Source organism: Nonomuraea sp. GTA35, assembly GCF_041950525.1.
GTDB lineage: Bacteria > Actinomycetota > Actinomycetes > Streptosporangiales > Streptosporangiaceae > Nonomuraea.
Window position 1 is genome coordinate 620401 of the sequence record NZ_JBGNUV010000003.1, and the last position, 443190, is coordinate 1063590.

At 70.6% G+C, this 443190-nt stretch carries 466 protein-coding genes, 4 tRNA genes, 2 rRNA genes and 1 pseudogene (1 of these 473 only partly in view); 191 read left to right on the top strand and 282 right to left on the bottom strand.

What is annotated here, in order from left to right; genetic code table 11:
• A protein-coding gene (locus tag ACBJ32_RS16055; protein ID WP_375127374.1) for a helix-turn-helix transcriptional regulator crosses the window boundary here: on the top strand, nt 1-769 show its 3' portion. 188 nt of this gene lie to the left of the window's left edge; only the last 769 of its 957 coding nucleotides appear in the window; its start codon lies beyond the left edge, outside the window; the stop codon is at nt 767-769.
• Between the two features lie 35 nt (nt 770-804).
• Complete coding sequence (locus tag ACBJ32_RS16060; RefSeq protein WP_375127375.1) at nt 805-1920, top strand: C45 family autoproteolytic acyltransferase/hydolase; 1116 nt, start codon at nt 805-807, stop codon at nt 1918-1920.
• Here the strand turns inward: ACBJ32_RS16060 and ACBJ32_RS16065 are convergent.
• Genes ACBJ32_RS16065 through ACBJ32_RS16075 form a run of 3 tightly spaced genes read right to left on the bottom strand, consistent with a single transcriptional unit; the run spans nt 1887 to nt 5574 of the window.
• Nucleotides 1887-3389, bottom strand: a complete 1503-nt coding sequence (locus ACBJ32_RS16065; RefSeq protein WP_375127376.1) for an AMP-binding protein — start codon at nt 3387-3389, stop codon at nt 1887-1889. The genes ACBJ32_RS16060 and ACBJ32_RS16065 overlap by 34 nt on opposite strands.
• The gene (locus ACBJ32_RS16070; RefSeq protein ID WP_375127377.1) at nt 3389-4411 is read right to left on the bottom strand and encodes an acyl-CoA dehydrogenase family protein; all 1023 of its coding nucleotides are present in this window, start codon (nt 4409-4411) and stop codon (nt 3389-3391) included. Before ACBJ32_RS16070 ends, ACBJ32_RS16065 begins: the two co-directional genes overlap by 1 nt.
• Nucleotides 4408-5574, bottom strand: coding sequence for an acyl-CoA dehydrogenase family protein (locus ACBJ32_RS16075; RefSeq protein ID WP_375127378.1), 1167 nt, complete (start codon nt 5572-5574; stop codon nt 4408-4410). The genes ACBJ32_RS16070 and ACBJ32_RS16075 overlap by 4 nt, the downstream gene beginning before the upstream one ends.
• Nucleotides 5575-5865: 291 nt before the next feature.
• Here ACBJ32_RS16075 and ACBJ32_RS16080 point away from each other — a divergent pair, with 291 nt between their 5' ends.
• Both ACBJ32_RS16080 and ACBJ32_RS16085 read left to right on the top strand, forming a co-directional pair.
• On the top strand, nt 5866-6465 hold the full coding sequence (locus ACBJ32_RS16080; protein ID WP_375127379.1) for a TetR/AcrR family transcriptional regulator: 600 nt from the start codon (nt 5866-5868) through the stop codon (nt 6463-6465).
• 75 nt (nt 6466-6540) lie between these two features.
• Nucleotides 6541-7530, top strand: a complete 990-nt coding sequence (locus tag ACBJ32_RS16085) for a diiron oxygenase (RefSeq protein ID WP_375127380.1) — start codon at nt 6541-6543, stop codon at nt 7528-7530.
• Here the strand turns inward: ACBJ32_RS16085 and ACBJ32_RS16090 are convergent.
• Nucleotides 7487-8257 carry a class I SAM-dependent methyltransferase gene (locus tag ACBJ32_RS16090; protein ID WP_375127381.1) on the bottom strand — a complete coding sequence of 257 codons (771 nt, stop codon included), beginning with the start codon at nt 8255-8257 and terminating at the stop codon, nt 7487-7489. The two genes, ACBJ32_RS16085 and ACBJ32_RS16090, sit on opposite strands and share 44 nt — an antisense overlap.
• Before the next feature lie 51 nt (nt 8258-8308).
• Between ACBJ32_RS16090 and ACBJ32_RS16095 the strand changes: the two genes are divergently transcribed.
• Together ACBJ32_RS16095 and ACBJ32_RS16100 are read left to right on the top strand one after the other, a co-directional pair.
• The gene (locus ACBJ32_RS16095) at nt 8309-8935 is read left to right on the top strand and encodes a copper resistance protein CopC (protein ID WP_375127382.1); all 627 of its coding nucleotides are present in this window, start codon (nt 8309-8311) and stop codon (nt 8933-8935) included.
• Complete coding sequence (locus tag ACBJ32_RS16100) at nt 8932-9966, top strand: CopD family protein (protein WP_357868210.1); 1035 nt, start codon at nt 8932-8934, stop codon at nt 9964-9966. The genes ACBJ32_RS16095 and ACBJ32_RS16100 overlap by 4 nt, the downstream gene beginning before the upstream one ends.
• Before the next feature lie 70 nt (nt 9967-10036).
• Here ACBJ32_RS16100 and ACBJ32_RS16105 read toward each other — a convergent pair whose 3' ends face one another.
• The 4 genes from ACBJ32_RS16105 to ACBJ32_RS16120 are packed head-to-tail and all read right to left on the bottom strand — an operon-like array spanning nt 10037 to nt 12995.
• On the bottom strand, nt 10037-11224 hold the full coding sequence (locus tag ACBJ32_RS16105; protein ID WP_375127383.1) for a hypothetical protein: 1188 nt from the start codon (nt 11222-11224) through the stop codon (nt 10037-10039).
• A gap of 50 nt (nt 11225-11274) precedes the next feature.
• The gene (locus ACBJ32_RS16110; protein ID WP_375127384.1) at nt 11275-11454 is read right to left on the bottom strand and encodes a hypothetical protein; all 180 of its coding nucleotides are present in this window, start codon (nt 11452-11454) and stop codon (nt 11275-11277) included.
• Nucleotides 11390-11659 (bottom strand): hypothetical protein, encoded by a 270-nt coding sequence (locus tag ACBJ32_RS16115; RefSeq protein WP_375127385.1) that lies wholly within the window; start codon nt 11657-11659, stop codon nt 11390-11392. The genes ACBJ32_RS16110 and ACBJ32_RS16115 overlap by 65 nt, the downstream gene beginning before the upstream one ends.
• A 10-nt stretch (nt 11660-11669) precedes the next feature.
• A complete protein-coding gene (locus ACBJ32_RS16120) occupies nt 11670-12995 on the bottom strand; it encodes a cytochrome P450 (protein WP_375127386.1) in 1326 nt (441 codons plus the stop codon).
• Nucleotides 12996-13117: 122 nt separating this feature from the next.
• Here ACBJ32_RS16120 and ACBJ32_RS16125 point away from each other — a divergent pair, with 122 nt between their 5' ends.
• From ACBJ32_RS16125 to ACBJ32_RS16140, 4 genes are all read left to right on the top strand, one after another.
• Complete coding sequence (locus ACBJ32_RS16125; protein WP_357868201.1) at nt 13118-13525, top strand: PaaI family thioesterase; 408 nt, start codon at nt 13118-13120, stop codon at nt 13523-13525.
• A gap of 109 nt (nt 13526-13634) precedes the next feature.
• Nucleotides 13635-14072 (top strand): nuclear transport factor 2 family protein, encoded by a 438-nt coding sequence (locus tag ACBJ32_RS16130; RefSeq protein ID WP_375127387.1) that lies wholly within the window; start codon nt 13635-13637, stop codon nt 14070-14072.
• A gap of 117 nt (nt 14073-14189) precedes the next feature.
• Nucleotides 14190-17147 (top strand): CocE/NonD family hydrolase, encoded by a 2958-nt coding sequence (locus ACBJ32_RS16135; RefSeq protein ID WP_375127388.1) that lies wholly within the window; start codon nt 14190-14192, stop codon nt 17145-17147.
• Nucleotides 17144-17992 carry an ABC transporter permease gene (locus ACBJ32_RS16140; protein ID WP_375127389.1) on the top strand — a complete coding sequence of 283 codons (849 nt, stop codon included), beginning with the start codon at nt 17144-17146 and terminating at the stop codon, nt 17990-17992. Before ACBJ32_RS16135 ends, ACBJ32_RS16140 begins: the two co-directional genes overlap by 4 nt.
• Before the next feature lie 40 nt (nt 17993-18032).
• Here ACBJ32_RS16140 and glpK read toward each other — a convergent pair whose 3' ends face one another.
• The 3 genes from glpK to ACBJ32_RS16155 all read right to left on the bottom strand — a co-directional run bounded on the left by glpK (nt 18033) and on the right by ACBJ32_RS16155 (nt 20985).
• A complete protein-coding gene (gene glpK, locus ACBJ32_RS16145; RefSeq protein WP_357868189.1) occupies nt 18033-19547 on the bottom strand; it encodes a glycerol kinase GlpK in 1515 nt (504 codons plus the stop codon).
• A 26-nt stretch (nt 19548-19573) separates the two neighbouring features.
• Nucleotides 19574-20380: an MIP/aquaporin family protein gene (locus ACBJ32_RS16150; protein WP_375127390.1), complete on the bottom strand. Its 807-nt coding sequence runs from the start codon at nt 20378-20380 to the stop codon at nt 19574-19576.
• A gap of 158 nt (nt 20381-20538) precedes the next feature.
• Nucleotides 20539-20985 carry a GNAT family N-acetyltransferase gene (locus tag ACBJ32_RS16155; RefSeq protein WP_375127391.1) on the bottom strand — a complete coding sequence of 149 codons (447 nt, stop codon included), beginning with the start codon at nt 20983-20985 and terminating at the stop codon, nt 20539-20541.
• Nucleotides 20986-21222: 237 nt separating this feature from the next.
• Here ACBJ32_RS16155 and ACBJ32_RS16160 point away from each other — a divergent pair, with 237 nt between their 5' ends.
• Complete coding sequence (locus ACBJ32_RS16160) at nt 21223-23343, top strand: ATPase (RefSeq protein ID WP_375127392.1); 2121 nt, start codon at nt 21223-21225, stop codon at nt 23341-23343.
• A gap of 13 nt (nt 23344-23356) precedes the next feature.
• Here ACBJ32_RS16160 and ACBJ32_RS16165 read toward each other — a convergent pair whose 3' ends face one another.
• Together ACBJ32_RS16165 and ACBJ32_RS16170 are read right to left on the bottom strand one after the other, a co-directional pair.
• A complete protein-coding gene (locus ACBJ32_RS16165; RefSeq protein ID WP_375127393.1) occupies nt 23357-24223 on the bottom strand; it encodes a hypothetical protein in 867 nt (288 codons plus the stop codon).
• Nucleotides 24224-24432: 209 nt separating this feature from the next.
• Entirely contained in the window at nt 24433-24834 is a 402-nt protein-coding gene (locus ACBJ32_RS16170; protein ID WP_375127394.1) for an ankyrin repeat domain-containing protein, read from the bottom strand.
• Between the two features lie 86 nt (nt 24835-24920).
• Between ACBJ32_RS16170 and ACBJ32_RS16175 the strand changes: the two genes are divergently transcribed.
• Together ACBJ32_RS16175 and ACBJ32_RS16180 are read left to right on the top strand one after the other, a co-directional pair.
• Nucleotides 24921-25823: a proteasome assembly chaperone family protein gene (locus tag ACBJ32_RS16175; protein ID WP_375127395.1), complete on the top strand. Its 903-nt coding sequence runs from the start codon at nt 24921-24923 to the stop codon at nt 25821-25823.
• Nucleotides 25824-25849: 26 nt separating this feature from the next.
• Entirely contained in the window at nt 25850-26890 is a 1041-nt protein-coding gene (locus tag ACBJ32_RS16180; RefSeq protein WP_357868176.1) for a Gfo/Idh/MocA family oxidoreductase, read from the top strand.
• Nucleotides 26891-26942: 52 nt separating this feature from the next.
• On the opposite strand, the gene ACBJ32_RS16185 is transcribed toward ACBJ32_RS16180, so the two are convergent.
• Nucleotides 26943-27725 (bottom strand): tyrosine-protein phosphatase, encoded by a 783-nt coding sequence (locus ACBJ32_RS16185; protein ID WP_357868173.1) that lies wholly within the window; start codon nt 27723-27725, stop codon nt 26943-26945.
• Nucleotides 27726-27915: 190 nt separating this feature from the next.
• Here ACBJ32_RS16185 and ACBJ32_RS16190 point away from each other — a divergent pair, with 190 nt between their 5' ends.
• Nucleotides 27916-28671, top strand: a complete 756-nt coding sequence (locus ACBJ32_RS16190; protein ID WP_375127396.1) for a hypothetical protein — start codon at nt 27916-27918, stop codon at nt 28669-28671.
• A gap of 49 nt (nt 28672-28720) precedes the next feature.
• Here ACBJ32_RS16190 and ACBJ32_RS16195 read toward each other — a convergent pair whose 3' ends face one another.
• Together ACBJ32_RS16195 and ACBJ32_RS16200 are read right to left on the bottom strand one after the other, a co-directional pair.
• A complete protein-coding gene (locus ACBJ32_RS16195) occupies nt 28721-31210 on the bottom strand; it encodes a tetratricopeptide repeat protein (protein ID WP_375127397.1) in 2490 nt (829 codons plus the stop codon).
• A gap of 112 nt (nt 31211-31322) precedes the next feature.
• Nucleotides 31323-33449, bottom strand: coding sequence for a M6 family metalloprotease domain-containing protein (locus ACBJ32_RS16200; RefSeq protein ID WP_375127398.1), 2127 nt, complete (start codon nt 33447-33449; stop codon nt 31323-31325).
• A gap of 106 nt (nt 33450-33555) precedes the next feature.
• On the opposite strand from ACBJ32_RS16200, the gene ACBJ32_RS16205 reads away from it, so the two are divergent.
• Nucleotides 33556-34725, top strand: a complete 1170-nt coding sequence (locus ACBJ32_RS16205) for a PucR family transcriptional regulator (RefSeq protein ID WP_375127399.1) — start codon at nt 33556-33558, stop codon at nt 34723-34725.
• A 63-nt stretch (nt 34726-34788) separates the two neighbouring features.
• Nucleotides 34789-35790 carry a hypothetical protein gene (locus tag ACBJ32_RS16210; RefSeq protein WP_375127400.1) on the top strand — a complete coding sequence of 334 codons (1002 nt, stop codon included), beginning with the start codon at nt 34789-34791 and terminating at the stop codon, nt 35788-35790.
• Nucleotides 35791-35917: 127 nt separating this feature from the next.
• Here the strand turns inward: ACBJ32_RS16210 and ACBJ32_RS16215 are convergent, their stop codons facing one another.
• Nucleotides 35918-36337 carry a MarR family transcriptional regulator gene (locus tag ACBJ32_RS16215; RefSeq protein ID WP_357868158.1) on the bottom strand — a complete coding sequence of 140 codons (420 nt, stop codon included), beginning with the start codon at nt 36335-36337 and terminating at the stop codon, nt 35918-35920.
• A gap of 68 nt (nt 36338-36405) precedes the next feature.
• Between ACBJ32_RS16215 and ACBJ32_RS16220 the strand changes: the two genes are divergently transcribed.
• The 7 genes from ACBJ32_RS16220 (at nt 36406) to ACBJ32_RS16250 (ending at nt 43026) form a co-directional block, all read left to right on the top strand.
• Nucleotides 36406-38142: an ABC transporter ATP-binding protein gene (locus ACBJ32_RS16220; protein WP_375127401.1), complete on the top strand. Its 1737-nt coding sequence runs from the start codon at nt 36406-36408 to the stop codon at nt 38140-38142.
• Nucleotides 38143-38246: 104 nt separating this feature from the next.
• Nucleotides 38247-39500: an MFS transporter gene (locus ACBJ32_RS16225; protein ID WP_375127402.1), complete on the top strand. Its 1254-nt coding sequence runs from the start codon at nt 38247-38249 to the stop codon at nt 39498-39500.
• A gap of 110 nt (nt 39501-39610) precedes the next feature.
• Nucleotides 39611-40045, top strand: a complete 435-nt coding sequence (locus ACBJ32_RS16230; protein ID WP_375127403.1) for an Hsp20/alpha crystallin family protein — start codon at nt 39611-39613, stop codon at nt 40043-40045.
• Between the two features lie 59 nt (nt 40046-40104).
• Complete coding sequence (locus ACBJ32_RS16235; RefSeq protein WP_357868148.1) at nt 40105-40416, top strand: MerR family transcriptional regulator; 312 nt, start codon at nt 40105-40107, stop codon at nt 40414-40416.
• A 112-nt stretch (nt 40417-40528) separates the two neighbouring features.
• A complete protein-coding gene (locus ACBJ32_RS16240; protein ID WP_375127404.1) occupies nt 40529-42082 on the top strand; it encodes a gamma-glutamyltransferase family protein in 1554 nt (517 codons plus the stop codon).
• Nucleotides 42083-42105: 23 nt separating this feature from the next.
• Nucleotides 42106-42669, top strand: a complete 564-nt coding sequence (locus ACBJ32_RS16245) for a hemerythrin domain-containing protein (protein ID WP_375127405.1) — start codon at nt 42106-42108, stop codon at nt 42667-42669.
• 33 nt (nt 42670-42702) lie between these two features.
• Nucleotides 42703-43026: a DUF5709 domain-containing protein gene (locus tag ACBJ32_RS16250; RefSeq protein WP_375127406.1), complete on the top strand. Its 324-nt coding sequence runs from the start codon at nt 42703-42705 to the stop codon at nt 43024-43026.
• Here the strand turns inward: ACBJ32_RS16250 and ACBJ32_RS16255 are convergent.
• On the bottom strand, nt 43019-43672 hold the full coding sequence (locus ACBJ32_RS16255; protein WP_375127407.1) for an HAD family hydrolase: 654 nt from the start codon (nt 43670-43672) through the stop codon (nt 43019-43021). The two genes, ACBJ32_RS16250 and ACBJ32_RS16255, sit on opposite strands and share 8 nt — an antisense overlap.
• Before the next feature lie 80 nt (nt 43673-43752).
• Between ACBJ32_RS16255 and ACBJ32_RS16260 the strand changes: the two genes are divergently transcribed.
• A complete protein-coding gene (locus ACBJ32_RS16260; RefSeq protein WP_375127408.1) occupies nt 43753-45756 on the top strand; it encodes a catalase in 2004 nt (667 codons plus the stop codon).
• Between the two features lie 52 nt (nt 45757-45808).
• Here ACBJ32_RS16260 and hrpA read toward each other — a convergent pair whose 3' ends face one another.
• Both hrpA and ACBJ32_RS16270 read right to left on the bottom strand, forming a co-directional pair.
• Nucleotides 45809-49678, bottom strand: coding sequence for an ATP-dependent RNA helicase HrpA (gene hrpA / locus ACBJ32_RS16265; protein ID WP_375127409.1), 3870 nt, complete (start codon nt 49676-49678; stop codon nt 45809-45811).
• A 120-nt stretch (nt 49679-49798) separates the two neighbouring features.
• Entirely contained in the window at nt 49799-50155 is a 357-nt protein-coding gene (locus tag ACBJ32_RS16270; protein WP_375127410.1) for a VOC family protein, read from the bottom strand.
• A 59-nt stretch (nt 50156-50214) separates the two neighbouring features.
• Here ACBJ32_RS16270 and ACBJ32_RS16275 point away from each other — a divergent pair, with 59 nt between their 5' ends.
• Entirely contained in the window at nt 50215-50652 is a 438-nt protein-coding gene (locus tag ACBJ32_RS16275; protein ID WP_375127411.1) for a MarR family winged helix-turn-helix transcriptional regulator, read from the top strand.
• Between the two features lie 46 nt (nt 50653-50698).
• Here ACBJ32_RS16275 and ppgK read toward each other — a convergent pair whose 3' ends face one another.
• Nucleotides 50699-51433, bottom strand: coding sequence for a polyphosphate--glucose phosphotransferase (gene ppgK / locus ACBJ32_RS16280; RefSeq protein ID WP_375127412.1), 735 nt, complete (start codon nt 51431-51433; stop codon nt 50699-50701).
• A gap of 218 nt (nt 51434-51651) precedes the next feature.
• Here ppgK and ACBJ32_RS16285 point away from each other — a divergent pair, with 218 nt between their 5' ends.
• Both ACBJ32_RS16285 and ACBJ32_RS16290 read left to right on the top strand, forming a co-directional pair.
• Nucleotides 51652-52695, top strand: a complete 1044-nt coding sequence (locus tag ACBJ32_RS16285; RefSeq protein WP_375127413.1) for a TIGR03118 family protein — start codon at nt 51652-51654, stop codon at nt 52693-52695.
• Nucleotides 52696-52813: 118 nt separating this feature from the next.
• Complete coding sequence (locus ACBJ32_RS16290) at nt 52814-53458, top strand: TenA family protein (protein WP_375127414.1); 645 nt, start codon at nt 52814-52816, stop codon at nt 53456-53458.
• Here the strand turns inward: ACBJ32_RS16290 and ACBJ32_RS16295 are convergent.
• Entirely contained in the window at nt 53455-54033 is a 579-nt protein-coding gene (locus tag ACBJ32_RS16295) for an HAD family hydrolase (RefSeq protein WP_375127415.1), read from the bottom strand. The two genes, ACBJ32_RS16290 and ACBJ32_RS16295, sit on opposite strands and share 4 nt — an antisense overlap.
• A 110-nt stretch (nt 54034-54143) precedes the next feature.
• On the opposite strand from ACBJ32_RS16295, the gene ACBJ32_RS16300 reads away from it, so the two are divergent.
• From ACBJ32_RS16300 to ACBJ32_RS16310, 3 genes are read left to right on the top strand one after another with little or no spacing between them, the layout of a single operon-like run.
• Complete coding sequence (locus ACBJ32_RS16300; RefSeq protein ID WP_357868113.1) at nt 54144-54962, top strand: DUF4253 domain-containing protein; 819 nt, start codon at nt 54144-54146, stop codon at nt 54960-54962.
• 31 nt (nt 54963-54993) lie between these two features.
• A complete protein-coding gene (locus tag ACBJ32_RS16305) occupies nt 54994-56511 on the top strand; it encodes a hypothetical protein (protein ID WP_375127416.1) in 1518 nt (505 codons plus the stop codon).
• Nucleotides 56508-56927: a hypothetical protein gene (locus ACBJ32_RS16310; protein WP_375127417.1), complete on the top strand. Its 420-nt coding sequence runs from the start codon at nt 56508-56510 to the stop codon at nt 56925-56927. Before ACBJ32_RS16305 ends, ACBJ32_RS16310 begins: the two co-directional genes overlap by 4 nt.
• A gap of 87 nt (nt 56928-57014) precedes the next feature.
• On the opposite strand, the gene ACBJ32_RS16315 is transcribed toward ACBJ32_RS16310, so the two are convergent.
• Complete coding sequence (locus tag ACBJ32_RS16315; RefSeq protein ID WP_375127765.1) at nt 57015-57818, bottom strand: SAM-dependent methyltransferase; 804 nt, start codon at nt 57816-57818, stop codon at nt 57015-57017.
• Nucleotides 57819-58020: 202 nt separating this feature from the next.
• Nucleotides 58021-59277 (bottom strand): Scr1 family TA system antitoxin-like transcriptional regulator, encoded by a 1257-nt coding sequence (locus ACBJ32_RS16320; RefSeq protein ID WP_375127418.1) that lies wholly within the window; start codon nt 59275-59277, stop codon nt 58021-58023.
• Nucleotides 59278-59501: 224 nt separating this feature from the next.
• Between ACBJ32_RS16320 and ACBJ32_RS16325 the strand changes: the two genes are divergently transcribed.
• The 6 genes from ACBJ32_RS16325 (at nt 59502) to ACBJ32_RS16350 (ending at nt 65150) form a co-directional block, all read left to right on the top strand.
• Nucleotides 59502-60212, top strand: coding sequence for a hypothetical protein (locus ACBJ32_RS16325; protein ID WP_357868101.1), 711 nt, complete (start codon nt 59502-59504; stop codon nt 60210-60212).
• Nucleotides 60213-60397: 185 nt separating this feature from the next.
• Nucleotides 60398-61015, top strand: coding sequence for a hypothetical protein (locus tag ACBJ32_RS16330; RefSeq protein WP_375127419.1), 618 nt, complete (start codon nt 60398-60400; stop codon nt 61013-61015).
• A gap of 14 nt (nt 61016-61029) precedes the next feature.
• A complete protein-coding gene (locus ACBJ32_RS16335; RefSeq protein ID WP_357868096.1) occupies nt 61030-61242 on the top strand; it encodes a hypothetical protein in 213 nt (70 codons plus the stop codon).
• 60 nt (nt 61243-61302) lie between these two features.
• Nucleotides 61303-62049 carry a hypothetical protein gene (locus ACBJ32_RS16340; protein ID WP_357868093.1) on the top strand — a complete coding sequence of 249 codons (747 nt, stop codon included), beginning with the start codon at nt 61303-61305 and terminating at the stop codon, nt 62047-62049.
• Nucleotides 62046-63233 carry an FAD-dependent oxidoreductase gene (locus ACBJ32_RS16345; RefSeq protein WP_375127420.1) on the top strand — a complete coding sequence of 396 codons (1188 nt, stop codon included), beginning with the start codon at nt 62046-62048 and terminating at the stop codon, nt 63231-63233. Before ACBJ32_RS16340 ends, ACBJ32_RS16345 begins: the two co-directional genes overlap by 4 nt.
• 45 nt (nt 63234-63278) lie before the next feature.
• On the top strand, nt 63279-65150 hold the full coding sequence (locus tag ACBJ32_RS16350; RefSeq protein ID WP_375127421.1) for an RNA polymerase sigma factor: 1872 nt from the start codon (nt 63279-63281) through the stop codon (nt 65148-65150).
• Between the two features lie 86 nt (nt 65151-65236).
• On the opposite strand, the gene ACBJ32_RS16355 is transcribed toward ACBJ32_RS16350, so the two are convergent.
• A complete protein-coding gene (locus tag ACBJ32_RS16355; RefSeq protein WP_375127422.1) occupies nt 65237-67162 on the bottom strand; it encodes a Xaa-Pro dipeptidyl-peptidase in 1926 nt (641 codons plus the stop codon).
• Nucleotides 67163-67237: 75 nt separating this feature from the next.
• On the opposite strand from ACBJ32_RS16355, the gene ACBJ32_RS16360 reads away from it, so the two are divergent.
• Nucleotides 67238-68344: an ADP-ribosylglycohydrolase family protein gene (locus tag ACBJ32_RS16360; RefSeq protein ID WP_375127423.1), complete on the top strand. Its 1107-nt coding sequence runs from the start codon at nt 67238-67240 to the stop codon at nt 68342-68344.
• 50 nt (nt 68345-68394) lie between these two features.
• Nucleotides 68395-69054 carry a FadR/GntR family transcriptional regulator gene (locus ACBJ32_RS16365; protein ID WP_375127424.1) on the top strand — a complete coding sequence of 220 codons (660 nt, stop codon included), beginning with the start codon at nt 68395-68397 and terminating at the stop codon, nt 69052-69054.
• Nucleotides 69055-69222: 168 nt separating this feature from the next.
• Here ACBJ32_RS16365 and ACBJ32_RS16370 read toward each other — a convergent pair whose 3' ends face one another.
• Nucleotides 69223-69975, bottom strand: a complete 753-nt coding sequence (locus ACBJ32_RS16370) for a hypothetical protein (RefSeq protein ID WP_375127425.1) — start codon at nt 69973-69975, stop codon at nt 69223-69225.
• A gap of 151 nt (nt 69976-70126) precedes the next feature.
• Here ACBJ32_RS16370 and ACBJ32_RS16375 point away from each other — a divergent pair, with 151 nt between their 5' ends.
• Nucleotides 70127-70372 (top strand): hypothetical protein, encoded by a 246-nt coding sequence (locus tag ACBJ32_RS16375; RefSeq protein WP_357868074.1) that lies wholly within the window; start codon nt 70127-70129, stop codon nt 70370-70372.
• A gap of 211 nt (nt 70373-70583) precedes the next feature.
• On the opposite strand, the gene ACBJ32_RS16380 is transcribed toward ACBJ32_RS16375, so the two are convergent.
• The 6 genes from ACBJ32_RS16380 to ACBJ32_RS16405 form a co-directional block, all read right to left on the bottom strand.
• Nucleotides 70584-71141, bottom strand: a complete 558-nt coding sequence (locus ACBJ32_RS16380; protein ID WP_375127426.1) for a YybH family protein — start codon at nt 71139-71141, stop codon at nt 70584-70586.
• Between the two features lie 535 nt (nt 71142-71676).
• Nucleotides 71677-72024: a nitrite reductase small subunit NirD gene (gene nirD / locus ACBJ32_RS16385; protein WP_375127427.1), complete on the bottom strand. Its 348-nt coding sequence runs from the start codon at nt 72022-72024 to the stop codon at nt 71677-71679.
• On the bottom strand, nt 72021-74450 hold the full coding sequence (gene nirB / locus ACBJ32_RS16390; protein WP_375127428.1) for a nitrite reductase large subunit NirB: 2430 nt from the start codon (nt 74448-74450) through the stop codon (nt 72021-72023). Before nirB ends, nirD begins: the two co-directional genes overlap by 4 nt.
• Nucleotides 74447-75841 carry an FAD-dependent oxidoreductase gene (locus tag ACBJ32_RS16395; RefSeq protein WP_375127429.1) on the bottom strand — a complete coding sequence of 465 codons (1395 nt, stop codon included), beginning with the start codon at nt 75839-75841 and terminating at the stop codon, nt 74447-74449. Before ACBJ32_RS16395 ends, nirB begins: the two co-directional genes overlap by 4 nt.
• Nucleotides 75838-77856 (bottom strand): molybdopterin oxidoreductase family protein, encoded by a 2019-nt coding sequence (locus ACBJ32_RS16400; RefSeq protein WP_375127430.1) that lies wholly within the window; start codon nt 77854-77856, stop codon nt 75838-75840. Before ACBJ32_RS16400 ends, ACBJ32_RS16395 begins: the two co-directional genes overlap by 4 nt.
• Nucleotides 77857-77866: 10 nt before the next feature.
• Nucleotides 77867-79180 (bottom strand): MFS transporter, encoded by a 1314-nt coding sequence (locus ACBJ32_RS16405; RefSeq protein WP_375127431.1) that lies wholly within the window; start codon nt 79178-79180, stop codon nt 77867-77869.
• Nucleotides 79181-79381: 201 nt separating this feature from the next.
• Between ACBJ32_RS16405 and ACBJ32_RS16410 the strand changes: the two genes are divergently transcribed.
• Entirely contained in the window at nt 79382-79669 is a 288-nt protein-coding gene (locus ACBJ32_RS16410; protein ID WP_375127432.1) for a hypothetical protein, read from the top strand.
• 63 nt (nt 79670-79732) lie between these two features.
• Here ACBJ32_RS16410 and ACBJ32_RS16415 read toward each other — a convergent pair whose 3' ends face one another.
• On the bottom strand, nt 79733-80209 hold the full coding sequence (locus ACBJ32_RS16415; RefSeq protein ID WP_357868052.1) for a GNAT family N-acetyltransferase: 477 nt from the start codon (nt 80207-80209) through the stop codon (nt 79733-79735).
• Nucleotides 80210-80306: 97 nt separating this feature from the next.
• On the opposite strand from ACBJ32_RS16415, the gene ACBJ32_RS16420 reads away from it, so the two are divergent.
• From ACBJ32_RS16420 to ACBJ32_RS16445, 6 genes are all read left to right on the top strand, one after another.
• Complete coding sequence (locus tag ACBJ32_RS16420; RefSeq protein WP_375127433.1) at nt 80307-82217, top strand: hypothetical protein; 1911 nt, start codon at nt 80307-80309, stop codon at nt 82215-82217.
• A 77-nt stretch (nt 82218-82294) separates the two neighbouring features.
• A complete protein-coding gene (locus ACBJ32_RS16425) occupies nt 82295-83677 on the top strand; it encodes a PLP-dependent aminotransferase family protein (protein WP_375127434.1) in 1383 nt (460 codons plus the stop codon).
• A 77-nt stretch (nt 83678-83754) separates the two neighbouring features.
• The gene (locus ACBJ32_RS16430) at nt 83755-85047 is read left to right on the top strand and encodes a vanadium-dependent haloperoxidase (RefSeq protein ID WP_375127435.1); all 1293 of its coding nucleotides are present in this window, start codon (nt 83755-83757) and stop codon (nt 85045-85047) included.
• A 77-nt stretch (nt 85048-85124) separates the two neighbouring features.
• Nucleotides 85125-86102 carry an aldo/keto reductase gene (locus tag ACBJ32_RS16435; protein ID WP_375127436.1) on the top strand — a complete coding sequence of 326 codons (978 nt, stop codon included), beginning with the start codon at nt 85125-85127 and terminating at the stop codon, nt 86100-86102.
• A gap of 335 nt (nt 86103-86437) precedes the next feature.
• Complete coding sequence (locus ACBJ32_RS16440) at nt 86438-89509, top strand: hypothetical protein (RefSeq protein ID WP_375127437.1); 3072 nt, start codon at nt 86438-86440, stop codon at nt 89507-89509.
• A gap of 128 nt (nt 89510-89637) precedes the next feature.
• Nucleotides 89638-89949 carry a hypothetical protein gene (locus tag ACBJ32_RS16445; RefSeq protein WP_375127438.1) on the top strand — a complete coding sequence of 104 codons (312 nt, stop codon included), beginning with the start codon at nt 89638-89640 and terminating at the stop codon, nt 89947-89949.
• Here the strand turns inward: ACBJ32_RS16445 and ACBJ32_RS16450 are convergent.
• The 5 genes from ACBJ32_RS16450 to ACBJ32_RS16470 all read right to left on the bottom strand — a co-directional run bounded on the left by ACBJ32_RS16450 (nt 89930) and on the right by ACBJ32_RS16470 (nt 94777).
• Nucleotides 89930-90766 (bottom strand): hypothetical protein, encoded by an 837-nt coding sequence (locus ACBJ32_RS16450; RefSeq protein WP_375127439.1) that lies wholly within the window; start codon nt 90764-90766, stop codon nt 89930-89932. The two genes, ACBJ32_RS16445 and ACBJ32_RS16450, sit on opposite strands and share 20 nt — an antisense overlap.
• A 1-nt stretch (nt 90767) precedes the next feature.
• Nucleotides 90768-92789 (bottom strand): hypothetical protein, encoded by a 2022-nt coding sequence (locus ACBJ32_RS16455; protein WP_375127440.1) that lies wholly within the window; start codon nt 92787-92789, stop codon nt 90768-90770.
• Nucleotides 92786-93541, bottom strand: coding sequence for a hypothetical protein (locus tag ACBJ32_RS16460; RefSeq protein WP_357868031.1), 756 nt, complete (start codon nt 93539-93541; stop codon nt 92786-92788). Before ACBJ32_RS16460 ends, ACBJ32_RS16455 begins: the two co-directional genes overlap by 4 nt.
• Before the next feature lie 69 nt (nt 93542-93610).
• Entirely contained in the window at nt 93611-94315 is a 705-nt protein-coding gene (locus ACBJ32_RS16465; protein WP_357868029.1) for a Crp/Fnr family transcriptional regulator, read from the bottom strand.
• Between the two features lie 87 nt (nt 94316-94402).
• On the bottom strand, nt 94403-94777 hold the full coding sequence (locus ACBJ32_RS16470; protein WP_357868026.1) for a DUF5997 family protein: 375 nt from the start codon (nt 94775-94777) through the stop codon (nt 94403-94405).
• Nucleotides 94778-94831: 54 nt separating this feature from the next.
• On the opposite strand from ACBJ32_RS16470, the gene ACBJ32_RS16475 reads away from it, so the two are divergent.
• From ACBJ32_RS16475 to ACBJ32_RS16495, 5 genes are all read left to right on the top strand, one after another.
• On the top strand, nt 94832-95566 hold the full coding sequence (locus ACBJ32_RS16475; RefSeq protein WP_375127441.1) for a LysR family substrate-binding domain-containing protein: 735 nt from the start codon (nt 94832-94834) through the stop codon (nt 95564-95566).
• Between the two features lie 93 nt (nt 95567-95659).
• Nucleotides 95660-96070 carry a PASTA domain-containing protein gene (locus ACBJ32_RS16480; RefSeq protein WP_375127442.1) on the top strand — a complete coding sequence of 137 codons (411 nt, stop codon included), beginning with the start codon at nt 95660-95662 and terminating at the stop codon, nt 96068-96070.
• 163 nt (nt 96071-96233) lie between these two features.
• Nucleotides 96234-96509, top strand: coding sequence for a hypothetical protein (locus ACBJ32_RS16485; protein ID WP_375127443.1), 276 nt, complete (start codon nt 96234-96236; stop codon nt 96507-96509).
• A gap of 233 nt (nt 96510-96742) precedes the next feature.
• Entirely contained in the window at nt 96743-98011 is a 1269-nt protein-coding gene (locus tag ACBJ32_RS16490; protein WP_375127444.1) for an ATP-binding protein, read from the top strand.
• Between the two features lie 378 nt (nt 98012-98389).
• A complete protein-coding gene (locus ACBJ32_RS16495) occupies nt 98390-98629 on the top strand; it encodes a hypothetical protein (RefSeq protein ID WP_375127445.1) in 240 nt (79 codons plus the stop codon).
• Here the strand turns inward: ACBJ32_RS16495 and ACBJ32_RS16500 are convergent.
• Complete coding sequence (locus ACBJ32_RS16500; protein ID WP_375127446.1) at nt 98626-98877, bottom strand: winged helix-turn-helix domain-containing protein; 252 nt, start codon at nt 98875-98877, stop codon at nt 98626-98628. The genes ACBJ32_RS16495 and ACBJ32_RS16500 overlap by 4 nt on opposite strands.
• 410 nt (nt 98878-99287) lie before the next feature.
• Between ACBJ32_RS16500 and ACBJ32_RS16505 the strand changes: the two genes are divergently transcribed.
• A complete protein-coding gene (locus tag ACBJ32_RS16505) occupies nt 99288-99632 on the top strand; it encodes a hypothetical protein (protein ID WP_375127447.1) in 345 nt (114 codons plus the stop codon).
• Nucleotides 99629-99811, top strand: coding sequence for a hypothetical protein (locus ACBJ32_RS16510; RefSeq protein ID WP_375127448.1), 183 nt, complete (start codon nt 99629-99631; stop codon nt 99809-99811). The genes ACBJ32_RS16505 and ACBJ32_RS16510 overlap by 4 nt, the downstream gene beginning before the upstream one ends.
• Nucleotides 99812-100384: 573 nt before the next feature.
• Here ACBJ32_RS16510 and ACBJ32_RS16515 read toward each other — a convergent pair.
• Nucleotides 100385-100633, bottom strand: coding sequence for a GntR family transcriptional regulator (locus ACBJ32_RS16515; RefSeq protein WP_375127449.1), 249 nt, complete (start codon nt 100631-100633; stop codon nt 100385-100387).
• Between the two features lie 357 nt (nt 100634-100990).
• Between ACBJ32_RS16515 and ACBJ32_RS16520 the strand changes: the two genes are divergently transcribed.
• A complete protein-coding gene (locus ACBJ32_RS16520) occupies nt 100991-101614 on the top strand; it encodes a hypothetical protein (protein WP_375127450.1) in 624 nt (207 codons plus the stop codon).
• Nucleotides 101615-101616: 2 nt separating this feature from the next.
• On the opposite strand, the gene ACBJ32_RS16525 is transcribed toward ACBJ32_RS16520, so the two are convergent.
• From ACBJ32_RS16525 to ACBJ32_RS16550, 6 genes are all read right to left on the bottom strand, one after another.
• Nucleotides 101617-101859 carry a type II toxin-antitoxin system RelE/ParE family toxin gene (locus ACBJ32_RS16525; RefSeq protein WP_375127451.1) on the bottom strand — a complete coding sequence of 81 codons (243 nt, stop codon included), beginning with the start codon at nt 101857-101859 and terminating at the stop codon, nt 101617-101619.
• Between the two features lie 8 nt (nt 101860-101867).
• Complete coding sequence (locus ACBJ32_RS16530) at nt 101868-102236, bottom strand: DUF6247 family protein (protein WP_375127452.1); 369 nt, start codon at nt 102234-102236, stop codon at nt 101868-101870.
• Between the two features lie 28 nt (nt 102237-102264).
• Nucleotides 102265-102507: a hypothetical protein gene (locus ACBJ32_RS16535; RefSeq protein WP_375127453.1), complete on the bottom strand. Its 243-nt coding sequence runs from the start codon at nt 102505-102507 to the stop codon at nt 102265-102267.
• 9 nt (nt 102508-102516) lie between these two features.
• A complete protein-coding gene (locus ACBJ32_RS16540) occupies nt 102517-102822 on the bottom strand; it encodes a hypothetical protein (protein WP_375127454.1) in 306 nt (101 codons plus the stop codon).
• Between the two features lie 2 nt (nt 102823-102824).
• Nucleotides 102825-103133 carry a hypothetical protein gene (locus ACBJ32_RS16545; RefSeq protein WP_375127455.1) on the bottom strand — a complete coding sequence of 103 codons (309 nt, stop codon included), beginning with the start codon at nt 103131-103133 and terminating at the stop codon, nt 102825-102827.
• 120 nt (nt 103134-103253) lie between these two features.
• Nucleotides 103254-104036 carry a GntR family transcriptional regulator gene (locus ACBJ32_RS16550; protein ID WP_375127456.1) on the bottom strand — a complete coding sequence of 261 codons (783 nt, stop codon included), beginning with the start codon at nt 104034-104036 and terminating at the stop codon, nt 103254-103256.
• Between the two features lie 172 nt (nt 104037-104208).
• Between ACBJ32_RS16550 and ACBJ32_RS16555 the strand changes: the two genes are divergently transcribed.
• The 24 genes from ACBJ32_RS16555 to ACBJ32_RS16670 all read left to right on the top strand — a co-directional run bounded on the left by ACBJ32_RS16555 (nt 104209) and on the right by ACBJ32_RS16670 (nt 114688).
• Complete coding sequence (locus ACBJ32_RS16555; RefSeq protein ID WP_375127457.1) at nt 104209-104427, top strand: helix-turn-helix domain-containing protein; 219 nt, start codon at nt 104209-104211, stop codon at nt 104425-104427.
• A 109-nt stretch (nt 104428-104536) separates the two neighbouring features.
• On the top strand, nt 104537-104797 hold the full coding sequence (locus tag ACBJ32_RS16560) for a hypothetical protein (protein ID WP_375127458.1): 261 nt from the start codon (nt 104537-104539) through the stop codon (nt 104795-104797).
• Nucleotides 104794-104946 (top strand): hypothetical protein, encoded by a 153-nt coding sequence (locus ACBJ32_RS16565; protein WP_375127459.1) that lies wholly within the window; start codon nt 104794-104796, stop codon nt 104944-104946. Before ACBJ32_RS16560 ends, ACBJ32_RS16565 begins: the two co-directional genes overlap by 4 nt.
• A gap of 11 nt (nt 104947-104957) precedes the next feature.
• Complete coding sequence (locus ACBJ32_RS16570) at nt 104958-105164, top strand: hypothetical protein (protein ID WP_375127460.1); 207 nt, start codon at nt 104958-104960, stop codon at nt 105162-105164.
• A gap of 212 nt (nt 105165-105376) precedes the next feature.
• Nucleotides 105377-105520 (top strand): hypothetical protein, encoded by a 144-nt coding sequence (locus ACBJ32_RS16575; protein ID WP_375127461.1) that lies wholly within the window; start codon nt 105377-105379, stop codon nt 105518-105520.
• Between the two features lie 235 nt (nt 105521-105755).
• The gene (locus ACBJ32_RS16580; RefSeq protein ID WP_375127462.1) at nt 105756-106013 is read left to right on the top strand and encodes a hypothetical protein; all 258 of its coding nucleotides are present in this window, start codon (nt 105756-105758) and stop codon (nt 106011-106013) included.
• On the top strand, nt 106010-107026 hold the full coding sequence (locus ACBJ32_RS16585) for a hypothetical protein (protein ID WP_375127463.1): 1017 nt from the start codon (nt 106010-106012) through the stop codon (nt 107024-107026). The genes ACBJ32_RS16580 and ACBJ32_RS16585 overlap by 4 nt, the downstream gene beginning before the upstream one ends.
• Nucleotides 107023-107250, top strand: coding sequence for a hypothetical protein (locus ACBJ32_RS16590; RefSeq protein WP_375127464.1), 228 nt, complete (start codon nt 107023-107025; stop codon nt 107248-107250). Before ACBJ32_RS16585 ends, ACBJ32_RS16590 begins: the two co-directional genes overlap by 4 nt.
• Nucleotides 107247-107459 carry a hypothetical protein gene (locus ACBJ32_RS16595; protein WP_375127465.1) on the top strand — a complete coding sequence of 71 codons (213 nt, stop codon included), beginning with the start codon at nt 107247-107249 and terminating at the stop codon, nt 107457-107459. The genes ACBJ32_RS16590 and ACBJ32_RS16595 overlap by 4 nt, the downstream gene beginning before the upstream one ends.
• Nucleotides 107456-107770: a hypothetical protein gene (locus tag ACBJ32_RS16600; RefSeq protein ID WP_375127466.1), complete on the top strand. Its 315-nt coding sequence runs from the start codon at nt 107456-107458 to the stop codon at nt 107768-107770. The genes ACBJ32_RS16595 and ACBJ32_RS16600 overlap by 4 nt, the downstream gene beginning before the upstream one ends.
• On the top strand, nt 107767-110001 hold the full coding sequence (locus tag ACBJ32_RS16605) for an FtsK/SpoIIIE domain-containing protein (RefSeq protein WP_375127467.1): 2235 nt from the start codon (nt 107767-107769) through the stop codon (nt 109999-110001). Before ACBJ32_RS16600 ends, ACBJ32_RS16605 begins: the two co-directional genes overlap by 4 nt.
• A 317-nt stretch (nt 110002-110318) precedes the next feature.
• Nucleotides 110319-110456, top strand: coding sequence for a hypothetical protein (locus tag ACBJ32_RS16610; protein ID WP_375127468.1), 138 nt, complete (start codon nt 110319-110321; stop codon nt 110454-110456).
• Between the two features lie 73 nt (nt 110457-110529).
• Nucleotides 110530-110769 carry a hypothetical protein gene (locus ACBJ32_RS16615; protein ID WP_375127469.1) on the top strand — a complete coding sequence of 80 codons (240 nt, stop codon included), beginning with the start codon at nt 110530-110532 and terminating at the stop codon, nt 110767-110769.
• Nucleotides 110769-110939, top strand: a complete 171-nt coding sequence (locus ACBJ32_RS16620) for a hypothetical protein (RefSeq protein ID WP_375127470.1) — start codon at nt 110769-110771, stop codon at nt 110937-110939. The genes ACBJ32_RS16615 and ACBJ32_RS16620 overlap by 1 nt, the downstream gene beginning before the upstream one ends.
• The gene (locus ACBJ32_RS16625; RefSeq protein WP_375127471.1) at nt 110936-111103 is read left to right on the top strand and encodes a hypothetical protein; all 168 of its coding nucleotides are present in this window, start codon (nt 110936-110938) and stop codon (nt 111101-111103) included. Before ACBJ32_RS16620 ends, ACBJ32_RS16625 begins: the two co-directional genes overlap by 4 nt.
• Nucleotides 111104-111114: 11 nt before the next feature.
• On the top strand, nt 111115-111306 hold the full coding sequence (locus ACBJ32_RS16630; RefSeq protein ID WP_375127472.1) for a hypothetical protein: 192 nt from the start codon (nt 111115-111117) through the stop codon (nt 111304-111306).
• 101 nt (nt 111307-111407) lie between these two features.
• Nucleotides 111408-111749: a hypothetical protein gene (locus tag ACBJ32_RS16635; protein WP_375127473.1), complete on the top strand. Its 342-nt coding sequence runs from the start codon at nt 111408-111410 to the stop codon at nt 111747-111749.
• Nucleotides 111750-111783: 34 nt separating this feature from the next.
• Nucleotides 111784-111945: a hypothetical protein gene (locus ACBJ32_RS16640; protein ID WP_375127474.1), complete on the top strand. Its 162-nt coding sequence runs from the start codon at nt 111784-111786 to the stop codon at nt 111943-111945.
• A gap of 15 nt (nt 111946-111960) precedes the next feature.
• A complete protein-coding gene (locus ACBJ32_RS16645) occupies nt 111961-112152 on the top strand; it encodes a hypothetical protein (protein ID WP_375127475.1) in 192 nt (63 codons plus the stop codon).
• A 150-nt stretch (nt 112153-112302) separates the two neighbouring features.
• The gene (locus ACBJ32_RS16650; RefSeq protein WP_375127476.1) at nt 112303-112467 is read left to right on the top strand and encodes a hypothetical protein; all 165 of its coding nucleotides are present in this window, start codon (nt 112303-112305) and stop codon (nt 112465-112467) included.
• Between the two features lie 61 nt (nt 112468-112528).
• Nucleotides 112529-112705 (top strand): hypothetical protein, encoded by a 177-nt coding sequence (locus tag ACBJ32_RS16655; protein ID WP_375127477.1) that lies wholly within the window; start codon nt 112529-112531, stop codon nt 112703-112705.
• 357 nt (nt 112706-113062) lie between these two features.
• Nucleotides 113063-113557: a hypothetical protein gene (locus ACBJ32_RS16660; RefSeq protein ID WP_375127478.1), complete on the top strand. Its 495-nt coding sequence runs from the start codon at nt 113063-113065 to the stop codon at nt 113555-113557.
• Between the two features lie 219 nt (nt 113558-113776).
• Entirely contained in the window at nt 113777-113941 is a 165-nt protein-coding gene (locus ACBJ32_RS16665; RefSeq protein ID WP_375127479.1) for a hypothetical protein, read from the top strand.
• Between the two features lie 273 nt (nt 113942-114214).
• Entirely contained in the window at nt 114215-114688 is a 474-nt protein-coding gene (locus ACBJ32_RS16670; protein WP_375127480.1) for a lamin tail domain-containing protein, read from the top strand.
• Nucleotides 114689-114797: 109 nt separating this feature from the next.
• On the opposite strand, the gene ACBJ32_RS16675 is transcribed toward ACBJ32_RS16670, so the two are convergent.
• The 6 genes from ACBJ32_RS16675 to ACBJ32_RS16700 form a co-directional block, all read right to left on the bottom strand.
• Nucleotides 114798-114926, bottom strand: coding sequence for a hypothetical protein (locus tag ACBJ32_RS16675; protein ID WP_375127481.1), 129 nt, complete (start codon nt 114924-114926; stop codon nt 114798-114800).
• Entirely contained in the window at nt 114926-115285 is a 360-nt protein-coding gene (locus tag ACBJ32_RS16680) for a hypothetical protein (RefSeq protein ID WP_375127482.1), read from the bottom strand. Before ACBJ32_RS16680 ends, ACBJ32_RS16675 begins: the two co-directional genes overlap by 1 nt.
• 684 nt (nt 115286-115969) lie before the next feature.
• Nucleotides 115970-116158: a hypothetical protein gene (locus ACBJ32_RS16685; protein ID WP_375127483.1), complete on the bottom strand. Its 189-nt coding sequence runs from the start codon at nt 116156-116158 to the stop codon at nt 115970-115972.
• A 9-nt stretch (nt 116159-116167) separates the two neighbouring features.
• Nucleotides 116168-116704, bottom strand: a complete 537-nt coding sequence (locus ACBJ32_RS16690; protein WP_375127484.1) for a hypothetical protein — start codon at nt 116702-116704, stop codon at nt 116168-116170.
• A gap of 251 nt (nt 116705-116955) precedes the next feature.
• Nucleotides 116956-117765, bottom strand: coding sequence for an N-acetylmuramoyl-L-alanine amidase (locus ACBJ32_RS16695; protein ID WP_375127485.1), 810 nt, complete (start codon nt 117763-117765; stop codon nt 116956-116958).
• A 673-nt stretch (nt 117766-118438) separates the two neighbouring features.
• Nucleotides 118439-118780, bottom strand: a complete 342-nt coding sequence (locus ACBJ32_RS16700; protein ID WP_357867919.1) for a hypothetical protein — start codon at nt 118778-118780, stop codon at nt 118439-118441.
• A 178-nt stretch (nt 118781-118958) separates the two neighbouring features.
• Here ACBJ32_RS16700 and ACBJ32_RS16705 point away from each other — a divergent pair, with 178 nt between their 5' ends.
• Entirely contained in the window at nt 118959-119126 is a 168-nt protein-coding gene (locus ACBJ32_RS16705) for a hypothetical protein (RefSeq protein ID WP_375127486.1), read from the top strand.
• 4 nt (nt 119127-119130) lie between these two features.
• Here the strand turns inward: ACBJ32_RS16705 and ACBJ32_RS16710 are convergent, their stop codons facing one another.
• Genes ACBJ32_RS16710 through ACBJ32_RS16740 form a run of 7 tightly spaced genes read right to left on the bottom strand, consistent with a single transcriptional unit; the run spans nt 119131 to nt 128838 of the window.
• Nucleotides 119131-119346, bottom strand: a complete 216-nt coding sequence (locus ACBJ32_RS16710) for a hypothetical protein (RefSeq protein ID WP_375127487.1) — start codon at nt 119344-119346, stop codon at nt 119131-119133.
• Entirely contained in the window at nt 119339-122488 is a 3150-nt protein-coding gene (locus ACBJ32_RS16715) for a hypothetical protein (protein ID WP_375127488.1), read from the bottom strand. The genes ACBJ32_RS16710 and ACBJ32_RS16715 overlap by 8 nt, the downstream gene beginning before the upstream one ends.
• Nucleotides 122374-123552: a hypothetical protein gene (locus ACBJ32_RS16720; protein WP_375127489.1), complete on the bottom strand. Its 1179-nt coding sequence runs from the start codon at nt 123550-123552 to the stop codon at nt 122374-122376. The genes ACBJ32_RS16715 and ACBJ32_RS16720 overlap by 115 nt, the downstream gene beginning before the upstream one ends.
• Nucleotides 123537-127835 carry a hypothetical protein gene (locus tag ACBJ32_RS16725; protein ID WP_375127490.1) on the bottom strand — a complete coding sequence of 1433 codons (4299 nt, stop codon included), beginning with the start codon at nt 127833-127835 and terminating at the stop codon, nt 123537-123539. The genes ACBJ32_RS16720 and ACBJ32_RS16725 overlap by 16 nt, the downstream gene beginning before the upstream one ends.
• 24 nt (nt 127836-127859) lie before the next feature.
• On the bottom strand, nt 127860-128294 hold the full coding sequence (locus tag ACBJ32_RS16730) for a hypothetical protein (RefSeq protein ID WP_375127491.1): 435 nt from the start codon (nt 128292-128294) through the stop codon (nt 127860-127862).
• On the bottom strand, nt 128237-128590 hold the full coding sequence (locus ACBJ32_RS16735; RefSeq protein WP_375127492.1) for a hypothetical protein: 354 nt from the start codon (nt 128588-128590) through the stop codon (nt 128237-128239). The genes ACBJ32_RS16730 and ACBJ32_RS16735 overlap by 58 nt, the downstream gene beginning before the upstream one ends.
• Nucleotides 128587-128838, bottom strand: coding sequence for a hypothetical protein (locus ACBJ32_RS16740; protein ID WP_375127493.1), 252 nt, complete (start codon nt 128836-128838; stop codon nt 128587-128589). The genes ACBJ32_RS16735 and ACBJ32_RS16740 overlap by 4 nt, the downstream gene beginning before the upstream one ends.
• Before the next feature lie 605 nt (nt 128839-129443).
• Here ACBJ32_RS16740 and ACBJ32_RS16745 point away from each other — a divergent pair.
• A complete protein-coding gene (locus ACBJ32_RS16745; protein ID WP_375127766.1) occupies nt 129444-129704 on the top strand; it encodes an HNH endonuclease in 261 nt (86 codons plus the stop codon).
• On the opposite strand, the gene ACBJ32_RS16750 is transcribed toward ACBJ32_RS16745, so the two are convergent.
• From ACBJ32_RS16750 to ACBJ32_RS16805, 12 genes are all read right to left on the bottom strand, one after another.
• Nucleotides 129685-130239: a hypothetical protein gene (locus tag ACBJ32_RS16750; protein ID WP_375127494.1), complete on the bottom strand. Its 555-nt coding sequence runs from the start codon at nt 130237-130239 to the stop codon at nt 129685-129687. The two genes, ACBJ32_RS16745 and ACBJ32_RS16750, sit on opposite strands and share 20 nt — an antisense overlap.
• 58 nt (nt 130240-130297) lie before the next feature.
• Nucleotides 130298-130669: a hypothetical protein gene (locus tag ACBJ32_RS16755; protein WP_375127495.1), complete on the bottom strand. Its 372-nt coding sequence runs from the start codon at nt 130667-130669 to the stop codon at nt 130298-130300.
• A 2-nt stretch (nt 130670-130671) separates the two neighbouring features.
• Nucleotides 130672-130905 carry a hypothetical protein gene (locus tag ACBJ32_RS16760; RefSeq protein ID WP_375127496.1) on the bottom strand — a complete coding sequence of 78 codons (234 nt, stop codon included), beginning with the start codon at nt 130903-130905 and terminating at the stop codon, nt 130672-130674.
• A 41-nt stretch (nt 130906-130946) separates the two neighbouring features.
• A complete protein-coding gene (locus ACBJ32_RS16765) occupies nt 130947-131285 on the bottom strand; it encodes a hypothetical protein (protein WP_375127497.1) in 339 nt (112 codons plus the stop codon).
• A complete protein-coding gene (locus ACBJ32_RS16770) occupies nt 131282-131911 on the bottom strand; it encodes a hypothetical protein (protein WP_375127498.1) in 630 nt (209 codons plus the stop codon). The genes ACBJ32_RS16765 and ACBJ32_RS16770 overlap by 4 nt, the downstream gene beginning before the upstream one ends.
• Nucleotides 131912-131921: 10 nt before the next feature.
• A complete protein-coding gene (locus tag ACBJ32_RS16775) occupies nt 131922-132920 on the bottom strand; it encodes a glycosyltransferase family 4 protein (protein ID WP_375127499.1) in 999 nt (332 codons plus the stop codon).
• 58 nt (nt 132921-132978) lie between these two features.
• Complete coding sequence (locus tag ACBJ32_RS16780; protein WP_375127500.1) at nt 132979-133923, bottom strand: phage major capsid protein; 945 nt, start codon at nt 133921-133923, stop codon at nt 132979-132981.
• A 72-nt stretch (nt 133924-133995) separates the two neighbouring features.
• Complete coding sequence (locus tag ACBJ32_RS16785) at nt 133996-134625, bottom strand: hypothetical protein (protein ID WP_375127501.1); 630 nt, start codon at nt 134623-134625, stop codon at nt 133996-133998.
• Between the two features lie 98 nt (nt 134626-134723).
• Complete coding sequence (locus tag ACBJ32_RS16790; RefSeq protein ID WP_375127502.1) at nt 134724-135467, bottom strand: hypothetical protein; 744 nt, start codon at nt 135465-135467, stop codon at nt 134724-134726.
• The gene (locus ACBJ32_RS16795; RefSeq protein WP_375127503.1) at nt 135448-136857 is read right to left on the bottom strand and encodes a phage portal protein; all 1410 of its coding nucleotides are present in this window, start codon (nt 136855-136857) and stop codon (nt 135448-135450) included. The genes ACBJ32_RS16790 and ACBJ32_RS16795 overlap by 20 nt, the downstream gene beginning before the upstream one ends.
• 8 nt (nt 136858-136865) lie before the next feature.
• The gene (locus tag ACBJ32_RS16800) at nt 136866-138515 is read right to left on the bottom strand and encodes a terminase (protein ID WP_375127504.1); all 1650 of its coding nucleotides are present in this window, start codon (nt 138513-138515) and stop codon (nt 136866-136868) included.
• Nucleotides 138487-138891, bottom strand: a complete 405-nt coding sequence (locus ACBJ32_RS16805; protein ID WP_375127505.1) for a hypothetical protein — start codon at nt 138889-138891, stop codon at nt 138487-138489. The genes ACBJ32_RS16800 and ACBJ32_RS16805 overlap by 29 nt, the downstream gene beginning before the upstream one ends.
• A gap of 1317 nt (nt 138892-140208) precedes the next feature.
• Between ACBJ32_RS16805 and ACBJ32_RS16810 the strand changes: the two genes are divergently transcribed.
• Nucleotides 140209-140514, top strand: a complete 306-nt coding sequence (locus ACBJ32_RS16810; protein WP_375127506.1) for a hypothetical protein — start codon at nt 140209-140211, stop codon at nt 140512-140514.
• Nucleotides 140515-140788: 274 nt separating this feature from the next.
• Here ACBJ32_RS16810 and ACBJ32_RS16815 read toward each other — a convergent pair whose 3' ends face one another.
• The 38 genes from ACBJ32_RS16815 to ACBJ32_RS17000 all read right to left on the bottom strand — a co-directional run bounded on the left by ACBJ32_RS16815 (nt 140789) and on the right by ACBJ32_RS17000 (nt 160787).
• Entirely contained in the window at nt 140789-140971 is a 183-nt protein-coding gene (locus tag ACBJ32_RS16815; protein ID WP_375127507.1) for a hypothetical protein, read from the bottom strand.
• Nucleotides 140968-141186, bottom strand: coding sequence for a hypothetical protein (locus tag ACBJ32_RS16820; RefSeq protein WP_375127508.1), 219 nt, complete (start codon nt 141184-141186; stop codon nt 140968-140970). Before ACBJ32_RS16820 ends, ACBJ32_RS16815 begins: the two co-directional genes overlap by 4 nt.
• Nucleotides 141186-141677 (bottom strand): DUF6221 family protein, encoded by a 492-nt coding sequence (locus ACBJ32_RS16825; protein WP_375127509.1) that lies wholly within the window; start codon nt 141675-141677, stop codon nt 141186-141188. The genes ACBJ32_RS16820 and ACBJ32_RS16825 overlap by 1 nt, the downstream gene beginning before the upstream one ends.
• Nucleotides 141677-142438 (bottom strand): hypothetical protein, encoded by a 762-nt coding sequence (locus ACBJ32_RS16830; protein WP_375127510.1) that lies wholly within the window; start codon nt 142436-142438, stop codon nt 141677-141679. The genes ACBJ32_RS16825 and ACBJ32_RS16830 overlap by 1 nt, the downstream gene beginning before the upstream one ends.
• Before the next feature lie 255 nt (nt 142439-142693).
• Nucleotides 142694-143065: a hypothetical protein gene (locus ACBJ32_RS16835; protein ID WP_375127511.1), complete on the bottom strand. Its 372-nt coding sequence runs from the start codon at nt 143063-143065 to the stop codon at nt 142694-142696.
• Entirely contained in the window at nt 143065-143793 is a 729-nt protein-coding gene (locus ACBJ32_RS16840; RefSeq protein ID WP_375127512.1) for a hypothetical protein, read from the bottom strand. Before ACBJ32_RS16840 ends, ACBJ32_RS16835 begins: the two co-directional genes overlap by 1 nt.
• An 11-nt stretch (nt 143794-143804) precedes the next feature.
• A complete protein-coding gene (locus ACBJ32_RS16845; RefSeq protein ID WP_375127513.1) occupies nt 143805-145049 on the bottom strand; it encodes a nucleotide sugar dehydrogenase in 1245 nt (414 codons plus the stop codon).
• Nucleotides 145046-145705, bottom strand: a complete 660-nt coding sequence (locus tag ACBJ32_RS16850; protein WP_375127514.1) for a glycosyltransferase family 2 protein — start codon at nt 145703-145705, stop codon at nt 145046-145048. Before ACBJ32_RS16850 ends, ACBJ32_RS16845 begins: the two co-directional genes overlap by 4 nt.
• Nucleotides 145695-145988: a hypothetical protein gene (locus tag ACBJ32_RS16855; protein WP_375127515.1), complete on the bottom strand. Its 294-nt coding sequence runs from the start codon at nt 145986-145988 to the stop codon at nt 145695-145697. The genes ACBJ32_RS16850 and ACBJ32_RS16855 overlap by 11 nt, the downstream gene beginning before the upstream one ends.
• 10 nt (nt 145989-145998) lie before the next feature.
• Nucleotides 145999-147147: a hypothetical protein gene (locus tag ACBJ32_RS16860; protein WP_375127516.1), complete on the bottom strand. Its 1149-nt coding sequence runs from the start codon at nt 147145-147147 to the stop codon at nt 145999-146001.
• Between the two features lie 10 nt (nt 147148-147157).
• Entirely contained in the window at nt 147158-148489 is a 1332-nt protein-coding gene (locus ACBJ32_RS16865; RefSeq protein WP_375127517.1) for a LamG-like jellyroll fold domain-containing protein, read from the bottom strand.
• Between the two features lie 10 nt (nt 148490-148499).
• Complete coding sequence (locus ACBJ32_RS16870) at nt 148500-148988, bottom strand: hypothetical protein (RefSeq protein WP_375127518.1); 489 nt, start codon at nt 148986-148988, stop codon at nt 148500-148502.
• Between the two features lie 20 nt (nt 148989-149008).
• Nucleotides 149009-149287, bottom strand: coding sequence for a hypothetical protein (locus ACBJ32_RS16875; RefSeq protein ID WP_375127519.1), 279 nt, complete (start codon nt 149285-149287; stop codon nt 149009-149011).
• 13 nt (nt 149288-149300) lie between these two features.
• Nucleotides 149301-150620, bottom strand: coding sequence for a hypothetical protein (locus tag ACBJ32_RS16880; protein ID WP_375127520.1), 1320 nt, complete (start codon nt 150618-150620; stop codon nt 149301-149303).
• Between the two features lie 25 nt (nt 150621-150645).
• The gene (locus tag ACBJ32_RS16885; RefSeq protein WP_375127521.1) at nt 150646-150987 is read right to left on the bottom strand and encodes a hypothetical protein; all 342 of its coding nucleotides are present in this window, start codon (nt 150985-150987) and stop codon (nt 150646-150648) included.
• 36 nt (nt 150988-151023) lie between these two features.
• The gene (locus ACBJ32_RS16890) at nt 151024-151434 is read right to left on the bottom strand and encodes a hypothetical protein (protein WP_375127522.1); all 411 of its coding nucleotides are present in this window, start codon (nt 151432-151434) and stop codon (nt 151024-151026) included.
• Between the two features lie 276 nt (nt 151435-151710).
• Nucleotides 151711-152205, bottom strand: coding sequence for a GIY-YIG nuclease family protein (locus ACBJ32_RS16895; RefSeq protein WP_375127523.1), 495 nt, complete (start codon nt 152203-152205; stop codon nt 151711-151713).
• A 565-nt stretch (nt 152206-152770) separates the two neighbouring features.
• Nucleotides 152771-153472: a hypothetical protein gene (locus ACBJ32_RS16900; RefSeq protein ID WP_375127524.1), complete on the bottom strand. Its 702-nt coding sequence runs from the start codon at nt 153470-153472 to the stop codon at nt 152771-152773.
• 145 nt (nt 153473-153617) lie between these two features.
• Nucleotides 153618-153977 carry a hypothetical protein gene (locus ACBJ32_RS16905; protein ID WP_375127525.1) on the bottom strand — a complete coding sequence of 120 codons (360 nt, stop codon included), beginning with the start codon at nt 153975-153977 and terminating at the stop codon, nt 153618-153620.
• A complete protein-coding gene (locus ACBJ32_RS16910; protein WP_375127526.1) occupies nt 153974-154360 on the bottom strand; it encodes a DUF6011 domain-containing protein in 387 nt (128 codons plus the stop codon). The genes ACBJ32_RS16905 and ACBJ32_RS16910 overlap by 4 nt, the downstream gene beginning before the upstream one ends.
• Nucleotides 154357-154575 carry a hypothetical protein gene (locus ACBJ32_RS16915; protein WP_375127527.1) on the bottom strand — a complete coding sequence of 73 codons (219 nt, stop codon included), beginning with the start codon at nt 154573-154575 and terminating at the stop codon, nt 154357-154359. Before ACBJ32_RS16915 ends, ACBJ32_RS16910 begins: the two co-directional genes overlap by 4 nt.
• Complete coding sequence (locus ACBJ32_RS16920; protein ID WP_375127528.1) at nt 154572-154985, bottom strand: hypothetical protein; 414 nt, start codon at nt 154983-154985, stop codon at nt 154572-154574. Before ACBJ32_RS16920 ends, ACBJ32_RS16915 begins: the two co-directional genes overlap by 4 nt.
• Nucleotides 154978-155376, bottom strand: a complete 399-nt coding sequence (locus tag ACBJ32_RS16925; protein WP_375127529.1) for a hypothetical protein — start codon at nt 155374-155376, stop codon at nt 154978-154980. The genes ACBJ32_RS16920 and ACBJ32_RS16925 overlap by 8 nt, the downstream gene beginning before the upstream one ends.
• Nucleotides 155377-155598: 222 nt before the next feature.
• On the bottom strand, nt 155599-155874 hold the full coding sequence (locus ACBJ32_RS16930; RefSeq protein ID WP_375127530.1) for a hypothetical protein: 276 nt from the start codon (nt 155872-155874) through the stop codon (nt 155599-155601).
• Nucleotides 155867-156082, bottom strand: coding sequence for a hypothetical protein (locus tag ACBJ32_RS16935; RefSeq protein ID WP_375127531.1), 216 nt, complete (start codon nt 156080-156082; stop codon nt 155867-155869). The genes ACBJ32_RS16930 and ACBJ32_RS16935 overlap by 8 nt, the downstream gene beginning before the upstream one ends.
• Before the next feature lie 34 nt (nt 156083-156116).
• The gene (locus ACBJ32_RS16940) at nt 156117-156623 is read right to left on the bottom strand and encodes a hypothetical protein (protein ID WP_375127532.1); all 507 of its coding nucleotides are present in this window, start codon (nt 156621-156623) and stop codon (nt 156117-156119) included.
• On the bottom strand, nt 156616-157095 hold the full coding sequence (locus ACBJ32_RS16945) for a DUF4326 domain-containing protein (RefSeq protein WP_375127533.1): 480 nt from the start codon (nt 157093-157095) through the stop codon (nt 156616-156618). Before ACBJ32_RS16945 ends, ACBJ32_RS16940 begins: the two co-directional genes overlap by 8 nt.
• Complete coding sequence (locus ACBJ32_RS16950; RefSeq protein WP_375127534.1) at nt 157031-157387, bottom strand: HIT family protein; 357 nt, start codon at nt 157385-157387, stop codon at nt 157031-157033. The genes ACBJ32_RS16945 and ACBJ32_RS16950 overlap by 65 nt, the downstream gene beginning before the upstream one ends.
• On the bottom strand, nt 157384-157641 hold the full coding sequence (locus ACBJ32_RS16955) for a hypothetical protein (RefSeq protein WP_375127535.1): 258 nt from the start codon (nt 157639-157641) through the stop codon (nt 157384-157386). Before ACBJ32_RS16955 ends, ACBJ32_RS16950 begins: the two co-directional genes overlap by 4 nt.
• Before the next feature lie 5 nt (nt 157642-157646).
• The gene (locus ACBJ32_RS16960) at nt 157647-158003 is read right to left on the bottom strand and encodes a hypothetical protein (RefSeq protein WP_375127536.1); all 357 of its coding nucleotides are present in this window, start codon (nt 158001-158003) and stop codon (nt 157647-157649) included.
• Between the two features lie 117 nt (nt 158004-158120).
• Nucleotides 158121-158429: a hypothetical protein gene (locus tag ACBJ32_RS16965; RefSeq protein WP_375127537.1), complete on the bottom strand. Its 309-nt coding sequence runs from the start codon at nt 158427-158429 to the stop codon at nt 158121-158123.
• 98 nt (nt 158430-158527) lie between these two features.
• Nucleotides 158528-158848: a hypothetical protein gene (locus tag ACBJ32_RS16970; protein ID WP_375127538.1), complete on the bottom strand. Its 321-nt coding sequence runs from the start codon at nt 158846-158848 to the stop codon at nt 158528-158530.
• 34 nt (nt 158849-158882) lie between these two features.
• Nucleotides 158883-159035 carry a hypothetical protein gene (locus ACBJ32_RS16975; RefSeq protein WP_375127539.1) on the bottom strand — a complete coding sequence of 51 codons (153 nt, stop codon included), beginning with the start codon at nt 159033-159035 and terminating at the stop codon, nt 158883-158885.
• A gap of 52 nt (nt 159036-159087) precedes the next feature.
• On the bottom strand, nt 159088-159330 hold the full coding sequence (locus ACBJ32_RS16980; RefSeq protein WP_375127540.1) for a hypothetical protein: 243 nt from the start codon (nt 159328-159330) through the stop codon (nt 159088-159090).
• Nucleotides 159331-159397: 67 nt separating this feature from the next.
• Nucleotides 159398-159598: a hypothetical protein gene (locus tag ACBJ32_RS16985; RefSeq protein WP_375127541.1), complete on the bottom strand. Its 201-nt coding sequence runs from the start codon at nt 159596-159598 to the stop codon at nt 159398-159400.
• 76 nt (nt 159599-159674) lie between these two features.
• Nucleotides 159675-159884, bottom strand: a complete 210-nt coding sequence (locus ACBJ32_RS16990; protein ID WP_375127542.1) for a hypothetical protein — start codon at nt 159882-159884, stop codon at nt 159675-159677.
• A 51-nt stretch (nt 159885-159935) separates the two neighbouring features.
• Nucleotides 159936-160424 (bottom strand): hypothetical protein, encoded by a 489-nt coding sequence (locus tag ACBJ32_RS16995; protein ID WP_375127543.1) that lies wholly within the window; start codon nt 160422-160424, stop codon nt 159936-159938.
• Between the two features lie 84 nt (nt 160425-160508).
• A complete protein-coding gene (locus ACBJ32_RS17000) occupies nt 160509-160787 on the bottom strand; it encodes a hypothetical protein (protein WP_375127544.1) in 279 nt (92 codons plus the stop codon).
• A 156-nt stretch (nt 160788-160943) separates the two neighbouring features.
• On the opposite strand from ACBJ32_RS17000, the gene ACBJ32_RS17005 reads away from it, so the two are divergent.
• Nucleotides 160944-161228, top strand: coding sequence for a hypothetical protein (locus tag ACBJ32_RS17005; RefSeq protein WP_375127545.1), 285 nt, complete (start codon nt 160944-160946; stop codon nt 161226-161228).
• A gap of 4 nt (nt 161229-161232) precedes the next feature.
• Here ACBJ32_RS17005 and ACBJ32_RS17010 read toward each other — a convergent pair whose 3' ends face one another.
• From ACBJ32_RS17010 to ACBJ32_RS17070, 13 genes are all read right to left on the bottom strand, one after another.
• Nucleotides 161233-161433 (bottom strand): hypothetical protein, encoded by a 201-nt coding sequence (locus ACBJ32_RS17010; RefSeq protein ID WP_375127546.1) that lies wholly within the window; start codon nt 161431-161433, stop codon nt 161233-161235.
• Complete coding sequence (locus ACBJ32_RS17015; protein WP_375127547.1) at nt 161430-161798, bottom strand: hypothetical protein; 369 nt, start codon at nt 161796-161798, stop codon at nt 161430-161432. The genes ACBJ32_RS17010 and ACBJ32_RS17015 overlap by 4 nt, the downstream gene beginning before the upstream one ends.
• The gene (locus ACBJ32_RS17020) at nt 161795-162304 is read right to left on the bottom strand and encodes an ASCH domain-containing protein (RefSeq protein ID WP_375127548.1); all 510 of its coding nucleotides are present in this window, start codon (nt 162302-162304) and stop codon (nt 161795-161797) included. The genes ACBJ32_RS17015 and ACBJ32_RS17020 overlap by 4 nt, the downstream gene beginning before the upstream one ends.
• Complete coding sequence (locus ACBJ32_RS17025) at nt 162301-162645, bottom strand: hypothetical protein (RefSeq protein ID WP_375127549.1); 345 nt, start codon at nt 162643-162645, stop codon at nt 162301-162303. Before ACBJ32_RS17025 ends, ACBJ32_RS17020 begins: the two co-directional genes overlap by 4 nt.
• A 113-nt stretch (nt 162646-162758) precedes the next feature.
• Entirely contained in the window at nt 162759-163604 is an 846-nt protein-coding gene (locus ACBJ32_RS17030) for an HNH endonuclease signature motif containing protein (RefSeq protein WP_375127550.1), read from the bottom strand.
• The gene (locus ACBJ32_RS17035) at nt 163510-163713 is read right to left on the bottom strand and encodes a DUF397 domain-containing protein (protein WP_375127551.1); all 204 of its coding nucleotides are present in this window, start codon (nt 163711-163713) and stop codon (nt 163510-163512) included. Before ACBJ32_RS17035 ends, ACBJ32_RS17030 begins: the two co-directional genes overlap by 95 nt.
• On the bottom strand, nt 163706-164077 hold the full coding sequence (locus tag ACBJ32_RS17040; protein ID WP_375127552.1) for a hypothetical protein: 372 nt from the start codon (nt 164075-164077) through the stop codon (nt 163706-163708). The genes ACBJ32_RS17035 and ACBJ32_RS17040 overlap by 8 nt, the downstream gene beginning before the upstream one ends.
• Entirely contained in the window at nt 164074-164466 is a 393-nt protein-coding gene (locus ACBJ32_RS17045) for a hypothetical protein (RefSeq protein ID WP_375127553.1), read from the bottom strand. Before ACBJ32_RS17045 ends, ACBJ32_RS17040 begins: the two co-directional genes overlap by 4 nt.
• Complete coding sequence (locus tag ACBJ32_RS17050; protein ID WP_375127554.1) at nt 164459-164773, bottom strand: hypothetical protein; 315 nt, start codon at nt 164771-164773, stop codon at nt 164459-164461. The genes ACBJ32_RS17045 and ACBJ32_RS17050 overlap by 8 nt, the downstream gene beginning before the upstream one ends.
• A gap of 196 nt (nt 164774-164969) precedes the next feature.
• Nucleotides 164970-165278 carry a hypothetical protein gene (locus tag ACBJ32_RS17055; RefSeq protein ID WP_375127555.1) on the bottom strand — a complete coding sequence of 103 codons (309 nt, stop codon included), beginning with the start codon at nt 165276-165278 and terminating at the stop codon, nt 164970-164972.
• Nucleotides 165275-166159 (bottom strand): hypothetical protein, encoded by an 885-nt coding sequence (locus ACBJ32_RS17060; protein ID WP_375127556.1) that lies wholly within the window; start codon nt 166157-166159, stop codon nt 165275-165277. Before ACBJ32_RS17060 ends, ACBJ32_RS17055 begins: the two co-directional genes overlap by 4 nt.
• Before the next feature lie 66 nt (nt 166160-166225).
• Nucleotides 166226-167812, bottom strand: coding sequence for a DUF5131 family protein (locus ACBJ32_RS17065; RefSeq protein WP_375127557.1), 1587 nt, complete (start codon nt 167810-167812; stop codon nt 166226-166228).
• Nucleotides 167813-168043: 231 nt separating this feature from the next.
• Nucleotides 168044-168850 carry a hypothetical protein gene (locus ACBJ32_RS17070; RefSeq protein WP_375127558.1) on the bottom strand — a complete coding sequence of 269 codons (807 nt, stop codon included), beginning with the start codon at nt 168848-168850 and terminating at the stop codon, nt 168044-168046.
• Between the two features lie 165 nt (nt 168851-169015).
• Between ACBJ32_RS17070 and ACBJ32_RS17075 the strand changes: the two genes are divergently transcribed.
• On the top strand, nt 169016-169231 hold the full coding sequence (locus tag ACBJ32_RS17075) for a hypothetical protein (protein WP_375127559.1): 216 nt from the start codon (nt 169016-169018) through the stop codon (nt 169229-169231).
• A 196-nt stretch (nt 169232-169427) separates the two neighbouring features.
• Here the strand turns inward: ACBJ32_RS17075 and ACBJ32_RS17080 are convergent, their stop codons facing one another.
• The 28 genes from ACBJ32_RS17080 to ACBJ32_RS17215 all read right to left on the bottom strand — a co-directional run bounded on the left by ACBJ32_RS17080 (nt 169428) and on the right by ACBJ32_RS17215 (nt 180705).
• Complete coding sequence (locus ACBJ32_RS17080; RefSeq protein WP_375127560.1) at nt 169428-169676, bottom strand: WhiB family transcriptional regulator; 249 nt, start codon at nt 169674-169676, stop codon at nt 169428-169430.
• Nucleotides 169673-169933, bottom strand: coding sequence for a hypothetical protein (locus ACBJ32_RS17085; protein ID WP_375127561.1), 261 nt, complete (start codon nt 169931-169933; stop codon nt 169673-169675). Before ACBJ32_RS17085 ends, ACBJ32_RS17080 begins: the two co-directional genes overlap by 4 nt.
• A complete protein-coding gene (locus ACBJ32_RS17090; protein ID WP_375127562.1) occupies nt 169933-170355 on the bottom strand; it encodes a WhiB family transcriptional regulator in 423 nt (140 codons plus the stop codon). The genes ACBJ32_RS17085 and ACBJ32_RS17090 overlap by 1 nt, the downstream gene beginning before the upstream one ends.
• Nucleotides 170356-170399: 44 nt before the next feature.
• Entirely contained in the window at nt 170400-170714 is a 315-nt protein-coding gene (locus ACBJ32_RS17095; protein ID WP_375127563.1) for a hypothetical protein, read from the bottom strand.
• Nucleotides 170707-171597 carry a hypothetical protein gene (locus tag ACBJ32_RS17100; protein WP_375127564.1) on the bottom strand — a complete coding sequence of 297 codons (891 nt, stop codon included), beginning with the start codon at nt 171595-171597 and terminating at the stop codon, nt 170707-170709. Before ACBJ32_RS17100 ends, ACBJ32_RS17095 begins: the two co-directional genes overlap by 8 nt.
• A gap of 1 nt (nt 171598) precedes the next feature.
• The gene (locus ACBJ32_RS17105; RefSeq protein WP_375127565.1) at nt 171599-171823 is read right to left on the bottom strand and encodes a hypothetical protein; all 225 of its coding nucleotides are present in this window, start codon (nt 171821-171823) and stop codon (nt 171599-171601) included.
• Entirely contained in the window at nt 171823-171987 is a 165-nt protein-coding gene (locus tag ACBJ32_RS17110) for a hypothetical protein (RefSeq protein WP_375127566.1), read from the bottom strand. The genes ACBJ32_RS17105 and ACBJ32_RS17110 overlap by 1 nt, the downstream gene beginning before the upstream one ends.
• A 148-nt stretch (nt 171988-172135) precedes the next feature.
• A complete protein-coding gene (locus ACBJ32_RS17115) occupies nt 172136-172282 on the bottom strand; it encodes a hypothetical protein (protein WP_375127567.1) in 147 nt (48 codons plus the stop codon).
• Nucleotides 172279-172512, bottom strand: coding sequence for a hypothetical protein (locus ACBJ32_RS17120; RefSeq protein WP_375127568.1), 234 nt, complete (start codon nt 172510-172512; stop codon nt 172279-172281). Before ACBJ32_RS17120 ends, ACBJ32_RS17115 begins: the two co-directional genes overlap by 4 nt.
• On the bottom strand, nt 172509-172901 hold the full coding sequence (locus tag ACBJ32_RS17125; protein ID WP_375127569.1) for a hypothetical protein: 393 nt from the start codon (nt 172899-172901) through the stop codon (nt 172509-172511). The genes ACBJ32_RS17120 and ACBJ32_RS17125 overlap by 4 nt, the downstream gene beginning before the upstream one ends.
• On the bottom strand, nt 172898-173254 hold the full coding sequence (locus tag ACBJ32_RS17130; RefSeq protein ID WP_375127570.1) for a hypothetical protein: 357 nt from the start codon (nt 173252-173254) through the stop codon (nt 172898-172900). The genes ACBJ32_RS17125 and ACBJ32_RS17130 overlap by 4 nt, the downstream gene beginning before the upstream one ends.
• Entirely contained in the window at nt 173251-173883 is a 633-nt protein-coding gene (locus tag ACBJ32_RS17135; RefSeq protein WP_375127571.1) for a hypothetical protein, read from the bottom strand. Before ACBJ32_RS17135 ends, ACBJ32_RS17130 begins: the two co-directional genes overlap by 4 nt.
• Before the next feature lie 86 nt (nt 173884-173969).
• Nucleotides 173970-174419, bottom strand: coding sequence for a hypothetical protein (locus ACBJ32_RS17140; protein ID WP_375127572.1), 450 nt, complete (start codon nt 174417-174419; stop codon nt 173970-173972).
• Nucleotides 174416-174826, bottom strand: a complete 411-nt coding sequence (locus ACBJ32_RS17145; protein WP_375127573.1) for a hypothetical protein — start codon at nt 174824-174826, stop codon at nt 174416-174418. Before ACBJ32_RS17145 ends, ACBJ32_RS17140 begins: the two co-directional genes overlap by 4 nt.
• Nucleotides 174823-175209, bottom strand: coding sequence for a hypothetical protein (locus ACBJ32_RS17150; protein WP_375127574.1), 387 nt, complete (start codon nt 175207-175209; stop codon nt 174823-174825). Before ACBJ32_RS17150 ends, ACBJ32_RS17145 begins: the two co-directional genes overlap by 4 nt.
• Nucleotides 175206-175583, bottom strand: coding sequence for a hypothetical protein (locus ACBJ32_RS17155; protein WP_375127575.1), 378 nt, complete (start codon nt 175581-175583; stop codon nt 175206-175208). Before ACBJ32_RS17155 ends, ACBJ32_RS17150 begins: the two co-directional genes overlap by 4 nt.
• Before the next feature lie 91 nt (nt 175584-175674).
• Complete coding sequence (locus ACBJ32_RS17160; RefSeq protein ID WP_375127576.1) at nt 175675-176130, bottom strand: hypothetical protein; 456 nt, start codon at nt 176128-176130, stop codon at nt 175675-175677.
• A 9-nt stretch (nt 176131-176139) separates the two neighbouring features.
• Nucleotides 176140-176271, bottom strand: coding sequence for a hypothetical protein (locus ACBJ32_RS17165; RefSeq protein WP_375127577.1), 132 nt, complete (start codon nt 176269-176271; stop codon nt 176140-176142).
• Entirely contained in the window at nt 176268-176630 is a 363-nt protein-coding gene (locus tag ACBJ32_RS17170) for a hypothetical protein (RefSeq protein ID WP_375127578.1), read from the bottom strand. Before ACBJ32_RS17170 ends, ACBJ32_RS17165 begins: the two co-directional genes overlap by 4 nt.
• On the bottom strand, nt 176630-177157 hold the full coding sequence (locus ACBJ32_RS17175) for a hypothetical protein (RefSeq protein ID WP_375127579.1): 528 nt from the start codon (nt 177155-177157) through the stop codon (nt 176630-176632). The genes ACBJ32_RS17170 and ACBJ32_RS17175 overlap by 1 nt, the downstream gene beginning before the upstream one ends.
• Nucleotides 177154-177744, bottom strand: coding sequence for a hypothetical protein (locus tag ACBJ32_RS17180; protein ID WP_375127580.1), 591 nt, complete (start codon nt 177742-177744; stop codon nt 177154-177156). The genes ACBJ32_RS17175 and ACBJ32_RS17180 overlap by 4 nt, the downstream gene beginning before the upstream one ends.
• Nucleotides 177741-178535, bottom strand: coding sequence for a Rad52/Rad22 family DNA repair protein (locus ACBJ32_RS17185; protein WP_375127581.1), 795 nt, complete (start codon nt 178533-178535; stop codon nt 177741-177743). Before ACBJ32_RS17185 ends, ACBJ32_RS17180 begins: the two co-directional genes overlap by 4 nt.
• The gene (locus tag ACBJ32_RS17190; RefSeq protein WP_375127582.1) at nt 178535-178861 is read right to left on the bottom strand and encodes a hypothetical protein; all 327 of its coding nucleotides are present in this window, start codon (nt 178859-178861) and stop codon (nt 178535-178537) included. Before ACBJ32_RS17190 ends, ACBJ32_RS17185 begins: the two co-directional genes overlap by 1 nt.
• On the bottom strand, nt 178858-179160 hold the full coding sequence (locus tag ACBJ32_RS17195; protein WP_375127583.1) for a hypothetical protein: 303 nt from the start codon (nt 179158-179160) through the stop codon (nt 178858-178860). Before ACBJ32_RS17195 ends, ACBJ32_RS17190 begins: the two co-directional genes overlap by 4 nt.
• Nucleotides 179157-179552: a hypothetical protein gene (locus tag ACBJ32_RS17200; RefSeq protein WP_375127584.1), complete on the bottom strand. Its 396-nt coding sequence runs from the start codon at nt 179550-179552 to the stop codon at nt 179157-179159. The genes ACBJ32_RS17195 and ACBJ32_RS17200 overlap by 4 nt, the downstream gene beginning before the upstream one ends.
• Nucleotides 179549-179809: a hypothetical protein gene (locus tag ACBJ32_RS17205; protein ID WP_375127585.1), complete on the bottom strand. Its 261-nt coding sequence runs from the start codon at nt 179807-179809 to the stop codon at nt 179549-179551. Before ACBJ32_RS17205 ends, ACBJ32_RS17200 begins: the two co-directional genes overlap by 4 nt.
• Before the next feature lie 297 nt (nt 179810-180106).
• Entirely contained in the window at nt 180107-180442 is a 336-nt protein-coding gene (locus tag ACBJ32_RS17210) for a hypothetical protein (protein ID WP_375127586.1), read from the bottom strand.
• Nucleotides 180442-180705 (bottom strand): helix-turn-helix domain-containing protein, encoded by a 264-nt coding sequence (locus tag ACBJ32_RS17215; RefSeq protein WP_375127587.1) that lies wholly within the window; start codon nt 180703-180705, stop codon nt 180442-180444. The genes ACBJ32_RS17210 and ACBJ32_RS17215 overlap by 1 nt, the downstream gene beginning before the upstream one ends.
• Nucleotides 180706-180919: 214 nt before the next feature.
• Between ACBJ32_RS17215 and ACBJ32_RS17220 the strand changes: the two genes are divergently transcribed.
• The 3 genes from ACBJ32_RS17220 to ACBJ32_RS17230 all read left to right on the top strand — a co-directional run bounded on the left by ACBJ32_RS17220 (nt 180920) and on the right by ACBJ32_RS17230 (nt 184242).
• Nucleotides 180920-181429, top strand: a complete 510-nt coding sequence (locus ACBJ32_RS17220; protein WP_375127588.1) for a hypothetical protein — start codon at nt 180920-180922, stop codon at nt 181427-181429.
• 249 nt (nt 181430-181678) lie between these two features.
• The gene (locus ACBJ32_RS17225) at nt 181679-181933 is read left to right on the top strand and encodes a hypothetical protein (RefSeq protein ID WP_375127589.1); all 255 of its coding nucleotides are present in this window, start codon (nt 181679-181681) and stop codon (nt 181931-181933) included.
• An 848-nt stretch (nt 181934-182781) separates the two neighbouring features.
• Nucleotides 182782-184242 carry a tyrosine-type recombinase/integrase gene (locus ACBJ32_RS17230; RefSeq protein WP_375127590.1) on the top strand — a complete coding sequence of 487 codons (1461 nt, stop codon included), beginning with the start codon at nt 182782-182784 and terminating at the stop codon, nt 184240-184242.
• Nucleotides 184243-184258: 16 nt separating this feature from the next.
• On the opposite strand, the gene ACBJ32_RS17235 is transcribed toward ACBJ32_RS17230, so the two are convergent.
• From ACBJ32_RS17235 to ACBJ32_RS17265, 7 genes are all read right to left on the bottom strand, one after another.
• Nucleotides 184259-184330 (bottom strand) — tRNA-Val (locus ACBJ32_RS17235).
• Nucleotides 184331-184347: 17 nt separating this feature from the next.
• The gene (locus tag ACBJ32_RS17240) at nt 184348-185289 is read right to left on the bottom strand and encodes an ROK family protein (protein ID WP_357869624.1); all 942 of its coding nucleotides are present in this window, start codon (nt 185287-185289) and stop codon (nt 184348-184350) included.
• Nucleotides 185290-185438: 149 nt separating this feature from the next.
• Nucleotides 185439-185759 (bottom strand): hypothetical protein, encoded by a 321-nt coding sequence (locus ACBJ32_RS17245; RefSeq protein WP_357867689.1) that lies wholly within the window; start codon nt 185757-185759, stop codon nt 185439-185441.
• Between the two features lie 32 nt (nt 185760-185791).
• Entirely contained in the window at nt 185792-186253 is a 462-nt protein-coding gene (locus ACBJ32_RS17250; protein ID WP_375127767.1) for a peroxiredoxin, read from the bottom strand.
• Between the two features lie 31 nt (nt 186254-186284).
• Nucleotides 186285-186713 (bottom strand): DUF3052 domain-containing protein, encoded by a 429-nt coding sequence (locus ACBJ32_RS17255; protein WP_185102419.1) that lies wholly within the window; start codon nt 186711-186713, stop codon nt 186285-186287.
• Nucleotides 186714-186830: 117 nt separating this feature from the next.
• The gene (locus ACBJ32_RS17260) at nt 186831-187238 is read right to left on the bottom strand and encodes a secondary thiamine-phosphate synthase enzyme YjbQ (protein WP_357867686.1); all 408 of its coding nucleotides are present in this window, start codon (nt 187236-187238) and stop codon (nt 186831-186833) included.
• A gap of 9 nt (nt 187239-187247) precedes the next feature.
• Nucleotides 187248-187430: a DUF1918 domain-containing protein gene (locus ACBJ32_RS17265; protein WP_357867683.1), complete on the bottom strand. Its 183-nt coding sequence runs from the start codon at nt 187428-187430 to the stop codon at nt 187248-187250.
• Nucleotides 187431-187692: 262 nt separating this feature from the next.
• On the opposite strand from ACBJ32_RS17265, the gene ACBJ32_RS17270 reads away from it, so the two are divergent.
• The 4 genes from ACBJ32_RS17270 to ACBJ32_RS17285 all read left to right on the top strand — a co-directional run bounded on the left by ACBJ32_RS17270 (nt 187693) and on the right by ACBJ32_RS17285 (nt 193623).
• On the top strand, nt 187693-188124 hold the full coding sequence (locus tag ACBJ32_RS17270; RefSeq protein ID WP_375127591.1) for a hypothetical protein: 432 nt from the start codon (nt 187693-187695) through the stop codon (nt 188122-188124).
• A gap of 302 nt (nt 188125-188426) precedes the next feature.
• Nucleotides 188427-191174, top strand: a complete 2748-nt coding sequence (gene aceE / locus ACBJ32_RS17275; protein WP_357867680.1) for a pyruvate dehydrogenase (acetyl-transferring), homodimeric type — start codon at nt 188427-188429, stop codon at nt 191172-191174.
• A 186-nt stretch (nt 191175-191360) separates the two neighbouring features.
• Nucleotides 191361-192875, top strand: coding sequence for an alpha/beta hydrolase (locus tag ACBJ32_RS17280; RefSeq protein WP_375127592.1), 1515 nt, complete (start codon nt 191361-191363; stop codon nt 192873-192875).
• A gap of 10 nt (nt 192876-192885) precedes the next feature.
• Entirely contained in the window at nt 192886-193623 is a 738-nt protein-coding gene (locus tag ACBJ32_RS17285; RefSeq protein ID WP_375127593.1) for a maleylpyruvate isomerase family mycothiol-dependent enzyme, read from the top strand.
• A gap of 247 nt (nt 193624-193870) precedes the next feature.
• Here the strand turns inward: ACBJ32_RS17285 and ACBJ32_RS17290 are convergent, their stop codons facing one another.
• Both ACBJ32_RS17290 and ACBJ32_RS17295 read right to left on the bottom strand, forming a co-directional pair.
• A complete protein-coding gene (locus tag ACBJ32_RS17290; protein ID WP_357867671.1) occupies nt 193871-194599 on the bottom strand; it encodes a YafY family protein in 729 nt (242 codons plus the stop codon).
• A 199-nt stretch (nt 194600-194798) separates the two neighbouring features.
• Nucleotides 194799-195833, bottom strand: a complete 1035-nt coding sequence (locus tag ACBJ32_RS17295) for a PHP domain-containing protein (protein ID WP_375127594.1) — start codon at nt 195831-195833, stop codon at nt 194799-194801.
• A gap of 102 nt (nt 195834-195935) precedes the next feature.
• Between ACBJ32_RS17295 and ACBJ32_RS17300 the strand changes: the two genes are divergently transcribed.
• The 9 genes and pseudogenes from ACBJ32_RS17300 to ACBJ32_RS17340 all read left to right on the top strand — a co-directional run bounded on the left by ACBJ32_RS17300 (nt 195936) and on the right by ACBJ32_RS17340 (nt 203777).
• The gene (locus tag ACBJ32_RS17300) at nt 195936-196400 is read left to right on the top strand and encodes a hypothetical protein (protein ID WP_375127595.1); all 465 of its coding nucleotides are present in this window, start codon (nt 195936-195938) and stop codon (nt 196398-196400) included.
• Between the two features lie 2 nt (nt 196401-196402).
• A complete protein-coding gene (locus ACBJ32_RS17305) occupies nt 196403-197548 on the top strand; it encodes a glutathionylspermidine synthase family protein (protein ID WP_375127596.1) in 1146 nt (381 codons plus the stop codon).
• 51 nt (nt 197549-197599) lie between these two features.
• A complete protein-coding gene (locus tag ACBJ32_RS17310) occupies nt 197600-198031 on the top strand; it encodes a DUF350 domain-containing protein (protein WP_357867662.1) in 432 nt (143 codons plus the stop codon).
• 103 nt (nt 198032-198134) lie between these two features.
• Complete coding sequence (locus tag ACBJ32_RS17315) at nt 198135-199259, top strand: helix-turn-helix domain-containing protein (protein ID WP_357869618.1); 1125 nt, start codon at nt 198135-198137, stop codon at nt 199257-199259.
• Between the two features lie 103 nt (nt 199260-199362).
• Nucleotides 199363-200259 carry an ACP S-malonyltransferase gene (locus ACBJ32_RS17320; protein ID WP_375127597.1) on the top strand — a complete coding sequence of 299 codons (897 nt, stop codon included), beginning with the start codon at nt 199363-199365 and terminating at the stop codon, nt 200257-200259.
• Entirely contained in the window at nt 200256-201212 is a 957-nt protein-coding gene (locus ACBJ32_RS17325; RefSeq protein ID WP_357867658.1) for a beta-ketoacyl-ACP synthase III, read from the top strand. Before ACBJ32_RS17320 ends, ACBJ32_RS17325 begins: the two co-directional genes overlap by 4 nt.
• A gap of 123 nt (nt 201213-201335) precedes the next feature.
• The gene (locus tag ACBJ32_RS17330; protein ID WP_225268039.1) at nt 201336-201575 is read left to right on the top strand and encodes an acyl carrier protein; all 240 of its coding nucleotides are present in this window, start codon (nt 201336-201338) and stop codon (nt 201573-201575) included.
• Nucleotides 201576-201624: 49 nt separating this feature from the next.
• Nucleotides 201625-202857 (top strand): beta-ketoacyl-ACP synthase II, encoded by a 1233-nt coding sequence (gene fabF / locus ACBJ32_RS17335; RefSeq protein ID WP_375127598.1) that lies wholly within the window; start codon nt 201625-201627, stop codon nt 202855-202857.
• Nucleotides 202858-203777: pseudogene (locus ACBJ32_RS17340) on the top strand (carboxyl transferase domain-containing protein). It begins immediately after the preceding gene.
• Nucleotides 203778-203838: 61 nt separating this feature from the next.
• On the opposite strand, the gene ACBJ32_RS17345 reads toward ACBJ32_RS17340, so the two are convergent.
• On the bottom strand, nt 203839-204333 hold the full coding sequence (locus ACBJ32_RS17345) for a DUF3145 domain-containing protein (RefSeq protein WP_253740559.1): 495 nt from the start codon (nt 204331-204333) through the stop codon (nt 203839-203841).
• Between the two features lie 175 nt (nt 204334-204508).
• On the opposite strand from ACBJ32_RS17345, the gene ACBJ32_RS17350 reads away from it, so the two are divergent.
• The 4 genes from ACBJ32_RS17350 (at nt 204509) to ACBJ32_RS17365 (ending at nt 209174) form a co-directional block, all read left to right on the top strand.
• On the top strand, nt 204509-205522 hold the full coding sequence (locus ACBJ32_RS17350) for a S8 family serine peptidase (protein WP_375127599.1): 1014 nt from the start codon (nt 204509-204511) through the stop codon (nt 205520-205522).
• Between the two features lie 71 nt (nt 205523-205593).
• Nucleotides 205594-206121 carry an RNA polymerase sigma factor gene (locus ACBJ32_RS17355; protein WP_375127600.1) on the top strand — a complete coding sequence of 176 codons (528 nt, stop codon included), beginning with the start codon at nt 205594-205596 and terminating at the stop codon, nt 206119-206121.
• Entirely contained in the window at nt 206118-206561 is a 444-nt protein-coding gene (locus ACBJ32_RS17360; protein ID WP_185102401.1) for a hypothetical protein, read from the top strand. The genes ACBJ32_RS17355 and ACBJ32_RS17360 overlap by 4 nt, the downstream gene beginning before the upstream one ends.
• A 96-nt stretch (nt 206562-206657) precedes the next feature.
• Nucleotides 206658-209174, top strand: a complete 2517-nt coding sequence (locus ACBJ32_RS17365) for a CHAT domain-containing protein (protein WP_375127601.1) — start codon at nt 206658-206660, stop codon at nt 209172-209174.
• A 186-nt stretch (nt 209175-209360) separates the two neighbouring features.
• Here the strand turns inward: ACBJ32_RS17365 and ACBJ32_RS17370 are convergent, their stop codons facing one another.
• The 4 genes from ACBJ32_RS17370 to ACBJ32_RS17385 form a co-directional block, all read right to left on the bottom strand.
• On the bottom strand, nt 209361-210179 hold the full coding sequence (locus ACBJ32_RS17370) for a sulfurtransferase (RefSeq protein WP_375127602.1): 819 nt from the start codon (nt 210177-210179) through the stop codon (nt 209361-209363).
• Entirely contained in the window at nt 210176-211288 is a 1113-nt protein-coding gene (locus ACBJ32_RS17375) for an alkaline phosphatase family protein (protein ID WP_375127603.1), read from the bottom strand. Before ACBJ32_RS17375 ends, ACBJ32_RS17370 begins: the two co-directional genes overlap by 4 nt.
• Nucleotides 211289-211528: 240 nt before the next feature.
• Nucleotides 211529-212119, bottom strand: a complete 591-nt coding sequence (locus ACBJ32_RS17380; protein ID WP_052422317.1) for a DUF5998 family protein — start codon at nt 212117-212119, stop codon at nt 211529-211531.
• Between the two features lie 239 nt (nt 212120-212358).
• Nucleotides 212359-215049 carry a GNAT family N-acetyltransferase gene (locus ACBJ32_RS17385; protein WP_375127604.1) on the bottom strand — a complete coding sequence of 897 codons (2691 nt, stop codon included), beginning with the start codon at nt 215047-215049 and terminating at the stop codon, nt 212359-212361.
• Between the two features lie 155 nt (nt 215050-215204).
• On the opposite strand from ACBJ32_RS17385, the gene ACBJ32_RS17390 reads away from it, so the two are divergent.
• Nucleotides 215205-216098: a sugar kinase gene (locus tag ACBJ32_RS17390; protein ID WP_357867635.1), complete on the top strand. Its 894-nt coding sequence runs from the start codon at nt 215205-215207 to the stop codon at nt 216096-216098.
• Between the two features lie 57 nt (nt 216099-216155).
• Entirely contained in the window at nt 216156-218924 is a 2769-nt protein-coding gene (locus ACBJ32_RS17395; RefSeq protein ID WP_375127605.1) for an ABC transporter substrate-binding protein, read from the top strand.
• Here ACBJ32_RS17395 and ACBJ32_RS17400 read toward each other — a convergent pair.
• Nucleotides 218914-221028 carry a RecQ family ATP-dependent DNA helicase gene (locus ACBJ32_RS17400; RefSeq protein WP_375127606.1) on the bottom strand — a complete coding sequence of 705 codons (2115 nt, stop codon included), beginning with the start codon at nt 221026-221028 and terminating at the stop codon, nt 218914-218916. The genes ACBJ32_RS17395 and ACBJ32_RS17400 overlap by 11 nt on opposite strands.
• Before the next feature lie 359 nt (nt 221029-221387).
• Nucleotides 221388-222209 (bottom strand): TauD/TfdA dioxygenase family protein, encoded by an 822-nt coding sequence (locus ACBJ32_RS17405; RefSeq protein WP_375127607.1) that lies wholly within the window; start codon nt 222207-222209, stop codon nt 221388-221390.
• A gap of 403 nt (nt 222210-222612) precedes the next feature.
• Between ACBJ32_RS17405 and ACBJ32_RS17410 the strand changes: the two genes are divergently transcribed.
• Nucleotides 222613-225129, top strand: a complete 2517-nt coding sequence (locus ACBJ32_RS17410) for a DNA topoisomerase (ATP-hydrolyzing) subunit A (protein ID WP_375127608.1) — start codon at nt 222613-222615, stop codon at nt 225127-225129.
• An 83-nt stretch (nt 225130-225212) separates the two neighbouring features.
• Here ACBJ32_RS17410 and ACBJ32_RS17415 read toward each other — a convergent pair whose 3' ends face one another.
• Nucleotides 225213-225587, bottom strand: coding sequence for a VOC family protein (locus ACBJ32_RS17415; protein WP_375127609.1), 375 nt, complete (start codon nt 225585-225587; stop codon nt 225213-225215).
• Nucleotides 225588-225621: 34 nt separating this feature from the next.
• Between ACBJ32_RS17415 and ACBJ32_RS17420 the strand changes: the two genes are divergently transcribed.
• From ACBJ32_RS17420 to ACBJ32_RS17435, 4 genes are all read left to right on the top strand, one after another.
• The gene (locus tag ACBJ32_RS17420) at nt 225622-226185 is read left to right on the top strand and encodes a thioredoxin family protein (protein WP_357867617.1); all 564 of its coding nucleotides are present in this window, start codon (nt 225622-225624) and stop codon (nt 226183-226185) included.
• A gap of 83 nt (nt 226186-226268) precedes the next feature.
• Entirely contained in the window at nt 226269-227279 is a 1011-nt protein-coding gene (locus ACBJ32_RS17425) for a sugar ABC transporter substrate-binding protein (protein ID WP_375127610.1), read from the top strand.
• Nucleotides 227276-228205: an ABC transporter permease gene (locus tag ACBJ32_RS17430; RefSeq protein ID WP_375127611.1), complete on the top strand. Its 930-nt coding sequence runs from the start codon at nt 227276-227278 to the stop codon at nt 228203-228205. Before ACBJ32_RS17425 ends, ACBJ32_RS17430 begins: the two co-directional genes overlap by 4 nt.
• Before the next feature lie 75 nt (nt 228206-228280).
• Nucleotides 228281-229084, top strand: a complete 804-nt coding sequence (locus ACBJ32_RS17435; protein WP_357867608.1) for an SAM-dependent methyltransferase — start codon at nt 228281-228283, stop codon at nt 229082-229084.
• Nucleotides 229085-229222: 138 nt separating this feature from the next.
• On the opposite strand, the gene ACBJ32_RS17440 is transcribed toward ACBJ32_RS17435, so the two are convergent.
• Nucleotides 229223-229540, bottom strand: coding sequence for a hypothetical protein (locus ACBJ32_RS17440; protein WP_375127612.1), 318 nt, complete (start codon nt 229538-229540; stop codon nt 229223-229225).
• Between the two features lie 138 nt (nt 229541-229678).
• Here ACBJ32_RS17440 and ACBJ32_RS17445 point away from each other — a divergent pair, with 138 nt between their 5' ends.
• A complete protein-coding gene (locus ACBJ32_RS17445; RefSeq protein ID WP_357867602.1) occupies nt 229679-230173 on the top strand; it encodes a carbonic anhydrase in 495 nt (164 codons plus the stop codon).
• A gap of 541 nt (nt 230174-230714) precedes the next feature.
• Here ACBJ32_RS17445 and ACBJ32_RS17450 read toward each other — a convergent pair.
• Nucleotides 230715-232781, bottom strand: coding sequence for a DNA topoisomerase IV subunit B (locus ACBJ32_RS17450; protein WP_357867599.1), 2067 nt, complete (start codon nt 232779-232781; stop codon nt 230715-230717).
• A 247-nt stretch (nt 232782-233028) separates the two neighbouring features.
• Between ACBJ32_RS17450 and ACBJ32_RS17455 the strand changes: the two genes are divergently transcribed.
• Nucleotides 233029-233259 (top strand): hypothetical protein, encoded by a 231-nt coding sequence (locus ACBJ32_RS17455; protein ID WP_192786721.1) that lies wholly within the window; start codon nt 233029-233031, stop codon nt 233257-233259.
• A gap of 272 nt (nt 233260-233531) precedes the next feature.
• Here the strand turns inward: ACBJ32_RS17455 and ACBJ32_RS17460 are convergent, their stop codons facing one another.
• Nucleotides 233532-234233: a GNAT family N-acetyltransferase gene (locus tag ACBJ32_RS17460; protein WP_375127613.1), complete on the bottom strand. Its 702-nt coding sequence runs from the start codon at nt 234231-234233 to the stop codon at nt 233532-233534.
• A gap of 78 nt (nt 234234-234311) precedes the next feature.
• Between ACBJ32_RS17460 and ACBJ32_RS17465 the strand changes: the two genes are divergently transcribed.
• Entirely contained in the window at nt 234312-235058 is a 747-nt protein-coding gene (locus tag ACBJ32_RS17465; protein ID WP_375127614.1) for a YaaA family protein, read from the top strand.
• Nucleotides 235059-235357: 299 nt separating this feature from the next.
• On the opposite strand, the gene ACBJ32_RS17470 is transcribed toward ACBJ32_RS17465, so the two are convergent.
• The 3 genes from ACBJ32_RS17470 to ACBJ32_RS17480 form a co-directional block, all read right to left on the bottom strand.
• Nucleotides 235358-237013 (bottom strand): RNA polymerase sigma factor, encoded by a 1656-nt coding sequence (locus ACBJ32_RS17470; RefSeq protein ID WP_357867590.1) that lies wholly within the window; start codon nt 237011-237013, stop codon nt 235358-235360.
• A 242-nt stretch (nt 237014-237255) separates the two neighbouring features.
• Nucleotides 237256-239349, bottom strand: coding sequence for a SpoIIE family protein phosphatase (locus ACBJ32_RS17475; protein ID WP_357867587.1), 2094 nt, complete (start codon nt 239347-239349; stop codon nt 237256-237258).
• 266 nt (nt 239350-239615) lie between these two features.
• Nucleotides 239616-240185, bottom strand: a complete 570-nt coding sequence (locus tag ACBJ32_RS17480) for an HhH-GPD-type base excision DNA repair protein (RefSeq protein ID WP_375127615.1) — start codon at nt 240183-240185, stop codon at nt 239616-239618.
• Nucleotides 240186-240339: 154 nt separating this feature from the next.
• Between ACBJ32_RS17480 and ACBJ32_RS17485 the strand changes: the two genes are divergently transcribed.
• From ACBJ32_RS17485 to ACBJ32_RS17510, 6 genes are all read left to right on the top strand, one after another.
• On the top strand, nt 240340-240564 hold the full coding sequence (locus ACBJ32_RS17485) for a hypothetical protein (RefSeq protein WP_080046301.1): 225 nt from the start codon (nt 240340-240342) through the stop codon (nt 240562-240564).
• A 171-nt stretch (nt 240565-240735) separates the two neighbouring features.
• Nucleotides 240736-242226, top strand: coding sequence for a hypothetical protein (locus ACBJ32_RS17490; RefSeq protein WP_375127768.1), 1491 nt, complete (start codon nt 240736-240738; stop codon nt 242224-242226).
• Nucleotides 242227-242228: 2 nt separating this feature from the next.
• Nucleotides 242229-243002, top strand: coding sequence for a thioesterase family protein (locus ACBJ32_RS17495; RefSeq protein ID WP_375127616.1), 774 nt, complete (start codon nt 242229-242231; stop codon nt 243000-243002).
• A gap of 16 nt (nt 243003-243018) precedes the next feature.
• Nucleotides 243019-243774 (top strand): LamB/YcsF family protein, encoded by a 756-nt coding sequence (locus ACBJ32_RS17500; RefSeq protein ID WP_375127617.1) that lies wholly within the window; start codon nt 243019-243021, stop codon nt 243772-243774.
• Entirely contained in the window at nt 243771-244388 is a 618-nt protein-coding gene (locus ACBJ32_RS17505; RefSeq protein WP_375127618.1) for an allophanate hydrolase subunit 1, read from the top strand. Before ACBJ32_RS17500 ends, ACBJ32_RS17505 begins: the two co-directional genes overlap by 4 nt.
• Nucleotides 244385-245218 (top strand): biotin-dependent carboxyltransferase family protein, encoded by an 834-nt coding sequence (locus ACBJ32_RS17510; protein ID WP_375127619.1) that lies wholly within the window; start codon nt 244385-244387, stop codon nt 245216-245218. The genes ACBJ32_RS17505 and ACBJ32_RS17510 overlap by 4 nt, the downstream gene beginning before the upstream one ends.
• Here the strand turns inward: ACBJ32_RS17510 and ACBJ32_RS17515 are convergent.
• Nucleotides 245196-246029 carry a PhzF family phenazine biosynthesis protein gene (locus ACBJ32_RS17515; RefSeq protein ID WP_375127620.1) on the bottom strand — a complete coding sequence of 278 codons (834 nt, stop codon included), beginning with the start codon at nt 246027-246029 and terminating at the stop codon, nt 245196-245198. The two genes, ACBJ32_RS17510 and ACBJ32_RS17515, sit on opposite strands and share 23 nt — an antisense overlap.
• 60 nt (nt 246030-246089) lie before the next feature.
• On the opposite strand from ACBJ32_RS17515, the gene sthA reads away from it, so the two are divergent.
• Entirely contained in the window at nt 246090-247493 is a 1404-nt protein-coding gene (sthA, locus tag ACBJ32_RS17520; RefSeq protein ID WP_375127621.1) for a Si-specific NAD(P)(+) transhydrogenase, read from the top strand.
• A 15-nt stretch (nt 247494-247508) separates the two neighbouring features.
• Here the strand turns inward: sthA and ACBJ32_RS17525 are convergent, their stop codons facing one another.
• The 4 genes from ACBJ32_RS17525 to ACBJ32_RS17540 all read right to left on the bottom strand — a co-directional run bounded on the left by ACBJ32_RS17525 (nt 247509) and on the right by ACBJ32_RS17540 (nt 252953).
• Entirely contained in the window at nt 247509-249353 is a 1845-nt protein-coding gene (locus ACBJ32_RS17525; protein ID WP_375127622.1) for a ricin-type beta-trefoil lectin domain protein, read from the bottom strand.
• A 130-nt stretch (nt 249354-249483) separates the two neighbouring features.
• Entirely contained in the window at nt 249484-250503 is a 1020-nt protein-coding gene (locus ACBJ32_RS17530) for a LacI family DNA-binding transcriptional regulator (protein WP_357867560.1), read from the bottom strand.
• 207 nt (nt 250504-250710) lie between these two features.
• On the bottom strand, nt 250711-251388 hold the full coding sequence (locus ACBJ32_RS17535; RefSeq protein ID WP_375127623.1) for a DoxX family protein: 678 nt from the start codon (nt 251386-251388) through the stop codon (nt 250711-250713).
• Nucleotides 251389-251423: 35 nt separating this feature from the next.
• Complete coding sequence (locus ACBJ32_RS17540; protein ID WP_375127624.1) at nt 251424-252953, bottom strand: MFS transporter; 1530 nt, start codon at nt 252951-252953, stop codon at nt 251424-251426.
• Nucleotides 252954-253205: 252 nt separating this feature from the next.
• Between ACBJ32_RS17540 and ACBJ32_RS17545 the strand changes: the two genes are divergently transcribed.
• From ACBJ32_RS17545 to ACBJ32_RS17580, 8 genes are all read left to right on the top strand, one after another.
• Complete coding sequence (locus tag ACBJ32_RS17545) at nt 253206-255020, top strand: hypothetical protein (protein ID WP_375127625.1); 1815 nt, start codon at nt 253206-253208, stop codon at nt 255018-255020.
• Between the two features lie 142 nt (nt 255021-255162).
• The gene (locus tag ACBJ32_RS17550) at nt 255163-256059 is read left to right on the top strand and encodes a haloalkane dehalogenase (RefSeq protein WP_375127626.1); all 897 of its coding nucleotides are present in this window, start codon (nt 255163-255165) and stop codon (nt 256057-256059) included.
• Nucleotides 256060-256123: 64 nt separating this feature from the next.
• Nucleotides 256124-258475, top strand: coding sequence for an AAA family ATPase (locus tag ACBJ32_RS17555; protein ID WP_375127627.1), 2352 nt, complete (start codon nt 256124-256126; stop codon nt 258473-258475).
• Between the two features lie 106 nt (nt 258476-258581).
• On the top strand, nt 258582-259562 hold the full coding sequence (locus ACBJ32_RS17560; RefSeq protein ID WP_375127628.1) for an ABC transporter permease: 981 nt from the start codon (nt 258582-258584) through the stop codon (nt 259560-259562).
• A complete protein-coding gene (locus ACBJ32_RS17565; RefSeq protein WP_375127629.1) occupies nt 259562-260467 on the top strand; it encodes an ABC transporter permease in 906 nt (301 codons plus the stop codon). The genes ACBJ32_RS17560 and ACBJ32_RS17565 overlap by 1 nt, the downstream gene beginning before the upstream one ends.
• Nucleotides 260467-262491: a dipeptide ABC transporter ATP-binding protein gene (locus ACBJ32_RS17570; RefSeq protein ID WP_375127630.1), complete on the top strand. Its 2025-nt coding sequence runs from the start codon at nt 260467-260469 to the stop codon at nt 262489-262491. Before ACBJ32_RS17565 ends, ACBJ32_RS17570 begins: the two co-directional genes overlap by 1 nt.
• Nucleotides 262492-262522: 31 nt before the next feature.
• Nucleotides 262523-264217, top strand: a complete 1695-nt coding sequence (locus ACBJ32_RS17575; protein WP_375127631.1) for an ABC transporter family substrate-binding protein — start codon at nt 262523-262525, stop codon at nt 264215-264217.
• A 32-nt stretch (nt 264218-264249) separates the two neighbouring features.
• Nucleotides 264250-265350 (top strand): winged helix DNA-binding domain-containing protein, encoded by a 1101-nt coding sequence (locus ACBJ32_RS17580; RefSeq protein WP_375127632.1) that lies wholly within the window; start codon nt 264250-264252, stop codon nt 265348-265350.
• A 23-nt stretch (nt 265351-265373) separates the two neighbouring features.
• Here the strand turns inward: ACBJ32_RS17580 and ACBJ32_RS17585 are convergent, their stop codons facing one another.
• Together ACBJ32_RS17585 and ACBJ32_RS17590 are read right to left on the bottom strand one after the other, a co-directional pair.
• The gene (locus ACBJ32_RS17585) at nt 265374-265625 is read right to left on the bottom strand and encodes a hypothetical protein (RefSeq protein ID WP_357867527.1); all 252 of its coding nucleotides are present in this window, start codon (nt 265623-265625) and stop codon (nt 265374-265376) included.
• A 76-nt stretch (nt 265626-265701) separates the two neighbouring features.
• Complete coding sequence (locus tag ACBJ32_RS17590) at nt 265702-266799, bottom strand: MFS transporter (protein WP_375127633.1); 1098 nt, start codon at nt 266797-266799, stop codon at nt 265702-265704.
• Between the two features lie 48 nt (nt 266800-266847).
• Here ACBJ32_RS17590 and ACBJ32_RS17595 point away from each other — a divergent pair, with 48 nt between their 5' ends.
• The 3 genes from ACBJ32_RS17595 (at nt 266848) to ACBJ32_RS17605 (ending at nt 268384) form a co-directional block, all read left to right on the top strand.
• A complete protein-coding gene (locus ACBJ32_RS17595; RefSeq protein WP_357867521.1) occupies nt 266848-267327 on the top strand; it encodes a hypothetical protein in 480 nt (159 codons plus the stop codon).
• Nucleotides 267328-267439: 112 nt separating this feature from the next.
• Complete coding sequence (locus tag ACBJ32_RS17600) at nt 267440-267883, top strand: carboxymuconolactone decarboxylase family protein (protein ID WP_357867518.1); 444 nt, start codon at nt 267440-267442, stop codon at nt 267881-267883.
• A gap of 333 nt (nt 267884-268216) precedes the next feature.
• Complete coding sequence (locus ACBJ32_RS17605; RefSeq protein WP_357867515.1) at nt 268217-268384, top strand: hypothetical protein; 168 nt, start codon at nt 268217-268219, stop codon at nt 268382-268384.
• Nucleotides 268385-268405: 21 nt separating this feature from the next.
• Here the strand turns inward: ACBJ32_RS17605 and ACBJ32_RS17610 are convergent, their stop codons facing one another.
• Both ACBJ32_RS17610 and ACBJ32_RS17615 read right to left on the bottom strand, forming a co-directional pair.
• Nucleotides 268406-269026, bottom strand: a complete 621-nt coding sequence (locus tag ACBJ32_RS17610; RefSeq protein ID WP_357867513.1) for a pyridoxamine 5'-phosphate oxidase family protein — start codon at nt 269024-269026, stop codon at nt 268406-268408.
• A 33-nt stretch (nt 269027-269059) separates the two neighbouring features.
• The gene (locus tag ACBJ32_RS17615; RefSeq protein ID WP_375127634.1) at nt 269060-269581 is read right to left on the bottom strand and encodes a winged helix-turn-helix transcriptional regulator; all 522 of its coding nucleotides are present in this window, start codon (nt 269579-269581) and stop codon (nt 269060-269062) included.
• 46 nt (nt 269582-269627) lie between these two features.
• On the opposite strand from ACBJ32_RS17615, the gene ACBJ32_RS17620 reads away from it, so the two are divergent.
• Nucleotides 269628-270968, top strand: coding sequence for an MFS transporter (locus ACBJ32_RS17620; protein WP_375127635.1), 1341 nt, complete (start codon nt 269628-269630; stop codon nt 270966-270968).
• Nucleotides 270969-271042: 74 nt separating this feature from the next.
• On the opposite strand, the gene ACBJ32_RS17625 is transcribed toward ACBJ32_RS17620, so the two are convergent.
• Nucleotides 271043-272128, bottom strand: a complete 1086-nt coding sequence (locus tag ACBJ32_RS17625; protein ID WP_375127636.1) for a PrsW family intramembrane metalloprotease — start codon at nt 272126-272128, stop codon at nt 271043-271045.
• Nucleotides 272129-272187: 59 nt separating this feature from the next.
• Nucleotides 272188-273399 (bottom strand): amidohydrolase, encoded by a 1212-nt coding sequence (locus ACBJ32_RS17630; RefSeq protein WP_375127637.1) that lies wholly within the window; start codon nt 273397-273399, stop codon nt 272188-272190.
• 37 nt (nt 273400-273436) lie between these two features.
• Between ACBJ32_RS17630 and ACBJ32_RS17635 the strand changes: the two genes are divergently transcribed.
• The 4 genes from ACBJ32_RS17635 to ACBJ32_RS17650 all read left to right on the top strand — a co-directional run bounded on the left by ACBJ32_RS17635 (nt 273437) and on the right by ACBJ32_RS17650 (nt 278184).
• Nucleotides 273437-273835, top strand: a complete 399-nt coding sequence (locus tag ACBJ32_RS17635; RefSeq protein ID WP_375127638.1) for an ester cyclase — start codon at nt 273437-273439, stop codon at nt 273833-273835.
• Nucleotides 273836-273862: 27 nt separating this feature from the next.
• A complete protein-coding gene (locus tag ACBJ32_RS17640; protein ID WP_375127639.1) occupies nt 273863-274336 on the top strand; it encodes a TIGR03618 family F420-dependent PPOX class oxidoreductase in 474 nt (157 codons plus the stop codon).
• A 298-nt stretch (nt 274337-274634) separates the two neighbouring features.
• Entirely contained in the window at nt 274635-277196 is a 2562-nt protein-coding gene (locus ACBJ32_RS17645; protein WP_375127640.1) for a glycosyl hydrolase family 18 protein, read from the top strand.
• A 160-nt stretch (nt 277197-277356) separates the two neighbouring features.
• A complete protein-coding gene (locus ACBJ32_RS17650) occupies nt 277357-278184 on the top strand; it encodes a glycerophosphodiester phosphodiesterase (protein WP_375127641.1) in 828 nt (275 codons plus the stop codon).
• 188 nt (nt 278185-278372) lie between these two features.
• Here the strand turns inward: ACBJ32_RS17650 and ACBJ32_RS17655 are convergent, their stop codons facing one another.
• Both ACBJ32_RS17655 and ACBJ32_RS17660 read right to left on the bottom strand, forming a co-directional pair.
• Nucleotides 278373-278888 (bottom strand): hypothetical protein, encoded by a 516-nt coding sequence (locus ACBJ32_RS17655; RefSeq protein ID WP_375127642.1) that lies wholly within the window; start codon nt 278886-278888, stop codon nt 278373-278375.
• Nucleotides 278889-278937: 49 nt separating this feature from the next.
• A complete protein-coding gene (locus ACBJ32_RS17660; RefSeq protein ID WP_375127643.1) occupies nt 278938-279717 on the bottom strand; it encodes a helix-turn-helix domain-containing protein in 780 nt (259 codons plus the stop codon).
• 88 nt (nt 279718-279805) lie between these two features.
• On the opposite strand from ACBJ32_RS17660, the gene ACBJ32_RS17665 reads away from it, so the two are divergent.
• Nucleotides 279806-280162, top strand: a complete 357-nt coding sequence (locus ACBJ32_RS17665; RefSeq protein ID WP_357867481.1) for a nuclear transport factor 2 family protein — start codon at nt 279806-279808, stop codon at nt 280160-280162.
• Between the two features lie 122 nt (nt 280163-280284).
• On the opposite strand, the gene ACBJ32_RS17670 is transcribed toward ACBJ32_RS17665, so the two are convergent.
• From ACBJ32_RS17670 to ACBJ32_RS17680, 3 genes are all read right to left on the bottom strand, one after another.
• The gene (locus ACBJ32_RS17670) at nt 280285-283101 is read right to left on the bottom strand and encodes a vitamin B12-dependent ribonucleotide reductase (RefSeq protein ID WP_357867478.1); all 2817 of its coding nucleotides are present in this window, start codon (nt 283099-283101) and stop codon (nt 280285-280287) included.
• The gene (nrdR, locus tag ACBJ32_RS17675) at nt 283098-283553 is read right to left on the bottom strand and encodes a transcriptional regulator NrdR (RefSeq protein ID WP_043614619.1); all 456 of its coding nucleotides are present in this window, start codon (nt 283551-283553) and stop codon (nt 283098-283100) included. The genes ACBJ32_RS17670 and nrdR overlap by 4 nt, the downstream gene beginning before the upstream one ends.
• 1027 nt (nt 283554-284580) lie before the next feature.
• Entirely contained in the window at nt 284581-284865 is a 285-nt protein-coding gene (locus ACBJ32_RS17680; RefSeq protein ID WP_375127644.1) for a LysM peptidoglycan-binding domain-containing protein, read from the bottom strand.
• A 1095-nt stretch (nt 284866-285960) separates the two neighbouring features.
• Between ACBJ32_RS17680 and lexA the strand changes: the two genes are divergently transcribed.
• From lexA to ACBJ32_RS17695, 3 genes are all read left to right on the top strand, one after another.
• Nucleotides 285961-286668: a transcriptional repressor LexA gene (gene lexA / locus ACBJ32_RS17685; RefSeq protein WP_357867471.1), complete on the top strand. Its 708-nt coding sequence runs from the start codon at nt 285961-285963 to the stop codon at nt 286666-286668.
• Between the two features lie 719 nt (nt 286669-287387).
• Nucleotides 287388-288362: a GlxA family transcriptional regulator gene (locus tag ACBJ32_RS17690; protein WP_375127645.1), complete on the top strand. Its 975-nt coding sequence runs from the start codon at nt 287388-287390 to the stop codon at nt 288360-288362.
• Nucleotides 288363-288750: 388 nt separating this feature from the next.
• Nucleotides 288751-289353 carry a cysteine hydrolase family protein gene (locus ACBJ32_RS17695; protein ID WP_375127646.1) on the top strand — a complete coding sequence of 201 codons (603 nt, stop codon included), beginning with the start codon at nt 288751-288753 and terminating at the stop codon, nt 289351-289353.
• A 4-nt stretch (nt 289354-289357) separates the two neighbouring features.
• Here the strand turns inward: ACBJ32_RS17695 and ACBJ32_RS17700 are convergent, their stop codons facing one another.
• The 3 genes from ACBJ32_RS17700 to ACBJ32_RS17710 form a co-directional block, all read right to left on the bottom strand.
• Complete coding sequence (locus tag ACBJ32_RS17700) at nt 289358-290809, bottom strand: family 43 glycosylhydrolase (RefSeq protein ID WP_375127647.1); 1452 nt, start codon at nt 290807-290809, stop codon at nt 289358-289360.
• Between the two features lie 8 nt (nt 290810-290817).
• Entirely contained in the window at nt 290818-292146 is a 1329-nt protein-coding gene (locus tag ACBJ32_RS17705; RefSeq protein WP_375127648.1) for a glycoside hydrolase family 43 protein, read from the bottom strand.
• A gap of 96 nt (nt 292147-292242) precedes the next feature.
• Entirely contained in the window at nt 292243-293085 is an 843-nt protein-coding gene (locus tag ACBJ32_RS17710) for an aminoglycoside adenylyltransferase domain-containing protein (protein ID WP_375127649.1), read from the bottom strand.
• Nucleotides 293086-293225: 140 nt separating this feature from the next.
• On the opposite strand from ACBJ32_RS17710, the gene ACBJ32_RS17715 reads away from it, so the two are divergent.
• Nucleotides 293226-294254, top strand: coding sequence for a MalY/PatB family protein (locus ACBJ32_RS17715; RefSeq protein ID WP_375127650.1), 1029 nt, complete (start codon nt 293226-293228; stop codon nt 294252-294254).
• On the opposite strand, the gene ACBJ32_RS17720 is transcribed toward ACBJ32_RS17715, so the two are convergent.
• On the bottom strand, nt 294235-297393 hold the full coding sequence (locus ACBJ32_RS17720) for a PDZ domain-containing protein (RefSeq protein ID WP_375127651.1): 3159 nt from the start codon (nt 297391-297393) through the stop codon (nt 294235-294237). The genes ACBJ32_RS17715 and ACBJ32_RS17720 overlap by 20 nt on opposite strands.
• Nucleotides 297394-297508: 115 nt before the next feature.
• On the opposite strand from ACBJ32_RS17720, the gene ACBJ32_RS17725 reads away from it, so the two are divergent.
• Both ACBJ32_RS17725 and ACBJ32_RS17730 read left to right on the top strand, forming a co-directional pair.
• Complete coding sequence (locus ACBJ32_RS17725) at nt 297509-297937, top strand: hypothetical protein (RefSeq protein ID WP_375127652.1); 429 nt, start codon at nt 297509-297511, stop codon at nt 297935-297937.
• A 49-nt stretch (nt 297938-297986) separates the two neighbouring features.
• Nucleotides 297987-298955, top strand: a complete 969-nt coding sequence (locus ACBJ32_RS17730; protein WP_375127653.1) for a TIGR03557 family F420-dependent LLM class oxidoreductase — start codon at nt 297987-297989, stop codon at nt 298953-298955.
• Here the strand turns inward: ACBJ32_RS17730 and leuS are convergent, their stop codons facing one another.
• A complete protein-coding gene (gene leuS / locus ACBJ32_RS17735; RefSeq protein WP_375127654.1) occupies nt 298956-301436 on the bottom strand; it encodes a leucine--tRNA ligase in 2481 nt (826 codons plus the stop codon).
• A 438-nt stretch (nt 301437-301874) separates the two neighbouring features.
• On the opposite strand from leuS, the gene ACBJ32_RS17740 reads away from it, so the two are divergent.
• The gene (locus ACBJ32_RS17740) at nt 301875-303770 is read left to right on the top strand and encodes a hypothetical protein (protein WP_375127655.1); all 1896 of its coding nucleotides are present in this window, start codon (nt 301875-301877) and stop codon (nt 303768-303770) included.
• Nucleotides 303771-303779: 9 nt separating this feature from the next.
• On the opposite strand, the gene ACBJ32_RS17745 is transcribed toward ACBJ32_RS17740, so the two are convergent.
• Nucleotides 303780-305021, bottom strand: a complete 1242-nt coding sequence (locus tag ACBJ32_RS17745) for a cytochrome P450 (RefSeq protein WP_375127656.1) — start codon at nt 305019-305021, stop codon at nt 303780-303782.
• 228 nt (nt 305022-305249) lie between these two features.
• On the opposite strand from ACBJ32_RS17745, the gene ACBJ32_RS17750 reads away from it, so the two are divergent.
• Nucleotides 305250-306353 carry a TRM11 family SAM-dependent methyltransferase gene (locus ACBJ32_RS17750; protein ID WP_375127657.1) on the top strand — a complete coding sequence of 368 codons (1104 nt, stop codon included), beginning with the start codon at nt 305250-305252 and terminating at the stop codon, nt 306351-306353.
• Nucleotides 306354-306404: 51 nt separating this feature from the next.
• Here the strand turns inward: ACBJ32_RS17750 and ACBJ32_RS17755 are convergent, their stop codons facing one another.
• From ACBJ32_RS17755 to ACBJ32_RS17765, 3 genes are read right to left on the bottom strand one after another with little or no spacing between them, the layout of a single operon-like run.
• Nucleotides 306405-307244 carry an alpha/beta fold hydrolase gene (locus tag ACBJ32_RS17755; protein WP_375127658.1) on the bottom strand — a complete coding sequence of 280 codons (840 nt, stop codon included), beginning with the start codon at nt 307242-307244 and terminating at the stop codon, nt 306405-306407.
• A 43-nt stretch (nt 307245-307287) separates the two neighbouring features.
• Nucleotides 307288-308541 carry a cytochrome P450 gene (locus tag ACBJ32_RS17760; protein WP_375127659.1) on the bottom strand — a complete coding sequence of 418 codons (1254 nt, stop codon included), beginning with the start codon at nt 308539-308541 and terminating at the stop codon, nt 307288-307290.
• 31 nt (nt 308542-308572) lie between these two features.
• Complete coding sequence (locus tag ACBJ32_RS17765; protein ID WP_375127660.1) at nt 308573-310120, bottom strand: GMC family oxidoreductase; 1548 nt, start codon at nt 310118-310120, stop codon at nt 308573-308575.
• A 151-nt stretch (nt 310121-310271) separates the two neighbouring features.
• Between ACBJ32_RS17765 and ACBJ32_RS17770 the strand changes: the two genes are divergently transcribed.
• The 4 genes from ACBJ32_RS17770 (at nt 310272) to ACBJ32_RS17785 (ending at nt 314747) form a co-directional block, all read left to right on the top strand.
• Complete coding sequence (locus ACBJ32_RS17770; protein WP_375127661.1) at nt 310272-311807, top strand: long-chain fatty acid--CoA ligase; 1536 nt, start codon at nt 310272-310274, stop codon at nt 311805-311807.
• 224 nt (nt 311808-312031) lie between these two features.
• Entirely contained in the window at nt 312032-312976 is a 945-nt protein-coding gene (locus ACBJ32_RS17775; protein WP_375127662.1) for a phosphotransferase enzyme family protein, read from the top strand.
• Between the two features lie 150 nt (nt 312977-313126).
• Nucleotides 313127-314413, top strand: coding sequence for a PHB depolymerase family esterase (locus ACBJ32_RS17780; protein WP_375127663.1), 1287 nt, complete (start codon nt 313127-313129; stop codon nt 314411-314413).
• Nucleotides 314414-314582: 169 nt separating this feature from the next.
• A complete protein-coding gene (locus ACBJ32_RS17785; RefSeq protein WP_357867411.1) occupies nt 314583-314747 on the top strand; it encodes a hypothetical protein in 165 nt (54 codons plus the stop codon).
• Nucleotides 314748-314841: 94 nt separating this feature from the next.
• Here ACBJ32_RS17785 and ACBJ32_RS17790 read toward each other — a convergent pair whose 3' ends face one another.
• From ACBJ32_RS17790 to ACBJ32_RS17805, 4 genes are all read right to left on the bottom strand, one after another.
• Nucleotides 314842-316101, bottom strand: coding sequence for a class I SAM-dependent methyltransferase (locus ACBJ32_RS17790; RefSeq protein ID WP_357867408.1), 1260 nt, complete (start codon nt 316099-316101; stop codon nt 314842-314844).
• An 8-nt stretch (nt 316102-316109) separates the two neighbouring features.
• The gene (locus ACBJ32_RS17795; RefSeq protein ID WP_357869612.1) at nt 316110-317459 is read right to left on the bottom strand and encodes an FAD-binding oxidoreductase; all 1350 of its coding nucleotides are present in this window, start codon (nt 317457-317459) and stop codon (nt 316110-316112) included.
• 130 nt (nt 317460-317589) lie between these two features.
• Nucleotides 317590-318573 (bottom strand): NAD(P)-dependent oxidoreductase, encoded by a 984-nt coding sequence (locus ACBJ32_RS17800; RefSeq protein WP_375127664.1) that lies wholly within the window; start codon nt 318571-318573, stop codon nt 317590-317592.
• A complete protein-coding gene (locus ACBJ32_RS17805) occupies nt 318570-320108 on the bottom strand; it encodes a protein kinase (RefSeq protein WP_375127665.1) in 1539 nt (512 codons plus the stop codon). Before ACBJ32_RS17805 ends, ACBJ32_RS17800 begins: the two co-directional genes overlap by 4 nt.
• Nucleotides 320109-320247: 139 nt before the next feature.
• On the opposite strand from ACBJ32_RS17805, the gene ACBJ32_RS17810 reads away from it, so the two are divergent.
• Both ACBJ32_RS17810 and ACBJ32_RS17815 read left to right on the top strand, forming a co-directional pair.
• Nucleotides 320248-321369 (top strand): CaiB/BaiF CoA transferase family protein, encoded by a 1122-nt coding sequence (locus tag ACBJ32_RS17810; RefSeq protein WP_375127666.1) that lies wholly within the window; start codon nt 320248-320250, stop codon nt 321367-321369.
• On the top strand, nt 321366-322517 hold the full coding sequence (locus ACBJ32_RS17815; protein WP_375127667.1) for a cytochrome P450: 1152 nt from the start codon (nt 321366-321368) through the stop codon (nt 322515-322517). The genes ACBJ32_RS17810 and ACBJ32_RS17815 overlap by 4 nt, the downstream gene beginning before the upstream one ends.
• Here ACBJ32_RS17815 and ACBJ32_RS17820 read toward each other — a convergent pair.
• Nucleotides 322474-323697 carry an FAD-dependent monooxygenase gene (locus ACBJ32_RS17820; RefSeq protein WP_375127668.1) on the bottom strand — a complete coding sequence of 408 codons (1224 nt, stop codon included), beginning with the start codon at nt 323695-323697 and terminating at the stop codon, nt 322474-322476. The two genes, ACBJ32_RS17815 and ACBJ32_RS17820, sit on opposite strands and share 44 nt — an antisense overlap.
• Nucleotides 323698-323776: 79 nt before the next feature.
• Between ACBJ32_RS17820 and ACBJ32_RS17825 the strand changes: the two genes are divergently transcribed.
• Nucleotides 323777-324313: a TetR/AcrR family transcriptional regulator gene (locus ACBJ32_RS17825; RefSeq protein WP_375127669.1), complete on the top strand. Its 537-nt coding sequence runs from the start codon at nt 323777-323779 to the stop codon at nt 324311-324313.
• Here the strand turns inward: ACBJ32_RS17825 and ACBJ32_RS17830 are convergent.
• Nucleotides 324298-324750 (bottom strand): effector binding domain-containing protein, encoded by a 453-nt coding sequence (locus ACBJ32_RS17830; protein WP_357867388.1) that lies wholly within the window; start codon nt 324748-324750, stop codon nt 324298-324300. The two genes, ACBJ32_RS17825 and ACBJ32_RS17830, sit on opposite strands and share 16 nt — an antisense overlap.
• A 96-nt stretch (nt 324751-324846) precedes the next feature.
• Between ACBJ32_RS17830 and ACBJ32_RS17835 the strand changes: the two genes are divergently transcribed.
• Entirely contained in the window at nt 324847-326286 is a 1440-nt protein-coding gene (locus ACBJ32_RS17835) for a GuaB1 family IMP dehydrogenase-related protein (RefSeq protein ID WP_375127670.1), read from the top strand.
• A 176-nt stretch (nt 326287-326462) separates the two neighbouring features.
• On the opposite strand, the gene ACBJ32_RS17840 is transcribed toward ACBJ32_RS17835, so the two are convergent.
• The gene (locus ACBJ32_RS17840) at nt 326463-327218 is read right to left on the bottom strand and encodes an SDR family oxidoreductase (protein WP_357867383.1); all 756 of its coding nucleotides are present in this window, start codon (nt 327216-327218) and stop codon (nt 326463-326465) included.
• Between the two features lie 79 nt (nt 327219-327297).
• On the opposite strand from ACBJ32_RS17840, the gene ACBJ32_RS17845 reads away from it, so the two are divergent.
• From ACBJ32_RS17845 to ACBJ32_RS17855, 3 genes are all read left to right on the top strand, one after another.
• Nucleotides 327298-327672 (top strand): FKBP-type peptidyl-prolyl cis-trans isomerase, encoded by a 375-nt coding sequence (locus tag ACBJ32_RS17845; protein WP_185102311.1) that lies wholly within the window; start codon nt 327298-327300, stop codon nt 327670-327672.
• A 326-nt stretch (nt 327673-327998) separates the two neighbouring features.
• On the top strand, nt 327999-329522 hold the full coding sequence (locus ACBJ32_RS17850) for an ATP-dependent DNA ligase (RefSeq protein WP_375127671.1): 1524 nt from the start codon (nt 327999-328001) through the stop codon (nt 329520-329522).
• Nucleotides 329523-329770: 248 nt separating this feature from the next.
• Nucleotides 329771-330781: a septal ring lytic transglycosylase RlpA family protein gene (locus ACBJ32_RS17855; RefSeq protein ID WP_375127672.1), complete on the top strand. Its 1011-nt coding sequence runs from the start codon at nt 329771-329773 to the stop codon at nt 330779-330781.
• Nucleotides 330782-331404: 623 nt separating this feature from the next.
• On the opposite strand, the gene ACBJ32_RS17860 is transcribed toward ACBJ32_RS17855, so the two are convergent.
• Complete coding sequence (locus ACBJ32_RS17860; protein WP_357867374.1) at nt 331405-332001, bottom strand: DUF1707 and DUF4870 domain-containing protein; 597 nt, start codon at nt 331999-332001, stop codon at nt 331405-331407.
• Between the two features lie 133 nt (nt 332002-332134).
• Between ACBJ32_RS17860 and ACBJ32_RS17865 the strand changes: the two genes are divergently transcribed.
• Nucleotides 332135-332479 (top strand): hypothetical protein, encoded by a 345-nt coding sequence (locus ACBJ32_RS17865; RefSeq protein WP_043630044.1) that lies wholly within the window; start codon nt 332135-332137, stop codon nt 332477-332479.
• A 188-nt stretch (nt 332480-332667) separates the two neighbouring features.
• Here ACBJ32_RS17865 and ACBJ32_RS17870 read toward each other — a convergent pair whose 3' ends face one another.
• Entirely contained in the window at nt 332668-334005 is a 1338-nt protein-coding gene (locus ACBJ32_RS17870; RefSeq protein WP_375127673.1) for a DUF4192 family protein, read from the bottom strand.
• A 681-nt stretch (nt 334006-334686) separates the two neighbouring features.
• The gene (locus ACBJ32_RS17875; RefSeq protein WP_375127674.1) at nt 334687-335454 is read right to left on the bottom strand and encodes an SDR family oxidoreductase; all 768 of its coding nucleotides are present in this window, start codon (nt 335452-335454) and stop codon (nt 334687-334689) included.
• A 259-nt stretch (nt 335455-335713) separates the two neighbouring features.
• Between ACBJ32_RS17875 and ACBJ32_RS17880 the strand changes: the two genes are divergently transcribed.
• Complete coding sequence (locus ACBJ32_RS17880) at nt 335714-336721, top strand: RNA polymerase sigma-70 factor (RefSeq protein WP_375127675.1); 1008 nt, start codon at nt 335714-335716, stop codon at nt 336719-336721.
• Here ACBJ32_RS17880 and ACBJ32_RS17885 read toward each other — a convergent pair.
• The 5 genes from ACBJ32_RS17885 to ACBJ32_RS17905 form a co-directional block, all read right to left on the bottom strand.
• Nucleotides 336718-337452, bottom strand: a complete 735-nt coding sequence (locus ACBJ32_RS17885) for an EI24 domain-containing protein (RefSeq protein ID WP_357867362.1) — start codon at nt 337450-337452, stop codon at nt 336718-336720. The two genes, ACBJ32_RS17880 and ACBJ32_RS17885, sit on opposite strands and share 4 nt — an antisense overlap.
• 10 nt (nt 337453-337462) lie before the next feature.
• Entirely contained in the window at nt 337463-338044 is a 582-nt protein-coding gene (locus ACBJ32_RS17890) for a Maf family protein (RefSeq protein WP_375127676.1), read from the bottom strand.
• Nucleotides 338045-338060: 16 nt separating this feature from the next.
• Nucleotides 338061-338672: a DUF937 domain-containing protein gene (locus ACBJ32_RS17895; protein WP_375127677.1), complete on the bottom strand. Its 612-nt coding sequence runs from the start codon at nt 338670-338672 to the stop codon at nt 338061-338063.
• A 69-nt stretch (nt 338673-338741) separates the two neighbouring features.
• Nucleotides 338742-340694: an ATP-dependent zinc metalloprotease FtsH gene (gene ftsH / locus ACBJ32_RS17900; RefSeq protein WP_375127678.1), complete on the bottom strand. Its 1953-nt coding sequence runs from the start codon at nt 340692-340694 to the stop codon at nt 338742-338744.
• A gap of 37 nt (nt 340695-340731) precedes the next feature.
• Entirely contained in the window at nt 340732-341541 is an 810-nt protein-coding gene (locus tag ACBJ32_RS17905) for a hypothetical protein (RefSeq protein ID WP_375127679.1), read from the bottom strand.
• Between the two features lie 167 nt (nt 341542-341708).
• On the opposite strand from ACBJ32_RS17905, the gene ACBJ32_RS17910 reads away from it, so the two are divergent.
• Nucleotides 341709-342680 carry a DUF3616 domain-containing protein gene (locus ACBJ32_RS17910; RefSeq protein ID WP_375127680.1) on the top strand — a complete coding sequence of 324 codons (972 nt, stop codon included), beginning with the start codon at nt 341709-341711 and terminating at the stop codon, nt 342678-342680.
• A 14-nt stretch (nt 342681-342694) separates the two neighbouring features.
• Here the strand turns inward: ACBJ32_RS17910 and ACBJ32_RS17915 are convergent, their stop codons facing one another.
• On the bottom strand, nt 342695-343354 hold the full coding sequence (locus ACBJ32_RS17915; RefSeq protein ID WP_375127681.1) for a peptidyl-tRNA hydrolase: 660 nt from the start codon (nt 343352-343354) through the stop codon (nt 342695-342697).
• Nucleotides 343351-344616 carry an MFS transporter gene (locus ACBJ32_RS17920; protein WP_375127682.1) on the bottom strand — a complete coding sequence of 422 codons (1266 nt, stop codon included), beginning with the start codon at nt 344614-344616 and terminating at the stop codon, nt 343351-343353. The genes ACBJ32_RS17915 and ACBJ32_RS17920 overlap by 4 nt, the downstream gene beginning before the upstream one ends.
• Nucleotides 344617-344687: 71 nt before the next feature.
• Between ACBJ32_RS17920 and ACBJ32_RS17925 the strand changes: the two genes are divergently transcribed.
• The gene (locus ACBJ32_RS17925) at nt 344688-345644 is read left to right on the top strand and encodes a GlxA family transcriptional regulator (protein ID WP_375127683.1); all 957 of its coding nucleotides are present in this window, start codon (nt 344688-344690) and stop codon (nt 345642-345644) included.
• A 94-nt stretch (nt 345645-345738) separates the two neighbouring features.
• Here ACBJ32_RS17925 and ACBJ32_RS17930 read toward each other — a convergent pair whose 3' ends face one another.
• Complete coding sequence (locus ACBJ32_RS17930) at nt 345739-347190, bottom strand: FAD-dependent monooxygenase (protein WP_375127684.1); 1452 nt, start codon at nt 347188-347190, stop codon at nt 345739-345741.
• Between the two features lie 10 nt (nt 347191-347200).
• Nucleotides 347201-347812, bottom strand: coding sequence for a TetR/AcrR family transcriptional regulator (locus tag ACBJ32_RS17935; protein ID WP_375127685.1), 612 nt, complete (start codon nt 347810-347812; stop codon nt 347201-347203).
• Between the two features lie 125 nt (nt 347813-347937).
• Here ACBJ32_RS17935 and ACBJ32_RS17940 point away from each other — a divergent pair, with 125 nt between their 5' ends.
• Complete coding sequence (locus ACBJ32_RS17940; protein WP_357867330.1) at nt 347938-348438, top strand: SigE family RNA polymerase sigma factor; 501 nt, start codon at nt 347938-347940, stop codon at nt 348436-348438.
• A complete protein-coding gene (locus tag ACBJ32_RS17945; RefSeq protein ID WP_375127686.1) occupies nt 348431-349648 on the top strand; it encodes a hypothetical protein in 1218 nt (405 codons plus the stop codon). Before ACBJ32_RS17940 ends, ACBJ32_RS17945 begins: the two co-directional genes overlap by 8 nt.
• A gap of 5 nt (nt 349649-349653) precedes the next feature.
• Here ACBJ32_RS17945 and ACBJ32_RS17950 read toward each other — a convergent pair whose 3' ends face one another.
• The 4 genes from ACBJ32_RS17950 to ACBJ32_RS17965 form a co-directional block, all read right to left on the bottom strand.
• A complete protein-coding gene (locus tag ACBJ32_RS17950; RefSeq protein WP_375127687.1) occupies nt 349654-350544 on the bottom strand; it encodes a GNAT family N-acetyltransferase in 891 nt (296 codons plus the stop codon).
• A 23-nt stretch (nt 350545-350567) separates the two neighbouring features.
• The gene (locus tag ACBJ32_RS17955) at nt 350568-350831 is read right to left on the bottom strand and encodes a hypothetical protein (protein WP_357867321.1); all 264 of its coding nucleotides are present in this window, start codon (nt 350829-350831) and stop codon (nt 350568-350570) included.
• A gap of 95 nt (nt 350832-350926) precedes the next feature.
• A tRNA-Ala gene (locus ACBJ32_RS17960) sits at nt 350927-350999 on the bottom strand.
• Between the two features lie 70 nt (nt 351000-351069).
• A complete protein-coding gene (locus tag ACBJ32_RS17965) occupies nt 351070-352545 on the bottom strand; it encodes a von Willebrand factor type A domain-containing protein (protein WP_375127688.1) in 1476 nt (491 codons plus the stop codon).
• A gap of 250 nt (nt 352546-352795) precedes the next feature.
• Here ACBJ32_RS17965 and ACBJ32_RS17970 point away from each other — a divergent pair, with 250 nt between their 5' ends.
• Complete coding sequence (locus ACBJ32_RS17970) at nt 352796-354484, top strand: asparagine synthase-related protein (RefSeq protein WP_375127689.1); 1689 nt, start codon at nt 352796-352798, stop codon at nt 354482-354484.
• Here ACBJ32_RS17970 and ACBJ32_RS17975 read toward each other — a convergent pair.
• Genes ACBJ32_RS17975 through ACBJ32_RS17985 form a run of 3 tightly spaced genes read right to left on the bottom strand, consistent with a single transcriptional unit; the run spans nt 354453 to nt 356526 of the window.
• Nucleotides 354453-355001, bottom strand: a complete 549-nt coding sequence (locus ACBJ32_RS17975; RefSeq protein ID WP_375127690.1) for a TIGR03086 family metal-binding protein — start codon at nt 354999-355001, stop codon at nt 354453-354455. The two genes, ACBJ32_RS17970 and ACBJ32_RS17975, sit on opposite strands and share 32 nt — an antisense overlap.
• 5 nt (nt 355002-355006) lie before the next feature.
• Entirely contained in the window at nt 355007-355510 is a 504-nt protein-coding gene (locus ACBJ32_RS17980; RefSeq protein ID WP_375127691.1) for an isoprenylcysteine carboxyl methyltransferase family protein, read from the bottom strand.
• Entirely contained in the window at nt 355507-356526 is a 1020-nt protein-coding gene (locus tag ACBJ32_RS17985) for a 3-oxoacyl-[acyl-carrier-protein] synthase III C-terminal domain-containing protein (RefSeq protein ID WP_357867306.1), read from the bottom strand. The genes ACBJ32_RS17980 and ACBJ32_RS17985 overlap by 4 nt, the downstream gene beginning before the upstream one ends.
• Nucleotides 356527-356568: 42 nt before the next feature.
• On the opposite strand from ACBJ32_RS17985, the gene ACBJ32_RS17990 reads away from it, so the two are divergent.
• Nucleotides 356569-357540, top strand: a complete 972-nt coding sequence (locus ACBJ32_RS17990) for a helix-turn-helix domain-containing protein (protein WP_375127692.1) — start codon at nt 356569-356571, stop codon at nt 357538-357540.
• 13 nt (nt 357541-357553) lie between these two features.
• Here the strand turns inward: ACBJ32_RS17990 and ACBJ32_RS17995 are convergent, their stop codons facing one another.
• On the bottom strand, nt 357554-358639 hold the full coding sequence (locus tag ACBJ32_RS17995; RefSeq protein WP_375127693.1) for a methyltransferase: 1086 nt from the start codon (nt 358637-358639) through the stop codon (nt 357554-357556).
• 59 nt (nt 358640-358698) lie between these two features.
• Nucleotides 358699-359337, bottom strand: coding sequence for a TetR/AcrR family transcriptional regulator (locus tag ACBJ32_RS18000; protein WP_357867300.1), 639 nt, complete (start codon nt 359335-359337; stop codon nt 358699-358701).
• Between the two features lie 22 nt (nt 359338-359359).
• On the opposite strand from ACBJ32_RS18000, the gene ACBJ32_RS18005 reads away from it, so the two are divergent.
• Complete coding sequence (locus ACBJ32_RS18005) at nt 359360-360682, top strand: MFS transporter (RefSeq protein ID WP_375127694.1); 1323 nt, start codon at nt 359360-359362, stop codon at nt 360680-360682.
• A gap of 113 nt (nt 360683-360795) precedes the next feature.
• On the opposite strand, the gene ACBJ32_RS18010 is transcribed toward ACBJ32_RS18005, so the two are convergent.
• From ACBJ32_RS18010 to ACBJ32_RS18020, 3 genes are all read right to left on the bottom strand, one after another.
• Entirely contained in the window at nt 360796-361188 is a 393-nt protein-coding gene (locus ACBJ32_RS18010) for a DUF3224 domain-containing protein (protein ID WP_375127695.1), read from the bottom strand.
• Nucleotides 361189-361225: 37 nt separating this feature from the next.
• A complete protein-coding gene (locus ACBJ32_RS18015; RefSeq protein WP_375127696.1) occupies nt 361226-362008 on the bottom strand; it encodes an LLM class flavin-dependent oxidoreductase in 783 nt (260 codons plus the stop codon).
• Between the two features lie 91 nt (nt 362009-362099).
• On the bottom strand, nt 362100-363308 hold the full coding sequence (locus ACBJ32_RS18020) for an FAD-binding protein (protein ID WP_375127697.1): 1209 nt from the start codon (nt 363306-363308) through the stop codon (nt 362100-362102).
• An 80-nt stretch (nt 363309-363388) separates the two neighbouring features.
• On the opposite strand from ACBJ32_RS18020, the gene ACBJ32_RS18025 reads away from it, so the two are divergent.
• Nucleotides 363389-363742 (top strand): PLD nuclease N-terminal domain-containing protein, encoded by a 354-nt coding sequence (locus tag ACBJ32_RS18025; protein ID WP_375127698.1) that lies wholly within the window; start codon nt 363389-363391, stop codon nt 363740-363742.
• Here the strand turns inward: ACBJ32_RS18025 and araA are convergent.
• The 12 genes from araA to ACBJ32_RS18085 form a co-directional block, all read right to left on the bottom strand.
• Entirely contained in the window at nt 363739-365193 is a 1455-nt protein-coding gene (gene araA / locus ACBJ32_RS18030; RefSeq protein WP_375127699.1) for an L-arabinose isomerase, read from the bottom strand. The genes ACBJ32_RS18025 and araA overlap by 4 nt on opposite strands.
• Nucleotides 365190-365837, bottom strand: a complete 648-nt coding sequence (locus ACBJ32_RS18035; protein ID WP_357867279.1) for an L-ribulose-5-phosphate 4-epimerase — start codon at nt 365835-365837, stop codon at nt 365190-365192. The genes araA and ACBJ32_RS18035 overlap by 4 nt, the downstream gene beginning before the upstream one ends.
• A 5-nt stretch (nt 365838-365842) precedes the next feature.
• Entirely contained in the window at nt 365843-367462 is a 1620-nt protein-coding gene (araB, locus tag ACBJ32_RS18040; RefSeq protein WP_375127769.1) for a ribulokinase, read from the bottom strand.
• Between the two features lie 68 nt (nt 367463-367530).
• Nucleotides 367531-368544 (bottom strand): LacI family DNA-binding transcriptional regulator, encoded by a 1014-nt coding sequence (locus tag ACBJ32_RS18045; RefSeq protein WP_375127700.1) that lies wholly within the window; start codon nt 368542-368544, stop codon nt 367531-367533.
• 32 nt (nt 368545-368576) lie between these two features.
• Complete coding sequence (gene mmsB / locus ACBJ32_RS18050) at nt 368577-369839, bottom strand: multiple monosaccharide ABC transporter permease (protein ID WP_357867277.1); 1263 nt, start codon at nt 369837-369839, stop codon at nt 368577-368579.
• Between the two features lie 76 nt (nt 369840-369915).
• The gene (mmsA, locus tag ACBJ32_RS18055) at nt 369916-371445 is read right to left on the bottom strand and encodes a multiple monosaccharide ABC transporter ATP-binding protein (protein WP_375127701.1); all 1530 of its coding nucleotides are present in this window, start codon (nt 371443-371445) and stop codon (nt 369916-369918) included.
• Nucleotides 371446-371497: 52 nt separating this feature from the next.
• Nucleotides 371498-372607 (bottom strand): multiple monosaccharide ABC transporter substrate-binding protein, encoded by a 1110-nt coding sequence (gene chvE, locus ACBJ32_RS18060; protein WP_357867271.1) that lies wholly within the window; start codon nt 372605-372607, stop codon nt 371498-371500.
• A 196-nt stretch (nt 372608-372803) separates the two neighbouring features.
• Nucleotides 372804-373787 carry a galactofuranose ABC transporter, permease protein YjfF gene (yjfF, locus tag ACBJ32_RS18065; protein WP_357867269.1) on the bottom strand — a complete coding sequence of 328 codons (984 nt, stop codon included), beginning with the start codon at nt 373785-373787 and terminating at the stop codon, nt 372804-372806.
• A complete protein-coding gene (locus tag ACBJ32_RS18070; RefSeq protein WP_357867266.1) occupies nt 373784-374797 on the bottom strand; it encodes an ABC transporter permease in 1014 nt (337 codons plus the stop codon). The genes yjfF and ACBJ32_RS18070 overlap by 4 nt, the downstream gene beginning before the upstream one ends.
• Nucleotides 374797-376305, bottom strand: a complete 1509-nt coding sequence (locus ACBJ32_RS18075) for a sugar ABC transporter ATP-binding protein (RefSeq protein WP_375127702.1) — start codon at nt 376303-376305, stop codon at nt 374797-374799. Before ACBJ32_RS18075 ends, ACBJ32_RS18070 begins: the two co-directional genes overlap by 1 nt.
• 90 nt (nt 376306-376395) lie before the next feature.
• Entirely contained in the window at nt 376396-377385 is a 990-nt protein-coding gene (locus ACBJ32_RS18080; protein ID WP_375127703.1) for an ABC transporter substrate-binding protein, read from the bottom strand.
• A 75-nt stretch (nt 377386-377460) separates the two neighbouring features.
• On the bottom strand, nt 377461-378441 hold the full coding sequence (locus tag ACBJ32_RS18085; protein WP_375127770.1) for a LacI family DNA-binding transcriptional regulator: 981 nt from the start codon (nt 378439-378441) through the stop codon (nt 377461-377463).
• A 230-nt stretch (nt 378442-378671) separates the two neighbouring features.
• On the opposite strand from ACBJ32_RS18085, the gene ACBJ32_RS18090 reads away from it, so the two are divergent.
• A complete protein-coding gene (locus tag ACBJ32_RS18090) occupies nt 378672-382055 on the top strand; it encodes an alpha-L-arabinofuranosidase C-terminal domain-containing protein (RefSeq protein WP_375127704.1) in 3384 nt (1127 codons plus the stop codon).
• A gap of 31 nt (nt 382056-382086) precedes the next feature.
• Here ACBJ32_RS18090 and ACBJ32_RS18095 read toward each other — a convergent pair whose 3' ends face one another.
• Entirely contained in the window at nt 382087-382836 is a 750-nt protein-coding gene (locus tag ACBJ32_RS18095; RefSeq protein WP_375127705.1) for a metallophosphoesterase, read from the bottom strand.
• An 80-nt stretch (nt 382837-382916) separates the two neighbouring features.
• On the opposite strand from ACBJ32_RS18095, the gene ACBJ32_RS18100 reads away from it, so the two are divergent.
• The 3 genes from ACBJ32_RS18100 to ACBJ32_RS18110 all read left to right on the top strand — a co-directional run bounded on the left by ACBJ32_RS18100 (nt 382917) and on the right by ACBJ32_RS18110 (nt 386151).
• Entirely contained in the window at nt 382917-384350 is a 1434-nt protein-coding gene (locus ACBJ32_RS18100; RefSeq protein WP_375127706.1) for a PLP-dependent aminotransferase family protein, read from the top strand.
• 23 nt (nt 384351-384373) lie between these two features.
• Nucleotides 384374-384580, top strand: coding sequence for a DUF4236 domain-containing protein (locus ACBJ32_RS18105; protein WP_357867248.1), 207 nt, complete (start codon nt 384374-384376; stop codon nt 384578-384580).
• 113 nt (nt 384581-384693) lie between these two features.
• Entirely contained in the window at nt 384694-386151 is a 1458-nt protein-coding gene (locus ACBJ32_RS18110) for a pyridoxal-dependent decarboxylase (protein WP_375127707.1), read from the top strand.
• Here ACBJ32_RS18110 and ACBJ32_RS18115 read toward each other — a convergent pair.
• A complete protein-coding gene (locus tag ACBJ32_RS18115) occupies nt 386148-387092 on the bottom strand; it encodes a helix-turn-helix transcriptional regulator (protein WP_375127708.1) in 945 nt (314 codons plus the stop codon). The genes ACBJ32_RS18110 and ACBJ32_RS18115 overlap by 4 nt on opposite strands.
• A 95-nt stretch (nt 387093-387187) precedes the next feature.
• Here ACBJ32_RS18115 and ACBJ32_RS18120 point away from each other — a divergent pair, with 95 nt between their 5' ends.
• On the top strand, nt 387188-387709 hold the full coding sequence (locus ACBJ32_RS18120) for a nucleoside-triphosphatase (protein WP_375127709.1): 522 nt from the start codon (nt 387188-387190) through the stop codon (nt 387707-387709).
• Here ACBJ32_RS18120 and ACBJ32_RS18125 read toward each other — a convergent pair.
• Together ACBJ32_RS18125 and ACBJ32_RS18130 are read right to left on the bottom strand one after the other, a co-directional pair.
• Nucleotides 387706-388140 (bottom strand): GNAT family N-acetyltransferase, encoded by a 435-nt coding sequence (locus ACBJ32_RS18125; protein WP_375127710.1) that lies wholly within the window; start codon nt 388138-388140, stop codon nt 387706-387708. The genes ACBJ32_RS18120 and ACBJ32_RS18125 overlap by 4 nt on opposite strands.
• A 75-nt stretch (nt 388141-388215) precedes the next feature.
• Nucleotides 388216-388288, bottom strand: a tRNA-Ala gene (locus tag ACBJ32_RS18130).
• A 75-nt stretch (nt 388289-388363) separates the two neighbouring features.
• On the opposite strand from ACBJ32_RS18130, the gene sigJ reads away from it, so the two are divergent.
• Nucleotides 388364-389254, top strand: a complete 891-nt coding sequence (gene sigJ, locus ACBJ32_RS18135; RefSeq protein WP_375127711.1) for an RNA polymerase sigma factor SigJ — start codon at nt 388364-388366, stop codon at nt 389252-389254.
• A gap of 2 nt (nt 389255-389256) precedes the next feature.
• Here sigJ and ACBJ32_RS18140 read toward each other — a convergent pair whose 3' ends face one another.
• The 6 genes from ACBJ32_RS18140 to ACBJ32_RS18165 form a co-directional block, all read right to left on the bottom strand.
• A complete protein-coding gene (locus ACBJ32_RS18140; RefSeq protein ID WP_357867231.1) occupies nt 389257-390081 on the bottom strand; it encodes a metal-dependent hydrolase in 825 nt (274 codons plus the stop codon).
• On the bottom strand, nt 390078-391289 hold the full coding sequence (locus tag ACBJ32_RS18145; protein ID WP_357867228.1) for an MFS transporter: 1212 nt from the start codon (nt 391287-391289) through the stop codon (nt 390078-390080). Before ACBJ32_RS18145 ends, ACBJ32_RS18140 begins: the two co-directional genes overlap by 4 nt.
• Nucleotides 391290-391427: 138 nt before the next feature.
• Nucleotides 391428-392108 carry an SRPBCC family protein gene (locus ACBJ32_RS18150; protein WP_375127712.1) on the bottom strand — a complete coding sequence of 227 codons (681 nt, stop codon included), beginning with the start codon at nt 392106-392108 and terminating at the stop codon, nt 391428-391430.
• A gap of 31 nt (nt 392109-392139) precedes the next feature.
• Nucleotides 392140-392517 carry a hypothetical protein gene (locus tag ACBJ32_RS18155; RefSeq protein ID WP_357867222.1) on the bottom strand — a complete coding sequence of 126 codons (378 nt, stop codon included), beginning with the start codon at nt 392515-392517 and terminating at the stop codon, nt 392140-392142.
• Entirely contained in the window at nt 392514-392876 is a 363-nt protein-coding gene (locus tag ACBJ32_RS18160) for a hypothetical protein (RefSeq protein WP_357867219.1), read from the bottom strand. Before ACBJ32_RS18160 ends, ACBJ32_RS18155 begins: the two co-directional genes overlap by 4 nt.
• An 11-nt stretch (nt 392877-392887) precedes the next feature.
• On the bottom strand, nt 392888-393589 hold the full coding sequence (locus ACBJ32_RS18165) for a TetR/AcrR family transcriptional regulator C-terminal domain-containing protein (protein ID WP_375127713.1): 702 nt from the start codon (nt 393587-393589) through the stop codon (nt 392888-392890).
• Between the two features lie 44 nt (nt 393590-393633).
• Between ACBJ32_RS18165 and ACBJ32_RS18170 the strand changes: the two genes are divergently transcribed.
• Both ACBJ32_RS18170 and ACBJ32_RS18175 read left to right on the top strand, forming a co-directional pair.
• Entirely contained in the window at nt 393634-394992 is a 1359-nt protein-coding gene (locus ACBJ32_RS18170) for a DHA2 family efflux MFS transporter permease subunit (RefSeq protein ID WP_375127771.1), read from the top strand.
• The gene (locus ACBJ32_RS18175; RefSeq protein ID WP_357867214.1) at nt 394962-395456 is read left to right on the top strand and encodes a DUF523 domain-containing protein; all 495 of its coding nucleotides are present in this window, start codon (nt 394962-394964) and stop codon (nt 395454-395456) included. Before ACBJ32_RS18170 ends, ACBJ32_RS18175 begins: the two co-directional genes overlap by 31 nt.
• Here the strand turns inward: ACBJ32_RS18175 and ACBJ32_RS18180 are convergent.
• From ACBJ32_RS18180 to ACBJ32_RS18190, 3 genes are read right to left on the bottom strand one after another with little or no spacing between them, the layout of a single operon-like run.
• Entirely contained in the window at nt 395432-395812 is a 381-nt protein-coding gene (locus ACBJ32_RS18180; RefSeq protein WP_375127714.1) for a hypothetical protein, read from the bottom strand. The two genes, ACBJ32_RS18175 and ACBJ32_RS18180, sit on opposite strands and share 25 nt — an antisense overlap.
• Before the next feature lie 40 nt (nt 395813-395852).
• Nucleotides 395853-396455, bottom strand: coding sequence for a TetR/AcrR family transcriptional regulator (locus tag ACBJ32_RS18185; protein ID WP_375127715.1), 603 nt, complete (start codon nt 396453-396455; stop codon nt 395853-395855).
• Entirely contained in the window at nt 396455-397021 is a 567-nt protein-coding gene (locus ACBJ32_RS18190; protein ID WP_375127716.1) for a hypothetical protein, read from the bottom strand. Before ACBJ32_RS18190 ends, ACBJ32_RS18185 begins: the two co-directional genes overlap by 1 nt.
• A gap of 27 nt (nt 397022-397048) precedes the next feature.
• On the opposite strand from ACBJ32_RS18190, the gene ACBJ32_RS18195 reads away from it, so the two are divergent.
• The 7 genes from ACBJ32_RS18195 to ACBJ32_RS18225 all read left to right on the top strand — a co-directional run bounded on the left by ACBJ32_RS18195 (nt 397049) and on the right by ACBJ32_RS18225 (nt 404948).
• Nucleotides 397049-397726 (top strand): response regulator transcription factor, encoded by a 678-nt coding sequence (locus tag ACBJ32_RS18195; protein WP_375127717.1) that lies wholly within the window; start codon nt 397049-397051, stop codon nt 397724-397726.
• Between the two features lie 10 nt (nt 397727-397736).
• Nucleotides 397737-399047, top strand: coding sequence for a sensor histidine kinase (locus ACBJ32_RS18200; protein ID WP_375127718.1), 1311 nt, complete (start codon nt 397737-397739; stop codon nt 399045-399047).
• Nucleotides 399048-399088: 41 nt separating this feature from the next.
• Nucleotides 399089-400132 carry a lytic polysaccharide monooxygenase gene (locus tag ACBJ32_RS18205; RefSeq protein ID WP_375127719.1) on the top strand — a complete coding sequence of 348 codons (1044 nt, stop codon included), beginning with the start codon at nt 399089-399091 and terminating at the stop codon, nt 400130-400132.
• A gap of 158 nt (nt 400133-400290) precedes the next feature.
• Nucleotides 400291-401661 (top strand): Dyp-type peroxidase, encoded by a 1371-nt coding sequence (locus ACBJ32_RS18210; RefSeq protein ID WP_375127720.1) that lies wholly within the window; start codon nt 400291-400293, stop codon nt 401659-401661.
• 174 nt (nt 401662-401835) lie between these two features.
• Nucleotides 401836-402516 (top strand): GAP family protein, encoded by a 681-nt coding sequence (locus ACBJ32_RS18215; RefSeq protein ID WP_375127721.1) that lies wholly within the window; start codon nt 401836-401838, stop codon nt 402514-402516.
• 65 nt (nt 402517-402581) lie between these two features.
• Entirely contained in the window at nt 402582-404378 is a 1797-nt protein-coding gene (gene nhaA, locus ACBJ32_RS18220) for a Na+/H+ antiporter NhaA (protein ID WP_375127722.1), read from the top strand.
• Between the two features lie 39 nt (nt 404379-404417).
• Nucleotides 404418-404948 (top strand): hypothetical protein, encoded by a 531-nt coding sequence (locus ACBJ32_RS18225; protein ID WP_375127723.1) that lies wholly within the window; start codon nt 404418-404420, stop codon nt 404946-404948.
• Here the strand turns inward: ACBJ32_RS18225 and ACBJ32_RS18230 are convergent.
• A complete protein-coding gene (locus ACBJ32_RS18230; protein WP_375127724.1) occupies nt 404939-405715 on the bottom strand; it encodes an SDR family oxidoreductase in 777 nt (258 codons plus the stop codon). The genes ACBJ32_RS18225 and ACBJ32_RS18230 overlap by 10 nt on opposite strands.
• A 62-nt stretch (nt 405716-405777) precedes the next feature.
• On the opposite strand from ACBJ32_RS18230, the gene ACBJ32_RS18235 reads away from it, so the two are divergent.
• Nucleotides 405778-406101, top strand: coding sequence for a hypothetical protein (locus ACBJ32_RS18235; RefSeq protein WP_375127725.1), 324 nt, complete (start codon nt 405778-405780; stop codon nt 406099-406101).
• Here the strand turns inward: ACBJ32_RS18235 and ACBJ32_RS18240 are convergent.
• Complete coding sequence (locus ACBJ32_RS18240) at nt 406088-406540, bottom strand: hypothetical protein (protein WP_375127726.1); 453 nt, start codon at nt 406538-406540, stop codon at nt 406088-406090. The genes ACBJ32_RS18235 and ACBJ32_RS18240 overlap by 14 nt on opposite strands.
• Before the next feature lie 44 nt (nt 406541-406584).
• Here ACBJ32_RS18240 and ACBJ32_RS18245 point away from each other — a divergent pair, with 44 nt between their 5' ends.
• The 5 genes from ACBJ32_RS18245 to ACBJ32_RS18265 all read left to right on the top strand — a co-directional run bounded on the left by ACBJ32_RS18245 (nt 406585) and on the right by ACBJ32_RS18265 (nt 411299).
• Entirely contained in the window at nt 406585-407595 is a 1011-nt protein-coding gene (locus ACBJ32_RS18245) for a helix-turn-helix transcriptional regulator (protein WP_375127727.1), read from the top strand.
• Nucleotides 407596-407625: 30 nt separating this feature from the next.
• On the top strand, nt 407626-408492 hold the full coding sequence (locus tag ACBJ32_RS18250) for a hypothetical protein (protein WP_375127728.1): 867 nt from the start codon (nt 407626-407628) through the stop codon (nt 408490-408492).
• A 481-nt stretch (nt 408493-408973) separates the two neighbouring features.
• Nucleotides 408974-410083 (top strand): glycosyltransferase, encoded by a 1110-nt coding sequence (locus ACBJ32_RS18255; protein WP_375127729.1) that lies wholly within the window; start codon nt 408974-408976, stop codon nt 410081-410083.
• Between the two features lie 120 nt (nt 410084-410203).
• Nucleotides 410204-410542 (top strand): hypothetical protein, encoded by a 339-nt coding sequence (locus tag ACBJ32_RS18260; RefSeq protein WP_375127730.1) that lies wholly within the window; start codon nt 410204-410206, stop codon nt 410540-410542.
• 211 nt (nt 410543-410753) lie between these two features.
• Complete coding sequence (locus ACBJ32_RS18265) at nt 410754-411299, top strand: GNAT family N-acetyltransferase (protein WP_375127731.1); 546 nt, start codon at nt 410754-410756, stop codon at nt 411297-411299.
• Nucleotides 411300-411675: 376 nt separating this feature from the next.
• Here the strand turns inward: ACBJ32_RS18265 and ACBJ32_RS18270 are convergent.
• A tRNA-Ala gene (locus tag ACBJ32_RS18270) sits at nt 411676-411748 on the bottom strand.
• A 66-nt stretch (nt 411749-411814) separates the two neighbouring features.
• Nucleotides 411815-412735 (bottom strand): TetR/AcrR family transcriptional regulator C-terminal domain-containing protein, encoded by a 921-nt coding sequence (locus ACBJ32_RS18275; protein ID WP_375127732.1) that lies wholly within the window; start codon nt 412733-412735, stop codon nt 411815-411817.
• 169 nt (nt 412736-412904) lie between these two features.
• Between ACBJ32_RS18275 and ACBJ32_RS18280 the strand changes: the two genes are divergently transcribed.
• Complete coding sequence (locus ACBJ32_RS18280) at nt 412905-414074, top strand: FAD-dependent monooxygenase (RefSeq protein ID WP_375127733.1); 1170 nt, start codon at nt 412905-412907, stop codon at nt 414072-414074.
• A gap of 197 nt (nt 414075-414271) precedes the next feature.
• On the opposite strand, the gene ACBJ32_RS18285 is transcribed toward ACBJ32_RS18280, so the two are convergent.
• From ACBJ32_RS18285 to nadD, 3 genes are all read right to left on the bottom strand, one after another.
• Nucleotides 414272-414901: a histidine phosphatase family protein gene (locus tag ACBJ32_RS18285; RefSeq protein WP_357867156.1), complete on the bottom strand. Its 630-nt coding sequence runs from the start codon at nt 414899-414901 to the stop codon at nt 414272-414274.
• A 34-nt stretch (nt 414902-414935) separates the two neighbouring features.
• Complete coding sequence (rsfS, locus tag ACBJ32_RS18290; RefSeq protein WP_357867153.1) at nt 414936-415331, bottom strand: ribosome silencing factor; 396 nt, start codon at nt 415329-415331, stop codon at nt 414936-414938.
• 94 nt (nt 415332-415425) lie between these two features.
• Complete coding sequence (gene nadD / locus ACBJ32_RS18295) at nt 415426-416043, bottom strand: nicotinate-nucleotide adenylyltransferase (RefSeq protein WP_375127734.1); 618 nt, start codon at nt 416041-416043, stop codon at nt 415426-415428.
• Between the two features lie 96 nt (nt 416044-416139).
• Between nadD and ACBJ32_RS18300 the strand changes: the two genes are divergently transcribed.
• Nucleotides 416140-417162, top strand: a complete 1023-nt coding sequence (locus ACBJ32_RS18300; protein ID WP_357867148.1) for a M48 family metallopeptidase — start codon at nt 416140-416142, stop codon at nt 417160-417162.
• Between the two features lie 127 nt (nt 417163-417289).
• Here ACBJ32_RS18300 and ACBJ32_RS18305 read toward each other — a convergent pair whose 3' ends face one another.
• The 4 genes from ACBJ32_RS18305 to proB all read right to left on the bottom strand — a co-directional run bounded on the left by ACBJ32_RS18305 (nt 417290) and on the right by proB (nt 421792).
• Nucleotides 417290-419065 carry a serine/threonine-protein kinase gene (locus tag ACBJ32_RS18305; RefSeq protein ID WP_375127735.1) on the bottom strand — a complete coding sequence of 592 codons (1776 nt, stop codon included), beginning with the start codon at nt 419063-419065 and terminating at the stop codon, nt 417290-417292.
• An 82-nt stretch (nt 419066-419147) separates the two neighbouring features.
• Nucleotides 419148-419324, bottom strand: a complete 177-nt coding sequence (locus ACBJ32_RS18310; RefSeq protein WP_375127736.1) for a hypothetical protein — start codon at nt 419322-419324, stop codon at nt 419148-419150.
• Between the two features lie 50 nt (nt 419325-419374).
• The gene (locus ACBJ32_RS18315) at nt 419375-420649 is read right to left on the bottom strand and encodes a glutamate-5-semialdehyde dehydrogenase (RefSeq protein ID WP_375127737.1); all 1275 of its coding nucleotides are present in this window, start codon (nt 420647-420649) and stop codon (nt 419375-419377) included.
• 24 nt (nt 420650-420673) lie between these two features.
• The gene (gene proB, locus ACBJ32_RS18320) at nt 420674-421792 is read right to left on the bottom strand and encodes a glutamate 5-kinase (RefSeq protein ID WP_375127738.1); all 1119 of its coding nucleotides are present in this window, start codon (nt 421790-421792) and stop codon (nt 420674-420676) included.
• A gap of 97 nt (nt 421793-421889) precedes the next feature.
• On the opposite strand from proB, the gene ACBJ32_RS18325 reads away from it, so the two are divergent.
• Nucleotides 421890-422654, top strand: a complete 765-nt coding sequence (locus tag ACBJ32_RS18325) for an SDR family oxidoreductase (RefSeq protein WP_375127739.1) — start codon at nt 421890-421892, stop codon at nt 422652-422654.
• 115 nt (nt 422655-422769) lie between these two features.
• Here the strand turns inward: ACBJ32_RS18325 and obgE are convergent, their stop codons facing one another.
• From obgE to ACBJ32_RS18400, 15 genes are all read right to left on the bottom strand, one after another.
• The gene (obgE, locus tag ACBJ32_RS18330) at nt 422770-424122 is read right to left on the bottom strand and encodes a GTPase ObgE (protein ID WP_357867133.1); all 1353 of its coding nucleotides are present in this window, start codon (nt 424120-424122) and stop codon (nt 422770-422772) included.
• Between the two features lie 150 nt (nt 424123-424272).
• Nucleotides 424273-424530, bottom strand: a complete 258-nt coding sequence (gene rpmA / locus ACBJ32_RS18335) for a 50S ribosomal protein L27 (protein ID WP_012893687.1) — start codon at nt 424528-424530, stop codon at nt 424273-424275.
• Nucleotides 424531-424545: 15 nt separating this feature from the next.
• Nucleotides 424546-424848, bottom strand: coding sequence for a 50S ribosomal protein L21 (gene rplU / locus ACBJ32_RS18340; protein ID WP_357867130.1), 303 nt, complete (start codon nt 424846-424848; stop codon nt 424546-424548).
• A gap of 217 nt (nt 424849-425065) precedes the next feature.
• Nucleotides 425066-427795 (bottom strand): ribonuclease E/G, encoded by a 2730-nt coding sequence (locus tag ACBJ32_RS18345; protein ID WP_375127772.1) that lies wholly within the window; start codon nt 427793-427795, stop codon nt 425066-425068.
• Nucleotides 427796-428689: 894 nt separating this feature from the next.
• On the bottom strand, nt 428690-429442 hold the full coding sequence (locus tag ACBJ32_RS18350; RefSeq protein ID WP_357867127.1) for a TIGR03936 family radical SAM-associated protein: 753 nt from the start codon (nt 429440-429442) through the stop codon (nt 428690-428692).
• Between the two features lie 153 nt (nt 429443-429595).
• The gene (locus ACBJ32_RS18355) at nt 429596-431506 is read right to left on the bottom strand and encodes a TIGR03960 family B12-binding radical SAM protein (protein WP_357867123.1); all 1911 of its coding nucleotides are present in this window, start codon (nt 431504-431506) and stop codon (nt 429596-429598) included.
• Between the two features lie 205 nt (nt 431507-431711).
• Nucleotides 431712-432875: a rod shape-determining protein RodA gene (rodA, locus tag ACBJ32_RS18360; RefSeq protein ID WP_357867117.1), complete on the bottom strand. Its 1164-nt coding sequence runs from the start codon at nt 432873-432875 to the stop codon at nt 431712-431714.
• Between the two features lie 25 nt (nt 432876-432900).
• Complete coding sequence (gene mrdA, locus ACBJ32_RS18365) at nt 432901-434949, bottom strand: penicillin-binding protein 2 (RefSeq protein WP_375127740.1); 2049 nt, start codon at nt 434947-434949, stop codon at nt 432901-432903.
• Entirely contained in the window at nt 434946-435401 is a 456-nt protein-coding gene (gene mreD, locus ACBJ32_RS18370; RefSeq protein WP_357867112.1) for a rod shape-determining protein MreD, read from the bottom strand. The genes mrdA and mreD overlap by 4 nt, the downstream gene beginning before the upstream one ends.
• Before the next feature lie 226 nt (nt 435402-435627).
• A complete protein-coding gene (mreC, locus tag ACBJ32_RS18375) occupies nt 435628-436506 on the bottom strand; it encodes a rod shape-determining protein MreC (protein ID WP_375127741.1) in 879 nt (292 codons plus the stop codon).
• Nucleotides 436506-437537 (bottom strand): rod shape-determining protein, encoded by a 1032-nt coding sequence (locus ACBJ32_RS18380; protein WP_357867107.1) that lies wholly within the window; start codon nt 437535-437537, stop codon nt 436506-436508. The genes mreC and ACBJ32_RS18380 overlap by 1 nt, the downstream gene beginning before the upstream one ends.
• Before the next feature lie 393 nt (nt 437538-437930).
• The gene (ndk, locus tag ACBJ32_RS18385; protein ID WP_020546379.1) at nt 437931-438341 is read right to left on the bottom strand and encodes a nucleoside-diphosphate kinase; all 411 of its coding nucleotides are present in this window, start codon (nt 438339-438341) and stop codon (nt 437931-437933) included.
• 155 nt (nt 438342-438496) lie between these two features.
• The gene (locus tag ACBJ32_RS18390; RefSeq protein ID WP_375127742.1) at nt 438497-440128 is read right to left on the bottom strand and encodes a hypothetical protein; all 1632 of its coding nucleotides are present in this window, start codon (nt 440126-440128) and stop codon (nt 438497-438499) included.
• An 11-nt stretch (nt 440129-440139) separates the two neighbouring features.
• A complete protein-coding gene (locus ACBJ32_RS18395) occupies nt 440140-440484 on the bottom strand; it encodes a DUF4233 domain-containing protein (RefSeq protein WP_375127743.1) in 345 nt (114 codons plus the stop codon).
• The gene (locus ACBJ32_RS18400; protein ID WP_357867098.1) at nt 440481-441770 is read right to left on the bottom strand and encodes a folylpolyglutamate synthase/dihydrofolate synthase family protein; all 1290 of its coding nucleotides are present in this window, start codon (nt 441768-441770) and stop codon (nt 440481-440483) included. The genes ACBJ32_RS18395 and ACBJ32_RS18400 overlap by 4 nt, the downstream gene beginning before the upstream one ends.
• A 187-nt stretch (nt 441771-441957) precedes the next feature.
• Between ACBJ32_RS18400 and ACBJ32_RS18405 the strand changes: the two genes are divergently transcribed.
• Nucleotides 441958-442776 carry a carbohydrate-binding protein gene (locus tag ACBJ32_RS18405; RefSeq protein WP_375127744.1) on the top strand — a complete coding sequence of 273 codons (819 nt, stop codon included), beginning with the start codon at nt 441958-441960 and terminating at the stop codon, nt 442774-442776.
• Between the two features lie 116 nt (nt 442777-442892).
• Here ACBJ32_RS18405 and rrf read toward each other — a convergent pair.
• Both rrf and ACBJ32_RS18415 read right to left on the bottom strand, forming a co-directional pair.
• A 5S ribosomal RNA gene (gene rrf / locus ACBJ32_RS18410) occupies nt 442893-443009 on the bottom strand.
• 61 nt (nt 443010-443070) lie between these two features.
• Nucleotides 443071-443190 (bottom strand): 23S ribosomal RNA (locus ACBJ32_RS18415); the annotation flags it as partial.

Sequence of the window (443190 nt, forward strand, 5' to 3'; positions counted from 1 at the left end):
GGGCGCGGGGGCGGCGCTGCCGCCGCTGCTGCTGGACGACGAGGAGGCCGTGGCGGTGGCGGTCGGGCTGGGCCGGGCGGCCGGGGGCGGCGTGGAGGGCATCGAGGAGACCTCGGTCCGCGCCTTGGCCAAGCTGGAGCAGGTGCTCCCGTCCCGGCTGCGGCGGCGGGTGAGCGCGCTCAACGCCTACACGGTGCAGATCCCGGGCAACACGCCGTCCGTGCCGCCGGAGGTGCTGACCACGATCGCGAACGCGGCCCGCGACCACGAGGGCCTGCGCTTCGACTACACCGGCCACGAGGGCGAGGCGAGCGTGCGGAACGTCGAGCCGCACCGCCTGGTGCACCGGCGTGGCCGGTGGTACCTCGTGGGCTACGACGTGGACCGCGACGCCTGGCGCACGTTCAGGGTCGACAGGGTGCGCCTGCGCACCCCGTCGGGCCCCCGCTTCACCCCGCGCGAGCTGCCGGGCGACGGCGACGTGGCGGCGTACGTGGAGAAGGGGCTCAACACCGCGATGTGGCGCTACCGCGCGACGGTGCTGCTGCACGCCCCCGCCGAGCGCATGCGGGAGCTGCCCCTGGGCCTGGAGGTCGAGCCGGTGGACGAGGGCACGTGCCTGCTCAAGCTGGGCGGCGACGACGTCAACGGGATAGCGGTGTGGATCGGGTTCATCGGGGTGGACTTCGAGGTGCTGGATCCGCCGGAGCTGGCCGAGCACGTGCTGCGGCTGTCAGAGCGTTACCGGCGGGCGGTCAGCGACCGGTAAGGCAGCGGTCAGCGGGCTCGGCGAGGCTGCCGTACATGCAGAACATGACCCAGGTAGCGGGCAGCAAGGACGACTTCCAGCTCGTCACGCACCTGACGCTCACCGGCAGCCAGTACGAGATCGGCAAGGCGCTCACCGAGGAGGCCCGCCGGCTCGGCTGGTCCCCCGCGCCGATCGACCCGGTCGTGGGCCGGGCGCGCAGGACGTGGTTCGAGCGCCACTGGCCGCAGCACCACGCCCGCATGGACGGCGCGGCGGCGGTGCTCGGCCTCGACCCGGAGCAGGACGAGCTGGTCCTGGACGACCAGGGGTACGTGCCGGAGGGCTACGGCTGCTCGGCCCTGTGGATCCCGCCGTCGGCCGCGACGGACGGCCACGGCAGGGTGGGCCGCAACTACGACTTCTTCCCCACGACCACCAGCGAGCTCATGGGTGGCGAGCCCCGGCCGGGCGAGCTTCCCATGGCCTCCCGCCCCTACGTGATCACCACGATCCCGGACGAGGGACTCTCCTCCACGGTGATCACGATGTCGGCGCTCGACGGCTGCATGGACGGCATCAACTCGGCGGGCCTGGCGATCATGCTGCTGGTGGCCGACTTCGAGACCGCCGAGCCGCCGGAGGCCTTCGCACCGCAGGTCGGGGTCAACAGCGTGCAGCTGCCCCGCTTCCTGCTCGACACCTGCGAGAACGTGGACCAGGCCAAGCAGGCGCTGCTGGGCGCCAAGCAGTACGACCACGGCATGCCCCTGCACTACCTGATCGCCGACGCGCACGGGCAGGCGTTCGTGTGGGAGCACGGCAGGGACGGCAGCGAGCACATCGTGGAGTTCGGCGACGGCCCGCTCTGCGTCACCAACCACCTGCTGCACCGCCACCCCGACCCGATGAGCCTGCCGGAGGACACCGGGTCGAGCTTCGCCTCCTACAGCCGGCTGCGCACGCTGTACGAGCGCAGCAAGGGCGTCACCATGTCGGCCGGCGACCTGCGCGAGAGCCTGCGCGCCGTCGCGCAGCCCGAGGAGGCCGCCGTGCCGTTCCGCACGCTCTGGAGCACGGTCTTCGACACCGCCGACCGTACCCTGTCCACCCGCTTCTACCTGGGCGAAGGCGGGCGTTACAGCGAGGAGCTGGTGTTCCCGGCGAGGTAGTCGGCGCGTACCTTCGAGCGCGACAGCTTGCCGGTGGGGGTACGCGGGAGCACCTCGCGGTACTCGATCACCTTCGGGTGCTTGAACCTGGCGATGCGCGGCCCGCAGTGCTCCATCAGCTCGGCCGTCAGCTCGGGGCCCGGCTCGATCCCCTCGGCCGGCTGCACGAGGGCGACCACGTTGTGGCCCCACTCCTCGTCGGGCACCCCGATGACGGCCACGTCGGCCACCGCGGGGTGCTCCAGCAGGGCGGCCTCGATCTCGGCGGGGTAGATGTTCACCCCGCCGGAGACGATGAGGTCGGTGCGCCGGTCGCACAGGAACAGGTAGCCGTCCTCGTCGAGGTAGCCGATGTCGCCGGGCGCGTACCACTCCCCTCGCTTGCTGGCGGCCGTCTTGGCCGGGTCCTTGCGGTACTCGAACGAGCCCATGCCGGACTTGACGTAGATCATGCCGGGCTCGCCCGGCGGCAGCTCCGCGCCGCTGTCGTCGAAGATCTTGGCCTCGAACGTGGGGGCGGGGCGGCCCACGGTGCCGGGCCTGGCCAGCCAGTCGTGCGGCTTGACGGAGAAGGCGATCGTGGACTCGGTGGAGCCGTAGTACTCGTACAGCACCGGCCCCCACCAGTCCATGATCTGCTGCTTGACGGAGACCGGGCAGGCGGCGGCGGTGTGGATGACCTGGCGCAGGCTCGACACGTCGTACTTGGCCCGCACGTCCGCGGGCAGCTGCAACATCCGGTGGAACATGGTCGGCACCATCATCGCGTTGGACACCCGGTGCCGCTCGATGAGCTCCAGGATGTGCACCGGGTCGAACCGGGGCGTGATCACCACGGTGTGCCCGAGGTGCAGCGCGAACTGGGCGTGCGCGCAGGGCGCGGAGTGGTACATCGGCGAGGTCACCAGGTGGACCTCGGCGCCCGGCCTCAGGTCCACCACCTCGCCGAAGAACCAGGTGTACAGGGGCACGATCGCCTCGGGCTCGGCGCCCGGCAGGCCGCGCTGCACGCCCTTGGGGAAGCCGGTGGTGCCGGAGGTGTACCACATGACGGCGCCGGCGGTCCGGCCGGCGGGCGCGTCCGCGGGCTGCCCCTCGGCCAGCCCGGCCGTCCCGGTCTCCGCGCCGGGCACGGCCTGGCCGGGGCCGGTGACGACGACCTTGGCGTCGCAGTCGCCCAGGATGTACGCGATCTCGGCGTCGGTCAGGTGCCAGTTGATGGGCACGTAGTAGAGGCCGATCTGCCCGGTCGCCATGACCATGACCAGCGCGTCCACGCCGTTGGGCAGCACGCCCGCCACCACGTCGCCGGTGGCGAGCCCGCGGGCGCGCAGGCCGTGCGAGACCTGGTTGACCCGGGCGAGCAGGTCACCGTAGGTGACGCGGGTGTCGTCGGTGTCGATCACCGCGAGGCGGCCGGGGTCGGCGGCGGCGATGGCGTAGAAGCCCGGTAGCTCGCTGACGTCCATTACAGCTCCAGCAGTTGTCCGAGACGGGCGCGGTGGATCCGTGGCGGGCCCAGCAGCACCTCGTCCGCCTTGGCCCGCTTGTAGAACAGGTGGGCGTCGTGCTCCCAGGTGTAGCCGATGCCGCCGTGCAGGAGCAGGTGGTCGCGGGCCACCTCGAAGCAGGCGCGGCCGACGTAGGCCTGGGCGAGCGCGGCGGCCTCGGGCAGCTCGGCAGGCGACTCGTCGGCGGCCCAGGCGGCGTACCTGACGATGGACTCGGCCTGTTCGAGCTTGCCGTGCATGTCGGCGAGCTTGTGCTTGACCCCCTGGTAGGAGCCGATGTAGCGGCCGAAGGCCACGCGGATCTTGGCGTAGGCGACGATGGCGTCGAGCGCCGCCCGCATCACGCCGAGCTGCTCGGCGGCCAGGGCCACGCACAGCCGGTCGAAGACGCCGGTCTCCGGCGCCGGGCCGAGCACGCGCGCGGGCGCGCCGTCGAGCACGATCCTCGCCTGGCCGCGGGTGAGGTCGAGCGTCTCCAGCGCGGTCCTGGTCACGCCGGGCCCCGCCAGCTCGACGGCCACCATGAGCAGGGCGTCGCCGTCGCGGGCCGGCGCGACGAGCACGTCGGCTTCGCCGCCCGAGAGCACCTGCGCCGGCGCGCCGCTCGCCGTGCCGCCGTCGCAGGAGAGCTCGGTGCGGTCGAACGTGGCCGCGATCCGGCCTTCGGCGATGCCGGTCTGCAGCTCCTTGTCGGGCACCTGGCTCAGCACGAGCGCCGCGAACGCGGTGGCCAGGAACGGTCCCGGCAGCAGCGCGGCGCCCGTCTCCTCCAGCGCGACGGCCAGCTCGGACATGCCGGCGCCGGCGCCGCCGTACTCCTCGGGGACGATCAGCCCGGACAGGCCCAGCTCGCCGTTGAGGCGCGCGTACACCTGCGGGTCGTAGCCCTCGCGGACCTTGGGCAGCGGCGAGGCGGTGCGCAGGAAGTCGCGTACGGCCGCGCGCAGCTCCTGCTGTTCCTGGCTGAGTACGAGCTTCACGCCTGCGTCCCCACCTTCAGGTCCTTGAACGGCACATTCTTGTCCACCCGCGGCTCCGGCGGGAGGCCCAGCACGCGGTCGCCGACGATGTTGCGCATGATCTCGTTGGTGCCGCCGCCCAGCGCCATGCCGGGAGCCATCGAGATCGCGCGGGCGAGCGGGTGGTCGGCCAGCGCGGCCTCGGGGCCGACCAGCCGCGTGGCGAGGTCGGCCTGGTAGAGGGTCAGCTCGGCCAGCAGCAGCTTGGCCGCGCTGCCCCGCGCGCCGGGGAAGATGCCGGCCCTGGTCTCCTGGGCCAGCCGCTGGTTGAACAGCGCCAGCGCGCGGCTGCGGATGTGCAGCTCGACGAGCTCGTCGCGGACCAGCGGGTCGCTGGTGTCGAGGGTCCGGCGCAGCGCCTCCAGCGAGGCCGGGTGGTCCTTCTGCCCGCCCATGCCGACGCCCGCCGAGATCGACAGCCGCTCGTGCAGCAGCGTCGTGACGGCCACGCTCCAGCCGTCGTTGACCTCGCCGACGCGGTGCTCGTCGGGGATGGGGACGTTGTCGAAGAAGATCTCGTTGAAGTTGGCCCTGCCGGACATGTCCTTCAACGGCCTGACGGTCACGCCCGGGTGGTGCATGTCGATCACGAACATGGTCAGGCCCTTGTGCTTGGGCACGTCCACGTCGGTACGGGCGAGCAGCAGCCCCCAGTCGGCGTGGTGGGCGACGGAGGTCCACACCTTCTGGCCGTTGACGATCCAGTGGTCACCGTCGCGTACGGCCCTGGTCTGCAGGCTGGCCACGTCGCTGCCGGCGCCGGGCTCGGAGAAGAGCTGGCACCAGATCTCCTCGCCGCGCAGCAGCGGCCGGACGAACCGCTCGCGCTGGGCGTCGGTGCCCCGGTCGACGATCGTGGGTCCGGTCATGCCCAGGCCGATCAAAAAGATGTAGGTGGGCAGGGTGTAGTCGCGGGCCTCCTCGGCGAACACCCGCTCCTCCGCCTGGGTCAGCCCCTGGCCGCCCCACTGTTTCGGCCAGGTGATGCCGGAATAGCCGGCGTCGTAGAGCTTGGCCATGAACTCCTTGGCCCGGGTGATCCCGTCGGCCTCCGGGTAGTCGTCGGTCGGAGCGTTCTCCCGCAGCCAGTCGCCGGCCGCACGCCGATACTCAGCAAGGTTCACATCGACTCCTCGGCATCAGTGCTCACTTACTCTAGTCAGCGCATCCGAGGACGTACAGAGCATTGCTCTGGACGCGCCGCGTCCGTTTCATCACGCAGAGGCCGGTAAGGGATCACTGAGGCAGATTTGGGGGACCCCAATAGAAGCGCGTTCGAGTAAACGCGGTTACCATGATCAACGTGACTGTCGGTGAACGGGGAATCCGTACCGTACCCGGGTTCCTCATACCAGAACAGATCACGCCCGGTTTGTCCTATAAATACTAGTGATCAGAAGTTAGAGTTACTCGCTGTGACAACAGGTTTCAGCCGATTACGGCGCGAGGATTTGCTGAAAACGGCCTGCGAGGTGATCGCGGAGCAGGGATTCGGGCACACCAGGACCCTGGACATCGCCAGGGCCGCGGGAGTCAGCCAGGCCCTGCTCTTCTACCACTTCGAGACCAAGGAGCGGCTGTTCGCGATGGCGTTCGGTTACGCCGCCCGTCAGCATCTCAACGCGCTGACCGACGTCGAGCAGTCGGCGGGCACGCCGATCGACCGCCTGCGCTCCCTGCTGCGCCTCTGCTCCCCCGCGATCCCCACCGAGGGCTGGCGGCTGTGGATCGACGCCTGGTCCGAGGCGATGCGCAGCGCGGAGCTGGAGGAGACCTCGCGGCGGATCGACGCCAGGGGCCGCACGCTGATGCGCGGCATCATCGAGGCCGGCGTGGCCTGCGGCGAGTTCGACTGCCCCGATCCCGACGCGACGACGTGGCGGCTGTTCGCGCTCATCGACGGGCTGGCGGTCCAGACGCACGCGCATCCCAAGGTGTTGTCACGGCGCCGGGTCAACGTGCTGATCCGCTCGGCGGCGGCGAACGAGCTGGGGGTGCCCGCGGAGAAGCTGTGAATGCCGCGCTCCTCGCCCTTCCCAGCCTTATTGGATTCTCCGTACAATTACTGGGCGAGGAGAGGAGTGCATGCGATGACATCCGCACCGAGCTCTACCGCCGCCAGGGAACGCGACGAACGGGTCGCGAGCCGCAGCGCGTACCGCGCGGTCATCGACCGCCTCTCGAAGGCGTCGGTGGACAAGCACTGGGAGCCGTACCGCGACATCCCGTGGGACGACCCCGAGTTCCACGTGGACCAGACCGATCCGCGCTGGGAGCTGCCCGGGGTGGACCGCCTCGGCGGGCACCCCTGGTACCTCAGCCGCTCCCCCGAGGTACGCGCGCGGATCGGCCTGTGGCGGGTGGCCACCGCCATGAAGATCGGGTTGCAGTTCGAGAACCTGCTCAAGCGCGGGCTGCTCAACTACGCCTACCGGCTGCCGAACGGTTCCCCGGAGTTCCGGTACGTCTACCACGAGACCACCGAAGAGGCGCATCACGGGATGATGTTCCAGGAGTTCGTGAACCGTACCGGGCTGCCCATCCGCGGCATGCCGGGGCCGCTCTCGGCGGTCGCCCAGGTGGCGCCCTGGATCCCGCTCATCTCGACCGAGCTGTTCTTCATCTTCGTGCTGGGCGGCGAGGACCCGATCGACCACGTGCAGCGCAGGCTGCTCAAGGACGGCCGGGTGCACCACCCGCTGGAAGAGACGATCATGCGCATCCACATCGCGGAGGAGGCCAGGCACATCTCCTTCGCCCGGCACTACCTGCGCAACCGGGTGCCGCGGATGCCCGCCTGCCGCAGGCTCCTGCTGGGGATCGCCTCACCGATCATCCTCGGCATCATGGCCCGGATCATGCTGGCGCCGCCCGGGCCGATGATCCGGCGCTTCAGGATCCCCGCGAGCGTGGTGGCCGAGGTCTACCTGCGCAACCCCGCCGCCCGGCAGGAGATCCGCGACTCGGTGGGCAAGACGCGCGAGCTGTGCGCCGAGATCGGGCTGATCAACCCGCTCACCCGGCGCATCTGGCAGGTCATGGGGATCTGGGAGGCCGCCGCGCCGTCAGCACCTCGGTGACCGTCTCCAGCTCCCAGCGTCCCGACGGGTTCGCCGCCAGCAACTGCCGCCTGGCCTCCTCCTTGAAGGCCGCCAGCCGAGCGCCGAGGCGGGCGGGGGCCGAGTAGGAGTACGACAGCTGCAGGCCGATCACGGCGTCGAGGTCGTACACCTGGCGCTCCACGTAGTGGGCGCGGTCGAGCACGCTGAACGGCGAGGTGGCCAGCACGTCGTCGTGGTGCTCGCCGGTGGCCTGGAAGGAGCTGGACGCGCTGAAGGTGTTGACGCCGAACTCGTCGCGTACCCGGCGGGTGACCGGCTCCCAGGGCTCTTCGCGCGGCTCGCGGGTCGGCCCGACGAGGACCACGACGCCGTGCCCGGGCAGCAGCGCGTCCAGCTCCGCCAGCACCGCACGGCGGTCCATCCAGTGGAACGACCTGCCCATGACGACGTGGTCGAACGCGGGCAGCTCGCGCAACCTCGTCGAGTCGGCCTCGATCCAGCGGATGTTCCGCTCCCGCGGGGCCAGGCGCCTGCCCTCGGCGAGCATCTCCTCGTCGGGATCGACCGCGAGCACCTCACGGACCCGCCCGCTCAGCGGGATGGCGATGGTGCCGGGGCCGCAGCCCAGATCCAGGACGACGCTGTCGCCGCCGAACGTCATGGCCAGGTGCTCGATCGCCGGAACCCCCGGTCTCGTGCGGTACTTCGCGTAATAAGGTGCCGCGCCGCCGAACAGGTCTTCCATGGATGGGACCATATACGGGTCCGCAACGTGTTTTATGGAAGGTTCTGATCTGTGAGGCGGCTACTCACGGTCCTGCTGCTCGCGTTCGCCGCCGTGGGAGTGACGTACTCCCCGGCCCAGGCGCACAACGTGCTGATCGGCAGCGACCCGGAGGACGGGGCCACGCTGACGGCCTCGCCCTCGCAGGTGACGCTGGTGTTCGACCAGGCGGTGCGTCAGGGGTACGCGCAGCTGGGCGTGACGGGCGCGGACGGGTCGGCGTGGGCCGACGGGAGTGCCGTGGTCGCGGCCGAGCGCGTTTCGGTGAAGGTCAAGCCGCTGCCGGCCGGAGGGTCGTACGTGGTGGGTTACCGGATCCTGTCGGCCGACGGGCATCCGGTCACCGGGAAGATCAGCTTCAAGCTGGCCGCTGCCGCCACCCCGGGCGCGGCAGGGGCGGCGGCGGCCGGGGCCGCGACGGGCGGCTCCAGCGCCGACGCCGCCGAGGCGGCGGCCAACGGCGGGGCCGGGATGGCCGTGGTGTGGATCGTGGGGGCGCTGCTGGTGCTCGCGGCCGGGACGGCGGTCGCCCTGCGCCGCGCCGCCCCGGCCGGGCGCGCCGCTCCGGCTCCGGCGCCGGACGCGTCCAATGCCGATGCCGCGGGCGCGGTGAGTCGTGGTGAGGGGAGCGGCGCGTGACCGCCGTCGCTCCTGTGCTGCCCCCGCAGCAGCGCGTCGGCGGGCGGCTGGTGGCCGGCGCGTTCGGCGTGTGCGCGGTCGTCGCGGCCGTGGCGGCCAGCTCGTTCACCGCTCAGGAGTCCGTGCCCGGCATCCCCATGCCCGGCCCCGTCGTGTCGGTCGGGCTGCCGGTCGTGCGGGTGCTGCTCGACGTGGCCGCCGTGGCCGTGGTCGGGCTCAGCCTGCTGCCCAAGCTGCTCGGCTTCAGCATGCCGGAGCGTACGGAGCCGGTGATGCTCAGGGTGCGCCCGCTGGCCGTGATGGCCGCCTGGGCCTGGGCGATCTGCGCGCTGCTCACGATCGTCTTCCAGACCGCCGAGCTGAACCCCGGCGCCGTGCCGACGTTCGGGTTGATCGCCGGATATGTCGGGAGTGTCGGCACGGGTCAGGGGCTGCTGTTCAGCGCGGCGTGCGCGCTGGCGGCGGCCGGGATCGGGCTGATGGCGGTGCGGTTCGGCGAGAAGGTCCCGGCGGAGCTGCGGATCATCGTGGCGCTGTTCGGGCTGCTGCCCATCCCCGTCACCGGGCACGCGGTGAACTCCGTCTGGCACGACCCCATCATGATCTCGATGGAGATCCACGTCATGGGGGCGGCGGCCTGGACGGGCGGGCTGGTGGCCACGGCCGTGTTCGTGGCGCCGCACCGCGGCCTGCTGGCCGTGGTGCTGCCCAAGTTCTCCAGGATGGCCACCGTGTGCCTGCTGCTGGTGGCGCTGTCCGGGCTCGTCACCGGGCTGGGCACGATGGCGCTCACGCCCGGCGTGACACTGCCGGACGCCATCGTGACCAGCCACTACGGGGTGCTGGTCGTGGTCAAGACGGCGCTGGTGGCGCTGCTGGTGCCGCTGGCGGCGCACATCCGCTTCCGGCTGCTGCCGGTCATCCGCCGCGGCGGGGCCACCGCCCTGGTGGGATGGGCGGCGGCCGAGGTCGGGGTGATGGGGCTGGCGTACGGGGTGGCGGTGGCCATCACCCGCGCCTCCATCGCCTGAGACTCCTGCGTACGGACGGCTGAACCGCTCGCGGGCGGGGCGGCGGAACGGCTGCCGCCCCGCGGGCCCGCTACGGCGTCGCCGGCGCGACCACCGGGCGCGGCGTGGCCCCGATCGGCTGGGGCCTGCGCTTGCCCGCGACCCACTCGATGGCCAGCCAGGTGACGAGCAGGCCCAGCCCCGCCCACACCGCCGACGGCGTGGCCGGCGGGGGCGCTCCCAGCAGGCCCTCCTGGCCCTTGATCGCGCCGTACACCGGGCCCATGACCGCGCTCTGCACCACCAGCGCGCCGTACGTGACCGCCGTCACCCCGGCCGCCCCGAGCACCGCGCGCACGACCGGCATCCGCACCAGGAACGCCAGGTCCACCAGCAGCCCGGCGGCGACCATGAAGAACGGCACCGCCGACGGCGGGAACCCGGTGAAGGTCAGCAGCGGCCAGATCAGCGTCCTGAACAGCACGTAACTGCCCGCGACGAGCGTGGCCGCGCCGAACCTGCCGACCATCAGCCTGGCCACGACCAGCACCGACAGCACCCCCACCACGGCGTAGACCGGGTACAGGTAGTCGGGCACGGGCAGGGTGAACCCGGCCATCATCGTGCGATCGATCGGCCGCCCCATCTGGTCGGCGGCGAACTCCAGCAGGATCGGCTCGGCGTAGGTCGCGTTGTTGTCCCACGCGCCGAGCGACAGGATGCCGTACTCCTGGTGCTGCTCGGGGAAGTGCATGTTCTCCAGGAAGAACGCGAGGAAGGCGCCGAGCACGACCACGCGCTCGCGCCCCTGCCGCGCCCCCATGGACCAGCCGCGGATCACGCCCGCGATCATGAAGAACGTTCCAACGTAGAGCAGGATGTGCGACGGGCTCCACGAGGTGATGTCGAGGCCGTTGACGCGGTGGTTGATCAGGTCGAGCGGCACCGCGACGAGGAAGATCCCCGTGCCCCACTGGATGAGCCTGAGCGCGAGCTTGTCGACGCCGTAACCGGTGTAGCCGTGGATCACGGTGAGGGCGACGGCGATGACCGTGCCGACGGAGTTGAGCAGGTGCGGCGGGGCGAGGTCGTCACGCAGCCACTTGAAGTGCCACGAGACGTCCCAGGCCGAGCCGAGCACCTTGAGCGTGAACGCCGCCAGCCAGCCGAAATAGAGCACCCTGAACAGGTCTTGCGGAGTTTCGCGGCCCGCCTCGCCGCGAGTCCAGTAGGGCAGGGCCCAGGCGGCGGCCCTCTTGAACGATGCTGGAGACTTCACGGCAGAGAATCTTACGGTCATCTGCCTCGTACGGTCCGATCGCGGGGGTTCTACCTCGACGAGGCCCGCAGGGAGTACATGAGCGGAATCCTGGGGGCGCCGGCGGGCCGGCGGTAGGCGCCGTCCGCCTCCACCAGGTCGGCGAAGCGGCGGAAGAGCGTGTGGTCATGCTCGTGCAGGAAGTCGACGCGCAGGCCGGCCGCCGCGACCGCGGTGACGACGTCGCCCATGCCGTGGTCGAACCGCGTCGAGGCCCAGGTGACACTGCAGATGCGCCAGGCTGCGGCCGGCCGCGTCGCCCGCCTCCGCGAGCTCGAACGGCCGCAGCGCGCTGCCGCCCGCCTTGAAGCCGGCCACGTCGTAGTAGTCGCCGGCGAGGTGGATCGGGACGCGCGCGTTCCAGTTGGCCTGGTTGATCTGCAGGTATTCCTCCATGCCGGTGATCCTAGGCAGGAGGCGCGGCCCCCTTCCAGGCATTTCGGCCGCGGCGGCGCAGGCGGACCGGCAGGTGCTTGAGCCCGTTCTGGAAGTTGGAGGTGAGCCGGCGCGGGCTGCCGGCGAGCTCGACGTCCCAGGTCTGCAGTTCCCGGAAGACGGTGCGGAACTGGGCGCGGGCCAGGTGGGCGCCCAGGCAGAAGTGCGGGCCGAAACCGAAGGTGACGTGGTCGTTCGGGGTGCGGCCCAGGTCGAAGCGGTCGGGGTCGGGGAAGACGGACGGGTCGCGGTTGGCGGAGGCGTGGTAGACCACGACCTTGTCACCTGCGCGGATGGTCTGGCCGGCGAGGGTGAGGTCGCGCGTCGCCGTACGCCTGAAGTGCATGACCGGGGGCCAGAAGCGCAGCATCTCCTCGATGGCGGAGTCCAGGAGGGAGGGGTCGGCGCGCAGGCGGGCCAGCTCGGCGGGGTGCTGGAGCAGGGTGAGCAGGCCGCCGGGAATGCCGTTGCGCAGGGTCTCGTTGCCGGCGACGGCGAAGAGGAAGAACATGTTCTCGAACTCCGCCTCCGTCAGGCCTGCCTTGCGCATGGCGGCCATGACGGACTCGCCGTCCACGGGCGTCCGCGCCAGGGCGTGGGCGTAGGCGAACATGTCGGCCAGCGCGGCCCTCGAACGCGGGTTGACGCCGGGCCCGAGCTCGGGCCTGGCCGCGAGCGCCAGGCGTCCCATGGGAGTGAGGGACTCGGCGTCCGCCGTGGACAGGCCCGCGTAGTCGTCGTCCTGGTAGCCGATCACGCGTGACGCCCAGTCGTACAGCAGCCGCCTGTCCTGCGCGGGGACGCCCATGACGTGGGCCAGCGTCCACACGGGCAGGTCGGCGGCCACCTCCACGAAGTCGCACTCCCCCGCCTCGAACAGCGCAGCCGCCCGCTCGGCGATCGTGCGCTCCAGCGCCCGTACGGCGCGCGGGGTGAACGCCGCCGCCACGATCCTGCGCAGCCTGGAGTGGTCCGGCGGGTCCATGTTCAGCATCTGGTCCTGGACGAAGCGCAGGTCGGCGGGGGTGTCGGGGTCGCGGATCTGGGTGGCGCCGAGGTGGGAGGAGAAGTCCTCCGGGGTGCGGAGCACGTGCTTGACGTCGGCGTGCCTGAACACCGCCCAGAAGCCGGGGCCTTCACGCCATGGGCCGATGGGGGGCTCGGGGATCCAGCGGACGGGAGATTCCGCTCTGAGGCGGGCGAACAGGTCGTACGGGACGGCCGTGTCGTAGGTGGACGGGGTGAAGATCTCGACCGCGGACCGGCCCGCTGGGTGACCGTCGTTCATCGCCGGCATGCCGTCTCCCCTCTCCCGTCCTTCGGACCCGTTCTCCACAGCCGGATGCGGGCCGCGGCGACTTGTCCACAGGCTCCTGGCCGGGCCTCTCACCCGCCCCGTCCAGCGTGCATGATGAGCCCGTGACTCCAGAAGACGCTGAGGCGATTCTCCAGGAATACTTCGCCCCCTGGATCAGGCAGCTCGGCTTGCGGGTGGAGGAGGTGGGCGACCGCCATGCGATCGTGCGGCTGCCCTGGTCCGACGAGCTGGCCAGGGAGGGCGGCGGGCTGTGCGGGCAGGCCATGATGGCGGCGGCCGACACGGCCACGGTGCTGGCCATCTCGTCGGCGCGAGGCGGGTTCGTGCCGATGACCACGGTGCAGCAGTCCACGACGTTCCAGCGGCCGGTGGTGGGCAAGGATGTCCTGCTCGACGTGCGCATCACGAAGCTGGGGCGCACGCTGGCCTTCTCCGAGGTCACCCTCACGGCCGAGGGCAGCGCGGAGACGGCCGCCCACGCCACCACGGTCTACGCGATCCTGGGCTGACCGCGTCCGGATAGCCGTCCGCCTTATCTCACAGGTAATCGCCAAGCCGCACCCATCCGAGGAGACTGACGAGTGCACGCACCGCCATAACGGACATGGAGGATGGATCATGACGACTTCGGACACTGTGCAGGAGCTGCTTCGCCGGATCGGTGAGGGTGACGCCGAACGGGCCGCCGAGTTGTTCGCCGAGGAGTGCGACTGGCTGTACAACTGGCCCGCCGAGGGGCATCCGTCGGTGCCGTGGATCCGTCCTCGTTCGAGCCGCGGTGACGCGGCGGATCTGTTCCGCGCGCTGCGGACCTACCACGTGCCCGAGCTCAACAGCACCACCGTCACGCGGATCCTGGTCGACGGGGACGACGCGGTCGTGCTCGGCGAGTTCACGCAGACCGTCGCGGCCACGGGCCGGCCCTACACGTCCGCGTTCGCCCTGCGTCTCACGGTCACCGACGGCCTGATCACCCGCTACCACATCTACGAGGACAGCCTCACCGTGGCCCGGGCGCACTCGGAGACCACCGCCCCGGATCGCCAGGCCTCGTGACGGGTGTCCTCCGCAGGCTCCGTGATCCACCGGTCCACCTCGGCGAGCACCTTTCGGCAGGTCCCGGCGTGAGTGCCGTCTCAGCGATCTCTCAGGTGCGGAAAGTAGGCTCGCCGCATGAAGCGTGTGGCCGCCCTGGTTGCGGCACTCGCCCTCATCGGGGTGACGACGTGGCTCGTGTGGCCGTCGGCTCCGGAGGTGCGGGCCCAGGACCAGCGAATAACCGTCGTCGACGGACCAGCCGACGACCAACGGGTCGAGCTCGATACGACGTTCTTCCCACCCCCTGATGGGGGGAAGGCGCCTGCCGTGATGCTCGCCCACGGTTTCGGCGGCAGCAAGCAGAGCATGCGTGACCAGGCGGTCCGCCTCGCCCAGCAGGGCTATGCCGTGCTCACCTGGTCGGCTCGCGGCTTCGGCCGCTCGACCGGGCAGATCGCGCTCAACTCGCCCGACTACGAGGTCAAGGACGTCAAGCAGCTCATCGACTGGCTCGCCAAGCGGCCGGAGGTCCGGCTCGACGCCTCGGGCGACCCGCGCGTGGGCATCGCGGGCGGCTCGTACGGCGGGGCCATCGCCTTGATGGCGGCGGCCCACGACCAGCGGGTCGACGCGATCGTCCCGCAGATCACCTGGTCCGACCTGGCGGACGCCCTCTTCCCCAACGCCGCCACGAGCACGGCCGCAGGCACGGGCGCCGGGGCGGGCGCCGGGGCGGGCACGGGTGCCGGGGTGGGTGGCGCCGCCACGAGCGGGGTCTTCAAGCGCATGTGGGCCGGGATCTTCTTCGGTCAGGGCGTTTCGCTGGACGCCACGTCGCTGCTGGGGCGCAGGGAGGCGGCGGCGGGGCCGGTGACGGAGGAGCAGGCGCGGTGCGGCAGGTTCCTGCCCGCGATCTGCGACATCTACCAGCAGGTCGCCGAGGACGGCCGGGCCACGCCGGAGGCCGTCGCGTTGCTGCGCAGGTCCAGCCCGATCACCGTGGCCGGGCAGATCAAGGCTCCGACCCTGCTCATCCAGGGCCAGCGCGACTCGCTGTTCCCCCTCAGCCACGCCGACGCCAACGCCAAGGCCATCGCCGCGGCAGGCACGCCGGTGAGCCTGGCCTGGTTCGACGGCGGGCACGACGGCGGCAACGGCGAGGCCGACTGGCTCTTCGACCAGTCGGCGGCCTGGTTCGCGCGCCATCTCAAGGGCGAGGGCTCCGGGCAGGCCGCGCCGCCGGTGAGCGCGTTCACGGTGACGCGTGACGGCGGGCGCGACCCCGGCACCCGCCAGCGCATCCGGCTCCACCCCGAGGCCGCCTCCTACCCCGGCCTCGCGGGCACCGGCACCACCACCGTCGCGCTGAACGGCCCCGAGCAGAACATCGTCAACCCGCCCGGCGGCGCCCCGGCCTCGATCTCGACCGTGCCGGGCATCGGCGGGCTGCTGGGCGGCCAGAACACCGGTGGTGTCTCGATCGACATGCCGGGCCAGAGCGCCGCGTTCGAGTCCGGCCCGCTCACCGCCCCGCTGCAGCTCACCGGCAGCCCCACCGTCAAGATCAAGGTGACGGGCAAGGGCGAGGCGACGCTGTTCGCGAAGCTGTACGACGTGGCGGACGACACCCAGTTGCCCACGTTGCCCGCGGGGCTGGTGGCACCCGTGCGGGTGACGATCCCGGAGGGCGCGGGCAGCGCGGAGGCCACGGTCAGCCTGCCCGCGGTGGACCACCGCTTCGCCGTGGGGCACCGGCTCCGGCTGGTCGTGACCACGACCGACATGGGCTTCGCCACGCCCGCGCAGCCCGCCGCGTTCAAGGTCTCGCTCGTCTCCCCCGCCGTCAGCGTCCCCACGGTGGGCACGCTGGCCGCCGCTCCGACCGGGGTGGCGTGGTGGGTGTGGGCGATGCCGCTGTCCGCCGTGGTGATCGCCGCGATCCTCCTGGCCACGGGCCGCACCACGTCCCGCTCCGGCCGCCGGCCGGCAGGCCGGGGTCAGAGCCTGCCGCAGGCCACGACGGACGCTCCACTCCTCACGCCCGCCGCCAACGGCACGACGCACGTCGTGACCGCCGACGGCACGGCACACGCCGCCTCCGCCGACGGCACGGCGCACATGGTGACCGCCGATGGCACGGCGCACGCCGGCTCCGCCGACGGCGCCGCTGACGATGCCTCCACGGTGGCCGCAGCGAACGGCGCACCTGGCGCCGCCGCCGCCAACGGGACGGGCGATGGCGGCGCCGGCGAGGGCAACGAGACGGGCAACGGCAGCAGCACCGTTGACCGCGAGAGTGGCGTCGCCGGCTCCAACGGCGACGGCGCGTCCTCGAACGGCCGCGGCGGGGCCGAGGTGCCGCTGGAGATCAGTGGCCTGACGAAGGCGTACCGGAACGGCGAGCTGGCCGTCAACGACCTGTCGTTCCGGGTCGAGCGGGGCCAGGTGCTGGGCCTGCTCGGCCCCAACGGCGCGGGCAAGACGACGACGATGCGCATGATGATGGGCCTCATCCGGCCGGACTCCGGCGAGATCCGCATCTTCGGGGAGCCGGTGACCCCGGGCGCGCCCGTGCTGTCCAGGCTGGGGTCGTTCGTCGAGGGGCCGGGCTTCCTGCCGCACCTGTCGGGGCGCGACAACATCGAGCTGTACTGGGCCGCCACCGGCCGCCCCAGGGCCGACGCGCACTTCGAGGAGGCGCTGGCGATCGCGAACCTGGGCAAGGCGCTCGACCGGGCCACGCGCACGTACTCGCAGGGCATGCGGCAGCGGCTGGCCATCGCGCAGGCCATGCTCGGCCTCCCGGACCTGCTCGTGCTGGACGAGCCCACGAACGGGCTCGACCCGCCCCAGATCCGGGAGATGCGGGAGGTGCTCAAGCGGTACGCGCGCGACGGCCGTACCGTGATCGTGTCCAGCCACATGCTGGCCGAGGTGGAGCAGACCTGCAGCCATGTGGTGGTCATGCAGCGCGGGCGGCTGGTCTCGGCCGGCCCCGTGTCGCGGCTGCTGAGCTCGGCCGCCACCGTCGCCAACGGGCACGGGCCGCGCCTGGAAGACGTGTTCCTCGACCTCATCGGAGACAAGCCATGACCGCCGCGACCGGCTACGCGCCGAACCGCACGCTGCCGTTGCGGGTGGAGATCGTCAGGCAGTTCAAGCGGCGGCGCACGCTGGGCATGTTCGCGCTGCTGCTGGCCCTGCCGTGGATCCTCGTCATCGCGTTCCAGATCGGGCCGCAGTCGAGCTCGCAGGGGCAGTCGGCGCTGCGCATGTCGGACCTGGCGACGCAGAGCGGGCTCAACTTCGCCGCGTTCGTCCTGTCGGTGTCGGCGAGTTTCCTGCTCGTGGTGGCGGTCGCGCTGTTCTGCGGCGACACCGTGGCGAGCGAGGCCAACTGGTCGTCGCTGCGGTACCTGCTGGCGGCGCCGATCCCGCGCGACCGGCTGCTGCGGCAGAAGCTGATCGTGGCGCTCGGCTACTCGGCGGCGGCGGTGATCTGCCTGCCGCTGATGGGGCTGCTCGCCGGCACGCTGGCGTTCGGCTGGGACGACATCACGGTGCCCGGCACGGGCGAGACCATCCCGGCGCTCGACGTGCTGCCGCGCTTCGGGATCGTGATCGGGTACGCGCTGGTCAGCCAGCTCGTGGTGGCGGCCCTGGCCTTCCTCGTCTCCACCATGACCGACTCCCCGCTCGGCGCCGTGGGCGGGGCGGTCGGGCTGTGGATCGTCTCCACCATCCTGCAGGCGGTCGAGGCGCTGGGGGTGGTGCGCGAGTTCCTGCCGACGTTCTGGAACACCGCCTGGACCGATGCCCTGATGCCCGAGCTGGACTGGAGCGGGATGGTGAAGGGCGCCTCCGTGTCGGTCACGTACGCGGCGATCCTGATCGCGGTGGCGTTCCGGCGCTTCCGCCGCAAGGACGTGGTCAGCTAGCGAGCCACCACCTCATGAGATGGCCGGCCATCTCATGAGGTCAGCCGGTGGTCCAGTCGAAGGCCTTGGTGACGGCCTTCTTCCAGCCCGCGTACGCCTTCTCGCGCCGCTCCTCGTTCCAGGTCGGGTTCCAGCGGCGTGACTCCGCCCAGTGCGCGCGCAGCTCGGCGGTGTCCTTCCAGTAGCCGACGGCCAGGCCGGCGGCGTACGCGGCGCCGAGCGCCGTGGTCTCGGCGACGACGGGGCGGCTGACCGGCACGCCGAGGATGTCGGACTGGAGCTGCATGCACAGGTCGTTGGCGGTGACGCCGCCGTCCACCTTGAGCACGTCGAGCACGACCCCCGAGTCCCGCTGCATGGCCTCGACGACGTCGCGGCTCTGGTAGCAGATGGACTCCAGCGTGGCGCGGGCGAGGTGGGCGTCGGTGTTGTAGCGGGACAGGCCGACGATGGCGCCGCGGGCGTCGGCGCGCCAGTACGGGGCGAACAGGCCGGAGAAGGCGGGCACGAAGTACATGCCTCCGGAGTCGGCCACCTGGCGGGCCAGCGTCTCGCTCTGGCCCGCGGAGGTGATGACGTGGAGCTGGTCGCGCAGCCACTGCACGGCCGAGCCGGTGACCGCGATGGAGCCCTCCAGCGCGAACACGGCGGGCTGGTCGCCGAACTTGTAGGCCACGGTGGTGAGCAGGCCGCTCTGGGAGCGTACGCGTTCGGTGCCGGTGTTGAGCAGCAGGAAGTTGCCGGTGCCGTAGGTGTTCTTGGCCTCGCCGGGAGAGAAGCAGACCTGCCCGACGGTGGCGGCCTGCTGGTCGCCGAGGATGGCGGTGATCGGCACCTCGCCGCCGAAGGAGCCGTACCGGAAGGTGGCGCCGTAGCCGGCGGGGTCGGCGGAGGGGCGGATCTCGGGGAGCATGGCGCGGGGGATGCCGAAGTAGGACAGCAGCTCGTCGTCCCAGTCGAGGGTGTCGAGGTCCATCAGCATGGTGCGGCTGGCGTTGGTGACGTCGGTGACGTGCACGCCGCCGTTGACGCCGCCGGTGAGGTTCCACACGGTCCAGGTGTCGGTGTTGCCGAAGACGGCCTCGCCGCGGTCGACGGCCTCGCGGACGCCGGACACGTTCTCGAGGATCCACTGGATCTTGCCGCCGGAGAAGTAGGCGTCGGGCCGCAGGCCGGTCCTGTCGCGGATGACCTGGCCGCGCTCGTCCTGTTCGAGGGCGGCGGCGATGCGGTCGGTGCGGGTGTCCTGCCACACGATGGCGTTGTAGTACGGGCGTCCGGTGCGCGGGTTCCACACGACGGTGGTCTCGCGCTGGTTGGTGACGCCGAGGGCGGCCAGGTCGCTGTCGTGCAGGCCGGCGCGTTGCAGCGTGGTCTGGATGACGGCGGCGGTCCTGGTCCAGATCTCGATCGGGTTGTGCTCGACCCAGCCGGCCCTGGGCAGGATCTGCTCGTGTTCGAGCTGGAACTTGGCGACCTCGGCGCCGTCGTGATCGAAGATCATGAAGCGGGTGCTGGTGGTGCCCTGGTCGACGGCGCCGACGAAGTCCGGCATGGTGCTCTGCTCTCTCCTCGAGGTCCTCAGTCGGACGGCTTCACGGTGTCGCGGTCCTCGCCCTGCGGGAGGAAGCGGGAGATGCACACCTGGTACAGCCCGGCCCCGAGGACGCCGCCGACCAGCGGGCCGACGATCGGGACCCAGAAGTACAGGTCCCCGTACTGGTCCCGCCACGCACCTCCGTAGCCGGTGAGGAAGCTGGCCAGGCGCGGCCCGAAGTCGCGCGCCGGGTTGATGGCGTAGCCGGCGTCGGTGCCGAAGGACATGCCGATGCCGACGACGAGCAGGCCGATGACGAACGGCCCCAGGTTCGCGCTCGGCGCCATGTTGGCCGTGTCGGACAGGGCGAAGATGACGAAGAGCAGGATCGCGGTGCCGATGACCTGGTCGCGCAGGGCGCCCCACAGGTCCACCGGCAGGGTGCCGTTGCCGGGCAGGGTGGAGAAGACGATCTGCGTCTTGAGCGTGTGGCCGGGGTCGGCCATGGCCAGCACCTCGGAGTAGTTCCAGCGCACGATGAGGGCGGCGAGGAACGCTCCGGCGGTCTGCGCGACGGCGTACGGGAGGACCTTGGGCCAGGGGAAGCCCCTGAAGACGGCGAACCCCACCGTGACGGCGGGGTTGAGGTGCGCGCCCGTGGTGCGGCCGGCGACGTAGACGCCGAGCATCACGCCGATCCCCCACGCCCAGGCGATGCTGTCGTGGTCGCCGAGCTGGGCGGCGACGACCTGCGCGACGACGCCGGCGCCGAACAGGATGAGCACCATCGTCCCCGCGAACTCGGCGACGAGCTCCCCCGTCAGCCCTCTCCCGGCGGGACGTCCGGCCACCGGTCACCTCCTTGAAGCGGCCCTGTGTGCATTCCCTGATCCGGAGAGCGAACACGCTTCGTGCTCAAAACATTGCGAAGAGTGATGAAAGCGCATGGGTTCGACCGAGGCGCTCGACGCCGGGAACCGGCAGGCCGAGGGGCGGTGAGGCCCGCGGCCTAGAGGGGACGGCTGAAGGTGACCAGGCTCGTGCCGGGCCCGTGGTAGCCGGGGACCGGCTCGCTCGCCGCGAACCCCATGCGGCGGTGGAAGGCGATGGAGGTGCCGTTGACCGGCGCGGTGATGGCCTTGACGACGCGGCGGCCGTCGCCGCGGGCCAGCTCGAAGAAGCGCTCGTACATGGTGCGGGCCAGCCCGCCCTTGCGGGCGCCGGGTGCGACGCCGACGAAGTGGATGTACGCCTCGTCCGGCAGCGAGGGCGACAGGAACCCGATCAGGAAGCCCGCCAGCTCGCCCCCGGGCCCCTCGGCGACCAGGCTCGTACGGTGGAAGTGGTCGAGGAAGAGCCTGGGCAGGGCGGCCGCGACCGGGCGGCCCCACCAGTCGTCGAGCACGGCGGCGATGGCGTCGTAGTCGGCGGGGGTGGCGGGGCGCAGGGCGTACACGGAAGGGATGCTAGTCCCAGTGGGGCGGCCGGTTCTCCAGGTAGAAGGAGTCGCTGTCGGTCTCGCGCCAGTCACCCCAGCCGAGATCGGTGTCGTCGGCGGTCTGCTCAGGTAGAAAATCCTCCACGACAGACATGCTACCCAGGCGTACAAACCGGCACCGGGCGTGTCCGCGGGTCCAAGGACAGGCCGCGAACACGGCGGTACGATGCGAAGGCAGGTGTCGCCTACCCCCCCGTGAGGCTGCTCATGGCCACCCCTACAGGCTGGCGGCGTGAAGGCAATCTGCCGGCGGAGCTCACGACCTTCGTCGGCCGCACTCGTCTGCTCGCCAACCTCAAACGGCACCTCGGCGAGTCGCGGCTGGTGACCGTCACCGGCATCGGCGGGGTGGGCAAGTCGCGCACCGTGCTGCGGCTGGCGCACCAGGTGCGCTCCCACTACCCCGACGGCGTCTGGTTCGCCGACCTCGCCCGGCTGCAGGACGCGGGCATGGTCAAGCACACCATCGCCTCCGCGCTCGGCATCGCCGACCAGTCGTCGCGGGCGGAGTCGGAATCGCTGTCGGAGTGGGTGGGCGAGCGCGACATGCTGCTCATCATCGACACCTGCGAGCACCTCGTGCAGGGCTGCGCCGAGCTGGTGCACGAGCTGCTGGAGGCGGCGCCCAACCTGAAGGTGCTGGCCACCAGCCGCCAGTCGCTGCACCTGCCGTACGAGCACGTGGTACCGGTGCCGCCGCTGCAGGTGCCCGGCGACGACCCGGCCGAGAGCCTGTTCACCAACGAGTCCGTACAGCTCTTCGCGGCCAGGGCCGGGGCCAGCGTGCCCGACTTCGTGCTCGACGAGGACAACATCGCCCCGGTGGCGGAGCTGTGCCGCAGGCTCGACGGCATCCCCCTCGCCATCGAGCTGGCCGCGGTGCGGCTGCGGGCGCTGTCGGTGGAGCAGATCCTGGGGCTGCTGGCCGACCGGTTCAGCCTGCTGGCCGGCGCGAGCCGTACGGCGCTGCCCCGCCACCAGACGCTGCGGGCGGCCATCGGCTGGAGCCACGAGCTGTGCGAGCCGGCCGAGCGGCTGCTGTGGGCGCGGCTGTCGGTGTTCGCGGGCGACTTCGAGCTCGACGCGGCCCGGTTCGTCTGCTCCGACGGGCGGCTGCCGTCGGAGGACATCACCGACCTGGTCACCGGGCTGGTGGAGAAGTCGATCCTGCTGATCAGGAGCAACCACGCGGGCGTGCGGTACAAGCTGATCGACACCCTGGCAGAGTACGGCGAGGAGTGGCTCGACAAGCTCGGCCAGAAGGAGCAGATGCGCCAGCGGCACCTGGAGTACTACCTGAGCCTGGCCCAGCGCAGCGAGGACGCCTGGTCGGGTCCGCGGCAGATCTACTGGTTCGTCCGCATGCGGCAGGAGCACGACAACGTCCGCGTGGCGCTGGAGCACGCGCTCAAGTCGCCCGGCAAGTCGGCGCTCGCGCTGACCCTGCTGTCGTCGCTGTGGTTCATGTGGGTGTGCTGCGGGTTCGCCCGCGAGGGCCGCCTGTATCTGGAGCGGGCGCTGGAGGCCAACCCCACGGTCAGCAAGGAGCGCTGCAAGGCGCTGTGGGTGCTGTCGTACGTCAAGAGCGCGCAGGGCGACAGCGCGGGAGCGCTGGCGGCGGCCGAGACGTGCAGCACCGAGGCCGTCCGGGTGGGCGACTCGCGGGCGGTGATCCTGGCCTCCAAGATGCAGGGCACGGCGGCGCTGCTCCAGGGCGACCTGCAGAAGGCCAGCGCGCTGCTCGGCGTGGCGATCGAGTTCAACACCGAGAACAGGGAGCTCAACCCCGGCCTGCTGCCCGCCATCGTCGAGCTGTCGATCGTGCTGACCACGCAGGGCGAGCTGTACGAGGCGGAGTCGCTGCTGCAGGACTGCCTGCAGGTGTGCAAGGAGCGCGGCGAGCTGTGGGTCAGCTCCCACGCGCAGTGGGCGCTGGCGAGCACCCGCATCGCGACCGGCAGGATCCAGGACGCGCTGCAGAACGCCAGGGAGGCGCTGCGGATCAAGCGGCACTTCCACGACACGCTCGGCACCCTGATGGCGCTGGAGACGGCGGCGCGCATCTTCGTGCTGTCCGACAGGCTCACGCTGGCCGCCCAGCTGCTCGGCGCGCTCCAGCAGAACTGGAAGAGCGCCGGGCTGCCGCAGCTCGGCGCGCCCTGGATGACCGACGAGCACAACACGTGCATGCGTGACTGCCGGCAGCGGCTGGGCGAGCTGGCCTACAAGAACGCCTTCGAAGAGGGCGCCCGGCTCGATCTCGATGAGGCGTCCGCGCTCGCGCTGGACGACCCGGACGCCTCCGACGAGAGGTAGGGTTCGCCGACCGTCAGACGGCCTGCGGCCACTGGGTGCCGTCAGGCCAGGCGTGCACGTAACGCGCGCTGCCGAGGGAGAACTCTATGTGGCCTCGCACCCAGTGTTCGAGGCCGCGTACGTACTTGCGGACCGGGAGCGGGGCCCAGCGCTCCAGCGCCGTGCGGCGGTCGAGGAACGCGGCGATGGCTTCGTTGTGCATCTGGGAGACCTCGCTCAGCGCGTCCTGCAGGTTGAGGGACTTGTGCGTGGCCAGCACCGTGACCAGGTTGTGCCGGGCCTTGTCGGTGCCGCGCTCCTTCGCGTACGACAGGAGGTCGTTGTCCCAGCCGATGAGGTCGCACGCCAGGTCGGACAGCGCGCGCACGTCGGGGTGGTGCCACTCCTCCGCTTCCAGGCGGTAGCCGCCGCCCGCGTCGATGAGGGCGAAGCAGGTGTAGGTGGCTCCGGTGATGCGGCGCATCAGGACGTAGTCGTCGGGTGTGGGGATGAGGTCGACCTCGCGATTGGCTGCCTCCCAGATCTGGGCGAACAGGTATTCCTTGACCGTGATGCGCCACCGGTCCACCTGCGCGGGGGTGGCGTACTCCGAGATGCGGCGCAGCAGCTCGTTGAGTGCGAGGCCGAACGGGTCGTCGGTGTCGGGTTCCCGCCGTCCGTCGAGGATCTCGAGGAGCGGGGGCAGGGCGCGGGCCAGTGCGGAGGCCCGGTGCCCCATCAGCTCGCCCTCGCAGAACGCGTCGTCGAAGGCGAAGAGCCAGTTGTACCAGTCGTTGATCAGCCGGAGGCTGTCGCGCGGCACCGTGGGGTTGGTCCGTGCCGCGAGCATGCCGATCTTCGAGCGCCGGAAGTGCTCGATGGTCTCGGCGCCGTTGAGCATCTTTGAGGCGGCCAGCCATGCGTGACTCTCCGCGTCGACCTCCGAGGCATGAACGTTGATCTCATTCGGGAACGGACATGGCAGCGGAGGGATGTGGAGCGGTCGCCTACTGAAGGAGTGCGCAGAAGTAGCCACGCCCCCCAGCATGACTATGGAGTGTTCGAAAGGCCACACTCGGCAACTTCAAGCTCTTTATTGCTTATTTCATACTATGAATCGCTTTGCGCGAACCATTGGATAAACTGGTCATTTGCGAACATTTGCGCGGTCTCCATCGCGGAGGGCCGCCCCGCGAACGGGTCGGCCCCGGCGTCCAGCAACGCTCTGACCACGGCAGACTCCTTCTTGAAGACCGCGCCGGCGAGCGGCGTCTGCCCCCGGTCGTTGGCACGGTTCGGATCGGCGCCGCTTGTTACAAGCATGCGTACAGTCTCAGCGTGACCGTAATAAGCCGCCAGCATCAGCAAAGTGTCACCTTTGTCGTTGGTCAGGTCGACCGGCACCCCGGCCTCCACGTACGCGCGCAGCGCCTCGGTGTCGCCCGCCCTGGCCAGGCCGAACAGCTTGGTGGCGAACTCCTCGAGCTCAGGATCCCCGTCCATGAGGCCCATTGTGCCTCGATAGGGTGCCGTGCACGGAATCGATCCGATGCGCCGTAGGTTCTGGTGAAGAGTACCTAGGGAAAGGCTGTTCAACCGTGTTCGACCCGAAGGATCTCTACGAGCTCGCAGACGACGCGCCCGAGCTTGCCGATCCGGTGTTGCTGTACCACTTCGACGGCTTCGTCGACGCGGGCTCGGCCGGACGGCTCGCGGTGGGCCACCTGCTGGCCGAGCTGGAGCACCGGGTCGTGGCGACGTTCGACGTGGACCGGCTGCTCGACTACCGGTCACGGCGACCCATCATGACGTTCGACACCGACCGGTGGGTGGAGTGTGAGAGCCCGGAGCTGGCCGTCCATGTCGCCGAGGACGCGACGGGAACGCAGTTCCTGGTGATGAGCGGTCCCGAGCCCGACCGGGAGTGGGAGCTGTTCACCAAGGCCGTGGCGGCCCTGGTGGAGCGGCTGAAGGTGAGCAAGCTGGTGACACTGCACGGCATCCCGATGGCCGTGCCGCACACCCGGCCGCTCGGCATCACGATGCACGCCAGCAGGCCCGAGTTGATCAATAATGCGCAAAGCAGTGTGTTCGGGCGTGTCCAGGTGCCAGGCAGCGTCGCGGCGCTGCTGGAGCTGCGGCTCGGGGCGCAGGGCCACGACGCGCTGGGGTACGCGGTGCACGTGCCGCACTACCTCTCGCAGGCCGAGTACCCGACCGCCGCGGTGAGCGGGCTGGAGGCGGTGACGCGGGGGACGGGGCTGGTGTTCCCGATGGACGCGCTGCGCGAGGCCGCTCGCCGTACGACGACGGAGATCGAGGAGCAGATCCGCGCCTCCAGCGAGCTGTCCACCGCGATCACCGGGCTGGAGCAGCAGTACGACGCGTTCGCGGCGGGCGCCGAGCGCGAGAACCTGATGGCCGAGACCACGCCCATGCCCACCGGGGACGAGCTCGCCGCCCAGTTCGAGCGCTTCCTCGCCGAGCGTGACGACGAATAGGAGCGCACCCCGGATACGCTGGCTCGATGACTGAGATCCGCGTCGGCCTCGTCGGTTACGGCACCGCCGGGGCGTACTTCCACGCCCCGCTGATCCACGCCACCCCCGGCCTGACCCTGGCGGCCGTCGTCACCAGGAATCCCGATCGCCAGGCCGAGGTGGCCGGCAGGTACGGCGCGGCGGGGGTGAGCGACGTGCGGGAGCTGTGGCACCGCTGCGATCTCGTCGTGGTCGCCTCGCCCAACCGGACGCACGTGGCCACGGCGGCCGCCGCCCTCGCCCAGGGCCTGCCCGTCGTCGTGGACAAGCCGCTGGCCAGGACTGCCGAGGAGGGCCGCGAGCTGGTGCGGCTGGCCAAGGAGCGCGGGGTCATGCTCACCGTGTTCCAGAACCGGCGCTGGGACGGCGACTTCCGCACCGTGCGGCGGCTGGCCGGCGAGGGGCGGCTGGGCGAGGTGCTGCGGTTCGAGTCGCGGTTCGAGCGCTGGCGGCCGGTGCCGAAGGGCGGCTGGCGGGAGGCCGGCGGCCCCGAGGAGGTCGGCGGGCTGCTGTACGACCTGGGCAGCCACCTCGTCGACCAGGCCGTGCAGCTCCTCGGGCCGGTACGCGAGGTCTACTGCGAGAGCGACGTCAGGCGCGAAGGGGTCTCGGCCGACGACGACACGTTCGTCGCCCTCACCCATGCCGGCGGCGCCCGGTCCCACCTGTGGGCCAGCTCGATGGCCGCGCGCCTCGGCCCCCGCTTCCGCGTGCTGGGCTCGGCCGCCGGCTTCGTGAAGTACGGGATGGACGTGCAGGAGGAGCGGCTGCGGGCGGGGATGACGCCCGATTCGCCGGGCTTCGGCGACGACGAGGAGGACCGCTGGGGCCTGCTCGGCACCGAGGGCGAGCGGCAGATCGTCCGGACCGAGCCGGGGGCGTACCTCGACTTCTACCGGGGTGTCGCGGCGGCGCTGCGCGAGGGCGCGGCGCCGCCGGTGGACCCGGACAGCGCGGTGGACGTGCTGGCGATCATCGAGGCGGCCCGCCTCTCGGCGACCCAGCGGATCGTCGTCCACCTGAGCTGACGAACGGTGCCGGCGCAGCGCCGGTGGGCGGTGCTGCCGGTGGGCGGTGCTGTCAGTCGCGCAGGCGGGCGCGCATCACGGCGGTGTCCTCGTCGGTCCAGCCGTTCCGGGCCAGCCAGCCCAGCGGCCCGCCGAAGCGGTCGTCGAGGACGCCGAGGAACTGCTCGATGTAGCGGGCCCTGGGCAGGTGGTCGTCGGCCGGGCGCGAGTCGAGGTCGCCCCGGTAGGTCTCGCTGGCCCGCAGCCGCTTGAGGATCAGCTCCAGCCGCTCCCCCGTGGCCACGTAGTCCTCGACGATCGCCTCCCGGGTCACCCCGGCGATCTCCAGCGCCAGCGCCGACAGCACCCCGGTACGGTCCTTGCCCGCCGCGCAGTGCACCAGCGAGGCCCCGTCGCGCAGCGCCATCGCCCGCAGGGCCGCCACCACCGCGTCCGGCCGGTCGCGCAGGTAGCCGAAGTAGAAGCCGGTCACCCGCAGCTCCTCGTCCACCACCCGCTCCGCCCACGGCAGCACCCGCTCACCGTCGATCGTGTCGGCTTCCACGTCGGTGTGCCGGCCGCCCTCGGCGAACAGCGTCAGATGGTGGTGCCGCACCTCGGGCACCAGGGTCAGCGGCCCCGGCCCCTCCAGCGCCACCTCGGCGTTCGAGCGCAGGTCCACCACGTGCCGCAGCCTCAGCTCGCCCACCAGCAGCTCCACGTCCGCCGGGGTGAGGCCCTGAAGGTTGTCGGCGCGGAAGATCTGCCCGCGACGGGTGCGGCCACCGTCACGAGTTGGCAGTCCGCCCAGGTCACGCGCGTTGACCGCGCCTTCCAGATCGATCCACCTCGTCATCTCACTCATTATTACGACCCTATATGTCCGCCAAACATGAGCGAATTCGAGGTTCATAACGCAGCATGAACGTATGGATCCACGAGCTCTGCCTCCACGGCTGGTGATCGATCCATCGCTGCACCCGGAGATCTCGGTCGAGCTGCGGTCGAGTCCGCACATTCTCCGCTTGGCTCGATCGGGCGCGCGAATGGACACCACACGCAACCCCGCCATGCTCTTCGTCCTGCCGGCCTTCCTGATGTTCATCCTGATCGTGGCCGGTTCGGAAGCGCTGTTCGTCGCGGGCATGGGAGTCGGCCTGATCGTCCTGATCCGCTGGATGGCGATGGACAGCACATATCGATCCACCAAGCGAAGACTCCGGCTGGCGCGCGAGCACGCCAACCAGTACATCCTGCCCGAGGATCTCGACTATCCCTGCCAGCAGCTCCTGCGCCGGGCGCAGAACGCCGTCGAGGCGATCATGGCCTCGGCGGTGCACAAGGCGGGCCTCATCGACAGCATCGAGAACCAGGTGTCGCTGCCGGAGGAGATCTGGCAGATCGCCACCCGGCTGCGGAAGCTGTCGTCGATGCACGCCGAGCACGGGAAGATCATCCCGCGTGAGCTGCCGCCGGGCATGGAGGACGCGTTCAGGCCGTACACCAGCGCCCTCGACGCCGCCTGGACGTCGCTGTCCCAGCGCGTACGCCACCTGGAGAAGTACGCCAAGCAGGTGCTCAAGGCGGACAAGGTCTACCACGCCCACACCCGGCTGGAGAAGCTGGCGGCCAAGACGCCGGAGTACCAGCAGCTCATCGCCGAGACCGTGCGGGACGAGCTGGCCCACGAGCGCATCAGGGAGCTGTCGGACCAGGCCGCGCACGTCCGCAAGCTGTTCGAGGAGAGCATCCTGCAGGCCAGGCAGGCGGCGGGCGAGCTGCTGCGTTCACCGCTCACGTAGAGGGTCACCGCTCACGTGGAGGGTCACCACTCACGTGGAGAGTCACCGCTCACGTGGAGGGGGCCGCGCGCCGCAGGAGCTCCAGCGTCCTGCGCATGCCGGCCTCGTTCCCGAGGCTGCGGTAGATCTCCCTGGCCTGCTCCAGCGGCTCCACCGCGGCCCCGCGCCCGCCCGCGTCCAGGTGCGCCTCGCCGAGGTAGCGCAGACTCCTGGCCATCCACCACCGGTCCTCCAGCTCGTCGAACTCCCGCACCGCCCGCCGCAGCTCCTGCTCGGACTCCTCGATGCGCCCGAGCCTGGCCAGCGCCCGCCCGGCCGACACCGCGGTCCTGGCCACCCCCCACGAATCGCCCAGCGCGGCCAGGATGTCCTCGGCGCGCCGGACGTGGTCCAGCTCGCGCAGCCCGTTGTCCGGGTCGCCCACCTCGCCGGCGGCGCGCAGGCAGCGGGCCTCCTCCCACAGCTCCCCGCGCTGCTTGAACATCTCGCCGGCCCGGTCGAGGCTGAAGCCGGCCCTGGTGAACAGGTTGGCGGCCAGCCGGCGGTCGCCGTGGCGGTACTCGCCGCGGGCCTGGGCCGCCAGCACCTCGCCGTAGACGCACAGGGTCTGCGCCTCGGAGTAGCGGTTGCCCTCCCGCTTGAAGATCGCCAGGGCGTCCTCCAGCAGCTCCCTGGCCTCCTCCGGGCGCCGCTCCGCCATCCGCATCTCGGCCAGGTTGCGCTGGGTGCGGGCCATCCACCACACGTCGTCCTCGCCCTTGAACGCGGTGATGGCCCCGATCAGGAAGTCCTGCGCCCGGTCCAGGTTGCCGTCGCTGAACAGCGTCATGCCGATCGTGCGCATGGCCCTGGCCGCCCACCAGGTCTCGCCCAGCTCGTTGAAGATCGCCAGTGCCCGCTCGGACTCCTCCAGCCCCCGCTCGCGCAGCCCCAGCCCGCCGTGCACGGCCGCGGCGTCCAGCAGCGCGATGGCCAGCGAGCGGCGGTCACCGGCCTTCTCCGCCGCCTGGCAGCCCAGCTCGGCCACGGCCACCCAGTCGGCCCAGTACGCGCGCAGCGAGTGGCACAGCGAGCAGAACGCCCTGGCGAGCCCCCACGTCAGCTCCCAGAGCCGGAGCTGCTGAGCCAGGTGGATCATGGCGATGAGCGAGAGCCGCTCGGCGTTGAGCCAGTCGCCTGCCCCGAGCTGCCCGTCGGCGCTGGCGCGCCGGCCGCCCCTGCTCCAGTCCTGCGGCCAGCGGTTCTGGGCGGCCTCCTCGGCGCGGCGGCGGTAGCCGTACAGCACGCGTTCGAGGGCGGCGCCGCGCCGCTCGTCCTCGTCGCGATCGGCCAGCTCGGCGGCGAACACCCGGACCAGGTCGTGCAGGCGGTAGCGCATCGTGCCGGTCTGGTCGGTGCCCGAGCACTCGGCGAGCTGGGCGTCCATGAGCGCCTCGAGCTGGTCGGCGCCTTCCAGCACGGAGATGTCGAGCAGCTCGCCGGCCACCCAGCCGGGCACGTCGGGCGAGGTCAGCGCGCTGAGCAGGCGCAGCAGGCGGCGCTGCATGCCGGTGCAGTCGTCGTAGCTGAGCTGTACGGAGGCGCGCACGCTCTTGTCCACCGTGGGCGCCACTTCCAGCATGTCGAGGATGCGCCGCGTGTCCACCAGCCGGTTGGCCATCTCGCGCATCGTCCACTGCTCGCGGGTGGCCAGCCGGCCGCCGCAGATGTTGATCGCCAGCGGCAGGTAGTCGCACAGCCGCACGACCTCCTTGGTGGCCTCCAGGTCGTCCACGACCCTGGCCCCGCCGGCCAGCCTGGCCAGCAGCTCCACCCCGTGCGCCTCGCTGAACTCGCCGAGCCGCCTGTCGTGCGTGCCGTTCAGGAACAGCGGGGCGCGCGAGGTGACCAGCACCGCGCAGCCGGGCTCGGCCGGGATGAGCGGTTTGACCTGCTCGGCGTCGTGCGCGTTGTCCAGGCCGATGAGGATCCTGCGGCCCTTGGTCCAGGTCAGCCAGAGCTTGCGCAGCTCCTCCAGCCCGCCGGGGTCGGTGGTCAGCCGCACGTCCAGCGCCCGCAGGAACCCGATCAGCACCTCCTCGGGCCGTACCGGGGCGTCCACGCCGCCGCGCAGGTCGGCGTAGAGCCGGCCGTCGGGGAACCACCCGGCGACCTCCTGCCCGAACCTGGTCATGAGCGCCGACTTGCCGACGCCGCCGCGCCCGTACACGGAGACGACCAGCGGCGGCGAGAGGCCGGCGGACCTGCGCCGGGCGGCGAACACCTCGCGCAGCTCGGACAGCGTCTCGGCGCGTCCGGTGAAGTGCTCGGGCACGGGCGGCCACTGGTCGGGGGCCATCGAGCCGGGCTCTGATCGGGTCCGGCCCTTGGCGCCGCCGCGCGACTCGGTGGTGGCCCAGGTGGTCAGGCCGACGAGCAGGGCCGCGGCCAGGGTGACGCCGATCTTGGCGGCGGGCGGGATCTCCCACTCCAGGGACGCGGCCAGCACGCTCGCGGCGCCGGCCGCCAGCCCGGCGGAGACGGGAGCCGCCCAGGGCACCCTTTTGCGTCGCTGCTTTTCCGGAAGGTTGTCCCCTGTCAACGAACACCCCCTTTGGGGGTGATTCAAACCGATGGGGTACGGCTTGCGCCAGCCGTACCCCATCGTTCACTCAGATTCCGATCACATGACAGGTGGCCGTCATGGTCTTGCTCGGGTCGCTCTCCGAGGTGGCGGTGAGCTTGACCCTGGCCAGCCGGTCGCCGCCCGCCTCGCGCACGGCGTTGACGCTCACGAGCGACTGCTTGCCGAACGCGACGGACGCCAGGGCGTTGGGGAGCTGGGCGGTCCAGCCCTTGCCCTGGACCTCGGCCTTGAGGCGGTAGAGGTCGGACTTCAGGTAGCCGCTGACGTCCTCCGGGTGCTGCCCCTGCGCCGGGGCCGCCTTGCCGGTGTTGAACAGCGGGAACTTGCAGGTGGAGATGTTCTTGGCGGTGGGGACGCCGGCCGCCGGCAGCAGCTTGAGCCCTCGCCGCTGCGGGCCCGCGCCGTCGAGCGAGCGGATCGCGACGGTGTAGGAGAGCTCACCCTCGCGGTTGCGGTGCACGTCGGTGATGTAGAAGTGCAGGCGGTTGGCCTCGTCGACGTACTCGTACTCGCTGCCGGAGTCGGTGCCGGCGTGGAAGAGCGCGTCGGAGAGCTGCCGGTAGTCGCCGATCGTGATCGGCACCTTGGTCCCGTCGGGCAGCACGTAGTCGGTCATGCCGATGTCCTGCGGGTTGGCGTCGATCACCCACTCGAACGCGGGGAGCTTCCAGCCGGGCCCGCGGTCCTCGTTCTTGGTCTTGGCCAGCAGCACGCCCGCGTCGGGGGTGAAGGAGTCGCTGCCCATGCGGTCCACGACCTCGACGGTGTAGTTCTCCCAGCCGCCGCCGTCGCACAGCGGATCGGTGGTGACGTCGCAGGCGGGGCTCTTGTCACCGGTGTCGAAGGAGATGTTGACGCCCGACAGCCCGCTCTCGCCCGGCTGCACGGACCGGGCCGTGACCCGGGCCGTGACCAGGCCCGACTCGTCCAGGGCCTCGCGCGAGAGCCGCAGCACGTTCTGCTCGTCCACCATGCCCAGCTTGATCTTGTTGCGCAGCATGTGGTGGGCGCCCATGGACGCGCCGCCGGTGGGCGGGATCAGCCAGCGGGAGTGCGGGCCGCCGGGGCCGTTGAAGCTGCCGCGGCTGAGCATCTCCCAGATGCCGGTGTAGGCCCTGTTCACCGGGGTGGCGTAGGGATTGTTGTAGTTGTCGGCGATGCCCATGATGTGGCTCAGCTCGTGGGCGTAGACCGCCATGCCGGAGCTCTCGGCCTGCACCGAGTCGACGCCGAAGCGGGCGTTGGGCCAGAACGTGGAGCCGGCCTGCCAGGAGGTCCACTCGACGTAGCGGGTCGGGGACCAGTTGGGCAGAGCGGGATCGGGCGGGCCCCACTCGTCGGTCACGTCCTCCTTGGTGGGGAACTTCATCATGCCGAACTCCTGCCAGGTGGACGATTCGTCCTGGCCGGCGCTCAGGTAGAAGACGAAGTCGAACTGGGCGGCCACCTCGGGGCCGACGGCGGCGAGCCAGGCGGCGTTGCCGTCGGTACGCAGGTTCCTGGTGCAGGTGTCGCCCGCGGGGCAGGCGCCGCGCTGGTACTCCATGGCGTACTCGTGGTCCTTGCCGGGCATCGTGTAGGGACCGAACCCGGTCAGCTCCACGCCGATCCGGCCGCCGGAGTCCTCCATCCAGTACTCGTGGATGGTGTGGCCCTTGTTCAGCTCGTTCGGGGTGTTGAGGAAGTCCTGGTAGAACTTCGCCACCTGGTCACGCGGGACGTCGTGGGCCTCGGCGCTCGGGTTGCCGAAGACCGTCGAGCCCTTGGGCTGGGTCACCACGAACGGCTGGTTGGCGTAGTCGAGCAGCACGAGCGCGCCCTTGAAGGTGCGCTGCGACCCCTTGACCGAGGGGTCGTTCCAGTTGGTGCCGGGCGGCTTCTTGTAGTCCGCCCACGTCATGTTGTCGGGGTTTTCCCAGTTCTGCGGATCGATGGGCTTGATGCCGCCCGGTGACGGGCGGGTGCGCAGGGCCGGGGCGTCGTCGAGGGGGGTGTCCGACTGCCAGGGCTGCGTTCGCGGCCAGTGGTCCAGCCGCCACGGGTGCTCAGGATCTTCGGGGGGTGCTGCGGAAGCAGGGGTCGCCATCAGGCTCACCGGGATCAGCACGAGGGCCGCCAGCAAACCCTTCAGCAGCTTCTTCGGGGCGTTCACGGATTGACGGTATAGACGTTATTGACGGAGATCACCGAGCAGTTGTAGGGAAGACTCGTAGTCGCGTTTCCGTCAATTGACGAAAAGTCCACGTAGAGGTGGGATTGTGGCGGATCTCCAGCGGGCCGTTGACGAGCTCGCCGCCCGGCTCGGCCGCCCTCTCCTGCTGGAGGACCGCGTCCAGCGCGTCGTGGCGTACAGCGAGCAGAGCGGCGCCATGGACGACGTGCGGCGCGAGTCGATCCTGCGCCGGCACACCGTGCCCGAGGTGCGGCAGTGGTTGCGGGCCGCGGGCATCCACGAGGCCACCGGGCCCCTGCGCACGCCCGGCGCCCCGCACCTGGGGCTGCTGCCGCGCGTCTGCGTGCCCATCAGGCACGCGGACGACCTGCTCGGGTTCCTGTGGCTCATCGACGCCGAGCCGCCCATGACGGACGCCGGCGTGGCGGAGGCGGCGGCCGCCGCACCGGGGCTGGCCCTGGCGCTGTTCCACGAGAGCCTGGCCAGCGGGCTCGCCTCGCACCGGGAGCTGGAGGCGGTCAACGGGCTGCTGCTCGGCGACGGGGAGGCCGCCAAGGACGCCGCCGAGCAGCTCATCGAGGCCGGCGCGTTCCCCCAGGCACAGCCGGTGAGCGTGCAGGTGGCCAGGCCGCGCACGGCCGAGCCGGACGACGCGCTCAGGCTGGCGCTGGAGCAGGGGCTGCTGGCGCTGCGGCGGCGGCTGAGCGGGCACCATCCGCTGCACCTGGTGCGCTACGACCACGCCGTGCTGCTCACCGCCGGACCGCCGGTCCCGGCCGACGACCTGCACGCGGCCATGCCGGTGCCGGTGGTGGTGGGGATCGGCCGGCCGAGGCCGGCGCTGGCGCAGGCGGCGGGGTCGTACCGGGAGGCCCGGCACGCGGCCGAGGTGGTCGCGCGGGTGCCGGGGCTGGGGCGGACGGCGGAGTGGGCGCGGCTGGGGGTGTACCGGATGCTCACCCAGCTGCCCGACCAGGAGCTGCATCCCGGGCTCGAAGGGCTGCTCGCCGACGCGCAGTACCTGCCGCTGCTGGAGACGCTGGAGACGTACCTGGACCTGGCGGGCAGCGCGGTGGCGACCTCGCGGGCGCTGCGGCTGCACCGCACGTCGCTGTACTACCGGCTGCAGCGGGTGGAGGAGCTGGCGCGGACCGACCTCAAGGACGGCGGCGAGCGGCTGGCCCTGCACCTCAGCCTCAAGCTCGCGCGACTGTCGGGGCGCTACTTACCTAGGGATTCACATAGTTCGTCCTGATTGCGGTGATGTCACGGATTCACGTTTAATGCCCTGAGGGCTAGTTCTTGACGGGGAGTGGGGATGCCGTCCGCGAAGCGTGCCAGGCCGATGCTGGGCAGGCGCGCGCCCGCGCCCGTCGTGATCAACTCCGCGCCGCTCGTCCTGCCCATGTGCGCCGATCCGGTGCGCGACGGCGCGGTGGCGACGCGCGGCGAGCGGGTGCTCGCCGTGGGCCCGCGGGCGGAGCTGCTGTCGTCCTACCCGGCCGCCGAGGAGGTGCGCTGGCGGGGCATGATCGTGGCGGGCCTGGTGGACGCGTGCTCGGCCGTCCCGTCCGCCGCGCCCGGGGTGACCGCGCGCGCCCGCGTGGTGTCCGACCTGGCCGATCCCGCAGGCTTCCCCGGCATCTCGTACGTCGCGGTGACCAGCGAGAGCGAGCAGGAGTGGGAGGACAGCGAGCGGGACGCCGTCATCACCGCCATCCGAGAGATCGACCGGCCCTGCGCGGTCGGGATCGCGGTGCACACCCCCGACCCCCTGGTGCTGGAGGACGTCTCCGTGCTGGCCAGGACGTTCGGGCTGCGCCTGCTGGTCGACCTGGACCGGCACTCCCCCACGGCGCTGGACGAGGCCGGGGTGCTGGGGCCGCTGTGCCACGTGGTGTGCGCCAGGCCGCTCGACCCGGGCGAGCGCAAGCTGCTGCGGCTGCGCAGGACCGTGGTGGCCCTGTGCCCGGCCGCCGAGGACGCGCTGGCTCTGCTGGAGGAGGGCAACGTCGTCGCCTTCTGCGACACCGGCCCGTCAGGGCCGCTCGGGCTGGCGGCGGCGGTGCGGCGGCACGTGCGCGGGCTCGGCCTGCGGCCGCGCGGGCTGGACCGCAGGCTGGTGGAGGCCGCCACGCTGGGCGGGGCCAGAGCGCTGGGCCTGGACCGGGGCAAGGGCCGGATCGGCGCGCTGGCCCCCGGCGCCCGCGCCGACTTCGCGGTCTACGACGCGCGCGGGCGGTATCCGTACTCCGCGCTGCTGGCCGAGCCGCCGTGCCTGGGCACGGTCGTCGGCGGCACGCTCGCCCGGCCCGCCTGAGTTCCGGGCACGACCGCCGGAGACACGCCCGGCCCGCCTGAGTTCCGGGCACGACCGCCGGAGACACGCCCGGCCCGCCTGAGTTTCCCGGACGACCGTGGGCGGCGCGCTCGCCGCACCGGCCTGATCACCCGAACTGGGAGTCCACCAGCATCAGCAACTCGCCGAGTTGCTCGCGCTGCTCCTGCGACAGCACCACGAACAGCTCCTCCCCCGCCTGCCTGCGCGCGTCGCGGGCCCGCTCCGACATCTGCCGGCCTTCGGAGGTGAGCACGAGCAGCGTCGAGCGGCGGTTGGCCGGATCGACCTCCCTGCGCACCAGCCCGGCCTCCTCCAGCGCGTCCACGACCGGCGTGAGCGAGCGGGGCACGATCCGCAGCTCGTCGGCGAGCCTGACCATGCGCATGGGCCGCTCGGCGGACGCGAGCGCGCGCAGTGCCCGCGCCTGGCCGGGGTTGAGCCCGAGCGGCACCAGCCGATGCAGGTAGCCGTGCCGCAGCCGCCTGCCGACCAGGAACAAGAGCTCGGCGAGCTCCTTCTCTGCCATGCGGATCAGTTTAGCGGAACAATTATGAGTTAACCTCTGTTTGAGTGGACATCAGAAAGGAGGCCCGCGTGACGGAGGAACCGCGTGCGCCGCTCGGGCGCATCGTCAAGCTGTTCGGCGCCTACCGCGGCCGCCTGGGCGTGGTGGCCTCGCTCATCGTGCTGTCCTCCCTGGTCTCGCTGGCCTCGCCCTTCCTGCTGCGCGAGGTGCTGGACGTGGCGATCCCCACCGGCGACGCCACCCTGCTCGCGCTGCTGGCGCTGGGGATGATCCTCGTGGCGGTCACGACGAGCGTGTTCGACGTGCTGCAGACGCTGGTGTCGACCACCGTGGGCCAGCGGGTGATGCACGACCTGCGCATCGCCGTCTACAGCCACCTCCAGCGTATGTCGCTGGCCTTCTTCACCAGGACACGGACCGGCGAGGTGCAGTCGCGCATCGCCAACGACATCGGCGGCATGCAGGCGGTCGTCACCTCGACCGCCGCCTCCCTCGTCTCCAACCTGACCACCGTGATCGCCACGATCGTCGCCATGGTCGTGCTCGACTGGCGGCTGACCCTGATCTCGCTCGTGCTGCTGCCCGTGTTCGTGTGGATCAGCCGCAAGGTCGGCGCCGAGCGCAAGCGCATCACCTCCGAGCGGCAGCGCAAGCTGGCCGGCATCGCCTCCATGGTGCAGGAGTCGCTGTCGATCAGCGGCATCCTGCTGGGCCGCACGATGGGCCGCGCCACCGAGCTGACCGAGCGTTTCGGCAAGGCCTCCCACGAGCTGGCCGAGCTCGGCGTGCAGACCAGCATGGCCGGGCGGTGGCGGCAGTCGTCCATCCAGATCGTGATGGCGGCCATGCCCGCGGCGATCTACTGGGCCGTCGGCCACACCGGGTCGATCTCGGTGGGCACGCTCGTGGCCTTCACCACGCTGCAGACGAGCCTGTTCAGGCCGGCGGTCTCGCTGCTGCGGCTCGGGGTCGAGGTGCAGACCTCGCTGGCGCTGTTCGGGCGCATCTTCGAGTATCTGGACCTGGCCGTGGACATCCGTCCCGGCACGCGGCGGCTGGAGGCCGTACGCGGGGAGGTCCGCTTCGAGCACGTCGACTTCTCCTACGGCGAGGACGCCCCCACGCTGACCGACGTGGACATCACGGTCCCCGCCGGCACGAGCCTGGCGATCGTCGGCGAGACGGGCTCGGGCAAGACCACGCTGAGCTACCTGCTCCCCCGCCTGTACGACGTCACCGGCGGCCGCGTCACGATCGACGGGGTGGACGTGCGGGAGCTGACCTTCGAGACGCTGAGCGACGCCGTCGGCGTGGTGTCGCAGGAGACGTACCTGTTCCACGCCTCGATCGCCGACAACCTGCGCTTCGCCCGCCCCTCGGCGACCGGCGAGGAGCTGGAGGCGGCGGCGCGGGCGGCGCGCATCCACGACCACATCGCCTCGCTGCCCGACGGCTACGACACGCTGGTGGGCGAGCGCGGCTACCGCTTCTCCGGAGGGGAGAAGCAGCGCCTGGCCATCGCCCGCACGCTGCTGCGCGACCCGCCGGTGCTGATCCTCGACGAGGCCACCAGCTCGCTGGACACGCAGACGGAGCTGGCCGTCCAGCAGGCGCTCGACGCGCTGGCGCGGGGCCGTACGACGATCACCATCGCCCACCGCCTGTCCACGATCCGCGACGCGGACCAGATCGTGGTGCTGGACCGCGGGCGCGTCGTGGAACGCGGCACCCACGACGAGCTGATGGCCAGGGGCGGCCACTACGCGGCACTGGTGAGCCGCGATCAGCCCGTAGAACTCGTCTGATTCTGGTTTAAACGTGTCTTGCCTCACATTCCGGCCAGACCGGAATCCGCCCGCCAGAACGGTGCGTTTGTTCCCGCGGTGCATCTTCAAGGCAAGGACCCGTTTTGTCTCCCACATCCTCCACGTTCAGAGCCCTGCGTCATCACAATTACCGGCTCTGGGCGGGAGCTGACATCGTCTCCGTCACCGGCACCTGGATGCAGGTGCTGGGCGTCAACTGGCTCGTCCTCACGCTGACCGGCTCGGCGACCAGCGTCGGGCTGAGCCTCGTCATGCAGGCGCTGCCGACGCTGCTGTTCGGCATGTGGGGCGGCGCGCTGGCCGACCGGCTGCCCAGCAGGCCGGTCGTCGTCGCCGCGCAGCTCGCGCAGGCCGGTCTCGCCGTCGTGCTGGCGGTGATCGCGTTCGCGGACGTGCGCTCCGTGCTGCCCATCTACGCCGTGGCGCTGGCCGGCGGCCTGGTCTCCGCGCTCGGCGGGCCCGCGCTCGGCCGGTTCGGCGCCGAGGTGGTGCCGCCCGCCGACCTGCCGAACGCGATGGCGCTCGGCTCGATCCTGAACTCCGCCGGGCGCATCCTGGGCATGAGCCTGGCGGGCGTGCTGCTGCCGGTCACCGGCATGGGCGGCCTCTTCGTCATCAACGCCGCCAGCTTCTTCGTGGTGATCGCGGCCATGGCGGCCATGCGGCGCGCGGAGTTCCACGTGCTGGCCTCCGCCGAGCGGCAGCCGGGCGCCGTGGCCGAGGGCCTGCGGTACGTGCTGCGCACGCCCTGGCTGCTGGTGGTCCTGGCGCTCTGGTTCGTCTCGGGCAGCGTCGGGCGCAACTACCAGGTCACCATGGCGGCCATGAGCGCCGGCCCCCTGGAGTCGGGCGCCGGCGGGTACGGCCTGCTGTCCACGGTCTTCGCCGTCGGGACCGTGCTGGGCGGCTTCCTGGCCGCCACCAGGCCGCACCTGACCCTCAGGCTGCTGCTGATCACGGCGTTCGTGGCCGGCGTGGCGCAGGCGCTGAGCGGGCTGATGCCGTCGCTGTGGACGTTCGCGGCCATGATGCTGCCGATCGCGGCCGGCGCGGTGGCGCTCGACACCACCGTCAGCGCCCGGGCGCAGCTCGACAGCCCCGAGGAGATGCGCGGCCGGGTCATCGCGGCCCTGTCCATCGTCAGCGCGGGTGCGGGCGCGGTCGGCGGGCCGCTGCTCGGCTGGCTCAGCGACACGCTCGGCCCGCGGGTGGCGCTGGAGATCGGCGGCGTGTCCTGCGTGGCGGCGGCCCTGCTCACGGCCGTCGCGCTGGCCAGGCTGTCCGGGCGTACGATCCGGCAGGCCGTCAGGGTACGGCCGAGCCTCGAGAACGCCTGACCCTGCGGGGAATTCTTCCTTACTCCTCTTGGTTTGACTTCAGCGAGCAGGTAACCTACAGCTGAAGTTAGAGGTTAGCTGCAACCGAGCATCCAGCGAGGAGGATGGACATGTTGTTGACCTCGATCGACCCGTTCTTCCAGGAGTTCGAGCGGCAGTTCAACCGCCTGACCCGCCAGAGCTTCGACAGCACCGGCAACGCCGTGATGCCGATGGACGGGCTGCGCCGCGCGGACGACGTGCTCCTGCGGTTCGACCTGCCCGGCATCGACCCCGACTCCATCGAGGTGACGGTGGACCGCGGCGTCCTCAGCGTCAGCGCCCGGCGCGAGGAGGAGATCGCCGAGGACGAGCGGCTGTTCGTCCGCGAGCGCACCATGGGCACGTTCACCCGGCGGGTCCACCTGTCGGAGCACCTCGACAGCGACAAGATCGACGCTGGGTACGCCAACGGCGTGCTCACCGTCCGCATCCCGGTCCTGGAGCGGGCCAAGCCGCGCAAGGTGGCGATCCAGCGCGGGGAGACCAAGGCCATCAAGGCCTGATGCGCGCGGTCCGGGGGCGGGCGTTCCGCCCGCCCCCGCGCCACGAGGAGAATGGAAGAATGCCGGACCTGCCGTTCGACGACGAACACGCGCCTCTCTACTCGCTCGGGCAGGTGGCGGAGATGCTCCAGGTCCAGCAGGCGTTCCTGCGGCGGCTCGACCAGCACGACGTCATCAGGCCGAGCCGGTCGAGCGGCGGCCAGCGGCGTTACTCCCGCCGCGACATCATCATCGTGCAGCACGTGACCCGCATGACCCAGGAAGGCATGACGCTCATCGCCATCCGCCGCATCCTGGAGCTGGAGCGCGAGGTCGCCGTGCTCCGCCAGCAGCTCAAGGAGGCCCGCGCCCGGCTGCGCGATCAGGAGTGAGCGCGCGGCCGTGACGGGCGCCGGCCCTCGCGGCGAACGCGGCCCCCCGCCTGCCCTGGCGGCGTCCCCCGTGACAGGCGCCTGCCTCGCGGCGGGCGCGTACCCTCGTCACGTGCACAACACCAGATACGCACCCTCCGGCATGGTGTGCAGCGTCGACCACCTGGCCTCGGCGGCCGGGCTGACGATGCTGGAGCGTGGCGGATCGGCCGCGGACGCGGCCATCGCCACCAACGCCGTGCTCGCCGTCGTCGCCCCGCACATGTGCGGTCTCGGCGGCGACCTGTTCGCCCTGGTCCACGAGCCGGCTCGGGGAGGCGGGGCGAGCGCGCTCAACGCCTCCGGACGGGCGGGATCCGGCGCGGATCCCGCCCGCCTGCGTGCCGAGGGTCACACGCGCATGCCGCACCTGCACGACATCAGGTCCGTACCGGTGCCCGGCTGCGTGGACGGCTGGGCGGCGCTGCACGCCCGGCACGGCCGCCTGCCGCTGGCAGAGCTGCTCGCGCCGGCGATCAGGCTGGCCGATCACGGGTTCCCCGCCTCGCCGCTGATGCTGGCGGGCGCCGTGGCCGCGGCCCGCCGGCCCGGCGGCGCCGACTTCGCCGCCGTACGCGCCGCGGGCGACCGCGTCACCAGGCCGGGTGTCGCGCGGGCGCTGCGCGCGATGGCCGAGCGCGGCAGGGACGGCTTCTACCTGGGCGAGTTCGGGCAGGGCCTGGTCGAGCTGGGCGCCGGCGAGTACACCGAGGCCGACCTGGCCGCGCCGGGCGCCGACTGGGTCGAGCCGCTGAAGGTACGCGTGTTCGGCCACGACGTCTGGTCGATGCCGCCCAACTCCCAGGGGTACCTGCTGCTGCGCGCGCTGGCCATCGCCGAGGGGCTCGACCTGCCCGTCTCGCCCCGCCATACCGCCTGGGCGCACCTGCTGGCCGAGTCCGCCAGGGTCGCCGGGCACGACCGGCTCGACGTGCTGCACGAGGCCGCCAAGGACCTGCTCGAACCGGCCGAGACCGCCAGGCGGCGGGCGCTCGTCGATCCGGGCTCCCGGCTGCGGCTGCGCGCCCCGGCCGAGCCGGGCGACACGACGTACCTGTGCGCGGTCGACGCCGACGGCATGGGCGTCTCGCTGATCCAGTCGAACGCGGCCGGGTTCGGCAGCATGCTCTTCGAGCCCCGTACCGGGATCAACCTCCACAACCGCGGCATCGGCTTCTCCCTCAAGCCCGGCCACCCCGCCGAGTACGGGCCCGGCAGGCGCCCGCCCCACACGCTCGCGCCCGCGCTGATCACCCGCCGCGACGGCACGCTCAGATCCGTGGCAGGCACGATGGGCGGCGACGCGCAGCCCCAGATCCTGCTGCAGGTCATCACCCGCCTGCTGCTGCACGGCGAGGAGCCCGGGCAGGCGATCTCGGCGCCGCGCTGGCGGCTGGGCACCGGCGGCACCGGGTTCGACACCTGGGACTCCCCCGACGACGCCGTGCTCGACCTGGAGGAGGGCGCGAGCTGGGCCGACGGCCTGGCGGCGGTCGGGCACCGGGTGGCGGCGCTACCGTACGGGAGCTCGTTCGGCCACGCCCACCTCATCGACGTGCGGCCCGACGGGATGCTGGCCGGCGCCGCCGACCCCCGCTCGCTCGTCGGCTCCGCGATTGGACGCTGACCGTCCGGGTAGCGAGCCACACCATGGCTACGGACGTCATCACTCTCATCACGCAGGACCACAGGGTCGTAGAAGGCATCTTCGACAAGCTCAAGAAGCGGCAGGGCGACCAGAAGGCCCTGGTCGCCGAGCTGCACGCGCTCCTGATCGCGCACGCGCGCGCCGAGGAGGACCGCGTCTACCCGGGCATCGACGCCCACCACGGCGTCGAGGAGCACAAGGAGGCGGAGGTCCTCCTCGACTCGCTCGTCCGCGCGCAGCCCGGCACGGCGGAGTTCGCCAAGGCGCTCGATGATCTCATCGAGTCCGTCAACCACCACGTCGAGGAGGAGGAGACCAAGCTCCTGCCCTCGCTGAAGAAGGCGGCGGACGCCAAGGAGCTGGAGCGGCTCGGCAAGGCGTTCCAGGAGCGCAGGGCCGAGGAGCTGAAGGCGCTGGGCGGCCCGGGATCCGGCTCGGGGTCCGGCTCGGGCGGCGAGGCCACCAAGGCCGAGCTGTACGAGCAGGCGCAGCAGGCGGACATCCCCGGCCGCTCCCAGATGGGCAAAGAAGAGTTGGCACGGGCGCTACGGGACGCCAAGTCCTAGGATTCCGGCCCGCTCCTTGGGTAGGGGGCGCATATGACCGAAACACCTCCGAACCGGCACGGCATGGCAGACGAGCAGGAGATCGAGGTCACCGAGTGGACCGATGATCTCGGCCTCCACCACGAGGTCCTCGAGGACGACCCGCAACGCAGGGACACCCTGGACGAACGGCTGCGGCGGGAGGCTCCGGAGCGCCTGCACGAGCCCCGCCCCAAGCACCGGCTGACCCAGCCGGACGAGGGGCTGGAGCCCGACCGGGAGGACGAGGAGATCGGCGTGGACTACCTCGACGACAACGACGACATGTCGGCCGAGGAGCGGGCCGTCCGCATCGATCCCGACGAGAACCTCACGTGAGCCGTTCCAGGACGGGCACAAGCGCATGCAGGTCGTCGACGATCACGTCGGCGGCCTGCGCTTCCTGGCGCTCGGCATGCAGGTAGCCCCACGGGCCGCGGCGCAGCAGCGCCGTCCGCATGCCGGCGGCGGCGGCCGGCAGCACGTCGTTGTCGAGCCGGTCCCCCACGTAGAGGATCTCGGCCGGCTCGCGGCCCGCGACGGCGGCCACCTTGGCGAAGAAGCCCGCCTCCGGCTTGGACACGCCCCATCCCTCGGAGGTGTGCACGGAGTCGGCGGGCAGGTCCATGGCGACCAGCGCGTCGTAGGCCCGTCGCGGCTGGTTGCCCGCGATGATCACCTGGCGTCCGGCCGCGCGGATGGCGGACAGGGCCGCGCGCACGTCGGGGTAGAGGTCGTCGGCGTCGAAGTGGTTGCGCAGGCCGCCGGGGTCGTCCCGCTCCCAGGCGGCCTCCTCGGTCTCGAGGTCGAAGCCCGGCCGGATGAGCCGGAAGGCGTCACCGTGCGGGCGGTCCAGCGCGGCCATCCCGCCCAGCGCGCCCATCAGCACGAAGTGGCTCACGCCCAGCCGCTCGGCCCAGCGCGACCAGATGCGCGTCTCGTCGATCAGCGTCTCCCCGACGTCGAACACCACGGCTTTGATCATCGATCCCCCCACCCTGTTTCACCTCATACGTCTGGGCACTAGCACACACCGGACGAAATATCTGTAAGGGGGATCTTTTCATGCAACCGGAGCGTGACGCGAAGGACCGCCAGCTCGACGAGCACCGCGTACCTCTCGACGACCTCAACATGACCACCGACCAGGGCAGCCGGGTCGACGACACGGACAACTCCCTCAAGGCGGGCACCCGCGGGCCGACCCTCATGGAGGACTTCCACTTCCGCGAGAAGATCACCCGCTTCGACCACGAGCGCATCCCCGAGCGGGTGGTCCACGCCAGGGGCTCGGGCGCGTACGGGGTCTTCGAGCTGTACGAGCCGCTCGGCGAGTACACCTCGGCCGCGTTCCTGAACGACACCTCGGTCAAGACGCCCACCTTCGTCCGCTTCTCGACCGTGGCGGGCTTCCGCGGCTCGGCCGACACCGTACGCGACGTGCGCGGCTTCGCCACGAAGTTCTACACCACCCAGGGCAACTTCGACCTGGTCGCCAACAACTTCCCCGTCTTCTTCATCCAGGACGGCATCAAGTTCCCCGACTTCGTGCACGCCGTCAAGCCGGAGCCGCACAACGAGATCCCGCAGGCGCAGTCGGCGCACGACACGTTCTGGGACTTCATCCAGCTCCAGCCCGAGTCGCTGCACATGGTCATGTGGCTGATGTCCGACCGGGCGATCCCGCGCAGCTACCGGATGATGCAGGGGTTCGGGGTGCACACGTTCCGGCTGGTGAACGCCCAGGGGCAGGGCACGTTCGTCAAGTGGCACTGGCGGCCGAAGCTGGGGACGTACTCGCTGGTGTGGGACGAGGTGCTGCGCCTCCAGGGCAACGACCCCGACTTCAACCGCCGCGACCTGTGGGAGGCGATCGAGCGGGGCGCCTTTCCCGAGTACGAGCTGTGCGTTCAGCTCGTGCCCGAGTCGCGCGAGCACGACTTCGACTTCGACCTGCTCGACCCCACGAAGATCATCCCCGAGGAGCAGGTGCCGCTGCGGCCCATCGGCAAGATGACGCTCAACCGCAACCCGCAGAACTTCCACGCCGAGACCGAGCAGGTGGCCTTCCACACGGCCAACCTCGTGCCCGGCATCGACTTCACCAACGACCCCCTCCTCCAGGCCAGGAACTTCTCCTACCTCGACACCCAGCTCCTGCGCCTCGGCGGCCCCAACTTCGCGCAGATCCCCATCAACCGGCCGATCTCCCCCGTACGCAACGACCAGCGCGACGGCTTCCACCAGCACCTGATCCACGAGTCGCGCACCAGCTACGCCCCCAACTCCATCAGCGGCGGCTGCCCGGCGGCCATGGACGGCTACCGGCACTACCAGGAGAAGGTGGAAGGCTCCAAGATCCGCATGCGCAGCCCCAGCTTCGAGGACCACTACAGCCAGGCCACGCTGTTCTGGAACAGCATGGCCGACTGGGAGAAGCGGCACATCGTGGCCGCGTTCCTGTTCGAGCTGGGACACGTGGAGCGCAAGCACATCAAGCAGGCCATGGTCGTCCACTGCGGCAAGATCCACCCGGATCTGGGCGCGGCGGTCGCGCAGGGCCTCGGCCTGCCCGCGCCGGGCGGCGGCCAGGTGCACGCCAACACCTCACCCGCGCTCAGCATGACGAACCAGCCCCGCAGCGTGGCCACCCGCAAGATCGCCATCCTGATGGCCGACGGGACGGACGCCGCCGCCGTCACCGCCTTCCGCCAGGCCCTCGAAGGCCAGGGGGCGATCTGCGAGATCGTGGCGCCGCACGAGGGCGAGATCGGCGGCCTGCCCGTGGACCGGCAGCTCAGCGCGGCCAACTCGGTCATCTACGACGCCGTGGTGGCGGCGGACGGGGCCGCGCTGGCCGCCTCGGCGCGGGCCGTCTTCTTCGTGCTGGAGGCGTTCCGGCACGGCAAGGCGGTGGGGGCCGTGGGGTCGGGGCGGCAGCTCGTGGAGGCCGCGCGGCTGCCCGACGACGTGGGGGTGATCGTGGGGGACGACATCGCCTCCGCCTTCGCCGAGGCGGTGGCCGGGCACCGGTTCTACGACCGGGACGTGTCCGGCGTGCCCGCCTGACAACGGCTCGTCCCCGGCCGGCCGCCTCCGCTCCGGGCGGAGGCGGCCGCTTTCACGGTGCGAGCTTCTCCATCGCCTTGGCGATCCGCTTCTCCGACACAGGCGTGGGGGTCCCCAGCGTCTGAGCGAAGAAGCTCACCCTCAGCTCCTCGATCATCCACCGGATCTCCACCACGTCCGGATCCCGGCGCCGCGCCGGATGCAGCCGCTCCAGCACGTCGTGGTAGTCGTCCTCGACCTTGTGCACCCGATCCATCCACTCCTGGTCCCGCCAGGGCTCCTCGGGCAGCTTGGCGAGGCGGCGGTCGATGGCCCGGATGTAGCGCAGGATGTCGGACAGCCGGCGATGGCCTGTGGCCGTCACGAAGCCCGCGTACACCAGCTTGCCGAGCTGATCCCGCACGTCCTCCGTCGCCGCGCTCGCCCGCAGCGCGTCCAGGCGCACGTTCGACTCGTGCCAGACGCTGAGGATCTGCTCCACCTTCGCCAGCACGTCCCGCGCCGTGTCGTACAGGTGGGCGCGCACGTGCTGGTAGAGGCGGTCGAAGCCGACCGGGTCCCAGGCGGGGCCGCCGGCGTCGAGCATGAGCTTGTCCACGGCGGCGTTGACCACGTCGTCGAACAGGGCCACCGCCCCGCCGTGAGGGCTGCGTGACAGGGCCAGCTTGGCCTGGTTGGACAGCCCGCCGAGCAGCGACTTGGCGGGGTTGGTGACGTTGAGCAGGAGCAGGCGGCGGACGCCGGGCCAGTGGGAGCGGCGCTGCTCGGCCTGCGTCTCGAAGATCTTGATGGAGACCGAGTCGCCCGCGTCCACCAGGGCCGGGTAGCCCTTCATGCGGCCCTGCTCGAAGACCTTGGGCAGGGTGCCGAAGCTCCAGGTGTGCAGGCCGGTCTGCTCCAGGTCGTCGCCCGCCTGCGAGAGCGTCTGACGCAGGCGGGGCGCCAGGCGGCGCTTGAGCGCGTCGAGGTCCTTGTCCTCGGCCACCGTGCGCCTGCGCTCGTCGATCACCCGGTAGGTGATGCGCAGGTGGTCGGGCACCTGGTCGAGCTGCCAGGCCTCGCGCGGCACGCGGATGCCCGTCAGGCGCAGCAGCTCGCGTTCGACGGCCTCCAGCAGCGGCTCGCCGCCCTGCTTGACGCCGGCGAGCACCTGCTTGGCGTAGTTGGGAGCGGGCACGAAGTTGCGGCGCAGGTTCTTCGGCAGGGAGCGGATCAGCGCGGTGATCAGCTCCTCGCGCAGGCCGGGGATCTGCCAGTCGAAGCCGTCGGAGTTGACCTGGTTGAGCACCTGGAGCGGCACGTGCACGGTGACACCGTCGGCGTCGGCCCCCGGCTCGAACTGGTAGGTCAGCTTCATCCGCTGGCCGAGCTGTTTCCAGGTGTCGGGGTAGTCGCGGGCGCTGATGTCGGCGCCCTCGTTGACCAGCATCTCCGGCGAGAACGTGAGCAGGTCCGGCTGCTCCTGCCTGGCCTTCTTCCACCAGGAGTCGAAGTGGCGGGCCGAGACCACCTCGGCCGGCACCCGCTGGTCGTAGAAGTCGAACAGGGCCTCGTCGTCCACCATGATGTCGCGGCGGCGGGCGCGGTTCTCCAGCTCCTCGACCTCGCCGAGCAGCCGGCGGTTGTCCTTGAGGAACTGGTGGTGGGTGTCCCAGTCGCCCTCGACCAGCGCGTGCCTGATGAACAGCTCTCGCGACAGGTCGGGGTCGATGCGGCCGTAGTTGACCTTGCGGCCGGTCACCAGCGGCACGCCGTACAGGGTGACCTTCTCCAGGGCGATCACGGCGCCCTGGTTCTTCTCCCAGTGCGGCTCGGAGTAGGTGCGTTTGACGAGGTGCTGCGCGAGCGGCTCCACCCAGTCGGGCTCGATCTTGGCGTTGACCCGGGCCCACAGGCGGGAGGTCTCGACGAGCTCGGCCGACATGACCCACTGCGGCTGCTTCTTGGCCAGCGCCGAGCCGGGGAAGATGGCGAAGCGGGCGTTGCGGGCGCCGAGGTACTCCTGGATGGGCCTGCGGCCGTCGGCGCCGCGTTTCTCCATCACGTCCTTGACGCCGATGTGCGACAGCAGGCCGACGAGCAGCGACGCGTGCACGTGGTACGGGTCGGCAGGGCTGCTGTTGGGCTGGGCGCCGAGCGACTGGCGGATCTGGCTGTAGATGTCCTGCCACTCGCGTACGCGCAGGTAGTTGAGGAACTCGGCCTTGCACGACCGCCGGAACGCGCTGGACGACAGCTCCTGCTGCTTCTCGCGCAGGTAGTTCCACAGGTTGAGGTAGGCCATGAAGTCGGACTCGGGGTCGGCGAAGCGGCGGTGCTTCTCGTCGGCCTGCTGCTGCTTGTCGGCGGGGCGCTCGCGCGGGTCCTGGATGGACAGGGCGGCGGCGATCACCATGACCTCGCGCAGGCAGCCGTTCTTCTCGGCCTCCAGGACCATGCGGCCCAGGCGCGGGTCCACGGGCAGCTGCGCGAGCTTGCGGCCGACGCCGGTGAGCTTGTTCTGGGCGTCGAACGCGCCGAGCTCGTGCAGCAGGTTGACGCCGTCCTTGACCTGGCGGCGGTCCGGCGGCTCGACGAACGGGAACGCCTCGATGTCGCCCAGCCCGATCGAGGTCATCTGGAGGATGACGGAGGCCAGGTTCGTGCGCAGGATCTCGGGGTCGGTGAACTCCGGCCGGCTGAGGAAGTCCTCCTCCTCGTACAGCCGGATGCAGATGCCGTCGGAGGTACGCCCGGAGCGGCCCTTGCGCTGGTTGGCGCTGGCCTGCGAGATGGGCTCGATCGGCAGGCGCTGCACCTTGGTGCGGTGGCTGTAGCGGGAGATGCGGGCGAAGCCGGGGTCGACGACGTACTTGATGCCGGGGACGGTGAGCGAGGTCTCGGCGACGTTGGTGGCCAGCACGATGCGGCGGCCGGTGTGGCGCTGGAAGACGCGGTGCTGCTCGGCGGCGCTGAGCCGGGCGTAGAGCGGGAGGATCTCGGTGTTGCGGAACTCCGCCTTGGCCAGGGCGTCGGCGGCGTCGCGGATCTCCCGCTCGCCCGACAGGAACACCAGGATGTCGCCGGGCCCCTCGCCGATCAGCTCCCGGCAGGCGTCCACGATGCCCTGCGTCTGGTCGTCGTCCTCCTCCAGCGGCCGGTAGCGCACCTCGACCGGGTACGTGCGGCCGGACACCTCGATGATCGGCGCGTCGTCGAAGTGGCGGGAAAAGCGCTCGGGGTCGATCGTGGCGCTGGTGATGATCACCTTGAGGTCGGGGCGCTTGGGGAGGAGCTGCTTGAGGTAGCCGAGGATGAAGTCGATGTTGAGGCTGCGCTCGTGGGCCTCGTCGATGATCAGCGTGTCGTACTGGTCGAGCAGGCGGTCGTTCTGCAGCTCGGCCAGCAGGATGCCGTCGGTCATGAGCTTGACCAGGGTGCGGTCGCTCGCCTGGTCGGTGAAGCGCACCTTGTAGCCGACCACCTCGCCGAGGCCGGTGCCGAGTTCCTCGGCGATGCGCTCGGCGACCGTGCGGGCGGCGATGCGGCGGGGCTGGGTGTGGCCGATCAGCCCGCGGACGCCCCGCCCCAGCTCCAGGCAGATCTTGGGGATCTGGGTGGTCTTGCCGGAGCCCGTCTCGCCCGCGATGATCACGACCTGGTGGTCGCGGACGGCCTCCAGGATGTCGTCCTTGCGCTGCGACACAGGCAGGTTTTCCGGATACTTCACTACCGGTACGGCCGCGCGGCGCCGTACCAGTCGCTGCTCCGCCCGCTCCAGGTCGGCCAGGATCTCCGCGACGATCTTGTCGCGCGTGTCGCGGGAGCGCACGCGGCGCATGCCGTCGAGCCTGCGCTGCAACCGCCGCTGGTCACGCGGCATCAGGTCGGGCAGGCGGGACTGGAGCTCGGCGAGTGGAGAGGACAACGAAGGCGTTCCCATACTGCTTTCAGGATATTTGAGCCGGGCATCCCCGGAGCCAACCGCCCATGGTGCCTGACGCGCCCGCCTCGCGCATCCCAATATCGCCGTGTCCCCCGGTGATCGTGAAACGCGATCGCCCTAGCGGTCGTGGATCGTGATCACGTAGCCCTCGGGGTCGGCGAAGCTGAACGTCCGCCCGAAGGGGCCGTCCACCGGCGGGGTCACGATCGGCACGCCCGCCGCCTGGAGCTCGTCGTGCAGCCGCTGGGCGTCGCCGGCCTTGAGCCAGAGCGCCACGCCGGCCCCCGGCCGCTCGGGCAGGTCCATGCCCGGGAGCGGCTCGCGTACGGCGAAGGCGATGGGCTCGGTGGCGAACACGATCGCGTGCGGCGGGCCAGGGGCGCGCTTGAGGCCGAGCCGCGTCTCGTAGAACTCGGCGGCCCTTTCGAGATCGCGGACCTGCAGCGCGACGAAGTCGATCCCGGTGACGGTCATGATGCCCTCCTTCGGATGTCAGGGTTTTGACACGGGGGAGCGTATGTCAAACTATTGACATGACGCAAGACGATGCCACCCGCACCGTCGGCTATCAGCTCAAGCGGGTCCAGGCCGCCCTGCGGGCCGCCATGGACGGCGCGTTGCGCGCGCACGGGCTCACCACGCCGCAGTACGTGTGCCTGGAGCTGCTCGGGCGGCAGCCCAGGCTGTCGAACGCGGAGCTGGCCCGCGGGGCGTTCGTGACCCGCCAGTCGATGAACGTGGTGCTGCGCAACCTGGAGGACGCGGGGCTGGTGTCACGGCCCTCGACGGCGCCGTCGGGGCGGGCGCTGCCCACGCGGCTGACGGCGGCGGGGGAACGGGTCCTGGAGGCGGCCAGGGCCGACGTGCTGGCGATCGAGCGCCGGATGACGGCCGGCCTGGACCGGGCTCAGACGGAGACGCTGCTGAGGCAGCTCGACGACATGGCCGACGCCCTCTCCGGCCAGGGCTGACCGCCGCGGGGCACGTTCCACCCGGCCCGCGGCGGCCGCCAGGGTGTCAGCGGACGGTCTCGACGCGGCCCGCGGCCGCCAGGGCGACGCCGATGATGCCCGCCTGGTTCTGGAGGGCGGCAGGCACCACGGGCGTGTCGAGGTGCACGTGCGGCAGGAACTTCTGCGCCTTCTTGCTGGCGCCCCCGCCGATCACGATCAGCGACGGCGAGAACAACATCTCGACGTGGCGCAGGTACTCCTCCACCCGCTCCGCCCACTTCTCCCAGCTCAGGTCGTGCTTCTCACGGGCCCGGTCCGAGGCGTGGTGCTCGGCCTCCCTGCCGTTCAGCTCCAGGTGCCCCAGCTCGGTGTTGGGCACCAGCACCCCGTCCACGAACAGGGCGCTGCCGATCCCGGTGCCGAACGTCAGCACCAGGACGGTCCCCCGCCGCCCCCGCCCCTCGCCGAGGCTCACCTCGGCCAGACCGGCGGCGTCGGCGTCGTTGAGCACCGTGGCCCCGCCGAACAGCCGCGCCGCGTCGACGCCGACCCAGGAGCGGTCCACGTTGGCGGCCGTCCTGATCACGCCGTCCACGACGACTCCGGGGAAGGTGACCCCGACCGGACCGGTCCAACCGAAATGCCCGGTGATGGTGCGCACCACCTCGGCCACCGCGTCCGGCGACGACGGCTCGGGGGTGGGGATGCGCAGCCGCTCTTCCAGCAGCTCACCGGCCTCTGTGTCGACCGGCGCGCCCTTGATGCCCGAGCCGCCGATGTCGATGCCCAGCACGTTCATGATCCTCTATCTACCCCGCAGGCGCGAAAAACTCTAATTCTGGACCCGGCTGAACCCCGCCTCCTCCCTCCGCGTATCTCGCGTCACAAGCGCTAACTAGGAGGCAACGGATGCGGCCACGCATCATCACACTCTGCGCTGTTGCGGTCGTCTTGGGAGCGACTCTCACCTCTCCCGCACACGCCACCACCAGGACGCGATTCGACGTCATCAACCTTGTGTCGGACGTTCAGGGCAAAGCCCCGGTCACCGACCCCAAGGTCGTCAACCCGTGGGGCCTGGCCATGGGCAAGACTCTGTGGGTCTCGAACACCGGCACCGGTAGCGCCACCGTCTACTCCGGCACGGGCAAGAAGGAGAAGACGGAGGTCGCCATCCCTGGCGGAGCCCCGACCGGCCAGGTGTTCAACCCCGGTGAGGGCTTCACCGTCAAGGGCAAGCCCGCCACCTTCATCTTCTCCAGCCCGAGCGGCGCCATCAGCGGCTGGAACGCGGAGGTCGACCCGGCCAACGCGGTCATCGCGGCGTTCACCCGCGGCGCCGACTACAAGGGGCTGGAACTCGTCCAGACCGAGGACGAGGCGTTCCTGCTGGCCGCCGACTTCGCCAGCGGGCGCATCCACGCCTTCGACGAGGACTTCAGGCGCATCCCGCTGGGCCGGTCGCAGTTCAGGGACCGGGCGCTGCCGAGGGGCTACAACGCCTACAACGTGGCGGTGGCCAACGGCAACATCTGGGTCGCCTACGCCCTGCGCGACCCGAGCACCGGCAAGCCCGTCTTCGGCAACGGCAAGGGCTTCGTCAGCCGCTTCAACGCCAGCGGGCGCCTGACCGGCCGCATCTCCCGCGTCGGGCTGAACGCCCCCTGGGGGATCACCGCCGCGCCCGAGGGCTGGAGCCGCAGCGAGTACCGGAACGCGCTGCTGGTCGGCAACTTCGGCGACGGCACCGTCCACGCCTACCGGAATGGCCGGCACCTGGGCTCGCTGCGCACGTCCGACGGCAAGCCGATCGTCCTGCCCGGCCTCTGGGACCTCGAGCCGGGCACCGCCGCCACCGGCGGCGAGAGCTCGCTGTGGTTCTCCGCCGGCATCGACGGCACCAAGCACGGCCTGATCGGGGTCATCGCCCCGCAGGGCACGAAGGTGAGCTCCAACGGTGCGGCGAGCACGCCGTCGAGCAGCCCGACGCACCCCTCGGGCCACCGGTCGAGCGCCCCGAATACCCAGCCGCCCTCCCAGAATCCCTACGGCGGGTACTGACAGGCGCTCCATCGCCGCCGCCCCCTGGCCTGGCGAGAAGCGCAGCTCGCCCAGCACGGCGAGGGGGCGGCGGTCCATCCAGCGAGACGGCCTCCGGAGTCCTCTAGAGTCCGGGATCATGAGTGAGCAGACGTTCAGCGAGTGGCTGAGGCAGCAGTGCGAGCCCGAGTGGACGGCGGTGGTGAGGCACCCGTTCGCGATGGCCATCTGCGAGGGAACGGCGGCCGGCGATGAGATGCGGCGCTACCTGGAGCAGGACTTCCAGTTCGTGGACTCCTTCACGGCACTGCTCGGCGCGGCCGTGGCCGCCGCCGACACGTTCGAGGCGCGGGTGCCGTACGGCACGTTCCTCGGGCAGGTGGCGACCACCGAGGAGAAGACGTACTTCCACCGGGCGCTGGCCGAGCTGGGCGGGCGGACCGAGGTGCCGCTGGAGCCGGTGACGGCGGCGTTCAGGCGGCTCATGGACGAGGTGCGGGTGTCGCAGGACTACCTGCTGATCGCCGCCGTGCTGTGCGTGGCCGAGTGGTGTTACCTCGGCTGGGCCTCGCGGGCGGCAGAGCCGCTGCCGGAGAGCTTCGTGCACCGCGAGTGGATCGAGCTGCACGAGGGCGCGGAGTTCCGCGCCTGGGTGGCCTTCCTGCGCGGCGAGCTCGACCGGCTGGGCGAAGGGCTGGGCGAGGAGCGGCGCCGGGAGGTGCTGGACGTCTTCCGCCGGGCCGTGGAGCTGGAGCGGGCCTTCTTCGACATGGCCGCCGGCTAGCCCAGGACGTCGGCGAGATCCTGAAACGTCCGGTAGTGGATGCCGGTCATGCCCAGCGCCCTGGCGGCCTCCACGTTCGGCAGCCGGTCGTCGACGAACAGGCAGCGCCCGGGCTCGGCCCCGGCCCGCTCGGCCGCGATCCGGTAGATGCGCGGGTCGGGCTTGGCCACGCCGACCCTGGCGCTGCTGACCACGTCGTCGGCGAAGTACGTCAGCCCGAGCCGGTCGATGTGCTCCTCCAGCGTGTCCATGGCGTTGGTCACGATGATCACCGGCACCCGCTCCTGCGCCCTGGCCAGCAGCCCCTTGACCTGCTCGTCCACCCAGAAGCCGATCTCGATGAACTCGGCCACGGCCTGCCGCGCGCGCTCGTCGCCGCCGAGCGCCGCCACGATCGACTCCGCCCACTGCGCCTCGGTGACGTGCCCGAGCGTCGGGGGCAGGATCAGCTCGGGGTCGAAGGCCGTCTTCATCAGGGGCAGGCCGTAGCGGGCCTCGATGTCGGCCTGGGCGGCGTGGTCGAAGTGGCGCAGCACGCCGTCGAAGTCGGTGAGAACCGCGTCGAAGGGGAACACGGAACAGCATTCTGCCTCACACCCGCACCCCGGGGTCCCCGCCACAGGTACCGGGACGACCCGCGGCACTACCATCTCCGAGACAGGATTCGGTATCGGAACGGTAGGGCATGAGCGATCATCGGCTGCCACGCGAGCTGGGCCCCCTGTTCGCCGACGGCGGCAGGGGGCGCAGGCTGCCCGTGGCCTTGCCCCCCGGTGACGTGGTCTGGCCGGATCCCGGCTACACCGGGCAGGGGGTGCCGGCGCGGCCGGCGTTCTGGATGAGCGACGAGCCGGTGACCGGCGCGGACTGGACGCTGCTGCGCGAGTGGCATGCGCACAGCGGCCTGTGGCCGCTGCTGCTGGACGAGTCGGCGCAGCCCTGGAGCGTCGGGCAGGTCGTGCCGGACGATCCCCGCCAGATCGACCACTTCACCGCCGAGGGGTTCATGGCGGAGGTGTGGCAGGAGTGGGTGGCGCAGATGCCGCCCGACGCGCTGGAGGAGCTGGACCCGTACGGCGCGCTCTGCCCGGGCCTGGCGGCGCCCGGCGTGCTGAAGGCCGAGCCGGAGGCGGTCGCCGACTGGCTGGCGGGCGAGCTGGCGGCCAGGGGCATGCCGCTCGGCCTGGTCGCGGCGGGCCGGGGCGCGGACGCGCTGGCGGTGATGGGCTGGCAGGGGGCGCTGCACCACAACGAGTGGATGGTGCCGATGGCGGCGGTGGTGCGGAGCTGGGAGGACAGGTTCGGGGCGCGGGTGGTGAGCGTCGGGTTCAACACGCTGGAGCTGAGCGTGGCGGCGCCGCCGGTCGATCCCGAGCACGCGCTGCACGTGGCGGCCGAGCACTGGACGTTCTGCCCGGACAACGTGGTGCAAGGGCCGGGCGATCTGCAGGGGTACGCCGACCAGATCGCCGGCCGTCACGTGTGGTCGTTCTGGTGGGACTGAAAGCGGGGGTTTTACGCTACCTTTAGCTTCCGTGCCATGGGGAGATCTGACGCCGGAGTTACTGCACTCCTCCGTCTGGGCCGACGGGCTGGTGGAGTCGGCGGGCATCCCCATCTATGACATGCCGCTGGTCTCGGTGGGCGGCGGCCTGGGCTCGTTCACGCTGCTCGACGTGCTGCGCGTCCGCGGCGTGGCCACCTCCGCCATGCGGGTGCTCTCGACCAGCGACTCCCCCTGGCAGACCTGGGAGTACCTGACGCGGGTCTCGCAGCTCCCGGCGCACGAGCGCATCCGCTCCGACTCGGGCGCGCGGCCCGACAACATCTGGGGCTTCCCCTCGTACGCGGTGCAGGAGGCCTGGCAGGAGCGCTCCGTCGGGCCGCTGTTCCAGGTGCTCACCGAGCCGATCGGCAGCGACTTCTACAGCCCGCGGGCCGCGCTCGTCATGCGGAGCGTGCAGCGCGAGGCCGACCGCATCGGCTACTGGGAGATGCTGGCCAAGGGGCAGGTCCGCATGGTCAGGAAGCGGCTGGGCGGCGGCTACTTCACCGTGCTGACGCCGCCGGCGGGCAGCGGGCCGACCAAGCGGGTGGCGCTGCGCTCGCGGTACGTGCATCTGGCCGTGGGGTATCCGGGGCTGAAGTTCCTCGACGACCTGCAGGAGTTCCGGCAGCGGCGGGGCGAGCGCTATCGCGTGGTGAACGCGTACGAGCCGCACGAGCACGTCTACGACCAGCTCAGCAAGCGTCCCGGCGTGGTGGTCGTGCGCGGGGCGGGCATCGTGGCCTCGCGGGTGCTGCAGCGCCTCATGGACGACAGGGAGCGGTACGGCCTGCAGACACAGATCGTGCACCTCTTCCGCACGTTCGTGACGGGCGCGCACGGGCCGCACGCGTTCATGCGGCGCAAGGGCGGCGACGGGTGGGCGTACCAGGCGTTCACGATGCCCAAGTCGGCGTTCGGCGGCCAGCTCAAGGCGCAGTTCCGCAAGGCGTCGCCGGAGCGGCGGGCCCGGCTGGCCGCGCTGGTGGCCGGCACCACCACGCCGAAGCTGGCCCGCTGGCAGGCGCAGATGCGCCGGGCCAGGCAGGGAAGCTGGTACCACCCGGTGCACGCCGAGGTGGAGCGCATCGACCAGGCGCCCGACGGCCGGCTGGTCACCCACACCCGCAGCGTGAGCTCGGCGCCCATGCAGTACGTCTCCGACTTCATCATCGACTGCACCGGCCTGGAGGCCGACATGCCGGAGCACCGGGTGCTGGCCGACCTGCTGCAGCACGGCGGCGCCCGCCCCAACAAGGCGGGCAGGCTGCAGGTGGGCCCGAGCTTCGAGGTGCTGGGCGCGGAGAACGGCGACGGCAAGCTGTACGCCTCGGGCGCGGCCACCGCGGGCAACCACTTCCTGGCCGTGGACAGCTTCCTCGGCATGCAGACCGCGGCCCTCGACATCGCCGACGACCTGGCCAGGCGGGGGTTCTGCAAGGGGCTGGGGCCGATCAGGTCGGTGTCGCAGTGGATGAAGTGGGCGGCGAACAGGAGACCGGCTTGATCCCGACACTCGCCGGGCGGGTGCAGACCCGGCTGTTCGTGCTGGCCACGGTGGGGGCGGTGCTGACGGCGCTGCTCGGGGCGGTGCTGCCGATGTCGCTGCGCGACGCGTTCGTGATGCTGCTGGCCGTGGCCGTGGTCGGCGTGGGCTGGGAGCTGCTGTACCACCTGCTGATGCAGTTCCGCTGGGACAAGGACTGGCCGACGCTGTTCGGGCTGGTCACGGTGGTGCCGGAGGGGCTGCTCCTGTGGGTGCTGCTCGATCTGGACCTGGTGCCGGGGGTCGAGGGGCCGGTGTCGTTCTGGGCGTTCGCCGTCATGTTCGGGGTCGTGTGGATCGGCCAGTGGCTGTTCGTGAACGGGCCCATGCGGGTGCTGTTCGTGCAGTGGCGGCTGCGGGGCGGCCGCCTGCTGTGAGAGCGAGATCCACCCGACCCGGGTGCGCTCGCGCGGCTCCGGGCCGTCGGCGGGCGTCGGCGAGTTCGGCGGCGTGACCCCGGGCGGTCAGGGGATCCGGGCCACGGCGCCGTAGTTGCCGGACGCGCTGGGCTGATCGGTACAGGTGGTGTCGTGGTCGTCGGGCCGCCATTCCGGGACCCACACCAGCCCCGGCTCTACCAGCACCAGACCTTCGAGCAACGCCTCGACCTCCTCCCGGGTGCGAATCGCGTGGCCCGGCAGCGTCATGGCCAGCAGGTCGTGAATGGCCGGCAACAACTCCGCCGGAATGGCGTCGAACGTGGTCTGCATGACCGACAGGTAACTCCGCTCCGGGACCACCTGCCGAATCCGTTTGATCACGTAATGGAAGTACTCGTCGTCGTTCAGGCTGTGGGTGGACAGCAGCAACACGGCCATCGGCCGGTCCCAGTCGAGGAATGTCTGCAGCACCCGGTCGTCGAGGACGTCGTCGATCTCGCGCACGTCGCCCTCCACGACGCGGACGAGGTCGGTGACGGGCTCGATGGTCGCCCTCGCTCCGGCCAGCACCATGGGGTCGTTCTCCACGTAGACCACGCGCGGCACCGAGGCGCTCAGGGCGTTGCGGGCCACGTCGTGCAACTGCCTGCCCGGTGGCAGGCCGCTCGGGACGCCGCTTCCGACGATCACGAACTGGTCCACACCCTCGCTCGCCAGATGGCGGACCACACGGCGTAAATATTCGAGCACGGCCCTGGCGGCCGTCGTCGTGATGGGTGCGGCCTGATCATAACGGCGGATGACATCCCGGTCCGCCACGAAGTTGTTCTTCCCGCCCGCGGCGGCGTCGAGAATACGAGTGACACGCGCTTGGGTCATCTCCAGCATCGCCAAGTTTCGGACGGCACGCTGACGCATTGAGTGTTACCCCTTTCCCCTCGCCCACTATCTCGGGAAAAGCTGATCCTTTCGGACCCCACTCGATGACCCAGACCATATGATCCTCGCCCCACGGCGGATGACAACCGCGAAAGCCATTGATTATGGATATACCTACGTAACCATTCGTTGGTACAAACCGGCGAAGAGATCAAATACCCAGAGAACGCGAAAGCTTTTCGCGATGGTAGTTGAGCATCTCGAAGGTCTCGTCGCGGGTGGTCGTCGTCACCGACAGCTTGGTGAACGCCTGGTGGAAGGCCTCCACGGCGGCCGCGTCGGTGATCAGCGCGTCGGACTCGATGCCGTGGGCGCAGGCGATGTCGGGCTCGAAGGCCTCGGAGAAGCGCCACAGCGTGAACGGGCCGGTGCGCGGCACGTACGCCGGATCCTCCATCGGCACGACGTGCAGCGAGACGTTGGGCCGCTTGGCGTGCTCGATCAGCACGTCGAGCTGGCGGAGCTGGACGTGCTGCCCGACGATCGAGCGCGTCAGCACGCTCTCGTCGATCACGGCCCACAACACCACGCCGTTGTCGCGGGGCACCGCCTCCTGGCGGGCCAGCACGAGCGCGAGCGCCTCCTCCACCGTCTGCTGCCCGAGCGTGGCGGGCCCGGCCACGGTGATGGCGGCCCTGGCGTACTCCTCGGTCTGCAGCAGCGGCGGGACGAACTGGTTGTGGTAGGTGCGGATCACCGTGGCACGCCCCTCCAGGGCGTAGCCGGTGGCCAGCCAGACGGGCACCGACTGCGCGTCGTACCAGGCGGCCTGGCGCTCGCCCCTGGCCAGCGAGAGCACGTACTCGCGGATGGGGGGCACGCAGACGCCGTAGACGGTCAGCAGGCGCTCGACGGTGATGGGCGCCGGCGCGATGCGGCCCTCCTCGATGGCGGGGATCGCGGCCGCGCCCCTGCCGATCGCGGTCTCGACCTGCTCGACGGAGAGCTGCGCGGACAGGCGCAGGCCGTGCAGCCGCTTGCCCAGCGCCCGGCGCTGCGGGCCGCTCAGCGGCGCGACCGCCTCGGGGATGTCGGCCGTCGGCTCGGGCTCCTCGGGCAACCCCTCGGCCTTGCGGGCCAGCTCGATCACGCCGCGCAGCACGGACAGCGAGCTCTCCGACAGCCCCGAGGCGGACAGGCCGGTCGTGGCCGCTCGCAGCTGCAGGTCCTCCACCGAGCCGGACTCGAGGTAGTCGTCGCCGACCAGCCAGCCGACGCTCACCTGCAGGCAGGACGCCAGCGCCCTGAGCACCTGGAGCGTCGGGTTGGTCTGCTTGCCGGTGCGCAACTGGCTGACGTAGGCACGGGTGATCGGGATGCCGGCCTCCGTCAGGGCGGAGGCGACCTGCGCGCCGGTGAAGCCGCGCTTGGTCAGCGCGAGATCGAGCCGCTCGGCGAAGTTCGCCACGGCACACCTCCTTGCCGCCCGTGAACATGGTCCAGCGTAAGGGACGCGGGCCCCACTGTCCCCTGCCATGCGGGCAAGCTCTGCCACGCAGGCAGGTATCAACTTATGCGCAAACTGTCAGTTGACATAGCCCCCCTCATAAGCGGACTATCGGTTCACGTGGTAACTGTGACTTAACAGTCTCAGGGTTCTGGAGAGATCCCCCTGCGAGGAGGTGGCCGGACGTGACCATGGATTCGACCTTCCTGGACGGCCCGGCCGTCCCTGGTCAGGAGCGGGTGGTCCAGCGCATCTGCGCCCGCGTGGCGGGACCCGTGGCGGGAGCCGGCGTACACGTCGCCGGCCTGCCTCTGGGCGGGGTCCAGGTCTGGCTGGACGACCCCGGCCACCGCTGGCGCTTCTACCACCGGATGGCCCGCGAGCTGCGGCTGGCGGGCTGGCACACCGAGACGGGCCCCGATCGGCTGCTGTTGCTCGGGTGGAGTGCGGTCTGCCTGAGCCACCGCGTCAGGATGCTCGGCGCGGCCCTCGCGGGCCGGCTGGCGGACTTCGACAAGACGGCGTTCACCGCCGTCATGGTCGCCACCCGGCTGCGCCACGAGGGGTTCCCCGCCGTGGAGCTGCCCGTCGAGGTCGAGGCCCACTGCGCCGAGGAGCTGCGCTGGCCGGCCAGGCTGGCCGACCTCGACGGTCTCGAACGGCGCTCGTCGCTGGAGCCCCTGCGGCTGAGGCTGGCCCAGGTGGCCGGCCTGGAGGCCAAGGTGGGCCGGCGCTGCGGCGAGCATCTCGCGCTCGCCTCCAAGGTCGCGCGCATGGTGGCCGGCGGTGCGGGACCGGCCCGTACGCGCGCGGCAGGACCCAGAGCCGGGCTGACGGAGCGCATGGTCTGCGTCAGCGTTCCGAACGTGGCCGAGAGCGCGGTGACGGCTCGATGAATCTCCCGGCCCCCATCTGCCTGGGCGCGACGGCGGTCATCCCGTCCGCGTCTCGGCACCCGCTGCCACCCCGCGGCGCACGGCCGCCGGCCTCTCCCGGCCGGCGCGGCCCGTACGCGGCCCGCGTGGCAGCCCTCCCAGCGCCGGCCCCGGCGCTTCCCCACCCCCACGGCACCGTGCGGCACGTGCCCGACATAGTCGGCGCGGTGCTGACGGCCAGCGCGGTAGCGGCTGGCGTGCTGGCCGTCTCGAGGGGTGGCGACTGGGGCCGGCTTTCTCACCGCCCGCAGGGTCGCGTACGCGCGTACGCCGTCCTGCCGCTGATCTCGTGGCGGCGGCGTGCCCGCGACCCGCGGCGGTTTCGCGGCTCTCCAGGAGCCGCCACGAAGGCGGCGGCGCCTCCGGCCGTGCCGGTCGTCCGCCGCGTCGGGCTCGGCAGGGTCGTCTACGGCGGTGCATCCGGCCTGGACGGCACCATCGGCACGACAGCGAAGCCGGGCGGACCGATCGCCGTGACGGGCGCCACGGTGCCGATCGGCCGGCCACCCCTGCGGGGGCCGGTGCCCGGGCACGCCCGCGTGCTCATGGCCGTCCTGCCGGCCACCGTTCTGCTCGCCGCCACGGCGCTGGTGCGGGTCGCCGGGGCGTCGGAACGTGAGAACGGACCTCGATCCCGACGCGCGGCCGAAGAGGGGCCGGCGATGCCCCGCCGGCTCCTCGCCGAGCCGCGCGCACGTCTCGACCGGGCCGGGACCCGACCGGCCCGCCCCGCAGATCCACCCCGAGTAACCCACCCGCTGTAAATAGGAGCCAGACCATGCTCACCGACGAGTTGCGCAGGCAACCGCACGAAGTCCACGCGCGGGGCGTACGGCCCGGCGCGCCGCCACCGTCCTGGGGCGGGGAACCGCGAGGCGAGGAACAGGCGGCGGGATCGGCGCGCACCGTGCACCGGCTGCGCCGCATCCGGCAGGTGTCCGTCGAAGCCATCACCGAGATCGACGAAGCGCTACGGCACCGAGCCCACTGACCCTCTCTCTCGCCTTCCCGCACAGGAGGACAAGACCATGCGCACCGTCCGGGGCACACGATGAGCCGCCGCAGGGTCGGCGTGCTCGTGGCACCCGCGAACCCGTCCGCGGAACCCGAGCTCACCCGGCTGCTCGGCTCGCGGGCCGACATGCACGTCGCCCGCCTCCCCGTACGGCTGGGGCCGTCCCTGGCCGACCGGCTGGAGAGCTACAACGCCGCCATGCCCGCCATGATCGGCGCGTTCGACGGCCTGCGGCTGGACGCGATGGTCATGGCCTGCAGCCAGCCCCGCTACCTGCTCGGGCCCGACGAGGACCGCGAGCAGTGCGCCGAGCTGACGGCCGCGACCGGGGTGCCGTTCGCCACCGCCACGCTGGCCACCCGCGAGGCGCTGGAGCACGTCATGGCGAGCGACATCGTGCTGGTCTCGCCGTACCAGCCGTGGGTGACGGACCTGGCGGAGCGGTTCTGGAAGACGGCCGGGCTGAACGTCACCCAGGTCGTCCAGGTACGCGCGCCGGACGGCTACTCGCCTTACGGGCACACGCCCGCCTCGCTGGTCAGCCAGGTCGAGCTGGCGGAGCCGCCCGGGGACGCCGTGCTGCTCTTCACCGGCACCGGGCTGCCCACGCTGCCCGTGCTCAGGCCGCTGACCAGCGGCAACGACCGGACCTTGCTCACCTCGAACCTCTGCGTGGCCTGGTGGGCCCTGTCCAAGGCCGTCGGCCGGCACGTGACGCTCAGCCGCGTGCCGTACCGCCGCCACCACATGGCGGCCGCGGCGCGGATGGGAGGCAGGCCATGAACGGCGTCATCGTGGTCGGCGCGGGACCCGCCGGCCTGACCGCCGCTCTCTCCCTGGCCAGGGCCGGGATCCCGGTCACCGTGCTGGAGCGCGAGAACGAGCTGCCCCGGCAGCCGCGCGCCTGCACGTTCCACCCCGCCACGCTCGACCTGCTGGACGACCTCGGCGTGGCGGCCAGGCTGGTGACCGCCGGCCGGGTGGTGGACCGGGTGCAGTGGCGCGACCGGTCGGGGATCGTGCCGGCCGAGATGGGCATGAACCGGCTCGACGGCCTGACCAAGCATCCGTTCAGGATCCACGCCGACCAGGCCTCCCTGACCCCGCTGCTGCTCGCCGCCCTGAACGTCTACCCGGACGTGGACGTGCGGTTCGGCACCCACGTGGACGGTGTGGCGGAGGGCGGCACAGGGATCCGGGTCCGCGTCGGCCACACCTGGACGCGGGCCCGGTACATGATCGCCGCCGACGGCGCGCACAGCACCGTACGCAGCTCGCTGGGCCTGCCGTTCCCCAGGTCCGCCTACCCGGCGCAGGCGCTGCGCGTGTTCACCGACTCGCCGCTCGACCGGCTGCTGCCGAGCCTGGCGCCGCTGACGTACGTGCGGGACGTGCAGCAGTCGTGCACGCTGCTCGGGCTGCCCGACCACTGGCGGATCATCTTCAAGATCCCCTGTGACACGCACGAGCCGCTGTCCCCGTCGAACCTGTCCCTGCTGGTCCGCAGGGCCCTGCCCGGCGCGGGCGAGCCGATCCGGATCACCGGCGCCGACCGGTTCGGGCTGTCGAGGGGGGTGCTGACCTCCTACCGGTGCGGGCGGGTGCTGTTCGTGGGCGACGCCGCGCACCTGACCTCCACCGTCGGCGGGCTCAACATGAACGCGGGCATCCACGACGCCGCCGAGGCCGGCCAGGTGATCGCGGCCGTGCTCGGCGGCTACGCCCGGCCCGCCGCGCTGGAGGCGTGGGCCTGGCGGCGCCGCTCGGTGCTGCTGCAACGGGTGATCCCGCGCGGCGAGACCCGGCTGGCGGGCGTGCGCGAGCGCGACAGCGCCCGGCTCGCGGCGGCCATGGCCGGGCTGCGGGCCATCGCCGGGGACCCGGACGCCACGCGCGCCTACCTGGCGCAGGCGTCGCTGCTCGACACGCCGAGCTCCGCATCCGCCGATTCGGCCGGGAGGACCTGACCCCGGGACCCGTGGCCGCGTACCGAATGGAGGAGGTGACACCGGATGTGGCGAACCCTGTCGGACGACGCACGCCAGGCCATTCGTGACCTGTGCGACAAGCACGGAGCACGCCTCTACGACTACTGCCGCACCGAGCTCGCCGCGGGCGACGCCGAACAGGCGGTCGCCGGGGCCGCGATGACGGTGCACCTGTACGCGGACCGCGTGGTGGATCCGGCCCTGCGCCGGCCCTGGCTGTACGCGGTGGCCAGAGCCCACCGGGCGGTCGTCGCCAAGCCCGCGAGCATCGGCTCGTGGTCGCGGCCCGGCCGCATGTCGGAGCTGCTGCCCGAGGCGCTGCTGTCCCTGGAGCGCCCGCAGCGCGAGCTGCTCGACCTGTCCGTACGGCACGGCCTGGCCGACAGGGAGCTCGCCGCGATCTTCGAGCTGCCCGAGCCCGAGGTACGCGCCATCGTCATGCGGGCCGCGGCGGCCCTGGAGGAATGGTTCGCCGCGATCGTCGCCGCCCGCTCCCGCGACGGGTGCCCCGAGCTGACGGCACGCATGGCCGAATGGGTCGCGGCCCCGGGACGGCGGGCCAGGGCCAGGATCGGCCGGCACATCCAGTCCTGCGCGAGCTGCCGGGCCGCGCCCAGGACCATGACGGCGGGGGCGCTGCTGCGCCGCCTGCCGATCGCGGCACTGCCCGGCACTCTTCCCAACCGGCTGGCGTCGGCGCAGCCGTTGCCCGGCGAGGGGCCACTCTGGCGGGCCGACGGCTTTCCTGTGCAGGCCCGCACACTGGTCGAGACCGGCTCCTCGTTGCCGGCTCCACCGGTCGCCGACGCCACGCCGCCCGCCCCGGTCGCCGGCCCCACGACGGCGACCCCGGGAAAGCCCTGGTCGGCGGCGGGCGCGGCTGCCGCCGACCAGGAGCACCCCGGCGCCGAACGGGAACGGCGCGGCCCCGAGCCCGAACGCCCGGCCGCTGCCGCTCCCGGGCATCCGGGCGCCGACCTGGAAGGCCCTGGCGGTGGTCTGGGGCATCCCGGCGCGCCGGCCGTGCGCGGGCGGCATCCGTTCACGCCGCCGAGCCGTACGCGGCCCTTCCGCGGCGGCGCGTACGGCGACAAGCTCGTCTACACCACCGCCATCAAGGGCGAGAGCAACGGCACCCACCACAACGGCGCGATCGTCCGCTACGGCGGCATCACCCTGTCCGCCCTGGAACAGTCGCCGGACGGGGGTGGCGCGCAGTGGCAGGAGTTCTGGCAGCCACCCGCGGACGACGACGATCCCGAGCCCGGCACCCCGATCAGGGCCGTGGCCAGGCTCGGGCTGATCCTGGGCGTGGGCCTGCTGGCGGCGGGCCTCATCTGGGCCGTGCTGAACGCCCAGGCCCACCCGGCCACGCTCACCAAGGCCGCCGCGCAGACGAGCGTGCCGCCGCAGGAGCCCTCGAGCTGGGTCGCCGAGGCCACCACCGACAGCGCTGCGGGGTCGGCGCTGAAGTCCGTGCCCAGGAGGTCCACCCTGCCGCGGCCCGCGCCGCCGGTGGCCCGGCTGTCGCCGTCGTCGTTGTGGCTGGGGCCGGAGCGCGGCGGGAGGTTCTCGCTGTCGTGCACGGGCCGGTGCGAGATCACCTCGGTCTCCGGCACGAACGGCATCGCCGTCACCGGCACCCGGTTCCGCATCCGTTCCCCTCAGGACCCCTGTGACCTGGAGCCCGGCGTGCACCGCGGGAGGATCGCCGTCCAGTGGACCGGCCGCGCCACCGGCGACGGGAGCACCACCGGCGGCGTCACGACCGGCGGCGGGACGCTGACCATGAACGTGGCCTGGACGGTCGGCCGCTCCACGGACGACCGCGTGCTGATGGCGGACGACCGCGTGCTGACGGTGGACGCCGATCGGTCGCCGCCCCGCTGCGACTGACGCCGCGGGGGCCGGTCACCGCGCACGCGCGGGGACGACCCCGGGCATGACCCCCGCCGGAGTACGGCGAGGGTCATGGGACGGGCCTAGAAGAACTGGAACTCGGCCTCGGGCTGAGGCAGCTCCACCCGGTCGGGCCCGCGGAACTTGGCGGTGTCCTGAGGCACGTCCGCCAGCGGCGTCCCCAGCACGAACGGCACGCTCACGCTGCTGCGAGCCAGGTCGACGGTGACGTTGGCCCCCGTTCCCGCCTCATCGGTGTAGGTCGAGTCGGTGCCCGCGACCACCAGCCCGATCCGATGCCCCTTCTTGAACGTGTAGTCCTGCGGCAGGGTCAGCCACCGCACCGTGCCGTACGTGCCCACCGGCAGCGGCGTGGCCTGGCTGAGCGACTGCCGGTTCTGCACGTCGATCCAGCCGCGGGCGACGATCTCCAGGGGCCGGGTGGCGAGGTTCGTGACGACCTTGCGGTAGCAGGCGTCGTCGGCGGCCGTGCTCTCCCCGTGGCAGTCCTCCTCGGCGAGGGTCGTGATGCCCTGGCCGCGGCGCCAGTCCACGCGGGTGCTCTCGCCGAAGTCCACCAGCAGCGCCGTGAGGTTGGAGGTGGGCTTGTCGAGCTTGACCCGCAGGTCGGCGGTGGGCGTGCCGGACAGCCGCAGGTCGAGCGGGAGCGCCCCGGTGGTGAACGCCACCCGGCCGGGGTGCGCGGTGCCCACGTCGGCCACCATGTCGTTCTCGCTCATGGCGATGTCGGTGAAGGAGGCGGTGCTGTTCCTGGCGGCGGGCCGCAGGCCGAGCGAGCCGTCGGGCGCGGGCCGCAGCGACGCCTTGATCGCGAACGGGGCCGGCCAGTCGCGCTGCCTGACCCACTGCACGGGGCCGACCTCGACGTCGGCGCGGGGCTCGTTCATGATCCCGTTGCGGACGCCGTGCAGCCAGTGGTCGAACCACCGGTGCAGCGTGTCCACCCACAGCCCCCTGCGCCCCTCGAAGTCGAACGGGTCCACGTGCTGGGTCTGGCCGACCCAGATCTTGCGGGGCACGTGCCGGTCGGCCAGCGCCTTCCACCAGGCGGAGAAGTTGTCGGGCTTGACGTTGAGGTCGTTGACCGTGTGCACGACGAAGACGCTCGCCCGGACCTTGGAGACGTCGGCGAGCAGGCCCTCGATGTAGTCGCGCTCGGCCCAGAACGGGTTGTGGTCGCCCGTGGCGTCGCCGTCCTCGGCGTCCATCCTGTCGCGCACGGCCTGGCACTTGGCCTCGGGGTCGGTGTCGACGTAGTTGGCCAGCCAGGAGGCGTAGTCGTAGTTGTAGACGACGCCGTTCGAGCGCTGGTACTTGTACCAGGAGCTGATCGCCGAGATCGGCACGATGGTCTTCAGCCCCTCGACGCCGGTCGCGGCGACGGCGTTGGCGAGGGTGCCGTCGTACGACTTGCCGATCATCGCGGACTTGCCGGTCGTCCAGTCGGCCACGGCCGGGGTGCCGTCGGCCCTGAAGGCCTTGGCGCGGCCGTTCAGCCAGTCGATGACGGCCTTGCCGCCCAGTACGTCGGCCTTGCCGCCGACGTCGGGGCAGCCGTCGGACCTGGTGGTGCCGAGCATGTCGACGTTCAGGACGGCGTAGCCGCGCGGGACGAAGTAGTTGTCATAGAAGAGCGGAAATTTCGTGACATTTCCGGCGGCGTCGTAGACCTTGCGCTCCGACTCGTTGCCGCGGCCCGAGTTGTCGTAGTACGGGCTCTCGTCAATGATCACCGGCACCCTGAGCGAGGGGCCGGACTCCTTGGGCCGGATGATGTCCACCCTGACCTTGTCGAGCGCGCCGTCGAGGTCGCTGTCGACGGTCGACTCCACGTACACGTGCTCACGGACGGCGTCCGCGTACGAGAAGACCGGCTGCGTGCGGCCGTTCTGGACGGTGATCGCGGGAGCGGCTGCGGCGGCCTGGGCAGGGGTTGCTATCGCGAGGGTGAGGGCGACTGCGAAGAGGGCTGGGCGTAATTGTGACACGCGTGACCTCCGGGACGGTTGGACCGAAACAAGCGCAATCTCTCAGACGGCCAGAGAGGTGGCAATATCCAGGGCATGGATGTGTTGGATCGGGTACGGGGCTGCCTCCTGGGCGGCGCTATCGGCGACGCGCTCGGCGCGCCGATCGAGTTCCAGTCGTTGCGGGAGATCCGCAAGCATCACGGGACGGGCGGCATCACGGGATATGTCACGACCTGGCAAGGCAAGACCGGCCTGATCACGGATGACACCCAGATGACCCTCTTCACCGTCGAGGGCCTGCTGGACGCCCGCGTCACCGCAGCTCACGCTAGCGGAGCGGAGGCCGGAGAGGGTGGCGGCGCGCGGGACGGGGAGCGGGGCAGCACGCCGGGCGCGGAACGGGGAGGTGCCGAAGGCGGTGCGCGGGCGGCGGCCGTGGACGCGGTTCGGCGGGCGTACCTGCGCTGGCTCGACACCCAGCAGCATCAGGCTCCCCCGCCGGCGGGCCTCCTCCACCAGACGGGCCTGCTCCGTGAGGAGGCCTGGCTGTACTCGCGGCGCGCCCCGGGCAACGCCTGCCTGTCAGGACTGCACCGCTGGTTCCCCGGCCCGTCCCCGTGGGGCGAGCCCGGCCCGGTGAACCCCGACTCGAAGGGCTGCGGCACGGTGATGCGCTCGGCCCCGTTCGGCCTGGTCAACCGTGTGCCACGGGAGGCGTTCGAGCTGGCGGCGGTCTGCGCGCAGATCACCCACGGCCATCCGACCGGCTACCTCGCCGCCGGGGCGTTCGCGGCGATCATCACCCACCTCATGGCCGGGCAGGCGCTGGAGCCTGCCGTCCACCAGGCGATGGAGCTGCTGGCCGAGTATCCCGGCCACGAGGAGACCACCGCCGCCCTGCGCGCCGCCGTGCACCTGGCGGGCGGCGGCGGGCACTCGCCGGAGGCGGTCGAGTCGCTGGGCGGCGCCTGGGTGGCCGAGGAGGCGCTGGCCATCGGCGTCTACTGCGCGCTGGCCGAGCCCGCCGTGGACAGGGCCCTGCTGCTGTCGGTCAACCACTCGGGCGACAGCGACTCGACCGGCTCGGTGTGCGGCAACCTCCTGGGCGCCCTGCACGGCACCGCCCCGCTGCCCGCCGCCTGGCTGGCGCCGCTGGAGGGCAGGGACACGATCGAACGCCTCGCCGCCGAGCTGGCCTGACCACGTCACCATTAGGGTGGATGTTCTTTCCGCCGAACAGGAGTGGGCGCATGCGTAACGTCGCCAGGACCTCGCTCGTGGACGCCGCCATCGCCGAGCTCCGCAGGGAGATCGCCGCGGGGGTGTGGCCGGTCGGCACCAAGATCCCGTCCGAGAGCCGCCTCGCGGAGAGTCTGGGCATGAGCAGGCTGTCGGTGCGGGAGGCGGTGCGGGTCCTGGCGCACGCGGGGCTGCTGCACACCCGGCAGGGCGACGGCACGTACGTGACCGCGACCGACGAGTCCCAGGTCGCGCTGCGACGCCGGCTCGACACGGCGGCCGCCATGGACATCATCGACGTGCGCCGCGGCCTCGACCTGGTCGCGGCCAGGCTGGCGGCGGGCCGGCGCACCGAGGAGGACCTGGCCGCGATGCGCGAGACCCTGGCCCGCAGGGACGCGGCGGGGCGGGCCGGCGACCTCGACGGGTTCGCCGACGCGGATGTGGACTTCCACCTGCTGGTGGCGGACGCCGCGCACAACGCGCTGCTGGGCGACCTCTACCGCAGCATGAGCGACGCGCTGCGCGACAGCGTCAGGGACCAGGAGGAGGCGGCGCTGGTTCCCGACACCTCGCACGAGGAGCTGCTGCGGGCGATCGAGGAGGGAGACGCGGCGCGGGCCGTCGCGGTCTCGGTCGCCATCCTCGACCAGCAGGAGCGCGACCTCTGACAGGCGCGTCCCGGGCCGTCAGCGCGTCCTGACGATCAGCCGGCGGATCCTGCGCCCGCCCCCGGCGCCCTCACCGCCGCCGAAGGGGAAGGAGCCGAGGTGAGCCCCCGACGCGTGCCGCTCGGGAAGGAGGGCGTCGGGAGCGCACCCCGGCGGTCTGCCCCGCCTCTACCCAGAAATGACGATGGTGTCCTCCGGCGACCGATGATCCGGCCGATCCGGCTGCTCCTCCCTGCGCCGCCGCAGCATCACCGGCAGCCCCAGCGCCGCCCAGGCCACCACCGCGCCGCCGGCGGCGGCCAGGAGCAGCGTGTACGCGGGCACCCCGCCCGGATCGCCTGCCCGAGCCGCCGGAGAGGCTGCGACCACGGGCGCGGCAGGCGCGGACGCGGGCACCGGCACGGGCGCGGGCCCGGCCGTCATCGCGCTCCCGTCGCCGGGCTCGAACCCCGGCGGCCGCACGTCGCCCCAGTAGTCGTGACCGCCCTGCCCGATCGCGGCCACCAGCTCGGGCGCCACGGGCTTGATCCGCAGGGCTCCTGGCACGGTGAGCGTCCCCACCTCGTACGGCTGGAACGGCCCCTGGACGCCCTCGACCTTCCACACCCCTTCGGGCACGACCACGGACGCCAGGTAGTGCGCGGCCTCCGGCAGCGCCGTCCCCTTGAACTCGAGGCTCCTGCCGTCCTGCCCGGTGAGCCGCAGCCCGACGGGCTCCATCTTCCCCTCGAACGGGTGGGTGCCGTGCTGCAGCACCCAGAACCCCAGCGCGTACGACGTCCCGCCCTCGAACCGGGACGGCGCGGGATCCAGGTACGTCACCGCCCACCCGCCGGCCGCCACGGCCGGAGTTCCCCCGACGACCAGCGCGGCGATCAGAGCCGGCAGCGCGATGATCGCGGCCAGGGCCTTCCTCTTCATGGGACCACCTCCGGTGTATATACACCGGCGGCCGGACGGAGGTTCTCCGGGGATCCGGCGGGTCCCGCCAAGGGTCTGCGACATTTCCCGAAACGGCGCGCACAATGGAGGCAAGGGCGAGAATTCGGCGAGGAGCGAGGAGGCTTACGCCGTGTCCGCCGCCGGACGTGAATATCTGACCGCGATGCTCGACGTGCTCGTTTACGAGAACGTCTTGGTCGCGTGGCGGCGGATGCCGCTGGGCGGATACATGATCGTCTCGCACGAGGGCGAGGAGATCAGGCTGACCGCGCAAGAGGCGGAGATGTGGGCCCGTGGCGCCTTCGCGGTCTACCTGGCCCTGGTGGATCAGCGCCGCATCAATCCCCGGATCCCCGGCGACACCACCCAGAATTAGCCCACATATCGCGCAAAATGCCTATTTCTGGATATGCGGCGCATTAACCGCGCGATATACGGCGAGTCACGGCCGGGGTTTCCGGCCCGCGCCGGCCACAGGGTCCTGTTGCCACCTCGGCAACAGGGTCCTGGTGCCGAGGTGGCGGCCGATCCCCCGACCCGCCGCCAGCCCCGCCCTCCTACCCGGGCCGCTCAGGACCCTCGCGCGTTCAGGACGCCTTGTTGTTCATGAACTGCGAGATCTTCCACTCCTCGCCGTCCTTCGTGAGCACGAACAGCTCGCGGTAGTTGTCGCTGCCCTGCTTGCTGGTCGAGCGGACGATGGCGTCCGTGTCCCCCGCCGTACGCGACTCGTCGATCGTGTGCGTGGCCTGCTTCATGCCGTTGCCCTGGAGCTGCTTCTGGAACAGGGTGCGGATCGCCTCGCTGCCCTCCGCCGTGGGCTGCCCGTTCACGGCGGCCACCGCGTCGTCGGAGAAGGAGTTGACGACCTGGTCGACGTTCCCGGACTTGACTGCGCTGAAGAAGCCCTGGACGGCCGACTGTGCCTGGCCGCCGCCCGCGGTGTCCGTCGGAGAGGCCTCGTCCGTGGCGTCGGGGGAGGTGTCGGTCTCCCCCGGCGACATGGAGTCCATGTCGGTGGGCGTGCCTGGGCTCGCCGCGCCCTTCATCGCCTGGGTGTTGTTCCCCGCGGAGCAGCCCGCGACGAGGAGGGCGGGCACGATCGCCGCCAGCAGGAGTGCCCTGCGCTGAGAAATCTTGCTCATGGCCGCTTTGATGCCCCCGCGGGTCGGTGGCGAATGCGCGGTTTAGGCACTTCGCACGACCCCTTTACCTGGTCCGGGTATTACTCACGGTAACAGTTCACAGGAATGGGCGATACCGGTCAGAGCCGTGATCGTTGCCCCGCCGATACCAGCGCGTACGGCAGCGCCGATAGCGTCCATCCAGTGCCGCGAACCCAGGCGAACCCCGAACCACTTCCCCAGCGCGAGGACGCCGAACGCTGCGAACGCGTCGACTCCGATCGGCGCTGCGTGTTACCGGCGGCCCATCGCGGAGCGCACGTCTACCCTCCGGCCGAAGTGAGCGCCGTGGAGACCAGAGCCTAGCCTGCGACCCGCCCGCGGCGCAGCCACCACACCCGGACGGCGGCGTTCGGATGTACCCACCACGCCCGAACGGGCGCCGTTCGGGCGCGCCCACCACGCCCGAACGGCGGCACCGGCGCCGCGCGCCCGAAGCGACCCAGGCCGTCGTGCGAGCCGACGGCCTGGGCCCCGTCCTGTCCGGCGGCACCCGCTAGACGCCGACCTCCACCCGCTGTTCGAGGCTGACCTCCACGCGCCCGCCGTCGCCCACCCGCACGGAGTAGACCGGCACCGACACCGCCTCGTCGTCCAGGCAGCGCCCGGTCACCAGCGAGAACACCTGCTTGTGCAGCGGCGAGGCGACCGTCGGCTCGCCCTTCCTGGTGCCGACGATGCCGCGCGAGAGCACGTACGCCCCGCTGAACGGGTCGAGGTTGCCCAGCGCGTACAGATCGTCGTCGTAGGTGCGGAAGATGGCCACCTGCGTGCCCTCGACCAGGGCGCAGACACCGCGTTCCGGCAGCAGCGCCTCGAAGGCGCAGATCGTCGTCCAGTTCACTGGGCCATCACCGGCTTGATCTGGCCGCGCTCGCTGGAGAACACGATCGACGGGTCGGGCACGCCGGGGGCGTTGACGAAGCTCACGAACCGGCTCAGCTTCTCCGGATCGTCCAGCGTGGCGGCCCACTCGTCGGCGTACGTGGCGGTGTGGCGCTCCATCTGCGCGTCCAGGTCGGCGCAGATGCCCAGGGAATCTTCCATGATCACCTCACGGAGGTAGTCGAGCCCGCCATCCAGGGACTCGAGCCAGGTGGACGTGCGTTGCAGCCTGTCGGCGGTGCGGATGTAGAACATCAGGAACCGGTCGATGGTCCTGATCAGCTCGTCGGTGGTCAGGTCGTTGGCCAGCAGGTCGGCGTGGCGGGGCTTGAAGCCGCCGTTGCCGCCGACGTACAGGTTCCAGCCCTGCTCGGTGGCGATGATGCCGAAGTCCTTCGAGCGGGCCTCGGCGCACTCGCGAGCGCAGCCGGAGACGGCCGACTTGAGCTTGTGCGGCGAGCGCAGGCCCCGGTAACGCAGCTCCAGCGCGATGGCCATGCCCACCGAGTCCTGCACGCCGTAGCGGCACCAGGTCGAGCCCACGCACGACTTGACCGTGCGCAGCGCCTTGCCGTACGCATGCCCGGACTCGAACCCGGCGTCCACCAGCCGCCGCCAGATCTCCGGGAGCTGGTCGACCCGGGCCCCGAACAGGTCGATGCGCTGCCCGCCGGTGATCTTGGTGTAGAGGCCGAAGTCGCGGGCCACCTCGCCGATCACGATCAGCTTTTCGGGCGTGATCTCGCCGCCCGGGATGCGCGGCACGACCGAGTACGTGCCGTTCTTCTGGATGTTGGCGAGGAAGGCGTCGTTCGTGTCCTGCAGCGTGGCACGCTCGCCCTCCAGCACGTGCCCGTTGTGCAGCGAGGCCAGGATCGAGGCCACCGCCGGCTTGCAGATGTCGCAGCCCCTGCCCTGCCCGTGCTGGGTGATGAGCTCGGAGAACGTCGTGATGCCGCGCACCCGTACGATGTCGAACAGCTCGGCCCGCGAGTACGTGAAGTGCTCGCACAGCGCCTTGCTCACCTCGACGCCCGACTTCTCCAGCAGCTGCTTGAGCATCGGCACGCAGCTCCCGCAGGTCGTGCCGGCCCGCGTGCACGCCTTCAGGCCGGGCACGTCGGTCACGCCCTTGTCGGCGATGGCCGTGCGGATGTCGCCCGCGCACACGTTGTTGCACGAGCACACCTGCGCCTCGTCCGGCAGGTCGAGCTGCGCCCCCGCCCCGCTGAACAGCAGGTCGGACGGCGAGGCGGGCAGCGACTTGCCCACGAACGGCCGCAGCTGCGTGTACGGCGAGGCGTCGCCCACGCAGATGCCGCCGAGCAGCGTCTGCGCGTCGTCGCTGATGAACAGCTTCTTGTAGACCCCGGCGACCGGGTCCATGTAGGTGACGTCCAGCGCCCCGTCCATGGCCCCGAACTGCGCCACCTCGACGCCCAGCAGCTTGAGCTTCGTGGACATGTCGGCGCCCTCGAACGCCGAGGCCCCGCCCATGATCCGGTCGGCCGCCACCTCGGCCATCGTGTTGCACGGCCCGACGAGCCCGTACACCATGCCGCCCGCCAGGGCGCACTCGCCGATGGCGTAGATGAAGGGGTCGGAGGTGAGCATCCCGGAGTCGACCACGATGCCGCCCCGCGGGCCGACCTCCAGCCCGGCCGACCTGGCCAGCTCGTCGCGCGGCCTGATGCCCGCCGAGAACACCACGACCTGCGCGTCCACCAGGGTGCCGTCCGGCTTGAGCAGCCCGGTCACCTGTCCGGCGCCGTCGGCGACGATCTCCTGCACGCCCGAGCCGGCGTGCACGCTCAGCCCGAGCCCCTCGATGTGCGACTTCAGCACCGAGCCGCCGCCCTCGTCCACCTGGCGCGGCATCAGCCAGGGGCTCATCTCGACGATGTGCGCCTTGAGCCCGAGCGCCCGCAGCGCGTCGGCGGCCTCCAGGCCGAGCAGGCCGCCGCCGACGACGATGCCCTCCACGGCGTCCTTGGCGGCCGTCCTGATCGCGTCGAGGTCCTCGATCGTGCGGTAGACGTAGGCGTGCTCGGCGCCGGGCACGGGCGGCACGAACGGCGCGGAGCCGGTGGCCAGCACGAGCACGTCGTAGGGCTCGATGCCACCGTCGGCCAGCGTGACCTGCCTGGCCTCCCGGTCGATGCCGGTGACCCTGGTGTTCAGCCTGGTGACGATCCCGGAGGGCACCTCGTAGGTGAGGTCCTCGGCGCTGGTGCCGGACAGGTACGAGGTCAGGTGCACCCGGTCGTAGGCCGGGCGCGGCTCCTCCCCGATCACGGTCACGGTGCCGCCGAAGCCCTTGCTCGTGAGGGTCTCGACGAGCCGGTGAGCCGTCGGACCATACCCTACGACGACGATCCTGTTCATACCGAAACCCCTTCTTGCTCACAAAGCCAGCCGACGATGCCCTCCACGGCGTCGCGGCAGGTACCGCATCCGGTCGTGGCCCTGGTGGCGCTCGCCACCGCGGCCACGTCCCTGGCCCCGGCCTCCCAGCACGCCCTGATCTGGCCCTTGGTCACGTTGTTGCACTGGCAGACCTTGGCCGCGTCGGGCATCAGCGTCGGGCTGTCGGCCACGGGGGCCGAGGCCAGCCCGGGGAAGAGCAGCCCGGCCCGGTCGCCGGGCACCGGCCCGCCGCGGTCGAAGAGCTGGGTGAGCGTGCCGACGGCGTCGCTCTCGCCCAGCAGGATCGCGCCGACCAGACGGCCGTCCCGGATGACGAGCTTGCGATAGGTGCCGCGGGCCCGGTGGCTGAAGCGCACCACCTCGGCGTGCTCCTCGCCGAGCTGGGTCTCGCCCATGGCGGCCAGCTCGACGCTCTTGGCCTTGAGCCGGGTGACCAGGCGCGAGCCGCGGTAGAGGCCCTTGCCGCCGGTGATGACGTCGGCGGCCACGGCGGCCTGCTCCCAGGCGGGCGCGACCAGGCCGTAGACGGTGCCGTCGTGCTCGGCGCACTCGCCGATGGCGAAGATGGACGGGTCGTCGGTGCGCAGCTCGTCGTCCACGACGACGCCGCGCCGCACCTCCAGGCCCGCCTCGGCGGCCAGGCCGGTGACGGGGCGCACGCCGCAGGCCAGGACGACGAGGTCGGCCTCGACGAGCTCGCCGTCGTCGAGGCGCACGCCGTACTCCTCGACGCCGGAGGCGGAGACGCCGGTGCGGATGTCGACGCCGAGGCCGTTCAGGGTCTCGCCGAGCACCTCGCCGGCCTCGACGTCGAGCTGGCGCTCCATGAGGTGGCCCGCCAGGTGCAGCAGGGTGACCGGGAGGCCGCGTCCGGCCAGGCCGCGGGCGGCCTCGATGCCGAGCAGGCCGCCGCCGATGACCACGGCCCGCCCGGCGTGCTCGGCGGAGGCGAGGATGCGCTCGCAGTCGTCGAGGGTGCGGAACGGGATGGCCCGCTCGACGCCGGGGATCGGCGGCACGATGGCGTCGCTGCCGGTGGCCAGCACCAGCAGGTCGTACGGCTCGCGCCGGCCGCCCTCGGTGACGACGTGCCGGGTGTCCCTGTCGATGTGCGCGACCGCGTCGCCGAAGGCGGCCTCCACGTGGTGGGAGTCGTACCAGGCGGGGTCGAGCAGCCGTACCTGCTCGGGGCGGGAGCTGCCGGCCAGCACGTTCGACAGCAGCACCCGGTTGTAGGGGTGGCGCGTCTCCGCGCCGAGAACGGTGATCTTCATGTGCGGGTCACGGGTGCGCACCTCGGTCACCAGCCGTGACCCGGCCATCCCGTTGCCCACGACGACGAGCCTCATGAGTCCCTCTCCACCCTGACAGCGCAGACCTTGAACTCCGGCATCCTCGACGTCGGGTCGAGTGCCGGGTTGGTGAGCCGGTTGGCGCCCTCCCAGTGGAAGGGCATGAACACGGTGTCGCGCCTGATGGCGTCGCTGATCCTGGCCACGGCCTTGGCCTCGCCTCTCCTGCTGCTGACCCGCACGACGTCCCCGGCGGTGATGTCGAGCTGCTCGGCCAGGTCCGGGTGCAGCTCGACGAACGGCTCCGGGGCGGCCTGGACGAGCGGCGCGATCCTGCGGGTCTGGGCGCCGCTCTGGTAGTGGGCGAGCACCCGGCCGGTGCTCAGGTAGACGGGGTAGTCCTCATCCACCTCCTCGGCGGCCGGCCGGTGCTGGACGGTCACGAACCTGGCGCGGCCGTCGGGGTGGGCGAACCGGTCGAGGAACGGGCGCGGCGTGCCGGGGTGCCCGGGAGAAGGGCAGGGCCAGAAGACGCCCGTCTCGTCGGCGATGCGCTCGTAGGTGATGCCGGAGTAGTCGGCGGGCCCGCCCGCGCTGGCGCGGCGCAGTTCGTCGAAGACCTTGACCGGCTCGGTCTCGAACGTGTGGCCGAGGCGCTGGGCCAGGGCGGCGAGGACGTCGAGGTCGCTCCTGACGCCTTCGGGCGGCGTGGTGGCCCGGCGGCGGAGCAGGACGCGGCCTTCGAGGTTCGTCATGGTGCCGCTCTCCTCGGCCCACTGGGTGACGGGGAAGACCACGTCGGCCAGGGCGGCGGTCTCGGACATGACGAAGTCGCAGACCACGAGCAGGTCGAGGGCGCCGATGCGCCCGGCGACGTGCTCGGCGGCGGGGGCGGAGATGACGGGGTTGGAGCCGAACAACATCAGCGCCTTCGGCCCTTCCGGGGTGCCGAGGGCGTCGAGCAGCTCGTACGCCGACCGTCCGGGTCCCGGGATGTCCTCGGCCGGGATGCCCCAGATGCCCGCCATGTGCTCGCGGGCGGCCGGGTCGTCGATCTTGCGGTAGCCGGGGAGCTGGTCGGCCTTCTGGCCGTGCTCCCTGCCGCCCTGGCCGTTGCCCTGCCCGGTCACGCAGCCGTACCCGGAGCCCTGCCTGCCGGGCAGGCCGAGCGCGAGGGCGAGGTTGATGAACGCGGTGACGGTGTCGGTGCCCTTGGCGTGCTGCTCGGCGCCGCGCCCTGTCAGGATGTAGGCCTTGTCCACGGCGGCCAGGGCCCTGACGGCCTGCCGCATGTGGTGGACGGGCACCCCGGTGAGGCGCTCGACCCGCTCGGGCCACCAGGCCGACAGCGAGGTGCGGACGTCCTCGAAGCCGGTGGTGCGGGCCGCGACGTACTCCTCGTCGACCAGGCCGTCGGCGATGGCCAGGTGCAGCAGGCCGAGCGCGAGGGCCAGGTCGGTGCCGGGCGTGGGCTGCAGGTGCAGCCAGGCCAGTTTGGCGGTCTGGGTGCGGCGCGGGTCGATGACGATCAGGCGCGGCCCGTCCAGGTGGCGGACGAACGGCGGCATCGTCTCGGCGACGTTGCCTCCGGCGATCATGACGACGTCGGCGTCGTCCAGGTCGGTGATGGGGAAGGGCATGCCCCGGTCCATGCCGAACGCCCTGATGGAGGCGGCGGCGGCCGAGGACATGCAGAAGCGGCCGTTGTAGTCGATCTGGCTGGTGCCGAGGGCGACCCGGGCGAACTTGCCGAGCGTGTACGCCTTCTCGTTGGTCAGCCCACCCCCGCCGAACACGGCCACGGCGTCGGGGCCGTGCTCGGCGCGGATGGCGGACAACCGGTACGCCACGTAGTCGAGTGCGACGTCCCAGTCCACGGGCTCGCCGTGCAGGAGGGGGGCGGTCAGGCGCTCGCCGTTGGTGAGCAGCTCGCCCGCCGTCCATCCCTTCTGGCACAGCGCCCCCGAGGCGTTGGCCGGGATGTCGGTCCTGGGGCTGATGGTCAGCTCAGGGCCGATCTGCATGCCGCACTGCAGGGCGCAGTACGGGCAGTGCGTCTTGGTGGGCGCCATCGTCATCACATCAGATCCGGGCATAGGCGAGGCTGGCCACGATCCTGACGCCGACGGTGCGGGTGTAGCACCACCAGGTCAGGGCGAAGCAGGACACGTAGAAGACGCCGAAGGCCAGGAAGGCGGGGGCGGGGGTGCCGGCCGCGGCGAAGGCCATGCCGAACGCCCGGTTGATGAGGAACCCGCCGAGCGCGCCGACGGCCGAGATGATGCCGATGGCGGCGGAGGCCTGGCGCTTGCCGTACAGGAGGGTCTCCTCGGTCTCGTCGCCGCGCTCGGCGACGGCCTTGGCCTGGAAGATGGCCGGGATCATGCGGTAGGTGGAGCCGTTGCCGATGCCGGCGGTGAGGAAGAGGAGCTGGAAGGACAGGAAGAACATCCAGAAGTTGCCGGAGGTGCTGGCCAGCCAGACGAGCAGGACGCCGCCGCCCATGGCGGCGAAGTTCCACAGGGTGACGGGGGCGCCGCCGAGCTTGTCGGCCAGCCAGCCGCCGATGGGCCTGATCAGGGAGCCGACGAGCGGCCCGGCGAAGGCGACGGCGGCGTACGGGGCGTCGGGGAAGAGGCTCTGGCTCAGCAGGGGGAAGGCGGTGGAGTAGCCGATGAACGAGCCGAACGTCCCGATGTAGAGGAAGGACATGATCCAGGTCTGGGCCTTGCCGGCCACCGCGAGCTGCTGGCGGGGGTTGGCCTTGGCGCTGGTCAGGTTGTCCATGAAGAAGAAGGCGCAGGCGGCGGCCACGACGATGAACGGGATCCAGAACCAGCCCGCGGCGGCCAGCCCGAGCGAGCCGATCACCAGCGGCATGACGAGCTGGACGGAGCTGACGCCGATGTTGCCGCCCGCGGCGTTCAGGCCGAGCGCGACGCCCTGCTTGCTGCGCGGGTAGAAGTAGGTGATGTTGGCCATGCTGGAGGCGAAGTTGCCGCCGCCGAAGCCGGCCAGGGCCGCGATGACCAGGAAGAGCCAGTAGGGCGTGGCCGGGTTGTTCACCGCCACGCCGAGCATGACGGCGGGGATGAGCAGCAGTATCGCGCTGACCACGGTGAAGTTGCGGCCGCCGAACTTGGCGGGCCCGAACGTGTAGGGCACCCGCAGCACCGAGCCGATCAGGTTCGGCAGGGCGACCAGCCAGAAGAGCTGGTCGGTGGTGAACTCGTACGACCCCATCTTCGTCGCCACGATGCTCCACAGCGTCCACACCGTGAAGCCGAGATGCTCGGCCACGATCGAGAAGATCAGGTTGCGTCGTGCGACTCGCTTGCCTGAACTCTCCCAGAATGCTGGGTCATCGGGATGCCACTCGGCGATCCAGCGCGCCATCGACCTCTCCTACGCTCGGCGTCCGGGATCTCCAAGGTAGGAAGGGCTCGTTACGCACTCTGACCCTGCGTGGCTGTGCGCCGGTTACGTGTGATTCACCTCGGTAACAAGCCGCGCACAAGCGTCACCGCGGAAACATGCCCGTAATGATCGGTTACCGGGCCTGTGCTGGGGTAACTGCACTTGAGCAAGGGGGGAAACATGATCAAAAAGCTGCATGACATGGGTGTCAAGTCGGGCCACATGTACACCGCGGGGCTGGTGTCGATCGGCCTGGCCTTCGGAAGCTGGATGCTGTCCAAGAACACCGAGGCGGCAGGGCTCGACCGGGCCGACCGGTGGGGCATCTTCGTCGGGGAGTGGGCGCCCACGTTCTTCGCGATGGGTGTGGCGCTGCGCATGGAGGAGACCCACCGCGACCTCGAAGAGCCGTCTGCCGGGATGTTCGAGCAGGAGACCACCCGGTCCCGGTCGCACGCCGGCGTTTAACCGGAGATGTCACGCAGGTCACGTCACCGTGCGTGACCTGCGTGACCCCATGCCCGCCGCCTGTCAGTCGCGCCGTTCGGCCAGGCGGGCGAGCGGCGCGTCGGTGAGCCGGTAGCGGTACCAGTCGTCCTGGTTGACCGCGCCGAGCTTCTCGTAGAAGTCGATGCTGGGCTGGTTCCAGTCGAGCACCGCCCATTCCAGGCGCTGGTAGCCGCGCTCGGCGCAGATCTCCGCCAGCTTGCGCATCAGGCTCACGCCGTGGCCGCCGCCGCGGTGCTGGGGGCGCACGTACAGGTCCTCCATGTAGATGCCGTGCGTGCCGCGCCAGGTGGAGTAGGTGAGGAACCAGAGCGTGAAGCCCACCACCTGGCCGTCCTGCTCGGCGATGTGCGCGAAGGCGGCGGGGTGGTCGCGGAAGAGGGTGTCGTGGAGCTGCTCCTCGGTCACGCGCACCTCGTGGGCGGCCTTCTCGTACGTGGCGAGCTCGCGGATCATGCTGACGATCTCGGGCACGTCAGCGGGTGTGGCAGGACGAATCATGGCATTGAGGCTACGCGCCGTCGAACCTCGCCCCGAACCCCGTACCTGCTTTGCCTAGAACGGTATTCGGACCGGCGTGCGGACGCTCAGTCCGGTCGTGAGCGTTGCACCAGGGCCGGCCGTGCGCCCGCCGTCATGCCCGGAGGTCGGGGCGGCCCTCGCACGCGGCGAGCGCGCCCTGCTGGAGTACGGTGACCTGCAACGCGCCCGGCGCTGGTTCGACACGGCCTACCGGCAGGCGCAGGCGCGCGGCGACCGGGCCGGCCTGGCGCGGGCGGCGCTGGGCATGGGCGGGATCTGGGTGCACGAGCACCGCACGGCGGTCGAGTCGGAGCAGGTACGGGTCCGCCAGCGGCACGCGCTGTCCCAGCTGGACCCCGGCTCCCCGCTCGCGCTGCGGCTGCGGCTGCGCATCCAGGGCGAGGAGGACTACCACGGCGGCACGCACGAGGGCATCCTCCGGCTGCTGGCCCAGGCCAGGAGCTCGGGCGACGCGCAGGCGCTGGCGGAGGCGCTGAGCCTGGCGCACCACTGCGTGCTGGGCCCCGGGCACGGGGCGCTGCGGCTGGAGCTGGCAGGCGAGCTGATCGGCCACGCGGCGGTGACCGGCCGCAGAAGTGACCTGCTCATGGGCCTGATGTGGCGCACGGCGGACCTCTACCTGGCCGGCGACCCGCACGCGGAGCGCTGCATGCAGGAGCTGCGCGCCGTGCTGGCGGATCACCCCCACCTGGCGGTCGAGTACGTGGCGAGCGCCATCGAGGTCATGCGCACCATCCGCACCGGCCGGTTCGAGGAGGCCGAGAAGCTGGCCGCCGCCTGCTTCGAGCGCGGCGTGGCCGCCGGCGACATCGACGCGACCGGCTGGTACGGCGGCCAGCTCGGCGCCGTCCGCTGGTACCAGGGCCGCGCCGCCGAGCTGCTGCCCGCCCTGGCGGACCTGGTCAACTCCCCCACGCTCAGCCCCATCGACAACTCCTACGTGGCGGGCCTGGCGCTGGCCGCGGCCGCCGCGGGGGACCGGCGGCTGGCGGCCGGGCACCTGGCCCGGTTACGCGGCCGCGACCTGGCGGAGCTGCCCAGCTCCAGCTCCTGGATGATCGCGATGTACTGCGTGGTGGAGGCCGCGCACCTGCTGCAGGACGCCGACACCGCCGCGAGCGCGTACGCGTTGCTGAGCCCGTACGCGCACCTGCCGGTGATCGCCAGCCTGGGGGTGGCCTGCTTCGGCTCGGCGCGGCACTCGCTGGGCATGGCCGCGCTCACCACCGGCGACCTCGGCCTGGCCATCGGGCACCTGCGCGCGGCGGTGCGCGACAACCTGGCGCTGGGCCACTGGCCGGCCGCCACGCTGTCGCGCTGCCGGCTCGGCCAGGCGCTGGCGCTGCGCGACGGCCCGGCGGACGCGGCGGCCCGCGCGGAGCTGGCCACGGCCGCCCACGAGGCCGCTGAGCTGGGCATGGTGCTGCCCGCGGTGGTCGGGCGCCCGCCGGAGGCGGACGGCGGCTGCCGGTTCCGCCGTGACGGGCGGCACTGGCGCGTCGAGCTGAACGGCCGGGTGGCGGTGGTCGATCACAGCGTCGGCATGGCGTACCTGGCCACGCTGGCCGCCGACCCCGGGCACGAGATCCCGGCCGCGGACCTGGTGGCGGGCGCTCCCGGGCGCGAGGCGGCCCAGCCGCCGCTCGATGACGTGGCCAGGGACTCCTTCCGGCGGCGGCTGGCCCGGTTGCAGGCCGAGATCGAGGAGCACGAGTCGACGCACGACCTGGAACGCGCGGCGGCGCTGCGGATGGAGCGCGAACGGCTGATCGCGGAGCTGGCCGCCGCGGCCGGCCTGGGCGGCCGGGCGCGGCCGTTCCCGGGCGGCGAGGAGCGGGCGAGGATCGCGGCCGGCAAGGCGATCAGGCGGGCGCTGGCCCGGATCTCGGCCGTGGACCCGACGATCGGCGAGGAGCTGCGCGCCACGGTGCAGACGGGGGTGCGCTGCTCGTACCGGCCCAGATGACGCTGGCACGGCTTGGAACGGGATGTCACGCCTCTCAGGTCGGGGGCCCTTTCCGTACGTCGACTGGGGGACATTCCATGCGCCATCCGCAAAGGCTCAGCGTGCCGATCCACCTTGAGCGTGACCTGCCCGAGCCGCTGCAGGACCAGCTCACCGCCCAGCTCAGGAGGGCCATCGTGCGGGGGCAGCTGGCTCCCCGCAGCCGGATGCCGTCCACCCGCACGCTGGCCCGGGTGCTGGGGATCTCGCGGGGCGTGGCGCTGGCCGCCTTCGAGAGGCTGCTCGCGGAGGGGTACATCGCCGGGCGCCACGGCTCCGGCACCTACGTGTGCGAGCCGGCGAGCGCGCGGCGCCCCTCAGCGGGCTCCGGGGAGACGCTCATCGACCTGCGGCTGGACCGGCCGAGCGCACACGGCTTCCCGCTGGCCGAGTGGCGGGCGGCCTGGCGGCGGGCCGGGCTGCACCGCCCGCCGCTGGGCGGGCCGCCGCCCGCCGGCCTGCCCGCGCTGCGGGCCGCCATCGCCGCCTACCTGCGGGACGCCCGCGGCCTGGAGCTCGACGGCCACGAGGTGATCGTCACGACCGGGTACGCGGACGCGCTCCGGCTGCTCCTGCGCGCCCAGGGCGGCCCCGATCCGGTGATCGCGCTGGAGGATCCCGCCCCGCCGGGGCTCAGGGCGGCGCTCGGCCGGCTCGGCACCGTGCTGCCCCTGCCGGCGGACGGCTCGGGCGCGCGTACGGACCGCGTCCCCGCCGCCTGCGACGTCGTGGCGGTGCTGCCGGAGCGGGGCCTGCCGCTCGGCACGCGGATGCCGCTGGAGCGGCGCCGCGCGCTGGCCGGGTGGGCGCGCGACAGCGGCGGCCTGGTGCTGGAGCCGGCCTTCGACGGCCTGTTCAGCGCCGAGCAGGGCCCGCTGCCCAGCGTGCTAGCCCTCGGCGACGCGTGGTCCACGGCCATGGTGGGCTCGTTCGCCGAGGTGCTGACGCCGTCGCTGCGGCTGGCGTTCGCGGTGGTGCCGCGCCGGCTGGCCCGGGAGATCGAGCAGGTCATGCCCGCCGGGCCGCCGATCACCTGCCAGCTCGCGGTGACCGAACTGCTCAGGTCCGGCTGCGTGGCCGGCCGGGTGGCCGGGCTGTCCGCCCAGTACGCGGCCAAGCGGGCGCTCGTCCGCCAGGCCCTGGCAGGGTACCCGCACATGCGGCTGCTCGGCGCGCGCACCGGCGCGGCGGCCACGCTGCTGCTGCCGGTGTCGGCGCCGGCCGGGCCGGTGGCCGCGGCGCTGCGGGCCCGGCAGGTCGAGGTGGCCGAGCTGTCCGCCTACCACCACCCGGACGCGCAGCCCGGCAACGGGATCGTGCTCGGCTTCGGCCACCTGGACGGGATCTCGCTGCGCCGCGCGCTGCACGCGCTCACCCGCACCCTGGACGAGCATCGCCTGGCCCGCCGCACAGCCGCATGACCCAGCGGGGTAGTGGCGGCAGCGGCCTGTGAGGCGCATCTTTCAGTGATCGGCTCCGCACCGGAAGAGGAGATCACATGAACCGACTCATCGCGCTGCTGGTCATCGCCCCCCTCACCCCGCCTGCCGGCGGCCTGCCCGACGTGGATCCGGTACGGGCGTGGAACGAGCAGGCCCTGGGGGTCGTACGCGCCGAGCGGGCCTCCGACTCGGACGCCGCCAGGACGTACGCGATGCTCAACGCCGGCATGTACGACGCCGTCAACGGCATCGCCACCGCCCGCGGCGACCACCGGGCCAGGACGCACGCGCTGCGCGACCCCGGGGGCGCGCCGGCGCGCGGCGACCAGCAGGCCGCGGCCGTGGCGGCGGCCCACGCGGTGCTCACCCGCCTGTACCCGGGCCAGGAGGCCGTGCTCACCGAGCGGCTGAACGCGGACCTGGGCCGATTAGGGGCGGGGCCGCGCATCGCCGAAGGCCGCGCCTGGGGCGAGAGCGTGGGCAGGGACGTGCACGAGGCCAGGCAGGGCGACGGCTCCTCGCCGGTCGAGACGCAGCCCGCGGGCTCGGGGCCGGGGGTGTTCGGGCAGGCGTGGTCCGGGGTGCAGTATCGCGGCATGCGGCCGTTCGGCATCGCCGACGCGGCCCCGTACGTCGGCGGCGGCCCGCCCGCGCTCGCGAGCCTCGACTACGCGACGGCGTTCGCCGAGGTCAGGCTGGCGGGCGACGCCGCCATCGCCGACGCGGGCAAGTCGGCCGTCTACCAGTACTGGTCGCTGCCCGCCGGCACCGCGCAGCCGCCCGGCGAGTGGATCAAGATCGCGCTCGCCGTGGACCGGCCGCTGCCGCTGGCGGAGGAGGCCCGGCTGTTCGCCCTGCTCGGCATGGCGCTGGCCGACACCTCGATCCCGACGGTCCGGACGAAGTTCACCTTCCGCCACTGGCGGCCGCAGGCGGCGATCCAGCAGGCGGACACCGACGGCAACCCGTACACGGAGCCGGTGGCGGACTGGCGGGCGCGGGCCGGCAGCGCGGGCAGCTCGCCCGAGTACATCTCGGGGCACAGCTCCTTCAGCGGCGCGGGCGCGGCCGTCCTGGCGGGCTTCTTCTGCGCCGACCGGATCCCGTTCACGCTGGTCACCGACAGCGCCCCGGTCGATCCCGCCACCGGGCAGCCGTGGCGGCGGTGGTTCCCCGGCTTCTCGGCCGCCGCGGCGGACGCGGGCCGCTCGCGCGTGATCGGCGGGCTGCACTTCTCCTTCAGCAACCTGGACGGGCTCGCGATGGGCGCGGACGTGGCCGCGGAGATCCTCGCCGAGCGCCTGCTGCTCAGGGCCGGGCCCACGCACACCGGCGAGTGCCCCCGCTGACGCGCGCCCGGTTCCGCGCCGGCCCCGATCATCCGGGACACTGGTGCAGGTCAGGCACTTACCTGTGAGGTGGACAGATGGAACAGCGGGTGTTGGGACGTACCGGACGCCGGATCGGGGTGGTCGGGCTCGGCGCCTGGCAGCTCGGCGCCGACTGGGGCGAGGTGTCGGAGGACGAGGCCGTCGCCACGCTGAGCGCGGCGGTGGAGTCGGGCGTGACCTTCATCGACACCGCCGACGTGTACGGCGACGGGCGCAGCGAGCAGATCGTCGGCCGCTTCGCCAAGGACCGCCCGGAGATCACGGTCGCGACGAAGATGGGCCGCCGGCTGGAGCAGATCCCGGCCAACTACGTGATGTCCAACTTCCGCGCCTGGAACGAGCGCTCGCGGCGGAACCTGGGTGTGGACACCATCGACCTGGTCCAGCTCCACTGCCCGCCGACGCTCGTCTACTCGACGGACGCGGTGTTCGACGCGCTGGACACGCTGGTGTCGGAGAAGAAGCTCGCCGCGTACGGGGTGAGCGTGGAGACCTGCGAGGAGGCCCTGACCGCCGTCGCGCGCCCCGGCGTGGCGACGGTGCAGATCATCCTCAACGCGTTCCGGCTCAAGCCGCTGGAGGAGGTGCTGCCGGCGGCCCGCGCGGCCGGGGTGGGCATCATCGCCCGGGTCCCGCTGGCCAGCGGCCTGCTGTCGGGCAAGTACGACGAGCGCACCACGTTCTCCGCCGACGACCACCGCAGCTACAACCGGCACGGGGAGGCGTTCGACGTCGGGGAGACCTTCTCGGGCGTGGACTTCGGCACCGGCCTGGAGGCGGTGCGCCGCCTGGCGCCCCTGGTGCCCGAGGGCGTCGCCATGGCGCAGTTCGCGCTGCGCTGGATCCTCGACCAGGAGGGCGTGTCGGTGGTGATCCCGGGGGCCCGCAACCCGGCCCAGGCCCGGGCCAACGCCGCCGCCGACGCGGTGCCGCCGCTGGACGCCGCCACGCTGGCCGCCGTGCGGGACGTCTACGACGAGCTCATCCGCCCGCAGGTCCACCACCGCTGGTAGCAGCGATTCTTCGAAGCGTCCCGCCCGGACCAGCAGAGGCACCGTCGAACGGCGGCGGGTCTGGTGGCCTCGCGGCCACCGCCACCCATCTCGCTGTCCGGGCGGGACAACCCGCCGGAGAATTCCACTCCGGAGGTCTCGCGCTCATGCGCGGATGCGTACCTCCCACCATGGGCCCCTGAACGTGCTCAAACAAGGGCCCCCGCGCCCGCGGGAAGACTTCGGCGGCCTTGGCGCCCTTTTAGTTGATACAGGCGCAAAAGTAAAGCCTTGGCAAGCGCTTTCCATGCCGATAAAACGTTCTCATTCTCGGATCACTCGGCAGGAGCACGCCTGTGAGGCTCGCACTCATCGCCGCCGCGGTCACGGCCCTGGCCGTCGTCCCGGCGACCCCCGCCATGGCGGCCCCCCTCGACCCGGCCCCCGGGCTCAAGTTCGACTTCGGCTCCACCACCAGCCCCCTGGCCGACGGCTACACGCGCGTCGCGCACAACACCCTCTACACCGCCGACCGCGGCTACGGCCTGGACCGCGCGGTGGGCTACCGCGACCGCGGCACCGCCGACCCCGTGACGCGGGACTTCACCGTCGCCGCCTCGTACGGCTTCGCCGTGGACGTCCCTGACGGCGAGTACGAGCTGACCGTGATCTCCGGCGACGCCATCGCCCCGAACACCACCACGCTCAGCGTGGAGGGCGAGGCCCGCGCCACGATCACCGCGAGCACCGGCGCGTACGGCGACTACACCGGCACCGCCAGGATCACCGACGGCCGGCTCGACCTGGGCTTCGGCCAGGACGGCCGGGTGAACGCGGTCCTGCTCGGCCCGGCCACCGCCCCCACCGGCCTGGCGGCCACCGGCATCCAGGCCACCGCCACCCCGAGCGTCACGCTGGCCTGGAACGCCACGGGCTCGTCCGGCTACGAGATCTACCGCGCCGCAACCACCACGGGCCCCTGGGCCAAGCTGGGCACCAGCTCCGCGCCCACCTTCACCGACACCACGCCCGAGCTCGGCCTCACCTACGTCTACGCGGTCAAGATCCCCGGCGGCACGCTGGGCGCGCCCCTCACCGTCACCGTCAAGGACGCCGCGCAGCCCGCCCCCGCCACCCCCGAGGGCCTGCAGCTCGTCACCGCCACCACCAAGAAGATCACACTGCGCTGGCGGCCGGTCGGCGGCGCCCTCCTCTACCACCTCTACCGTGACGACGAGCGGATCGGCGTCGTGACGGGCGAGGCCTCCTACACCGACGAGCTCGTGCCCGGCGACCGGCACCGCTACCACGTGGTGGCCGCGGGCCCCGGCGGGCTGTCGGCGCCCTCCGCCACGCTGACCTCGCCGGTCACCGCGTACCCGCTGCGCCGGATGCCCGAGCTGGACCGCGGCCTGGTGGCCGTGCCGACCGGGCAGGGCACGCTGGTGAGCTGGCGGATGCTCGGCACCGACCCGTCCGGCGTGCGTTTCAAGCTCTACCGCGACGGCAAGCTCCTCACCACCACGGACAGCACGAACCACCTGGACAGCGGCACCGGCTCCTACGCGGTCTCCGCGGTGCTGGACGGCAGGGAGGGCCGCCGCTCGGCGCCGGTGCGCCCGTGGGCGGCGCCGTACCTCGACATCCCGCTGGACAGGCCGGCCGGCGGCGTGACCCCGGCCGGCAACGCCTACGACTACCGCGCCAACGACGCCGCAGCCGGCGACCTGGACGGGGACGGGCAGTACGAGATCGTCCTCAAGTGGGACCCGTCCAACTCCAAGGACAACTCCCAGGGCGGCTACACCGGCCCGGCCGTCTTCGACGCGTACGAGCTGGACGGCACCCGCCTGTGGCGGATCGACCTGGGCCGCAACGTCCGCGCCGGGGCGCACTACAGCCCGTTCCTGGTGGACGACTTCGACGGGGACGGGCGGGCCGAGTTCGTGGTCAAGACCGCGGACGGGACCGTGGACGGCGCCGGCACGGTGATCGGCGACCCCGCGGCGAACCACAACACCGGCGGCCGGATCCTGACCGGCCCCGAGTACCTGACCGTCTTCGACGGCCGCACCGGCAAGGCCCTGGCCACCGTGGACTACGAGCCGGCGCGCGGCAACCTGGCCGACTGGGGCGACAGCAGCGGCAACCGTTCCGACCGCTTCCTGGCCGCCTCCGCCTACCTGGACGGCGCCCTGCCCAGCATCGTGATGACCCGCGGCTACTACGCCAAGAGCATGCTGGCCGCCTACGACTGGCGTGACGGCAAGCTGACCAGGCGCTGGACGTTCTCCAGCTCCGGCAACCCCGGCTACGGCGGCCAGGGCAACCACAACCTGTCCGTGGCCGACGTGGACGGCGACGGCCGGGACGAGATCGCCTACGGCGCGATGACCCTGGACGACGACGGCACCGGCCTCTACACCACCAAGCTGGAGCACGGCGACGCCATGCACCTGGGCGACCTCGACCCGGCCCGCCCCGGCCTGGAGATCGTCGGCGTGCACGAGCACACGAACATGCCGTGCGGCCTGGAGATGCACGACGCCGACAGCGGCGAGATCATCTGGTGCGTCAGAACCGGGCAGGACACCGGCCGCGGCCTGACCGGCGACATCGACCCGGCGCATCCGGGCGAGGAGGCCTGGGCCTCCAACGGCGCCGGCCTGCGCACCGCCACCGGCGAGCTCCTCTCGGACCGGACCCCGGCGATCAGCAACACCATCTGGTGGGACGGCGACCTGTCGCGGGAGATCCTGGACCACGACTACTCCGCCGAGAAGCTGGCCGGCGTGCCCACCATCGGCAAGTGGGACCCGGCCGCCCTGAGCACGGCCAACCTCCTGACGGCGACCGGCACGTACTCCAACAACACCACCAAGGGCAACCCGTCGCTCCAGGCGGACCTGCTCGGCGACTGGCGCGAAGAGCTGCTCGTCCGCACCGAGGACTCCACCGCCCTGCGCCTGTACGCGACGCCGTACGCGACGGACCACCGCTTCCCGACGCTCACCCACGACCCGGTCTACCAGTCGGGCGTCACCTGGCAGAACGTCGGCTACAACCAGCCGCCGCACACCGGCTTCTTCCTGGGCACCGGCATGGCCACCCCGCCGGCCCCGTACCTGGCCACCGGCGCCCCCGTCCGGGCCCGCCTCCAGCTCCACCGGGACCAGCTCCAGGTGAAGCTCGCGGGCATGCGAGCGGACATCCTCCCGTCCACGGTACGGGCGGTCGCCGACGGCAAGCTCGTCCCCCTCGCCGCCACCCCGCTCCCCCACGACCGGCTCCCCCACGACCGGCTCCGCATCGACACCCCCGCCATCGAGCAGGCCCTGGACGGCTACACCGGCACGGTCACCGTCACGATCACCGGCCACCTGTCCGACGGCCGCACCTTCACCGGCGAGCTGAAGCTCCGCCCGTGACGCCTTCCGGGATCGCCCGCCCCGTCCGGGGCGGGCGATCCCCTCGTCTTGATCGCTGTCGCGGGCGTTCGGCATGATGGCGCGAGGAGGGCGGGACCGCCCTCGTGACGTGCGAGAGGCGAACTCACATGCTCCTGACGGCCTTGAAGGTGCTCGCCCTGGCGGGAGCATGCCTGAACTTCGCGCTCGGGCTCTACATGCTGATCAGCAACCGGGGTCCCCGCCTGTTCAGCCGCCGTCAGCGGCGCAGGCCTCGCCTCCTCGGGGCAGGGCTGATGCTCATCGGCACGGGCATCGTCCCCATGGTCTCGGACAGCCTGCTGCCGGACCTGCCTCTCGGGCTGTCCTTCGCGCTGGTCGTCGTGAGCGCCGGGTGTTTGCTGTCCGGCTCGGTCCTGGTGGCCCTGTCGGCCGCGGAGGTCAGCCCGCCTCCTCCGTGAGCGCGAAGGGCGAGTCGGGGTCGGGCGGGGGCAGCGGCACGTCCAGCCGTTCGAACGCCGCCCTGAGCGCGCTCTCGCTGGCCAGGACCAGCTCGAAGGCGTTCGCGTGACGCTGCGCGTCCACGATCTTCGTGAAGAGCTCGAGCAGGTTGTCCGCCTTCTCCTTCCGTTCCGCCAGCATCTGGTCGGTGATGTCGGCGACGTCGGCGGGAGCCTGCGTGAGCCGTACGGCGTGCCGGATCGTCGAGTCCTCCATGGCCTCCTTGAGGAAGCTCTCGCACAGGTCGCGGGACTCCCGCAGCTTGCGCATGCGCACGTCGAGCTGCTCGGCGCGCGTCTCGATCCGGTAGAGCGCGCTCTCGTGGGCGCAGCGCAGCTCGCGTACCGCGTCGGGGACCTCGACCTCGATCACCGCGCGCCACCTGCCCGAGACCGAGTCCGCCGGCAGGTTCGCCAGCCAGCGTTGCACCGCCGCGTTGGCGGCCCGCTCCGCCTGCTCCGCCCGGAAGACGCTGTGCCGCCGCAGCGAGCCCCGGACGATCTCCCTGACGTAGTCCTTGATGACGTGGTCCTTGTCCTCCTTCAGCTCCTTCCACGGCCGGAAGACGAGCGAGCCCGTGGCGGAGCGCCGCCACAGCCAGACCTTGACCGTGAACAGGTAGCCGTCCCCTTCGGACGGCGCGGCGAAGACGTAGGAGGCCTCCTCCGGCGTGACGTCGGGCTCCTGTCCCGCTTCGGGCGCCTTCGCGGGGGTACGCTCGGCGGCCTTCTTCGTGGGCCAGCGCATGACGAGCAGCCGGTGCAGCGTGAAAGGCATGTCAGTGCTCCTTCAGGAGGAGGAGATAGCGGGCGAGGTTCGCGGCCGAGATCGTCGCGCGGCTGTTCCACAGGTGGAGGTGGAACGTCCAGGACTTCCTGAGCCTGTCCGGGGCCTGCGCCAGGACGTTCGTGAGGATGGCGTCCATGGTGGGGTCGGTGGCCGCCTGCTGCGCCCAGTCGGCCACGAGCTCCCACGAGATCGGGGTGAAGGCCGGCGATCTGCTCTTGCCGGCCTTCCTCGACAAGCCCCAGCTCAGGGCGTTGGTCCACAGCGCGACCAGGTCGCTCACCGGCTGGTGGTCACGGAGCGCGGGGTAGGCGTCCTGCTCCTGCGGCAGGGAGACGAGCCTGACGAACGCCAGCGCCGCGGTCACCTGCTCGCTCGCCTCCCCCGCGGTCCAGCGGGCGAGCTCGCCCAGCACCCGCTGGGCGGTGGACGCCGTGTAGATCTCGGCGACCGACCTGGCGACGGCGTCGCAGGTCTCCAGGTAGTTGGTCGCGACGGCGATGGTGCGGAACGCGGCGAGGGCGTCGCCGGGGTTGCCGACGCCGATGGCGGACCCGTACGAGAGCGCCGCGGCCAGGCGCTGGTTGTAGCTGCCGGTCGCCCACCCCTTGAGCGTCCGCCGGACCAGCGCCGCGACGTCGCGGTCCGCGAGGGCGGCGGACTCCAGCGCCCAGGTCAGCACCCTGGCCTTGCTCCGCTCCACGCTCCACGGCCTGAAGAACCGCTTGTCGATCACCTCGTAGTCGCAGGTGGCCAGCCTGCCGATGGCATCGGCCGCCTTGACCTGGACCCGCCAGTCGTCGGCCTCGACCAGGCCGGCGAGCCAGTCGTAGAGCACCGGGCGGATCGCCGGCAGTTGCGCCCAGAGCGTGGGCAGGAGCCGCCTGTCCAGGCCGGGCCGCACGTCGATGCGCCGCCCCTGCCCGCCCCGCCCGCCCTCCGCCTCGCTCAGGCGCGAGTAGCCGATCCACTGGCTGAGCCGCTCCCACACCTGAAGGGGACGTTCTTCGTCGGGGTCGTCCTCCTTCTGCTCCTCCTGCCCGATGCGGGCCGCCAGCGCCAGCGCGGCCTCGGACACCACGGCCTCGGGCAGGCCGAACAGCACGGAGCCGCTGATCAGGAAGTGCCGCGCCAGGCTGGGGGCGTCCTCCAGGCCCAGGTTCTTCTCCAGCTCGGTGAGCGCCGCGTAGGGAAGGTTGTCGATCATCTCGGCGAGGGGCCGTCCCTGGCGGTACCCCTCCGCGAACTGGTGGGCCATCTCCACGGCCTCGGCCGGCCGGCAGCCGGCGATGTGCTCGTGCAGCTGCTCGAGATGCTGCTGGAGATCGCCCGAGAGCTCCTCCGCCAGGTAGGCGATCCACTTCTGGAAGACGTCCAGCGCGGACGGCGGCTCATGCAGCACCACGGACTTCGTGACGGCGCAGTCCGCCGGGACGAGCGCCACGATGACGGCGCCACTCGCGCCGGCGACGGCCCTGAGCTGGTCGACGACGGTCTCGGGATGGCGGTGCCACGTGGCGTCGTCCGCACGCAGCAGGTAGCCGTGCCGCGCCCGCAGGTGTGCCGGCCTGACCTTCTTCAAGTCCTTCGCGCCCAGGGTCTGGCACGTGAGCCCCATCTCCAGGAGCGCGGACAGGGCGGTCGTCGATCGCCCGCTGTGCGGCTCGCCCCTCAGCAGGGCCACCGACCTGTTGGTCAGCCGCGTCACGAGCTCCCGCTGCGACGCCGTCTCCACGAAACACGTGCCGATGCACGCCACGCTCCCGGGATGCGGCGAGATCGTGAAGACGTCCTCCTCGGGCTGCTGGACATAGAGATCGCGGCCGGCCCCGTAGACGGTGCCGCCGTCCTCGGCCCGGTACTCGGAGCCGCCGAACCAGTTCTGCCCGACGCCGATCATCTCCGCGCGGAGCCGGCGTTCCTGCTGCTCGCGTTCGATCTTCTCGCCCAGTGACTCCTCGCCCGCGGGTCCTGCGTCGCCCGCGGCGGGTGCGGGGTTGTTCTCCTCGGTCATCGTTGTGGTTTCCGCTCCGGCATCGTGATGTCGCGGCCGGCCACGTAGCTGACGCCCTGGCCCGAGGTGTTCACGACGCTGCCGCCGTACCAGTCGCCGCCGACCGACACGCCGCCCGGCGCCCGCGGCTGGTCGCCGCTCCCGTCCTGACCGGTCTCGAGGTCGTCGATCGCGTGGACGTCGTGTCCCGGCAGGTAGACGTAGGCGTCGTACTGCTGCTGCTTGACCTTCACCACGACGTGCCGGAACCGGTCCGGCTCAGGGCCGCCGTAGCCCTGGCCGACGTAGTCGCGGTAGAACTCCTCCGACACGACGATCCCCAGGCTCGCCTCCTGGATCATGCGCAGTGCCGCCCGCAGCGGCCCCGCGTCCACCAGCCGGCCGCTCGCGACGGCGTGCCGGCCGGGGGAACCGGCGGGGCCGTCCACGTGCAGCGGCCCCGCGTGGACCGCCAGCCGCAGCCGCAGCCGCGGCCCGGACGAGGCGTTGTAGTCGTCGAGGGCCGCCCGCAGCGCGTCGGCGAAGGCGCCGGTGAGCCGTGCCGGGTGGATGGTGTCGGGCAGCACCACGAACTCTCCGTCGCCCTGCGGCTGCCGCTTCCAATCGAGCAGCCCCAGGCCCGCCGCTCCCGCCGCGAGGTCGAGCAGCCGGATCATGGCGGCTTGCAGCGCGTACTGGTCGGCGTTGTTACGGGTGCTGTAGCTCTCGATGTCGTAGCTCAGCATCGCGCGGTATTCCGGCTTGTCGTTCATCCCGCTCCTCGTGCGTTCGTGCCGTTTCCGAGAAGGCTGAACCACCCCTGCGCCCGCGGGCCGCGATTTTTACCGGTCGAGCGGGACCAGTTCCGCGAACCTCGCCAGCCCGGCGACGTCCTTGATCACCACTCGCCGCTGGCCACGCAGGATCAGACCGCGATCCGACAGCGTCCGCATGGCCTTGTGCACGGTCGGCTCCCTGACCCCGATCAGCCCGCCGAGCTCCGCCCTGGTCAGCGGCACGCCGGTGTCCCTGCCCTGGGGGGTGTCGTAGCCGTGCCGCGCGGCGAGCGAGACGAGGATCCTGGCCAGGCAGACCTCGGCGCCGAAGCCGACGAACTCCAGGCGCCGCTGGTTGGCCCATCGCAGGCGGTCGCTCAAGGAACGCGACACGGCGAAACCGGCGACCGGGTTGCGCTGCAGGTAGCCGAGAAAGGCGCTCCCGCGGACCGCGAGCAGGCGCATCTCGCCGCAGGCCGTCACGTCGGCACTGCGGACTCCCGTCCCGAGCACGGCCATCTCACCCACGAGATCTCCCCGCACGCGTACGGCCAGCAGCGCCTGCTCGCCGTTCTCGGCCCGAGCCGTGATCTTCGCGAGCCCCTGGAGGATCACGTGGACGAGCGTGCCGGGCTCGCCCTGCCGCAGGACGGTGGCGCCGTCGCCGGCCCGGCAGACCGCGCCGAGTTCCAGCAGGTCGGCACGCGGCCCCTCCGGCAACCGGGCCAGGAACGTGCCCAGCGGCCATGGGTCTTTCCGGTGACTTCCCAACGGCGCACCTCCAGCCCTTCTTCCGCACTATGACACCGAAGAAGAGCCGGACCAACACCTACCGTGCCGCCCCGCTCGGGCTGATCGCTAGCGCTGCTGCTTCAGGCGCAGCGCTTCCTTGCGGGCCTCCGCCTGCACCGCCCGCTCGTGCTCCAGCCACTCCGGGTTCTCCGCCTTCAGCGCGTCGATCTCGGCGGTGGTGAGCGGCTCGGTGATGCCGGCCCTGGCCAGGCCGGAGATGGAGACGCCGAGCTTCGCGGCGACCACCTGCTTGGGGTGCGGGCCGTTGCGGCGCAGGTCGACCAGCCAGGCGGGCGGCGCCGACTGCAACGCGTTCAGCTCGTCCCTGGAGACGACTCCGGCCTGGAACTCGGCGGGAGTGGCCGAGAAGAGCACACCCAGCTTCTTGGCCGCGGTCTCGGGCTTCATCGTCTGGATGCTCTTCGGCTTGGACGAGGTCATGACGCCAAGAGTAGTCAGTCGGGACGGTTTTCCTGACATCGGTACCCTGGGGAAGTGACTGATGGTGAGACCGGCAAGGTGTTCCGGCTGGCGTACGTGCCCGGGGTGACACCCGCGAAATGGGTCAACGTCTGGACCGAGAGGTTGCCCGACGTGCCGATCACCCTGGTCTCGGCTCCCGCCGCCGAGGTGGTGGCGCTCCTGCGCGACGGCGGCGCCGACGCCGGATTCGTCAGGCTGCCGGTCGAGCGCGACGGCCTCAGCGTGATCCCGCTCTACGTGGAGACCACGGTGGTCGTGGTGCCCAAGGACCACGCGGTGGCCGCCGCCGACGAGGTGACCACCGCCGACCTGGCCGACGACGAGGTGTTCCACCCGCTGGACGACACCATCGAGTGGACGGCCCGCCCCGGGCTGCCCGCCTTCACCCATCCGGCCACGACGGCGGACGCGATCCAGCTCGTGGCGTCCGGCGCCGGGCTCCTCCTGGTCCCGCAGTCGCTGGCGCGCCTGCACCACCGCAGGGACCTCACCTACCGGCCGGTGACGGACGCGCCGCAGTCGCAGGTCGCGCTGGCCTGGCCCACGGACGCGACCACCGACCTGGTGGAGGACTTCATCGGCATCGTCCGCGGCCGGACGGTGAACAGCTCGCGCGGCCGCAACACCGCCGCCGCCCCGCGCGCGGAGAAGCCGGCCCAGCGACAGGCCCAGAAACCCGCGCAGAACGGCTCCGGCCGCCGAGCCGTGCGCTCCAGCCGCAGGGGCAGGGGCCACCGGCCCCGGTGAACCACGCCCGAAGCGCGGAGTGACAACTCGATCACGCTTCGGCGCGTCTCATCTCCTGTCACGGTTCATCCTCCACAACCGCAGGAGGGCACGTTGCTCAGGTGCTTCGCTCTCGCCGTCCTCACCGCCGCGGGCCTCACCGCGTGCGGCACCGGCACGCCGCCGGCCGCCCCCGTCGAAACCGTCACCGCGACCGTCCAGCCCACCCCGACGACCACCACCACCGCCACCGCCGGCCCCGGCGAGACCGACCGCCCCGAGCCGAGCGAAGCCGCGGCAGAAAGGAAGACGCTGCCGGACGTGGTCGGCATGAACCTCCAGGAAGGCCAGGACACGCTGCAGGCGGCCGGCTTCTACGTGCTGAACGACAAGGACGCCACCGGCCAGAACCGGCTGCAGGTGCTCGACCGCAACTGGGTCGTCACCAAGCAGTCGCCGGCCGGAGGCCGGAAGGTGACCACCGACACGCTGATCACCCTGTACGCCAAGAAGATCGGCGAATAGCCCGGGCGGCGCACCCCCACCGGATCCAGGGCCCGCCGCCCGCGTGCAGGAGCCCCGCCTCGTCCCTCATGTCGTGCACCACCCCGTGTCGCACGCGTAAGAGCCTGAGGACGCTTGCGCCGGTGCTGCCGGCGTGAGGGTTGCCGGCAGCACCACGCGCGCGATGGCGGCGATTCATGGGGCAAGGCTCGGGCAGTTGCCGGTCATGGACGACGAGAAGCCTCCCGAGGAGATGCCGCCCGCGGTCGGACAGGTCTGCGGCGAGTCCGACACCCTCGCCGCACGAGCCGGAGTCGAGGTACGGGCCACACCACGCCCGATCCCGGCCGAACCGGTGGAGCCGCCACCCGACCCCGAGCAGAAGGCCGAGGAGGAGCGGCGGGAGGTTGAGGCCGACGAGGACGACGGCGTGGAGCCCGACGTGGAGCCCACCGACTGAGTGCGCCTCCAGTACCGCACGTCCGAGTCTCCGGCTCCCCACACGCCAACGGTTACCCGGATCCGCGAGCCCGCTCACATCCTCACTCGCTTCGTCAGTACGCCCGAGATCCGTTCGGCAAAGTGCCCACACCAACGCTGGCAACCTGCCCACCCCCAAATCGGCAGAATGCCCACTCGACCATCGGCAGAATGCCCATAAAACAGTTCTGGCCTGCGGTAATGTGTCGGACTGTGTCCGAAGCAAACTTGTTCCTACGCCGCGCCCAGGCCATGGCCTGTGAGGCGCTGGCCGACACGCGGGTGGTCATCGTCAACGGCGCCAGGCAGGTGGGCAAGAGCACACTTGCCAGGCTGATCGCTGACGACGCGGACAACGCCCGTCAGCTGTACCTCGACGACCCGGCGATCCTGGCCGCGGCCGAGGAGGACCCCGTCTCCTTCGTCCGGCACGATGGACTGCTACTGATCGACGAGATTCAGCGCGCTCCGCGACTCCTCCTGCCGATCAAGCACGAGGTCGACAAGGATCCACGTGCGGGCCGCTATCTCCTCACCGGTTCCGCGCGCCTGCTGGGCCTACGCGATCTCCCGGACGCCCTGCCCGGCAGAACGGAGACCATCGAACTGTGGCCGCTTTCCCAAGGAGAGATCGACAACGCTCCGGACGGATTCGTTGATCACGTCTTCACCCATGACGTCGACACCACCATGCGCTCCTGCCCTCTCCGTAAGCACGACTACGTCGACAGGGCCTTGCGTGGCGGTTACCCGGAGGCGGTCCGCCGGGATCCTGGCCGCCGACGCAACAGGTTCTTCGACTCCTACATCACCGACTTGATGACCAGGGACGTGCGCCAGATCTCCGACATCGAACGCCCAGCAGAGATGCGCAGGCTTCTGAGTGTCATCGCGGCCCGGATGGGAGGGCTGACGGTGGTCCAGTCCATCGCTGGAGACGTGGGCCTTCCCAGGATGACGCTCTCCCGCTATCTGGATCTTCTGGAACTGGTCTTCGTCATCAAACGCATCCCGGCCTGGTCATCGAATCTCACCCGCCGCGCGATCTCCACCCCGAAGTTGCTCGTCACGGACACCGGGCTCGCCGGCCGCCTCATCGGCATGTCACCCGAGCGCGCCCGAGACGTCACAGCTCCCGTCGGACCACTGCTCGAAAATTTCGCGATCGGTGAAGTAGCTCGTCAGCTGACCTGGGCCAACGAGCCCGTCCAGCTGTTCCACTACCGAGACCGCGACAAGGTGGAGGTGGACATCCTCCTGGAGCATGCGTCCGGAGAAGTGATCGGTGTAGAGATCAAGGCCGCGGAAACAGTGCGAAGTGACGACTTCCGTGGACTGCGCCATCTGGCCGACCGGCTAGGGCCACGATTTCGTGCCGGCTTCGTCCTCTACACCGGCGAACAGCCCCTGGCTTTCGGGGGAAACCTCCGAGCACTCCCCATGGCCTCCCTGTGGACGCTAGGAGGCACGGCCGAAGACTGACCACATGCTCGCTACTCGCTGAACGCGCAGGGTGGGCGGTACTGGGTTCGAACCAGTGACCCCTCGCTTGTAAGGACTGTCCCGCAATTCCGGCATCCTGCAGTAATCCGCGAACCCCCAGTTCAACGGGACAGTAAACGACCACTCAGCGCCATTCGACACCCGCCGTGCCGCAATGCTCGTCCCCCATTCGTCCCCCGCCCGTCCCCGGGGGTCAGATCGTCGAAGGCACATCCCCATGACGGCCGAATGACCGTCGAGTGAACTTTCAATTGCCTCTTCCGAACCGTGCTCATGTTGACGCATCATGTGACAGTCCCGGCGCGGGGGCATACAGAGGGACACCCGGAACAAAAGCAGCCAGGGGGGCCGCTTCCCATGACAATGGCGTCAACGAACCCGCAACCGCCCCACACCACACAAACTCTCACCGTCCTCGAGCACACCTACCCCGGATGGAATATCAGCGGGCACCAGAACGGCATGTGGAGCGCCACCCGGGACGTCACTCCCACCCAGGCCGACGCCGGCATGCACGCGATCATCGTGCAGCCCAACCTCCTGGCCCTCGCCGCCATCCTGTCGCAGCAGCTCGAGATCGTGCAGCGGGTGCGTTAAGCGTCCGTCCGGGGCCGGTCTTCTGGTGGGACGACGTAGGTGCCCTTCGAGCGTTTGATGATGACCAGGCCTTCCTCAGCCAGCGCACTCACCGCGTGCAGGGCCGTGTTCCGGCCGATCTCGTACTGCTGCATGAGGCGCGGGATCGCAGGGATCGTGGACCGGGCCGGAAACTCGCCCTCGAGGATGCGCCGGCGCAGGTCGTCGGCGACCTCTTCCCACCGATGCTGCGGCTCCCATTTGATCATGGAGAGACGCTAGTAGTCCAGGGCACGCCCCAGCAGTCCGGGAATTACCCAGGCGGTCCCAGGCGGTCCTCAGCGGTCCGGGGCGGTACTAGGACGTCCCTGGACCGGACCTTCTGCTTGCGTGATAAACATAAGAGTGTGGCGGCGGGGATCATCCCTCTCTATGGGAGGGCTGTCGGACCCCGCCGCCACACCCCCATAGATCCTTACGCAGTCAACGGCCAGCCGCCCAGCCTCCGGAACGGTAGCCAGTTATCCGCCCCGATGCGAAAGATATCGCCCCCGGAGGGGCGATCTTCCACCTCCAAGGCATTCCACGCGCTCGACGCGCCGACGCTGTTCGGTCTTCACTTCTTCTCATGGGACCGCCCCGCCTCTACGACGCTGACGAGACAGCCGCCATCCTCCGGGTGTCCAAGAACTGGCTCTATCGGAGAGCCGGGCGCACGATTCCCGTCACACGCCTTGCTTGGCGGCTTCTGTGGACCGAGGAGCAGATCTCCTGGATCATCGAGGCCGCCGCCATTGAGCCCATGGCTCCATTCACGCCAGTGGAACCTCGCACCAGGACCGTCGCCATCCGCGCGCGGAGACTGCAAGAGTTGCCGCCACTGCCGGCCACCGCGCCGCGGCTCATGGCCAAAACCCCTAAGACTCGGCGCGTCAGCCCCGCCATCAACCCCGCACCCATCCCTGTAGCGAACTACACCGTCAGCCGGCTCTACCGTGATCAGCACGAGGACGGCCATCGGTGACCGCTGAACGCCGCGGACTATCCCGTCCGCTCAAGGAGCTCATCGACCCGCCCAGCCCCGAGCAGCTCCGCACCGTGATCCGAATCCTCGGCTTGGTTGAGGCAGTTCAGCACCGCCTGGATCGCGAAGCCGCCCAACAGGCTGCTGCCGGCCAGGTGGACGAGACGCTCGGACGCTAGTCCTCTGGACCACGGCAACTGTGCCTCGACTGCTGTTGCGCGGGTAGCGATTCTTACACCAACGCACTATCGACCGCGTTCCCAGCGCGACTGTTATCCCCATACTGTTGAGACGTAGGGCCTCCTGCCCGCTGGGCCGTCAAACTCTGCCGACAGGAGGCCCCACCCCTCCTAGAAGGGGCGTCTCGGGTCGAGCAGCTCCCACAGGACCCACAACACTAGCCGCGCCGCAGCCAGGGCAGTTTGTAGCCTGTGGTGCTTCTCATCCCTGCGCGGGTTATCGCTGGCCACGCAGACTCTCCCTTGTGTCGGATGCGCCGGACTGCCCGGCGCGCAGCGCCTGCACTCCGACCAACACGGTGACCGCGATTCCCCGCCTGCCCATGATGATGCCTACCGACCAGTGCCGCATGCGTTGTCGCCGTTCGTCCTACGCCACTGCGACCCTACGGTGGGGAAATACACCACCGCGGATAAGGATCCTCTACCCCCGGCTCAGGCAGTTCGCTGGGCCTCGCCAGACGCCGGCCGGAAGGCGGCTCCTCAACTACGCACGCGCCGGTCGTCCATGACTCAGGCCTGCGGTGGATTCGACGCAACGAAGGTCCCCACACCTCGAACCGAGTACGCGAAGCCCTGCTCGCGAAGCCTGGTGAGCACCTTCTGTGCAGTGCCAGGCACGACGCCGAACTCCTGCACCAGCTCGTGCTGAGACGGCAGCCGGCTGTCCGGCGGGTAGGTGCCGTCCGCGATCCTCGCCTTCAGCACGTCGGCCATCTGCTCCCATTTCGGCGCGTTCTCTCGGAATCGGAACTCGATCACTAGGCGACCGTATGCAGCCATGCTGACCTGCGGATATACGCGACCTACCGTAGTTGGCCATGGTTAAGTATGGCTATGTTGGCTACGCTGTGCTCCTGAACAGAAACGGGCCCGGCCAAGGCGTTCACGCGCCTGGACGGGCCCTTGATCGGACGGTGGAGGTCCGACCATGGGCGAAGCGTACCCACCGGACAGCCTGAACGGCGATGGGCAGCGTCTCTATGGTGCCGCCCCTGAAGAGGACCTGATCCGCACCGAACAGTCCATTCCGCCCGCTGCGCCAGACGTGCCGAGCATACGAGCGATCCCTGTCCGCATGCCGTCCGCCGAACCCGATCTCCGCACAGGGGATTCGTCGTGACTGTCCCCGTGCGCCGGCTCGTTCCGTACGTCACCGCCTATGAGGGGGAGGCCCTGGCCTACCAACTCATCGTGGATCCGCACGTCGAGGCGACGGACGGGATACGGCTGTCCTACGCCGACCCCGTCGGCACGGACTGGCTGTACGGCGTGCTGTGGTACCGGCAGGGCATCACCCAGACTGGCCGCCCCCTGTGGAAACTCGTCAACACCCCGCGGCAGCGACGCTGCATGATGCACATGCTCTGCCAGGTGTGCGGTCGGCCAGCGGCGGACAACGACGGCTGGATCTGGTGGCTGATGCCCGAACCCCCAGGAACGACCGGCGGCGGACTGCCGTTCACGCACGTGCCACCGTGCTGCCGGGCATGCATCCCCGCAGCCCGCGCCCTGTGCCCCCGGCTACGTCACGAAGCGCATGTCTACACCGCCCTCGCTGCTGAACCGTTCGGCGTCGTAGCGGACCTGTATCGACCTGCGGCCGGCCGCAAGGTAGTCCTGGTCCAGCACGCCGTCGAGGTGCCCCTGGATGCGTTCCGCCGCCTCGACTTCGCCTTGGCCACGCAGTTGCTCGTGTCCCTCGACGGCCTGCAGAAGGCCGAAGACGGCCCAGCGTCGTAGCCTCAGACCCAGGTGATCCGGACGATGTAGACGAGGCGCCGCTCCTCCATCACCAGGTAAGTGACGAGGCCTGTCTCACCGAACGGCATCGACAGCATGTTGCCGCGCGGGTTGTTCGACGGACGCCTACCGCTCCAGGGCGCGACCTCAAGAACGGCACGTAATTCCATGAAAGCAGCGAGAGCCTCGAACGGCAGCTCGTCACGCTGCTTCTCCGCCGGCGGATCGAACTCGACGGCGTACACCGCGGGGCCTACTTGCCGCGCTCGATACGCTCACGCATCTCAGCGTCGAGCGCGTCGTCCCATCGCCGGGCGCCCGGCGGCATCTCGCCCCGTTCCAGGTACTCCATTGCGCGCTGCGCCCGCTCGATCGTCTCGGCGTACTCGTCGGGGTCGGCCTTGAGGATTGCCTCGCCCCACCAGCGGCTGATGAACGTCTGGATTGGAGCCAGGTCGTAGGTCACTCGTGCTTGGTCGAGGGCGGCTTGATACTCCTGGTCGAACAAGTCGTGTTCGTCCGGAGGGAGCGCCGACCGGATCGCCCGCGGGCTGCGGTCATGTTTGATCGACGCGCGTATCTCCTCTGGCGTGCGGTGCCGGCCGTGCGGCTGAGCGGTCATGGCTCGCTCCTCTCCCATACCTTCGACACTAGCCTGCCCGCCGCGTACGGTCCTCAGTTTCGTCGCCAGGCGTGCGAGGAGGCACAAACGGATCAAGAGGCACGAACACGGCGCCTTTGCCGCGCAGATACTTGGCCACCTCTCGCTCGTCCTTCCCAATCAGCCACTGCGCGATCGGCGCCGCGTCTACGACACGGCCGTTCTTGGTCACGACCGCGAAGGTTGCCTGCGGCAAGGACACCCAGATCCATCGTTCGTCTGCAGCCGTCACGGGAGGTGCTCAATCCACGCCGTCGAGCCCTGACGCGTCGAGATCTTCGAAGATGTTGAGCACTTCGAATTGATTCGGATGGTCCGGCATATCGTGAGGCCACATCCTGATTAGGACGTAGAGGTGATCCCGGGGCTGCACGATATTAATGGTCTTGTCGACATCATCTTGGGTGCAGTAGAACCTGATCCCGTTGAGCCCCCCACTGGCCCAATCAAGGACTCTCGCTACTAGATCTCGATCCTCAGGTTTGGCCTTTGCCTTCCATTCGGCTACCAGCCGTGCACTTTCGGGCGTGAGCGACAACCTCGCCATTGTTACTCCCGCAGTATTTTGATGACGTCGTCGACGTCCACCTCCTCCCCGTGCTTGACCGGGCTAGTCGGCGCGTTCCGTAGCGCCTGCTGAACCTCGGGCTGGGAGCGAAGGTGCACTGTCACCTCAACACTCTCAGCGAGTTTCTTCAGGTGGTCAATGTCACCTGTCCGAGAGTATTTGGCGATCGGCTCGTACATGTTGAGAAACAGTGATCGTCGCTCCTCCTCGGTGAGGTCGTCGAACAGGGTTCCGGCTCGTTGGAGTGCTTCGGCAACGAGAGCATCGTTCGCGTTATCGCGTCCATCCATAACATCGATCTCCTTTCGGTATCGCGTGACGCCGGTACACCGTAGGACGCGCAGGTGCCCAAAGGGGAGTACATTGCGGGAAAGTGACGCCCGATAAGCTGTCCGAAACTGGCGCCGATCTCAGTCCGGGATCTTAAACGTGTAGGACCAGACGAAGCGGCTGGCGGGATGAACGCCACGGGCGTATTCGATCACGCGCCCGTCAGCCGTCCGCGTGGTGCGCCACTGTTCCACGACCGGCTCGCCTGGAGGAAGGTCCAGCGAGACCATCTCCTCCACGGTTGGCATCCGAGCAAAGAGGTCTTCAGTCATCTCGTCGGGGGCAAGCCCAAGCTCAGTAAAGATCGCAAAGCTTCCGCCGGCACCTGCCATGCCCGGCCGTGGATCGATGATGGCCGTACCTTCTACATCCTCACGCCGGTAGTAGCTGGTGACAGAGTGGGTGGGCTTGCCGTCACGAAACATGATGCGGTCTCGCTCATAGACCTGCGTCCCCACGGGGACGCCGAGGGCTCGCGCTACACGCTCGTCCGCATCGAGTAGCGCGACTTCTTGCGTCTGGGTGCCCTGCTGTTCGGCGGGTTGGCCTTCATGGCGTTCGTCCCTGTACACCTCGACAGTGGAGTTGGCCCACTTGCTCTTGGCGTATCGGTCCTGCCCAACGCGCCGCACCGGGTGGGCCTCGCGAACGTACGCGCCAGAGCCGTAGCGGGTGATGATCGCCCCCTCATTGCTGAGCTGGGCGATCGCTTTCGCTGCCGTATTGCGGCTCACGCCGTATTCCACAGCGAGATCTCGGACTGTTGGCAGTTTCGCGCCTGGCTGCAGGCGACCATCGCTGATGGCCTGACGTAGGTCATTGGCGATGCGGTTGGCGGGCCCGGTCTGGGGCTCAGGACTCATGGTCCAACTCTAACAAATTGTCATACGCCAATTCCAAGATCTTGAATGCGTCGTACGACAATCCCTTGACAGCATCCATGCGTCGTACGATGCTTTGTCGTACGACGCTTTTCAATGACATTCCAAAGGAATCGCCATCGCGTCACCCGTGCCCGTTTTGGGAGGTTTGGCCTTGAAGTTCACTCACTGGACCGGTCGCGAGCCCTGGTTGCCGACCAGCGCCGTGGCTCTGCTGTGCGGCGTCACCGCTCAGACGGTCCTTGCGTGGGCGAAGGCGGGCAAGCTCCATCCCCGGAAAACCCCTGGTGGGCACTACCGGTTCAACCCCGCTGAAGTAGACGCGCTCCTCAACGAGACCACCGCCGAACCTGACGTGAAGGTCGCAGTCTGATGCGCGCGATCCCCCGGACATGCGAAGGGCGGCCCTCATCCGCCAAGACGAAGCCGCCCAATCGCGTGCCCTTCATGACCGGTCAAAGTTACGAAGGAGCCGCTCCATCATGGCAGATCCCGCTTTCGCTGGCACCACCATGACGCCGGAAGTGGCGCTCATGACTGCCCAGCAGTTCGCCGAGCAGGCTGCGTCCCTGACCAGAGCCGCCCAGGTGGCAGTCGATGTCGCCAACTTCCTGCGGGAGACCGGTGGCATACTCCTCGCCTCCGCCGACATCACGGCGCGGCACCCGTCCGCATCTCCGCTTCCTTCAGGTGTGGCTGACATCTCCGCCTACCGGTCCCGTCGTCAGGCGGTACAGCGATGACCACCGCTGAGCGTCTTCTCGCCCGCGCCGAGCACGTAGACCCGGGCCACCCGGGCGTCTGGCCGGACGGCGAGCTGCCGGAGGCGCGCCTCCACTACGACCGGATGCTCGCCGAGCAGGACAGCACCCGGAAGGCGAGCACCCGATGACCCTCCACCCGATGCGCGTTGAAGACGAGCTCGCCCGCTGGGACTCCTACACCCCCGCCGCCCGGCACCGCATCCTCACCGCCTTCTGGCTAGAGCTCGCCCCCTCCACCGCCAGAGCACGCTTCGCCGCTGCTGTCGACGTACTCGCCCTCCTCGACGACGAGTTGGCCGTCATGCAGCAGGCCGTGGACCACTTCCCCGGAGGCGGTCAGCGATGAGCCAGGCCCGGCTGTCGTCCCTCCAGGTCTCCCACGGCCCGCGACGGCCGGGCCTCCCTACTCCCGTCCAGGGGCCGCGGTCCCACACCCAAACTCCCGGCCGCCGGCTCCTGGACGGGCACCACAAGACTCCCCCGCCCGCGGACGTGTCCGGAATCCAACCCTCTTCACCCCGGGCGGGGGCTCACCCCACCACACCAGAGGAGATCGAAATGCCTGAGAACAACAACCCTCAGCCGTGCCCCGGCCACGTCGTCAAGTGCGCCTCGTGCAAGGGCTCGGGCCGTGACAACCTCGCCCCGCTCCTGCAGGAGTGCACCGTCTGCAAGGGCGTCGGCAGCGTCCTCCTCAAGTAGCGCCATGGAGCCCGTTCCGGTATCCACGCCGGCCTTCAGGTTGCAAGCCCTGAACGGGAGCGACAGACACCCGTACCTCGATCTCAACGGAAGGAGGCGGCCATGAGGAGTCCCACGCCGTTCAACATGATCGCGTTTGCGCTGTTCTTCGTGCTTGCCACCGTCGGCGCCATCGCCATCCTCAACGCACTGCTCACCTAACCATCCGACTCCCATCACGAACGGACCCCCTGTCATGAAGCCGCCCGTCACAGTCTCCCCCGAGGAGGCGGTCCCCACCCCGGCCGTCCCGGACAACATCCGCAAGCGACTCCTCGCGCTCGCAGCAAGGGGCGTTACCACGGACGCCGCTACTGAGGCGCTCGGCCTGCTCAAGGTCACCGTGTGGCGCTACCTGGAGCTGCTGCGTGTCGCAGGTGACGTCGAGTTGCGGGCTACGGAGGACGGGCGCGGGGCGAAGTGGTGCCGCACCAACGGCAGGAGGAGGACGTGACGGACACGACCCCGCCGCCTGTCAACGGCTCCCTGGCCAAGGAGGTGGCTCGCCTCAACGCGTGGTCGGACAGGGTGAAGGCCATCAACGAGCCGCTACGCGAGCCGGACGACAGCGACGAACCAGCCCCACTGGTCGTGTTTGACGGTGGCGAGACCAGGCGGGTGCGCAAGCTCCGCGCCGAGGTGGCCGAGTCTCACCTGCTCGCCGAGCTGCAGGACGACGACACACCTCTCCTGCTCGACTCCCCCAGAGTGCGCAAGCACCGGCGCAAGGCTGCTGAAGCAGCACGCCTTCACCGGCTTGCCCAGGATCCGATGATGCGCGCCTACCGCACCCTGCGGGCCCGCCGGCGCATCGTCGCCGTCGCCATGGTCGCGCTCACGCTGGCGCTCGGTTGGTCCACCGCCGGCGTGCAGGCGTTCGCCGCCGAAGGTGCCGCCGTGTGGTCTCCTCGCTGGTGGTTCGCCTGGCTGGTCGAGCCGTTCATGTCGCTCGCCTTGCTCGTCGTCGTCAGCGCCCGCACCTATCTGGCCACCTTGGACCAGCCGATCAACTCACCGACTCTCACCAAGGTGGAGCGGCTGTTCCTCGGGTTGACGCTCGGCATGAACGCCTGGCCGTACCTTCCATGGTCACTACCGGAGGGCAAGTCGTTCTCGGTTTCGTCACTGGTGCTGCACCTGCTCGGCCCGATCGTCGCGGTCGCCATCGTGATCGCTCTGCCGATCATTTTGGCCGCGTTCACCCGCCTGGATCTTGGGTTGGTCAGTACACCCTCGGTACCCCTTCCGTACAGGAGCAACGCGCAAGATCGGTACACCCTCGGTACAGCCCCGGTACAGGTGCTCGCCGCGCACGTCCAGAACATGATCGACGAGGGCCGTCTGAGCCCCAACCCGGGCATCCACAAGATCCGTACAGCCCTTGGCCCCGGCGTCGTCGGCGTCGACAAGGCCCGCGAGATCCAAAGGCTCCTTGCTTCCACCACCCCGACTGGAGACCAGTCATGAGCCGCCGCATCGCCCGCACCTTGGTGCTGGCTGTCGCGTATCTCGCTCTCGACCTTGTTGAGGCATTCGCGTGCCTGGCCGCCATCGCGGCCCTCACCGGCCTGCTCGCGCTGGCGCTCCCCACGGAGGTCGCTCTCGCGATCGCGGTGCTCACCGTGTGCACCGCGTTCGGCTACCGCAGGGCACGAACGCTCGCTCGTAACCGCACAGGAGACCTGTCATGACCAAGAACAACCAGCCGAAGGATCCCCGCGAACTGCTCGACGAGCTCGGCGCGAAGTGGTCGCCGGACATGGACGACTTCCTCGCCGGCAAGGTCGACCTCAGCCAGATGCGGTGCGCCCTGTGCGAAAAGAAGTCGTGCGAGTGCCCTGAGTTCGGCACCCCCGAGTACTTCGCTCTCATCGACAGAAGGCACGGGAGACGGTCATGAACACCACTCTCCTGCTGCTCCTACTGGCATTCCCCGCCTGCGTCATCCGTGAGCCCACCGAGCAGGCCCGCACGTTCGGCGAGATGGTCGCCCGCGTGTGCGCCTGCTCCTGGTGGGAGATCCCGCTGTGGCCGGTGCTGGCGCTGGCGGTCCCGTTCGCTCTGGCTCTCTGGTGGGCGGCACGGTCGGTCCTGTTCAACGTCTCCCGCCTGGCCGCGTGGCTGCTCGCCAAGACGGCCACCGCGACCGCCACCGATGGCCGCCGTTACCGCCTGGTTCGTACCGAGAGGATGGTCGCGCTCCAGTCATGAACGCCGACAAGCGCCCAGACCTGCGCCTCGTCCCTCCCCGCCACGGCGAGGACGCCCCCGACCTGCCCCTGTCCGAGGACGAAGAGCACAAGGAGTTGGCCCTGCAGCACGGCGGCGAGGTGGAGTCCGCAGTTGTCGAAGGCGAGATCGTTTCCGACAAGCCAGGATCGTCCAGCAGGACGTCCATGGTGGTGGACCGGATCACCGTGCTGCGCCCGCACGCGGGCAAGGCCGTCGTGGTGGCCCGGCACAGCGTCATCGTGCTGCAGGGCCTGCACTCCTGGTGGGTGCGGGCAACAGACGGGCTGACGTTCGGCATCTACCGGGAGCAGATCCGTGCCGCCCGCGCCCGCGGTGACGCTGACGCGCTCGACCACTGGCTGACCCGCCGGCGGGAAGCCGCCCGGGACCGGCGTGAACGCCTCTTGGAACTGCCGAAGGTCGGCCTGCAGGTGCTCATCTTCGCTGGCGGCGGTTGTCTCGCTGTGGTGGTCCTGATGGTCATCGTGTCGACCCTGGTGTTGATGACCGGCGCTGGCGGATTCCAGGACGTGTTCTTGTGGGTTGGTGGCGTGCTGAAGTGGCTGTTTGGTGCGATCCGGCTGTTGTGGGCGCCGCTCCTGGTCGCCGGCCTGATCGCTCTGATCGTCACGTTGCACCGTGAAGGGCGTCGTACCGGAACGACTCCTTCGTGGCTGTCCGATGAACCCGAGCGGAGCGTGAAGGGCGGTCGAAACAGCAACACACCCGTTTTGATCACTCCGTCCGTCGTCGTCACCGCGATGAGGGACCTTGGCATCGCCCCGTTGAAGCAGGCCATCAAGCAGATGCCCGATCACGGAGCGGGCATGCTTGGCCTGATCCGGATCGCAGGGTGCGGCGTCGAAGTCGACGTCACGCTCCCCTCGGGAGTGTCGACGGACAAGGTGCAGGGCCGGCGTCGCACGCTGGCCGAGAACCTCGGCCGGCACGAGCACGAGGTGTTCATCACCATCCCGAAGAAGGCCCGCACGGTGCGGCTGTGGATCGCCGACCCTGGCGCTCTGGATGAGCCGATCGGCCCGTCTCCGCTGGTCACCGATAAGGAGGTCGCCGCCGACTACAAGAAGGGGCGGGCTCCTTGGGGGCAGAACCTGCGTGGCCAGGCAGTCGGCATCAGTCTCCATCAGCGGATGCTGCTCATCACCGGCCTGTCGAACCAGGGCAAGACGGCAGCCTTGCGGGCTCTGGCACTGTGGCTGGCGTTCGATATCCGTGTCCGGTTCCGCATCGCGGACCTCAAGGGCTTCGGCGACTGGGGCATGTTCGATGGCCTCGCTGAAGTCCTCATCGAAGGCCCCACTGACGAGCACGTCATCGAAGCCACCGAGATGCTGGAGTGGGGCGTCGACGAGATGGAGCGCCGCCTCCAGGCACCCGCAGGCACCAAGTTCGACCCCGTCATCCTCATCGTCGACGAGGCCCAGGTCGCGTTCATGTGCCCGGCTAGGGAGGAGTACATCACCGACGACGGCAAGGTGAAGCAGGGCGCCCCCTATGGCGGTAGCAAGTCCACAAGCAGGTACTTCCTCGCCGCCCGGAAGATCCACAATCAGGGGCGGGCGGTCGACGTCATCCTGTGGCAGGGCACCCAGAACCCAACCGACCAGAACCTGCCCGTCCTGGTCCGCGAAGGCGCCCATGTCCGGGCTTCGCTGGTCGTCGGTACCGAGTCGCAGTCCCGCATGGCGCTCGGGGACAAGGCCGTTGACGGGGGCGCCGCCCCTCACCTGCTGCGGCAGGGCATCGACAAGGGCACCGTTGTAGTCGCGGGCGACGGCGTGGAACTCCCGCCCGGTCAGTCGTCGATCACGATCCGCACGCATTTCGTGTCCGACCCCGAAGCCGTTGAGGTCGCCGACCGCGCCAAAGCGTTCCGCCGCGGCGACGTGCAGACCCGCTCCAGCATGGACAGTGGCGAGCAGACAGACCCGTGCATCGACATCGCCGCGGTTCTTGGCAGCAAGCCGCGGATGTACACCCAGGAAGTACTTCAACGCCTCGCCGAACGTGACCCAGCCCGGTATCGGGAGTGGACTTTCGCCGATCTGACGCAGTTCCTCGAAGGCGTCGACGCTGCCCCCTCCAAGTCGCATGGGCGCATGGTCGTCAGCCGGGAGAAGGTCCTCAAGGCGGTCACCAAACACGCCGAAAGCCACCCCGAAGAAGACGACAAAGGCGAGGACGAATGATCGTCACAGCCGGGGAGTCACGTGGGGAGGCGGGGAGAACTCCCCATCCGCCTCCCCACCCCAGAATCTCCGTGCTGACCTGCGAACCTCCCCCCGGGGGAGGCGGGGGAGGTGCCTCTCCAGAGGGCCTGAAAGGGCCTGCCGGAAGCGCTTTTCATGGGGGCGCGTTTGCTCCCCAACTTGGTGGCGCGGTGGCCGCGGAGACCTCTCCCAGATCTTCGGGAGGGGTGTCCGGAGCATCCCGCTCCACTCACCGATGGGAGGTCTTGATGGACCTCGCAAGACTGTTCGGCCTCGGCGCCCTAATCACCTCTGGGATGGGATTGGCGTTGTGGCTGGCGTTCGTTGACCCGCCGCTGGCGTGGCCGGCGCTGGCGGTGGTCGTTCTCGTGATCGTCGTCGTGATCGTGCGGATGGCCCGTAACAACAACAGGCCGACCCGGCCGCCCAAGTAGCTCTCACCGATTCACCCCCGCGCTGACGAGCACACCGCAATACCCGTCACTACCGATCAAGAAAGTAGGAATTATGTTCGACAGGATGCCGCCCGAGAAGCTGGCCAAGGCCAAGGGGCAGGCTCAGCAGGCCGGCGAAGCCAGCAAGCTCGCCCAGGCCGCCAACGGTCACGGCGTGACCGGCGCCGAGCGGCGCAAGGCTGAAGAGACGTTGGTCCGCACCTTCGGCAAGCGGAAGGCGGCCCAGCTCAAGGAGAACGAACTCCTGCGCGCTGGCGCCGCCCCCAAGGGTCTGCGGAAGTGGTTCGGCTGATGCCTCACAGACTCGATCTCCAGGCCGCGGCGGACGGGGCGGAGAAGGCCGTCGAGTCCTTCACCAGGCAGGGCCGTCCGGTCGAGGCGGCCGTCAGCCGCTGCATGGCCTCCCACTACCGGGAGGCGCTTCCCAGCACCGATGCCCGTCCCCTCCAGGAGGTCCGATGAGCATCACTGTCCCGTCTCCCGACCACCCCGTGCAGTGGGTCAACGATGTGGCTCACGTCGCGATCCACTGCGCCGGCTGCGGCGAGACCGTCCGGGTGGTGGGTGTCACCACCACTGGGGGTGCTCTCGCCGAGATGAAGCGTCTCGGCATCCACCAGCACTAAAGGAGATCAACATGGCCGTTCGTGAAGAGCAAGTGAGGAAGCTGCTCGCTGCCGAGATCGCCTTCACCTACGCCGACAACGGCAAGCCCTTGGAACGGGCGTCCGCCACCCTCGATGCGGCCCGGCGCAACTCCAGCAAGGAAGAGGCCGACGCTGCGGTGGCGAGGTATGCGGCGATGGTCCGCCGCGGCGAGCTCCCGTAGCCCCCTGCGGCTGTTGCGGGTGCGCTCTCCTGACCCCACCTTCCCCGCGGGGTCAGGAGAGCGGCCCGGAGCGTCCGCTCCCACCATGACAGGAGATCACCATGAAGGCGCACAACGAGGCCACGATGAGCTTCGGCAAGATGCTGCTCATCGTCGGGGCGCTCGTCGCCGGAGCGGGCCTCTCAGGCGCGTTCGGCGACGGCAAGACGCCGCCCCCGGACTTGTCGAAGGTCGGCAACCTGTTCGACGTCGCCGCGGCCGAGAACGAGCCTCCTAAAAGGGCCAAGAAGGAAAAGCGGGTCGTCGGCGTCGTTTCCAGTCACACATCCAGCGGCCTCGTGATCGTGCCGGCCAGCGATGACCCCATCACCGAGGTCACGGCCAGCGCGGCGCAGCAGGAACGCTGCCAGCCGGACGACCGCTACCCGGCCTGCCTCAACTAACCCCGTCCATCGTCCCTGAAGGGAGACCTACGCCATGCAAGTCAAAAAGGTGATCACGTACGTGGCTGTCGCGTTCGTGTGCTTCTACCTGTTCACCCGGCCTGCTCAGGCTGCCGCTGCTGTGAACGGCGTCTTCGACGGCATCATCGGCGGCGCTAACCAGTTGGCCGTGTTCTTCTCCAGCGTCCTCACCTGACGGGCTCTGGTGACCATGAGCATCAAACGAGTCGCCACCGACTACATCAGAGGGCAGTCCACGGTCGGCACCTGCAACGGCTGCCACCACGGCTCCGCCGCCGCTCCCGGGTGCGCGTGCATGGCGGCCTGGTGTCCCTGCCACAAGGGCTTCTACGGGCACAGCGCGCACGGCTGTTCTGGCCGCGCAGAAGACCACCAGACGTGAGCGGTTGTTGCGGGTGCTCGCCACGCTCACGGGGGGTGCGTGGCGGGCGCCCGGAGCAACCCGCTCCCACCCAGAAGGGAAACCCGTCATGGGCTGGTTCAGCAGCAAGCAACCGACGAACGCGACCCGCCGCCGATACGGCGCGACCAGGTGCGCAACGCGCTCAAGCTCGGCATGGAGTGGTACGGGGGCGACCCCGATGGTGACGACTTCACGGCCAACCGAGACCGGTACTACCAGGCGCGGAAGAAGTGCACGGAAGCGGAGGTCGACTACGTGGAGGCCGCGCTCAAGCGGCACGGCTACCCGCCATGAGAGCCCATTAGAGGCCAGTGCAGTCCATGTCAGTTACTGACAACGAAGGAGAAGGGTCCAGATGGCCGCAAAAGGACAGACGGTCGAGTTCAGCACTGTGGGCGGCAACACCGTGGACTTCGTGTACGAGGGAGGGCCCTACGACTGGGGTCGCATGACGTGCAACGGATGCAAGGTAAAGAACCGCGTCCAGGTCGGCACCGCGAACAAGCACGCTGCCACGTGCCGCGCCAAGTAGGTCCCAGCACCCCTCACTGAGGGGTGTCCACATATCGGCCCCGGCCGCCCGAACCTCGCGGCCGGGGCAAACCACCCATCGCGAAGGAGACACACATGGCCAGCTCCAAGTGTTCCGTGTGCGGGCAGAGGGTGTCCGTAGCTGCGGGACAGAACGCCCCGTCACACCAGCCGCCGGGTGACCGCTCCCAGTGCTCCGGCTCGGGGCAGCCGACCGAGGAGTAGCACGTAGGTAGACCCGCCAGGGTGGCCGGCAGCAACGCTGGCCACCCGCGAATCTGAGGCTTACACCGGCCCAGCCCAGAGTTCCCCCTAGACTCCAGGGGTATCGTCGACCGCCCTGTCACCCTGAGGAACTATGCGCGTCACACGCTTTGAGAGTTTTCTCCTGAATCTTCTGACCAGCAGCGGGAACGCTGCGATCAAGGACGTACAGGTTCTCAGCCAGCCCGAGGACCGCGCCCTGCCGCGCGGCATAGATGTCTGGTTTGTCACCGGTGCACGCATCATTCTCCAGACTGTTGGAGCTGCGCCGCCTGGTGGCGACAGCAGCGAACGCGAAGAGCGGATCGTGGAGGGCGCGCCGCTACCGTCGATAGAAGAGCCCGCGTTCGCAGTGGCCGATGATCGAATAGACGTGAAGTCGTTCGAGGAGTGGCTTGCCGCAAAGATCGCTAATAGCGGTAACGCGGAAATTGAGGGCGTTCGGACCTTCACGGGCCACTCGCATCGCTTCGGCATCGACGTGGCGTTCCACAACGGCGCCCACACGTACACCTACTTCGCATACACCCTGCGCGCGGGGCAGCAGCCTGGCGCCCATCCGATCTACGGGGCCAAGGACTTCATCTAGGCTGGCCCCTTCATCCGGCAGGCTCGCGGCCACCCACGCGGGCGCCAATGTCGCAAACGAGACCGCCCCGGCTGCTTCCCCGCAGCCGGGGCGGTCGCACGTTGGCACTCCAGAGTCACCCTTGGAGCGACGCCAGATTAACGCTCCAATGTCCGTTTTGTATAGGTTTTATGTGTGGCGGTGTGGCGCGGACCTCAGGGAATACAGGTAGAGGTCATCGTGCTCGGTGACCGCCAACGATTCAAGGTCACCCAGCAGGTGGGCAAGCGCCGCTACCTCCTCGGCTACTACCCGGACCTGGCCGGCGTCCTACGACACGTGGGCGACTTCGCAGACCTGGTCGAGGTGTACGACTTCCCGGCCGACCGCCAGGCAGCATCCTGAGGATCGCCTGCGGGCGATCACGTAGCGGGTCCACGATGAGCGGATGGACCCGCAAGAGGTAGAGGCTCGCCTGGCAGCAGTACGACTACAAGCCGCTCTGGTGGACCACATTCAGGCCACGGAGGAGCCGCCGCCCGAGGTTGGGGAGGCCGTACGAGAGATGTACTCGGATCGTCCGTGTCCTGATCCGGACAGCGCCGCATGACAACCTGATCACGCCTCCGGCCGTCTCATCTCCTGTCACGTTCCATCCCCCGAGCCTCAGGAGTCCGGATGCTCCGTCGCCTCGTTCCCGCCGCCGCTGCCGGGACGCTCACCCTCGCCCTCACCACCGCGCCGGCGCAGGCCGCCAACCCCGCGGTGATGTTCACGAAGGTGTACTACGACTCCCCTGGCTCGCCGGACAGTGGCGCGAACAGCAGCCTAAACGGCGAGTATGTGCACATCAAGAACACCGGCCGGAGCGCGGTCAGCCTCAGAGGCTGGACGGTCCGCGACACCACCAAGCGTTCGGATCACGTCTACACGTTCGGCGTCTTCACACTCGGCGCCGGCAAGACCGTCACCGTGCGGACCGGCAAGGGGAAGAACACCCCCACCACCCGCTATTGGGGCCGGGGCGGGCAGGGGACTTTCTCCTACATCTGGAACCAGAGCCGGGACACGGCGTACCTGCGGAACGCGTCAGGCCGGCTGGTGGACTCCTGCTCGTACAACTCGTCCAGAGCCGACTACAAGAACTGCTGACGCAGGCCGTACAACACGAAGAAGCCCTCACCCTCCCGGAGGAGAGTGAGGGCTTCTCGTTGCAGGGCGACGGTCCAGTGGAGACCTTCGCCGCTGACGATACGTTTGATCAGCTTGTTTCGGTACCCGCAGGAGTGCTCAACTCGTCCTCGATCTCCACGATCTCTACGTCTGGGTCGTCGAGCGGTATGCCGAGCAGTTCGGCGATGTTGCGGGACATCAGGTACCTGCCAGCCATCACGTCTCCCGTGCTGCTCGAAGCGTCGCGATCCTGGCGCGGAACTCGTCGAGGTCGTCCACCTTGAGCGGCTGCTTGAGCCTCTCCGCTGCGCCGACTCGGATCTCGGCGAGTCTCGCGTCCCACTCCGCCCACGCCTCTTCGGGCAGCAGCGTCGGCCAGTCCACCGCCACAGTCACGAGGCGCTTGTCCTGGTCAACCTCGACGACGGAGCCGAACCCTCGCAGCCCGGACTCGGGCTCATACACGGTGACGGCTTCACGGATGTGGAGGTCGGCGGCGTCGTCTTCAACGTCGTCGAAGTCCGCCAGCGTGAAGCCGTCGCCTACCCGGATGTTCGGGTCAATCCGCACTCGCACGCAGCGCCTCCCTCGTTCGTCTCTCCGCGCGCTCCAGTAGCGCCAGATACCGCCCTACCGGACTGTCCGGGTCAGGAGGTAGGTACGCACTCGCAGGATGACAGGACGGGGCACAGCCGCGACCGTAACGGATGACGCAGGCACCGTCACAGCCGTGAAAGCAGGGGCGGAACGGCATCTCACCTCCAAGTCGAAAGCAACTCTTTCCAGTTCGGAAATAGTTCGAGGGCCGGTCCACCCGTAGGTGACCCGGCCCTCATTGCTGGCCTCATCCTGACCGTAGCCAGCGCGGACCGCCCCGAACGCGCTCGCAGCCTTACGACCACTACTTCCCGCGCCCACTGCTAACCACTGATGGCGGTCTTCCCTTGCGCGTTCTCGACCGGATTTGAACCGGCGTCTCGGCCAGGGCTGCCACTTGCCCTCACGGGCGGGACTCGATCCCTACTCCTGGCCGCGTCCTTGGCCGCTGGACGACGAGAACGCCCCGCCGCTGTACCGCCGGAGCGGGTGCCACAGCGTCCTGTGGCAGAGGCGGGAAAGCCCGAGCACCCATCGGGATAGGCGAACCAATGCCAGCGGTTCGCGCCGGACCTGGACCGAGGACGGAAGCCGCTGGCGGGCCGCCGAACCGGTGGCGCTCCGGACGCTACCCCGACGGGTGCTCGGACGTACAGCCTCAGATTAGCGCGGCAGGTCCTCCGACTGTCGAGCGTTGGGGATCGCCCACACGCCCAGCGACGTCAGCACGGCCAGCGTGATGTCGATCCATTCCTGCGGCGAGATCACACCATCGGTGACCGCCGACTTGGCGACGACGACGGCGGCGAACAACGCGGCCACGACCGTCTTGGCGTACTTGCCTACCTGCATGACAGCCTCCTATTTGACGGTGTAGCCGCCGTTCCAGTCCCAGGATTTGCTGGCCACGTGCGTGGCGCCGGAGGTCAGCCAGACCGAGTCGGCGTCGTTGTTCAGGAAGTGGCCGGCGGCGCCGCAGTCGACGTCGCTCTTGGCGTACAGCCGGTACTCGTCGCCGTTCTTGTAGTTGCCGCCCCACCGGGAACCGTTGAACACGGTGACCGTCTCGCCAGGCTGGAGCATCGCGGCGGAGCCCTGACCGGGCAGGCCGGTGACCGTGTACTTGTTGCAGGTGTGCGGGCTGCCGTTGTTCTTCGACCAGTTGTCCTGGACCGCGAGACCGTCGATGTCGACCGGCGCGCCGCCCGTGACCTTGAAGGTGACGAACTCGCGGTTCCGGTTGGCGAATGTGTCGCTGCCCATGGCGTCGGTGCCGACCTCGACGATCGTCAGGGCGCCAACGGGCAGGTCGAGGCTGGTGGCCGAGGCCGGGCTGCCCACGAGGCCAGCGGTGGCGACGACGGCAGCGAACAGAAGCGCGCTCTTGTTGAGACGCATGAGGATGCTCTCCCATTTGGAGGTGACATGAAGAGAGCGCCACCCATCCAGGGCAGCGCTCGGGGAACGCGCAGGTCAGGACCTAAAGAATCGGCGCGATAAAATCACGCCCGGATTTAAGGTTCCGAACGGCGTTCAATTCGCCTCGTCTACGAGGCCAGGTGTGCGCCCGTCTCCGGGCTGCTCTTCCTCGGGCTCGGGATGCCGGGGAAGAGACGTCTGATGCGGGAAGTGGTCCCGCCACAATGGGATCACGAGACCTTCAGCAGCGCAGCCCAGGTGAGTGGCCCGACGATGCCGTCCGCAGTCAGCTTCTTCGCCTTCTGGAAGGCGCGCACGTCCTCGTCGAGGGCGTCGTCGAAGTCGATCCGCTTCAGCCACTCCTCCAGCCCGCCCTGCATGCCCGCGTATGACTCCGGGGGCACGTGCCCGCGGGCGAACAGGCAGCCGCGGACGGTCTTCACGTCGTAGTTGCTGGCCTCGACCTTCAGGGTCGGCAGGTCCTTCACGAGTTCCTCCGTCCATGAGGTGGTGTCGACGGCCGGGGCCGCGGGCTCGCCTTTCAGGAGGGCCGCCACGTCTCTCCGGAAAGCGTTCATGTTGATGCTGTGGGGGTCGGGCTTGGAGGAGTTGACCTCTTTGTGGCCCTTCACCGTGGACACCGGCAGCCCGAACTCGCGGCACAGTTCGGCGCACAGCCGCTTGTAGGCGTCGAGCTGCGCCTTCGGCCACGGCGTTCTGCCGTCGTTCTCCGCTTCGATGCCGATGGACCGACTGTTGGTGTGACCCAGCGACAGGCTGGGAGCGTTGTGCCAGCACCGGCCTGCGGCGACGATGAAGATGCGGCCGTCACGCCTTAACCAGATCTGCGACAGTGGGCCGTCCAGGCCGGGGCGTCCGTCTCTGACCACGTGCATGTCGTTCCAGCCCGCGGTGTGGTGACAGACCACCCCGTCGACGTCCTGGAGCGGGCCGTGGCCGCGCGTCTTCCAGCCGGCCACCTCGGTCACTGGGCAGCCGGTACGCCTGGCCACCGTGGCGAGCTGCGTCAGGTACGGCATGGTCAGCCTCCCGGCTTGCAGGTGTAGGTGGTGGATCCGGTCTCGACCGGTGTGCAGGTGTAGGTGACAGGACCTACATCGAACGTCCAACTGGACGGCGGCGGTCCAGGTTCTCCTCGCGGGCCTGGCTCGCCCGGCGGTCCGGCGCTTCCCTGCGGTCCGGGGCTGCCGTCCACGCCGTCTTTGCCGTCTTCTCCGGGCTCCCCCTTGGCTCCTGGAGGGCCGGTGACGGTCTCTCCGGGCTCGCCGCGATCACCCTTGGGTCCTGGGCTTCCCGCTACTCCGGCGGGCCCTTGAGGGCCGATGGCGCCGTCTTTCCCGTCCATGCCTGGTCTGCCCGGCGGGCCGCTCGGACCCGGGGAACCGCGGGGGCCGACAATCGTCTGCCCTGGTGGACCAGTCGGGCCGCGCTCCCCAGGAGGGCCGGCTGAAGGGGATACGAGCGGAACGCCGCCCATCCGTTCCACCTGCTCGGTGAGGATGGTGCGATCGTTCTCCGCCTGCCGGACCCTTTCGCCGAGCTCGTTGATCTGTACCATCAGCGCGCCAAGCACCGCAGTGAAGACGACGGCGACGACGAGGGGCAGCAGCCACAGCCTGGGGCGGCCCCGCTTCACCTTGTCGGGCTCGTCGGCGACGTCGTCAAAGAACCCGTCGTCCTGGTGGCGGCCCATCAGGTCCTCCCGCTGTTCAGCCATAGCTGGATGAGCAGGATGACGAGCGGCGCGATGATGGATGTGAAGACGGCGAGGCCGATCAGGCGGCGGTCGTTCGCCCGCTGCACCCGCTCGGCGTCGCGCTCCTTCTTGTCCGCCTCACGGTCCGCCCGGAGCGCCGCCAGCTCGCGCTCGTGGTCGTCGAACTCCTTCTGCACATGCTGCTGGTAGGCGGCGAAAAGCTCGCTCGACACGACCCGGTCCAGGCGGCTGTTGAGGCTGTTGAACCCGGACTCCAGCGTGTGCCGGAGGGCCTCCATCGTGCGGTGGAGTTCCCATGGGGTGGGCGAGTCGGGCACACGTCCCCCTCCACAGGAGTGGCCCGCAGGCCGAAGTGTGTGGGGTGCCGCCCGCCCCGCACCCTCGTCAGGCGGGCGGCACGTGTGGTGTCCGGATGTGGACACGACGCTGGTGTCATCCGGAGAGATGCTTGAGGCGTCTCACGATCCACAGCAGGGGCGCACCAGGAGGGCACGCATGGGCCGCAAGGACAAGCCGCTTGAGGTGCGGCACGTCGGCAGCAGCAGGACGAAGCCGGCGTGGACGCCGGGCGACGTGCTGTGGCTGGTGTGTACGGCAGGGATGGCGTTGCCGTGGATCTGGCTGCGGCGGCGGAAGAGGACGACCGTCACCAAATACCGGTGACGGGTTAGCGGCTGCCGAACGAGCCGTCGTCTGCTTCCTCGCGGAGCTTCGCGTTCTCCTCGCGCAACTGCGCGTTCTCGGCCGCGAGACGCGCCACCTCAACCTCCAGCGTCTGCGCGAGCGCCCTCATCTGGGCTGCGTCGGTGAGGGCGGCGTTGCGCTGGCCTTCGACGGCCACGAGGAGCGCTTCGGCGGGTACACGGTGCTGCTGGTCAGTCATGCGCGGGTTCCTTCGGAGTGAGGTAGCGGTATGGTCCATCGCCGCGCAGGACCGCGTCCTCGCGGCGGGGTTCGACGAGCAGCGGCGGCACGTCCTTCCTGATCGCCTTGACGAGCCAGGACACGCGCCGACCAGGATCGCCGCGCACCTCGAACCGGCCGCCGCTCGGGTAGCTGGCTGCAGGCGGCGTGAGGGCGTTGTCGATGGCGGTGAGCAGAACGGCCCGGCCTTCGGCGCTCGTCAGGGCCTCGAAGTAGTCCGGCAGCTCAACCCAGGCCACGCCGAACTCGTCGAGGGTGACGGTGCCCCAGTACTCGACGCCGTTGTGCGGCGACTCAGTGGTGGCGTGCACAAGCCACCGGTCGCGGTGGAGCGGGTGGTCGATGACGAACGTCTTCGTGGTGCCGTTGATCTGCACCGGAGACCCGATCAGGTTCAGCGTGCCGTTCAGGTTCTGCAGCACCGTGCCGCCGCGCCACAGACCGAGACCGCAACCATCGAAGTTGCTGATGTCAACCAGCGGACCACCAGATGCGTCAGACGACTGGATCTGCGTGGTCTGGCCAGACGGGGTGATCAGCCGAATCCGGGGCGCCTGCGTACCAGTCAGTCTGCGGTCGATCTCAACGCGCGGCCCGGTCGTCGTCCCGCTCTTGAAGTCCCCCACGATGGCGACAGTGCCCGACGAGTCGATGGAGACGGTCTGGTTCGACCCGCTGTCATACGCGCGCAGGCCGGAGCCGTCCAACTCGATGCGCGCGCCGGAGCTGGCGGAGCGGATCGTGAACGCGCCGGTCGAGAGGATGCTGACCGTCTCTACACCGCCTGAGTTGAACGCCCGGAACCCTGTGCCGTCGAGGACAGTCCGGGCACCGCTCGCAGCGCTGCGCAGCTCGAACGAGCCGTCCAGGTCCAGCCATACCGTTCGGGTGCCGCCCGCGTCGTAGAGCTGGATCCCGCTGACGTTGCTGAAGTCGAGCCGGGCCCCCGACGTGGCGCTCCGCAGGAAGAACACGCCGTTCGTCTGCAAGCTCGCCAGCAGCGTTCCTGCGTTGTTGTAGGCCTGCAGCCCGCTGGTGTTGAGTTCGACTCTCTGCCCGGTGTCGGCCGTCTTGATCCGCGCGCCGACAATGATGTCCGCGCTCAGCGTGCCCGCTGTGATCTTCGAGGCGGTCAGGTCGGAGATGTGCGCCGAGTCGATGAGCAGCGCCGTCGCCGTCGCCGCCGTCGAAGGGGAACTGCGGTTGCCTGCCTGGTCCACGGCGATCACCTTCACGTAGCGGGTCGTCGTCTCCTCGACCTCGACCGTGCCGATCGCAGGGATCTGAGCGGCGATCATCCCTGCGTGGGCGCTGACCTTGCCCTTGAGCGTCGTCGAGTCCGGCGTGAAGCCGCTGGCCGCGCCCACGTGCACCTCAAGATGATCGAGGTCCAGTTCGAGGTTGTAGGTGCCGCCCGAGGCTTTCCCCAGCGTGTGGACGATCTGAATGGCCAGCCTCGACCCCGCCACAACCGGCGGCGCAGGCGTAGACGGGGCGATCGTGTCCGGGTTCGCCGTGGCCGTCTCCGTCGCCGACCAGGCGCCCTGGTTCCCGGCAAGGTCCACCGCGCGGATCTGGAAGTCGTAGTCCACGCCGGGCGACAGGTCCAGAATCTGCTGCTGAAGTTCACCCCACGGAGCGAACTCGACTTGCCAGTCCGACGCCGGGGACACCCCGTACCTGATTTCGTAGTGCGACCCGTCGAGGATCGTCGACCCATCGGCGTTGGTGGGCAGCAACCAGTTCACCAGGATGCGCGCCCTGGTGTTGCCGAGCCCGTCCAGGTAGACGCCCGTGGTGAACGGAAGGTCCCAGCTCACGACACCCGGAATGGTGGTGTCCGGGATCGGGCGGGGCCCCACCGGTTCCGTACCTGCGTTCGTCAGCGACCGGCCGAGCTCGCCCACACGGATCGACGTCCCGCCCGACTCCGGCACGAAGAACGAGGTGAGGTCGATCCATGTGCCGTCCTGATGCCGGTAGGCGACCGTCATCTCCTGCGTGACCGGCCAGGACGCCTCAACCGCGCGGAGTTTGATCGGGTTGATGCGCTGGCCCCGGAACGTCACCTCGTTGCTGGTGTCGTACAGCCCGGCGTCGGGATCCCACACCCACACGTAGTCGCCGACCTCGAACGACCCGTCGATCTCGATGTCCTGGGCGCGCAGGCTGAGCGCGTTGCGGGTGCCGGTGAAGCGGTTGAGCTGCAACTGGGCGCGGGCCTGAGCGTTCCCCGTCGACGTGCCCGACTCCGACACCAGCCGCGTCCTCTTGATCGGGTTGCCGCGGATGTCCAGGTACGGGTTGGACAGGATGTTGGCTGACGCGGTCGCGGTCGCCTCGCCCTCACCCTCGGCGAGCAGCACGACCCGGGTGCTGAAATCCTCCACGTCCCTCGACAGTTGCATGTCGCCGGACAGGCCCGTCAGCGTCAGGTCCTTGCCTGCGTCCTTGCGGACGATCACACAGTCCGGGGTGGTCTTGAACAGGTTCGCGATCGGCCCGGCGTCCAAAGTCGCGTTGCCGTTGACCCGCCACTCGGCGCCCATCGTGGAGCACACGTAGTCGACGGCTTTGCCCCGGGACTGCCAGACGTGGGTGCCGGAGTAGGTGCCGGCCACCGAGTACAGGATGCCCACGATGACGGCGGTGCTGCCCGACATGAGTGTGGTGATGGTGTTCGCGAAGGTCAGCCCGTTGATGTTGACGGGGGACTCGAACACCTCGCCCTTGTCGTCGGAGTCGCCGAGCCACAACGCCATGCCCTGGCCGCCGACGCGTTTGGCGTCGTCGAACTCCCGCTTGGTCAGCACGCCAACGTACTTGGCCATCGTGAGCAGGTTGTCGCCGTACCCTGCCGGGTTCACCTTGCCCGGAATGATGGCGACATGGCCGAAGTACAGCAGCCGGTCCAGGACCTCGCGCGGCGTCTCCTCCCGCAGGGTGATGCCCCAGCTTCCGAGGCCCATGAGCTGCTCGTTGACGGTCATCGCTTCACCGCCATCGTCACTTCGGGGAGCGCGCCAATGTATTGATCCCGCAGGTGGTGGGGCATCTCTCCCGATGTCACGGCGCCGCCCGGGATCACGACGCCGGCCCACCAGTCCAGCCAGGTGGTGGAAGTGCGGGTCACGCCGCCGCTGGCGTGCGGGTCGAAGTTTTTCGCCGACCCGGCGACCGCCCGGTTGCCGTTCGTGTCGTCGGTTGCCCGCACCACGTACGAGGTGTTGTCCGCCAGCGTCTCCGCGACGGCCAGATACACGCTGAGCGTCCCGCTGGAACCGGTCTGCAGGTAGCCCTCGACGGTCCTGGAGCCGCGTCTGAGCGTCAGATCCAGGACAGCGCGGCCGACCGTGGACCGGTGCTCGGTGAGCCGGAGCACGCACATCTCGGGATCGTTGCGGATGATGGTCGCGGCTTCGAAGCGGGCGATCTGCCCGCCGCCCGCGTCCACCCACCACGCCTTCGTCCGCCACGCGCCGCCCGTGAACGCGGCGATCTCCAGCGTGCCGCCGGACAGCAGAGGACGCACCCGGAGCAGCGTGTTCGACAGCTCCCAGTCGTCGGCGTCCACTGCCTGCCCCACCCCGACCCGCTCGTACCCGACCGACAGGATCCGCACCCGGCCGCGCAGAAAGTCCTCCACCGCACACCCCCACCGGGGACTGACGCCTGCGGGGATGGCCCGGTAGACGGTCATCGCCCCCTCCGAGCCGGTCCGCGTCAGCGTGGACGGGATCGTGGAGCCGGTGTAGTAGGCGTAGTGGCCGATCGGCGGGCAATGCCAGCGTTCGCCCGTGAAGCCGTAATCGTTCTGCCGGACCGCGCCGGTGAGCCTGGACTCCAGGTCGACGTCGGTGTCGCTGCCGTGCCGGGCCAGGCTCATCTTCCACTCGGCGACCACGACGCCCTCCGCGGCCCGGTCCATGATGTCGCCCGAGGAGGAGGACACCGTGTAGTAGCCGCTGCGCTCGGGCTTGTCCTCCCACACGACCGGCACCAGCAGGTTCTGCGAACTGAGCGCCGACTCGTACCGGTGCACCACCTCCGCCCGGGTGAGCGGCGGCATCACCTCCCGGCCGGCCACCTGCAGCACGCCGGCGCCCGTCTCCGAGACGGACCACGTCTCCCGGACCGTGTACCGGCCGATCACGAGGTCGCCCACGCCGCCTCCTTCTCCAGGTTGCGCAGGCCCTCACGCACGCCTTGCAGGAATTCACGGACGGCCTGGTCGGGCTTGCGAAGGTCGAGCATGAGCCCGTCGATCGGCAGCACCAGATCCCCGGCGACGGTGATGCCCGCCGCGGCGCCGGACCCCGACGTGACCGCCACGTCAGCGCTGGCGGCGATGGAAGCAGTACCGGCGAGCCCGGCGACTGCCTTCTCCACCAGGCCCTGCGCCTTCTCGATGCCGACCGCCATGCCGGCGGGAAGTTCACGGCCGATCTCAGCGAACACCTTCGAGGGCGAGGCGATGCCGAGAGCGTTCTTCACCCAGTCGGGCATGATGCCCGCGAAGAAGTTGTAGATCGAATCTTTGAGCCACTGCCACATCGAGACGAGCCCGTTCCACAGGCCCACCACCAGGTCGCGGCCCGCGTTCCACAGGGTGTTGCCCAGGTTCCCGAGCGCGTTGGTGATGTTGCCGGGCAGGTCGCGGAAGAACTGCAGCACGCCGTCGATGCCGCGCGAGACGGAGTCCTTGATCTGGTTCCACTTCTCGGTGAGGAAATTCTTAACGGTGTCCCACACCTGGTTCCAGCGGTCGGAGATCTGCCCGAGCACGCTGGAGATGATCTCCTTGGCCCGGGTGATGTGCTCGTTGATGATCTCCTTGATCCTGGTCCAGATCTCGGCGACCCGGTCGCGGACACCGCCGAGCCACTGGCCGAACTTCACCGGCAGCTCAGCGAACCACGAGATGATCGACTTGATCCAGTCGACGCCCTTCTGGAACCAGTCGCGGATGCCCTGGATGAGGTCGGGGATGATCGAGTTGCCTACGAGCAGGTCGTAGACCCACTGGAAGATCTCGCCGATCCCGTTGACGACCTTCTCGATGATCCCGCCGACCCATTCGAACGCCGGCGCCAACTTGTCGACCAGCCAGGTGATGACCGTGGCCACGATGTTGATCAGCGGGGTGAGGATGTTCACCAGCAGGTCGAGCAGCACCGCGATGAGCGGCGTCACCGCGGTCACAAGCTGCGCGAAAATCCCGATGATCGGGGTGAGCAGTTGCGCCAGGGACGTGATGATCGGCAGGAGTGGTGTCAGGATCGACGACAGCAGTTGGACCAGCGGCGGCAGCAGCGGCATGACCGCCTGCAGGATCTGCCCGAACGCGTTGGCCACCAGGCCGAGGATCGGCGCGACCGCCTGAATCAGTTGCACGAGCGGCGGCAGAATCGCCGAGATCAGCGGCATCAGAGCTTGCACGAGCTGGAGCACGATCGGCACCAGCGGCATGATGATCTGCATCGCCAACTGCAGGAAGATCGGCACGAGGGGCATCAGCGCGGCGAGAAGCTGGCCGACGACGCCGACGAGTTGCACAATGACCGGCGCCAGCGTGTTGATCAACTGCACGAAGATGGGCAGGAACTGGATGACCAGCGGCGCGATCTGCGCCGCCAACTGCACGAACATCGGGATCAGCGGCGTCAGCACCGGCAACAGGCCGACGACCGCTTGAACGATCGACAGGATCGCCGGCGCCGCCGCGGTGAGCGCCGTGAGCAGTGCCGTCCCGATCTGTGACGCCAGGTCCACGATCATCGGCAGGACCGGTGTCAGCGCCGTCACCAGCGTCGTGAGGCCCTGCACGAGGATCCCGCCGAGCTGCGCGGCCACCTGCGCGGCCAGCGCGATCAGCGGCGCGAACACCGGGACGAGCTTCGCCACGGCCTGAGCGAGCTGGACGACGAACGGCGCGACCGCCTGCACCGCCTGCAGGAGAACCCGCCCGATCGTGACCGCCAGCTCGCCGAGCGGGCCCAGCAGCGGAGTGACCGCCGTCAGCAGGCTGGAGATGACGCTGAGGAGCGTGGAGCCGATCACGCCGGCGATCTGCACCACGATGGGCAGCAGCGGCACGAGCGCGGTCAACAGCGTCCCGAACGCCGTCACAAGCTGGCCGACGATCGGCGCGGCCTGCTGCATGAGCTGCACCATGATGGGCAGCGCCGCAGCGATGAGCTGGGCGATGATCGGCGCCAGGCCGGCCATCGCCTGCGCGAACTGCTGAATGTACGGGGTGATCGCCTGCACAGCGGTCAGCAGGGCGCCGCCGATCGTCTGCATGGCCTGCCCGAGCACCGCGATCAGCGGGGTCGCGGCGGTGACCACGGTGGCGATCGCGGTGACGAGGGCCGTGCCGAGCGTGCCGGCGATCTGCGCCACGATCGGGATGAGCGGGGCGATCGCGGGCAGCAGCGCGCCGACGAGCGTCTGCACGAGCTGCGTGATGACCGGCAGCAGCGGTGTGATCGCGACCAGCAGGATGTTGAGCCCTTGCACGAGCGCGCCGCCGAGCACGGTGACGACCTGCCCGGCCGTCCCGATCAGCGGGGTGAGTGCGGGCAACAGGCTCGACATCAGCGACGTCGCCAGTTGAAGGACTTGGGCGACCAGCGGGCCGAGAGACACCACCAGTTGCGTGAACGCGGTCAGCAGGGGGGCGACGAGCGGCGAGATGGCCTGGATCGCGGTCACCAGGCCGTTGCCGAACACCATCGCCAGCTCGCCGACCGCCGCGACCAGGGGCTGAAGAAGCGGTGTCAGGGACTGTACGTGCTGTGCGACCGCGCCGCCGAGCAGGGCGAGCACCTGCCCCAGCACGGGCAGCAGCGGAGCCACCGCGGTCACCAGGGACGAGAACGCCGCCGCGAGCGGTTGCAACGCGGGAGCCAGGCCGGAGATGGTCTGCCCGACCGCGCCGACGACCGCCTGAACGCCGGGCAGCAGCGCCGCGGCGGCCTGCCCGATCTGCGCGAACACGGGAGCGACCGTCTGGAACAGGCCGGAGATGGTCTGCCCGAGCGGCAGCAGAGCGGGAGCGAGCGCCTGCACGGCGCCGCCGAGCCCGTTGATGACGGCGATGATCCCGGGCGCGAGCGCCTCCAGCGCGGGCACCACCGCCCGGATGGCGGCGGTCAGGACCGGGCCGAACGCTGTTGCCAGGCCCGCCACGTGCGGGGCGAGGGTCCCGATGCCGCTGGCGATGGCGGTGATGACGGGAACGAGCGCCTGCCCGACCTGCGACAGAGACCGGAAGATCGAGACGAGGACGTCCTGGCCCTGGGCCGAGTCCACCCACGCGTGCGCGGCGTCCACGAGCTGCCCGAGCACGCCGAGCGTGCTGCTGCCGGCCGTTTCCAGCGCGTTGAAGACGCCGCCGATGATGCCGACGACGTCGCCGATGATCGCGCCGAGCTGCTTGAAGACGTCCTTGGCGGTCTCCACCCACTGCAACGCCGTCCCGGACGCGGCGGCCGTGGTCAGCCACGCCGAGAAGCGTTCGGCGAGGCTGTTGACCGCGGCGCCGATGCCCTGGAAGGCGGGCAACGTCGAGGCGGTGAAGTACGCCATCGACGAAATCAGTCCGCGGAGCGTGCCGGACTCGATGTCGCTGAGGATCTGGCGCAGCGTCTCGAAGCTGTCGCGCAGCAACCTGATGACGGACGCGGATTGGCCGGCCTGGAGGATCGCGGCGCCGAACCTGCCGAACTCGCCCGCGACCGCGGTCATGCCGGGCTTGACGACGCTGATCAGCAGGTCGCCGGTCTTCTCCAGGTCGGCGATCATCGGGCCGAACAGGGCGCTCTGGACCGAGATGCGCAGGCCGTCGAGGTCGGGTTTGATCGACCTGAGTGCGTGCGCGAACTCGCGGACGACCGGCGGCAGCTCCGAGATCTCGTCCAAGAATTTTTCGACGTCGCCCGTGAGCGCCGCAGAGAACGCGTCCGCGACCCCCATCGTGGCCAGCTTCAGCGTCGCAAACGCGGCCCCGCCCAGCGCCGCAGCAGCAGGCAGGCCAGCCAGAGCCCCCGCCGCCGGGGCGAGCGCCGCAGCCAACCCGACAATCTGGGTGGCTGCCGCGCCGGCTCCTGCGGCCAGGGTGGCGAACGCGCCGGCTCCCGCGCCGATTTTCGCGATGCCCGTGGTGATCTGGCCGAGGCTCGGCAGCAGCGCAGAAGTCATGCCTGCGCCGAACCTGCCCACCGCCGACGTGGCCCCGTTCAGGCTGGGGATCAGCGAAGCGGTGAAGCTCTTGCCGAACCTTCCCCCAGCCGGGGAGCCCTCCTTGGCGATGGAGTCGCCGAGAGACTTACCGGCGTTCTGGCCGGCGTCCCGGAGCGGCGCGTCGAGTTCCTTCTCCAGCGCCCTGCGGAAACCCCGCGCTGAGGGCAGGATGGTGACGTACGCAGACCCGACCTCGGCCGCCATGGCACCCCCAAAAAGCTGGTTGGGTCAGGCGGACTGTTGGGGCCGGAACCGGTCCAGGTAGGTGACGACCTCGTCAGGTGTGCGGGTCGTGCGGCCGTGGCGTAGCGGCTGGTCCTTCTTGCGAACTCCAGGACGTTGCAGAGGTTTGGGCTTCTGGCCCTTGCCGCCGCCGCGCTGGTAGTTGCCCTGCCGCAGGACGTCGATGGCGAGGGCGAGCAGTTGCTCGTTGAGCCCCCACGGGCTGTCGTCGCCGAGCAGGGCCCGAGCGAGCGCCGACTCACGCGGCATGTGCGACAGGTAGCTGCGCAGCTCCCGCCACGTCAGGGAGCCGTTGAACAGGTCACCGAGCTTGCGGTGGTGGTAGTGGGACAGATCCCACTCGATAGCCTCCCCATGCTCGGCTATGAGCGCGTGGAGGCCTGCAATTCCCCCGGCTCCAGCCCGCAGTGCTTCAGCCACGCCTCGAACAGCTTGTTGAGAGAGCGCAGCTTCATCGGCTGGGCGTCGAACTGCTCGAAGTCGTCTCCGAGGCCTTCCCTGAAGAGGGCGTTCATCGCCGAGATGTCGCCCTGATCCGCACCCAGCAGCACCTTCCGGTCCACGTCTTGCACGTGCGGGAGGGAGTAGGTGTGGCCGCGGTAGTCGAACTCGAACGGTTCGCCCGCGGTCTCGGCTTCGACCGCGTCGAGGTCGAACGGCGTCTTGCCGGCCGCGGTCTTGGCGGTCCTGGTGGTGCGGGGGCTTCTCGTGGTCATGCGCGGGTCTCCTTGGGCTCCTCAGCAGCGATGACGACCCTTCGCGCGAACACGGTCAGCGTGACGAGCACGGCGTCATGGCCCTGAACTTCGATCTCATGGACTTTCACGGGCAAGTCAGCAGGGACCAGCAGAGGCTGGCCATTGATGCGGATCTCGTTGGGGATGATGACGTCCCCGCCCGGCAGTGATGCGTTGCTGTGCCGCTTTTCGATGATCTCGATGACGGCACCGCGAGGTGTTTCCATGGCGCGGGTCCTTTGATGGTTGCGCGGGTGCAGGGTGATACCGGGGTGGGAGCGGACCCGCGCGATTCGCTCCCACCCCGGGGACTGTGAAATGCCAGAAATTCGGCAAACTCCCAGGTAAACTGGGACATTATGCGACGATGCTTACGATGCGAGAGCGACATATCCCACCGCGCACCCCAAGCTCGCTACTGCGACGACGCAGCCTGTGTAAAGGAGCGGGCTTTAGCCGCTGGACGTGCCTCGTGGTTGAAGACGGGCGAGAAGCAGCGAGTCAAGCGCCACGCTCAATATGCAGATAAGAAGGCGCAGCAGCCCACGGTCTACATGCCCTGCCAGGTCTGCGGGGCGGAGATCGTCCGCAAGACGATACGCACCAAGTGGTGCAGCGACTCCTGCCGCTCCAAAGCCCGTTACCTCGCCGATCCGGACCTGGCGCGCCGCAAGATGGCTTTGCGGCGCGAAAGGTACCCAGAGCAATCAAAGGCGTACCTGCTTGAGTGGCGCACAGCAAACAAGGATCGAGTGCTTCACCACGCGAAGAACGCTACACACAAGCGACGCGCGCAAAAGGCGGCATCTGGCGCAGGCATCTCGTTTCGTGCATGGAACCGTCTGTTGAACGATTCCAAGGCCGCTGCGCTTACTGCGGCCTCCCACCTCGGCCCGGAGAGGTGCTTGAGCAAGACCATGTCGTGCCGCTGTCGCGAGGCGGGGCACATTCCGAAGAGAACATTCTCCCCGCCTGCGACACATGCAACGTCCGGAAGAGCGATCGCCTGATCGTTGAATGGCGCTTCGGTAAGCGGATAGCCCGACGCCACCATAAGACGACTTCGCCTCGCCTCAGGAGTAAGACCAGTTGACGTCGTCGCTGAACTTGGTCAGTACAACATCGTTGACGGGGTAGCAGGTGAGCGTGACCGGGTAGGAGATCGTCTCGTCGTTGATGTAGGTGATCTCCCCGCGCTCGGTGACCTCACCGTCGGGCACGTAGATGCGGGTGTGCGTGTCGCCGTCGAGAACGTCCAGGATGATCTTCTTGCGGACGACGTTCGGCAGCTTCACGTCGATCTTGTAGCCGTTCGGGCCGAGCGACTCCACCGTGGAGCCCTTGTGGTACATCTCCAGGACGCTGGCCTTGGTCTCGATCATCGTGAACGCGAGTGTGGCCTTCGACGAGGAGATCAGGGTGCGGACGATCGCGCCGCCCTGCCACGCCTGAATGTCCTGCACGTCCTCGTCGTAGGCCTCGACCACGCCGTCCTCAGAGATGTAACCAAGGTCGTTGTAGGTGGCCGGGACGGTGGACGTGGCGGACGTGGGTGCGGCGGCGGAGCTGGGTCCGGAATAAACCGCACCCGTCACGGCCACCCTGACCTTGGCGGCATCAAGCGCCATCAGTGTCTCCTTGAGGATTGGTGGTGATGCCGCAAGGCGCGGCCATGGGTGCGCGGGTCTAGCTGGTACGCAGCGAAAGCTGCATGGTCATCCACATACGCGGAGTGCCGGTCTCCCGGTCGTCGCCGCGGGTGGGGCCGAGAAACTCCTCCACCTCGTAGCAGGCGAGACCCAGCAGGGTCGTGCCACGCAGGTCGTAGATGGCGGAGCGGGCGACCTTCAGCAGGTCATGGGTTTGACCGTCGTCGGCCGCCCACGCGAACACGTCGATCCGCGGCCGGTCGCGGACGACGTCCTGGACACCTCCGCTGCGCCGCACCTGCAGCCACTTCGGCGGGCGGTTCCTGGGCACGCGGGTGTGGACAGGTACGTCCACGATCGGCTCCAGGTAGGCGATGAGCAGGTCCTCAGCATCCGGGTAGTCGATCACTGCTAGTCCTTCGCCGCGTCGATCGCCGTACCCAGCGTGCGGTACTTCTCCTCCTGGCCCTGAGCGCCGGGATGGTCCGCTACGACGACCGCGCGAGCACGTGTCTTGCCGCGAGAGGATTCGGCGTAGTACTCGACGTCGCCTTCGTGCGGGGCGTGCCCGATCGCCTCTGCGGTGTTGGCGACACTCTTGGCGCGGCGCAGCAGGTCCCGCTCCACCTCCGCGGAGGTGAGCATCTCCCGCATCCCTGCCCGGTGAAGAACTACGCGGACCGCCATCAGCCCTCCACTCGTCGCAGGTTCGCCTCAAGGTGGTGAAGGCCAGCGGGGGTGTGGACGGGCCAGGCAGGACCGTCGAGCTCGTACACGCCGCCGGCCCATTCGATGCGGTCTAGCGGGTCAAGGTCGGTGTGGTTGGTGATGAGCTTCCAGCCGCCCTCGATGACATCCCTGCCGTTCGGGGTCTGCTCGGAGGCGGACGCCTGGTCGATCCACGCCTTGATCGGCGTGCGGGTGGCGCCGGCCGCGTAGTCGTAGACGGGATCGTTGTACCGGTCTATGTTGTGTGCCGGCCGGACCTTGGTGACGGTCAGCGGCAGCAGCCGTTCCGGGATCATCGCAGCCTGACCTGCGTCGTGCCTGCCTTCACCTTGTATCCGGCGTCGTCCAGGAGCGCCTTGTCTGCGGCGCCGAGGGAGACGCCGACGCCCATGCCGGGCTCGGAGGTTCTGTAGGAGTAGGAGCCGATGGTTTCCGACGTGATCCCGCTCTGTGTCGTGGGGGCGGACATGGTACGGCCGACCATGCCGCACACCACCGCCACCACGTCCGCGGGCACTTCGGCGTACCCGTGCGTGTAGGTGACCCGGTAGGTCGACGGAAGCCACGCCCGGTCGTTGACCCACTCGGGCAGGTTGACGATCGCGGAGTCCCAGCCGGACACGTCGATGACGTCCAAGCCGTCCCAGCCCCAGCCGACGACGGTGATGTCTGGGACGCCTTCCAGCCCGATCAGTACGACGGACGTGACCGCGGTGACGGGCTTTTGCGGGAGGCGGAGGACGCCGGCGCTTTCCCTCAGCACCACTGTCTCCGTCGTCGACGGCGCGAAGTCCCGCCGCGTGTAGGAGCGCACGAGCGCGGAGGCGTCGTCGAGGAGCACTTGGACGCGGGCGGCTTCGTCGCTGGTGAAGGCCCGGCCGAGGCGGATCTCGACGTCGGAGACGCACGCCAGAGCAGCCACCGTGACCTCCTCACACCTTGATTCGGGCGGCGGTTTCCACGGCGTCCACCCACGTCTGCAGGTCCGGTGTCGGGTCGAGTTCGGCGGCGCGCACCTTGGCCCGTTTCGACGCCGCTTTCCACACGGGCAGTTTGCGCAGGCGCCGGATCTCGGCCACCCACGCGTCGATGTCGTTCCGGTCGACGAACAGGCCGGCGGTGCCGAGAGACTCTTGTAGTCCCGGTGTGGGGTTGGCCACGACGGGAATGCCGCTGATCATCGCTTCGACGGCGACGCGTCCCCAGCTCTCGTACTCGCTGGGCACGAGCAGGATTTTCGTCCTGGCGTACACCGTGTCGCGCATCTGATCGCCGGGGATGCACTCCTGCACCTCGACGTTCGGCAGCTCCTCGATGATCTGGTGCCCGTAGGCGCCTTTGACGGCGAGGAACTGCACGTCGGGCATGCGGCGGGCGATCTCCCAGAAGGTGCGGGCGCCCTTCTTCTCGCACAGGTTGATCAGGGTGACGCGGTCGCCTGGGGTCGTCTCGTAGTGGGCGGCGATCACCGGGGGGCGCACCACCACGCCGGCAGGCGGCGGCCCGATCTGGGTGTCCGCCCACCAGGACAGGCATGAATCCCGCACCCAGTCCGAGTTGTAGACGACTAGCGCTGGACCGGACTGCAGCCAGGACTTTTCGTGGTCGTGGTCGTTGTGGAGCACATGCACTACCGGTGTCTGGTACATCCGGCCGAGGATCGTCGCCCGTGGCGTGTTCATCAGATGGGTGACGATCACGTGCGGCGGACGGTCGGACAGCAGCCACTCGAACGGGTCCGCCTTGCCGCGGCGCGGATGCACCCGCACTCCGTCCAGCGTGTACGGCTCCTCGATCGCCGACGGTTCGATGATGAGGACGTCCACCTCGTGCCCCGCCTGAACGAGGGAGACGAGCAGGGTGTGCATCGCCCACTCAGCGCCGGCGTTCCCGGTCGGCGGATACAGGTGAAGCATGGCCAGGACACGCACGAGGAGCCTCCAAGATGCCCCGCCAGAAGGGGAGGACTCTGGCGGGGCGAGCGCGGGATCAGGAGTAGGTGTACGAAGCGGCCCGGAGCACGCCGAACGGATACCGGGTGGCCGCGCTCGCGTTGAGCGCGGTGATCGGGTTCGCGGTGGCGTACGCCAGCCGCATCACCGCGCGGAGCGCCACAGCATCCTGCTGCATCAGGTTGAGCTGCACAGCCCCGGTGTTGTCGGTGATGACACCCTCGGTGAACATCTTGAACGTGATGTCCTGGCGAAGGCCGATGATCGCCTTGCTCCAGTCGCCTGCGATCAGCTCCGCCTCGGTCGCGTTCCACGCGCCGTTGGCGACTTCGTTCAGCGGGTAGCCGTACAGGTTGCCGCCAGGACGGCCCTGCAGGTCCGGCGTGTAGATCGGAACCCCGTCCGCGGAGCGCAGCCCGACCAGCTTCCAGTTCATGCCAGGGCGGGATGCGAACGCGGTGATGGGGAAGCCGTCCTTGGCCAGCAGCTCGCCGAGCTGGGAGACGTTCAGCGCCAGGTCGGACGTGGCGGTGACGACGTTGCCCGCGGCCACAGCCGACTGGTAGATCGGGTGACCCCACGTGGACGGCTTCGACACGCCGAACAGGGTGGCGGCGTCGATCGCGACACCGAACGCTTCCACGATGCGCGGCCGGACCTCGTCCCAGATCGGCACCTGGGCGTCGTCCAGGTACGCCTCCGGGATCGGGATGATGACGGCCAACTCTTCGACGACGAGTTCGACGTTCTTCCAGTCCTGGGCGCTGGTCTGCTTGTGCCCGGTGTCGCCGTTGACGAAGTACGCGGTCGGCAGCGCGTCGAGGACGGGCTGCCGCTGCGTCTTGGTGGACATGCGGACCTGGCGGGCGCGCTGCAGCATCACCGACTGGGTCGGCATCTCCTGGATGATCTGCGCGGACACCGGGGTGGGCACCAGCGGGTCGTTGCTGGCGTCCCTGGAGATGATGGAGTTGTAGGGCACGGGGCAACCTCACTTTCAGGCATGCAGCGGCCCCGGGCCCCGTGCAGGAGTTCCGGTGCTGCGTGGATGGATTTAAGGGGTGCGGCCCGCCAGTCGGCGGAGCCACGCGTCCGGGTCAGGCTCGGAAGCGGAAGGAGCCGCACCGGGCTTCAGCGACTCGACCGGCCGGTTAGAAGCCGGAGGCGCCGGAGGCGCCGGGGTTGACGCAGGCGTGACGGCGGCGAGTTTCTCCGCGAGCAGGCGTGCCCGCTCGCCGATCTGCTCCTCGTCGCCTTCGCCGAGCAGGTCGATCAGATCGGCGGGGATGCCGTACGTCGCCGCAGCCAGGAGGCGAGCGTTCGCCGCCTGGAGCTGCTCTGCCCGCCGTTCAGCCGCCGTCGCCTGCTCTTGCAGGCGTTGCTGTTCGGTCTTTTGCGAGTCTTCGATCTCGGTGAGGCGTGTCGCCATCGCCTTGACCTGCTCGGGCGTGTACTGCCCGTACTGCTTGGTGCGCTTCTCGTGCTTCTGTGCGTGGTGCCGCCAGTAGGCCGCCTGCTGCTCGGGCGCCATGTCAGCGACCGGAGTGTTCAGCGGAAAGCCATCCGACCCGGCAGCGGAGGCCGGCCGTTCCGGCGAGGAGGCGGAGTCGACAGAAGCGACTGCCTCGGCCAGCATCTGCTGCTCAGCCTGGGCATCGCCTGTTTCTGGCGCGGTTTCGGACATGGACAACTCCCGTGTCGGGAAGAGCCCGCCATGTCGGCGAGCGTTTGGGCGTGGAAAAGGGCCGGCGCCATGTCGGCTCCGGCCCGGAAAGAGATAGGTCAGGTGGTCGCGTTGCGGCTGTCCCAGTGGTGCCGCCAGGCCCTGCGCGCGTCGGCGCCGCTGTGGCCTTCAGTGGCTTTCTGCCACTGCTCGTACAGGTCGCGGCTGTGCTGCAGCCACGCCTCGTCGCGGTTCCACGCGGGTACGGGCATGCAGGCGCAATGATCGTGCGCCTGAAAACTGGCCGTCTGTCTTGACCGGAAGACGGGACCTCGGGATGCGAGCATCGCGCAGAAGGCGCACGGGTCCTTGTCGGTGATGCGCGCCCAGCCGATGGCCTGCCGGTCCTCGCGTACGTTGCCGAGGATCGCGTCCCGTCCACCGGACAGCGCCAGCCGGGATACCGAACCTGACAGCATGACGCTCGCGATCTGAAGCGCCTCCTCGGGGCTCCTGCCCAGCGAGATGGCCCGCTTGAAGGCCGCGATGCCGGTGGCGTCCAGCGCCACCTTGAGGAGTTCCTTCGCAAGGTCCGCAGGCGTGATCGGCAAGTAGAAGCCCGGCGCATCGGCCTCTACACGGGCCTGCTCGTAGTAGGCGTTCGCCAGCGTCGCCGATGTGGCGTGCTGCTGCCTGGCCATCGTCGCGAGCATCGATTGGATGGCCGGCCACGTGCGGTCCGCGTTGCCGGTGTCGAACAGGTCCCGCAGTAGCGCCATCACGTCGCGGCTTACGCCGGCGCGGAGGGCGACCTGCTGGACGCGGTGCCGCTCGGCGAGGCGTTCAGCCTGTGGGCTGGCCATCCACCAGCTCCGGCTCCGGCGCGTCCTCGTCCGCCAGACCCATCTGGCGTTCGAGCATCTGGTTCATCTGGGCGAACGCGTCAGCCGCGGACTTGGTCTTCTTCCAGCGCGTGACATCCGTCTGCGTGACGCCGGGGATCTTCTCCCACAGCTCCTCAGGCGGCACGCCGAGCATCTGGCTGAGCTTGCCGAGCGCGTCCACGGTGGCAGCAAGCGCCCTCGATGAGGTGTCCCGCCACACCACCTGCGCGGACTCGTCCTCCCATGCTTTGGTATCGCCGGAAGCGAGGCCGGCCAACCGCAGGGTCTGCTCATGCGACTCGCCGAACGAGCTTTTACGCTCCTCTACCTTCCGGTCGAGGCCGTCACGTGCGGCGACCAGCGACTCGGCGGACAGATTGGCCATCTGGCCGAGCAGGTAGTACGGCGGGGTCTGGCTGATCGTCGCCATCTCCCGGATGGATTCCTCCCGGGACTTCAGGTAGCCCTCAAGCGAGGTCTCCCCGAACTCACCGAACTTGGTGTCGGCGTCCACCGCCTGAAAGAGCCGGTCGACGCCGGCACGGAACGGCTCGACCACGTTGCCGTGCTCGTCCTGCACGGGAGCCATGCCGGTGACCCAGCGTTGCCTGAAAGCGGCATACTGCTGGGCCATCAGCAGGTTGAACGTCGTGGAGTTGACCTGATCTTGCAGGGGGATCAGCGGCTCGACTTCGCCAGCCACTGACTCGTCCTCATCAAGGTCGACCTCGTTGAGGTACCGCACCACTGGGCACACGCCAAGGTCATGATCGTCCACCTTGACGAGTTCCAGCCGCCGGCCTTCAGCGTCGCCGGTGAACCGGTAGGTGCTGGTCTCGTCGTACAGGCGGACCAGCCGCCTCACCACCAGACGGCCCTCGTCGCCCTTGGCCTTCTCGGTGGTCACCTCGACCGCGTAGATCGGCCACTCGTCGTTGACCGGATCCTGATAGAAGGCCGTCAATCTGCGCGGCGACATCGGCGTGATCACCGGGACCGGCTCGCCCGGCAGCACCGTGTTGTAGCCGATCCCGTACTTGAGCGCCGCCCGGTGCACGCCGTGCTGGCGGGCATCCATCCGGTTCGCCTGCCAGGTCATCCAAGGGGCCGCGTTCTGCGCCGTCCCCGTGGCACGGTAGCCGTCCACGTACAGGTTCTGCGCCGCGGTCGTTACCACCAGCCGCAGCATGTTGACCTTGGCCCGATCGAGCAGCCACCGGTACTCATCCCGCGCGCTACGCGGCACGTACACGCTGGAGTGATCGCCGCGCACGTACGCGGCGATCCGCTGCAGCCGCTCCTGCTCCGGCTTGCGCAGTTCCAGGAGAGTCCTGGCGGTGGCCTCAGCCTGTTCCTGGTTGAGCGCCACCAGACCTCCTAAGCGAATCCGTAGACGCGGCCTGTGCGGGCCTTCTTGCGGTTCTTGTACTTGGGGGACGCCAGCACCAGTCGGCGGACCATGCGGGCGCCGATCACGCACACTGCGGCGTCGATCTTCTTGGATGAGTCGGGAGACTCCTTGCCGATCGACACGCCGTACCGGTTCGGCCGGCGGCGGGCATTGCCCACGTGCCGAGACACTCGGGAGTCGCCGTCGTGCCGGAAGGTCCCCTCGACGATCTCCGCCTCGGTGAGTTCGCACGCCAGCGTGAAGTCGTAGGTGCGTGACCTCATGTCCCACGCGATCGGTTGTGGATCCTTACCGTCGGGGACGGCGTGCACGAGGAGCCGGTCGGCGTACTGCTGAGGCCAAGTGACCTTCGTGAAGCCTTCCCACTCCTTCACGTCTGCGAAGAACGCCAGCACCGTCCACCGGTCGAACATCCGCTCAACCGCCGCGTCGACCTCGGCCACGGGGACGACCGACTCGGTGTCGTGCGAGGTGTCCGGCTCCCACACGCCGATCGTAAACACGTACCCGTCCGACACCCTGCACCCGACCAGGGCGGTGGCGTCGCGGCTCTTGGACCCATCGAAGAAGGCGACGATCTCGTCCCCGTCAGCCACCAACTCGTTCGGGTCCGCGATGGCCGACCACGCCTGCGGGGTCGTCCACGCGTCAACCGCCGCAGTGGGCTGGTTGAGGTACTTGCGGCGGGAGTCGTCCGGACTCGAACGCGGGTCCCAGATACGCTCCATGATGGGGCGGATCTTCTGCCAGAAGCAGTCCTCGTACACGAACTCCAGCGCCGGCTGAAGAGAAGCCGGATCGGACATGTCCGTGTCCGGCGGCGCCACCCGAGCGTCATAGAGAATCTTCGACTCGCCGCGGGTCTTGCCTTCCTCCTGCGCCACCCACGCATCCCACGACGCTTCCGCGACCGACCCGACACCGGGCACCCACGCATTGCAGGTCTCCAGCATCCGGTTGCCTGACTTGGTCAGGTTGTCCGCGAGCGTCGCCGCCAAATCGGGGCCGCCGTTGGACGGTTTCCAGTGCTCCGTCTCGTCCGCGATGACGCAACTCGACTCGGCGCCCTCGGCCGCGTTCGCCGACGATGTGATGACCTGCAGCGTCCCTTCGGGCTGCTTGTAGTACTGCGTCTTGCCGACGTCGATCCCGTACGCGCGAGCCAGCGGGGAAGCCCTCGCCGCGAGCGCCCGCACCATCCGCATCGTGTTCGCCGTCTGCGACTCCGCCGTGGCCGCGATCTGCACCAGCGGCATGTCGACCGGCTTGCCCCGCACCCCTCCCGGCGCCTTGGGATCGAAGTCGTCGACTCGAACCGGGGCAGTGAACTCGGCCAGAGCAAGCACCGCGGCGAAGGGCGACTTCCCGGATCCTTTGGCGAGGCGCCGCACCCCATGGTGGAACAGCCAGTTGGCGTCCTCATCGACGGCATACCACCACAGAAGGAAACGGACCTGGGACTCCACGAATTGCCAGCGCTGGCCGGCACGAGGGCCGTTCGGGTGGCGCAGGTACTTGCGGGCCCAGCCGATCACCTCGAAGCCGAGCGTGAACTCCGGGACGCCGTGCGGGACGGTGACGAGACGGTCAGCGGGCGAGGCGAGCGCGCCACTCATCGATCTCAGCGACCGCGGCCTCTTCGTCCGGGTCTACCTCGGGCGCCCGCTCCAGCTCGATGCGCAGCCGGCGCCTGTCGCCCTCGGTCGCGGCGAGAGACCCGAAACCGGACAGGATCGCGGTCAGCATGTGCGCGGACGGGCGTTCCTCGAACTTCTCGATCGCGCGCGCGATGATGAGCGCGGATGTCCAGTCCGAGTCCGCGTAGAACTCCGACTGGCCAGAGGTGCGCAACGACTCATACCAGCGCTTCGCCAGGCCGGTCAGTTCGTCAGGGCATTCAGGCCCGCGAACCACGCCAGACGCAACCGCGACCGGAGCCGAGTCGACATCCACCTTGTTGCGGCGCCGCCGCTGATCAGTTCTCTTGGGCACAGGCCCAGCAGTACGAGCCATCTGGAACTCCCATGTCGGGAAGGCGGCCACCCCCATGTCGGGGGACAAAGCCGCTGGTGGCGTGAAAGCATGCGGTCAGGGTTGAACGCGAACCTCCGAGCGGACGAAGCGCCATGTCAGCGCAGTCTCGTCACGACGAAGGTGGTCTAAGGTCGCCACTAGTGGATCTTGGCGAAACGAGTTACAGCCCGTACGAGGTCTGAGGCGCTATGCCGGACCGGGCGCGGAAGAAAAAGACAAAGGGGGCATACCCCACCTATTCGTCATATATCACCACAAATCGGACATTGTGATACATGTGCTTGTGGATCTTGCTCCCATGATCACCATGTGGCGTGTGGTGGCGTGCCCGCGTGCCCTGCGTGGCGAGACCGCACTCACCATCGAGGCTCGCTCCTGTCCTTCTAGCTCGCCGTCCCGGACTGACGTGCGCGAGTAGACAGGGAGTCCTCACGTTCGCGAGCCAAGTGTCTGACCGAAGCCTGCGTCGTGGCGGACGAGCTCACATGTGTGGATGCGTGTGCGGCTTCCGTCTACTAGGTGACGAGTCCGCTTACTTCGAGCGTGAGTAGGAACGCGCCGAGTGCGAGGAGTGCGAGTGGCCATGCGCGCTGGATGGCGGACCAGATGGTGGAGGCGAGGAAGGCGAGGGCTGCGAGGAGAGTGATGACGGACATGGGTTCTCCTGTCCTGCGGTGATTACTGTTCGCGCAGGATTGAGCTGCACGGACGCCGGACTCAGGTGACGCTGCGCTACTGGATCAGGCCGGGGTGAGGCTCCGCCTTGCGCTTCCTCGGAATGCGCTTCGCCTGGGCTGCTCTGCCACCTTGCGCGGCGGAACGCTGCCTGTGGTGTGGCCCGCACAAGGACCGTAGGTTCTCGTCACGGTGGTCGGTGGGGTCGTCAATGTGGTCCACGTCGGTGGCGGGAGCGGTGCATCGGACACCCGCCAGGGTCAACGTGCAGACGTATCCATCTCGCTTGAGGATCCTCTTCCGGATCGCACCCCATCCCGGTGGAAGCGGGGATGTGCGGGCAGATTGGGGCCCGTACGGCATGGACCACCCCCGGTCGGCGATCGCCCCTTGGCGGAGGTACAGGTGTCGAACCTCGGAAGTCACAGACAGGCAGTGCTTGCGCCGTTACGGTGCGGTCATGGCGAAGAAGGACGACGACCCGCCGCCCGTCTGCGGCACCTGTCTCGGCGCGCAAGGTGAATGGGTAGACCGGAACGGCAACTCCGACCAGCAGTCCGTATGGGTGCCGTGTAGGGCGTGCAACGGGACAGGACGGGCGTGACCGACCCGATCACCTGCCCCGAATGCGAAGGCAGCAAGGGTACGCGGCTCGGCCGGCTGTTCCTCGCCTGCCAGTTCTGCGGCGGCACCGGGCAGGTCGGCGGCGACAATGAGCCGGCCGAGCGAGGTGACCAGCCGCCGCCTTCTCCACCGCCGGCGTGGCGGCACAAGGTGTGGACGGACCCGTGGATCGCATCCCAGCTTGGATGCCGGTACTGCCTCGGGTCACGGCAGGTGGCGCACGTCGAGAACGGCCATCTGGTGTCCGTGCCTTGCCAGTGCGTGTCCGAAGAGGCCGGCTGAGTCAGGCTCGGGTGCGTGGCACCCGAGAGTAGTTCTCGCCCTTGATCGACTCTACCTCGTGCGCCTGTAGCCAGGACTGTTCAGATTCGAGTCCTCCTGTGAAGCCGGGCACGTCCAGGGTGTACTCCACGAGCGCTTCCCACTGGCCGGCCGCCGTCTTCCTCCACTGGAGGAGGAAGCCCGCCTTCGCAGGGTGTTGCGGGAGGCGTACCGAGGGAGGGTCTTGCATGGAGGCGAGCATACCCAGCAAGTCGAACTGCCATTCGAGACGGGGCTAGTGATCCTTGCTCTTGGGCGAGAGCAGGTGCATTCCACCGAGCATGCAGCCGACCCCCAGGGCTGCCGTGGTGAGCATCACGAGGTCGTAGCCCCAGCCCGTGCTGATGACCATGCCCGTCAGGAAGACGACGATGGGGAGGGCGATCAGGAGTGCGCCGAGAGCCCGTCTCACGGTCATCTGTCGCCCCCGGGTAGCGTGCGACTCTTCCGCGCCTTGTGGGCGTACTCGAGAAGCGCCCACAGGACGAGGAGCTGGCCGAGCGCCATCCAGTAGAGGTGCTCTGTGGCGAGCACGAAGGCAGCACACACCAGGTTGATGCTGTACATCACGAGGAAAGCCGTCTCCAGGCGGCGCTTCCACGTGGGCGGGAGAGGAAGGGGATGGATGCGCATCAGGCGTTCACCCACTCGGGCTTGAAGCCTTCCCTGTGGCGGAAGCCGGACAAGAGGGCATGGACCATGGCGCACGGGTAGTCGCCGCTCCCGACACAACCGCACGAGTCCGGGTCGCAGGTAAGGCAGTAGCCGTACCGGTTGGGGCCGTGCAGGTCGAGGAGCTTCAGTTCTGCTTCGCAGCGGGCGATCACGTCATGGACGCCGTGGCGGCGGATGTGCTCGGCCGCCTCTTCGTTGTAGAAGTCCTCTGCGTAAGCCGCTTCGATGGCGATCCAGTCGGGGCCACTCACTGCCTCGGCTGTCGCCTTGTCGCCCTCTATGACGATGCGGAGCCACGTGATGCTCTCGTGCTCGGGCGGCTTCGGTGGCTCAGGTGACGGACTCACGGAGTCGGGCAGAGGCGGAGTGGGGCGGGTTGCGGCCTTCGTGGGCGTGGCGAGATGCCGTCCCTGAAGCGAGGCGAGAGCGTCCTGCATGTTGATGCGCATCAGACACCCGTCTGAGGCACTTCGACGGGCTCAGGCGCATCCCTCATGGGCGGTTCCGGCTCATCGCCAAACCGCTTCTCACGCCACCACCAGACGAGCGGCGAGAGTAGGTCCACCTTGTACTGCTGGCGCTCGAACCTGTCCCCGTCGTTGTCCTGGTCGAGTTCGTAGACGGCGGCCGGGAAGAACTCGACGCCGACCGGCTGCACCATGACCGCGCCCTGGTGCAGCACAGACGCGGACGACACCACAGCGGGCGTCCGGTCGTAGTAAATGCGTCTGCCGACGAGCTGCTCGGCAGCGGGTGCGGAGTCGAACCAGTCGATCGCCGGGTGTTCGATGAGCTTCCCAATGATGCGAGGGATCTCGCGGAGCGTGGCGAGAGGATCGGCGTGGATGAAGCCTTCCCAGCACTGCTGCCGGTTCAGCCCAAGGGTCCACACGCCTTCAGCACGGATCTCATCGCGGCCCTTCCAGTCGTTGACCTCGCGCCGATTGTGGGTGTGGAACTGCACGTCGATCTGGACACGGTGGCCTTCAAACCGGGCCCAGTGCGTGCCGTTGCCGGAGACGTCAGCCCACTGCCAGTGGTGATCCCGGTTCAGCTCGTCGGCGAGACCGTGAGCGACTCGGCCCATGACGGGCTCTTCCTCAGTCGAGTCCACGGCGCGCTGGTAGCCGATCTCGGCGTACTGTGGCTTGCCGGAAGTGAGCAGCTTCTCCGGCACGTAGTTGCTGTTGCGGTCCCGGTACTCGGGCATGGGATTCTCCTCGTGAATGGCGAGAGCCCCGATGCACGAGGACATCGGGGCTCTCTACCTCCAGGAGCTACCTGGAGGATCCTGGTTGCGCTTGGCGGAGACGCATCTCTGCCAGGCGGGCGTTCTCTTCGGCGGTCCGTGCGTGCTCCTCCGCCTGTAGAGCGAAGGACCTGCTTCGCGCGTAGCCGTAGATCGACATAGCCAACGCGGCGACCGAAACAAGCAGCGCCACGACGGACACGGCTGCGGCACCCATCAGCGACCACGCATGAGGCGGCGGGCGAGTTCGTCCCGTTGCTTCTTGATGGCCGCCTTCTCCGCTCCCTTGGCGTTGTTCATTGCCCTGGTAAGCAGGTTCACCGCTCGGGCGTGGTCACCGGCCCTGATCGCCTTCGTCGCCTCCGACACATCGTCCGAGGAGGAAGGGCGGTCGGGCCGGACGTTCCGGTCGCCGCCACGGGCAGCACGCCGGATCTCCGCGTCCATCCGCTGCGACGTGCCCTTGCTGCGGGCGGCTGCCGACTTGCCCACCTTGCTGTCCGGGCCGGGCGTCTTGCCGTGGTTCTTCTCCCGGACGGCTGCCGGGGTGAGCGGGATCCAGCCGTGTCTCCACTGCTGTGTAGCCATCACGGCCTCCCTGCCAGTTGGGCGTGTTCCGCCAGGAGTGCTCTCATCGCTTCCGGGTGGCCGTAGGCGGCTTTGTACCGTGCGGCAAACTGCCCGTTCGCGGTGTGCTCAGGTGAGCCGACGCCCATCTGCTGCTCATGCCACAGATGCCAGATCGTCCCCGTGTGCCGGGCCGTAGGGCCGAGGAGCGTGTCAGCGGCGTACTTGAACGCCTCGTCCTCGTAGCCGTAGCCGACGCAGCGCTCGTCCATGCCGCCGGCGCGCCACCATGCCCCAGGCTGGATGACCAGCACGCCGCCGACGGACCAATCCGTCTCCACGTCCACCTCGCACCACTCCGGGTCGACGCCCTTCAAGTAGGCGACCGTCCCGGGTTGGGTGAATCCTCGGAACCGCGTGTACGGGAGGTGCAGGCGACCATCTTGGGCCTTCTCGATCGCCAAGAGGAGCGGACCCCTCTCGGGGAGGGTGTCGGCATCGCACAGCACGACCACATCGGCGCCGACGTCCTCAGCGAGGCGTACTCCCCTGTTGCGGCTGCCCGCCCGAGAGAAGGGCTCGTGGCCGGAGTCGGAGTCGATGTGCCAGGCGTCCGGCAGAAGGTCGCGGAGGTGGGCGCGTACCGTCTCGTGATGGCGCTCACGATCCTCGTGGCCTCCGCGCCAGGGGATGACACAGGCGACCCGAATAGAAGCAGGCGTCGACGTTCTTCCAGGCAGAGATTCCACGCCGCCGTCTTTCAGGACTTCCGGCCAACTCGGATAACGGTCACGCCGGGCTGGTCCGGCATATAGCCGAACGGGTCCAGCACCACCGTCCCGGGCGGGAACTTGAGTGACGTGTTCGCCGGGTGCTTGGTGCCGACCACAAACACGGCCGGCTCCGTCAGATCCATCCTGCTGTCCACGGGGGCGTCCCAAAGGACCACATCGTGTCCGCGTTCGGCGAGCTGGTGGGCGAGCAGGAGAGCCGGCGAGCCCGCCGTGAGGGCGGTACCGGGCTTGTACGCCTTGCCGAGGATGGCAATGTCGAACCCGGTCTGTTCTGCCCACCGCTCGGTGAGGTCAGCGAGCCAGCCGGACTGGGCCTCGCGGGCGTACGCCATCTGGCCGAGGAGGTCGTAGGAGAGGTTGAGGCGTTCGGCCAGCCACGACATGGCGATCATGTCTCTGGGATGGCACGCCCCGCCGTCTCCCATGCCGCCCCGCATGTAGGCGGGCGAGATGACCCGGTCGGTCGCGAGGGTGAGGGCGTTCACGAGCTGGTCGCAGTCGGCGCCGGTCTTGTGGCAGATCTCCATCATCGTGTTCGCCCACACGATCTTCATGCTGATGAACGTGTTGTAGGCGACCTTGATGAGCTCGGCGGTCTCGATCGACGCGCGGAAGACCGGCCGGTCGTGAAGCGCGGCGTACACCGCAGCCACCGGTGCCAGGCTCTCGGGCGAGTCCGCGCCCATGAGGACGAACTCCGGCTCCCTGAAGTCCTTCAGCGTGGAGCCCATCGCGATGAAGAGCGGGCTGTAGACGAGCGTCACGAACGGGTTCAGCAGGCCACGCAGGTGCTTGTTGCACGTGCCCGGCAGCACCGTCGACACGACGACGAGCGTGATGGGCTTCGCCTGATCGGCAGCAGCTCGGCACACGTCCCGGACGGCCTGGATCAGGTAGCCGTACTCGAAGTCGCGCCGCTCTTCCGGCATCGGCGTCTCGCCGCCGTAGGCGGGAGCGTGCGGGGTCTGCACCGCCACGAACACCACGTCAGCGTGAGCGACGACCTCGCCGATCGTGTGGGCCAGTTTCAGCGGCCCAAGTTCGATGAGGGCGCCGAACCCTTCCTCGCCGTGGTCGGACGGGTCGGCGAACAGTCGCTCCACGTCCTGGCGGCGGACGTCGTAGCCGAGCACGTCATGCCCGGCGAGGTGCTGCAGGGCGAGAGCGCACGGGGCGCCCAACTTGCCCAAACCGATCCAGCCAACGTTCATAGTCGTGCCTCCTGCGCGGTTCGGAGGATGTCGATGTCCCGCTGCCGGCGCGCCACCATGAGCGGTGAGTGGTAGTCGCTCGTCCGGTAGCCGGCTTTGGCTTCCCGGTACGTCTGGTCGTTGTGGCCGCCGGTCAGGTCGTAGCGGTCGTGCAGGACGGCGACGTCAATGTGATGGTGAATACCGGCGGCGTCGGCGATGTCTTGCACCCACGAGTCACAGTGCGGCGAGAGGGAGAAGTGGCCCCACATCGCCACCAGGCGGGCGTGAACGATCGGGAACACGTTCAGGTACGGGGAGCCGTTGTGCGCAGGCCACAGCACGCCATGGGGCGCTTCGACGGTGCGGGAGTCCCAGCCGGTGGTGAGCATGCGCGCGTCGTCGTTCCACAGCAGCAGCCAGTCGCCGGAGGCGAGCTCGGCGAGGGCGTTCACGTACCGGTGGAGGTGAGCGTAGCCGTACCTGCGGGGTGCGACCCACACGGTGGCGTCGATGGCCTCCGCTGCTGCGATCGTGTCGTGGTCGTCCGGGTCGGCGGCGACCAGCACCTCAACCCGCCTGGGCTTGTCCGTGAGGGTTCGTAGGGAGGCGACCGACTCGTGCAATGCCTGCGGGCGGCCTCGGGACGGCAGCAGAACCGAGATGTCAGGTCGCATGAATGAACCCCGGACGCAAAACGGGGATCTCGGGTGAGGCGGTGATGCGCACCCACACCTCGTAGCGGACACCCCGGGTGAGCGGGATCGCAGTGGCCGGGCCGACCAGGCAGATGACGTCGTCGCCAGACCACGCCGCGGTCTCCCAATCCCCCGACGTCGGGTCTTGGCCTTCCGGCAGGATCGCCATCTCCGCGTCATAGGAGGTCTTGTTCGGGGGGCCGTCGATGGTGGCGTGCACGTACTCGGTGGAGAGGCTCGGGATTTGCAGCAGGTTGGGCATCCTCGCCTCCTCACAAGGTCAGGGTGTCGGCGGACCATCCGCGGGTGGCGTTCGCCGACCAGTCGTGGGTGATGTCACGGGCCGCCCACGCGGCGGCGACGTCGAGGCCTGCCCAGGCGGGCTGGATGCGGGAGTTCCAGCCGCGGCGCAGGATGGCGGCGAAGTCGAAGTCTCCGCTGATGCTGTCGGTGAACGCCCCGGTGAGGGCGGGTAGTGTTCCGGCGAGTTGCCCGGAGACGGTCAGGTCGCCTGTGCTGGTCGCTGTGAGGGCGGGGAGGGTGACGACGAGTTCCCCTGCGGGGAGGTCTGTCTCGCCGTCCAAGGCGGCGGTGAGAGCCGGAAGCGCGGCGTCCAGGTTGCCCGACGCTTCGACGGAGCCGGCGGTGGTCGCGGTCAGTCCCGGCAGAGTTGCCGGCAGTGTCCCGGCTACCTCGACAGTGCCGTCCGACGTCCCGGCCAGGCCGGGGAGGATGCCGTCCAGGTTGGCCTGTACGACGTCAAGAGGAGGGACATATAGTCGCGCCCGGCTGGACGACCACAGGATCGGCGGCCCGTCCTCGGTGGTGGTGCCTGTGCCGCCGGTCAGCGTTTGCGCGTTGCCGCTGTAGTCGACGGTGCCGGGGGTGAGGAACGGGTACCACGCGAGCAGGCTTGTGGTGCGCCGCGGCACGTACGTCCAGATCTCGTTTTCAAGCTCGGCTTGCGTCAGCGTCGCAGTCCAGAACTTGAACGCGGCCACGCACCCGTTGAGCCACTGAGTCCCAAACAGGGATTCGCCGATCATCAGCCTGGTGGCGTTGACGCTCGTCTGGTTGTTCGACCACGTGACAACCGTGGGGGCGGCGTCTCCTACCCGTTGCATGACAGCGGTCGCGTTGGCTCCGTTAACCGCGAGCCCGACGTAGCACCAGGTGCCGACGGTCAGCGATCCGATGGCGTGGACGTTGCTGCCGTTGTCATGCTGGATTGTTGTGCCGTCGCTGTTGGTCGACACCATCGAGTAGAAGCTGGCGAAGGTGTTGTCGAGCGTCCACGCCGTCGAGATGGTGTTCCGGTCGACGCTGATTTTCAGCCAGCATGCGACGCTGTGGGCGGTGATGCTGCCCAGGCTGACGGTTCTGGTATATTCCTCGGCGTCGGCGTCGAACCGGACCGCCACGACCGCCTCCTCACACAGCGGGCGAACTGGCGGTCCACGGCCGGTCGGCGTCGTCGTCGGCCCAACTGCGGCCGATGTCACGTGCGGACCAGGCCGCGGCAACGTCCAGCCCGGCCCAGGCTGGTTGCAGGTCCCGTGTCGTCCAGCCTCGGCTCAGCCCGGCCGGGATGAAGTCGAAGTCGCCCGACTTGAAGTCGGTGAACGCGCCGGCGAGCGCGGGCAGCGTCGCTTGAACTGCTCCCGGCACTGTCAGGTCGCCGGCCAGGTCCGCGGTCAGCGCGGGCAGCAGCCCTGCGAGAGGGCCGTCGGGTATTTCGCGTTCGCCCGTGATTGACGCGATGAGCGGCGGGAGCGCCCAGGACAGCGATCCTGCTGCCTCCGCCGCGCCGGCAACGGTCGCGGTGAGCGGTGGCAGCGCTCCCGCAAAGTCACCTTCTACGGCGATGGCGGCGGCGACGGATGCCGTCAAGGCAGGGAGGGTCGCGGCAAGCGGGCCAGTGGGGAGGTCCACGTCCCCGGACAGCGACGCGGTGAACGCCGGGAGGGTGGCCGCGGAGGTGCCGGACACCTCGACCGTGGCGGACGCGCTCGACGTCAGGGACGGCAACGATCCCGTGGCCGTCCCGGAGACCTCAACTGCTCCCGGCACTGAAGCGGTCAGCGGCGGGAGCGACGCGCTGACGATACCTGTTGCGCCCGATGGGACGGCGCATTTGCGCCGTCCCATCCGCCAGATGATCGACGGGCCGTCCTCCTGCGTGACCCCTACGCCGCCGGACAGGGTGGCGCCGGCGCCGCTGTAGTCGACGGTGGACGGCTCCAGGAACGGATACCAGGCCAGCAGGTTGGCGGTTCTACTGGGCGTGTACCGGAAAGCCTCGTTCTCGATCTCGTCCTGGGTGAGCGTGGCCTGCCAGACTTTGACGGCGGCCAGACATCCGTTGAGGCCGTCGCCGCCGCTGGGCCACACGCCGAAGCGGAGCGTGGCGGCGTTGACGGTGTGGCTCGCCGACCAGGTGGCGGTGGTGAACATGCTGTCGGTGGCGGAGCGGGTGACGAGCCGTCCGGCGGTGGAGCTGACGGACATGGCGGCGAAGTACCAGGTGCCGACGGTGAGCTCGCGCGAGGCGTGGGTGCCGGCGTCGGTGAGCGCCCGCATCAGCGTGCCGGTCGCGTCGGCTTTCAGCGACAGGTAGTCGCTGATGCCGTTGTCGATCACCCACGCGGTGGCGAACGTGTTCGTGTCGACCGAGATTTTCGCCCAGCAGGTGACGGTGAACGCGGTCTGGGAGCCGAGACTGAACGCCCTGGAGTAGGAGGAAGCGTTGAAGCGGACCGCCACGCGGGCCCCCTCAGGTGTCGCTGTAGGAGATCCGTACTGAGGTGAGGATGGCGTCGCCGGTCAGGTCGTCACCCGCGTCGGACACGAGCCGGGTGACGCGCAGCCACGCCTCGTCGCCAGCGGCGATGCTGTCCAGGTTGCTGATGGTGATCGTGGTTCTCATCAGTTTCTGGGCGTCGGCGCTGCCGAGGTCGGTGGACGCTGACTGCGCGGTCGCGAAGCTCTTCGTCTCGACGTTCGTGGTGTCGGCGCTGGGCGTGATGGCGGCGACTGCGACCTGCCAGGTGACGCCGTGGGTGGAGGTGGTGGAGGTGTCGGCGTACCAGATCACATCGCAGGTGATGCTGCCGCTGCCGTAGGCGATCGGCTCGAACTTCCAGTAGGCGTTCTCCGCGGTGGTGGCGTCGTAGGCGAGGCCGGAGACGGGGAAGCTGGTGCCTGCGGTGATTTTGAACTGGGGGAACGCCGTGGCGAGGAACTGGGCTTCCTCAGGGGCCAAATACTGGCGGACGGTACCCATCACACCCCCACCCGGACCGGGCCGGAACGTCTCACAACTTTCTCCGGCGGTGCGTCCAGCCTGACCCACGCCGTGTACGTGCCCGCAACGAGCGGCAGTGCCGTTCCTGGCCCGATCAGCAGTTTGTAGTTGCCGTCATCCCAGACGGCGTCCTTCCAGTCGGCCTCTACCGGCTCGTCGCAGGAGGAGATGACCGCGATCTCGCCCGGGATGCCTGCTGAGCCGTCTGCGACGGGGATGTGCAGGTATTCGACGCTGGAGGCAGGGACTGTCGCCACACACTCCTCCTCGTCACGCGTTCGGGGCTCCGACGGCGAACCGTGTCTCTGGAGCGCCCACAGGCCATCTGGTTTGCGGTGCCGACACCAGGCCGTCGATGTCGAGTTCGGTTCCGTCCGACGTGCCGGCGAACGCCGCCCGCATGGCCGGGAGTCCAGCCGTCAGGCTCCCTTGCGGGAAGACGATCTGACCGGGAAACGCCGCGGTGAGGGCAGGCAGTGCGCCAGCGACGGCTCCGGCGGCGCTTGCTGTGCTGTCCAGGCCGGCGGTGGCGGGCGGGAGCGACGCCGTGAGCGCGCCATCCGCGGCGACAGAGCCGTCCAGTGTTCCCGCCAGCGGCGGGAGGGCCGTGCCAAGCGCCCCTGAAGGCAGTGCGGTTGCGCCTGCCATGGACGCGGTGAGCGGCTGCAGCCCACCGGCGAGAGCGCCGCCGCTGGAAGCCGCCCCTTCGGCTGCGGAGGTGAGCGGGGGAAGAGTGCCGTCCACGCCGCCGGCCGCGGTGACGTCTCCTGCCGAGGCGCCCGTGGTGGCGGGAAGCGTGGCCGTCAGAGCCGCATCGACTGTGACCGCGGCTGCAGCGTCAACGGCCAGAGCCGGCAGGCCCGCCGCGGCGGTGCCCGTCACGGCGGCGGTGCCGGACGTGGCGGCGGTCAGGGCCGGCAGAGCCCCCGACAGTGTTCCAGCAGCACCATCCGAGGTGGTGCCGATCAGGGCGCCGAGCCAGACGACCCGCTTGTCAGAGCCGGTGACGGTGCCGGTGATCGCGCCGGTGTTGCTGGCGGCCGGCCACGCCCGGTCGGTCAACGTGATGACGCCGGCGCCGCCTTGCATCCTCTTGGTGTGGCCGGTGGGGGCGGTCCAGGTGCCGCCTGCCCAGCAGGTCGCGGTCCAGACGAGCAGCCGGTCCGGGCCGAGCGTCGTCACATCGACGGGCGGGGTGACGGTCGAGCTGACCAGGTCGATTGCCGTGTCAACGGGCAGGTCCCACGGGTCGCCGGAAGCGATCACGTTCTGGTACAGGAATGCCTGCGCCTCGCGATAGCGGCTGCCCGTCCAGGTGAAGTCGTAGGTTCCGCTGTCGGCGCCGGTGAGCCGCTTGCCCCACACGTAGAGCGAATGGTTGCCGGACCCGGACGGGATCTGCACGGGCGTGTTCGGCGCGGACTGGAAGCCGCTCGGCGGGGTGGGGTTGACCGCGAGCGCGGCGCCGTCCATGAACAGCGAGACGACAACGAACCGGCCGGCCGAGGTTCCCGCGGGGACCGCAACGGCGGCGGTGGCGGCTGATCCGTCGAGGTAGGCGCCTGCGGCGACGAACGTCGGTGCGGCCACGGCCTTCCTCCCAGGGCGGCAAGGGTCAGGAGGTGGCGGCCTCGTACGCGGCGGTGATCTCGGCGGACATGTCCGAGTTGATGCCGATCCCGGTCCCGGCGGCTTCGTCCCAGCCGGTGATGACGACCGGGCCGTAGTAGTCGCCCGCCGCTGCGCCGAGGTTGACCAGCGTCTGCCCGCCCACCTCGTTGAGCGGGTAGGTGGGGCTGCCCGCGGAGTTGACCCAGCCGGTGATCGGCGGCAGCCCGTCGAGGGGGGCGAGCGGCACCCGCGTCGGGTTCTGGTCCTCGACGTCGGCCAGGTGGGCGTTCTCGCCGCCGCCGGTCACGTTGAGCTCGCCGGTCGCGGGAATGAGGACGTAGCGCATCAGGTTGTCGGCTCCAGTCTGAATGGTTGGTTCGGCCTAGCTGGCCGGCATCGTGATGGTGCCGCTGGTCACTTCCACGTTGACCCCGACCGAGATGGTGGTGGTGTTGAGGTTCAGTTCCGCCCCGGACGTGCCCACAGCGCCGTCGGCAACCGCCACGTTGTTGCTGTCGAGAATCCGGAACCACGACGCGGTACCAGCCGCCACGCCAGTTGTGGTGCGGGGTGTACCCGCCAAGGTGATGACGCCGGTGGAGGCGGCCCCGAACGACGGGTCGGCGAGCGTGAACTCTGCCAGCAGCGTCTGTCCCGCCACGGCAGTGTCGGGTCCGGCAGGCTGGCTACCGCTGTAGACCCTGAGCTTCCCCGCAGCAGCGCCCGCGTCGATGGCCGTCGTGATCTGGCTGGCAAGGTTGCTGCGGACAGTGTTGGAGATGCGGAGGGTCATCGAACGGTCCTCCCTCTTTTAGGTGGGCGCGCGGAGGGTTTGGGTGCCGGGCGGTTGGCAAGCATGCGGCGTGCGGCTCAAATCCAGCCGCCCGGAGTCATTGGGGTGACGGCCCGGCTTTCCCCAACCCCGGCGGAACCCCTCACAGATCCCTGAAAGAGGAAAGCCAGGCCGTCACAGGGGGCTCCGCGGGATCCACAGGGGAGGGATGCGGCGGAGCGGCACATCTCCCCCAGCACCAGAGGGAGTGCGCGTTCTTGGGATATCTAGGGGTGTCTAGAGCGTCGCGGGTAAGGCGGCGATGAAGTCCAGCAGGTCCTGATTGAGCTTGAACCATTCGCCTACGACACGATGGCGCGCGAACACGGCGTGCAGTTTGCGCTCGTCCAGCATGGTGCCGGGGATGATGGCCAGCACCTCATCGTGTGGGACGTTCTTGAGTCGCGCGCTCGGGTTGCCCGACCATCCGATTTTGATGCGGTCGGAGAAGCGCACGAAGTAGACGAAGCCCACGGTGGTGAGCACCGAAGAGCGGTATGCCTGCGTCTGCTCGTCCTCGTACGTGTCGGGTTCGGCCACTTCGGCTGCCCGGCCCTCGATGCTGATGAGGTAGTGGGCGAAGGCGATCCGCATGTGGTCTGGGCAGAGCGGTACGGGAGCGTCCTCGCTTGCCTGGGCGCTACAGCATTCAGCGGTGCACATGCCGTTGAGCAGGTCATAGTCCGCATGACGCCCTTTGTGGGCGTTCACGCGGAGGACTACTTTGGTCACGTCGACTCCTAGACGGTCGGCCGCGACCCCGGACGGTGCCAGCCGTTGCGGGGTCTTCACATGAGAAAGGCCCGCGCGATGGCGGGCCTAAGAGGGGGCGGGAGATGTCGCCATCGATCCCGCCGGGAAGTTCCCTTACATGCGAAAAGCCCGCTCGATGGCGGGCTTTCTGGGCATGCTGGAACTGCGGCTATGATCGCCGAGGTAGGGTTTCGGTGTCAAATCGCATCGCCTGACCTGCGACAACGGAGTTATCCACAGGCATGGGTGATCTTGGTTTGGCTCCTTATCGTCCCAGGTCGCCTTCCACGGCTTGCCAGTGCCAGTCAGTTAGGTTGCGGACCACCATCCGTCCTCCGAATGGAGCCTCACCGACGCCCATGACGGTGGCTACCGCGTGGTCTTCCAATCGGACGTCCGTGATGACGGCCTTCGCTTCGCGTCCGTCTGGGAGACGGATGGTCACAGGCCCGCGAAGGGATGACTCCACCGGGACAGGGCAGCACGTCACAAGGGAGAACTGGGGGGATGGCCATGATCCCCCTATTATCCCAGTCCAGGCGGGTTACGCGACGGCTTTGACCTTGGTTTCTGCTCGTTCGACCCTCTTCGCCAGCCAGTCCCACTCCGACAGCGGCCACACGGGTGCGCCCCGCCACCAGGTGCCGACATCCTTGGACGGGGGTTCGCACACGTTCTCGCACACGATCGCGATCAGGTTGCCGGGAAGCTCGCGGACCCGCCACGTTCGGGCGCCGCCGGCCGGCATGTCTGGGGTGACGCCTCGGCACCAGGGGCATTCGACGTCGAGTTTCTGCCCGTCGAAGACCAACGCGAGCGCGTGAGCGGTTTGGGCGACCATGGTGCGGGCGATCGGGGCGGCGTGCTGGGCGAGGTCGTCGGTGAGGTGTTTGGCGGCGAAGTCGAGGTAGGGCCGTGCGTCCGTCTGTCCGAGTCGCGGCGGCGGGAGTGTCGGGATGCCGGCGTGTCGGGCGATGTCGGCGGCGAGGTCGTCAGCGCGTACGAGGACGTCCAGCATCGTGTCCAGGATTCCGAGGTCCAGCGGGGCGGGGTGTTCGCCGGGGGCTTCGGTGGAGCGTTCTAGCCGCTCCTCCCACGCCTGCCGGTCTCGTTCCTGCTGCTGGTCGGTGGTGAGGTCGTGGTGCCGCCAGGGCCGGGCGGTGCCGGGGAGGCGGGCTTCGGTGAGGTCCTCCCAGTAGGCGGCCACCCACTGGAGGTCTTCGACGATGAGCTGGACGTAGGACACGTGCTGCCTCCCCGAGGTCGTACGCTTGCGGGGAGGCGGCTCTGGGTGCTGTCGAGGCGCGAGGGGTTGAGGCGGTCCTCCATGTCGGGTGGAGGGCCGCTTTCGCGTTCAAGATCGATCTATCGGTTCCGTCGCAGGTGGCATTCTAGCGACCTGCAGTTTCTCGCCGGGCGATGATCTCGGCCACCCGCTGCATGTCGGGCTGCTCGTACGGGATGCCCATCAGGTCGTGCATCCGCTGATAGACGCCGTCGGCCAGTAGGTCCACCGGGATGCTCTCCCACGGGGTGGCCTTGCCGAGAGCCCTGGTCAGGACTGCGATCCGGTAAGCGATCTGCTCGCAGTTGATGGACCAGTACCCGCTGGCGGCGTTCCTGATCGCCGACCTCAGATCTGCCCACAGCCGCATCAGCTCGTGGGCTGCCACCTCTTCAAGGGTGGCGAACGTCTCCTCGTCGGCTTCGCTGATCGCCTCCCGTAGCTCCTGGGCGCGGTCGGCGGTCATGGCTCCCCCAGGCAGGTCGTGCACGGCTGCATCCTCGCCGCCTCCTCTTCGGAGACCTCGCGGATGGGATGGCTCTGGTAGTTGTTCGGTGCGCTGGCGTTTCGTCCCCGCTGGAACGCCGAGCACTCCTCGTCCCGGTGATAGAAGTCGCCCTCACCTGAGGCGATGTACGGCATGGCTTCCTCCCAGAGGTTGGCCTGTCCATCGCAGTGTCCTCCGTCACGCCGGCTGAAGCGCGGCTGGCGGGGGACGATGATCCCCAGCTTCTCGGCGCAGTCCAAGCCGAATCCCAACTCGCGGGACTCCTTCTTCCATAAGGGCTGTCGGCAGGCGCCGCACTGGATCAACGGCAGCGGCGGGACGGCGAGGTCGAGGAGGTTCACGGCTGGTTCCGCCTGATCTTCTCCGCCTCCCGGTAGTTGGCGGCGGCCTGCGTCCAGAGGCGTCCTGCTTCGTTCCACGATGCTTCGGCCCGCCCCCAGTCCTTGATGGCCTGCTGAGCGTTGCGTTTGATGTCGCGGTACGCCCAGACGGACACTGCGAGCGCCACCACTGAGAGGGCCAGGACTCCGAGGGCAGCCAAGTTGATCGCGCTCACGTCTCCTCCTCCGCGACTGTCGCCTCAGGGGGCAGACTGGCCGCCTCCTGGTCGTCGAGAGCGGCGTAGGTAGCGCATGGCCAGACGGTCATGCAGGTGTCGCACCAAGGGCCGAGAGGGTTTGAGGCGTTGGGCGAGTGAAGCGCTCTGGCGTGGGCGTTGCGGCGCTCGGCCTGCTCGGCGCGTTCCCGCCACCCGTCTGCGCTGGTCGGCGCTAGCTCGGTCAATGTCGCCGTGGCGCTCTCCAGGTCTCGACGCAGGCGTTCCAGTTCCTCGTCCCGCACCTTGAGGATTCGAGCCTTCAGGCGGTCGATCGCGTCCCGGGACCGGATGTTCAGGTCATCGACGACGAAGGACGCACAGGCGAAGTCGAGCTCTTCGGCGTAGCGGTGGCGGAGGTCTTCAGCCACGGTCGTCTCTCAGGTCGATCGGGATAATCGGCACGTCGGGGGCGATGATCCGAAACTCGTCGAGCGGGTCGATCCGGGTGTGATCGTCTGGGTGGAGCGGAGTCACGGGACGGGTCTCGCCGAAGCGCGCCACCTGCTCGGCGAGCCAGGCGAGCACATCTTCCTTGCTGTTGAACTCTTCCGGCGTCTCGATGTCGGCCAGGTCGGGGTGCTGCGCCAGTAGCGGGCCCGCGCACTCCTCGCTGGCACGGGGCAACTGGTGGGTGAACAGGTTGTCGCCGGTCATCCAGTTCAAGATTCGGTACACGCCGTCGATGTGGGTGGGCGAGACGAGCAGTCCCGTGGTGATGGACAAGATGTCGCCGATGTGGAAGTCGCGGGTCTCAGTCATCGTCGCTGCTTCTTTCAGGTAGCGCGGGCGCTGATGAGGCCCGCAATCACGAGGTCTTCAACGCAGGCGGCTGCGCTCTGGGAGGGCATCCGGGTTCGCAGTATGTCGACCGCGCGAGTGCGGTGGAGAGCCTGCCAGCCCGCCCGTTCGAGGGCTGCGGCGCACCGTTCAGCCTCCGGCCATGACATGCGTGCCTGAAGGATCGCGGCGGCCTCTTCGGTGCTATCCATGGTCGGGTCCATCGATGGTGGTCTCCTCAGGTAGGGCGGCGAGTCGTCGCCGTTCACAAGCGGTGGTGATGGCGTCCCACACATCGCGGTTGGCTCCCGTGACGAAGATGCGGCGATCGTCCTGCTGCGCGATGAGGTCGGCGATCATCTCATCAGCGCACCCGTTGGTGATCGCCTCAACGCCCGTGAAGTCAAGGACCAGGCTGTGCACGTCTTCGTGCGCGGCGCGGCGGATGCAGTCGGCCGGCGTGTGCAGGTCGTCAGGCATCGGCCTTCTCCTTGATCGGGGTGAGGCGGTAGCGGAACAGGATCACGTCCGCGTGCTGGACATCAGACCTGGTCCGGTCCCCGCACGAGTCACAGACGAGCGACGTGCGCCGCCCGATCGAAGGCCAATCGACGACGATCAACTGCGCGGCGGGCTGGTTGCGGCACCACTGGCACGTGAGCGGCACCGCCTTTGAGTCTCCTGACACTGTGGAGGGCTCCCCCAAAGGATCCTCAAAGGAGTCATGCATCGGCGGCCTCACCGAAGACCTCGGGGTGGGCGGCCTTCCACTCCAGCCAGTGACGGCGGGTCTCGTCGCCGATGGTGCAGATGCGGTCCATCACCTGCACCAGCGTCATCGGGCCCGCCCAGTTCGGGCGGTCGTCAAGGCGCGTTCCGCGCAGGCGAGGGAAGACGGGCACCCACATCGGCCCGTACTGCCACGTCACCACCCGGTAGGACCAGTCGCCCTCCGCCCACTTGTGGAAGATCTTGGTGGGGTTGCCGCTGTCAATATCGAACGGCCGCTCGGCGAGCTTCGCCTTCCACGTCTCGTTGAACCAGTGGTCTCGGTACTCGTCGATGAACGAGGCGAGCTGCGCAGCCTCCAGATCGGTGGGCCGCACCTCGGACTCCCGATCGAAAGACGCCGCGTACTTCCAGCGCGGAACGAACGACGTCACCGGGATGCGCAGTTTGGTGAGCGGGTCATACTGGTCAGCGTCGTACGGCCAGTCGATCTCAGGCATCGGTTCCTCCGTTAGCGAGGCGGATCCGCTCGTCTCCGTGGCACGGCGTCCCGACCTTGCACCAGCAGGCCAGATCGCGCCCGCCCAGGTCTCGGCGGATCTCCTCCGGCGGGTACACGTCGTCGTGGAATGCGACGTACGGGCGGAACAGCGCCGCCGCATCGGCAGCGTCTCGGACGCGGCGGATCTCGTAGGTGTACGGTCCGCCCAGACCGGTCCACTGGTAGGTGCCGGGCTCCATGAACCCGTCGTACGGGCAGGCAGGGCTGGCGTACGAGCCGGGCTCCATCACCAGGGCACCGACCTTGAACGGGTTGCCCCACCGGGTGCTGCGGTCCACGCAGACTGCACCCTCGGGGAGCCTGTAGCCCTTGGTGCGTCGTCTCTGAATGCGCTGCGGCTCTCGGTCAGCCACGGTCACCACCCGTCCAAGGCAGCGAGAGTCCATCACCCGCACTGCGGGGAACCACATGCAGATGCAGGTGGAACACCGTCTGCGTAGCCTCCCGTCCTGCCGAAGTGATGATGTTGCACGGCGGAGTCGCCAGTTCAGCGGCGGCAGACATCACCGCCCCTGACACCTCGGGGTTCTCCGTGACGTCGGCCACGTGCCGCTTGGGGATCACAAGCAGATGTCCTGGGGCGACCGGGTTCAGAGGCACGAACGCGATGACTTCATCCCACGTAGCGACCAGTTCGGCCGGCGCCTCCCCTGCGGCAATCCCACAGAAGACGCAGGGCTCTCGGGGCTCGGGCGAGGTCACTGTTCCACCTCCCTGTAACTGTCGAGGTATTCGTCGTCCTCGCCCACGGTGCCGGCGAGGAGACGCTGGACGAGCCCTGCTTCCCACGAGCCGGGGCGGCCCTCGATGAGGGTGTGGGAGCCTTCAGGCTGGGTGGCGGCGACGGTGGCGAGGGTCGCAGCCAGCCAGCCGGGGAAGTCCGGTTCGAGCGCCACAGCGGCCTTCAGGGCGTCTACCGCTCTACGACCGTACGGGGTGTCAGTGATCGAGGCCATCGGGGTCAGGTCTCCTCTCCCTGAGAGGCGATCAGGTCGGCGAGGGCGTCGTCAGTTACTACCGCCGCGTCTGCTGCGAGCCGGTAGCCGTTCATGGTGGGCCGCAGCCGGTTCAGGCGGATGCGACCCACCTGGCCGACCCTGCTGTAGGCGTTCGGGACGGGCAGCGCCTCCGAGCCGGCCCGCCGGCACTGCTCGTTGGCGTCCAGATCACGCCGGACCGAGTCGGAGTCGGTGAGGGTTTTCACCACCGCGTAGTCGTCGCGGGTGGCGATCACTTCGACGGAGCGGCCCTGCTCGCGGATGGAGTTGCAGGCCCACACCTGGCCAACTTTGACGGCAGGCGCTTCGATCTTCGGCATGGGTCAGTCCTCCTCTTCGCCTGTTGGGTGTTCGGGGCAGTCGAGGTCGTGGTCTTCGGGTTCAGCGTCTTCGGGAGCTCCGCAGGTGCAGTCGGGAGCGTCGTAGGTGGCCATCGGTCAGGTCTCCTTCGGGGAGTCCGGGGAGGCGGCATCGCTCGCTGTGAGGTCGATCGCGGCGAGGGTGAACACGTTGCCGATCGTGCGCGGGTCGTGGCCTGTGCGCTGCAGTTGCGGGATGGCGGCGGCGACCAGAAGCAGCACACGGCCGATCGTCACCTCGTCGATGCCCTCAAGGGCAGAGCGGGCTACGTCGGCAAACTGCCGCGCCGTCGCCCTGTCCTTCTCCAGCGCTGATCCTGCCGCCCGGATCGCCGCTGCGGCGCTCGCAAGGTCCTCGCGTTCCTGAGGGGTCAGACTGCCACTCACGTTGGTCTCCTCTTGTCGTCGATGAGTCTTCGGTCTCAGCGCCGCTCTCCGCGCTCTGAACGCTGCCCTGCCGTACCGGGAGAAGAGGGCCGAACGGGTCACTCCTGGGGCAGGGCGAGAGCCTCACGCGCCTTGCCGATGATCTGCGCCATGGACACGGACTTGCGGGCATCGAAGCCGGGACCGTCAGGGTCGTCGAGAGAGACGATCCAGCGGGCGAAGTCGTACAGCGCTGGCGCTTGGGCGAGCGGCTTCACGTTTGCGCGGTTCGGCAGCATCTCCTCGGTGTCGGCGTAGATGACACCGTCGTCGTCGATGTTTACCTCCCACACGCCCGGCGTGGCGCTCTTGTAGGCGTAGCCGGCGACCAGGACCTTCACTGCGTCGCCAGGCTTGATCGGGTTGGTTTCGTTGCTCATGGTCGGTTCTCCAGGGGATTGAGAGGGTGGAAGGTCAGGGGTTCTCGTGGAGGGCGTTCAACGCCTCCCACGCCTTCTTCGACCACTTGTCGTCGTCGCGGCACCACAGCAGTTCCGCTTCGAGCTCGCGGGCCTCGCGGTGGCTCATGGTGAGGACGACCGTCAGACCGGTGTTCTCGGCTCTCATGTCGATCTCCAGGGGGTAGGTGTGGTCCGGCAGGGAAGACCGGACCACAAGGTCAGCGGGAGTCGCGAACAGCGGCCTTCGCCATTTCGATCAGCTCGGCCGTGCTGGGCAGCGGCGGCTGGAACTCGGGCTTGAGTAGCGTGTTGAAGGCCAGGAAGTCGGCGACCATCCGGTCTTCGCAGTAGACGGCGTACTCGCCGCGCTGGCTCGGGTAGCCGATGCCCAGGTGGTCGATCTGGTAGGTGCGGCCGTCTTCGCCGACGTACTCGGCGACCATCTCGGTGGTGTCGCTCATCTCGGTTCCTTGGTCGTTGAGGGGGTTGAGAGCCCTCAGTAGAGGACCCGGGGCAGGGAAGGGAAGGTCAGTCGTCGAGGACGTGGTAGCTGCTGCTGACGTGGTTCTGCATGAGGACTTCGAGGTACGGAGCCATGTATTCGTCCTGCTCCTCCTCCGTCATGGCCTCCCACTCGGCGCGAGGAACTTCGATCTCGACGTACGCGTCGGCACCTACCGCGTTGAAACTCACGTGGGCTCGAACCGTGATCGTCTCTTCGGTGCTCATGCGGGTCTCCTACGTCAGGGGCGGGGAGGGGTCTTGGGAGTCCCCGGGAGGAGTTCCTCCCGGGGAGACGGAGGCGTCAGGCGTTCGGGCCGCGTTCCCCGGGCAGTTCCTCGTACAGGTGCCACCGACCGCAATCCCACTGATGCACGATGACCTTCTGCACGCCCGCCTCAAGTCGCTCGCGGACGTACTCGTACGTCTTGTTCTCGCTGCGGAAGCTTCTGTGCTCGCCTTCGACCACCTGGTTCAGGTAGACGCGCCATCTGCTGCTCGGGGGCTTCGTCATCGTTACTCCGTTCAAGCAGGTGGCCCTGGTTCTCCAGGGCCAGAAACAGCGTCAGCGGCCAAGGACTCGGTTCCAGCGCGCCTGTCGGGCGTCTTCGGCCTTGCGCCAAGCCGCGCGGTCCTGATCGCGGCGAGCCTCAAGCCAGCGTTCTCCCTCGCCCGTGTTGGTGACGTTCGCGTCGAGCATGTCGCCAAGGACCTTGATGAACTGCCATGGGCTCAGATCCCGCAGGTACAGCGTCTGCGAGAGGTCAGCGCGCCCCGTCTCGACGTGGTGACGCCAAGAGCAGACCGGGCCGCGCCACGCAAGACGGTAAAGCTCCCGCACGTCAGCGGGCAGGCAGTCGGGGTCTTCGATACAGGTGTCGATCCCCGCGAGAACGATCTCGCGACCATCCTCGGGGGAGAGGCGACCGAAGCCGCGCATCGTGCTCCACCGAGTGCGAGTGCCGATGCGGAACTGCCTGCGCAGTTCGTCAGCGAGTTGCTGGCCCAACGTCTTCGAGGTCGCGGTCTTCGTCTCGGTGGCCATGAGCGTCATCTCGTCTCCTACGTCGGGGCGGGGGCTTTCCAGAACGGGTTCAGGGAGAGGGAGTGGCCCGGGTCTCCCCGGGCCGGAGGGCTGCTAGGGGGCGAGGAGGCGCTGGAGGGCGGGGATGCTGCGGGCGGAGAGGCGGGGCGTGTTCCACTTCGGCCGGTTGTAGCCCTGGGCGGCGGAGAACCGGCCAGTGTTGAGCGTCCGGTGCAGGTGGAGCGATCGGCCGTCCGCGTGGACCACGATGTGGACGTAGACGCCGCGCCGCTGGTCGGCGAAGTGCTGCTCCACCTCGAAGCCTGCCGCCATGGCCATGTTCAGGGCGGTGTCGCCGGTACTGGTGGCCCTTGCGGTGATCGTGGCGGTCATCTCGTTCTCCCTGGCGTCTTATCCCTTGCTGATGACTCCAACCTATTGGCCTACATGTTGGGAGTCAATAGGCCAACGTGTTGGGTTTCATGATTCTTCCAGACAGCCCAACACGGTGGCCTTCCCGGTGGCCAATGCGTGTGGGACGATGGGGCCATGAGCAAGAGCGACTACACCCCCGACGACCGCGAAGCGCAGACCTTCGCCCGCTTCAAGCGGCACTACGAGGCGCAGAGAGCGCTCCTGCCCGAGGTCAAAGAGATGGCCACTGATGCCCTCAAGCGCGGCGCCACTACAGGCCAACTCGCCAAGCTGACCGGCCTGACCGATGAACTGTTCCGCCGCATCGCCCGCGCCGAGGGCGTGGAACGGCTTCGCCCGCCGACAGTCGGCCGCGAGGTCCAGCATCACGAGCCCCCCGCCGGCGAGTCGGAGGAGTAGCCGTTCACCGGCCCGCCTTCGCCCGCAGATCCACGCATGCGGCCACCCGGTTGGCGTGCCACCAGACCTCCGGAGCAGTCGCGAACAGGTCCGCCTGCTGCTGATCGGTGAGCTTGCGCATTTGATCGGCCATGAGACTGGCCGACTCGCGGAGGAAGGCGTCACGGTCGTCGTCGATGAGCCAGCGCCACAAGCGGCGGATCATCCCGCCACCTGCGCCAGCACCCGGCAGCCGACCACGGTGCCGTCTCCGTTGCGAACCTCGGAGTACGGGACGAGCAGGTCGTCACGGCCCTGCTGCCCGAGCGCTAAGGCGAGCGACACCACGTAGTGGACGCCGTCCCGCTTGGCCGGCAGGTCGTGGGCGTGCCCGTACTCGACGCCTTCGATCGGGATGCCGTCGATCGTGTACCAGGTGCCCAGGTCGATCGTGGCGAGCCTGGCGACGGTACCGGAAGCTGGGATCAGGTGCTTGAGTCCCTGGTCCAGGTCGTCGATCCGGTCCGGAGTGTCCGGGTGGTAGATGCGGATGGCGTGCGATGTCAGGTTGACGATCTTGGCTTCGGTCACCGGGACGTCTCCCCCGTCTGCTGGGAGGCCACCGCGAGTTGCGACATGACCGCCGCTTCGACATCAGTCGGCAGGTCCCATAGGCCCAGTCGTCCCTTGCAGGGCACGGGCTCATCGAGTGGGCGGGGACGGGCGAGACGCCAATGGCACTGCCCCTCAGCGGCCCACACGCCGCACCCGCACTGCTCAGCGGTCGAGCGGGCGGTACAGATGCCGACCACGTCAACGACTGCGACGATGGCGGACGGGGTGAGCTGCGAATCCCGGATCAGGCGGTGCGTCTTCGTCCCGATCCGCTCGACACGGAGCGGCGGGTCGAAGCGGTTGCCGAACGCGTGCAGCGCCCTGAGGACCCGCCGGTCCCACGCTCCGTCGTCGTCCCAGCGTGCGCCCGCGTGGATCATGAGCGGGCCCCGGTAGCCGGTGCTCCACGTACGGTTTTCTATGGTCTTCCCGCCGTGAGCGATGGCCCAAGCCCACGGCTGACGGACACTCAGCGTTTTCACTGGGACACCTCGCTGACCTGCTCGGCGCGCCGCTTGGCGATCGCCTCCCGAGTGGCCTCCGCCGCCCTGGTGGCCATCCGCTCAGGCATGTAGCGGAGATCATCCGTAGAGAACTTGTCCTGGTCGTTCTCCGGGGCGGAGACCATCACTTCAGGCGGGAGCGAGCCATTACGCCAGCCGTACGCCGCCCTCCGGCAGATCTCGGCGGCCTCGGTCTCGGAGTAGCGGCCGGCCTGCCAGACGTCGTGGTGGTAGCCGCACCTTTGCGGCTTCCACCAGGCGTCGTGTTCGTTCGACCACACCAGCCAGACCTTGACGGGCGGCTCGTTGATGCCTCGCATCGTTCGGATCTCCTATCGAACATGGATCTTGATCGGGATTCTTTGTGATCTTTCTCGTACTGGAGAACGGCTCAGCGGGCCGCAGAAGCCCGCTGAAGCCTGCCCGTAGACCCTTAGTCGTTCTGGCCCTTAGAAGCGGCGAGAGGGGGATCTGGGGGCTGTGCGGGCCGCTTTGTGGCGGCGTTCCCATCGCGCTTGCGCTGCTTCGCTGCTCTGTCACGACACCGAGCCGAGCAGTACTTCGCCCTTCCAAGGCGCGGGGCAGTGAACGCCTGGCCGCAGTATTCGCAGCTCAGAGTCTCTAGCGGTTTCGCTCCGGCTGGCCGACGAGCTTTCTCGAACTCACTGGATGCCTTCTTGCACAGTTCGCAGCGACACCCGCGCGTGTAGGTGGACCTCAAACCGTGCGTTACGTTCGGGCCATTCCCGTACTTCGGTCGCGGCTTCTGCCGCCTCCTCTCATTTGCGCACGTCCTGCACACCCGGGACCCGTTCGCGTGCTTCCACGTGTTGCCTTCGTCGTAGGGATGCCCCTTGGGACAGTGAGTCTTCGCGGCATTCTGTGCACTGCGCCCATAACCGCGCGCCAGGTTTACCGCCTGAGTGACCGGCTCCAGGTGGTCCGGGTTCACGCACGCTCTGTTGCGACACAGGTGATCGAGTTGTAAGCCCTCCGGGATCGGGCCGACGAGATATTCGTAGGCCCAGCGGTGCGCTCCTCGGTGATCGCCAGCTGCAACCGAAAACCGGCCGTACCCGTAGCCCCGGGCACCGGTCCACTCCCAGCAATCGCCCGAGGCATCCACCTTGGCCCAGAAGCGTGCCGGGGCCGAGTCCTTGCCGACCTTCGTAGCGGTCCGTGTCTCAGCCATGCATACTCTCCAGGTCGAACTCGCCGTCCTTGACTCCGGCGATAAACGTCTCGAACTCGGCTCGGCTGAAAAGCAGCACAGGACCATCCGGGTCCTTCGAGTCCCGTAACGCCACCAAGCCCTCGACCGCCGCCACCTCTACGCAGGCGGTAGCGCCGTTGCAGAAGCTGGACTTGCGCCAGGCCGTCTCAGCCACGAGAGACCACCTCCTGCCCGGAAGGCTCGATCGGCTGGATGTGGGTCAAGGCAATACCGCCTGACCGGCCTTCGACCGACACCACCGCAGCACCGTGGCCGAGTGTCCACGCCGGGGTGCGGGTACGGGTCATCAGCGGCTCGTCGTCCCGGGTTCCAGGCCACGCCAGGACCGGCGTGCCGACCGGGTGGGCGGTGTTCCAGGCAACGGCGGCGTCGCGGTACCAGCGCCACGGCTTGCCCGCCTGCTCCGGCGACGACACGTGCTTGCGCGGTTCGCTGGACTGGCACAGGCCCCTGTCGTGAGGCGGGAGGCCGCACACGTCCCCGTGCTCGCCCACCGCACCGCACTCTTCGGTGCTCACCGGGAGACCACCTCGCCCTCGGCCTCGTTGCGGGTCGGCCACCACGCCTCGTGAAGCTCCTGACGGCACAGCGCGCACCACTCGCCCTGCGAGCCGAGATCGCCGCACTCGCGGCACTCCTGCGGACGCGGCGGGACGGGAGCCTCACCGGAGCGGGCCATCGCCACGCAGCTCGGGCACAGACCGTCCGGCAGGCCGCCGTCGCCGAGCTTGTCGGTGGCCTCCTGGAGCGGCTCCTCCGGCGCGACCGCCATCCGGTCGCACGCGGTCAGGCACAGCACGCCCGCGCTCGGCTTCAGACCGAACAGCGAAAGGATCAGGTGCCGGTACTCCGGGTCTGCGTTGGCGTACGGGCTGTACGGGTTCGGTTCGATCTTGGTGTCAGTCATGGGTAGCGGTCTCCTCGGTTGTGGTCTCGGTGAGTGTCGGGACGGGGACGGGAGGGGCAGTCACGCCGACGCCGGCTTCGGGGTAGCGGGCGAACACCTGCCTCAGCGCGTTCAGCGCAGCCTCCGCCTCCTGCAGGTCCTCGTACTCGCCCGGGTCCACGATCACCGCAGCCAGGCCGCGGTCGTCCGGGCGGGTGATGTAGCGGGCGATCCGCCGGCCGCTACTCCACCTGCCGTCCTCGTCATCGGACAGGAACTGCTTCAGCGCCTCGTGCGCTTGGTCGTGGCCGAACGCGATGCACGTCATCGCGGGTCCTCCTTGGGGGTGAGGTCAGAGGGAAGCGGGTCAGGTGGGCCGGGGTTTGTGAGCAACCTGTCCAGCAGTTGGATCAGCTCCCCCATCGGCCCACGGACCCTGGTGGGCAGGAGCGGCTTCTCAGGTCGCAGCCGCTCTGCTTCGAGGCGGCGCACCCGATCCCGAAGTTCGTCTATCGGCTCCCGGCTCACGAGAGACGCTCAGTAGCTTCAGTACGGAGCTTCGCCGAGCCCGCCGCGCACGCCTCCCGGGCGGCCTCCAGCTCATCGGCGTGCTTTCCGGGATCGGCGCCGCGGCCCACAGGCGGTCCCCACACCGCCCGGGCCTGCGCTGGCGTCGGCCTCCACCCGCGCAGTCTGAGCGCCATCACGTACTCCAGCGCGAACGGCTCAACGTCTGCCCGCTCGGCGTGGCTTGCGGCATCACGTTGGCGTAGTCGGTGAACGAGAGCAGCAATGGCGTCGCGAGTCTCCTGGTCTAAGTTGCTGCTGGTCATGACACCTCCTTCGAGGCGAACGGGTCTTTGGCGTCGGGGTTGCAGGCAGGGCACTTGGCCCAGCGGCCATCGGCAAGCACCAGCCAGCGGTAGGTGTCGCTTTCGCAGAGTCCGCACCACTCCGGCACCGCTCGAAGTGACTTCGCGCGGTCGCTGAACTCGGTTTCGACGACGGGAAGGAACTTGCTGGGGTTGTCCACGATGGCCGCAGCCACGTAGGCGGCTCGGCTGGTGCGGATCTGGCGGGTGCCAAGAATCCGCTGCCGAATAGCGGCGGCATCGAGGATTGAGATCTGATGGCTCGTCAACTCCGCCAGGAGTTCGACGATGCCGAGATCAATGGAGTCGTCGTCTTCCGCCCACGCAGGCGCGTTACGGCGGGAAGAAGACTGACTACCTGTATCCGTCCTAGTCCCTTCGGGACTGGACGGGACTGGACTGGGTTGCGTTAGTAACGCGTTACGCGATGCGTTACTAACACCGTTATTTCTGGAACGCGATTCTGGTTCTCGTTGCCGCTCTCGCCAGCGGCGTTGCCTCTCGGCGTTGTCCTTGCGCTTCTTGACCGCCTTCACCTTGGTCGGCTGATAGTCGAAGTAGTCGTGAATCACCCATGCACCCTCAGGCGCGGGGGCAGGGCACGCCTCGGACGCGCACGACTGCCCGGCTTCGTGCCAGAGTCCACGCTTCAGCAGCTCGGGGACGAACCGTGCCGGCGTTCGCACCTGCGCTGACACGTCTTCGAGATCTTCCTCGGGGATCGCACCGTCAGTGAGGTTGCGTCCGCACCAGAAAATCGCCGAGACGTGCAGGCGAAATGCAGCATCCGACAGTCGTGTCACCTTGCGGTGAATCGGGAACTGGTCATCGAAGTAGAGCATCGGGTTACTGCTCGCTTTCGGGGTCGAAGGATCAGGCTGGCGGGTACAGGGCCTGTCTTCGCGGGATCAAAACGGCGGCTCCTCGTCTGGGTCGGAGCCGGTCTGGTGTTCATGAGTGGGGGCCACGAACGTGCCCTCCGGGTACTCGTCAGGGAGTTGCATGCCAGGCGAGCTCGGGTTCGTCCTGCCGAGAAGGTTCGGCTTAAGGTGCACCTTGCAGCCCGCCTCGCGTGCCTGCGCGACGATCCGGGCCACCCACTCGAACGGCGGCGCGAACGCCGGCACCACGCCGGACGGTTGCCGCGTCTCGGTCTGGGCGCCGATGACCACCCAGTCGAACATCGACAGGTCAGTGAACTCCAACGACTCCTTGAGCGGCTCCAGGGAAAGCCACTTCACCTTCACACCGTCGATCTTCCGGAAGGCGTCCTCGGCGATCCGGACACGCTTCTGCTCATCCACCGACGTGCCGACCCACGCGCCCGGCGGCATGTCCAGGCCGACGTAGCGGCCCGGAAACTTGGTCAGGGTGATGTACTGCCACCACGGCGCCGCATTCATCGACTCGTGCACTGCGGCGATCCACTCGTCCGGCACCCACCGGCCGTACAGGTCCGCCATCGAGCAGACGAACACGCGACGCCACGCGGGATCGTCACGGTGCTGGGCCGGGACAACGGTGTTTGTCGGCGCGTCGAGCCGCTCGTGGTGGAACAGCGGAGTGAAGCCGACCGGGTACGCCGACTTGAACCGGTCGCTCGTGGCGATCTCGCGGGCGTAGCAGTAGTCACAGCCGTGCAGGCAGCCCGTTACCGGGTTCCACGACCAGTTCGCCCATGAGATCCCGTCGCCGGTCGTCGCGTTGAACGTCGCCTTGCTCAGCGGCTTCGGGTACAGCACCTCTTCGCCGGTGTTCGTGCGGAGGGTGAGCATGACCGCGGTCGGTTTCGGTGCGGGTTCAGGTTTCGGCATCGCGGCCATGCGCTGCTTCCGCTGCTTGTCGGCGGCGTCGAGAGCGACTTCCCCGGCACGAACCTTCTCGGCAAGGTCCGGCGCGTCACGCTGAAGGGCCTTGGCCTGTTGGACGGCGCGGCCGGACGCTCCCACAACCTTCGCTGCACGCTCGCGCGATTCCCGCTCTCGCCTGATCTGCGGTTCCATCGCCAAGGCGGCAATCGCTCGCTGGCCGGCGGTGAGAGGCTTGGGCGGCGACTCCGGCAGATCTGCCGGAGTCAAATTGTACGGAGCGTTACCATTGCGGCTGCTGTTGTCACCGACAGCGGTGGATTTCCGCTCAGCCTCTCCAGCCTTGACCGCATCGGCTACCGCCTTCTCGTACTCCAGCGCGACGAGCGCCTTCTGGCCGGCATTGAGGTGTCGCCGTTCGATGTTGGTCGAGACGATGTAGTCGAGGATCATCGCCTCGGTGTAGCGCTCGGGAAGCACCTCGAAGACGGGATCCACTCCCGATTCCATGCAGGCACGGAAGCGGTTCCGGCCATCGATCAACATCGTCCGGTCGTGGTTGAGCACGATCGGCTGACGCAAGCCCTGCCGCTTGATGTCGTCCACCAGCTCGGCGAACTCGTCCCCGTCGATGAGAGGGAAGGCGTCGGCGAATGGGTGGACCTCGAAGGGGCCGAGTCTGGCCAAGTCAGTTGTCCTTTCCGTGGATCGCGGAATGGCATCCATGGCAGACCGCGATCATGTTCTCTGGTACGTCGAAGGAGCCCCAGGGCGGGTAGCGGAGGTGGTGCGGCTCTGTTGCGCGGGCGCGCCAGCAGATCTCGCAGATGCTGTTGACGCGCCGGAACACCTCTGCTCGGATCGCGAGAAACCTGGGGTGACGCAGGTATTCGCGGTAGGAGCGGTAGGCCGGCGTTCTCACGCCGAACCCCGCTCCCTCTTCGTCAGGAAGAGCCTCTCCTGGATGGAGCGGAACTTGCTCGGCTCGACGCGCAACCACGCGTGCTCGACGGACAGGCGGTGCCGCCCGAAGGCCCGCTCGATCGCGGAGACCGCCTTGGAGCGCCACTTCACCGGCTCACACAACAGGTAGGCCCACTGAGATGCGTCGTTCTCAATGGCCGCGATGATCAGGTCGTGGTGAGCCGGAAGGCGCTCCCTCTGTTCTTCGACCAGGGCGAACCACTTCAACCGCTCGTCGTACTCCATCCGCTTGATGCCGCCGACGTTGCAGCCCATCGTGGAGATGGAGCGGAACCACGGGGTGCGCTGGCGGATCTCGGCCGTGAAGCCGCGACGCATGGCCCAGTCCGTGATCGCGTTTGGGTCGTTGCTGACGACCACGGCGGTACGGTCGGTGATGCCGTCGAGGGTGGCCTCGGCACCGCTCTTGTTCACAAGGCGCACGCGGGCGTTGCCGCAAACCCACTCGTCGCCGTCGTACTCGTAACCGAGACGGGGCAGTTCCCTCATTAGGTTCCGTTCGAGCCGATCGAAGGTCGCCGTCTTGATCTCGTACAGGACGACCGTGATCGGCTTGAGGCTTCCGCGGGCGTAGTAGGCGAGGATGCCGGGCGAACAGTTCTTCTCCCACGGAAGTGGACGCCCGTCCTGTGTTTGGTCGTCCACAACGCCGTCACCAGCCGTCAGGTCGATCCAGAAGAGGTTGTCCACGTCGGACTTCAGGGCGGCCACACCGACCTCCCTGCCGAAGATCTCGCACATCAGGGCGTGCTTGGCCGGCGTCCGCAGAGGGCTTCGACCGACGTCTCGGAACTTACTCACGCTTCCCCCGATCGGGTATGTGACTTGTCTCTACTATACGCAAAGCTACTTGGCGCACGATATGACAAACTGACTTGCATGACACTGACATGCGACGATGTGCGTATGGCGACGGGAACCCTGGTGGCGAAGATTCGGGCCCACAAGACGGCTCAAGAGCGCCTTGAGCAGGCCCGATACGAACTCGACGTGGAGATAGCCCGCGCGGTGAACTCCGGCGATTGGCAGATCATCGACGTGGCCGAGGTGACCGGCTGGTCCCGTGAGACCATCCGCGCGATCGTCAAGCGCGTCAACGAGGACGCCAAACGCCATTCCTGATCCGCCAGCCGTCGTCGAGGTCATGGCGCCTCCCCCAACCACTCCTCAGCACGGGAACGCAGCCGCGGGGATACCTGGCCTCGCCGCATGAACCTGATCCGCTCGGCAGAGATGTCCAAGGCGATGGACACCTTCCACCACGGCCACCCCTTCGCCTGCCGGAGAGCGTCCACGGCGGCGTACAGCTCCTGAGGGGTCATGACGCGCTCCGCTCCATGCGGGCCCGCTGGGCGCGGTCCCACCTGCGGATCCGGTCGCGTTCCGCCTTCGAAAGCCCGGCCTGGTAGCCGAGATCGTTGCGGCGGAGCGCGTCGAATGTGCACGTGATCAGCACCGGGCAGCGCTGGCAGATGCGGGCGACCGACCGGGGTAGAGGTCCGGCGTCCGGAAAGAACAGATCGGGGTCGACGTCCTTGCACGTGGAGCGGGAGCGCCAGTCGGTCACGACGCCTCCAGGCCGAGCATTTGCAGCACCTCACGCACTGCGGGCTTCTCGACGCGCCGGCGGACGAACCTGGCCGCAGCCTGGGCCTCCCCGGGCGTGATCTCCGGGATCGGGCCGACATCCCGCACCGGCGACTTCGCCAGGACCGGCCGGCGTCCCGCCTTGGCTGCCTGGACCTGCCGGTCGTTGGACGCCCTCTGGATGCCGAGCAGGAATTCGGCGTCGTGGCCACGGACCGGGGTGACGTAGTCGCTCATCAGGCCACCGCCTGCTCTGCCGCGCGGCGCCGCCGGCTCGCTTCAGCGGTGCACCCTCGGCACCACGGGTTGAGCCCATCTCTCTGCTTGGCGTCCTTCGTGAACGCCGCCACCGGCTGCACAACCCCGCAGCGGGTGCACGTCTTCTCCACCACCAGCGCAGGCTTCGGAGGAGGAGGTAGAGCGGCGCGCCTGTCTGCCTCCCGCGCCCTCTGGTCAGGGTTGAGTCCGCCCCAGACGCCTTCGCGCTCGTTTCGGGCCAGCGCGTACTCCAGGCAGTCCCCCTGCACCGGGCAGGGGGCGCAGACGCGCTTCGCCTTGACCTCCCGCCACTTCCGCTGCCCCTCCCGCTCACCGTCCGCGGGGAAGAACAGCCGGGGATCCTCGTCGCGGCAGGCCGCACGGTCCGTCCAGTCAGCCATGGCGCTCTGCTCCTATCTGTGAGGGGAGTGAAGAAGAGGAGGTGTCAGGCATCGGAGACCTCCGAAACGGAAGCGATTCGGTCGAGGATCCGCGAGCCTTCGCCCGGCTGGAGAAGCTCCGCAGCGGCGATCCCTTCAGCGAGCGCGTTGATCGCTTGGGCTTCGCTGCTGAGCGTCCGGCCGGAGTCCTTGCTGGCGAACATGAGGGCGTCGCCCAGGTGGCTGAACGTTTTGCCGGCCCGTGAGGCGATCGCCTCCAGGTTCTGCGGAGTGAGTCGGCGGGCGTGCAGTTCGGCCATGTGGAACGGGACGATGCAGGTGAGGGCGTCTCTCAGCACGCCCATGGAGTGGTCAGGCATGGGATGCCTCCGCGCAGGAACTGTTCAGAGAGGTGGACTCGGCCCATTCGCTATTCGAAGCGGCATCCATGGGAGTGATGCCTTCACGGGCGGCATGCGTTGAGGTTGAAGAACCGCGGTGACGGCGCTCCTCCCGGCAGATCCGGCAGATGATCTGCTGCTTAGGCTTGCCGTTGCGCATCGTGTACTTCACGTACGAGGTCTCGTCGGTTCGCTCGTGGCCGGACGGGCAGTGCGTGGCGGGGATGGAGCTGCGCCGGTCACGCATCCAAGGCTTCGACGGGGCCTCGCCCTCGTGCCACCACTGCTTGAACCGCTTACGGCCCTCGTCGGCGAGCTTGTGAACGGCGGCCTTCGTCTTGCCAAGCGCGGTAGCTGCGTCGGCGACGCTGCCGTGGACCGCGAACGCCAGCAGCGCCTCCTGCTGCCCCTCGGTGAGGAGGGGCCAGATCTGGTGCACCGCCAGCCGGTCCACGACGGGCCCCTCAGGGCTCCCTACATGCAGGGAGGCGTCGAACCAGAACCGCACGAACGACGATCGGATCGTTCCCTTGTAGCGGATCCGGTCGCGGCCATGGTGGCGGTTCTCGTCTGCGATGGCGGTCGAGACGGCCTGCCATCCCACGTCGATCAGGTCCGCCGGCGAGGGCTGCTCCGAGGCCGTGTACAGCTCCATGGCGATGGCTGACCAGGCGATCTCGTAGCGCTCAGCCGGGTGGAACGCGAAGTTCCCGATGTTGCGGGAGCAGGCCATGCGGGCGAAGCGGTCCAGATCAGAACCCAGGTACCCCCACCTCAGGCCATCACGGACATCGACGACAGGCGTCTCGGCCTCTGGCTTCTCGCGGTCCCACGGGGCGACGTAGTAGGTGAGCTGAGCCATGTCAGGACGCCTCCGTTCCGGATCGTTCCGAGCTGTTCCGAACCGGTCCGGAAACGTCCGGGGACTCGGCGAGGCGGGCCACGACGTAGCGGCGGACCTTGCCGTCTCCGCCCTTGCGGGCGGGCTGTGTGCCGCTGTCGGTGGCGATCTCGGCACCCGTCTCCCGGAGGACGCGGACCGTGCCCTCGACGGCCTTCTGAGAGCCGATCAGGCGGATGGGGAGCATCAGGCAGCCACCTCCTGGCCCAGCAGCCGCTCGTACCGCCGCACGGTCTCCATGTGGATGCCGAGACGGGCTGCGGCCTGGGTGCGCGATGCGCCCCAGGAGCGCAGTTCGGCGTAGTCCTCGCGCCTGCCTTCAGCGTTCGCTCGTACGGCAGCGACAGCCAACTGTCGGGACTCCTCACGCGTCATCGGTGGTGGCGGGCCTTCGGCAGGGCGCCCGGCCCGGTTCCACCGCTGGTAGCAGGCCGAACACCAGCCACAGGCGCCGTAGCGGCCAATCAGAGAGCCGCACGGACAGTGGCGATCGCAGGAGTCAGTCATCGCCGTCCTCCCCCCACACGTCGTAAGGATCGGGCTGCTTCTGCGCCCAGGAGTGGCACCACAGCAGCGCCACGGAGGCAACCGTGACGTAGCCGCCGACTGCGACCAGGGACCAGCCGAACAGCGTCAGGACGTTCACCGGTCGCCCCTCTGCTGGCTGTCCCACTCGCGGGTGAGCCGGTCCGCTTCTTCGCCGAGCTCGTCACGCAGGAGCTGGTCCACCCGCAGAGGCGGGTGAATCTCCCGCCCGTCCTCGGTACGGCGCCGGCGCCGGTCGCTGCGGTAGGTGGCGGCGATGACGACACCCACCAGGATCCCGACGACGCCCGCCACGTACGCGGCCACGACAGCCTGCCCTGCGGCGATCACGAGGCCACCCCCGAAGGAGACGGAGCGGACTCGGCCATCAGGTCGTCGATCACCTTGTTCAGCAGCGTCTTGTTGACGCCGTAGTCGGTCAGCCAGTGCCACACCCAGCCGCCCATGCCTGAGACGGCGTCCAATTCCGCCCACAAGTCACGGGCGACCTGGTCGGCGGCTTCCTTGCCGGACCGTTGCTGCAGTTCCCGCAACAGGTAGGCGAGAGCGAAGTACTGGCCCACCCATCGGGCGGACTCGCGGGCCTTCTCCTGGTCCGGGTGCTCGATCGCCATCCGCCAGTGGACCTGGGCGTGCACGGCGAACGAGCGGCCCATCGTCTTCGCGGTGGCCTCCTGCTCGGAACGCGGGTACGGGGCGATCTGGTCGAAGGTGCTCACTGGGCACGCTCCTGCTCTGCCTGAGCGGCCTCAGCGAGGGCGAGAAGACCAGGAAGGGCGTTGACCGCTTCGACGATGAGTTCGGCCATACGGCGCCGCTCGTCGTCGTCCTCGTCCTCTCCCTCGTCCCACGTGTCCAGATCCCACTCGGCGACCAGGTCGTTGCGCTTGTAGGAGGAGGGGGTGCTGTAGGCGGCGATCTCGCCGGAGCGGTACCGGCTGACGCGCTGGAGAGCGGACTCACGCCAGATCTGCATGTCGCCCTCGCAGTCCGACAGGAACCACGGGAGGTCTCCAACGGAGCCCAGGAGGTGCTTCAGGTGGGCGACCTTCTCGGGAGTGATGTCGCTCATCGGGTGGCCTCCTGCTTCTGCTCGGACTGAGCGGCGGCGCCGGATTCCACCTCAGGCGGCAATTCCTTGCACCACGGGCTGTCGGTGAGATCGAACTCCCGCCGCCATGTGATGGGCGCCCAGATGCCGATGAAGTGGTCACCCGCCCGGACCAGGACCGTGTCGCGCTTGCCGGCGCCGATGGAGAACGTCAGCCAGGCGCCGTTGCGGGTGGCTTTGAGCCAGCGCGACATCAGGGTGAGTGTGAGCGCCAGGTTGGGGTTGACGGGCTGCTGCTCGCGGTGGATGGCCTTGCCGATGTACGTGCGCCAGGAGGCGAGTGGGAGGGCCTCTCTACCGTTGAGGACCAGGGTGTTGCCGTCCTTGGCCGTCACGGTGAGGGCGGGCCGGTCGGCGGGGTCGAGGACGGTTTCAGCCTCAACCTTGCCGACCGCTAGCGTCAGCCACGGGTCGTCCTTCTGGGTGTACTTGAACACCTTCATCAAGGCGGCGGCATCCGCCACGCCGATCGCGATCTCCGTGTCGGCGGTGGACTCTTGGAGGCGGTGCCGGGTGGCGGCCATCGTGTACCGGTCGGTGGCGATCGCGTAGAGGATGCCGTCGCGGACCTCAACGCGGATCACGCCCAACTCGGGGAGCGTCCTGTCGGTGCTGGCGTGCGGCAAGACCGGGGCCAGCAGGTCGTGGAGCTCACGGGTGCTGAGTTCGATGACGCTCACTGGGCACCGCCTGTCTGAGCCTGAGCGGCCTCAAGAGCGTCCGCCGTGGCGACCAGAGCGGCAGCGAACCGACGAGCCTCAGCCGGAGAGACGTGGCCCGTCCCGCCGAACAGCACGTGGTCTGTGGCGAAGACGCTCCAGCCGTGCTCCACCGACTCGCCCGCCTCCTCGCCGAAGCGGGGGCCGGTCACCGCTGACGGGTTGCTGATGTCCGGGCGCTCCAGCACGATCGGGACCGTCTCGCCCTCGACGACGACCGCCCGGAAGTGCTGCGTCTGGTCGGAGACTTCCTCGCCCGTCTCGTCGTAGCGGGCGACCTTGAGGCTGATGGTGTCGCCCTCGACCTCAGTCGTGACCCAACCACCGAGCGGGTCGGCGTACCAGGCGCCGTCGTCGTATTCCAGGAGCACGGAGGCGAGCTTCCCGGCGGGGGTGATGTCGCTCATGCCCCACCTCCGAACACGTGGTTGGCCACGGCGAGCTTGAACTCCATCTCGGTGGCCGGCCGGATCGTGGGCGGGTGCTCGGCGTACTCGTCGGCGGCGCTGAGCGTCAGGAACAGGTCAGCCGCCTCCTCGGCGTCGAGCAGGCCGACCGGGCGGTCCGAGCCGGGAGCGATCGGGGCGCGCTTCCCGTCCACCTCCACCACCCACTTGCCGTGGCCCGTGGAGCGCGGCATCAAGGTCAGGCCCTCGTCGAGGAAGCAGTCCTCCAGGTCGGTCGCGTCGTCCAGGTCGTGGCCGGACTCGCTGCCCTCGATGTTCTGCCACGCCTTGATGGCGCGGGCGATCGCCTCGCGGCGGGCCTGGTACGGGTTCGTGGGCGTGGGCTTCTCGGGGGTTTCGGTGCTCATGCCGAAGTCCTCTCGTAAGGGTGGGAGCCGACCGGAGCCGCTGCGGGCTCGACGACGGCGGGGATGGTGAGGGTCTGCTGGGTGTCGCCGTTCATCACCGGCGAACCCCACTGCGCCGGAACCAGCGGGTTGTCCGGGCCCCAGATCATCAGCCAGCTCTCGATGAGGATCGCCGCCACGCCCTCCGCGTCCTGCGGGCAGGCGTCCAGGTCGGCGACCGTCTGCTTCCAGCCGGCGCGGGCGGCGGCCTGGCGGAGCTGCTGGCGCGGGGAGAGCGGGGAGTCCACGACGATGGCGTGGTCGTAGCGGGTGTCACAGAAGGCGCAGCACAGGTGCCCGTATGAGACGAGCAGCGGCCGTACGGCCTGGTCGGTGGTGGTCACAGGTCCTCCTGGAGAGGCTCGATGCGGGGGCGGGCAGGAAGGAGATCGCCTCGTTCGGTACGGAGGCGGCGGAGTTCGGCGGCGACGGCGTAGGAGCCGATGTGGTCCCAGGCGTCCGCCCACTGGCCGGCGTCTTTGGGGAGGCTGGCGTCCCAGTCGCGGGCAGCCGTCCAATCACGGAGTTTGCGAGCGACGCGGCGGGCGTAGCGGTGGTCCCACCAGGACCTCCACCGGCGACGGCGGTGCCACATGCGGCGCCGGAACTCGTCCGGGAGGAGCCGCCACAGCCGCAGCACCGCGGTGTACAAGGTCTGGCCCGCAGGTCGCTTGGCGCGGGCCGGCTTGTGTGCGGTGGTGCTGCTGTGGCGTCCCATGCGATCTCCTGTGCTCGGGTGGTTCGGGTGGTGTGCCGCTTCGTGCTCGCCCCCGGTGGTCGAGCACGAAGCGGAAGATCAGGAAGAGCGGCTAGAAGGGGGGCTCGGAGTCGATCGGCTCCCACGGATGCAGCGAGAGCATCCGGCGCCACAACTGCGCTGCCGCATGGCTGCCGACGTACGCGATCACGCCCTTGTCCGGCGAGATCGGCGGCCCGCTGGGCTTGGCCGGGAAGTTCGGCCCTCCGGTGACCGTCCACTCCTCGCGCTTCTCCAGCGCCTCGAACCCGGCGATCCGCTCGCGGGCGGCGGCCAGGTCGGCGATCAGACCAGGCACGTCGTAGCCGATCAGCTCGCGCAGGTCGTCGAAGTCCTTCGCGCCCGGGATCGTGTTGCCGCCGCCGGTGGCGGGCTCTGTGAGGAATGCGAGCCTGGTCAGGCGCTGCTCGACCTCGCCAAGGTTGACCGGGACCACGCCCGGCGCCCAACGCTCGTCCTCGTCAGGCTCTCGGTCGTTGGCCTCGTACAGGTCGTCTACGTGGGTCATGGCGATCTCCTAGGCGATGAAGTGGGAGCAGGCCGTCACCACGGCCACGACGAGAACGCCGACCCCGAGAAGCATCAGCGGGGTGCTGGACAGGCAGCCGCGGGAGTCGTCGTCCTCCCGGCTTGGGACAGGCCAGATCACGGGGTCTCCTCAGGAAGACGAAGGTCAGAAGGGGAGCCGTGCTGGAACTCGGCACGGCGGGCGAGGTCGCGCCTCTGCAGGGCCAGATCGGTCGGGCAGATGCCGCACCGGTCCGGGTACAGATGGGCAGGGGACTCGCACGACGGATCCTCAGGGCGGCACGTGTGCGAGGCCGGCAGCGTCTCCCGGCACCAGTCGCAGAACTGCATGTTGAGCACCGAAGCGATCAGCTCGGGTTCCACCTCGCGCGGCGTTCCACACGCCAGGCAGGCCAACTCGTCGCCGTCGTACCGGTGGGGGCCCTCAACGCCGCACGCGGTGCAGTCGTAGATGAACTCGACGATCGCCTGCCCGGCCATCACGCCACCTCGCGAGCGTCGATGGCCTGCCAGGTTCCATCAGCGAGGGGAAGCGCCCAGCCGAGCCACGCCACGTTGACGGGCTCGGTTGCCGGGTCGGTGGTGCCATTGGTGGACAGTCGCCACCCGTTGCCGAAGGCGTCGCACTTGTCCGGCTCCAGCGTCACCTCTCCGTGACACAAGCTGAGGGGCGTCCCGCACAACGTGATCATGTTCGAGATGACGTTCGCCTTCCGCGAGCCGCCCTGTCCACGGTTGCGGCGGTGGTGGACGTTGCCGCTCCCGTTCAAGATGACGCCGCACTTCACGCAGCAGTCGCCATCCCGCCGGCGGGCCTCAGCCTTAAACGCGCGCAGGCCCGTGTTGGTCTTGGCCTGGTCGGAGGACTTCCGTTTGGGCGGGTTGCCGGTCTTCTTGAACCCCGAGCCGCGGGGCATGGACGTCGTCCGCTCGATGCGTCCGCTCGGAGGCATCGGCGTCGTGTTTCGCAGCGGCTTCTTCCTGGGGGGCAGAGAGGAGTAGGTCACTCGGGCTCACCCGCCTCAAGGGCGGGCCTGATCAGGTCGCCCAGGACCGGCTCAAGGCTGCCGTCCTGCCACGCCTGCCACACCAGCTCCTTCGCTCCCGGCCCCGCGGTGAAGGCGAACTTGCCGGTCGGCTCCCCGCGGGTCACCTCCGCCACCTTGATGCGGGTGCCAGCGGCGTCCTTCAGGTAGCCGTTGGAGTCGATCCGCTTGAGCAGCTTCTTCAGGTAGTCCGGGTTGATCCGCGTCACCAGGAGGTGCGGGAGCTGGTCGCGAACGAAGGCGAGCAGGTTCTCGTCCTTCAACGCCTCGTCAGTGAACATCTCAACGAACTCTTCAGGGGCGTCGTTGGCGACGATCGCCGCCACGGTCTTCATGTTGACCTGCGTGTTCGGCGGCCCGTCGTAGATGGCGATACCGCCCACCTCGGAGCCATCCGGCAGCTTCACCGACAGAGCCTTTATCTCGTCCTTGCGGAGTTCGGCGAACTCCTTCTCCGCGTCCTTGCGGAGCTGCTCGTAGCCTTCGGTGACGATGTCCACAAGCACCTTCGCGGCGCCCACCTTCAGGGCGTGCGTCTTGGCGTTCACGCGGCCTCCTGACCGTTGAGCTCGGCCTGCCGCTGCCTGATGGCGTCCATAAGTTGGTTGGCGGCGTCGGAGTCGAGCCGGTGATGCTTGAACTCGGCGGCCACCTCCCGCTTCAAGGCGCCTAGCTGGTCGGACCCTGCCGACGCCAACCGCGTCTCGAAGGCGTTCACCCATTCGGCGTTGACCGACACTGCGGGAACCGGGTGTCCAGCAGGCTCAGCCGGGGAGGCGTCCAGGTCACGCTCGATCTCGTCGTTGCCGAGAGAGACCTGCTTCTCAACGCCGTCCTGTACGTCCTGCTCCGCCGGCTGACCTTCGGGCATCACGAGGGTGCCGCGGACAAGCGCGCTGGTCTGGCCCTTGTTGTAGAGGGACAAGCCGAACTGGTCGCCGAGCGGGATCGCGGCCCGCTTCTTCGCGAGCGACAGCGCGGACTTGTACGCCAGGTCGTGGGCGTCACCACGCTTCTGGTTCTCCGCCGTGGCGGTGGAGCCGTCCTCGAAGTGGCAGACCTCTACCCCATGCTCGTCCTTGACGATCAGCCGGTAGGCGGCCCGGTAGCAGACATCCCAGCGGCCAGAGGGTTTGCCTTGGTCGTTGACGCGCGGCGTCTCGAAGACACACTCCACGTTGATGATCTCGGTGTCGAAGTTGCCGAACCCGAAGATGCGCACCAGGTGGGCAAGCACGTCCTGCTGGGACACGTGCGAGTGGCCCTTGCCGTCCCGGAGGACGCGGTTGGTGTTGATCGGCTGCAGGAGCTGATCCACCTGCGCCCGGGTGAAGCCCATCAGTACTGGCCTCCCTCGTCGTTGGGGGTGTCGTAGTGCGCTCGGTCCGCGAACGCTTCGGGGTCTTCAGCTCGGGTCCAGCGGCCCACAGTCGGCTCGTCTGCGTGCTCGGCTACCGCGTCAGCCGCAGGGCTGGGGCACTCCGAGGCAGACAGGTAGGCGGTGACGGAGTCCTCCGACACGGACCAGTAGCCGTGCATGAACTGCGCCTGCAGCGGGCCGTCGTCGTCGCCGAGCGCGATCACGTCGTCCAAGGTGACGCGCCGGCCGGTCGCCGCGGTGATGCGGCGGGCGACCTCGGAGAGCATCAGCCAGGAGCCCGTCATGACGCCACCTCGCCGGCCTCACCGAGGAACTTGGCGTACACGCGGTACTCGCCGTCAACCGTGCGGGAGGCGGCGTCGAACTGGCCGTGGATCGCCAGCGCCTCCACCACCCCGTCACGGATGCGCTGCGCTGCGCCGCCCGCCCTCGTAGGTGTGGCGGTCACCCCGACGAACGCCCACTCCCCCGGATGTGCGACCAGCACTTCGGCGATCTGCTCGTAGTCGAGCGCCACCGACTTCGCCCACCTGGTGACGACCGGCGGAGGGTTCTCGAAGCGGATCTCGAAGGGATCGCTCATGACGTCGCTCCCGCCTTCTCAGCGAGACGGGCAGCGAGCGGTTCGACGCCAGCGTCCACGGCAGTCCAGCGAGGCTTGCCGTAGGAGTCGCGCTTCTCGTAGGTGACGTACACGACCGGCGACATCTGCAGCAGCGTGGCCGCGTCGTGCCACGCTGCGCGGTCCAGCCGATGCCGGCCGTTCCTGACACCCCGCAGCGTGTAGTGCCAGCAGACGGCACCCCAGCCGATCACGTCGGCCCAGCCGGGGACGACCACGAACGTGGACTCCTCGACGATCAGCGGCCGGTACTCCTTCACCCCGAACGGGTGATGCACGCGGGCTGCCACACCGTTCGGCAGGTGGAGGATCGCCACCTCGAACGCGGACGGGAAAGCTTCCAGGTACGTCATGCCGGCACCTGGCCGTCCTGCTCAGCCGCCATGGCGGCGAGCCACGCCTGGTGCAGCAGCCGGTCCTTCTCCTGACTGGCTTCACGCACCCGCGGGTCCCACGGCTCGTGCGCGGCCAGGTCGATCGCCTCCGCGGCGGGGATCTGCTGCTGCTCCGTCAACACCGCGGCCAGCAGCGCCGTCTTCAGGTGGCCGCCGCCGGAGTCGCACAGGTACTCCTGCGTGTAGGCGGCGAGGGTTTCAAGTACCTTGGTCATCAGTTCTCGCTCTCTAGGTCGTGGTCCGACTTCGGGTTGAGCGGGGATCAGCGGGTCCGTGGCAGGTGGCTCTGTCCGGGCCCGCAGCCTTGTCAGGGGGCGACAGGCTCAGCGGCGAACTCCAGGGCGTCATCAATGGCCCTGAGGATGCGGTTCAGCAGGAAGCGGGCCTCGACGCGCAGGTTGAAGTGCTCGGTGATGGTCATCGCCGGTCGTCCAGTTCCTGCTGAACCTCTGCGGCGATCTCCTCCGCCATGCGGGCCAGGTCGTCGCCCAGGTCAGGCTCGAACAGACGGTTCATGCGGAGTCTCCCGAGCGATAGCGGTGGCTACGGGTCCGGTCGAAGACCAACGGCTCACTGGCGCCTGAGTTCGGCGTTGCAGGGCGTGCCGGCTTCGGCTGGCGGGGCTTGCGTGGGGCCGCCTGCTTGGGAGTCCGCTGAGGGCGCTTGCGCTGTTCTTCGGTGGGAACGCCCTCCGTCAGCAGCTTCTGCATCTGCTGTTCGGTGAGGATCCAGCCGCGCCCGAACGGGGTGGCTTCGATGTTGCCCTTGCGGCGCTGCTTGAGGAGCCAGCTCGCCGTGACTACCTGGATGATCTCGGCGGCTTGCTCAAAGGTGTAGGTCCTGGTCATCAGGCGGACCTCTCTTCCGGCTCTCCGGCCTCGACACCGATGGCGAAGGGCTCGCGGCTGATCGCGGCCACAGGAACATGCAGGGCACGAGCGATCTTGTTGAGCATCTGCTCAGAGGGTCGCTTCTGTTCCGCTTCAAGGTGGGAGATGACCGACTGGGCGCATCCGACCAGTTCAGCCAGCCCGGCAGCGGAGAGACCATCTTTGATGCGCAGGGCGCGGATCGCGGGTCCGTGCTGTTGGACCGTGTCAATTGGAGCCATACGGAGAGTATTGGAGATGTCCGAAGCGCCAGTCAAGAGCTATTCGGAGTCTTTCGGAGTCGTCATGGTGGCAGTTGGAGTCGTTCGAACACAGATGTCACTTCAACTCCATCCGTATCCATCCAGGTGGCAAGCGTTTTCCGGACGCCGCTTGACGATCTCCTAGGATCTCCAGCAAAATTTGGAGTGAGTCGCCGACAAACGGAGATGACCCGTGAGTGAGTACCCTCCCGAGGCGTGGAGCCGCGTGGCCCGCCTCCTTAGGTCACGGCGCGCCAACATCGGGTACAGCCGCCGCACAGCCTTCTGTGCGGCAACTGAACTCAACTACAAGCTGGTAGCGGACATCGAAGGCGCACCCGACACTCGGACGAACTTCTCGGATGAGTACTTCGCCCTGCTCGAGGCCGGCTACCGGCTCAAGGAGGGAGCGATCCGAGAGGCTCTAGAAGGCGGCACCCTTGCGGCGCAGCCAGAGATCTCGGCGGAGCCGGTGACCGTCGAGCCCGCGCCGGCCGAGGCCGTCCCGTCAAACCCCTCGGCCCCGAAGGACGAGGCGACGGAGTACCTCCAAGGGTTGCTGACGAAGGTCCACGAGCAGCTTGCCGAGGTGACACAGCAGCTTGCGGATCAAAATCAGATGCTGGTCTCTCAACGAGATCAACTGGCTGAGCAGAATCGGCAGATCGAGGAATTGCGCCGCCAGCAACAGAAGGGCGCTTAGAGTAACAGAATTATCACAGAGCGTTCTTCGGTCTGGACCGAAACCCACAAAAGGCGTCGTATAGAGGCTCCGACAGCCCCATAGCGAGGGATACGACAACCGCACCACTCTCCACCCAGGAGGCGGCCGGAAGTGATGTCCCCCAGCAACCCCCCGAACGTCCCACCCAACGGAGGCACCGAAGACACCCCCGCCAAGCTCGTCCGGAAGGCCATCCGGTACGCGCGCGCCACACCTGCGCAACGAGCCATGATGCGTGAAGCGATCAAGGGTTTGGACCGCATCGCCAACCCCTACCTGCCGCCCGACGATCCAGCCGAACCACCCCTCGTCTTCCGCGAAGAGTTGCGCCGGCCCATCACCGCAGAGCGTCGAGCCATCAACGTCGTCGTTGACGGGTGCGAGATGGCTGTCATCCTCAACCCTCAGGGGAAGGTCGACCCTGCGCGGGAAACGTGGCTGTGGAACTACATCCGCGGCGCCGTTCGGGACGGCGCCGAGTGAACGACAACGTCCACCCCATCCCGCACTTCAAAGATCTCCCTCCTGAGATCGCCGCGTATGCCGTCCGCCGCAGCGAGGATGACGTCCCGGAAGTCGTCGTCAACAAGGGAGAGACATCCCTGCGCAGCATCATCGCGTTACTCCGGCCCGGCATCTATGTGTCCATCGCCGCCGCATGGGTCGCAAAGGAGCTGGGCCGCTTCTCCAGAAATCACCCGGCAACCGCAGCAACCCTCATCACCGCTGCAGCCACGTCCGGGCTCGCCGTCGGCGCGAACGTGTTGTTTGACGGGAGCAGGCAGCCGTTCGCGCAACCGTCGGTGGTTGTCGTCACCAGGCCTGCCCCGCCGATCACGGTGACGGCCGCACGGCCTCAGCCGGCCCCATCGACAACCAGGCCGGCGCAGCGAGAACAGCCGTCCGCGATGGCCGACCAGGCAGAGGATCCGCCGGGCCCTCGGACCACCGCGTCCAGGGCCGAGCCGTCCTCGACTCGGCCTTCCCCGCGTCCGCCCTCGTCTCAGCCCTCACCTCAACCCACGCGAGCGCCGACATCCCGTCCCGCCGGCACCGGTCAGGCGGGTGTACCGGCGCGCGAGACCGCCGATGAGGCAACGCCGTGGGCGGCTTCCAGCCCGCCAGCCCCAACCACCCGCCAGCCATCCCCTACAGCAACACCCACCCGCGCCGCCACCAACGAGGAAGAACCGCCGGCGGCAGAACCATCGCAGGAGCCGACACCTCAGCGAACGTGTCGCATCCGGATCGGCGTCGATCCGGTCCTGGATTTGTGCATCCTCGGCTAACCTTCGAAAACCAGCGACCCCCAACACCCTCACGAGGTCCCCATGGCGTCAGCCGAGAAGAGGGGCAAGTACTGGCGCGCCCGGCCCATCCTCGCCGATGGCACCAAGGGCAGCTTCATGTACGGCCCTGACGGCAAGCCTTTCACCACCAAGAAGGCCGCCGTCGAGTACGCCGAAGAGGTAGAGGCGGACATCCGACGCGACCGCTGGCAAGATCCGCGAAGCGGTGACATCACTCTCGGCGAGTGGATGCGGAAATGGCTCCCCGCGCAGCATCTCGAGGAGACCACGATCGCCAGCTACCGCTGGCACATCCAGGTTCACATTGGTCCGGACCTGGCCGATGTGCCCCTGCGCAATCTTGACGCCATGCAGATCAACGCCTGGGAACTGAGCCTCCACGGCACGTGGGCGCCATCGTCTTCTGCATCGGCGAGGACGCTGTTGCATACGATCCTCGCCGATGCCGTAAGTGCCGGCCTCATCCCGGCCAACCCCGCAGTGCGGCAACGCAACCGCGGGCGGAAGGCAGGAAGGGTCAAGACCCGCGGCCCGGAGCGGAAGTGGGCCAGCCCTCGCGAGGTGCTACACCTCGGAGAACGGCTGTCTCTGCTGTCGGGCCGGCCGGACGACCTCATCTGGGCGCTGGCCGTCGGGTACACGGGGATGCGCTGGGCTGAGGCGTGGGGACTCGAGCGCCCCTACTTCCGCTTGTCGACGATCCGTGTCGAGTTCCAGGTGTACGAGCACCAAGGCAGATGGATCAAGAAGGCGCCGAAGGACGACTCCTACCGGACCATCCACCTGCCCGCCTTCCTGAGCGACCTGCTGTCTCGGCAGGTGCAGAGCCGCGAGACGGGCGCCTGCACGTGTACTGGCCCCCGCGGTTGCGGTGGGGGCCGATATGTCTTCCTCGCGGAGGACGGCGGGCACGAGCGGCGCTCGAACTATGCCCGCCGCCGTTTCCGGCCGGCAGCGGACGGGCGTCACCCGGAAGCGCGGAACCGGCCCGGGTACCCGGTGCTGGCCGACGTCGCGCAGGCGCCCTGGCCCGGCGTGGTGCGGCGGTCATGGCCCGCAGCGGTCGCCGGCGAGGAGTTCGCTCCGCCGCGACGGCAGGGATTCTGGCGATACGACCCGGAGCAGCATCACCTGTATTCCTGGCTCCCCATCATGGACGGTTTGACGCCGCACGGGCTTCGTCACGCGCACAAGGTGTGGCTGGACGAGCTCGGCGTCCCGCTGGTGGCTTCAGAGGAGCGGCTCGGTCACGAGTTGCCGGGGATCGTGGGGACGTACTCGCACACGTCGCCCGCGATGATCAAACAGATCACGGAGGGACTGCAGCGGTTGTGGGAGGAGTCTCTTCTGGAGCGGGCGAAGATCGGCGATGGTCGGTCTCCGGTCCCGCTCTTGGATGAGCTTCTGGAGCCCGCGCGGAAGATCCTTTCTCAAGATCGTCCCCCGCTCGTCCCCAAGACCGTGATCTCGATCTCCCGGTGAAGTCCGTTTATGCAGGTGGGCGGTACTGGGTTCGAACCAGTGACCCCTCGCTTGTAAGGCGAGTGCTCTACCGCTGAGCTAACCGCCCCTGATCGGCACTACACCTTACGACACCAAGGGCCCCGATCGCACATCCACCACCCACCCGGGCCCCAGCTCCGGCCGCCCCGCCGCGCGCCAGCCCAGCAGGGACGCGCCGAGCATGCCGGCGTCCACCCCGAGGGCCGCCGGGACCAGCGGGGGCGCCTCGCGGAAGGCCAGGCGCTTGATCAGGCGGGTACGGACCGGGTCGAACAGGGCCGGGCCGGCTTCCGCCAGGCCGCCGCCCAGGACGATGACCGAGGGGTCCAGCAGCAGCGTGTACGTGGCCAGCGCCAGCGACAGCGCCTCCACGGCCTCGTCCCAGACCTCGATGGCGATCGGGTCGTCCGAGGAGACCACCTGCTCCGCCTTGACCCCCTCCACGCCGGCCCGCTGGCTGTAGCGGCGGCCGACCGAGGCCGCCGACGCGTACGTCTCCAGGCATCCGAACTGGCCGCACGCGCACTGCTCGCCGTCGGGGAAGACCGGGGTGTGGCCGATCTCGCCGGCCCAGCCGGAGGAGCCGCCGTACGGCTCGCCGCGGATGATCGAGGCGCCGGCGATGCCCGTGCCGATGGGCAGGAAGAGGAAGTCCGTCAGGCCGCGGCCCGCGCCGAGGATGCTCTCGGCCAGGCCGCCCGTGCGGACGTCGTGCCCGAGCATCACCGGGATGTCCAGGGCGGTGAAGCTGGAGGCGGGGACGTCGCGCCAGCCGAGGTTCGCCGCATACACGGCCGCACTGTCCGTCACCAGGCCCGGCACGGCGAGGCCGACGCCCGCCGGGTTGCCGTCACCGGAGGCGGCCAGGTGGCTGATGAAGTCGGAGATGGCCGTCACGACCGCCTCCGGGCCCTCGGCTCGGGGGGTCGGGCGCCGCTCGCTCAGCAGCACCGCGCCGGACTCGCTGACCAGGCCGCCCTTCATGGACGTGCCACCGACGTCGAGCGCGACGACGAACGAACTCATTGCGGACACGGAAGGAGACGATAGCGCAGCTCAGTAAATGTCTGGAAAGGGTGTGAGGGCAGAACGCTCACAGGCCCCGTGGTCCTTCGTGAGGCGTGTCAGGGCACGACGGACGCCCGTGGGGCCCCAGAACGGCCTCACAGGGCTCTTCAGGCCCGTCCCAGCACCCGGTTGAGCGCCGCCTCGACCTCGGCCGACAGCCCGGGCGGTGGCGCCACGGGAGCCGGGGGATCGAGCGCCTCGGACGAGCGGGCCAGCCACACGGCCCCGCAGGACCGGCACTCCACCTCGCCCAGCCGGCAGATCAGCGCCGTGGACGCGCAGGTGGAGCAGGAGTCGAGCTCGAGGTCGTGCAGCCGTTGACAGTCCGGGCAGATCAGCACCTGGGACTCGTTGCGCACTCCGCGCTGCCACGGGCTGGCACCGCGCACCGGGTCCGTCTGCCGGGCCCCGCAGCGGTAGCAGGGCATCCTTCCCTCCGAAAGTCACGAAGTCCGCGAAGTCATGAAATATCGGCGAGCGCCTTGACATAGTCGGCGACGTCGCGTGCGGAGGAGATCGGATTGACCACCGACCACCGGATCACGCCCTCGCCGTCGATGATGAAGGTCCCCCGCCGAGCGAGCCCCCTCGCATCATCGAACACACCGTACGCCTGCGCGACCTGTCCGTGTGGCCAGAAATCGGAGAGCAGGGAGAACGTGTAACCCTCGCGATCCGCCCACGCACGATGCGTGAAGACGGAGTCGACGGAGACGGTCAGCAGCCGCGCGCCCTCGATCGGTCGATCGCGCAGGGCGGACAGCTCGCTGGAACAGATCCCGCTGAACGCCAGCGGGTAGAAGACCAGCACGACCTTTTCGCCCCGGAGCCGAGCCAGGCTCACCGGGGTGCCGTGCTGGTCCTGCAGCTCGAAATCCGGAGCCAGGGCGCCGACCTCGGCAGGATGCGCGTTCACAGCCATCATCCTGCCGTACGGCAGGCGCTCAGGCTCCCTACCTCTTGCCCTTCGGCGGGACGAGCCTGGTCCCGGACCAGTCGGGTGCGGCGGAGATGCTGCTCGTCTGCGAGAGACCCGCGGTGGCGGCATCCTCCCCGATGTCGCTCGGCTCCACGTGGCCCTCGCGGCCCGCTTTGGGAGTCAGCAGCCAGATCTGGCCGCCATCGGCGAGTGATCGCATGGCGTTGGTGAGAGCGTCGAAGAGGTCCCCGTCGCCGTCGCGCCACCACAGCAGCACGACGTCCACGACGTCGTAACTGTCCTCGTCCAGCAGCTCGTTGCCGGTCAGGTCTTCGATGGACCCGCGAAGTTCGTCGTCGACGTCCTCGTCCCAACCGATCTCCTGCACCACCTGACCCGACTTGAGGCCGAGTCGTTCGGCCAGGCCGCGCTCGCCCTGCGCCTGACCCGCGGTCGCGCTCACGTTTATCCCTCCTGCTTGAGTGGCCCCGCTTATGCGGTTTATCGCTTCGGCACAGTCCACACGCTGTGACCCTCAGTCGTCAACGGTCGCCACGGGTACGGCCGTAGTCGGTCAGAATCAATCAGACAAAAACGACAGGCGAACCTGGCGTTGCGGGTTGTCGACGTTCAGATCGATCAGTGCGACCGACTGCCACGTGCCCAGCGCCATTCGCCCGCCCAGCACGGGGATCGTGGCGTACGGCGGGATCAGCGCGGGCATCACGTGCGACCTGCCGTGCCCCTTGGACCCGTGGGCATGACGCCAGCGGTCGTCGGCCGGCAGCAGGTCACGCAGAGCCGCCAGCAGGTCGTCGTCGCTGCCCGACCCCAGCTCGAGCAGCGCGATGCCCGCCGTCGCATGCGGCACGAAGACATGCAGCAGCCCGTCGTCACCCTGGGCACGTACGAAATCGGCGCATTCGGCCGTGATGTCGTGCACCGTCTCTCGTGAACCCGTGGCCACAGAGATGATTTCAGATCTCACACGGAAATCCTACTTAGGCACGACGACGGCATCGGGGCCGGGAAACACCAGCCCAGTGTGCCCGTCGTCGAACCGCACCACGTACGGAGGCCCGCCGTTCGTGCCCTGCACCTCCGTGATTACGCCGCTCCGGTCCCTTTCGCCAACGGTATTCCCGTGCACCAGGAGCCGGTCGCCAACCGTCGCATTCATACCTCCCACATTGGTACGCGGATAGCCGGACGAAAAGAGCGATTCCGAAGTTTTGCGGAGGGCGGAGGGAGAGATCAAATGATGACCGAATTGTTACCAGCCACGGAGCCACGGGAGCCCCTGACGGGAGGGTCGGGCGCCTGACGGGTGGGACAAGCAGGAGAGACACGGTGCGTGAACTCGCCACCACGTTCGAGGTGCGGAGTGCGGCGCCGCTCGGCGTGAGGTGCGGCGTGCGGGCCGGTGCGGCGCGCGGTACGCCGTGGACCACGAGGCCGGCGGCCCGGTACGCGAACGGAGGGCGGCCCAGGGCCACGAGGCTACGGTCAACGGCGCCCGGCATCAGGTACGCACGGAAGTACGTCAAACAGCACACGTCACCGTCACCGTCACCGTCACCGTCACCGTCACCGACACCGACACCGACACCGACACCGACACCGACACCGACACCGACACCGACACCGACACCGACACCGACACCGACACCGACACCGACACCGACACCGACACCGACACCGACACCGAGCATGGCCCCCACCGTGTTACATGCCCAGACCGCACCGCGACCGGTGGGCGCGCCGTACGCGACACCCCCTCCACCTCCACAGCCGCACCTCGCCCGCCGTACCACGCACTGCCACTTCCTGTCACTTCAGGGGCACGCAGCCTGGTCTCTAGGTGGGGCGGCTAGACTCGCCCGCCGCGAGTGAGAAGCGCCCCTCACGGGGAGGCTACGAGCTACAGAGGAGGCATCCCGGGCGCAACGAGGATTCGAGCGAAATTTCGTCCGTTTTCCTGTCTTGTTAAATTGCTCCCGGGATGTAACCTTTGGTGGCGATTCGTCCTACCATCGGTGGTCTAGGCCATCGCAGATGGCCCTGCCAGCAGGGACACTCTGGTTACCGGCCAGTAGAGATGCGTTTTCTACGGCTAGCGACCAGGATGGAAGGCGACCCAGACCAGACATCAGTCCATCTCGGAAGGCGAGACCCAGTGGCTTCCGGACGCCAGCGATTCTCGATCATCAGCGACGGCCTACCCAGCCAGCTGCCTGATGTCGACCCCAGCGAGACCAACGAGTGGCTCGAGTCTCTCGACAACGTCGTCAAGACCGAGGGCCGCACCAGAGCCCGCTACCTCATGCTCCGCATGCTGGAGCGCGCCCGCGAGCACCAGGTCGGCGTGCCGGGCCTGCGCAGCACCGACTACATCAACACGATCCCGCCGGAGCGCGAGCCCTGGTTCCCGGGCGACGAGCACGTCGAGCGCCGCATCCGCGCCTACATCCGCTGGAACGCGGCCATCATGGTGTCGCGGGCCAACGCCCGCACCAACGTGGGCGGCCACATCGCCACCTACGCCTCGGCCGCCTCCCTGTACGAGGTGGGCTTCAACCACTTCTTCCGCGGCAAGGACCACGGCGAGTCGGGCGACCAGGTCTTCTTCCAGGGGCACGCGGCCCCGGGCATCTACGCCCGCGCCTTCCTCGAGGGGCGGCTCAACGAGGCGCAGCTCGACGCCTTCCGTCAGGAGCTGTCGCACGGCTTCCACGGCCTGCCCTCCTACCCGCACCCGCGGCTGATGCCGGACTTCTGGGAGTTCCCGACGGTCTCCATGGGCCTGGGCCCGATCGGCGCGATCTACCAGGCGCGGTTCAACCGCTACCTGCTCAACCGGCAGATCAAGGACACCAGCCGCAGCCACGTGTGGGCGTTCCTCGGCGACGGCGAGATGGACGAGCCCGAGTCGCTCGGCGCGATCGGCCTGGCCGCGCGCGAGGAGCTCGACAACCTCACGTTCGTGATCAACTGCAACCTGCAGCGGCTCGACGGCCCGGTGCGCGGCAACGGCAAGATCATCCAGGAGCTGGAGTCGTACTTCCGCGGCGCCGGCTGGAACGTCATCAAGGTCGTCTGGGGCCGCGACTGGGACCCGCTGCTGGCGGCCGACGTCGACGGCGTGCTGGTCAACCAGATGAACACCACCCCCGACGGCCAGTTCCAGACCTACTCGGTCGAGACCGGCGGCTACATCCGCGACAACTTCTTCGGCTCCGACCCGCGCCTGCGCAAGATGGTCGAGCACCTGACCGACGACGACATCCGCAAGCTGTCGCGCGGCGGCCACGACTACCGCAAGGTGTACGCGGCGTTCAAGGCGGCCCGCGAGCACGTCGGCCAGCCGACGGTGATCCTCGCCCAGACCATCAAGGGATGGACGCTGGGCAAGGACTTCGAGGCGCGCAACGCCACCCACCAGATGAAGAAGCTCACCAAGGCCGAGCTGAAGGAGTTCAGGGACCGGCTCTACCTGCCGATCCCCGACTCGGCCCTGGAAGGCGAGCTGCCCCCGTACTTCCACCCGGGCGAGAACGACCCGGAGATCCAGTACATGAAGGAGCGCCGCGCGGCGCTCGGCGGCGTGCTGCCCAAGCGGGTCGTCCGCGCCAAGCCGGTCAAGCTGCCCGGCGACGAGGTCTACGGCACCTTCAGCAAGGGCTCGGGCAAGCAGCAGGTGGCCACGACCATGGCGTTCGTGCGGCTGCTGAAGGACCTCATGCGTGACAAGGAGATCGGCCACCGGTTCGTGCCGATCATCCCCGACGAGGCCCGCACGTTCGGTCTCGACGCGATGTTCCCGACGGCCAAGATCTACTCGCCGCACGGCCAGACGTACGAGGCCGTCGACCGCGAGCTGCTGCTGTCGTACAAGGAGTCGGTGCAGGGGCAGATCCTGCACGAGGGCATCAGCGAGTCGGGCTCGATGGCCTCGACGATCGCGGCCGGCACCGCGTACGCCACGCACGGCGAGCACATGATCCCGATCTACATCTTCTACTCGATGTTCGGCTGGCAGCGCACCGGCGACGCGATGTGGCAGATGGGCGACCAGATGGGCCGCGGCTTCCTGCTGGGCGCCACCGCGGGCCGCACCACGCTCAACGGCGAGGGCCTGCAGCACGAGGACGGCCATACCCCGCTCATCGCCTCGACGAACCCGGCCGCCGTCTCCTACGACCCGTCCTGGGCGTTCGAGGTGGCGCACATCGTCAAGGACGGCCTGCGCAGGATGTACGGCGACCAGCCGGAGGACGTCTTCTACTACCTGACCGTCTACAACGAGCCCTACCTGCAGCCGGCCCAGCCGGCGGACATCGACGTGCAGGGCCTGCTCAAGGGCCTGTACAAGTTCGCCGACGGGCCGCAGACGCAGGGCCCGAAGGCCAACATCCTGGCCTCCGGCGTGGCGGGCCCGTGGGCGATGGAGGCGCAGCGGCTGCTGGCCGAGGACTGGGGCGTGTCGGCCGACGTGTGGTCGGCGACGTCGTGGTCGGAGCTGCGCCGCGAGGCGCTGGCGTGCGACGAGCACAACCTGCTCAACCCCGACGCCGAGCGCCGCGTCCCCTACGTCACCCAGGCGCTCTCGCAGGCGCAGGGCCCGTTCGTGGGCGTCAGCGACTACATGAAGGCCGTCCAGGACCAGATCGCGCAGTGGGTGCCGGGTGACTGGTCCTCGCTGGGCACCGACGGGTTCGGCCTGTCCGACACCCGCTCGGCGCTGCGCCGCCACTTCCACGTGGACGCCGCCTCGATCACGCTGGCCGTGCTGACCAGCCTGGTCAAGCGGGGCGAGCTCGACGGCGAGGTGCTGCGCGAGGCCATCGCCAAGTACCACCTCAAGAACGGCGTCACCGAGGCCGGCGGCGCGGAGAGCAACGACACCCAGTCCATGGGAGTCTGAGTCATCCAGCACAGGGCGCTCCCGCGAACCTTTTTCGCGGGAGCGCCGTCATATCCGGCCGTCCGCGCCGTTGGCCTGGTGAGGCGGCACGTTCAGGAGGGGTACGTGCCGCCTCACCCTGGTTTGGTGCACGGTCACGTATTGTGGGCACTACTTCCCCCTGAGAGATGTGAGGGGAAGTTCGTCATGCGTCGCGTCACAGCCGCCGCCCTGCTCCTGGCGGCCGCCGCTGGTTGCTCCACGGCACCTGCAGAGCCCGCCTCCGGGCCCTCAGCGGACTCCACAGCCGCTTCCGACAAGATCTCCTGGGGGCCCTGCACCGACATCAAGCGCCCAGACGGCGAGCCGCCGGCCCGCCAGGACGCCTCGGTACGGTGCGGCAAGCTCGCCGTGCCGCTCGACTACGCCAAGCCCGACGGCGAGAAGCTCGACCTGGCGCTGATCAAGCTGCCGTCCACGGGCGGCGCGGGCAAGCGGCTGGGCTCGGTGGTGTTCAACTTCGGCGGCCCGGGCGCCTCCGGCGTGGACACGCTCGACCAGGCCGCCAAGGCGCTCACGGCGCTGCGCGCCCGCTACGACCTGATCAGCTTCGACCCGCGCGGCGTCGAGCGCAGCTCGGGCGTGCGCTGCGGGGACGGCGCCGAGATGGACAAGTTCGTGGCGCTGGACACGCTGCCGCCGGACGACGAGACGGACAGACAGGTCGCGTCCGCCAACAAGCGCTTCGCCGCGCTCTGCCAGCAGAACTCCGGCAAGATCCTGCCCTACGTCGGCACCGTGAACGCCGCCCGCGACATGGACCGCATCCGCGACGCGGTGGGCGACGCCAAGCTCAACTACGTCGGCATGTCGTACGGCACGCAGCTCGGCGGCGTCTACGCCACCCTGTTCCCCAAGAACGTGGGCCGCATGGTGCTGGACGCGCCGCTGGACCCGACGGTCACGTTCGAGCAGCGCACGCTGGCGCAGACGCGCGGCTTCCAGAAGGCCTACGAGAGCTTCCTGCGCGCCTGCGTGAAGGAGACCTGCGCGCTCGGCAAGGACCAGGCCACCGCCCACACGAACGTCGAGAACCTGCTGAACCAGCTCACCGCCCAGCCGCTGAAGGTCGGCAACCGCGAGCTGAGCCAGGGCCTGGCCTCCACGGGCGTGGCCGCCGCGCTGTACTCGGAGCTGACCTGGCCGTTCCTGGAGGAGGCGCTGGGCGCGGCGCTCAAGGGCAACGGGGAGGCGCTGCTGTACCTGGCCGACTCCTACACCGGGCGCAGCCCCGACGGCAGCTACTCCACGCAGATGACCAGCTTCCCTGCCATCACCTGCGTGGACACCGCCGAACGGCCCGACGAGGCGACGCTGCGGCGCACCGAGCAGGCCGCGCTGAAGATCTCGCCGCTGTTCGGCAGCGAGGGCTCGGGCGGGCTGTGCCGGGTGTGGCCGGCCAAGGGCAGCGACGAGGCCCGGCACGTCGACGCCACGGGGTCCGCGCCGATCGTGGTGGTGGGCGGCAAGGGCGACCCGGCCACGCCGTACGAGTGGGCGCCCAAGCTGACGGCCCAGCTCAAGACCGCGACGCTGGTCACGTACGAGGGCGAGGGGCACGGGGCGTACCTGTCGGGCAGCAAGTGCGTCCAGGGGCTCGTGGACGCCTACCTGATCGACGGCAAGGTGCCCGGCAAGGGCACGAGCTGCCCGGCGGCCTAGTCTGGGCGGCGTGACGGACTACCACTCCCAGATCGAGACGGAGGCCGCCCGCCTGGCGGCCCTGGCAGACGACCTGTCCGTCCCGGTGCCGACGTGCCCGGGATGGACCATCGCCGAGCTGGTCACGCACGTCGGCCAGACGCACCGCTGGGCCGTGCACATGCTGCGCAACCGCGTCCAGGAGCGCGTCTGGTCGCGGCAGGTGCCCAGCGGGCTGGCCGAGGGGCAGAGCGGCGACGCGGCCTGGCTGGCGGCGGGGGCCGCCGAACTGCTGGAGGTCCTGCGCGAGACCGATCCGTCCATGCGGGTGTGGACCTGGGGCCCGGACCAGCGGGCCTCGTGGTGGCCGCGCCGGATGCTCTTCGAGCTGGTGGTGCACCGGGTCGACGCCGAGCTCGCGCTCGGCGCCGACCCTGAGATCCCGGCGGGGACCGCGATCGACGGGATCGAGGAGTTCCTCCACAACCTGCCGTCGGCCGCGTGGGTCACCAAGTCCCTGGCGCAGCTCGGCGCGGAGGGGGCCACGATCCACCTCCACGCGAGCGACGCCGACGGCGAATGGACCATCACGCAGGGCCCCGCCGGGAAGATCGAGTGGGCGCGCGGGCACGCCAAGGGCGACGTCGCCGTGCAGGGCCCGGTGAGCGAGCTGCTGCTCCTGCTGTACGGCCGCCGCTCCCCCGACGCCCTCACCGTGTACGGCGACCGGCCCCTCCTGGACCGCTGGCTGTCAGCCGCCGCCTTCTAGCCGCCTCCCGGGCGCTTCCCGGTCGCCGCCCACCGGGGCCCTGGACGCGCCGCCGTTCGGCGATCGGCGGCGTGTCCAGGGCGAGGGGGAACCGCTCCCGGAGTGGGACACGGCCCGCTCGCCTGCCGGGTTGTCGCGGGGAAGGCGCTGTCCCGGCGTACGAGCGATCATCAGTTGCCCCTCACTTTTCGAACAAGACAACGATCTACTGTGTGGGCGACAACCCTATGTCGGTGTTTTCGAGCGATCAGTCGAGCAGCGTGCCGTGCACGGCCATCTCCGGCACCTCGGTGGCGAAGCCTTCGAGCGGCCGGTCGGGGCAGCGCTCGGCGGTGACGGTGGCGGCGGCGATGCGGTCGAGGCGGAAGACGCGTACGTCGTCGCGCAGCCGGCACCACGCCACGAGGTACCAGAACCCGCCCCGGCCGCCCAGGAACACCCCCGGCTCCACGTCACGCGAGGTGATCGCGCCCTTGGCGTCGGCGTATTCGAGCCTGAGCACCCGCCGCCGCAGCAGCGCCTCCTCGATGGCCCGCGAGATGCCCTCGGCGCCGAGCGGCTGGATCTCGCTGCCCTGCTCGGGCGGCAGGTGGACGAGCTGCACGCGCCGCGCCAGCTCCCTGGCCAGGTCGCCCTCGGGCCCCGGCATCGCGGCCACCACCTTGCGTAACGCGCTGCGCGCCTGCCGCCCGAACGGCTGGTCGCCGGCCTGGCTGAGCGCCACGGCGATGGCCACGGCCTCGGCAGGGGTGAAGTTGAGCGGGGGCAGCGACATCTTCTTGTCGATGGCGTAACCGCCCTTGCGGCCGGGCTCGGCGTAGATCGGCACGCCGGACTCCTGCAGCGCCGCGATGTCGCGCTCGATGGTGCGCACGCTCACCTCGAACCGCTGGGCGATCTCGCGGGCGGAACGGCAGCGGGGCGCGATGGCGCGCAGGTCTTCGACGAGCGCGTAGAGCCGGTCGGTACGGTTCACAGCCGGAACGCTACGCCCCGCCACCGACAATCGCGGAGCGCTCGGCAGCCACGGGCACACTCCCGTAACCGCCGGGCCACAGGGGTCTCACGCCTGGGCCACCGCCCCAGGCTCCTCTCCGGGGAGAGTACGCCTGATCCAGCTTTCCCGCCACGCAACGACGCGCCATTTTTTCGCCGGCTCGCGAGGATCCGGCCGATCACGCCTCGCTCTCTCCCCGGGTCCACGAGAGCAGCCGGTCGAGGGGCCAGGAGTTGACGATCCGCTCCGCCTCGATCCCGCACCTGGCGGCGCGCTCGCACCCGTACCGCTGCCAGTCGAGCTGCCCGGGCGCGTGCGCGTCGGAGTCGATCGAGAACACGCACCCCGTCTCGTACGCCAGCCGCATCAGCCGCTTCGGCGGGTCGAGCCGGTCGGGCCTGGAGTTGATCTCGACCGCCACCCCGAACCGCCGGCACGCCTCGAAGACCAGCTCCGCCTCGAACTCCGACTCCGGCCGCTTCACCCCGCGCTTCCCGCCGGCCTGCACCACCCGTCCCGTGCAGTGACCGAGCACGTCCACGAGGGGGTTGGCGATGGCGGTGACCATGCGGCGGGTCATCTCCTCGCCGCCCATCCGCAGCTTGGAGTGCACGCTGGCGACCACCACGTCGAGCCGCTCAAGCAGCTCCGGCTCCTGGTCGAGCGAGCCGTCGAGGTTGATGTCCACCTCGATCCCGGTCAGGATCCGAAACGGCGCCATCCGCTCGTTCAGCTTGGCCACCACGTCGAGCTGCCGCTCCAGCCGCTCCGCCGACAGCCCCTTGGCCACGGTCAGGCGCGGCGAGTGATCGGTCAGCGCCCAGTACTCGTGCCCGAGCGCGACGGCCGCCTCGGCCATCTCCTCGATCGGCGAGCCCCCGTCGGACCAGTCGGAGTGGCTGTGCAGGTCGCCCTTGAGCGCCGAGCGCAGCTCCGCCGTCTCGGCGTCGAGCTCCACTCCGGCCGTCGCCCGCATCCTCCGCAGGTAGGTCGGAACCTGCCCGTCGAGGCTTTCGTTGACCACGAGAGCGGTGACTTTCCCGATCCCGGGCAAGTCGCCGAGCGCACCGCTGTGGGCCAGATGGGCGAGCTCGTCGGGGGACAGCTCGTCCACGACCGCGGCGGCGCGCCGGAAGGCACGCACGCGGTACGTGGGCTCGCCCGCGCGCTCCAGGAGAAAGGCGATCTCGCGCAGGGCCTCGACCGGATCCATGCGTTCATTCATACCCAAGTCAACGACAAGCGCAGGGCGCTACCAATTGAACGGGGACAAGGGCCGCCGCTAGGCTGATCGGCCCAGGAAAGCAGGAGTTTGATGGCAAAACCGCCGCAGGCGACCACAGAACCGCCGCGCAAATCGTCCAAGGTCGTCCCGCTGGTCGTTCTCGGGGTGCTGTCCGTGATGGTCGTCGGCTACTGTGCCGCCGTGTCGGACGACGACGACGAGGTCACCGCCGACTGCGTGATGCTCGTGGAGGACGACGACACGACCCCCACCCCGGTCCCGTCGCCGTCACCGTCGCCGAGCACCGCCACCTCGTCACCCCCTGCGGGGTCCTACGTGGTGGTCGACGACTCCTACTGCGACGACGACGGTGGTTCGAGCCACTATTACGGGGGTTCGCGCGGGGCGTACGTCTGGTACTACGGCGGTCACCGGGTCGGCAACCGGGTCCAGGGCGGCACCACGCTCAAGCCGTCCGACGTGACCATCACCAGCCGCGCCGGCAAGGAGATCCAGCGCGGTGGCTTCGGCCGGAGCTGGACCGGCGGGAGCTGACCGTGCGCCGCGAACACGCCACTCCCAGGAACGGCTGGGAGAAGACGATCGAGAGCCAGGGGCTGGCCTACCACCGCGCCGCCCACCCGTCCGGGCTGAGCAGGCCGTACTGGGACGAGTCCGTCCACTACGTCTTCTCGATGGAGGAGGTGGAGGAGCTGGAGCGGCAGGTGGAGGAGCTGCACGAGATGTGCCTGCGGGCCGTGGACCACGTGGTCGAGGCCGGCCGCTTCGCCGACTTCGCCATCCCCGAGTGGGCCTGGGAGGAGGTCGCGCGCTCGTGGGAGCGCCGCGACGCCTACCTCTACGCCCGCTTCGACCTGCGCTACGACGGCGCGGGCCCGGCCAAGCTGCTGGAGTACAACGCCGACACGCCCACCTCGCTGCTGGAGTCGTCGGTGGTGCAGTGGTTCTGGCTGCAGGATGTCTTCCCCGATGACGACCAGTGGAACTCCATCCACGAGCGGCTCATCGACCGCTGGCGGGAGCTGCGGCTGCCACCCGGCCCCACGCACTTCGCGTTCACCAACGCCGACGAGACGGGCGAGGAGGCCATGACCGTGGCCTACCTGCAGGAGACCGCCGAGCAGGCGGGCCTGCAGACCGTGGCCGTGGCCATGGAGGACATCGGCTGGGACGCGCTCAACCGCCGCTTCGTGGACGTCGAGGAACGCGTGATCCGCTCGGCGTTCAAGCTCTACCCGTGGGAGTGGATGCTGGCGGACGACTTCGGCCGGCACGCCGTGCGGCATGCCACCTGGTTCGAGCCGCTGTGGAAGACTCTGCTGTCGAACAAGGCGCTGCTGGCGGTGTTGTGGGAGCTCAACCCGGGCCACCCCAACCTGCTGCCCGCCTACCTCGACGGCCCTCGCGACCTGACCTCCTACATCGCCAAGCCGCTGCTCGGCAGGGAGGGCGCCTCGATGCGCATCGTCACGCCGGAGGGCACCCAGGAGACGCCGGGGAGCTACGGCCGGGAAGGCTACGTCTTCCAGGGCTTCGAGGCGCTGCCCGTCTTCGAGGGGCAGCGGCCGGTGCTCGGCGCCTGGATGATCGCCGACGAGTCCGCCGGCCTGGGCATCAGGGAGACGACCGGCCTCATCACCGATGACACCTCCTCGTTCGTCCCCCACCGCATCGCCCCTTGACGTTCCCCCCAGATCCCCCCACACCCATGCCTTTGCACGAATGGAACTGACGTGACCCTTCTCGAAACCCTCGCCCGCGGCTCGGGAGCCATCGCCGCCTACGCCGCCGTCGGCCTGATCCTGATGATCGTCGGCTTCTACGTGATCGACTGGGCCACCCCCGGCAAGCTGAGCGAGATCATCCGCAGCGAGCGGAACCCGAACGCCACCCTGCTGGCCACCTCCGCGCTGGCCGCCGTCGGCCTGATCGTGGCCGCCTCCATCTGGGCCTCCGGCGGCCGGCTCGCGGAAGGGCTGGCGGGCACGGCGGTGTTCGGGCTGGTCGGCATCGTGGTGCAGACGGTGGCGATGCTGGTGTTCGACCGGATCGTCGGGATCTCCGTACGGGACCTGATCAAGGAGCCCGAGCTGCAGCCCGGCTCGCGGCTGCTCGCGGTGACCCACCTGGCGATCGGCCTGATCACCGCCATCGCGGTGATCTAGCACAGGCGCGAACCACCGTTCCGGTCATCCGGAGAGACCTGGCACTCTAGGAGGCGTGACAGACCGGACCCGGGAGGACACCACCCGCAGGCTCGAGCGGGCCATGGGCTCGCTCGGCACCGCGGCCATGGCCCGCATGGACGATCAGCTCCCCTGGTTCCGCGCGCTCAGCGCCGAGGACCGGTCGTGGGTGGGGCTCGTCGCCCAGGCCGGCATCGCCGCGTTCGTGGAGTGGTTCCAGCACGCGGGCAAGGACCGGCCCACACCCAGCATCGAGTTCTTCGGCACCGCGCCGCGCGAGCTCAAGCGCTCCATCTCGCTGCAGCAGACCGTGGACATCGTCCGGGTCGTGGTCGAGGTGGTCGAGGCCCAGACCCACGAGCTGGCCGCGCCCGGCGGCGAGGACCAGCTCCAGCAGGCCATGCTGCGTTACACGCGCGACGTGGCCTTCGCCGCCGCCCACGTCTACGCCCGCGAGGCCGAGGCCAGGGGCTCGTGGGACGCCCGGCTGGAGGCCCTGATCGTCGACGCCCTCGTCCGCGGCGAGGTGGACGACGGCCTGCACTCCTGGGCCGCAGCGCTCGGCTGGACCTCCGCCCCGGTGGTCGTCATCGCCGGTCACGCCCCCGACGACGACCCGCGCGCCGTCATCGACGGGCTGCGCGAGAAGGGCCGCCGCATCGGCATGGACCTGCTGGCCGGGGTGCAGGCCGACCGGCTGATCGTGATCGTCGGCGGGGCCGGCAGCGTCGACGACGCGGCCAAGCAGGTCGTGGCCCGCTTCGGCGTGGGCCCCATCGTCATCGGCCCCGAGGTGCCCGACCTGCACGCCGCCGCCCGATCCGCCAGGGCGGCCCTGGCCGGGCTGAAGGCGTCCTGCGGCTGGCCCGACGCGCCCAGGCCGGTGCACGCCGAGGACCTGCTGGCCGAGCGGGCGCTCGACGGCGACACCGACGCCAGGGAGCAGCTCATCGAGAACGTCTACCTGCCGCTCGCCGGCACCCCGTTGCTCGACACGCTCGCGACGTACCTGGAGCAGGGCACGTCGCTGGAGGCGACGGCGCGGCTGCTGTTCGTGCACCCCAACACCGTGCGCTACCGGCTGAAGAAGATCACCGAGCTGACCGGCTACCAGCCCACCGAGGGCAGGTCCGCCTTCACGCTGCAGGTGGGCCTGATCCTGGGCAGGCTGTCGGAAAGCGCCGAAACGTGGCGGGCTCTAACGTAATGCCGCGGAAATCCCCACTGTAGGGTTCCTACAAATCACCCCGGACAAAGTTCGTACGGATCTCCATCCGCGTGTCGAAGTTCTACAGGGCAAGGTGGTTTTTGTGCTTGTACTCGTCGCCCCGGGCCAAGGTGCCCAAACGCCGGGCTTCCTGACCCCATGGCTTGAGCTGCCCGGTCTGGCCGACAGGCTGGGCTCCTGGTCGGAGGTGGCGGGGATCGACCTGGTCGCCTACGGCACCACCGCGGGGGCCGACGAGATCCGCGACACCGCCGTCGCGCAGCCCCTGCTCGTGGCCGCCGCGCTGGCCGCCGCCGAGGCGCTCGGCGCGACCCCCGACCTGCTGGCCGGTCACAGCGTCGGCGAGTTCGCCGCCGCCGCGCTGGCCGGGGTGCTCACCCCCGAGCAGGCGCTCCGCCTGGTACGCGAGCGGGCCCAGGCCATGGCCAAGGCCGCGGCCGTCACCGAGACCGGCATGACCGCCGTGCTCGGCGGCGTCGCGGAGGAGGTGCTGGCCGGCATCGACAAGCACGGGCTCACCCCCGCCAACATCAACGGCGCCGGCCAGATCGTGGCCGGCGGCACCCTGGAGCAGCTGGCCGCGTTCAAGGAGGACGCGCCGGCCCGCGCCCGCCTCATCCCGCTCTCGGTCGCGGGGGCCTTCCACACCCACCACATGGCCCCGGCCGTCGAGAGCCTGCGCGAAGCCGCCTGGAACGTCGTACCCGCCGACCCCAGGATCACCCTGCTGTCCAACTCCGACGGGCAGGCGGTCGCGACCGGCGCCGAGTTCCTCCAGAGACTGGTCAACCAGGTCAGCAACCCCGTCAGGTGGGACGCCTGCATGGAGACCATGGCCGGGCTCGGCGTCACCAAGATGATCGAGCTGCTGCCCGGCGGCACGCTGACGGGCCTCGCCAAGCGCGGCCTGCGCGGCGTGCAGACCGTGGCGCTGAAGACCCCAGACGACCTCGACGCGGCCAGGGAGCTGATCAAGTGAGGATCCCCGACATCGCCCCAGGCGGCAGGGTGCTGGCCCTCGGCCACTACCAGCCGTCCAACGTCGTCACCAATGACGACCTGGCCAAGACCATGGACACCAACGACGAGTGGATCCAGTCCCGGGTCGGCATCAAGGAGCGCAGGGTCGCCCCGGACGGCGAGTCGGTCGAGGACATGGCCACCATCGCCGGCGGCAAGGCGCTGGCCGCCAGCGGCCTGTCCCCCGACGACGTCGACCTGGTCATCGTGGCCACCTGCACGCTCGAGACCCAGATCCCCAACGCCTCCGCCGTCGTGGCTCACCGCCTCGGCATCAAGGCGCCCGGCGCGTTCGACGTCAACGCCGCCTGTGCCGGGTTCTGCTACGCGCTCGGCACCGCCAGCGCCGCCGTACGCGCGGGGTCGGCACGCAACGTGCTGGTCATCGGCTCGGAGAAGCTGTCGCAGTGGGTCGACTGGACCGACAGGTCCACCGCCGTGATCTTCGCCGACGGGGCCGGCGCGGCCGTGGTCGGCCCGTCCGAGACGCCCGGCATCGGCCCCGTGGTGTGGGGCAGTGCCGGTGACAAGGCCGACGCGATCGCCATCAAGGATCGCGACCACTTCCTCCACCAGGAGGGCCAGACGGTCTTCCGCTGGGCCACCACCGCCCTGGCGCCGGTGGCGCTCGAGGCCTGCTCCCGCGCGGGCGTGGACCCGTCGGAGCTGGCCGCGTTCGTGCCGCACCAGGCCAACCTGCGCATCATCGAGGCCATCGCCCGCAAGCTGGGCGCCGAGAAGGCCGTCATCGCCCGCGACATCGTCAACGCCGGCAACACCTCGGCCGCCTCGATCCCGCTGGCGCTCTCGCGCATGCTGGAGCGCGGCGAGGTCCGGTCCGGAGACCTGGCGCTGATGCTCGGCTTCGGCGCGGGCCTGACGTACGCGGGCCAAGTGATCGAGATTCCCTAAGTGCTTCGATCGGTCCTGATGGCAGTCCCGGACGGGGCTCCCCGTAGGATCCGATCCGTCCTACAAGCTTGTGCGGCACCGCTCGCACAGAAACCCTGAAACACCAGAAGGAGAACCAGCGACATGGCTGCCACCGAGCAGGACATCCTCCAGGGCCTCGGCAAGATCATCAACGAGATCACGGGCATCCCGGCGTCCGAGGTCACCCCGGAGAAGAGCTTCGTGGACGACCTCGACATCGACTCCCTGTCCATGGTCGAGATCGCCGTGGCCGCCCAGGACGAGTTCGGCGTCGAGATCCCCGACGACCAGCTCAAGAACCTGAAGACGGTCAAGGACGTCCTCAACTTCATCCAGAACTGAGACGTAGAAGAGATCCACACCCGCACTGATCAGTAAGGAGCGCGAAAACGTGAGTGCGAACCGGGTACGTGTCGTCGTCACCGGCCTTGGCGCGACGACGCCCGTCGGTGGAGACGTCACCTCGACCTGGACGGCTCTCCTCGCCGGTCAGTCGGGTATCGAGACCCTCACCACGGACTGGATCGACGCCGTCCCCGTGAAGTTCGCGGGGACGGCGGCGGTCGATCCCACTGAGGTCCTGCCCAGGCCCGAGTCCCGCCGCCTCGACCGCAGCGAGCAGTTCGCCCTGGTCGCCGCCAGGGAGGCCTGGCAGGACGCCGGCACGCCCGAGGTCGCGCCCGAGCGGCTCGGCGTGGTGGTCTCCAGCGGCATCGGCGGCATCTCGACCACGCTCAGCGCGTACGACACGTGGAAGGAGCGCGGCTGGAACCGGCTGTCGCCCTTCACCGTGCCGATGCTCATGCCCAACGGCCCCGCCGCCTGGATCGGCCTCGATCTGGGCGCGCAGGCGGGCGTGCACGCCACGGTGTCGGCGTGCGCGTCCGGCGCCGAGGCCATCGGCTACGCGATGGACATGATCAGGGCCGGCCGCGCCGACGTGGTGGTGGCGGGCGGCACCGAGGCCGCCATCCACGGCCTCAACATGGCCGCCTTCGCCGCGGCGCGGGCCATGTCCCAGCGCAACGACGACCCCCAGGGCGCCTCCCGCCCCTGGGACCGCGACCGCGACGGGTTCGTGCTCGGCGAGGGCGCCGGCGTCGTCGTGCTGGAGTCGGAGGAGCACGCCAGGGCGCGCGGCGCGCGGATCTACGCGTACTGCGCGGGCATCGGCTACTCCGCCGACGCCCACCACATCACCCAGCCCGAGCCCGAGGGCCGGGGCCAGATCATGGCGATGACGCAGGCGCTCACCGACGCCGGCATCACCGGGCTCGACGTCAAGCACGTCAACGCGCACGCCACCTCGACCCCGTCGGGTGACGTCGGCGAGGTGGCCGCGGTGGCCAAGGCCATTGGCACCCACCCGCTGGTGACCTCGACCAAGTCCATGACCGGCCACCTGCTCGGCGGCGCCGGCGGCATCGAGTCCGTCTTCACCATCAAGGCGCTGCAGGAGCGCATCGTCCCCCGCACGATCAATCTCGACAACGTCGACGACGGCATCGAGGTGGACCTCGTCTACGGCGAGAACCGCACGCTGCCCCAGGGCGACATCGCCGCGGTCAACAACTCGTTCGGCTTCGGCGGCCACAACGTGACGGTCGTGTTCAAGGGAGCCTGAATGACCCTGCTCGACGGGGTGGTGAGCGAGGGCTCCGAGCAGGAGCCCGCCGATCCGCGCGATCCCATCGTCCGGCTGGAGGCGCTGCTCGACGAGGGCTCGCCGAGCTGATCACCCCGGAGGGCACCAGCGGCGTCCTGGCCGCCATGGGCCGCGTCGAGGGCGTGCCCGTCGTCGCCTTCTGCAGCGACGCCCGCGTCCAGGGCGGCGCCATGGGCGGCGAGGGGTGCGAGCACATCGTGCACGCCTACGACGTGTTCGTCACCGGCCCCGACGTGGTCCGCAGCGTCACCGGCGAGAGCGTCGACAGCGCGGCCTGGGCGGCCCCGAGCCGCGCGGCAGGCGCAGCGGCGTCGCGCACGTGGTGACCGCGACCGAGACCGAGGCGTTCGGCACGGCGCGCCGGCTCGCCACGCTCCTCGGCCACCAGGGCCGGATCCGCCGGGCGAGGTCGCCGGCGTCGACTTCTCCACCCTGCTGCCCGAGTCCGCCCGCCGGGCATACGACGTCAAGCCGCTGGTCAGCGGCCTGCTCGACGAGCCGGTGTCGAGCTGCACCCCAAGTGGGCGCCGAACATCGTCACGTCGCTCGGCCGCCTGGGCGGCCGCACGATCGGCGTGATCGCCAACAACCCGCTGCGGCTCGCCGGCTGCCTCGACGCCACGTCCGCCGAGAAAGCCGCCCGCTTCGTACGTATGTGTGACGCTTTCGGGGTGCCGTTGGTTGTCCTCGTGGACGTTCCCGGTTACCTGCCGGGCGTCGGGCAGGAGCACGAGAAGCTCGCCGGCGGGGTGGCCGGAGCTCAGGAACTGGGCGTCATCGACGAGGTCATCGAGCCGGAGGAGACCCGCGGCGCCATCGCCAGGGTCCTGGCCCACGCCACCCCGGCCCGGGGCGCCCACGGCAACATCCCGTTGTAGCGATCTTGTTCAGCGGCTCGCGGAGGTCGGCGAGCGGAGCGTCTCATCCTTCCGGCCGTCCCTAGACGGCCGCGTGCAGCCACCGCACCGGCGCGCCGTCGCCGGCGTACCTGAACGGCTCCAGCTCCTCGTCCCACGGCTTGCCGAGCATCTTGTCCAGCTCTTCCTCCAGCACGCACCGCCCCTGGGCAGCCATCATCATCGCGGCGCGCAGCCGGTCCTCGGGGATCATGATGTCACCGGCAACGCCGATGACCGCCGTGAAGGCGCCGAGCGTCGGCGTGTAGGCATGCCGGGAGCCGTCCACGCCTGGCGAGGCGTCCTCGGTGATCTCGAACCTGAGGCGCTGCCAGCCCATGAGCGAGGAGGCGATGGCCGCCGCGATGCCCGGCCGGCCCTCCCACTCCGCCTGCGCGCGCACGACGTTGGGCGCGGCGGGTTGCGGAGTCCACGTCAGATCTACGGGCACGCCAAGGACACCCGCGACTGCCCATTCGATGTGAGGGCACAGCGCGGGCTGAGCCGAGTGGACGTAAAGGACGCCACGAGCAGACACCGGACCTCCCGTTTCGGTACGAGGTGCGCCTTCCCCAACGGCCTCGCCCCGGGATGATCACAAGTGACTAGGGAGAGACTACCGTCGGTCGCTACCTGACACCAGAGGGGGGCCATACCAAGTTGGTGCGTGAGTGGCGGGTGACGGCGGTCCCACAGGGGAAACATACCCGCCCATGGAACTGCAATCTGTCGGCGAGGCGTTCATCCGGCCAGGTCAGCTGCTGGCCGACCGGACCGCGCTCGCCGCCGTGTCGCGCTGGACCCAGGCGGTCTCGGAGGCCGACGGCGTCTGCGTCGTGCACCTGGCGCCCGGCGTCGACCCCTGCGAGCTCACCGTCGAGCTGCGCGCTCAGGGCCTGCGGGCCTCGCCCAACCACGTGCTGCGCGGGCAGCCCCTGTTCTTCGGCGGCCCCGCGTCCAGGCCCTTCCCGGCCCCGCCGGTCTCCCACAAGGCGGGCCGGGCCCGGTCCGACGTGGTGGTGGGCCTGCTCGACACCGGCGTCGCCAAGCACCCCTGGTGGTCGGGCAGCGACTGGTACGCCCGGGTCGGCCCGGAGGACGCCGACGCCACCGAGGGCTCGCAGGCGGGTCACGGCACGTTCATCGCTGGCCTGCTGACGCGCCGGGCGCCCGGCGTGCGGCTGCGCGTGCACCGGGTGCTCGACGGTGACGGCCTGGCCGACGAGGCCTCCGTCGTACGCGTGCTCCACCGCATGCGGGAGCGGCCCCCGCAGGTGCTCAACCTGTCCTTCGGCTGCCACACCTTCGACGACCGGCCGCCACCCCTGCTGTCGGACGCCCTCGGCGCGCTGGCCGACACCGTGACGGTGGCCTGCGCCGGCAACACCGGCTCCGACCGGCCGTTCTGGCCCGCCGCGCTGCCGTTCGTGGTCGGCGTGGCGGCGGTGGACTCCACCCAGCAGCGCAGGGCCCCCTACTCCGGCTACGGCACGTGGGTCGACGCGTGCGCCCGCGGCGACTGGCTGACGAGCAGCTACCTCGACACCGGCGAGTACGGCGGGTACGCGGCGTGGAGCGGCACGTCGTTCGCCACCGCGCTGGTGTCCGGTGCCATCGCCGACGCGGCCAGGCACGAGCCGGTCAAGAAGTGGATCAGGAGCCTCCTTGACTCCGAGGAGACCCCGCAAATTCCCGATCTGGGGGTTCTCTTCCCGGCGAGTCTGTAGAGTTTACGCTCAGTCCCCGGACAATCACGAGGAGGAATGATCTCCTCTTCGTGCCGGCGAAAGGAGGCCGTATGCGCGATCCGGCGGAGCTGCTCGCCGCCGCCGACGACGGCGATCGGTCGGCCTGGGACGAGCTCGAATCGAGGTTCGGGCCGCGCATGTGGGCCGTGGCCCGCGCGTGCGGCCTGAGCCCAGCCGATGCGGCCGACGCGGTCCAGGGCGCCTGGCTGCGCCTGCTGCAGAATCTCCGGAGCATCAGGGACCCGGCGGCAGTGGGCGGCTGGCTCATGACGACCGTGCGCCGCGAGGCCCTCCTGCTCCGGCGCAAGGAGCTGCCGGTGATCTCCTCCACGGAGGCGATCAGCGAGCTCGACCCCGCGGCCGTCGTCCTGGAGGCCGACGACCGGCACCTGCTCTGGAAGACGGTCTCCACCCTGAACGAGCCCTGCCGCACGCTGCTCCAGCTGGTCGCGATCGATCTGGGGAACCAGCAGGTGGCCTCGCGGATGGGGATGCCCACGGGCAGCGTCGGGCCGACCAAGGCGCGCTGCCTGGAAAAACTGCGCACTCTGATCTCGCTACAGGAGACAGCGCAATGATCAACGACGAATACTTCCTGGCGGCGCTCCGGCTGGCCTCCGGGAACGACCCGATCCCCAGCCAGGTGTCCGCCGCCGCGCGTGACGCCTGGCGGCTGCGGATCCCCCAGGCGGTGACCGCCGCCCACGAGGCCGCCACGATCCGGAGCGTGCGCGCCGACGACAGCTCGCACCTGGTGCGCTTCGTCGCGGCGGGCCTCACCTTCGACCTGGAGGTGACGGAGGGCGACGGGCTCATCGATGTCGCGGGGCACATCTCCCCCTATCCAGGGGAGGGCGCCCTCGTCGATGTGAGATCCCCGCACCTGACCCTGACCAGACGTATCGCGCACACCGGTCACTTCGTCGCCACCGGCCTGCCACCCGGCTGGCTCAGCGTGGTGTGCCACCGGCCCGGCCACGCGCCCATCCAGACCACCTGGGTGCGCATCCGCCCCTGACCCGCCACTGACCCGCCACTGATCCGCCACTGATCCGCCACTGTCCCGGCCGGGAGGGTCGCGCCCGCTCCCGGCCGTCTTCGATCGAGGCCGTCCATGAGTGCGACAGCCGACGGGCAGGGCCCGTCAGACGACCTCCACCCGCTCGTCAGGGCGGCCGAGGCCGCCTTGATGCGTGCCCTGGTCGACCCCGACCAGGCCCTGCGCGCCGGCCGCGTGATCGTCGAGTCCGCGCGCCGCGACCACTGCCCGGAGGCCGAGGTCATGGGGCTGCGGACGATGGCGCTGGCCTGGCGCGAGCTGGGCGACCTCGAGAAGGCCGAGCTGCACCTGCGCGAGGCCCTCGCCGTCCGCGGCGCCCCAGCCGCGCGTACCGCCCAGGTCCGGCTCTCCCTCGTCACCGTGCGCACCGAACGCGGCCACCCGCTCCAGGCCCTGCGCGTGGCCGCCCTGGCCTGGGCCTACCTGTGCCCGCTCGACCGCGCCAAGCTCGACACCCAGCGCGCGGTCGCCCTGGCCCACCTCGGCCGCCACCAGGAGGCCATCGCCTCCTGCGACCGGGCGCTGCTGGCCCTGGTGACCGCGCCGGGCAGCATCGACGACCGCAGGTTCCTGGCCGGCGGCCTGCTCAACCGCGGGCTCATCCACGCCTACCGCTGCGACTGGGACGCCGCCATGCGCGACCTCACCGCGTGCCTGCAGATCTCCCAGTACGCCGGGCTGTGGCACCTGGCGCGCCTGGCCGCCGCCAACCTGCCCTTCCTCGCGGTCCGCCGCGGGGACATCGCCGGAGCGTTCCGCCACTACCGCGACGCCGAGGAGACCCTGTTCGGCTTCCCCGAGCGGCTGGCCGCGATGCGGGCCGACTTCGCCGGCGCCCTGCTGGCGGCGCAGATGCCCGGCGAGGCGGGGACGATGCTGCGCATGGCCGTACCGGACCTGGAGGCGTCGGCCTCACACACCGCGCTGGCCGAGGCGCGGCTGAAGCTGGCCCAGGTGGAGTTGCTGACCGGGGACCCGCACCGGGCCAGGCAGGTCGCCGAGCAGGCGGCGGCCGAGCTGGCCGCGCAGGACAGGACGTCGTGGCTGCCGCTGGCCAGGGAGGTCGTCCTGCGCTCGCGGCTGGCGCTGGAACCCGTCACGCCCGAGCTGGTCGCGGAGCTGATCGCGTGCGCCGACGAGCTGGAGGACGGGTTCACCCACCGGGCGGGGGCGGCGGCGCTGCGGCTGGCGGCGGCCGAGGCGGCGCTCGCCGTGGACGACCACCCGACCGCCTCCGCCCAGCTCGCCAGGCTCACCCGGCACGCCGAGCGGCGCGAGCGGTGGATGCCCGCCGGCACCAGGCTGACCTCGCTGGCCTCCGAGCCGCAGGCCAGGCAGCTCGCGCAGGCATCGCAGATCCCGGTGCCGGTGCGCCAGCACGCGCTCGCCCTGCAGGCGGCGCTGCAGGAGGACGTCCCCGGGGCCTTCCGCGCCGTCCGCGACGGGCTGGCGGAGGTGAGCGGGCGGGTGGAGGCGTTCGAGGACCCGTCGCTGCGCGCCCACGCCGCCAGGGCAGGGGAACGGCTGGCGGCCTACGGGCTGGAGCTGGCGGTGCGCGACGGGTGCCCCAAGGAGGTGTTCGAGTGGGCGGAGCGGTGGCGGGCCGTGGCGGCTCCCGCGCACGCGTGCGCGCTGGTGGATCCCGACCGCATCCGCGCCGAGCTGGGGCGGGGCGCGCTGATCGAGTACGTGGCCGACCGGGACACGCTGCTGGCCGTGCTGCTGAGCGAGGACCGCGTGCTGCTGCGGCGGCTGGGCAGCCTCCGGCAGGTCATGGACGCCATCGTGCGCCTGCGGTACGCGCTGCGCCGCCGGCACGACGTCGAGGCCGCCGCCGCCGAGCTCGAACGGCTGGTGCTGCGGCCGCTGGCCGCCGAGCTGTCCGACCGGCCGCTGGTCGTGGTGCCGGTGGGGGCGCTGCACACGGTGCCGTGGGGCGCGCTGCCGTCCCTGCGGGGGCGGCCGGTCAGCGTGGCGGCCGGCGCGGCCGCCTGGCTGCGGGCCCGCACCGCCCGCGGCTCGCGCTCCGGCGGCCCGCCGCGGGTGGTGGCCGCGGCCGGGCCCTCGCTGACGCACGCCCACTCCGAGGTGGCGCACGTGCTGGCCTGCCATCCCGGCGGGCGGCAGGTGCCTGGGCGCGTCGAGCCGGTGCTGGAGGCGCTCGCCACGGCCGACATCGTGCACCTGGCCGCGCACGGGACGTTCCACGCGCGCAGCCCGCTGGTGTCCGGGATCACGCTGGAGGACGGGCAGCTCATGGCCTACGACCTGCTGGACGTCTCGCGCTCGGCCGGGCTGGTGGTGCTGTCGGCGTGCAACTCCGGGATGTCACGCGCGCCGGTGGAGGGGGCGCCGCTGGGGCTGCCGGGGACGTTCCTGGCCAAGGGGGCGGCGTGCGTGGTCGCGGGGATGGTGCCGGTGGAGGACGAGATGGCGCGGGCGGTGATGAGCACGTTCCACGAGCTGCTGGCGGCGGGGCAGCCGCCGGACGCGGCGTTGGCTTGCGCGGCGGCGAAGACGGACGAAACGGGCTTCGTCTGCTTCGGCGCCGGCGACCAGCCGTTCTGCTGAATCCACCACGCCTACGGCCCGCGCCTCGCCACGCCTACGGCCCACGTGGCGCGCGTCGCGGCGGCCCGCCCGTGAACCGGAGGAGCGTCTCCCTGGACGGGGGCCCGCCACGTGCGGCGGGTGGGGTGACCTTGGCTTGCCGTAAGGGAGGGAAGGCTTTCGCATCCCCCAACGGATGGAAGGCTTCTAGGAACCTGTAGCGATCGGGCGCGAGGTGTCGGAGACCCAGTCGGACCAGGAGCCCACGTACAGGGAGGCGGGCAGGCCCGCCACCTCCAGGGCCAGCACCTCGTGTGCGGCCGTCACCCCGGAGCCGCAGTACGCGCCGGTCGCCACCCCTTCCCGCACGCCCAGGCCGGCGAAGCGGGCACGCAGCGCGTCCGCGGCGAGGAACCGGCCGTCGGGGGCGAGGTTCTCGGTCGTGGGTGCGCTGACCGCGCCGGGGACGTGCCCGGCCACCGGATCGATCGGCTCCACCTCGCCCCGGTAGCGCTCCCCCGCCCGGGCGTCCAGCAGCACGCCCTGCCCGGCCAGCGCCGCCGCCTCGTCGGCCGTCAGCGCGGGCATCCCGCCCGGCCGCGCGGTGAAGTCGCCCTCCGCGGGCTGCGGGACCTCCTTCGTGGTCGGCAGGCCTGCCTCGATCCAGGCGGGCAGGCCGCCGTCGAGGACGCGCACGTCCTGGTGGCCGAAGTAGCGCAGCGTCCACCAGGCCCTGGCGGCGCTGGTGGCGCCGGCGTCGTCGTAGACGACCACCGGCCGCCCGCCGGAGACGCCCAGCCGTCGCATGGCGCTCTGGAACGCCCCCGCCTCCGGCAGCGGGTGCCGCCCGCCGCCAGCGGGCGGGGCAGCGAGGTCGGCGTCGAGGTCGCAGTAGACGGCGCCCTCGATGTGGCCTTCGCGGTAGAGGTCCAGCCCGGGCGGGCCGCCGAGCCGCCAGCGCACGTCGAGCACGGTCGGGCCGTCGAGGGCGGCCAGCTCGGCAGGGGTGATCAACGGGCTGGTCACGACTGAACCTCCAGAAGCGGGACGTGCTGCTCGGCCGCCGTGAGCGAGCCGTGGTAACCGGTGAACAGCGCCTCGATGCGGTGCGACGACGGGGCGGTGATGGCCAGGTCGGTGTGCGGGACGGCCACGACGTCGCCGATGCGCGCGAGCCACGCGTCGGCGACGCGGGGGCCGAACCAGCCCGACTCGACCGCCTCCTGCCTCGACACCACCCACGCCTTGCCTCGCAGGGTCTCGCGCCACGCCTCCAGCACCTGCTTCGCGGCTCCCGGGCGGGCGTACACGTGCCTGGCCCTGGCCTCTCCGCCGAGCAGCGCCACCCCTTCGGTCAGCTCGGGGACGGTCTCGGCGTCGAGCTTCTCGGTGGCGTTGACCATGCCGTGGTCGGCGGTGACGTACAGGGCCGAGCCGGGCGGCAGCCCCTCGGCCAGCCGCTGCGCCATGTCGTCGACGATGCCGAGCTGGCGCAGCCACTCGTCGCTGCCCCAGCCCACCATGTGGCCGGCCGCGTCGAGGTCGCCGTAGTAGACGGTCACGTACGCGGGGCGCCGCTCGCGCAGCGTCTCGTGGACGCGGGCCACGCGGTCGTCCACGGAGTCGGCGGGCACGTACCGCACGCCGCGGTAGACGGCCCTGGTCAGGCCGCTGCCTTCGAACTCGGCGGGCCCCACGTAGACGGGCTCGACCCCGGCCTCGGCGGCGCGCTGGTAGACGGTCGCGGCGGGCTGCCACACGTCGGGGTCCATCGTCAGGCCGTCGGGGAGCGTCCAGCGCAGGCAGTTGAACAGGTGCCCGGTGCCCGGTACGGCCAGCATCAGCCCGACCATGCCGTGCTCGCCCGGCGTCAGGCCCGTGCCCAGCGTGCACAGGCTCGTGACGGTGGTGGCGGGGAAACCCGCGGTGAGCGTCCGGCCGGTCAGTCCGGACAGGAACGGTGCGGCCTCGGGGTGCGCGCGCAGCAGGTCGGCGCCCAGGCCGTCGACCACGAACAGGCAGACGCGGTCGGCGGGGTCGAGGGCCAGCGCGTTGGGCTCGCGCAGGCCGAGGGCGGCCAGCAGCGACCGCGGCACATCCGCCAGCGACCCACCGCCGTATCCCGGCACCAGCATGCCCCTCAGTGTAGTCCCAGGGGGATCTCCGGCCTCGTGCTGTTCTTCGCCCGATCGGCATGCGCCCGTCGCCCAGCCGGCACGGCCGCCCAGTCGGCACCACCACCCGGCCGTGCCCGGTCGGTACCGCCGCCCGCCGCACCGCTCGTGCCGCCACGGCGCCGCTTGCCGTATGCACGACGCTTCCGCACCATGCCGCTTCGTGCGCGGGAGGTGGCGCGGATCAGGCCGTCACACGGCTCAGGCCGTGGCGCGGGCGGTGGCCTCGGAGAGGGCCTTGGCGAAGGCGAGGACGTGGGTGACCGCTTCCGGGCCGTCGGCGGCCTCGCTGACCCGCAGCGACAGGTCGTCGGCCGTGATGGCGCCCGTGTAGCCGTGGTCGGCCTCGCAGTTCTCGTCGCCGCACGTCGCCGGCTCCAGGTCCACGTGCGAGATGGCGCCCCAGCCGATCGTGAGCGTCACCTCCGTGGGAGGGACGCCCGGCACGTACGAGGCGGGGTCGGGCACGACGCGGGTGACGGCGACCGACTGGACGCGGCTCAGCCTGACCGCCTCGGTGGTGGTGGAGGCGTGGGACGCCGAGACGCCCTCGACCGCCGGGTGCTCGTCGGTGTGGCAGACCAGCAGCCGCGTCGCCGACAGCACCAGGACGGTGACGTGACGGCGAACCTCCATCGCGGGATCGAAGGTCGCCTCGTGGTGGACCACGAACGCGGTCACGGCCTCCTTGCCCAGCGCGGATTCGACCGCATCGGTGACGAGGTCGGGGTAGTAGCCGCTGCGCTCGATCGCTTCACGCAGGCCCGCGGCTGAGACTCGGGTTTCCCTCATGGCTCCATCCTGCCAGGACCGGGCAGTGCACTCACCCGCCGGACATAACGCTCTATAACGTCTTCTGTCTGGTCAATAGTGGGCACTTGGGTCACTTCATTCGCTGAGGGCGGATCCGCTGAGGGCAGAGCCCGGCCAGGCGTCCGTCCGGCCTGGACCGCCGGTGCCGAGGAGATCCGGGCCGCCCACCCCGCGGACGACCCGCGTCACGACAGCCGGGCACGGACCGCCCCGACACCTCAGGACAGCCTGCGGGGGCCGACGTCCAGGCGCGGGCCCGCCGGGGTGCGCAGGATGGCGCGGGCGCCGAGGATCATGGCGTCGGACTCCCCCACGAGCACCTGGTCCAGGTCGAGCCGGGCCACCTCAGGCAGGTCGTGGGCCAGGCGGCCGACGCGTACGAGGAGCTCCTCCAGGGCGTCCACCGCCACGGGCGGGTAACCGTACTCGCCGAACAACAGCGGCGCAGCGCGTACGGTCCGGACAAGGGCGGAGGCGTCCTCGCGGGTCAGCGGCGCCAGGCGGAAGCCCTGGTCCTGCAGCAGGCGCGCGGTCACCTCGCCCAGCCCGAACGACACGACCGGCCCGAACGCGGGATCCTCGATGACGCCGACGACCGTGGGCACGGCGGGCTGCGGCGCCATCCGCTGGACGGCCAGCTCCACCCCCTCGCCGAACAGCTCGGCGAACTCGGTGTAGGCGTGCCGCACCATCTCCGGGCCCGTCAGCCCCAGGCGCACGGTGCCGGCGCGGCGCGAGGCGCCCGGGTCGGCCACCTTGACCACCACCGGCCAGCCGAGGCGCTCGGCGGCGGCCACGGCCCCGTCCGGCGAGCGCACCACCTCGGCGGGCCAGACGGTCAGGCCGTAGCAGGACAGCAGCTCGGTGGCGTCGATCTCGACCGGCGGCCCGGCCTGGGCGAACCCGGCCGGTGCGGCCTCGGCGTCGGGCGCGCTGCCGGACAGCGTCTCGTGGACGAGCGTCCTGGCGCGCGCGGTGTCGATGCCGTCGAGCTCCTGCGGCGGTGTCGAGGGCTGGGCCCGCCACGTGGCGTAGCGGACCACCTGGGCCAGGGCCCGCACGGCCTCCTCCGGCGCCGCGTACGACGGGATGGAGCCGCGCGAGGGCGCCGACGGGCCGGGCACGCGCAGGTCGGGATGCATGCCCAGATGGCCGCGGAACGTCGCCAGCACCGGCTTGCCCGAGTCCTTCGACACCTTCAGCAGCTCGCCGGCGACCTCCTCGGTGCGTCCGGGGATGGGCGGCATGTAGATGACGACGGCGGCGTCGACGTCGGGCGAGGCCAGCTCGCCGGCGAGGGCGGGGCCGAACTCGGCGGCGCCGGCGGCGGGGCCGAGGTTGACGGGGGCGCGCGGCTCCAGGCCGACGGCGCGGCAGGCGTGGGCGGCCAGCAGGCCGAGGGCGTCGGAGTTGGTCACGAGCGCGACCCTCGGGCCCGCGGGCAGCGGCTGGTAGGCGAGCAGCTGGCCCACGTCGAAGAGCTGGATGAGGTCGTCGACCCTGATCAGGCCCGCCTGCTCGAACAGCGAGCTGATCGCCGAGTCGGGCAGCCCCAGCTCCTCGGCCGAGTGCCCGGAGGGGGTGCCGCCGCTCTTGACCACCACGACGGGCTTGCTGCGCGCGATGCGCCTGGCCAGCCGGGTGAACTTGCGCGGGTTTCCGAGCGACTCCAGGTAGAGCAGGATGACCTCGGTGGAGTCGTCCTCCTCCCAGTACTGCAGCAGGTCGTTGCCCGAGACGTCGGCCCTGTTGCCCGCGGAGACGAACGACGAGATGCCCATGCCGCGCTGCGCCACCCGCTGCAGGAGCGCGGTGCCGAGCGCGCCCGACTGGCTGAAGAAGCCCACCCTCCCCCTGCCGGGCACGGTGGCGGCCAGGGTGGCGTTCAGCTTGACGGCCGGGTCGGTGTTGGCGATGCCTAGGCAGTTGGGGCCCACGACGCGCAGGCCGTAGGAGCGGGCGATGCGGGCCAGCTCGTCCTGCCGGGCCCGGCCCTGGTCGCCCGTCTCGCCGAAGCCGGAGGAGACCACGACCAGGCCGTGCACGCCCTTCTCCGCGCACTCCTTGACGACGTCGAGCACGCCCTCGGCCGGCACGGCGACCACGGCGAGGTCGACGTCGCCGTCGATCTCGCTCACGCTCGGGTAGGCCCGCACGCCCGCCACCGCCCGCACCTCGCGGTGCACGGGGTAGACGGGGCCGGTGAAGTCGGCGGCCAGGAGGTTGCGCAGCACGGTCTGGCCCACGCCGCCCGGCTCGCGGGAGGCGCCGATCACCGCGACGGAGCCGGGGGTGAGGAGCCTGGCGATCGAGCGGGACTCGGCGCGGTGCTCGCGGGCGATCGTCACCTCGGTGGAGGTGTCGGTGGGGGTGAGGTCGAGCGTCATGCGGACGACGCCGTCCTCGAACTGGCTCTGGGCCGTGTAACCGGCCTGCCGCAGCAGCCCCGTCATGCGCATGTTGGCGGGCAGCACGTCGGCGACGAACCGCTCGATGCCGCGCTCGCGCGCCGTGGCCGCCAGGTGCTCCAGCAGCACGGAGGCCACTCCCCTGCCCTGGTGCGCGTCCTCGACGAGGAAGGCGACCTCGGCCTCGCCGGGCCCCGTGCGGTCGTAGCGGATCACGGCCACCATCTCGGCGCCGATGGTGGCGATCAGCGCGACGCGGTTGACGTAGTCGACGTTCGTGAACCGCTCGACCTCGCGGTCGGAGAGCCGGGGGCGCGGCCCGAAGAACCGGAAATAGATCGATTCGTCGGACAGCCTCGAGTAGAAGGAACGGAGGCGGTCGGCGTCGGCGGGCCTGATCGGGCGGACGTGCGCGGTGCCGCCGTCGGCCAGGACGACATCGGCCTCCCAGTGAGCCGGATATTGTGCCTCCACAGTCTCGACTGTAAACCCGCATCCCATATGCCAAGACCAGGGGTCCTGTTGGGCAACGCTTGTGCATCGACTCCTGCCCGGTCTCCGGGGTACGCCCCACGGGCAGCCCGGAAGCTGTTACTTTTGCGGTGGCGTTTCAGCCGTGGTCAGGCTCGATCTGAAGGCAGCAAGGTGGTGGCATCATGACGCGGGTCGTCGTGGTGGGCGATCTCATGACCGACGCGGTCGCTCGCGCCCGTTATGCGCTCGCCCGGGCGAGCGACACCCCGGCGATCGTGACCATGCACGGCGGTGGCTCAGGGGCGAACATCTCCTCCTGGCTGGCCGTCGAAGGCGCCGAGGTGGCCTTCATCGGCCGCAGGGGCGCCGACATCACGGGGCGCAACCGCGACATGGAGCTGATGGGTTACGGCGTCGACGCCCGGCTCGTCATGGATCCCGAGCGGCCGACCGGCACCTGCGTGGTGCTGGTCACCCACAAGGGTGAGCGCACGATGCTCTCCGACCCCGGCGCGAACGCCGCCCTGTCTCCCGAGGACCTGCCGCGCGACCTGTTCGGCCAGGGCGCGCACCTGCACCTGTCGGGCTACACGCTGATCAACGAGGGCTCGCGCGACGCCGGGCTCGCGGCGCTCGACATGGCCAGGCGCTCCGGGATGTCGATCTCGGTCGACTGCGCCTCCTCGGCGCCGCTGGAGCGCACGGGCGCCGAGCCGTTCCTCGAGTGGACCAACGGCGCCAAGCTGCTGTTCGCCAACGTCGACCAGGCGAAGGTGCTGACCGGCCGCGACGACGCCGAGGCCGCCGCCAAGGTGCTGACCGCGTGGTTCCCGCAGGTCGTGATCAAGATGAACGCCGAGGGCGCGCTGTGGTTCAGCAACGGCCGCCCCGACCCGGTGCACGTGGCCGCCGACCCGGTCGACAAGATCGTTGACGGCACGGGCGCGGGTGACGCGTTCTGCGCCGGGTTCCTGCCCGCCTGGCTGGAGGGCAAGCCGCCGGCCGAGGCGCTGTCCTCCGGCTGCCGGCTGGCGGCCAAGGCGATCATGCATCTGGGCGCGCGACCGCCGTTCTAGGCTCGTTCGCCGGCATTAGGGTGGAAGATCCCTGACTGCGCGTGGATGAGGAGCCCGATGGCCGGCGTGCGCCCGTTGCGTTCGAGTGATCCGTCCTCCATCGCCTCCTACGAGCTCACCGGATTCCTCGGCGAGGGCGGGCAGGGCAGCGTCTACCTGGGGCTGTCGCCGTCCGGGGAGCAGGTCGCCGTCAAGCTGCTGCACGCGAGGTTCACCGAGGACGAGCGGGCCGTGCGGCGCTTCCTGCGCGAGGCCGACTCCGCGCGGCGGGTGGCCGAGTTCTGCACGGCGCGGGTGCTGGACGTGGGTGAGGCCGATGGGCGGCCGTACATCGTGGGCGAGTACGTCGACGGGCCCTCCCTGCACCGGCAGGTGACCGCCGAGGGGCCCATGCAGGCGACGGCGCTGGTGCGGCTGGCCGTGTCCACCGCCACCGCGCTGGCCGCCATCCACCGGGCCGGAGTGATCCACCGGGACTTCAAGCCGGGCAACGTGCTGCTCGGTCCGGGCGGGCCGCGGGTGATCGACTTCGGGATCGCGCGGGCCCTGGACGTGAGCCAGAGCGTGAGCACGAGCGTGGTGGGCACTCCCGCGTTCATGGCGCCCGAGCAGTTCCTGGGCGAGCCGCTGCCTGCCAGTGACGTGTTCGCGTGGGCCGGGACCATGGTGTTCGCGGCCACGGGGCGGGGGCCGTTCGGGTTCGGGGCGTTGCCGGTGGTGATGCATCGGATCATGAACGGGGAGCCCGACTTATCGGGGGTGCCCGGCTCGCTCGCGCCGTTGCTGCGGGCCGCCCTGTCCAAGGACCCGCATCAGCGGCCCACGGCCGACCGGCTGCTGCGGGAGCTCATCCGCACCTCGGGGCCGGCAGGCGTGCCGCAGGCGGGTCCGGCCGCTCCCGCGCCGCGTGCCGGCGGCGGCGCGGGCGGGCCGGGGGGCCGATGGGCATCGCCGGGGTCCTCACCTGCTCCGGGAGGGCCGGCGGGGGCCCGATGGGAGCCGGCGCCGTACTCGCCCGGTCCGGGAGCGGTGACGGCGCCGCGGGCGAGGGGCGGGCGAAGGTTGCTGGTGTCGCTGAGCGCGGCGGCCACGGCGCTCGTCGTGGGGCTCGCGACCTGGGCGGTCGTGCGGCTCAACGACGCCGGGAGCCCGACGCCGGCCCCGACCGCGGACCTCGCCAGGAACCCCGCGACGAGCCCGGCCGCCGGCGGGTACGGCAGCGCGCTCGCCTCCGTCGTGCGCCCGTCCCGCGAGAAGGGCGGCACGGTGCGCGTGTCCTCGCAGTCCCTGCTGGAATCCACCGATCCGGCGGACATGTTCTCGACGTACTCGCGGAACATGGTGCGCCTCTACGGCCGCTCGCTGACGTTGTTCAAGCCCGCGCCGGGCCCGGCGGGCACGGAGATCGTCCCTGACCTGGCCGAGAGCCTCGGCCAGGTGAGCGACGGCGGCAAGACCTGGACCTACAAACTCCGACAAGGCGTGAAATATCAGGACGGCACGCCGATCACCGCGCAGGACGTGAAGTACGCGGTGCTGCGCAGCATGGACCCCGGCTTCGCCCAGGGCGGGTTGTTCTTCGACGTCCTGCTCGACCTCCCCGGCGGCTACGAGGGCCCCTACAAGTCACCGGACGCCGACACCGACCGGGCGATCGAGACCCCGGACGACAGGACGATCGTCTTCCACCTGCGCAAGCCGCTGGCCACGTTCGACCACGTCGTCCAGCTGCCCGAGACGATCCCGGTGCCGAAGGCGCGCGACACGCGCCAGGACTACAAGTCGGCCGTGGTGTCCTCCGGGCCGTACCGGATCGAGAGCACCAGGGAGGACTACGTCGCGCTGGCCCGCAACCCCCACTGGGACGCGGCCACCGACCCCAACCGCACGGCCCTCCCCGACCGCTTCGTGTTCACCTACGGCATGGACGCCGGCCAGGTGACCGGCCTGCTGGAGGCGGGCAACACCGAGATGGGCGGCTTCCTGCCGGAAGACGCGTACGCGCGCATCCTCGCCGACCCCGCGCTCAAGGCACGCGCGGACGCCCCCGTGGTGGCCGTCCGCACCCTGGGGATCAACCCGCAGGTGCCGCCGCTCGACAAGCCGGAGTGCCGCCGCGCCGTGGTCCGCGCGCTCGAACTGGAGGCCGTGTCCACCGCCTCCCGCGCGGTGCCGGACCAGGCGCCCACGTCACTGGTGCCACCGGACCTGCCCGGCGAGCACTACCGCGACCCCGACCTGTCTCCGCGCGGTGACCAGGCCCGCGCCCGCGAGGCCCTGACGCGGTGCGGGCGGCCGGACGGCTTCAGCACCACCTACATCTACCGCGAGCTCCCCGGCGAGAAGGAGGCCGCGGAGGCCGTGCGGGACAGCCTGGCCAAGGTCGGCATCAAGGTCACGCTGGATCACGCGCCGGTGGAGAAGTTCCACAAGGAGTTCGGGGGCGTCCCCGCGAACCTGAAGAAGAAGGGCGTGGGGCTGATCGCCAAGGCATGGGCCCCCGACTGGCCCGACACCTACACGTACCTGCCCGCCCTGGTGGACAGCAGGGAGCTCGTGGAGGACCAGCCGTCGGTCAACCTCACCGTGCGGCTGCCCGCCGTGGACGAGCTCCTGGACAGGGCGGTCGCGGAGCCCGACCCGAAGGCCAGGGCCGGGCTGTGGGCGCAGGCGGAGCGGCGGGTGGCCGAGGAGGCGGTGCTGGTTCCGACGACGTGGCGCCGCGCGTTGCTGCTGCGCGGCGCCACGGCGACGAACCTGCACGTCAGCCCGGTGTTCGGCGACTACGACCTGGTGACCATGGGGGTGGACGCCGTCAGCTCGTGACCGCCAGGGCCAGCGGCAGGACGGCCGGCGCGCCGGCGTGGCGCACCTGGGCGGCGGCGAGCGTCATCGTCCACCCGGTGTCCACGCGGTCGTCCACCAGCAACACCGGTCCGCCGCACTGGGCGATCGCGGCGCCCAGCTCCTTGGGCATGGCCAGGGTGCCCCTGATGGCCTGCACCCGCTTGGCGCTGTTGAACTGCTTGCCCGGCGTGCCGGACCGGTAGCCCAGCTCGCCCAGGTACGTCAGCCGCCCGACCTGGGACAGCCGCTCGGCGAACCCGCGCACCAGCAGGGGCCGCGACGCGGACGGCACGTTCACCACGGCGACGGGCCGCTCGCGCCAGTCCCAGGCGGCCAGCACCTTGATCACGGCGGCGAACAGGTCGTCGGGCACCGGCCCGTCCTCCCCGGCGAACAGCTCGCGCAGCCGGTTGCCCCATCCGATGTCGGTCAGCCGCCCGAGCGCCCTGCCGGGTTCGGCGCCCAGCTCGGGCTTGATCCGCCCGGACAGGTCGGGCATGCCCGTCGGCCACTGCTTGCGGGCCTCGATCTCGACGCCCGGCCTGCTCAGCCGCTCGCGCGCGTCCTCGACGGCCTGCGCGCCGATCTCCGGCGAGCGGTGCCGCCCCGTGCAGTTGTCGCAGCGGCCGCACGGCGTGGCGGTGTCGTCGTCGAGGTGCCTGCGCAGGAACTGCTCGCGGCACTCGGTCGTGGTGAGGTAGGCGAGCATGGCCTCCTGCTCGGCCCGGCGCTCGGCGGCGATGCGCTGGTAGCGCTCGGCGTCGTACGCCCACGGCTCGCCGGTGGCCTCCCAGCCGCCCTTGACGCGGCGGACGGCGCCGTCCACGTCGAGGACCTTGAGCATCATCTCCAGCCGGCTGCGGCTCAGGTCGACGGCCGTCTCCAGGGCCGGGGTGGACATGACGCCCCGCTCCTCCAGCGTCTGCAGCGTGGCGCGGACGACGGGCTCGGGCGGGAAGGCCAGCGAGGCGAAGTACGCCCAGATGTCGCGGTCCTCGGTGCCGGGCAGCAGGATGACCTCGGCCCGCTCGACCCCGCGGCCGGCCCGTCCGACCTGCTGGTAGTAGGCGACCGGCGACTGCGGCGCGCCCACGTGCACCACGAACCCCAGGTCTGGCTTGTCGAAGCCCATGCCGAGCGCGCTCGTCGCCACCAGCGCCTTGATCTTGTTGCCGAGCAGCGCCTCCTCGGCGGCCAGCCGCTCCGACTGCTCGGTCTGCCCGGAGTAGGCGGCCACCTCCAGCCCCTGCTCGCGCAGGTAACCGGCGATCTCGTGGGCGGCGGCCACGGTGAGGGTGTAGACGATGCCGGAGCCGGGCAGCTCGCGCAGGGTCTGGGCCAGCCAGGCCAGGCGCTGCTCGGCGCCGGGCAGGCGGACGACGCTCAGGTGCAGGCTCTCGCGCTCCAGCGGCCCGCGCAGGACCAGCGTGTCGTCGCCCTCGGGCCGCAGCTCGGCCGGCAGGCGCATCTGCTCGGCCACGTCGCGGGTGACGCGCGCGTTGGCGGTGGCGGTGGTGGCCAGCACGGGGATGCCCGGCGGCAGCTCCGCGAACAGCGTGGACAGCCGGCGGTAGTCGGGCCTGAAGTCGTGGCCCCAGTCGGAGATGCAGTGGGCCTCGTCGACCACCACGAGCCCGGCGCTCTCGGCCAGCTCGGGCAGGACGTTGTCGCGGAAGTCGGGGTTGTTGAGCCGCTCCGGGCTGACCAGCAGCACGTCCACCATGCCCTCGGCGACCTGGCCGTAGATCTCCTCCCATGCCTCGGGGTTGGCGGAGTTGATCGTGACGGCTCTGATGCCCGCGCGCTCGGCGGCGGCGATCTGGTTGCGCATGAGCGCGAGCAGCGGGGAGACGATGACGGTGGGGCCCTCGCCGAGCTCGCGCAGCAGGGCGGTGGCCACGAAGTAGACGGCCGACTTGCCCCATCCGGTCCGCTGCACGACCAGCACCCTGCGCCGGTCGAGCACCAGCGCCTCTATGGCGGCCCACTGGTCGTCACGGAGGCGAGCGTGGTCGCCGGCGAGCGCCTGAAGGCGCTCTTCCGCCTCTTCCCGCAGCATCGCGGCATCGGGGGCATCAATCATGCCCCCCTTGTTACCAGACGCGCTGTTCTCTTCACTCCTCAAAACCACTTCCAGCCCTTACGGCAGGCCGCCCTCACCCCACCCGCCGCCCGTGGCCGGCCCCTGTCCAGGGAGACGCTCCTCCGGTTCACGGGCGGGCCGCCGCGACGCGCGCCACGTGGGCCGTCGAGGTGGTTCAAGGGCGGCGTGGCGGGGCGCGGCGCCCTTGAACCACCTCGACGGTCAAGCGGGCGCACGTGACGGCGGCCGGCCACGTGCGGGTTCAGCGGGCGTTCTCCTGGAGGCCCTCAGCCCCGTGCGGCGGGTGGCGGTGCCCTTGGCCGTGCCGTGACAGAGGGTCCTCCTGGCCGTGGGGAGGGTCACTTGTCCGCGTGCTCGGGGAAGGCGTTGATCGTGACGCGGTGCATGCGGCGGCGTTCGGTGTAGTCGGCGACGGCGTAGTGCTGGGTCGGGCGGTTGTCCCAGAAGGCCAGCGTGCCGGGGCGCCAGCGCAGGCGGAGCTGGAACTCCGGCGACCGGATGTGGTCGATCAGGTACGGCAGCAGCGCCTCGTTCTCCCGGTCGCTCAGCCCCACCAGCCGCGTCGTGGAGGCGCGGTTGACGAAGAGCGCCTTGCGGCCGGTCTCGGCGTGCACGCGCACCACGGGCCGCTCCACCGGCGGCCACTTCGCCTGGATCTCCGCCAGGTCGAACGGGTGGCCCTTGGCGATGGCCTTCTTCATCGACATCGTGATGTCGTGCACGGCCGTCAGCTCGTCGCACAGCCGCTGGATCGGCTTCGACAGCGTCTCGTACGCCAGGTACGTGTTCGCCCAGCACGTGTCCCCGCCCACGCTGGGCAGTTGCATGCAGCGCAGCAGCGACCCCATGGGCGGTGTCGGCTCGAAGGTGTTGTCGCTGTGCCATTCGTCCCCGCCCTCACCTTTGGGGGAGGTCTGGTCGAGGACGTGGATGGGGCTGGTGGAGTCCTTCTTGAAGGCGGGATGGTTGAGCGTGCCGAAGTTCAGGGCGAACTGCAGGTGCTGCTCGTCGTCGATGGGCTGGTCGCGGAAGAACAGCACGAGGTGCTTGAGCCACCCCGCCCGCAGGGTCGCGACCTCTTCCTGCGACAGCGGCTTGCGCAGATCGACCCCGGTGACCTCGGCGCCGATGTGCTTGGTCACGGGATGGAACTCGATCATGACACCTCCGGTGAACAGGCGGGAACCCCTCGGACAGAACGTAAGACCCAAGCAATTGCTTGGTCAAGGCGCTGGAAGGCGACCGATCCATTGCTCGAACACATCTGCGATAAATCGAGTAGGATGCCGGAGCAGACGTTCTCATCGCACCTGTCGACCGCATGCGGAAAGATCGTTACCGTGGCGTGAGCGTCGCCCTGGATATGCCACGCAAGACCCGGCTCGTGCCATCATCTCCAGGGGCACACACGTCGGATCCCCGCGACGGGGGCAGGTTACGTCGACGCCTCGCACGCCGATCTGACGCTTCGCAAGCGGGCTGACGGCTACGGTTACAGCACGAGAACAGAAGGAGGATGCGCTTCCCCTCGGCGCGACGGCCGAGGCAGCCGCGCAGCACAAGATGGCCCGACGCACGACTGCACCCCCGCCTGAGGACTTCGAGGAGCGGATCGTCGACATCGACGTCTCCGCCGAGATGCGCGCGAGCTACCTCGAGTACGCGTACTCAGTGATCTATCAGCGTGCCCTGCCCGACGCGCGCGACGGCCTCAAGCCCGTGCAGCGGCGCATCCTGTACTCGATGAGCGAGATGGGCCTGCGCCCCGACCGCGGGCACGTCAAGTCGTCCCGCGTTGTCGGCGACGTCATGGGCAAGCTGCACCCCCACGGCGACAGCGCCATCTACGACGCGCTGGTCCGCCTGGCGCAGCCGTTCTCCATGCGGCTGCCGCTGGTCGACGGCCACGGCAACTTCGGCTCGCCCGACGACCTGCCCGCCGCCATGCGTTACACCGAGGCCAGGCTGGCCCCGGCGGCCATGCTCATGGTCGAGTCGCTCGACGAGGACACCGTCGACTTCAAGCCCAACTACGACGGCCAGGAGACCGAGCCCACGGTCATGCCGTCGGCGTTCCCCAACCTCCTGGTCAACGGCACCAGCGGCATCGCGGTGGGCATGGCCACCAACATGGCGCCGCACAACCTCGTCGAGGTCGTGGCCGCCGCCCGCCACCTGATCAAGAAGCCGGACGCGACGCTCGACGAGCTGATGAAGTACGTGCCGGGGCCCGACCTGCCGACCGGCGGCTCGATCATCGGGCTGCAGGGCGTGCGCGACGCGTACGAGACGGGGCGCGGCACGTTCCGCATGCGGGCCAAGTGCGTGGTCGAGCAGATCACGCCGCGGCGCAAGGGCATCATCGTCACCGAGCTGCCCTACAACGTGGGCCCCGAGCGCGTGGTCACCAAGATCAAGGAGCTGGTGACCAGCAAGAAGCTCCAGGGCATCGCCGACCTGAAGGACCTCACCGACCGGCACAAGGGCCTGCGGCTGGTCATCGAGATCAAGAACGGCTTCATCCCCGAGGCTGTGCTGGAGGAGCTCTACCGGCTGACGCCGATGGAGGAGACCTTCGGCATCAACAACGTCGCCCTGGTCGACGGCGAGCCGCGCACCCTCGGGCTGCGCGAGATGCTGCAGGTCTACGTCGACCACCGGCTGGAGGTCGTGCGCCGCAGGTCGGAGTTCCGCCGGCGCAAGCGCGAGGAGCGCCTGCACCTGGTCGACGGCCTGATCATCGCGCTGCTCAACATCGACGAGGTCATCCAGGTCATCCGTTCCTCCGACGACTCCGCCCAGGCGCGCACCCGCCTGATGGAGGTCTTCGACCTGACCGACATCCAGGCCGCCTACATCCTCGACACGCCGCTGCGCCGCCTGACCCGCTACGACAAGCTGGAGCTCGACCGCGAGAAGGAGACGTTGAGCGACGAGATCGCCAAGCTCACCGAGATCCTCTCCTCCGAGGCCAAGCTCCGCCAGGTCGTCTCGGGCGAGCTGGCCGACGTGGCCAAGAAGTACGGCACGCCGCGCCGCACGGTCCTGCTGGAGGCGCCCGGCGTGACCCGCACGCCCGTGGTGGATCTGCAGGTGGCCGACGACCCGTGCCTGGCCATGCTCTCCTCGACCGGCCTGCTGGCCCGCACCCCCGACGCCACGCCGCTGCCCGGCGAGGGCGAGCGCGCGGCGCACGACGTGCTGCTCAGCGTGGTGCGGACATCCGTGCGCGGCGAGGTCGGCGTGGTCACCTCCCACGGCCGGCTGATCCGGGTGCAGGTGGTCGACCTGCCCACGCTGCCGCCGTCGGCCAACCCGCCGTCGTTGTCAGGCGGGCATCCGGTGTCCGAGTACGTCTCCCTGCAGCCCGACGAGAAGGTGGTCGGCCTGGGCTCCCTCGACCCCGACGGGCCCGGCCTGGCGCTGGGCACCGCGCAGGGCGTGGTCAAGCGGGTGGTGCCCGACTACCCGGCCAACCGCGACGACTTCGAAGTGATCACCTTGAAGGACGGCGACAGCGTGGTGGGCGCGGTCGAGCTGGAGTCCGAGTCCCACGACCTGGTGTTCATCTCCTCCGACGCGCAGCTCCTGCGCTACCCCGCCTCGCTCGTGCGGCCGCAGGGCCGTCCGGCGGGCGGCATGGCGGGCATCCGGCTCGACGACGGGGCCAGGGTGATCTGGTTCGGGGTGGTCGATCCCGAGCGTCCCGCGCATGTGGTCACCGTCGCCGGCTCCTCCACGGCGCTGCCCGGCACGCAGGTGGGCGGCGGCAAGGTGTCCGACTACGCCGAGTTCCCCGCCAAGGGGCGCGCGACGGGCGGTGTGCGGGCCCAGCGGTTCCTGAAGGGCGAGGACGAGTTGCTGCTGGCCTGGGCCGGTCCGGCGCCCGCCAAGGCCGTCTCGGCGGTGGGCAAGCCGGTGCCGCTGCCGGAGGAGGTCGGCCGCAGGGACGGGTCCGGCGTGCGGCTCACGCACACGATCGGCGCCGTCGGCGGCGCCCTCGGCTCCGGCCCCGAGCCGCAGCCGGGCGGCCAGGCTCCGGCGGCCGGCGGCTCCGGCGACGACTCCGCCGACGAGTAGCCGTCGCGGTGGCATGACCCGCTGCGGCGGCCCGCCCGGGAGCAGTCCCCTATCGCCCGGCCCGGGCCGCCGCAGCGGGAGCCCTACACGTCCCGGCAGAGGCAGAACGGGTGCCCCGCCGGGTCGAGGAACACCCGGAAGCTGTCCTCCTCGCTGGGCTGGTGCTCGTGCTTGGTAGCGCCGATCTTGAGCACCTGCCGCTCGGCCTCGTCCATGTCCGTCACCGTGAGGTCGAGGTGGAACTGCTGCGGCCGGTCGGTGCTGGGCCACACGGGCGGCTGGTGGTCGGGAGCGAGCTGGAAGGCCAGCCGCTTGGGCGAGCCGCCGTCGCTGACCACCACCCAGTCGTCCTCGACCGAGACGACCGGCCAGCCCAGCAACTGGGAGTAGAAGCCGGCCAGCCCCTGGGGATCCGGACAGTCCAGCACGACGGTTCTGAACTCGGCGATACCGCCCATGCCTATCGGCTCCTTTCACGAGACAATGGGTGCCATGGCTGCCAACTCGTTCATGGTTCCGCTCGGCACTCCCGCGCCCGCGTTCGACCTGACCGCCATCGACGGCGGCAGCGTATCGCTGGAAGATCTCAAGGGCTCTCCCGCCACTCTCGTGGTCTTCCTCTCGAACCACTGCCCGTACGTGCGGCACATCGAATCCGGCCTCGGCGCCCTGGCGAGGGACTACGGGGCGAGGTTGTCGATCGTCGCCATCTGCAGCAACGACAGCGTGAACTACCCCGACGACGACCCCACACACCTCGCGGAGCAGGCCGCCCGGGCCGGGTTCACCTTCCCGTACCTGCTGGACGACACCCAGGACGTCGCCAAGGCCTACCGCGCGGCCTGCACCCCCGACTTCTTCCTGTACGACTCCCAGTTCCAGCTCGTCTACCGGGGCGAGTTCGACGGCGCGCGGCCGGGCAACGACGTGCCGGTGACCGGCTCGTCCCTGCGGCCCGCCATCGACGCCCTGCTCGACGGCGGGCAGGTGCCCGAGCAGCAGAACCCCTCGCTCGGATGCGGCATCAAGTGGAAGCCCGGCAACGAACCCATGTGATCTTTCTGGTCTCCTCTCGCTCCGTCGCTCTATGATCACCAGCAGTCCCGGGCGAGTCACCGACGACGCGAATGGAGACCGTGATGGTCGCACCACGGACTGCCTTACCCGCTCTGGCCCTGGTGGCCCTGCTCGCCGCCGGCTGCGTCAACCCCGCTGAACGGCCGGGCGGCGCCACCGGCCCGGCCACGTCCGGCACGGCGAACCGGATCGGCTTCTTCGGCTTCGCCAAGGCCAACTCCTTCTCCGCGGCCACGTTCGCCGGGGTCGAGGAGCACGCCAGGGCCGGCGGCGCCACGGCCGAGTTCCTCGACCCCAACTTCGACGCCCAGGCCCAGGTGCAGCAGCTCCAGGACGCGGTGACGGCCAAGCGGTTCGACGTGTTCGTCGTGCAGGCCAACGACGGGGCGGCCGTGGTGCCGGCGATCCGGTCCGCCGTACGGGCGGGGATCACGGTCGTCGTGCAGTTCACCCCCGTCGGCACCCGGTACGACACCGCCGAGCCGCAGGTGGACGGCACGATCACGCTCGTGGACGTGCCCACGCTGAACGGCGAGGGCCTCGGCAGGCTGGCGATCCAGGCCTGCCGCAGCAGGAAGGCGAGCCCCTGCGAGGTCGCCTACCTGGAGGGCCTGAAGGCGCTGCCCCTGGACAACGCCCGCACCCGGGCGGCACTCGGCGTGCTGGAGGCCGCGCCCGGCGTGCGGGTCAAGGCCCGGGCCGAGGGCGGCTACACGCAGGAGAGCGGGCGCAGGGCCATGCAGGACATCCTGCAGAAGGACCCCGGCATCGACGTGGTCATCGGCTCCTCGCAGGCCGTGCTCGGCGCCGAGGCCGTCGCAAGGGGCAAGGACATCCTGTACGTGGCCAACGGCGCCTCCCGCCAGACCGTCGAGGCGGTCCGGGAGGGCCGCTGGTTCGCCGCGTACTACCTGCCCGTCAAGACCCTCGGCGCCAAGGCCGCGGAGCTGGGCCTGGCCAAGGCGCGGGGCGGCAGCGTGCCCGCCACGAACGTGATGACCGACGTCGCGCCCGGCACGGCCATGGGCACCAAGGACGCGCTGGCCCAGGTGCGCGGCGAATACGACGAATGACCCGCGACCACGGCATCCTCGCCGGGGCCGCGGCCCTGGTGGTGCTGCTCTCGCTGGCCACGGACACGTTCCTGACGCCGGGGAACCTCGTCAACCTGCTCGACCAGACCGTCGTGGTGGGGCTGCTGGCGTGCGGCATGACGCTGTGCGTGATCTGCGGCGTGTTCGACCTGTCGGCCGGCGCGGTGCTCGCCGTGAGCGCCATCGTCGCGGTGGTCGTCACCGAGCGCGTCGGCGTCCCCGCCGGGTACGCGGCGGCGGTCGCGACCGGCGCCCTGCTCGGCACGGTCAACGGCGTGGTCGTGGTGCTGTCGCGGGTGCACTCGTTCATCGTCACGCTGGCGCTCGGCCTGGTGCACCGGGGCCTGGCGCTGGTCGTCACCGGCGGCGCGATCGTCTACCCCGGCCCGCCCCGGCTGGCGGCGTTCCAGTCGCTGAGCTGGCCGACCGTGCTGGGCGGCGTCACCGCGGCCTCGCTGCTGCTGGTCGTGGTGGCCGTCGTCACGTCGGTGCTGCTGTCGGGCACCACGTTCGGCCGCCGGGTGTACGCGGTCGGCGGGAACCCCACGGCGGCCTGGCTGTCCGGGATCGGCGTGCGGTCGGTCCGCGTGGGCGTCTTCGCGATCAGCGGGGTCTGCGCGGCCCTGGCCGGGCTGGTGCTGGCCGCCCGGGGCGGCTCGGCGCAGTCGGACATGGGCACGCTGCTGGAGCTGACGGCCATCGCGGCGGCCGTGATCGGCGGGACGAGCATCCTCGGCGGGCAGGGCACGGTCTGGCGCGGCATGGCGGGCGTGCTGATCCTGACGCTCATCGGGAACGGCTTCAACCTGCTCGGCTGGGACACCACCTACCGCCCGATCGTCGAAGGACTGCTGATCCTGGGGGCGGTGAGTCTCGATCAGCGGCTCAGGCACCGAGGTGTTTGACAGGAAAGATCCACAAACTTGTCACGGGGACGTTACGATCTGTTCCATTCGTTTGGCGGATCTCGAAGGGCCCAGATGACCAACCCCCCGCGCGTACCGAAGGGCATCAATCCCCACATCCCCAACGCCGCGCGCATGTACGACTATTATCTCGGCGGCAAGGACAACTTCGCGGCCGACCGCGCGGCCGCCGAGAAGATCATGGCGCTGGGGCCCAGCCGGGAGATCTGCCTGGCCAACCGGCGGTTCCTGGGCAGGGCCGTGCGCCATGTCGCCGGCCTCGGCATCGACCAGTTCATCGACCTCGGCACCGGCCTGCCCAACCAGAACAACGTGCACGAGGTCGCCCGGGAAGTCCATCCGGACGCGCACGTCGTCTACGTCGACTACGACCCCGTGGTGATCGTCCACGCCCGCGCCCTGCTGGCAGGCACCGACTCCAAGATCACCATCGTGCACGCCGACATCCGCGCGCCCGCCACCGTCCTCGACGCGCCGGAGACCGCCCAGCTCATCGACTTCAGCCGGCCGGTGGGCGTGGTGTTCCTCGGCGTGCTGCACTGCCTGACCGACGCGGAGGACCCGTGGGGGGTCGTGGCCGCCTTCCGCGAGCGGCTGGCGTCCGGGAGCGCGCTCATCCTCTCCCACCTCACCGACGACGCCCATCCCGAGGTGGGCAAGGCGGCGCGGGAGGTGTACGACGAGGCGGACGCGCCGCTGATCCACCGCGGCCACGCAGCGGTCACCCGCATGTTCGAGGGCTTCGACCTGCTGGAGCCCGGCGTGACGCATGTGGGCGACTGGCGGCCCGACGAGGCGTGGGAGACGGAGCTTGCGGGCGGCGAGTGGTGGTACGTCGGCGTCGGCCGCAAACCCTGACGCCGACGCGGTGGCACGCCGGCGTCGGCTGCGACCCCTGACGCCGCTTACGTGCCGGAGGCCACGAACCGCGGGCCGGAGACCCCGGACCGGAGACTGCGGACCGGAGACTGCGGACCGGAGGCGACGGGCCGGAGGCTAGGTACTGGCGGCGGCGATGGCGGCGGGCAGGGCGAGCAGCAGTTCGTGCGGCTCACCACCCTCCCAGTGCCGGATCAGCTGGTTGCCCGCCTCCCCCGGATCGAACTCCTCACATCCCAGCGGCCCGAAGCAGCCCGCCTGGTCCAGCATGAGGATGAGCGGATCGTCGTCCGGGAGGCTGCCCGCGTAGGCGGCGGCATCGAGGAGGGCAAGGGCACACCTGGCGTTGCGGCCGTCATCCCTGGTCTCCACACGATCAAGGCGGCGCCGGGCCTGGGCGCGGAGGTACACGGCGAGCGATTCTGACCTACTCACGACAAACCTTCTTGGATTACGTACGTACGGCTACGACATCATCACTCAAGGTGAACGGTTTTCGTGGGAGGTTTGCCAACTCCAGCCTGTCGCCACCCCGCCATCGCGAGATCTGAGGCATGAGGGATTATTTGTGCCATGAGTGCGTTCGACGACCTGTATGCCGCCAACGTGAAGTTCGCCGAGACGTTCGGCAACTCCGGCCTCACCGGCCGGGCAGCGCGCGGCCTCGCCGTTGTGACCTGCATGGACTCCCGCATCGACCCGCTCGGGCTCCTCGGACTGAAGCCCGGCGACGCCAAGATCCTGCGCAACGCCGGCGCCCGCGTGACGGACGACGTGCTGCGCACGCTGGTGCTGGCCGTCGTCCTGCTCGGGGTGGAGCGGGTGCTGGTCATGCCGCACACGGACTGCGGGATGGCGAAGGTGACGGACGCGGACGTGCACGCGATGGCGAACGAGCGCGGGATCGACACGCGCAGCCTGGAGTTCCACACGGTGCCGGACCAGAACGAGGCGCTCAAGCACGACCTGACCAGGATCAGGACGTTCCCGTTCCTGCCGTCGGAGATGCCGGTGGGCGGGGCGATCTACGACGTCCACACCGGCAGGCTCACCCCGTCCGACCACTGACCCTGCCGCAGGGGCACCCGGCCCGCCCTGTGGCGCCGGGAACGCCCCTCAGAGGCCCCAGCCCGTGCGAGAAGGGCCCGGACGTGCACGGAGGGGCAGGAGGCACACACGAGCCTCCACGGGGCACCACAGCCCCGCAGAGACCCCAGACCGCCACTGTGACGGCCGGCGTCGCCCTGCACAACACGCCCCCGCCCGCCCGCAGGCTGCCGACGAACGCGCCAGCGCGTCGGCCTGCATGCCAAACGCGCGCCCATAAGCCCGCAAGCGAATGCGCCCGCCCGTAGTCCTACGGGCGGGCGCACGTCAGCGCGTCGGCATGCACGCGAACGTGGCCATCACGCCCTCAAGCCCGGCGGCCCTGAATTCCGGCAACCCCGGAATCCCGGCAGCCTGAATCTCTACATCCACGCCCGCAGACCTGCATCACGCCACACGAACCGCCCGACCCCGAACGCGGGCCGGGCGGGATCGCGACGGCGGAGGACAGCCCCGCCCCGCCGCCCGCAGGCGGCCGGCCGGGCCGGCCAGGCCGGCCAGGTCAGGCGTCGATGTGGTCGCGATCCACCTCGGCCGCGCTGCTGACGATGAACTCCCGCCGCGGCGCGACCTCACTGCCCATCAGCAGGTTGAAGATCCCCTCGGCCCCTTCGGCGTCCTCGATCCGCACCCGCCGCAGGATCCGGTGGCGCGGGTCCATCGTGGTCTCCGCCAGCTGGTCGGCGTCCATCTCGCCCAGACCCTTGTAGCGCTGCACCGGGTCCTTCCACCGCTTGCCGCGCCGCTCCAGGTCGCGCAGCACCTTCTGCAGCTCGGCGTCGGAGTAGCAGTAGATGTACTTCTCCTTGCCCCGCCCCGGGTTGGTCAGCTCGATGCGGTGCAGCGGCGGCACGGCGGCGAACACCCGCCCGGCCTCCACCATCGGCCGCATGTAGCGGTGGAACAGGGTCAGCAGCAGGCAGCGGATGTGGGCGCCGTCGACGTCGGCGTCGGCCATGAGGATGACCTTGCCGTAGCGGGCGGCGTCGATGTCGAACGAGCGCCCGGAGCCGGCACCGACGACCTGGATGATCGCGGCGCACTCGGCGTTCTTGAGCATGTCGCTCACGGACGCCTTCTGAACGTTGAGGATCTTGCCCCGGATCGGCAGCAGCGCCTGGAACTCCGAGTCGCGGGCCAGCTTCGCCGTGCCGAGGGCGGAGTCACCCTCGACGATGAACAGCTCGCTGCGGTCGAGGTCGTCGCTGCGGCAGTCGACCAGCTTCGCGGGGAGCGCGGAGTTCTCCAGGGCGCTCTTGCGGCGCTGGTTGTCGCGGTGCTCGCGGGCCGCGATGCGGGCCTTCGCCGCGGCCACGATCTTCTCCAGCACGGCCCGCAGCGGCTGCTTGTAGCCGCGCGGCGGGTTCGTGAACAGCTCCTTGAGCTCGCGCGAGACCACGTGGGAGACGATGCGGGTGGCCGCGGAGGTGCCGAGCACCTCCTTGGTCTGCCCCTCGAACTGCGGCTCCGGCACCCTGACCGTGACCACGCCGGTCAGGCCCTCGGAGATGTCGTCCTTGGTGACGGGGTCGTCGCCGTTCTTCAGCAGGCGGGTCTCGCGCAGCAGCTCGTTGATCGTGCGGACGAGGCCGCGCTCGAACCCGGTCAGGTGCGTGCCGCCCTTGGGCGTGGCGATCACGTTCACGAACGAGCGCACGGTGGACTCGTAGCTCTTGCCCCAGCGGATCGCCACGTCCACGCTGAGCTCGCGCTGCACCTCGGTGGGCGTCATGTGGCCCTGGTCGTCGAGGACCGGCACGGTCTCGTGGAAGTGGCCGACGCCCTGCAGGCGCAGCACGTCGCAGACGGGCTCGTCGCGGGCCAGGAACTCGGCGAACTCGGAGATGCCGCCCTCGAAGCGGAACTCCTCCTCGATGCGCTCCTCGTGCCTGCTGTCGTAGAGGGCCAGGGTCAGGCCCGGCACCAGGAAGGCGGTCTGCCGCAGGCGTACGTGGATCTCGTCGACCGAGACCTCGGCGTCGGGCAGGAAGATCTGCTTGTCGGCCCAGAAGCGCACCCGGGTGCCGGTGACGTTCTTGGGGAGCTTGGCGCCCAGGCGCAGGCCGGACTTCTTCTTGAACTTGGCCGTCGGCCCCTCGCCGTCGAAGACGCCGGTGACGCCGCGGCGGAAGCTGATCTCGTGGACGAGCCCGTCGCGGTCGACCTCGACGTCCACCCGGGAGGACAGCGCGTTGACCACGGAGGCGCCCACGCCGTGCAGGCCGCCGGAGGCGCCGTACGAGCCGCCGCCGAACTTCCCGCCCGCGTGCAGCTTGGTGTAGACGAGCTCCACGCCGGCCAGGCCGGTCTTCGGCTCGACGTCCACCGGGATGCCCCGGCCGTTGTCGCGGACCTCGATGGAACCGTCCGCGTAGAGCTCTACCTCGATCCGGTCACAGTGGCCGGCCAGCGCCTCGTCGACGCCGTTGTCCACGATCTCCCAGAGGCAGTGCATGAGCCCGCGACTGTCGGTGGACCCGATGTACATGCCCGGGCGTTTCCGCACGGCCTCCAGGCCCTCAAGCACCGAGAGGTGACGAGCCGTGTAACCCGCCTCCACAAGCGTCACTCCAGCTCCCCTGGTCTAGGCATCGAACACGTGTGCGTAGCCTACCGTTCTTCCCCTACGCGCGCGTACAAGCTTGCCATGGCGTCACGTTTGCCGTTACCAACCGGCTGATCGTCATTACTTTGGGACACATTCTGCTCTGGGCGTAGAGAGGGGGCGGTTGGGAACGTCCAGGTCCGGTTAGATGTTGTTCCAAGTGACTGACGCCAGATCCTCGCTTCGGCGGGGGTGACCCGAAAGGCGATACGTGACTGGAGCTCTCGCCCCCGTTAAGCCGCTGACGGCCCTCGACCGCTGCGACCGCTGCGGTGCCCAGGCCTACATTCGCGCGACCCTGCCTGTGGGTGGGGAGCTGCTTTTCTGCGCCCACCATGGGCGTCAGCACATCGCAGCGTTGCGTGAAAAGGGCGCCGACATCCTGGACGAGTCGGCTCGACTCAGCGAAACCTCTTCCATTGCCCCCAACGACGAGCGCTGACCTGCGCTGGTCGTGATGAGATAACCACATATTGCATGAGCAGTACGGCGACCCTGGGGCAGCCCGGGGTCGCCGTTCTGCTTCCACACACGCGCACACCGCATGCTCACACCCCCTCCGCCGCCACCTCCGGCGGCCGCTGAGCCGGCCGGTGACCGCGGCGTGCGATGCCCGCGCGGCATGGTGGTGCCCGCATGGCGTGGACGACCCGCGTGGCATGTGGCGCTCGTGATGATCCGCGTGGCGCGGCCGAGGCGCCTTGCCGCTCGACGTCACCGGACCCGGTAGTGGTACCGCCCCGCGATCTCGAAGCCTTCGCTCCGGTAGAGCGCCTGAGCTCCGGTGTTCGCCGCCGTCACGACCAGGTAGGCGGACCCGAACCCGTCCCCGGCCCGTGCCACCAGAGCCCGCAGCACCCTCCGCGCCAGCCCTCTGCGCCGGGCCTCGGGAAGGGTGGCCATGCAGTAGATCCCGAGCGTGTCGCCCTGCGGGACGGCCCGCCCGACGGCGAGCGGCACGCCGTCCTCCTCGTACGCCGCGTACCAGGCAGGCACCCCTGTGCAGATGCGCTCGGCCTCCTTCTGGCCGCTCCCGTACCGGCCGTCCACCGCCCACCAGGTCTCCAGCCACTGCGGCCACGGCCGTTCCTCGGTCCGGACCTCGCGCGCGGGCTCGCCCTTGGGCGTACCGGCCATCACCAAGGTGGGATCGACCAGCTCGTACCCCCGGCGCTCCAGTTCCTCGTCCAGCCCGGGCGGAGCCGCGAGCCCCAGCGAGAAGACGCAGCGCTGCCCGCGCTCTCCGTAGAACGCCTCCGCCGCGCGGATCGCGCCGTCCAGGTCGGCGGGCATGCTCGTGGCGAGCACGGAGTTGGCGCGCTTCGTCACCCCGTCGGCGCGGCGGAACACCCACCCGTCGTGGGCACGCTGCTCGTACGCGGGCCAGGCCTCATGAACAAGACGGTCGACATCCATCCGCGCAGACTAACCGCCCTGAGGAGCTGCCCGGTCCGCCGGGTAGGGCGCTGGCCTGGGCCAATAAGGTAGGGGGCTGTGTTGATTCTGTTGCCGCCGTCCGAAGGCAAGGCCTCGGAGGGCAGCGGGCCTCCCCTGGGCGAGCTGTCCTTCCCTGCCCTCGACAAGTCCCGCACGCGGGTGCTGAACGCGCTGATCCGCGCCTCCAAGCGCCGCGACGCCCTCGACGTGCTCGGGCTGACGCCGGGGCTGGCGGGCGAGCTGGCCAGGAACGCGGCGCTGAAGACCGCCTCCACCCTGCCCGCCGCCGCGCTCTACACCGGCGTGCTGTACGACAATCTCGGCCTGGACACGCTGGACGAGGAGCCGAGGAGGCGGGCCGAGGAGGCGTTGCTGATCTTCTCGGGGCTGTGGGGTGTGGTGAAGATCACAGATTGGATCCCGCCGTACCGCCTCTCGATGGGCGTCACCCTGCCGCCGATCGGCGGGCTGGCCGCGTTCTGGCGTCCCAGAATCACGAAGGAGCTGGATCGGATTCCGGGGCTGGTGGTGGATCTCCGCTCGGCCACGTACGCGGGGGCCTGGCAGCCGGGCTCGCGCTCGGTGACGGTACGGGTCTTCCGTGACGGGAAGGTCGTCAGCCACATGGCCAAGGCCACCCGGGGCGAGATCGCCCGCGCCCTGCTGTGCCAGGAAGCGGCCCCGGCGAGCCCGGACGAGCTGGCCAAGACCCTCGACGACCTGGGCTACACCGTCGCCCTCGCCGAGCCCTCCCGCCCCACCCGCCCCTGGGTCCTGGACGTTCACGTCACCGACCCGACATGACCTGACGGACTGACCGGCGATTACGGCGAACGCCCGGGCGTGTCGGGTCGCACCGAGACGCCGCGCGCTCGCCCATGCGGGCGGGGTGCCGCGCCGGTCCGCCGTCCACGTCGCGCCGGGACTCCGCCGCGCACCGTCTCACCGACGCGACGCCGAGCCCGAGCGACCGGCCAGGCACCAGGAAGCAACCCCGAGCCTGAGCCGAAACAGGAGCCCGGGCCCGGGTCGCGAAACGCCGCGCGCCCCGCCGGGAACTCCCGGCGGGGCGCGCGGTACGAGCAGATCAGCCCGAACGGGTCTCAGTCCAGGTAGTCCCGCAGGACCTGGGACCGCGACGGGTGACGCAGCTTGGACATGGTCTTGGACTCGATCTGGCGGATGCGCTCACGGGTGACCCCGTAAACCTTGCCGATCTCGTCCAGCGTCTTCGGCTGACCGTCGGTGAGGCCGAACCGCATCGACACGACGCCCGCTTCGCGTTCCGACAGCGTGTCGAGAACGGAGTGCAGCTGCTCCTGCAGCAGCGTGAAGCTGACGGCGTCGGCCGGCACGATGGCCTCGGAGTCCTCGATGAGGTCGCCGAACTCGCTGTCGCCCTCCTCACCCAGCGGGGTGTGCAGGGAGATGGGCTCGCGGCCGTACTTCTGGACCTCGACGACCTTCTCGGGCGTCATGTCCAGCTCGCGGGCCAGCTCTTCCGGCGTGGGCTCGCGGCCGAGGTCCTGCAGCATCTGCCGCTGGACGCGGGCCAGCTTGTTGATCACTTCGACCATGTGGACCGGGATGCGGATGGTCCGCGCCTGGTCGGCCATGGCACGCGTGATCGCCTGCCGGATCCACCACGTGGCGTAGGTGGAGAACTTGTAGCCCTTGGTGTAGTCGAACTTCTCGACGGCCCTGATCAGGCCCAGGTTGCCTTCCTGGATCAGGTCGAGGAACAGCATGCCGCGCCCGGTGTAGCGCTTGGCCAGCGAGACCACGAGCCGGAGGTTGGCCTCCAGCAGGTGGTTCTTGGCACGGCGGCCGTCTTCGGCGATCCACTCCAGCTCGGCCTTGACGTCGACGGGCAGCCCGTCGGTCTCGCCGCCGCCGAGCTGCTCCTCGGCGAACAGGCCCGCCTCGATGCGCTTGGCCAGCTCGACCTCCTGCTCGGCGTTGAGCAGGGGGACCTTGCCGATCTGCTTGAGGTAGTCCTTCACCGGGTCGGCGGTGGCGCCGGCGGCGGCCACCTGGGCCACCGGAGCGTCATCGTCGTCGTCGGAGAGGATGAGGACCTCTTCCTCGGTCTTCTGCGCGGCGGCGACGTCGGCGGCCTTGGGCTCGTCGTCGGATTCGTCGTCGTCGGAGTCACCCTCGGACTCGGACTCGTCCTCGGCGACGATCTCGTCGTCGACTTCGATGTCCTCGAGGTCCTCCAGCTCCACGTCGCCGTCGAGCTCGATGTCCTCGTCGTCGTCCGTCTCGCCCCGCGGGGCCTCGGGCGCCTTCGGCTTGGTGTCGGCAGGCCCAGCGTTCTTCTGCTCGGCCTTCTTGGCGGCGGCGGGTGCCGCGGCCTTCTTCGCCGCCGGGGCGGCCTTCTTGGCAGGGGCCGCCTTCTTGGCGGCCGGCTCGGCTTCGGCGGTGCCCACGACCGCGGTCACGGTCTCGGGCTGCTGCTCTTTGGCGGCCGCCGCTGTCTTGGTCTTGACGGGGGCGGCAGTGCGGCGCTTTGCTGGACCACGAGACTTCTTCGGCGCAGCCGAATCCGCGGCGGTCACCACCACGGTCACGCCCTCTTTGCTGAGGTTCCGCAAGAACGCGGCGGCGTGCGACATGGGGATGTCCGCCTCCTCGAAGGCCTGACGGACATCCTCAGACTCGAGGAAACCCTGCGAGCGCCCACGCTCGAGCAGTCGCTGAATGACGGGCTCGTTCAGCTCTTGTGGCTTCGAGCGAGTCGAACTTGCAGGCGACACGAACACCTCTCGAACGAACGCGTGGCGACAATGGACCCAGATGCCCGCTGGGGGGCTGTTGCCTCTCTCGGAGATCGGTGAGGCCGTGCGGACCGCGACGGACCTGCACAGCATTGTGGCACGACCCCGCACTCCATACGGCCACCTCCCGGCGGTTGACCTCCACCCTAGGCCGACCGAGACAGTAGTGCGTACGTAAGCGGGGCACTGATACCCGAAAGCAACCGTTATGACTGTTTCATTCAGTCACTCTTCGTGGCTGGTGGGACGTGGATTGCGAGCGCGGTAACGTCATCATCCTGTTCATATCCAGACAACATCCGGTCAACCAGGAAGTCCAGCAGCATGTGAGGACTACTCACCACCTCAGGCGGCGCTTCGGTCACAACACTGCAAATCTCTGCGAGCCCGGCATCCAGCCCACGCTTCCGGTTCTCGACGAGTCCGTCGGAGTAGAGCACGGCGGTATGGCCGGGCGGCACCACGAACCGGAACTGCCTTCGGCTGGTCGGCCAGCCTAGCGGAGTGCCCGGCTCGGCGTCGCAGAGGATCGCCGTGCCCTGTGGCGAGACCAGGACGGGTGGCGGGTGACCGGCCAGGGCCAGCGTGCCCTCGCCGGTGACGGGCTCGACCACCATGTACGCCAGCGTCGTGACCTGCTCTTCCTCCTCCGTGGCCTCGAAGACCCGGTCGAGACCGGTGAGCACGGCCGCGGGCGGCGGGTTGGTCAGCGCCAGGGCGCGCATGGCGTTGCGGATGCGGCCCATCCCCGCGGCCGCCTTGACGCCCTTGCCCATGACGTCGCCGACGACCGCCGCGACACGCCCGTCCTGCAGCACGAACGCGTCATACCAGTCGCCGCCGACCTGCACGTGGCGGCTGCCGGAGCGGAAGCGCTGGGCCAGCACCAGGCCCTTGACCACCGGCAGGCGGTCGGGCAGCAGGCTGCGCTGCAGCGTCTCGGCGGTGCGGTGCTCGCGCTCGAAGAGCGTGGCCCGCTCCACCGCGAGCGCGCACTGGCCGGCCAGCGCCTCCAGGAAGACGCCGTCCTCCTGGGAGATCTTCTGCGGCCTGGTGAAGGAGAACCGGAGCGCTCCCAGGGCGCGTCCCGCGGCCAGCAGCGGCAGGCCCACCCAGGCCCGCTCGTCGCCGTGGGCGAGGAACCCCGCCAGCACCTCCTCGTCGCCGCCCGCCTCCAGGAGCTGCGCCTTCAGCGACTCGGGCGACTCGGCGAACACGGGCCGGCGGCTGTTGACGGCCATGGTCATCACGTTGGAGTGGGACAGCGGGATCTCGTCGCCCGTCGCCCCGGAAGCCTCCAGGATGCCCTCGCCGTTGATCAGCTTGAGCGCGGCGCGGTCGGTGTCGAGCAGCGCGACCGCCGAGCGGTCCGCGGCCAGCGCGGTGCGGCCGACGTCGATGATGACCTGCACCACCTGCTCGACCGTCAGCGCCTCCGCCAGCATGGCGGTGGCGCCCTGCAGCCGGGCGGTGCGCAGGGCGGCGGCGCCGAGCTGGTCGGTCAGCCTGCCGCGCATCTCCTCGGCCTCGCGTTGCGGCGTGACGTCGGTGTTGGCACCGACCCACTCGACCACCCTGCCGTGGCGGATGATCGGCACGGCGCGCACCTCGAAGTGGCGGTAACCGCTGGCGCGGGTGCGCACGCGGTAGTTCCACTCGAACATGGTGCGCCCGCGCAGGGCCTCGCGCCACGCCTCCTCGGTCTGCTGGCGCTCCTCGGGGTGCACGACCTCCAGCCAGCCGCTGGCGAGGTACTCCTCCAGGCCCTGGCCGGTGATGGCGCGCCACTGCGGGGCGTCCTCGACGACCGCGCCGGTGGGCGAGGTGATCCAGACGAGCTGGGACTGCGCCTCGACCAGCGAGCGGTAGCGCTCCTCGCTGCGGCGCAGCGCCTCCTCGGTCTGGCGGCTCTCGGTCACGTCGAGGCCGACCAGCGCGATGGCGCGCAGCTCGCCGGCGTCGTCGTGGACCGGCGAGAACGACAGCGACCAGTGCCGGGTGTCGCCCTCGGCGGAGCGCACCCGCACGCGGCCCTCGGTCACGGGCGCGTCGGTCTCGATGACGGCCTGGACGGCGTGGGTGATGATCTGGCTGAGGTCGGCGGCCAGCACCTCGACGGGCTGACGGCCCACCATGCGCTCCGCGGGCACGTTGACGACATCGCTGAACACGTCGTTGACCCGCTGGATGCGGCTGTCGGCGTCGAAGAACGCGAAGGCGAACTCTGCCTCCGACAACATGCCCTTGAAGAGGGCGGAGTCTGAGATGTCCACATCCGACTCCCGGGGACGGGGAACGGAGGTCTCGGCGCTCATGGTCCGCACCTCCGTCGCGTGCCAGGGTCTCCCACGCGGCACATCTCCATAACTGTGTATCGGCGTAGCGCAGCTCCGGGCGACCGGATCCTGCAGTACATCATCGACGATGGGCATGTACGGACGGAAGCCCCCGCCGCGGCCCGGTCGCCTCTAGGGTCTACGCATCCTGTCAAAGTCGCTCCACATTGCGCAGCAAGATCAGGTTACAGCGTCAGATCGCCGGGGCCGGATCGCCGGGGCGGACGCCCGTCAGGCTACTGGCCCTACTCGCTCTTCGCCGCCCGCTTGGCCTCCTGCTTGGCGGCCCGCACGCGGCCGAGGCTGTCGGCGTCGACCACGTCGGCGACCGACCGGTGTGACCCCTTCTCGCCGTAGAGCCCGGCCGCCTCACGCCAGCCTGACGGCTGGACCCCCAGCTGCTTGCCCAGCAATGCCAAAAAGATCTGGGCCTTCTGCTTGCCGTATCCCGGCAGGGCCATGAGTCGTTTCAGCAACTCTTTGCCGTCGCCGGCGTCGGCCCAGATCTTCTCCGGCTGCCCGTCGTAGTGCTCGACGAGATAGGCCGCGAGTTGCTGGACCCGGCCCGCCATGGACTTGGGATAGCGGTGCACGGCCGGCTTCTCCGCCAGCAGCGCCACGAACGCCTCGGGATCGTAGGAGGCGATCTCCTCCGCCGTGAGGTCGTGCCCGAGCCGCTGGGAGATCGTGTAGGGCCCCGTGAACGCCCACTCCATGGGGATCTGCTGGTCGAGCAGCATGCCGACGAGCAGGGCGAGCGGGCTGCGGCCGAGGAGCTCGTCTGCCTCGCTCCGCTGGGCGAGCTGGATGCGCATGGAGACAGCTTCGCACGAAAGCCCGCCGGGTGAAGTGAACACAGGCGTCGTGGAGCCTTGACACCAGCCCGAGAAAAGGTGAAATGAGAGCGCAAGTCGCCCTGCAGACATTCCTGGGGGTTTGCCCCCCGGCCTCCAGAGGAATCTCACTCCTATGCTCGCTCTGGCCACACGGTTCCTGCGGGAGCCGGTCAGTCTCAGGCTGGCCGAAGAGTTCCTTACCGTACCCGTGGACACGATCGACCGCTGCGTGGCCGACGTGTGCGCGTGCGCCCAGCACCTGGGCATCTCCGCCACGCCCGAGATCGTGGAACGCATCGCGCGCGAGCACCTGCTCGCGATCGTGAACTCGGCGCCTCCTCCCCGGAGCCTCCGCTAGGGCGTCCGCGGAAGGCGACGGTGCCCGCGTCGGCGTGCCCGCCGATAACATCGGGGTCACCGGGCCGTGTTCTCCGCACCGTTCGCGCCTGGAATACGAGAGAGTGAGGGTGTGCGCCGACACCGACGAGATCCCCGGGAGAGCACCCCGCCAGACGACGTGTTCAAGGAGATGGTGCAGGCGGCCCGCGAGCTGCTGGCCGTACGCACCCCTCTCGACGCGGAGCTGATGGTCTCCGACATGATCGGAGCCTGGTGGGGCAGGCGGGTCAGGGGCGGCGACGTCGAGCAGGTGCTCGGTGAGGGGCTGGTCGACTACGCGGCCAAGGCCGGCACGCCGGCCTCGCTGACGTTGCTGATCTGCCTGGCCTACCTCGGCACGGCCCGGCAGGGCGCCAAGGCCGAGGGCGCGGCGCTGGCGATGATGGAGTCCGGCGTGGCCAGGCCGGGCTGGGCCGACCGGGTGGGCGCGGTCAAGCCGGCCGGCTGCTACGTCTCGCGCGACGCGTACGGCGACCAGGACACCGTGATCTGCACCTTCGCCTACCGCTGGAACGACAGCGACCAGCCGATCGACCGCCACGCGCTGGTCATGGTGGTCGACCACAACATGAGCGGCATGGCGCGCGACGCCTGGGTGTCCTCCCAGGTCGACAAGCTGCTGGAGCAGGCCAGGGCCGAGGCGGCCGGCAACCCGCTGCTTTTGTTCGAGGAGATCCAGCCCGAGCAGGCCAGGGCGCTGCTGGAGTCGGCGATGAAGGCCACCAGGGAGCCGAAGACGCCGCCGCCGGTGAGCGACAGCTACAGCGCCTACCACGCCTTCGCCCGCGCCCGGCTCAAGGCGCTGCCGCCGGGGCGCAAGCGGCCCGCGCCGCTGCACATCGAGGCCCCGTACAGCAGGGAGCGGCGGGCCATGCTGGCGGCGGAGTTCCTGGCCTCCGACGCGGCCGAGCACCTGTCCGACCCGTCGGCGGCCTCGCGCTGCGCCGACCACATCATCGACTACGGGTGCGAGCAGGACTTCAACCGGCCGCTGCGGGTGAGCCCGACCAAGTGCGAGACGTTCCTGCTCGACTGGCTGCCGCGCAAGGTGATGCTGAGCGTGGCCGAGCAGGAGGCGATGCCGCACGTGCTGTCGGCGTGGGTGCGCTTCGCCGCCCACCGCACGGGGCTGCCCGAGCAGGGGCTGAAGGCCACGCTCGACGCGGTGTGGGAGGCGATCGGGAAGTTCCCCGAGGCCTACCGGGATCCGACGTCGTTCGGGTTGGACCGGCCGCTGCTGGAGCGGCTGCTGCCCGACGGCGACCTGTCGGCGCTGGCCAGGCGGGCCTTCGCGTTCCCCTATTTGCAGGGCACGCACAACGGGATCGACCTCGACCAGCTCGACCCGGCCGACCAGGCCGACCGGCGCACGTTACTCGAGATCGACCATGGCGGCGCGATCGACCAGGAGCACCTGGCCTGGCACGAGGAGATCGCGACCAGGCTGTGGGACGGCGATCCGCCGCAGCTCTGGGAGGCGGCGCAGCGCCTGCTCGACCTGGGGCACGACCGCCACGACGTGCTCCACGTGCTGATCGAGATCGCCGAGCGGATCGGCGGCGACCCGGAGGAGCTGGCGGCGGCCCTCGACGACATCGCCGACATCCCGGACGAGTTCTGACCATGGCCATGTACGAGCGGCTGAGCGAGGGCCGTTACCTGGCCTCCGAGCACACGCAGGGCCCGTGGGACCCGCGCGCCCAGCACCTGGGACCGGTCACCGCGCTCGTCACGCACGAGCTGGCGCGGACCGCGCCGCGCCCGGGGCTGGAGCTGTCCAGGCTGGTGGTGGACGTGTTCGCCCCCGTGCCCGTGGCCGAGCTGGAGGTGGCGACCGAGGTCGTCCGCGACGGCAAGCGGGTGCAGTGCCTGTCGGCGAGCGTGTCGTCCGGCGGCCGCGAGTTCGTCAGGGCCACCGCGTGGCGCATCCGCGAGGCCGACACGCCGCCCACGCCGGTCAGGGAGGCCCCGCCCATCCCGCCGCGCGAGGAGCGGCCCGAGCGGTCGTGGCTGCAGTCCGGCTTCGGGTACGGCAAGGCGCTCGACTGGCGCTTCGTCGCCGGCGGCGCGGCCGAGCCCGGCCCGGCCACCGCGTGGGGCAGGCTCACGATGCCGCTGGTGGCGGGCGAGGAGCCGGCCCCGGTGGAGCGGGTCGCGGTGTTCGCCGACAGCGGCAACGGCATCAGCTTCGCCCTCGGCTTCGACACCCACGTGTTCGTCAACGTGGATCTGACGATCTCGCTCTTCCGCGCGCCGGTCGGCGAGTGGGTCTGCATGGACGCCGAGACCGTCATCGGCCCGTCGGGCCGCGGCCTGACCCGTTCGACGCTGTTCGACGTGGCGGGCGAGATCGGTACGGCCACGCAGACGCTGTTCGTCGCGCCGAGGCAGGGGTAACCGCCATGATGGACGCATGGTGATCGACCTCAACGCGGACCTGGGCGAGGGTTTCGGCATCTGGAAGCTGGGCGACGACCTCGCCCTGCTCGACATCGTCACGAGCGCCAACGTGGCGTGCGGATTCCACGCGGGCGACCCGGTGACGATCAGGCGCACGTGCGCGGCGGCCGTCGACCGGGGCGTGGCGATCGGGGCGCAGGTGTCCTACCGCGACCTGGCCCACTTCGGGCGCAGGGAGATGGACGTGGAGCCGGAGGAGCTGTGCGCCGAGGTGCTCTACCAGCTCGCCGCCGTCGACGGCATCGCCAGGGCGATGGGCGGCCGGGTCTCCTACGTCAAGCCGCACGGCGCCCTGTACAACCGGATCTGCCGCGACGAGGGCCAGGCGACGGCGGTGATCGAGGCCGTGGCCGACTACGACCCGTCGCTGCCGGTGCTCACGCTGCCCGGCTCCGTCGTGCACAAGGTGGCGGCGGCCGAGGGCGTGCCGACGGTGAGCGAGGCGTTCGCCGACCGCGCGTACACCCCCGCGGGGACGCTGGTGCCGCGCCGGGAGCAGGGCGCGGTGATCCACGACGCCGCCGCGGTGTCCGCCCGGGCCCGTCAGATGGCCGTGGAAGGCTCTGTGACGGCCGCTGACGGGAGTTCCGTGCCGATTGCAGCGCGTTCCATCTGCGTCCACGGAGACACGCCTGACGCCGTCAGGCTGGCGCAGGGAGTGCGTGACGAGCTGCTGGCGGCCGGGGTGGTCCTGCAGGCGTTCGCGTGATCCGGACGGCCGGGGAGCACGCGCTGCTCGTGGAGACCGGGTCGCTGGAGCTGTCGCACCGGCTCGACGCGGCGCTGCGGGCGCGCGGGCCGGAGGGGATCGTGGAGATCGTGCCGGGGCCGGAGACGGTGCTCGTGGTGGCTCCCGGGGTGGATCAGGCCGGCTTGCGGGCGCGGCTGGAGCAGGTCGCGTGCGCGGAGCGGGACCGGGCCGTGGCGGGCGCCGGTGAGGGGCAGCCGCTCGTGACGATTCCCGTCGTCTATGACGGGGCGGATCTCGATTCCGTGGCGGAGCTGGCCGGGATCTCCGTCGAGGAGGTGGTCGCGCGGCACACCGGGCGGGAGCTGGTGGTGGGGTGGCTGGGGTTCGCCCCCGGGTTCGCCTATCTGACCGGGCTGGATCCGGTGCTGGAGACGCCGCGGCTGGACACGCCGCGCACGTCGGTGCCGGCCGGGTCGGTGGCGGTGGCGGGGCCGTACTCCGCGGTGTATCCGGCGGCCTCCCCCGGCGGGTGGCGGCTGATCGGGCGCACGCCGGTGCGGGTGTGGGACGTGGCGGGCGATCCGCCGTCGTTGTTCCGGCCGGGCATGCGGGTGCGGTTCGAGGCGGCATGATCGAGGTCGTCACCCCGGGGCCGTACGCGACCGTCCAGGATCTGGGCCGGCCCGGTCACGCCCATCTGGGGGTGCCGCGGTCGGGGGCGGCCGACGCGCCGAGCCTGCGGCTGGCCAACCGGCTGGTCGGCAACGCCGAGAGCCTGGCCGGGATCGAGCTGACGTTCGGCGGGGCACGGCTGCGCTTCCTCGACGGGGCGTGGGCGGCGCTGGCCGGGGCGCCGCTCGCCGGGGCGGACATGGGAGCGCCGTTCTGGGTGCCCCCGGGCGGCGAGCTGCGGCTGGGGGCGCCGGCGTGGGGTCTGCGCACGTATCTGGCGGTGCGGGGCGGGATCGCGGTCGAGGCCGTGCTGGGCAGCCGCTCCACCGACTCGCTGTCGGGGCTGGGGCCGGAGCCGCTGCGGGCGGGCACGCTGCTGCCCGTGGGGCCGCCGGAGGGCGCGATCTCGGTGGACCTCGCGCCGCTGCCCGGCCCGCGGGCGGCGGTGCTGCGCGTCCTGCCGGGGCCGCGGGACGACTGGTTCGTGCCGGAGGCGATGGCGGAGCTGTGCGGGCAGGCGTACACGGTGACGCAGGACAGCAACCGCGTCGGCGTGCGCCTGCGCGGCCCCCGGCTGGAGCGGGCCAAGGAGGGCGAGCTGCCCAGCGAGGGCATGGTGGCCGGGGCCGTGCAGGTGCCGCCGAGCGGGCAGCCGATCGTGTTCCTGACCGATCATCCGCCGACGGGCGGATATCCGGTGATCGGCGTCGTGCGCGGCGCCGATCTGCCGGTCCTCGCCCAGCTCAGGCCGGGCGAGGAGGTACGGTTCACAACTCGACGTGGCCCGTGACGCAGGTGATCACGTCACCGCCCACCCGGACGGCGTCGTCGGAGCCGACGGAGATGTCGACGCGGCCCGCGCGGCCGATCGCGGTGCCCTGCGCGGCCACGTACGGGGCCTTGGCGCGGCCCGTGCGCAGCAGCCACTCAGCCAGCGAGCCGTTCAGGCTGCCCGTCACGGGGTCCTCCACCGTGCTGCCCTGAGAGGGGAAGAACGCCCGCACCTCGAACGCGCACGGCGAACCCTCGGGATACGGCCCCACCACGCCGATGTCGTGCGGCACCGTCCGCGGGCGCAGCGCGAGCACGGCCTCGGCGTCCTTGAGCAGCACGCCCACCCAGCCGGGGCCGTTGTCGACCCACTCGGCGTCCACGACGTCCTCCCGCGTGATGCAGAGCGACTCGACGATCTGCTCCAGGAGCTCCTCCTCCACGGGCCCGGAGCGGACCAGTGGCGGCGTCCGGAAGGCCAGCCCCGCGTCCGTGGCGTCCACGAGCACGAGCCCGGCGCCGCACTCCTGCACGATCTGGCCCTCCTTGCGCGGCTCGCCGCCGGCCTCCAGCCAGGCGTGGCAGGAGCCCAGCGTGGGGTGCCCGGCGAAGGGCAGCTCGGTGTCGGGGGTGAAGATGCGGACCCGGTAGTCGGCCTCCCCCGTGGTCGGCGGCAGCAGGAAGGTGGTCTCCGACAGGTTCGTCCACCGGGCGAAGCTCTGCATCTCCTCCGTGCTCAGCCCCTCGCCGTCGATCACGACCGCTAGCGCGTTTCCCGTGTACGGGCGGCCGGAGGCGAACACGTCAACCTGCGTGAATCTGCGCAACATACTCCGGAGTCTCCCAGACAGGTCTTTCCCCGGTGACACGCCGCCCGCAAACTGGACGGTGTGGCGGACTTTGATGTTGTGGTCCTGGGCTCCGGCCCAGGTGGGCAGAAGGCCGCGATAGCGGCGGCGAAACTCGGCAGGCGCGTCGCGATCGTCGAGAAACGGAACATGATCGGCGGCGTGTGCATCAACACGGGGACGATCCCGTCGAAGACCCTGCGCGAGGCCGTCCTGTACCTCACCGGGCTCAACCAGCGGGAGCTGTACGGCGCCAGCTACCGCGTCAAGGACGACATCACGGTCGCCGACCTCGGGATGCGCACCCAGCACGTGATCGGCCGCGAGGTCCAGGTGATCCGCAGCCAGCTCGCCCGCAACCGCGTGACGGTGCTGCAGGGCACCGGCCGCTTCCTCGACGAGCACACGATCGGGGTCACCGGCGAGGAGGAGAAGAAGGTCTCCGCCGACAAGATCGTGATCGCCACGGGCACCTCCCCCGCCCGCCCGTCCAGCGTCGAGTTCGACGACAGGACGGTGATCGACTCCGACGCCATCCTGCACCTCGACAAGGTGCCCGAGACGCTGGTCGTGGTGGGCGCCGGGGTGATCGGCATCGAGTACGCCTCCATGTTCGCCGCGCTCGGCACGAAGGTGACGGTGGTGGAGCGGCGCGAGCGCATGCTGGAGTTCTGCGACCTGGAGATCGTCGAGGCGCTCAAGTACCACCTGCGCGACCTGGCGGTGACCTTCAGGTTCGGCGAGAGCGTGGCGGCCGTCGAGCGCCGCCCGCGCGGCGCGCTGACCCTGCTGGAGAGCGGCAAGAAGATCCCCGCCGACTGCGTCATGTACTCGGCGGGCCGCCAGGGCAAGACGGCCGAGCTGAACCTGGAGGCCGCCGGCCTGACCGCCGACGACCGGGGGCGGATCAAGGTGGACGAGAACTACGCCACCGAGGTGCCGCACATCTACGCCGTGGGCGACGTGATCGGCTTCCCCGCGCTGGCGGCCACGTCGATGGAGCAGGGGCGGCTGGCCGCGCAGCACGCGTGCGGCGAGCCGGCCGGCGACCTGCACGACCTGCCGCCGATCGGGATCTACACCATTCCCGAGATCAGCTTCGTCGGGAAGTCGGAGGACGAGCTGACCCGGGACAAGGTGCCGTTCGAGGTGGGCATCTCGCGTTACCGGGAGCTCGCCCGGGGGCAGATCATCGGCGACTCGTACGGGATGCTCAAGCTGCTGGTGTCCTCGGAGGACCGGCGGCTGCTGGGCGTGCACGTGTTCGGCACGCAGGCGACGGAGCTGGTGCACATCGGGCAGACGGTCATGGGCTGCGGCGGGACCGTCGACTACCTGGTCAACGCGGTGTTCAACTATCCGACGCTGGCGGAGTCGTACAAGGTGGCGGCGCTGGACGCGATGAACAAGATGCGGACGGTGGCCCGGCTCACCGCGGAGATGTGAGCCGGGCCTGTCCCCCTACGAGATGGTCCACTTCTGGTTGGCGGCGCCCGTGCAGGTCCAGAGCTGCAGAGGGGTGCCGTCGGCGCTGGAGTTGCCGGTGACGTCGGCGCACTTGTCCGCCGCCGGGTTCACCAGGTCGCGGCCCGGGGTGTGGGTCCACTGCTGGTTGGCGGCGCCGGTGCAGGACCAGAGCTGGAGCCGGCTGCCGTCGGCGGTGCCGTGGTCGCGGACGTCGAGGCACTTGCCGAGGGCGCGCAGCGTGCCGTCGCCGGGCCGGGTCCACTGCTGGGCGGCGGTGCCGTTGCAGGTGTAAAGCTGTACGGCGGTGCCGTCGGCGCTGCTGCCACCCGCCACGTCCATGCACTTGCCGGCCGGCCCGGTGATCTGGCCGCCTCCTGAGGAAGCCGTGCCCGACCAGGTGAAGGTGGCCGTGGTGCGGGCGGGCAGCGGGTAGACGAAGGACTGGCCGCCCCAGTTCACCCGGACGGACTGGGCGGAGGTGCCGCCATTGTGGGCGATCAGGGCCTTGGAGCCGTCGGGGTTGCGGTAGGCCACGTTCTGGATGGTCGCGTTGGCGGTGGAGTCGATGCGGTACGCGCCGGGCTTGACGAACTTGGTCAGGTGGCCCGTCGTGTAGTACTCGATCGTGTAGTCCACCTGGCCGGCGCGGGAGCCGCCCTCCTGGACGGTGATCAGGCCGGTGCAGGTGCCGCAGCCGCCGTTGTGCGGGCCCATGTTCTGGTTGAGCGCCAGGCTCCACTTGACCAGGCTGCCGCTCCAGTTGCGGGCGTAGGTGACGATGTCGGCCATGTCCTCGTTGTGCTGGTTGGCGATCCAGGTGCCGCCCGAGTGCTCGGTGCTGAACTGCCGTACCGACGGGTACTGGTTGTGCACCTGGGTGCCGACGGACGGGTCACCCCAGTAGCCGTGCCAGGCGATGCCGCCGAACAGCGGGTCGTCGCGCAGCGTGGCGTCGGCGAGGATGGGCTGGCCGATCTGGGCGTAGTCGCCGTAGTTCCAGTCGTGGACGAGGACCTTGGTGCTGATGCCGGCGGCCCGGAAGGCCGGGTAGACGAAGTTCTTGGTGAGCTCGATGAGGCCGGAGGCGTTCCAGGACATGCCGGGGTAGTTCATGGCGGTCGGGTTGCCCGCCTGGCAGCAGTTGGGCTCGTTCTGGACGGAGAGGTAGTCCACGGGGACACCGGCGGCCTGGTAGCTCTGGATGTACTTGACCAGGTACTGGGCGTACATGCCGTAGTACTCCCACTTGAGCCAGCCCATCTGGTCCATCCGGCCGTTGTCCTTCATCCAGCCGGGCGCGCTCCACGGCACGCCCTTGACCCGCAGGGCCGGGTTGAGCTGCTTGGCCTGGACGGTGAGCAGGCGCACGTTCGTGTCGTAGCCGTTGGCGCCGAAGTCGTTCAGGTCGCAGCAGGTGTCGTCGAGCGAGACCATGCCGGGGCGCGACAGGTCGGAGGCGCCGATCGGGTTGCGTACGAACGACAGGCCGATCCCGTCGGTGGGGTGGAACAGCTTGCGCATGACCGCGTCGCGCGTGGCGGCGCTGACGGGGCCGCCGCGCAGCAGGTACGCGGTGGTGTCGGTGATCGACGCGCCGCCGCCCTCGAACTGCTGGTACGTGGTGCCCTCGTTGACGGTGATCGTGTGGTTCGCGGTGCCGCCGGCGGGGCCGAAGGCGATCGGGGTCTGCTGGGCGAGGCCGCGGGTGACGGTGCGTCCGCCGGAGTCGGAGGTGGTGGTGAGCCAGACGTTCACCGGCTCGTTCGCGGCGGCGGCCGGCAGGGGCGCGGCGGCCACCAGGGCGAGTGCGCAGGCGAGCGCCAGAAGGATTCTGGACACGGCAGAGGTCCTCTCAGGGCCGGGGGGTGATGCCCTTGTAACAAATGAAACAATGCTGAAACACTGCCTTGCTGCGAGCAGCAGAGCACGAGTCAAGAGGGCGAGTCAACCGATGTAACAAATGAAACAGTCAGCGCGGGGCCGGCCCCGTGGAGCCTCGGACGATCAGCTCGGTGCCGAGGGAGACGTGCAGCGCCTCCAGGGTGTGCCTGCTGAGCAGCCGCATCAGCAGGGTGACCGCCATCCGGCCCATCTCCTCCAGCGGCTGGCGCACGGTGGTCAGGGCGGGCGAGGCCGCCCTGCTGATGTCGATGTCGTCGAAGCCCGCCACCGACAGGTCGCCGGGCACGCTCAGCCCGCGTTCGGCCGCCGCGCGCAGCGCGCCGACCGCCATCTTGTCGTTGAACGCCACCAGCGCCGTCGGCCGGTCCGGCAGGCCGAGCAGCTCGCGGGCCGCCAGGTAGCCGTGCTCGATGTTCGGCTCCGGCACGTGACGCAGCAGCTCGGGGGCCGGCAGCACCCCGGCGTCGGCCAGCGAGGCGGTGTAGCCGGCCAGCCTGGCCTCGCTGGGCAGCCACTTCACCGGGCCGCCGATGATCCCGACCCGCCGGTGGCCCAGCTCCACCACGTGCGCCATCAGCTTGCGGCCGCCCGCGAAGTGCGCGGCCGACACCGCCACGATGTCCTTCGGCGGCGGCGTGCGCGGGTCGATCACCACGAAGGGGAAGCCGCGGTCGCGCAGGCGTACGAGCTCCTCGCCCGGCTCGGGCGGCAGGATGAGGATCGCGCCCGCGACACCCGGCAGGCCGGGCAGGCCCGGCAGCACCGCGGAGCGCTGCGCCGCCTCCCCCGCCCCGAGGATCATCTGCCTGCCGTGCAGCTCGATCGTCTCGCCCACCGAGGAGACGATCAGCCCGAAGTAGTCGGTCAGCACGTACGGGCAGCGCACGTACACCGCACCGCCCTGGGCGTCGGGCGTGGCGCGGGGCCGGGGCGCCTGGTCGCCGAGCCGGCCGACCGCCTGCAGCACCAGCTCGCGGGTGTGCGGGGCGACGTTGGCCTGGCCGTTGAGCACGCGGGAGACGGTGGCGATGGACAGGCCCGTCTCGGCCGCGACGTCCCGCACCGTCGCCCGCGCCCTGCCCGTCATCGCTGCTCCCCGCTCGGCTCTGCCGCCGCCAGGATATTCACCGGGCGAAGCCGATCTCCACCCTGAGTGGCCACCGCTTCCGGTTGCCCGGTGGCCCCGTCGAAGGCGGACGGCACGCCGGCGGCGAAGGTCAGGGCCCGCTGGGCGCCGCCGTCTCACGGGTCACCGGCTCGTCCAGGTCGAGATGCGGGATTCGCCCGGTACGTGCTAGTCGGTCGAGGTGCGGCGCGTGCGGGCCTGAGGCTTCTTGCGGCCCGCCACCAGCGTGTCGCCCGGCGCGGGAGCCGGTGCGGCGGCCGGTGCGGGGGCCGGTGCGGGCTCCTCATTGCGTTTCTGCTCCGCCTGGGCGCGGGGCCGCGGGTGCGGCGCCGTGTCCTCGGTGGGAGAGATCTCCGGCTCGGGCTCCGGCGGCGGGGACTCCTCGGGCTCCCTGAGCGAGGCGATGACCCGGTCGGCCTCGGTGTCGGCGGCGAACTCGCTCGCCGCCTCCGACTCCCTGCGCCGGATCACCACCATGTGGTCCACCGAGATGCGGCCCGCGCCGACCACGGCCAGCAGGAGCGAGGCGGCGCCGAGCAGGATGAGCTCGTTCATGGTGATGGGGTTGAGCGGCGGGGCGACCAGGAAGACCGCCAGGGCCTCGGCGAACAGGATCAGCCCCGTCGCCGAGACCGCCAGGCCGGCGATGAGCAGCGCGCCGCCGATGAGCTCGGCGAGCATGGTGACCGTGGCCCAGGCGCCGGGCGCGGGGGCGCCCTGTTCCAGGAACTTCGCCCCGGTGATCTTCAGCCCGTCTTCCAGCTTGGTCCACCCGTTGGCGAAGAAGATACCGCCCACACCGATGCGGGCGACTAATGCGGCAAGATCACGGAGGACCTGTTTCACGGTAGTTGTCTGCCCTAATCGGGACATGGCACACCTCAATCACGGCTGAGCAGCATGGCCACCACGGCGGCGGTCAGGCCGAGCAGGACGACGCTCACGACCACGGTCGTGTGCAGGGCGTTGACGAAGGCCCATCGGGCGGCGTCGAGCAGCGCGCCGCCGGCGGAGCCGCCGACCTCGTCCGCGACGTGCGCGGCGGCGGCCAGCGACTGCCTGGCCTTGTCCATGCCGCCCTCCGGCACGCCGGGAACGGACGGCAGGCCGGGGGCGTACACGATCGTGGTGATCGTGCCGAGCACGGCCACGCCCAGGCCGGCCCCCAGCTCGTACGCGGTCTCCTCGATGGCCGCGGCCCCGCCCGCCTGGGACTCGGTGGCGGCGGCCATGATCGTGTCGGAGGCGGCGAGCAGCGCCACCTGCACGCCGAACCCGATGCCCACGAAGCACACCGCCAGCATCACGGGGTGACCCTCGACGCCCCAGGTCAGGGTGGGGGTCAGGGCCAGCGCGACGAGGGCCAGGCCGCCGCTCATGGTGGCCCGCATGCCGAGCCTGGGCAGGATGTGGGCGGCGGCGAGCCCGCCGATGACGGCCGACAGGACCAGGGGCAACATCCGCAGCGCCGCGCGCACGGGGCTGTCACCGAGGACGAGCTGCAGGTACTGGGCGAGCATGAGCTGCAGGCCCACCAGCGCGAACACGCCGAGCAGCACGCCCGCGACACCGGTCGTGAACTCCCGCCGCCTGAACAGGCCGATCTCCAGGAACGGCGCGGGCAGCCGGGTCTGCCGCCGCACGAACGCCACCAGCAGCCCCAGCCCGGCCAGGAACACCATGACCGACGCCCAGAACGGCATCAGGCTGCCCGAGCCCGCCTCCTTGAGCCCGAACGCCAGCGCCAGGATGCCGGCCACCGACAGGACGGCGCTGGGCGCGTCCCACGGCCGGTGGCGGCGCCCGCGCGAGTCGGGCAGCAGGCGCATCGCGGCGGGCAGCAGCACCAGCAGGATCGGCACGTTGATGAGGAAGACCGCGCCCCACCAGATGCCGACGAGCACGCCGCCGACGAGCGGCCCGACGGCGGCGCCCGCCGCCGCGACGGCGCTCCAGACGCCCAGGGCGATGGCGCGCTCGCGCCGGTCGGTGAAGACCTGGCGGATCAGCGAGAGCGTGGCCGGCATGATCATCGCGCCGCCCACGCCGAGCAGCGCCCTGGCCAGGATGAGGGTCAGCGGGGTCGGGGCGCACGCGGCCGCGGCCGAGGCGAGGCCGAACAGCACCATGCCCCACAGGACCAGCCGCTTGCGGCCGTACTTGTCGCCGAGCGTGCCGAACATGATCAGCAGCGGCGCGACCACCAGCGAGTAGATGTCGATGATCCACAGCAGTTGCACCGCGGAGGGTTCGAGCGCGGCCGTGAGCGCGGGCACCGCGATGTGCAGGACGGTGGCGTCGACCGTGATCAGCAGCAGGCTCAGGCAGAGCAGCACCAGAATGGACCAGCGGCGGTCCTGGGGGTCCCGGTCGGCAGTGCGTACGAAGGATGCGGCCTGTGTGACGGTCATGGGCCTCCTCGCAGGCCGATCCGCTTCACAGGGCCCGCACGTGCTGGTGGTCGGCAGCGGCGGAACCGTGGCTCGTCACCTGCTCCTCTCGAGCTCTGCGGCCTGATTCCGGCGCTCCCGGCTTGCGTGGCAGCTTAGGCCATGCCGGGGGGTTGTGATAGCGGTATCGGCCGATCCACGGCCACCGCACACCTCTCTAGAGAGATACAGCCATATGTCGGTACCTATCCAACAATCGCCCGCCAGCCGATCATGGGTCTCGTGGGGACCGACGAAAGCGACAAAACAGGCAACCATCCCGACCGGTCCTCACGTGAATGGTGCGAGGAGGCCCTGACCAGGCTGAACGCCGGCCGCCCCGAGTCCGCGCTGGACGCCGCCCGCCGCGCCGCCGACCTCGATCCAGGCTCCGAGTGGGCGCACCGGCTGATCAGCCTGGCCCACGAACGGCTGGGCCGCGAGGCCGAGGCCGTGCCCGCCGCCGAGCGGGCCGTGGAGCTGGCCCGCGGCTCATGGCAGGCCCGGCTCCGCCTGGCCGCGGTGCTGCGCCGCACGCCGGGACGCTGGGCGGAGGCGGTCGAGCAGGCCGAGCTGGCCAGGAAGTTCGCGCCCGAGGAGGCGGGCCCCGAGGTCATGCTCGGCGACCTCGCCCTGCTGCGCGGCGAGCACGCGCGGGCCGAGCGCTCCTACCGGGCCGCGCTCGCCATCGACCCCGGCGATCCGCAGGCCCGCGTGAACCTGGGGCTGGCGCTGCTGCGCTGGGACCGGCCCCGGCCGCACCACGACCCGGCCTGGCCGGTCGACCCGCGCGAGACGGGCCGGGCCAGGCGCGCGCTGGAGGTCTGGGCCCGCCAGGTGCGCCTGCTGCTCGCCGTGGCCACGCTGGGGATCGCCGCGTGCGCGCTGCTGCTCGACCGGGGCACCGAGGCCCGGCTCGGCGGCTGCGCGGTGCTCCTGCTGCTGGTCCCGCTCACGGTGCGGCAGGCGCGGCGGGTCGGCGTCTGGCCGTACGTGGGGGCGATGTTCGGCCGGGACCCCTGGCTCGGGGTGTCGGTGGTGTCGGCGGCCCTGTCGGTGGCGGCGTTCGCCGCGTGGCTGCTGCTCGGCGCGGTACGGGTGCTGCCGTCCTCGCTTGATCCCGTCTGGGCCGGGCTGGCGGGCATCGTCGTGCTGGGCTGGCCCGCGCTGGCCGCGGTGCGCGTCCTGGCCGAGTCGTGGCGGGGGCGCCCGCTGCGGGCGCTGGCCGTGACGGAGCCGGCCCGGGAGAGCGAGCGGACCGCCCGGCGCAACGCCGGGGTGGCTCTCTGGATCGTGCTCGGCAGGACCTGGTCGGTGCTGGTGACGCTGGTGGCGGGGGCGCTGGTGGTGGAGCCGGGGGCGGCGGTGGCCGCGGTGGCGGTGCCGTACCCGGTGGTGCGCGGTTACCTGCGCGCCCGGCGCCGTGCCCGCCACTGGGGGGACCCGTGGCTGGCCGCGGCGACCTGGCTCGTCATGCCGGCGGCATTGGCCTGCGCGGCGGGCGGGCTGCTCGGGGCGACGTGGGCGGCGGAATGGGCACCAGGATGGGCGGCGGGACGGGCGGCGGAGTGGGCGGCGGAGTGGGCATGGCGGATCGGGCTCGGCGCGCTGGCCGCGGCGGCGCTGGTGCTCGCGCTGCGGGGCCTGCAGGCGTGGTGGCGGGGCGGGCCGGGGCCGTGGCGTTCCTCCCTGCTCATGTGCGACCTGCCCGTGGGCGCCGGGCCGTCGGTCGCGCTGAACCCCGAGGTGCGCCAGACCTTCTCCTACGCCCGCAGCATCGTGCTGTCGTACGGGGACTCGCTCGGGCCCCGGGTCGCCGGCGCGGTGGCGTCCGTCACCTCCTCCGGCGAGCTGCGCCTGATCGCCGAGACGGCGGCGTGGGCCGCGATCGAGCAGGACCCGAGGGTGGCGGTGTTCGCCACCGATCCGCTGCAGCGGCGGTTCTGGGTCGAGGTGCGCGGCATCGCCAGGGCCGACTCCGACGTGCTGCGCGTGACGCCCAAGCAGGTGCTGTTCGGCGAGTTCCCCGGCCGCCACCAGCGCCGCTGACTCCCTCCGGACACCCGGGCGAGGCGCCTCCTTCCCTGAAACCTGTGGTGGCCGTGGCCCCTCCCGAAGGACCCGCTCCACGCGTGGCGGCGGGGTGGTGTCCCTGGCGCGGTGCCCGGCCGCCGGGGTAGAACCTTGTTCCATGCGGATCCTGCGCACGCCGGACGATCGCTTCGCCCACCTGCCCGGCTTCCCCTACGAGCCCCGTTACGCCGAGGTCGGCGACGGCCTGCGGATGGCGTACGTCGAGGCCGGTCCCGCCGGCGGCGAGCCCGTCGTGCTGCTGCACGGCGAGCCGAGCTGGTCCTTCCTCTACCGGCACGTCATGGCCGAGCTGGCCGCGGCCGGGCTGCGCGCGATCGCGCCGGACCTGATCGGGTTCGGCCGCTCCGACAAGCCCGCCGATCCGGCCGACCACACCTACGCCCGGCACGTCGAGTGGACCCGCGCGCTGCTGCTCGACGCGCTCGGCCTGAACGGCATGACCGTGGTGGGCCAGGACTGGGGCGGGCTGATCGGGCTGCGGGTGGCCGCCGAGCACCCCGGGCGCGTGGCCAGGATCGTGGCCGCCAACACGGGCTTGCCGACAGGTGACATTCCCATGCCCGAGGTGTGGCACCGGTTCAGGAACGCGGTGCTCAAGGCGCCGGTGCTGGACATCGCCAGGCTCGTCCAGGCCGGGTGCAGGAGCGAGCTGCCGGAGGAGGTACGGGCGGCCTACGACGCGCCGTTCCCCGACGAGTCGTACAAGGCGGGGCCGCGAGCGATGCCCGGGCTGGTGCCGATCGCGCCCGACGATCCCGCCACGCCCGCCAACCGCGCTGCCTGGCAGGTTCTCACCACGCTCGACAGGCCGTTCCTGGTGGCCTTCTCCGACGGGGATCCGATCACGGGGGGCATGGCGCCCATATTGCGCGAATCACTGCGCGGCACGGCTGGCCTGCGACATCCTGTGATCAAGGGCGCCGGGCACTTCCTGCAGGAGGACGCGGGGCCGGAACTCGGCCGTCAGATAGCCCTTTTCGTGACCTCCACCTAGCGTGTCAGGACCGCCCAATAGTCGGTCCGGTGCGGTATAACCGGGGGCGGACCGGGGAGGCGTGATGCGTGAGTCCGGCAGGGCCCAGACCGCGGGGCGGGCCGCGGCGCGGGATCTGTTCGAGAAGGTTCGGCTGCGGTATTTCCAGATTCCCCCGGCCGTGCGCCGGGTGCTCTACGTGGCCGTGCTCGTGGTCACCATGGGCGTGGGCGCCGCCCTCGGATGGGACCTGCTCAAGACCTTCCCCCTCGTGCTCCTGCTGCTCGCGTTCGTCGCGCTGACCATGCGCTATCCCAGGGCCGCCGCCACCGCGCTGGTCGTGGCGGGCTGGATGGCGCTGGCGCTGCAGGTGTTCGGGCGGCTGTTCCCCGATGGCGCCGTCACCGTGCACGTCATGGTCTTCCTCGCCCTGCCCGTCGCCGGAGCGGCGCACCTCATCCGCTGGGTGACGCCGTGGGTGACCACGCTGATGGCGCTGGCCCCCGCCGGCCTGCTCGCCGCCGCGCTCTCCCCCGTCTCCGACAGCACGGCCGTCTGGGTGGCCTGCGCCGCCGCCGTGGCCGTCCTCGGCTACCGGTTCGTGCTGGCCAGGAAGGCCCGCGCGGAGAGCGTCGCCGCCGCCGAGCAGCAGGTACGCGTCAGGGTCCGCGAAGGCAGGCCCGAGGCGCCCCACGACAGGTCGGGCGCGCCGCCGCAGATCTCCGTCGAGGACGCGCTCGCCGAGCTGGAGAGCATGATCGGGCTGGCCCCGGTCAAGGAGCAGGTGCGCTCGATCGCCGCCTCCATCGAGGCGTCGCGCCTGCGCGCCGAGGCCGGTTACACCGCCGAGCGGCCCACCAGGCACTTCGTGTTCGTGGGGCCGCCCGGCACCGGCAAGACCAGCGTGGCCCGCGCGCTGGCCAAGATCTTCTACGCGTTCGGCCTGCTGGAGACGCCGTACGTGGTCGAGGCGCAGCGGGCCGACCTGGTGGGCGAGTTCCTGGGCGCGACCGCGATCAAGACCAACGAGCTGGTCGACAGGGCGCTGGGCGGCGTGCTCTTCATCGACGAGGCCTACAGCCTGGTCAACTCCTCCGACGGGCAGCCCGACCGGTTCGGCGTCGAGGCCGTGCAGACGCTGCTCAAGCGGGCCGAGGACGACCGCGACCGGCTGATCATCATCCTGGCCGGCTACGAGCAGGAGATGGGCTCGTTCCTGTCCAGCAACCCCGGGCTGGCCAGCAGGTTCGCCACGCGGGTGCGCTTTCCCGGCTACTCCCCCGCCGAGCTGGTCGAGGTCACCGGGCTGCTGCAGCGGCGCAGGGGCGACCAGATGGACGACGCGACCAAGCGGGTGCTGCTCGGCCTCTACGACGACGTGCACCGCCGCGGTCTGGTCGACGAGCTGGGCAACGCCCGGTTCGCGCGCAGCCTGGTGGAGGCCGCCGCGCAGGCCCGCGACGTCCGCGTGGTGGGCGCCGGCGGCACGCCGACCACGCAGGACCTCGTCACCACGACCACGCCCGACGTGACCAAGGCGTTCGAGGAGCTGACCGCCCGCTTCCGCGGCTACGTGGCCACGCCCACGCTGGAGGAGGCGCTGGCCGACCTCGACAGGATGGCCGGGCTGGCTCCGGTCAAGCGCCAGGTGCACGCGATCGCGGCCCAGCTCCAGGTGGCCAGGATGCGCCAGGAGCGCGGGCTGCCCACGCCGCAGCAGATGCGGCACTTCGTGTTCGTCGGCCCGCCGGGCACCGGCAAGACCACGGTCGCCCGCGTGCTGGGCCGCGTCTTCGCCGCGCTCGGCCTGCTGGCCAGGCCCGACGTGGTCGAGGCGCACCGGGCCGACCTGGTCGGCCAGCATCTCGGGGCGACCGCGATCAAGACCAACGAGCTGGTCGACAGGGCGCTGGGCGGCGTGCTGTTCATCGACGAGGCCTACAGCCTGGTCAACCCCGGCTACCAGGGCGGCGACGCGTTCGGCGCCGAGGCCGTCCAGACGCTGCTCAAGCGGGCCGAGGACGACCGCGACCGGCTGGTCGTCGTGCTGGCCGGCTACGAGCGCGAGATGGACGCGTTCCTGTCCACCAACCCCGGCCTGGCCAGCCGCTTCAACCAGCGCGTGGCCTTCCCCAGCTACTCCCCGCGCGAGCTGTCGCAGATCGCGGTGCTGCTGGCGGAGAAGTCGGGCGACACCTTCGACGACGAGGCGCTGCAGCGGCTGGACGAGGTGTTCACCTGGGTGTGCGAGGACCGGCTGATCGACGGGCTGGGCAACGGCCGCTTCGCCAGGTCCCTGTTCGAGCGGGCGGCCATGCGGCGCGACGTGCGGCTGGCCGCGCACGCCTCGCGCGGCGGCTCCGCCAGCGCGGCCGACCTGACCACCATCACCAGCGAGGACGTCCGCACCGCGGTGGACGAACTCTCCGGACGCTGACCTTCTTCACATCTTCCGTGCGGCGCGAGGCTCACATGGTGTAGCAATGTGACTACGATGAGTCCGGTGGCTCGGTCGTGCGTGCGCGCGCCTAGGAGGGGGAGCGATGGCGGGGTTCCTGGCCCGCAGGCTGCTCAACTACGCCGTGCTCGTGGTCGTGGCCGCCAGCCTGGCCTACCTGCTGGCGGCGACGGCTCTCGACCCCCGCTCCAACTACGCCGACCGCACGCCCAAACCGCCGCCCGCCGTGGTCGACGCCCAGCTCGCGGCGCTCAACCTCAACGACAAGACGCCGCTGCTGCAGCGCTACGCCGTCTGGGCCGGCGGCGTGCTGCGCGGCGACTTCGGCCGCACGGTGGCGGGCGCGCCGGTCAACGAGGACCTCAAGCGCCGCATGGGCGTGACGTTCCGGCTGGTCATCCTGGGGCTGGTGTGCGGCAGCCTGCTCGGCGTGCTCGTGGGCGCGCTGGCGGCGGTCCGGCAGTACGGCTGGTTCGACCGGCTGTCCACCGGGCTGTCGTTCCTGGTGCTCGCGGTGCCGGTGGTGGTGCTGGCCAACATGCTGATCCTGGTCGCGGCGTGGGCCAACCAGCACGTGTTCGGCCGCCAGGTGCTGCTGGTCAGCGGCGAGTACAGCGCCGACGTCGAGGGCCTGTGGAACCAGGCGGTGGACCGGCTGCAGCACCTGGTCCTGCCGACGATCTCGCTGTCGGTGGGGCTGATCGCGGTCTTCAGCCGCTACCAGCGCAACATGATGCTCGACGTGCTCGGCGCCGACTTCGTCCGCACGGCCAGGGCCAAGGGGCTGAGCAGGCGCAAGGCGCTGACCCGCCACGCGCTGCGCACCGCGATGATCCCGGTGGTGACCTACTTCGCGTTCACGTTCGGGGCGCTGCTGACGGGGGCCACGTTCACGGAGAAGATCTTCGGCTGGCACGGGCTGGGCGAGCAGCTCATCAACTCGATCTTCAGCAACGACGTCAACACCGTCGCGGCCATCTCCCTGCTGGCCGCCGTCGCCGTCCTGTGCGCCTCGCTGGCCGCCGACCTCCTGCACGCCGCGCTCGACCCGAGGGTGCGGGCCTGATGACGCTGTCGGAGGAGGAGCAGGCGGAAGAGCTCGCCGACGGCGTGCTGACCAGGGCGCCGTCCAGGGTGCGGATGGTCGCCGGGCGGTTCTTCCGCTCCACGCAGGGGCTGATCGGGTTCGCGGTGCTGGCGCTGATGTTCCTGCTGGCCTTCGTGGGGCCGCTGTTCAGCCCGTGGACCTACACCGACAAGGATTTCACCGCCTTCATGCAGCCGCCGTCGGCGCGCCACTGGTTCGGAACGCTCCAAACGGGCTCCGACGTGTTCGCCGTCACGCTGCGCGGCATGCAGAAGTCGCTGGTCGTCGGGCTGCTGGCGGCCCTGGTCTCCACGGCGCTGGCGGCGGTCGTGGGCGCGTTCGCGGGCTACTTCCTGGGCTGGACGGACCGGGTGCTGAGCTGGGTGACCGACCTGCTGCTCGTGCTGCCCGCGTTCCTGATCCTGGCGATCCTGTCGCCGCTGTTCGGGTCGGGGCAGTGGCCGCTGTTCGTGATCATGCTGGCGCTGTTCCTGTGGATGGTGACCTCGAAGGTCGTGCGCGGGATGGCGATCTCGGTGAAGGAGCGCGAGTTCGTCCAGGCGGCCCGCTACATGGGCGTGCCGCCGGTGCGGATCATCTTCCGCCACGTGATCCCCAACCTGTCGTCGCTGCTCATCGTGGACGCCACGCTCAACGTCAGCAGCGCGATCCTGACCGAGACGTCGCTGTCGTACTTCGGGTTCGGCATCCAGCCGCCCGACGTGTCGTTCGGGACGCTCATCGCCGACGGCTCCAAGACCGCGGTGTACGCGCCGTGGACGTTCTGGTTCGTGGCCGGGCTGCTGGTGATCACCGTGCTGGCGGTCAACCTCGTCGGCGACGCGCTGCGCGACGCGTTCGACCCCTCCTCCGGGAAGGCGTGATGGACGAGCCGGTGCTGGAGGTCACCGACCTCAACGTGTCGTTCGGCGGCGTGCGCGCCGTGCGCGGGGTGAGCTACGCCGTACGCCCGGGCGAGGTGCTCGGCATCGTCGGCGAGTCGGGCTCGGGCAAGTCGGTCACCTCGGCCGCCGTGATGGGCCTGCTGCCGCCAGGGGCACGCGTCACCGGCTCGGTACGCCTGCACGGCAGGGAGCTGATCGGCGCGCCCGAGCGGGCGCTGAACTCCTTCCGCGGCAAGTCCATGTCGATGGTCTTCCAGGACCCGCTGTCCGCCCTCACCCCGGTCTACCGGGTGGGCGACCAGATCGCCGAGGCCGTGCGCGTGCACCAGCGGGTCGGCAGGGAGACGGCCCTGGTCAAGGCGATCGAGCTGCTGGAACTGGTGGGCATCCCGCGGCCGGCCGAGCGGGCGCTGGCCTTCCCGCACGAGTTCTCCGGCGGCATGCGGCAGCGCGTGGTGATCGCGATGGCCATCGCCAACGACCCCGACGTGATCATCTGCGACGAGCCGACCACGGCTCTCGACGTCACCATCCAGGCGCAGGTGCTGGAGGTGCTCAAGCGGGCGCAGGCCAAGACCGGCGCGGCCATCATCATGATCACGCACGATCTCGGGGTGGTGGCCGGGTTCGCCGACCGGGTGCTCGTCATGTACGCCGGGCGGCCCGTCGAGGTGGGCGGCGTGGACGACATCTACTACCGCACGCGGATGCCGTACACCGTGGGCCTGCTCGGTTCCGTCCCGCGCGTCGACCGGGGCGGGCGGCAGCCGCTGACGCCCATCGAGGGCAGCCCACCCTCGCCCGCCGCGCTGCCGCCCGGCTGCCCGTTCGCGCCGCGCTGCCCGATGCGGATCGGCGCGTGCGACGAGCAGGAGCCTCCGCTGTTCGAGGTGGGCCCGGCGCACCGGGCGGCGTGCATCAGGTGGGAGGAGGTGCATCCGCACGGGCCGGGCCGGCACGAGGCGCCGTCCGGCGTCCCCCGGCTGCGCGTGCGCGGCGAGCACCCCGTGCTGGAGGTGCACCACCTGGTCAAGGACTACCCCCTGCTCAGGGGGACGGTGTTCAAGCGCCGGGTGGGCACCGTGCACGCGGTGGCCGGGGTCAGCTTCGACATCCGGCGGGGCGAGACGCTGGGGCTGGTCGGCGAGTCGGGCAGCGGCAAGACGACCACGCTGACGCAGATCCTGGAGCTGGCCGCGCCCCAGGAGGGCAGCATCGCGGTGCTCGGGCACGACATCGCCAGGCTGGGCCGGGCCGAGCGCAGGGAGATCCGGCGCGACATGCAGGTCGTCTTCCAGGATCCGCTGGCCTCGCTCGACCCGCGCATGACCGTGCACGACATCCTGGCCGAGCCGCTGCGTACGCACGGGCGGCGCGAGGTGGGGCGGCGGGTCGGCGAGCTGCTCGCCCTGGTCGGCCTCGACCCCTCCCACGCCGCCCGCTACCCGCAGGACTTCTCCGGCGGCCAGCGGCAGCGCATCGGCATCGCCAGGGCGCTGGCGCTGGAGCCCCGGCTGCTCGTGCTCGACGAGCCGGTCTCCGCGCTCGACGTCTCGATCCAGGCCGGCGTGATCAACCTGCTCGACTCGCTCCGGGCCAGGCTCGGGCTGTCCTACCTGTTCGTGGCGCACGACCTGGCGGTGGTGCGGTACATCGCCGACCGGGTGGCGGTGATGTACCTCGGCAGGATCGCCGAGATCGGCCAGGTGGACGCGGTCTACGACAGCCCGGCCCATCCGTACACCCAGGCGCTGCTCTCGGCGATCCCGCTGCCCGATCCGGTACGCGAGCGCGCCCGCGAGCGGATCCTGCTCGAAGGTGACCTGCCCAGCCCGGCCAACCCTCCGACGGGCTGTCGATTCCGCACCAGGTGCCCCAAGTTCCGCACGGAGCTCACCGACGCGGAGCGCGCGCTCTGCGTCGGCGTCGAGCCCGAGGTGCGGCCCGTGGGCGAGGACCAGGATGCGGCCTGCCATTACGCAGAGAGACGCGAAGTCGTATAGACCTCGCTCGATCCAGGAGGAATGTCGCGCGATGAAAGCATCACGTCTGGTCGTGGCCGTCGCCTTGGCGGCTTCGCTGCTGCCCGCGGGCTGCGGTGGAGGTCAGGGAAGCGGTCCGGGAGGCCAGGAGAGCGCCGGGGACGAGCGGACGATCAAGGCTTCCGACCTCAACCCGCAGCCGCGCGAGAAGGTCAAGGACGGCGGGACGCTGCGCTGGGGCATCAACGAGTTCCCCACCCAGTGGAACCGCACCCACGTCGACGGCAACCTGGCGATGGCGGCCGTGATCAGCAACGCGCTGCTGCCGTCGCCGTTCACGTCCAACGAGAAGGCGGAGATCTCGGTCGACACCGACTACGTGCTCGACGCCAAGGTCACCGAGCAGCGGCCGAAGCAGGTCGTGACGTACACGCTGAACCCGAAGGCCAGGTGGTCCGACGGGAAGCCGATCACGTGGGCCGACTACCAGGCGCAGTGGCAGGCGCTCAACGGGCGTGACCCGGCCTTCCACATCGTCTCCTCGACCGGCTACCAGGACATCGAGAAGGTGGCGCGGGGCAAGGACGACCACGAGGTGGTGGTGACGTTCCGCAAGCCGTTCGGTGACTGGCAGGCGCTGTTCGGGCCGCTGCTGCCGGCCGCCACGAACCGCAGCGCGGAGGCGTTCAACAACGCGTGGGTGAACAGGATCCCGGTGACGGCGGGGCCGTTCAAGTTCGGCGGGTTCGACCAGACGGCCAAGACCATCACGATCGTGCGGGACGACGCGTGGTGGGGCGAGCGGGCCAAGCTGGACAAGATCATTTATCGGGCCTCGGAGCAGGACTCGCTGATCGGGGCGTTCAACAACGGCGAGCTCGACATCATCGACGTCGGCACGTCCGCACCGGACTACGCGCGGGCCAGGACCACGACCGGCGCCCAGGTACGCCAGGCGGCCGGCCCCGACTTCCGGCACCTCACCTTCAACGGCTCCAGCGAGCTGCTCAAGGACCGCAACGTCCGGCAGGCCATCCAGCTCGGCATCAACCGCCAGGCCATCGCCCAGTCGGACCTGCAGGGGCTGGACTGGCCGATCGCGCTGCTCAACAACCACTTCTTCATGAACACCCAGGAGGGCTACCAGGACAACGCGGGAGCGCTGGGCGCCTACAACCCGGAGAAGGCCAAGCAGATGCTGGACGCGGCGGGCTGGAAGCTGAACGGCGCGGTCAGGCAGAAGGACGGCAAGCCGCTCGACCTGCGGTTCGTGGTGCCGTCAGGGGTGCAGATCAGCAAGGCTGAGGGCGAGCTGGTGCAGAGCATGCTGGCCCAGATCGGCGTCAAGATCACGATCAGGGCCGTGCCCAGCGACGACTTCTTCACCAAGTACGTGATCCCGGGCAACTTCGACATCACCCCGTTCGCCTACATCGGCACGCCCTTCCCCGTCTCCAGCAGCTACGGCATCTACGCCAACGCCGCCAACGGGCAGAACTGGAACGCCAACTTCGGCCGCACCGGGTCGCCGGCCATCGACGAGGCCATGAGCAGGGCCGCGCAGAGCCTCGACCCCGTACGCGCCCGCGCGGCCACGCAGGCGGCCGACCGGCTCATCTGGCAGGAGGTGAACGTGCTGCCGCTCTACCAGCGGCCGCAGATGGTGGCCGTGCGGCAGGAGCTGGCGAACATCGGGGCGCGCGGCTTCCACGACCTGCGCTACCAGGACATCGGTTTCACGGACTGAACCTGTCCGCGATCGGGTGTAGTACTGGTCTGGTGAAAGTGACGTGGTCCCAGATCCTTGCCTGGCGGTTGAGCCGGCAGTTCGTGAGCGCGGCCGACGGCGCCGGCGCGGTGGCGGTCGCGCGGCGGCTGTGCGGGGTGCAGGCGCAGGTCGCCTCCTCGGCCCGGCTCGCCGTGGCGGTCAGGAGCGCCCGGCCCGATCCCGGGGAGATCGACCGGGCGCTGTGGAGCGATCGCACCCTCGTCAAGACGTGGCTCATGCGGGGCGGCACCCTGCACCTGGTGCCGTCGGACCAGCTCGCCGACTACTGCGCGGCGCTGAGCACGCTGCGCTTCTGGGAGAAGGGGTCGTGGCAGCGCGGCCACGGCGTCACCGCCGGCGAGATCGCGGCGATCATCGAGGCCGTCCCCGCCGCGCTCGGCGAGCGGGCCCTGACCAGGGAGGAGCTCGTCGACGCCGTGGTGGCCCAGACGGGTGACACGCATCTGCGGGAGGCGCTGACCTCCGGCTGGGGCGCGCTGCTCAAGCCGCTGAGCCGGCTGGGCGAGCTGTGCTACGGGCCCCCGCGAGAGGGCAAGGTGACGTTCACCACGCCGCGCTCCTGGATTCCTGGCTGGCCCGGCTCGCTGCCGCCGCAGGAGGAGGCGGGGGTGCGCCTGGTGCGGGCGTTCCTGGGCGCGCACGGGCCCGCCACGCCGCAGATGTTCGACGCGTGGCTGTTCGGCGGGACGGCTCCCAAGGCCGTGCTGAAGGGATGGTTCCGGGAGCTGGCGCCCGAGCTGACGGAGGTGGAGACCGACGACGGCGCCACGCTGACGGCGCTGACCGCGCACCTCGACTCCCTCGCCGGCACCGCGCCCTCGGCCGCGGTGCACCTGCTGCCCGGCTTCGACCAGTACATCCTGGGCGCGCCGCGCGACCTCGCGCCGCTGCTGCCTCCGGAGCTCAAGGCCAGGGTGAGCCGGCAGGCCGGCTGGATCTCGCCCGTGGTCGTCCACGAGGGGCGGGTGGCCGGGGTGTGGGAGGCCAAGGGCGGGGACATCACGCTCGATCTCGCCGCCCCCGTGCCTCCTGCGCCGCTGGACGCGGCGGTTTCACGCATGCGCGAGCTGCTCGGCGCGTTCAGCGCCTAGCTTCCGCGCGGACCGCCGTCGCCTCAGGCCGAGGTGCCGGCCATGACGCGGTCGACGATGCCCTTGTTGCCCTCCTCACGCGCGCAGTGGGCGCAGCAGTACCAGTGCTCGCCGGACTGCACGCCGTGCCCGATGACCTTGGTGCCGCAGTGCTCGCAGATGGGCGCCATCGCCTCGATCGCGCACTGGAAGCAGTCGAAGGTGTGCACCGCTCCCTGCGCGTGCACCTCGAACGCCATGTCGTAGTCGTTACCACAGGTCTCGCAGACAGCCATGGTGATCCCCTTTGCAGTCGATCCGCCGGGGGGATACCCGGTTCCGTGGTCTCTTTTCCCCAAGGAAGCTCCATATTCAGGCTCGCGGGCGATCGAAGGCGGACCAGGCCACCAGAGGCAGGCCCAGCAGGCCGAGCGCGGCCAGGGCGGCCGGCAGGCCGAACCACCCGCTCAGGCCCGCCACCAGCAGCGGGCTCACCACGAACCCCGTGTACGAGATCGTGGACACCCCCCACACCATCGTCCCGCTGGGGTCGTCGGCCGCGGCCCGGGACAGCAGGGCCGGCACCACCGGCCCGAGCGCCAGCCCGGTGAGCCCGAATCCGGCCAGCGAGATCAGCGCTCCCCCGCCGAGCCCGGCCAGCGCGATGCCGGCGCCGCCGCCGACGCCCGCCACCAGGCACAACACCTTGAGCGGCGTCCGCGGCAGCGCCTGCGCGACCAGCCGCCCCGCCGTCAGCGCCGCCATGTAGACCGCGGGCGCGGCGCTGGCGACCAGCGGCGTGGCGTCCCGGTGCTCCTCCAGCAGCAGGACCGACCACTGCTCCACCGAGTTCTCGATGATCAGGACGCAGGCGGCCAGCGCGCCCAGCACGACCGCCGCGCCCCACAGCCGCCGCCTGTCGCCCCCGCCCCGCTCCGGCAGCCCGCGCCCCAGGGGCAGGGCCAGGAGGGTGAGCGAGGTGGCCGCCACGATCAGGGCGATGATCAGGAGCACGGTGGCGACGCCGAGCCCGTACGAGCGGGCCAGGCCGGTCAGCGGGGCCGCGACGATGACCGCCACCGGGAAGGCGGCGTGCACCGGCTGGAAGAGGCGGCGGCCGGTCTCGCGCTCGGCGCGTCCCGTGGCCAGGTTCAGCGCGATGTCGAGGGCGCCGCTGGTGGCGCCGACCAGCAGCAGGGCCAGCGCGAGCTGCCAGGCGTCGCGGGCCGGCCCGATGGCGGCCACGGCGAGCGCGAACAGGATCATGGTCACCGCCAGCGCGCCACGCTCGCGCCCCCTGGCCAGCCGCCCGGCCAGCGTCATCGCCGGCAGGGCGCCCACCGGTACGGCGCTGAGCGCCAGGCCGAGCTCGCCCGCCGTGAGGCCGAGCTCCAGCTTGATGGCGGGCAGCAGGGCCGACCACGATCCCCAGAACACGGCCCACGCGGCACAGACCGCGATCAACGGCATCTACCAGCACTCCTTGAAATTCCGGTCAAGACACAGTAAAGATCAGCCTTGCCCAAATACCCCTTCGAAGGGAAGCTCGTGCTCCTCCGCTCGGTCATCGCGGCCACCCTTGTCGCCGCCGGAATCGCCGCCGTCCCGTCCTCCGCGTACGCCGCCTCGGCCGCGTACACCCCCGAACGCGTCTGCGGCAAGGGCTTCCACCGGGTCAAGGACGGTCACCGCGCGATGCGGACGCGCGGCGGAGCCGTGTTCGGTCACGTGTACCTGATGTATAGCAAGCGCAGCGGCAAGAACTGCGTCGCCGCGATCAAGACCGCCTACACCGGCACGCGCACGGTCACCGGCGCCTACCTGGAGGTCCGGGGCGGCGGCCGCAGCGAGGACGTGCAGCGCTACAAGTACTACGCCGAGACCGGCCACATCGAGGGGGCCTGGAAGTGCGTCAAGTACGAGGGCTGGACCCGCGACCCCGACAACCGTGTCACGGCGTGGGGCGGCCGCAAGAGCTGGGGTAACTGCGACGGCTGATCGGGGGTAGGGGTCCTCTGACGGTCCAGAAGAACCTTTTTCGCCGTAACTGTCACAACGGGACGGGCTGCCTCGTCCTGCTGGTGCGTACGACGAAACCCAGGAGGTTCACATGACCCAGCGGATCAATGTCGCCCAGCATGTCCCCGACGCCTACCACCACTTCCTGGCAGTGGAGAAGCTGCTGCACGACAGCGAGTTGCCTGCCGCCACGATCGAGCTGGTCAAGCTGCGCGCCAGCCAGATCAACGGCTGCGGCTACTGCGTGGACATGCACAGCCGCGACATGAAGAAGGCCGGTGAGAGCGACGAGCGGCTGTGGTCGGTGGTGACGTGGCGCGAGGCCACGGTGTTCACCCCGGCGGAGCGGGCGGCGCTGGCGCTGACGGAGGAGGCGACCAGGCTGCCCGACCGGGAGGCCGTGCCGGACGAGGTGTGGCGGCAGGCGGCCGAGCACTACAGCGACAAGCAGCTCGCGCTGCTCATCGTGGCCATCGCGATGATCAACGCCTGGAACCGGATCGGCGTCACCGCGCGCCTGACTCCCGGCCACTGACCGGGAGCTCCGGCTGTTCCGTAGAAATGCATTGAGCGGTCACGCCTGCCCGGATTAGGTTGGCGCGCATGGCGGGCCTCACGTGCCCGCCATGCCGTCGCCGAGCGGCGCGGCGCGGCGCACAGCCGGGAGAACGGCCGCGCCGCGGAAGGGGGAGACCATGAAACGCGTCAGGATCGCCAGGCCCGCGACCAAGCGGCGCACCTGGCCGCCGGAGCTGGATCTGCGCTCACCGGCGGGGCGCAGGCTTCCCTATTGACGTGTTCCTTACGCCGAACTTACGGGGGCATCGGTAGATAACATAGGTAACAGGAACATCACGGGGGGCTCACGATGAAGAGGCTTGTGGTGGTGCCGCCACCCGTCGCGCGGCACAAGATCCGCGACATCCGTTCGGCCGGCCGCCGCAAGCCCCCCACCGATCCCAAGGTGATCGATCTGCACGCCTACACCGGCAAGAACGTCATCCGCTTCCCCGGCGGGCCCACCCCGGCCGCCTGAGGGCCAGGGCGGGCTGCGGCGTCAGCCGTACAGGCGCTTGGCGTAGCTCTCGCCGTAGTAACTTTCGAGCTGTTCGAGGCTCTCCTCCACCGGCTGCACGTCCTTGACCAGCCTGGCGTGCGACGGCAGCGTGTCGGGGGCCCAGGAGTCGGGCTTCCACAGGGCCGAGCGCAGGAACGACTTGGCGCAGTGGAAGAAGATCTGCTCGATCTCGACGACGAGCGCGAGGTGGGGGCGGTGCCCCTTCACGATCATCTCGTCGAAGAACGGGGCCTCGCGGACGAGCCGGGCCCGGCCGTTGATGCGCAGGGTCTCGTTCCTGCGGGGGATCAAAAAGATCAACCCCACATGCGGATTCTTCAGGATATTGAGGAATCCGTCCGCCCTGCGGTTCCCCGGGCGGTCCGGGATCGCGATCGTGGTGTCGTCGATGACGTGCACGAAACCGGCCGGGTCGCCCTTGGGCGAGACGTCGCAGTTGCCCGCCTCGTCCGAGGTGGCGATGAGGCAGAACGGCGAGGCCGCCAGCCACTCGCGGTCGCGCTCGTGCAGGCGCTGCCGTTCCTTGGCCGCGGCCCTCGGCATGACCTCGCCGAGCAGCTCGCGCAGCTCAGCCTCCGACCCGATCTCGGCCCAGCTCATGTGATCTCCCTTCGGGGGTAACACCCCATTTTGTCAGGGAATCGGGTCGAGCATCCGGTGTGGCGTCCGAAGGGCGAGACTGACCTGATCCTGTCGCGTGTCGGCGGCCAGGCCCGGACCGGGGCGCATCTCGACCTCCTCCAGCTTGACGATGCCGCCGCAGGTCGGGCAGTACGACGTGGGCTCCAGCCGGCCCCCGCAGGTCACGTGGTGGAACAGCCGGTGGGGGCCCTTCGTGGCCAGGTGCCGCTCACCCCACTGCGCCAGCGCCAGCACGGGCAGCCAGAGCTCGTGGCCGACAGGGGTCAGGACGTACTCGTCGCGGGGCGGCGTCTCCTGGTAACGGCGGCGCTCCAGGACACCGGCCTCGACGAGCGTGGCCAGCCGCTGCGACAGCACCGCCTTCGGGATGTCGAGGTGGGCCTGGAAGTCGCCGAAGCGGCGCACGCCGTACAGGGCGTCACGGACGACGAGCAGCGTCCATCGCTCGCCGATCACCTCCAGGGCGCTGGCCAGCGCGCAGCTCTGGCCGTCGTAGTTCTTGCCGAGTGCCATGGATCCCATGTTAGTTCATTCACCGAACCGTGTTAGGGTGCGCGGCATGAGTTCAATCACTGAACCGACGGTGCGCCAGGGAACGCTCGCCGTGGCCTCGGCGGTGCCGCTGCTCGTCCTGACCAACTTCACCCTGCCGATGGCGACGCTGCCGCAGACCTCCGCGTCGCTGGGGGCCGGGCCGACCGGGCCGGTGTGGATCCTGGGCTCGATCGCGCTCGGGCTGGCCTCCCTGCTGCTGGTGGCCGGCGGGCTGGCCGACGACCACGGGCGCAGGCGGGTGCTCGTGGCGGGGACATCCGTGATGGGCGCCGCCGAGATCGTGGCCGCGCTGAGCCCGGACGTGCCGGTGTTCGTGCTGGCCAGGCTGGTGCAGGGCGGGGCGGGGGCCGCCATGCTGGCCGCGAGCCTGGGCATCGTGGGACACGCCTACCCGTCGGGCACGCAGCGGGTGCGGGCCACCGCGCGGTACGGGGCCATGATCGGCCTCGGTACGGCCGTGGGGCCGCTGCTGTCCGGGGTGCTGGCGGCGGTGGCGAGCTGGCGGTCGGCGTACTGGGTGATGGCGGCCGGCGCGCTGGTGCTGGCTGCCGCGTCGGCGCGGACGCTGGAGGAGTCACGCTCCGCGGTGCCGCGCAGGTTCGACGTGCCCGGGGTGGTGCTGCTCAGCCTGGGCGTGGCGGCGCTGGTCGCCGGGGTGACCGAGGGGCGGGCCGGGTGGACGCGGCCGGTCGTGGTGGTGGCGTTCGTGCTGGCCGTGGTGCTGGTGGGGGCGTTCGTGGCGGTCGAGCGGCGGCGGCCGGAGCCGCTGCTGGACCTGGAGCTGTTCCGGCGGCCGTTGTTCCTGGTGGCGACCGGCGGGGCGCTGGTCGTGGGGGCGGCGGTGGTGGGGCTGCTCAGCTACCTGCCGACCGTGCTGCAGGTGGCTCACGGGCTGACGCCGCTGGACACGGCGCTGCTGTTCGGCGTGTGGTCCGGGCTGTCGTTCGTGGCCTCGCTGCTGGGCGGGCTCGTGCCGCTGCGTGCCGCCGCGCGGCTGGCCCTCGGGCTCGGGCTGAGCGCGCTCGGCTTCGCCGCGCTGCTGGGGGTGGGCTTCTCGCTCTGGCTGCCGCTGGTCGTCGGCGGGCTGGCGGTGAGCGGGATCGGATCCGGGTTGATCAACTCCTCGATCACACACCTGGCGATCGAGAGCGTGCCCGCGCATCGGGTGAGCATGGGCTCGGGGGCGAACAACACCGCCAGGTACATCGGCTCGTCGCTGGGGGCGGCCGGGATCGCGGCGGTCGTCGGGAGCCTCGGGCCGGCGCAGGGGGCGGCGGTCGCGGTGGCCGGGTGCGTGGTGCTGACGGGCGTCACGGCACTCGCCGCGCTGCTCGTCCGCGCCTGAGCCGCGCCGCATCCCGGCCCGGTCGCTGTCGCTGTGCTACCAGCGGCGGGTGCGGGTGCGGGTGCGGCGCCGTGCTACCAGCGGCGGGTGCGGGCCATCGCGCCGAGGAGGGCGTCGCGTTCCATGGCGAACCTGTGCGGCTCGATGCCCTGCCGTTCGGCTCGCAGGTGCAGCATGGTCAGCTCGGTCGCCGCCTGCTGGTAGTCGCTCATGGCCCGGCCGAGCCCCGCTCCCCTGGCCCACTTGCGGGCCGCCTTGCGGGCGGACAGCGTGGTGAGCATCCGTACGTCGGCGTCGCTGATCAGCCCCGTCTGGTGGTAGGCGGGCAGGTAGAAGGCCATCCTGGCGATGAGGTGCCGGCGCTCGACGACGGTCACGACGATGAGCAGGACCAGCGCCGCCATGATGACCAGGTAGGCCACGCCCAGCCACTCGAGCGAACCGGTGGTGGCCGCGCCGTTCCAGAGGCCGTGCAGGAAGACCGCGGCCACGTAGCCGAACGGGATCGCGGCGTACCTGGCGGTGCTGCGGCTGGTCAGCGCGTACGCGACGCCGAGGCCGATCATGGAGGTGTAGATCGGATGGCCGAGCGGGTCGATCAGCCCGCGCAGCACGAAGAGCTGGACGGCCGCGCCCGCGCCGTTCTCGCCGAACGCCAGCAGGTAGTAGCCGACGTTCTCCACGGCGGCGAAGCCGAGGCCGGCCATGGAGGCGTACACGATGCCGTCGGTGAGCCCGTCGATCTCGGCCCGCCGGCGCAGGAGCAGCAGCAGGGCCGAGCCCTTGAGCGCCTCCTCCACGATCGGGGCGAGCACGACGGCGCCGATGTTCTCGACGGCGGCGGAGGTGTAGCCGGCCCTGGCGAAGAGCTGCTGGCCCACCAGCGTCAGCGCGATGCCCGCCACGATGGCCACCCCCGCGCCCCACGCGAAGGCGAAGGCGAGGTGCAGCTTCGGCTCGGGTTCGAGCCTGTCGAGCGAGAGCACGGCCGCGAGCAGCACCGGCAGGGGCGCCACGGCCAGCAGCGCCGACAGGCCGAACCCGACGGGGCCACCGGAGAGCAGCATGATGACCAGCACGATCAGCGCGATCGCTCCGGAGACGACCAGCCCGATCAGCAGGGCCTTGCTGGGGCGCTGGACGAGCGGGGGAGCAGTCATGGTGATGCCTCTCTTCCCGTTGGCTTCGCCCACTATGCGCGCCACGCATCTACAAGCGCTTAACGGCTACTTGAATCGCGGTAGTAAGGATCCGTCACCACGGGCTCACCGTCGGTGTACGCGTACACCTCCCGGCCGTTGATGAACACCTTCAGCGCCCGGCTCATGACGTCCAGCGGGTCGCCGGACCAGATGACCACGTCACCGTCGAGCCCGGGCCGCAGCGCGCCCACCCGGTCGTCCAGCCCCATGATCCGGGCGGGGTTGACGGTGATCGAGCGCAGCGCCGCCGCCGGGTCGAGCCCCTCCCTGACCGCGAACGTGGCCGAGTGGACCAGGAAGTGGATGGGTACCACGGGGTGGTCGGTGGTGATCGCCACCTCGACGCCCGCCCGGTCGAGGATGCCGGGGTTGCGCAGCGAGCGCTGCCGCAGCTCGACCTTCGACCGGCTGCCGAGCAGCGGGCCGATGATGACCGGCACGTTCCGCTCGGCCAGGGTGTCGGCCAGCAGGTGTCCCTCGGTGCCGTGGTTGATCACCAGCCGGTAGCCGAACTCGTCGGCCAGCCGCAGCGCGGTGGCGATGTCGTCGGCCCGGTGGGTGTGCTGGCACCAGGGCAGCTCGCCGTCCAGCACGCGGACCAGGACCTCCAGCGTGCCGTCGCGGTCGAACGGCTTGCCCTCCTGCTCGGCGGCGGCCCTGCTGGCCCGGTAGTCCTGCGCCCTCATGAACGCGTCACGGATCACCGCGGCCACGCCCTGCCTGGTGGAGGGGAGCTTCTTCTGGTCGCCGTACACCCGCTTGGGGTTCTCGCCGAGCGCGCTCTTGACGCTCACCGGCTCCTTGAGCAGCATCTCGTCCACCGACCTGCCCCAGCACTTGATCGCCACGGTCTGGCCGCCGATCGGGTTGCCGGAGCCCGGCTTGATCACCGCGGTGGTGACCCCGCCGGCCAGCGCGTCGCCGAAGGCCAGGTCGGCCGGGTTGATGGCGTCCAGCGCACGCAGCCGGGCGCCGTTGGGGTCGGTCATCTCGTTGGTGTCCTGACCGGCCCAGCCCTCGGCCTCCTCGTGCACGCCGAGATGTCCGTGGGCCTCCACGAAACCGGGCAGCACCCAGGCGCCGGCGGCGTCCACGACCGGGGTCCCCTCCGGTACGGCCACGTCCCGGCCCACCGCGGCGATCTTCCCGTTCTGGATGAGCACGGTTCCACCGTCGATGGGGTCACCGTCGACGGGCACGACATATCCGCTGGTAATAGCAAGATTCATGACTTGTAACCTACCGGTGGGTGGGTAGGTGCTCCGGATGACCTCGAATCTCTACAGACGATGGCTGCTCGAGCTCTGGAACGGCGACTTCGAGCTGGCGCACGAACTCGTCACCCCCGACTTCACCGGCTACTGGCCGGGCATGACGGTGTCGGGGCCCGACGGGCTGGTCGAGGCGCTGCGGCAGGGGCACGCGCCGTTCGACGACGTCAAGGTCACGCTGGACGTGGGGCCGATCGTGGACGGGGATCTGGTGTCGGCGCGGTGGACGTTCGCGGGCGCGTACCGGGGCGGGCTTCCCGGCGTGACGGCGGCGGAGGGCACCAGGATCGCGTTCAGCGGCCACGACATCCTGCGGGTGAGGGACGGGAGGTTCGCCGAGTACTGGGTGATCTCTGACGTCCAGACGCTCAACCGTCAGCTCGGTATAGGGTGATATTTCCCGATTTACGAGGGCTGGTGAATGGCGGAGAACCACGGTCCGGGCGTAGGGCCGGACCCCCAGTCGCTGAGCGACGAGGAACTGTCGGACCTGGTCGCCGAGCAGCGCTTCGGCGCGCTGGCCACGATCAAGGCCGAGGGGCGGCCCGAGCTGTCCACCGTCGCCTACACCTGGGACCCGCGGCAGCGCGTGGTGCGGATCTCCACCATCGCCGACCGGCTCAAGGTGCGCCGGCTCCAGAAGGATGCGCGCTGCTCGCTCTACGTGGCCAGCGACGACTTCCGGTCGTTCGCCGTGGCCGAGGGTGAGGCGGAGCTGTCGCCGGTGAGCCGCGAGCCGGGCGACGAGGTGGGGCTGGAGCTGCTGGCCATGCAGCCGCCGCTCGCCGATCCGGCGGGCGAGCCGGCCTTCCTGCGGCAGATGGTGACCGACCGGCGGATGGTGATCCGGCTGCGGGTGTCACGCCTGTACGGCACCGCGCTGACCATCAACTGAACGCCGCTGCCCGGCGAGCCTGTACGGCGCTCCCCTGCCTGACACGCGCAGCGCCACCCTCCTGCCCACACGCACACCGCCACCATGCCGCCCTGGTGGACGCGGCGCCACCATGCCGCCCTGACGCGGGCAGCGCCCCCCTGCCGATCTGACGCGCGCAGCGTCACCCGGTCGCCCTGACGCACCCGGTGCCGAGCCGTGCTCGCCGAGCACCGCGGCGGGGCCTTGCCAGGCGCGCGGGCCGGGCTTACGATCCGGCTAATTGTTAGGAAACTTTCTTTAATGAAAGGTCTCTGACGTGCGCCGATTAGCCACCCCCCTGATCGCCGTCCTCGTGATCGCCGCACTGTGCGCTCTCCCCGCGCAGGCCGCGAGCCGCCTCGTCGCCACGTTCACGCTGTCCGGCACCACCGGCACGTTCGTGGTGAGCAACCCGGGCACGACCGCCGTGACCGGCTGGTCGATCGTCTTCGAGCTGCCCTCCGGAGTCACCGCGTCAAGCCCGCAGAACGCCACCATCAGGCAGAACGGCACCAAGGTGACCCTCACCCCCGCCTTCTACATCAACACCGTGCAAGCGGGCAGGAACACCGAGCCGTACAGCCCCAGGATCACGCTCAGCTCCCCCGCCCAGCCGGTGAGCTGCCTGATCGACGGTGCCGCCTGCGACGGCAGCGGCGGCGACCCGCCCGCCAAGCCGCCGGTCAGCGCCACCTATCAGGTGAACGGGAACGCGGCCGGGTTCGTGGTGGCCAACAACGGCACGACCCCGCTCAACGGGTGGACGATCGTGTTCGACCTCCCGGCCGGAGTCACCGCGGGCAACGCCCAGCACGCCTCGCTCAGCCAGAGCGGCCGTACGGTGACGCTCACGCCCGCGCACTACAACACGACCGTGAACGCGGGCGCGACCACCGAGCCGTACAGCCCGTCCTTCACCGTCAGCACCGCGGGCGCCGAGCCGGCGAGCTGCCGGATCAACGACGTCAACTGCGACGGCAGCCCCGACGCGCCGCCTGCCGCGCCCGGCAACCTGCGCTCGCCCGCCAGGACCACGAAGACCGTCGCGCTGGCCTGGGACGCCGCCGCTCCCGGCAGCCTGCCGATCACCGGGTACGAGGTCTACAACGGCTCCTCGGTCGCCGCCTCGGTCACCGGCAGCACGGCGATCGTCTCCGGTCTGTCGCCCTCGACCGCGTACACGTTCACCGTCAAGGCCAAGGACCGCAAGGGCACGCTGTCACCGGCGTCCGCGCCGCTGGCGGTCACCACCCGCGACCCGGCCGACGACACGCAGCCGCCGACGGCGCCGGGTGACCTGCGCAGCACCGCGAGGACGTCGTCCAGCGTCACGCTGACCTGGGCGGCCTCCTCCGACAACTCCGGCATCGCCGGCTACGACGTCTCCATCGGTTCCTCGGTGGCGGCGACCGTCTCCGGCACCACGGCGGTCGTCTCCGGCCTGTCGCCCTCGACCGAGTACTCGTTCACCGTGCGGGCCCGCGACCTGTACGACAACCTCTCCCCCGCCGGCGCGGCGGTGAAGGTGACCACGGCTGACATCGTCGAGACAGGCTACGCCCGCGTCGGATATTTCGTACAATGGGGCATCTACGGCCGCCAGTACTTCGTCCGCAACCTCGACACCACGGGCGCGGCGGCGAAGCTGACCCACATCAACTACGCCTTCGCCAACATCGACCCGCAGAACCTCACCTGCCTGCAGGGCGTCACCAAGGGCACCAGCACCGACCCGCAGGACCCGAACCAGGGCGACGGCGCCGGTGACGCCGAGGCCGACTACGGCCGGCCCTTCAGCGCCGCGCAGTCGGTGGACGGCGTGGCGGACACCGGCTGGGAGAAGCTGCGCGGCAACTTCAACCAGCTCAGGAAGCTCAAGGCCAAGCACCCGCACCTGAAGGTGCTGATCTCGCTGGGCGGCTGGACGTACTCGAAGTACTTCTCCGACGTGGCGGCCACGGACGCGGCGCGCAAGAAGTTCGTGGCGTCGTGCATCGACATCTACATCAAGGGGAACCTGCCCGCCTACAACGGCGCGGGCGGCCCCGGCACGGCGGCGGGCGTCTTCGACGGCATCGACCTCGACTGGGAGTGGCCGGGCGCCGAGGGGCATCCGGGCAACCACGTCAGCCCGGCCGACAAGGCGAACAACACGCTGCTGATCGCCGAGTTCCGCCGCCAGCTCGACGCGCTGACGGCCACGACGGGCAAGCGGTACCAGCTCACGGCCTTCACCCCGGCCGACCCCGCCAAGATCGCCGCGGGCTGGGATCTCCCCGAAGTCACGAAATCTCTGGACATCTTCAATGTCCAGGGGTACGACTTCCACGGCGCCGGCAGCGACAACTCCTGGGAACCGAACCGCACCGGCCACCAGGGCAACCTCCACCTCGACCCCGACAGCCCGTACGACCCGGACTTCAGCGTCGAGAAGGCCGTGGACGTCTACCTCCAGGCCGGCGTCCACCCCCGCAAGATCACCATCGGCCTGGCGTACTACGGCCGCGGCTGGCAACGAGTGGCCGACGGCGGCAGGCACGGCGAGTGGCAGCAGGCGGGCGGAGCCGCGCCCGGCCAGTTCCAGGAGGAGGCCGGCACCCGCGGCTACACCAACCTGCTGGCCATGGTGCCCGGCTGCACGGTCAGGCACGACGAGCAGGCGGTGGCCACGTACTGCTTCACCGGCGACGGCGGGCAGTGGTGGACGTTCGACGACGCCTGGTCGATCGGCAAGAAGACGGCCTGGCTGCGGAGCAAGGGGCTGCTCGGAGCGATGATCTGGGAGATGTCCGGCGACTCGGGCACCCTGACCACCGCACTCGACGCGGGCCTGCGCTAGAACCCTCCGCGCCGGGGCGGGACACCCTCGGGCCCCGCCCCGGCGCGTACGCGCGTCGAATGCTCATCCGCGCGGCGCCACCGCGTTACTCTGCCCTCAACTCCAAGTCACGCGATCTTGTCACCGTCGAGTCGTTGTCTCTCCCCAGCCGAGGAGACCCATGTTCAGGCGACTCGCCGTCCTCATCGCGACCTCCTTCTCCCTCACCCTCCTCCCCCTCGCCACCCCCGCCGGCGCCGCGACCGTCGTCAACGTCGCCCACCGGGGCGCCTCCGCCTACGCCCCGGAGAACACGATCGCCGCCTTCGAGCTGGCCGCCGCGCAGGGCGCCGACCTGTTCGAGCTGGACGTCCAGGAGACCAAGGACCACGAGCTGGTCCTGATGCACGACACGACGCTGTCCCGCACCACCAACGCCGAGCAGGTCTTCCCCGGCCTGTCCCCGTGGAACGTCGGCGACCTCACGCTCGACCAGATCCGCGAGCTGGACGCCGGCTCGTGGCTGTCCGACAAGTACGACGGCGAGCGCGTGCCCACCCTGGGCGAGGCGCTGCGCGAGATGAGCGGCTCGGGCATGGGCCTGCTGCTGGAGGTCAAGGCCCCGGAGCGCTACGCGGGGATCGAGGCCCGCATCACCGCCGAGCTGCGCCGCCACCCCTCCTGGCTGGCTCCGGGCAAGCTGGTGGTGCAGTCGTTCAACTGGGACTCGATGCGCACGTTCGACCGGCTGCTGCCCGAGGTGCCGATCGGGCTGCTCGGCACGCCCTCGACCGGGGAGCTGCCCGGCCTGGCGAAGTTCGCCGACCAGATCAACCCGCCGTACACCACGCTCACGGCCTCGTACGTCCGCCGCGTGCACGCCCTCGGCCTGGACGTCCTCACCTGGACCGTCGACAGCCCGGCCGCCATGCGCCGCATGATCGGTTACAAGGTGGACGGCATCATCACCAACCGGCCCGACGTGCTGCGCGACGTGCTCAGCTCCTGATCTCCCACCACCGCGCTGTGCCAGGCCGCCGATGACGAAGATCGCGCCGGGGCGGCACAGCGCGAACGGGGCGTATCCGGCCCGGGACAACTGATCCTGATCCGCTCCGTCCCAGCCGACGTCCACGCCGCACGAGTGCCTGCGCCCCCGGCGGGGTGAGCACTGCCGGGACCTCTTGGACAGGCCGGTCAGGGCGCGGGAGCCGCAGGAACCGGGGCGATGGTGGCCCGGTCCCACGCTCCCCGCACCGCCAGCCAGAAGATCAGCGCATAGCCGGCGAACAACCCCAGCATCGCCACCATCAGCGCCATCTCCGGCAGCCCGGTCGCGTCCATCAGGTAGTCGATCACCGCGACGTAGTCCCGCTCCGCCCAGTGCCACACCACGTACACGATGAGCTGCAGCAACGGGCTCACCACGAACGCGGTCCCGGCCAGCGTCGCCAGCACCCGGGCGGAGCCGCGCCGCGCCGCCAGCAGCCCGATGGCCGACCACGCCACCGCCTGCGTGGCGAGCACGCCGGACACGGCGACCAGCACGTTCCCCCACGGGTCCGGAGCGTTCCTGTGGTAGTCGATGCAGCAGTCCAGCCCGACGATCATGTCCTCGTTGCCGATCAGCCACGCGACCGCCACCATGGCCAGCCTGTGCACCCCGTACAACACCGCTCCGAACGCCACGGCGAGCACCGCGATCCGCCTCATACCCGGCAGCATGACCGACCGGTGCGCACCCGATCCATCCCGCTGTCCGCTACTGGACATCCCCGCGCAGGTGCCGGGCGGTCCCGGCGTCGGCGGGAAAGTACGCCTCCACCGCGATCTCCTCCAGCGTCACGTCGAACGCCGCCCCGAACGTCGTGATCGTGTTGAAGAAGCAGAGCTCCCGCCCCCGGTGCTCGATCCTGATGGGCAGGGCGATGTCGGCAGGCTCGGCGACCCCGGGGCCGCCCCCGCCCCCGTACTCCCGCACCTCCTCCAGCAGCGCGCTCAGCTCGGGATCCCCCGTACGCGCGACCTGCCGGGCCAGCCTCGGCAGCAGGAACCCGCGCACCTGCGCCAGGTTCCGCAGCCGTGGCGCGAACCCGCCCGGATGCAGGCCCAGCCGCATCATGTTGACCGGCGGCTCCAGCAGCGCCGGGTCGACCCCGTCCAGGAAGACCCCGACCGCCGCGTTCGCCAGCAGCAGGTTCCACCGGTTGTCCACGGCCAGCGCCGGGAACGGCTCGTGCCCCCGCAACACCTGCTCCAGCGCTTCGCGTGCCCCGGCGAGGTCGGGGTCGTCGAGCGGCCGCTCCCGGTAGGCGGGCGCGTGCCCGGCCGCGACGAGCAGCCGGTTGCGCTCGCGCAGCGGCACGCCGAGGTGCTCGGCCAGGTGGATGACCATCGAACGGCTGGGGATCGTCCGGCCCGTCTCCACGAAGCTGACGTGCCGGGCGGACACGTCCGCCTGTATGGCCAGGTCCAGCTGGCTGAGCTTGCGCCGGTGCCGCCACTCGCGCAGCAGCTCACCGACCGGCCGATCATTACGCATGCGTGCCGTTCTAACCCATCCCGTCCGGCCTGCGCCATTACATGCCATGTAATCGACGGCCCGGACGGCATCCGCGATGGTGACCACCATGAACAAGGACATCATCCTGAACGCCTTCGCCGAGTTCGCCGCGGGCGACCACGACATCCTCCACCCCCTCCTGCGAGAGGACTTCGTCGAGCACAGCCCCGGCAACCCGTCGGGACGGGACGCGTGGATCGCGTTCATCAGAAACTCGCCCTTGGCCGCCGCCCGCCTCGACCTCAAGCGGGTCATCGCCGAAGGCGACCTCGTCATGCTGCACTACCACCTGATCCCGGACGGCGACGAGCGCGGCGTCGCCGTCGTGGACATCTGGCGGCTGGTGGACGGGCAGATCGCCGAACACTGGGACGTCGTGCAGCCGGTGCCGGAGCCCGGCCAGATCCCGAACGGCATGTTCTGAGCCGCGTCCCCGCGGATAAGACGCGCCGAAGGGGGCCCGGACCGAGATCCGGACCCCCTTCTCAAGCAGGCGCATCAGGCCCTTGGCCGAGCGTCACGGGCCACCCGGCGCCCGGCCTGCCGTCAGCTGCAGCCGCTGGTCGAGCCGCAGCCCTCGCACACGTAGCAGCTCCCGGCCGGACGCATCTTCGTGCCGCACGTCATGCAGAGCGGCGCGTCGGCGGTGAAGCGCTGGTGGCTCTCCAGCGTCAGCTCCTGGACGGCCGGCCGCGTGTCCTCCTTGGGCTGGGCGGCCTCGATCGGCGCCGACTGGGCCAGCGCCTCCCGGTCCACCGTCTCCTGCAGCGCCGCCGGGTCCTCGCCGCGCTGCTGCGCCGCCCGCTCGGCCGCCGAGAAGATGCCCAGCGCCGCCCGCTCCTCGTACGGCAGGTGGTCCAGGGCCAGGCGGCGGAAGATGTAGTCCATCACCGAGGTGGCCATGCGGATGTCGGGGTCGTCCGTCATGCCGGCCGGCTCGAAGCGCATGTTGACGAACTTGCTCATGTACGTCTCCAGCGGCACGCCGTACTGGAGCCCGATGGAGATCGCCACCGAGAACGCGTCCATGACGCCCGCCAGCGTCGAGCCCTGCTTGGACATCTTGAGGAAGACCTCGCCGAGCCCGTCGTCAGGGTAGGACGAGGCGGTCATGTAGCCCTTGGCGCCGCCCACGGTGAAGCGGGTGGTCATGCTCGGCCGCTGGTTCGGCATGCGCCGCCGGGTCGGCCGGTTGACCTCGATGACCTTGACCTCGGGCTCCTTCGGCTGCTCCTGCTGCTTCTTGGAGCCGTCGCCGGCCGACAGCGGCTGGCCGACCTTGCAGTTGTCGCGGTAGACGGCCAGCGCCTTGAGGCCGAGCTTCCAGCCCTCCAGGTAGACCTGCTCGATGTCGTCGATCGTGGCCGACTCGGGCAGGTTGACCGTCTTGGAGATGGCACCGGACAGGAACGGCTGCGTGGCCGCCATCATGCGGACGTGGCCCATGGGCGCGATCGCCCGCTCGCCCATCGCGCAGTCGAACACCTCGTAGTGCTCCTGGCGCAGGCCGGGCGCGTCGACGACGTGGCTGTGCTCGCCGATGTACTCGACGATGGCCTCGATCTGCTCCTGCTGGTAGCCGAGCTGCTTGAGCGCCCGCGGGATCGTCTGGTTGACGATCTGCATGGAGCCGCCGCCGACGAGCTTCTTGAACTTGACCAGCGCCAGGTCCGGCTCGATGCCAGTCGTGTCGCAGTCCATCATCAGCCCGATCGTGCCGGTGGGGGCGAGGAGGCTGGCCTGGGCGTTGCGGTAGCCGTTCTTCTCGCCCAGCTTCAGGCACTCCGACCACTGGCGGGACGCCTCGGCGTGGATCTTCGCGTCCATCGAGCCGATCGTGCGCAGGTCGTCGTTGGCCGCGGCGTGCTTGCGCATGACGCGCTTGTGCGGCTCGGCGTTCCTGGCGTAGCCGTCGTAGGCGCCGACGACCCCGGCCAGCTCGGCGCTGCGCCGGTAGGACACGCCGGTCATCAGCGAGGTGATCGCCGCGGCGACGGCGCGGCCGCCGTCGGAGTCGTAGGCGTGGCCGGTCGCCATGAGCAGCGCGCCCAGGTTGGCGTAGCCGATGCCGAGCTGACGGTACGCGCGCGTCGTCTCGCCGATCTTCTCCGTCGGGAAGTCGGCGAACGTGATCGAGATGTCCATCGCGGTGATGATCAGCTCGGTCAGCTTGACGAAGTCGGCCACGTTGAAGGAGTTGTCGTCCTTCAGGAACTTCAGCAGGTTGATGCTGGCCAGGTTGCAGGAGGAGTTGTCGAGGTGGACGTACTCGCTGCAGGGGTTGCTGGCCGTGATCCGGCCCGTCTCGGGCGTGGTGTGCCAGTCGTTGATCGTGTCGTCGTACTGCACGCCGGGGTCGGCGCACTCCCACGCCGCCTTGGCCATCTTGCGGAACAGGTCCTTGGCGTCGACCTTCTCGATGACCTCGCCGGTCAGGCGGGCCCGCAGGCCGAAGTCGCCGCCCTTCTCCACCGCGCGCATGAACTCGTCGGAGACGCGCACGGAGTTGTTGGCGTTCTGGTACTGGACGGAGACGATGTCCTTGCCGCCCAGGTCCATGTCGAAACCGGCGTCACGCAGCGCGCGGACCTTGTCCTCCTCGCGCGCCTTGGTCTCGATGAACTCCTCGATGTCGGGGTGGTCGACGTCGAGCACGACCATCTTGGCCGCCCGCCGCGTCGCGCCGCCCGACTTGATCGTCCCCGCGCTCGCGTCGGCGCCCCGCATGAAGCTCACCGGGCCGCTGGCGGTGCCGCCGCTCGACAGCAACTCCTTGGACGAGCGGATCCTCGACAGGTTCACCCCCGACCCTGAACCGCCCTTGAAGATCACACCCTCTTCCTTGTACCAGTCCAGGATCGACTCCATCGTGTCGTCCACGGAGAGGATGAAACACGCGCTCACCTGCTGCGGCGACTGCGTGCCCACGTTGAACCACACCGGCGAGTTGAACGCGAACACCTGGTGCGCCAGCGCGTGCTTCAGCTCGTGGTCGAAGATCTCGGCGTCCTCTTCGCTGGCGAAGTAGCCGTTCTCGAGCCCCGTCCTGGTGTAGACGCCGACGACCCGGTCGATCAACTGCTTCAGGCTCCACTCGCGCTGCGGGGTGCCCACGGCGCCGCGGAAGTACTTGGTCGTCACGATGTTGGCCGCGTTGACCGACCAGAACTCGGGGAACTCGACGCCCCGCTGCTCAAAGTTGATGGACCCGTCGCGCCAGTTCGTCATGACGACGTCGCGGCGCTCCCACTGGATCTCGTCATACGGGTGCACGCCGGGCTTGGTGAAGATCCGCTTCATCTTCAGTCCCTTACGCGGACGCTTGCCCCCGCGCGCCACTGAACCGCTGGCCGTCTCCGTCATGACTCCCCCTTCTCCGCCTTCAACTGTTTGATCTCGGCCTCGAAGTCCGCCAGGCTCTCGAAACCGCGATATACCGATGCGAACCGCAGGTAGGCCACCTCGTCCAGCTCCCGCAGCGGGCCCAGGATGGCCAGGCCCACCTCGTTGGAGGGGATCTCGGCCGCGCCCTTCGCCCTGATGGCCTCCTCCACCCGCTGCCCGAGCTGCGCCAGCGAGTCCTCGCTGACCGGCCTGCCCTGGCACGCCCGCCGCACGCCCGCGACGACCTTGTCCCGCGAGAACGGCTCCGTCACTCCGCTGCGCTTGCTCACCATCAGCAGTACGGTCTCCTGCGTGGTGAACCTGCGCCCGCACTCGGGACAGGTACGGCGGCGCCTGATGGCCGCGCCGTCATCCGTGGAGCGACTGTCGATGACCCTGGTGTCAGGGTGGCGACAGAACGGACAGTGCACGCTTTCGCCTCCAAGAAACCTGCGGCCACCACACGCGCCCTCACCCGCCATGACGGGACGCTCGCGCACACTCCACAGCTGTCCATGGAGCGGTCGCAGAAACACAAGGTGTGGTGAACTACATCGGTGTAACTACTAGATGTTGTGGTCCAACCGTAGAAGCGCGCGACCATGAACGCAAGTTGAGCGCTGCCATCCTGCTGAAGTCGCTGATCAGCCCGCCAGCATCATCCGTCCCGGGCGTGTCGTCCCGTGATCGCGATCTTCCCGCAGGTCGGAGCGTCACATCGGTTGCTTTCAGCCTCGGCCGTGAACAAACCTCACAAAGGTACCCGAGGACACACCCCACCCTTCCCACCCCTTCCCTCGCCCCCCGCCGAGCGGCTTCGTGGCGGGGCGCGGGTGAGGCCGTGAGGCGAGAGACGACGAGGACTCCGCGCGATGATCCGCACCCGCCGTTCGCCCGAACGCGACCCGCGTCAGGGCGGGACGGGCCCGCGCCCTTAGCAAGCGACGCCCTGAGTGCGGGGGGCCGGCACAGCACGGGCGGGACCAGCTCAGGCCGGGCGGCGCCCACAAGGAGCCCGCCACGCAGGAAGCCCGCCGCATGAGAAGCCCGCCGTGTGAGGAGCCCCGCCGTGTGAGGAGCCCCGCCGTGTGAGGAGCCCCGCCGTGTGAGGAGCCCACCGCGCGAGAAGCCCGCCGTGCAGGGAGCCCGCCGTGCAGGGAGCCCGCCGTGCAGGGAGCCCGCCGTGCAGGGAGCCCGCCGTGTAGGTGTGTCGCCGCACCGGAACCGGCCGGGCAGGGCAGGCGCCGTGGCATGTGGGGCAGCACGGGCGGAGCCACGTGTCAGGGAAGGCTCGACGACCGATCGCGACGCCGTTCCCGCTGACCGTTGGCCCCATGCCGACGTGCTGCGTGCAACCCCCAAGAGGGGCTGCTCACCCGACCCAAGGAGAGCTGCTCGCCCGACTCAGGGAGGGGTGCGCGCCCGGCGCTCAGGGTGCCACGCCGACTCATGCGGCGGTCAGCGTAAGGCGGCGGTGTCCTTCGGGACGTAGATGCGGGTACCCGGCCGGATGAGCGAGTCGGACAGGCCGTTCAGCCGCTTGATCTCCTCCACCAGCGCCCCCGGATCATCCCCCGCGGAGAGCGCGTCGGCGATCTCCCACAATGTGTCCCCCTTGTGCACCTCAACCCACGGCAGGCCGGCATGGCCGGCCACCACGACCCGCACTTCCGCGTGCCCGGCCGCCCGCGTTCCGAGCCAGAACCCGCCCAAGGACAGCAACGCCACAGCCAGCACCAGCACGACCCGACCCCGCCGGGTCAGCCGCACAGGCGCGGCACCCCTCCCCGCAACACCCCGGCCTTCCGCAACACCTGCCCGCCCGGAGGCGTCCCTCCGCCCCGGAACCCCTGACTGTCCGGTGATGCGCCGCCGCCCGAAGACGCCTCGCCGCCGCAAAGCCGCCCGACGCCGCCGGAACGCGACACTTCGCCGCCCCGAGGCACCACCCTCCCAAGCGGAGGCACCGCCCCGGCGAGCAGAGGCACCACCCTTCGAGGCGGAGGCGCCGCCCTGACGAGCAGAGGCACCGCTTTGAGGACCCGAGGAACCGCCTTGACGAGCCGAGGAGCCGCCACTCAGGCGAGCGGAGACGCCGCCCTGACGAGCGGAGGCAGCGCGCTCCCGCATGGAGGCATCGCCGCGCCGAGCCAGGAGGCCGCCCCGCCGCTCGCCGGAATCACCGTCGCGCGCGAGGGCGACGGCTCGCCCCGGCCCCTCTCCCGATCCGCTCTCATCTTTGCCCCCTCCGCTCCCGCTCCCTCCGCTTCCGGCCCCTCGCACCCCGCCCTTCGCGCCGGGCCTCCGGCCTTCCACGGTGTCATCGCCGCCACCCCGCGCTTGCCGCTTCTTGCCCCTCCCCGGGGGCGGCGGGACGGTCGTGTCCGGGTCGTCGCCCGCACGCGGCGACGGGACGAGCCGCAAATGGGACCTTCCCCCACCACTCGAACGGGACCCCAGCCTCTTGCCGGAATTCCCTCGAACAGCGGCCCCCACCCGCGTATTGTCGGCCCGTCGATCCCTACTCCGCGTGGCATCGGCGATCAGGGTGAGCCGGTTGACGTCTTCGCTGGTCGTGTCCGTATTTGTGGGCGTTCGCATGGATGACCTCCCGCCGTGTGGCCCGAGGAAAAGGCCAAATAAAGATCAGCAAATCGAACACGATGTCGATCGAACTCCCGTACGATGTTGTACACCACACTGGCGACAATTTCGAGGAAGACTCGAACAATTGTTTGAAGATGATCTTCAACAGCGATACGGTCGCTGTGTGCGACATCAGGACCACGGACCGGGAGGTTCGCCGGTTAGGCGGGCCGCCAGGCGAGGAGGAAGAGCATGACCGAGCGGGATGACGCAAACGGGGTCAGCGACCTCGCGGTGCGCCGGCGAGACTCCCTGGGCTTGACGCCCAGGCAGCGCAAGATCCTCGAAGTGATCCGCGACTCGGTACAGCAGCGCGGATATCCACCGTCCATGCGCGAGATCGGCGAGGCGGTGCAGCTGACCAGCACGTCCAGCGTGTCCCACCAGCTCACCGCGCTACAGCGCAAGGGTTACCTGCGCCGCGACCCGCACCGGCCGCGCGCGCTGGAGGTCCGCCTCCCGGGCGAGCCCGTGCTCTGGGTCGATCCCGACGCCACCGACGAGGAGCCCACGGTCAACCGCCCGACGGCCGCCTACGTCCCTCTCGTGGGCCGCATTGCCGCCGGTGGGCCGATCCTCGCCGAGGAGAGCGTCGAAGACGTCTTCGCCCTGCCCAAGCAGCTCGTCGGTGAGGGCACGCTGTTCCTCCTGCAGGTCGCCGGTGACTCGATGATCGAAGCCGCCATCGCCGATGGTGACTGGGTGGTCGTACGCCAGCAGCCCGTCGCGGAGAGCGGCGACATCGTGGCCGCGATGATCGAGGGCGAAGCCACGGTCAAGACCTTCAAGCGCAAGGACGGCCACGTGTGGCTCGTCCCCCACAACTCCAACTACGAGCCCATCCCCGGCGACGAGGCCAGCGTCCTTGGCAAGGTCGTAGCGGTCCTGCGCCGCCTCTAGCCAGGGCGGGTCACCGTCTCCGGCCGAGGCGGGCCCCGCGAGGGGACAGGTCTCCGGCCAAGGGTTGGCAGCCGCCTGAAGCGAAGGCGGATCTCCGTCTCCGACCGGGGAGGGGTACGTCTTGCAGCGAAGGCGGGTCTCCGTCTCCAGCCGAGGCGGGTCACGGCCGTGCCGGGGGACGAGTCTCCGACCAGGGGTTGGTAGCCGCCTGAAGCGAAGGCGGGCCGCTGTGTCCGGCCAAGGCGGGTTACGGCCCTGCGAGGGAGACGGGTCACTGTCTCCAGCCGAGGTGGGTCGCGGCCCTGCGGCGGAGACGAGTCTCCGTCCCAGCCGAGGCGGGTCAGGGCCCGGGCGCGCGTCCGACCTTCCGCGCCGCGAACCGGCGCGCGCCGAAACATCACTCACGGGTACGCCGTCACCGCCACGACGCCAAGGGCGCCGAGCGCTGGGCACGCTCAGTGCCGCGCTGCGCGCCGGGGCTTGAGTCGTGCCGGGCAGCCAGGTGATGTTGTCCGGGCACGAGACCCGCGCATTTTTGGAACGTTCCTGGCACTGCCACTCCTGGATCGTTCTCTCGCCGCCCCACACCTGCCGTGGCCGGGGCGGCCTTCGTCATGTCGCGACACCTGGTCCCGGTCGCGGATGCCCCGCGAACGGTGTCCGGATATGACAGAACCACGTCATAGCGGCCATAGAGGCATTTTTGCGACAATATGGGCATGCCCGCTCCACACCGTGTCGTCGTCGCCGTGTTCCCCGACGTCGATCTGCTCGATGTCACCGGTCCTGCGGAAGTCTTCGCGGTCGCGAACCGGGAGATGTCCGGCCGGACGCCGTACCAGGTGCTGCTGGCCGGGGCGGACGGCGGCCAGGTACGCACCAGCGCCGGGGTACGGCTCGCCACCGACCTGACCTTCGACCAGGTCGCCGACCGGGTCGACACGCTGGTGGTGCCCGGCGCGGTCGACCGCGACGGCGCACCGGTGATCGATCCGGACCTGGTCGGCTGGATCGCCGACACCGCCCCGCACGCCCACCGGGTCGCCTCCGTGTGCGTCGGGGCGCATCTGCTGGCCGCCGCGGGCCTGCTGGCGGGCCGGACGGCCACCACGCACTGGGCCACCGCCGACCGGCTGGCCGCCGACCACCCCGACGTCACCGTCGACCCCGATCCGATCTACATCCGGTCCGGGAAGGTGTGGACGGGCGCGGGCATCAGCTCCTGCATGGATCTGGCGCTCGCCCTGGTGGCTGAGGACCACGGCGAACAGCTCGCCCTGGCGGTCGCCCGGCAGCTCGTGATGTACCTCAAGCGGCAGGGCGGGCAGAGCCAGTTCAGCGTCCCGCTCTGGCAGGCGCCGACCGAGCGCCGCGACCTCGACGAACTGCGGGTGTGGATCACCGCGAACCTCACCGCCGACCTGTCGGCGGCGGCGCTCGCCGAGCGCGTGTGCCTGAGCGAGCGGCACTTCGCCCGGGTCTTCCGCAAGGAGACCGGGTCCACTCCGGCCGCCTACGTCGAGTCGGCCCGGGTGGAGGAGGCGCGCCGGCTGCTGGAGGGCACCGACGAGCCGCTCGACCGGGTCGCCGCCACGTGCGGCCTAGGTTCGGCGGAGACGCTGCACCGGGCGTTCCGACGGCGCCTCGGCACCACCCCCTCCTCCTACCGGCGACGCTTCCGCACCGCCGCCTGACCCAACCCACCACCCTCGCCCCGAGGTTTCCTCTTCCTGTCCTCGGCCGGGCGCCGGCGGGGTGCGGCCGAACACCTCCGCCCCACCGGCCCAGGTGGATCTGCCTCCGCGATGCATCCGCCCGACCGGCCAAGGCGAGGACACGTCGCAGCGCCTCAGCCCGACCGGGCCGGACGGCGGTGCGACCGCAACGCTTTCGCCCGGCGGCCAAGGCGAGGAAACGTTGCAACGCCTCGGCCCAACCGGGCCAGACGGACGTGCTGCCGCAACGCCTGCGTCCGGGCCAGGCGGTAGTGGCCATGTTCGCCACGGCCGTTGATGGCTTCACGCCTGACCACGGCCGATGATCCACCATGTCCTGTTCCCGTACTACTCCAAGGAGGATGAGATGACCGTTTCGACCACTCTGCGTGAAGTGATCGGCCTGGACGGCGCCCTGCCGTCGCTGTCCGCCAGCACCCTGGTCCTGATCGACTTCCAGAACACCTACCGCACCGGCGTCATGGCCCTCCCCGACGCCGACCGCGCCCTCGACGCCGCCGCCCGCCTCCTGGAGCGCGCCCGCGCCGCCGGAACACCGGTGGTGCACGTGGTGAACGACGGCGGCGAAGGCACCCCGTACGACATCCGCTCCGAGATCGGGCAGATCGACCCGCGTGTCGCGCCCCGGGACGGTGAGCCGGTCGTCGTCAAGGGCTTCCCGAACTCCTTCCACGAGACGGACCTGCTGAAGACGCTGCGCCGCCTGGACGCCGGGCCGGACCTGGTGCTGGCGGGCTTCATGACCCACATGTGCGTCCAGTTCACCGCCCAGGGCGCGTTCAACCTCGGCTACCGCCCGACGGTGGTGGCGGAGGCGTGCGCGACCCGGCCGCTGGCGGGCCCGGACGGCACGCCGGTCCCGGCGGATTCCCTGCACGCCGCCGCCCTGACCACGATCGGCGACCTGTTCGGCTTGGTCGCCGCCCGCGCGACAGACCTTCCCGCCTGACCGGTCACTCCAGGACGAAGCTCGCGCTTCCCCGGAACGCGCTCGACCCGTCATCCCGCTCCACCCACACCTGCCCCGCTCGATGCCTCAGGTAGTACCCGGGAAAGTTCACCGACTCCAGCGACACGGTCCCGCTCCCCGCGAGCCCGCTCCGCCGCACGAAGCTGGCGTCCGCGGAGAACAGCGCGGACCCGTCCCGCTGCTCCACCCAGGCCTCGTGGTTGCGATGCCGCAGGTAGTAGCCGGGGAAGTTCGCCGACTCCAGCGACACCGTCCCGCTCCCCGACAGCCCGGTCACGAGCCGGAACTGGGAGTCCGCCAGCGGGGTCACGTCGGCTTCGAGGCGCGCCCGGTAGTTCCAGTGCCGCACCGCCGAACCCGGCGTGTCGTACGACATGAGGCGCACCGGCGTGACCCCGTCGGGGACCGGGATGCCGAAGTCGGGCGTGCCGTCCGCGCGCCAGTACACCTTCTGGACGCGCGTACGGCGGTTCGGGTCGTTCAGCGGGTCGCCGGAGATGTCCCGGTAGGACCGGTCGTGGTAGACGAGGATGTCGCTCTGCCCGTCCTCGGAGGTGGTGAAGGAGTTGTGGCCGGGGCCGTACTGGCTGGTCGCGGCGTTGCTCGCGAAGACCGGGCTCTGGCTCTTCGTCCAGGACGACGCCTGGAGCGGGTCGGCGGTGGCGGAGGCGGTCAGCAGGCCGAGGCAGTAGTTGGCGTCCGTGGCGCTGGCCGAGTACGTCAGGAAGAGCCGGCCGTTGCGCTGCAGCACCGAGGGGCCTTCCGCGACCTTGTACCCGCGCGTCTCCCAGGCCAGCGTCGGGACGGTCAGGCGGGTCGTGGCGCCGGTGATCGTCCACGGGTTGGCGCCCATCCGGGCGATGTACAGGTTGGAGTTGGTCGCGATGCCTGGCTCCTGCTGGGCCCACAGCAGGTAACGCACGCCGCCCGCGACGAACGTGGTGGCGTCGAGGGAGAAGGTGTCCCAGGGGGTGGCGATCCGGCCGCGTTCGGTCCAGGCGCCGGTCAGGGGGTTGGCGGCGGCGTTCTCCAGGACGTACATGCGGATGCGCCAGACGTCGTCGGCGCGGCCGGCGGCGAAGTACACGTACCACTTGCCGTTGATGAAGTGGATCTCCGGCGCCCAGATGTGCGCGCCCATCTCGCCGCTGGTGTGCCTGCGCCAGATGACGCTCTCCGGCGCGGTGGCCAGGCCCTGGATGGTGGTGGCGCGGCGCAGCACGATCCGGTCGTACTCGGGGACGGTGGCGGTGAAGTAGTAATAGCCGTCGGTGTGGCGGAAGATGTGCGGGTCGGCGCGCTGGGCGGCCAGCGGGTTGGTGTACTGCACCGCCGGTGACGCGTGCGCGGCCGTCGGCAGGAGGTTGGCGGTCACGGTGAGCAGGCTAGCCAGGACGGCGAGGAGCACGACCCGGCGGGGGATATTTCTGGACATGTCCCTCCCTACGCGAGCGGAGACGTGACCGTGAAGGAGGCGTCGGAGGCGAACACCGAACCGGACGCCCACAGGTCCAGCCGCAGCTCGTAGTTGTAGTGCCGCAGGTAACGCCCGGGCAGGTTGTAGGACTCGAACGACAACGCGCCCCCGCCCGCCAGGCCGGCCCGCCCGCAGAACGTGGCGTCGCCCTTGAAGATGGCCGAGCCGTCGTCACGTTGCAGGGCGAGCCGCATGTTGTAGTGCCGCAGGTAGTAGCCGGGCTGCGTGGCCGACTGGAACGAGTAGCAGCCGGAGTGGGCCAGCCCGGCCGTGACGGTGAACGTGCCGGACTGCCGGTCGGCGAGCGCGCTGGACGGCGTGAGCGGGTCGAGGTAGGCCAGGCCGCCGCGGTGGCGCACGTACCGGTCGGGGAAGTTGGCCGAGCGCAGCGACCGGTTGCCGGTGGGCACGGCGGTCGTGTCGCCGGCGTCCTCGCGCAGCACGGTGAAGTGCCTGGCCGTCCCGGACAGGCCGGGCAGTTCGGTCTTGGCCCCGAACGACGACAGGTTGGCGCTGTCGGCGTAGTAGTAGCGCCCGCCGGTGTAGTTGTCGAAGTAGAGCCGCCAGCGGCCGTCCGGCAGCCGCGTCAGCGCCGGGCCCTCCAGGCCGGAGCCCCAGCCGGCCCAGTTGCCCGTGCCGGTGAACGTCCACGGCCCGGTGAGCGAGGGGGCGGTGGCGTGTTCGATGTACTTGGTCGTCTCGTTCTTCAGGAAGTTGTGGTACGTCGAGCCGGACTTGACCACGAAGCTGTCGATGTAGTTGGCCGGGATGCCCAGCGCGGCCGGTGCGCTCCACGCGGACAGCGCGCTGTTGGTGGCGGTGATCCGGTACGGCCTGAACTGCCCGGCGGTGCCCGTCGTGGACGCGGAGTAGATCACGTGCACGCTGCCGTCGGAGTCCTTGAACCACTCGGGCGCCCAAGTGCTGCCGGTGGCGCCGTTCAGGCCGACGGTCACGTTGCGCAGGAACGTCCAGCTCACGGTGTCGGCGCTGCGGGCGAAGCCGATGGTGTCGCCGGTCCAATTGGTGGTGTGGACGAGGTAGTAGTAGCCGTCGGTGTGCCGCATCACGCTGGGGTCGCGGATCAGCCCGGACGGCGGCCGGTAGGCGTTGGCCCTGATGAGGTTGTAGGTGCCGGCGTTGAAGGAGTCGTAGACGTACATGTTGGACTCGCTGGCGTTGGTGAAGGCCGTCATCAGGTAGTGCGGCGCGGGCCCGGCGGCGTGCGCGACGTGGGCCGGGACCAGGACGGTGGCCAGCAGCACCAGGCATAACCCGACGAAACGTGTACGCATCCAGCGGCCCTCCGCGATGTTAGCGTTAACATCTCGCCGCGCCGGAACGGGCGGCAGTGAGCGCATTCGTACCCCGGCAGCGGGGCCCCGTCAATATCAGCGCGCCCGGTACAGCGCGTGCGCCGCGGAGATCGCCTGGTCCGCGAAGCCGAGCACGTCGCGCCTGCGCTCGAACGGCGAGCCGTACAGCGAGCGCCGCGGCGTGCCGAAGTGGTCGCCGAGCCCCGCGATCACGCTCCCCGCCGACGGCAGCGCGCTGTCCTCCTCGCGCAGCCGCAGCGCCTCGTCCACCACGCGGTGCCAGCGCTCGGGGAAGGCCTCGCGGGCGTACCGCGCCGCCCCCGACTTGGAGGTGATCTCGCCGGTGGCGAGCGTGTAGTGCAGCCGGGCGACTCCGGTGACGATCCACACGGTGCCGTACCCGCCGAGGCAGATCAGCCCCCACGGGGTGAACGGGCGCGAGGCGCGGGTCACCAGGCGGCGCCAGTAGAGGTCGAGGTTGCGATCGGTCCAGGCGGCCAGGGCGCCGGGATCGTTCCAGATCTTCAGCTCCTCCGGCTTGGGCCCGCGGCAGGTCAGCCCGTGGCGGGCCAGCGTGTGCCAGGTGACGGGGTTGACCGAGCCCCGCCGGTCGAGCCGCCCGGCGTGCGCCTGCGGGCGCTCCCCCAGCTCGGCCGGGTCGTGGCCGAGGTCGTCCCAGGTGAGGTAGACGCCGTCGAAGGGGTGGGCGCCGAGCCTGGTGTGGATGCGCTCCAGCACCCCGGCCGCCGGCGGCTGCCTCGTCACCGCGACGAAGTCGACGTCGCTGGTGCCCGGCCGGTAGTCGCCGAGCGCCGCGGAGCCCTCCAGGTAGAGCCCCTCCACCAGCCCGGGAGCCTCCGCGTCGGCCAAGGTGAGGTACGTCTCGACGATCGCGTCGATCTTCGGGTGGGGCGTCATGGCCGCCCAGCCTGCCATACTCCGCGCCACCGCCTCATCACAATCCAGAATCCTAGAATGGCCGAGTGAATGACGCATATACCCCCTTAACCCTTAAATCCACACATGATGGTCTCAAGTGGGCGGCGGTCGAGCCGGGGGTGATCCCGGCCTGGGTGGCCGACATGGACCTGCCCACCGCCCCCGCGGTCGCCGAGGTGCTGCGCCGCCGGGCCGACGGCGACCTGGGTTACCCGGTCTGGCTGCTGGACCAGAGCGCCGGCCCGCTGGCCGAGGCGTTCGCCGAGCGCATGGCGGGCAGGTTCGGCTGGCAGGCCGACCCGGGGCTGGTGCGTCCGTTCAACGACCTCAACCAGGCGCTCCAGGTGCTCCTCCAGCTCTGGACGAAGCCGGGCGACGGGGTGGCGGTGCACGTCCCGGCGTACCACCCGTTCCTGGACACGCTGAGCGTCATGGAGCGCCCGCTGCGCCCCATCCGGATGGAGCCGGACGGCGACACGTGGCGCTTCGAGGTGCCCGACCTGTCGGGTTGCCGGGTGCTCCTGCTGGTGAACCCGCACAACCCCACAGGCCGCGCGTTCACCGAACGCGAGCTGACCGAGCTGGCCGAGCACGCCGAGCGGCACGACCTGCTGGTCATCGCGGACGAGATCCACGCCGACCTGGTGTACGAGCCGCACCGGCACATCCCCTTCGCCACGATCCTGCCCGCGCGCACGGTCACGCTGACCTCGGCGACGAAGGCGTTCAACCTGGGCGGCATCCGCTGCTCGGTGGCCCACTTCGGCCACGAGGGCGCGCGCAAGGCCCTGGAGGCGCAGCCGCCCTTCGTCTACGGCTCCCCCAGCGTGTTCGGCGTGGAGGCGACCGTGGCGGCCTGGCGGCACGGGGACGACTGGCTCGCGGAGACGGTGGCGCTGCTCGACCGCAACCGTCGCACGATCGCCTCCCGCCTGCCCGCCACGTTCGGCTACCGGGTCCCGGAGGCGACGTACCTGGCCTGGCTGGACGTGGGCAGGCCGGGCATGGCGGAGGTGTTCGAGCGCGAGGCGAAGGTGCGGCTGAACGACGGCGCGGCCTTCGGCCCCGGCGGTGAGAGCTTCGTCCGGCTCAACTTCGCCACCACCGAGGCCATTCTCGCGGAGATACTCAGCCGGCTGGCGGGCTGAGCGGCGGCAGGTCGGGGGGCGTGGCGGCCGGCCGCTCGTCGAGCGCGGCCAGCGCGAGCTCGATGGCCTTGTCGAGCTGCGGGTCCCGGCCCGCCACCCGGTCCTGCGGAGTGATCACCACCTCGATGTCGGGATCGACTCCGTAGTTCTCCACGCCCCACCCGGGCCCGTCGAGCCAGAACGAGTACCGGGGCTGGGTGACCCGGGTGCCGTCCACGAGCGAGTACCGCGAGTCGATGCCGATCACCCCGCCCCACGTCCGCGTCCCCACCAGCGGCCCGATCCCGCGATTCTTGATGCCCGCGCTCACGATGTCGCCGTCGGAGCCCGCGAACTCGTCCGTGACCGTCACCACCGGCCCGCGCGGCGAGTCGTCGGGGTAGCGCATCGGCTGGTACCAGCGCGCCCGGGCCCATCCGGTGACCTTGCGGGACAGCTTCTCCAGCACCAGCTCCGACAGGTGACCGCCGCTGTTCTCCCGCACGTCCACGACCAGCCCGTCGTAGTCCATCTCGGTACGCAGGTCGCGGTGGAACTGCGCCCACCCGGAGGCCACCATGTCGGGCACGTGCAGGTATCCCAGCCTGCCCCCTGACGCCTGCCTGACGTAGGCGCGGCGGTCCTCCACCCAGTCGTGGTAGCGCAGCTGGGTCTCGTCGGCGATCGGGCTGACCACGACCCGGCGCACGTCGCCGCCGGAGGAGTGCCGAACGGTCAGCTCGATGGGCTGGTTCGCGGTGCCGGCCAGCAGCGGGAGCGGCCCGCGTACCGGATCGACCGGGCGGCCGCCGACGGCGAGGATGGCGTCGCCGGGGCGGATGGCGACGCCGGGAGCGAGCAGCGGCGAGCGGGCGGCGTGGTCGGACGACTCGCCGGGCAGGATGCGCTCGACCCGCCAGACCCCGTCGCCGTCCCTGGCCAGGTCGGCGCCGAGCAGCCCCTGGCGGCGCCTGGGGTCGACGCCGGAGCCGTTGGGCACGGCGTAGGCGTGGGAGGTGCCCAGCTCGCCCTGCGTCTCCCAGAGCAGGTCGATCAGCTCGGAGTGGGCGCCGATCCGCGAGACCAGCGGCTCGTAGCGGTCGAGCACGCCCTGCCAGTCGACGCCGTTCATGTCCTCGCGCCAGAAATGGTCGCGCATGAGGCGGCCGGCCTCGCGGAAGCCCTGCAACCACTCGGCGACCGGGTCGAGCTGGACGGTGATCCGGTCGAGCTCGATGGTGACGACCTCGTCGCCCTCGCTCGCGGCGCGGGTCTGCAGGCCGTTCTTGCCGTTGGTGACGAGCCTGGAGCCGTCGCCGCTGACCTCGAACGCGCGGATCTCCTTGCCCAGCTCGGACTTGGCGCGCTTCTTGAGGTCGTAGCGCTCCAGCACGGTCTCGGAGCTCTGCTCGCTGCCGTCGCCGAGCACGCCGCTGAGGGGGTAGCGCAGCCAGAGCAGCGCGTCCTTGGCGGTACGCAGGTTGCCGTAGCTCCCGGCGGGCACCGGCACGGGCACCACGCGGGAGCCCAGCCCGTCGGGGTCGACCTCGGTGCGCGGCGGCGCGTCGTCCTTCTTGTCGTCCTTGGACGGCTTGTCGTCCTCGCCGTTGAACCCGCGCCCCTGCAGCGAGGGGTCGAACGGCGACGGCGTGGCGGCCTTCAGCGGCACGATGTACGGCTTGCACCCGTGGGGGAACGACAGGTCGAAGACGTGCGCGTCGTACACGGGGTCGAACGTGCGCACCGACAGGAACGCCAGGTGTTTGCCGTCCTTGGTGAAGGCCGGGTCGTGGTCCACGAACCGCGGCGGCGTCACCTCGATCACCGACGTGCCGTCCACCCGCCCCATCTTGATCTGCGTCAGGCGCCTGTGGTGCGGGTGGGCCCAGGCCAGCCACGTGGAGTCGGGCGAGAACGCCAGCCCGCTCACGTCGCCCTGGTCGGTGCGGTCCAGCTCCCGCACGTTGTCGGTCTCGAGGTCGATGACGAGCAGCCGCCCGTCGTGCGTGGCCACGGCCACGTGCTTGCCGTCGGGCGCGGCGGCCAGCTCCAGCACCCGGCCGAGCTGCCCGGAGGCCAGGGTCCTGACCTCGCCGCCGGGGGCGCCGATCTCCAGCCCGTCCTCGCCGCCGGCGTCGGAGACCCACACGGCCCTGCCGTCGGCGTCGAGCGCCTGCGGCAGGCGGACGCGCACGCCGGGCTCGGCCCGCAGCACGCCGGCGGGCCCGTCGCGGTGGGTCACCCAGTGCGCGGTGCCTCTGATCTCCACCGCGCTGGCCCGCCCGGTGGCGTCCGGCGAGAACGCGCCCGCCCGCAGGGGTGCCGGCCGCCTGGCCCGCCCCGGCCGCGGCCCGCCGAGCCGCACGTCCAGCCGGTACGGCTCGGCGTCCAGGCTCTCCAGCAGCCACAGGTCCCCGGCGTGGCTGTAGATCACCCGCTGCCCGTCGCCGGTGGCGTGGCGGGCGTAGAACTCCTCGTGGGGGCTGTGCTTGCGCAGGTCGGAGCCGTCGGGCAGGGCGGAGTAGACGTTGCCCGTGCCGTCGGCGTCGGACAGGAACACGATCCGGTCGCCGACCCAGCTCACCGACCAGTACTGCGCCGTGCTGTCGGCGAACAGCCTGGCGAAGTCGCCGTTCCCCTCGGCGTCCACCCAGAGCTTGGCCGCCGTGCCGCCGCGGTACCGCTTCCACTGCGACGGCTCGCGCCACACCACCGACACCGTGGCGACCTTCTCCTCGCTGACGGCCGCCTCGCTGACCCAGCCGTACGGCAGGCGCGTGGCCGGCCCGCCGTCGAGCGGCACCGCGTGCGCCCAGCGCCGGTTGCCCGCGCTCTGCCCGGCGGCGGTGATCGCGAGCACGTCGCCGCCGGGCGTCCACCCGCGGACGGAGGTGGTGTTGTCGCCCCAGTGGGTCAGCCGTTCGCCTTCCGGCCCGTCGAGCTCGGCGGTGAACGCCTCGGGAGCGCCCTCCTTCGTACTGGTCCATGCGATCCGGCCCCCGTCGGGCGAGAACCGCGGGTGCGACACGGCCACGCGGTCGGCGGTGAACCGCCAGGCTCTGCCGCCGGTCAGCGGAGCGAGCCAGACGTCGTCGTCGGCGACGAAGGTGACCAGGTCACCGTGCAGGTGCGGGTATCTCAGGTATGCGCCATATGCCACCCCTGAACACTAAACCGCGGCACCAAGAGCGGCTCAATAATTCCTCTCCCAGTGGACGGCCCGTTTTGTGGGGGAAGGAGGGTTGAAGCCCGATTTCGGATCCCTGTGAGGAAGCATGAAGATCTTCACCCGCGCGCACCAGCTCCCGCCCCGCCTGGCCGCCGCCGCCGTCATCCTGAACTCGGGCCTGGACCTGATCGAGGCCGACGAGCAGCGGGCCGCCTCCACGCACGGCATGGCGGCCGGCGCCTACCCCTTCCTGCGCCGCATGGACCCGGCACTCTTCACGCGGCTGCTGGCCAGGAGCGAGGTCGCCCTCGGCGCGGCCCTGCTGGTGCCGTTCGTGCCGTCGTTGCTGGCCGGGGCGGCGCTGACCGGCTTCGCGGCGGGGCTGATCGGCCTGTACCTGCGGACGCCGGGCATGCGCCACGAGGGCAGCGTGCGGCCGTCCCAGCAGGGCATCGGCGTGGTGAAGGACGTCTGGCTGCTGGGCATCGGGCTCGGCCTGGTGGTCGAGGAGCTGCGCGATCGCCGCCAACATTGATCTCCGGACTTTGGCCGCTAATGTGAGCATAGTCGGGTAGCCGGGGCGCATGGTACAAATCGGCTACACCTTGATGTCCGAACAGACTCCGGCCCGCGAGCTGGTCGACTACGCCGCCGCCGCCGAACGGATCGGCTTCGACTACGCCGTCATCTCCGACCACTACTTCCCCTGGGTGGAGGAGATGGGGCACTCGCCCTACTGCTGGTCGGTGCTCGGCGCCGCGGCGCAGGTCACCGAGCGGCTGCCGCTGATGACGTACGTGACCTGCCCCATCATGCGCTACCACCCGGCGGTGGTGGCGCAGAAGGCGGCCACGATGGGCGTGCTGAGCCAGGGCAGGTTCACCCTGGGCCTGGGCGCGGGCGAGAACCTCAACGAGCACGTCATCGGCGAGGGCTGGCCGCCCGTGGACACCAGGCACCGGATGTTCGCCGAGGCCGTCCAGATCATCAGGAAGCTCTTCAGCGGCGAGTACGTCACCCACCAGGGCGAGTTCTTCGACGTGGACTCGGCCAAGCTGTACGACCTGCCCGAGCGGCCCGTCCCCATCGGCATCGCCGCCTCCGGCGGCCAGTCGGCCGAGCTGGCCGCGGAGTACGGCGACGTGCTGGTCATCAACGACCCGATGCCCGAGGTGGTGCAGCAGTTCAACGCCGCGGGCGGCGCCGGCAGGCCGGTGTACGGCCAGCTCGCCCTCGCCTACGACACCGACGCCGAGGCCGCCAAGCAGCGCGCGCACAAGCTGTGGCGCTGGTCGAGCGTCGGCGGCTGGAAGGTCATGGCCGAGCTGCCGGGGCCGGTGAACTTCGCCGCCGCGGCCGGCACGGTCCGCCCCGAGGACGTGGCGCAGAGCGTGCCGTGCGGCAGCGACGTGGACGCCGTCGTGCAGGGCGTCAAGAAGTTCGCCGACGCCGGGTACACGCACGTGGCGCTCGTCCAGATCGGGCACGACCAGCAGCAGCCGTTCTTCGACTGGGCGGAGAAGGAGCTGCTGCCGGCCCTGCGCTCCCTGTGATCAGGGGACGATGTTGACCAGCTTCGGCGCCCTGACGATCACCTTGCGGGGCATGCCCTGCACGTAGGGGGCGATCTTCTCCGAGGCCAGCGCCAGCGCGCGCAGCTCGTCCTCGCTGATGCCGGGCGAGACCTCCAGGCGGTCGCGCACCTTGCCCGCCACCTGCACCACGCATGTGACCGACTCCTGCACCAGCAGCGCGGGGTCGGCCGCCGGCCATCCGGCGAACGCGACGGACCCGGTGCGGCCCAGCCGCTCCCAGCCCTCCTCGGCGGTGTACGGCGCCACCAGCGACAGCAGGATCGCCAGCGTCTCGGCGGCCTCGCGCACCGCCGGGTCGCCGGCGCCCGGGCCCGAGTCGATGGCCTTGCGCGCGGCGGAGGTCAGCTCCATCATGCGCGCCACCGCCACGTTGAAGCGCTGCGACTCGACCAGCTTGGTGACCTCGTCGATCGTGTGGTGCGTCACCTTGCGCAGCTCGACGTCACCGCCGTCGAACGCGGCCCCCGGCTCGCTGGTCACCTCCGACATCACGCGCAGCGCGCGGGCCAGGAACTTCTGCGAGGCGGCCGGCGAGACGTCGGCCCAGTCGATGTCGTCCTCGGGCGGCCCGGCGAACACCATGGTCAGGCGGACGGCGTCGACGCCGAAGTCGTCGATCTGCCGGCCCAGGTCCACGCCGTTGCCCAGGGACTTCGACATGGCCTTGCCGCCGTTGATCACCTGGCCCTGGTTCAGCATGCGCAGGAACGGCTCAGTGAAGTCCACCATGCCCATGTCGTGCAGGACCTTGGTGAAGAAGCGCGAGTACAGCAGGTGCAGCACCGCGTGCTCGATGCCGCCGACGTACTGGTCGATCGGGCCCCACCTGCGCACCTGCTCGGGGTCGAACGGGCCGTCGGTGTAGCCCGGCGAGCAGTAGCGCAGGAAGTACCACGAGGAGTCGACGAAGGTGTCCATCGTGTCGGTGTCGCGCTTGGCGGGGCCGGCGCACTTCGGGCACTCGACGTTGACCCAGTCGGTGGCGCTGGCCAGCGGCGACACGCCCTTGGGCGCCAGCGCCTCGCCGCGCAGGTCGGGCAGCGTGACCGGCAGCTGGTCGTCGGGGACGGGCACCTCGCCGCAGTCGGGGCAGTGGATGATCGGGATCGGCGTGCCCCAGTAACGCTGGCGGGACAGCAGCCAGTCGCGCAGCCGGAAGTTGACCGCGCCGGTGCCCCTGCCCTGCTGCTCCAGGATCTCGATGATCTTGGCGATGGCCTCGGCCTTGGTCAGGCCGTCCAGCGGGCCGGAGTTGACCAGCGTGCCCTCGCCCGGCGTGGCCTCGCCGGTCTCGCCCGGGTCGGCCAGGCCGGTGTGCACGACGACCTTCACCGGCAGGTCGAACCTGCGCGCGAAGTCCAGGTCGCGCTGGTCGTGCGCGGGCACGGCCATGATGGCGCCGTGGCCGTAGTCGGACAGCACGTAGTCGGCCGCCCAGACCGGGATGCGCTCGCCGTTGACCGGGTTGATCGCGTGGCGGCCCAGGAAGACGCCGGTCTTCTCCTTGTCGGTGGCCAGCCGCTCGATGTCGCTCAGCTTGGCGACCTCGGCGCGGTAGGCCTCGAACGCCGGGCGCTGCTCGTCGGTGACGATCTCCTCGGCCAGCGCGGCGTCGGCGGCGACGACGAAGAACGTGGCGCCGTACAGCGTGTCGGGGCGCGTGGTGTAGACGTGGACCGGCTCCTCGCGGCCCTCGATCTCGAACAGCACGTCGGCGCCCTCGGAGCGGCCGATCCAGTTGCGCTGCATGGTCAGCAGCCGCTCGGGCCAGCCGGTCAGCTGCTCCATGTCGTCCAGCAGGCGCTGCGCGTAGTCAGTGATCTTGAAGTACCACTGCGTCAGCTCGCGGCGGATGACGTCGGCGCCGCAGCGCTCGCACTTGCCGGCCACGACCTGCTCGTTGGCCAGCACGGTCTGGTCGTTGGGGCACCAGTTGACCAGGCCGCCCTTGCGGTAGGCCAGGCCGCGCTCGAAGAAGCGGTTGAACAGCCACTGGTTCCAGCGGAAGTAGTCGGGGTCGCTGGTGTGCAGGCGGCGCGACCAGTCGAAGGAGATCCCGTAGCGCCGGAACGAGGTGGCCTGCGTCTCGATGTTGGCGTAGGTCCACTCGGCGGGGTGGGCGTTGCGCTTGATCGCGGCGTTCTCCGCGGGCAGGCCGAAGGAGTCCCAGCCGATCGGGTGCAGGACGTTGTAACCCTTCTGCATCCAGTAGCGCGCGATGACGTCGCCCAGGGCGAACACCTCACCGTGGCCCATGTGCAGGTCGCCGGAAGGGTAGGGGAACATGTCGAGCATGTAGCGGCGCTCGCGCTGGTCTGCCGGGTCCTCGCCGGCCCGGAAGGTCTCTTGCTCCTCCCATCGCTGCTGCCACTTGGCCTGCAGCGCCTGCGGATCGTACTCACTCACGGCTACTGTCCTTCTGGCTTGATGCGGACCCATAAGAAAACCCCTCGTGCACACAACGAGGGGTGGAGCCGCGACGGCAGAGATCTTCTAGGGCCGTCGCGGCCCGCTAAGAAGCAGGGTCGCGGAACGCATGTGTCAAGCCTAGCGCACCTCTTCGGCTGAATGCAGGCTATGGATCGAGCTCCGAAGGCAGAATGGACCCTTCAGGTCCGGCGAGACCTGATGGTGATGTATCCGTTGTGACCTCATTCGTCCCAGAAGAATAGCCTTGTCGCCGTGGTATACCCAGCTGAGCCTGTTCGACCGGAGGGTGACCTGCCGTTGCAGGATCCGCCCACCGATCCGCATGGCTTCCCTCGTTTCGCTGCGGAACCACCTGCATCTCCTGGAAAATCCCATGAGATCATGCGTGAGACGTCAAATCCGGATATAACGGGACATCCGGACACAACCTCGGGAGGGTCGGCAGCCATGGCAACGGAGAATTCCGGACCTCATCTGCCATCCTCCTGGCCGGAGCCACCACGCCGTGAGGCCGGCTGGAGCGAGTCCCCCTCCGAGGTTCCCACCTCCTGGCCCAGCGCGCCCGCCGCCGAGGTCCCCACCTCCTGGCCGGAGACCCCGCGGCCGGCCCACCCCGAGCCGTCCTGGCCGGAGCCGCCGCGCAAGGACCCGTCCTGGCCAGAACCGCCGGGCGCCTCCCGCCCCGGTCCCGGCCCTTCCCACCAGGCTCCCCCCGGGCCGTCGCAGGGCGCCTCCTGGCCCGAGCCGCCCCGGCAGGGGCCTGGCCGGCCCGACGCCGCCGCGCCCACGTCCTGGCCCGACAACGCCTCCTCCCCCGACGTGCGCATGTCGTGGCCCGAGAACACCTCCTCGCCCGACGTACGGAACCCGTGGCCGGACAACGCGTCGTCGCCGAACGTGCGGACCTCCTGGCCGGAGAACGCCTCCTCGCCCGACGTGCGCGCCGCCTGGCAGGACGGGCCGCCGCCGCAGAGCACAGCGGGCCCCGCCGCCTGGCCCGAGGTGTCGTCGAAGGGCGCCCCGCCCCCCTCCGCGCAGGCACCGGGCGCGCCGGGGCCCGGCTCGCCACCGCCCGGCCGGCCCGCCGACCCGGTTCCCGCGTGGGCGCAGCCGCCCACGCCGTCCGCCGACGCCTGGTCCAACCTGTCCAGTCCCGCCCCGTGGCCTCCGGCCGACCGTGCGGCACCCGCCGAGCCGGGAGCCGAGCGCACCGCGGTCTACAACAACGCCGGCCCCCCGCCGCCCGCCGCCCACCCGGCGGACGAGCGTACGGTCACCTACGCCCAGCACACCCAGAACCTCCTGAACGATCGCGCGGTGCCCTCCACCCCCATGGACTCTGCTCAGCCTCACACCGACACCCCCCTCGGCACGCCCCCCGGCGGACCTGCCGGCACGCCCCCCGGCACGCCTCAGGGCCCGCCCTCCGCCGAGGACCACCCCGGCCGCCCGGGCTCCAACCTGAGCCGCGACCCGTCCGACCCGGAGAACAGGTTCGTCACGGCCGGCCAGATCAGCGGCTCCCGCACCCCGCCGCCCGAGCGCCAGCAGGAGCTCTGGAACACCGTCTTCGGCGACAACTACCAGTCCATGGGCGACCAGGACGGACTGGAGGACGAGGAGCCGGGCAAGCCCATCTGGATCTACGCGCTCGGCGGCTCCGTGGCGGTCGCGCTGGTGGCCGCGCTGCTGTGGGCGTTCCTGTGGGGCCCGCTGGCGGGCGACGACGCGCCGTCCAGCGCGAGCCTCGCCGCCGAGCAGTCCGCCTCGTCCCCGCCCAAGGCGACCGCCACCAAGGCCTCGACCTCGATCGGGCCGCTGCCGAAGTACACCGGCAAGGCCTCGCCCGTCATCGGCCGGGTGCCCGACGCCGAAGCCCGGATCTCGGTCCCGCGCCTCGGCGGCACCTGGCAGCTCGACCAGCGTGCCACGGTGAAGGGCACGTACGGCTTCAACACCCGCCAGTACGTGCAGGTGGCGCCCGAGCGGTACGCGACCGTCATGTCGGGGCCGCTGTCGCCCCGGCTGTCCTCCTACTACGAGGCGGACAACCTGGAGCCGGTGATCAAGCAGGTCGTGCTGAGCGCCCGGCGCAGCTTCTTCCCCGACGGCAACAAGGTCCGCAAGATCGCCCAGCAGCCGATCAAGGTGGGCGACCAGACGGGACGGCTGATCGCGTACTCGCTGACGTCGGACACCGAGAAGGCCACGATCGTGACCATGGCCGTCAACACCGGCGCCGAGGTCCCGGCCATCGTCTACATCTCGATCCCGTCGGAGAGCAAGCAGCTCCTGCCCGACGTCCGCACGGTGATGAACCAGATCCGCCTGACCACCCAGTAGCAGGGGGAGCTAGAAGGCGCACTCCATGTGCTTGATCCCGTTGATGAAGCTGGAGTGCAGCCGATCGGGCTTGCCGACCTCGATCCGCGGGACCCGCCGCAGCAGCTCGCGGAACATCACCGTGATCTCCCGCCGGGCCAGATGGGCTCCCAGGCAGAAGTGCGGGCCGGGGCCGCCGTAGCCGACGTGCGGGTTGGGGTGGCGGGTGATGTCGAAGCGCAGCGGGTCGTCGAACACGGCCGCGTCCCTGTTGGCGGCCCAGTAGAACAGCACGACCTTCTGGCCCTTGCGGTAGAGGTGCCCGTTCATCTCGAAGTCCCTGGTGGCCTTGCGGCGCATGAAGTTCACCGGGGAGGCAAGCCGGACGATCTCCTCGACGGCCCCGGGCGCGCGGCCGTCGACGTCCTCCAGCCACAGCGCGCGCTGGTCGGGGTTCTTGGTGAGCAGGCGCATGCCGTACGAGATGGCGTTGCGCGTGGTCTCGTTGCCCGCCACGACCAGCAGGATGAAGAACGAGCCGAGCTCCTGCATGGTCAGCCGCTCGCCGTCGAGGTTGGCGTTGACCAGCGAGGAGGTGAGGTCGCCCGTCGGGTTGTCGGCGCGGTGGGCGGCCAGGTCCTGGACGAGCTGCTGCAGCTCCATGCCCGCGTTGAGCAGGCGCTCGGCGAGCTGGGTGAGGTCGTCGCCGGTGTACTCGGGGTCGAAGCCGCCCAGGATGATGTTGGAGCGGTCGAAGACGAACTGGTAGTCGCGCTCCGGGATGCCCATCATGTCGCAGATGATCTTCAGGGGCAGCCGCGCGGCCACCTCGGTCACGAAGTCGCAGCCGGGGCCCTTGGCGAGGAGGTCGTCGACGATGCCGACGGCCGCCGCCTCCACGTCCGACTCGAACTGTTTGATCATCTTGGGGGTGAAGGCGCGGGAGACGATCCTGCGCAGCCGGGCGTGGCGCGGGTCGTCCATGTTGATCATGGAGCCGAAGTACTCGGCGAACTCCGCGGGCATGTCGGGGATGTTCGTCGCACCGCCGTCGCCCGAGGAGAACACCTCGGGGTTGCGGCTGGCCTCGAGGATGTCGGCGTGCTTGACCAGCGCGTAGTAGCCCGGCCCCTTGGGCATGTAGGTCATCTCCGATTCCTCGAAGAAGGCCGGGGCGTCGAGCGAGCGCAGCCGCTCGAACGCCTCCTCGCGCTCGCTCATGGGCTTGGCCCAGAAGTCGCGGTCCGACAGATCGAAGTCCAGGACGCTCATGAGGCCATCATTCGAAAAGCGGCCACTTACGTCAATGGGTTGGACGTACACCGTACGTACGTGGCGCGAAAAAATCTGTGGCCCGGGGTGCGCCGGAGGTCCTAGGCTCGGCCCCATGTTCTTCTTCCGACGTTAGCGATCCGCCGGCGGGTCGCGGACGACCCACCGCCGGCGATGCGGGACGGCTGAGCGACCGCCGTCCCGGGTCGCGACGTGGGAGAAAGACAGTTGCATACCTTTGCCGTGGCCAGGGCCGTGCGTGGCATCGAGCCCCTGGTGGCCATGGAGATCCGGCGTTCACGCACGGGCGTGGTGCGCGGGGTGCGCCACCGCGAGGTGTGGTTCGAGGCCCGGCCTGAGGCCGACCTGCTCGGGCTGCGTACGGCCGACGACGTGCTGCTGGCCGCGGCCGTCGTGGACGGGATCGGCTCAGGCCGCTCCGCGCTGCTCCGGCTGGCGCGGGCGGCGCGCGAGGTGGACCCCCGGCTGATGGGCGCCCCCGGGAGCGGGGTGGAGGTGTCGGCGTCGTTCGTGGGGCGGCGCAACTACACCAGGTTCGAGATCGAGGACGCGGTGGGGGCCGAGCTGGCGCGGCCGTTGCGGGTGCCGTACCACTCCAGGCGTGACGGCCGGCGGCCACCGGCGGGCGCGAGGTCGTGGCGGGTCACGATCGAGGACGATCAGGCGGTCATCGCGGTACGGGTGGCGGCGCGGCCGTTGCACCGGCGGGCGTACAAGACGGCCTCGATCCGGGGCACGCTGCATCCGCCCGTGGCCGCCGCCATGGCGCAGCTCGCCCGGCTCGACGGGGGCGGCACGGTGCTCGACCCCTGCTGCGGCGCGGGCACCACCCTGATCGAGGCCCGCGCGCTGGCGGGCGAGGGCGCGGGCCCTGCGGGGGTGCGGTTCCTGGGCTTCGACCACGACCCCGCCGCCGTGACGGCCGCCACCGTCAACGCCCGCGCCGCCGCCCTCACCGCACTCGGCGCGCCCGGCGCGTCCGGGGCGGAGGCCGCGGGTGGCGCGGGCGCAGGGGCCGCTGGGATGCCGGTCGCGTGGGCGGTGGCCGACGGCGGGCGGATCCCGGTGGGTGACGGTTGCGCGGACCGGGTGCTGGTGAACCCGCCGTGGGGACGCCAGGTGCCTCCCGCGGGCCTGCTCTCCCGCGGCCTGGCCCCGCTGTGGCGGGAGGTGCGGCGGGTCCTGGCTCCGGACGGGCTGGCCGTGGCGCTCGTGCACGACGGGATCCCGCCCGGGTTCACGGTGGAGGAGGCGGTCGAGGTGAGCCTGTCGGGGCAGCACCCGCTGATCGCCGTGCTGAGGCCCCGCTGATCAAGAGACCCCGCTGATCAGGAGCCTGGGCTGATCAGGAGCCTGGGCTGATCAGGAGGCCGGGCCGAGCCAGTCCAGGATGAGCCGGTTGACCTCGGCGGGCCGTTCCAGGTGGAGGAAGTGCCCGGCGCCCGCCACCTGCTCGGCCCGCGATCCCTCGGGCAGGTGCTCCAGCGCGCCCTTGGCCAGGTCGGCGCCGAGGCACCCGTCCTGCGCCCCGTGCAGGTAGAGCACGGGGCCCGTGACCCCGCCCTCGACGGCCGGGTAGCGGCCGGAGGGCGGCGTGGTGCCGAGCATGGCGCGGTAGTAGCCGATGGCCGCGCTCAGGTTCGCGGGGTCGCCGAGGCTGCGCCGGACGAACTCCAGGTCCTCGCTCGCGTCGTAGCCGGGCGACCAGTCGCGCCAGAGGTTGTCGAGGAAGCCGGGCATGGCGGCGGCCGTCTCGGCCAGCGGGGTCTGGAACAGGAAGATGTAGAACGAGCGCTTGAGCTGCTCGTAGTCGAGGAAGGAGCCCGCCAGCGAGCCGGGCGGCGGCACGGCGAGCGTGACGGCCCGCCGGAAGCGCCCGGCGGTGACGTAGGCGGGGAAGGCGCCCCAGTCGTGCCCGATGACGACGGCGTCGTCCCCGCCGCCGAGCTCCTCGTGCAGCGCGCGCACGTCGGCGACCAGCGCGGCTTCCTCGTAGGCGCCGTCGGCGGGGACCTCGGTGGGCGCGTAGCCGCGCAGGAAGGGCGCGACCGCGCGGTAGCCGCGCTCGGCCAGCGCGGGCATCAGGTGCCGCCAGGTGTGCGCGGTGTCGGGGAAGCCGTGCAGGCACAGCGCCAGCGGCCCCTCCCCCAACGATAGATACGCGAACTCCACCCCATTGGCGTGGATAGTCCTGATCTCCATGACTGCGAAACCTAGCACGCCGGATCTTCCGTCACCGGACATCTCAGAACGCCCACCTCAGATGCTTGACGCCGTTGATGAAGTTGGACAGCAGGAAGTCGGGCTCCCCCACCGCCCTGACCTCCGGCAGCCGGGTGAACAGCTCGCGGAACATCACGGTCATCTCCCTGCGGGCCAGGTGCGCGCCCAGGCAGTGGTGCGGCCCGGGGCCGCCGAAGCCGACGTGCGGGTTGGGATCGCGGGTGATGTCGAAGGTGTCGGGGTCGCGGAAGACCGACTCGTCGCGGTTGGCCGAGTTGTAGAAGAGCAGCACCTTGTCGCCCTTCCGGTACGTCGTGCCGTTCAGCTCGTGGTCCCGCGTCAGCGTGCGGCGGAACTGGATCACCGGCGTGGCGTAGCGGACGATCTCGTCGCAGGCCCCGGCGATGCGCCCGTCGTAGTCCGCCAGCAGCAGCTCGCGCTGCTCGGGGTGGTCGGTGAGGAGCTTGAGCCCGTACGCGATCGCGTTGCGCGTGGTCTCGCTGCCCGCCACCACCAGCAGGATGAAGAACGAGCCGAGCTGCTGGGAGGTGAGCCGCTCCTCCCCGTTGACCAGCAGGCTGACCAGGTCGCCCGTGGGCCGCCTGCGCCGCTCGTCGCCGAGGCGGGCGGCCAGCCGGTTGAGCGAGTAGCCGGCGTGCAGCAGCCTGACCAGGCCGCGGGCGACGTTGGCGCGGCTGAAATCGGGCGAGAGGCCGGTGTACTCGGGGTCGGCGTTGCCGAGGATGACGTTCGTCCGCCGCAGCACCATGCCATGAAATTTCGCGGGGATGCCCATCATGTCGCAGATGACCCGTACGGGGAGCTTGGCGGCCACCTGGGGGACGAAGTCGCCGGGCCCCTCCTCGATCGCCCGGTCCACGATCTCGGCGGCGGCCCGCGCCAGGTCCTCCTCCATCTTCGACAGGATGCGCGGCGTGAACGCCCGCGACACGATGCGCCGCAACCGCGCGTGCCGCGGATCATCCATGTTGATCATGGAGCCGAAGTACACGCTCAGCCACCGCGGCATGTCGGGGATGCTGTTGGAGCACGGCTCGCTGCTGAACACGGCCGCGTTCCTGCTGGCCTCGGTCACGTCGGCGTGGCGCACCAGGGCGTGGTAGCCGGGGCCGCCACCGATGAACGGCACCGCCTGCTCCGGCACGAACACCGGGTGCTCCAGCTCGCGCAGCTTGCGGAAGGCCTCCATGCGCTCGGCCTGCGGCCGCCCCCAGAACGGGATCTGCGACAGGTCGAGGTCCGCCGGCAGAGTCATACCGTCGAGACTACGCAAGTGACCACTTACGTCAAGCCTTGCTCGCCCTGACCAGGTCGGCCCCCTTCTCGCCGATCATGATGGCGGGGGCGTGGGTGTGGCCGCGGTTCAGCGTCGGCATGATCGACGCGTCGGCCACCCTGAGCCCTTCGACGCCGCGCACGCGCAGCTCCGGGTCCACGACCGAGCCCTCGTCGGTGCCCATGCGGCAGCTTCCGACGGGGTGGTAGAGCGTCTCGCCGCGCTCGCGTACCCACTGGGCCAGCTCCTCGTCGCTCTCCGGCCCCCAGTACGGCGCCATCGGCCCGCCCGCGTACGGCTTCATCGCGGTCGTGGCGAACACGTGCTTGGCCGCCTTCAGCCCCTCGACCATGCGCTTGACGTCCGCCTCCGCCGTCAGGTAGCCGGGGTCGATCACCACGTCCCTGCCGCTCAGCCCGATCCTGCCGCGGCTCTCCGGCTGCAGCAGCACGACCCCGACGGTGAGCCCGTGGCCGGTCGGCGGCGTCAGCCCGTGGTCCACGAACGGCACCGGCGCGAAGATCAGCTCGATGTCGGGCGCGGGCTCCTCCGGCGAGGTCTTGATGAACGCCACGGCCTCCCCCACGTTCGTGGTGAGCATGCCGGAGCGCAGCACGATGTAGCGCAGCAGGTTCACCAGCGACTCGGCCTTGGTCAGCGTCACCGGCTGCTTGCACTCGACGAACACGCCGCTCGACAGGTGGTCCTGCAGGTTCTTGCCGACCTCGGGCAGCTCGTGCACGATCGGCACCCCGGCGTCGCGCAGCTCGTCGGGCGCGCCCACGCCGGAGCGCAGCAGCAGGTACGGCGAGCCGATCGTGCCCGCCGCCAGGATGACCTCCAGCCTGGCCTTGATCGGGGCGCCGCCGCTGTGCTCGATGCCCGTCGCGCGCCGGCCGTCGAACGTCACCCTGTCCACGGTGGTGTTCGTGATCACGTGCAGGTTGGGCCGGGACAGGGCCGGGCGCAGGTACGCGTCGGCGGAGCTCCACCTCCTGCCCCGGTTCTGGGTGACGGGAGTGGGGCAGTATCCCTCGTTGCTGCGGCCGTTCAGCTCGGTCAGGCGGGTGTAGCCCAGCTCCTCGCACGCCTTCAGGAAGACGCCGGTGGTGACGTTGGGGCTGCGCAGCTCGGAGATGTAGAGGGGGCCGCCGGTGCCGTAGACGCCGCCCTGGTTGCTGCCGATGCGGCGCTCGGCCTTGGTGAAGTAGGGCAGCACGTCGTCGTAGGCCCAGCCGGGCACGCCCCACTGGTCGTAGTCCTGCTGGCAGCCGCGTACCCACATCTGGGCGTTGAGCGAGGACGAGCCGCCCAGCACCCGGCCACGGGGCCAGTAGAGCTCGCGGCCGGACATCTCGCTCTGTTTGGCCGTCTGGTAGGCCCAGTCGTACTCGGTCTTGAACAGCTTGGCGAAGCCGGCCGGCATGCGGATCTCGAGCTTGTCGTCCTTCCCGCCCGCCTCGACCAGCGCCACCGATATGCCGGGGTCCTCCGACAACCTGCTGGCCAGCACGCAGCCGGCCGAGCCCGCCCCGACGATCACATAGTCGAACTCCATGACACCCCTCCAAGGGGTAAATAACTTCCTACTTGCTTACTTCACGCGGGCCCGGCGCGTCCATATGCACTTGTGACCTGAGTTACCTACCAGTCGGTATGCAGGTCCTGCGAAGATGGCGCCGAAGCCGTTCTAGAGGGAGGAAGGCGTCATGCTCAACCTGTCGATCGTCCTGGAGGACAGCGCCAGGAACACCCCGGATGGCACCGCGATCGTCTTCGGCGACATGCGGCTGCCGTTCTCCATGATCGACACCGTAGCGAACCAGGTCGCGAACCTGTTGGTGACACGCGGCATCGGCAAGGGCGACAAGGTCGCACTGGCCTGCCCGAACCTGCCGTATTTCCCGTTCGTCTACTACGGCATCCTGAAGGCCGGCGCGACGGTGGTGCCGCTCAACGTCCTCCTCCAGCCGCGTGAGATCGCCTACCACCTCGACGACAGCGACGCCAAGGCGCTGTTCTGCTTCGAGGGCACGCCGGAGCTGCCGCTGGGCGAGCGCGGCAAGGCCGGCTTCGAGGCCGCCGAGGGCTGCGAGCACTTCTTCGTGCTGCCCGCCACGCCGCTGGCGACCGAGTCGGAGTACGGCGAGTCGTTCTGGGCGGCGCTCGGCGGGATGGCGGGCGAGTTCGAGACCGTGCAGACCGCGCCCGACGACACCGCGGTGATCCTCTACACCTCGGGCACCACCGGCCAGCCCAAGGGCGCCGAGCTCACCCACCAGAACATGCTGATGAACGCCATCATCAGCGACCGCATGTTCCCCCGCACCGAGGGCGGCGACACGTACCTGGCGGTGCTGCCGCTGTTCCACTCCTTCGGCCAGACGACCGTCATGAACACCGGCTTCCTGCGCGGCTCCACTGTCGTGCTGATGCCGCGCTTCGAGCCGGGCGAGGCGCTCGCGCTCATGGCGAAGGAGGGGGTCACGTACTTCGCGGGCGTGCCCACCATGTACTGGGCCCTGCTCACGAAGATCCACAGCGAGGGCGCCGAGGTGCCGCGCTCGCTGAAGGTGGCCGTCGCCGGCGGCGCGTCCTCGCCGGTCGAGGTGCTCAGGGACTTCGAGGAGACGTTCGGCATCGGCATCCTGGAGGGCTACGGGCTCTCGGAGACCTCGCCGGTGGCCTGCTTCAACCAGCTCGGCAAGCCCGCCAAGCCCGGCACGATCGGCACCCCCATCTGGGGCGTGGAGATGAAGCTGGTCGACGGCGACTGGAAGACGATCGAGGGCGAGGGGCCCGGCGAGATCGCCATCCGCGGCCACAACGTCATGAAGGGCTACTACGGCCGGCCTGAGGCCACGGCCGAGGTGATGAAGGACGGCTGGTTCCGCACGGGCGACATCGCCACGCGGGACGCCGACGGTTACTACGCCATCATCGACCGGGCCAAGGACATGGTCATCCGGGGCGGGTTCAACGTCTACCCGCGCGAGGTCGAAGAGGTCCTCATGACGCACGAGGCCGTGTCGCTGGCCGCCGTCGTCGGCGTCCCGCACGACTCGCACGGCGAGGAGGTCAAGGCGTACGTCATCCGCACGCCCGGCGCCACGATCACCGAGGACGAGCTGGTCGCGTGGGCCAAGGAGAACCTGGCGGCCTACAAGTACCCGAGGATCGTCGAGTTCCGCGACTCCCTGCCGATGACGGCCACAGGCAAGATCCTCAAGCGCGAGCTCCGGTAACCTGATCTTCGTCGAGGCGCGGGCGCACTCGTCCGCGCCTCTCGCTTTTCCCGATGGACGCCTTCTTCGCCCGCGTACGCGACCGGTTCGCGCTGCCCGAGCCCGCCGAGGAGCTGTGGCACGCCTACCGGGCGCGTCCGACCACGTCGTGAGCGACGTCGTCGCCGCCATCGCGCTGCTTGTCGAGGTGCGGCGCCCCGGCGCGGGCGGGTAGTTTGCCGCGTATGCGTGATCGACCGGACGACTTCGACGAGGAGCTGCTGCGCCCCGCGCTGAACGGGTGGGGGATCGAGGCGGCCACGCTGGACTACGCGCCGGTCGGTTTCGGCGACTTCCACTGGATCGCGACCGGCGGCGGAGGGCGGCGCTGGTTCGTGACGGTGGCGGACGTGCGGCGGCAGACGTACGACGAGCTGCGGCTGGCCATGGAGACGGCGGCGGCGCTGCGCGATGAGGCGGGCCTGGGCTTCGTCGTCGCCCCGTTGCGCGCCGCCGACGGCAGCACGCTGCGCCGTCTCGACGGCCACCGGTACGCCATGAGCGTGTTCCCGTACGAGCAGGGCACGGGTGGCGACTTCGGCGACGAGCTGTCGCCCGCCGAGCGTGGCCGCGTCATCGACCTGCTGGCCGAGCTGCACACCACCCCGCCGCCGCTGTCCACCCCGGACCGCCCGGTGGCGCTGACCGGCAGGGCGGGGCTGGAGCAGGCGCTCGGCGACACGACCCTGCCCTGGCTCGGCGGTCCCTACTCCGAGCCCGCCCAGGACCTGATCGGCCGCCACGCGGGGATGTTGCGGCGCCGGCTGGCGGAGTTCGACCGCCTGGCGGGCAGGCCGGGCGAGCCGGTGCTCACGCACGGGGAGCCGCACCCGGGCAACCTCCTGCGCGCGGGCGAGCGCAGGTTGCTGATCGACTGGGACACGGTGGGGATGGCCGTGCCGGAGCGGGATCTGTGGCTGGTGGCCAGGGACGAGGAGGACCTGGCCCGGTACACGAAGGCGACGGGGCGGGCGGTGGACCACGAGCTGCTGGGGCTGTACCGGCTGCGGTGGGCGCTGAACGACGTGGCGGAGTTCGTGGAGTGGTTCCGCTCGCCGCACGGGCGCACGGCGGACGCCGAGCAGTCGTGGGACGCGCTCACCGGCACGCTGGCGCAACTGGCGCGATAACCGCCGAAAGTTTCATCCATCTCGACGCTTCCACTGGATCTCTTCGCAGCTCATCGCCCTGCCGTCGCGTCCGCTCGCACCAGGCATATTGTCACACCGAAATTTCTGTGGACACTCGCAATATTTCGGCTGCCCAGCGAGAGGAACTCGATGAAGCTGAGAGCTCGCAGAGCAAGCGTCATCATCGCCGCCGCGGCCCTCGTGGCGGCCGCCCTGATCACCGCACCCCCGGCCGCGTCCGCCCAGCTCACCGAGGTGACCGGCTTCGGCACGAACCCCACGAACCTGCGCATGCACCTGTACGTCCCCGACGGCGTCGGCGCCAGGCCCGCCCTGCTCGTGGCCGTGCACTACTGCACCGGCTCCGGCCCGGCCTTCCACTCGGGCACCGAGTTCGCCTCGCTGGCCGACCGGCACAAGTTCATCGTCGTCTACCCGTCGGCGACCAGGAGCGGGTCCTGCTTCGACGTCTCCTCGCCGCAGGCGCTCACGCACAACGGCGGCAGCGACCCCGTGGGCATCGTCTCCATGGTCAGGTACGTGCAGCAGCGCCACAACGCCGACCCCGAGCGCACGTACGTGACCGGCGCCTCCTCCGGCGGCATGATGACCAACGTGCTGATCGGCGCGTACCCGGACGTGTTCAAGGCGGGGGCGTCGTTCATGGGCGTGCCGTTCGGCTGCTTCGCCACCACCGACGGCTCGAGCTGGAACAGCACCTGCGCCAACGGCCAGCTCGTCAAGACCGCGCAGCAGTGGGGCGACCAGGTACGGGCGGCCTACCCCGGCTACAGCGGGCCGCGCCCGCGCATGCAGATCTGGCACGGCACCGAGGACTCCACGCTGCGCTACCCCAACTTCCAGGAGCAGATCAAGCAGTGGACCAACGTCCACGGCCTGAGCCAGACGCCCAGCCTCACCGACCAGCCCCGCTCCGGCTGGACCAGGACCCGCTACGGCGGCACCGGCACGAAGGCGCCGGTCGAGGCGATCAGCCTGCAGGGCGTGGGCCACAGCCTGCCGCAGGGCGGGATGGCGGCCATGGTGATCGACTTCTTCGGCCTCTCCGACGGCGGCACCGAGCCGACCCCCACCATCACTCCCACGGTCACGCCGCCGGCCGGGGACTGCAAGGTCACGTACACGATGAACACCTGGAACACCGGCTTCACGGCCGCGATCACGATCGCGAACACGAGCACGACCCAGCTCTCCTCCTGGAGCCTGGCCTTCACCCTGCCGGCCGGCCAGAGCGTCACCTCTGCCTGGAACGCCTCGCTCTCCCCCAGCAGCGGCCAGGTGACGGCCAGGAACGTCGGCTACAACGCCACCATCGCCCCGGGCGCGTCGGCCTCGTTCGGCTTCCAGGCCACGCACGGCGGCAACACCGGCAAGCCGCCCGCCTTCACCCTGAACGGCACGGCCTGCACCGTCTGAGATTCTCCCCGGCCGATCGGACCAGCGGTTATTGCGGGGCCGCGAGCCGGTCGGCCGGGGCCCGCCCGCCCTGGAAAGTGCTTCACCTTTACCGCTTACGCGCTTGCCCCGACGCCGACTGTAGCCATACGGTCACTTTAAGCAGTCGGAGAGGGGAAGGAGAGCACACGTGGGCAGGCACGCGAAGCCCCACAACCCCAAGGAGCAGGCGCAGGAGTCCCAGGAGGATTCCGGCGGGGACGAGCATCGCCCGAGCAGGGGCCGGCACGCGAAGGACCGGCAGTGCCGCACGCCGGCCGAGCAGGCGCAGTCCTTGTCCGGGTCGGCGGGGTAGAGACGGAGCTTGCGTCAGCCGCAAGCTCCGTCTCGTTTCACGCGACGGCGCGCGAGGGGTGGGTGCCGGCGGCCCACCCCGCACGCGGGCGGCGTCAGGGCCAGTCGCGGGCCGGGCGTAGGGGCACGCCGGAGCGGCCGTTCTGGTCCAGCTTCACGCCGAGCACCTGGTGGAGCTGGACCTTGTTGCGTTCGAAGCCCACGATGCAGCCGGCCATGTACAGGGCCCACACCCGGGCCGTGCCCATGCCGACCTCCTGGACCGCGTCCTCCCAGTTGGCGTCCAGGTTGTCGCACCAGTGGCGCAGCGTCTTGGCGTAGTGCTCGCGCAGGTTCTCCTCGTGGCGGATCTCGAAGCCGAGGTCCTCCATCTGCCTGATCAGCCAGCCCACCGACTCCAGCTCGCCGTCGGGGAAGACGTAGCGGTTGATGAAGCCGCCCTTGTTGAACGTCTTCTCCTTGCCGGTCGGCCGGGTGATGCAGTGGTTGAGGATGCGGCCGCCCGGCTTGAGCTTGCCGTACAGGAACTCGAAGTAGGACGGCACGTTCGCCTTGCCGATGTGCTCGGTCAGGCCGATGGAGCTGACGGCGTCGAAGCCGGACTCCTGGACGTCGCGGTAGTCCATGAAGCGGACCTCGGCCAGGTCCTGCAGGCCGGCGTCGGCGATCGCCTTCTGGGCGTACTCGGCCTGCTGGCGGCTGAGCGTGACGCCGAGCGCCTTGACGCCGTACTCCCTGGCGGCGTGCATGACCATACTGCCCCAGCCACAGCCGACGTCGAGCAGGCGCATGCCGGGCTTGAGGCCCAGCTTGCGCGCCACCAGGTCGAACTTGGCGTACTGCGCCTCCTCCAGCGTCGAGTCCTCCGTCGGGAAGCAGGCGCACGTGTAGGCCATGGACGGGCCGAGCACCCACTCGTAGAACCGGTTGGAGACGTCGTAGTGGTGGTGGATGGCCTCGGCGTCGCGCTGCTTGGCGTGGCGGGAGCCGAGCCTGGCCAGCGCGCTCTGGCGTATCTCCTGCGGCGGCGGCGGCACGCGCATGAGGAGCGGCTTGACGCCCAGGGCGCGCACGGCGTCGATCTTCTCGGACGTGGTCAGGTCGTTGGTGGTGATGTTCCACATCCGGTCCAGCAGCGTGTACATGTCGCCGTGGACGTCGATGTGGCCGGAGATGTAGGCCCTGGCCAGCCCCAGCTCCCCCGGCGCCTGGGCCAGGTAGGCCACGGCGATCGGGGATTTCACCTCGATGGCCAGGTCGGCGCCGTCCGGCCCCGCCTTGCTGCCGTCGTACGCCATGAACGAGATGTTCGCGTTCGATCCGACGATCTTCTCAAAGATGGATGCGAGAGCCATCTACTTGCTCACCTTCCCCGTACACACTTTTCGTACAGGTCCAGCAGGCGCCCATTCGGGTCGTATTCCCGCTTGACCGGCCAATAGGCATCGCCGTTGTACAGCTGCCAGAACTGATCACGGGCGTAGAACGAGGTCGAGTAGAGCGACTTGTGCCCATCGAGGTCGTGCACCGCTCCCTCGATGAGCCGGTTGTAGTAACCGTCGAACTGCCCCCGTGGCAGTGGCACCATTCCCCAGAAACCGAAGTTGACGTAGAGCTTGCCCGGCTCGAGCGGGTAGATCGGCCAGCGAGAGCTCGCCCGCAGCGGACACATCCACACCGGTGTCATGCCCACCTTGTCGTGGAAGAACTCCAGGAACTCCGCGCCGCGCTCGACCGGCGTCTCGACGTCCTGGATGACCGACTCGCTCACGGGCTGGCCGCGCCACCTGTCGAGGCGGGCCGTCAGGCCGTGCTTGCGGTCGAGCGCCACCAGGCGCCGGTAGACGTCGGAGCGCATCCAGCGGCGCGGCATGAGCGAGCGGACGACCGGCTGCTGCACCCCGAAGGCGCGCGAGCACCAGAACCAGTCGGTGTCCCAGCGCCACAGGTAGTCGCGGACCGTCAGCCAGTCGCGGCTGCGCTGCCTGATCGACTGGTAGTAGATCCGCATCCCCGTGTAGTCGGAGATGTAGGGCGCGCGCTCGGCGAAGCGGCCCAGCGTGAGGTACATCTCCCCGGGTTCGAAGAACACGCCGTCCACGAAGTCGACGCGCTCGCCGTCGTAGACCATGCTGTCGCAGATCTCCTGCATGGCCAGCATGCACTTGCCCGCGTCGGTGAACTTGACGTGGGTCAGGTGCACGTACGGCTGCACCTTGCGCAGCTTGATCTTGATGCGCAACGCGTAGCCGAGCGTGCCGTAGGAGTTGGGGAAGGCGCGGAACAGGTCCCGGTGCTCGTTGTCGTCGCGGGCCACCACGACGCGCCCGTCGCCGGTGAGGATCTCCAGCTCCTCGACCGACTCGTGCGGCAGCCCGTCCCTGAAGCTGGTGGACTCGATGCCGAGCCCGGTCACGGCGCCGCCCAGCGTGATCGTCTTGAGCTGCGGCACCACGTACGGCATGAGCCCGTACGGCAGCGTGGCGTCGACCAGGTGCTCGTACGTCGTCATGCCCTGGACCTCGGCGGTCATGGTCTCGGGATCGACGCTGATGACCTCGTCGAGATCCCTGGCCGAGAGCTTGGCCGTCCTGCCGCCGTCGCGGAACCTGAACAGGTTGGACGTGGCCTTGGCCAGCCGGGGCGCGGCGTCGCCGGGAATCTCGGCGTACGACTGCCTGATCTGCTCTACTGCCCGCCGGTGTGTCGACATCGTCGTCGTCACGAAAGCACCCCCTTGAGCTGGTAGAGATCGTCCGTGAAACCGTATCTCCCACGGGCGACCTCGAACAGACCGGGGTCGTTAAAGACACGAAAACTGTTCATCGTGCCAGGTGAATCCCCTATGCGATAGGCGATTCGGTAAACTTCCTGGAGATCACGGGCGATATGCCGTTCACCACCCCCTCCACCGCGCGGCCCTCGACGGCGGCGGCGAGGTTGTCGAGGACCGCGGTGACCAGGCGTCCGGTCGACTCCGGCGTGACGCCCGCGACGTGCGGGGAGAGCAGCACGTTCGGCAGGTCGCGCAGCAGGTCGCCGGCCGGGAGCGGCTCGACGTCGAAGACGTCCAGCGCGGCGCCGCCGAGGTGGCCGGCGCGCAGCGCCTCGACGAGCGCCCCCTGGTCGACCACGCCTCCTCTGGCCGCGTTGACGAGCAGGGCACCCTGCTTCATGCGGCGCGGGTCGACCAGGCCGCGGGTCTCGTCCGACAGCGCGATCACGACGATCACCACGTCGCTGCCGGACACGAGCGCGTCGAGGTCCTGGTAGCCGGGGTCCTCGCGGGGCGTGCGGGTCCAGTAGGTCACCTCGCAGCCGAGCGCGCGGAACAGCCGCGCGCACATGGCGCCGATCGGGCCGTAGCCGATCACGCCGGCGCGGCGGCCGCCCAGCTCGTGCGGGAGCAGGCCCTGCTGGGGCCACTCGCCGGCGCGGACGGCCGCGTCGGCCGCGGCCAGCTTGCGCGACAGGGCCAGCGTGGCGGCCAGGCACCACTCCGAGACGGCGCCGGCGCTGACGCCGGGCGTGTTGGCCAGCGGCACCCCGGCCGCGGCCAGGGCGGCCAGGTCGTGACCGTCCACGCCCACCGACGGCTGCTGGACGAACGCCAGCCCGGGCGCCGCCGCCACCGCCTGGGCGTCCATGACGAGCGTGCCCGTCCAGTCGCCGAGCACGATCTCCGCGCCGGGCAGCGCCGCCAGCAGCGCGTCCCTGTCGCGGGACGCCGGCACGCGCAGCGTCACCCGGTCGCCGAGCGGGGCGAGCAGGCGGCGCATGGCCGGCTCGGGGAGCGGCGGGAGGGCGAGCAGGTTCCAGGGGCTCATCCCCCCACAGTAAAGCTGTTGATCACCTGCCGCATCAGTGCCCTGTTGCGCTGCCACTGCTCCTCGGTGACGGTCCACGACAGCACGTAAGCGGTGTCACCGATCGCCACGGCCCGGCGGACCTCGTGGTAGCGGGTGCCCGGCCGGACCCAGCGGGCGTCGTTCACCTCGCCCGCCGTCCAGGAGAACTCCCACTGCACGGCCTTGGCGCCCTGGTGCGTGACCGTCCTGCGGCCGCGGTTGACCACGCTCTGCGCGTTCTGCCGCAGCGTCTCCTGCCCGTCGCGGATGATCTGGTTCGGGTCGAGGTTGGCGTAGACGGCCTCGACGCCGAGGTGGGCGTTGCCGTCCCGGCGGGTCCACTCGGTGTACGCCTCGCCGAGCGCGCCGCGCCAGCCGATGGGCCGCATGATCGACCAGCCGTCCCGCGACTTCCACGCCCGCACCGCGGGCACGGCCCTGGTCGCGCTGGGCGACGGCGTGGCCGAGGACGTCGTGCTCGGCGTCGGCGCCGCGCTGGGCGAGATCGGCTGGGTCGCGGCGGCCGGCTGGGTGGTGGCGCGCGGCGCCCCCTCGGCCGGTGAGGCGGTCCTGAAGTAGGCGATCGCGCCGCCCGTGAGCACCAGCACCACCGTCGCGGCGGCCGCGAGCAGCGCCCTGCCCGGGCCCTGCCCCTTCTTCTTCTCCGGGACGTCGAGGTCCTGGGCCGGGGGCCTGGCGGCGATGATGTCCGCGAGCAGCCGGTCGGCCTCCTCGGCGTCCACGCGGTCCTGGGGCTCCTTCCGGAGCAGCCCCTTCAGGACCGGATGCATGATCGGCGGGATCCTGCGGTAGTCGGGCTCCTCGGTGAGCAGCGCGTTGAGCGTGGCCATGGGATCGCCGCGCTCGAACGGCGAGCGGCCGACCATGCACGCGTACAGGGTGGCGCCCAGCGACCACAGGTCGGATTCGGGCCCCGCGTTCTCGGCGCGGACCCGCTCCGGCGCCAGGAAGCTCGGCGACCCGGTCACCATGCCGGTCCTGGTCAGCGAGGCGTCACCCTCGACGGTGGCGATGCCGAAGTCCATCAGCACGGCCCGGCCGTCCTCGGACAGCAGGATGTTGCTCGGCTTGACGTCGCGGTGCAGGATGCCCGCCGCGTGGGCGGTCCGCAGCGCGGACAGCACCTGCCTGCCCAGGTCGGCCGCTTCCCGCACCGGGAGCGCGCCCGTGGTGAGCACCACCTGCTCGACCGTCGGATGGCTGACCAGCTCCATCACGATCCACGGCCGGCCGTCCTCCTCGATCACGTCGTACACGGCGACGACCGAGGGATGGTTGAGCTTGGCCGCGGTACGCGCCTCGCGGGCAGTCCTCAACAGCTGGCGCTCCTGGTCGCCAGGCGACATCGTGTCCGGCAGCAGCACCTCCTTGATGGCCACCTGCCGGTTCAGCAAAGTGTCGTGGCCTTCCCAGACCACGCCCATCCCCCCGCGGCCCAGTTCGCGCAGTAACTGGTAGCGCCCTGCGATGAGCCGGTTGCTATGCGAAACCATTTCCTACCCCTGTTGACCACCCGACAGTGGGCAAGTTTCCCATACCTCCCAGATCTTCGCCGGAAGGTCGGAAAGGCCGCTTGCACCAGTTCACCGAATGTTGTTCTACTGGGGCAGGGTCCACAGCAAGGAGGGGTCGATGCCTGAGCTTCGCCGAGGTCCGCTGTCCGGGGTGCGAGTGCTGGAGCTCGCCGGGCTCGCCCCTGGGCCGTTCGCGGGGATGATGCTAGCCGATCACGGGGCGGAAGTCCTGCGTATCGACCGGGTCAAGGCGGTTTCCGACCGCCCGCGCGCCGACGTCATGGACCGCGGCAAGCACACGATCGGGCTGGATCTGAAGGCGCCCGAGGGGGTGGCGGCGTTCAAGGAGCTCGTCCGGCACGCCGACGTGGTGATCGAGGTGTTCCGCCCGGGGGTGGCCGAGCGGCTCGGCATCGGGCCCGACGAGCTGCACGCGATCAACGAGCGGCTCGTCTACGGCCGGATGACCGGATGGGGGCAGGACGGGCCGCTGGCCCCGACCGCCGGGCACGACATCGACTACATCGCCGTGTCGGGCGTGCTGTCGATGCTGGGCCGCGAGGGGGACAAGCCGACGCCGCCGATCAACATCCTGGGCGACTTCGCCGGCGGCGGGCTCATGCTCGCGTACGGGGTGCTGCTGGCCCTGTTCGAGCGGGAGCGCACCGGCCTGGGACGGGTGATCGACGCCGCCATGGTGGACGGCGCGGCCATCCTGTTCTCGATGTTCTACCAGGCGGTCCAGAGCGGGCACTGGGGGCCGCACGGCACGAACCTGCTCGACACCGGCGCCCCGCAGTACGACACGTACGAGACGGCCGACGGGAAGCACGTGGCCGTGGGCTCGCTGGAGCCGCAGTTCTGGGAGGCCATGGTCACCCTCATGGGCCTGACCGACCTGCCCGACAGGAACGACCGGGCCCAGTGGCCCGCGCTCAAGGCCCGCCTGGCCGAGGAGTTCAGGAAGAGGACGCGCGCCGAGTGGGAGGCGCTCTTCGACGGCTCCGACGCCTGCGTCTCGCCCGTGTTGTCGATGGCCGAGGCGCCCGCCCACCCGCACAACGCCGCCCGCGGCTCCTTCGTCCAGGTGGGCGGCGTCACCCACCCCGCGCCCGCGCCACGCCTGCTCGGCGTGCCGGCGCAGGACCTCTCCCCCGCCACCCGCCTGGCCGACCTGTCCGGATGGGGCCTGTCCCAGGAGGAGGCGGACAAGCTACGCAGCCAAGGGGTACTCGCATGATCGACTTACTCGACGGCGACCTGTACGCCGGCGATCCCTCCCCCGTCTACGCCTGGCTCCGCGAGCACGCGCCCGTCTACCGCGACGAGCCCAACGGCTTGTGGGGCGTCTCCCGCCACGCCGACATCTCGGCCATCGAGCGCGATCCCCGCCTGTGGACCAGCACCGTCGGCTACCGCCCCCAGCTCCCCTCGGAGCCGTCCATGATCGGTCTGGACGACCCCGAGCACGCCGAGCGCCGCCGCCTCGTCTACCGCCGCTTCACCCCCCGCCACGTGCACGCCCGCTACGCCGCCCGGGTCCGCGAGGTCGTCGTCGAGCTCATCACCCGGGCGCTGGAGCGGGGCACGGTCGACGCGGTGAGCGAGCTGGCCGCGCCGCTGCCCGCCCGCATGATCGGATGGCTGATCGGCTTCCCCGACGAGGACTGGCCCCGGCTCAAGCACTGGTCGGAGACCACGATCGTGGCCGGCGGCGGCCTGCGCTACGTCACGCACGAGGCCGCCGTGGCCGCCGGCGAGTACGGCCAGGCCGTGCTGGAGCTGGCCGCGCAGCGGCGCGCCCAGCCGCGCGACGACCTGCTGTCCCTGTGGTGCGCCACGCCGGGCTACGACGACGAGTGCCTGGCCAACGACGCGCTGCTGCTGCTCGACGGCGGCGCCGAGACCACCAGGACGGTCATCGCCACCACCATCGACGCGCTGATCCGCCATCCGGACCAGTGGCGCCTGCTGCGCGCCGACCGGGGCCTGATGGAGGGGGCGGTGGAGGAGTTCATCCGGTGGACCACGCCGGTCCTGAACATGTGCCGGGCCGCCACCCGCGACACCACCCTGCACGGGCAGGAGATCGGCCAGGGGCAGCAGGTGCTGCTCATGTACGGGTCGGCCAACAGGGACCCCGCGGTGTTCGACGCTCCGGACGCCTTCGACGTGACCAGGAAGCCGGGCGGGCACATCGCGTTCGGCCTGGGCACGCACTTCTGCCTGGGCGCGGCGCTGGCCAGGCTGGAGCTGCGGATCTTCTTCGAGGAGTGGCTGGACCGGGTGGAGTCGGCCGAGTGGGCCGACGCCGACGGACCGCGCATCCTGCCCAACGCCTTCGTCAGGGGTGTGACGTCGTTTCCCGTGGTGCTGCGTAGCCCTTGAGCGCGACCGAGTCATGCAGGCGCACGCCCTTGCTGCCGAGCTTGACCGCGGCCCTGGTCAGGGCGACGGGCAGGCGGTTGACCAGCCGCACTCCCTGCAGGAGCGCCCACAGGTCGAACCGGCTGCCCGGCACGATCCGCTTGGCCGCGTTGATGGCGAACGTGCGGCTGCGGCGCACGTACTCGCCGATCTCGGCCTCGTAGGCCGGGTAGGCCCGCGTGTGGTCGCCGCCGTGCGCGGCCAGCTCTCCCGCCAGCACGTACGCCCCCACGACCGCCAGGCTCGTGCTGCCCCCGACCGCCGGGCCGGGGCAGTAGCCCGCGTCGCCGACGAGCGTCACCCGGCCGCGTGACCAGGTGTCGAGGCGGAGCTGGGTGATCGAGTCGAAGTAGAACGCCGGCGTGTGCTCCAGCTCCGCCAGCAGCCTGGGCACCTGCCAGCCCACGCCGGCGAATCGCTCGCGCAGCAGTTCCTTCTGCCTGGCGACGTCCCTGTGGTGGTAGTCGAGCGGTTCGGGCGTCCTGAACAGGAACAGCGCCCGCGCGTCGGGCAGCCGGGCCGCCCCGTACATCGCGGCCAGCCTGCCGACCCCCGTGACGCCCTCCATGCGGCCGTCGAGCCCCAGGTGGTTGGGCACCGAGGCGACCGCCAGGTAGGCGCCGATCCAGGTCGTGAAGCGCGACTCGGGGCCGAAGACCAGGCGGCGCACGTTGGAGTGCAGGCCGTCGGCGCCGATCACCAGGTCGAACCTGGCGGGCTCGCCGCGCTCGAACGTGACCTCGCCGTCCTCGGAGATCGAGGTGATGGAGTCGCCGAAGACGTACTCGGCGTCGTGACGGGTCGCCTCGTAGAAGATCTCGCTCAGGTCGTCGCGCATGATCTCGACGTGCCGGTCGGAGACGGCGCCCATGACGCGCTTGATCTCCACCTCGGCGGGGCGTCCGCCGTGCTCGCCGTACACGGTGAGGAGCTCCGTGCCGGTCTTCCTGGCCAGGACCTGCTCCAGCACCCCCATCCGCTCGACGATGTCCATCGCGGGCCTGAACAGGTCGATCGCGTGGCCGCCCGTCTTGCGCAGCGCCGGAGCCCGCTCGACGACGGTGACAGTGAAGCCGTACCTGGCCAGCCAGTACGCGAGCGCCGGCCCCGCCACGCTCGCCCCCGAGATGAGAACCCTCATGACCCTCCTTACCTACCGTTAAGTAAGCACGCTAGCACGCGGACTTACTTAACGGAAGGTAAGGACTATCCTTGGATCCATGCCCAGTGACACCAAGGCCCGCATCCAGGCGGTGGCCCGCGAGCTGTTCGTGCAGCAGGGCGTGCAGAACACCAGCCTGCGCCAGATCTCCGACCGGCTGGGCATCACCAAGCCCGCGCTCTACTACCACTTCTCCTCACGCGAGGACCTGGTGCGCAGCATCGTGCAGCCGCTGGTCGAGGACATCGAGGGGTTCCTGCGCGAGCGGGCCCAGGAAAGCGATCCCCGCGAGCTGCTCGGCGACTACTTCGAGCTGATCTGGCGGCACCGCGAGGTGATCGTGATGATGGTGCGCGACCTGTCCACGCTCGGCTTCCTCGACCTGGGCACGCGCATGTTCGCATGGCGGCGGGAGCTGGTCGCCAGGTTGCTGGGGCGGGAGCTCGCACTGGAGCAGCAGATCCGCGCGACGGTGGCGCTGGGCGGCATGTCGGACTGCGCGGTCGAGTTCGCGCACCTGCCGCTGGAGGAGGTCAAGCCGACGGCCGTCGAGGCGGCGGCCGTCGCGCTCGGATTCCGTCAGACGGCGACGTAGAGATCCACCCCGTCGGGGTGGTGCACCTCCAGATCCGTCGTGAAGGCACGCGGTGGCGTGCCGCCCGACTCGGTGTGCTTCCACACCGCCTGCCACGACTCGACCAGCGCCTGCGGCATCGGGCCGCGGGCCTCCAGCCTCAGCGCGTGACCGGCCGGCACGCGCACGGCCACCATGCCCTCCGGCAGCCGCGGCACCGTGCGCACACCCGTGCCGACAATCTGCGTGAAGGCCCCGTGGTGATCGCTCTCGTAGTCGGTGAGCACCGCGTACAGGTTCTCGTCGACGCGGCCGGGCACGTGCGCGAAGGCCCCGGGCGCACCGGCCCGCCGCCACAACGCGGGCAGTTTGGCCCGCGCCGGATCCATTTCGTCGGCGTTGGTGGTGCGTACGGCGAAACCGACCACTACCAGTTCGGCCCGTTCGGTGACGTTCACAGACCCTCCCTCCCCCAAAAGTGTCCCGGCCGATCATAAGGCCCCGCGAAACGGGGAAAAGCCTTGGTGACCTGTCAGCACATAAGATGGATGAACGTGAGATTTCTCAACGACCTCGAGCCCCATTACGACCTGACCTATAGCGACGTGTTCATGGTCCCGTCGCGTTCCGCGGTCGGTTCCCGGCTCGCAGTCGATCTGTCGACGAACGACGGCACGGGCACCACCATCCCGATCGTCGTGGCGAACATGACGGCCGTCGCCGGAAAGCGCATGGCCGAGACCGTCGCGCGGCGCGGCGGCATCACGGTGATTCCTCAGGACATCCCCCTCGACGTCGTGGCGAACGTCGTCGACTGGGTCAAGAACCGCGACCTCGTCCACGACACGCCCCTTACCCTGACCCCGCACGACACCGTCGGCGAGGCCCTGCAACTGCTGCCCAAGCGGGCACACGGCGCGATCATCGTGGTCGACTGGAACAACCGCCCCGTCGGCGTCGTGACCGAGGCCGACTGCCGCGACGTCGACCTGTTCACGCAGCTCTCCCACGTCATGTCGAGCGAGCTGCTCACGCTGCCCGCCGGGCTCGACCCGCGCACCGCCTTCGACCGGCTGCACGAGGGCCGCCACCGCCTGGCGCCCATCGTGGACGGGGACGGGCGGCTGGTCGGCATCCTCACCCGCACGGGCGCCCTGCGCGCCACCCTCTACCAGCCGGCCGTGGACGCCGAGGGCAGGCTGCGCATCGCCGCCGCCGTGGGCGTGAACGGCGACGTGGCCGCCAAGGCCAAGGAGCTGCTGGAGGTCGGCATCGACTGCCTGGTCGTGGACACCGCGCACGGCCACCAGGAGAAGATGGTCTCCGCCCTGCGCGCCGTCACGGCCCTCGACCCCGGCGTGCCGGTCGCGGCGGGCAACGTGGTGACCGCCGACGGCGTGCGCGACCTGGTGGACGCCGGTGCCGACATCCTCAAGGTCGGCGTCGGCCCCGGCGCCATGTGCACCACCCGGATGATGACCGGCGTCGGACGGCCGCAGTTCTCCGCCGTGCTGGAGTGCTCCGCCGAGGCCCGCCGCCTGGGGCGGCACGTGTGGGCCGACGGGGGCGTGCGCCATCCGCGCGACGTGGCGCTGGCCCTGGCCGCCGGGGCGTCGAACGTGATGATCGGGTCGTGGTTCGCGGGCACGTACGAGTCGCCCGGGGACACCCACATCGATGCGAACGGGCGCGCGTACAAGGAGAACTACGGCATGGCCTCCGCGCGGGCCGTGCGGCTGCGGACCGCCGAGGACTCCGCGTTCGAGCGGGCCAGGAAGGCGCTGTTCGAGGAGGGCATCTCGACGTCCAGGATGTATCTCGATCCGAAGCGGCCCAGCGTGGAGGACCAGATCGACGCCATCGTGGCCGGGCTGCGGTCGTCGTGCACGTACGCCGGGGCGTCGAACCTGGAGGAGTTCCACGCCAAGGCGGTCGTGGGGATCCAGAGCTCGTCCGGGTACGCGGAGGGCATGCCGCTGCACCAGAGCTGGTGAGCCCGCCGCGTCCGGCACCGATGGCCCGCGCGCAGGTCCCGCGCGCAGGTCCCGCGCGCAGGTCCCGCGCGCAGGCCATGCCGGACGCCATGGCCGCGCGCGAAGGCCCCGAGCCCGGCCAGGGCGCTGACCGCCGAGGTCCCGCGTTCAGGCCCTGGGGTGTCGGAGTCGCGGCCTCACGTCCTGCGCCAGCCGCCCGCGGCGTTGATCCCGCCGTCCACGTGCAGCGTCGTGCCCGTCACGAACCTGGCCAGGTCGCCGGCCAGGAACAGGGCCGCCGCGGCGGCGTCGCAGGGGTCGCCCAGGTGGCCGAGCGGCGGCACGCGTACCGGCTCGTAGGGCAGCGGGCGGGCCAGCATGCGCTCGCGCACGCCCGCCTCGCCCTCGGTCCGGATCGCGTCGGGGGCGATGGCGTTCACCCTGATGCCGCTGGGGGCGAGCTCCAGCGCCAGCGACTTCGTCAGGCTCGCCACGGCTGCCTTCATGGCCGCGTACACGGCGAAACCGGGCGCGGCCTGGTGCGCCTCGCTCGACGTCACGTTGATGATCGACGCGCCCGGTGACATCATCGGCAGCAGGCTCCGGATCATGCCGGTGACCTGCGTGAAGTTCTCCTCGACGAGGACCTGCTCGCCGCGCGGGGAGGTGTCGGCGAACCCGGCGTGGAAGGTGCCGCCCGCGTTGTTGACCAGCACGTCCACGCGGCCCCATCGCTCGCGTACGGCCTGGGCGAACACCTCGACCGCCACGTGGTCGCGCACGTCGAGCGTCATCGCCAGCTCGCCCTCCGGCTTGTCGCGGTCGCAGACCGCGACGTGGGCGCCGAACGCCGCGAACGCCTCGGCGATCGCCAGGCCGATGCCCCTGGCCGCCCCGGTGACGACGGCCACGCGGCCGGTGAGCAGGAACGCGTCGGGAGAAAGGGCGGCCATGAACGTTGACGATATCCCGAGCGCATAGAGTCGTCGGGTCCATTCTCTTCAGAGAACAACCGTCAACAGGAGCACTTTCGTGGCACTCCAGAAGCCCGAGATCGATTTTCCGGGCGGCGAACCGCCCAAGGACCTCGAGATCGAGGACCTGACCGTCGGCGACGGCCCCGAGGCCAAGCCCGGCCAGAACGTGCGCGTCCACTACGTGGGCGTGTCGTTCTCGACCGGCGAGGAGTTCGACGCGTCGTGGAACCGCGGTGACGCGTTCGAGTTCCCGCTGGGCGCCGGGCGCGTCATCGGGGGCTGGGACCAGGGCGTCGCGGGCATGAAGGTCGGCGGCCGGCGCAAGCTGGTCATCCCGCCGCACCTCGGCTACGGCACCCGCGGCGCGCCTCCGCGCATCAAGCCGAACGAGACGCTCATCTTCGTGGTGGACCTGCTCGGCGTGAGCTGACACCCGCACGGTGAGGCGCCGTCGCGCCTTGGTCACGACCTGGCGCGGTGAAGCGTCGGCGTGCCGTCGGCATGACTGGCGCGGCGAGGCGCCGGCGTGCCGACGGCACAACCTGGCGGAGTGAGGCGCAGGCGTCCGTCGGCACGACTCGGCGCGGTAAGGCGCGGGCCTGCCGGCAGCATGGTTTGGGCGTGCCGACGGCACGACCTGGCGCAGTGAGGCGTCGGTGCCCTGGTGGCCCGGCGCCTTCCCCCGTTATCGACACATTGCGTGGATATGCCGTTATCAAGTGGGGAAATGTCGCCGACGTAAGGCACCATAGGCGTGTGCTTCTGATCGACGTGGTCCGGGTGTCCGAGGCGGTGACGCGCACGTCCGCGAGGCTCGGCAAGGTGGGTCACCTGGCGGAGCTGCTGGGCCGGGTCGGGCCGGACGAGGCGGAGATCGCGATCTCCTACCTGTCGGGCGAGCTGCCCCAGCGGCAGGTGGGCGTGGGCTGGCGCACGCTGGAGGACATCCCGCAGCCCAAGCTGGCCGCCACCGCCACGCTCACCGACGTCGACCGGTTGCTGAGCCGGATCAAGGCCGTGTCGGGGCCCGGCTCGCAGGCCGCGCGCAAGGCGCTGGTGGCCGAGCTGTTCGCCGGGCTGACCAGCCAGGAGCAGCAGTTCATGCGGCGGCTGCTGCACGGCGAGCTGCGCCAGGGCGCGCTCGACGGCGTCATGATCGAGGCGGTCGCCAAGGCGTCCGGCGCGCCGTCGGCGGACGTCCGCCGCGCGCTGACGCTGCGCGGCTGGCTCCCGGCCGTCGGGGCCGCCGCGCTGAGCGGCGGGGTGGCGGCGCTGCACGCGTTCCGGCTGGAGGTGGGGCGGGCGGTCGCGCCCATGCTGGCGGGCAGCGCGCCGAACGTGGCCGCGGCGCTGGAGAAGGCCGGCGCGCCGGCGGCGCTGGAGTGGAAGCTCGACGGCGTACGCGTCCAGGCCCACCGCTCCGGCTCGGAGGTGCGGGTGTTCACCCGCACGCTCGACGACATCACGCCACAGGTCCCCGAGCTGGTCGAGGCGGTGCTGGAGATGCCGTGCGGCGACCTCGTGCTCGACGGCGAGGTGATCGCGCTGCGGCCCGACGGGCGGCCGCATCCGTTCCAGGTGACGGCGAGCCGCGTCTCCAGCAAGACGAACGTGGCCGCGCTGCGCTCGCAGACGCCGCTGAGCGTGTTCTTCTTCGACGCGCTGCGCGTGGACGGCGCCGACCTGCTCGACCTGCCCTACGCCGAACGCCAGGAGGCCCTGGCCCGCACGGTCCCGCAGGGCCTGCTGACACCCCGGTTGGTGACGGGGGAGGTCGCCGAGGCCGAGAAGTTCTTCATCGACGTCGTCAAGGCCGGTCACGAGGGCCTCGTGGTCAAGTCGCTCGCCTCCCCGTACGCGGCGGGCCGGCGCGGGGCGGGCTGGATCAAGGTCAAGCCGCGTCACACGCTCGACCTGGTGGTCCTGGCGGCCGAGTGGGGGCACGGCCGGCGCGAGGGCAAGCTCTCCAACCTGCACCTGGGGGCCCGCGACCCCGAGGGCGGGTTCGTGATGCTCGGTAAGACGTTCAAGGGGCTGACGGACGAGCTGCTGGCCTGGCAGACCGAGCGCTTCCTGGAGCTGGCCGAGGGGCCGACGGACGCGTGGACGGTGCGGCTGCGGCCGGAGCTGGTCGTGGAGATCGCCTTCGACGGGGTGCAGCGCTCACCCCGCTATCCGGGAGGCATGGCGCTGCGCTTCGCCCGGGTCCTGCGGTACCGGCCGGACAAGCGCGTCGAGGACGCCGACACCGTCGAGACGGTGCGCTCCCTGATGCTCTGATCGTTTCCGCGTTCTCCCGAAACGATCAAATGCACGGCGTATGGTCGGCCTTCGAGGCACCCCGTGCGACATAAGTGAGAAATTTCACTGGATGTCCCATTAAGTTGCCTTTACCTGCTCTTTGTCGCATATGTTCGTGCCCATCGCGCGGGATCCCCACCCGCAGCGGGATCGGCCGCCGCACGCCCCCACCCCTCACGGCCCAGGCCTTTCCCTGCCCTATCCCCTACCTAGGACCGTGGTTTACCTTGGGCCAGCACAGCCGCAAGCCGTCGCGCCAGGACCGCCAGCCGTTCCCCCAGAGCCATGAGCCGCCTGCACAGGACCGCAACCCATCCGCACAGGGCCCGGACCGCAACCCGTCCGCACAGCACCGCAGCCCGTCCGCTCAGGACCCGGACCGCAACCCGTCCCCTCAGGACCCGGATCGCAACCCATCCGCACAGGACCGCAAGCGACCCGCCCAGGGCCGGGACCGTAACCCGTCCGCCCAGGACCGTAGGCAGTCTGCTGCTCAGGGCCACAAGGCCACTGCGAGCAAGCGCCGTTGGACCACCGTCGCGATCGGCGCGGCCGTCCTCGCGGCCGCCTCCACCACAGCCTGGGCCGCCATCGGCAACGACGGCTCCCCCACCCGGACGACGGCCCTCACCCCGCCCTCCCCGAAGTCCGCCTCGTCCTCGGCTTCCAAGCCTCCTGCCGCGGCGGCGGCCCAGCCGAACGCCGTCCAGTCCCCGCAGCCCGGCGCGCCTGCCGCCGCGCAGTCCCCGCAGCCCTCCGAGGCTTCCTCCCGCCCCACCGAGCCCTCACGATCCACCGAAACGTCGCGATCCGCCGAAACCTCACGGCCCGCCGAGACCCCGCGATCCGCCAGGACCTCGCGGCCCGCCGAGGCGCCTGCCAATCCGCCGGAGTCGAAGGTCAAGACCGAGACGGCGAAGGCGGAGACCACGAAGCCGAAGTACCGCGTCCTGTCCTCCGGCAACTGCGGCGCCTCCTACTACGGCGACCCTCAGATGACGGCCAGCGGCGAACGCTTCAACCCCGCCGCCATGACCGCCGCCCACAAGACCCTCCCGCTGGGCAGCAAGGTACGCGTCACCAACCCGAACAACGGCGAGTCCGTAACGGTCCGCATCAACGACCGCGGCCCGTACATCGGGGGGCGCTGCCTGGACCTGTCCAAGGCCGCCTTCGCCGCCATCGGCAACATCGGCGCGGGCGTGATGCGGGTCAAGTACGAGGTGCTGGGCCGCTAGTCCGGACGGCGCTCACCTGCGGGTTCGCCGAAGTGCCGGAACTCCCTGTGCTGTGCCCAAGCCCCGGCCGGAGGTCACAGCCGTGGCCCGGCCCTCACCCGAGCCCAAGGCCCATGGCCGCCGGCTCTCGGCCCTCGGCCTCCCGGCCCCCGCTCGCCCCGGCCCCTCGTCTCTCTGCCCCCGCCTCCCGGCCCCGCTCGCCCCCCGGACTTCGTTTCTCTGCCCTCGGCCTCCCGGCCCCGCTCGCCCCCGGACTTCGTCTCTCGGCCTCGCTCTCGCCGCCACCCTTGGCCCATCTTCACCGGCTCGCGCCTCTTGCTCTCCCCCGCTCCCTCGCCTCAGGCTCGCGGCTCTCCGCCCCCGGCCCTCAAGGTCTCGTTGCTCATCGTCGGCCGGGTGCCGAGAGCCGACAGTCGAGGGCCGACGGGTGAACGTCGCCTGCCGGAATCGAACCCCGACTCAGCAACTGCTCTCCCGCCTTCACCACCGGAGGCGTGCAACGCGGCAAGCCGGCCGTCATCGGTAGGCGGGCGCAATGCGCTCCGCCCCGCCGGAGGCCATGGACATCTTCAAGAGCGGGCCTCCGCAGGGCGGAATGAGGCATTGCGGTCTGGCTCCGGCCGTCACTTCACCAGGCGGATGGTCATGGGGTAGCGGAAATTGCCCTCCGACAGCGCCGAGACGCCGCCGACGATGGCGAGGATCAGCGCCGCGACCCAGATGAACGGCACCAGCACGACACCGACGACGGTCAGCGGCAGCAATACCGAGGCACCTACGACCGTGATCTGGAAGTTGAGTGCCTCGAGCGCGTGCTTGCGAATGTAGGGCGAGGTCTTGCCGCCGGTGAGCAGCAGGAGCAGCGGGCCGAGGATCGGGAAGCCGACGATCGGCAGCGCATGGGCGAGGGCTCCGCCGAGACGCTCGTTGCTCTCCGCCATACCCGTCGGGGACGCCGCATGTGGCAGCGCGGCGGCGGCCCTGGGCACGGCTTGCGAGCCGTACAGCTCGGTCATGATGGGCACCAGGTCGCCGTGCGTGCGCGCCGTCATGGCGCGCTCCAGCCGGTCGTCGAATTCGAGCTTGTCGAAGCGGCCTTCCGCGTATGCGGCTTTGACGTGCTCGACCACGTTCTCTCGGTCCTGGTTGGTGACGCGCAGATGAGCTGGCGGCACCTGTCCCGGCCCGGGGGTTTTCGGTACCCCAGCCATAATCGCCATGCCTCTCCTTAGGAAATCGAACGGTCACCTCACATACTGCGTCCTGGGTACCTCCGGTGCCATCGGGAGAATCCCGGATTCGTCCCCGAGATCATCCCCGACGCAAGGGCTCCAGACGGTATAAAAAGGATTCATGAGATGGCGAGACCGCTACGGCATTCGTCGACTGCGCGGCCGCAAGATCGCGAAGTTCGACCGAGAGGCGACAGACGCCGACATCGAGGCGCTTATCGCCTTTGCCCGTTCGCGGCGCGGTGTCGAGTTCTACGTCGAGCCAGAGACTTTTGCCACCGATACGACAGCTGTGGCGGTGGCCGACGACGGCGAGTGGACCAGGCGCAGGGTCGGCTCGCCGGCTGTGATCCACAAGGTCGCCCGTGATCTTGCCTTACCTGTCTACGACGTTCAGCTCACCGGGTACCCGCAGCGGATGCGTGCGTACAACGAGCGTCGCAGGAAGGAAGAAGGCAGCCTTTGACCTCCCCTCCTTCCCCGCCGTCACCGTATCGCTCCCGCTGACCCAGGAGCTTCTGCTCCTTCCCCGGCCTGGCGTGCAGTCCCTTCCAGGCTGAGCACGGCACGACGCCTCAGGCACGGGCACGGGCACTCTGCTTCAGGCGAGCACGGAGCCTTTCGCCGTCAGGGAGTCCGCGCGTCTCTCCTTCGTCAGTCGAGCGCCACGGGCGGGTCCTCCTCCTCGGCGAGGAGGTTGATCAGGGGGAGCAGCCAGGAGGCGCAGGCCGGGCCCATGGTTTCGTCCAGCTCGGCCGGGGTCGGGAGGCGGCCGCGGAGGATGGCCGGGGAGAGCAGGTTGTGGAGAGCGTGCATGAGGAGGTTGGCCATCGAGTAGCAGGGGTCGACGGTCAGGGCGCGTTCGAGGGCGATGGTGGCCTGGACGCTGTTTCCCGAACGCCAGGCCGCCATCGCCAGCAGTGACGCGACCGGTGGCGTGAAGCGCGGCTCCAGCCTGCGGGTCAGGTCCTTCCAGAGCAGGGCGTGGGAGTCGTCCATCAGGGTCCACGCCTCGTCGCGGACCCTCATGATCGTCAAGTCCAGGCCCAGCCTCGCCGCTTCCGCGTCGTTGAGGCGGCCGCCGTCGGAATGGGTCTCCAGCGCCGAACGGACCCTGGCCAGGGCTTCGGACACGTACTGCTCGGCGAAGGCGTTCAGGTCTGTGGCGGTCGTGATCCGGGCCTGGAAGTCCGCGATCGCCGCTGACGTGGCTCGGCGCATCGCCATCCGTACGGGACCGGTGACCGGAGCCAGCGTGCGCTCCAGGGCCTCTCTGTTGGGAAGGGCCACCAGGCCGCGTACCGTGGCCTCGGCGGCGATCTGGCTCGTGGACAGGTCGTACGGGGTGCCCTCCGCCGGGCAGCACGTCGCCATGCTGCAGACGTACGACCAGTAGCGGCCCTCGTGAGCCCGCAGCGCCTCGCCCACATGGACCCCGTCCTTGGCCGCCAGCCGCCTGGCCTCGTCGACTGCCGGAGTGACCAGATCTCCCGGGCCGTAGCCGACGATGACGATCTCCGTGATGTTCTCGCGGCCGAACAGGGGTGACATCGCGTCGAGCGTGCCCGGCGGGAACGGCAGGCTCCATCTGGCCACCATCTTCGCCTGCCCCTGGGCCAGGCCCACGACGATGAGGCTGGCGGTGGGATGGAATCCGACGAGGTAGGGCACGGCGGCCAGGACATCGGTGGGGCTGGTCAGGGTGAGGCAAGGCTCTTCGGTGAAGGGAGCGGGTGAGGGCGAAGGCGTGGGCTGGGAGAGGGGCGCCGGCGTGGCGGGCTGCCCGGACAGCTGCGTTGGTAGCCGCGTGGACATCGGGCTGGCTGTTTCCGGCGTGCCCAGGGACGGGGGTGCGGGCGGGCTGGTGGTGATGTGGGGGTTGCCGGGAAGCGCGCCGACGGCAGGGGCGGCGTGCGGGTTGGCAGCGGCCCTGCGGGCGGAAGGGGCGGCGTGCGGGTGGTCGGGAGCGGGGGTGGGGCGGTTGCTCGTCATGGCCCAGAGCGTGCCGGGTTTCGAGAGGCCGGAACGGCGCTGGGCTGTGTTCTGTGGATAACGGTGACGAGGGATCGAGCGGGTTGTGGATGAACGGTTGACTGCGCCCTGCCGCCGCTGCGACGGTGATCCGCCGATGAGGATGCGCGTGCGGCAAGGACGCGTCACGCCGCCGATCGATCACCAGCGCATGATGGCGCAGCTGGCGGTGCCCGGATACGGCGGGGTTTCCGCACAGCGAAGCGGTGCCGCGGAGCTTGGAGGACACCAGGCCGCGGCGGGGAGAGGGCCGGCCTGCGACCGTTCCCGCCCGCGGGCCCGGCCGGTGTGGCCGCAGGCCCGGGCAAGCGGCCGCACCGGCCGGGCAAGCGTGGCCGCAGGCGCGGGCGAGGATCATGTCCCGCGAAGTGGTGTAGCTCGGTTCTCGCGAAGTGGTGCAGCTCGGTTCTCGCGAAGTGGTGCAGCTCGGTTCTCGCGAAGTGGTGCAGCTCGGTTCTCGCGTGCGGCTCCGCTGAATTGACCATGCCGTCATTGCCCCACCTCCTACGGGCCGGTGCCGGGCGGGGAAAGCAGGGCAATGGAGCTTTCGGGGAGCCCCGGCTCGCGGACGCGGGCGAGCCGGCAGCAGGCCATGGGATCCTGATCGAGCCGGTCAGGCGGTCGCCCCGCCCGCCTCCCCGTTCACCACGGCACCGGCCCCTCGGCGCTGAAGAAGCCGGCGGTCGGTCCGTCCGCGTCCAGCGTGGCCAGGCGCACCAGCACCGTGGCGCCCTGGGCGGGGGTGAGGAACCCGCTGTGGTTGTTGATGTCGGTGGCGACGTAGCCCGGGGCGGCGGCGTTGACCAGGATGCCGTCCTTGCGCAGCTCATTGGCGTACTGCACGGTCAGCGAGTTCAGCGCCGTCTTGGAGGGCGTGTACGCGGCCGACGTCGGCAGGGCCGTCAGCGGGCCGTCCGGGTCGGCGGCGATGGCCAGGGAGCCGCCGCCGCTGCTGACGTTGACGATGCGTGGCGCCGGTGAGCGCCGCAGCAGCGGGAGCATGGCGTTGGTCAGCGCGATCACCCCGAAGACGTTGGTCTCGAACACCGCCCGGACCATGTCGAGATCGACGGTGCTGGGGATCTGGTCGACGGCGTCCTGGGGCGAGACCTGCCCGGAGCCGGTGATGCCGGCGTTGTTGATCAGCACGTCCAGGTGGCCGAAGCGTTCCCCGATCCAGCTCGCGGCCTGCGCGATGGTGGCCGGGTCGGTGACGTCCAGGGTGAGCGCGTGGGCGTCGCCGCCCGTCGCCCGCACCGCCGCCGCGGCCTCCTCCCCGCGCCGCGGGTCTCTGGCGCCGATCAGAACCGTCATGCCCAGCGCGGCCAGCTGCTCGGCGGCCGCGCGGCCGATCCCCTTGTTCGCCCCGGTGATCAACGCCACCTTCTGGTGTGTGGAGTGCTCGTTCACGATCAAGCTCCTGTCAGTGAGAGTCGGTCTCCCCCGGGACGAGATAGCCCGGCCGTTCTGTGACATGGGCGCAACGGGCCGCCCTCCCGCGCTCCGCGTGAGGAGGTGTCCGGGCAGAGGACGGGATGCCCCGTGTCACAGAAGGCGCGGCTGTCTCGTCTCGGATAGCGGAGACAGACACGTACGTCGGGAAGGTGATGGTCATGCGGGTGTGCGGGGTTCCCCACGTCGTCGCGCAGAACGTCGAGGAGGAGCGGGCGTGACCCGGGCCGAGGAGTTCGAGGAGCTGCGGCCGTTGCTGTTCTCGATCGCCTACCGGATTCTCGGCAGCGTGAGCGAGGCCGAGGACGCGGTGCAGGAGACCTGGCTGCGTTACGAGGCCTTCCCGGCGCAGCCCGCGTCGGCCAAGGGGTTCCTGGCGGCCACGGTGTCCAGGATCGCGATCGACGTGCTGCGCTCGGCGCGCGTCCGGCGGGAGGAGTATGCGGGGCAGTGGTTCCCCGAGCCGCTGCTGGCCGACCCGTACGAGGATCCGGAGCGGTCGGCGGAGCTGGCCGATTCGGTGTCGATGGCGGCCCTGCTGCTGCTGGAGCGGCTGAGCCCGCTCGAACGCGCGGTCTTCGTGCTGCGGGAGGTGTTCGGGTTCGGCTTCGGTGAGGTGGCGTCGGCGGTGGGGCGTTCGGAGGCGGCGTGCCGCCAGCTCGCGGTGCGGGCGCGCCGCCACATGGACGCGGGCCGCGCCCGGTTCGAGGCTGATCGCCGGGAGCGGCAGGCACTCGCCGAACGGTTCTTCGACGCCTTCCGGGAGGGGGACGTGGACGGGCTGCGGGAGCTGCTGGCCGCCGACGTTCGGATGGTCGGCGACAGCGGGGGCAAGGCGCCGCTGTGGGGCAATGGCGTGTTCGGCGCCGAGAACGTGGCCCGGGTGCTGGCCTCGATCGTCGCGCCGTTCGTACGGATCGGCGGCGTCGTGGAGTCACGCGAGATGAACGGCCAGCCGGGCGCGATCTTCCGCGACCGGGACGGCAGGGTCGTCAACACCCTGGCGGTGGACATCCTCGACGGGCAGGTCCAGACGATCCGTGCGGTGATCAACCCCGACAAGCTCGGGCATCTGGGGCCCGTCGCGGACGCCTGGGCGGTCGTCCGCGAGGCGAACCAGGCCCGCCGCCGGCCCGCGACCGGCGAGAACAGCCATGAACCACCCGCTGGCGGGCGTCCCACTCCAGAGAGGCCAGGAGCCGGGAACCGTTCCGGAGAGGTCTAGGAGACCGGGGCCAGCCGGGTCCGTACGAGCAGGGCGGCTCCCGCCACCGCGGCCGGCATCGCGATGACGGCCACGAAGGGCACCAGGAACAGCAGGAACACCACCACCCCGAATCCCAGCGCGCTGGCCTTGTTGGCGCGCAGAAGGGCGAAGCGCTGCTTGCGGGCCAGGCCGCGGCGTTCGAGGGCGAGCGTGGTGAGCTCGACTGTCAGGAAAAATCCGGACACGAGGGCGCCCAGCACCGGCACCACCGTCTGCCCGACCACCGGCACGAACCCCAGGAAGAACAGCGGAATCGTGAACAGCAGCACGAAGAAGAGCGTCACCAGGCTGTCACGGATCGACCGGGGCAGCGTGCGCCACCAGGGCTGCTCGTGCTCGGTCTCCAGCACGTCCACCGCCGCCGACAACTTCTCGTAGAACGGCTCCCCGATGGCCAGCGTCAGCGCCGCGAACGTCAGCACCGCCAGCACCAGCCCGCCGATGAACAGCGCGATGCCCACCAGCGTCCTGAACAGCTCCCGCCAGCTCCACGAGTCGGCGAACGGCGTCAGGAACTCGGCCACGGCGGATGCGTTCGTCCCGAGAAAGACCAGCACCCCGGCGTAGAGCGCGAACGCGACCAACGCGGGGATCAGCCCGAACAGCCACCACCGGGTGTTCCTGGCGACCCATCCGAACCCTTGGAAGAAGAAGCCGACACCGGCCGTGAAGTCGCGCACTGATCGCATGCCCGGCAGGCTAGCGCCAGAACGACGTGACCGCGTAGCCCAGGTCGGCGAACAGCTCGCGCACCAGCGGGAGCGAGATGCCCAGCACGTTGCCGTGGTCGCCCTCGATGCCCTCGACGAACCAGCCGCCGCGCCCCTCGATGCTGAACGCCCCCGCCAGGCCGAGCGGCTCGTCGGTGCCGGCGTAGGCGGCGATCTCCTCCTCGGAGGGCTGGCCGAAGCGCACGACCGTGGTGGCGACCTCGGACACCTGGCGGCCGGCCGCCACGTCGATCACGCAGTGGCCGGTGACGAGGCGGCCGGTGCGGCCCCGCATGAGGCGCCAGCGCTCGATCGTCTCCTCGCGGGTGGCGGGCTTGCCGTACGGGCGCCCGTCGAGCTCCAGGATCGAGTCGCAGCCGATGACCAGCCCTTCTTCGAGCCCGCTCGCGACCGCCTCGGCCTTGGCCGTGGCCAGCACCTTGCTGAGCGCGGCCGGCGAGTGGGCGGAGTAGGCGTCCTCGTCGACCCCGCTGACGATCACCTTCGGGTCGAGACCTGCGCTGCGCAGCAGGGCGAGGCGGGCGGGGGAAGCAGAGGCCAAGACGATCACTGGCTCAGCCTACCGGTCACCAGTCGGGGTTCGACCTGCCCGGGGCCACCTCCCGCTCGCTGCGCATGGGATCGTGGTACGGGTCGTAGGGCCCCGCCTGCCGTGGCACCGTCGTGCCGCCGAAGATGCTGGCCAGCAGGCTGCCGAGCAGCTCCCCGAGCCCGCCGGGGATGGCCGACTCCTCGCGGCTCAGGTCGTCGGCCACGGCGCCGGCGTCCATGTCGCGGCTGGCTGCCCGGTTGGCCAGCAGCGACATGATCATGGGTGCGATGAGCGGCAGCAGCTTCATGATGGTCGCGGAGTTGACCCCGGCGAGCTGCGAGAGCCGCGCCGCCGCCTGCTCCGTGCCCTGCCCGCCGAGCACGTGGCCGAGGATGCTGTGCCCGTCGCGGGTCAGCGAGGCCACGTCGCCGTTGAACGGGTCCGCGTCCATGTGGTCGTCCAGGGCCCCGCGCAGGGCGTCGGCGCCGTCCGGATGGGTGGCGTTGCGGGCCATACCGCCGACGATGGTGCCGGACACGGCCTCGATGACCTTGCGGGCGGTCAGTGTGTCCGTGCCGAGCATGCCGGCGATCTGTTCCACTCCTTGGTCTCCGAGTCCGGCGAGAAGCTCGTCATTAAGTGTCACGACGGTCCCCCGATCAGTCTGTCTCGGGTGACCTGCCCTCGCCGGGCCCGGAGGAACGTCCGAATTGTCCTAATTATCGGAAAAGTGCGCCGGGACCGGGGAGGCCGCCGCAGGGCGGTTCTCGGCCGCCGTGGGGAGACCCGCGGCCGCGTACGCACCGGCCTCGTCGAGCGTCTCGTGCTCCAGCAGAGCCGTCACGATCGCGTCCAGCTTGTCGCGGTTCTCGGTGAGGATGCGGACGGCGCGCTCGTAGCACTCGTCCACGATCCGCCGCGCCTCCTCGTCCACCATGGCGAGCGTGACGGGCGAGGCCTGCGGCTGCTGGCCGTCGTTGGGCAGGATGGTCAGCGGCCCGACCTTCTCCGACATGCCCCACCGGCCCACCATGCCGCGAGCGATCATGGTGACCTGCTCCAGGTCGTTCTCCGCGCCGGTGGTGATGACGCCGTACACGACCTGCTCGGCCGCCATGCCGCCCAGCGCGCCGGTGATGCGCCCGCGCAGGTACTGCTCGTCGTAGGCGTACCGGTCGGTGTCGGGCGTGGACAGCGTGACGCCGAGCGCCCGGCCGCGCGGGATGATCGAGATCTTCCTGACCGGGTCGGCGCCCGGCTGGAGCATGCCGAGCAGCGCGTGACCGGCCTCGTGGAAGGCGGTCCTGGTGCGCTCCTCCTCCGGCATGACGATGCTGCGCGCCGCGCCGAGCTGCAGCTTCTCCAGCGCGTCGGCGAAGTCGGCCGAAGTGACCTTCTCCTTGCCGCGCTTGGCGGCGAGCAGGGCGGCCTCGTTGACCAGGTTCGCCAGGTCGGCGCCCGTCATGCCGGGGGTGGTCTTGGCGATCTGCTCGGCGCTGACCTCGCCGTCGAGCGGCACGCCGCGCGTGTGCACGGCCAGGATCGCCGCGCGCCCGGCCGCGTCGGGCAGGCCCACCTGCACCGTACGGTCGAAGCGCCCGGGACGCAGCAGCGCCGGGTCGAGGATCTCGGGCCGGTTCGTGGCCCCGATGACGATCACGCCCTCGGCCCCGGAGAAGCCGTCCATCTCGGTGAGGATCTGGTTCAGCGTCTGCTCGCGCTCGTCGTGGCCGCCGATGCCGCCAGCGCCGCCCCTGGCGCGGCCGATGGCGTCGATCTCGTCGATGAACACGATCGACGGCGCCACCTTGCGCGCCTCCTCGAACAGGTCGCGCACCCGCGAGGCGCCCACACCGACGATCATCTCGATGAACTCGGAGGCGCTGGCCGAGAAGTACGGCACCTTGGCCTCACCGGCCACCGCCCTGGCCAGCAGCGTCTTGCCGGTGCCGGGAGGCCCCGCCAGCAGCACGCCCTTGGGCAGCTTCGCACCCAGCTTGCGGTACTTGCCGGGGTCCTTGAGGTAGTCGACGATCTCGACGAGCTCGTTCTCGACCTCGTCGATGCCCGCGACGTCCTCGAACGTGACGCGCACCTTCGCGGCCTCGACCGGCTTGGCCGCCTTGGACTTGCCGAGCCCGCCCAGGCCGCCGCCCATCATGCTGGCGCCGCGCCGCATGATCCAGATCCACAGGCCGGCCAGCAGCAGTACGGGGAGCAGCGACAGCAACAGGTTGGAGAAGAAGCCCCGGGTGATCGGCTGCGAGGTGATCTCGACCTGGCCGGTGGCGAGCTGCTGGTCGAGCTGGTCGGTGTTGGCGAACGCCGGGATCTCGGTGGCGAACTTCGTGTACTGCTCGCCGCTCTCCGGGTTCTTCGCCGCCGACCTCAGGTCGCCCTCGACCGACAGGCCCTGGGCGTAGATGTCCTTGACGTTCTTGGAGTTCACCTGCTTGGTGAACTCGGTGTACGAGATCGTCTCCACCGAGCCGCTGTCGACGAACGACGACACGACGAAGAAGCCCGCGTAGACGACGAGCAGGGTGACGATGAAACGCCACCAGTTGATCTTGGGCTTGCCTCCGGGCGTGCCCGGCAGGCCCTCCGAGCGCCAGGGCGGCTTGCCCTTGCCCTTGTTCGAGGCCTGCGGCGATCCAGAGCGTTCCACGGCGTCACTCCCCAATATCGCCGCATTTATGATCTTTCTAGCCTAGAACACGCACCCCTGAGGCCACGCGGCCGATATCACGCCACTGCTTGCGCTGCGAGTCAGGCACTGTTACGAACGCAAGACCTGGTTTGCTCATTCCCCCGTCCACCACCACGACCGCGGCGCGTGACGTGCGCTTGCCGTAGGTGACGCGGTAGACGAGCATCCAGCCGCGCCCGACGGGCTGCGAGGCCAGCCACGTGATCCTGGAGCCCCTGGGATGGTGGTTGAGCGTCCAGCGGGCGGCCAGCAGGGCCGTGTCGCGCGGCGACTCCTGCTCCATGATCGGCAGCGGGCAGGTGACGAACATGCCGCGCAGGCTCGTGCCGCGCTGCTTGGGCAGCACCTGCTTGGTGGTGAACGGCGCCGCCCCGTACGACTTCCACGGCCTCGGCAGCTTCACCACGGCCAGCCCCGTCCGCGTGTCCTGGACGAAGCGCCTGCCCGGGGAGCGCGCGGCCATGCGCTTCACCCCGCGGGTGAGCCGGGGGACGCGCGGGTCGGCGTACAGGGCCTCCATGGCCGTGTAACCGGGCGACAGCGAGACGCCGGGGCTCGGCGTCCCCCGGGGAGCGGAGGACGACGCCGCCGCCGGGGTCGTCGAGGCGGCGGGAGACACACTGGGAGACGCACTGGGGGACGCGCCGGGGGACGGTGCGGAGCCGGACGAGGGCGGCGCGGTCGGCGGCGCGGTTACCGGCCCCGCCACGACCTCGTCCGGCTCTGACGGGAGCACCACGACCACCGCCACGGCGACGACCGCGGCGGCGGCGGCCACGGCCAGCCCCCGGTACACCACCCGCATGCGCAGATCGCCGATGCGGGAGCGTCTGGGCGGAGAAGTCGGGATCCCACGCTTTTCGACCGTTCTCACTCGGGAACCCTTGATCTCATCTTCCCCATGGAGCACGACGGGAGCGTACGACATATCCCGCCATCGCGCTCCGGAAGCTACCGAAGTGCAATCATGGCGTGGTGGAACAGGTTGAGCTGCGATTCGACCACGCCTCGCGAGCGGCCCAGACGCACACGAATCTCTCCGCCATCCGGCAGAGCACCACCGGCCTCTGGGTGGCCGGCGACGAGACCGCCTCCTTCGAGCACCTGACGTGGACCGGTGACCACTACGGCGACCAGCGCACGTTCATGCTGGCCGACTACATCGCCCTGCCCGCCGGACCGCAGGACGAGGCGGACATCGAGGGCCTGGCCCGGGCGAACGGGTACCTCTGGCTGGTCGGCTCGCACAGCCTGAAGCGCAGGAAGGTCAAGTCCAAGGACCCGGAGAAGGGCGCCGAACGGCTGGCCACGGTGATCAGGGAGGAGAACCGCTTCATCCTGGCCCGGCTCCCCCTGGACCCCCGCACCGAGCTGCCCCTGCGGGGCTCGGTCCTGTCGGGCGCCCACAGCCTCACCGCGCACCTCAGGGACGATCCGCACCTCGCGCCGTTCCTGGCCCTGCCGGGCAAGGACAACGGGTTCGACGTCGAGGGCATCGTCGTCACGCCGGACCGCGTCTACGTGGGCCTGCGCGGCCCCGTCCTGCGCGGCTGGGCGGTGGTGCTCGAGCTGCGCGTCGAGGACGCGGGCAAGGGGCGGCTGCGGCTGAGCGAGCCGTACCGCAAGCACTTCCTGAACCTGGGCGGGCTCGGCGTGCGCGACATGTGCCCGGACGGGAACGCGCTGCTGCTCCTGGCGGGGCCCACCATGGACCTCGACGGCCCCGTACGGGTGGTGCGCTGGCGGCCCGGTGACAAGCGCCACGGCGTCGTCCCCGCCGACGAGCTGGAGACCGTGCTGGAGCTGCCGTACGGCGTCGGCTGCGACCACCCGGAAGGGCTGGCGCGGATGTCGGACGGCCGGCTCATCGTGGTCTACGACAGCCCGTCGCCCGCCAGGATCACCCCGGCGGGCGGCGTGCTCGCGGACGTCTTCACCCTCTGATCACGCGGACGTGTTCACGATCTGGCGACGCGGCCGGCCAGCCAGGGCGCGTCGGCCACGAACGTGCACGAGCCCGGCTCGATCTCGGTGAACCCCGCGTCGCGCACCACGGGCAGCCCGGCCGCCACCATGGCCTCGAAGTCGCCCTGGGTGGCGGCCGTCCGCACCGACACCGCCAGCCCCCGCTCCCGCCAGGCCGCCCGCTCCCCCGCGTCGCTGGCCCACCAGGCGAGCTGGGCGGCGTGCCCGGCCTGCGCCATGGCCTTGCCCGCGGACATCTCCAGCGCCGGGTTGGCCCACAGCACCGGCGGCTCGGCGGGCCCAGGCGCGGCGGGGTCGGTCAGCTCGGTGCCCGACACCTGCAGCCGGGCCAGGTCCCGGGGCCAGTCGTCGAGGGGCACGGGCGGGTGCACGCGTACCTCGGCGGTGCGGTGCCCGATCGTACGGCCGGGCAGCGCCACGGCCCGGCGCCACTCGGCGCCCCTGGCCCGGCGCACGACCTTGCGGATCTTGCCGGTGGACTCCCAGGCGTGCACCTCATCGGCGAACTCGCCAGGGTCGTCCAGCAGGCTCAGCACGGCCATGGCGGCCGCCTCCAGGGCGTCGGTGCGCTCGGGAGGCGCCGCCCTCTCGATCCGCACGACCAGGGGCAGGACATAAAGCTCGGCGTTCATCGCCCTCTAGCATGCCCGATGGCCAGCGACATGCCGGCGGCGAGGAGGCACAGGGCTCCGGCGGCGTACCAGGCCAGGTCGTAGGCGCCCAGGTGGTCGCGGGTGAGCCCGGCCCCGACGGCGGCGAACGCGGCGCCGACCTGGTGCGAGCCGAACACCCAGCCGAACACCACGGCCCCGTCGGCCCCGTAGATCCGCCGGCACAGCGCCACCGTGGGCGGCACCGTCGCGACCCAGTCCAGGCCGTAGAAGATGATGAAGATCAGCATGCTGGGCTCGGTCGTGGCCGCGAACAGGCTGGGCAGCACCATCAGCGACAGCCCGCGCAGGCCGTAGTAGACGCCGAGCAGCACCTTGGGGTCGATCTTGTCGCTGAGCCAGCCCGAGGCGATCGTGCCCGCGATGTCGAAGATGCCGATGATCGCCAGCAGGCCCGCGGCGACGGGCTCGGCCATGCCGTGGTCGTGGGCGGCGGGGATGAAGTGGGTGCCGACCAGGCCGTTCGTGCTGGCCCCGCAGATCGCGAAGCCGCCCGCGAGCAGCCAGAACGGCCGGGTCCGCGCCGCCGAGGCGAGCACGGTGACGGCCCGCAGCGCGGCGTTGGTCCTGGAGGGCTCCGTGCGCACCGCGCCGGGCGGCGCGCCGAGCGCCGTCGTGCCCACGTCCTCCGGGCGGTCGCGCAGCAGCCACCACACGAACGGCACCACGGCCAGCGCCGCCACGGCCACGGTCACCGAGGCGAAGCGCCACCCGGGCCCCTGCGCGAGCTGGGCGAGCACCGGCAGGAACACGAGCTGCCCGGTCGCGCCTGCGGCGGTGAGCACGCCGGTCACCAGGCCGCGGTGGCGCACGAACCAGCGGTCCACCACCGTCGCCGCGAACACCAGCGCCATCGACCCCGTGCCGAGCCCGACCAGCACGCCCCAGCAGAGCAGGAGCTGCCAGCTCGCCGACATGAACACGGTGAGCCCGCTGCCCGCCGCGATCAGCAGCAGCGCGACGGCCACCACGCGGCGCATGCCGAAGCGGTCCATGAGGGCGGCGGCGAAGGGGGCGGTCAGGCCGTAGAGCACCAGGTTGACGGAGACGGCCAGCGAGATGGTGCCGGCCGACCAGCCGAACTCCTCCTGCAGCGGCGTGATCAGCACGCCGGGGGTGGCGCGGAAGCCGGCTGACCCCAGGATCGCCACGAACGCGACGGCCGCGACGTACCAGGCCCGGTGCAGCCCGCGGCGGGTGGGCGAGTTGGTGCTCACTATCATGCGCCAATCCTGATTTATCCCCTTACGTGGTCACGAGTGGCCGGAAAGCCAATATGTGCAAGAATCCGGCCATGGAACGTCATCGCGTCGCCGTGGTGGTGCTCAACCACTTCGCCCCGATCGACCTCGGCGTGCCGGGCCAGGTGTTCTGGGCGGCGGAGACCGCGTCGGGCGAGAAGCTGTACGAGGTGGTGACCTGCTCGGAGGGCCGCATGCCGGTGCGGTGCAGCGCGGGCTACAGCGTGCTGCCCGACCACGACCTCGACGTGCTCGACAGCGCCGACACCGTCGTGGTGCCCGGCATCCACGCGGGCCGGCCGCTGAAGGACGGCACGATCAAGGACACGCTGCGCGCGGCCCTGCAGGGGCGTCCGCGGACGATGTCGATCTGCACGGGCTCGTTCGTGCTGGCGGCGGCCGGGCTGCTCGACGGCCGCCCGGCCACCACGCACTGGCGCGAGGCGGGCCGCTTCGCCGAGCTGTTCCCGCAGGTCAAGCTGGACCCGGACGTGCTGTACGTGGACGACGGCGACGTGCTGACCTCGGCGGGCGTGGCCGCCGGCCTGGACCTGTGCCTGCACGTGATCAGGCGCGACCACGGCAGCGAGGTGGCCAACCGGGCGGCCAGGCGCTGCGTCATGCCGCCGTGGCGGGACGGCGGCCAGGCCCAGTACATCGACCGCCCCCTCCCGCTGGGCGAAGGCGGCGGCACGGCGGCCACCCGCGACTGGATGCTCGCCCACCTCGACGCCCCGCTCGACCTGAACGCGCTGGCCGAGCACGCCAGGATGAGCGTGCGCACGTTCACCAGGCGCTTCCGCGAGGAGACCGGCCAGAGCCCGGCCAGATGGCTGAACGGGCAGCGCGTGCAGCACGCCAGGCGCCTGCTGGAGACGACGGATCTCGGTGTGGAGGAGGTGGCCAGGCGGGCGGGCTTCGGCACGGCGGTCTCGCTGCGCCAGCACCTGCACGCGGCCGTCGGCGTGTCACCGCTGGCCTACCGCCACACCTTCCGCCGCACGCCCTAGACTCACGCGATCATGCGCGCCGCCGCCGTCCACCTCGGCACCTGACCTGGTCCGGCCGCGTGCCGGGGCGCCTTCCAGGAGTCGCGTGCGTGGGTCAGGCGGGTGCCAGGGACTCGCCGAACCAGATCTGCAGCGCCTGCTCCAGCGTCTCGTCCGGCGTGCCCGCCCACGCCACGTACCCGTCGGGCCGCACCAGCACGGCCTCGGGCCCGTCGCCCGGCACGACGTCCACACGCCCGTGGCGGACGCGCAGCCCGCCCGTCGCGTCGAGCAGCACGGGCCGCGCCCGGGCTCCGGCGCCGGCGGGCAGGTCGGCCAGGAACCGGCCGACCAGCGGGTGCCGGAGCCCGGGCGGCGCGGGCATCGGGTAGACCACGTCGGCCCCGGCCAGCAGGGCGGCGATGCGCCGCAGGGCGTCGCTGTCGCCCAGCAGCTCCCCGAACACCTGCCGCAACGCCGTCACCTCGGGCCCCGGCGCCGTCAGCGCGAGCTGGGCCTGGGTGTGCATGGCGACCCGCTCGGCGGCCGGCCTGCGCTCGGCGTCGTAGGTGTCGAGCAGCCCGGGCGGCGCCCAGCCCCGTACCTCGGCGGCGAGCTTCCAGGCCAGGTTGGCGGCGTCCTGCAGGCCCAGGTTGAGCCCGGGCGCGCCCATCGCGGAGTGCACGTGCGCGGCGTCGCCCGCCAGGAACACCCTGCCCTCCCGGTAGCGGTCGGCCACCCTGGTGTTGCGGCCGTTCAGCCTCCGCAGCAGGTGCGGCCCCGGGCCGGTGGGCTCGGCCAGCGGCAGGTCGGCGCCGAGGACCCGGGCCAGGCTCGCGCGCAGCTCGGCGATGGTCATCGGCACGTCGTCGCCGGGCGGCGCGGAGTCCCACTCCAGCGCGGCGACCGTGAACACGCCCGGCCCGGCCGGCAGGATCGCGTAGGCCCCGCGCTCGGTCCTGTGCCAGGTGTAGAGCACGAGCGTGCCCACCTCCGGCACCTCCAGCTCGACCTGCCTGGTCACCGCCCCGGGGATGGTGACGTGGGCGGTGCGGCTGACGACGTCGGCCGCGTGCACGCCGGGAAACCCGATCCCGCTCAGCTTCCTGACCGTGCTGTGCGCGCCGTCGCAGCCGACCAGGTAGCGCGTACGGAGCCGGTACGGCCCGCCGGGCGCCACCAGCTCCAGCGTCACCCCGCCGTCGTCCTGGGCGAAGCCGGCCAGCTCGTGCCCGCGCCTGATCTGCACGCCGAGCTCGATCGCCCGCCTCTCCAGCAGCTCCTCCAGCTCGGGCTGCCTGATGCCCATGCCGTGCAGCGGGTTGTCGTCGAGCCCGGCCAGGTGCAGCGGCATCGCGCCGAACACGAACGCGGGCATGGCCGCCTCCTGCCCGGCCAGGCCGCGCCGGCGCAGCAGCCGTACGACCTGGCCGATGATCCCGTTGGCCTTGGGCTGGTCGCTGCGCCGCGGCAGGCGCTCGACCACGAGCGGCGTGACTCCGGCCAGGCTCAGCTCGCAGGCCAGCATCAGCCCGTTGGGCCCGCCGCCGGCGATGACGATGTCCATGAACGTCTCCTTACTCGGACGGGGCGGGCAGCCCCGCGGCCAGCGCGCGCAGGCAGTCGCGCAGCAGCGGCACGAGCGGCACGGGCGGGTCGGCCCGCAGCCAGTGCGCGACGCCGGCCTGCACGGCCGCGGTGACGGTGACCGCGACCAGGGAGGGGTACAGGTCGCGAGCGGGGTCGGCGCCGACACGCTCGGCGATGGCCGCGGCCAGCTCGCCGTCGGCGGCGAACGCCACCCGCAGCGACTCGGCCCGCAGCGCGGGTTCCTCGCTGAGCATGCGGATGCCCGCCAGCAGCTCGGGCGGCGGGGCCGTGTCAGCGGTGCCGGCGTGCTCCGCCCAGGGCCGCACCATGGCCTCGGCCAGCGCCTCCCAGAGGGGCTCGCCGGGCGGCCGGGCACGCAGCGCCGCCACGGACGCGCGCACGCGGTCGGTGTGCCGGGCGGTGATCGCCTCGTACTTGCTGGAGAAGTAGTTGTTGTACGTCCTGGGCGAGACCCCCGCCTCGGCGGCGATGTCCTCGACCCGGACGTTCTCCAGCCCGCGCGTCAGAGCCAGCCGGAGCGCGGCCGTCATCAGCGCCTCCCGCGTGGCCTGCTTCTTCCGCTCCCTCAGCCCGGTCACGCCACCGACTCTAGGCTAAACTTGCGTGATCAGCAAATTTTCTGGTCACGCAATTTATTGGCGCCCGCCCGTCCAGCAGCGGCACTCAACCGCACGGCCCCCTCGGGTGTCCTTGGAGGGCGGAGGTGCGAGTGGAAGATCCGACGTTCGAGACTTTCGTGGCGCAGCGACTGCCTGCGCTCTATCGCTACGCCATGGTCCTGACCCAGAACCGGCACGACGCCGAGGACCTGGTGCAGGAGGCGCTCACCCGCACCGGCCTGCGCTGGGCCGCCGTCAGGCGCAAGGACTCCCCCGAGGGGTACGTGCGCACGGCCATGATCCGCATCATGGCCAACCGGTGGCGGCGGCCCAGGCGGGAGGTCAGCGTGGCGGCGCCGCCCGAGCCCGCGGCCGAGGACCTCGGCCTGGAACGCCTGCTGGACGACGCGGGGGTGCGTTCCCGGATAGCCGAGCTGCCACCCCGTACGCGGGCCGTGCTGGTGCTGCGTTACGTCGAGGAGCGCAGCGACGAGGAGATCGCCCGGCTGCTGGGCTGCAGCCGCGGCAGTGTCAAGAGCCAGGCGTCGCGGGGGCTGGCCCGGCTCCGCGAGGCCGCCGACCGCGCGGAGGTGGACCATGGATGACCTGGAGAACCGGCTGGCCACGCTGCTGGGTGAGCCCGGCGCGGGAGATCCGCCGCCGGACCTGGCGGGCCGGATCCACCGGGCCGTGGCCACCAGGCGCAGGAACCGCCGCGCGGCCTGGCTGGCAGCGGCGGCCTGCGCGACCGCCGTGCTGGTCGCGACGCCGCTGGCCCTGCGGAACGGGGGCGGCGACACCGCCGCGACGGTCGATCCCAGCCCGCTGCCCACCGTGACCGTGACCGCCACCGCTCCGGAGCCCTCTCCCAACCGGCCGGCGCCCACGAGAACCGTCACGGCCTCCCCCGAAGGGGCCGCCGGGCAGGCGTTCGAGGAGCGGTTGCGCCGCCTGGTGGCCGTGACCGGCATGGTCGAGGTGGAGGCGCGCACGGCGGCCGGCGAGCCGTTCACGCCGTCGGCGCTCGGCTCCGACGGCACCGTGCTCGGGCTGACGCCCGGCGGCGCGGCGGCGGAGGTGCCCGCGACCGGCGGCGCGGCCGGGGACGCCGGCTTCTCCGCGCAGTCCGGCCTGGGGGCCGCCGAGGGGCTGCGTACCTGGACGGAGGGCGGCGAGCAGCGCTGCCGCACGGCCGACGGGACCACGCACACGGTCAGCCCGCAGGGCGCCGACCCCAAGGCGCCCGTCTGGGTGGACGGCGGCGCGATCGCGGGCAGCGACGTCATGCGGCAGCCCTGGGTGGCCGCCGGCTGCGGCGAGCCCGGCAGGACGGTCACGGACGGCCGGCCCGCCGCCGGGACGGCGGTGGCGTTCTCCTACCCCTACCTGTTCACCGTGGAGCCGGCCAACGACAGGAAGCTGCGGCTGGTGGACGTGCGCACGCTGGCGGTCGCGGCCGAGCATCCGCTGCCGACAGGGGTACGGGCGCACAGGATGGGCAAGCCGCTGCAGAAGTGGTACGCGGCCGCCACCGACACGGCGTTCGTCTGGGTGGCCGGGGGCGTGCTGCGGTCGGTGAAGCATGACAACTGGCGGCTGGAGGGGTCGTTCGGCGCGGTGCCGCAGCCCGGCAAGGGCGAGCAGGCCCGGATGACGGCCGGGGACCGGCTGGTGGCGTACACGACGGGCAGCGTCTCGCTCGTGCACGATCCGCAGACGGGCGTCACGCTGAAGCAGCGCGGCCTCGTGCTGGTGGCCGGCCCGTGGCTGCTGTGGCAGGAAGGCGGGAGCTACCGGCTGGCCCGCGTGCGGTGAGCCGCTCAGGCGGGCAGGTGCTTGTCGAACCAGTGGTGCGCGTAGCGCTCGTCGCTGAAGGCCGGCACCTCGGCGTAGCCTGCCGACCGGTAGAGGGCGATGGCCTCGGTGAGGGCCCGGTTGGTCTCCAGGCGGAGCGTGCGCACGCCGTGCGCGGCGGCGCGCGACTCCGCCTCGGCGAGCAGCCTGCGCCCGAGCCCCAGGCCCCGGGCCGACGGGGCGACCCACATCCGCTTGAGCTCGGCCGTCGCCGACCCGGGGTGCAGCTTCAGCGCCACGCAGCCCACCGGCTCGGCGCGCATGGTGGCGACCAGCAACATCCCGGCGGGCGGCCGCAGCTCGTCGTCGGTGGCGGGGAGGCTGCGCGCCGGGTCGAACCCGGACTCGAAGCGGCGAGCCAGCTCGGCGACGTAGGCCGTCAGGCAGTGGCGGGCGCCGGGATGCCCGGGGTCGAGCACGCCGATCTCCACCATGGAGGCGAAAAGCAGGCGCTCGACCTCGGACATCGCGGTCACCAGCCGCTCGCGCTGCCCGGCCGGCAGCCGCCCGAGCATGGACGCGGCCGCCTCGTCGGAGCGGCGGTCGAGCTCCTCCCGCTCGGCGGCCCCCGCCGGGGTGAGCCTGGCCGTGCGGACCCGCCCGTCGGGCCCGCCGGCCTCGACCACGATCAGGCCGTCGGCCTCCAGGGCGCGCAGCAGCCTGCTCAGGTATCCGGAGTCGAGCTCCAGCCTGGCCCGCAGCGCGCGCAGCTCGCTGCCTTCCGCGCCGATCTCCCAGAGCAGCCGCGCCTGCCCGAGCGGCCGGCCGCGACCCATGAAGGCGTCATCGAGCGCCCCGACGCGCTGCGTCACGGTCCGCTGGAAGCGGCGCACCCGCGCGATCGCCGTAGCATCCATTCCCTGACCTTAGTCAGAGAATCTCAGACCCGCCAGGGGTCGGCGATGGGGACCGTGCTGTAGTCCTCGCCGGCGACCGGGTGGATCTCCTCCCAGTGCACCCAGCGGGCGTTCCCCTCGTGACGCACGCCGCCGTGCGCCTCCAGCGTGCGGGGCGGCCACAGCAGGTATCCCCACCGCGCCCCCTGCGCGTCGTCACCCCAGGCCAGCAGGTAACGCGCCGTACCGTCGGGGACCGCCGCCACGATGGGCGGCCGCCAGATCTCAGGTAGTTCCACAGGGCTCATGCGTACCATCATACGAACGCCAGTTCGACACCGCTATGGAATGGGCCCGGAAACACGAAAAGCCCGCCCGATCAAGCCGATCGGACGGGCTGCTGTGGAGCTATGGGGATTCGAACCCCAGACCTCCTCCATGCCATGGAGGCGCGCTACCAACTGCGCCATAGCCCCTCGTTGCGTGTAAAAGTGTATCCGACTCCGGGACCACCTGAGCACGCCTCGACCGAGGGGCCAGTGACGATCAGCCGACCGATTCGGCCCTTCCGATGAGGGTGGCCAGCTCGGAGACCATCGGATCCTCGGAGGTGGACGCCAGCCGGGCGGCGTGCTCGCGCAGCTCCGGCAGGTCCAGGCCGAAGGCCTCCCGGTCCCTCAGGTACGTCGCGAACGCCGCCACCACGACGTCCACCTGCAGCCGCAAGGGCGCCTCGGTCCAGATGCCGCCGGCCAGGTCGCCGGAGTTCAGCGACTCACCGGACTCCGAGGCGGTCCTGGTGTCGGGGTCCTGCCAGCGCACGGTGGCCTGGGCGAGCTGGCCGTCGGCGCCCGGCTTCAGCTTGAGCGCGTACAGGGCGGTGACGGAGTGGCCGGGGCCGATCTCGCCGCCGTCGCGGCTGTCGTCGCGGAACTCCTCCGTGGCGAGCGCGCGGTTCTCGTAGCCGATGAGCCGGTAGCTCTCCACCACCGACGGGTTGAAGACGACCTGGGCCTTGGCGTCGCGGGCGCGCAGGTCGAGGGTGGCGGGCAGCTGCGTGGTGAAGAGCCTGGTGGCCTCCTCCTCGGTGCTGACGTACACGGCCATGCCGTCGCCGGTGTCGGCGAGCCGCTCCATCAGCTCGTCGCCGTAGTCGCGGCCGACGCCCACCGTGAGCAGCGTGAGCTGCTTGGCGGCCTGCTCCCTGACCTTGCCCGAGAGGCTCTGCCACACGGTGTCGCCCTGGTTGGCCAGGCCGTCGGAGAGCAGGATGACGCGGTTGGTGGCGGCGGGACGGAACGCCTTGGACGCCTCCTGGTAGCCGGCGAGCACCCCCGCCTCCACGTTCGTGCCGCCGGAGACGGTCAGCCGCGTCACCGCCGCGCGCAGTTCCTCCCTGGCGGTCAGCGGGGTCATGGAGGCCAGCACCTCGGCCTCCTCGCTGAAGGCGACGATCGAGACCTGGTCACCGGGGGCGAGCTGGTCGAGCAGCTTCAGCAGGGCGGACTTGACCAGGTCCAGCCGGCCGTCGTCGGCCATCGAGCCGGACACGTCCACCACGAACGTCAGGTTGGCGGGCCGCCGCTGGGAGGAGTCGGAGGCGCGCGTCTGCAGGCCGACCCGCAGGACGGCCTCGTCCCGCCGGGGCAGCTTCGCGCCGTCCACGTGCACGGTGAACCCGTCGTCCGGCGGCTGCGCGTAGTCCTGGCGGAAGGCGTTCACCCATTCCTCGGGCCGGATCTCGCCGGGCGCGGGCCAGCGGCCCTCCTGAAGGGTACGGCGGGCGTAGCCGTACGAGGCGGTGTCCACGTCCAGGGCGAACGTGGAGATCTGCGCGCTCGCGGTGTCCCGCTCGCTGTCCTCCTGGGGTGACGCGGACGCCTCGGTGCCGCCGGTTTCGGCCTGTTCCGGTAGGGCCGGTTGCCGGGGCGCGGCGGTCCCCGCCGAAGCGTTCTCGTCGCTGGTCGCCTGGTTGCCACCGCCGCCACAGGCCGTCAAGCCCAGGAGGGCGACAAGCCCCACGCCAACCACCAAAGGGCGAAATTTCATCTCAACCACCTCCGAGCCGTACGACGGAATGCGCCCGGCCACGGCCGGGCCGGTGACGCAAGCGAGCGCAAACCGCGATCAATACGTGATCAGTTGTGACGAATGAGGAAGATGAGGTAAGCCTGGTGCCGTGCGTGTCTATTTGGCCATGGCCACAAAGCGGCAGGACATTTCCCCGGCGGTTCTGAATAGAGCTCGTTCCGTAATCGAATGGGCCTTTCCGGTGCCCGCCGAGGTGATTCGCGGCCGGGAATGGCACGGCCGGGGTGTCTCGCTGTTCGCCTGGACCAACGAGCCCGACGACTCCCGGCAGCCGCCGCTGATCTCGCATCACGGCGGACGGGCCGTCGGGCTCAACGGCCATCTGGCCGACCCCGCCGAGGTGGCGGCGCTACCGGACGACTCCGTGGGCGGCTGCTTCTCCGCCTGGTTCGCCCGCGACGGCGAGGTGGGCGCGAGCACCGCGATCAACCGGGTCTGCCCCGTCTTCTACGCCGAGACGCCCGAGCTGCACGTCGTCGCCAGCCGCGCCCTGCTCGCGCACCTCGTGGCCCGGCCCGACGACCGGATCGACTTCGACGTGCTCGCCCTGCAGTCGATGGTCAGGCAGGGGTTCTTCCTGTCGGACGAGACGCCGTACAAGGGGGTGTCGGCGCTGCGGCCCAGCTCGCGCCTGGTGGTGCGGGACGGCGTGCGCGCCATCACCGAGACCCCGCTGCCGGAGGCGGCGCCCGCGCCCACGTCGGCGCGGCACAAGCGGGCGGCGGTCGGCGAGCTGGCGGACGCGCTGCTGGCGACCGTCGCCCCGCTGCGTGACCTGGGCGAGCCGGTGAACCTGGCGCTGACCGGCGGCCGCGACACCCGCATCCTGGCGGCGCTGCTGCACGCGGCGGGGGTGCCGTTCAGGACGACGACGAACGGGCTCGACACGCATCCGGACGTGATCCTCGCCCGCATGATCGCGGAGCGGCTCGGCGTGGAGCACACGGTCATCGCCCCGCCGCAGACCGCCGCCAAGGACGCGGTGCTGGTCGAGCATCCGCTCAGCCGCGCCTGGGAGACGCTGCGCACGTGCGAGGGCATGACCTCGGCGTACGAGACGATCGTGAGCTACCTGCCCTACTCCGGCAAGCCCACCATGTCAGGCCAGAGCGGCGAGACGCTGCGCGCGGGCAGCCTGAACCTGCTGCAGAGCGACCTCGGCGACAAGGCCCTGCTGAAGCGCATCGACACGACGTTCCGCAAGGACGCGAAGCTGTTCACCGCCGAGGCCAACGAGCACGCCCGCGCGCTGGCCGAGCCGTGGCTGGCGCGGCCGAACCGGCTGGAGGCGCTGGACCACCTCTACATCTGGTACAAGGTGGGCCGCTGGCAGGCCAGCGCCCGCGCGGGCTCGTTGCGGCGCGGCGACCCCGTGCGGCCGTTCCTGGACAATCGCGTGGTGCGGGCGGCGCTGAGCCTGGACCAGAGCTGGCGGCTCTCCGAAGAGGTCATCTATACGCTGATCTTGCGGTTTGCCCCGAAATTGCGGGATGTTCCGATCGAGGGAAAGCCGTGGCGTTTCGCCGAAGGCGCGGCCCCGCCGCGCAGGTTCCCCTGGCCGTCCCGCCTGCCCGCCCCTCCCCCGCACCTGCCCACCGCCAAGACCGGAGGCGGGTGGAGCTGGCGGACCAGCCCCGGCCCCGCACTCACGGACGTGCTGCGCGAGCAGGTGCTCGGCAGCCTCGACGCCCTCGCTCCGATCGTCGATCCGGACGAGGTCCGCGCCCTGTTCGCCGACCCGGTCGTGCGCAAACCGGCGCTGGCCTGGCATCTCTACACGGTCAGCACCCTGCTGACCGGCCTGTATCCCGGCAAGGCGCCCGAGGACCTGCCGCGGATCACGGTTTCCAGGCCGGATCCCGGCCGATGAGCCCGAGGAAGCGGTCGAGCGCCGGGGCGTCGTCCGGCACCGCCACCTCGGCGCCGAACGCCCCCTGCTCGCGGCCCTTGGGCGCCATCTGCGCGGCGAACGCGGCCAGCAGGGTGGCCGTCTCCTCGTCCACCTCCCAGTCGAGGCCCGTCGCCCTGGACAGGTCCCACCCGTGGGCCACGAGGTCGGTCAGCGCCATGTTGGCCAGCACGGCCCTGGGCAGGCCGCCCATGGGCTCGCTGACGCCCTCCCACGCCTCGGGGCGCTCGTAGACGGCGAGCATGCGCTCGACCCGCTCGGGGAAGTCGCCGGTGTACTCCTGTTTCGGCGGCACGAAGGGGCCTCCGACGGCGACGGACTCGAACAGGGAGGCGCCCCACTCCATGTGGTTGAGCAGCGCCCTGACGTCGTATTCCGAGCACGGCGTGGGCAGCCCGAGCCGGTCGTCCCCGATGGCGCGGACGAGCTCGGTGGTGCGCCCCGCGGCGCGCTTCATCAGTGGCAGGATCTCGTTCATACGTTCTAGTCTGCCAGCGCGGCGTTCTCCACCCGTACCCGGACGGCGAGAAGTGCCGCATTCGTGATCGTGAACACCAGGGCGGTCACCCAGGCCGTGTGCACGAGCGGCAGCGCGATGCCCTCGGCCACCACGGCGACGTAGTTCGGGTGCCGCAGCCACCGGTACGGCCCCCGGTGCACCAGCGGCAGGCCCGGCACCACCACGACCCGCGTGTTCCACTGGTGCCCCAGCGTGCGGATGCACCACCAGCGCAGCCCCTGGGCCAGGACGACGACCGCCAGCATGGGCCAGCCGAGCGCGGGCACGAACGGCCGGCCGAGCAGCCACACCTCGGCCGGCGCCGCCGCCAGGAGCCCCACGTGGGCCAGCACGATCCAGGGGTAGTGCCGCCTGCCGTGCTCGATACCGCCCCTGGCCCTGGCCCAGGCCAGGTTGCGCCTGGCCACGACGAGCTCGGCCAGCCGCTCCGCCACGACCAGGCCGATGAGCAGCGCGTACGCGCTCACCAGTGCAGCAGCAGCAGCTCGGCGGAGAACCCCGGGCCCAGCGCCATGAGCACGGCGGGGGCCCCGGGCCTGCCCCGGGTCTCCTGGAGCACGTGCAGCACCGAGACCGACGACAGGTTGCCGTGTTCGCGCAGCGAGCTCCACGTCACGTCGAGCGCCTTGGCGGGTAGGCCGAGCGTCTGCACGATCTTCTCGATGACCTTGGGGCCGCCGGGATGGCAGACCCAGGTGGCGACCTGCTCGGGCGTCAGGCCGTAGTCGGCGAGGAACTCCCTGATGTCGGCGGCCAGCACCTGCTCCACGAACTCCGTCAGGTCCGCGTCCAGCACGATGCGGAAGCCGTGGTCGCCGACCTCCCAGCCCATCAGGTGCTCGGTCCCGGGATAGAGCCGGCTGCGGGTGGCGACGACCTCGGGACCGGCCCCACGCCCCGTCGCGACGACGGCCGCCGCGCCGTCGCCGAACAGGCCGCTGGCCACGAGGTTGGCGATCGAGGTGTCGTCGCGCTGGATCGTCAGCGAGCACAGCTCCACGCACACCAGCACCGCCACGTGGTCGGGCCAGCCCCGCAGGTAGTCGTGCAGCCGGGAGAGCCCGGCGGCGCCCGCCGCGCAGCCCAGGCCGAACACCGGCACCCGCTTCACGTCGGGCCGCAGCCCCATCCGCTGGGCCAGCTTGGCGTCGAGCGAGGGCGTGGCCAGGCCCGTGGTCGAGCAGAACAGCAGGTGATCGACCTTCTCGGGGCGCACGCCGGCCTTGTGCAGGGCGCCCGCCAGGGCCCGCTCGCCGAGTTCGAGGGCGAGCTCGACGTAGGCGTCGTTGGCGCGGGCGAAGGAGTCGAGCTTGGCGTAGTCGGCCAGCGGCAGCGCCAGGTTGCGGCCTCGTATCCCGGTGGCCTCGTGGAATCGCCTCAGCAGCTTCTCGTCACATTCGGTCAGCCGGGAGAACGCCTCGGTGATCTCCGCCTGCTCGTAGCGGTGATCGGGCAAAACGGTCTGTACTCCCGAAATATGCATATATCTCTCCTGCCGCGGAGAGGCTGCAGCTAACATGCGGGCATGCTGCTGCCCCCACCGGTCAGACCGCACCGGGTCGCCGTGCTGGCGTTCGACGGGATGGCGCCGTTCGAGCTGAGCTGCGTCGTCGAGCTGTTCGGCCTGCCCAGGCCCGAGCTGGAGAGCGCCTGGTACGACCTCACGGTGTGCGCGGAGACGCTCGATCCGCTGCGCGTGGTCGGCGGGTTCACGATGACGGCGGCGCACGGGCTGGACACGCTGGCCGGGGCCGACACCGTGATCGTGCCCGGCGTGGCCGACGTCCGGGGGCCCGTCTCCGCGCCGCTGGTCGCCGCCCTGCGGGAGGCGCACGAGCGGGGCGCGCGCATGGTGTCGATCTGCTCGGGCGCGTTCGCGCTGGCGGCGGCCGGCCTGCTCGACGGCCGCCCGGCCACCACGCACTGGCGCCACGCCGACCTGCTCCAGGAACGTTTCCCCGCCGTCCTGGTCAACCCCTCCGTCCTGTACGTGGACGACGGTGACGTGCTGACCAGCGCGGGCAGCGCCGCCGGGCTCGACCTGCTGATCCACCTCGTACGCCGCGACCACGGCCCCGGCGTGGCCAACACCGTGGCCCGCCGCCTCGTCGTGCCACCGCACAGGGAGGGCGGTCAGGCCCAGTTCATCCAGGCCGCGGTGGCCCCCGTGGAGGACGACGACGCCGTGGCCAGGGCGATGGCGTGGGCCATGGACCATCTGGCGGAGCCCATCACCGTGGCCGGCCTGGCCGGCGTGGCGCACATGGCGGAGCGCACGTTCATCAGGCGTTTCAAGCGGCAGACCGGCACCAGCCCGCTGCGCTGGGTCATCTCGCAGCGGGTGGCGGCCAGCCTGTCGCTGCTGGAGTCGACGGGTGCGCCGGTGGAGGAGATCGGGGCGGCGGTCGGGTTCGAGAGCCCGGTGACGTTCCGGCACCACTTCACCCGCGCCATGCGCACCTCGCCGTCGGCCTACCGCAAGGCGTTCAGCGCCTGATCCCCCGGGGGGCTCAGCGCGTGAGCCGCCAGAGCGAGGTCACCTCGGCGGCCCGGGCCGCGTGCAGCGGGTCGTCCGCGTCGGCGGCCCGGCGGTGGCGGGGCGGGACGTCCAGGCGACCGGCCACCCGCAGCCCCGCCTGCTCGAACTCCGCCAGCAGCTCGCCCCTGCCGCGCAGCCCCAGGTGCTCGGCCAGGTCCGACAGGATGAGCCACCCCTCACCCCCCGGCTCCAGATGCTCGGCCAGCCCGCCCAGGAACCCGCGCAACATCCGCCCGCCCGGGTCGTAGACGGCGTGGTCGAGCGGCGAGACCGGCGTGGCGGGCAGCCACGGCGGGTTGCACACGACCAGCGGCGCGCGCCCCGGCGGGAACAGGTCGGCCCGCACCACCTCCACCCGGTCGTCCAGGCCCAGCCGGGCGACGTTGTCGCCGGCGCACTCCACGGCCCGCGCGTCGAGATCGGTGGCCACGACGTGGCGGACGCCGCGCCTGGCCAGCACGGCCGCCAGCACGCCGGTGCCGGTGCCGACGTCGAAGGCCAGCCGGTCGCCCGGCAGCGGCGCCTCGGCGACGAGATCGACGTACTCGCCCCTGATCGGGGAGAACACGCCGTGGTGCGGGTGGACGCGGGCGCCGAGCGCCGGCACGTGCACCCCCTTCTTGCGCCACTCGTGCGCGCCGATCAGGCCGAGCAGCTCGCGGAGCTGGCCGACCGCGGGCGGGGCCTCGGGCCCGAAGACCTCGGCGCACGCCTCCCGCACGTCGGGCGCCCTGCGCAGCGGCACCACGTGGCCTTCCGCGTACGGGACGAGCAGCATGCCGAGCGTGCGGGCGCGCTGGGACTGCGCCTGGCGGTGGAGGTGGAAGCCGCTGCCGGGCGCGGCCGGCTTGCAGCGCCGCCCCATGGCGCTCAGGAGCTGGCGGGCGTTGTGGAAGTCGCCCCGCCACAGCAGCGCGGTGCCCTCGCAGGCCAGGCGGTAGGCGGTGGCGGCGGTCATGCGGTCGTCGGCGGCGACGACACGCTTGGGTGGCGGCGCGCCCAGCGCGGAGCGCCAGACCGCCGAGCGCTCCTGTCCGGCCTCGGTCCATGGGATCATCGCCCCCCGACCGTTTCACGGACGCCGCCCCACGGCCACCGGTTTTCCGGGCGGGCCGTTCAGGGCAGCAGCCCCCGTACCAGCGCTCGCACCCCCTTGGCGTAGGTGTCGCGGGCGGTCAGCTCCTGCCACCGCTCCCCCACCTCGCTCAGCCTGGGGAACTCGGCGGCGTCCAGCTCGGCGAACACCCGCTCCCGGTAGGTGGTCCCGCCCTCCTCGCGCCGCGCGCGGGCCGCCGCCTTGGCGGAGATCTCACCGGCCGTGTAGTGCCAGACGATCCGGTACGCGTCCACGGCCTCCTCCATCGTCAGCCCCGCGCGTACGGCGGCGTCGACGATCTGCTCCGGATACCACAGCGCGCCCACCGAGAGCAGGTCGTCGGCCCTGAGCACGTCCACGGCCCACGGGCGGCCGGACAGAGCCTCGTGCATGGCGACCGCGGCGGCCACCAGCCGCTCGCGCGGCTCCTCGGGCAGCTCGGGCCGGGGCGCGGTGGCGGCGTAGGCGTCGAGCAGCAGCAGGAGCAGCTCGTCCTTGTCGCGCACGTGGTGGTAGAGCGCCATGGCCGTGCTGCCGACCTCCTTGGCCAGCCGGCGCATGGTCAGCCCGGCCACGCCGTCCTGTTCGAGCACCCGGTTGGCGGCGGTCACGATCTCGGCCCGGGAGATCTTCGGCGGTCGTCCTGTACGCGTCGGCATCTTGCCATGTTACTTTTTATACATGTATAAAAACTTCTGGGTCGTGGCGGTGCTCGCCTTCGGGGTGGCCGTCGGGACCCTGCAGATGACGGTGCTGGTGCCCCTGCTGCCGGGCCTGGAGCAGCGCCTGGACGCCCCGCTGACCACCGTTTCCTGGGCGCTCACCGCCGGGCTGCTGTCGGGCGCGGTGTCGATCCCGCTGCTGTCGCGGCTCGGCGACATGTACGGCCGGCGCCGGGTGTCGCTGGTCGCGCTCGGCCTGCTCGTCGCCGGATCGGCGCTGGCCGCCGCCTCGGAGACGCTGGCCCCGCTGATCGCCGGCCGGGTGCTGCAGGGCGCCGCCGCGCCGCTGCTGCCGCTGGCCATGGGCCTGGTCAGGGAGCTGGTGCCGGCCCACCGGCTGCCGAGCGCGATCGGCGTGCTCAGCGCCACGATCGGCGTCGGCAGCGGCGGCGGGATGATCCTCGCGGGGCTGCTCGACGGGGATCACCGGGCGGTGTTCTGGGCCTTGACCGGGCTCGGCGCGCTGAGCTTCGCCCTGGTGGCGGTGGTGGTGCGGGAGACCCCCGTACGCGGTGCGGGGCGGCCCGACCTGGCCGGGGCGGCGCTGGTCACGGCGTGGCTGGTCTGCCTGCTGCTGGCCATCGGCAAGGGCGCGGCGTGGGGCTGGACCTCACCGCCGACGCTGGGGCTCCTGGCCGCCGCCGTGGTGGTGGCCGGGGTGTGGGTGGCGACCGCCCGGCGCACCGCCGCGCCGCTGATCGAGATCCCCATGCTCCTGCACCGGGGAACGGTGGGGGCGACGGTGGCCTCGTTCCTGCTCGGATTCGCCCTGTTCACGGCCATCACCACGGTGTCGGCGGTGGCGCAGGGCCCGCTCGGGGCCTCGGTGCTGCAGGTCGGGCTCTACCTGCTGCCCACGACGGTGCTGATGCTCGTGGTCTCCGTGCTGGCCGGCCCGCTGATGCGCCGCTTCACCGCCTCCTCGCTGGTGGCGGCCGGCTCGGCACTCGTGGCGGTCGCCGCGCTGTGGCTGGCCGTGTCCAGGTCGTCCGGAGCCGACCTGTACGCCGCCGCGACCGTGCTGGGGCTGGGCATCGGCCTCGGCTACGCGGCGCTCGGCACGATGGCGGTCGAGCACGTGGAGCCGGCCAAGACGGCGGCGGCCGGCGGGATCAACGCGCTGGTCAGGGTCGTCGGCAGCAGCGTGGCGGGCGCGGTGGGCGCGGCGGTGCTGTCGGGCGGCGGCGCCGGGTGGAGCTTCGGCGTGGCGGCGGTGGCGGGCGTGCTGGCCACGCTGTTCGCCGCGATCCATGGCGGCCTCTCGCGAAAGGTACCGGCATGACGGACGAGCGGCCGGCTCCCTGCGGCGCTTCGGCTCGGCGAGCTCGGGGTCCCACCCGGTGCGCTCCTCCCACCGGCGACGCTGACGTACCGGGTGGCCGGTACGTCAGCCGATCAGAGCGTGTAGTCGAACGTGTAGGAGTGACCTCCGTCGGGGCCGATGACGACGCCCATCTCTCCCCTGAGACCGCGCAGCTCGCCCGTGCCCGAGTCGGCGACGACCCTGATGCGCAGCGACTGCTCCCCACGGTCGCTGATGGCGTCGTGCTGGACGGCGAAGCTGCCCGCGCGCCCGTGCAGGGTGCCCTCGATGCGCTCCAGCGCCACGTACGAGCGCGACTCCTCCACCGGGGTGGTGGCCATGAGCATGGTGACGAGGCTGGTGCCGGTCAGGTCGCCGGAGAAGGTCTTGGTCAGCGTCACCGCGCCCAGCGTGACGCCGTCACGCTCGTCGTACGGGGGCTGCGGCGTCCAGCCGGCGGTCTCGAAGGTTCCCTTTGCGGTCATGACCCCACATCCTGCCGGGCATACCTGTCAGATCCCGTCAGGTACCGGAGAGCCGTTCCACGACCGGCGCGAAGGCGTCCATGAACTGGGCGTTCACCGACACGTACGAGATCCCGAGGTGGTCACGGCGGCGCAGCAGCGTGTCGGCCATCTCGGCCACCGTGCCGGTGAGGATGCCGGTGCCGGTGCGGCCGAAGCGGCTCAGCGCCCACCCGGGCGGCTCCGCTCCGGCGCAGGCCAGGTTCATGGCCAGCTCCAGCTCGTGGAAGCGGTCGCCGGCCAGCTCGTACAGCTCGTCGAGCTTGGCGGCGACCTGCTCCTCGGTGTAGTGCGGCGGCACGCCGAGCGCGACCGTGTCGGCCTTGGCCGCGGCCAGCCGCAGCAGCTTCGTCCCGGAGGCGGCGACCAGGACCCGCACGTCCTGGACGGCGTCGATGGTCCTGGACAGCCGCTCGATGCGCTGGCTGGGCGTGCCGAAGCGCACGCCCAGCGCCGCCGCGTCGCCCTCGGCGTCGGGCCGCCCGGCGCCCAGGCCCAGCTCGAACCGGCCGCCGGTGAGCTTGTGCAGGGTGGCGCTCTCCCACGCGACGGCCTGGGGCGTGCGGTTGGGGGCGCTGAGCACGTACGTGCCGACGCGCAGGGTGGTGGTGGCCGTGGCCGCCACCGCCGCGGCGGTGAACGGCGACAGCGTGCCGAGCGTGTCGGGCACGAGCAGGGTCGAGTAGCCCAGGTCTTCCGCCCGCCGGGCCAGTCCGGTCCACGCGCCGGCGTCGGGCGCCTGCCCGGCTACCGCGCCGAATCTGAACGGGTGATCGGTCATGCCCCATACGATCGCCCACAGGCGGGGTGCGTGACATCGTCCCCCGGACCTGTGGCCCGCTACATCCGGGGGCGCATGGCTCCGGCGGGCGCTACTCCCCCAGCAGTACCCGGGTGAAGTCGTTGGCGAACTTGCCGGTGGGGTCGAGCCGGCGAGCCAGCGAGCGGAAGGAGCCGGGGCACTCCGGCCACCGGGTGAACAGCTTGCCCCAGTGCGGGATCGGCTCGAACGGCGCCAGCGTCCGCTCCACCAGCTCCAGCACGGGCATCACCGCGGCCACGTCCTTGACCCAGGTGAAGTGGATGCCGATGCTGTCGCGGCCGTTGAAGGGGCTCAGCCACAGGTCGTCGGCGGCGATGGAGCGCACCTCGGAGATCTGCAGCACCGGCCGGATGCGGTCGCCGATCGCGAACAGCTCGCGCAGCGCCTCGACCGCGTGCCGCCTGGGCAGCAGCAGCTCCGACTGCAGCTCGTCACCGGCGCCGCTGGGCGGGTAGTCGGCGCGGAAGTGCGGCAGCCGCTCGTACCAGGGGCCGGGCACGCCCAGCTGGCCCGTGCAGCTGTCGGCCGGCATGGCGGGCAGGGGGTGGCGGGGGCCGTCGGCGGGGGTGGTGCCGTACCAGTCGGGGCTGGTCAGCTCCTCCTCGCGCTTCAGCCAGACGCGGGTGTCGCGGTAGTCGGTGAAGAGGCTGACGCTGTAGCCGCTGGACATGATCTCGTCGAAGTGCGCGAGCGCGTCCGCACGCAGCCCCTCGCGAACGTATTGGCGCAGCTCGAAGGCGGGTACGAGGTCGAGCGTGAGCGAGGTGACGATGCCGAGGGCGCCGAGCGACACCACGGCGCCGGGGAAGTCGGCGTCGCCGCGCGAGAGCGACAGCAGCGAGCCGTCGGCGGTGACGAGCTCGATCCCCGACACGGCGGCGGCCAGGCTGCGCACGGCGTCGCCCGAGCCGTGCGTGCCGGTCGCGACCGAGCCGGCGACGGAGATGTGCGGCAGCGAGGCCAGGTTCGCCAGCGCGAAGCCGGCCTGGTGCAGCCGCGGCGCGAGCGTCGCGTACGTCGTGCGCGCCCCGACCCGCACCGTGGCCGTGGCGCTGTCGATCTCCACCTGGTCCGGCATCCGGTCGAGCACCACGAGCTCGCCGTCGGTGTCGGCGACGTGGTTGAAGGAGTGCCCGCTCCCGAGGGCCCGCACGCCGGCGCCGGCCGCGACGAGCCGCTGCAGCTCGTCGAGGGAGGTCGGATGGTGGACGTCTTTCGCGTGGAATGTGGTGTTTCCAGCCCAATTGGTCAGCGTCACGGCCTTACCTTCCCACAGCTCCACCTTGTCAGCCCGCCCGGGTACCGCTAGTTTCAGGTGCCGCCGACCGGAGGTGTGCCGTGCTTCTTCTGTCCCAGGCCGTCGGCCTGGTCACGCTCGCGCTCTGGCTCTACTGCCTGTTCGACGCGATCACCACACCTGACGCGACCTGCCGCAACCTGCCGAAGATCGCCTGGGTGGTGATCGTGCTGCTGTTCCCGCTCATCGGTTCCGTGGCCTGGCTGGTGGCGGGCCGCCCGGAGCGGGGCCAGGCCGCTCGGTCGCGGCCGAGCCCCTACCCCGAGTACGACCGCCCCGGCCGCTTCGCCGCCGGCAACCCCGACGACGACGAGGAGTTCCTGCGCCGCTGCCGCGAGCGCGCCGAGGAGCAGCGCAGGAACGCCCCCAAGAAGTCTCCCGAAGGGGAGGACTAGAAGCCCTGGGCCAGGCGGTAGTACGCCTGGTTCCAGCGCAGCTCCTTGGCGAACTGCTCGGTCGTGGTGCCGGCGTCGATGACCACCAGCTCCACGCCCAGCATCTCGGCCAGGTCGACCAGCTCCTCGCGGCCCACGGCCTTGGACAGCACCGTGTGGTGCGGCGCGCCGGCGGTCAGCCACGACTCGGTGGAGGTGCGCAGGTTCGGGCGCGGGCGCCACACCGCGCGGGCCACCGGCAGCTTGGGCAGCGGCTGCGGCGGGGCCACCACGTCGATCTCGTTGGCCACCAGGCGGAACCGGTCGCCCATGTCGGCCAGGCCGATCACGATGCCGGGCCCGGGCTCGGCGTCGAACACGAGCCGGACCGGGTCCTCCCGGTTGCCGATGCCCAGCGGGTGGATCTCGCACGACGGCGTGCCGGAGGCGATCGACGGGCAGACCTCCAGCATGTGGGCGCCGAGGATGAGCTCGTTGCCGGGCGTCAGGTCGTAGGTGTAGTCCTCCATGAAGGAGGTGCCGCCGGGAGTCATGGCCTTGAGCGTGCGCAGCAGCACCGAGGTCTTCCAGTCGCCCTCGCCGCCGAAGCCGTACCCGTCGGCCATGAGCCGCTGCACGGCCAGGCCGGGGAGCTGACGCAGGCCGCCGAGGTCCTCGAAGTTCGTGGTGAACGCCTTGAAGCCGCCGGCCTCCAGGAAGCCGCGCAGGCCCAGCTCGATCCTGGCCGCGTAGCGCAGCGACTCGTTGCGCTCGCCGAGCAGCTCGGGAGCCACGGTGTACTGCTCGGCGTACTCCTTGACCAGCGCCGTCACGTCGGCGTCGGAGGCCGCGTCCACGGCCTCGACCAGGTCGTTGACGCCGTAGGTGTTGACCGAGACGCCGAAGCGGAGCTGCGCCTCCACCTTGTCGCCCTCGGTGACCGCCACGTCGCGCATGTTGTCGCCGAAGCGGGCCAGCTTGAGCGTGCGCACCTCGGCCAGGCCCTTGGCCGCGCGCAGCCAGGACAGGATGCGCTCGCCCACGGCAGGGTCGCTGACGTGCCCGGCCACGGTCTTGCGCGGCACGCCGAGCCGGGTCTGGATGTGCCCGAACTCGCGGTCGCCGTGGGCGGCCTGGTTCAGGTTCATGAAGTCCATGTCGATGGTGGCCCACGGCAGCTCGACGTTGGCCTGCGTGTGCAGGTGCAGCAGCGGCTTGCGCAGCGCGTCGAGCCCGGCGATCCACATCTTGGCCGGGGAGAACGTGTGCATCCACGCGATCACGCCGGCGCACGAGTCGTCGGCGTTGGCCTCCAGCATGATCCGCCGGATGGCCGCCGCGTCGGTCAGGACGGGCTTCCACTCCACCGGCATGGGGAGCTGCTCGGCGATCCGCTGGGACTGCTCGGCCACCTGACGCAGCGTGTCCTCGCCGTAGAGTCCCTGACTGCCGGTCAGAAACCAGATGTTCAACGCGGGCTCCTCTGTCCGTAGACGTTCTGATAGCGGTCGTACAGGCGGTCGATGTCGGCCTGCGCGATGGGCAGCGGGTCGCCGAGCTGGCGGGCCACGTGCACCGTACGGGCCACGTCCTCGCACATCACGGCGGCCTTCACCGCGGCCTTGGCGTCCTTGCCGATGCTGAACACGCCGTGGTTCTGCATGAGGACGGCCTTGGAGCGGTGGCCCTTCAGCGTCTCGACGATGCCCTGGCCGATCGAGTCGTCGCCGATCAGCGCGAACGGGCCGATCGGGATCTCGCCGCCGAACTCGTCGGCCATCGCGGTCAGCACGCACGGGATGGCCTCGCCGCGGGCGGCCCAGGCGGAGGCGTAGGTGGAGTGGGTGTGCACGACGCCGCCCACCTCGGGCATGTTGCGGTAGACGTAGGCGTGCGCGGCGGTGTCGCTGGACGGCGCGTGCTCGCCCTCCACCAGGTTGCCGTCGAGGTCGCACACGACCATGTTCTCCGGTGTCAGCTCGTCGTAGGAGACCCCGGAGGGCTTGATGACGAACAGGTCCTCACCGGGGACGCGGCCGGAGACGTTGCCGGCCGTCCAGACCACCAGGTTGTAGCGGACCAGCTCGGCGTGCAGATCGGCGACGATCTTCCTCATGTCCATCAAGCCTGTGCCTCGTTCCTGATCGCGCGCAGCGCGTGCAGCATCTGTCCGTCTCCGAAGAAGTCGTGGAGCCTGCGGTACTCGGCGTAGAGCCGGTCGTAGGCGTCGGCGCGGGCCTCGTCCGGCACGTACGCGTTCTCGGTGCGCTTGCCCATGGCCGCGGCGGCCTCCTCGATGGAGGCGTACTCGCCGGCGGCGACGGCCGCGTGGATGGCCGAGCCGAGCGCGGGGCCCTGGTCGGATGCGATGATCGACAGCGGGCGGCGCAGCACGTCGGCGTAGACCTGCATGAGGAAGCGGTTCTTCAGCAGGCCGCCGGCGACGATGAACTCCTCGACCGGCACGCCCGACTTCTCGAACGTCTCGACGATCATGCGGGCGCCGAACGCGGTGGACTCGATGAGCGCGCGGTAGACGTCCTCGGGCTTGGTGGCCAGGGTCTGGCCGATGATCACGCCGGAGAGGTTGTGGTCCACCAGCACCGAGCGGTTGCCGCCGAACCAGTCCAGCGCGACCAGCCCGTGCTGGCCCACGGCCTGCTTCTCGGCCAGCTCGGTCAGGCGCTCGTGCCCGTCGGTGCCGAAGTTCTCGACGAACCAGGCGAAGATGTCGCCGACCGCCGACTGGCCCGCCTCGTAACCCCACAGGCCCGGCACGATGCCGTCGCGGACGACGCCGCACATGCCGGGCACCTCGGCGAGCTGGTCGCTGGGCATGATGTGGCAGGTGGAGGTGCCCATGATGGCCACCATCTGGCCGGGCCTGACGGCGTCCGCGGCGGCGGCCGTCACGTGCGCGTCCACGTTGCCGACGGCCACGGCGGCGCCCTCGGGGATGCCGGTCCACTCGGCCGCCCGCGCGGTCAGGCGGCCGGCCAGGCCGCCCAGCGGCGCCAGCGTGACGTCGCCCACCTTGTCACCGACCTCGCCGGTGGCGAGCTTGCCGACGAACCCGGCGAAGCCCGGGTTCAGCTCGGCCAGGTACTCCTCGGACGGGTAGGCGCCGTCCTGGAAGACGCCCTTGTAGCCGACCGTGCAGATGTTGCGGCTCTCGACGCCGGTGAGCTGCCAGATGATCCAGTCGGCGGCCTCGATCCAGCGCTCGGCCCTGGCGTAGACCTCGGGGGCCTCCTCCAGGACCTGCAGGCCCTTGGCGAACTCCCACTCGGAGGAGATCTTGCCGCCGTAGCGCGGCAGCCAGCTCTCGCCCCTGCGCGCGGCCAGCTCGTTGATCCGGTCGGCGTGCGGCTGGGCGGCGTGGTGCTTCCACAGCTTGGGCCAGGCGTGCGGCTCCTGTGGCGTCTCGAAGCAGAGCGGGGTGCCGTCGGCCGTGGTGGGCAGCACGGTGCAGGCGGTGAAGTCGGTGCCGATGCCGACGATCTCCGCGGCCGGCACGCCCGCGGCGGCGATGGCCTGCGGGACGGCGATCCGCATCACGTCGATCCAGTCCTGCGGCGACTGCAGCGCCCAGTCCGGGCCCAGGCGCACCTCGGTGCCCGGGAGGGTGTGCTCGATGACGCGGTGCTCGTACTCGTGGACGGCGCTGCCCAGCTCGGCGCCGTCGCTCACCCGTACGACGACGGCACGCCCGGAAAGCGTGCCGAAGTCAACTCCTACCACGTATTTGTTAGCGCTCACATTGATCTCCAGGGATTTTCGGGGGCATGCACATCATCTACCGGACGGGCTCATCCGGCAGGCGCCGTACTCGACCGGACGACGAAGCTGGGGCGGACGACCAGGCGCTCGTAGGCGGCGTGGCCGAGGTCGATCTGCCGCAGCAGCACCTCGATGCAGTGCCTGCCCACCACGTCGAAGTCCTGCCTGACCGTGGTGAGCGGGGGCGAGAAGAACTCCGACTCGGGGATGTCGTCGAAGCCGACCACGCTGATCTGCTGGGGCACCCGCACGCCCTTCTCCGACAGGGCGCGCAGCACGCCCAGCGCCATCTGGTCGTTGGCGGCGAACACGGCCGTGACGCCGTCCATCGCGGCCAGGCTCTTGCCCGCCTCGTAGCCGGCGCGCGGGCTCCAGTCGCCGGCCAGCGGTTCGGGCACCGGCCGGCCCGCCTCCTCCAGCGCGGCCCGCCAGCCTTCGAGCCGGCCCTCGGTCTCCAGCCAGTCGTACGGGCCGCTGACGTGCCAGACCGTCTCGTGCCCCTGGTCGAGCAGGTGCCGGGTGGCCAGCTTGGCGCCCTCGATCTGGTCGATGCACACGACCGACACGTCGGCCCGGTGCGTGCCCTCGACCGCCACCGCGGGCAGGCCCGAGGGCAGGCTCTCCAGCGCGAGCCCGGCCGAGCGCTGCGGGGCGACCACCACGACGCCGTCCACGCCCTGCTCGGCCAGGTAGTCGATGGCGTCGCGCACGTTGTCGGCGTCGATCGACTTCAGGCTGACGATGCTGACGAAGTAACCCGCGGTCCTGGCCGCCTGCTCGATGCCGTAGATGGTGCTGGCGGGACCGTACAGCGTGGTGTCGAAGCTCACCACGCCGAGGGTCCTCGAGCGCTTGGTGACCAGGGCGCGGGCCACGAGGTTGCGCCGGTAGCCCAGCCGGGTGATCGCCGCCTCCACCCGGGCGCGGGTGTCGGCCCGGACGTTCGGATGGTCGTTGAGCACCCGGGAGACCGTCTGGTGCGACACGCCCGCCTCCTTGGCCACGTCGGCCATGACCGGCAGGCGACGCCTGGCTGTCGTCAACGGTCTCTCCTTTTCGCTGGGCTCTGAGGATCTTACTTAGCGGAGGCCCCTGCCCGGCGCTTGGTCCAGACGTCGAACGCGACGGCCGCCAGGAGCACGATGCCCTTGACGAGGAGGACCCGCTCGCTGGGCGAGCCGATCAGGGACATGCCGTTGTTGATCACCGCCATGATCAGACCACCGGTGATGGCGCCGACGACCTTGCCGACGCCGCCCTGCACGGCCGCGCCGCCGATGAAGGCCGCCGCGATGGCGTCCAGCTCGAAGCTGTTACCGGCGGTGGGCCCGGCCTGGTTGAGGCGGCCGGCGAAGATGATGCCAGCGATGGCCGACAGCACGCCCATGTTCACGAAGATCCAGAAGACGACCGACTTGACCTTCACGCCGGACATGATCGCCGCCTGCAGGTTGCCGCCGATCGCGTAGATCTGCCGGCCGAAGACCGTGCGGTTGGCCATCATCGAGTAGGCCAGCACGAGGATCGCCAGCAGGACCAGCACCCACGGGAGGTTCTTGAACCGGGCGAGCTGGACGACCAGGAACATGATGATCGCCGCGCCGGCGACCATCTTCAGCCAGAACAGCGCCATCGGCTCGACCGACTGGCCGTAACCCTTGCGGGCGTTCCTGGTACGCAGCTGGGCGGTGAACATGCCGGCGATCGCGACGACGCCGATCAGCAGGCTGAACAGGTCGGCGCCGCCGAGCGGGCCGAGGCCGATGTTGCCGAGGTAGCCGTCGGTGAAGCCGTTGGCCATCGTCCGGACCTGGTCCGGGAACGGGCCGATGCCCTGGTTGCCCAGGACGGTCAGCGTCAGCGCCCGGAACAGCAGCATGCCGGCCAGGGTCACGATGAAGGCGGGGATGCCGAAGTAGGCGATCCAGTACCCCTGCCAGGCTCCGATGAGCGCGCCGGCCACCAGCGTGGCCAGCAGGGCCAGCGGCCATGGCCAGCCCATGTTCACCATGAGCACCGCCGCCAGCGCTCCCGTGACCGCCACCACCGAGCCGACCGACAGGTCGATGTGCCCGGCGATGATGATCAGGATCATCCCGATCGCGAGGATCAGGACGTAGGAGTTCTGGACGATGATGTTCGAGATGTTCTGCGGTGTGAGCAGCGCGCCGTCGGTCAGAACCGAGAACAGCAGGATGATCGCCGCGAAGGCGATGTAGATGCCGCTGGATCGCAGGTTGAGCGAGACTCCGCCGAACGACACCCGGCCCGGCTGCCGTGGCGCTCCGCCGTCGCCCTTGGCGCCGACCTTCACGTCGGCGGGCGTGATGCTGCTCATGCGCCCACCTTCACCGGGCGCATGGGCAGCAGCTGGCTGTGTTCGATTGTTCGCTCGCTTCGCTCGCTCATCAGAGCTACTCCTGTCCCTTGGTCATGAGGTGCATGAGGCTTTCCTGGGTGGCCTCCTGGCGGGGAACCTCGCCGGTGATGCGACCTTCGGAGAGTGTGTAGATGCGGTCGCACAGGCCGAGCAGCTCAGGCAACTCACTGGAGATCACCAGCACGGCCTTGCCCTCGTCGGCGAGGCGGTTGATGATCGTGTAGATCTCGTACTTGGCGCCGACGTCGATGCCGCGGGTCGGCTCGTCGAGGATGAGCACGTCCGGCTCGGTCATGATCCACTTGGACAGCACGACCTTCTGCTGGTTGCCGCCACTGAGCTGGCCCACGACGCTGTTGACGCTCGGGGCCTTGATGTTCATGCTCTTGTGGAACTCCTCGGCGACCCGGTACTCCTCGTTGTCGTTCACCCAGCCGCGCTTGGCCAGGCCCTTGAGCCCGGCGGCGCTGATGTTGGTCTTGATGTCCTGGATGAGGTTGAGCCCGTACCGCTTGCGGTCCTCGGAGGCGTAGGCGATGCCGTGGTTGATCGCGTCCTGCACGTTGCGGATCTCGATCGGCTTGCCGTCCTTGAAGATCTTGCCGGAGATGTGCACGCCGTACGTGCGCCCGAACAGGCTCATCGCCAGCTCCGTGCGCCCGGCGCCCATCAGCCCCGCCAGCCCGACGATCTCCCCGCGCCGCAGCATGAGCGCGGCCCCGTCCACGACCTTCCGGTCCGGCTGGGTGGGGCTGTAGACCGTCCAGTCCTCGATGCGCAGCGCCTCCTCGCCGATCGTCGGCTCGTGCGGCGGGTAGCGGTTGTCGAGGGCGCGGCCGACCATGCCGGCGATGATGCGGTCCTCGGTGACGTGGTCGGTGACCATGTCGAGCGTCTCGATCGTGCGGCCGTCACGGATGATCGTGACGGAGTCGGCGATCGCGGTCACCTCGTTGAGCTTGTGCGAGATGATCACGCACGTGATGCCCTCGTCGCGCAGCCCGCGCAGCAGGTCCAGCAGGTGGGCGGAGTCGTCGTCGTTGAGCGCCGCGGTCGGCTCGTCGAGGATGAGCAGCTTCACCCTCTTCGACAGGGCCTTGGCGATCTCGACGAGCTGCTGCTTGCCCACGCCGATGTCGGAGATGGGCGTCGTCGGGTTCTCGCGCAGGCCGACCCGCTTCATCAGCTCGGCGGCCTCGTAGTTGGTGCGGTTCCAGTCGATGAACCCGCGCTTGGCGCGCTCGTTGCCGAGGAAGATGTTCTCCGCGATCGACAGCTGAGGGCTGAGCGCCAGCTCCTGGTGGATGATGACGATGCCGGCGTGCTCGCTGTCGCGGATGCCGCCGAACTGGCAGCGCTCGCCCTCGAAGAAGATCTCGCCCTCGTAGTCGCCGTGCGGGTAGACCCCGGACAGCACCTTCATCAGCGTCGACTTGCCGGCGCCGTTCTCGCCGCAGATGGCGTGGATCTCGCCCTGCCGGACCGACAGGTTGACGTCCTGCAGCGCCTTGACGCCGGGGAACGTCTTGGTGATCCCGCTCATCCGCAAGATGTGCTCGGTCATATCCCCTCGCTCAGGAAAAGCCCCGGGGAGCGGCGTCCCCGGGGCTGAACCCCTACTTGAGCTGGTCCTCGGTGTAGTAGTTGCCGCCGACGATGACTTCCTTGTAGTTGGACTTGTCGACGATCACCGGGTCGAGCAGGTACGAGGGCACGACCTTGTTGCCGTTGTCGTAGTCCTTGGTGTTGTTCACCTCGGGCTGCTGGCCCTTGAGCACGGCGTCGGCCATCTTCACCGTCTGCTCGGCGAGCTTGCGGGTGTCCTTGAAGATGGTGGAGTACTGCTCGTCGGCGACGATGGACTTCACCGACTGGAGCTCGGCGTCCTGGCCGGTCACGATCGGGTACGGCTTGCTGTAGCCGGAGCTCTTCAGCGCCGAGAGGATGCCGATCGACAGACCGTCGTACGGGGACAGCACGCCGTCGACCTTGGTGCTACCCGTGTAGGTCTTGGTGATGATGTCCTCCATGCGCTTCTGCGCCGTGGCGGGGTCCCACCGCAGGATGGCGGCCTGCTTGAAGTCGGTCTGGCCGCTCTTGATCACCAGGGTGCCGTCGTCGATCTTCGGCTGGAGCACCGACATGGCGCCGTTCCAGAAGAAGGTGGCGTTGTTGTCGTCGGGCGAGCCGCCGAACAGCTCGACGTTGAACGGGCCCTTCTTGCCGTCCTCGACGCCCAGGCCCTTCAGCAGCGAGGTCGCCTGCTGCACGCCGACCTTGAAGTTGTCGAAGGTGGCGTAGTAGTCGACGTTGGGGCTGTTACGGATCAGCCGGTCGTAGGCGATGACCGGGATCTTGGCGTCGGCGGCCTGCTGGAGCTGCGAGGTGATCGCCGTGCCGTCGATCGAGGCGACGATCAGGAGCTTGGCTCCCTTGGTGATCTGGTTCTCGATCTGGTTGGCCTGCGTCGGGATGTCGTTCTCGGCGTACTGGAGGTCGACCTTGTAGCCGAGCTTCTCGAGCTGCTGCTTGACGTTGTCACCGTCGTGGATCCAGCGCTCGGAGGACTTGGTGGGCATGGTGACGCCGATCAGCGCGCCCGCGTTACCGGCGCCCGCGGAGGCGGAGGCCTCCTGGTCGACCGTTTTCGTGCTCGAGCCACAGGCCGTCATGGTCGCGGCGAGCGCGATGGCGGACACCACGCCCCCGATCCGTCCCAACCTCATGAGCATCCCTTTCCATGGGGGTCGCGGCAGACGCAGGACGCGGCGGCTGCCGGTGATAAGTGAGGGGATTCGATCACAGAACGTGACGAATCAGAGCAAAGTTCGCACTCGTTTCCGCTGATTGTTATCGCTAACAAAGTCTATGTCAACGCTCGGACATAACCTCACAGAAACTTTCAGGTAACTTTCGCGCAGGTCAGCGGCCTGAGCGGGCCGAGAACAGGCGCTGCAGCAGGATGAAGACGAAGAGCAACATTCCGATGAAGATCTTGGTCCACCAGGACGACAGGGTCCCTTCGAAACTGATGATCGTCTGGATCAGTCCCAGCACGAGCACCCCGAGAACGGTCCCCAGCAGGAAGCCGCTACCGCCGGTCAGCAGCGTCCCGCCGATGACCACCGCGGCGATCGCGTCCAGCTCCATGCCCACCGCGTGCAGGCCGTAGCCGGAGAGCATGTAGAACGACAGCAGCACGCCGCCCAGTGCCGAGCAGAACCCGCTGATCGTGTAGACGGTGATCTTCGTCCGCCCCACGGGCAGGCCCATGAGCAGCGCCGACTGCTCGCTGCCGCCCGTCGCGTAGACCGAGCGGCCGAAGCGGGTGTAGTGCAGCACGTACGCCGCCACCACCACGACCACCACCGCGATGATCACGCTCGGTGAGATCCACAGGTCGGCGAACAGGTCGATCCTGGTCTGCGCGAAGGCCGTGAACGTGGCGTCCTCGATCGGGATCGAGTCGGTCCCGATCGTGTAACACAGCCCCCGCGCCAGGAACATGCCCGCCAGCGTCACGATGAACGGCTGGATGTCGAAGGCGTGCACGATGTACCCCATCACCAGGCCCAGCCCCGACCCGATGGCCAGCACCAGCGGCACCACCAGGTACGGCGGCCACCCCGGCCCCGCCATGAGGCTGGCCGAGATCATCGTCGACAGCGCCACCACCGACCCCACCGACAGGTCGATGCCCCCGGTGAGGATCACGAACGTCATCCCGACCGCCACCACCAGCAGGAAGGCGTTGTCGATGAAGACGTTCAGGATCACCTGCCCGCTGGCGAACCCCTCGTAGCGGACCCCACCGGCCACGAACATGGCCGCCAGCAGGCACCCGGTCACCAGGACGGGCAGGTACTTGGCCGGGACCGAGGCCCGGCCCACCGTCAGCGTGGTCACGCGGTCACCCTCACCTTCTCCTCGGGGGCAGGGCTGGGAGGCGCCGCCCGCCCCCGCCCGCCGAACACCTTCGCGCGGAACGACGGGGACTGGATGAGGCAGACCGCGGTCACGACCAGCGCCTTGAACAGCAGCGTCGTCTCCGGCGGCACCCCGATCGAGTAGATCGTCGTGGTCAGCGTCTGGATGATGAGCGCGCCCAGCACGGTGCCGCCGAGCGAGAAGCGGCCGCCCGCCAGCGACGTTCCGCCGATCACCACGGCCAGGATGGCGTCCAGCTCGATCCACAGGCCCGCGTTGTTGCCGTCGGCGCTGGAGACGTTGGAGCTGATCATCAGGCCGGCGACGCCCGCGCACAGGGCGGCGAACGCGTAGACCATGACGATGATCCCGCGCGCCCTGATCCCCGCCAGCCTGCTCGCCTCGGCGTTGCTGCCGACCGACTCGATCAGCATGCCCAGCGCCAGCCTCCTGGTCAGGAACAGGCTGATCGCCAGCACCCCGAGCACGATGAGGATGCCGAACGGCACGGTCAGCCAGTAGCCGCCGCCGATCACCTTGTACGCCGGGCTGTTGACCGTGATGATCTGCCCGTCGGTGATGAGCTGGGCCAGGCCGCGCCCGGCCACCATGAGGATGAGCGTGGCGATGATCGGCTGGATGCCGATGCCCGCGACCAGGAACCCGTTCCAGGCCCCCAGTACCAGGCAGAGCCCCAGCGCCAGGGCCACGGCGGTGAACACGCTCGCGTCCTGGCTGATCTGCAGGCAGGCCAGCGCCCCCGAGATCGCCACCACCGAGCCGACCGACAGGTCGATGCCGCCGGTCGCGATGACCAGCGTCATGCCGAGCGAGACCAGGATCAGCGGGGCGCCGAAGCGCAGGATGTCGATCAGGCTGCCGTACAGGTGGCCGTCCTTGACCTCGATCGAGAAGAAGCTGGGCGTGAAGAACACGTTCAGCGCCAGCAGCAGGGCCAGGATGACCAGCGGCCACAACAGACGTCGCATCAGGCCCGCCCTCCGCTCGCGATGGTCTCCATCAGCACGTCGGTCGTGAGGGCCTCGTCATTCGGCAGCTCGGCCACCAGCCGCCGGTCCCGCAGCACCTGCACCTTGTGGCTGAGCCGCAGCACCTCCTCCAGTTCGGCGGAGATGAACAGCACCGCCATCCCGCCGTCCGACAGCTCGGCCACCAGGCGCTGGATCTCCGTCTTGGCCCCGACGTCGATGCCCCGGGTGGGCTCGTCCAGGATGAGCAGCCGGGGCTCCAGGATCAGCCACCTGGCCAGCACCACCTTCTGCTGGTTGCCGCCGCTGAGGTTGCGTACCAGGTGCTCGGGGTTGGGCGGGCTGATCTTCAGGGCCTTGACGTACCTGGCGACCAGGTCGTCCTGCTGCTCGCGCGGCACGGGCCTGGTCCAGCCCCTGGTGGCCTGGAGGGCCAGGATGATGTTCTCGCGCACGGTGAGGTCGGGGATGAGCCCGTCGGCCTTGCGGTTCTCCGAGCAGAACGCGATCTTCTGCGCCATGGCCGCGCGCGGCGTGCGTAACGACTGCGGCGACCCGCCGATCACGATCTCGCCCGTGCTCGCGTGGTCGGCGCCGAACAGCAGCCGGGCGACCTCCGTACGCCCCGAGCCGAGCAGCCCCGCCAGGCCCACGACCTCGCCCTCGTGGATGGTCATGCTGAACGGCTCGATCGCCCCGGCCCGGCCCAGCCCGCGCGCCTCGACCAGCGGGCGGTCGAACACCTTGGCCTCGCCGTGCAGCCGTTCCAGCACGGCCAGCTCCTGGCCGATCATCTTGGCGACCAGCTCGACCTGCGGCAGCTCCCGCGTCAGGTACTCCCCGACCAGCCGCCCGTTGCGCAGGATCGTCATCCGGTCGGAGATCTCGTAGACCTGGTCGAGGAAGTGGGAGACGAACAGGATCGCGATGCCCTCCTCCTTCAGCCGCCTCATCACCCTGAAGAGCTGATCGACCTCGTCGGCGTCCAGGCTGGAGGTGGGCTCGTCGAGGATCAGCACCCTGGCGTCGATGTCGATCGCCCGCGCGATGGCCACCATCTGCTGGATGGCCAGCGAGTACGACGACAGCGGCGCCGACACGTCCAGGCTCAGCTCCAGCCGCGACAGCAGCTCGCCGGCCCTGGCCCGCATGCGCTTCCAGTGGATGCGGCCGAGCCGGCGTGGCTCGCGGCCGAGCAGGATGTTCTCGGCCACCGACAGGTTCGTGCAGAGGTTGACCTCCTGGTAGACCGTGCTGATCCCGGCGTGCTGCGCCCCCAGGGGGCTGCCGAACGCGACCTGTTCGCCGTTCAGCTCGATGGTGCCCGCGTCGGCGGTGTGCACGCCGGTGAGCACCTTGATCAGTGTGGACTTGCCCGCGCCGTTCTCTCCCATCAGCGCGTGCACCTCGCCGGGCAGCAGCCGCAGGTCCACTCCGTCCAGGGCTTTCACCCCCGGAAACTGTTTGCCGATCCCGGTCATCGTCAGGACCGGCGTGGGTACGGCCATCCGCCTTCCTTCCTGGGAGGGCGGCCCGGCGTGTCCCGGGCCGCCTCACTTCGTCCCTACGCCTGTGCCGGCTGCGCGTCCAGCGGCAGCTCAGTACTGGCGGGTGGACAGGACCTGCTTGGCCTGCTCCTGCGTGAACGTGGTCTCCTCGGTCACCACGCGGGCGGGCACCTGCTCGCCCTTGACGACCTTCTTGGCCAGGTCCATGAGCTGCGGGCCGAGCAGCGGCGAGCACTCGACGATGAAGTTGATCTTCCCGTCGGCCAGCGCCTGCATGCCGTCCTTCACCGCGTCCACGGTGATGATCTTGATGTCCTTGCCGGGCACCTTGCCCGCGCCCTCGATCGCCTCGATCGCGCCCAGCCCCATGTCGTCGTTGTGCGCGTACAGCACGTCGATGTCCGGGGTCGACTTCAGGAAGGCCTCCATGACCTCCTTGCCCTTGGCCCGCGTGAAGTCACCGGTCTGCGAGGCGACGATCTTGAACTTCGGGTCGGCCTGGATGACCTCGGCGAAGCCCGCCTTGCGGTCGTTGGCCGGCGCCGAGCCCGTCGTGCCCTGCAGCTCGACGATGTTCACCGGGTCCTTGGTGTCCTTGTACTCCTCCACCAGCCACTGGCCGGCCTTCTTGCCCTCCTCGATGAAGTCCGAGCCGAGGAAGGTCTTGTAGAGGGAGGTGTCCTTGGAGTCCACGGCACGGTCGGTCAGGATGACCGGGATCTTCGCGTTCTGCGCCTCCTTCAGCACCGTGTCCCAGCCCGACTCCACCACCGGCGAGAAGGCGATCACGTCCACCTTCTGCTGGATGTAGGAGCGGATGGCCTTGATCTGGTTCTCCTGCTTCTGCTGGGCGTCGGAGAACTTGAGCGTGATGCCCGCGTTCTTCGCCGAGTCCTGGACGGACTTGGTGTTCGCGGTCCGCCAGCCGCTCTCCGCACCGACCTGGGAGAAGCCCATGGTGATCGAGTCCGCGCCGCCGTCCGTACCCGCGCTGGTGGTGCCGCCGCCGCTGCTGCCGCACGAAGCCACCGCCATCGCGGTGAGACCGGCGAGCAATAACGCCGAGATCCTCTTGAACACGTGGGGGGTTCCCTTCTCATGTGAACGCTAACAACCCCAGCCGGGCGCCAGCGCGTCCTGCCTTCCCGTACGGCTCTAGACCCGGGCCGTGCTGACCCTGGGCACGAACGTGGGCGGCACCACGAGCCGCTCCCGCTCCTGCGGACCACCTTCGAGCTGCCGTACGAGCACCTCGATGCTGTGCCTGCCCACCGCGTCGAAGTCCTGCCTGATGGTCGTGAGCGGCGGCGAGAAGAACTCCGACTCCGGGATGTCGTCGAAGCCGACCACGCTCACCCGCTCGGGCACTCTCACCCCCTGCTCGGTGAACGCCCGCAGCACGCCGAGCGCCATCTGGTCGTTGGCGACGAAGACCGCGGTCACGTTCCTCATGCTCGCCAGGCTGCGCCCCGCCTCGTATCCCGAGCGCGGGCTCCAGTCACCGGCCAGCGGTCGCGGGGCCTCGCGGCCCGCCTCCTCCAGCGCGGCCCGCCACCCGGCCACGCGCCCTTCGGCCTCCAGCCAGTCGGACGGCCCGCGGACGTGCCAGACCGTCTCGTGCCCCAGCGACAGCAGGTGCTCGGTGGCGAGCCTGCCTCCCGCGACCTGGTCGACGCAGACCACGGACACGTCGCCCGCCTGCCCGCCCTCGACGGCGACGGTGGGCACGCCGAGCGGCAGGTCGGCCAGCGCCTGGGCGGCCGAGCGCTGCGGCGCGACCACCACGATGCCGTCCACGCCCTGGTCGGCCAGGTAGTCGAGGGCATCGCGCACGCCGGCCTTGTCGATCGACTTGAGGCTGACGATACTGACGAAGTAGCCGGCCGCCCTGGCCGCCTGCTCGATGCCGTAGACGGTGCTGGCCGGGCCGTACAGCGTGGTGTCGAAGCTGACCACTCCGAGTGTTCTGGAGTGCTTGGTGACCAGGGCGCGGGCGACGAGGTTGCGGCGGTAGCCGAGCTTGTCGATCGCCTCGAGCACCCGCGTACGGGTCTCGCTGCGCACGTTCGGATGGTCGTTGAGCACGCGGGAGACCGTCTGATGCGACACGCCGGCCTCCCTGGCCACGTCGGCCATGACCGGCAGGCGGCGCCCCAGGGTGGATCCCACAGCCGTGCTCCTTTCCTGGCTTGGCCCCGACTGTGAACGCTAACAAGACGTGTCGTCAATAGGCCGCCGCATTACGGTCGGGTTACACGGCTGGGCCTTGACGTGCGCCCTGAGCACTCCTTACGTTGTCGCCGTTCGCAGTTGTTAACGCTCACTCCATTGTTAACGCTAACAACACCTGAGGAGCCCCCCAGCTCATGTTGCGAATCGCCTTGTCCGCCCTGCTCTTAGCCGGTTTGCTGACGGCACCCGCCGCCGCCGAGGCGGCGGACCCCATCCCCGAAGGCGCCGTCGTGGACCAGTTCGACGGCACCACCCTCGGGGAGAACTGGACAGTGCTCTCGCCGGACGACTCCCGCTGGAGCCTGTCGGGCAGCGCCCTGCGCCTGGACACCCTGACCGGCGACACCCACCAGGCCACCAACAACGCCAGGAACCTCTTCCTCGTGGACGTCCCCGACGGCGACTTCGAGGTGGTCACCAAGCTCAGCGCCCCCGTCACGCTCGACTACCAGAGCGCGGGCCTGCTGGCCTGGCAGGACTGGGACAACTACGTGCGCGCCGGCCTGGCCCACGTCGGGTCCGCCGGCGGCCCGGTGATCGAGACGGCCACCGAGGTCGGCGCGGCCTTCACCTCGGCCTTCGCGCCCAGGCCCGGCTCCACCGCCGAGATCGTCAAGCTGACCAGGACCGGTGCCGAGTTCACCTCCTCCTACTGGGACGGCGCGGCCTGGGTCCAGGCGGCCAGGATGACCGCCGACCTGAAGGTCGGGCAGGTCGGGCTGTTCGGGCTGTCGGCGCAGAACGGCACGTCCATGCGGGCGGACTTCGACTACTTCGCGATCAAGGCGGCCGAGGGGGCGGCCGTGGTGCCGGAAGGGCCGTTCACGCTGCGCGCGGCGGCGGCGCCGTACCTGTCGGCCGACCGCTCGGGCGTCGTGCGGGCCTCGGCCAGGGCGCCCATGACGGGTCTGGTCCTCACCGCCGAACCCGGCGGCGCGCTCAAGGACATCGAGAGCGGCAAGTACCTGCGGGCCACCACACCCGTCCGGCTGGGCACGCAACCCTCGCCCTTCCAGCTCAAGGACGCGGGCGGCGGCAAGGTCACGCTCTCCTCCGGCGGGCGGAGCCTGGCCGTCAGCGGCGGCAAGCTCGTCATGGGCACGGACGCGACCAGGTTCCGGGTCGAGGGTTACACCTCGGGCGAGCTGACCGTGGACACCGGGGCCAAGGGCGTCGAGGTCAGCCCGAACCTGTACGGCGTCTTCTACGAGGACATCAACCACGCCGCCGACGGCGGGCTCTACGCCGAGCTGGTGCAGAACCGCTCGTTCGAGTTCGACCCCGTCGACGAGCCCTCCTACACGGGCCTGACCGCGTGGAGCGAGGACGAGCGCGGCGCCGCCGTCACGCCCGTCGTCACCGGCGAGGACCCGCTGAACGTCAACAACCGCAACTACCTGCGGCTCGACGTGACGGGCGAGGGCACGGCGGGCGTGCGCAACGCCGGGTTCAACCGCGGCCTGCCGCTCGTCGAGGGCAAGCGTTACGACCTCTCCGTGTGGGCCAGGCGCGCCGAGGCGGGCCCGCTCACGGTCACCGCCGAGGACGGCACGACCGTGCTCGGCAAGGTGACCGTGCGGGTCAAGGCCGGCGGCTGGGCCAAGTACCGGGCGTCGTTCACCGCCTCGGGCACCACCGACGCGGGCCGGCTCGTCGTGCAGGCCCCCGCCGGGCGGACCGACCTGGACATGGTCTCGCTGTTCCCCCGCGACACGTTCAAGGGGCACGGCATGCGGGCCGACCTGGCCGAGCTGATCGCCGGCCTGAAGCCGCGGTTCCTGCGCTTCCCCGGCGGCTGCGTGACCAACGTCGGCACCTACGACCCGTACGCCGAGACCGGCGACCGGCGCCGCATCTACCAGTGGAAGGAGACCATCGGCCCGATCGAGGAGCGGCCGGCGAACTTCAACTTCTGGGGTTACAACCAGAGCTACGGCATCGGCTACTACGAGTACTTCCAGTTCGCCGAGGACCTCGGGGCCGAGGCGCTGCCCGTGCTGTCGGTCGGCGTGAACGGCTGCGGCGAGAACCGGCCGCTGACCGACGAGGCCAAGCTGGCCCGGTGGGTGCAGGACACCCTCGACCTGATCGAGTTCGCCAACGGGCCGGTCACCTCGCCCTGGGGGAAGAAGCGGGCCGAGCTCGGGCATCCGAAGCCGTTCGGGCTGGAGTACATCGGGCTCGGGAACGAGGAGATCTATCCGGAGTTCTTCACCAACTACCCGAAGTTCGCCGACGCGATCAGGGCGAAGCACCCCGACATCAAGATCATCAGTAACTCGGGGCAGACGTCGCAGGGCGCCTGGTTCGACCGCATGTGGCAGTTCGCCCGCGACCAGCGGGCCGACCTGGTCGACGAGCACTACTACAACAACCCCGACTGGTTCCTGGCCAACAACCACCGCTACGACGCCTACGACCGCCAGGGGCCGAAGGTGTTCGTGGGCGAGTACGCCTCCAGGGGCAACACGTTCTACAACGCGCTGGCCGAGGCGTCGTACATGACCGGGCTGGAACGCAACTCCGACGTGGTGGAGCTGGCCTCGTACGCGCCGCTGCTGGCCAACGTGGACTACGTGGACTGGACTCCGGACCTGATCTGGTTCGACAACGACCAGGCGTACGGGTCGCCGAGCTACCACGTCCAGCGCCTGTTCTCCACGAACGTGGGCGAGCGCGTGCTGCCCAGCAGGTTCGAGGGCCCGAGCAGGCCCGTCGAGGCCATCAAGGGAGCCGTCGGCCTCGGTGCCTGGAACACCGCGGTCCGCTACGACGACGTCAAGGTCACCGCGGCCGACGGGACCGTGCTGCTGTCGGACGACTTCTCCGCCGGTGCCGGCAACTGGACCCCGGGCCTCGGCACCTGGGCGGTGCAGGACGGCGCGTACGCGCAGACGGCGCAGGTCGAGGACGCCAGGTCCACGGCCGGCTCGGCCGGCTGGTCGGACTACACGGTCGAGGTGACCGCGCGCAAGACCGCCGGCGCCGAGGGCTTCCTCGTGATGTTCGGCGTGCGCGACACCGGCAACTTCTACTGGTGGAACGTCGGCGGCTGGAACAACACCCAGTCCGCCGTCGAGAAGGCCGTCAACGGCGGCAAGTCCTCGATCGCCACCTCGTCCACCACGATCGAGACCGGCCGCGATCACCACCTGAAGGTGCGGGTCAGCGGGCGCCGGATCACGACGTGGCTGGACGGGCAGCAGGTCAACGACTTCGTGGACAGCTCCCGGGTCGAGCCGCTGTACCAGGTGGTGTCCAGGGACGGGAAGTCGGTGACGCTGAAGGTCGTCAACGCGCAGGACACGGCCGTACGCGGCAGCGTGGACCTCGGCTCCGCCCGGTTCCGGCCGGCGGCCACGGTGACCTCGCTGACCGGCGCGCCCTCGGACACGAACTCGATCGCCGACCCGGATCGCGTGGCGCCGGTGCGGCGGCAGATGAGCGGCTTCTCCTCGGCCTTCACCTACGACTTCCCCGCCTACTCGGTGACGTTCATCGAGCTCACCGAACGATGACACCGTGGGGGCGGGCGCCTGGGCCCGCCCCTTACGGGACCGCGCGGAAGTGCGTGGTCATCCGGCCCTCGTCGTCGAGCACGTGGAAGGCGATCAGCGGCGGCAGGGAGAAGTCGACGCAGGTGGCGAAACTCGTCCCGCCCTCCCACGGCATCGTCAGCGTGGACACCACACCGCCGCCGACCAGCAGCGGCCTGCCGGCGAACGTGGTGGCGGCGGCCGTGTGGGCGTGCCCGGCGAGCACGGCGGGCACGTTGCCGCGGCCCGCGAGCAGCCCCTCCAGCCGCGCCGTCTCGTGCATCCTGATCCCGTCGCACGGCGGGCCGTGCAGCTTCACCGGCGGATGGTGGAAGGCCACGAACACCGGCAGGTCCGTGTTGCCGTCCAGCACGCCTTCCAGCCAGGCGATCGTCTCGTCGTCCAGATGCCCCTCGTCCCTGCCAGGGATGGAGGAGTCGCACATCGCGTAGACCGCGCGGCTGGTGCGCAGGACCTGGTTGATCGGGCCGTCCGCCGGCTCCTGGCCCAGCAGGGAGCGGCGGAACTCCCGCCTGACGTCGTGGTTGCCCGGGCCCACCAGGACGGGGTGCCGCGAGGCGAGCAGCTTGGCGGCCGTCTCGTACTCCTCCTGCGCCCCGTGGTCGGCGATGTCGCCCGTGACGAGCACCGCGTCCAGGTCGCCGGGGATCGTGTCGAGGTAACGCATGACGGCGGCGGCGCGGGCGGCGCTCTCGGGGGTGGCGCCGATGTGGATGTCGCTCAGGTGAGCGATCACGATCATGTGGCTCTCGTTCCCTTCCTGGTTCGGGCTGCTCATCCACCGTAAACCCGGGCACCGGACCGGAGGTAAGGTCCGGTTCCGTGCGCGAAGATTGGGCCGGTTCCGGGGTGGACCTGCATCTGGAGCTCTCCGCCCGGGGCGGGCGGCGGCGGGCGCTGGAGGAGGCGCTGCGGCAGGCGGTCAGGGAAGGGCGGCTGCCGCGCGGCACCCGGCTGCCCTCCAGCCGCGCGCTGGCCGCCGAGCTGCGGTTGTCGCGGGGCACGGTGAGCGCGGCGTACGACCAGCTCGTCGCGGAGGGATACCTGGCCACGCGCCCCGGCTCGGGCACGGAGGTCGCCGCCGCTCCGTCCGCTCCGGGGATGCCGCCAGGCGCGTTCCCCGCCGATGCCGCGCCGGCGCCCGGCCTGCGGCGGGAGGAGTCCGTGCCGGTGCACGACCTGCGGCCGGGGCAGCCGGACGTGTCCGCCTTCCCCGCCCGCGCCTGGTTGCGGGCCACCCGGCACGTGCTGGCCACCGCGCCCGCCGCCGTCTTCGGCCCCTGCGACCCGCGCGGCCGGATCGAGCTGCGTACCGCGCTCGCCGCCTACCTCGCCAGGACCCGCGGCGTGCTCACCACGCCCGACCTGATCGTCGTCACCACGGGCTTCGTCCAGGCGATCAACCTGCTCGCCACCGTCACCGGCGGCCCGTTCGCCATGGAGGACCCCGGTCACGACTTCTACCGCGAGGTGGTGCGACGGGCCGGGCGCGAGGTCGTGCCGCTGCCGGTGGACGGGCTGGGCGCGCGGACCGGCACCCTCACGCCCGGGGTGGCCGCCGCGGTCGTCACGCCCGCCCACCAGTACCCCATGGGCGTGCCGCTGCACCCGTCCCGCCGCCTGGCGCTGCGCGAGTGGGGCGGGCTGGTCGTCGAGGACGACTACGACGGGGAGTTCCGCTACGACCGCCGGCCCGTCGGGGCGTTCCAGGGCACGGCGCCGGAGCAGGTCGTGTACTGCGGCACCACGTCGGAGTCCCTCGGCCCGGCCATGCGCCTGGGCTGGATGGCGGTGCCGCCCGCGCTGATCGGCCCCGTCACCGAGGCCAAGCGGCACGCCGACGCCCACACCGAGGTGCTCGGCCAGCTCGTGCTGGCCAGGCTGATCGAGACCCACGACTACGACCGCCACATCCGCGCCGCCCGGCTGCGTTACCGCCACCGCCGCGAGCGGCTGCGCGCCCGCCTGTCCGCCGTGCTGCCGGGCGCGGCCCTGCCCGGCGTCGCCGCCGGCCTGCGCGCCCTCCTCCTGCTCCCCCCGGGCGGCCCGCCGGAGGCGGAGGTCCTGGCCGCGTGCGAGCGGGCCGGCATCGCCCTGCGCCCCGCCTCCCCCCTCTGGCACGGCGAGGGACGTGACGGCCTGCTCATCGGGTACGCCGCCCCCTCGGACCGTGCCTTCCCCCGCGCGCTCGAAGCCCTGGCGGGCACCTTGGCGGGCCGGGAACCGCGCAGCCGCCCCGCGCGTTCTTCCTCTTGAGCGCACGATGGCGGAGGAGGGGCATGGGCTGGCACTACCGCAAGTCAATCAAAGTGGGGCCGTTCCGGATCAACCTGTCACGGCACGGCGTCGGTCACAGCTTCGGCAATCGGCGCTTCCACGTCTCGACCACCCCCGACGGCCGCCGCTACGTGTCCGTGCACCTGCCCGGCGGCATCCACCTCAGCAAGGCCATCGGCGGCAAGCGTCACCGGCGCTACCACTACTGACACTCGGCGGTCGCCAGACCGCTTGAGAGAGAACGGGCCGGGGGCGAAAGCCTCCGGCCCGTCCACTTCCCCAACCGCTGCCGCGGCGGCAGAGTGGTCGGATGAGCCCTCACATGACCCCTGAGGAGTTCCGCCGCCACGGCAAGCAGGTCATCGACTGGATCGCGGACTACCTCGCCGGCATCGAGTCCCACCCCGTGATGTCCCAGGTCAAGCCGGGCGAGATCCGGCGTGCCCTGCCGGCGTCCGCGCCCGAGCGCGGGGAGCCGTTCGAGAGCGTGCTGTCGGATCTGGGGCGGATCCTGCTGCCCGGCATCACGCACTGGCAGCACCCGGGCTTCTTCGCCTACTTCCCCTCCAACGCCAGCGGCCCGGCCGTCCTGGGCGACCTGCTGGCCGGCGGGCTGGGCGTGCAGGGCATGTTGTGGGTGACCAGCCCGGCGTGCACGGAGCTGGAGACGGTGGTGGTCGACTGGCTGGCCGAGCTGATCGGGCTGCCGGAGCGCTTCCGCACCGACGCGGCGGGCGGCGGCGTCATCCAGGACTCGGCGTCGAGTGCCTGCCTGGTCGCGCTGCTGGCGGCGCTGCACCGGGCGAGCGGGGGGCGGGTCGCGGCCGAGGGCATCGACCGGCGTTACACGCTGTACGTGACGTCGCAGACGCACTCCTCGCTGGAGAAGGCGGCGCGGATCGCCGGCCTGGGCGCGGCCGGCGTGCGGCTGGTGGACGTGGACCCGCGCACGCTGGCCATGGACCCGTCCCACCTGCGCCGGCTGCTGGCCGAGGACGCGGCGGCGGGAGCCGTGCCCGCGATGGTCTGCGCCACCGTCGGCACCACCTCCACCACGGCCGTCGATCCGGTGCCCGCCATCGGTGAGGTGTGCCGGGAGCGCGGGGTCTGGCTGCACGTGGACGCCGCCTACGCCGGGGTCGCGGCGATCTGTCCCGAGTTCCGGTGGCTGAACGACGGCGTGGCCGAGTACGCGGACTCGTACGCGACGAACCCGCACAAATGGCTGCTGACCAACTTCGACTGCGGCGTGCTCTGGACGGCCGACCGCGGCCCGCTCCTGGGCGCGCTGTCGATCCTGCCCGAGTACCTCAGGAACACCGCCACCTCGACCGGCTCCGTCGTGGACTACCGGGACTGGCAGGTGCCGCTGGGCCGCCGGTTCAGGGCGCTGAAGCTGTGGTCGGTGATCCGCTGGTACGGGGCCGAGGGGCTGCGGGCGCACATCCGCAAGGGCGTCGAGCTGGCGGCGGAGCTGGCGGGCTGGATCGCCGCGGACCCGGGGTTCGAACTGCACGAGCCGCACCCGCTGGGGCTGGTGTGCTTCCGCCCCCTGTGGCCGGCCCTGGACGACGCGGCGGAGGCGGACCGGGCCACGCTGGGGCTGATGGAGCTGCTCAACGCGAGCGGGTCGATGTACCTGACGCACACGAGGATCGCCGGCCGGGTGGTGCTGCGGCTGGCCGTCGGGGCCGCGGCGACGGAGCGGCGGCACGTGGAGCAGGCGTGGGAGCAGATCCGCTGGGAACACGCGGCCCTGTCCTCGACCATGCCTGACTAGGAGTAGCGCTCGACGAGCTCGGCTCCGATCCTGGCCAGCTCGGCCCGGACCTCGTCGGGCTCCTCGACCTCCACCCGCGCGCCCCACCCGGCGAGCTGCTCGGCGATCGTCAGCGCCATCGGCGCGGCCACCCGGGCCCGGACCCGCCCGTCCCCCGTCTCCCCCAAAGTCTCGCAGTGCCGCCCGAAGTGGTCGCGCAGGATGGGCAGGAGCCGGGCGGAGATCAGCACGGTCGCGGAGACGGTGGAGCGCCGCCGCTCCATCTCCTCGACGACCCCCGACCAGGCCCGCGACAGCTCGAAGTCGTCCGGCCGCTCGAACTCCTCCTCCGTCACCTCGGCCGCGACGATCCGGTCGACGCGGAACGTGCGCTGCCCGTGCTCGGTCCCGGCCAGCAGGTACCAGACGTCGTCCTTGTCCACCAGCCCCCAGGGCTCGACCAGCCGCTCGGTGCGCTCACCGGCGCGGCGTCCCGCGTGCCCCAGCCTGACCCGGCGCCGCCGCACGGTGGCGCGTTGCAGGACGCGTACCAGCTCGGGCCGCTCCTTCTCCGGCTCGCCCCAGCGGGCGGGATCGACGACCACCGCGCCGGCCGCGGCCTCGGCCTCCTCCCTGAACGTCTGGGGCAGCGCCCGCAGCAGCTTGCGCAGCGCGGACCTGAGCTCGGGCGCGTCGGGCGCGGCCGGTCCGGCGAGCAGGAAGAGCGCCTGGGCCTCGTGCGAGGTGAGCCCGGTCAGGTCGGTACGGGCGCCGCCCAGCAACGCCCAGCCGCCGCCGCGCCCCGGCTGGGGGTAGACGGGGATGCCGGCGGAGGACAGCGCTTCGAGGTCGCGCCGCGCGGTGGCCACGGACACCTCCAGCTTCTCTGCCAGCTCGGCGGCGGTCACCCGGCCACGCGCCTGCATGAGCAGCAGCGCGGCCACCAGTCGATCAGCTCGCATGACCCCATTCTCCGCCCTGAAGTGCTCACGGGATGAGCACTTATGCCGGAGGCCCCGCGGTTCCCGGCGCGGGCCCGCTCTGCCATCCTGGTGCCGTGTCCAGGCCGCGCATCCTGCTCACCGCCCCGCCCCGCACGGGCAAGACCACCGTCGTGCGCCGCCTCGCCGGCCTGCTGCGGGCGGCGCACGTGCCGATCTGCGGCTTCCTCAGCGACGAGGTGCGCGAGCGCGGGCAGCGGGCCGGCTTCACCGTGGAGGACTTCGCGGGGCACAAGGCCGTGATGGCCCACCTGTCGTGGGTCACCGGCCCGCGGGTCGGCCGGTACGGCGTCAACGTGCCCGCGTTCGAGCGCATCGCGCTGCCTGCCATGCAGCAGGCGCTCACCGCGCGGGGCGCCGTGGCACTCATCGACGAGATCGGCCCCATGGAGCTGCTGTCGCCCGCGTTCCTGCCGCGCTGCGTGGCGCTGTTCGAGGCCGGCGTCCCGATCGTGGCCACCGTCCACCAGCGCACGCACGCCTCGCTGAAGACGCAGATCGACGCCGACCTGATCACCGTGACGCCGCGGAACCGCGACGAGCTCCCCGAGAGCCTCGCCCGCCTGTTCACGGACTAGAGGCTCTTCACCGGCAGCCCGAACGCCGACAACCCCTGCTCGTGATGCTCGATCAGGCCGAGCCGCCGGTAGAAGGCGTGGTTGGCGGGCCCGTCGGGGGTGGACTCGTGATCGGTGGTCAGCACGAAGTAGCGGCAGTGCGCGTACCGCTCCTTCAGGTGCTCCAGCAGCCGCCGCCCGACGCCCTGCCCGTGGAACTCCTTGTCGACCAGCAGCTCCTGCACGTAGCAGATCACCTCGTCGTCGGACACCGTCCTGGCCAGGCCGAGCAGCCGCCCGTCGCCGTCCCTGGCGGTGACGACGAGGTGGGAGCCGGCCAGTGCCCTGCACACCTTGGCGATGTCGCGGGTCCACACGCTCCAGCCGACGGAGTCGTACAGTTCGAAGATCTCGGCCTCGTCGAACGAGGTCTCTGCTGCGATGATCACCATGTGTATGACTCCAGGACGTCTCGTCCTGCTGGGAAGCCGCAAAGGCGGCACTGTACGACGTGCCGCCGCGAGGGGTGGAGCTATGGGGATTCGAACCCCAGACCTCCTCCATGCCATGGAGGCGCGCTACCAACTGCGCTATAGCCCCTTGCGATCAACAAGTGTAACGGAGTTCTGAACCCCTTGTGTCACGCCGGGGCTGTCGTGGTACGTCTTAGGTTTCATGTCGACATTTGAGGATCACCGAGGCGTGCTGGTCGCCGTCGCCTACCGGATCCTGGGCAGCGTGTCCGATGCCGAGGACGTCGTGCAGGAGGCGTGGCTGCGCTGGTCCGGAGTGGACGAGTCGGCCGTCGAGGATCCCAAGGCGTTCCTGATCACGGTGACCTCGCGGCTGGCCATCGACCGGCTGCGGTGGGCGAAGTCGCGGCGCGAGTCGTACGTGGGGCCGTGGCTGCCCGAGCCGATCAGCACCGCGCCCGACGTGGCCGAGCACGCCGAGCTGGCCGACTCCGTGGAGATGGCGATGCTGGTGGTGCTGGAGACGCTGTCGCCGCTGGAGCGGGCGGTGTTCGTCCTGCGGGAGGCGTTCGACCTGCCGTTCGCGGAGATCGCGCAGATCATCGGGCGGGCGGAGCCGGCCACCAGGCAGCTCGCCCGGCGGGCCAGGGATCACGTGCGGGACAAGCGGCCGCGCTTCGACGTGGACAGGGACGAGCGCCGGCGGATCACCGAGCGGTTCATGGGCGCCTCCGCGGGCGGCGACCTGGACGCGCTGATCGAGCTGTTCTCCGACCAGGTGTCGATGGTCAGCGACGGCGGCGGCAAGGCCAGGGCGGCGCTGCGGGTCATCACCGGTGCCGAGAACGTGGGCCGCTACCTGCAGTCGATCAACACCCCGGCGAACATCGCCAAGTTCATGGCCTCGATCGGCAGGGCGGACCTCACCGACCTGTCGTTCGCGCTGGAGACGCTGAACAACGCGCCGGCCATCGTCATCTCGGCGGGCGGCCAGGTGATCAACGTCATCTCGCTGCTCATCAGGGACGGCAAGATCGAGACGATCTACGTGGTGGCCAACCCGGAGAAGATCGGCCACCTCAAGCCGTCCTGAGCTCAGCCGGCGCGGCCGGTGCGCATGGTCAGCGTGACGTCGTCGAGCGACAGCTCGGCGACGATCCCGGCCAGCTCTCCCGTGCGGCTGACGTGGGTGCCGCCGCACGGGATGGACGCCTCGCCCTCCGGCAGCGAGCAGTGCCACGTGCGGCGGGCCGTCAGCCCCCGGTCCGGCACTTCCAGGTGGACCGGCGCGTCGGCGGCCACCCACGCCGCGAGCCGGTCGTTCACCTGCCGGGCGAGCTTCTCAGGGTCCAGGTCCTCGGCGGAGAAGCCCTTCTTGCGCAGCGACTTGCCCAGGCGGTAGACGTCCACGCTGCCGTGCGGGGTGATGCGGGAGGAGGTGATGGCCGCCTGGTCGAAGTCGGGGCGGCCGAGCGAGTCGGGCCGCGTCTGCTTGCGCCACCGGTCGGCCAGGGCGGCGTTGAGCGCGAGCGCGGCCAGGTGGCAGGCGGTGTGGCCGGCGCAGAGCGCGGCGCGGAAGCCCGCGTCCACTTCCAGGTCGACCTCCGCCCCCGCGGGCAGCGCCGTCTCGGTCACGTGGACGACCAGCCAGTCCCAGCCCTCGGCGCCGCGCCGGGCCGGGATGTCCGCGCCGAGGAAGATCTCGCCGGTGTCCGACCGGGCTCCTGTCAGGCAGTCGACGACCGGCAGGCCGCCGATCGTGCCGCGGTCGGCGGGCTGGTCGGGCCAGGTGTGGTCGAGGGGGTGGAACGGCGTCTCGGAGACGACGAGGCCGTGCCGCTCCCCCACCGGCACGGCCTCGACGATCGTGGAGCGGCCGCTGGTCAGGCCGCTGGGGAAGGTGACGAGGGTGGAGTTCACCCGGCCATTCTCTCGTCCTCCAGGTAGCGGTTGCGGCCGGCGTACAGGCCGGTCAGGAGCTGGGCGGCGAGGACCACGAAGATCAGCGTGTACGGCACCGCCCACCCTCCGGTGGCCTCGCGCAGCACGCCCACCAGCAGCGGGCCGGCGCCCGAGATGAGGTAGCCGGCGCTCTGCCCGAAGGCCGACAGCGCGGCCGTGGTCTCCGGCGTACGGGTGCGCAGCGCCAGCATCATCAGCGCCAGCGGGAACGACCCCATCCCCACGGCGATGAACACGACCCAGACCATGGCCGTGGAGGCGGGCGCGAACCACAGCCCGAGGAAGCCGATCACGTAGAACACGACGAGCCCGACGACGGTGGGACGCTGGTCGCGGAAGCGGGAGGCGATCATCGGCACGGCGATCGAGACGGGGATGTTCAGCGCGGTGAACACGCCGAGGATCACCCCGGCCTCGGAGGTGGTGTAGCCGCCGTCGGTGAGGATGGTGGCGAGCCAGCCGAACATGATGTAGGCGATCATCGACTGGGTGCCGAAGTAGACCGCGATCATCCAGGCCAGCCTGCTCTTGACCAGGCTGCGGATGCCCGCGTCCCGGCCGCCGGTGTCCCGCTCCGGCTCACTGCGCAGCAGCGCAAGCCACGGAATGGCGGCGACAGCGGCCAGGGCCGCCCACACGCCGAGCGCGATGTGCCAGTCCCCCGAAGCGCGCTCGATCGGCACGGTCGCGGCGGCGGCCAGCATGGTGCCGGCGGCCAGGGCCGTGGTGTAGACGGTGGTCATGATCCCGGTGCGGGCCGGGAAGTGACGCTTGATCAGCGTCGGGATCAGCACGTTGCCGACGGCGCCGCCGGACAGCGCGACGGCGCTGCTCAGCAGGAACACCGGGGCGGAGCCGACCAGCGACCTGACCAGCAGCCCGGTGCCCAGCGTGACGAGGGCGAGCAGCAGCAGCCGGTGCTCGCCGACGCGCCTGGCCAGCGTCGGGGTGATGGCGCCCACGCTGGCGAAGGCCAGCACGGGCAGGGTGGTCAGCAGCCCGGTGCCGACGCTCGACATGCCGAGGCCGGCGGAGAGCTGGTCGAGCAGGGGGCCGACGCTCGTGACGCCGGTGCGCAGGTTCAGTGCGGCGAGGACGATTCCCAGCACGAGGAGCCAGGCCAGCGGGGTGGTTCTGCCTCGGGACTCTTGGGCGAGCACGCTCATGTCGGGAACGGTCCTCCACTCATCAAATCATGGGACGAATGACACCTTAACAGGACCGAAATATGCATTTATTCCTGGCGAACATCCCTCAGGCATGACAAAACCCCCGGAGCCGGACTCCGGGGGTTCTGTGGCAGCTCACAGCACAGGGGGAGGCGGTTGCCCCGGCCCCTGAGGAGTCCCCGGGCCGCCCGGAGCCCCGGGAGTGCCCGTGGAGCCCGGAGGCACCGGCCCCGGAGGCGGCAGCGTGCCGCCCGGCGAAGCCCCGCCACCACCAGCAGGCGGGTAGTCGCCGCCCACCGTGCCCGGGGGCACGTTGCGAGCGCTGCCGCCGTACGTGGAGCCCTGCTCGTGCTCGCGCTGGTGCGGCCCCGGCACGTCGCCGCGCCAGCCGCCGGTCTCGTCGCCGCGCGACTCGATGAAGGTCTTGAAGCGCTTCACGTCGCCGATCACCCGCATGCGCACGAGCTGCAGCTTGTCGCCCGCGGTCTCCAGGAAGCCCTCGGGGTCGTACTCCATCTGGAGCGTGACCCTGGTGGTGTCGTCGTCGAGCCGGTGGAAGGTCACCACACCGGCCTGGTGCGGCTTGTCGACACTGCGCCAGGCGATGCGCTCGTCGGGGTGCTGCTCGGTGATCTCCGCCTCGAACTCGCGCCTGATACCGGCGATCTCCGCCACCCAGGCCGTACGCGTGTCACTGAGCTGCTTGACCGACTCCACGCCCTCCATGAACTCGGGGAAGCTCTCGAACTGCGTCCATTGGTTGTAGGCCACCCGGACGGGGACCCTGACATCTTCGGAATGTTCGATCGTGCTCATGGGGTCTGCCACTGCCCCGGCACGCCGGGCGTTAACGCCTTCGACGCAGCCAGAACAGGCCCACGAGGGGCAGCACGAGGGGGATGAACAGGTAACCCCTGCCGTACGCCGACCACACGGTCTCGTCGGGGAAGGCGGCCTGGTCCAGCAGGCTGAGCGTGCCGATGATCAGCACGCCGGCCAGCTCGATGCCGAGCGCCACCAGCGCCAGGCGGCGCGCGCCGCGCCAGAGCGCGACCGTGAGCAGGATGTAGACCAGCGCCGCGAACGCCGACAGCGAGTACGCCAGCGGCGCCTCGCCGAACCTGGTGGCGATCTGCACGGCCGCCCGCGCCCCCGCGGCCAGCGAGAACAGCCCGTAGACCGCGATCAGTGCCCGGCCGGGCCCGGAGCCGATGGCGGTCGTCACGCCGTGCCCTGCCAGATCTGCAGGAGCCGGCCCGTCATCACCGCGACCGCGAACCCGGCCACGGCCAGGATCGCCGGCCCCCACCTGCTGCGCTCGGCCAGCGCCAGGAACACGCCCGCGGGCGGGATCAGCACCTCGCCGCCGACGTAGCCGAACAGCGTGACCTTGTCGTCGGGCCCCTGCCCCCCGGCCACCCCCGCGACCACGAACCCCGCCTGCACCAGCACGGCCACCTCCAGCAGGGCGAACCCCACCAGCAGCACCATGCCCATCGGCCGGTCGCGGATCGCGACGATCAGGCTCATCAGCATCAGCAGCAGCGAGCCGGAGATGACGATCGTGGAGACGGTGGTGTTCATCGGGGGTAAGGCTATCGCCCGGTATCGCCGCCCCCGATGGAGCCCTCCATCCCGTCGAGCACCCAGTTGAGCCCGCGCTCGAAGTTGTCGTCGGCCCCCTGCACGCCCTGCTCGATCATCGGCGCCAGCCGGGGGAACTCGCCGCTCTCGATCAGCTCCCTGACGTACGGCTCCGCCAGCGCGGCCCGCTCGGCGTCGTCGATCCCCCGCTCCCTGGGCGAGCGGCGCTCCACGGCCTGCCTGACCACGAACCCGGTCATGTAGTCGTTGAAGGTCGCCAGGAACCGCCAGGCCGTCAGCCGGTCGACCCCGAGCCCGTCGAAGGCCGACAGCTTCTGCTCCACGTGCCGCAGCCCGTTGGGCCCCACGGCCACCCGGTGGGAGATCAGGTCGACCCGCCACGGATGCCGCCGCACCAGCTCCAGCTCGCGCCGGGCGAGCAGCAGCAGCGCCTCGCGCCAGTCGCCGGGCAGCGGCTCCTCGACCACCGCCTCCGCGGCGATCTCGTCGGCCATCAGCGCGAGCAGGTCCTCCTTGCGCTCGATGTAGGAGTACAGCGTCATCGCGCGGGCGTCCAGCTCGGTGGCCACGCGCCTGATCGAGACGGCGTCGAGCCCCTCGGCGTCGGCCACGGCGATGGCCGTGGCGACGATCGCCTCCCGGGTCAGCACCGGGCGGCGGGGCGGGGTCGGTCTCGACCAGATCGATGTCACGGGACCGATTTTAGACAGCGTACGAAACTGATACGGTGTACGACATGCGATACGCCGTACGAACCCCCTTCCCGGCCACCGGCCTGGTCGTCCTGCTCGGCGTCGTCATGACGATGCTCGACACCACGATCGTCAACGTCGCGCTCGGCACCCTGGCCCGCGACTTCCACACCACGCTCGCCAGCGTCCAGTGGGCGGCCACCGGCTACCTGCTGGCCCTGTCGATGACCGTCCCGGTCACCGGCTGGGCGGTCGGCAGGTTCGGCGTGCGCCACGTCTGGCTCGGCTCGCTCGCGCTCTTCGTCGCCGGCTCCGCCCTCTGCGCCGCCGCCTGGTCGCTGGGGAGCCTGGTCGTCTTCCGCGTCGTTCAGGGGGTGGGCGGGGGCCTGCTCCAGCCGGTCGGGCAGATGATGCTGGCCCAGGCGGCGGGCAAGGAGCGGATGGGCCGGGCGATGGGCCTGATCTCGGTGCCCGCCATGCTGGTGCCCGTGCTCGGGCCGCCGCTCGGCGGGCTGCTCGTGCAGGGCCCCGGCTGGCGGTGGCTGTTCCTGGTGAACGTGCCGGTCTGCGCGGTGGCGCTGCTGGCCGCGTTCCTGCTGCTGCCCCGTGAGAGCGGCGCGGGACAGCGGCAGCGCCTCGACGTGCTCGGCCTGGCCCTGCTGTCGCCCGGCCTGGCCGCCCTGATCTACGGGCTGTCGGAGGTGGGCAACGGGGCCTCGCTGCTGCACCCGGCGCTGTGGATCGGCATGGCCCTGGTGACCGCCTTCGCCTGGCGGTCGCTGCGCGACACGTCCCTGCTGGACCTGCGGCTGTTCGGCGATCGCACCTTCGCCGCGGCGGTGCTCGCCCTCGCGTGCTACTCGGCCGCGATGCTCGGTTTCACCGTGCTCGTGCCGCTCTACAGCCAGCTCGCCGAGGGCGGCACCGCGCTGGAGGCGGGGCTGCTGCTGGCGCCGATGGGGATCGGCGCGGCCATCACCATGCCGCTGGCCGGCAAGCTCACCGACAGCAGGGGGCCGCGCGGCGTCGGAGCGGCGGGGGTGGTGCTGGTGGTGGCGAGCATCGCGGGGTTCGTGCTGACCGGCGGCGGGCCGGTGCCGATGTTCGCGCTCGGGCTCGGCCACGGGCTGGTGGCCACGTCGGTGATGGCGGCCGCGTACCGGACGCTGGAGCCTGCGGCCATCCCGGCGGCGACCACGCTGAGCACGATCACGCTACGGCTCGCCGCCCCGTTCGGGGTCGCGCTGCTGGCCGTGCTGCTGCAGGTGTTCACCAGGGCGGGCGTGGCGCAGCCGTTCCCGTACACGTTCTGGGTGGCCGCCGGGCTGGCCGGGGTCTCGCTGCTGCCGATCGCGCTCATAGGATCGGGTACGTGGAGAAGATCCTCGTCAGCGCCTGCCTGATGGGCCGCAAGGTGCGCTACGACGGCGGCGCGAAGACCAGCTCCGACGCCTGGCTCGCCGGGTGGCGCGAGGAGGGGCGGCTGGTGCCGTTCTGCCCCGAGGTGGAGGGCGGGCTGCCGGTCCCGAGGCTCGCCGCGGAGATCGAGGGCGGTGCGGGCGGAGAGGCCGTGCTGGCCGGCGCGGCCCGCGTGCTGGCGACGGACGGGTCCGACGTGACGGCCGAGTTCCTGGCGGGCGCGCGCGGGGCGCTGGCCGTGGCGCGCGCGCACGGCATCCGGATGGCGGTGCTGAAGGAGGGCAGCCCCTCGTGCGGGGCCCTGGCGATCTACGACGGCACGTTCCAGGGGCGCAGGACCCCGGGGCGGGGCGTCACCACAGCGCTGCTGGAGCGGAACGGCATCCGGGTCTTCAGCGAGGAGCGCCTGCCCGAGGCCGCCGGTTACCTGCGCACCCTGGAGACGTAGAAGGCGCCGCTCAGCCCGGCGGCGAGCGCGACCGCCATGACGCTGTGGTACCAGGTGAGCAGCGCGCTGCCCGCCTCCGGGCCGAAGGCGAGCGCCAGGATCCCGAGCAGCACTCCGCCGAGCGCCGCCGCGTGCGTGTAGATCAGGCCGTCCCAGGCCCACGCCCGCCGGGCCAGCGCGCCGTACCCGCCGCCGATCAGCACCACGCAGCACAGCGTCTCCACGATCGCGGCCGGCACGATCACCGGCTCCCGCACGGGCCCGAGCCCGACTCCGGCGTGCAGCACCGCGAACGTCACGAATACCAGCGCGTAGAGCAGCGACAGCCCGCCCAGCGATCTCCGGAGTGCGTCCATGCCGCCACGCTGCCACGGCCCGGGGCGAACGGAATCGTCTCTAGGGAGTCGGCGCCGCTACACCTTCAGTCGTAGGCAGCAGCCGCCTCACCAGGCGGATGACCTCGTCGATCGTCACCGTCGCGTCGGGCTCCGACTCGCACGCGGCCACCGCGCGACCGGCCTCGCCCATCATGGTCGTCAGCAGCACCACCAGCACCTGGCTCTCCCGCGAGTCGTCCAGGCCGAGCAGGCGCTTGTTGCCGCCGATCCAGTTCCAGCCGCGCTGCCTGCGCAGCGTGGCGAACTCGACCGGCCCGTCGCTCTCCAGGAACAGCCCGGCCACCTCGCGCTGCTCCCACGAGCCCTCCAGGTACGCGCGGGCCCCCGCCAGGAACTTCTCGGCCTCGCCCGCCTCCCTGACGGACTTCGCCGCCCGGGAGGTGCGCTCCTCCTGCCCGCGCATGAACTGCTCCCACAGTGCCAGGAACAGGCCGGGCTTGCCGCCGTAGTGGTGGTACAGGCTGCCGACGCTGATCCCTGACGCCTCCACGATGTCGGCGACCGTGGCGTCGGCGTACCCCTTGGCCAGGAAGACGTCGCGGGCCGCGCGCAGCAGCGTGTCGCGGGTGCCGCTCGACCGGCTCCAGCGTCGGCTCCTCATCAGTACTCCCAGGTGTCGGTGCGCCGCTCGTGACCGATGCAGAACACGCCCGTGCCGTGCTCGCCCTTGACCAGGTCCACCCGGATCCAGCCGTCGGCGCGGGCGATCTTGGCGGTGTAGCCGCTGACCGGGGTGGCCGAGATCAGGCGGCACCCTTCCCTGCCGATCGTGAACGCCACCTCCCCGCCCTTCACCTTCACCACCTTGAGCGACGGCGTGGGCGCCGCAGTCCCCGGCCTCTTCGTCACCGGAGCCGTGGTGCGCTGCTCCTTCGGTGTGCTGCGCGGCGCCGGCGTGGCAGGCGCCTGCTCGACGGATGTCGGAGTGGGGAACGTCGAAGCGGGGGACGTCGGCGCGGGGGACGTCGGCGCGGGAGACGTCGGCGCGGCGGGCGCGCGCGTTCCGGGCCGCTCGCCCGCCGCGATCGTCTGCGCGAGGAACGGTTCGACGTCCACGTCGTCCACGAACTCCTCGCGCAGCACGTCACGCACGCCGAACCACGAGACCGACACCGCGACCACGGTGGCTCCGCACCAGATCGCCGCATATCTCAGGGCTCGACGCATGAGACGCATTATGTACGGTGGGGCCCCATGGCGACGGTTCTCGTAGTCGAAGACGACGAATTCGTCAGATCGGCGATCATTCACGAGCTGGGCAGGCGGGAGCACGCCGTCCGCAGCGCCGGCTGCGCCCTCGACGCGCTCAGGGAGATCTCGCAGTCGCCTCCCGACGCCGTCATCCTCGACCTCGGCCTGCCCGACCTGGACGGCTCGGAGGCGCTGCGCATGGTGCGCGGCATCTCCGACGTGCCGGTCATCGTGGCCACCGCCCGCGACGACGAGGCCGAGATCGTCAGGCTGCTGCGCGCCGGCGCCGACGACTACCTGGTCAAGCCGTTCTCCGGCGACCATCTCAGCGCCCGGCTGGACGCCGTGCTGCGCCGGGCCAGGTCGGCGCCCGCGCCCCGGACGATCGCGGTCGGCGGCCTGGTCGTGGACGTGGACCGGCGCGAGGCCGCGCTCGACGGCGGGCCGCTGGCGCTGACCAGGCGCGAGTTCGACCTGCTCGCCTACCTCGCCGCCCGCGCCGACCGGGTGGTCACGCGCAAGGAGCTGCTGGCCGAGGTCTGGCGGCTCGCCTACGGCGACGACCAGACGATCGACGTGCACCTGTCGTGGCTGCGCCGCAAGCTCGGCGAGAGCGCCTCCCGGCCCCGCTACCTGCACACCGTACGCGGCGTCGGGTTCATGTTGTCAGCACCCCGATGAGCGGGCCCCGATGAGGCGGACCCTCGCGGTGCTGATGGTCGCCGTCACCTCGATGGTCGCGCTGGCCTTCCTGGTGCCGCTGGCGCTGATCGTCAGGGAGACCGCGCAGAGCAGGGCCGTCGCGGGCGCCGAGCGGCAGGCGTCGGCGCTGGTGCCGGTGCTGGCGCTGACGACCAGCGGCGACGACCTCGGGCACGCGATGGCGCGCACCGAGGCGGGACGGCGCGGCCTGCTGGCCGTGCACGTCAACGGCGGCGCGACGGTCGGCACGTCGCGCGCCCCGGCCGCGCAGGTGGCCGTGGCCGCCGCCCGGACCAGGGCGAGCACGGTCGAGCTGGACGGCGGGTACGTGCTGCTGCGCCCCGTGGCGCTGGACGGCGACCGGGGCGCGGTGATCGAGGTGTTCGTGCCGGCCGACGACCTGAACCGGGGCGTGCCGTCCTCCTGGGCGGTGCTGACGGGCGTGGCCGTGGTGCTCGTGCTCGGTTCGGTGCTGGTCGGCGACCGGCTCGGGGCGCGGGTCGTACGGGCCTCGCGCCGCCTCGGCACGGCGGCCACCGCGCTCGGCTCCGGCGATCTGAGCGAGCGCATCCACCCCGACGGGCCGCCCGAGCTCAAGGCGGCGGCCAACGCCTTCAACACCATGGCCAACCGCGTCACCCACCTCCTCGCGGCCGAGCGGGAGCTGGCCGCCGACCTCTCCCACCGGCTGCGCACGCCGCTGACCGCGCTCAAGCTGAGCCTCGACCAGCTCGGCCCGCAGGCGGAGCCCAGCAGGCAGGCGCTGGCCCGGCTGGAGGGCGAGGTCACCACGATCATCTCGGCGGCCCGGCGCCCCGCACGCGGGGACCGGTCGTTCGGCAGGTCGTGCGACGCGGCCGAGGTGCTGCGCGAGCGGCTGGCGTTCTGGTCGGCGCTGGCCGAGGACCAGGGGCGGCCGTGGCAGCTCGTCGGGGCCACGCTGCCGGTGCGGGCGCCCGTGCCGGCCGGGGAGCTGACGGCGGTGGTGGACGCGCTGCTCGGGAACGTGTTCCGGCACACGGCGGAGGGCACGGCGTTCAGCGTCACGCTGCACGAGGGCCGCGGCGTGCTCGGCATCCTGGTCGCCGACGCGGGGCCCGGCATCCCGGACCCGGAGGCGGCGCTGGAGCGGGGCGCCAGCGGGAGCGGGTCCACCGGGCTCGGGCTGGACATCGCGCGACGGCTGGCCGAGTCGACCGGCGGCTCGCTGCGGCTGGATCGTTCGTCGCTGGGCGGGGCCCAGGTGCAGGTGTGGTTGCGGCTTGAAAAGCTGTCTAAGCCAGCCTTAAAGGACACTTAAGCCCGATATTTCGGCATTATCGGTGCTCCAAGGTGTTCTGCATGCAGATCAACCGCAAGGCGCTCGTCGCCACCACCCTGGCCGCCCCCACCCTGCTCGTGCTCGCCGTCGTCCCCGGCGCCGCCTCCGCCCACGGCACCATGAGCAACCCGCCCAGCCGCACGATGGTCTGCTACAGCGAGGGCCCGGAGAGCCCCAGGTCGGCCGCGTGCAAGCAGGCCGTGGCGACCGGCGGCACCCAGCCCCTGTACGACTGGAACGAGGTCAACATCGCCGACGCCGCCGGCCGGCACCGCCAGATCATCCCCGACGGGAAGCTGTGCAGCGCGGGCCGCGACAAGTACCGCGGCTTCGACCAGGCCCGCGCCGACTGGCCGGCGACGACCATGACCAGCGGCGCCACGCACACCTTCAAGTACCGGGCGACCGCCCCGCACAAGGGCGCCTTCGAGCTGTACATCACCGACGACGGCTACGACCCGGCCAAGCCGCTGAAGTGGTCGGACCTGGAGTCCACGCCCTTCCACACCGTGACGAACCCGACGGTGGCCGACGGCTACTACACGATGACCGCCAAGCTCCCGTCCCGCCAGGGCCGCCACCTGATCTACGCGATCTGGCAGCGCAGCGACAGCCCCGAGGCGTTCTACTCCTGCTCGGACGTGGTCTTCGGGCAGAGCAACCCCTCGCCCGCGCCGACCCCGACCGGCACGCCGACGGCGACCCCGAAGCCCACCCCGACGACCTCCACGCCCAGGCCCACCTCGACGACCTCCACCCCGAAGCCCACCTCCACCGCCACGACCCCGCCGGACGGCGGCAACGCCCTGGCCGCGATCAACGCGGGCGTCGGCGTCTCCCCCGCCACCGCCGCCGCGGGCACGCGGGTGAAGGTGACGGCCGTCTGCAGCGGCTCCCAGGTGCGCGACGTCACCTCCGCCGCCTTCAGCCCGGCCAGGAACCTGCCCGGCACGCCCACCGTGGCCTGGTCGCCGAGCCTGAAGGCGGCCGAGGCCGGAACCCACGCCGTGACCGTGCGCTGCAAGAACGGCAGCGTGGCGCGGACCTCGCTCACCGTCGGCTGATCGGGAAACGCGGCCTGTCCCTTTCCTGGAAACTTTCCCGTCTGCTCGCGAGTCGTACTGGTGGGGCGCGTCGGAAGACGGGGGATCGCCGGGGAGCGATTCCGCCGTGGCGCGTTCAGGGGGCCCGATTTCATCGCGAACGGGGAAGGGACACGGCAATGCCTGTCGACCTGAACAACGCACGACCCCTGGCCTGGGACTCGGCCACGCTCGACGCGGACACCAAGGCGATGCTCGACAACCTGCAGCCCAACATCCTGCGGGCGCACGTGCGCGAGCAGCTGTCCGTACTGTTCGTCCGGTTCAACGACGTGGCCGAGGGCAGGGCGTTCCTGCGCTGGGTCGCCACCACGAAGATGAAGTCGGCACGCAAGCACATGCAGGAGGTACGGGACTTCGCCGCCGGCCGCCACCGCGGAACCCCGTACGTCGGCATCGGCATCAGCAAGGCCGGCTACCGCGACCTCGGCCACTCGGTGGAGGACGTGCGCAAGTTCGGCGACCCGGTCTTCCGCGACGGCATGAAGCGGCGGGTCGCCGAGGTGAACGACCCTGCGGTGGAGGAGTGGGAGCGTGCCTACCAGCGCGAGATCCACGCCGTCATCCTGATCGGCGACGCGGAGGCGGAGCCGGTGGAGCGGCTGCGCGAGGAGATCCTCGGCGAGCTGCCGGAGAGCGCCCGGCTGCTCGGCGAGGAGCGGGGGCAGGGCATGCGCAACCCGGCCGGCGACGGCATCGAGCACTTCGGCTACGTGGACGGCCGCAGCCAGCCGCTGTTCCTGAAGGACGAGGTGGACAGGGAGCCGAAGGAGCACTGGGACCCGGCGTTCCCGCTGAGCAACGTCCTGGTGCCCGACCCGTTCGCGCCGAACCCCGTCCGCCACCACGGCAGCTACCTGGTGTTCAGGAAGCTGGAGCAGAACGTGCGGGCGTTCAAGGAGATCGAGCGGGACCTGGCCGACGACCTGGGCCTGAGCGGGGTGGACCGCGAGCGGGCGGGCGCCATGCTCGTCGGCCGCTTCAAGGACGGCACGCCCCTGACGCTCAAGCCCAAGCCGGGCGGCGGGCCGGTCGCCAACGACTTCACCTTCGACGGCGACGACGGCTCGAAGTGCCCGTTCGCCGGGCACGTCAGGAAGACCAACCCGCGCTCGTTCGGGCGCGAGGTGCTCATGGCGCGGCGCGGCCAGACCTACGGCGAGCGCACCGACGAGCCGTGGGACGACTCGCCGCCGGAGAACCGGCCGAGCGGGGAGGTCGGGCTGCTGTTCATGGCGTTCAACAGCAGCCTGCTCGACCAGTTCGAGTTCACCCAGCAGAGCTGGGCGAACAACCCGAACTTCGAGGTCGAGGCCACCGGTCACGACCCCGTCATCGGGCAGGGCGAGCGCGACATCAAGGTCACCTTCCCCAAGGCGTGGGGCAAGCCCGAGATGTCCGTACCGCAGGCCCAGGTGGCCCAGACGGTCACCATGAAGGGCGGCGAGTACTTCTTCGCGCCGTCCCTGGCCTACCTGCGTAACCTGTAGCAAGCCTCAGCTCACCCCGATGCCCGTGAGGCCGAGGGTGCCGGCGACGAGCCGCTCCCGGAGTCTCGCGGGCGGGAGGGTGGGCAGCCAGGCTCCACGTGAGCAGAAGGATGTACACCAGGTTCGATCCGGCGAAGGAGGCGGGCACCCGCCCCCGTTCAGCATGATCTCCTCATGACCATCGCGCTGCTGCTCGCCCTCGCGGGCCTGGCGGTGCTCGACAGCACGAGCTTCGGCACCCTCGCCATCCCCGTCTACCTCATGCTCAGCCTGGATCGTTCGCGGACCGCCCGGCTGCTGGTCTACCTCGCCACCATGGCGGTGTTCTACTTCCTGGTGGGCGCGGTGCTCATGCTCGGGCTGGCCACCGCGATGGACACCTTCGGCGACGCGCTCGACAGCAAGGCCGCCTACGCCGCGCAGCTCGTCCTCGGCGTGGGGCTGTTCGCGCTGAGCTGGCGCTTCGACCCCAAGTGGCGCGCCAAGCGGGGCCTGCCCGAGCGCACCTTCGAGCCCCAGGTGGGCGGGCCGCGCACGATGGTGCTGGTGGGGCTGACCGCCGGGGTGCTGGAAGTGGCCACCATGGTGCCGTACCTGGCCGCGATCGGCATGATGACGACCTCGGGGCTGGCGGTGACCCAGTGGGCGCCGCTGCTGGGGGCGTACGTGCTGATCATGATCCTTCCGGCGCTGCTGCTCATGGCCCTGCGCGCGGCGGCGGGCGAGTGGCTGGAGCCGAAGCTGGAGCGGCTGCGGGCCTGGCTGGTCAAACACTCGTCGTCGATGCTGAGCTGGGGCATCGCGATCGTCGGCTTCCTGCTGGCCAGGGACGCGGCCTTCTACCTGTTCTTCTAGCCGGGTGCGGCGCGGGAGCACCCGGACGGCGCCTCTAGGATCAGATCTCCGGGGGGAGATCTACGATGTTGCGCGCGTTCCTGCGGACCGAGGCCGGCAGCACCAGCGTGCTGCTCGTGGCCACCGCGCTGGCCCTGCTCTGGGCGAACTCGCCGTGGGGCGGCACCTACGAGGCGTTCTGGCACACCTCGATGGGCATCTCCTTCGGCGACGCCCAGTTCTCGCTGGACCTGCGCCACTGGGTCAACGACGGCCTCATGACCGTCTTCTTCTTCCTCATCGGCCTGGAAGTCTCCTACGAGGTGCGGCTCGGGCAGCTCAGGGACCGGCGGCTGATCGCCGTGCCGGCCGTGGCGGCGTTCGGCGGCATGCTCGTGCCGGCGGGCGTCTACCTGCTGCTCAACTACGGCGGCCCCGGCGCCGGCGGGTGGGGCGTGCCGATCGCCACCGACACCGCCTTCGTGCTGGGCCTGCTCGCCGTGGCCGGCGCGCGCTGCCCCGACCCGCTGCGCGCGTTCCTGCTGACGCTGGCCATCGTGGACGACGTTCTCGCGATCATCATCATCGCGCTCTTCTACACCGAAGACCTGTCCGTGACCGCGCTGATCACCGCCGCGCTGCTGCTGGCGGCCATCATGACGCTGCGGTGGCTGAAGATCTGGCGGGCGCCCGCGTACATCGTGCTGGGTTTCGCGCTGTGGGTGGCCACGCTGGAGAGCGGCATCCACCCGACGCTGATCGGCATCGCGCTGGGGATCCTCGTCTTCGTGTACGCCCCCACCGACCACAAGCTGCTGCTCGCCGGGGAGGCCGTGCAGGAGTTCACCAGCGAGCCGAGCGCGCGGGCCGCCAGGCAGGCCGCGCTGCGCGTCCAGCGGGCCGTCTCCGTGAACGAGCGCCTGCAACTGCGGCTGCACCCGTGGAGCAGCTACGTGATCGTGCCCGTCTTCGCCCTGGCCAACGCCGGCGTCCGTCTCGACGGGGAGACGCTGCGCGCCGCCGCCACCTCGCCGGTCGCCATCGGCGTGGCGCTGGGGCTGCTGCTGGGCAAGGTCGCCGGGATCTCGCTGGGCACCTGGCTGCCGCTGCGGCTGGGCTGGGGCGTGCTGCCGGGGAACCTGGTGTGGGGGCAGTTGCTGGGCGGGGCCGCCGTGTCGGGGATCGGGTTCACGGTGGCGCTGTTCATCGTGGACCTGGCGTTCGAGGACCCCGCGCTGCACGACCAGGCCAAGATCGGCATCCTGGCGGGCTCGCTGCTGTCCGCCGCGCTGGGCTGGCTGATCTTCCGCATGGCGTGGGACCGGGGCGGCGTGTGCGCGCCGCCCGAGGCCGAGCCGGCCGAGGACCTGCCCACCACGCTGGCCGTCCCCGTCGGCCCCGGCGACCACGTACGCGGCCCCGCCGACGCCCGGGTCACGATCGTCGAGTACGGCGACTTCGAATGCCCGTACTGCGGCCGGCTGCACCCGATCCTGGAGGAGATCCTCAGGAAGAACCCCGACGTGCGGCTGGTCTTCCGCCACTTCCCGCTGCGCACGCTGCACCCGCGCGCCGCCTCGGCCGCGATCGTCGCGGAGGCCGCCGCCGACCGGGGCAGGTTCTGGGAGATGCACGACATCCTCTACGACAACCAGCGCTTCCTCACGGACGCCGACCTGGAGCACTACGCCGCCGAGCTGGACGTCGTCCCCTGGTCCGACGTGGCCGGCCATGTCGCCAGGGTCGGCGTGGACGAGGCGTCCGGCCGCGACAGCGGCGTGCGCGGCACGCCGACGCTGTTCGTCAACGGCGTGCGGTACGAGGGCGGCCACGATCTCGATTCGATCACCCGTGCGGTGGAAGAAAGCCGGGAGTCCGCGTAACGTCATCGGGTCGCTCAACGACCCGATGGAGCTTGTTTGATGCTTTCCTACATCCTCAACATCTTCAACTTGATCGTGACGCTCGTGGTGCTGCTGGGTGGTGTCACGCTCATGGCGATGCGCAGGAAGGAGCACGGCCGCGCCTCGGTGGTCGGCATGGTGGGCTGCATCGCGCTCCTGCTGGGTGGCGTGATCAGCGGCGTGTTCGCGTTGCTGGCCCAGGATCTCGTCGAGTCGCTGGGGCTGGGCGGGTACCAACCGGTCTTCTTCATCATCAACGTGGCCGTCATGCTCTTCCAGACGGTCGGGACCGCGCTGCTGGTCTGGGCGGTCATCATGCCCAGGAACCGGCCGCAGCCGTCCGCCCAGGGGGCGTGGCAGCCGCAACCGGAGTGGCAGCCCGGGCAGCCCGACTGGCAGGGCGGATCACAGCCGGGGCAGCCCGGGTGGCAGCCCGGGCAGCCGGGACAGCCTGGGCAGCCGGGGTGGCAGCCTGGGCCGCAGCAGCAGCCGCCCGGCTGGCAGACGCCGCCGCAGCCGCCCTTCGGCCAGGGTCACGGTCAGGGCTGAGCCTGGCGCAGGTACGCCTCCCAGGTGATCTCGCCGGCGGGCCGGGCCCGGGTGGTCAGGTGGCCGGCGCGGAAGGCCCGGCCGAGCCCGCCGGGAAGGCGCAGGCGCAGCACCGGCCTGCGCAGGCGCCGGGCCCGCAGCCAGCTCGCCGCGGCCTCGGCCATGGTCAGCGACTCCGGGCCGCCGTACTCCTGCACCTCGCCGCCCGGCCCCCGGCCTGCCAGCGCCGCCAGGTGCCCGGCCAGGTCCCGCACGTCCACGGGCTGCACCGCGATGCCCGGGTCGACGATCAGGAAACCGAGCCTGGCCATCCCCCGCAACGCCTGTGCCACGAACTCGTGGAACTGCGTGGCCCGCACGATCGTCCACGGCACCGGCCCGCCCTGGACGAGGCGCTCAGCCTGCACCTTTGTCCGGAAATATCCCCATGGCACGCGATCCACGCCCACGATCGAGACGTAGATCAGGTGCCGCACCCCGGCCTCCCGGGCCGCCGCGAGCAGCACCGACGTGCCGTCGAGCTCCACCCGGCGCGTGTAGCGGCCCCGGTAGGGCGCCGAGGCCAGGTGCACGATCACGTCCGCCCCCGACACGGCCGCCGCCACGCCCCGGCCGGTGGTCAGGTCCGCGACCGCCCACCGCACGCCACCGCCCGCGGGGCGGGCCGTACGGCTGGTCGCCCGCACCTCGTATCCCGCCTCGGCCAGGCTCTCCAGGACGGCACGGCCGAGGCGCCCGCTGCCGCCCGTCACGAGTACAGATGTCATGAGGCATGGACGGGGCAACCCCGGTAAGTGTGACAATGTTGCCGTACCCGACACTCCGCAGCGTGTTCGAGGGGACCATGACGCGAGAGCAGCCCGGCCCGCAGGATCCCGATCCCAACCAGACGATCCGCTATCCCCGCCACGGGCAGCCGGACGAGCAGGGGCCTCCGGACGCGCCCAGCACGCGGCGGTTGCCGTACACGCCGGACATGCTCCCGGACGTGCAGCACTACGAGGCCAAGCCGCCGAGGTCGGGGTGGTGGTGGGTGATCGTGGTCGGCGGGCTCGTGCTGCTCGTCGCGGCCGTGGCCGTGGCGGCGGTGCTGTGGGTGCGCTCCGCCTCCGCCACCGGGGCGCCGGCCACGCAGACGGTCACGCTCGGGTGAAGTCCATCGTCCAGTTCGTCTCCCAGGTGCGGCCGTCGTCGTCGGAGAAGGCCTGCTCCCAGCGGGCGGCGCCGGCGCCGGCGACCGTCCAGACGAACCGGCAGCGCACCGGCCGGCCCTCGTGGCTCTCCTCGCCGTGGAACACGCCCCTGTCCCCCTCGAACGCGCCCACCATGGGCCTGGTGTCCAGCGCTCCTGTGGCGCTGCTGGCCCAGTAGATGGACCACTGCCGGGTCGCCGGGTCGTACACGCGCACGGTCAGGCCGCTGGTCCCCTTGGTGGGGAACTCGATCTCGTCGAAGCTGGCCGCGCCGCCGAAGTGCCGGGTGGCGACGGTCCGGCCGGGGAACTCGTCCCATTCGTCGCTGCCGGACAGGGGCTTGACGAGGCGGCGGTTGACCACGTCCCAGTGACCGGCGAGAAAGTCGAAGTCGTTCATGCGGAGAACGTACGGCAGGGTCACTGACAGGTAGTGTCAGTGATATGCGTGCCTCTCGCCTGGTCTCCATCCTCCTGATGCTGCAGACGCGCGGGCGGATGACCGCGCAGGAGCTGGCCGAGCGGCTGGAGGTCTCGGTACGCACCATCTACCGCGACGTCGAGTCCCTGCACGCCGCGGGCATCCCCCTCTACGGCGACGCGGGCCCGAAGGGCGGCTACCAGCTCCTCGACGGCTACCGCACCCGGCTCACCGGCCTGACGGCGGACGAGGCGGAGTCCCTGTTCCTGGCGGGACTGCCCGGACCCGCGGCCGAGCTGGGCCTGGGCACGGTGGTGGCGGCGGCGCAGCTCAAGCTGATGGCGGCGCTCCCGGTCGAGCTGAGGGACCGCGCGGGCCGCATCCAGGAGCGGTTCCTGCTCGACGCGCCCACCTGGTACCGCGATCAGGACCCCACGACCTACCTGGCCGCCGTGGCCGACGCCGTCTGGAACGAGCGGCGCATCCAGATCAGGTACCGGCGGTGGAAGCAGCCGCAGGAGGTGGAGCGGCGGCTGGAGCCGTACGGGCTGGTGGTCAAGGCGGGGCGGTGGTATCTCGTGGCCCGGGCGGGCGAGGACGTGCGCACGTACCGCGTCTCGCAGATCCTCGACCTGCAGCCGCTGGCGGAGGGGTTCGTCCGGCAGGAGGGGTTCGATCTGGCCGCCTACTGGGCGGGGCACCTGGCGGAGTTCGAGGCCAGGCTGCGCTGGGGCGAGGCCGTGGTGCGGCTGTCGCCGCGCGGGGTGCGGCGCCTGGCCGATCTCATGACGCCCGGGGTGGTGGCGGCGGCCAGGCAGAGCGCGCTGCCGCCCGACGAGGAGGGCTGGACGCGGGTCACGGTGCCGATCGAGTCGATCGAGCACGCGGTCGGGGAGTTCCTCAGGCTGGGCACGGATGCCGAGGTGCTGGCCCCCGCCGCGTTGCGCGAGCGGCTGGCGGCGACGGCGGACGAGCTGGCCAGGCGTTACCGGGAGGCGGGAACCGCGCCGATTTATGGGGATATCTCGGGATAAGACACCCCTCGGCCCCAGGATGCGCGCGCCATGGACCTCCACGAGCGCCTGCTGGTCCAGGTCAGCGTCAGGGACGTCTACGACGCGACGACGCTGGCCGGTCACCCCGGCTCCGGCCTGGTCTTCACCGGCCAGGCCGGCCACGACGCGGTGCGCATGGTGCGCAGGGCCGGCTACGACGGGCCGCTGCTCGCCGATCGCCGCAGGTACGCCGGGTCCGCCCGAGTGCGGGGCACGGCACGGCTGTCGGCCGACTGGATCGCGGACCAGGTGGAGGCGGGCGCGACGGCCCCGCTCACCGATTCCGGATATGTCGGTGAAGGGGACCACGAAGCCCTGCACGCCATCCTCGAACAGGCCCTCCAGTGGGACGGCGCCGTGGCGGTGCTGCCCGTACACGCCCGCTGGGTCATCGAGGACCGCGGCACGCTCCTCCGCACGGTCGCCGACTACGGGTCGCCGGTGGCGCTGGTGGTCGAGGACGGGCCACCGTACCGGCCGGTCCCGCTGCCCCTGCTCTCGGCCGGGGTGAGCGCGCTGGGGGCGCTGGCGTACGGGGCGGAGTGGGCCGCGATCGGCGTCCGGGAGGTGCTCCGGCACCTCTACCCGGAGCCGCACGAGGTGCGCGGCGGGTGGCGGCGGGGCGGGGCGCGCAGCGCGTTCGTGGTGGAGCGGCTGGAGTTCGTGCCGGTGGAGCGGCTCGGGGAGGGCACGTGCGGCTGCTCCACCTGCCGCGGTCGCCCGCTGCGCCACCTGGCGGGGGCGGAGGAGCTCCACGTGAACACGCACAACGCCAAGGTCCTGCACGGGCTGCACAACCGCCTGGTACGGGCCACGCACCGGGAACGGTGGTGGCGGAGCCTGACGGAGACGGCGGCCTCCGGCACCGCGCCCTGAGGCTCCGGCGCCATGTGCGGTCCGGCGCACTGACGCTCCGGCGCCATGTCCGGTCCGGCACACTGACGCTCCGGCGCCACGTCCGGCCCGACGCACTGAGCCCCAGCGCCACGTCCGGCCCGACGCCCTGACGCTCCGGCGCCACGTGCGGTCCGATCCGCGCCATCACGGCCTGCCGCAGTGTAGGCAGCCTGCCGCGCTCGCCACTCTCCGGCCCCGTACCAGCGGCGGCGCAATCCCGGCCGGCCCTTCATCCACAGGACAACCCGGACAGCCGACCCTCCATCCACAGAACCGCATTCGGAACCTCGCCACCCAGGCCCGAAGAGCATCCTCAGAGCCACCTCGCACAACAACCCATCGCACAACCAAGGAGCCAGAGGATGCCCGGAGGCCCACCCACGCTCGGTTTCAGCCTGATCGTCTACGCCACGGTCGGCCTGGTGACCCTGATCGCGCTCAAGCTGAGGAGGCGACGCAGGTGACCACGCCCTCCTCGCCGACGCTCACGCCCACGTCAACACAGGCGCGAACGTCCCCGCCCCTGACCGTCACGGTCATCATCCCGGCCCACAACGAGGAGGCAGGTCTCCCCGCCACCCTCCGCTCCGTCAAGTCCCAGTCCGTCCCGCCAGAAAAGATCATCGTCGTGGACGACGGCTCGACCGACCACACCGGCGACGTCGCCGCCTCCTACGGCGTCACGGTCCTGCGCCCGCCCCGCAACCTGGGCAGCAAGGCCAAGGCCCAGAACCACGCGCTCCCCCACTGCGACACGGACCTGGTCCTGGCGGTGGACGCCGACACCGTCCTGGCCCCCGACTACATCGAGCACCTCAAGCCCGCCTTCGACGACCCGGCCGTGCAGGTGGCGGCCGGCAACGTACAGACCCGGTTCGCCCGCACCCCTTGGGAGCGCGGCAGGTCCACCGAGTACCTGTTCGGCTTCCACTGGCACCGCCCGATCCAGCAACTGGCGGACAGTCCGATGGTCTGCTCCGGCTGCTGCTCGATGTTCAGGCGCACAGCCCTGGCCGAGTCCGGCGGCTTCCCCGAACGCACCATCGTCGAGGACATGGACTTCACCTGGAGCCAGCAACTGGCGGGCCGCCGGGCGGTCTACGTCTCCGACGCCGTGGCCTGGGCCGCCGATCCGGAGACCCTCACCTACCTCCGTAAGCAGGTGTGGCGCTGGATGGCCGGCTTCATGCAGAACGTCCGCCTCCATCTCCCTCGCCTGCTCACCCGCAAGCCCATGCTCGCCACCTGGATCATCGTGGCGCTCCTGGAGATCCTGGTGGCCCCGCTGTGGTGGGCGGCTCCGCTGCTCCTCGTCACGACCTTCCACGAGCCGCTGCCCCACACGCTGGGCTGGTGGGCGGGCGCCGAGCTCCTGCTGACCGTCCCAGCCCTCCTCTACGCGGCCAGACGCCGCCGCCTCCCCATCACGCAGGTCCTGCTCAACCTCCCCTTCGTCTACCTGAACAAGGCGGTGAACCTCTACTACGCCTGGAAGGCTCTCCTGGTGGAGCTGGTCCTGGTCCCCCTCCGCCTCTCCCGAGGCCTCGTCATCTACGAGAAGGGCCGCTGACCCCACCGGCCACCCAGTGACAACAGCATCGCTCTCCGTAACTATTCAGATACGAAGAGTAGTCATAGGATGTGGTGCCGATCGAAGCCTTCATCCCATCCCGAAGGGACATGCTCCGCCATGAACGCACGCAGGACCGCCACCGCCCTCTCCTCCCTGACGCTGGCACTGGCAGTGTCGCTGTGCACCCCCGCCCACGCCGCCACAGGGACCTTCAGCTACACCTACCCGACCCCGGACGGCACGAGCATCGCCGACCTGACAGACCCCCACAGCGGAACCTGCATCAACCTGCCCGAGGTCTACGACATCGAGGACAGCGCCCACACCCCCGTCAACCACACCGATTCCACAGTCACCATGTTCACCGGCATCGACTGCACAGGCGACTACTACTCCCTGCGCCCAGGCGGCCGGGCAAGCAGCCGCCTGCTGCTCAAGTCAGCCGTCTTCTCCTGATTCCCCACCCCGGCACACCAGCAAGGCGGGACACCCAGGCACGATCCGGACGAGCCCACAGTGTCCCGCCTTGAACCCTACGAGACGCGCTGCCGGCTCCCGCGACACCGGCCCCGTAGCATCGATCCACACAGATCCACACCGGCGCGAGCCCGAGACGGACCGATCCACCTCGGCCCGCGCCGATACCGCCCCCGGAACGAGCGGGAGATTGGCAAAACAGATGGCCGACCCCGAGCTGACCAGCGACCGGCTCCTCTTCACCCCGCTGTCCGTGGCCGATGCCGAGGAGATGGTGCACGTCCTCAGCGCGAAGACCCTGTACACCTTCACCGGAGGCTCCCCGCCCACGCTGGACGAGTTACGCGCCCGCTACGCCCGCCAGGCCATCGGCCGTTCCCCTGACGGCAGCCAGGAATGGCGCAACTGGATCCTCCGCACCGGACCGGACGCCCAGGCGATCGGCTACGTCCAGGCCACCATCATGGACAACGGCCGCCGAGCCGAGGTCGCCTGGGTGATCGGCGCACCGTGGCAGGGCCGGGGCTATGCATCCGAAGCCGCCAGAGCCCTGATCGCCTGGCTCCGCACGACCGGCGTCACCACCGTGCAGGCCCACATCCACCCGGCCCACACCGCCTCCGCCACCGTCGCCCGCAACGCCGGCCTCCTCCCCACCGTCCAGCTCGACGACGGCGAGCAACTCTGGCAGCACACCTTCGGCCAAACTCCCCGACCTCCCACCCGCCCGCGCTGACGAGCCTGAGGCCCGATCCGGCCGACCTCGGCGATCACCGGGCAGGTCGCACGCAACGGCGGCTCACCGGCCACCGCACCCCGGCCCCGAACCGGCCGCCGCGCCAGCCTCAGCCCCAGACCCGCACGCAACGGCGGCCCACTGCCACCGCACCCACGCCCGAGATCGGCCGCCGCACCCCAGCCTCAGCGCCAGACCCGGCAGCCGCACCCCAGCCTCGAATCGGCCGCCGCACCCAGCCTCAGCCCCAGACCTGACCGCCGCGCACCAGCCCCGGATCGGCCGCCCCCTCCCAACGGAGGCCTGCGCTCACACGCCACACCCGCACAACACAAACGCCCCGATCCTGAACCCAGGATCGGGGCGAGTTGTCCTGTGGAGCTATGGGGATTCGAACCCCAGACCTCCTCCATGCCATGGAGGCGCGCTACCAACTGCGCTATAGCCCCTGGTCACCGCTCCGAGTCCACCCGTTGCGGCGCTCCGAGAGCATATAGCCATCCGGCCCCATTCGCCTAATCGCGCCGCCCGCCCCGCGCCCTGGCCACCAGAACGGCCAGCCCGTCGAGCTGCCGCCGCAGGCCGAACTCGAAGACCGAGTCGAGGTCCAGGTCCAGCCCGGGTTGCTCCACCACCTTGGCGAGCGTGGGATAGGCCCCGGAGGCGAACAGCGTCCCGAGCTCGGCCTCCCGTTCCCGCATCCAGTCGTCGTCCGTGATCCCCGTCTCCGTACGCGCCTGCTCCTCCGCCTCCAGGCTGACCGCTGCCCCACGGACGTAGCTCAGCAGCGACAGCACGGCGTGCATCATGGCGTTCGCGTCCAGCCCGACCCCGTCCAGCGCGCGCAGCAGCCGGTCCGTGTGCGCCATGCCGTGGGGCACGAACTCGGGCCTCGTCAGGGACACGGCCCGCGCCAGCCAGGAGTGGCGCCGGTAGATGCGCCACTGCTGCCGCAGCGCCAGCTCCAGCTGCTCCCGCCAGCCGCGCGGGATGCGTTCCGGCGGCGGATCGTCCCCGTACACCGCGTCGGCCATCAGGTGGATGAGCTCGTCCTTACCTGCCACATGCCGGTACAGGGACATGGCGGAGGCGCCCAGCTCGGTCGAGATCCGCCGCATCGAGACGGCCGCGAGCCCCTCCCCGTCGGCTACCCTGATGGCCGCCCGCACGATGCGCTGCCTGGTCAGGTCCTGTACGTGCGTGCGCGCGACCGCCTCGCGCCCCGCCACCACGGTGCCCACCCCCGGCACCGCCCGCGCCAGCCCCTCCTCCTGCAGCCTGCTCAGCACCTTGCTGGCGGTGGCCATCGCCACCTCCCACTCCTGGACGATCTGCCGCGTCGAGGGCAGCCGATCACCCGCCGCCAGCTCTCCGGCGGCGATGCGCCGCCGCAGCTCTTCGACGATCCGGAGGTACGGCGCACTTTCCCGATCCACCGGCCGTTCCTCCCACCCGCACGGCATGCCTGGCGCACTAGTGCACCAGCCCGATTTCTACCAGACATCTCCTGTGCGCGCACTAGTGCAGCAGACACCCATCTTGCCGCGCCAACGCGCCGTTCCTAGAGTGCGCGTACAGCGTAAACACCCAAGGAAGGCCACCCCGATGCGCGACCTCGCCGTCCTCATCTCCGGCGCCGGCGTAGCCGGCCCCGCCCTGGCCCACTGGCTGGCCCGCCACGGCAACCACCCCACCGTCGTCGAACGCGCCCCCGCCATCCGCCCGGGCGGCCAGGCGGTCGACTTCCGCGGCGCTCCCCAGCTGGAGGTCCTGGCCCGCATGGGCATTCTCGACGCGGTACGGCAGGCCCAGACCCGCATGGGCGACATCGCGATCGTCGACGAGCGCGGCAGACGCCTGTCGAGGCTGCCCTCGGAGGCGTTCAGCGGGGAGGTGGAGATCCTTCGCGGCGCGCTGAGCCGCATCCTGCACGACGCCGCCCCCGCCGAGTACGTCTTCGGCGACTCCATCACCGCGCTGGCGGACACCGGGGACGGCGTCCACGTCACCTTCGAACGATCCGCCCCCCGCACCTTCGATCTGGTCGTAGGGGCGGACGGCATCCGCTCGAAGGTCCGCGAGCTGGCCTTCGGCGACACCTCCGGCCGGATCCACCACCTGGGCATGTACGGGGCGATCTTCTCCATCCCCAGCACGTACCACCTCGACCACGAGGGCGTCATGTACAGCGAGCCCGCCACCTGCGCCACCATCGTCAGCACGGGCGGCCGGACGAGGGCCTCCCTGGACTTCGCCGCGCCCCCGCTCACCTACGACCACCGCGACCGGGCCCAGCAGCAGGCCCTGGTCGAGAAGGCGTTCGAAGGGGTCGGCTGGGAGGTCCCGCACCTGCTCGGGCGGATGCGGGCGGCCGACGACTTCTACTTCGCCCCCGCGGCCCAGGTCGTCCTGCCGTCGTACTCGTCCGGCCGGGTGACGCTCCTCGGCGACGCGGGTTACGCCCCGGGGCCGGGCGGCATGGGCACGGGCCTGGCGCTGATCGGCGCGTACGTGCTGGCGAGCGAGCTGGCCGAGGCGGGCGACCACGAGACCGCCTTCAGCCGGTACGAGAGCCGCATGAGGCCCTATGCGGCCGTCTGCCGGCGCCAGGCGCAGGGAGCCGACAAGTTCCTGGTTCCCCGGAAGAAGTCCCAGATCTGGCGACGTAACCAGATGATGCGCCTGCTGCCGTACATGCCGGGCAAGAGCCTCATCAAGCGCATGACCGAACGCGCCGCCTCCGCCATCGACCTCAGGTCCTACGCGACGCACTGAGATCATCCGTACGGAGCGCCGCCCCTTCCATGACATCGCCGCGCCCCCGGCCGCTCCACCGAGATCGTCCGCGGGCAGGAGGACGCCATGCTGCTCCACCGGCCCCGCACACGCTCAGCCCGTTCAGGCTGTCGTCGGGTGGTTCGCCCGGGATCGGCCCTCGTATGCCCGTACGGCCCCCCGAGCCGTACGGACCGTCAGGCCTCGGCCTCGGGCTTGTCGTCGCTGTGCACCGGCTCGGGCAAGGTGCCGGCGTTGTGCTCCAGCAGCCGCCACCCCTTGCGCCCTTCCTGCAGCACGGACCAGGAGCAGTTGCCCAGCCCGCCCAGCGCCGGCCACAACTCCTCGGGCAGCCCGAGCAGCTCGCAGATGCCCAGCCGCAGCGCCGCGCCGTGGGAGACCACGACCAGCAGCCCGTCGTCGTCGACCCGGGCCGCCCACCGGCGCATCGCGGTCGCCACCCTGGCGGCCACGTCGGTGACGGGCTCGCCGTCGGGCGCCTCCCAGGCGGCGTACTCCTCGGGCCAGCGCGCGGCGATCTCCTCACGGGTGAGCCCTTCCCACTGCCCACCGCCGCGCTCGCGGAAGTCCTTGTCGACCGCCACGTCGAGCCCGATCAGCCGTCCGAGGGCCAGGGCGGTGTCGTTGGCCCGCTGGAGGTCGGAAGAGACGATCATGGTGGGCCGCAGCGAGGCCAGCAACGAGGCCGCCCTGGCGGCCTGCGCGACACCGGTCTCGTCGAGAGGGATGTCGGAGTGGCCCTGGAACCGCTGCTCGACGTTCCACAGAGTCTGCCCGTGACGCAGACACACGATCCGCCGGCTCATGCGGCGGCCTGCCGGAAACGCATGAAGGTGGGGCTCACGCGCGGGCCCGCTGGAGGTTGGCCTGCATCACGCTCTCCGGCAGCGCGATGGCCGGGCAGTCCTTCCAGAGGCGTTCGAGCGCGTAGAACGTGCGGTCTTCCTCGTGCTGGACGTGGACGACGATGTCGATGTAGTCGAGCAGCACCCAGCGGCCCTCGCGCTCGCCTTCACGGCGTACGGGCTTGGCGTCGGCCTCGGTGCGCAGCCGATCCTCGATCTCGTCGACGATGGCGCGTACCTGACGGTCGTTGGTGGCGGAGCAGAGCAGGAAGGCGTCGGTGATGACGAGCTGTTCGCTCACGTCGTAGGCGAGGATGTCATCGGCCAGCTTGTCGGCCGCGGCTTCCGCGGCGATGCGCACGAGCTGGACGGATCTGTCAGATGCGGTCACGATGCGGGTCTGTCCTCCTGTGTCGGCAGCATGCCCTTATGTTGAGGGTACCCTTCCAGCCCGAAACCCCTCACCTGTGTTTCCCCGAGCCCCGTCAACCGGCCGCGTGGTACAGCCCGCGCTTGTTGATGTACTGGACGATTCCATCGGGCACCAGATACCAAATCGGCTCGCCCTTTGCCACGCGCTGACGGCACTCGGACGAGGAAATGGCAAGGGCGGGAATCTCCAGCAACGTCACGCGGCCTTCGGGCAGGCCAGGGTCGTGCAGGGTGTGCCCGGGGCGCGTGCAGCCGACGAAATGCGCCAGCTCGAACAGCTCGTCGGCCTGCTGCCAGTCGAGTATGGCGCCGAGCGCGTCGGCGCCGGTGATGAAGAACAGCTCGGCCTGAGGCCCGTATATCTCTGAAATATCACGCAAGGTGTCGATGGTGAACGTCGGCCCCGGTCGGTCCACGTCCACCCTGCTGACCGAGAAGCGGGGATTGGACGCCGTCGCGATGACCGTCATCAGGTAGCGGTCCTCGGGCGCCGACACCTCCCGCTCGGACTTCTGGTATGGCCGTCCCGTCGGCACGAAGACGACCTCGTCGAGGTGGAAGTGATGGGCCACCTCGCTGGCCGCGACCAGGTGCCCGTGGTGGATGGGGTCGAACGTCCCACCCATCACGCCCACTCGCCTCATCCCCTGCACACCAGGCGCATTCATCATGAATCGGACCTTACGCGGACGCTTTCCCCCAACATGAATGGACCCCCCTTCGTGATGACCGCGCATCACTTCCGTTGCGGACGTAGCATGCCGGGCATGACGACCACCCCGGACCGCAACCGCGTCCAACTGCCCGGCATCTCGTCCCGAGCCTACGAACACCCCGCAGACCGGTCCGCCCTGGTCGCTCTGCGTAAGTTGAGTGGGTTCGACACGGTTCTCAAGCAGATGTCCGGCCTCATCAGTGAGCGGCGGCTGCGCCTGATGTACCTGGCGTCGGCCGTACGCGTGAGCGAGACCCAGTTCCGCTCCCTCTACGACATGGGCCGCGACGCCGCCTACACCCTCGACCTGCACCGGATCCCCGAGATCTACGTCCAGCAGGACCCGCAGGTCCAGGCCAAGGCCATCGGCTTCGACGACCCGTTCATCGTCGTGACCACCGGTCTGCTCAACCTCATGAACGAGGAGGAGCAGCGCTTCGTCATCGGCCACGAGACCTCGCACATCCTGTCGGGGCACGCGGTCTACCGGACGATGCTCGACATCCTCACCCGCCTCGCCACCCGCGTCGCCTGGATCCCGCTCGGCTACATCGGCCTGCGGGCGATCGTCGCGGGCCTGGAGGAGTGGTACCGCAAGTCCGAGCTGTCCTCCGACCGCGGCGGCCTGCTCGTCGGGCAGGACCCCGAGGCGGCCAAGCGCGCGCTGATGAAGCTCGCCGGCGGCGACTACACCCACGAGATGAACATCGAGGCGTTCCTGGAGCAGTACCAGGAATACGACACCGCGGGCGACCTTCGCGACGGCTTCCTCAAGGTCCTCAACCTCCTCGGCACCACCCACCCGTTCGCGGTGGTGCGCGTGGCGGAGCTGGACAGGTGGCAGCGCAGCGGCGAGTACGAGCGGATCCTCGGCGGGGACTACCCCCGCAGGGAGGACGACCCCAACGCGAGAGTGACCGACGAGATCAAGGCGGCGGCCGAGTCCTACCGCGCGTCCTGGCAGCAGTCGCAGGACCCGTTCATCGGCGTCCTGCGCGACGTGGCCGAGGGCGCGGTCAACGCGGGCGAGCGCATCTTCAACCGCTTCTCCCGCCGCGACGGCGGCCAGGGCTGAACACCGCGCGACCGATCGGCGTGATCGACCGCGCCGGCCCGCCGTGAGACGGCGGCGGGCCGCCCAAGCCCGCCACAGCACGTAAACGGCTGCGGGCCCCCGGGCCCGCTGGGACCGCCCGGGCCCGTCACAGCAGGAGAGCGATCGCGCGTACGGCAGCCGCGCACAGGGCGACGAACCCGCCCAGCACGGCCAGTGCGCGCAGCCCTTCCCTGCGCAGGTCGGGCAGCCGGTGCCCGATCCGCTCGATCTCGCGCCCGGTGATGCCGCCGCACAACATCCCGAACACCACACCGGCCACCGTCACGGGCGCGGCCTGCTGCCACCAGTCGGAGTCGATCTGACCACCGCCGGTGGCCCACAGCGCCCCGCCCGACGCCACCGCGACAGGCACCCCCGGCCACACGACGGCGGTGACCGCCGCCCCGGTCAGCGCCATCGGGAAGAGCAGCACGCGCAGCGTCACCCGCGTGCGCCGGGAGCTGCGCTTCCTGACCATCCAGTGGCTCATCCAGAGCGTCCTGGTCAGCACCACGAAGGCGGTCGTGATCGCGATCGAGGCGATCGGCCAGATCACCGAGGCCACCACGCACGGCACGGCCAGCACCGCCAGCATCAGCAGCGCGCCGTTGCCCGCGGGCAGGGTGGTGGCCGACTCGGCCTTCGGCCTGGCGGTCGTCCTGCTCCTGACGGCCGCCGCCGTGCGCTGGCGTGAGGCGGTCATCTTGGGCCGCGGGCCGGTGGTCTTCCCGTCGACGCTCGTACGGGCCCGCGGCGCGGGCACCTTCCCCTCGGCCCGGCTGCGCGCCAGCGCCGCCGCGCCCTTCCCGTCGGGCACGGGCCTGCTCCCGGCCCGCCCGCTCCCATCGGAGGCGGACCTGCTCCCGCTGCGCCCGCTGCCGTCGGGCACGGGCCTGCTTCCGGTACGCCCGCGCGGCGGCGGCACCTTGCCCTCCGCGGGCACCGCGTTGGGCCTGCTGCGTGCCTTGGCCTCGCCCCGCGCGCCGGAGTCCTCGGCCGCACGGCTGCGCGCGGCCGTGCCCTTGGCGGTCTCCTCGGCCCCGTCGCCGGCACGCCCACCGGCCGCCGCCTGCTCGCTCTCGGCCGTGCTGGTGGCCCTGGCCAGCCTGGACAGCCGATCGGCCAGCAGCGCCGCCGTGGGCCGCTTGCCCGGCTCCCTGTTGAGCGCGGCGCGCACCAGCGGCAGCAGCTCCACGGGCACGCCCTTGAGGTCGGCCCGGCCGTTCAGCACCGCGTACATCTGCGCCTCGGCCGTGCCCCGCCCGAACGTGGGCCGCCCCGTCGCCGCGAACGCCACCGTGGCGGCCCAGGCGTGCACGTCGGCGGGCGAGTCGACCTGCTCGTCGGCGAAGATCTCGGGCGCCGTGTAACCCGGCGTGCCGAGGAACGTGCCGGTCATGGTCAGCCGGGTCGCGTCGAGCACCTGGGCGATGCCGAAGTCGATCAGCACCGGCCCGCGGTCGGCCATGATGATGTTGCCCGGCTTGACGTCGCGGTGCACGACCCCGGCCGCGTGGATGATCGCCAGCGCGGCGGCGATGCCCTGGGCCATGTCGACGAGCTGGGAAACCTCCAGAGCGCCGCTCTGGCGTACCTGGTCGAGCAGCGTGGCGCCCTCGATGTGCTCCATGACGAGGTACGGCCGCGCACAGTTCAGGTCGGCGTCGAGCACCTTGGCGACGTACGGGCTCTCGACCCTGCGCAGCGCGCGCACCTCGCGCTCCAGCCGGATGCGCGCGGTCTCGTCCTCGGTGAGGTCGCGCAGGACCTTGAGCGCGACTTGCTCGCCGCGGCGGGTGGTGGCGAGGTAAACCTCACCCATGCCGCCCCGGCCGAGCCGCTCGACCAGGGTGTACGGCCCGACCTTGCCGAGCTTGCTCACCGTCCCTCCCCGCCCGGCGCGCCCATAAGGGACACAACCCTAGCGCCGGTACGCGAGTTACCGTGTGAGGCACGCCGAAGGATTATCGGCGTGTGTGATCGGAGAGCATGCTGTCGAGCCCGGCCGTGGGCTCTTCCGACAGTTGCCTGCGGCCCTTCCTGCGCCAGTTGACGTGGCCGCGGCTCTCCAGCCAGAGCAGCAGCCGGTCGGCGCCGAACAGCACCGCGGCCGCGAAGACCAGGGCGACGACAATTTCCATGCCCCCCAGTCAAGCTGCGGCACCCCGCGCAGGTCAGGCCGACACGCCGGTCAACCGCACACCACCGTGCCTTCTGACGTGCGCAAATGCCCCTCTCCCGTATAGATCCACTTGGTGGAGGTGAGCTCGGGCAGCCCCATCGGGCCGCGCGCGTGCAGCTTCTGCGTGGAGATGCCGATCTCCGCCCCGAACCCGAACTCGCCGCCGTCGGTGAACCGCGTCGAGGCGTTGACCGCCACGGCCGCCGAGTCGACGAGCGCCACGAACCTGCGGGCGGCCTGCTGCGACCGGGTGACGATGGCGTCGGTGTGGCCGGAGCCGTAGCGCCGGATGTGCGCCACCGCCTCCTCCAGCGAGCCGACGACGGCGGCGGCGATGTCGAGCGAGAGGTACTCGGCGTAGAAGTCGTCGTCGGTGACGGGCACGACCTCGGCGCCGTAGCCGGCGATCCGCTCGTCGCCGTGCACGGTCACGCCCGCCTCGCGCAGCGCCGCCAGCGCCTTGGGCACGAACGCGTCGGCGACGCCGGCGTGCACCAGGAACGTCTCGGCGGCGTTGCACACCGACGGCCGCTGCGCCTTGGCGTTGACCAGGATCTGCACGGCCAGGTCGACGTCGGCCTCGGCGTCGACGTACACGTGGCAGTTGCCCACGCCGGTCTCGATCACCGGCACCGTGGACTCCTCGACCACCGAGTTGATCAGGGACGCGCCGCCGCGCGGGATCAGCACGTCGACCAGCCCGCGGGCCCGCATGAGCTCCTTGACCGAGTCGCGGGTCTGGCCCGGCACGAGCTGGACGGCGCCGGAGGGCACCTCGGTGGCCGCCAGCGCGTCCTGCATGATCCGCACCAGCGCGGTGTTGGAGGAGTAGGCACTGGACGAGCCGCGCAGCAGGACCGCGTTGCCGCTCTTGAGGCAGAGCGCGGCGGCGTCGACGGTGACGTTGGGGCGGCCCTCGTAGATGATGCCGATCACGCCGAGCGGCACCCTGAGCTGGCGCAGTTCCAGCCCGTTGGGCAGCGTGGAGCCGCGGACGACCTCGCCGACCGGGTCGGGCAGGTCGGCCACCTGGCGCACGGCCTCGGCGATGGCGCCGATCCGGGCCTCGTCGAGCCGCAGCCGGTCGATCATCGCCTCGGAGATGCCCTGGGCCCTGGCCCGCTCGACGTCCTCGGCGTTGGCCGTGACGATCTCGGCGGCGTGCGCGACCAGGGCGTCGGCGATCGTGCGCAGCGCCCGGTCCTTGGGCGCCCGCGGCAGCGGGGCCAGCTCGGCGGCGGCCTCTCGTGCCGCACGGGCGACCTTCAGGAACTCTTCGGACATCACGCGCTCCTTGCCGGGGCTTGTCTAGTTGTGGGCTTCCAGTATGACGATGTCGTCGCGGTGAATCAGCTCGCGTTCATATTCCGGACCGAGCGTGCTCGCCAGCTCCCTGGTGGAGCGGCCCAGCAGCCCCGGGATCTCGGTCGCGTCGAAGTTGACCAGGCCGCGGGCCACCACGAGCCCCTGAGGGCCACACAGGTCCACCGGATCGCCCGCCGCGAACTCACCCTCCACCGCCGTCACCCCGGCCGGCAGCAGCGACTTGCGGCGCCCCACGATGGCCTCCACGGCACCCGGGTCGAGGTGGAGGCGGCCACGCCCGGTGGTGGCGTGCGCGAGCCACAGCAGGCGCGTGCCGGGATGGCGGCCCCCCGGGTGGAAGTAGGTGCCGACGTCGGCCCCGGCGAGCGCCTGGGCCGCGTGAGCGGCCGCTGTGAGCACCACGGGCACGCCCGCCCCGGTGGCGATCCTGGCGGCCTGCACCTTGGTGATCATGCCGCCGGTGCCGACGGCCGCGCCGTTCTTGCCCAGCTCGACGCCGACGAGGTCTTCAGGCCCGCGGATCTCTGCCAGCCTGCGCGAGCCGCTGCGGCTGGGCGGTCCGTCGTAGAGCGCGTCCACGTCCGACAGCAGCACCAGCGCGTCGGCGTGGATCAGGTGGGCGACCAGCGCCGCGAGGCGGTCGTTGTCGCCGAAGCGGATCTCGTCGGTGGCCACCGTGTCGTTCTCGTTGACGATGGGCACGATGCCCAGCTCCAGCAGCCTGGCCAGGGTGCGCTGGGCGTTGGCGTGGTGCGCGCGCCGCATCATGTCGTCGGCGGTCAGCAACACCTGGCCCACGCGCAGCGAGTAGCGGGCGAAGGAGGAGGTGTAGCGGGCCACCAGCACGCCCTGGCCGACGGAGGCGGCGGCCTGCTGGGTGGCCAGGTCGCGCGGTCGCGCGCTCAGCCCGAGCGGGCCCAGGCCCGCCGCGATCGCCCCGGAGGAGACCAGGACGATCTGCGTCCCGGTGCGGCGCCTGGCCGCCAGCACGTCCACCAGGGCGTCGACCCGGTCCACGTCGATCATGCCCTGGGGGGTGGTGAGCGAGGAGGAGCCGACCTTGACGACGACCTTCGACGCTGAGCTGATCTGTTCCCGCACGTAAGGCAGCCTATCGGCTCGCCGCGGGGCCACCGCTACCGAATTGCCGCATTACCTGCATTGACTGCATTACTTCAACGAATGTAATTTTTCACGCATGGAAGCTCGTACCTATGTCGTCACCGGCGCCGCCTCCGGCATCGGCGCGGCCACCGCCGATCACCTCGCCTCGTCCGGAGCGAAGGTGATCCGCTGCGACGTACGCGACGCCGACGTGCTCGCCGACCTGACCACCCCGCAGGGCCGCGAGAACCTGGTGTCGGGCGTCATGTCGGCCTCCGGCGGCAGGGTCGACGGCCTCGTCGCCGTCGCCGGGCTCGCGCTCCCGTCCGAGCTGCCCGTGCGGCTCAACTTCTTCGGCACGATCGCCACCCTGGAGGGCCTGCGGCCGCTCCTTGCCGCGTCCGCGCAGCCCAGAGCGGTCGCGGTCTCCTCGCTGAGCGCCATCGTGGCGGCCGACGACGGCCTCGTGGAGTGCTGCCTGACCATGGACGAGGAGGCCGCCGCCGCGGCCGCCCGCACACTGGTCGAGTCCGGGCGCGGGCGCGCCGTCTACCCGTCGAGCAAGCTCGCGCTCAACCGGTGGCTGCGCCGCGCCGCCCTGTCCTGGGCCGAGTACGGCATCCCGCTCAACGCGGTGGCGCCGGGCGTGGTGGACACGCACACGGCTCGCGCGACGTTCCTGGACGACCCGCGGGCGCGCGCCCTCGTCGCCGCCGCCATGCCGCAGCCCCTGGGCTTCCCCGGCCCGGTGGACGCGATCGCGTCCCTGCTCGCCTGGACGGTCAGCGCCGCCAACTCGTTCATGACGGGCCAGATCCTGTACGCGGACGGCGGCGCGGAAGCAACCCTCCGCGCCTGAGCCCCCCACGCCCTACGCGCCTGAGCCCCCCACGCCCTGGCGGGTTGGCCGCCCGCGCCCTGGCGGGTTGGCCGCCCGCCTGGGACGCCGGCACCCTTCGCGCCCGGGACGCGTGCTACCCGAGGCGCATGTCGGTGCCGCGCGGCCCCTGCCGCACCGACTCGGCGTTCAGCGTGGGCTGCCAGTCGAAGACGTAACCGCCCTCCATGGGCCCGATGACCACCTCGGCGCCGGCCTTGGCGCCCGCCTTGGCCAGCTGCTCCTCGACGCCCAGCCGCTCCAGCCGGTCGGCGAGGTAGCCGACGGCCTCGTCGTTGCTGAAGTCGGTCTGCCTGATCCACCGCTCCGGCTTCTCGCCGGTGATCTGGAACAGGTTGTCGTTGACCCGCCGCACCTTGAACCCGGCGTCCCCGAGCTGCTTGGGCCGGATCACCAGCCGCGTGGGCTCCTCGATCGGCTTGTTGGCCCTGGCCGCCGCGACCCACTCGCCCATCGCGTACGTCAGCTCCCGCAGCCCGTCGTGCGTGGCGGCGGAGATCGTGAACACCTGCAGCCCCTTGGCCTCGAACTCGGGCCTGACCATCTCGGCCAGCTCCCGGGCGTCGGGCACGTCGGCCTTGTTCAGCACGATCATCCGCGGCCGGTCCTCGAGCTTCCCGTACGCCCGCAGCTCCGCCTCGATCACCTCGTAGTCCGTGATCGGGTCGCGCCCCGGCTCCATGGTGGCGCAGTCGATGACGTGCACGAGCATGTCGCACCGCTCGACGTGCCGCAGGAACTCGTGCCCGAGCCCCTTGCCCTGCGACGCCCCCGGGATCAGGCCGGGCACGTCGGCGACGGTGAACACGTTCTCCCCCGCGGTCACCACACCCAGGTTGGGGATCAGGGTGGTGAACGGGTAGTCGGCGATCTTCGGCTTGGCCGCGCTCAGGGCGGCGATCAGCGAGCTCTTGCCCGCGCTCGGGAAGCCGACCAGCGCCACGTCCGCGACGCTCTTCAGCTCCAGGAGCACGTCGAGGCCGTCGCCCGGCTCGCCGAGCAGCGCGAAGCCGGGCGCCTTGCGCTTGGTGGTGGCCAGCGCGGCGTTGCCGAGCCCGCCGTGCCCGCCCTCGGCGATCACGTACCGCGTACCGGCGCCCACGAGATCGACCAGCACCTCGCCGGTGGCGGCGTCCTTCACCACGGTCCCGTTCGGCACGGGCAGGATCACGTCCTCCCCGTTGGCGCCGTCACGGTTGGAGCCCTGACCCTGCTTGCCGTTCTCCGCCTTGCGGTGCGGGCGGCGGTGGTAGTCGAGCAGGGTGGCGGTGTTGGGATCGACCTCGAGGATGACGTCGCCGCCCCGCCCGCCGTTGCCGCCGTCGGGGCCGCCGAGCGGCTTGAACTTCTCCCGGTGGATGGAGGCGCACCCGTTCCCCCCGTCACCGGCCCTGATGTGAAGGACCACCTGGTCCACGAAGTCCGGCATCCCCGTATTCCTCCATCACCCCCGCCAGGGGGCATCTCGTTCCAGCACCGAGGCCGCGAAGCCCGGAAAACGCCAAAGGGTGGATCGACACCCGATCGAGTCGATCCACCCCTGAAGCAACAAACCCGAAGGTCGAACGAGCAGGAAACCCTACTCGGCGACGGGAACGATGCTCACGGCCCGACGGCCGCGCTTGACACCGAACTGCACGTGACCCGCGGCCAGCGCGAACAGCGTGTCATCGCCACCACGGCCGACGTTGTCGCCGGGGTGGAAGTGGGTGCCACGCTGACGGACGATGATCTCGCCCGCGTTGACCAGCTGGCCACCGAAGCGCTTGACGCCCAGACGCTGGGCGTTGGAGTCACGACCGTTCCGGGTGGACGACGCGCCCTTCTTGTGTGCCATCTCTCAAACTCCCGTTCAGGCCTGCTCGATACCGGTGATCTTCACCTGGGTGTACCGCTGGCGGTGACCCTGGCGCTTCTTGTAACCGGTCTTGTTCTTGTACTTGAGGATGCGGATCTTCGGGCCCTTGGTCTCGCCGAGAATCTCGGCGCTGACCATGAACTTGCCCGCCTCGGTGGTCACATCGCCGTCGTTGACGACGAGCACCGTCGGCAGCGAAACCGAAGAGCCGACCTCGCCGGCGACCTTGTCCACCTCGAGGACGTCACCGACGGAGACCTTCTGCTGCCTGCCGCCGCAACGAACGATCGCGTACACCGCGGAACCCTTCTACTGACTCACTGTTGTCTCGAACATCGGCCGCCTCACGGAGAGGCGGCCGCCGAATGCTGCGCCTGTCATTCGGTCTGTCTCAAACCGACGAACCGAGTAAGCGCGCCAACAGGGCACGTCACCTGACGCACCGATTCACCAGGGTACCGGATGACCGGGCCCCTAGGCGAACCGGACGGATCGTCGGAAGTCTGTCGAGCAGCTACTCGGCAGACTTGGCTCGGCGGGAGCGTCGCCGCCCTCTGCCGGAAGTCTGGTTTGCCTGGTCGTCCTCGGCCGGGACGTCATCAAGCGCACCGGTCACGGTATCACGGCTGGAGGAGTCCTTGGCCGCGGAAACCTTGTCCGAGACCGCCTTCTCGACCGCCATCTTGCTCTGCGTGCCGCGCGGCTCCGGCTTGGACTCCACCGGCTCGGTGGAGACCACCAGGCCGCGCCCGTTGCAGCACTCGCACGGCGTCGAGAACGCCTCCAGCAGGCCCTGACCGACCCGCTTACGCGTCATCTGGACCAGCCCCAGCGAGGTGACCTCGGCCACCTGGTGCTTCGTCCTGTCGCGCGCCAGGCACTCCAGCAGCCGCCGCAGCACCAGGTCGCGGTTCGACTCCAGCACCATGTCGATGAAGTCGATCACGATGATGCCGCCGATGTCGCGCAGCCGGAGCTGGCGGACGATCTCCTCGGCCGCCTCCAGGTTGTTCCTGGTGACGGTCTCCTCCAGGTTGCCGCCCTGGCCGGTGAACTTGCCGGTGTTGACGTCCACGACGGTCATCGCCTCGGTACGGTCGATCACCAGCGAGCCGCCGCTCGGCAGCCACACCTTGCGGTCCAGCGCCTTGGCGAGCTGCTCGTCGATCCGGTACGACTCGAACACGTCGCCCTGCTCGCCGTCCCACTTCGACAGGCGCTCGGCCAGGTGCGGAGCGACGTACTCGACGTAGTCGTCCACCGTGTCCCACGCCTCGTCGCCCTGGACGACCAGGTTCGTGAAGTCCTCGTTGAAGACGTCACGCACGACCCTGATGGTCAGGTCGGGCTCGGCGGACAGCAGCTCGGGCGGGCTGGCCGACTTGGCCTTCTTCTGGATGCTCTCCCACTGCGCCGACAGCCGGGCCACGTCGCGGGCCAGCTCCTCCTCGGAGGCGCCCTCGGCCGCCGTGCGCACGATCACACCGGCGTTCTCCGGCATGACCTTCTTCAGGATGCTCTTGAGCCGCGTGCGCTCTTTGTCGGGCAGCTTGCGGCTGATGCCGGTCATCGACCCGTCCGGCACGTACACGAGGTAACGCCCGGGGAGGCTGATCTGCGACGTGAGGCGGGCGCCCTTGTGCCCGATCGGGTCCTTCGTGACCTGCACGAGCACCGACTGGCCCGACTTCAGCGCCGACTCGATCCGCTTGGGCTGGCCCTCCATCCCGGCGGTGTCGAAGTTCACCTCACCGGCGTACAGGACCGCGTTCCTGCCCTTGCCGATGTCCACGAACGCCGCCTCCATCGAGGGCAGCACGTTCTGCACCTTGCCGAGGTAGACGTTGCCGACGTACGACTGACTGGCCTCACGGTTGACGTAGTGCTCGACGAGCACGCCGTCCTCCAGGACCGCGATCTGCGTACGGTCGCCCTGGCGGCGCACCACCATCATCCGGTCCACCGCCTCGCGGCGGGCCAGGAACTCCGACTCGGTGATGATCGGCGGGCGCCGGCGGCCGAGCTCGCGCCCCTCACGGCGGCGCTGCTTCTTGGCCTCCAGCCGGGTGGAGCCGCGCACGCTCTGCACGCCGTCGGTGGCGGTGTCGAGCGTCGCCGTACGGCCGGAGCGCGGCGCGCGGATGCGCACCACGGTGTTCGGCGGGTCGTCGCCGGCCGGCTCGGCGACCTCCTCGCTGCCCCGGCGGCGGCGACGGCGGCGACGCCGCGACGTGGAGGACTCCTCTTCCTGGGCCTCCTCCGCCTGCTCCTCGTCGCCTTCCTCCTCGGACTCCTCGCCGTCCTCGGCATCGTCACGCTCGCGCGCCTTGCCGCGGCCCCTGCCGCCCCTGCGGCGGCGACGGCGGCGGCCGCCGCCCTCTTCCTCCTCCTGCTCGTCGGAGGTGTCGAGGTCGGTCTCCTCGTCCTCGGCCACGGTCTCGTCGACCGGCTCCTCGGCCTCCTCGGGCTCGGGAGCGGGCTGCGGCTCGACCTTCCGCTGCACGACCGGCTTGGCACGGCTGGGGTCGGGCGCCTGGAACAGCGGCGCGAAGATGGCCGCCGGCCGCTGGAACGCGGCGCCGCCCGCCTCGACGTCCCTGCGCGCGGTCAGCCCGAAGGGGTCGGCGAGCAGGCTCGGCCGCACGTTCTCCTCGTCGAGGTCCTCACCCGCGGGCTCGTCGTCGAGCGGCTCGTCCTCGGGCAGGATCTCCAGGATGTCCTCGTCCGCCTCGTCGTCCTCGGCAGCCTCACCGGCATCAACAGCCGCGGTGCCCTCGGCAGCCGCAGCGCGGCCCTTACCGGCACGGCCCCTACCGGCTCCGGCCGCCGCACGGCCCGTACCGGCCGCAGCCGCTTCGACGCCCGCGCCCTCGCCACCGGCCACGTCGGCGCGGCCCTCACCGGCGCCCGCCGCCGCAGCGGCCTCACCGGCCGACAGCGCGGCGCCCCCGGCCTCGCCTGCGGGCACCGCAGCACTCTCGGCCGCGCCCGCCGCAGCCTCCGCCTTACCGGCCTTCGCCGTCGTGGCCTTGCGCGTACGGCGCCGCGCCGTCCCGGTCGCCCCCTCAGGAGCGACGGCGGCCTCCGCGGCCGCACGGTCGGCACCGGCAGGGACGTCCTCAGCCGCGCCCACCTGGCCAACGGCACCCGTGACCGCCGCCTCGCCGCCGAACGGCGCCGCGCCCTCACCACCACCGGAGGGCGCGACCACTTCGGCCCCCTCGGCGGCACCGGCCTCGGCCACCCCGGCCCGCGCGGCGGAGTCCTCCACGGACCGCGCCTCGCCACCGGACACCGCCACGCCGGAAACCGGCGCGCCGGACACCTCGGCGACAGGCGCCGCGGCCTCTTCCGCCTCGGCCTTCTTACGCGTCCTGCGCCGCTTCACAGGCGCCTCCGCGGCGGCCTCAGCGACGGCCTCAGCGGCCTCGCCGGGCGCTCCGGCCTCACCCTCCGGCACCGCGGGCGCGGCTTCCTGCTCGGCCTCAGCGGCCTTCTTCGTCGTACGTCGCCGCGTCGTCGTCGCGGTCGACCGTGTCCTGGTGGCCCTCTTCGGCTTCTCGGCCACGGCGTCGGCGACGGCCTCGGCCGCCGCGTCCTCCACCGGGCTCGTCCCCTCGGCAGCCGCACCGGCGCTCCCCGCCGCCGTACCGGCAACGGCACCAGCGGCCTGCGCGGTCGCCGCACCGGCATCAGCGGCCGGCACGGTCGCCGTACCGGCATCGGCCGTGCGCTCGGTCGCCGCGAGCAGCTCAGGCGCCGGCTCACCGGCGGCCCGCTGGGCGGCGTTGCGCTGCACCGCCTGCACCTCGGCCACGGACGGCGCGGCCTGCGCGGCGGCAACAGTGACCGGAGCGGAGGCCGGCTCCTCGGGCAGCTCCGGCGGAGGACCCGCGGGGCGGCTGGCGGAGCGGCGACGACTGGTCACCTCGGGCTGTTCAATTGTCTCCCCGTCGGGGCCAGTGGCCCCGGCGTTGGGCTCGTTGTCGAGCATGCGGGCGTTCTCCCGTCAGCTCCCGGGCGCGTCGCCGCGCCGCGCAGGAGCCCTCGTGTCTCGTTGTCCGCCGGCGCTCCCGTGAAGAGCGCGCCGGCGCCAAGTCCTGTCAGCGGTCGTGTCCGGCTCATGCCGGGCACGTCCTTAACCGGCGACGTGCTCACCCACCGCTCCCGCCTCGCCGCCGCGCGTGGTGTCGCGGTCCAGGTCGAGCGGGTCGGCAAGTGCACCGGTGCTCGCGTCGAGCGGCCCCTGCGCCAGCCTGGTCACCTCGGGGGGAACCGGCGGCGCGAAGTCGGCCACAAGGCGCAGCCCTGTGAGCACATCGTCGGGTCGAACGGCAGGCGTCATGTGCCGAACAACCATGCGCAGTATGACACACGGCTCTCCATGCACCTGAGCTGCGATTCTGTCTGTTCCCTCGAACACCGTGAGCCCCAGGACGGCCTGCCGCGCGTCAAAGCGGCGGGGACCCTTCTTGGTCAGGCGCTCGACTTCCACCGTGCCTGCCGCGAGGAACTTCTCCACCGCCACCTCGGCGGGCTCGCGATCGGCACCCGGCAGCCGCACCTCCCAGTCGGAGACCTCCAAGCGGTCGGCCAGCCCACCCTGCCCCGCCTCCACGACGTCGAGCACATCGAGCCCAGAGGGCAACGACTCGTCCAGGCTCTGTCTGACCTGGGCGGGGTCGCACGGCGTGGTAACACCGATCTCGAGGTATTCGGCTTCGCTGGCGACACCGGTCGGTGCCGCGCCCGCGTAGGAGATCTTCGGGTGGGGCGAGAAGCCCGCGCTGTAGGCCACCGGAATGCCGGCACGGCGGACCGCCCTCTCGACGGCCCGCGAGATGTCGCGATGGCTGGTGAAGCGCAGGCGGCCGCGCTTGGCGTAACGCACACGCAGGCGCTGCACCGTGGGCGCGGGCGGAGGCCCTTCGGGAACAGGTTTCAGAGCTTGTCGTCCTTCCCTTGTAAGAGTTCCTTCGTCTCAGGATAAGCCGCTGCGGCGGATGAACGTGTACGCCGTGACACGGCTCGCCCACTGAGCGCGCTAGACCACCGTCAGAGGAAGGAGTTTTCGCCCCGTGGGGCCGATCTGGATCTCGGTGCCCATCGTCGGGCAGACACCGCAGTCGTAGCACGGAGTCCAGCGGCAGTCTTCGACCTCACCGCCGGAGACGGCCTCCTGCCAGTCCTGCCACAGCCATTCGCGGTCGAGCCCGGCGTCGAGGTGGTCCCACGGCAGGACCTCGTTCTCCTCCCGCTCGCGCGTGGTGTACCAGTCGACGTCGACGCCCGCCTTCTCGGCGGCGGCCATCCAGCGCTCGTAGGAGAAGTGCTCGCTCCACCCGTCGAACCGGCCGCCGTCCTCCCAGACGGCCCTGATCACGGCGCCGACCCTGCGGTCACCCCGCGACAGCAGCCCTTCCACGATGGACGGCTTGCCGTCGTGGTAGCGGAAACCGATGGCGCGGCCGTAGTTCTTGTCGCTCCTGAGCGCGTCGCGCAGCGCCTTGAGCCGCCTGTCGACGGTCTCGTGGTCGGCCTGGCCCGCCCACTGGAACGGAGTGTGCGGCTTGGGCACGAAGCCGCCGATGGAGACCGTGCAGCGGATGTCGCGGCTGCCGGTCGCCTCGCGGCCCGCCTTGATGACCTTCTTGGCCAGATCGGCGATGCCGAGCACGTCTTCGTCCTGCTCGGTGGGCAGCCCGCACATGAAGTAGAGCTTGACCTGGCGCCACCCCTGCGAATAGGCCGTGGTGACGGTGCGGATCAGGTCTTCCTCGGTGACCATCTTGTTGATCACCTTGCGCATGCGCTCCGAGCCGCCCTCGGGCGCGAACGTCAGGCCCGAGCGCCTGCCGTTCCTGGAGAACTCGTTGGCCAGGTCGATGTTGAACGCGTCGACCCGGGTCGAGGGCAGCGACAGCGAGGTGTTGGTGCCCTCGTAGCGGTCGGCCAGGCCCTTGGCGACCTCGCCGATCTCGGAGTGGTCGGCGGACGACAGCGACAGCAGGCCGACCTCGTTGAAGCCGGACTCCTTGATGCCGTTCTCGACCATCGCGCCGATCGTGGTGATGGAGCGCTCGCGCACCGGGCGCGTGATCATGCCGGCCTGGCAGAAGCGGCAGCCGCGCGTGCAGCCGCGGAAGATCTCCACGCTGAACCGCTCGTGCACCGTCTCGGCCAGCGGCACCAGCGGTTTCTTCGGATAGGGCCACTCGTCGAGGTCCATCACGGTGTGCTTGTGCACCCGCCACGGCACGTCGGCCCGGTTGGGCGCGACCCGCTTGATGCGGCCGTCGGCGTGGTACTCGACGTCGTAGAACTTCGGCACGTAGACCCCGCCGGACTCGGCGAGCCGCATCAGCAGCTCGTCACGCCCGCCGGGGCTGCCCTCGGCCTTCCACTCGCGGATGACCTCGGAGATGGCGATGGAGATCTGCTCCCCGTCGCCGAGCACGGCCGCGTCGAGGAAGTCGGCGATGGGCTCGGGGTTGAAGGCCGCGTGGCCGCCGGCGAGCACGATCGGGTCGTCCTCGCCGCGGTCGGCGGCCAGCAGCGGGATGCCGGCCAGGTCGAGCGCGGTCAGCAGGTTGGTGTAGCCGAGCTCGGTCGAGAACGACACGCCGAGCACGTCGAAGGCGCGCACCGGCCGGTGCGCGTCCACGGTGAACTGCGGGACGCCTTCGGCCCGCATGAGCTCCTCGAGATCCGGCCAGACCGCGTAGGTGCGCTCGGCCAGCGTGCCCGGGAGCTCGTTGAGAATCTCGTAGAGGATGGCCACGCCCTGGTTGGGCAGCCCGACCTCGTAGGCGTCCGGGTACATCAGCGCCCACCGCACGTCCGCCGCGTCCCAGTCCTTGACGGTCGAGTTGAGCTCACCCCCGACATACTGGATGGGCTTCTGCACCTTGGGCAGCAGCGCTTCCAGGCGGTGGAAAATCGACTCGACAGGCATACCGTCAAGGGTAGCGGCGCTCGGACGGTGGCGGGTCCGGGGATGTCGATGTCGTCTCCACCGAGCACCGGGATGTGGTGCCCTTCGTAGCGGGTCAGCTCGACGGCGATGACCCCGCTGTCCAGATCGTGCACGGCGGCGACGTTGTTCGCGGGCAACAGGAAGCGTTCGCCGCACTCGTCGCAACAAGCCAGGAACATTACCCCTAGTTGAACGACTGTCTTCGCACCCTGATGGCCTGGAGAAGCCCGACCGCGATGAGATTGGCGAACGTGGCGGTGCCGCCATACGACACGAAGGGCAGCGGCAGCCCGGTGATCGGCATGATCCCGATCGTCATGCCCACGTTGATGAACGTCTGGAACGCGAACCAGCACACGATCGTGCCCGCGACCAGCGTCCCGAACCGGTCCTCGCACTGCCTGGCGATCTTCAGCCCGCGCAGCAGCACCACCCCGAGCAGCAGCACCACGGTGACCGACCCGAGGAACCCGAACTCCTCCCCCGCCACGGTGAAGATGAAGTCGGTGTGCTGCTCCGGCACGAACCGCCCGGTCGTCTGCCCGCCGCCGAGCAGCCCCTTCCCCAGGAGCTGCCCCGAGCCGATCGCGATCATCGACTGCGTGCTGTTGTAGCCCACCCCGCGCGGGTCCACGCTCGGGTCGACGAACGCCGTGAACCGCGCCACCTGGTACGGCTCCAGCATCTGGAAGTAGAACACCGAGAACATCCCGCCGGCCGCGACCAGCGTCAGCGCCCCGATCCACCGCTTGCGCATGCCCGCGATGATCAGCCCGGCGGCAGTGATCACCGCCAGCACCATCGCCGTGCCCAGGTCCGGCTGGAGCATCACCAGCCCCATCGTGATCGACGCGCACAGCAGCACCAGCGCCACGTCGAGCCCGCGGGGCCGATCGGTGCCCTCGGCCGGCTGGGCCAGCAACATCGCGATGATGAGCAGCAGCCCGACCTTGGCGAACTCCGACGGCTGCACCGCGAACCCCCCGCCGAGCAGGATCCACGAGTGCGAGCCGTTGATCGTCGCCCCCAGCGGCGTGATCACCAGCCCCAGCCCGACCAGCGACAGCAGGAACACCAGCGGCGCGTACGCCCGCATCGCCCGATGGTCCACCATGGCCACGATCCCGCACAGCACCACGCCGATGGTCTCGTTGAGCAGGTGCTTCTTCACCAGCCCTGTCGAGCCCGGCGCCCAGGTCCTGGTGGACGACCACACCAGCAGCGTGCCGATCACGCACAAGCCGGCCACCGCCACCAGCATCAGCCCGTCCAGCCGGCGCACGGTGGAGTTCTCGGCGGTGATCCGCCGCAGCAACGAGGGCCGCCGCACGACCGCTGTCCGCGCCATCACCTCCGCCCTCCCGTACGCCTGCTCATCCCCGGATCACCGTTCCGTCCGGGGCGAAGCGCGGCAGCCGCGTGGTCAGCCGCCCGCCGTTGGGCACGGCGGGCTTGCGCTTGATGCCGTAGATCCCCTCATAGATCTCCCGTACGGCCGGCGCGGCCGTCTGCGCGCCCATCCCGCCCTGGGAGACCATCGCGACCACCACGTACTGCGGGTTCTTCGTGGGCGCGAACGACGCGAACCACGAGGTGTCCTGCTTCCCCCAGACCTCGGCGGTCCCCGTCTTGCCGCCCACCCGCACCTTGTTCATCGGGAACCCGGCGAAGGCCCCCGCCGCCGTGCCGTCGGCGGCCACCTGGCTCAGCGCGTTCTTGATGTAGAGCCGTTCCTTCTCGCTGAGCGGCAGCTTGCCGACCACCGGCACGGGGATGGTCCTGACCACCTTGCCGTCGGGCCGCACCTGCGCCCACCCGATGCGCGGGCTGCGCACCTTGCCGTCGCTCACCAGCGCCGCATACGCCCTGGCCAGCTGCATCGGCGTGACCAGCACGTCGCCCTGCCCGATGGAGAAGTTGGCCGAGTCGCCCGGCCGCAGCAGGAAGCCCTCGGTGCAGTTCTCCAGCGCCAGCCGCTTCAGGAACTCGGCCCGCGCCTTGTCCTTCTCCTCCGGATACCCCTTGCGCGACCGCTCGCAGTTGACCGCGCTGGTCTGGTTCCACAGCTCCTTCTTCCAGGTCCGGTCGGGGATGCGCCCCCCTGACTCGCCCGGCAGGTCCACGCCGGTCGGGCTGCCGAAGCCGAACGCCCGCGCCGTGTTGGCGAACACCTCCTTGGGCTTGCGCTTCGGAAAGCGCCCGCCGTCCTTGAGATACTGCTCGTACGCCGCCCGGTAGAAGATCGTGTCGCACGACTTGACCAGCGCCGTGTGCAGGGAGAGCGTGCCCAGCGCGATGCCGCGGAAGTTGTTGAAGGCCCGGCCGCCCACCGCGTACGAACCCGGGCACGAATAGTGGCCGTTGAGCGGATATCCGGCGCGCAGCATCGCCGCCACCGACGAGACCTTGAACGTCGAACCGGGCGCGAACTGCCCGTTGATCGCCCGCGACACGAGCGGTTTGCCGGACTTCTCCGACAGCAGCCACTGGTAGCCCCGCGCCGAGATCCCGCCCGCCCAGATCTCTGGGTCGTACCCGGGCGCGCTGGCCAGCGCCACGACCCGCCCCGTACGCGCGTCGAGCACCACCGCGGCCCCGCCGTCGGCCGACGGCGCCGACTTCATCGCCTTGTCGAGCGCCTTCTCTGTCACCGCCTGCACGCGGGAGTCGATGCTGGTCACGAGGTGGTCGCCGGGGATGGGGGTGATCTGCTCCTCGACGCCGAGCGCCTTGCCCATCCGGTCGACCTGCACCCTGCGCAGCCCGGCCTTGCCCCGCAGCGCGTCGTCGTAGACGTATTCGAGCCCGTCGCGCCCCGCCAGGTCCACCCCCGAGAAGCTGGCCTTGAGCCCTTCCCGCTTCTCCAGCTCGGCCTCGGTGACCGGCTGCAGGTAGCCGAGCATCTGCGCCCCGGCCCTGCCTCCGGGGTACTGCCTGACGGAGTGGATCTCCGCCGTCACCCCGGGGAACTCCTCCTGCCGCTCCAGGATCTGCAGCGCCTCGCGCGTGTCGACCTTCTCGTCCAGCGGCACCGGCTGGTACGGCGACCCCGTCCAGCACGGCTTGCCCACGCCCGGGCCGCACGGCGTGATGCGCTGCTGCAGGTCCGACACCGGCCGCCCGAGCACCTCGGAGAGCTTGCGCAGCACCTTGACGCCGCCGTCCTTCATCCTCGACAGGCGGGTCCTGTCCACGGAGACGACCAGGGCGGTCTTGTTGCGCACCAGCGGCCGGCCCGAGGAGTCGAGTATCTGCCCGCGCACGGCCGGCACGATCACCGCGCGTGTCCTGGTCTCCGTGGCCCGCGTCACGAACTCCTGCCCGCGCACCACCTGCACCTGCCACAGCCGCACGGCCAGCACGACGAGCAGCGTCAGCACCAGCACGTGCAACGTCAGCAGCCGGGCCCGCATCCTGGTCATGTCGCGAATCTCTTCCTGGTGGTCAGCCAGATCACGATCGGCGAGACCAGCAGCGTGTAGACGATCGTGACCGGCACCTGCTCGGTCAGCGTGGACATCGTCACCCGGGGATCGGAGATCAGCCCACCCACGGCCGCCGCCAGCAGCGGCGCCATCAGCACGCACAGCACGACGGTCGTCACGGGCCCGCCCGCGCCCCGCCCGGCGACGTAGCCGACCAGCGCGAGCACGAACGCGTACTGGCCCATGAGATGAGCGGTCGGCGGCATGACGTCGACCAGCAGCCCGGCGAAGAACCCGAGCACCGCCCCCGGCGCGGGCCCTCTGACCAGCGCGGCCCCGATGACGACCAGCAGCACCAGATCGGGCGCTCCGCCGGCGGGCAGCGGCACCCGGTTGACGAGTATCACCTGCGCCAGCAACGCCAGCACCACGGAAACACCCCCGATCACCGCGCCCCCTCCCCGCTCGCCGGCCCCACGCCGGCCCCGCCGATCACCACGACCACCCCGCGCCCGGCGACCCCGCGGTCACCCCTCACCGGAAGCACCGCCCGGCAGCCGCCCCCACACCGACGCCCTCCCCTCACTGCCAGCACCACCCGGCAGCCACCTCCCCGCCGACGCCCTCCCCTCACCGCGAGCGCCACCCGGCAGCCGCCCTCGCCCCCACGTCCCCTCACCGCGAGCCCTCCTTGGAGGGCAGCACCGCGTCACGCGGGTCCCGCTTCGGCGCCTCCACCACCACACCGACCACGTCGAGTGCCGTCAGATCCGCGTACGGCCGGGCGTAGGCGATACGCGTCAGCTCCCCTGGCGTGGACTCCACCCGTTCGATGACCCCGATCGGCACCCCCGGCACGTACGGCCGCCCGTGCTGGGAGCCGAAGCTCACGATCCGCCCGCCCCTGCTCATCGCCGCGGTGGAGTCGAGCAGCCGGAACTGCACGAGCCGCCCGTGCTCCCCCACCCCGTGCACGACGCCGATCTCCTTGCCGCCTTCCAGCCGCGCCCCCGCGGCCGAGGCGGGATCGCTGAGCAGCACCACCGTCGAGGTGCGGGCGGAGGCGTGCAAGACCCGCCCGACCAGCCCGTCGCCGTTGAGCACGGTCATCTCCGGCCGCACCCCGTCGTTGGTGCCGATGTCGATCTGCACCGCGTCCTCGAACCCCGGCTGCCCCCGCCTGGCGATCACGTTGCCGGGGACCACCTTGTATCCGCCGGCCCCGGCAAGCCCGACCAGCCGCTCCAGTTCCTTGGAGCGGTCGGCGTCGAGCTTGCCTGCCAGCAGCCCCGCCCGCAGCTTCGCGTTCTCCGCCTTGAGCGCCTCGATGCGCTCCCTGGCGGCTGGGGCGGTCAGGATCGCGTGCACGAACGTGCTGACGGGGCGCATCACCCCGCCGCCGAACTGCTCCGCCGTGCCGAACAGGTAGGACCCGGCCGCGCGCAACGGGCGCAGCGGTGAGCTCTCGCCGGTGCGGTGGTCGATGGTCAGGATGACCAGCGCCGCCGCCAGCAGCACTCCCAGGATCAGCCGAGCACGGCGTGAGTCTCTCATCAGTGTCGCGACTCCGGCACCAGGACCTGCTGGAGGGCCTCGAACTCCTCGGCGCACTTGCCGGACCCGATGGCCACCGAGTCGAGGGCGTTGTCGACCAGGTGGACGGGCATGCCCGTCTCGGCCTTGACCCGCTCGTCGAGCCCCTTGAGCAGGGCTCCACCGCCGGTGAGCGCGATGCCGCGGTCCATGATGTCGCCGGACAGCTCGGGCGGGCACTTGTCGAGCGTGGTCTTGACCGCGTCGACGATCGCGTTGACCGGCTCCTCGGTGGCCTTCCTGATCTCCTCGCTGGACACGATGATCGTCTTGGGCAGCCCGCTGACCAGGTCGCGCCCGCGGACCTCCGCGTGCGCCTCCTCGCCGAACGGACAGGCCGAGCCGATGGCTATCTTGATCTCCTCGGCGGTGCGCTCGCCCAGCATCAGCGAGAACTCCTTCTTGGCGAACGCGATCACCGCCTGGTCGAGCTCGTCGCCGCCGATCCTGATCGACTGGCTCGTGACCACGCCGCCCATCGAGATGATGGCCACCTCGGTGGTGCCGCCGCCGATGTCGACGACCATGTTGCCCGTCGGCTCGTGCACCGGCAGCCCGGCCCCGATGGCGGCGGCCATCGGCTCCTCGACGATGTAGACCTTTCTGGCCCCCGCCTGGTAACCGGCCTCTTTCACCGCCCGCTGCTCAACGCTGGTGATGCCGCTGGGCACGGCGATGATGATGCGCGGCTTAGCGAGATGTCGCCGTCGATGCACCCTTTGGATGAAATATCGCAACATCCGCTCAGTGACGTCGAAATCCGCGATCACACCGTCCTTGAGCGGACGGACCGCGATGATGTTGCCAGGCGTGCGGCCGATCATTCGTTTGGCCTCGATGCCGACCGCAACGATCTTGCCGGTCGCCGTGTTTATCGCGACGACTGATGGCTCATTGAGCACGATGCCACGGCCACGCACATAGACCAGCGTGTTGGCGGTGCCCAGGTCGACCGCCATGTCACGGCCGAGGAACGCGAGCTTGCTGCCCATGGGGAACGGAGCCCTCCGTAACGTCGTTCGCGAATGACTACGGATCGAATTCGAATCGTAACGTGACGTACCCACCGATGCGCGCAATGAGCCATCGCGCCCCTCAAAAATCTCCAGCCCCTACCTCAACCGCAATTTTGCCCGGATTGCACCACAACATCCGCTGAGGCTCTGGAACGATCCAACAACCAACCGCGAGAAACCATACGGTAAGCAGCCGACAAAAACCTGCCGCGCCGCCCCTCCACAATATTCCCGTCCCCTTCCGCACCCCGAGCGACCGGGCACACGGGCACGGGCTCCATCCCCACCCCTGAGCATCCGGGACAAAACAAACGCGCGCCCCCGCGGCCGAAGCCGCAGAGACGCGCGCAGAAAAGAACCGGAAACAGCCTAGAACCGGTCCGGGAAGAAGATCTTGATCTCGCGAGCCGCCGACTCGGGCGAGTCGGAGCCGTGCACCACGTTCTCACCGATCTCGAGGGCGTGGTCACCGCGGATCGTCCCCGGAGCCGACTTGACCGGGTCGGTGGCGCCGGCCAGGGCGCGGAAGGCCTCGACGGCACGCGGCCCCTCCAGCACCATGGCGACGAGCGGCCCCGAGGTGATGAACTCGACGAGCTCGCCGAAGAACGGCCGCTCGGAGTGCTCGGCGTAGTGCGCCTTGGCGGTGTCGGCGTCGAGGGTGCGCAGGTCCATCGCCACGACCTTGAGGCCCTTGCGCTCCACACGGGCGATCACGTCACCGATGAGGCCGCGCTTAACCCCGTCGGGCTTGATCAGGACAAGAGTGCGCTCGGACACTTGGAGTTCTCCTTCGAACAGAGTGGGGTCGCGACTGCAGGCATCCGGCCTGGCCGCGAAGACGCGTCGCGGGGCACGCGCCCACGCGTCGCCGTAGCAGGGCCCTCAGCTTACCGTCCCCGGCCGCGCCCTCGTTTTCCCCAGCACGACCAAGCCTAGGAAGACGCGCCGCGACCCTCGGGAGAATGCCCCTGAGGAGGCACGGCAGGCTCCACCCGCCCCTCGGACGCGGCCCCCGCCTTGTCGAAGGCGCCCCGGGCCGCCACGGGCAGCACCACGCGGGGGATCGCGCCGGTGGGCCCCTCCTCCTCGTCGTCGTCCCCGCCCGGCGCCGGCACGAGCAGCACATCCGCGGGCGCAGCAGGGGGAATGCCGGCACAGGGAGGTTCCACCGGCGGCACGGGCTCCGCCAAAGCGGCCCCCGTCCCGGAACGCCGGGCCATCACGGCCGCCAGCACGATGATCGCCACCACGAGGAACCCGCCGATCAACGCCCACCAGTGCAACGCCCCCACGAAGCTGTCGACCAGCTCCTGCGCCGACCGCACCCCGTCCAGCATGGTCATCTGCACCCCCGTGCCGAGCAGGAACCCCGCCAGCACGCCCGCGCAGCCCAGCGACAGCCCGAACACCGCCGCCCCCACGCCCACCTCCTGCGACGCCGCCGTCAGCGCCACCGCCGCACCCACCGCGAGCAGGCTGAACGGCACCGTCAGCACCATCCCGTCGGCCGACGGCACCACGAGCCGCACCGAGCAGAGCCCGACCACCATGGCCAGCAGCCCCAGGGGCGCCAGCCAGCGCCCCGCACCCCGCGCGAGCAGCCGCACCGCCACCGAGGCGACGACCGCGAGCACCCCGGCCACGGTGTACGGCACCCAGAGGCCGCGCAGCCCGGGCCCGCCGAGACCGCCCATCTCCACCAGCGTGACCTGCGCCGCGCTGGGCAGCAGCACCACACCGACCGCCACCATCGGGTACGCCGACGCGCGGCCGCGCGCGTCCCCGATCGAGGCCAGCGCCAGCAGCCCCAGGACCGCCACCGCCGCCAGCAGGATCACCGGCAGGGCCCGCCAGCCCTCGCTCGCCGTGCTGATCGCCACGACCGCGATGGCCGCGGCGGGCACGGCCGCCAGCAGCAGCCGCCCGCGCTCATGCAGATCGGGGGCGGGCGTCTCGGGCCGCCCGAGCAGCATCCACGCGACCAGGTGAACCGCGGCAAGGCCGAGCGCGACACCCGTCACCATCGGGTACGGCTGCAGCGTGACCCGCCAGCTGCTCACCTCGTCCAGCGGCCACAGCGCGAACGCCTCCGCCGCGAGCAGGCTGAGGCCGAACACACCCACCCACAGGCCCCGCAACACCGGCAGGCGGCTCCACACGGCCGCCAGCGTGGTGGTGAGCACGAGCCCGGCGCCGGCGCCGCGCAGCACGCGCACCACGCCGACGACGAACTCCGAGTCCGCGTACCCGCCCGCCGCGTCGGACAGCGCCACCAGCGCCAGCCCGCCCAGCAGCAGGTGGGCGACGGGCACGCGGCGCAGCGCCACACCCGCCAGCGGAACGGCCAGTATCAGGGCGGGCAGCGCGAGCCCGTGCGTGCGCATGAGCCCGGCGTGGTCGAGGCCGGGCGGCAGCAGCCTGGCGACGACGGACAGCGTGTTGGGGATCGCGACGACCGCCAGCGGCAGCGACGCCACGACGAGGAGCCCGAGCAACGTGTCGAGCAGCCAGGGATGTCTGAGGCGCGCCTGATGCGGCGGCCGCGTGCTTGGGGGGACGGCCATAGAGGCCGACTTTAGCGGGAAGTAGCGCCCTCGACACGGCGAGCGACGATAATCACCGTGATCCACAGCGCCGTGAAGATCGCGCCGAGGAAGAACATGGTCGCCACGAGGAAGCCCGTGCAGATCGCCAGCACCTGGACGACGCTGCCGAGCACGTACCCGAAAGGCCGCTTGAGCAGGCCCGCCGCGACCACGCACAGCACCGCCAGACCGATGCCGACCGTCACGGCGAGCGCCGGCTCGACGCCCCCCACGCTGATCGCCACGGGCGTGATCAGCCCGGCCACGATCGCCTCCATGCCGAGCACGCTCGCACCGAGCCTGCGCATGCCGGGTGTGACCTCGAAGTTCATCATGTGCCGTCCGCCTTGAGCAGCAACCGCGCGTCGCCCGCCGTCACGACGGAACCGGTGATGAGCACGCCCGTGCCGCTGAACTCGCCCTCGGCATCGGCGATGCCGATCGCCCTGTCGATGGCGTCGTCGAGCCGCTCGACGACGTGGACGCGCTCCTCGCCGAACAGCGGCACGGCCAGAGCCGCCAGCTCCTCGGCGGACATCGACCTGGGCGAGGAGTTGCGGGTCACGACGATCTCGTCGAGGATCGGCTCCAGCAGCTCGAGCAGCCCCGCCACGTCCTTGTCGTGCATGACCCCGACCACGCCGATCACCTTGGCGAAGTCGAAAGCCTCGTGCAGCCCCTCCAGCGACGCCTGCATGCCGCCCGGGTTGTGCGCGGCGTCGATCACCACCGTCGGGGTGCGCCGCACGACCTCCATCCGCCCCGGCGACGACGCCTGCGCGAACGCGGCACGTACGAGCTCCACGTCGAGCGGATCGTCACCGCCGGTCAGCGCCTCGACGGCGGCCAGCGCGCAGACGGCGTTGCTCGCCTGGTGAGCGCCGTACAGCGGCAGGTAGATCTCGTCGTAGACGCCCTTGAGCCCGCGCAGCGTGAGCAGTTGCCCGCCGATCGCCACCTCCCGGCTCAGCACGCCGAACTCCAGCCCCTCGCGCGCCACGACCGCTCCGACGTCGGCCACGCGCCGCATCAGCACCTCGGCGGCGGCCAGCTCCTGCTGGGCGAGGATGGCGGTCGCGCCGGCCTTGATGATGCCCGCCTTCTCGCCGGCGATGCTCGGGATGTCGGGACCGAGCCGGTCGGTGTGATCGAGCGAGATGGGCGTGATCACGGACACGGTGCCGTCGGCGACGTTCGTCGCGTCCCACGACCCGCCCATGCCCGTCTCGACGACGGCGACGTCGACCGGCGTGTCGGCGAACGCCGCGAACGCCATGGCCGTCAGCAGCTCGAAGAACTGGATGCGCCGCCCCTGCGTGTCGGCCAGCTCGACGTACGGGATGACCTCCTCGTAGACCTGGGAGAACCGCTCCTCGCTCAGCGGCTCCCCGTCAACGGTGATCCGCTCGCGCATCGACACCAGGTGCGGGCTGGTGAACCGCCCCACCCGCAGGTTGCGCTCCCTGAGCAGCACCTCGGTCAGCCGCGCCGTGCTCGTCTTTCCGTTGGTGCCGGCGATGTGTATGACCGGGTACGACCGCTGCGGCGAGCCGAGCAGGTCAAGAAGGGCCGCGATCCGATCGAGCGTCGGCTCGAAATCCCACTCGACGCCACGATCCATGATCGCGCGTTCTACCGCACGATAATCCACCCTTCAACCCTACTGACCGCCGGCAGCGGTCCGTACGCGGGGCGAACATATTGCCGCGCATATAGAAAACTGGAGGGTACTCACCCGGACGGCCAGGGTGCCACCTTGGGAAACAGCCTGCCCCACCCCCCGGCGGGCCGCTCTTGAGGAGGCGATCGTGGACGGCGAGCACACTCGCGCGGAAAAGCAAGGCGGCATCAGCAGGAAGACGCTGTTCAAAGCGGCACTCATAGCGGCACCGGTCCCCTTGCTCGTCGGACAGGTGCCGGCCCTCGCCCGGCAGACGGCCCAGAGTGGCGGGCCGCTCACCCCCACCCCGTACTGCGAAGACGGCGACGACCCCACCATCCCCCAGATGGAGGGCCCGTACTTCAAGCCGAACTCCCCCCAGCGCACGATCCTGCCCGGCGCCGGCACGCCGCTCACCGTCAGCGGGTACGTGTTCGGCCTCGCGTGCCAGCCCCTGGCCAACGTGCTGCTGGACTTCTGGCAGGCCGACAACGCCGGCGCGTACGACAACATCACGTACAACTTCCGCGGCCACCAGTACACCAACGCCCAGGGCGCCTTCAAGCTCACCACGATCGTGCCCGGCCTCTACCCGGGCCGCACGAGGCACATCCACGTCAAGGCCCAGGCCCCCGGACGGCCGATCCTGACGACGCAGCTCTACTTCCCCGGTGAGCCCCGCAACAACACCGACACCATCTTCGACCCCCGCCTCCTGATGAACGTCCGGACGGTGGGGACGGGAAGGGAGGCCACGTTCGACTTCGTGCTCAACGTCCCGGGCGTACCGCCCACGGACCCACCGACGAGTCCGCCTCCGGGCGGCGGCACCTGGCAGGTTGGGGTGACCTACCAGGCGGGTGACCGGGTCACCTATGGCGGCGCGGCCTACCGGTGCCTGCAGGGGCACCAGGCCCAGGCGGGCTGGGAACCACCCAGCGTGCCCGCACTGTGGCAACGCGCCTGACCCACACGGTCCCCGAACGCAAGAAGAGGGCCGCTCCGGCTGCTGGAAGTGGCCCTCGTCACACCAAAAAGAAAGGGCCCCGACGCTCGGCGTCGGGGCCCTCCCACATAAAGATTGTCCGGCGGTGACCTACTCTCCCACACCCTCCCGAGTGCAGTACCATCGGCGCAGGGAAGCTTAACTTCCGGGTTCGGAATGTAACCGGGTGTTTCCTTCCCGCCATAACCGCCGTAACCCTGCGAAACAGCCGTTTGCTGTCTCAGAATTGCCTAGTGGACGCGAGCAAGATGCTTTGTGGTCAAGTCCTCGGCCTATTAGTACCGGTCAGCTCCACACGTTACCGTGCTTCCACCTCCGGCCTATCAACCCGGTCGTCTACCGGGAGCCTTACCCACTCTCGTGGTGGGAGACCTC

Coding starts and splice junctions, on each gene's coding strand:
- ACBJ32_RS17905 (WP_375127679.1), bottom strand. CDS start 341,541: ATGCGGGTGGTGTACCGGGGGCTGGCCGTGGCCGCCGCCGCCGCGGTC.
- ACBJ32_RS17000 (WP_375127544.1), bottom strand. CDS start 160,787: ATGACCGCCACGATCACCGCAAGGGCCACCAGTACCGGCGACACCGCC.
- ACBJ32_RS17060 (WP_375127556.1), bottom strand. CDS start 166,159: ATGCTCTACTTCGATGACCAGTTCCCGATTCACCGCAAGGTGACACGA.
- ACBJ32_RS16545 (WP_375127455.1), bottom strand. CDS start 103,133: ATGGATGGACGCGATAACGCGAACGATGCTCTCGTTGCCGAAGCACTC.
- ACBJ32_RS17330 (WP_225268039.1), top strand. CDS start 201,336: ATGGCTGCCACCGAGCAGGACATCCTCCAGGGCCTCGGCAAGATCATC.
- ACBJ32_RS18150 (WP_375127712.1), bottom strand. CDS start 392,108: ATGAGCACGATCGAACATTCCGAAGATGTCAGGGTCCCCGTCCGGGTG.
- sigJ (WP_375127711.1), top strand. CDS start 388,364: ATGTCGACATTTGAGGATCACCGAGGCGTGCTGGTCGCCGTCGCCTAC.
- ACBJ32_RS17300 (WP_375127595.1), top strand. CDS start 195,936: ATGGCAAAACCGCCGCAGGCGACCACAGAACCGCCGCGCAAATCGTCC.
- ACBJ32_RS16945 (WP_375127533.1), bottom strand. CDS start 157,095: ATGTGGTTCCCCGCAGTGCGGGTGATGGACTCTCGCTGCCTTGGACGG.
- ACBJ32_RS18115 (WP_375127708.1), bottom strand. CDS start 387,092: ATGCGAGCTGATCGACTGGTGGCCGCGCTGCTGCTCATGCAGGCGCGT.
- mmsA (WP_375127701.1), bottom strand. CDS start 371,445: ATGACCGAGCACATCTTGCGGATGAGCGGGATCACCAAGACGTTCCCC.
- ACBJ32_RS17585 (WP_357867527.1), bottom strand. CDS start 265,625: ATGGCTGTCTGCGAGACCTGTGGTAACGACTACGACATGGCGTTCGAG.
- ACBJ32_RS17405 (WP_375127607.1), bottom strand. CDS start 222,209: ATGATCGAGTTCCATCCCGTGACCAAGCACATCGGCGCCGAGGTCACC.
- ACBJ32_RS18005 (WP_375127694.1), top strand. CDS start 359,360: ATGTATAAAAACTTCTGGGTCGTGGCGGTGCTCGCCTTCGGGGTGGCC.
- ACBJ32_RS17655 (WP_375127642.1), bottom strand. CDS start 278,888: ATGAGGCGGATCGCGGTGCTCGCCGTGGCGTTCGGAGCGGTGTTGTAC.
- ACBJ32_RS16850 (WP_375127514.1), bottom strand. CDS start 145,705: ATGCGACCTGACATCTCGGTTCTGCTGCCGTCCCGAGGCCGCCCGCAG.
- ACBJ32_RS16785 (WP_375127501.1), bottom strand. CDS start 134,625: ATGTCCGAAACCGCGCCAGAAACAGGCGATGCCCAGGCTGAGCAGCAG.
- ACBJ32_RS16745 (WP_375127766.1), top strand. CDS start 129,444: ATGGAACCGTCTGTTGAACGATTCCAAGGCCGCTGCGCTTACTGCGGC.
- ACBJ32_RS17430 (WP_375127611.1), top strand. CDS start 227,276: ATGACCCGCGACCACGGCATCCTCGCCGGGGCCGCGGCCCTGGTGGTG.
- ACBJ32_RS16790 (WP_375127502.1), bottom strand. CDS start 135,467: ATGGCCAGCCCACAGGCTGAACGCCTCGCCGAGCGGCACCGCGTCCAG.
- ACBJ32_RS16460 (WP_357868031.1), bottom strand. CDS start 93,541: ATGAACGACAAGCCGGAATACCGCGCGATGCTGAGCTACGACATCGAG.
- ACBJ32_RS18095 (WP_375127705.1), bottom strand. CDS start 382,836: ATGATCGTGATCGCTCACCTGAGCGACATCCACATCGGCGCCACCCCC.
- ACBJ32_RS17650 (WP_375127641.1), top strand. CDS start 277,357: ATGTTCAGGCGACTCGCCGTCCTCATCGCGACCTCCTTCTCCCTCACC.
- ACBJ32_RS16335 (WP_357868096.1), top strand. CDS start 61,030: ATGCTCACCGACGAGTTGCGCAGGCAACCGCACGAAGTCCACGCGCGG.
- ACBJ32_RS16180 (WP_357868176.1), top strand. CDS start 25,850: ATGACTGAGATCCGCGTCGGCCTCGTCGGTTACGGCACCGCCGGGGCG.
- ACBJ32_RS17865 (WP_043630044.1), top strand. CDS start 332,135: ATGAGATGGCGAGACCGCTACGGCATTCGTCGACTGCGCGGCCGCAAG.
- ACBJ32_RS16570 (WP_375127460.1), top strand. CDS start 104,958: ATGCGCGTTGAAGACGAGCTCGCCCGCTGGGACTCCTACACCCCCGCC.
- nadD (WP_375127734.1), bottom strand. CDS start 416,043: ATGATGAATGCGCCTGGTGTGCAGGGGATGAGGCGAGTGGGCGTGATG.
- ACBJ32_RS16290 (WP_375127414.1), top strand. CDS start 52,814: ATGAGTGAGCAGACGTTCAGCGAGTGGCTGAGGCAGCAGTGCGAGCCC.
- ACBJ32_RS16345 (WP_375127420.1), top strand. CDS start 62,046: ATGAACGGCGTCATCGTGGTCGGCGCGGGACCCGCCGGCCTGACCGCC.
- ACBJ32_RS17190 (WP_375127582.1), bottom strand. CDS start 178,861: ATGACGGGCTCCTGGCTGATGCTCTCCGAGGTCGCCCGCCGCATCACC.
- nhaA (WP_375127722.1), top strand. CDS start 402,582: ATGTTGCGCGCGTTCCTGCGGACCGAGGCCGGCAGCACCAGCGTGCTG.
- ACBJ32_RS17155 (WP_375127575.1), bottom strand. CDS start 175,583: ATGGGACGCCACAGCAGCACCACCGCACACAAGCCGGCCCGCGCCAAG.
- ACBJ32_RS16685 (WP_375127483.1), bottom strand. CDS start 116,158: ATGCAGGTAGGCAAGTACGCCAAGACGGTCGTGGCCGCGTTGTTCGCC.
- ACBJ32_RS17755 (WP_375127658.1), bottom strand. CDS start 307,244: ATGGAGATCAGGACTATCCACGCCAATGGGGTGGAGTTCGCGTATCTA.
- ACBJ32_RS16615 (WP_375127469.1), top strand. CDS start 110,530: ATGTTCGACAGGATGCCGCCCGAGAAGCTGGCCAAGGCCAAGGGGCAG.
- ACBJ32_RS17815 (WP_375127667.1), top strand. CDS start 321,366: ATGATCGACTTACTCGACGGCGACCTGTACGCCGGCGATCCCTCCCCC.
- ACBJ32_RS17410 (WP_375127608.1), top strand. CDS start 222,613: ATGGCCCGACGCACGACTGCACCCCCGCCTGAGGACTTCGAGGAGCGG.
- ACBJ32_RS16925 (WP_375127529.1), bottom strand. CDS start 155,376: ATGACTGAGACCCGCGACTTCCACATCGGCGACATCTTGTCCATCACC.
- ACBJ32_RS17760 (WP_375127659.1), bottom strand. CDS start 308,541: ATGACTCTGCCGGCGGACCTCGACCTGTCGCAGATCCCGTTCTGGGGG.
- ACBJ32_RS16085 (WP_375127380.1), top strand. CDS start 6,541: ATGACATCCGCACCGAGCTCTACCGCCGCCAGGGAACGCGACGAACGG.
- ACBJ32_RS16540 (WP_375127454.1), bottom strand. CDS start 102,822: ATGGCGAGGTTGTCGCTCACGCCCGAAAGTGCACGGCTGGTAGCCGAA.
- ACBJ32_RS16350 (WP_375127421.1), top strand. CDS start 63,279: ATGTGGCGAACCCTGTCGGACGACGCACGCCAGGCCATTCGTGACCTG.
- ACBJ32_RS17085 (WP_375127561.1), bottom strand. CDS start 169,933: ATGAGCGACTACGTCACCCCGGTCCGTGGCCACGACGCCGAATTCCTG.
- ACBJ32_RS18245 (WP_375127727.1), top strand. CDS start 406,585: ATGCGTGCCTCTCGCCTGGTCTCCATCCTCCTGATGCTGCAGACGCGC.
- ACBJ32_RS17870 (WP_375127673.1), bottom strand. CDS start 334,005: ATGACGAGCAACCGCCCCACCCCCGCTCCCGACCACCCGCACGCCGCC.
- ACBJ32_RS17315 (WP_357869618.1), top strand. CDS start 198,135: ATGGGCTCGCTCGGCACCGCGGCCATGGCCCGCATGGACGATCAGCTC.
- ACBJ32_RS17395 (WP_375127605.1), top strand. CDS start 216,156: ATGGCCGGCGTGCGCCCGTTGCGTTCGAGTGATCCGTCCTCCATCGCC.
- ACBJ32_RS16835 (WP_375127511.1), bottom strand. CDS start 143,065: ATGGCTACACAGCAGTGGAGACACGGCTGGATCCCGCTCACCCCGGCA.
- ACBJ32_RS17635 (WP_375127638.1), top strand. CDS start 273,437: ATGACCTCGAATCTCTACAGACGATGGCTGCTCGAGCTCTGGAACGGC.
- ACBJ32_RS16260 (WP_375127408.1), top strand. CDS start 43,753: ATGCAACCGGAGCGTGACGCGAAGGACCGCCAGCTCGACGAGCACCGC.
- ACBJ32_RS16430 (WP_375127435.1), top strand. CDS start 83,755: ATGAACCGACTCATCGCGCTGCTGGTCATCGCCCCCCTCACCCCGCCT.
- ACBJ32_RS16640 (WP_375127474.1), top strand. CDS start 111,784: ATGCAAGTCAAAAAGGTGATCACGTACGTGGCTGTCGCGTTCGTGTGC.
- ACBJ32_RS17210 (WP_375127586.1), bottom strand. CDS start 180,442: ATGACCAGGACCTACACCTTTGAGCAAGCCGCCGAGATCATCCAGGTA.
- ACBJ32_RS18390 (WP_375127742.1), bottom strand. CDS start 440,128: ATGGCCGTCCCCCCAAGCACGCGGCCGCCGCATCAGGCGCGCCTCAGA.
- ACBJ32_RS17490 (WP_375127768.1), top strand. CDS start 240,736: ATGGTGCAGGCGGCCCGCGAGCTGCTGGCCGTACGCACCCCTCTCGAC.
- ACBJ32_RS18125 (WP_375127710.1), bottom strand. CDS start 388,140: ATGGTGATCATCGCAGCAGAGACCTCGTTCGACGAGGCCGAGATCTTC.
- ACBJ32_RS17795 (WP_357869612.1), bottom strand. CDS start 317,459: ATGTCGACACACCGGCGGGCAGTAGAGCAGATCAGGCAGTCGTACGCC.
- ACBJ32_RS18105 (WP_357867248.1), top strand. CDS start 384,374: ATGGGCTGGCACTACCGCAAGTCAATCAAAGTGGGGCCGTTCCGGATC.
- ACBJ32_RS16990 (WP_375127542.1), bottom strand. CDS start 159,884: ATGACGAAGCCCCCGAGCAGCAGATGGCGCGTCTACCTGAACCAGGTG.
- ACBJ32_RS17945 (WP_375127686.1), top strand. CDS start 348,431: ATGGATGACCTGGAGAACCGGCTGGCCACGCTGCTGGGTGAGCCCGGC.
- ACBJ32_RS16405 (WP_375127431.1), bottom strand. CDS start 79,180: ATGGCGCGCTGGATCGCCGAGTGGCATCCCGATGACCCAGCATTCTGG.
- ACBJ32_RS17730 (WP_375127653.1), top strand. CDS start 297,987: ATGGTACAAATCGGCTACACCTTGATGTCCGAACAGACTCCGGCCCGC.
- ACBJ32_RS16130 (WP_375127387.1), top strand. CDS start 13,635: ATGACGACTTCGGACACTGTGCAGGAGCTGCTTCGCCGGATCGGTGAG.
- ACBJ32_RS16980 (WP_375127540.1), bottom strand. CDS start 159,330: ATGAGCGACACCACCGAGATGGTCGCCGAGTACGTCGGCGAAGACGGC.
- ACBJ32_RS17240 (WP_357869624.1), bottom strand. CDS start 185,289: ATGAGTTCGTTCGTCGTCGCGCTCGACGTCGGTGGCACGTCCATGAAG.
- ACBJ32_RS17985 (WP_357867306.1), bottom strand. CDS start 356,526: ATGCATATTTCGGGAGTACAGACCGTTTTGCCCGATCACCGCTACGAG.
- ACBJ32_RS17215 (WP_375127587.1), bottom strand. CDS start 180,705: ATGGCTCCAATTGACACGGTCCAACAGCACGGACCCGCGATCCGCGCC.
- ACBJ32_RS17805 (WP_375127665.1), bottom strand. CDS start 320,108: ATGGTTTCGCATAGCAACCGGCTCATCGCAGGGCGCTACCAGTTACTG.
- ACBJ32_RS17820 (WP_375127668.1), bottom strand. CDS start 323,697: ATGAGGGTTCTCATCTCGGGGGCGAGCGTGGCGGGGCCGGCGCTCGCG.
- ACBJ32_RS17550 (WP_375127626.1), top strand. CDS start 255,163: ATGCGGATCCTGCGCACGCCGGACGATCGCTTCGCCCACCTGCCCGGC.
- ACBJ32_RS18300 (WP_357867148.1), top strand. CDS start 416,140: ATGACGACCACCCCGGACCGCAACCGCGTCCAACTGCCCGGCATCTCG.
- ACBJ32_RS17460 (WP_375127613.1), bottom strand. CDS start 234,233: ATGGATGTCGACCGTCTTGTTCATGAGGCCTGGCCCGCGTACGAGCAG.
- ACBJ32_RS18195 (WP_375127717.1), top strand. CDS start 397,049: ATGGCGACGGTTCTCGTAGTCGAAGACGACGAATTCGTCAGATCGGCG.
- ACBJ32_RS16855 (WP_375127515.1), bottom strand. CDS start 145,988: ATGCCCAACCTGCTGCAAATCCCGAGCCTCTCCACCGAGTACGTGCAC.
- ACBJ32_RS17605 (WP_357867515.1), top strand. CDS start 268,217: ATGAAGAGGCTTGTGGTGGTGCCGCCACCCGTCGCGCGGCACAAGATC.
- ACBJ32_RS16610 (WP_375127468.1), top strand. CDS start 110,319: ATGGGATTGGCGTTGTGGCTGGCGTTCGTTGACCCGCCGCTGGCGTGG.
- mreC (WP_375127741.1), bottom strand. CDS start 436,506: ATGAGAGACTCACGCCGTGCTCGGCTGATCCTGGGAGTGCTGCTGGCG.
- ACBJ32_RS17955 (WP_357867321.1), bottom strand. CDS start 350,831: ATGAGCCCTGTGGAACTACCTGAGATCTGGCGGCCGCCCATCGTGGCG.
- ACBJ32_RS17725 (WP_375127652.1), top strand. CDS start 297,509: ATGAAGATCTTCACCCGCGCGCACCAGCTCCCGCCCCGCCTGGCCGCC.
- ACBJ32_RS17010 (WP_375127546.1), bottom strand. CDS start 161,433: ATGATCCGCCGCTTGTGGCGCTGGCTCATCGACGACGACCGTGACGCC.
- ACBJ32_RS17415 (WP_375127609.1), bottom strand. CDS start 225,587: ATGGGCGGTATCGCCGAGTTCAGAACCGTCGTGCTGGACTGTCCGGAT.
- ACBJ32_RS16995 (WP_375127543.1), bottom strand. CDS start 160,424: ATGACGCTCATGGCCACCGAGACGAAGACCGCGACCTCGAAGACGTTG.
- ACBJ32_RS17700 (WP_375127647.1), bottom strand. CDS start 290,809: ATGTCCAGAAATATCCCCCGCCGGGTCGTGCTCCTCGCCGTCCTGGCT.
- ACBJ32_RS18280 (WP_375127733.1), top strand. CDS start 412,905: ATGCGCGACCTCGCCGTCCTCATCTCCGGCGCCGGCGTAGCCGGCCCC.
- ACBJ32_RS18260 (WP_375127730.1), top strand. CDS start 410,204: ATGAACGCACGCAGGACCGCCACCGCCCTCTCCTCCCTGACGCTGGCA.
- ACBJ32_RS16115 (WP_375127385.1), bottom strand. CDS start 11,659: ATGGAGGAATACCTGCAGATCAACCAGGCCAACTGGAACGCGCGCGTC.
- ACBJ32_RS17995 (WP_375127693.1), bottom strand. CDS start 358,639: ATGATCCCATGGACCGAGGCCGGACAGGAGCGCTCGGCGGTCTGGCGC.
- ACBJ32_RS17390 (WP_357867635.1), top strand. CDS start 215,205: ATGACGCGGGTCGTCGTGGTGGGCGATCTCATGACCGACGCGGTCGCT.
- ACBJ32_RS16765 (WP_375127497.1), bottom strand. CDS start 131,285: ATGATCCCGGAACGGCTGCTGCCGCTGACCGTCACCAAGGTCCGGCCG.
- hrpA (WP_375127409.1), bottom strand. CDS start 49,678: ATGGGAACGCCTTCGTTGTCCTCTCCACTCGCCGAGCTCCAGTCCCGC.
- ACBJ32_RS16245 (WP_375127405.1), top strand. CDS start 42,106: ATGGCTACGGACGTCATCACTCTCATCACGCAGGACCACAGGGTCGTA.
- ACBJ32_RS18190 (WP_375127716.1), bottom strand. CDS start 397,021: ATGCGTCGAGCCCTGAGATATGCGGCGATCTGGTGCGGAGCCACCGTG.
- ACBJ32_RS16630 (WP_375127472.1), top strand. CDS start 111,115: ATGGCCGTTCGTGAAGAGCAAGTGAGGAAGCTGCTCGCTGCCGAGATC.
- ACBJ32_RS17225 (WP_375127589.1), top strand. CDS start 181,679: ATGATGCGTGAAGCGATCAAGGGTTTGGACCGCATCGCCAACCCCTAC.
- ACBJ32_RS17625 (WP_375127636.1), bottom strand. CDS start 272,128: ATGACTGCTCCCCCGCTCGTCCAGCGCCCCAGCAAGGCCCTGCTGATC.
- ACBJ32_RS18205 (WP_375127719.1), top strand. CDS start 399,089: ATGCAGATCAACCGCAAGGCGCTCGTCGCCACCACCCTGGCCGCCCCC.
- ACBJ32_RS17800 (WP_375127664.1), bottom strand. CDS start 318,573: ATGAGCCCCTGGAACCTGCTCGCCCTCCCGCCGCTCCCCGAGCCGGCC.
- ACBJ32_RS18325 (WP_375127739.1), top strand. CDS start 421,890: ATGGAAGCTCGTACCTATGTCGTCACCGGCGCCGCCTCCGGCATCGGC.
- ACBJ32_RS16845 (WP_375127513.1), bottom strand. CDS start 145,049: ATGAACGTTGGCTGGATCGGTTTGGGCAAGTTGGGCGCCCCGTGCGCT.
- ACBJ32_RS17045 (WP_375127553.1), bottom strand. CDS start 164,466: ATGACTGACACCAAGATCGAACCGAACCCGTACAGCCCGTACGCCAAC.
- ACBJ32_RS16340 (WP_357868093.1), top strand. CDS start 61,303: ATGAGCCGCCGCAGGGTCGGCGTGCTCGTGGCACCCGCGAACCCGTCC.
- ACBJ32_RS17105 (WP_375127565.1), bottom strand. CDS start 171,823: ATGCTCCCCATCCGCCTGATCGGCTCTCAGAAGGCCGTCGAGGGCACG.
- ACBJ32_RS16060 (WP_375127375.1), top strand. CDS start 805: ATGCAGAACATGACCCAGGTAGCGGGCAGCAAGGACGACTTCCAGCTC.
- ACBJ32_RS17130 (WP_375127570.1), bottom strand. CDS start 173,254: ATGAGCGACATCACTCCCGAGAAGGTCGCCCACCTGAAGCACCTCCTG.
- ACBJ32_RS17075 (WP_375127559.1), top strand. CDS start 169,016: ATGGCGACGGGAACCCTGGTGGCGAAGATTCGGGCCCACAAGACGGCT.
- ACBJ32_RS16315 (WP_375127765.1), bottom strand. CDS start 57,818: ATGCTGGAGATGACCCAAGCGCGTGTCACTCGTATTCTCGACGCCGCC.
- ACBJ32_RS16660 (WP_375127478.1), top strand. CDS start 113,063: ATGCGCGTCACACGCTTTGAGAGTTTTCTCCTGAATCTTCTGACCAGC.
- ACBJ32_RS16380 (WP_375127426.1), bottom strand. CDS start 71,141: ATGAGCAAGATTTCTCAGCGCAGGGCACTCCTGCTGGCGGCGATCGTG.
- ACBJ32_RS16250 (WP_375127406.1), top strand. CDS start 42,703: ATGACCGAAACACCTCCGAACCGGCACGGCATGGCAGACGAGCAGGAG.
- ACBJ32_RS18400 (WP_357867098.1), bottom strand. CDS start 441,770: ATGGATCGTGGCGTCGAGTGGGATTTCGAGCCGACGCTCGATCGGATC.
- ACBJ32_RS18000 (WP_357867300.1), bottom strand. CDS start 359,337: ATGCCGACGCGTACAGGACGACCGCCGAAGATCTCCCGGGCCGAGATC.
- ACBJ32_RS16655 (WP_375127477.1), top strand. CDS start 112,529: ATGGCCGCAAAAGGACAGACGGTCGAGTTCAGCACTGTGGGCGGCAAC.
- ACBJ32_RS17790 (WP_357867408.1), bottom strand. CDS start 316,101: ATGGCTCTCGCATCCATCTTTGAGAAGATCGTCGGATCGAACGCGAAC.
- ACBJ32_RS17565 (WP_375127629.1), top strand. CDS start 259,562: ATGACGCTGTCGGAGGAGGAGCAGGCGGAAGAGCTCGCCGACGGCGTG.
- ACBJ32_RS17840 (WP_357867383.1), bottom strand. CDS start 327,218: ATGGCCGCCCTTTCTCCCGACGCGTTCCTGCTCACCGGCCGCGTGGCC.
- ACBJ32_RS16975 (WP_375127539.1), bottom strand. CDS start 159,035: ATGAGAGCCGAGAACACCGGTCTGACGGTCGTCCTCACCATGAGCCAC.
- ACBJ32_RS17475 (WP_357867587.1), bottom strand. CDS start 239,349: ATGAGCGCCGAGACCTCCGTTCCCCGTCCCCGGGAGTCGGATGTGGAC.
- ACBJ32_RS17975 (WP_375127690.1), bottom strand. CDS start 355,001: ATGAACGAGATCCTGCCACTGATGAAGCGCGCCGCGGGGCGCACCACC.
- ACBJ32_RS16750 (WP_375127494.1), bottom strand. CDS start 130,239: ATGGCGCTTGATGCCGCCAAGGTCAGGGTGGCCGTGACGGGTGCGGTT.
- ACBJ32_RS17245 (WP_357867689.1), bottom strand. CDS start 185,759: ATGCCCTGCTACCGCTGCGGGGCCCGGCAGACGGACCCGGTGCGCGGT.
- ACBJ32_RS17030 (WP_375127550.1), bottom strand. CDS start 163,604: ATGGTCCTGTGCTGCTTTTCAGCCGAGCCGAGTTCGAGACGTTTATCG.
- ACBJ32_RS18315 (WP_375127737.1), bottom strand. CDS start 420,649: ATGTCCGAAGAGTTCCTGAAGGTCGCCCGTGCGGCACGAGAGGCCGCC.
- ACBJ32_RS16120 (WP_375127386.1), bottom strand. CDS start 12,995: ATGCCGGCGATGAACGACGGTCACCCAGCGGGCCGGTCCGCGGTCGAG.
- ACBJ32_RS17140 (WP_375127572.1), bottom strand. CDS start 174,419: ATGAGCGACATCACCCCCGCCGGGAAGCTCGCCTCCGTGCTCCTGGAA.
- ACBJ32_RS16065 (WP_375127376.1), bottom strand. CDS start 3,389: ATGGACGTCAGCGAGCTACCGGGCTTCTACGCCATCGCCGCCGCCGAC.
- ACBJ32_RS17295 (WP_375127594.1), bottom strand. CDS start 195,833: ATGGATCCGGTCGAGGCCCTGCGCGAGATCGCCTTTCTCCTGGAGCGC.
- glpK (WP_357868189.1), bottom strand. CDS start 19,547: ATGCCGGACTTCGTCGGCGCCGTCGACCAGGGCACCACCAGCACCCGC.
- ACBJ32_RS17090 (WP_375127562.1), bottom strand. CDS start 170,355: ATGGCTGACTGGACGGACCGTGCGGCCTGCCGCGACGAGGATCCCCGG.
- ACBJ32_RS18085 (WP_375127770.1), bottom strand. CDS start 378,441: ATGGCCGACGTGGCCAGGGAGGCCGGCGTGTCGCATCAGACGGTCTCC.
- ACBJ32_RS17765 (WP_375127660.1), bottom strand. CDS start 310,120: ATGGAGTTCGACTATGTGATCGTCGGGGCGGGCTCGGCCGGCTGCGTG.
- ACBJ32_RS17885 (WP_357867362.1), bottom strand. CDS start 337,452: ATGCGATCAGTGCGCGACTTCACGGCCGGTGTCGGCTTCTTCTTCCAA.
- ACBJ32_RS17420 (WP_357867617.1), top strand. CDS start 225,622: ATGGCTGCCAACTCGTTCATGGTTCCGCTCGGCACTCCCGCGCCCGCG.
- ACBJ32_RS16170 (WP_375127394.1), bottom strand. CDS start 24,834: ATGGGCCTCATGGACGGGGATCCTGAGCTCGAGGAGTTCGCCACCAAG.
- rpmA (WP_012893687.1), bottom strand. CDS start 424,530: ATGGCACACAAGAAGGGCGCGTCGTCCACCCGGAACGGTCGTGACTCC.
- ACBJ32_RS16970 (WP_375127538.1), bottom strand. CDS start 158,848: ATGAGCAACGAAACCAACCCGATCAAGCCTGGCGACGCAGTGAAGGTC.
- chvE (WP_357867271.1), bottom strand. CDS start 372,607: ATGAGGTTGGGACGGATCGGGGGCGTGGTGTCCGCCATCGCGCTCGCC.
- ACBJ32_RS17400 (WP_375127606.1), bottom strand. CDS start 221,028: ATGATTGATGCCCCCGATGCCGCGATGCTGCGGGAAGAGGCGGAAGAG.
- ACBJ32_RS17280 (WP_375127592.1), top strand. CDS start 191,361: ATGCGTCGCGTCACAGCCGCCGCCCTGCTCCTGGCGGCCGCCGCTGGT.
- ACBJ32_RS16210 (WP_375127400.1), top strand. CDS start 34,789: ATGCCGTCCGCGAAGCGTGCCAGGCCGATGCTGGGCAGGCGCGCGCCC.
- rodA (WP_357867117.1), bottom strand. CDS start 432,875: ATGGCGCGGACAGCGGTCGTGCGGCGGCCCTCGTTGCTGCGGCGGATC.
- ACBJ32_RS16365 (WP_375127424.1), top strand. CDS start 68,395: ATGCGTAACGTCGCCAGGACCTCGCTCGTGGACGCCGCCATCGCCGAG.
- ACBJ32_RS16605 (WP_375127467.1), top strand. CDS start 107,767: ATGAACGCCGACAAGCGCCCAGACCTGCGCCTCGTCCCTCCCCGCCAC.
- ACBJ32_RS17990 (WP_375127692.1), top strand. CDS start 356,569: ATGCTGCTGCCCCCACCGGTCAGACCGCACCGGGTCGCCGTGCTGGCG.
- ACBJ32_RS16135 (WP_375127388.1), top strand. CDS start 14,190: ATGAAGCGTGTGGCCGCCCTGGTTGCGGCACTCGCCCTCATCGGGGTG.
- ACBJ32_RS16760 (WP_375127496.1), bottom strand. CDS start 130,905: ATGCTCACCTCCGCGGAGGTGGAGCGGGACCTGCTGCGCCGCGCCAAG.
- ACBJ32_RS16190 (WP_375127396.1), top strand. CDS start 27,916: ATGGACACCACACGCAACCCCGCCATGCTCTTCGTCCTGCCGGCCTTC.
- nirB (WP_375127428.1), bottom strand. CDS start 74,450: ATGAACAGGATCGTCGTCGTAGGGTATGGTCCGACGGCTCACCGGCTC.
- ACBJ32_RS16400 (WP_375127430.1), bottom strand. CDS start 77,856: ATGGCGCCCACCAAGACGCACTGCCCGTACTGCGCCCTGCAGTGCGGC.
- ACBJ32_RS16740 (WP_375127493.1), bottom strand. CDS start 128,838: ATGGAAACACCTCGCGGTGCCGTCATCGAGATCATCGAAAAGCGGCAC.
- ACBJ32_RS17545 (WP_375127625.1), top strand. CDS start 253,206: ATGGGTCTCGTGGGGACCGACGAAAGCGACAAAACAGGCAACCATCCC.
- ACBJ32_RS17775 (WP_375127662.1), top strand. CDS start 312,032: ATGCGTGATCGACCGGACGACTTCGACGAGGAGCTGCTGCGCCCCGCG.
- ACBJ32_RS18285 (WP_357867156.1), bottom strand. CDS start 414,901: ATGAGCCGGCGGATCGTGTGTCTGCGTCACGGGCAGACTCTGTGGAAC.
- ACBJ32_RS16255 (WP_375127407.1), bottom strand. CDS start 43,672: ATGATCAAAGCCGTGGTGTTCGACGTCGGGGAGACGCTGATCGACGAG.
- ACBJ32_RS16575 (WP_375127461.1), top strand. CDS start 105,377: ATGCCTGAGAACAACAACCCTCAGCCGTGCCCCGGCCACGTCGTCAAG.
- ACBJ32_RS16550 (WP_375127456.1), bottom strand. CDS start 104,036: ATGAGTCCTGAGCCCCAGACCGGGCCCGCCAACCGCATCGCCAATGAC.
- ACBJ32_RS16885 (WP_375127521.1), bottom strand. CDS start 150,987: ATGCGCTACGTCCTCATTCCCGCGACCGGCGAGCTCAACGTGACCGGC.
- ACBJ32_RS18010 (WP_375127695.1), bottom strand. CDS start 361,188: ATGACCGCAAAGGGAACCTTCGAGACCGCCGGCTGGACGCCGCAGCCC.
- ACBJ32_RS17265 (WP_357867683.1), bottom strand. CDS start 187,430: ATGAATGCGACGGTTGGCGACCGGCTCCTGGTGCACGGGAATACCGTT.
- ACBJ32_RS16620 (WP_375127470.1), top strand. CDS start 110,769: ATGCCTCACAGACTCGATCTCCAGGCCGCGGCGGACGGGGCGGAGAAG.
- ACBJ32_RS18070 (WP_357867266.1), bottom strand. CDS start 374,797: ATGCGACGTCTGTTGTGGCCGCTGGTCATCCTGGCCCTGCTGCTGGCG.
- ACBJ32_RS17555 (WP_375127627.1), top strand. CDS start 256,124: ATGCGTGAGTCCGGCAGGGCCCAGACCGCGGGGCGGGCCGCGGCGCGG.
- ACBJ32_RS16735 (WP_375127492.1), bottom strand. CDS start 128,590: ATGACCACGAGAAGCCCCCGCACCACCAGGACCGCCAAGACCGCGGCC.
- ACBJ32_RS17825 (WP_375127669.1), top strand. CDS start 323,777: ATGCCCAGTGACACCAAGGCCCGCATCCAGGCGGTGGCCCGCGAGCTG.
- ACBJ32_RS16565 (WP_375127459.1), top strand. CDS start 104,794: ATGACCACCGCTGAGCGTCTTCTCGCCCGCGCCGAGCACGTAGACCCG.
- ACBJ32_RS16580 (WP_375127462.1), top strand. CDS start 105,756: ATGAAGCCGCCCGTCACAGTCTCCCCCGAGGAGGCGGTCCCCACCCCG.
- ACBJ32_RS17540 (WP_375127624.1), bottom strand. CDS start 252,953: ATGACCGTCACACAGGCCGCATCCTTCGTACGCACTGCCGACCGGGAC.
- ACBJ32_RS17145 (WP_375127573.1), bottom strand. CDS start 174,826: ATGAGCACCGAAACCCCCGAGAAGCCCACGCCCACGAACCCGTACCAG.
- ACBJ32_RS16960 (WP_375127536.1), bottom strand. CDS start 158,003: ATGCCGAAGATCGAAGCGCCTGCCGTCAAAGTTGGCCAGGTGTGGGCC.
- ACBJ32_RS17705 (WP_375127648.1), bottom strand. CDS start 292,146: ATGCGTACACGTTTCGTCGGGTTATGCCTGGTGCTGCTGGCCACCGTC.
- ACBJ32_RS16500 (WP_375127446.1), bottom strand. CDS start 98,877: ATGATCAAATGGGAGCCGCAGCATCGGTGGGAAGAGGTCGCCGACGAC.
- ACBJ32_RS17435 (WP_357867608.1), top strand. CDS start 228,281: ATGACCAACCCCCCGCGCGTACCGAAGGGCATCAATCCCCACATCCCC.
- ACBJ32_RS16710 (WP_375127487.1), bottom strand. CDS start 119,346: ATGACTGACCAGCAGCACCGTGTACCCGCCGAAGCGCTCCTCGTGGCC.
- ACBJ32_RS17710 (WP_375127649.1), bottom strand. CDS start 293,085: ATGACGCCCCACCCGAAGATCGACGCGATCGTCGAGACGTACCTCACC.
- ACBJ32_RS17690 (WP_375127645.1), top strand. CDS start 287,388: ATGCCCGCTCCACACCGTGTCGTCGTCGCCGTGTTCCCCGACGTCGAT.
- ACBJ32_RS18075 (WP_375127702.1), bottom strand. CDS start 376,305: ATGGCCGTACCCACGCCGGTCCTGACGATGACCGGGATCGGCAAACAG.
- ACBJ32_RS17915 (WP_375127681.1), bottom strand. CDS start 343,354: ATGAACGCCGAGCTTTATGTCCTGCCCCTGGTCGTGCGGATCGAGAGG.
- ACBJ32_RS16230 (WP_375127403.1), top strand. CDS start 39,611: ATGTTGTTGACCTCGATCGACCCGTTCTTCCAGGAGTTCGAGCGGCAG.
- ACBJ32_RS16470 (WP_357868026.1), bottom strand. CDS start 94,777: ATGACCTCGTCCAAGCCGAAGAGCATCCAGACGATGAAGCCCGAGACC.
- ACBJ32_RS17350 (WP_375127599.1), top strand. CDS start 204,509: ATGGAACTGCAATCTGTCGGCGAGGCGTTCATCCGGCCAGGTCAGCTG.
- ACBJ32_RS16940 (WP_375127532.1), bottom strand. CDS start 156,623: ATGCCTGAGATCGACTGGCCGTACGACGCTGACCAGTATGACCCGCTC.
- ACBJ32_RS17570 (WP_375127630.1), top strand. CDS start 260,467: ATGGACGAGCCGGTGCTGGAGGTCACCGACCTCAACGTGTCGTTCGGC.
- ACBJ32_RS17930 (WP_375127684.1), bottom strand. CDS start 347,190: ATGGACATCGTCATCGCCGGCGGCGGGCCCAACGGGCTGATGCTGGCC.
- ACBJ32_RS18215 (WP_375127721.1), top strand. CDS start 401,836: ATGACCATCGCGCTGCTGCTCGCCCTCGCGGGCCTGGCGGTGCTCGAC.
- ACBJ32_RS18355 (WP_357867123.1), bottom strand. CDS start 431,506: ATGCCTGTCGAGTCGATTTTCCACCGCCTGGAAGCGCTGCTGCCCAAG.
- ACBJ32_RS18015 (WP_375127696.1), bottom strand. CDS start 362,008: ATGACCGATCACCCGTTCAGATTCGGCGCGGTAGCCGGGCAGGCGCCC.
- ACBJ32_RS17740 (WP_375127655.1), top strand. CDS start 301,875: ATGGCAACGGAGAATTCCGGACCTCATCTGCCATCCTCCTGGCCGGAG.
- ACBJ32_RS16455 (WP_375127440.1), bottom strand. CDS start 92,789: ATGACCGAGGAGAACAACCCCGCACCCGCCGCGGGCGACGCAGGACCC.
- ACBJ32_RS18185 (WP_375127715.1), bottom strand. CDS start 396,455: ATGAGGAGCCGACGCTGGAGCCGGTCGAGCGGCACCCGCGACACGCTG.
- ACBJ32_RS17860 (WP_357867374.1), bottom strand. CDS start 332,001: ATGGCGATTATGGCTGGGGTACCGAAAACCCCCGGGCCGGGACAGGTG.
- ACBJ32_RS17630 (WP_375127637.1), bottom strand. CDS start 273,399: ATGAATCTTGCTATTACCAGCGGATATGTCGTGCCCGTCGACGGTGAC.
- ACBJ32_RS17375 (WP_375127603.1), bottom strand. CDS start 211,288: ATGCTGGTGCCGGGATACGGCGGTGGGTCGCTGGCGGATGTGCCGCGG.
- ACBJ32_RS16645 (WP_375127475.1), top strand. CDS start 111,961: ATGAGCATCAAACGAGTCGCCACCGACTACATCAGAGGGCAGTCCACG.
- ACBJ32_RS17615 (WP_375127634.1), bottom strand. CDS start 269,581: ATGGCACTCGGCAAGAACTACGACGGCCAGAGCTGCGCGCTGGCCAGC.
- ACBJ32_RS17670 (WP_357867478.1), bottom strand. CDS start 283,101: ATGACGGAGACGGCCAGCGGTTCAGTGGCGCGCGGGGGCAAGCGTCCG.
- leuS (WP_375127654.1), bottom strand. CDS start 301,436: ATGGGTCCGCATCAAGCCAGAAGGACAGTAGCCGTGAGTGAGTACGAT.
- ACBJ32_RS16495 (WP_375127445.1), top strand. CDS start 98,390: ATGACAATGGCGTCAACGAACCCGCAACCGCCCCACACCACACAAACT.
- ACBJ32_RS17575 (WP_375127631.1), top strand. CDS start 262,523: ATGAAAGCATCACGTCTGGTCGTGGCCGTCGCCTTGGCGGCTTCGCTG.
- ACBJ32_RS17610 (WP_357867513.1), bottom strand. CDS start 269,026: ATGAGCTGGGCCGAGATCGGGTCGGAGGCTGAGCTGCGCGAGCTGCTC.
- ACBJ32_RS17770 (WP_375127661.1), top strand. CDS start 310,272: ATGCTCAACCTGTCGATCGTCCTGGAGGACAGCGCCAGGAACACCCCG.
- ACBJ32_RS17500 (WP_375127617.1), top strand. CDS start 243,019: ATGGTGATCGACCTCAACGCGGACCTGGGCGAGGGTTTCGGCATCTGG.
- ACBJ32_RS16165 (WP_375127393.1), bottom strand. CDS start 24,223: ATGCTCAACGGCGCCGAGACCATCGAGCACTTCCGGCGCTCGAAGATC.
- ACBJ32_RS16415 (WP_357868052.1), bottom strand. CDS start 80,209: ATGATTCGTCCTGCCACACCCGCTGACGTGCCCGAGATCGTCAGCATG.
- ACBJ32_RS16235 (WP_357868148.1), top strand. CDS start 40,105: ATGCCGGACCTGCCGTTCGACGACGAACACGCGCCTCTCTACTCGCTC.
- obgE (WP_357867133.1), bottom strand. CDS start 424,122: ATGCCGGACTTCGTGGACCAGGTGGTCCTTCACATCAGGGCCGGTGAC.
- ACBJ32_RS16395 (WP_375127429.1), bottom strand. CDS start 75,841: ATGAGGCTCGTCGTCGTGGGCAACGGGATGGCCGGGTCACGGCTGGTG.
- ACBJ32_RS16595 (WP_375127465.1), top strand. CDS start 107,247: ATGACCAAGAACAACCAGCCGAAGGATCCCCGCGAACTGCTCGACGAG.
- ACBJ32_RS17250 (WP_375127767.1), bottom strand. CDS start 186,253: ATGGCTGTGAACGCGCATCCTGCCGAGGTCGGCGCCCTGGCTCCGGAT.
- mmsB (WP_357867277.1), bottom strand. CDS start 369,839: ATGAGCAGCATCACGCCCGCCGACGTGAAGGTCGGCGCCAAGGGCGAC.
- ACBJ32_RS17530 (WP_357867560.1), bottom strand. CDS start 250,503: ATGACGGGCAGGGCGCGGGCGACGGTGCGGGACGTCGCGGCCGAGACG.
- ACBJ32_RS16425 (WP_375127434.1), top strand. CDS start 82,295: ATGCGCCATCCGCAAAGGCTCAGCGTGCCGATCCACCTTGAGCGTGAC.
- ACBJ32_RS17950 (WP_375127687.1), bottom strand. CDS start 350,544: ATGGATGCTACGGCGATCGCGCGGGTGCGCCGCTTCCAGCGGACCGTG.
- ACBJ32_RS17055 (WP_375127555.1), bottom strand. CDS start 165,278: ATGACCAGCAGCAACTTAGACCAGGAGACTCGCGACGCCATTGCTGCT.
- ACBJ32_RS17695 (WP_375127646.1), top strand. CDS start 288,751: ATGACCGTTTCGACCACTCTGCGTGAAGTGATCGGCCTGGACGGCGCC.
- ACBJ32_RS18090 (WP_375127704.1), top strand. CDS start 378,672: ATGTTGCGAATCGCCTTGTCCGCCCTGCTCTTAGCCGGTTTGCTGACG.
- lexA (WP_357867471.1), top strand. CDS start 285,961: ATGACCGAGCGGGATGACGCAAACGGGGTCAGCGACCTCGCGGTGCGC.
- ACBJ32_RS17200 (WP_375127584.1), bottom strand. CDS start 179,552: ATGACGTACCTGGAAGCTTTCCCGTCCGCGTTCGAGGTGGCGATCCTC.
- ACBJ32_RS18035 (WP_357867279.1), bottom strand. CDS start 365,837: ATGAGGAAGATCGTCGCCGATCTGCACGCCGAGCTGGTCCGCTACAAC.
- ACBJ32_RS16800 (WP_375127504.1), bottom strand. CDS start 138,515: ATGAGTGGCGCGCTCGCCTCGCCCGCTGACCGTCTCGTCACCGTCCCG.
- ppgK (WP_375127412.1), bottom strand. CDS start 51,433: ATGAACGTGCTGGGCATCGACATCGGCGGCTCGGGCATCAAGGGCGCG.
- ACBJ32_RS16625 (WP_375127471.1), top strand. CDS start 110,936: ATGAGCATCACTGTCCCGTCTCCCGACCACCCCGTGCAGTGGGTCAAC.
- ACBJ32_RS16450 (WP_375127439.1), bottom strand. CDS start 90,766: ATGCCTTTCACGCTGCACCGGCTGCTCGTCATGCGCTGGCCCACGAAG.
- ACBJ32_RS16815 (WP_375127507.1), bottom strand. CDS start 140,971: ATGACCGTGAGACGGGCTCTCGGCGCACTCCTGATCGCCCTCCCCATC.
- ACBJ32_RS17160 (WP_375127576.1), bottom strand. CDS start 176,130: ATGACCCACGTAGACGACCTGTACGAGGCCAACGACCGAGAGCCTGAC.
- ACBJ32_RS16955 (WP_375127535.1), bottom strand. CDS start 157,641: ATGGCCTCGATCACTGACACCCCGTACGGTCGTAGAGCGGTAGACGCC.
- ACBJ32_RS16830 (WP_375127510.1), bottom strand. CDS start 142,438: ATGCCCGAGTACCGGGACCGCAACAGCAACTACGTGCCGGAGAAGCTG.
- ACBJ32_RS17810 (WP_375127666.1), top strand. CDS start 320,248: ATGCCTGAGCTTCGCCGAGGTCCGCTGTCCGGGGTGCGAGTGCTGGAG.
- ACBJ32_RS17385 (WP_375127604.1), bottom strand. CDS start 215,049: ATGGGATGCGGGTTTACAGTCGAGACTGTGGAGGCACAATATCCGGCT.
- ACBJ32_RS18210 (WP_375127720.1), top strand. CDS start 400,291: ATGCCTGTCGACCTGAACAACGCACGACCCCTGGCCTGGGACTCGGCC.
- ACBJ32_RS16820 (WP_375127508.1), bottom strand. CDS start 141,186: ATGCGCATCCATCCCCTTCCTCTCCCGCCCACGTGGAAGCGCCGCCTG.
- ACBJ32_RS17355 (WP_375127600.1), top strand. CDS start 205,594: ATGCGCGATCCGGCGGAGCTGCTCGCCGCCGCCGACGACGGCGATCGG.
- ACBJ32_RS17780 (WP_375127663.1), top strand. CDS start 313,127: ATGAAGCTGAGAGCTCGCAGAGCAAGCGTCATCATCGCCGCCGCGGCC.
- ACBJ32_RS16215 (WP_357868158.1), bottom strand. CDS start 36,337: ATGGCAGAGAAGGAGCTCGCCGAGCTCTTGTTCCTGGTCGGCAGGCGG.
- ACBJ32_RS16560 (WP_375127458.1), top strand. CDS start 104,537: ATGGCAGATCCCGCTTTCGCTGGCACCACCATGACGCCGGAAGTGGCG.
- ACBJ32_RS17050 (WP_375127554.1), bottom strand. CDS start 164,773: ATGACGTGCATCGCGTTCGGCCACGACCAAGCGCACGAGGCGCTGAAG.
- ACBJ32_RS18380 (WP_357867107.1), bottom strand. CDS start 437,537: ATGGGCAGCAAGCTCGCGTTCCTCGGCCGTGACATGGCGGTCGACCTG.
- ACBJ32_RS17485 (WP_080046301.1), top strand. CDS start 240,340: ATGCTCGCTCTGGCCACACGGTTCCTGCGGGAGCCGGTCAGTCTCAGG.
- ACBJ32_RS18170 (WP_375127771.1), top strand. CDS start 393,634: ATGCGATACGCCGTACGAACCCCCTTCCCGGCCACCGGCCTGGTCGTC.
- ACBJ32_RS16185 (WP_357868173.1), bottom strand. CDS start 27,725: ATGACGAGGTGGATCGATCTGGAAGGCGCGGTCAACGCGCGTGACCTG.
- ACBJ32_RS17380 (WP_052422317.1), bottom strand. CDS start 212,119: ATGAGGGAAACCCGAGTCTCAGCCGCGGGCCTGCGTGAAGCGATCGAG.
- ACBJ32_RS16370 (WP_375127425.1), bottom strand. CDS start 69,975: ATGAAGAGGAAGGCCCTGGCCGCGATCATCGCGCTGCCGGCTCTGATC.
- ACBJ32_RS17640 (WP_375127639.1), top strand. CDS start 273,863: ATGGCGGAGAACCACGGTCCGGGCGTAGGGCCGGACCCCCAGTCGCTG.
- ACBJ32_RS17185 (WP_375127581.1), bottom strand. CDS start 178,535: ATGGGCTTCACCCGGGCGCAGGTGGATCAGCTCCTGCAGCCGATCAAC.
- ACBJ32_RS17665 (WP_357867481.1), top strand. CDS start 279,806: ATGAACAAGGACATCATCCTGAACGCCTTCGCCGAGTTCGCCGCGGGC.
- ACBJ32_RS17660 (WP_375127643.1), bottom strand. CDS start 279,717: ATGCGTAATGATCGGCCGGTCGGTGAGCTGCTGCGCGAGTGGCGGCAC.
- ACBJ32_RS18180 (WP_375127714.1), bottom strand. CDS start 395,812: ATGGACGCACTCCGGAGATCGCTGGGCGGGCTGTCGCTGCTCTACGCG.
- ACBJ32_RS17600 (WP_357867518.1), top strand. CDS start 267,440: ATGACCCAGCGGATCAATGTCGCCCAGCATGTCCCCGACGCCTACCAC.
- ACBJ32_RS18240 (WP_375127726.1), bottom strand. CDS start 406,540: ATGAACGACTTCGACTTTCTCGCCGGTCACTGGGACGTGGTCAACCGC.
- mrdA (WP_375127740.1), bottom strand. CDS start 434,949: ATGACCAGGATGCGGGCCCGGCTGCTGACGTTGCACGTGCTGGTGCTG.
- ACBJ32_RS16600 (WP_375127466.1), top strand. CDS start 107,456: ATGAACACCACTCTCCTGCTGCTCCTACTGGCATTCCCCGCCTGCGTC.
- ACBJ32_RS18160 (WP_357867219.1), bottom strand. CDS start 392,876: ATGAACACCACCGTCTCCACGATCGTCATCTCCGGCTCGCTGCTGCTG.
- ACBJ32_RS16890 (WP_375127522.1), bottom strand. CDS start 151,434: ATGACCCTCCGCATCTCCAACACTGTCCGCAGCAACCTTGCCAGCCAG.
- ACBJ32_RS16435 (WP_375127436.1), top strand. CDS start 85,125: ATGGAACAGCGGGTGTTGGGACGTACCGGACGCCGGATCGGGGTGGTC.
- ACBJ32_RS16485 (WP_375127443.1), top strand. CDS start 96,234: ATGGCGGCGATTCATGGGGCAAGGCTCGGGCAGTTGCCGGTCATGGAC.
- ACBJ32_RS17100 (WP_375127564.1), bottom strand. CDS start 171,597: ATGGCTCAGCTCACCTACTACGTCGCCCCGTGGGACCGCGAGAAGCCA.
- ACBJ32_RS17230 (WP_375127590.1), top strand. CDS start 182,782: ATGGCGTCAGCCGAGAAGAGGGGCAAGTACTGGCGCGCCCGGCCCATC.
- ACBJ32_RS16675 (WP_375127481.1), bottom strand. CDS start 114,926: ATGGCTGGCAGGTACCTGATGTCCCGCAACATCGCCGAACTGCTCGGC.
- ACBJ32_RS18145 (WP_357867228.1), bottom strand. CDS start 391,289: ATGAGCGTGCTCGCCCAAGAGTCCCGAGGCAGAACCACCCCGCTGGCC.
- ACBJ32_RS16270 (WP_375127410.1), bottom strand. CDS start 50,155: ATGACCGTCACCGGGATCGACTTCGTCGCGCTGCAGGTCCGCGATCTC.
- ACBJ32_RS16445 (WP_375127438.1), top strand. CDS start 89,638: ATGCTCCTGACGGCCTTGAAGGTGCTCGCCCTGGCGGGAGCATGCCTG.
- ACBJ32_RS18230 (WP_375127724.1), bottom strand. CDS start 405,715: ATGACATCTGTACTCGTGACGGGCGGCAGCGGGCGCCTCGGCCGTGCC.
- ACBJ32_RS16090 (WP_375127381.1), bottom strand. CDS start 8,257: ATGGAAGACCTGTTCGGCGGCGCGGCACCTTATTACGCGAAGTACCGC.
- ACBJ32_RS16590 (WP_375127464.1), top strand. CDS start 107,023: ATGAGCCGCCGCATCGCCCGCACCTTGGTGCTGGCTGTCGCGTATCTC.
- ACBJ32_RS16360 (WP_375127423.1), top strand. CDS start 67,238: ATGGATGTGTTGGATCGGGTACGGGGCTGCCTCCTGGGCGGCGCTATC.
- ACBJ32_RS17005 (WP_375127545.1), top strand. CDS start 160,944: ATGAGCAAGAGCGACTACACCCCCGACGACCGCGAAGCGCAGACCTTC.
- ACBJ32_RS17365 (WP_375127601.1), top strand. CDS start 206,658: ATGAGTGCGACAGCCGACGGGCAGGGCCCGTCAGACGACCTCCACCCG.
- ACBJ32_RS17925 (WP_375127683.1), top strand. CDS start 344,688: ATGGAACGTCATCGCGTCGCCGTGGTGGTGCTCAACCACTTCGCCCCG.
- ACBJ32_RS16695 (WP_375127485.1), bottom strand. CDS start 117,765: ATGCCGTACCTGACGCAGCTCGCCACGGTGGCCAGGCGTACCGGCTGC.
- ACBJ32_RS17195 (WP_375127583.1), bottom strand. CDS start 179,160: ATGAGCGATCCCTTCGAGATCCGCTTCGAGAACCCTCCGCCGGTCGTC.
- ACBJ32_RS16530 (WP_375127452.1), bottom strand. CDS start 102,236: ATGACCGCTCAGCCGCACGGCCGGCACCGCACGCCAGAGGAGATACGC.
- ACBJ32_RS16690 (WP_375127484.1), bottom strand. CDS start 116,704: ATGCGTCTCAACAAGAGCGCGCTTCTGTTCGCTGCCGTCGTCGCCACC.
- ACBJ32_RS17070 (WP_375127558.1), bottom strand. CDS start 168,850: ATGTGCGAGATCTTCGGCAGGGAGGTCGGTGTGGCCGCCCTGAAGTCC.
- ACBJ32_RS16725 (WP_375127490.1), bottom strand. CDS start 127,835: ATGGCGGCCGAGGTCGGGTCTGCGTACGTCACCATCCTGCCCTCAGCG.
- ACBJ32_RS17170 (WP_375127578.1), bottom strand. CDS start 176,630: ATGGCCGGGCAGGCGATCGTCGAGTTCATCTACGACTGCACCGCGTGC.
- ACBJ32_RS18310 (WP_375127736.1), bottom strand. CDS start 419,324: ATGGAAATTGTCGTCGCCCTGGTCTTCGCGGCCGCGGTGCTGTTCGGC.
- ACBJ32_RS17590 (WP_375127633.1), bottom strand. CDS start 266,799: ATGCCGTTGATCGCGGTCTGTGCCGCGTGGGCCGTGTTCTGGGGATCG.
- ACBJ32_RS17360 (WP_185102401.1), top strand. CDS start 206,118: ATGATCAACGACGAATACTTCCTGGCGGCGCTCCGGCTGGCCTCCGGG.
- ACBJ32_RS16635 (WP_375127473.1), top strand. CDS start 111,408: ATGAAGGCGCACAACGAGGCCACGATGAGCTTCGGCAAGATGCTGCTC.
- ACBJ32_RS17495 (WP_375127616.1), top strand. CDS start 242,229: ATGGCCATGTACGAGCGGCTGAGCGAGGGCCGTTACCTGGCCTCCGAG.
- ACBJ32_RS16985 (WP_375127541.1), bottom strand. CDS start 159,598: ATGAGCACCGAAGAGACGATCACGGTTCGAGCCCACGTGAGTTTCAAC.
- ACBJ32_RS16275 (WP_375127411.1), top strand. CDS start 50,215: ATGACGCAAGACGATGCCACCCGCACCGTCGGCTATCAGCTCAAGCGG.
- ACBJ32_RS17025 (WP_375127549.1), bottom strand. CDS start 162,645: ATGCGAGGCATCAACGAGCCGCCCGTCAAGGTCTGGCTGGTGTGGTCG.
- ACBJ32_RS18250 (WP_375127728.1), top strand. CDS start 407,626: ATGGACCTCCACGAGCGCCTGCTGGTCCAGGTCAGCGTCAGGGACGTC.
- ACBJ32_RS16670 (WP_375127480.1), top strand. CDS start 114,215: ATGCTCCGTCGCCTCGTTCCCGCCGCCGCTGCCGGGACGCTCACCCTC.
- ACBJ32_RS18225 (WP_375127723.1), top strand. CDS start 404,418: ATGCTTTCCTACATCCTCAACATCTTCAACTTGATCGTGACGCTCGTG.
- ACBJ32_RS17920 (WP_375127682.1), bottom strand. CDS start 344,616: ATGATAGTGAGCACCAACTCGCCCACCCGCCGCGGGCTGCACCGGGCC.
- ACBJ32_RS16825 (WP_375127509.1), bottom strand. CDS start 141,677: ATGCGCATCAACATGCAGGACGCTCTCGCCTCGCTTCAGGGACGGCAT.
- ACBJ32_RS16140 (WP_375127389.1), top strand. CDS start 17,144: ATGACCGCCGCGACCGGCTACGCGCCGAACCGCACGCTGCCGTTGCGG.
- ACBJ32_RS17205 (WP_375127585.1), bottom strand. CDS start 179,809: ATGACCAAGGTACTTGAAACCCTCGCCGCCTACACGCAGGAGTACCTG.
- ACBJ32_RS17510 (WP_375127619.1), top strand. CDS start 244,385: ATGATCGAGGTCGTCACCCCGGGGCCGTACGCGACCGTCCAGGATCTG.
- ACBJ32_RS16110 (WP_375127384.1), bottom strand. CDS start 11,454: ATGGGCGACGTCGTCACCGCGGTCGCGGCGGCCGGCCTGCGCGTCGAC.
- ACBJ32_RS16300 (WP_357868113.1), top strand. CDS start 54,144: ATGAGCGATCATCGGCTGCCACGCGAGCTGGGCCCCCTGTTCGCCGAC.
- ACBJ32_RS17425 (WP_375127610.1), top strand. CDS start 226,269: ATGGTCGCACCACGGACTGCCTTACCCGCTCTGGCCCTGGTGGCCCTG.
- ACBJ32_RS16930 (WP_375127530.1), bottom strand. CDS start 155,874: ATGCCTGACGACCTGCACACGCCGGCCGACTGCATCCGCCGCGCCGCG.
- ACBJ32_RS16705 (WP_375127486.1), top strand. CDS start 118,959: ATGGGCCGCAAGGACAAGCCGCTTGAGGTGCGGCACGTCGGCAGCAGC.
- ACBJ32_RS18395 (WP_375127743.1), bottom strand. CDS start 440,484: ATGATGAACTTCGAGGTCACACCCGGCATGCGCAGGCTCGGTGCGAGC.
- ACBJ32_RS17620 (WP_375127635.1), top strand. CDS start 269,628: ATGAGTTCAATCACTGAACCGACGGTGCGCCAGGGAACGCTCGCCGTG.
- ACBJ32_RS16905 (WP_375127525.1), bottom strand. CDS start 153,977: ATGACCGCCGACCGCGCCCAGGAGCTACGGGAGGCGATCAGCGAAGCC.
- ACBJ32_RS17480 (WP_375127615.1), bottom strand. CDS start 240,185: ATGCGCATCCAGCTCGCCCAGCGGAGCGAGGCAGACGAGCTCCTCGGC.
- ACBJ32_RS18110 (WP_375127707.1), top strand. CDS start 384,694: ATGACCCCTGAGGAGTTCCGCCGCCACGGCAAGCAGGTCATCGACTGG.
- ACBJ32_RS16410 (WP_375127432.1), top strand. CDS start 79,382: ATGATCAAAAAGCTGCATGACATGGGTGTCAAGTCGGGCCACATGTAC.
- ACBJ32_RS17515 (WP_375127620.1), bottom strand. CDS start 246,029: ATGTTGCGCAGATTCACGCAGGTTGACGTGTTCGCCTCCGGCCGCCCG.
- ACBJ32_RS18200 (WP_375127718.1), top strand. CDS start 397,737: ATGAGGCGGACCCTCGCGGTGCTGATGGTCGCCGTCACCTCGATGGTC.
- ACBJ32_RS17095 (WP_375127563.1), bottom strand. CDS start 170,714: ATGCCTGACCACTCCATGGGCGTGCTGAGAGACGCCCTCACCTGCATC.
- ACBJ32_RS17445 (WP_357867602.1), top strand. CDS start 229,679: ATGAGTGCGTTCGACGACCTGTATGCCGCCAACGTGAAGTTCGCCGAG.
- ACBJ32_RS17560 (WP_375127628.1), top strand. CDS start 258,582: ATGGCGGGGTTCCTGGCCCGCAGGCTGCTCAACTACGCCGTGCTCGTG.
- ACBJ32_RS17745 (WP_375127656.1), bottom strand. CDS start 305,021: ATGAGCGTCCTGGACTTCGATCTGTCGGACCGCGACTTCTGGGCCAAG.